Below are 376,347 nucleotides of genomic sequence, written 5' to 3' on the forward strand. Positions count from 1 at the left end.
TAGCCGGGAAGAATCGCTTCGCCTGTCTGGTTAATGCCGTCGAACACGTAGGTTTTGAAAATTCCCAATGGTTCTCCGACTTTCAGAAGGCTGTAAGTGTTGATGAAACGCTCGCTGGTGACGCCGCCGTCCAGGGTGGTTACCTTGTTGCGGTTGATCGTCGTATTGGCTGAAACATCCCATTTCAATGCGCCGTCGAGAATGCGCGCGTTGACAGCCAGTTCGAGCCCTTTGTTCTGAAGGCCCGCGAAGTTGCCATTGATCTTGTTATACCCCGAGCTCATCGGCAGCGTCTTTTCAAATAGCAGATCCTCTGTTTTTTTGTAATAAACATCCGCGATTACACTGATCCTGTTGTTCAGCAAGCTCAGGTCGACGCCGAAGTTCGTTTGAACGGACTGTTCCCAGCGGAGGTCTTTGTTGGCAATTCTGGACGGATCGATACCGGTAACGTAGAGATGGTTGATCATGTAATTGCTGCCGTTGGCGGCCACCGTGGGCAGGGATTGATAGGGGTCCAGCCCGCCCGCATTACCTGTAAGTCCGAAGCTTCCGCGAAGTTTGAAATCCGAAAGCCAGGTTACGTCCTTCATAAAAGGCTCTTCAATAAGGCGGTATGCTGCGGAAATGGCCGGGAAGACGCCGTATTTGAGGTTTGCACCGAATTTGCTCGATCCGTCTATGCGCGCGGTAAGGTCAATGAAGAGTTTATCCTTGAAACCGTAGTTGACGCGGCCCATATAGGAATCCAGTCGCTGGCTGCTCCGGAAGCTGCTCACCGTGCGGGTAAGCGCAAGCTGCATGGCCTCGTTCTGAGTGGCATCGTTGGGGAATCCCTGGGCGCTCATGATGTTGTCGTTGTACTGCTCGCCCTGGGTACCAAATACAGCCGTCGCTTTGAATGAGTGATTCTTGCCGAACATCGTGCTGTAAGTCAGGATACTTTCATGGAGCACGGCAAGGTTGTTAATATTGGCCTTGCTAGCAGATCCCGAAGCATCGGTCAGGTCGCTTTTATTGACGATGCTGCGTGGGGAATAGAAATTATAGAGCTCGGCTTTCTGGTCCAGGTTAAAAGAAGCACGATAGGTAAGACCTTTGAACAGCTGGATTTCACCGTAAAGGTTCGCCAGTATGCGGGTGATGCTTCGCTTATTGAGTACTTCAATGAAACTCAGCGGGTTCGTTACTTCCCGGTACCGGCCATTGCCCTGCTCACCGAAGGGGAAAATGGTGCCGTCGGGCCGGTAAGGTTGCAGGGTAGGAGGAGCCCCAACGGCGGCACCAAGCACCGTGGCTGTAACTACACCGGCATTACCGATGTCGGTACTGCCGGTCTGGATGCCATCCGATATCGAGCGGCTGCCCAGAATGCTGGTTCCGATTTTGATTTTCTTGTTGATCTGGTGATCAAGGTTCAGCCGGACTGAATAGCGCGTAAACGCCGATCCCCGCATGGTACCGTCCTGATCGAAATAGTTCAGTGACAATGCGAGCTGCGTTTTCTCGCTTCCGCCATTGATCGATAGCTGGTGGTTTTGAATAGGAGCCTTGCGGAAAATCACTTTCTGCCAATCTACGCCTTCGCCCAGGGATGCGGGGTTAGCATAGTAATTGTCTTTAAATACTTCATTTTCAAGTTGTCCAAACTCCGCTGCATTCAGCACTTTCAGCATCTTGTTGACTTTCTGGCTACCATAATAACCGTCATAGGTCACCCGCGTCGCGCCGGTTTTACCACGTTTGGTTGTAATGAGAATCACCCCGTTCGCTGCCCTGGCACCGTAAATGGCTGATGCAGAGGCGTCTTTCAATACCTCCACAGACTCGATATCGTTCGGGTTAATGGTCGAAAGCGGGCTCACATCGTTGATGCCGCCGCCGTTGGAAATCTGGATGCCGTCTACCACGTAAAGTGGCTCGGACGAGCCGTTGATGGAGTTGGTACCGCGGATACGCACGCTCACGTTACCGCCGGGCGAGCCGGTGTTCTGGTTGATCTGCACCCCCGCAATCCGCGATTGAAGCCCTTGGGCTACGTTGGCAACGGGCGTCTGCACGAGGTCGGCTGCTTTTACGGAAGCAATGGAACCGGTCGTTTCGATCTTGCGCTGGGTTCCGTAGCCTACTACTACCACTTCTTCCAGCGCTTTGGTATCGGTTTTCAGCACCACGTCGATCGTCGAACGGTTCGCAATGGCTACTTCCTCCTTCAAATAGCCGAGGAAAGAAAACACCAATGTCGCATTTCCAGCCACATCGATTGAATACACACCTTCCGCGTCGGTCAGTGTCCCTTGTTGAGAGCCTTTCACGGTCACGCTGGCGCCGGGGATCATTTCACCCTTGTCGTCGGTCACTTTGCCTTTCACGACGACATTCTGCGCGAGCAGCGACTGCATAACGCCCAGGCACAGGACGCCGAGCAGGAACAGGTCACGTATTTTTTTCTTCATATTAGGTAAAATTAGGGTTTGATTAAAATCTTAAACTTGAAATAGTTCAATTATTTGGCTTCGGTTCGATGCAGTTTGCAAATGATTAATGCAGTCGATCAGTAAGCTGAAATGCCGCTTTTACCTAAATATAGCTGCGTAGAGACCGCGTCAGGACACGGTTTTAAGGCAGAAATTTCCGGGAATTGAACAAAAAGTATCGGCAACGTTTGCGGAAACGATACCGATATATGGTTTTGCTGATGATTAATAGGAGATTTTTATATTTTTGTGAAGTGTGTTGCGATGCGGTAGGTATGTGGTGTTTTGATATGCATTTATTCAAAAAGTACAAGGACTATGATTCAGTGTGTGAAATGCGCGCAGGTGGATGGTATTATGAAGGCGGGCTATGTTCGGGGCAAGCAGCGGTACCTGTGCAAATGGTGCAACTACTATTTCACACATGCTGAAAAGGATGATTCGATCGAGTCGCTCGTGAAGCGCAAACGACACCAGACAACCATTATCGACATTGCGAAATCACTCGGCGTTTCCAATTCGACCGTCTCGCGTGCACTGCACGGGCATGCCGACATCAGCCCGGAAACGCGGCAGGCTGTGCTGGACAAAGCGGCCCAGCTCGACTACCAGCCTAACCAGCTCGCTTACAACCTTGTAAAAAGCAGGACGAATACGATTGGAATGATCGTTCCGGAATTCCAGAACCAGTTTTTCCCGAATGTGATCATCGGGGCCCACGAGGTGCTGACAGAGGCAGGCTACAATCTCACGATCATGCAGAGTAACGAATCGTACCAGGTCGAAATCTCGAATACGAAAGCCATGCTGGCCAACCGTATCGACGGCCTGCTGATTTCTCTCACGCAGGAAACCAACAATTTTGATCACCTCAGCCTGTTTGCCAAACGAGGCATTCCGCTCATCCAGTTCAACCGCGTTTGCGACCAGATCGACGTACCGAAAGTGGTCGTCAACGATTTCGAGGCCTCATTTAAAGCCGTTGAACACCTGATTCTGAACGGCTACGAGCGCATTGCCCACCTTGGCGGGCCGCTCACATTGCAGGTAAGCCAGGAGCGGTTGCGGGGGTATCGGGCGGCGATGGAGAAATATGGCAAGCCTATTCAGGATCACATGGTGATCCAGGGTATGCTTACCCAACAAAAAGCCCGCATTTACGGCCAATACCTCCTCGACCTGGCCGAGCGTCCCGATGCGATCTTTGCCGTCAACGATTCATCGGCCATCGAAATCATGCTCATGGCTATGGAAAAAGGCATCGCCATCCCCGACGAACTCGGCGTAGTCGGTTTCAGCGACAATGCGGAATCGGCTTACATCGGACCCGGCCTCACCACCGTCCGCCAGCCCACCAACCAGATCGGCCGCACCACTGCCGAATGGGTGTTGCAACTCGTGGACGCGGATGAGATTATGGTTAATGAGAAGCGGGTGTTGAGCACGGAGCTTGTCGTGAGAGGGTCGTCGCGGCGCTAAGAATTGTATGGCGCAATTTTTAGCCTTATATTTAACTACAATTAATTCATACCACACTTAAAATCAGAAAAATGAAACTTGCTCTCCCATTGAAAAAGCGGCAGTCCATTCTCAATATTTTCAGATTCCTGAACCGGCACACCAAGGTGCAACAGGAAATGGACACTACTGCCTACCTTATGAGAAGCCCGGCGAACAAAGCTCGTTTGCTGCAAGCGATGAAAGACATTGAATCCGGCAACCACATTTTTCCCCGCGAGCTTAACGACCTGTGATGCTCTCCTGGCATCCTAATGCGTGGGAGGATTACGTCGAATGGCAACGGGTCGACCGGAACATTGCAAAACGTATCAACGAATTGATCAAGGAATGTTTGCGGACCCCGTTCGAAGGAAAGGGAAAGCCGGAATTGCTACGCTCTAATTATTCCGGTTACTGGTCCCGGCGGATCACCGAGGAACATCGGCTGGTCTATAAGGTTGCAGATGGTTGCATTATCATTGCTCAATGTAAATATCATTACTGAAAGTTAAAGCCACGAAGGGAACGCGAAATTTCATGAAGACATTCGCGGTCTGTCGCGGCGGAGGCTTCGTGGCTAAAAAAACAAAAAGTGCGGCCCCAGAGAAGCTGCACTTTATTAACTACAGAATATAATTATGAAAATCTTTGAAGTGCTTAGCTGAGCGCTTCTCTTAGTATTTTCAGGCTTTTGGGTACCGCCGTGGCAGGATCTTCTTTCCCTTCCATTTCCAGCGATACGTAACCTTTGAAATTCGCTTTTCTCAAAATACCCGCGATCCGGTTGTAGTCCAGATCGAGGTCGTAGTAATGTCCTCCGCCGTAATAGGTCTTGGCCTGAACGATCGTCGCGTAGGGCGCCAGGCGCTCGAATTGCGGGTACGGATCGCCTACGAAATTGCCTGTATCCACATTCATACCCATCGCGGGAGACGAGGCCAGCGGCTTGTAAATTTCAAGCAGGTGATCGATGTTAGACGACAGCCCCCAGTGGTTTTCGATCGCGAGCACAATCCCCGCTTTTTCGGCGGCCACCAGGCATTCCTGCATTGATTCGATACACCATTTAATGGCATCCTGATCGGTGTAACCCTGGATCGGCGGCTCTTTGCCGTCCTTGTAATAATTGGCGTCCCGCTTTACCGTCCGCCAGCTTCCAGTGTTCATCCGGATCGCCGGAATGCCCAATTGGGTCGCAAGGTTAATACATTTTAGGGTATGTTCAATGTCCTTTTTTCGATCTTCCGGCTTGGGCTGCACAAAGCTCTGATGGATAGAAAGTAACGGAAGCGCCAATCCGTTGTCGAATGCGAGCCTTTTCAGCTTATTCACATAGGGAGTGCTTTCGTTGTCCATCTGCCGGTGCAGGATCTCCACACCATCGAAGCCGAGCCTGGCCGCGTCCTCGATCACTTTGTCGATCGGATACTTCTTTTCCTGGAAATGCCAGTAGGAGTACGTGGATACAGCGATGGGTATCCTTCGCGCGGCGGGTGCGGGGGCTGGTTCTGCCTGTGCTACATGGCCTGTCATGGCCGCTGCGCCGCCTAATGCGATGGTTTTAAGCCAGTCGCGCCGGGAGGTGGAGTGCTCTTCGTGGTGTTTCATGTATAAAATTTTGGATAATAATATTAAAAATTTGTGACTTTTATAGATTTTGTAATAAAACGTTTACGCGTACTACACATCTTTTAAGTAGAGAACCTCGCAGCGCGCCCTTCTAGACAAAAGATCGAAACTGTTTTCATGAAAAATATCTACACAACGGCGCTGATTTTGCTGGGCATTGCCCGATTCGACCAGGCCATTTCGCAGCCGGCTCCCGATTACAAATCGCGGCGAGGTCAGATTCTCCACAATATCGAGGGCGTTTTCTACGAGTCGTCGACGGGCCTATTTTTCGAAACCAATGGTAAAAATGAAAAGCCGCATTCCTACCTGTGGCCGCTTTGTGCATTGTTGCAAGCTGCCACCGAGTCGGAGGCCGTAAGTCCAGGCAAGCAATATATGAAGCCGGTACTGGGCGCCATCAGGCAATACTACAACACCAGCGCGCCGGCTCCGGGTTATCAGGCGTATGTAACGAGTGAGCAAAAGGATTCGCGGTTTTACGACGACAATCAATGGATCGCGATCGCGTGCCTGGACGCGTACAACCGCACGGGCGAAAAGGATTACCTGGTCATCGCGGAGGAGATCTACCGCTTCATGATGACCGGTTACGACGATAAAGCCGGCGGCGGCCTGTATTGGAAAGAAGATGAAAAGAATACAAAAAATACCTGCTCGAATGGCCCCGGCATACTCGTAGCGCTGGAATTATACCAGATCAAAAAGGAACCCGAATACCTGAAAACGGCGATTGGATTGTACGATTGGACTAAAAAGAACCTGCGTGCCAGCGACGGTACCTACTACGATGCGATCAAAATCCCGTCCCTGAAAATTGATTCGGCCAAATACTCGTATAATACAGGTACTATGCTGCAATCGGCGGTGCTGCTGCATACTATCACGGGCAAAAAGGAGTACTTGGATGAAGCCAGGGCATTGGCCGAGGGTTCCAAAAAGCATTTTTACAAAAACAACAAGCTCCCGGACAACTATTGGTTCAACGTCGTACTCCTGCGGGGCTTTGAAGAGCTCCACAAAATCGACCCGCAAGCCGGCGATTTCGGTATTTTCATTGCCGACGCCGAGCGAATCTGGAAGGACGAGCGCGACGCAAAAGGCCTTCTGGGCCGTAAACCCATAAAAACGCTGATCGACCAGGGCGCGATGCTGGAAATGTATGCGCGGTTGGAACGGCTGGCGCAGGAATAGCAAGGAATGCACACGCAAAAGCGCCGGCTGAATGTTCAACCGGCGCTTTTGCTTTATTCTTAATATTCGAAGCTATTACTATTCCGTATCCTTATAAACCCCGAACTCGCTGATCGCAATGCTGACAGGCGACTTGGTAATGCGGAGGCGCACTTTGTTGGAAGTAATCGGTACGTCGAGTTTGGCGAGGCGTTTCGCGCCGACGCTGGTTCCTTTGTGAATTTCCTTCCATTCGTTGCCGATCCAGGCGTCTACGGCAAACTCTTCGATGCGCTGGCCGAGTTTGATGTATTCCTGCAAGCTGATGACGTCGAAAACAATCGGTTGGGTAAGTTCGATCACCACTTCCGGCGTTTTGAAATCGTCGTCGGTAGCCCAATAGGTATCCGGCTTGCCGTCGAGGAGGTTTTTGGCGCTGTAAATGGAGTTGTAGCCGCGCACATTCACCGCTTTGGAGGTCGCACGGCCGAGCAGGTTCGTAGCAAAGGTGTTTTTGACATGATCGCCGAAGGTTTTCAGCGCTACCACGTCGTCGTTATGCAGCTGCCCGCGGGTATCGGGTGCGAGGCCGAGGTCGAGCGCTGCGCCGCGCCCTACACTTTTAAGGTACAGGTCAAACAGCTTCTCGGGTGTCTTCGGCTTTTCGTTGGCATGGTAAAACCAGCCTTTGCGTAATGGAACATCGCATTCTGCCGGAATCCAGAATTTGCCGCCACGCGTTCCGCCCGGGTTTTCGGTAGCATTGGCCTGCCCAGGAACGGCTACATTCTGCCCTTCGGAAGGTTTCGGGGTCAATGTGGCCCATGAGGTAGGGTTCACGCTGCCATCCTCGTTGCCTGCCCAGCGCACGTCCCAGCCAATGTCGCTGAAAATGTTGGCATTGGGTTGCAGTTTGCGGGTGTAGTTGGTCCAGGTCGAATCCCACTGGTAGTAAGTCGTGTTATCGATGGAGCGCTTTTCACGGGCGCCGCCATAGTAGCCGTCACCACCGTTAGCGCCGTCGTGCCACGACATAAACAGGTCGCCATAATTGGTATACAACTCACGGAGCTGTTCGCGGTAGATCTTGATGTACTCCGGCGTGCCGTATTTCGCATTGTTGCGGTCCCAGGGCGAGCAATATACCCCGAATTTCAGCCCGTGCTTGCGCGCCGCGTCCGCCACCTCGCGCACGAGGTCGCCTTTGCCTTCACGGAACGGGCTTTTAGTGATATTATAGTCGGTTGTTTTGGTAGGCCATAGGCAGAAGCCGTCGTGGTGCTTCGCTACGAGCACGATCCCGCGCAAACCACCGGCTTTTGCCGCCTGAACGATCTGGTCGGCATTGAAATCGCTCGGGTTGAATGTCTTCGGATCTGCATCCCCATAACCCCATTCTTTGTTTTCGAACGTCGTAGGCGTGAAGTGCATGATACCGTAAACCTCGGTTTCATGCCAGGCGATCTGACGTAGTGCCGGCAGTGCGCCGTACGGTTTCGGAGGTGTTTGGGCAAAAGCGATCGACGCCGTCAGGCAGAGGAGACCGGTTATTTGTTTAATCATGTTGAAAAGGAGTTTCTGATGATACAGATAGGGGTGATGCAAACTGAAAGTGAAGATCGTTTTTTTTAGCCGAGTTCACCAAATCTATTGCTGTTTTCCTATCTGGTCTTAATTAATCACAAATAAATAAGCAGGCTGCGCCCCCACTTCTGACACAGTTTTAGCAGGCAGCTCGATCGCCCCATTCTTTACTTTCAATGCCTTTTTATTACCGGCAAATGTGATTTTCGCTTTTGCAGGAACTTCCAGTCCTTCCGGTTTCAATGAAGCGGGCAGCTTTTCGCCGGCTTCGGCCAGATAGAATGCGTAGGTAGTCGCGCCTTTTTTGGTGTAGGCCCATTTGCCGGCGCGGTACGGTGCCAGCGGTTTGGTTTCGTAAATACCTGTTCCATTTACATTCATCCATTTACCCATTTCTTCCAGGCGCGTGTAGGCTTCTTCGTGCCACTCGCCATCCGGGCCGGGAGCCACGTTGAGCAGGAGGTTACCGCCTTTCGCGACGATGTCGATCAGCGTATGGACGAGTTTCTGAGTCGATTTGAAGTTTTCTTTCGGAATATACGACCACGAATCGCCCATGGTCATGCAGGATTCCCAGGGAATGGACATATAGTGGTCGGGGATCGATTGTTCGGGCGTGACGTAGTTCTCAAACTCGCCGGTAACGGTGCGGTCCACCACGAGGAGGCCGGGCTGATGCGAGCGGGCCATTTTGGCAATGCGTGCCATGTCGATATCCTGGTCGTAAGGAATGGTTTTCTGCCAGCTGATGGTGGTATCGATGCTGCTTTTCGGACGTACCCAGCCGCCATCGAGCCAGAGGATGTCCACGGAGCCGTAGTCCGACATCAGTTCTTCGATCTGGTTATAGGTGAAGTCTTTGAACTTGTTCCAAAGCTCGGGGCGCTTCTTCGGGTCGTAGGACACGTTGCGGTCCTTGGGCGGGAAGTAGGGCCACCAGTAAGAATCGGTATGCCAGTCGGGTTTGGAGAAATAGGTGCCCGTCATGAAGCCTTCGTTGCGGAATGCGGCGAGTACTTCCTTGGTGACGTTCGCCTTCGGATTGCTCTTGAATGGCGTGTTGGTGATCTTGTAATCGGTGTATTTGGAATCGAACATCGAAAAGCCGTCGTGGTGCTTCGTTGTGAAAACCACGTATTTCATACCGGCACCTTTGGCAGCTTTGGCCCAGCGGTCCGGGTTGAATTTGACGGGGTTGAAGGTTTTGGCAATGTCTTCGTAAGCTTTTTTGTATTCATACCAATCGTGCGAATGCGGCCCGCGACGCTCGCACCAGCCCTCGTCCTCCGGGCACAGCGACCACGATTCGACGATGCCCCATTGGCTATACGTTCCCCAGTGCATCAGCAAGCCGAATTTGATATCCTGCCATTTGGAGAGCTTTTGCTGCACGAGCGGGTCGGTGGGCGCTACATATTTAGAGTGATTTTGCTCCGAATGCTGCTGCGCATACGCCCCGGAAGCAAATAGCAGCCCTGCCAGGAGGGCCGCTGTTGATTTAAGATTCATTGGATTGGTTAAATGTTTGGTAAATACGGGTATCTGAGGGTTTACGCGAAATGGCTTTTGGAGTCGACGACCTTGCCTTTGCCGTCGCCGGTGGTAATGGTGTAGGCAAATCCGGGCTGTACCGACCAGGCACCGACTTCACCCTTTTTATTGACGGCCAGAAATCCAACCTGGAAAGTTTTGGCACGCTCAGGATCGCGCTTGACGATCCTTTCGACTGCTTTTTTGCAGGCTTCCTCCGGTGAAGAACCATTGCGCATGAATTCCACGACCAAATGCGTGCCTGCCACGCGGATCACTTCCTCGCCCTGGCCGGATGAGGTGGCCGCGCCGATCTCGTTATCCACAAAAAGCCCTGCGCCGATGATAGGGGAGTCGCCTACGCGGCCGCGCATTTTGAAGCCCATGCCGCTCGTGGTACACATGCCGGAGAGATTACCCTGGGCGTCCAATGCGAGGGTGCCCATGGTGTCGTGGTTGAAATTGCCGTTGTCGAGCCGTGCAGGGGCAAATGGCCCGTGGCCTTTTGATTGCTTGTGTTCTATGTTGATAACCGGCTTGTATTCAGCCTTTTTGAGCCATTTTTTGTACTCGTCGGCCGCATCCGGTGAAAGCTTGGCGGATTCCAGTTTGAAACCGTTGGCCAATGCGAATTGCTGTGCGCCTGCGCCTGCGAGGAACACGTGCGGCGTGGTTTCCATGAGCTTGCGGGCCACTGATACCGGATGTTTGATCCTTTCGAGGAATGCGACGGCGCCGCAGTTCGATTTTTCATCCATAATGCATGCATCCAGCGTCACGTGCCCATCGCGGTCGGGGTTGCCGCCCAAGCCTACGCAGCAGTTGATATCGTTTTCGATGGCGATAGCGGCTTGCTCCACGGCGTCGAGCGCGCGGCCTCCTTTTTCCAGTACCGGCCATGCCGCCGCATTGGAAATCTGCCCACTGTCCCAGGTGGAAACCACGACAGGGCCTCCGGCAGTGGCTTGTACGCCCTTCGGCGATTTCGCAAATAATTCGTTTACCCGGGTAAATGGCAGTGCGATAGCTGACAGGCGTAGGAAGGATCGACGGTTCGTTTTCATGGTGTCCTGGATAACGGGTTTATGGATGGGTAAGTGTAGTTTTGTAAAATTTTAAAAATAATTCCGCAGGTTAATTAAAATTTTTTCAAATATACATCCGGCGAAATTTGTGATCAATGAAAATATGAAATTTCATATGATCTGTTGGCCGAAGTCGCTTATTTTGAAATATTTGTGGGTAAAAGGTTGCAATGCAGCGCGCTAGGCACATTTAGCACACTTACTAATTTTTTCAGACGATTCACAGGTGGTTTCTGATTTAATGGCAACCTTTGGCTACCAGTTTCAGAAAAAAGAAAGACATACACGATGACGAACTCTCCCAGGGCATGTGTAGATGTGGCGATCAACGCCTACGGTAAGCCGTACCAGACGGCCATCACACTGCTGACGCTCATGAAGCATTCGCACCAATGGATCAATAAAATCTATTTTGTAGAGGAAGCCAAACAGCCGGAGCCGCCAAATTTCAAATTCATTTTCGATCATTTCGGCGATAAGATCGTCTACTACAAGCCCAATGTCTGGCTCTGGACAAATAATGTAAAATTCAATTTCCTGCTCAATTTCAAGCGGTACCGGCATGCGGTGCGCTACCAGTACGCGTGGGAAAAGTCCGATCAGAAGTACCTGCTTGTGATCCATAATGATGTGTATTTCAAAAGCGACCTGGTAGGCGAGTATGTCAATGGCATCGGCGATGCGTCGGGTATCGGGCGGATCGGGCAATGCTGGGTGTGCCCGGCCATGGAAGCCGGTCTTTGCGGGCCGGAGCGCTATACCGAATACAAGCCGGGTTACGAGGAGGTAATGCAGCTCGCCGCCACGCACCCGCAGGCACGTACAGGAGAGTACGCACGCGTGGTTGATCCGGCGGCTCCCTGGCCTTTGCCGGAGTGCCGTTTGAATGAATATGTGGCGATGATCGACCTGGAAAAGACCCGTAAAGATACCACGCCGGTGGGCAAGGGAACCGCATTCGGATCGTACGACCGGCTCGATGTGGGTGTGAAATGGTTTGCGGATATGAACAATATGGGCCATAGTTTCAAGCATTTCGACTACGACCCTTTTGCCACGCATAGCTGGATCAGCTTGCAGAATGCCGGTCATAATGCGCTTTTCAACAAGGATCTGTACCGTTACGAGGAATCGGTGGCGTTGCAGGTGTTGAAGGACGAGTTTAATATCCAACCATAATGTGAAACGGCCATCCCGCGATATGGTATTGGAAATCAGTCAGCTAAGTCAGCGGTATGGTGAGCGGGAAATTCTTTCGATCCCTTCCTTTGGAATCGAAAAAGGCATTTACTGGATACAGGGCGAAAACGGCGCGGGTAAGTCGACGCTCTTCCGGACGCTGGCGGGCATGCTGCCATTTGAGGGAAGTGTACGGATCGATCATCAGTATGACCTCAAAAAACACCCCGTCGAATACCGTCTCCGCCTGAATCTCGGCGAAGCGGAGCCGCTCTACCCATCGTTTCTCACTCCCGCCGACCTGATCGCATTTGTAGCCGAAGCGCAGAAAGCGTCCCGCGAGCAAAGCGAAAAGCTCATTGATGCATTCGGGATCAATTACCTGCAAAACCCGTTCGGTAGCTGTTCCAGCGGGATGGTGAAAAAGGTATCCTTGCTGCTGGCATTCCTCGGTGAGCCTTCGGTAATCATCCTCGACGAGCCGCTCATTACCATCGACCGCGAGGCGCGTGAGGTGCTTTTTGAACTGATTAAGGAGTACCACCGCAATGGCGTCACATTTCTGCTGTCGTCGCACCAGCTTTTCGAGCAGGAAGGGCTGCACGTTTCCCAAAGTTTCCGGTTAAAGAACAAAACACTCGTAGCCACCGATGCGCTATGAAAATGCTGCTGATCTCTACCGTTTCATCATTTTTCAGGCAGCGGGCCGGCACGTTCCTTGTGTTGCTCGGTGTGCTTTTCGGGTTTCTGAGCGCCAATGAGCACCATGCATTCGCCGTGTTTTTCCTCACCGGCAGCTACGGAATGCTGAGTCTGTTTGTAATCTGGCTGATTTATAGTCTTCTATGTGTTCAATTTCTCGCCAATACCTGGAAGCTGCCCGAATACACATTCATTTTCCACGCCCGCACATGGCCCGCGCCCGTACGTATGCGAAGGTTTGCCGTGCAGGCATTGGGCTTCCTGCAACCGGTACTTTACTACGGCCTTTACCTGCTCATTATCGCCATTCAGGACAAGTTGCTGGCGCGTCTCTGGCCAGTTATCCCTTTTTACATTATATTAATGCTAATGCTCGCAGGTGCTGCCGAATGGCGTATCCGGAAGCCGGTATTGTATGTGCCGGTTAAAGGTAAGCGCTTTATGAAATGGCCTTTCCCGCGTCCGGCGTCGTGGCTTTACTGGTCGATGGAATGGCTGGTGCGGGAGCGCGGGATTACTTTATTGGTTGGAAAACTGGGAGCAATGCTGGTAGCGGCCGGGACGATGCTCTATTACAGCACCGGCGAGTACGACATTCGAATGCCTGCGGTGGGAATGTCGCTGGCCTATATGCTCAATCTGGGACTTTCTTTGGAATTGTATCAATGGGAAGCTGAAATCTGGCTATGGGGCAGGTCGCTTCCGCTGCCGGTCTGGAAAGGTTGGGGCAGGGTAGTTGCGGCGCATTGCCTGCTGATCGTTCCCGAAACCGTGGTGGTGTTGCGTAGTGGCGCCCTTGGCTTTGCGGAACTGGTACAATTGTACTTTCTGGGCTTAGCGATCCTCATTGTCTCTCACCTGTATTTAAATAAAAGATCGGGATTGCCGGAGAATGCAATGCAGGTGTTCCTGTTCGGGTTTGTGGGCCTTACCTTATTGATTTTATACAAAATACCCTTGCTCATACTGGCAGGCTCCGGGCTGCTCTTCTCGGCTTATGCGTTTTGGCCTCGGAACAGGAGTCGTCAGATGTAGTCATTGGTGGTCAGGTATGGTCATTGATGGTCATGAATTGTTAAGCGTAGTCAGGTGGACTATCCCTGACTACACCTGACCACACCTGACCACTAATGCCCAAAACCGAGTTTATTTGGGAGTGGTAGGACGGACCTCGATTTTACTCGGTAATGTCCGCGCCGGCATTTTAATGAGGTCGGAAACAATCTGTCCGATGTCTTCCGGCTGGATTTTCCAGGCATCTTTTTCCGACGGCTCGTGGTTGTTGAATTCCGTCGCGACGGAGCCCGGCATAATGGTTGTTACTTTGATACCCGCGTTGCGCACGTCTAGCATCATGGCCTGTGAGAAGCCCACCAGCCCGAATTTGCTGGCATTGTACGCAGTGCCATTTGCAAAGAAATTAGTACCTGCGAGGCTGGCAATGTTAATGAAATACCCTTTCGACTCCGTCAATGCAGCGATGGATGCCTTGGCACTGAAAAACACGCCGGTAAGGTTGATATCGATGGTTTCCTGCCACAGTTCGGCGCTGAGCTCCTGGATCGGCGCGAAATGGCCTACGCCTGCGTTTGCGATGAAGTAATCGAGCCGGCCCCATTTATCGAGCACGGTTTGTACCGATTTTTCCTGCGGAGCAAGGTTGCGTACATCCGATTCGATGGCCAATGCATAGCCTTCCCGGATTTTGTTCAATGCATTCGCAGCCTCGTCGGCATTCTTTTGCGACCGGCTGGTAATTGCTACACGGATACCATCGCGGATCAGTGCTTCGGCAATGCCGTATCCTATTCCTTTGGAGCCGCCTGTGATCAGTGCTGTTTTGATTATTTCTGCCATTGCCTGAGTTTAGTTTGAAAAATTTACACGTAACGGCTTAACAGCATCAATGATCAGAAGGTTTGGAAAATGAGCTGCCGGTTTCGAAAATTGCCGTGTCACGGGTGTTTTTCTGAACGGCGATAGCCCCGAAAATACCTAGCAGGAAGGCGAATGCGTAAAAGCCTTTTTCACTCGGCAGTAAGGTCGCATTCCAAAGGCCCACAACGAGCAGTACGATGGCTAAAATGGTCGAAAACCAAGCGATGCCGTAGTAAATAGCCGTTACCGGAACGCCTTCTAATCGGTCGCGAACGCTCTTTTGAACCGATACAGCGGCGAAAAGGCCGTACATCAATACCGTAAAATAATATCCTTTTTCGCTCAGCAGCATTTCCGACCGCCAGAGGCCGATAATGAAGCCGGCCATTCCCACGCCCAAGGCGATCCATGACGCGGCAATGAAGGCTCCTGAGGTTTTCTGGACATTTGTAGTGCTCATATTAGTGTAAGTTAAATTGTTGGAGAAGGTTTTTTTGCCTGAATATTACATCATTTTGCAATAAAGTACTATAGGTCGTTTATTTGCCGGTCTCTGCCCAATATCCTATTTTTGCCGGCAGTATACATTTTGACAGATTCTAATCCAATTTATGAAGTTAGTAGCAAATAAAGTTGCATTGGTAACAGGGGCTTCGCGGGGTATCGGACGTTCGATCGCGTTGCGCCTGGCTCAGGAAGGTGCTGATGTCGCATTCACATATCTGTCCAGCGTCGAAAAAGGCGAGGCTTTGGCCAAAGAACTGGAATCATTCGGTGTGAAAGCGAAAGGCTACCGTTCCGATGCTTCCGATTTTCAGGCGGCAGACCAGCTCGTTACCGACGTCATCGCCGATTTCGGTAAGCTCGACGTGCTCATCAACAATGCCGGCGTCACCCGCGACGGGCTGCTGATGCGCATGAGCGAAGAGCAATGGGACACGGTGGTGAACATCAACCTGAAATCGGTTTTTAACCTTACCAAAGCCGCTACGAAATCCATGATCCGCGCTAAAAGCGGTTCAATCATCAACATAACCTCGGTGGTGGGTATACGCGGTAATGCGGGGCAGTCGAACTACGCTGCTTCGAAGGCCGGCATCATCGGTTTTACCAAGTCCATCGCATTGGAGCTGGGTTCAAGAAACATCCGTTCGAATGCGGTAGCACCGGGTTTCATCGAAACGGAAATGACCGACGCGGTAGATGCGAAGGCGGTGGAAGACTGGAAACAATCCATTCCGATGAAACGCGGAGGCCAGCCGGAAGAAGTGGCTGACGCCTGCGTGTTCCTCGCTTCGGATATGTCGCGCTACATCACCGGCCAGGTAATCCAGGTCGACGGTGGTATGTTAACATAGAGTGTTCCTTCGTTAGTAAATAGCTGGCGGTTTCGTTGTATATTGTAACGTCGCCAGCTATTGAATCCCAATCCATGCGGTCAGAGCTCATATTCCAAACCCCTTACTGGTTCATTATCTTCTGCGTGCTTGCGGGCCTGGCCTATGCCTGGCTGCTGTATCAGCCGCAACCGGCCTGGGGCAAGAAACTGAACTACGCGCTGGCCGCCGTACGCGGAATCGTGGTTGCATTGATTTGCTTCCTGCTCCTGAGCCCGCTCGTGAGGCGTACGCAATCTTCGGTCGATAAGGCCAAAATCGTTTTCGCGATCGATAATTCCGAATCTGTCGGCAAATATGGCCAGGCCGCGATGGAACAGGTGAAAGCCGCCGCCCGCGAACTGAACGATTCCGGCTTCGAGGTAAGCATCGAATCGTTGGAAGGCACGCAGAACAATGCGGATTCCCTTGCATTTAACCAAAACAAAACTAACCTGGCGGGGCTGCTCCAAACGGTCCGTACCAACTTTGAGGGCCGTAACCTGACCGACGTCGTGCTGCTTTCGGATGGTATCGTAAACCAGGGTGTGTCGCCTGCATATAACCGTTACCCGTTCAGGGTGAATGCATTGGCCGTGGGTGATTCGGTTCCAAAGCTGGATATCCGGGTGAAAGATGTCGTGAGCAACCGCATTGCATACCTGGGTAACGAGTTTCCGCTCAGGGCTGAAATTGCCGCTAATGGCTTGCAAGGCAAAAGTACAACCGTGACTTTGAAGCAAAACGGCCGGGTGATCCAGAGCCAGCCCGTAGTAATTGATCGCGCGGATTATTTCAAGGCATTTGATTTCAAAACTTCTTCCGCGCAAAAAGGCGTCCAGCATTATACCATCGAACTGGGCGCGGTTTCGGGCGAAACTTCGGGACGCAACAACCGGAAGGAAGTTTATATCGATATTATCGATGGCCGGCAGAAGATCCTGCTCATGGCGCTCGCACCGCATCCCGACATTAAAAGCATTCGGAGTGTGATCGAAGCGAACGATAATTATGAGCTGGATATCAATATATTATCCATTGCCAATAACCCGCCGGCCAGTACCAAGCAGTATGACCTCGTGATCCTGCACCAGATCCCGAATGTGCTCGGGTTGGGCAATACGCAGGTACGCAAGTTTCTGGATTCGAAAATGCCTTTGTTTTTCATTTTGGGAAACCAATCGGCCGTACCGCTGGCGAGCTCGCTGAACCGCTCACTGTTTATCAATGCTTCCGCGAACAACCAGATCGACAAGGTGACGGCGCGGTTCAATCCTTCGTTTACACAGCTTAACCTGGATGCCGAGAGCCTGAAACTGCTCGAACGGCTTCCGCCGCTTTCGGTGCCTTTTGGCGAATACAACATCTCGTCGGGTACCGAAACGATCTTGTACCAGAAGGTAGGGACGCTCAATACCAACAAGCCGCTATTGGTTTTGAATACCAATGGCGACCAGAAAACGGCAGTATTGGCAGGAGAGGGGCTTTGGCAATGGCGGCAGGAGGAATTTGCCCAAACCAGCAAGCAGGAAGTGGTGGATAACCTTTTCCAGAAGCTCATTCAGGTGCTTTCTGTGAAGGAGGACCGCCGGAAATTCCGCGTGTACCCGATCAGCAACGAGTTTGAAGCGGGTGAGCAGGTGGCATTTCAGACGGAGGTTTACAATGATATTTACGAACCGATTTTTGGCCAGGAAGTGAAACTGCAACTGGTGGACGAAAAGGGAAAGAGTAAACAATTTACCTACACCCATTCGAAGGAAACACCGCGGTTCAATGTGAGCGGGCTGGCAGACGGCGTGTACCGGTACGCGGCCTCCACGACATTGAAAGGCAAGCAGGAAAATGTGTCGGGTCAGTTTGTGATCCGCAATGCAGACCTTGAACTGAGCAATACCACCGCGGATTTCGGAATGCTCCGGGATCTGGCGCGGCGGTCGGGCGGTGCATTTATTACGCCGGCGTCGCTGCAACAATTTATTCAAAAACTAAAAACTGACCGCCCGGCCGACCGGCTGGACAGCACCGAGGATATGGTCGAGCTGATCTATCTGAAATGGCTGTTCTTTCTGATCGTCGTGTTGCTCGGCGCGGAATGGGGACTGAGAAAATACCATGGCGGTTATTAACCTCCGGTCCCGGTATGATCTAATGCGTTTTACTTTTCATTGCCTATTGATTTGCCTCCTGGCGCGAACGCTCTCTCCCGCGTACGCACAGGTAACGCCCGCCGACACGCTGGTGCGACACTCGCTGGTGCGGCACTCGCTGGTACGCGATACATTAGCTCGCGACACGGTACCCGAAATCCGACCTAATTACAAATTGCTCCGGGGCATTTTCGCTGCCCAATCGGCCGTTTACCTCGGTACGATTTACGGATTGAGCAAGTCGTGGTACAAGAACCCGTTGACCAAATTCACCATCGAAGACGATAGCCGCGAGTGGTTACAAATGGACAAAATGGGGCACCTTTACACATCGTACCAGATTGCCCGGCACACAGCGGCATTGTACCGCAAAACCGGTATTTCTAAAAGGCAAATGCTCGTTTACGGCGCCATTTCCGGGGTTATTTTTCAAACGCCCATTGAAATCCTCGACGGCTTTTCGCCCGACTATGGGTTCTCGCCCGGCGATATGATTGCGAACCTGGCTGGCTCGGCGCTGTACCTCGGGCAGGTAGCATTATGGGACGAGGTTCGCATACAGCCCAAATTCTCATTTCATTACACTTCTTTGGCACAAGTGCGTCCGCAATTGTTGGGGAGCACGTGGTCGGAGCGGTGGCTGAAAGATTATAATGGACAGACCTACTGGTTTTCGGCTAGTCCGAAGTCATTTTTCAAAGGCTCCAACTGGCCTGCCTGGCTATGTTTTTCAGTAGGTTATGGTATCCAGAATATGGTTTCAGCGGAGCGTGACAAGAGCATTGAAATGGGTTACCGGCCATACCGGCAATATTATTTGTCGCTGGATATTGACCTGACGAAGATCAAAACGCGGAGCAAGTTTGTTAAGACGCTGGGTTTCCTGGTCAATTCCCTGAAAATCCCCGCCCCGGCATTGCAGTTTAGCTCGAAGGGCATCGATTTCAAGCCATTTTATTTTTAACAATATTGTTTGAACTAAAAACAGGTTCAAATCAACGGAAAGCAACATTTACTATGAATATCGGAGATAGAGTACGATTGGTCCATGGCAGGGAAGAAGGTGTGATCTACGCTTTTTTGCCTGGTAATGTGGTTGAAATAGAAATTGAGGACGGGTTTCGCATTCCGGTTCTGAGAAATGAAATAGTGACTATTTCGCCTGTGGAATCGCAGCGGATGGTGAAGCCGGAGGAGCCGAAAGTCGTTGCGGCGCGTGCGGACGTGATCGTACCACGCAATGCGCCATTTGCGGAAAAAGGCATTTACCTCGCATTCATTTCCATTAACGACCGCGCATTGACAGTCCACGCGATCAACAACACCGACTGGATTTTGCCATTCACGGCCGTAGCGGCTTCTGAATCGGTAAGTACCGGGCTGGCGGCGGGTGTGCTGCAACCACGCACTTCGCAAAAACTCACCGAAGTGCTGATGAAAGACTTCGAAAGCTGGCCGGTGTTCGACATCCATGCATTGTATTTCCGCGAAGGCAATTACCAACTGCCGGTTGCATTGAGTAAGCGCATTCGCTGCCGGGCGCAGTCGTTTTACAAGAACAAGGGCAATGTGCCGGTGTTGGCGAAGGATGGTTTTGTGTATCAACTGGATGAGGAAAATCTGAAACGTGAAACCCCGGGCATTTCGGAGGATGTTGCAGGAGAAATCAAGGCGAGTATGCTGGGGCAACCCGCCGCCGAGCAAAATACCCTTCCCAAGCCCGAACAGGTGATCGACCTGCACATTGAAAAGCTCGTTAACAATCCTAAGAGCCTGTCGAATGACGCGATGCTGAAAAAACAGCTGGATGTTTTCGAGAGCAGTCTGGAATCGGCAATCGCCAATGGAATGGAAGAAATCACGTTTATACACGGCGCGGGCAGCGGCGCATTGAAAAACGAGCTGCACCGCAGGCTGGGGAAGAACCAGCATGTACAATTTTTTAAAGATGCATTAAAAGAGAAATTCGGATACGGTGCAACCCTCGTCAAAATTAAGTAATGTATACGTCAGGCGCGGTTATTTTTGGATAATCGCTTTGGCAGCCGTTGTTTTTTGGAGCTGCGGTTCTAAAAAAACCTCCCCTAAGGCCCCTATGGAAGAATACAAATATTCGGATAAGGAGATCCAGAACGAGAAACATTTGTCGGTACTGAATGTGCCGGTCGAGATCCCGGTAGCGGAAATCGAGAAGCAGATCAACAGCCAGATCAAAGGGTTGATCTACGACGATAACAGTTACGAGGACGAAAATAATGACAACCTGAAAGCGAAGGTCTGGAAGATCAGCCCGATCAAGGTCGTCGCTATCGATTCATCTTTTCTTTTTGAAGTACCCTTAAAAATATGGGTGAGTGCGGGTTACAAAGTGAGTCCGCTGGGTATGACGATGTCGGGATATAAGGATACCGAGTTTTCGATCCGCATTCGGCTGATTTCTAAAATTGGCATTACACCGTCGTGGCAGATCAAATCGGAGACTTACGTCGACAGTTACGACTGGATCAGCGAGCCGAATATCCGTGTGGCGGGGATCAATATCCCTATCAAAGGAATGGTGAGCCGCATGTTGAACAAGAATTTTGACAAAATCACCGAGGCGATCGACGGACAGGTCGCTTCGAATCTTGAACTTAAAAAGAATGCGGAGCTGGCCTGGAACATCGCACGCCAGCCCGTGATGCTCGCGAAGGAGTATGATACCTGGCTCGTGATCATGCCTACTGGCGTGGAAATGACGCCGCTCCTTGCGAAAAATAATATCCTCCGTTCGGTCATTGGTATTAAAGGTTACACACAGACGATCACGTCGGCCGTAAAACCCGCCGTGGCGCAGTTGCAGAAACTCCCGGACCTGCACATCGTGGACAAGGTTCAGGACGATTTCAAGATCGGACTGATCAGCCTCGTATCCTATGATGACGCCGCGAGGCTTGCAACCAAGCAGTTTGCGGGAGAGAAATTTTCGTTTTTAGGCGGCAAATACCATGTAGAAGTTGCTTCCATCGAGATGTACGGGCAGAACGACAGGCTCGTGATCAAGGCGGGGTTGAAGGGGAGTATCAGTGGTGATATTTATTTAAAGGGAACCCCTTACTATGATCCCGCCACACAGCAATTGTCACTGAAAAGCCTTGATTACGATCTGGATACGAAAAACTCGATCGTTCGCACAGCGGGTTGGCTGTTGCAGGGGCAGTTTAGCCGGATGATGGAAAAACGGATGGTGTTCCCGGTCGGAGGACAGATCGCCGATGCTAAAAATACGATCCAGAAAACGCTGGCCAACTATAAAGTCACCGAGGGTGTAGTTGTAAAAGGAATACTTTCCGATATTGTGCCCGATAAGGTTTACCTCACTCCGAAACATCTTTATTCTGTTGTATTTGCGACCGGAAAAGTGAATTTGAAAGTCGACGGATTGAAAGGAATCTGATCAAAAATTTGTACAATAATCAGCGTAAGTGCCATTTTTTTTCCTTTTTATGGTATATTGACTGCTGATCGAAAGAAAGTATTTCTTAGCTTTGTGGTCAGAGGAAAGGTCTAAGCTGTCCTGCCGCTGCGGTTTTTTAACCGGGGAGGAAAGTCCGGGCAGCACAGAGTGCCGTACTTCCTAACGGGAAGGCAACGAACTGGTGACGGTGCGTTGACAGCAAGTGCCACAGAGAATATACCGCCTTGGCATATTTTTTGTATGCCTCGGTAAGGGTGAAAAGGTGGAGTAAGAGCCCACCGGTTTCCTGGCGACAGGGAATGCATGGTAAACCTTATGGGCTGAAAGATCAAATAGGTGCTGGTTTGTGAAGCTACTCGTTTCCGTTCTTCGGAACGCCAGCACGGGTAGATCGTTAGAGGTTCCGGGTGACCGGAATCCTGGATAAATGGCAGGAGCGGAGATCGGGATTTTTCCTGATTGAAGTCACAGAACCCGGCTTACAGGCTTGGCTTTTTTTCTGAATTTTGAATTTATTTATAATGCTATATTTGAATTGAATCACATAACGCGTGTTTCCCATGAAGAAAAAGAATCTTTACGTTGCATTACTTTGTTCTACCCTCCTGAGTTACAATACGTACGCTCAAAATCGCACGTATGAAGGACCAAATAAAATGAATACCTGGTCGATCACAGGCTACGGAGGTATTACAAAATTCTTCGGAGATTTGACCCAGTACAATGGCTTCAAACGTGGAGACCGGGAGGAATTGACAGGTGCGTGGGGGCTTTCAGTGAACAAGCAGCTTACACCACTTTTGGGCATTCAGCTGACGGGCTACAATGGCCGTCTTCAGGGAGCTAAGGACAATCACCAGAGTTCTTTGACCGGTGATACTTACAGCGCCACTTTCAACAGCCCTTCATTTGTTCAACTGACTTTGGATGGAACACTTAATGTGAACCGTTTGCTGTTCGGTTACAACAAATTGCGCCGCTGGAAAGTAGATGCGCATTTGGGAGGGGGTATTATCTACTACCACACCGATGTGGAATACACCAACGTGACCAAAGCTACGGTAGGGCAATTCTCCACCAATACAGACGCCAGCTCGAAAACGGCCGGTAAATGGGAACGCAACGGATCCACTTACACACGCGAATGGGTAGTACCCGTAGGTTTTGCAGTACATTATGAGCTCAGCCCACGTTTCGACATTGGTTTCGACTACACCCACAACTTTGTAAATACGGAGAAACTGGATGCAACTGTCGGCGGATTGAGCGACTACGATTCACAACAGGGAATCTGGACCTTCGCAAAAGGTGATTCAAGAAACGATGCTTACGGAATTCTTTCACTGGCCCTTACTTACAAGCTTGGTAAGAATGCGGTAAGAGCGAAAGATGGTAAATACGACGCTGCTGCGGGCCGTTACCACCTGCGTTGGGCTAATCCTCAGCAGCTGATCCCGGTTCCTTACAACCCGACAATGAACGATGCGGATTCTATCGCGAAAGCAAATATGCCTAAGCCGGTTGATCCACGTCTTTATACTGACTCTGACGGTGACGGCGTAGCCGACCTGTTCGACAAAGAAGCGAACACACCTGCGGGTAGCATTGTTTCCGGTGGTGGTGTTGCATTGGATATCGACAAAATCATCCGCGACGCTATCAAAAACAACCTGCCGAAAGACGAATGCGAAGCGTTGTTCAGCAACATCGAATTCGATACTGATAAAGCGATCATTCGCAATGCTTCGAAAGAAACACTTAGCAAAGTGGTTGAATTGTTGAACATGCGTACCAACTGCCGTATCGTACTCGTAGGTCACACGGATGCCCGTGCTTCGGATTCTTACAACGTATCCCTGTCACGTCGTCGTGTGGATGCAGCGAAACGCTTCCTGGTTCGTGCCGGACTTACAGATCCTAGCCGCATCATCGCTGAATACTACGGTGAATATCGCCCGATCGCAGAAAATACAACTGTGGAAGGTCTTCAATCCAACCGTCGCGTTGAGATCAAGATCCTGCCTAACAACACAATCCGCTCTACTTACCCGGCTGGTTTCCGCCGCTAATAGTTGCAGCAAATACATCGAAAGGGAGACAAGAAATTGTCTCCCTTTTTTGTTTCTCAATATTCAAAAACAGGAAAGTTTTGCGTACCTTTGCACCCTGTTTAATTACGGGACGAGTTCCCAACCATAACAAATTCACAAATGGCAGTTAAAATCAGATTAGCGCGTCGGGGACGCAAAAAGAAAGCGATCTATGATATCGTAGTCGCAGATGCCAGAGCACCACGTGATGGTCGCTTCATCGAAAAATTGGGTCTTTATAACCCAGGTACTAACCCTGCTTCCATCGTTTTGGAATCAGACAAAGCAGTTGACTGGCTTCTGAAAGGTGCTCAGCCAACTGACACAGCTCGCTCAATTTTGCAACACGAAGGCGTATTGCTCCGCAAGCACTTGCAAGTAGGTGTTTTGAAAGGCGCTATCACGCAGGAAGTTGCAGACGCACGTTTCGAAGAGTGGAAAGGTTCTAAAACGGACCGTAAAGCTACTGCTGCCGATACTTTGGCTGCACAGAAAGATGCTGACAAGAAAGCGAAACTTGACGCTGAGCGTAAAGTTAACGATGCTCGTGCTGAGGCTATCGCCAAGAAAAACGCGCCTCCTGTGGAAGAAGTTGCTACCGAAGAAGTGGCTGACGAAGCTGCTGACGCGGCAGAAACCACTGACGCAGCAGAAGCAACTGACGCTCCGGCAGCGGACGCTCCGGCGGAAGAGTCAGCAGAATAATTTAATGTACATACATTGCGCTATGGGTCTGTCGGTATTCCGCACAGACTCATATTGTTTTATACAAAACCTAAATTTTGAATCCCTGAAATGACACAGGACAACTGTTATTTATTGGGCTATATCGTGCGGACACACGGCACCGCCGGCAACGTGGTAATTTACCTGGATGTGGATTATCCGGATGATTATGAAGACCTGGAAACGGTTTATGTCGAGATCAAGGGCGAACTGGTACCTTATTTTATCGACGAGATTAACCTGCAAAAGCAAAGTAACGCGATTGTGACCTTCGAAGATGTGGACACCATTGTGAAAGCGCAGGCGCTCGTTGGTACCTCGCTTTACCTGCCTTTGGAAGAACTAAGCGAACTGGGCGAGGACGAGTTTTACTACCACGAGATCAAAGGTTTCAAGGTAGTGGACCAAACGCTGGGAGAACTCGGCATTGTGCGGGAAGTGTACTCGCTGAATGGCCAGGACCTGATCGCGATGGACTACCAGGGCTCCGAAGTGCTGATCCCTACTGCTAATGACATTGTGATCAAAGCGGATAAGGAAGCGAAATCGTTGTTGGTGAACCTGCCGGAAGGCCTCTTGGAAGTTTATCTCGATAATGCAGCCGAAAACACGCCAGATGATGCGGATTGACATTTTGAGCTGTGTGCCGAGCCTGCTCGACAGTTTCTTCGCGCATTCGATCCTGAAAAGGGCGCAGCAAGCCAATCACGTGGAAGTGGTAATCCACGATATTCGCGATTATTCTGTCAACAAACACCGCACAATCGACGATTACGCATTTGGTGGTGGTGCTGGAATGGTGTTGCAAATCGAACCGATTGCCCGTTGCATTCGTGCATTGCAGGCCGAACGTGAATACGACGAGATCATCTACCTCACGCCCGACGGCGAGCAAATGCGCCAGCCGATGGTAAACCAGCTTTCATTAAAAGGTAACCTGATGATGCTTTGCGGGCATTACAAGGGCGTAGATCAGCGCGTGCGCGACCTGTTCGTGACAAAGGAAATCAGTATTGGAGACTACGTGCTTTCGGGAGGTGAACTCGCCGCAGCCGTGCTTGCAGATGCCATTATCCGCCTTATTCCGGGGGTTTTGAATGACGAAACTTCCGCATTGACGGACTCGTTTCAGGATAACCTCCTGGCCCCGCCGGTATATTCCCGACCAGCCGATTTCGAAGGCCATAAAGTGCCCGAAATCCTGATGTCGGGGCACGAGGCGAAGATTGAGGAGTGGCGTTACGAGCAGTCGCTCAAAAGAACGAAAGAAAGAAGGCCGGACCTGTTGCAATAGCAATAGGCCGGCCTCATAGTATCTGCATTTAGCTTTTGTAACCTTAAAAATCGAGGTTACAGTTGATCCATTCATTATCGAAATTGGTGCCATACTTGCGGTAGAAATTCACCGCAGACGTATTCCAGTCGAGCACCTGCCACATCATTCCCGTACAGCCTACATTTTTCGCAGCTATTACCGTGGCGTCGAAAAGGATTTTGCCGATGCCATTGCCCCGCATCGATTCGGTAACGATGATATCCTCCATGTAAAGCCGCTTTCCTTTCCAGGTAGAGTAGCGGTAGTAGTACAAACAAAGCCCGATGATCTTGGAATCCACTTCGGCAACGAAAAAATCGAAGAGCTTTTCGTTGTAATCGCGGGTCATTTTGTCAACATTATTGGTTACCTGGTTCAGGGCCCGTTCGTAAATCGCAAGCTCTTTCACCAATTCAAAAATTGCGGGTATATCCTCTGCTGTGCCCTGCCTGGTCGAAATATTCATGATAAACGGTTTATTGATTAGAAAGGTTAAGAATCGAGAATATACTATTTCCTACTGAGAGTTCACATAGTTTTCCCACTTTTCAAGGATCGCCCGGAAATTTTCAGGTAATTCGGTTTCGAACTGGATCCATTGCCGGGTGGTAGGGTGGATAAAACCGAGTGATTTGGCATGCAGCGCCTGCCCGGGAATGAGGCTGAAACCCTTTTCGACCATTGCCTTATAACTGCCGCTCGAAACGCCCCGCAGGATTTTGTCGCCTCCGTACATCGGATCGTTGAAGATCGGGTGCCCGATGTGCTTCATATGCGCGCGTATCTGGTGCGTGCGGCCGGTTTCGAGGTTACACTTAATCATCGAAACATAGCGCATTGGCTTAATCACCTCGTAATGCGTGACCGCGTGTTTGCCCTGGCTGCCATCCACGTACACGTCCATCACGCGCCTGTCGCGTACGCTGCGCCCGATGTGGCCGGTAACGGTACCCTTGTCGACTTTGGGTTCACCCCATATTAATGCGTGATAGGTACGTTCTATTGAATGATCGGCGAACTGGCTGGCGAGGAAAGTCATGGCAAATTCGGTTTTTGCGATCACGAGCAGGCCGGAGGTGTCTTTATCGATGCGGTGCACCAGCCCCGGGCGGCCCTCGCCATTGCGGCCGGTAGGGAGCTGTTGGAAATGGTACACGAGCGCATTGATCAATGTGCCCGTCCAGTTGCCATACGCCGGGTGCACGACCATTCCTGCCGGCTTATTGACAATCATTAATACATCGTCTTCATAGACAATATTAATCGGAATGTCCTCCGGAATGATTTCGGTATCGCGTGGCGGCTCGGGCAGCGAAAGCGTGATCACATCCAACGGCTTGACCTTATAGCTGGCCTTCGTTGGCTGGCCGTTGACCTTTACGGCCTCCGCTTCAATGCCGTTTTGTATTTTTGTCCTGGAAGCGTTGGCAACATGAAGATTCAGGAATTTATCGAGCCGCATCAGGCTTTGACCTTTGTCGGCGACAATGCGGTAATGTTCAAATAAATCATCCTCTTCGGAGGCAATATCAACAAGTTCTACGGACATTCTTTTTGGATTAACTATCAACAAAATTACCAAAATAAGTGGATTTACTGAGTTCGCAGATCCCCACACCCTTGCAGCGGCTTATGAATGCAGCTACTGAAAAGGCGGGCGTTGCATTGTACATCAAACGCGACGACCTCATTCACCCAACGGTTTCGGGCAATAAATGGCGGAAATTGAAATACAATTTGCTTGAAGCGAAAGCAAGAAGCGAAACGGCCGTTCTGACGTTTGGCGGTGCATATTCGAACCATTTATACGCGACCGCCGCTGCCGGGAATGCATTGGGGCTGAAAACCATCGGCATTGTAAGAGGCCTCGAACTGGAAAATAAGGAGAATGCGACTTTGCAATTCTGCCGCGAACGGGGAATGCAATTGCATTTCGTGACGCGTGAAGAGTACCGGCAACGCAATTCGAAGGATTATCTCAAACACATTTCGAACCGCTTCGATAGGCCATACCTTATCCCGGAAGGAGGCACGACGGCACTTGCATTGAAAGGCGTCGCCGAAATGGTTTATGAAGTCAGGGATCAGTTGGGATCACTGCCCGATTTTATTGCCACAGCAGTTGGAACAGGCGGCACTGCCGCCGGAATTCTATCCGCGGGTGCCAATGCGCTCGCATTCTCCGCATTGAAAGGGGGTGATTTTCTCCGGGATGACATTTCTGAGCTTCTCAATGAATGCAAAACGCCCGGAAATCTCGCATTGCTGACAGACTACCATTTTGGGGGTTATGCCAAATGGAATAATGAGCTGCTGGCGTTCATGCAGGATTTCCGGGCGGAGTTCGGTATTCAGTTGGAGCAGGTGTATACTGCCAAAATGTTTTACGGGCTGTTTGACCTCATTCAAAAAGGCTATTTTAAAGCTGGGACAACCGTGGTAGCCGTACACACTGGCGGTTTACAGGGTCTGATCAGGGTGTAGCTATCTCCACTTCCTCCTCATTATTCGCTGGTTTGTTGGCCATGAATTCCTTGATAAGGTCGCGGTCACCCGCGATCCAGAGGACATCCTGAATTTCAATCACCATTGACGAATCCGGGTTAAGAATGCGCTCGCCATTTCGTTCCAGGCCTACGATCATGCCGTGGGTCATTTCACGGATGCCGCTGTCGCGGATCGTTTTGCCGCGAATGCCGTGTTGCGTTTTCACTTCCACGCGTTCGAGCACGATGCTGTCTTCATGTGCCATGTACACATCGCCATTCATACTTACCTCGATATGGCTTCGGAAAACGTCGAGCTGGTCGTCGGTACCGATTACCTCGATGCGGTCGCAGGGGTAGAGCACCTCGGTCGGGCGCGGGAGGTGAATGGTTTTGCTTCCCCTTTCGATGAGTACGACGTTAATGCCGAAAACTTCCCGGATTTTCAGTTCCTGCAAGCTTTTACCGATCAGGTTGGAATCCGGACTCACTTCCAGGAAAGCAAAGTGCGCGTCCCAGGGCAGGAGAATTCTTTTGGATTTTCCACTTCCTTCCAGTTGTCTTGCATTGAGGTTTTGCAGGAAACGGTCTTCGATTTTGTGGTAAAACTGCTGTAATCTCTGGTAAAAAATCGCCAGTCCGAGCACCATGATGCCGCCTGCCACGATAAATGAAATTTGTGTCGAGAAAAATGAGTTGAGCAGGAAGGCCATCAGCAGGATAGCGATTACCACTCTTGAAAGTTCAAGCACCAGCAGCGGCCCACGGCTGTATTTCCGGCTGAGCCAGATCGACGAATACGCCTTTCGGTTGCCTCTTTTGAACACCAATGCCCATAAAAAGGGTGAGATTAGCAGGAACGTAATGCCAAAAAGCACCGAATTGGTGATGAAGTTTTCGGGCACGCGCGTGTGCAGCTGGTCCGCGAGCTGACGCGAAGATGCAAGGATGATCCCCACCACGACGACGGAGTTCAAAATCACGGTCTGCGCATAGGCTTTCAGGATTTCATTCCATTGCGTGGTTTGCGCGATCGTTTCTGTACTGGTGCTGTACCGATTGAGGTAATGCCGCCATTTTTCAGGCAAATGCTTGTTGAGCCACTCGTAGAGCGGTTCGGATGCCTTCATCATGTAAGGTGTGGCAAATGTCGTGATCACCGAAACACCCACCGCGATCGGGTAGAGGAAGCCGCTCGTTACTTTCAGGGAAAGGCCAAGATTGGCGATAATGAATGAAAATTCCCCGATTTGGGACAAACTCATACCTGATTGCAGCGACTTTTTCAAAGGCTGACCTGAAATGACAGCACCTAATGTGACGAAAGTAGTTTTACCCAGCATTACAACCAGCACGAGAATAGCCGTCGGTACCGCATAATCCAGCAATAGGCCAGGATTGATCAGCATTCCCACCGAGATAAAGAACACCGCACCGAAAAGGTCTTTCACCGGTTTGAGTAAATGCTCGATTTTTTCCGCATGCGTCGTTTCAGCCAAAATAGAGCCCATGATAAATGCGCCTAATGCAGCCGAGAATCCCGCTTTGGTGACCAGAAATACCATTCCGAAGCACAATGCAACGGAGGTGATAAGCACGCTTTCGTCGTTCATCAGATGCCGGTAGCGGCGCAGCAGGGTAGGGAAAACGAAAATGCCGCCCAGGAACCAGATGGTGAGAAAGAAGAAGAGTTTCAGGCTGGATTGGATTAATTCAAATCCTGCAAACTGCTGGCTTAGCGATAATGTGGAGAGCAACACCATCAGTAACACCGCGGTAAGGTCTTCGATAACCAGGATACCCATTACCACGCGGGTAAATTTCTGCGTTTTCAGGCCAAGCTCGTCGAATGCACGGAAAATAATGGTTGTAGATGAAATGGCGATGATACCACCGAGAAAAAGACTGTCGGTTTTGCTCCAACCCAGTAACTGGCCGGTTAGGAAGCCAGTTCCAAGCATCATCGATACTTCAAACAAACCGGTAATGGCAGCGGTATTACCAACCTTGACCAGCTTTTTGAAACTAAACTCCAAACCCAGGTTGAAAAGCAGGAATATCACCCCGATCTCGGCCCATATTTCAATGGTTTTGATGTCGGTAATGGTGGGAAACAAGTGGAAATTAGGCCCTACAAGTAACCCGGCCAAAATGTAACCCAGCACAATAGGCTGCTTCAATTTCTTGAAGATTACGGTAATAATACCGGCCATTGTGAGAATGAGCGACAGGTCTATGATTAGTTGTGGAACGTGAGTCATGAAGGGTGGATCGTTGATGGAAAAATTTACTAAGATCAATAAAATACAAAAAGCCTTCGACGAATCAAAGGCTTTCTGCGTTTTATCTTATTTGAAATTTTAACCTACGCTTCCTTCCAGGCTGATTTCCAGGAGTTTCTGCGCTTCAACGGCAAATTCCATCGGAAGCTGATTTAATACTTCTTTAGCATACCCATTCACGATCAATGCAACCGCTTGTTCCGTTGGGATACCGCGTTGGTTGCAGTAGAAAAGAATGTCTTCTCCGATCTTCGAAGTAGTAGCTTCGTGCTCTACGGTTGCCGACGGGTTGTTTACTTCAATGTAAGGGAAAGTGTGCGCGCCGCATTTGTCGCCAAGCAACAGGGAGTCGCATTGCGAGAAGTTACGTGCTTTCTCAGCCTTTTTAAATACCTGTACCAACCCGCGGTAAGAATTCTGGCTCTTTCCGGCCGAAATACCTTTGGAAACGATCCGGCTTTTCGTGTTTTTACCGATGTGGATCATTTTTGTGCCGGTATCGGCTTGCTGCATGTTGTTGGTTACAGCCACCGAGTAAAATTCACCGATCGAGTTGTCGCCTTTCAGGATTACAGAAGGATATTTCCAGGTAATCGCCGAGCCGGTTTCAACTTGCGTCCAAGAGATTTTGGAGTTAGGGCCGTCGCAAAGGCCGCGTTTCGTTACGAAGTTGTAAATACCGCCTTTTCCGTCCTTATCGCCAGGGTACCAGTTCTGTACGGTCGAGTATTTTACATTTGCATTGTCGTGTGCGAAAATTTCAACGACCGCAGCGTGCAGCTGGTTTTCGTCACGCATAGGAGCAGTACAACCTTCGAGGTAGCTCACATGGCTGTCTTCGTCGCCAATGATCAGCGTTCTTTCAAACTGACCTGTCCCTGCGGCATTGATACGGAAGTAGGTCGAAAGCTCCATCGGGCAGCGAACGCCCTTCGGAATATATACAAATGATCCATCGGAGAAAACGGCCGAGTTCAGGGCCGCGTAGTAGTTATCCTTTGGCGGAACTACCGAGCCCAGGTATTTCTTCACCAGCTCCGGATGCTCACGGATCGCCTCGCTGATCGAGCAGAAAATGATGCCTTTTTCTTTGAGCGTGTCTTTGAAAGTCGTGAAAACCGATTCGGAGTCCATTACCGCGTCGACCGCAATGCCGGAAATCCTTTTCTGCTCGTTCAAAGAAATCCCCAGCCTTTCAAAAGTGTTACGCAGCTCGGGATCGATGTCGTCGATGCTCTCGACCGCCTTCTTTTTCTTCGGCGCCGAGTAATATTTGATAGCCTGGAATTCGATGGGCGGGTAATGCACGTTCGGCCATTTAGGCTCCTCCATGGTAAGCCACAAATGGTACGCTTTCAGGCGCCATTGCAGCATCCACTCGGGTTCGTTCTTTTTGGCAGAGATGAACCTGACGATATCGTCATTAAGGCCCGCGGGAGCCTCATCTGCCTCAATATCAGTTACAAAGCCGTATTTGTATTCCGAACTGGTGATTTCCTCCAACAATTCTTCTTCTTTGCTCATAGTCGTAATAATGTCACACTCTGGTTGGTATCATGCTAACACAGAGAAGTGGGATTGAGTTTATTCAGAGGGTCAAAAATACGGAAAATTGTGGAGATTCCGGCAGTAGGAGGCCGAAATAGGTGAAAACAAAAAAGACCCGCCGGGGCAGGTCTCTTCGTTATTTTAGTGATATAAATGCCTTATAAATAGGTAGTTGAAGACAGGTAATTCTTAACATAATCGTCGATACCTTCTTCCAGCGTGCTGAACGGACGGGTGTATCCGACGGAGCGCAGCTTGCTCATATTGGCCTGCGTGAAATACTGGTACTTGTCGCGAATGTCGGCCGGAGTATCGATAAACGAAATGTCCGGCGTTTTGTCCATTGCGTGGAAAGTGTTCGTAACCAGGTCTTTGAATGTACGTGCTTTGCCACTTCCCAGGTTGTAAATGCCCGAGTTTTTGCGGTGGTGCATGAAGAAAATGCAGACGTCGATCAGGTCTTTTACGTAAATAAAATCACGCATTTGCTCACCGTCCTTGAAATCGGGATTATGGGAGCGGAAAAGTTTCATTTTCTCGGTCGCCTTAATCTGGTTAAAGGCATGGAAAATCACTGATGCCATGCGGCCTTTGTGGTATTCATTTGGCCCGTATACATTGAAAAACTTCAACCCAGCCCAGAAAAACGGTTTTTTCTCCTGTGCCAATGCCCATTTATCGAACTCGTTTTTGGAATCACCATAAGGATTAAGTGGCTTCAACTGCCCGATCGTCGATTCGTTATCATCGTACCCGTGCTCGCCCAGCCCGTACGTAGCCGCGGACGACGCGTACACGAGGGGAATCTGGTAAGCCACGCATTTCTCCCAAATGCCTTTGGAATAGTTTACATTCAGTTCATCAAAAATTTCCTTGTCGAACTCCGTCGTGTCGGTACGTGCGCCGATATGGAAAATGAATTCCACGTCGCGGTTATTCGTATCCAGCCATTCGAAAAGTGCATTTCTTTCTACTTTTTCCTTGATAGTTTTTCCTTCGAGGTTTTCAGCTTTCTCGATTTTGGAAAAATCATCCACTGCAATAATGTTTTTAAAGCCGTCCTGATTGAGGCGGCTGATAAGCCCGCTGCCAATAAAGCCGGCTGCTCCTGTTACGATAATCATCGAGATTATATGTTAAACGGTAAAAAGAATGCCAGATAAGAGCACCGGAACGCGCCGATCTACTCTTAAATTTTAAGTGTGAAATAGGATTTTTTTTAGTTATCCTCTTGTTAACAAACAAAACTACGGATACAAGGTGTAATTTTGCGCCAGAATTATCAAGTGGCAGGAAGTTTTATGATTTACGTAACAAGAAAAGAGCATTTCAATGCGGCGCACCGGCTTTACAACCCGGCGTGGAGTGACGAGAAAAACCAGGAAGTATTTGGCCCTTGTGCCAACAACAACTGGCACGGGCATAATTTTGAGCTGATTGTTACGGTAAAAGGCAAGCCGGACCCTGATACCGGCTTCGTGATCGACCTGAAAGTGCTGGGGGATATTGTGAAGCAGGAGATCGTGGACAAGGTGGATCACAAGAACCTGAACCTCGACGTGGATTTCATGCAAGGTAAAATGGCTTCCTGCGAAATATTTGTCATGGAAATCTGGAACATCCTCGAACCGGCCATCGCACAGGCCGCGCCGAATGCGAAACTGCACTATATCAAGCTCGTAGAAACGCCTAAGAATTTTGTGGAGTATTATGGTGAATAGGGTGATTGTTGACTGCCAAGCTTTGACCGCCGACCGCCGACCAACGACCGCCGATCACTTATGAGATATTACATCATCGCCGGCGAGCGCTCGGGGGATCTGCATGGTTCCAATTTGATTAAAGGGATCAGGGCCAATGATCCTTCGGCGGAATTTCGTGGGTGGGGTGGTGATATGATGGAGGCAGAGGGAATGCAGCTGGTGACGCATTACAAGGATACGGCATTCATGGGGTTTCTGGAAGTGGTCATGAACCTCCGCACAATCACCGGTTTTCTCAAAAAATGCAAGGCCGACATTCTCGAATACCAGCCCGACGCATTGATACTGATCGACTATCCCGGTTTCAACCTGCGCATTGCTTCGTTTGCGAAGTCGAAAGGCCTCAAAGTCTTCTACTACATTTCACCGAAAGTGTGGGCATGGAAACAGAAGCGCGCCTGGAAGATCAAGGCCAATGTGGATCATATGTTCGTGATCTTCCCGTTCGAAATCGATTTTTATAAAAAATACGACTACAAGGTCGACTACGTGGGTAACCCGCTCATGGACGCCATTGCGGCATTTCGCCCCGATCCCGACTTCCGCCGAAACCATAACCTCGATGACCGCCCAATTATCGCATTACTTCCCGGCAGCAGAAAGCAGGAAATCATCGGCATGCTCGATACCATGCTTACTACCCAAAAGCATTTTCCCCATTACCAATATGTGATCGCCGGCGTCAAGAATTTGCCTTCCGCATTGTACGATCAATACTTATCCAGCGGTAAAGCAACCATCGTTTACGAAAGCACTTACGACCTGCTTTCCGTCGCCGATGCCGCATTGGTAACTTCCGGCACAGCTACTTTGGAAACCGCATTGTTGAAAGTGCCGGAAGTAGTTTGCTATCGGACCAGCGCCATTTCCTACGCATTAGCCAAGCGCCTGATCCGCATTCCGTTTATTTCTTTAGTGAATTTGATTTTGGAAAAAGAAGCGGTGCGGGAATTGATCCAGGATGAGTTGAATGAGGAAAATCTCGTTTCGGAATTGCGTCGCATTCTTCCCGGTGGTGATAAGAATGTGCAGCAAATGCAAGATTATGAGCTACTTGCAGAGCTTGTGGGCGGGGCGGGAGCTTCGGAGCGGACTGGGGGATTGATTGTGAAATATCTTCAATAAGTCTACCAAAATCGCTTTCGATTGCTCGACACCAAGTACTTATCGAGTTTATCATCGCAGCTCAGTAAATCGTAACTTTCACAAACCGCTTGCGCTACGATCATCCGGTCGAAGGGGTCTTTATGATGAAATGGTAGCTTATTGACGTATGCGGTGTGCTCAAACTTAATAGGCACCAACTCAATACGCAGTCTAGCCAAATCGTCGAATACAGAATCATAAGACATCTGCATAGAAAGTTTTTTGAGAGAAGTTTTAATTGATATCTCCCAAAGACTAGCTATGCTGATATAAATCTGATTGTCACTACTTTCAATCATCGAGCGGACCTTGCTGCCTATTAACGGATCGCCTTCGGTAAACCAGATAAAAGTGTGTGTATCAATTAAATAATTCATTTACATATAGTCTTTAAAGTCTTCCAATGGTTCGTCGAAATCGGGTGCCATAATATACTTCCCCTTATGAAGCCCGAATTGGCGCGGAGGTAAATTTTCGGCGGGCTTAGGTTGCTCTGCGTAAAGCTTTTTGAGCGAGGCAATGTATCGGGCCGCTTCTTGCTGCCACTTTTCTGGTAGCTGCTCGATGTCAGAAATAATTGCTTGTGTGTCCATAGCTTATAGTTTTATCAAATTTAACCAAAATAAAAACCACTCCAAAATACCTCAACCGTTGGGTGGTACGTAGCTTACTACGTATATTTGAACTCGAATTTTAATGACGTAGGAAATGAACATATTCAACGAGGTCGGTGCCTTGGCGATTTCAACGCGCCTGCAACGCCTGAGCGACCAATTCAGAAAGGACGGAGCGCTTATTTACCAGCATAATGGCATCAATTTCGAACCGAAATGGTTTCCGATCATTTACGCATTGCACGTGAAGCAGGCGCTGGGTATTATGGAGCTTTCGGAGGAGATTGGTTACGCGCATCCCTCGACGATCAGTTTGTTGAAGGAACTGGAAAGGGAAGGATTGGTAGAACCGTTCAAGGACGACCGTGATGGACGTAAGCGAATGGTTCGCCTCACGAAGAAGGCCCAGAAGCTCGTGGCGCAAATGCAGCCGGTTTGGGAGAAACTGAGGAAAACCGCGGAACATATTATCGATAATGCCAATAACCTATTGCAAGCCATGGATGAAACAGAATATCAATTGAAAAAAGAAGGCTTTTTCGAACGCTACAAACGAATGGAAAATGAGGAAACCAATGCTGCGATCCGCATTGTAGATTATCAGCCGGAGCATGCACAGGCATTCTACGACCTCAATTATGCCTGGATTTCGGAATCCTACGAAGTCGAACCTGAGGATGAAAAGACGCTTTCTGACCCGGAAACTTACTATCTCAAAGATGGTGGAGCAATCCTGATCGCGTTGTACGGAGACGAACCCGTGGGTACATGCGCATTGAAACGCAATGGCGATGTAGTTGAAATGAGCAAAATGACCGTTTCAAAGAGCATGCGGGGCAAAAAGATCGGTGATCTGCTCGGTAATGCGGTAATTGAAAAGGCACGCGAACTGGGAGCGGGCAAAGTGATACTCTACTCCAATCGCAAAGGCTCGGCAGCGGGTATTAACCTTTACAAAAAGCTTGGATTCGTGGAAGTGCCGCTGACGGGGCATAACTTCAAGCGGGCGGATATTAAGATGGAGCTGGTGTTGGGTTAACAATCAGCTGAAAATTTCCGCGAGATCGATTTCAAGGTCGGGGAAAATAGTCGAACGGAACTTCTCAGTCGCGGGTTTTAAACCCACATAAACGCCACTTTCGTTGAGCACGTAGGCATAGAGCGTGCTGTCTGCGTGCTCAACCAACCAATACTCCCTGACACCACTTTCCTGATAAAGGTCAAATTTGTTATCTTTTTCTTTTTTCGAGTTGTCCGGCGACAGGATTTCAACCATTAGATCGGGAGCGCCAAGGCAGCCGCGATCATCCAACTTCGATTCGTCGCAAATTACACATAGGTCGGGTTGAACCACCGTGTGAATCTTCTGATTTGCGATGCTTTCATCATGCCTGGGAAGACGCACATCGAAAGGTGCGTAGAATATTTGGCAATAGTGATTTCTGAAAAATGACATCATTTCCCAGTGTAGTTTTCCTGAAATCTTCTGGTGCCTGGTATTGGGCGCCGGCGACATTTTGAAAATCTTCCCCTTAATCAGCTCCAAGCGATCTTCAAATTGCCAAAGCAAATAATCGGCATAAGTATAGGTGCCGTTTAGGTCTAGCTGGTTTATATCGGTGACGATTGCAGGCATAGTGCGGTTGTCGATAGTTCGAGTTGTTTTAAACAAATCTACCCAAAATCCAGCCGGAAGTCAACGGGAAATGCCAGTTTTGGCGGTGATGAATGGGCAGCCGGTCGCATTCATTTATCAAGTCTTCCGCTTCTTCTTCCTTGCGGAAGGAAACAACACATTATTCAATATCAGCCGGTAACCGGGTGAGTTGGGGTAGAGGTTGAGGTCGGTGGGCATGCGGCGACCGCCTCCGCCGCGGCCTTCGGGATCGTGGCCGCCGTAGAAGGTCCATTGGCCGCGGCCGAGCTCGCCGTAAATGTAGCGGTCGGAGTTGCTGCTGGTACCCATTACGAGCGAGCTCGGTTTGACGGTGTATTTGGAAAATGCGGTGGTTTGGCCGAAAAATTCGCGGATTAAATGCTCATGGTTTTGAACGAGCATGGCCGGAATGACGTCCCATTTGGCAGAAAAGTCAAAAAGGGAGAAGTAGGCGTCGTTTTCGCCCCAGCCGCGGTAACGGCCCGACGCGGAGTTGATGTCGGAGAAATTCATGCCGTCGTACTCGTCAAGTTGGAGCTTGAAGTTGTAGAAGGCGAAGGTCTTGTCGAAATCCAGTTTGGATTGTGCATCCGGGTCGATGCCGTCGCCATCCAGGTTATCGACGATGTCGACTCCCTCGGCTGCCAGCGCAATATCGAAAGTCTCGGCGCCGGAGCACATCGCGAACAGGAAGCCGCCGCCTGCGCAGAATTCCTTAATGGCCTTGGCGACGGCCAGTTTCATTTTCGGTACTTTCGAGAAACCATAACGGTTGGCAATAGCTTCCTGGGCTTTGATATCGGCCTCGCTGGTACGGCGCAGGTTTTTACCAAATTGCCCCGTAAAATCTTCATGGTGCAAATGCAGCCAGTCGTATTTGGGCAGGTCGCCGCGGAGGATCTCCTCGTCGTAAATGACTTCGAACGGGATTTCGGCGTATTTCAGCACGAGCAATACGGCGTCGGTATTCTCGAACTCGGCGGGGCCGATTTTGATAGGAGAGTACACGGCAATTTTCGCCGCCTTGAACAATTTCACCACGTCCATATTCACATTCGGATTACTGATCTCGTTCACGATTTGGGCGCTGGCAGCCTCCGAAAGCACCTCATAGGAAACTGCCCTCAGTTTGCATTCATTTTCAATGGATTTGGAATACTGAACCTTAAAACTGCCCCCGCGGTAATTGAGCAGCCAATCCACTTCAATATCCCCTTTCAGCAGAATATAGGCCAGTCCGTACGCCTTCAAATGGTTGGTCTGCGTGTTGTCCATCGGGATCAGGATCTGGTTTGCGAGGCAGATTTGCGACAGGAAAACCAGCACGAGCGGTAGAATCTTTCTCAGCATAGCAAGAAATGTTTGAAGTCCGAAGCTGCATCGTCAGGGAAGGTGTATCAAATTTAACCAATAATCGAGATTTTAGGTAGCTGGTTATGAGGTTTTTGTAGTGCCTCTTTCTATTTTTGAAAATACCACTATTCACCTGCTTAACGCATGACCGAAACACAAATCCTGAACTACGCCCTCAACCAGTTTGCGGGAATCGATGCCGATGCGTTCGAACTGTCGGCTCCCTACTGGCAACGAAAGACTTACGCAAAGGGCGAGTTTTATAATGAGTATAAGAATGTATGCAAATACCTCGGTTTCATCCTCGACGGCGTGTTCCGGACTTACTATATCGATGATGACTCGGCCGACGAAAAGAATGTATTTTTCTACTCCAAAAACCAGGTAGTGGTTGCCTACAAGAGTTTCGTGACCCAGACGCCATGCAGTTATTACACCGAGTCGATGACCGAGTCGACGGTTTTGTATATCCATATCAATCATTTGAACGAACTGTATGGTAAATCGCACGATTGGGAACGCTTCGGGCGGCTGGTAGCGGAAACGGCATTCAACCTGGCGATGAACCGCGCGGAGCAGTTTATGTTCCGAACGCCAGAGCAGCGCTACCTCGAACTGATCCAGAACCATCCCGACATTTTTAACAATGTCCCATTGTACCACATTGCCTCTTATCTGGGCATTCAAGCGCCTTCTTTGAGCAGGATCAGAAAAAGAATGGTGGGCAAATGACGATCTTAACTTGGGTTAAGAATATAGTCGGCTAACGTGCTGAATTTTGTCATGTTCAAAGAGGAACACAAGACGAAAATTCAACTTTTAACCGATAGAAATCATGAAAGCCAATAACACCAAAACCGTCGTATTTGTAACAGGTGCATTTGTAAGCCACAATGGCTGGGACCAATGGAGAACCTATTTTGAAAGCAAAGGATATACCACCTACGCTCCCGCCTGGCCGCACAAAGATGCGCCCGCAGCCGAACTGAGAGACAGACAACCCAACGATACCGATCTGGCCGGTCTGACATTCAAAGAACTGGTAGACCACTACGCCAATTTTGTGAAAACATTACCCGAAAAACCGATCATCATCGGCCACTCGCTGGGCGGACTGATCACCCAGATTTTGATTAACCGCGACTTGGGCGTTGCCGGTGCCGCCATCCATCCTGTACCGCCACAAGGTGTGCTCCCTTACGAATTCTCGTTCCTGAAAGCAGGTTATAAAGTATTCGGATTGTTTACTTCCCTGAAAAAAACTTACCTGATGTCGCTCGCCGACTGGCAATATGCCTTCACCAACGGCATGACGCTCGAAGAACAGATGAAAACCTGGGAAGAAAACGTGATTCCCGAATCCAAAACCGTAGCCCGCGGCGGTATCACTTCCGCAGCCAGCGTGGATTTCAAAAAGGCGCACGCTCCGTTGCTGATCACTTCCGGCGAGTTCGACAACATTATTCCTGCCTCGCTGAACCTCCGCAACTACAAAGCCTACAAACAAAACGGCTCAGTGCTGGACTACAAAGAGTTCGCCGGACGTAACCACTTCGTTTTAGGTCAGCCAACCTGGAAAGAGGATGCCGATTACATTCTCGAATGGATCAGCAAGCACTAAGACCAGTTTCGGCTCTGAGGATGATTGGCCATGATCTTTTTGACGGCCGACGACCGACCGCCGACGGCCGATCACTTGTTGTCAGGACCGAAAAAGCATGGTCGATCTTCTATGGTCAAAACATAAGCGTCACGAAAAGCGGATTACGTGCTTGAAGGGCGTAAAGCCAGTGAGAAAAACAGTAGGTGCTTCCATTGCCGGCAAGGCTCCCCGTAATGCAATGTTCTTGTGCAAAGCCAGTCCCGGACCGAAAGTAATGGTATCACCCCCCAATTCATATGAGCCAGTTGCCTCTTTCAGTAGCCAAGCATCTTTGGTGTTTTCAATTTTGGAAACACCTTTGAGCGTTCCGCCCGGTCTGAAAATTAGTTCCAACGCAGCCGGTACGCGCTCGGTACCATTCGTCACCACTTCGATTTCCATCCCGCCGGATGTTTCCCGGATCATTACCTTCGTTTCCAGCACCTGCACCTCGCTTTGCGGCCTGAAAGTCCGCGGCATCTTTTCCCAGTCGCCGTCAGGTGCAATGGATTCTTTGGGGTAGGGCTGATAATAGGGCCCGTCGAGCTTTTGCGTAAGCACCCATTCCTTCCCGTTTTCATTGATTTTCTCGGATTGAAACTGCCCTTTACCAAAAAAGGAAGTCGCAAACCGTACGCCTTGCAGCACCGCATTGCCTTTCATGAATGTAAACCATACCGGGTTGTTGGCGATCAGCGTGCTGTCCCATTTGTCCCTGCGCACACGTACGAGGCCGGAATTCGGGAAAGTTTTGACGTAATTGACCGGTACGGGCTTCTCCGCAGGCAATTCTGCCCAAAGCGAAGGATCGGTGAGGAAGTAATCGATAAATCCGGTCATTTTCGGGCCGGCGGTTTGTTCGATAAGTCGGCACATGGCTGCGTACTGGCCGTTTCCATCCTTGATCGCGAAATAGCGGTAGGGATAGTAATAGTTTTCCAGCGTACCCACAACCGCCTTGTCCTGTCTCCCGGAAGCATCGGTCACGATTTCGGCGTTGGGATGCACATAATACATCGTCATGTCGAGGTTTTTACGCACGGCGTCGAAAAGCTCCGGTTTTTGAAGGCCTTTGCCGATAGTAATGAGCAGCCGGTCGGTAAGGGAGGAGTAAATGAACGTGCTTTTCTCGTTGAACTGCCCATCGCGGTCGATGTCGATGTGCTCACCGAGCCATTGTTCGATACGCGTCACATATTTGGGGTTCGGCCAGAGCTCGTTTAGTTTAATCAATGCGGCCGACACTACCCAGCGGTGGTTGGGCGTGTGAATGCCTCCCGCGCTCAGCGCGTCGCCCCCGCGTATGAGGAACGTTTTCAGATTGGGCAGCATTTGATCGGCGCCTTCCGTACCCGACTGTTCGATCATTTTGTAGGCCATCGCGAGCCGCTTCACGAGAAAGCCGGTGTCGGGCGTAGAATGGAAGTTAGTCGAAAGCAGATCGATGGTACCGTCGCTATGCTGGGTTTTAATGAGGTACAATGCCGCAAGGTTCATGCTTGCGAGCAGTTCCTTCGACCGGTAATACCTGGAACCCGGCGCGAACAGGCCGCTTGCGCCATATTGGATCAATGCCGAAGTACTATGGGGGTTGAGCAAATCGAAACCATCGCGCAGACCGCCGAGGTCGGGGCTTTTGGGGTCTTTCTCCTGATAGGTCAGCAGGGATTCGATGCTTTTATCGGCCTGCTTCACCAGTGTACGGAGCCACTCGGGCATGGTATCCGCCTTCACGCGGCGAGGCGCAATGCCGCCAATGCCAATTGTTGCCGGTAATACGCAGAATGCGAGTGCGGTGTTTCTCACAAAATGTCTTCTGTCCATGAAGGTCGGGTTAGGTATTTCCGCAGAAAAGGCCTGGAATGCCGTGGGTTACTTGCATAACCGGGCGATGCCGGGGGATAAATGCTCGTCCGGTTGCGAAGTGTATGCCGTTACAGTGTTCGATTTTTAGTATATTTAATCTTAAAATGACATTAACGTTGCAACGGTTACAATCAGGTGATTGTCACTATTTGATGACGAGATATTTCTATTATTTTTGTCGGATTTTTTGAATAAACACGTTGGAAATTGACCAATAGGATGCCGGTTACTGAATGAAAACAACTGTACTTCGCAATTTAAGTCTGGGTTATCTGCTGCTGCCAAACCTGATATTCTCGATCAGCTGGTTCAGAATGCCCATTTCGGTGTGTCTGGTCGTGGGGCTTGCGTTTATGTACGTCATCAGCTACCAGCGCGGGAAGACGCTGAAAACCGATCTCGAAACCCGCCATATGGTCGAAATCGGATTCATTTCCCTCGCGATTATCGCCTTTTCGGGAATTGGAGGTTTTTGCTTCCAGGCCTTCGATTTCTGGGCGCATAATTCCAAATACTACACGCTTTATAACCAGTCGTGGCCGGTAACATTCAAGGAAAATGGCCGCTATGCCTGCCATTACTTCGGTTTTTTCCTTGTTCCCGCATTGATTTCAAAAGCGTTAGGAGAGCTTTCTGGCATTGCGCTGTATCTGTGGGCATCGGGGGGGCTCTTCCTGGGCATTTGCTGGATCTTTATTTTTACCAGAAAAAGCTACCTGTCGCTGATATTCTTCCTGTCGCTCGGCGGGGTTGGTCATGTTACCAAAGTCCTTTTCCTGCATGCAATCGGCCTGAACTACCATGTGCCGCCGTTTTTTACCGAGATCTGGCCGGTGTTGTACCAAACGCAATGGGCGCCAAATCAGCTCATTCCGATCATCCTCGTCTCCTGCATTCTTTTCAATGACTATGTGTATGTCCAAAAGCCTGAAAAGAGCTTTCTGGCAGTCATTTCAATATTTATCTGGGGCATTTTTCCGTCGATCGTCTTTGTGGTCATCTTTGGAATGCTGATTATCCTGCGCTACTATAAAGAGCCGAAATATTTTCTCAAACCCCGGCCGATGCTCGACCTATTTCTGCCGGGTTTGATCTTCATTCCAACATTCTTTTTCTTTTTACAAGGGAAAAATTCGGTGGTGTCGGGCTTCATCTGGCAGTTCAACCCGCTGAATGAGATTGCATTCCATTACTTTTTCGGTGTAGTGATCGACCTGGCGGTGCTGTACGGAATCGTAGTGATACTGAAACTGCACAAAAGCCAGTATGCCCCTGTTATCCACGGTCTTTTCCTGCTCCTGATAGCCATTTCGCTCTTCCGGATGGGTAAATGGAATGACTGGTTCCTGCGCGGAAGCACGCCTGTGCTCACGCTCTTGTCGCTATTCATCCTGCACCGTTTTGCAGAATGGGTCAAAGAACACCCGGGTTGGTACAAAATGCGCATTGCCTATCCCATCGTTATTTTCCTGGTACTGGGCTTGGTAGTGCCCCTCTCGCACATCAAGCGCGCGTTGACGGAAAATGTAGTCACCCATTCCCTTTTCCCCGACAAGGTAAAATTCCAACCGTATCCTTATAATCAGTACGAGGATTTCTACCAATTGGGAAAGGCTATCTACTCCCAGCAGGAAGCCAACCAGTTCCTGGGCCAGAAGGGGTCGTTTTACGAGAGGTACCTGGCGCGGTAGTAGGCCTTCGGCCTGACCGCCGACCGCTGACCGCCGATCACTGTATTGCTACGCGCTATCAATGCAAAGATTGCGTTCAAGAATGTATGCGATACGTCAATGCCTGACAGCACTTGACAATTCCTGACAATACTTGACAATACTTGACAGTATTAACAGGCAGCCGCCAGCAAACCAAGCGATCGGCGGTCAGCGGTCGGTCGTCGGCGGTCAGGCCAGCGGCCCTCACCCCACGCTCCGCACATACCCAGGCGCTACGCGGTTGCGCGATGCCTGCTCGTACGCATATGCGATGCGGATCAGTTCCGGTTCCTGGTAGGCTTTGGCCATAAACGAAATGCCGACGGGCAGGCCGCTGAGCATTCCCATAGGCAGGGTAATGGATGGAAATCCCGATAATGCGGCCGGCCCGTAAGAACCATAACCAGTCCAGAAATCGCCATTGACGAGGTCGGTGCACCAGGCCGCCCCGGTGGATGGGCCGCACAATGCATCCAGCCTTTCTTTGTCGAGCAATTCGGTTAGGGCTTCCGCTACGCCGTTGATCTTTTGCAGCGCTTCTTTGTATTCTTTGGTATTCAAATCGCCCTTGGCTTGCGACGATTCGAAGAGTTCCTGACCGAAGTACGGCATTACTTTCGCCTTGTTGGCTTTGTTGAATGCAATAAGGCCTTCGAGCGACTTGATTTTTGCATTCGCCGTCGACAGGTAGCGGTTAATGCCCTCCTTAAATTCATATTGCAGCACCAGCGACTCCGCGCCCGGCAGCCGCTGCACCTTCATAAATTCGACCTCCACGATATCGGCGCCGGCGGCTTTGAGCTGTTCCAATGCCTTTGAGATTAACGTATCAATCCCTTCATGCATTTTGAGCATGCTTTTTTCGACGCCAATGCGCTTGCCTTGCAAGCCGCTGGGGTCGAGGAATGTACTGTAATCGGTGGGTAACGACTGGTTAGGCTTATGCTGGGTAATGTCTGCGGGGTCGTGGCCTGCCATGGCGCCAAGCAATGCGGCCGCATCTGCGACGGTACGACCAAAAGGCCCTGCGGTGTCCTGTGTTTTTGAAATGGGTATCACGCCGCTGCGGCTCAGCAGCCCCACGGTCGGTTTAATGCCTACCACGCCGTTCATCGACGCCGGACAGGCGATGGAGCCGTTCGTTTCGGTGCCCACGGCCACCGCACAGAGGTTGGCGGCTACTGCCACCGCCGAGCCGGAGCTCGATCCGCAAGGGGAACGGTCGAGTACATACGGATTGCGCGTTTGCCCGCCGCGGCTGCTCCACCCGCTCGACGACCGCGTGGATCGGAAATTGGCCCATTCGCTGAGATTCGTTTTGCCCAGGATCACCGCCCCAGCTTCTCGCAGCCTTGCCACGAGGAATGCGTCTTTCGAGGCCACATTATCGAGCAGTGCCAGTGAGCCAGCGGTGGTTTTCATCTGGTCTGCGGTGTCGATATTGTCTTTCAACAGCACCGGAATGCCATGCAGCGCCCCAGGGAGCTTGCCTGATTTACGCTCCTTATCGAGCGCAGCGGCAATGCGGAGCGCATCGGGATTTACTTCGATCACGGATTTCAGTTTCGGACCTGCCTTATCCACGCGCGCGATCTCGTCGAGGTAATGGCGTGTTAATGCAACAGAAGTGAGCCCGCCGGATTTCATGCGTTTCTGCATTTCGGCGATAGTCATTTCGGCAAATGCGCCGGGCGCGGGGCGTGTAGCGAATGCAGGCATTACCGCAAACAATCCGGCAGCCGAGCCGACGCGGATGAAGTTTCTTCTGTTCATGGTGTAGTCAGGCGTTGTCAGGTGTTGTCGGGTGTTGTCAGGTGTGGTCAGGTGTTGTCAGGTGCTGTCAGGTGCTGTCAGGTGTGGTCAGGTACGGGAGACAAATGACAACACTTGACCATTCATGACCACCCTTGACAATATAATGACGATACTTGACCATTCATGACAACCCTTGACAATTTAATGACCATACATGACAAATAGGCCCCTGGGTGTTTTTATTTCCGTGGAGGAGTGTCGTTGAGTTTTTTCCAAACCCACATGAACAGCAGAAAAGGTGACATGATAATCGTGGTAAGGACCGTGGCGATGCCGAGAATTCCCGCAAAAATTATTCTTAAAAAAGCCGCGAAAAAATTATTCATGAATCGGAAGAGGTGTGTTGATGTACAATAATTTTCACTGTTAGTTACAAGTAGTGGAAAATGATTCTATGGTTTGTAGAATCGATGCTACTAACTATTTTCTTTCGTGTCGTTAAACGTCTATAAATCACTAAATTAAGTCCGAAAATAAGTATATTTTATTGGACTGGCATGGTTATTTCTTTAACTTTACCAATAAAAATCATATTAAATATTTGCATTATTATGAACTTCTTATCAAGCGTAATTGGGTATTCCGGGAAGTTATTTTTTGCAACTATAATGTTTTTCGCAATGATTATTTCGACTGTTATTTCCCTGCCGTTCATAGGTGCAGGAATGATTAAAGATGCGATTAATGCACATCATCATCATCAAGCTGGGGAAGGCAATCTGATAGACGAGTATGGCGAATACTAATATATAACAACCGGAAGCAGAAGGGGTACGAACGGGAGGTTCGTACCCCTTTTGTCTATATACACTTACCCCCGGATATGCGCAATGCACTGCCCCGAATTCCCTGAAATGAAGTAATTTGCAGCCTGGTTTATTCTGTATTTATTCCAATGGCCTCATTTTCAAATCGCTTCCTTCTTTTCTTAATCTGCATTCTCACCATTTTCTCAAATCCGCTGCACGCGCAGGAAATGCGGTATACCTTCGAAAAAGGATTGATGGGTTCGCCCTTCAAACTGGTTTTCTATGCCAAAAGCGACTCCGTCGCCAAAATTGCGGCCGATAATGCATTCAAAAGGGTGGAGGAATTGAACGAAATCATGAGCGATTACCGCGACGGAAGCGAGATTAACCGGCTTTCGGCCACTTCGGGAAGCGGCAAATGGGTACCGGTGAGCAAAGACCTTTTCGATATACTGGCTGTTTCACAGGATATCAGCGCCAAAACCGGCGGTGTATTCGATGCCACGCTCGGGCCTGTGGTACAAATGTGGCGCCACGCGACGCGCAAGGGCATATTCCCGCCCGAAGACGAAATTCGTGATGCGCTGGCGCGTACAGGTTATTCCAAACTGAAAATGGACGCGAAAACGCGCAGTATTATGCTTACGCAGAAAGGAATGCGGCTCGATATCGGCGGTTTGGGCAAAGGTTATGCCGCGGAGGAAGCCATTAAGGAGCTCAAAAAGCTGGGCATTACTTCGGCCATGATGGATGCGGGCGGAAAAATTGTCCTTACCAACCCGCCTCCGGGCGCCAAAGGCTGGAATATCAATGTCTCCAACGGTAGCGATTCGCTGAAAGCCATGCAGCTATCCAATGTAGCGCTCGCCACCTCCGGCCCAACCTACCGCTACATGGAGTACAAAGGTGTGCGCTACTCACATATCGTCGACCCGAAAACGGGCATAGGACTGCTCTTCCATGTGCGTACGACGGTCATTTCGCCTGACGGAACCGTGGCGGATGCCCTGGCGACGGCATTCAGCGTGGCGGGCATTGAAAAAAGCAAAAAGTACCTCAAACGTTTCAAGGGCAGCAAGGTATGGCTCGTCGAAAGACAGGGCGAGCGCATCGCCGAGTGGAATATGCTGGAATAGGGCGGGAGCGGCAATTCTTGGTTTGTTTTTTGCAGATATTGCAGAAAACGAATTGACAACCTTATGGAAACCGTTACCCAACTTTTCGGAGAAGGCGAAAACCAGACCGTTCTCCAGATGTCGCTCCGGGCGGTAGTGATTTTTATCATCACGCTGCTCCTTCTCCGCATTGCCGGAAGGCGCTCCTTCGGTATGAAATCTCCATTCGATAACATTATCGTGATCCTGCTCGGCGCGATCCTGAGCCGGGCCGTGGTGGGTGCGTCGGAATTTGTGCCTACCATTGCGGCCGCCACCGTCATTGCCGTATTGCACCGCATTGGTGCGTGGTTCGGGGCGTTGAACCTCCGTTTCGGGGCGCTGATCAAGGGCCAGAAGATAGTCCTTTTCCAGAACGGCAAGTTGGAAAAGGAGAATATGCGGCGTGCATTGGTCAGTGAATCAGACCTTTACGGTTGCTTGCGCAGCAGCATGAATGTCGAGAACTTTAATACGATCGAGAGTGCTTATATGGAGAACAATGGACAGATCAGTTTTGTGAAAAAACATGCAGAATAGGACGAATTTGATAAATATTAGTTTCAAATATATATTTTAAATGCTTGTTTAAATTTATCATTTAAAACATTTGGCTTTGTTATTTCAATTGCCCAACTTTGAAGTGTTGATTCAATAAGCAGCTGCAATCATTAACAACAACCTAACACACATCACCGTGAAGTGCGTAACAGAAAAAAGTGAAGACAGGATAAGAGAGGCGGCAAAGCGTGTTTTTCTGAAAAAGGGTTTTGACGGCACTACCTCGCGCGACATTGCGAAGGAGGCCGATATGAATATTGCATTGACCAACTACTATTTCAGAAGCAAGGAGAAGTTGTTTCTGGAAGTTTTCAAAGATGTGCTGGAAGAGTATTTTCAGAACATGCTCACGATCCTGAATAAGGACATCGATATAAAAACCAAGATCTCGGAGATCATCGATAATGATTTCTATATGATGAAAAAAGAGCCGGACCTGGTGATTTTCATCATGAATGAAATCCACAAATCACCGCAAAGGTTGTTTCCGGACATGTCGATATTCAGGCAGGTGCGGGAAACCTATCTCAAAAAGCAGTTGGAGGAGGGCGCGGCAAACGGCACATTACGTCCGATGCAGCTCGAAAACATTCTGCCGCTGATCAAATGCGGCGTGGAATTCATTTTCATGGGCAAGGAAATCCATAAGGAGCTTTTCATGATGACCGACGACGATTTTGCCAAATACGCAGAAGAACAAAAGGAGCACATTAAGGCAATGGTGTGCAACTATCTGGTGATCGGGTAGCCATTTTTTTTGCCGCTTCATTAAACAAACATTTAAAATAAACATTTGTTCTAGCCATGAAACACCTGTTCCATGTCACGGGAATGCTATGCCTCATGCTGTTTCAGCGAACGCAGGCGCAAGAATACGACCTCAGCCAATTACTGGATCTGGCCATGAAAAACGATTTCAGTGTGCAGGCCGCCCGGCTCGATGAGGCGAAAACGAATGCAAGGATCGACGAGGTGCGCTCCGGGTTGCTGCCAAGCCTGAACGTGTCGGGGGATTATAAGCGGTATTTCAAAATTCCGGGGCAAGTGGTGCCGGCGAGCGCGTTCGGAGGGCCGGAGGGGCAATTTACCACGCTAGCATTCGGGTTGCCCTATAACCTTTCGACCACCGCGCAAGTGACTCAGGCACTGTATAATCCGTCGATAAAATATGCATTGAAAGCGGCCAATCTCAACCGGGAGCTCACATCGTTGAGTACCACAAAAACCAGGGAAGATGTGGCTTATAATGTGACGGACGCCTATTACAACCTGGTTACCGTAGCACAGCAGATGGCGTTTCTGGATAGTAACCTCATCTCGCTCGACCGGCTCTACAAGGTTTCGGATTTGTTATACCAAAACAAACTGGGCCGGCGCGTGGACGTCGACCGGATAATGATTAATAAAACCAGCACCGAAACGCAGCAGGTTACACTGAAAGATAACTATAATCAGTTGGTCAATCTTTTGAAATACTACGCGGGAATACCTCAAAATGATTCTATACGTATATTAATTAGCGTTCGCGATGTGGCCTTGCCGGTTTACGCCGATTGGGACAAGACAAGACGCACGGATGTAGCGTTGCTGCAAAAGCAAAAAGATCTTAACGAGTTGCAGGACAAGAATATACGATCCGGGCTGATCCCTACTGTGAATGCATACGGCGTAGCCAACATGGCCTTCTACGCACAGGGCGGCGAGAACTCGACATTTCAGGATGTACCGGGATACTGGGCGGGTTTGCAGCTCAACTGGAATGTGTTCGATGGCATGGCCAGAAAGGCGAAACGCAGCCAGAACACGATCGACAAGCAGAAACTGGATGTGCAGCTGAAACAGGTCCGCGAGGTGATTCAGATGGAAGAAAACAATGCCCGTAATAAGTTCGGCGTGGAGCAGAAGAATATCAATGCCAAGAAAGACCAGGTAGCATTGGCTGAAAAGGTGTACAAGCAAATCCAGTTGCAATTCAAGGAAGGTACGGTATCGCTGACGGACGTGATCCAGGCCGAAAACAGCCTCCTCGATGCCCAAAGCAACTATCTGACCTCGCTGGTACAGCTTCTGAAAGCCGAACTGGAATGGAAAAAAGCCACCGGGTTACTAGTTCAGAAATAAAAGAAACTTCATCAAAAATGCCGTATTCATCAACAGACGAGCACTTCATCGACAGCTAAAATAATGATTGAATGATTGAATGATTGAATGACTGAATGATTGAATATTTTAATGAGTGAGTAATTGCATAATCTTATAAGTGAATTTGCAATTCTTGAAATGCGCTCTCTTGTAAACCGGTCTCTCCTTTATTCAATCATTCAATCATTCAATCATTCAATCATTCAATCATTCGGTCATTCAAAATTCATTCGGTCATTCAAAATTCATTCGGTCATTCACTCATTCAACATTCATGAAACGTCTATTCATCTTCCTGGGAATTATTGCCGTGCTGGGGCTTACGGCGGCGAAGTTGCTGAGCAACAAGGAAAAAACGGAGCAGAAAGTATATATCCCCGACCCCGATCCCAAAGTTGGGGTGAAGGTGGCGGTTGCGGAAGTGCGCGATCTATCACAGGAATCCGGTTTTCTAGGATCATTTAACCCAAACCGGAAGGCAGAGATCCGCCCGCAGGCGAGCGGCGAAATCGTGAAACTGAATGTGGAAGTAGGACAGCACGTGGCAGCGGGCCAGCTGATCGCGAAAATCGACGACGAGCAGCTGCATTACCAGGTGGAAGCGTTGCAGGTGACTTTGGAAGGTTACCAGAACGATTTGAAGCGGTACGAAGTGTTGGTAAAAGGCGATGCGACGCCGGCAGTGAATGTAGAAAGAACCGAGTTGAGCATCCGCAGCACCCAGGCGCAGATCAAGCAGTTGAATAAGCAGATTAAAAATACCAGCATTATCGCGCCATTTGGCGGCATTATCACTGCCAAAATGGTAGAAAAAGGCTCGGTAGTGAGCCAGGGAACGCCTATCGCGGAGATTACCGACATTTCAGCACTCAAACTCGTCGTGAATATCCCTGAGAAATCGGTGAACGCATTTAAAACCGGCAAAAGCATTCCCGTGCGTACGGATGTATACCCCCATGCGAACTTCAACGGCCGGGTAACGATGGTGGCAGCCCAGGGCGACGACGCACATAATTACCCGGTAGAAATTACAGTGGCCAATTCATCGGTAAACCCGTTGAAAGCGGGCATGTACGGCTCCATTGCCAGCGATTCGAAAGTGAAAGGGGAAGCATTGGCCGTTCCGCGCCAGGCCATTATGGGCTCGGCGAAGCAGCCGCAGCTGTATGTGGTCGAGAATGGTAAAGCCGCATTGCGCGATGTGAGCGTGGGCGCGACCACCAATGAATACTACGAGATTACCAAAGGTCTCAAAGCCGGCGACCGCGTGGTGATTAGCGGGCAGATCAATTTGCAGAACGGAACATCGGTTATCGCACAATAACAACACTTCATCAACAAGCTCATGAAATTCATTGAAACCATATTGAAGCGCCCTTCGATGATCATCGTGCTGTTCGCGATTTTGTTCATCGGCGGGTTGGCGTCCTATAATCAGCTCAGTTATGTGCTGCTGCCGGAATTCTCTGTTCCGACGATTACCATTACCACATTATATCCTGGCGCGGCGCCCACGGAGGTAGAGGCCGAGGTCAGCAAGAAGATCGAGGATGCGGTGTCCGGCCTGGATAATATTGAAGACGTGACTTCCAAATCAATGGAAAGTGCGTCGCTCGTGATCGTGCAGTTCAAGGCAGGTACCGATATCGATAAAGCATTGGAAGACGCCCAACGCGATGTGAACAACATGCTCAGCGACCTGCCCGACGATGCGGAAACGCCTTCGTTGTCGAAAATCTCACCCAGCGACCAGCCCATTATGCAGCTTTTGGCGACTTCCAGCCTGCCTAATGAAGTTTTTTACCAACAGGTGGAAGACAAATACCTGCCGATGTTGCAGCAGATCGAAGGCGTGGCTGAAATCACCATGACCGGCGGCGACCAGCGCGAGATCCGCATTAATGTTAACAATGATAAACTGCGTTTCTACGGATTGTCGCTTTTGCAGGTAACCCAGGCCATTAACCAGGCTAACCTTGATTTTCCGACGGGTAAGGTTAAAAATACGTCGGAGAATATGACGCTACGCCTCGCGGGCAAGTTCGCTTCGCTCGATGACATTCGTAATCTCGTCATCGCCTCGCCGGTGAGCAACAGCCCTATCCGGGTAGGCGACGTGGCCGACATTACCGACGGCCTCACCGATGCCGAGAGCATCAGCCGGTACAATGGCGTGAATGGTATCGGTTTGTTTATCAAAAAGCAATCCGACGCCAATGCGGTCGAGATCAGTAAGATTGTGCAGCAAAAGCTGGCGACGATCGAGAAGGCTAATGCGAAGGATAAAATCAAATTCGCGATCGCGTACGACAGTTCGATATTCACACTGGAATCTGTGGAAGCGGTGACGCACGATTTGGTGATTGCGGTGATCCTGGTGGCGGTGGTAATGCTGCTCTTCCTGCACAGCTTCCGGAATGCATTCATTGTCATGGTTTCGGTGCCGGCGTCGCTCATTGCCGCATTCCTTTTTATGTATGTGATGGGCTACTCGCTCAATCTGATGACGCTCCTCGCATTGTCGCTCGTGATCGGTATCCTCGTGGATGACTCGATTGTGATCTTGGAAAACATCCAGCGGCATTTGGAAATGGGTAAAAACCGGTGGGATGCCACGGTGGAAGGTGTGACCGAGATCGGCTTCGCTGCATTGGCCATTACCCTCGTGATTGTGGTCGTTTTTGTGCCGATTACCATGGTGAATTCGGTGATTGCGGATTTGCTGAGGCAGTTCTCGCTCACAGTAGCATTCGCGACGATGGTCAGTTTGCTGGTGAGTTTTACATTAACCCCCTGGATGACGTCCAATATGGCGAAAGTCGAACGTCTTAACCCTAAAAATCCGGCGCAGGCTTTCCTGATCTGGTTTGAAAAAGGTTTGACGGCTCTCACAAAATGGTACCACGGCTCCCTGGAATGGGTACTGGGGCACAAACTGGCGTTCTCGGGCATATTGGTGGCGATCGTGGTCATGACCGGCTGGGTAATGGGCCTGGGCATTATCGGCTCGGAGTTCGTGGCCGAAGGTGACCAGGGTAAATTCCTCCTCACGATGAAACTCGACAAAAGTGCCTCGCTGCAACAAAACAATCTGACCGCGCGAAGCATTGAGGACTACCTGCGCAAGAAACCCGAAGTAAAAACGATTTTCGCAAACGTCGGTGGCGCCAGTACCGGCCTCAACAGCTCGGGACGCGGCGAAACCAACCGTACCGAGCTGACCGTAGAACTCATTCCGGTAGCCGAACGCAAGAATGCACAGCCGACAGAGGATTACATGCTTTCGGTGCGTAAAGAATTGGAACAAAAATTCGCAGGGGTGGAATTCAACTCGGCGGCGATCGGAATGGTGAATTCCGGCACGGCGCCTATTGAAATATTCCTCAGCGGGGACAACCTCGACAAGATCCTGGCCTCCGCCAACGACCTCGCGAACCGCCTCCGTAAAACACCCGGGGCGAACGACGTGAACGTGTCGGTAGAAGCAGGTAACCCCGAGGTCCGCGTGGATATCGACCGTGAAAAAATGGCGAAACTCGGACTGGACATTCAAACTGTGGGTGCGACAATGCAGAACGCATTTGCAGGTAACGACGATTCCAAGTTCCGCGATGGGGGAGAAGACTACGATATCCGCATTATGCTCGACGCATTCGACCGTAAAAACCCCGAGGATGTGAAGGCGATTACATTTTACAGTCCGGTGGCTAAGCAATCGGTGCAACTGGCTCAGTTTGCGGACGTGACGCTGAGTACTGGCCCGAGCATTGTAGAGCGCAAGAACCGTCGCTCATCCGTCACAGTCACCGCCAATACATTAGGGATAGGATCGGGAACTTTGGTGAGTAATATTCAGGCCGGTTTAAAGGAAAATCCGCTTCCGGACGACATTATACTTACCTGGGGCGGCGACGCGAAAAATCAGAGCGAAGGCTTTGGTTCACTAGGGCTGGCGATGCTGGCGGGACTAATGCTGGTGTATTTCATCATGGTATTGCTCTACGACAGCTTCGTGTACCCGTTTGTGGTGTTGTTCTCGATCCCGGTAGCGGTGATCGGTGCGATGCTGGCGCTGGCATTGTCGTCTTCCAATATTGGAATATTCGCAATGCTCGGAATGCTGATGCTGATCGGCCTCGTGGTAAAGAACGCGATCCTGATCGTGGACTTCGCGAACCAGCAAAAAGCGGAGGGCATACCGTTCCGGAAAGCGATCCTCATTGCCGGTGAAGAACGCCTCCGACCGATCCTGATGACGACCATTGCGATGGTAATCGGGATGGTACCGATCGCTACGGCGACGGGTGCCGGGGCCGAGTGGAAGAACTCGCTGGCATGGGTACTGATCGGCGGTTTGACGAGCTCGATGCTGCTCACCATTTACCTCGTGCCGATGGCATACTATTTGGTAGATCGTCTGGGGGAAAAGTGGAATGCGTGGCGTGCGAAGTCGGGCAGGGTACAGGAAAGCGTGGTGGTGGAAGAAATTTAACGAAACGGAGTCTGGTAACATGAAAAAATTAATGTTTTGTCCGGCTTCTTTAAATTCTTCCCGCAAACGCAAAGTCGGTCAGAGCTTGGCGGTTACAGGTGTAGGCGCAGAAACAGGGCAAAACATTTTTTTTCTTTTTACCCGAAAAATACAAAATGAACGGGTATTTTAATGAACTAGTCCGCCCGGTATTGGGTTTACTTCTTAACCCGAATTATTGCCGAATCAAAATAGGAGTTTCTCAACGGTAGAAATTAATTATTCAAAGGCAATAGATGACGGGTCAACAAGCGAAAAAATCAATAACCAGACTCATGATTTAATTGTACTTAACATGGAAAATAAAAGCTACAATACCAACTGACTTGCCTGATGTCTCCATTCGGGCCGCAGCCTGATGCCAGTAGGCACCCCACTAAAACAAGCTGTTGATTCTGACACAAATTATCTATGGGTAAAATCTTAAATAATCGCATCGCCGAATTCAAAGACCCGGCGATTGCAAGAGCAAAAGGTGTATATCCTTTTTTCAGACCGATCGAGTCCGGACAGGACACAGAGGTTATTATTAACGGGAAGCCGGTCCTGATGTTCGGGTCCAACTCCTACCTGGGTCTGACCTCCCATCCTTATATCATTGAAGCGTCGCAAAAGGCAGCGCAGAAATACGGAACAGGCTGTGCCGGTTCGCGTTTCCTCAACGGAACGCTGGACATCCACGAAGAACTGGAGCGCCGCCTTGCCAAGTATGTAGGAAAAGAAGGTGCAGTGCTTTTCAGTACCGGTTACCAGGCCAATCTGGGCGCGTTATCCTGCCTCACCGGCCGTAACGACTACCTGATCCTCGACGAAAGCGACCACGCGTCCATTATCGACGGAAGCCGCCTGTCGTTCTCGAAAGTGATCAAATACAAGCACAACGACATGGAGGACCTGCGTAAAAAGCTGGCGCTCCTGCCCGAGGAAGCTGTAAAACTGATCGCGACGGACGGTATTTTCAGTATGGAAGGCGACATCGTGAAACTTCCCGAACTGAACGCCATCGCACAGGAGTTCGATGCGACCGTTTTGGTCGACGACGCGCACAGCCTTGGGGTAATCGGTGATAAAGGCGCTGGAACTGCTTCCTATTTTGGGTTAACCGAAACGACCGACCTCATTATGGGAACATTCAGCAAGTCGCTGGCTTCGCTGGGTGGGTTCATTGCCGGTGACGCCGCTACGATCGATTACCTGAAACACCGCGCGCGCTCGCTCATGTTCAGCGCGAGCATGACGCCCGCATCCGTGGGAAGCACATTGGCCGCACTCGACATTATCGAAACCGAGCCGCACCACATGGAACGCCTTTGGGCCAATACCAGATACGCAAAAGAGTTGCTGCTCGTGAATGGTTTCGACCTGGGCGCAACCGAAAGCCCGATCCTGCCGCTGTACATCCGCGACAACGAGAAGACTTTCATCATGACACGCAGATTGCAGGACGAGGGGATTTTCGTGAACCCGGTGGTTTCGCCAGGGGTACGCCCGGAACAATCGCTGATCCGTTTCTCGCTGATGGCTACACATACTTTCAGCCAGATCGAGGAGGCAGTGGATAAAATGTCCCGCATTTACCGTGAGGTTTGTCCTGACGCAATTATCGAAAGACAAAGACTATGACCCGCATAGCCCCCGTAAGCTCTCCGAAGGAATTAGGCAAGTTCATTGATTTTCCACATGATCTGTATCAGCACGATCCGAATTATGTACCGGAACTGTTCATTGCACAAAAAGACATGCTCACACCGGGTAAGCACCCGTTCCATGAGCATTCGGAGGTGAAACTATTTCTCTCCTACGACGGAGACAAAGTGAACGGAAGGATAGCGGCGATTTATAATACGAACCACAATGAGTTTACCAACCGGAAAGACGGTTTCTTCGGCTTTTTCGATACGGTAAATGACCAGAAGGTAGTGAATGCGCTTTTAAAGGAAGCCACTGCCTGGGTAAAGCAAAAAGGGGCTGACACGCTCGTAGGGCCGGTTAATTTATCAACCAACGAAACCTGCGGTCTGCTGATCGAAGGGTACGACCGGCCGCCGATGGCGATGATGCCTTACAATGCATCCTATTATCTGCCATTGCTGGAACAGGCCGGTTTGCGGAAGAAAACCGATTTGCTGGCCTACGAAATCAATGTGTCGGATTCCAATGATAAGTCGGTGCGAATGATCGACGCATTGGAAGGAAGGCTGCAAAGAAGCGGGATCACGATCCGGCAGGTGAATCTGAAAGACTTCAAAAACGAGGTCGTGAAGATCCGCGAAGTGTACAACAAGGCCTGGGACAAGAACCTGGGTTTTGTACCGACTACCGAGGCAGAATTCGAATACCTGGCCAAGGACCTGAAAATGATCCTTGATCCGAGGTACTGTCTGGTCGCTGAAAAAGACAATGAACTGGTTGGATTTATACTCGGTATTCCGGATATCAACCAGATTCTGATCAAAATCAAGCGCGGACGTTTGTTGCCTACCGGGATTTTTAAATTGCTGTTTGGCAAAAAGGACATCACACGCATTCGTGTGCTCACGCTCGGGGTGATTGATGGCTACCGCAAAATGGGTATCGAAGCCTGTTTGTACGGCCGCATTATCAAGAACACCTATGGCACCAAAGTGACCGGCGGGGAGTGTTCGTGGATGCTGGAAGATAATTACCTGATGAACCATGCCATCGAGCAGATCAACGGGAAGCTGTACAAACGGTACAGATTGTTTGAAAAACCGATATGAAAGAAAAGCTATTCATAACAGGGGCCAGCGGATTTATAGGTTACCACCTGGTAGCGGCGGCACTCGAAGCAGGCATGGAAGTCCATGCGGCGGTGAGGCCAAGCAGCGACCTGGGTTTCCTTAAAAAGCTTAATGCCAATGCGCAGGACCTCGTGTATGTGAATGCTGATTTCAGTTCCAAAGATAAATTGACGAAGCTGCTGGAAGACGGGGGTTATACCTACATCATCCACGCGGCGGGAGTGACCAAAGCCAAAACCGCTGCTGCCTATAACCAGGTCAATGCGGAATATTCGCTGAATCTGGCGCAGGCGGCCGTGTCCGCGGATATTCCGTTGAAGCGGTTTGTGTTTTTGAGCAGCCTCGCGGCATTAGGCCCCGCGGCGTACAATGCGGCCCAGCCGATTACGGAAGAAACCTTGCCTGTTCCGGTGACGGATTACGGAAGAAGCAAGCTGCTGGCCGAGCAATACCTGAAAACAGTAAATGGCCTGCCGCTGAGCATTATCCGCCCGACAGCAGTGTATGGCCCCGGCGAAAAGGATCTGTTTGTCCTTTTTAAGACACTCAGCAAAGGACTCGATGCCTACATCGGCAAAGGCCCGCAAAGGTTGAGTTTCGTGTATGTAACAGACCTCGTGACGGCTACAATGGCCGCATTGAGGGAAACGGAGAAGGAAATTACGGTTTACAATATCTCGGACGGACAGGCATATGACCGTTACGCATTGGCAGACCAGTTCAGGGCGATCAGCGGGAAGCAAATCTTCCGCACGCACCTGCCGCTGCTGCTCGTCGAAACGATCGCCCGGTTCCTGGATCTCGTATATGCAAATTCATCAACAACACCGGTTTTAAACCAGGAAAAACTAAAAGAACTCACAGCCCCTAACTGGATCTGTAGCATAGATGCGGCCCGAAATCATCTGCATTACCAACCCCAATACAATCTGCACCAAGGCCTCGCAGAGACATTGACCTGGTATAAGGAGAATAAGTGGCTTTAACTATCGTACCCGCTTGATCATGCGCTGCGGCCGGAGGATAGCCGGCAAGTATGCGGCATACATGATTTGAAACAAGCTGAGGGCAGCCAAAACACGTGACGAACGTTCCAACATGAAAGCAATCAACAGGTCGATATGGCTATACACACTCTTGGTGATCAGCATTTTGCAGATCGGCGCGGGATTAGCCATCGCACAGTCGACGACAACTATAAAAGGTACCGTAACAGACGCAAAGACAGGTGAAACCCTGCCGTTCGTGTCGATCCTGATCCCGGGAACAACCATGGGGACTGCCTCCGATGCCGATGGCCGTTACGCAATGACGTTGCGTGAGGACCATCCGACCGTCAAATTCACTTATGTAGGTTATGTGGCCGTTGAAAGGCCGATCAAGCCGGGCGTGAGCCAGACGATCGACGTGAAAATGACCGTGGACGCCTCCATGCTAAAAGAGGTGACCGTGAAAACCAAGGCCCGCTACCGGAACAAGGACAATCCGGCAGTACAGCTTATCCGCGAGGTGATCGCGCACAAGGATGAGAACCGGCCGTCGAGCAACAACTTTTTAGAATACGAACAGTACGAAAAGATATCGCTCGCATTGAGCAACCTGTCCGACGATTTCAAGGACAAACGCATTTTCAGGAATTACCAGTTTTTGTTCAAAAGCCAGGATTCCACGGCAATGGGTGGCAAGAATATGCTCCCGGCCTACATTCAGGAAAAACTTTCGAAAGTTTACTTCCGCAAAAGTCCCTACAACAGAAAACAATACGTGCTGGCGAACCGCCGGGCGGAATTCGATGCGAAGTTTGTGGATAACGACGGTTTGAGTGCTTATTTCAACCGTTTGTATGAAGATATCAACATTTACGACAACGATATCTCCATTGCCACCAACCTGTTGCTGAGCCCGATCGCGAACTCCGCACCGACATTCTATAAATTCTTCATCCGCGATACCATCAAAACCGCCGATCCGCAGCTGATCGAGCTGGGTTTTGTGCCGCGGAACAAGACGGATATGCTTTTTGAAGGGAAACTATATGTTACCCTCGACGGTAAATACGGCGTCCAGAATGCCTACCTGACCGTGAACAAGGACATTAACCTCAACTTCATGCGCGACCTCGAAGCGCGCCTGGAATTCGAGAAGGGTGTCGACGGACGCTATTTCATGAACAAATCGACCCTCGCGATGGAATTTGCTTTGGGCGAGAAGAATGGCGGTTTGTACGGTCAGCGGACGGTTAATTTCAAGGATTATACCATTAACCAGTCGCGCCCCGACAGCATTTACCGTGGGCCGGGCGAGGAGATCGTGTACAATCCGGAGATCAAAACCAATGAATCGTTCTGGGCGGCCAAGCGGCACATCCCATTGGAACGCACCGAGCTGGACATTTACAAGAATATCGACACGCTCCAAACCATCCCGTCGTTCAAGCGCACGATGGACATTGCGACGCTCTTCCTTTCGGGCTATAAGTCGTTCGGCGCAGTAGAAATAGGGCCGGTGAATACGTTTTACAGCTTCAACCCTGTCGAAGGTTTCCGTCTTCGTTTCGGAGGCCGTACCACTACCGACCTGAGCAAACGCGTGTATTTCGAAACTTACGCGGCCTATGGTTTCAAAGACCGGAAGTGGAAGTACTTTTTGAGCGGTACCTATTCATTCAACAACAAATCGGTATACCATTTCCCGCTGCATTATGTCCGGGCGAGTTTCCAGCGCGATACCAAGATTCCCGGTCAGGAGTTGCAATTTGTGCAGGAGGATAACTTCCTGTTGTCGTTCAAGCGCGGGGATAATAACCGGTGGCTTTACAATGATATTTACAAACTGGAATACGTACGCGAGTTCGAAAGCCGCTTTTCCTACAAAATCGGTTTTACCCAATGGAAGCAGACTCCCGCGGGCGTGCTGCGCTACGAGCACCTGAACGAGGGCGGCGAATTGGAAAACGCGATGACTTTAAACAATACCGAAGCCAACGTGGAGTTCCGCTACGCGCCGCATGAGCAGTATTATCAAGGGAAACTCTACCGGACACCGATCATCAACAAATACCCGATTTTTACCTTACGCTACAATGCGGGTTTGAAAGGGGTTTTTGAAGGTGAAAACGATTACCATAATGTGGCATTGAACATCCAGAAGCGCTTCTATTTGTCGCAGTTCGGTTTCGCGGATATTACAGCGGAGGGTGGTTATATTTTTGGTAAACAAATCCAGTTCCCCCTGCTGACGATCCACCGCGCCAACCAGACTTACGCTTACCAGTTGAACTCGTATAACCTGATGAACTTCCTGGAATTCGCGAGCGACCACTACGCGAGCCTGGACGTGCAGTACTACCTGAATGGCTTTTTGTTCAACAAAATACCATTGCTGAAAAGGCTGAAACTCCGCGAGGTGCTAAGCTTCAAAGGCTTGATGGGCGGCTTGCGGGATGAGAACAACCCGGCATTCAACCCAGGCCTGTACCGTTTCGCGACCGACGACCAGGGCCGGCCGATCACTTACACATTGTCGCGCGAGCCTTACATCGAGGGTAGCGTGGGTATTGCCAACATTTTCAAGCTGTTGCGTGTGGACCTGGTGAAACGTTTCACTTACCTCGATAACCCGAATGTATCGGAATGGGGTATCCGGGCGCGGTTCAGGCTTGATTTTTAAGGCATTGATTTAAAAGAGACACTAATTATGAATTACGCAATCATAGCAGCAGGAGAAGGGTCACGGTTGGCGAAGGAAGGTTTTACACTTCCCAAACCGATGGTGAGCCTGCACGGCGAAATGCTGATCGACCGGCTGATCGGGATTTTCATGCGGAATAATGCGGAGAAGATCATGGTCATCGTGAACGAAGAATCGCCGCTGCTGGAAATGCATTTGATGGGCCTGGCCGAAAACCTGCCCATTCAGATTGTGAAGAAATCGACGCCGAGCTCGCTTCACAGTGTTTACGAGTTGTTCAAAAGCGACCCGGCGCTGAGCGAAGTTTGCCTGACGACGACCGATACTGTTTTCCGCGAAGAAGAATTCAGCGCATTTATCTCTGAATTTGAAGAAAATAAAACACTCGAAGGCCAGATGGCCGTAACCACATTCATCGACGACGAAAGTCCTCTTTACGTGGCAGTTGACGACGACGACCGTATTACCGCATTCACCGACGACAATAGTACCGATACCCCGTTTGTTTCAGGCGGGATTTATTGTCTCAGGAGGAAAGCGATCGAGACCGTGAATGTAGCCGTGGAGAATGGCGTGAGCCGGATGCGGAACTTCCAGCGGCAGCTTGTGGCGGATCGTTTGCATTTGAAAGCCTATCCATTTACCAAAATCGTGGATGTGGACCATGTGAGCGACATCCAGACGGCCGAGCTGTTCCTCAGCGGAGAAGCGGTTTATTGACACCAATTTTATTACCAAAAGACCGGGGCGTTTTGCCGGTCAACACCATAGATGAACGAATTAGAAATTCTGGGCGTGCACCGAAACAAAAAGTTCTCGCCCAACCATATCGGGAACGACGATGCGATTTTCACCCAAACAGCCAAGGAGCTAGAAAAACTGGGATGCCGCATTACCATCTGTTGCGAAGATGAGTTCCTGGCGATGGAAACAGTGAATTACAGTAAAATTTTCACCATGGCGCGCCAAAAGCAGGTCGTGGCGAAATTGCAGGAACTGGAAAAAAACGGTACGCAGATTCTCAACTCCGCATTCGGCATTGAAAATTGCTTCCGCACCAACCTGACCAATGCATTGAACAACGCGAATATCCCGGTAGCCGACAGCTACATCGTACCGACCGACTACCAGGGAGATGAGGTTTTTGATAAAATAAAAGGAAAAGGTTACTGGATCAAACGCGGCGATTTCCACGCCATCCATAAGGAAGATGTGTCGTTTGCCGCATCGCGCGAGGAAGCCAAGGAGATTTTGAGGGAATATGCATTGCGCGAAATCCCCGACGCGGTGATCTCCCAGCATTTGATCGGTGATCTGGTGAAGTTTTACGGGGTTAGGGGCACGGATTTCTTTTTCTGGTTCTACCCGTACGACAACAACCACCATAAATACGCGGAATACCAGCAGATCAACGGCAATTCGGTGTATTACCCGTTCAGCGCCGAAGGTTTGCAGAATACCGCCAACGAAGCGGCAGGGGTAGTGGGGATCGATATTTACGGGGGCGATGCCATTATCGGGAAGGACGGAGATTTTCGCATCATCGATCTCAACGACTGGCCCAGTTTCGCACCGTGCCGCGACCAGGCCGCCGGAAAGATCGCCGGTCGGCTTTATGAAAGATTTTTGAATAACAATTAATGGAGACGACCACCACACCCCGGCCACTGGCAGAAGAACCTGAAAAAACCTCGGCATTCGAAAACTCATTGAAATCGAATGATACCGAGGAGCAGATCGATATCTGGTTTTACCGGCCGATCGGCTACCAAATCGCGCTTTTTTGCGCGAAGGTAGGCATCCGCCCGAACCCGGTGACGATCATCAGCATTTTCTTCGGCGTGGCGGCAGGGATATTGTTTTACCCGCAGCAGTTGTGGATCAATGTGATCGGGATGCTGTCGCTGATGTTTGCCAACTCGCTCGACAGCGCCGACGGCCAGCTCGCGCGCATGACGAACGACAAGAGCCGTTTCGGCCGCATTCTCGACGGCGTGGCCGGTGATTTCTGGTTTATCGCCATTCACATCGCATTGTGTTTGCGGAGTATGGAAGAGGGTTGGAGCGCGTGGATATGGGTACCGGGCGTGGTAGCGGGTTTCTCGCATATGATCCAGTCGGCGATGGCGGATTACTACCGCAACGTGCATTTGTTTTTCATCAAAGGTTCCAACGGCAGCGAGCTCGACAACAGCCGCGATCTGCAAAAAGAATATGATGAAATGAGCTGGACGCGGCAGTTCGGCATGAAGATCGTGGCGCGGCTGTATTTGAATTATACCAAAGAGCAGGAGTTCTTCTCGCCAAAGCTGCAAAAGCTGCTGGCGGTGGTGAAGGAAAAATACCAGAATGGCCTGCCCGCTAAACTGGTCACCGATTTCCGTGCGCAGAACAAGCCTTTGATGAAATACACCAATATCGTCCAGTTCAATACCCGGGTGATATTTCTGTTCCTCTGGCTGTTCCTCGACCAGTCGTGGATCTATTTCTTGTTCGACATTTTCGTCCTGAACCCGATCCTGATTTACATGATCGTGAAGCAGGAGCAGGTGAGCAATCATTTTTACAAGGAGATAACCTCCGGCAAATACAATGGGTAGCAAGCTGTACAAGGCCCTTTTCATGGCAATCGGCATTTTTTCGCTGGGCTATATGATCTATGGCACAGGGTTGCTCGTGATTTGGGAAAACATCAACCGTACGGGTATCTGGTTCGCGCCGGTGATCGGCAGCTGGCTGGTGATCTACATCCTGAACGCCCTCGCATTCCGCGCGATCATCCGCGAGCCGCAGTTGCCGGAAACGAATATGTCGTTCTGGTCGGTGCTCCGGCTGACGATCTCGGGTTATGCGATCAACTACATTACCCCATTCGTCGCATTAGGCGGCGAGCCATACCGCATTATGGAGCTGAAACCGACGCTCGGCATTCAGAAGGCGACATCCTCGGTGCTGCTGTACAGCTTGATGCACATGTTTTCGCACGTGCTTTTCTGGCTGGCATCCATTGTGCTCATTGTGGCAGTGGTACCATTGAGCGATGTCATGCTGGCGGGATGCGGCATTCTGCTGGTAGTGGGGCTGGTGCTAGGGTATTGGTTTATTAATGTATATAAAAAAGGCTTTACGGTAAGCACGTTCCGCTTGCTGGAAAAAGTGCCTTTTATCAAACACAAAGCCCGCGAGTTCGCTGCGAAGAATGCCGAAACCCTTTACGAAGTGGACGAACAAATCCGGGTCCTATACTCCGATCGCCGGAACGCATTCTACGCATCCTTGTTTTATGAATTTGTAGGCAGGGTAATCGGCTGCCTGGAAATCTATTTCACTGCTCACGCCATCGGAATGGAAATGACTTTGGCGCAATCGCTGATCGTAAGCTCCGGCTCGTCTCTGTTCGCGAACCTGATCTTCTTCTTCCCCATGCAGCTCGGCACCCGAGAAGGGGGATTAGCGTTGGCATTGAGGAGTGTAGGATTGCCCGCAGCACAGGGGATTTTTATTGGAGTTGTATTAAGAATCAGAGAGATAGTCTGGATTATCATTGGATTGGCTCTCATTAATAGAAAAACAAAAAATAATCAAATAGACAGCCCAGATCCAAAACTGGAACCAGTTCCAGTAAGATCAAACTGACTATCAGAATCAGAATCAGAATCAGACCTGATTGTGAATATAATCTTATTCAGTGATCCCCGGGCTAAAGTCCGGGGCAAGGGGATTGGCTTCTGGATTGTAATGCAGAGCTAAGCATGGTTCACAGAATTGCTTGTGAGTTAGCAACAAGAAAAAAATCCATTGCCGCCCTCTTCAGAGGACGGTCAAGGAGCTAAAGGGAGCAAGAGAGTTAGTGGAAGCTGAATAGTTGTTAATTGAAATAATTAATACAAATATTTAATAACCAGGGGTTTCAACCTCTGGACATAAAAATGACAAAAGGAATTTTATTTGATTACGGCGGTACAATCGACACCAATGGCTTGCATTGGGCCAATGTATTATGGGATGCATACCAGCATAATCACGTAAAAGTTGACAAAGACGCATTTGCGAGTGCATACAAGTTTGGCGAGAGGGCATTGGCTATCCATCCGATCATCCAGCCGCATCATGTGTTTTATGATGTGCTGTATCTCAAAGTAGAGCAGCAGTTTGGCTATCTGAAAGAAAACGGATACGAGCTGGACAGCCAGGCCATCGAGGCCATCGCCCGCGAATGCGACCGCGTCGCACGCACTAGTGTTGAAAAAGCAGCGCCGGTCCTGGAAAAACTGGCGGCAAAATACCCTCTCGTGATGGTTTCCAACTTTTACGGAAACCTCAATAGCGTATTAAAGGAATTTGGCATTGCGCATTATTTCCAGGCTGTCGTCGAGTCGGCAGTGGTCGGCGTCCGGAAGCCCGACCCCGCGATATGGCAGCTGGGCGTGGAGGCGCAGGGCTTTCTTCCGCATGAATGCATGGCGGTAGGCGATTCGTATTCGAAAGACATTCTGCCTGCAAAGGCAACCGGCGCGAAGGCGATCTGGCTGAATGTGGCGGGGTTCGAAGACGACGCCGAAGCGCAGGTATCGGTTGCCGATGCCGAAATTACAGATTTTGCCCAGGTGGCTGACACCATTGATAGCCTGGGCTAGTACCATCACCCATAACCCAAGCCTTAAGGCTTGGGTTGAGACACCAGTACCATGTACGACATTTGTACCATCGGGCATATCACTTTGGATAAAGTAGTTACTGCCCAGTCTGTCAAGTATATGCCCGGGGGCACTTCGTTCTATTTTTCGAAGGCGCTCCGGCAGTTCGACGTCCGTTATATGCTGGTAACCGCATTGGCAGAGAAAGAAAGCCATATTGTTGCCGGTTTGCGGGAAGAGAACATCGAGGTTTTTTCCCAGAACAGCCCCTACACAGTCTATTTCGAAAACATTTACAGCGCCAACCAGGACCACCGCGAGCAGAATGTGCTGCATAAGGCCGCACCCTTCACCGTGTCGCAAATGCCCGCCATTGAAGCAAAGTACTTCCATTTGGGACCATTGCTTTCGGACGACATTACCGTGGACCTGATCAAAATGCTGGCTGCAAAAGGCAAGGTTTCCCTCGATATCCAGGGTTACCTGCGCTATGTGAAAGACCAAAAGGTTTTTTACACCGACTGGGAAGATAAAAAAGAAGCATTGCCCTACATAGACATTCTCAAAGCCAACGAGTTTGAAATGGAAGTGGTAGCAGGTACGAGCGACGTCATCGAAGGTGCGAAATATCTCGCCAATCTGGGGGTAAAAGAAGTAATCATCACGCTCGGTAGCAAGGGGTCGCTGATTTACAAAGACGAACAGTTTTACCAGATCCCGGCCTACAAGCCTACCGACGTGATAGACGCCACCGGCTGCGGTGACACCTACATGGCCGGTTACCTGAGCCAGCGCGTGAACGGCGCGGGCGTACAGGAAGCAGGCGAGTTCGGGGCGGCGATGGCTACCTTGAAAATCCAGTCGTCGGGGCCGTTTTCCGGCAATGCGGACGACGTGCAGGAAGTATTGCAATACGGCGAATGCGACCGCGAAGTGATCGCACAGGCCATTTTTTGAATGTAGTTTTTTAATAAGTCATGAAATACGTACTCAACATTCTGATGGCGCTTAGCCTGACGCTTGTTTCGTATGCAGGAGGGTTAACCGACAAAAAAGCCGGCACAACGGCCACGGAACCGGACGAATTTCCGGTGCCGAACAACGTTCCCGGGTTACTTTTTTACATTCAGCGCGACCCGAATACGAATACAATCTGTTACCAGCTTAACGTCGACAAACAGGGAAAAATCAGCGAAAAGAATCCCGTCAACACATTCTGGATCCGTTATCCGGAAGGCGGGATGCGCAAGGAGCTCAATTATTTGCAACGTAAATTTGCATATGGTATCAATTCGAAAGCAATCGGTAATGCTACTTATGAACTCCGTTCGGTAGCGTATTCCAAATTACCGCTTTACCTTAGGAGAGATACGCGGAACGAATACCATGTGTATACCAGTATCGATAAGAAGGAATGCATACTGAGCAGGGTATTCATCCGGATCGACGGCGGTACGTTCTGGTCGCCGAATGTGCTCTATATCGAGCTCAAAGGCACCGAGATTGCCACCGGTAAAACCATTATTCAGCGAATAAAACCATCCTGACATGCCTAAAAACTATGTCTCCAATTCCACGGAATCTTCCAGGATGTTTAAAAGCAGCTTCCTGGAAGCATTCTCCAAGGTACATTATTCAGTGCCCCTTTTCATTTTCGTACCGGTAATCCTCTATTTCTCCTGGAAAGCATTAGGCCCGGGGGCAATGGCCTGGTACACTTTTGTAGGCGTACTATTCGGCGGACTGTTCTTCTGGACATTCACCGAATACTTTATGCACCGGTATGTTTTTCACTTTGAACCGCACGGGAAATTTATGGAACGGATCCATTTCATTTTCCACGGCGTTCATCACGACTACCCCAACGACGCCAAACGACTCGTAATGCCGCCCTCGGTGAGCATTCCGCTGGCGACGGGTTTTTACTTCCTGTTCACCATTTTTTTGAGTGAATATTACGTAGCGGCCTTCTATTCGGGGTTTATGGCGGGGTATCTTTTTTATGATATGAGCCATTATGCGTTGCATCATGCTAATTTCAAATCCGCGTTCTGGAAGAAATTAAAAAAGCATCATATGCAACATCATTATCAGGATGCTAGTAAAGGTTACGGTGTAAGTTCAGATATTTGGGACAGGGTTTTCGACTCGAACGAAAAGCGCGCCCCAAAGTCTAACTCAATCTAACTGTAACTTTAACTTATGAAGAACCTTGGAAATGAGAATTTGGACCAGGTCTTCAAAGATGAAATCACGAAAGTTTCGGACTTCAAATTCGGGACAACGGTGGTCAATGTCTTTGACGACATGGTCAGCAGGTCAGTACCCTATTACAACGAGATGCAGCGGATGCTCGCCGAGATCGCTGCCGATCATGTGAAGGAAGGAACATTTGTGTACGACCTGGGTTGCTCTACCGGCACCACGCTGATAGGTCTCGACCAACTCATTCCCTCGGACATCCGATTTATCGGGATCGACGAGTCGCAGGAAATGCTTGATAAATGCGATTTGAAACTCAAAGAGTCGGGTTTCGTAAGGCCGTATGACCTCGTAGCGGGCGATCTGCACCAGCAGCTTCCCATTCACAATGGCTCTGTCGTGATCCTTTGTCTTACATTACAATTTGTAAGGCCACTGTACCGCGAAAGGCTTCTGAAAAACATTTATGATGGATTGAACCCCGGCGGCGTGCTGCTGCTCGTGGAGAAAGTGCTTGCCGAAAGCAGCATTTTCAATCGTGATTTTATTAAATACTATTACAACTATAAGCGACGGAACCATTACAGCGAGCTCGAAATTTCGCAGAAACGCGAAGCGCTCGAAAATGTGCTGATCCCGTACAAGTTGTCTGAAAACATGCTTCTGCTGAAAGAGGCCGGTTTCGCCGACTGCGAAATTTTCTTCAAGTGGTACAATTTTTCAGGAATGATAGCTCACAAAAAATCATGATCGCGATCGGTAACTTCTTTTTCAAGTACAGAAATAACCTGTTTATCGTCCTGTACCTGCTGCTGTTTGTGCCGTCGCCGCCGATTTTCTCGCGTGCGCAATTTGGTCCGAACTATTATTTGTACCCGGTTATCCTCGGCTTGCTGGTAACATTTTCGGGCGAGATCATCCGGGGCATTACCATCGGGCTCGCATACATTATCCGCGGCGGGCGCGACAAGAAAGTATACGCGGAAGAGCTCGTGACCCAGGGGATTTTCAGGCATTGCCGTAACCCGCTGTATGTGGGAAACATCCTGATGCTGCTCGGAGTGGGTATTCTGGCCAACTCGCTGATCTACGTCGGAATCGTAATGCCGCTGTTTTTGTTTATCTACCAGGCGATCGTATTGGCTGAGGAGAACTTTCTGAGGAATAAATTCGGAGCGCAGTTCGATGCATATTGCAGTCGGGTAAACCGTTGGCTGATCAATCCGGCGGGCATTTCGGAAACATTTAAAGACATGCGTTTCAATTACAAGCGCTGGATTTTAAAAGAATATAACACATTGCTGGTGTGGCTGATAGGTATCGTAGCCATACTGATTTTCAAATACCCGGAAATCGTGCCGCAGCCTGACAGTCGCATTGTGATTTTTGCTGCTATCGTGCTGATACTCGGCGCACTGTATGCTTATGTAAGGTATTTGAAAAAGTCGGGAAAAATGACCGACAGCATGGCGTGAAAAATTCCGGCCGGCTGTTTTACCAGAAATAGCCGGCCAAAAGTACAGCATTGGCACACTATTGGTTGCGCCCTCCTGAACCGACCCTGAGAAATCACACATTTCATAACCCCCTAATAAAAAGCACCATGAATATTGTAATCGTAGGAGGAGGATTTGCCGGCGTCAACCTGGCGCTGGATCTTGCAAAAAGCAAGAAATTCGAGGTAACACTGGTGGATAAGAATAACTACAACTTCTTTCCGCCGCTCATTTACCAGGTCGCCACGGCCTTCCTGGAACCATCGAGCATCAGTTACCCGTTCAGAAAGCTTTTTCTAGGAAAAGGAAACCTTCATTTCCGGTTAGGGGAGTTGCAAAAAGTGGTGCCGGGTGAGAACAAGATCATCCTGCATAACGGCGAGCTGTCGTACGATATCCTCGTCTTCGCAACGGGTGCTGAAACGAATTTCTTCGGGATGGAGAATGTGAAGCGGAACGCGACGCCGATGAAAACGCTCGAAGATGCGATCAGCATGCGGAACAAGCTGCTGATGCAAATGGAGCAGGCCACGCTGAGCACCGACCCGGAAGAAATTAAGAAACTCCTGACGGTCGTGATCGCGGGTGGCGGACCCACGGGCGTCGAAATCTCGGGGATGTTTGCCGAAATGCGCAACGGCATTCTCCGCAAGGAATATCCCGAACTGGCCGGAAAAGGTAGTGAAATATACCTGGTCGACGGCAGCGAAGCATTGCTCTCGCCGATGAGCAAGGATTCACAACAGGATACCCATGAAGCTTTACGCAAGCTGGGCGTGAAAATCCGCCTCAATACCCACGTTTCCGACTTCGTCGACGACAAAGTGTATTTCTCCGAAGGCGACAGCATTGATGCCAAAACGCTCATTTGGGCGGCCGGAGTTACCGGCAGGGTGTTCGACGGCATTCCCGCGGAAGCGTACGGGCGCGGGCGCAGGCTGCTCGTGGACGCGTACAACAAAGTGAACAGTACCTACAACATCTACGCGATCGGCGACTGCTGCCTGCAAACCACCGACGAGGGTTTCCCCAACGGGCACCCGCAGGTAGCGCAGGTGGCGATACAGCAAGGCAAGAACCTGGCGCGTAACTTCGAGCGCACCGCCGAGCAACAACCGCTCCACGGATTTAAATACAATGACAAAGGTTCGATGGCTATCATCGGCCGGGCCAAAGCCGTGGTAGACCTGCCTTCGCCGAAAGTGCATTTCAAAGGCGTGATCGCATGGTTGGCGTGGCTTTTCATACACCTTATTTCGCTTATCAACCATCGTAACCGCATGAAAACGCTTTACAACTGGATGGTTGCCTATTTCACCAAAGATCAGTCCCTGCGAATGATCATCAAGCCCTCGGTAACGCAGGAAAAGGTCGAATCGGTTTAATGGAACCGTAATTCAACGTTTATCGTTGGCAGTTTGACAAAAAACACTGAATTTTAGTAACCGAAAGCCATCAGGGCATTCATTCAGTGTGCAAAAAACCGAATAATGGAACCGATCACGATTGATGTAACTCAAAACACACCATACGGTCTCCAGAAACTTGACTCATCCATCTCTTTCCGGGGCTTTATCAGCTTCCTGGAAAGCAAAATCGATCAGGAAGAAACGGTCAAAAAGACATTTTTCTCGCTGGTTCTTGACAAACTGAAAGCCAAGCCGGGTTTCAGTCAGGATATTCCGTTATCGGAAGTCACCAACTACAAAGAAGAACTGAGTTTGATCTATGGCATGCTCATGCCACCTATCGCCAACGAAAAGGAAGTTTTCTGGGCGTTGAGTGCCCCCGTCAGCCCTATTGTTTTTTACGGCACGTCGGGTTTTTATAGCCTGCTTTTCGAAAAAAGCGGCGACCTCCGCTGCGATCTCATCGAAGACCGCGGGGTCAATTACAAGCAGAAAATGCAGATGCTCTATTCCTTCATCCTGGAAAAGCTCTACCATTTTCCGCCCCTGCATCACCCGGATATGATCATTACTTTGAAGGACGACGAATCGGGCCTGCAGAAGTATTACCGGGTGCATATCGATAACAGTTTTTGTGAAGTGTATGCCAAAGGCAGCCTTCCCGAGCTCGACCTCGACACGTTACGCTCCGATTTGCAGGACAATTTCGATATCAATGTATTTTCCAGCATGTTACCCCACAGCCTCTTCCATTTCGAGGGCTTTTCGGTGATCACGCTGAACGACGTTACCGCAGAGCATGCGGTTGAAAATATCAAGAATACCATCCTCGACCGCGCTTCGTACGATCCCAAAACGTATTTCAACTACGTGGCAGGCGCATTGAAAATGCTGGTCGAAAATCCGGGGATCGATTTCGGGTTAATGGCCGTACTGCGCGTGAACAACAAGCTGGTTTTCGACCGGAGCTCCATACTTTTCAGCAAGCTCATGAGTGCCGCCACCGAAAACGACCTGGCGGAGCAAACGTACCTCGATATGGCTACCCAGTATTTCGAGTCGCCAAAAACTTTGCTGCTGCGCAACCTGGGCGCGGAAGATCCCAAAAAACAGGATTTCATCCGCATTCTGCAAAAAGATGGGGTGGAGGCCTATGCATTGCTGCCGGTTTACCACGATAATAAGGTAGTAGGCGTGCTGGAAGTGTATTCCAAAGAGCAGAAATCGATCGATGAGCGCCTGCTCGCGAAGCTGGATGTTGCATTGCCGTGGATCGCGCAGATGATGACCAACTACATCGATGAGTTCAACTTGCAGATCGATAATGTGATCCGCGACAAATTCACGTCGTTGCAGCCCGCCGTGCAGTGGCGTTTCCGCGAAACCGCCTGGCATTACATCCGCGATAAGGCCCTCAACCCGCAAAGCGCGGAGATTGAAGGCATTCAGTTCCGCAATGTGTACCCGCTTTACGGCGCCATTGATATCCGGAATTCCACCCTTGAAAGAAATGCAGCCCTTCGCGAAGATCTTCGTCTTCAATTCAATGTATTGATAGAAACCTTTACTGTTCTTAAACAAAAACTCGGGTTCGGGCTGGCCGACGAGATGATTTTCAAATGCCGCAAGTGGATCGCGGAAATCACCGACGAAAGCACCGATAACGACGAAATGAAGATCCGCGACTTCCTCGACAACGAAGCCCATCCGTTCCTGGAACATTTCAAGGAGGAAAGCCTGAAAATGTTCGGGTCGGGCGCGATGGACCCCGGCGAGCTGGTACTGCGCAACCGCATCGACCAGTATTTCGCGATGATCGACGAAGACCACGGCTCGGCATTCGCCAACCGCCGCGAGCTGGAAGCGTCCATGCAGGCGATCAACTCGTCGGTGAACCTGTATCTCGACCTTTTCCGGAACGAAATACAGGAGTCATACCCCTGTTACTTCGAAAAATTCCGCACAGACGGGATAGAATACGACATTTACATTGGTCAGTCCATTGAACCGGACAAGCGTTTCAGTGAACTTTACCTCAAAAACATTCGTCTGTGGCAGCTGACGACCATGGCGGCTATTGCCCGGATCACAAATTCGCTCATCCCGCAGCTCGAAAAACCGCTCGAAACGACGCAACTGATTTTTATCAATTCCGGCAGTATCGATATCAGTTTCCGCGACGACGAACGGCGGTTCGATGTGGAAGGCGCCTACAATATCCGCTACCAGGTGATCAAGAAGCGGATAGACAAAGTGCATGTGAAAGGCACCGGCGAGCGGCTTACCCAGCCGGGCAAGATCGCGCTGGTGTATTTCAATAGTAAATCGGCCGAAGAATATGTAGGGTATATCCGGTATTTGCAGGAAAAAAATACTTTATTGGATGACCTGGAATTTTTCGATCTCGAAGACTTGCAAGGAGTTACGGGCCTGAAAGCGCTCCGCGTGGGCGTGAACCTGGAATCGGACTGGAATTAACGAAGCATTATAACTGAACGTTCTATGAACTATAACCATCGGCTCGACAAGGTTAAGCATCACGTCCACCATTTTTTCGGCACGAAGGCGCTGGCGCAGCTTAGTTACCATAACCTCATTCATACCGAGTCGGTGGTAGGCAATGCCATCAAAATCGCCAATCATTACCGGTTGGAGGATAAGGAGACGTTTATCGTCGTCACGGCCGCCTGGTTTCATGATACGGGTTACAGCACCGGCGAGGCAGCGGGGCACGAAAAGCGCGGCGCAGCGATGGCCGCGGAATTCCTCCGTTCGGAAGAAGTGGAGGAAGACGTGATTGCCGAAGTGGAAGGCTGCATTCTGGCGACGGTATGGCCGCAAAACCCGACTAATTTTCTTCAACAGGTCGTTTGCGACGCCGACCTCTTCCATTTGGGCACCCCCGAATTCGGCGACTGGAACAAACTGGTCAGAAAAGAAGCCGAGCAGCGGCTTGGCAGGAAAATCGATAAGACGGAATGGCGCAAAAGCACGATAAAACTGCTAGAAAACCACCAGTTCCAGACCGATTACTGCCGTGATCTTTTGGATAAACAAAAGAAGAAGAACCTCGAAAAGTTGAAGCAGAAATTGCTGGAAGATACGTTGGAAGAGCCGGCAGAGGACATTGGGCCTGTGGAAGCGTCGGTAGGGAAGGAGGCGGCTGCCGAAACACCGGCACCCAGCCCGGCTACTTTGACCGCGGCGGACCTCCCGGTGCCGAAGCATCATAAGGAAGAGAAGTTTTTCATTCCAGAAATAGCCGAAGGCAAAAAGAAGAAGGACGACCGGCCGGACAAAGGCATTGAAACCATGTTCCGGATCAGCTCCAATAACCATCAAAGGCTGAGCGATATGGCTGATAATAAGGCACATATCATGATCACGACGACGTCGATCATCATTTCCGTTCTCCTGAGCGTGCTCGTACGCAAGCTCGAAGACAATGCTTACCTCATCCTCCCGACGATGATGCTGCTGACCGTTTGTATGATCACAATGGTATTCTCGATACTTTCCACCCGCCCGACCATCCCGCCCGGCACATTCACGCAGCCCGATATCGATGCGAAAAGTGTGAACCTGCTGTTTTTCGGAAACTTCTACCGGATGTCGTTCGACGAATATTCCAAAGGCATGCAGACGATGATGAACGACCGGGACTTTTTGTATGGCAGTCTCACCAAAGATGTTTATTCCCAGGGTGTTGTGCTCGGCAGGAAGTACCGTTTGCTGCGCGTGGCTTATAATGTATTCATGTTTGGGATCGTCATATCCGTGGTCGCATTTGTAATCGCCTCCATTTTCTTCGAACACTGATCCGCCGTCTTATGGAAGCGTTCCGCTATTTCAACCGGGATATCAGCTGGCTTACTTTCAATGAAAGAGTATTGATGGAAGCCGCGAACGAGTCTGTCCCGCTGATGGAACGGATCCGGTTTTTGTCGATTTACTCGTCCAATCTGGATGAATTTTACCGGGTACGAATGCCTTACCTGCAAAAAAATGCCATGCAGGATTCCGCCGGCAACGCCTATCTTGAAGCAGAGGCCACGGTGAACCGCCAGCAGGAGGAGTTCGGGCGCATTCTCACCAAATCCGTCATACCTGCGTTGGCATGGCAAGGGTTTCATTTTTTGTATAAAGAATCGGTTTCCGAACAGATTGCCGCTTTCGCACGCCGCTATTTTTTTACACAAATAGCAGGCTTCTTGCAGCCCGTTTACCTGAACGATAAGACATCCTTTTTCCCGGAAAATAACCAGATTTACATTGTCGTAATCCTGCAACTACCGGGCGATAAGGAGAAAATCGCGCTCGTAAACATCCCCGTTCCGCAGCTCGACCGCTTTGTGAAGTTCAAACAGCCGGATGGAGAATACATCATCTTCCTCGAAGACCTGATCCGCTGTAACCTGAACATCCTTTTCCCGGACGCGGAGGACATTAAGGCATTCAATATCAAGGTTACCCGCGATGCGGAGCTGGACCTGCTCGACGAAGACGGCGAAGACGTAGCCGACCAGGTCGAAAAGCAGCTCAACAAGCGAGATTTCGGACTGGCGACGCGGTTCTTGTATGAGCCGGGGCTGTCATTGCGGCATTTGCAGTACATCGTGAATGTGTTTGATCTGAAAAAAGCGTCACTCGTGGAAGGCGGGCGATACCATAACTTGAAAGACCTGTCGTCACTGCCCGTGGCTTCCCCGGCGATTTCCTACCCGGCCTGGCCCGCGGCGCAGCATCTGGAAGGTTTTGAAGAGCCCGAAACATTGTTCGAAGCATTGACGCGACGCGACTTGATGGTCCACGCGCCCTATCAGACCTACGATACCATTCTCCGTTTTTTCAACGAAGCCGCGATCGACCGGTCGGTGCAGGAGATTTACACGACGATGTACCGCGTCGCGTACGATTCGAAAATTGCCCACGCGCTCATCAGCGCGGCCAGAAATGGCAAGAAAGTGACCGTTCTGGTGGAGCTGAAAGCACGCTTCGACGAGGCGAACAATATCCGCTGGGCGAAGAAAATGAAGTCGGCCGGCGTGAAGATTATCCACAGCGTGAATGCATTGAAAGTGCATGCGAAACTGGCATTGGTGAAGCGGAAACATGAAACGCATTCGTACCTCGGCTTGCTCGCGACGGGTAACCTCAATGAAGGCACGGCCCGCTTTTACACCGACCATATTTTACTGACCGCTCACCCGGAAATGCTGAAAGAAACCGAGCAGCTGTTTGGTTTTTTAAGTAAAAAGAAAAAGCCGGAAAAGATAGACGCCATGCGTTTCAGGCATTTGCTGGTGGCGCAGTTCAATCTGCAAAACCGGTTTGTCGAATTGATAGACAGGGAAATTGATAATGCCAAAAACGGTTTGCCGGCAGGCATTACCATCAAGCTCAATAACCTGGAAGAGGAAGTTCTGATCAACAAACTTTACGAAGCCTCGAATGCAGGCATTACCATTAACCTGATCGTCCGGAGCATTTGCAGGCTGGTACCGGGTGTGCCGGGACAGAGTGAAAACATCCGCATCAAGCGCATTGTGGACCGCTACCTCGAACACGGGCGCGTTTTTATCTTCCATAACAATGGCCAGCCGGAGGTATTCATGGGCTCCGCCGACTGGATGAACCGCAACATTTACCGCCGGATCGAGGTATGTTTCCCGATCTACCACGAAGATTTGAAAAAGCAGCTTATTGACATTCTCGCGTTGCAATGGGAGGATACCGTCCAAGCCGTATGGATTGACGAAAAGCTGCATAATGCGCCCGTTACGACACTTCCCGGGGACGTGCGCTCGCAGGAGGCCATTTACCATTACCTGACGGGCACGGTAGAAAATTTTAAAAAGACATTCTGATGAAAAACCAATACGGATCGATACTTGCGGCTGTCGTATGGCTGGGCCTGCTGACAGGCTGCAATTCGACACAAAAAGAAGCGGAGGCATTCCGCGAATACGATTTCAACAAACCTGAAAAATTTAACCTGCCCGAAAGCCTGTTCGAGGTGTCGGGGATTGCATTTGACAAGGGGCAGAGCGATACGGTGTATGCGATTCAGGACGAGGATGGCAAGTTGTTCAGGCTTGCGTGGGATGTGCCGAAGCAGCTGCATACGAAATTCAGTAAAAAAGGTGATTATGAGGATGTTTCGATTGTTAACGACCGTGCTTACATCCTGAAAAGCAATGGTACCATTTATACATTCCCGATGGCGGACGCGGTTTACGACGAGCCGGAGGATGTAGCAGAGGTGAAAGGTCTTTTACCCAAAGGCGAATATGAAGGAATGTATGGCGATGAAGGTACCGGAGAGCTGTTTGTCATTTGCAAAAACTGTGCAGGTGACGATTCCAAGAACAGCGTTTCGGGCTATATCCTGAAAACCGGGTCGGATTCGGTAATCGCGGAATCGGGTAAGTTTGCGATCAATGTGGAGGAGATCAAAGCCATTACCGGTAAGGTAGCGCGCGGTTTCAGGCCGTCGGGCATTGCACGGAATCCTGTTACCTTGGAATGGTACATTATTTCGGCTGTGAACCAGATGGTCGTCGTGACCGACAGGCAGTGGAAAGTGAAAGACGTCCACCATTTGAATAGCAACATGTTCATCCAGCCGGAAGGCATTGCATTCGACAATGCAGGTAACCTGTACATTTCCAATGAAGGCGACGACCTTTTCAGCGGTAATGTGCTCAAATTCAGAAAACTGGGCCGGTAGGGCCTTTCCTGACATCCTATGAATCGATATTTACTCCGTTTACTTGCGTTCGGGACAGTTCTGGCAGGTGTATCGTCCTGTGCGAGCTATAAAACCCGCTTCTCGAAAGAAGGTGCGCAATGGCAGTCGGCCTCGCCCGATCCTGCATTGGAACTGAAACATACCATGTACCTCGTCGGCGACGCGGGCAACGACACGCCGGGAAACCGTGCGCCGGTTTTGGAATACCTTAAAACAAAGCTTGGTACCGAATCCAAAAACAGCTCCATTCTGTTTTTAGGGGATAATATTTACGAATCGGGTATGCCGCCCTCGGAGGATTCAGCCGCCCGTAGGCTGGCCGAGTTCCGCATTGATTCCCAACTCGAAACGCTTGAAAATTTCAAAGGCCATCCCGTTTTCGTACCCGGCAACCACGACTGGCGCGGATGGGGCGTTAAAGGTTTGAAGCGGCAGGAAAAATACATTCAGAAGCACATCAACGAGGCCCGCGGCAAGAAGGACAAGGAAGTATACGAAGATTATTTCCTGCCATTGAACGGCTGCTCCGGCCCGGAGGTGGTGGAACTGAATGATAATGTGGTGATTATCGTCGCCGACTCGCAATGGTGGCTCACCGACTGGGACCGCGACCAGAAGATCAACGACGGCTGCGAGATCAAGAACCGCGAGCAGTTCCGGTTTGTGTGGGAGAATGTGGTGCGCAAATACCGCAACAAACACGTCGTGATCGCGATGCACCACCCGCCTTACACTTACGGCCCGCACGGGGGAAGATTTACCATTAAGCAGCATATTTTCCCGCTTACCGAACTCAATCCGAAACTCTACATTCCGCTGCCGGTGATCGGCAGCCTCAGCGCATTGTTCCGCGCCACGATCGGCTCGCGGCAGGATGTGGCCAACAAGCATTACAAAGAGCTTCGTACGGCTGTGCTCGCGGGCGCAAAGAAGAATGGCAAGTTCATTTTTGCGAGCGGGCACGAGCATGCATTGCAGTTTATCGAGAACGACGGGCAGGAATTTGTCGTGAGCGGCAGCGGCTCCAAAGTGAGCCCGGTAAGTTTGGGGAAAGGTTCGATGTTTTCGTCTTCCAAACTGGGTTTTTCGACATTGAGCTTCTACAAGGATGGCGAAACCTGGGCCAAATTCTGGGAGGTTACCCCGGATGGCAAGGATGCCAAACTGGTTTTCCAGCACAAAGTGAAGGACAAGCAGCAAATCGAAATACCGGATTCGACCACGGCATTCACCGAATACAACCAGCACGCCGATTCGACTACGAAATTCATCACCAGTAATGAGGTGAAACCCATCGGAAAAGTGCACAAAGCCATGCTAGGCGAGCACTATCGGCCTTTGTACCTACAACAATACCGTTTTCCGGTGCTGGATCTGGCCACTTACAAGGGCGGTGTCGTGCCTACCAAGCAAGGCGGCGGTAACCAGACCAACTCCCTGCGCCTGAAAGATGCGGAAGGCAGGGAATATGCCATGCGCGGCCTTACCAAGGACGTGAGCCGGTTCCTGCCGTTTCCGTTCAACCAGATGATCGCCGCACAATACCTCGTGGAAGACAACTTCCTTTCCACAAACCCGTTTGCACCGTTGAACATGCCTGCATTGGCCGGGGCGATCAACGTGTACCACGCCAACCCGAGAATGTATTATGTGCCGGCGCAACCCGGTTTGGGGACATTCAACAGCCTTTTTGGCGGTTCCATGAACCTGGTGGAAGAGCGGCCCGACGGCAAAAGATGGAAGGATGCAGATTTTTTCGGGAATCCCGACAAGATTGTAAGCACGCCCGACCTCGTGGAGGCATTGCTGGAAAATAGTAAAAATAAAGTCGATGAAGAATGGGCGATCCGTACCCGGCTGCTCGATTTCGTCATCGGCGACTGGGACCGTCACGACGACCAATGGGCCTGGGCTTCGACCAAGCAGAAGGACGGTACCACCATTTACCGCCCCATTCCCCGCGACCGCGACCAGGCGTTTTCGCGCTACGACGGCTTCCTGACAAATATCGCCCGGCAGACATTACCTTTCCTGCGGCAATTGCAAACCTATGGTCCCGAGATCCAGAGCATGAAATGGACCACTTGGAGCGCCCGCCTTTTCGACCGGACTTTCCTGAATGAACTCAGCTGGGAGCAATGGGAGGAGCAGGTGAAATTTATCCAGAAAAACCTCACGGACGAAGCTATCGAAGCTTCTTTCAAAGACTGGCCGGCCAAAGCACGCGAAATGGCCTCACCCAAAATGATCGAAGGTTTGAAAGCCCGCCGGGCGCATTTGATGGAAATCGCGCGGACACATTACGAGTTTGTAAGCAGAGAGGTAAACGTGATCGGTACCGAAGAGCAGGAACGCTTCCTGATCGAGCGGATCGACGACGCGCATACGCGTGTGACCGTGTACGAAACCAGTAAGGAGGGGCGCATCAAACACCAGAACTACCAGCGCGTTTTCGAGAATGCCGTCACACACGCCATCAATATTTACGGTAATGGCGACGACGACGAGTTTATCGTCAAAGGCGATGTGCGGAAAGGCGTGAAGCTGCGGCTGATCGGCGGCTTGGGTAAGGATGTCTTCGCGGATAGCGCACGCGTGAGCGGAGGCGGGAAGAAGACGCTTGTTTATGATGATTTGAAAAACAATACCATCATCCCCGGCTCCGATACGAAAGACAAACGCACCAGCCTGTACCGTTTCAATGTGTACGACCGCCGGAGCGCCGATAGCAACTATGATATCACATTGCCGCTTCCACTCCTCGGCGCCAACCCGGACGACGGTTTCTTCCTCGGCGGTGCGGTGAACATCACCAAATATGGTTTCAAAAAAGAGCCATATGCGTCGGTACAATCCATTGGCGGAAGCTTTGCGGTGAGAACGCAGGGTTTCAAAGTCAACTATACCGGGGATTTTATCAATGCATTCAAAAAAATCGACTTCTACCTCGACAGCTATTACCGCGGCCCGCGCTATGCATTCAACTATGCGGGATTAGGCAACGAAACCGAGCGGCCTGTGGACGATGCGAATTTCTACCGCGTACGGCAGAGCGCATTTTACGTCTATCCCGCAATCAAAAAGCGCTTCGGCGGGCATAATGGCTTCGTTACATTGGGGCCTGTATTTGAACTGAACGACATTCAGGCAACGGGTAACAGGTACATCACCAGCACCGAGAACGGCCTGCCCGGCGATATTTTTAAAACAAAATATTACAGCGGGGCGAAGTTTACATTCAATTTCAGCAGCATCGATAACATTTTCTCGCCGCACTCCGGCATTCGTTTCAATGCCGCATTGAATTGGACGACGGATCTGAAAAGCGACAAGAATTTTACCGGTCTTAAAGCACAATTCGCCTGGTACACCGCCCTCGACCAGAAAGAAAACCTGATCCTCGCCACGCAGCTGGGTACCGGCGTAAACTTCGGCAGCGGCTTCCAGTTTTTCCAAATGCCCAATATTGGTGGAAAACTGGGGCTTCGGGGTTATCGAACGGAACGTTTCTACGGAAAAAGCTCAGTCTGGCACGACACCGACCTGCGTCTTCGCCTGGGTAGCAGCTACAATCCCACATTACCGCTTACTTACGGCATTTTCGGCGGTTTCGACTACGGCCGCGTATGGCTGGAAGGCGAGTCGTCGGACAAATGGCACTATGATTACGGCGGCGGCATCTGGCTATCGCCGGTCGATGCATTAACGATCGCCGCCGGCGCATTCATCCCGAAAGAGAAGAACGAGGAAAAGCCGCGGATAGCGGTGCAGCTTGGGTTTTGGTTTTGATGACCGCCGACGGCCGACCACTGACCGCCGATCGCTTGTTTAGCGCAGGTCAGCTACGCAGCAGCGAATGGTCCATGGTCAGGCCGAAGGCCGTCGGCGGTCGGCGGTCAGCGGTCGGCGGTCACGGCCGCCAGGCCGCTACTCCCGCATCGCTTTAACACGCTCTTCGAACTCCCGGACTACGGGCAGGCGATCCTCGGCCCATTGTTTCAGTTCGGGATCTTTCCCCGAAGCGCCCTCTATCTCCATCATGTGTACGACCCGCTCCTGTATCGCAATCATCTGGTTGAGGTAGAGGGTATCCAGGCCTTCACTTTTTTGCATGGCGAGGCTGTCCAGTTGCTGCTGGCGTTCGTCGGAGAGCGTGGTAGGAAGTTCCACTTGCCGGTCCCCTGCGAGTTTTTGTAATTCCTGCCCCGCCTGCGTATTGTCTTTCGTCATTTCTTCCCCGTAATCCTGAATATTCTTTTGCGTTGTGCCCGAAGCGGCCAGCTGTCCGGCATTTACCTGAAACAGTGCGTCATCGGCGGCACTGAGGAGAAACTGCTTATCTAATTCCCCGATCACCGCCGGGTCGGTTGTGTTGTCTTTATCGCAGCCGGTGCCGGAGAAAAACAGGGCTATTAGTAATAAAAATAGGTATCCGCGCATAAACTTCTCGATTGTTTTGCAACCCGGGGATAATTATTATGCCAGTAGATTTTAAATTTGTAAAATTAAGTCTACAAATTACCCGCCTCACGAAGGGTTTGAATAAATGAGTATAGCGAAGCAGGAAGGATTGGAAAACGGGAAGCCGCAGGCTTCGGAAGTAATGTACCACGATTTATTTGAGCTTAATCCGCAGCCAATGTGGGTTTATGATGTGGAAACTTACGCGATATTGGATGTCAATGAAGCTGCCGTGCGGCATTACGGATTTGACCGGGAAGAGTTCCTGAATATGACGATCCTGATGCTCAGGCCGGAAACGGAAATCCCCGAAGTGCTCCATGCCGTGAAAATAGTGCGGGAGCATGAGCGGATGTTTTCGTCGGGGACTTACAAGCACCAAAAAAAGAATGGCGAGGTCATTGACGTGCTGATTCAGAGCAACATCGTTTATATCAATGGCGCAAAGGCGGAGCTGGTACTCTCCACCGACATTACTTCCTGGATAGCCTCGGAGCGGGAACGAAGGGCTTCGGAAGAGAAATTCAAAGCGATCTTCGACAATACTTCGGACGCGATCGTGCTTTGCGATGATCAAGGCCGCTGCACAGACCTGAACGATGCGACGCGCCGGATCCTCGGATACGAAATCGGCGATCTTGGGGGAGTGTGCATTACGGACTTTCTCCTGATGCCGGAAGAAATGGCCTTCGATGTGGTATGGAAGAACTTCCTCAATGGTGAAATTCTCAACGGTTTGATGAAGATCAGGCGGAAGGACGGCACGCTCATAACCGGTAGTTTTAATTCAAAATCCAATATTTTGCCGGGCCTGCACATGTGCGTGATCACGGATGTGACGGAGCGCCTCGAAAAAAAGCGCGAACTCATGGCGAGCGAACGGCGGTTCAAAGCATTGGTCCAGGAGGGCGCAGACCTCATTGCGATCCTCGATGAACAGGGAAATTACAAATTTGTAAGTGAGAGCTGCCGGCCCATCCTGGGCATTGAGCCGGATGACCTGGTCGGGAAAAATGCATTCGACTGGATTCACCCCGACGACCGGCAGGCTGTTTTGGCACTATTTTTAAAAATCAGGGAGCACAGGCAGATTCGCACGGAGCCATTTCGCTTTATGGACGGTTTCGGGGAATACCGGTGGATTGTGACGATCGCCACCAATATGACGGACGATCCGGCAGTGGGTGGTGTGGTGGCCAACTCCCGGGACATTACCGACGCGGTGCTCAAAGCCCGGGATCTCGAAGTCAGCAACGAGCGGTACCGGAAGCAGAACGAGCAGTTGCGGGAGATAGCCTGGACGCAGTCGCACGTCGTGCGGGCGCCGCTCACCCGGCTGATGGGCCTGGTAGACCTCCTTCAAACGGGCGACACGGGCGGAATGCCGGTCGATATGGCGCTAGGGCTGATCAGGTCTTCGGCCGACGAGCTGGATGAGGTGATCCGGAAAATAGTAAGCAAAGCTGATAAAGTTCAGAACGATGATGAATGACGGGCTTAAAATCCTTTTGGTGGACGACGATAAGGTCATGTTGTTTCTACATGACACTTTTCTTAAAAGAAGCGGGATCGCCTGCGACACCGTGCTTTGCTATAACGGGCGGGAAGCATTAGACTACCTGGATACCAACCAGGCCCTGGAAACGACCTTTCTGGTATTGCTGGATATCAATATGCCTGTCATGAACGGCTGGGAGTTCCTTGGCGCGATCCGCGACAAACCGTACCTGCCCAAAGTACTGATCGTGATGGTGAGCTCGGCCACCGAAGAGAGCGAAAAGGCACGTGCATTCGCTTTCGGGCAAGTGATCGACTACCAGCAGAAGCCGCTCACTGTGGATACGTGCCGGCGCATCATTGGGTCCGATAAGCTACGCGGATTCTTCGACAATGTCGTATTGAAATGAAACTCATTTATTTCAGAGTGCAATAAAACCCTGCAATTGAACTACAAATGCAGGGTCTTTATTATTTTTAGGGGAAGTTTCCGATTTTAAACGTTCAAAAACGCTCCTATTTGAAAGATTTTTACAATTCCGGATCTTTTGAGCAGCTTTGGCAGGAGGAGGTGGAAATCAGGACCCGGGTACAAAACCGTCTGTTCTGCATTACTTTCCTGGTTTGCAACCCCTTGTCTTCGATTGCGTTTTTCCTCAAAGGCGACCCGTTCTTTTACACATTATTACCGGCACATATGCTGTCGGGGATAATCATACTCGGGTATATGTTCCTGAATTACAGGAAGGTAATCTCCGGGCAGCAGATGAGCTTCTACACATTTGTGACGCTGATCTGCTTCTACGCATTCCTGCTGTCGAAACCGCACCTCTCATACGTACAATCCTGCCTGAACCTCACGCTTGCGATCATATTCGCCGGGCTCGTGCTGCGCTGGCCGCTGCGGTATGCGCTGGTGGTTTCAGGATTGAGCCTGGCGCTCTACCCGGCATCGATCCATTTCCTGAGCGAGACTTCCTTATCCGAGTTTTTCGAGCAGGGGGCGGTTTTCGTGATGGCAGCGCATTTTGTGTTTCCATTTGTGGTAAAACTGAATTATAGCAAGGACAAACGGGAATTCTACTTCCGCTATACGCTCCAACAGCAGAACGACGCCCTCGAACAGCAAAAAACCATTGCAGAGCAGGCCACACGTGCCAAAACGGACTTCCTTTCGATGATGAGCCACGAAATCCGCACGCCTTTGAACGGCATTGTGGGCATGGTGCATTTGATGATGCAGGAGGAGGAGCACAGCGAAAAGCCGAATGACCTGCTCAAAACCCTGAAATTCTCGGCGGATCACCTTATGGCCGTCGTGAACGACGTACTGGATTTCAACAAGATCAACTCCAACCACGTGGTGCTCGATCCGCAGCCCTTCAACCCGTTCGAATTTTTTGACATACTTAAAAAAACCTTCGATCCGAAAGCCAATGAAAAAGGGATCGGGCTGGTTTTCTCCATCGATCCACGGCTGCCGGCACAGCTCGTCACCGACCGTCTCCGCCTGAACCAGGTGATCACCAACCTGGTGCACAATGCGATCAAATTTACCGCAAGCGGCTCCGTGGCGCTGGATGTGCGGGAGGCAGCGCGTACGCCCGAGGCGGTAACACTCGATTTTGCCGTAACCGACACCGGTATAGGCATCCCGGATTCCGAGCAGGCCGGCATTTTCGAGATTTTTACGCAGGTAAGGGCCCGCACGCATTCCGACAGCGTGAGCGGGACAGGTCTGGGCCTGGCCATTTCAAGGGAGCTGATGCGCCTTTTCGGTAGTGAAATTCAGCTGGAAAGCAAGGAAGGCTGCGGGTCGCGGTTCTCGTTCCGGCTGTCGATGCCGTATTCGGAGCAGCCCCTCGTCACCAGCGAGCCATTACTTGCCGGTATCATCGAAGACATCCCGGAAGTGCGGGTACTTGTGGCCGATGATAACAAAACCAACCTGGTACTAGCTACCCATTTGCTGAAACGCCGGAATATCCGCCACGACACCGCATCTAACGGGCAGGAAGCCTACGAAATGTTCCGCGAAAACCATTACGACCTCGTGCTGATGGACTTGCGGATGCCGGTCATGGATGGCTTCGAAAGCACCGCGCTCATTCGCCAGCTCGCTCCCGATGTACCCATTATCGCCCTCACGGCTTCGGCGTTTGAAAACGAGAAGGAGCGTGCCATGGCCAGTGGTTTTTCGGGATATTTTATCAAACCATTTATACCACAGGATTTCTACGATTATATCTTTCCCTTTCTCGGAATAGCTGTAAAATAATATTTATTAGGTTTATAGTGATATAAATTTATCTTTGGGACCCAGCAAAAAAAGGTCCGTGCATGACTAGTGGTGGTAATTCTTCTCAATTCAGGGATACCCGGCTCTGGAAAGAGCTGGTTCAAGGTAGTGACCAGGCTTTGGCGGAGCTTATGCGCTTGCATTTCAAAGGCTTGCTCAACTACGGGTTCAAGTTTGTAAAAGATGAGGCTTTTGTGAAAGACTGTATTCAGGAAGTCTTCATCGATCTGTGGCATTGCCGCGAAAGGGTGACGGAACCTGCGCACGTCAAAGCCTATCTGCTGGTTTCGCTTCGCCGTAAAATAGCCCGCAACCGCCGACAGCTCAATAGCAATACGCTCGCACCGCTTAGCGACGAGTATGCATTCTCCATTGAATTTTCTCCGGAATGGTGGATGATCAATGAGGAGACCCTTGCCCGTAAGGCGCAGGTGATCTCCGAAATGCTGGACGCTCTGCCCACCCGGCAGCGGGAGGTGATCTACCTCAAATATTACCAGGGGCTTAGCCGTGAAGAAATTTCTACCATGCTCGACATTACCCCGCAAACAGTTTCCAATTTACTCCAGATGGCTTACGGCCAAATTCGCAAGCGGTTCAGCCCGTCGGTGATCAATGCGCTTCTTTTTCTTTTATTTTATTGATTTTGAGGTATTTGCAAATTTTTCAATAAAAATTATTTAAAAAAATCTGTAAATCATGGTATCCGGATACTGCTATCGGTATCTCTTTAATAACAGCGTTCCCCAACCATGAATTATCGAGATTATACGGCCATCGAGTTCGCCGCCGACCCGTTTTTCAGATCCTGGGTATTCGACCAGGATCCGGATGCCGTGGTTTTCTGGGACAATTGGACGAAAGAGCATCCCGACCGCCGGGAAGAGCTGGATGAGGCGCGTGCATTGTTGTATGTGCTAAAAGAAAATGAGTCCTATGTAGACGCAGAACAAGTGGAGGAGCGCGTGCAGGACATGCTCGCACAGGTACGTGGGCACACACAGCGTAGCCAGGCGAGCATGACGCCTGCATTCTACCGGTTTCTCGGGATTGCAGCGTCGATATGTCTGATAGGCGGCCTTGGCTGGCTGGGGTACAGTGTAGTGAGCAGGCAGCCGGATAACCCGGCCCGGGTGATCGGAATGCATGATCGTAATGAGGGTATTGTGGTCCGGTTCAACCATACCGCGGACCCGGTGGCGATATTGCTGGAAGACAGCAGCGTAGTGACGCTGGCGCCGGAAAGCGAGCTGACGTTTCCTGAAAAATTCGCCCGGGAAAAGCGGGAGGTCCATTTGAAAGGGGAGGCTTTTTTTCAGATCAGCCACGATTCCGACCGGCCTTTTCTCGTGAAAACGAAGGAATTGGTAACCCGTGTACTCGGCACGAGCTTTACGGTGAGGTCGTTCGAAAAAGATCCGGACGCTTCGGTATCCGTCAAAACAGGACGGGTATCGGTGTATTCGAAACGCGAAGAGCGAGGTGCGGGATCGCCGGGTAAGGTAATAGGCGTGATATTGAAACCTAACCAGCGGGCATTGTTCGATAAACAGGAGTCCAGGCTGGTGAAAGTGATCGTAGATGCACCCATGCGGTTGACTAACGCGCCCGCGGCATCGTTGGTTTTCGACGAGGCGCCAGTGCGTAATGTATTCCAAACGCTTGAAAAAGAATATGGAATAGAGCTGTTTTTCAACGAAGAACGACTGTCGGACTGCCAGCTGACGGCCAATCTTTCGGGATTACCGATGTATGAGCAACTGGATCTGATTTGCCGGATCATCCACGCAAAATATGAGGTGGTGGACGGGCAGGTGATCATACACGGCGACGGCTGCAAGGCCGATTGAAATGATGTTCCATACACCATAATGCCCAACGCCCACGCGACTGGGAAGGGAAAATATTGCCACTGCTTTTCGATAACCGAACCAAAGTGAAACCAATATGCCGGGAAATCTACCATTAAAAACCATCGTGCGCGACCTCATGAAATGCTCCTTTTTGCAGTTATGCATAATCGTGGCGTTTTCGGGTATAACGTTTAGCCATAACCGTTTAATCGGGCAGGGCTTGCTGGAAAGTAAAATCACGCTCAAAATGGAGGATAAGAGCCTGAAAAGCGTCCTTCTGTCGATCGAACGGAACTCGGAGGCCAGGTTTATTTATAACCCGGCCGAAATACGTTCTTCGACCAAAGTCACATTCCAGGCATCGGACGAGCCGTTGGCCGGCGCGCTCGCGAGGCTATTGAAACCACTCTCGATCCGCTATGAGGTGGCCGGCAACCAGGTAATGCTTTTCAGGAACGAAGCAAGCTCTTCGATAACCGGAGAATCGCCGCCGGACGCCGATCGGCCTGACGATAATCACAGCATGCTGGCCCCGGTTAAAGGCAAGGTAACCGACGAAAAGGGCGATGGCCTGCCCGGTGTAAGCGTGGTGGTAAAAGGAACTTCGCGCGGCACAACCACCAATTCCGCCGGACAATATGAACTGGAACTGGGGCAAGGCGAGAACACGCTGATATTCTCTTTTGTGGGTTACCTTTCGCAGGAAATACCGGTAGGCGCCCGCTCGGAGCTGAATGTGGCTTTGAAGATCGATACCAAAGCATTGGATGAAGTGGTAGTGGTAGGCTACGGGGAAATGAAGCGGGCCGATCTGACGACCGCCCAAACTTCGGTTTCGGCCAAAGACATCGCGCGCACCACCAACACCACGCTCGAACAGGCGATCCAGGGGCGCGCAGCTGGCGTTTACATTACACAGAATTCCGGCCAGCCGGGCGGTGGTATTTCGGTAAATATCCGCGGGATTAACTCCATCAGCGGCAGTAACGAGCCATTGTATGTAGTGGATGGTGTGCAAATACAAGGGCAATCGGTGTCGTTTGGCGCGCAAAGCTCTTCCAATCCGCTGGCGGGGCTGAACCCGGCCGATATCGAATCGGTAGAAGTACTCCAAGGCCCGTCGGCGACTGCGATCTATGGCTCCCGGGCTACGAACGGTGTCCTGCTGATTACCACCAAACGTGGCAAGTCGGGTGACTCCAAGATTGCTTATGGCTACCAATTCAGCCTGCAAACTCCGCCGAAGCCATTGAAAGTAATGGACTTGGGTCAATACGCGCAAATGGTGGGCGAATACCACAAGCTGGCGGGAGGCGAAACACCGGAAGAATTCCTCGATCCTTCACTGCTCGGGAAAGGTACCGACTGGCAAAAGGAGCTTTTCAAAAATGCGCCGATGCACAAGCACCAGCTCAGCCTCAGCGGCGGTAATGACCGCACTACCTACTATTTGTCGGGCGAATACCTGAGACAGGACGGCGTAGCGCTGGGATCGGGCTTCAACCGGTATGCATTCCGGCTCAACCTCGACAATAAACCACGCGAATGGGCCAGCATCGGCGCCAATCTCAGTTTCAACCAAACCAATGATAACCTCACCACCAGCCAGGAAAACGTCATTTCGAATGCATTGCAACTCACACCGCAGGTCCCCGTCCGCAATATCGATGGCTCGTGGGGCGGGGGCGACGAAAACAACGGCGCGAACATCTTCGCACCGGTAAACCCCATTGCCATCGCCAACCTGACGACCAATAAACTCGTAAGGAGGCAGCTGCTCGGCGGGCTCAATATCGGAGTGCGCATTGCCAAAGGCCTGCAATTCAGGACTTCTTTCAATACGAACCTGGGTTTTTCAAACTCTTCCTATTATATCCCGACCTACAAAATCGGCTGGGCGCAGAATGTGACGGCTTCTTACACCAACGGCTCCGGCGTGAACACTTATTGGAACTGGAACCAGTTGCTGGAATACAACAAGCAGTTCGGTAAGCACAATATCAATGTCATGCTCAGCCATGAATCGCAGGAATCGGGCTGGAAAAACCTGGGCGGAGGACGGACTGGCTTCCTCACCAATGACATTCTCGACCTGGCGGCAGGTGACGCGCTTACGGCCAGCAACTCGGGCGGGTCGGGTGAATGGGCAATGGAATCGTACCTCGGAAGGCTGAACTACAACTTTGCAGACCGTTACATTATCATGGGTACCATCCGGCGCGACGGTTCGGCCAACTTTGGTGCCGACAACAAGTGGGGCGTCTTCCCGTCGGTATCGGCGGCCTGGCGCGTTTCGCAGGAGCCTTTCTTCGATGTGCCGGCGATCAGCGAGCTGAAACTGCGTTTTGAGACCGGTGTCACGGGTAACCAGGGCAGCGGAGGCATTTATTCGCCCATGGGCACAGGGACCACGCCGACAACGACTGGTTTTCTGCCTACCAAATATGCCAACGACGGTTTGAAATGGGAAGAAACAAAAACGAACAACTTCGGTATTAACCTCGCGCTGTTCCAGAACCGCATTCAGTTTGAATTCGATTATTACATTAAAAATACCGACAACCTGCTGATGGAAAAGCCATTGCCGTGGTACATGGGTACCAATGGCGTGGGTGCCGTGGGCTCGCCGACGGTCAATATCGGTGCATTGCAGAACAAGGGTTGGGGATTCACGATCAATACGGTCAATGTGAACCGGGGTGGGTTCAAATGGGAGTCTAACTTGAATATTTCCAGTTTCAAAACGAAGATCAAATCCTTTTATTCAGACGCGGCATTCGTGGACAGGACGTCGTGGTGGCTTGCCGACTGGACGCAGCGATCGGAAGTAGGCAAAGCACCCTGGCTGTTTCGCGGCTATATCGAAGAAGGGTTGTTCCAGTCGGTGGAAGAAATTGAAGCAAGCGCATTGCCCGTCGATAACAATGGCGTGAAACTGCCGATAAACGAAAACAACATCTGGGTAGGCGATGTCAAGTTCAAGGATGTCAACGGCGATGGCATTATCAACGAGAAGGACCAGACTGTGATCGGTAACCCATGGCCGAAAATGTTTGCCGGTTTTACCAATACATTTTCCTACAAAGGTTTCGACCTGAGCATTTTGCTGACGAGTACATATGGCAATGACGTGTATAATTTTCTAGGCAAACTGAATACCAATGCAAGCAATATCAACCTGAGCCGTAACCTGCTCGTGCATGCGATGGACTATGCCAAACCGGTAAAAAAGGACGACGGGACAACAGGACTGGCGAACCCCGGTACCGATGTAGCCCGCATTTCGAACGGGCCGAACGGTAACTTCGCCCGCCATACCGACAAATGGGTAGAGGACGGCTCGTTCATTCGCCTGAAAAACATTTCACTGACCTACAACCTGCCGGTTTCATTGGTATCGCGCCAGAAAATTATCCGGGGTGCGAGGGTATCCGTGGGCGCGCAGAACGTGGCGACGATTACGGGCTATTCTGGTTTCGATCCGGAGGTAGGGGCGTATGTTTCGAGGGATGCCAGCGCGGCAAATCAAGCCGTCGGCCTGGATTACGGGCGCTATCCGCTGACGCCGGTTTACACATTCAGTTTAGGATTGGATTTCTAAAAGCGCTGAAAAATGAAGTACGTGAAAAATATTTATGCTAAACTGATTGCAGTTCTTCCAATCGCATTGCTCGGCGCCTGTTCGGAAGAATTTCTGGAACGCCCGCCGAAGGACGCCATTGTGGATGCAGGATTCTACCAGACAGACGACCAGGTATTGGCGAGCACTTCATTGCTGTACAGCAAAGTGTGGTTCGATTACAACGATAAAGCATCCTACAACCTCGGGGATTTTCGGGCGGGCACCGCTTTTTCCGCATGGAACGACCGGGGCAATGTCCTTTTTAACACGACCGGAAACACACCCGAGAATGGTTCGGCCTGGCGATCCTTCTTCATTGTAGTTGGTCAGTCCAACCTCGCTATTCAGAATATCCAGAAGTATGCGGGGCCGGCAGTGTCGGCAGCGGTCAAAAAACACGCGATCGCCGAAGCGCGGTTTATGCGTGCATTGGCCTACCGGTTTCTCGTAATGAACTGGGGCGCGGTACCGGTAATCGAAAACAACCTCACGTTGCTATCGGACACAACCGTGCAGCGCAACACGCCTAAAAGCGTATGGAAATTCATTACCGGCGAAATGCGGCAGATTGCAGAAGATTTGCCGGAAAAACCCGTCCGAGTTGGAAGGCTCACGCGTTGGTCGGCAGAGGGAATGCTCGCCCGTTTCTACCTCACACGTGCGGGCGTGGATGCTGGCGCGACCGGGCAACGGAATCAGGTGTTTCTGGACAGTGCGAAGTATTATGCCGAACGCGTGATAACCCTCAGCGGAGCATCCTTGCTGCCGAAGTATGGTGATCTATTTCTGTATCCTTACGATAACAATGCGGAATCGCTGTTTTCTCTGCAATGGGTGTACTCTCCCGGCGCCTGGGGCACGCAGAATTCCACCCCGGCATACCTGGCTTACGGTCCTGACATTGCAAACGGCGACGGATGGGGCGGCGATAAAGGCGCTACCTGGTGGGTAATGCAGCAGTATGAAGGTATCAAAACGGTGTCGGAAACGGTGCTGCAAGGCCGCACGGTGGATCAGCGGTTGAAAGCGACATTCATGCTCCCCGGCGCAAGTTATCCCGAGATTACCCAAACGATCCCGGGTGGAAGCCAGAAGCTGGTATTCCCGTTCGTCGGGACCGACAATAATTTCATAGCCATCAAAAAATACATTACCGGCAAGGCCGTGGATGTGGGCGGGCAGGCCGCGCAGCAGAATTACGGGCATGATACCTACATGATGCGCCTGGCCGAGATGTACCTTGCCTATGCCGAGGCGGTTGTGGGGAACAATGCGTCCACCAACGATGCCAAGGCGCTGCAATATTTCAATCAGGTGCATACCCGCGCAGGACTCTCGCCGGTGACGGGAACGCTTACATCCGACCAGATTTTTAAAGAACGGATCGTCGAATTTGCCATGGAAGGTATGGCATGGTACGACCTTGTGAGCTTGCATTATTACAATCCGACCAAGGCTTATGCGATCCTGAATGCGCAAGACCGCGGGTTTTTCTTCACAAAACCCGATCGTTTCCCTGATCCCACTTCCTGGACTTTTACGAAAACGGCCTGGGCTACTGCGGAGCGAAAGATAGACGCGAACAGCGGCAATTTCCTGTTGCCGATCCCGTCTGCCGAGCTCAGCCAGGCGCCTAACCTTCAAAAACCGGCGGTCGACTATCAATCTAAATGATATTTACAGGCATTACTTATGACCAGACAATTCATCATCAGCTACCTGTCGCTGTTTGCCGCATTGGCGGTGACAGCGATAATCAATATGTCCTGCGAGAAAGATGACCTTCCGAATAACGGCGAGCCGGTTATCAGCTTCATCCGTGTGACCGACCCCGAAGATGCCGATTCGCTGCTAACGGGGGCCGGACAAGGCGATTTGATCGCTATTGTCGGTGAAAACTTGCAGGATGCGAAGGAAATCTGGTTCAACGACCAGCGTGGGAGCCTTACGCCTACGTACATTACGAGCACGACGATCATTGTGACGGTTCCCGCGCACATCCCTGACGAGATCACCAACAAAATGCGGATCATTTTTTCCAATGGAAAGACGCTCGAACACAACTTCGAAGTCAAGATCAGCGAACCGCTGATATCGGCCATGCTGAGCGAGTATGTTCCGACCGGAGGTGTAGCAACCATTCGTGGTGATTTCTTTTACCAACCGCTTACCGTAACATTCGCCGGCGGTAAGCAGGGAACGCTCGTGAATGTGAAAGACCAGGAAATACAGGTAACCGTGCCGGAGGGCGCGCAACCGGGACCGGTTACGATTAAAACCAAATTCGGCGAAACCAAATCCGACCTCTGGTTCCGCGATAACCGCAACATTTTCCTCAGCAGCGACCCGTTCACAGGCTGGTGGAATGCAGCATTTGTCGTGTCGAAGCCCGGGCCGGGCGATCCTCCGGCGATCAATGGAAATTACATTCGGGTCAAAAAGGCCATCGGCGGCTGGCAATGGACCGAAGTCGCGGGAGGTCCGCCGGATGCAATGGGAGCTATCAGCAAGAACATTCCCGATTCGGCCATCCTGAAACCGGCCAGTTACTTCCTGAAATTTGAAGTCAACACCATTAAACCGTATAACAACAATGTACTGAAAATAACAGCAGGGCTGGCGGGCGGTTTCAACGACAGCCAATACACGTGGCTGCCGCCCTACGACACCAAAGGGCAATGGCAAACCGTGGTGATCCCGTTTGATGAAATCGCGGCGAGCTACGAAAGCGCCGGGTCAAAACTCGCCGTCAGCGACAAAGGCTACTACACACGCCTGCTCTTCCACGGCGGCGGCGACCTGGATTGCGATATGGCGTTTGATAATTTCCGGGTTGTCAGGAAGGAGAGTGATTGAATTTTGAATGATTGAATGAGTGAATGACGAATTTTGAATGAGTGAATGAGTGAATGTGAATAGTCAAGAATTGTCATGGTTAGTCAGGAATTGTGGATTAATATTGAAATGACTGTATAATACCCTATTCAATCATTCAATCATTCAATCATTCAATCATTCAATCATTCGGTCATTCAATCATTCGGTCATTCAAAATTCACTCATTCAATCATTCAATCATTCAATCATTCACTCATTCATCATTCGTATCTTGCGTTTCTAAATTCCTGAACCTATGAAACGCAGAAAAGTCATTCAAAGCCTGTCTACATTGCCACTGATCAGCTCTCTACCGATTGTCGGGGCGCGGGGTGAGCAGGCTTCCCGGAAGAAAAAGCGGGATGTTATTGCAGAGCTCGGCATTCGCTCATTCATCAATGCGGCCGGCACACTCACCTATATGTCGGGGTGCATTATGCACGACGAGGTGGTGGAGACAATCGAAAATACCTCCCGGCACTTTTGCATGATCGACGAGGTGCAGGACAAGGTAGGGGAGAAGATTGCCAAAATGGTGCATTCGGAGGCCGCAATGGTTACCTGCGGCGCTTTTTCGGCCATGACGCTGGGCCTCGCAAGCGTGCTCACGGGGCTCGACGTACGTAAAGTGGAACAGTTGCCGCATTTGGAAGGTACCGGCATGAAATCGGAAGTGATTTGTCAGAAATCGCACAATGAACGCTACAACCATGCATTTCTGAATACGGGTTGTACGGTGGTGGAGGTCGAGACGATCGAGGATGTAGAAAAGGCGATCAGTGAAAAAACGGCATTGCTCCATTTCCTGAATATCACAGCCAATACGGGGCAGATCAAACACGAGGAATGGATCGCATTAGGTAAAAAGCACAACATCCCGACGTCGATCGATATAGCGGCCGACGTACCGCCTGTTTCCAACCTCTGGAAATTCAATGACATGGGGTTCGATATGGTGTTCATCTCGGGCGGAAAAGCGATGCGAGGACCGCAGAGCGCCGGGATACTGATGGGACGGAAAGACATTGTCGCGGCTGCGCGCCTGAATGCGCCCCCGCGAGGGTTCACGGTCGCGCGTGGGCACAAGGTGAATAAGGAAGAAATACTTGGTATGTACGTAGCCCTCGAAAAGTTCGTTTCCGGAGATCATGACCGTGAATGGAAGGACTGGGAGGCGCAGATAGCGCGCATTGAAGGGGCTGTGAAGGACTTACCCGGCATTTCAACGAAAGTGACGGTTCCAGAACTGGGAAATATCACCCCGACGCTGACGATCAGCTGGGACGAGGGTATTGTGAAATTGACCGGGCGCGAACTGCGTGACAAGCTGCGCTTCGGTAACCCGTCGATCGAGGCCGGCTTCTCAGGATTGCCGCTGTATTACTACCAGGCCGGTTCTGATTCCGTCGACCCGGCCATCGAAGGCACGCTCAACGGGGCTAACCTCATGCGCATAACCGCCTGGATGTTGCAGCCGGGTGAAGACAAGGTCGTTGGGCGGAGAATACGGGAAGAGCTGGCTGCTGCAAGCATCACTCCCAGTCTCTCAGCGCAGCAACCCGCTGGTAAAGCTCGATGACGGTGTTGACGCCCAGTTTTTCGAAGATCCTTACTTTGTAGGTGCTTACCGAGCTGCCCGTAATATTGAGGAAAGTGGCGATCTCCTTCGTCCATTTCCCTTGCAGCATCAGGTCCATTACTTCCAGCTCACGTAACGAAAGCGTCGTGAGCGGATTTACTTCCTGTGCTTCGGGTACTGCCTGGCCGCGTAGCAGTGCCTGTTGCACAGCATCACTCATGTACCTGCCGTGCGCGATAACTCCCGCAATGGCCTTACGAATCTCCTCTGTGGAGGAATTTTTGGACAAAAAGCCGTTAGCGCCGGCTTTCAGGTAATGCAGCGCATAAATGTCTTCGTCGATGGCGGAGAAAATCAGGATGGTCACTTCGGGTTGAAGCCGACGGATTTTTGCAATCATCTGGAACCCCTCACCGTCCGGGATATTAATGTCGAGGAGAATGAGATCGAGTTTCCGGGTCGACACGATTTGCAGGGCGTCCGGGAAGTTACCGGTTTCCCACGAGGTGACTGCCGGGAGGACGTCGCGTATAATGAAAAGGGTTGCCAGTCTTACGATAGAATGGTTCTCAACGAGTAGTATGTGTTTCATTCACGGAATGGGTCAGAGCGTGTTTCCCACGGAGACCCGGATGCAGGTCCCAAGCGGTAAATTTAAGTGACCGGAATGGTAGTTTTTGTAGCGCTGGACCAAGCGGCCAATAGAATCATTTCTATCGCCATTTAAGAAAAGCTACACGTAATGTCTTGTTAATCAAATAATTGTATACAAAAATAGAATTAATTTCAACATAATCAAAAACTCTTTAATTTAATAAAGGTTACTTATGTAGTAGTTTTAGTACTGCGCTTGTTTGCAAAAATTCTGCATCTATATTTGTTCAAGATATTTATTGCGAAATAGTTCGGGTAGTGAAGTTCCGCCGCCATTCGACTACGTAGACAAGATTCCTTTTTCGGTTATCAGTGAATAGGTTTGTAATCCCCCTGACGCTCATTTGCGTATTTTTCTTTTTGGAAAACATTTTTGCCCAGAAAGGGTATACCGTTTCGCATTTCACGGACGATAATGGAATGCCGCAAAATAGCGTCCGAAGCCTGGCCGCCGACGCCGAAGGTTTTATCTGGATCGCTACCGAAAATGGCCTGGCGCGTTTTGACGGGCACCGGTTCAATGTTTTTGATAAATCGTTCGTCGGGACTACAAGCAACCGCTTTTACATGCTGTCGCCGTCGATGAACGCTACCCGTGCAGGCAGGCCGGGGCAGCAGAAGGCCGGACTTGAAATATATGCAGCAGCTGACTACAACCAATTTGTGAAAATCGAGCATGGTGGTGCGAGGGTGGATTCGCTGTACTACAAAAGCAAAATCATGACCCTGCCGCATTTCGATAACGGCAGCCCACAAACGCTGATCTCCGTTGGCATTCCTACCTATTTGAAAGACATTGCCGGACCGGTGCATTACATCATTCCCGACAGCTATGGCGAAGGGAAATTTTTCGTGGTGGACAGTACTTCGGTGCAGTTGTATCACGGAAACCGCGAATTGTGGCAGGCAAGCTTTGGTAAGGGCAAATTGCAGTGGTGGAATTATTTTATGCTGGGGAATAGTCTTTATTACAATGATGAAAACGGCCCGGTGCTCGGTATTACCAGCGCGGGCGTTCGTCCGGTCGGCATTGGGGGCGATATCCTGCGAGACAATGGTTACGTAGCAAGATTCCAGGGTATGAAGGTGTTCTGGAACATCACTTGCGACCAACTCTTTTTCTACCAGAACAAAAAAATGTATGTGGTAACCGAAAATAGAAGCGGCGGATTGACGACACAACTGGTGCTCGATGGTTTTGACCTCGACGAAAATGTAATACAATCGGTGTACCGCGATCCGGCGACGGAGACTTTTTTCCTGGGTAGCCCGTCGAAAGGGCTTTTCGTTTTGACCCGCCAGACATTCGAAGCATTGACTACCCCGGAAGACGATATTGCTAACGTATATTATGCTACCGTGCCGCATGGCAACCGGAGCGTGGTGACGCCCACGGGTGTCGTGCTGGGCAAAGACCCGGTGACAGGACAGGTAGTTACAGAGAAAATTTCCATTCTGGAAGAAGTGAACCTTGGCGACAAAAGAAGCCTGTTCTATGACAAAGATGGTTTGCTATGGGTCAAAGGAGGGGATGATTTGTACCAGGTGGACGTGCAGGGCAACCGCCTGGTGCGCAAGGTGGCTGTGCACGCGGAGGTCAAGCATATTTACCCGGATCAGGACGGAAATATCTGGATCGCGACGGGAATAAAGGGGGTTTACAAGCTGGATATGTCGGAAAAGGACTCGGAGCCCAAGCTGGTAAAGGACGAAATCAAGGGGACTTACCTGCATACTTTTGGTGACGATATGCTGGTGGCGACAACCACCGGCCTCTATGTTTTCGACCGGCATTCGGGCAGAAACAAGCTCATTAAGGCTACGGAGGGCATTTATCTCAAAAGCTTGTATGTCGACAAAGCGGGCCGCATCTGGATGACCGCCAATAGTGAAGGGCTGCTGATGTATGAAAAAGGTAAGCTGACCCGCTTTCCGCTCGACCGCAACCGGTATCTGGGAAGTCCGCATTGCATTGTCGACGACGGTCGCGGGTTTTTCTGGGTGCCTACCGATAAGGGGCTGTTTCAGGTCGCTGTTAAGGACTTGCTGGATTACGCGCACGCGCCATTTGACCTATTTTACCTTTATCACGCAAAAGAGGAGGGTTTTCTAACCAATGAGTTTAATGGGGGATGCCAGCCTTGCGCCTCGACGCTGAAAGATGGCACCATTTCGCTGCCTTCGCTGAACGGGCTCATCTGGTTCCGGCCCGAGAAGGTGATCCAGAAAGTACCTTCGGCGGGTATCGTGCTCGACCGGATCCTCGTGAACCGGCAATGGCTCACCAGATTGGGTGATACGCTGGTCTTACCGGCGAATCCGGTGCAGGCCCGGTTCTTCTTTTCGACACCCTACTACGGCGATGCTTACAACCTGAACCTTTCCTACGCGCTCGTGAATGCGGGTGAGCGCGTGCAGGCAGCGGACTGGATACCGATCCAGAGCAATGATTTCAGCATTGTGTTTTCCAACCTCGGCCACGGGCAGCATACGTTGCTGGTTCGCACAGTGAATGGTTTCGGAAAGGATAATTATACGATTCGTAAGATATATGTGGTCGTGCCTCCGCTGTGGTACCAGACCTGGTGGGCCAAGATATTGCTCATTCTGGCGATTGCGGGTGGTTTTTACCTGTACAATAGCTTCCGGCTGCGCAAGATTTCGCGGGAAAAATCCCGACTCGAAGAAATCGTGGCCAAGCGGACCGAGAGCCTCAACCTTGCATTGCGCGATGTGGAGGAATCGAAAAATGAAATGAGCCGGCAGCTGCACATGCTGTCGAGGTTGCTGGCTTCGATGACACACGACATTCAATCGCCGCTGAACTACATTATGCTCACCTCGGGTTCGATCCCGACGATGATCGACAAGGGGGAACTGGCAGTGGTTTCTGAGATAGGGCAGGTGATTTCAAACTCGTCACGCCGTATGAGCGACCTCTTGCGCGGTTTGCTCGATTATATCAAGGTGCATGTGTACGGCAACAGCATTCAGTTCGAGCATGTTGCCCTGAGCCAGCTTGTTGAAGGTAAGTACGAATTATTTAAAACCGCCAGCGAACAAAAAGGTAATGTATTCCTGAATGAGGTTCCCGCAGACCTGACGGTCGCTTCCGACGCCCAGATGCTGGCGATCATGGTGCATAACCTGCTGGACAATGCCGTGAAGTTTACGCAGAATGGCAAGATACGGGTTACCGCTGAGCACGAAGCGGGTTCCGGTGTCGTCATGCGCATTGCCAATTCAGGCGCGGGCATTCCGGTTCATGTGATAGACATTATCAATACACCGGACCAGGATGAAACGGATGACGTAGTGACGCCCTTCGGAAGAAAAACCGGTCTTGGGTTGCTGATCGTCAAGGAAGTGGCCGCACTGATCGACGTGCGGCTGCATGTGGTGAGCGAAGCAGATCAAACGTGCTTCACTTTGCAATTCAACCCGGCTAGAACTGTTTGAGCAAGGAAACTTTTTTGGACAATTCAATGGAGTCTACAACATCTAACTTATTGAAGATCCGACGCTTGTAGGTGCTCACCGTGTTTTCCTTCACATTCATGATGGCGGCAATCTCCTTAGTCCATTTACCCTCCGTGAGCAGCTGCATGACGCGCATTTCATTGGGCGAGAGGCTGGTAATCGGGTTCATTACCTTGCCGAAATTGTTGTCCTTGATCGTGTTCAGCAGAATTTGCTGCACCTGGTAGCTCACATATTTGCCTTTGCTCATCACGGCCTTCAATGCAGCCTTGAACTCGTCGTGTGAGGCTTGTTTGGATAAAAAGCCGTTCGCACCAGCCTTGATGTAGGGTAATGCGTACACTTGTTCGTCGTAGCCTGAGTGGATCAGGATGATGATATCAGGCTGCTTGTTCCGGATCATGTTCATCATTTTGATGTTCTCGCCACCGGGGATGTCGATGTCGAGAATCAGGAGGTCAAACCTTTCCTGGTCGAGTAAAATCAGGCCTTCCGGGAATGTATCGCATTGGGTAACAGTGGCTTTGGACTCGGATTCGGAAATAAGGAGTTTCAGGCCCATCCGGATGAGCGGATGGTCTTCGACGATCAATATCTTCATAACTGTTGGTCAAGAGGTATGGTGTTAGTGGGTAACACACAAATCTAGAAATTTCTTGAAGGTTCGGGTTGTAGAAATGTATCTACACTTGCAACGTTTTAACTCTATAAAGGCACTCTTTCATACATAGTAAATTTGTGCATTAATTAACGTTGAGTATCATGGATATCCTTTCGGCACCTGTCGGAGGGATATTTTGTTTTTAGGCTAAATTTACCCCATGAACGATCAGCAAAAACAATTCATACTGGCTTTCATGGCCTATGCCGCTCAGCGCGATCTTCCGCTGGACAAACTTTGCCACCTTTCGGGTATCGATCTGGAAGCGCTAACATCCGGCGAACAGGTAGCAATAGGCCCCAAGCAGTTCAACGACCTCTGGTTAAATGCCTGTCATTTGAGTAACGACCCGCTGTTCGGGCTGCATTTCGGTGAATCGCTGCAACTGGCCGCATTGGGCATTGTGGGCGAAATCATCAAAAGCAGCACGACCGTCGGCCAGGGGGTAGAACACGCCGTGGCGCTCACGCCGCTGATCACGGATCTGTTCGGCATGACCGTAGCCCGCGACGCACACACATTTACGTTTCGTTTGCATCCGAACCACGCACGACGCGCCGCTTCGCCTTTTGCATTTGAGCAAATGGCGGCCTTCTTCCTCGTTTTCGCGGTTCATGAGCTGGATGGTCTCATCCTCGCACGTGTGCGCCCGGAGCGCGTCACGATACCATTCGCCGACCATGCATTCTCGGAACTGGAACGTGTTCTCCGCTGCCAGCCGACGCGGTCCGAAGACGATTATGCGATCACATTTGATTCCAAATATTGGGATATGCCCATCCTTACCGCCAATTATGCTTTGCAGGAAAGCCTTTTGCAAAAGGTAAATGCGGCAACTTCCGGAAAGCCAGGAAGCGATTCGTGGCAGGACAAGGTGCAGCAATACCTGATGAAAAACGCTTACCTGGGCATTGTCTCGCTGGACGAAATGGCCGCGAACTTCAATGTAAGCCCCCGCAGCCTCCAACGAAAACTCAAAGACGAGCAAGTCACCTATCAGGAACTGGCCGACGAAGTTCGCAAATCCCTCGCCCTGCATTACCTGGAAACCGGCGGCTACTACGCCAAAGAAATATCCTATATGCTGGGATACAACGAGCTAAGCGCGTTTTCAAGGGCATTCAAGCGCTGGACAGGAACGACGCCGGCGGGTTATCAGAGAAATTTTGAATGAGCGAATGAGTGAATACTCGTCCCATTCACTCATTGACTCATTGACTCATTCACTCATTTACAACACCCCAGGACTTATTCGGCAGTGGGCCCATTTCCAGTTCCAGCGTGCCGCCATTCACCAGTTCTTCATGTGTGAAGGTGGGGGTATTCAGCGTTTTGCCGTTCATTTTGGCGCTTTGAATGTATTTGTTAACTACCGAACAGTTATTGGCGATCATTTTGAATTCCTTGCCGTTTAGTAGATCGATCGTCACTTTCTCGAACACAGGGCTGCCGATGGTGTACACAGGCAGACCGGGGGTAATGGGATAGAAGCCCATGGAAGAGAAAACAACGAATGCTGTCATACCACCGCCGTCTTCATCACCCGGGATGCCGAAAATGTTGTCTTTGAACCACACGTCGAGCAGGAAGCGAATGCGTTTCTGCGTTTTCCAGGGGGCGTCGGTGAAGTTGTAGAGGTAAGGAATGTGGAAACTAGGCTCGTTACCCATCGAGTATTGGCCTACCAAACCGGTCGCGTCGGGGAATTTGCCCCAGAATTCGTATTTGCTGCGGCCTAATCCTTCGCGGTATAGCTGATCGAGACTGCTTTCGAACTTCTTTTTTCCTCCCAGTAAGCCTATGAGCCCGTTTACATCGTGTTGAACCTGCCATTTGTAGGTCCAGCCGTTGTTTTCGTCATAAAAATCGCGACCGCCCATTCCGCCGTCAAATTTCGGGTCGATGGCAATCCATTTACCCTGGCTGTCTTTGGGAATAAACATCTGCTTTTCTTCGTTCCAAAGATTTTTGTAATTCGTCGCCCTGGCGTTGAATTTCTGGAAATCGGCATCTTTACCCAGGTCTTTGGCGAGCTGTCCTACTGCCCAGTCGTCGTAGCTGCCGCCCAGCGTCACCGCCACCGCCTGACGTTTCTCAAAACCATCGACCAGCTTTACAGTTTCCTTTTCACCGGGATGCAATGCCGGAAAGAAGCCTTTGGAATGGTAAATATCGTCGAGCTCGCATTTGGGGCCGTTCCGCCACGGTAGCATTGTGGCTTGTTCGGCATTCTTTTTCATCCCTTCATAGGCCTTGGCGACGTCGAAATTTTTAAGGCCTTTACGGTAACCGTCGAGCATCGTCACCGACGAGTGGAAGCCATTCATACACGCGTGATCACCGAAAAGTACCGGAAACGTAGGCATCCAACCACTTTGCTCATACATATTCACAAACGATTGCAGCATATCCTCCTCTTGCGCCGGGTTTAGGATCACGCGCAGCGGGTGGTGTGCGAGGTAAGTGTCCCACGTCCAGTCGTCTACATAAAACGGGCGGTTGGTCGTATGGACCTTTTTATCATAACCGCTGTAATATTGATTGCCTTCCGTGATGTCGACCATGCGCTCGTATGTACGGTAAAGCGATGAATAGAAACTGCGTTTTTGTGCCTCGGTGCCGCCCTCGACGCGGATCTGGCCCACTGTTTTAGCCCAAACCTGCTCACCGGCCTTTTTTAAATCTTCGAAACCGGTATTTTTTACCTCGTTTTCAAAGTTTTTCTTCGCCTGTTCCGCGCTTACGAAGGATATCGCATAACGAAATTCAATCGAAGATGCATTATCAGGGAAAGTAATGTAAGCTTTGGCTCTTTTTCCTTTCGCTTCTTCACCGGGTACAACATTCTCGCCGCTTACTGACCCGGTTTTGCCTGCCTTACTGAATGTTCCGTAGAGGTAAACCGGGATATCGTCATGGTAAATCTCACGGGCTACTATTTCCTGTCCGCCATTGAATTTCCAACTTCCTTCACCGTTGTTGTACTGGTCGAAAAGGATACTTTTGTGGCCGTTTTTAGGGAACTCGAAACGGTAAATGCCTGCCTTTTTACCCGGTACAAATTCCACTTTTACTTCATCGTCAATCAGATAAGTGGAGTAATAATGGGGGCGAAGCACTTCCAGGTCGTGATCATAAGCCATTTTGTGCTTCCACGACGCCGCGCCGACGGGCTGAACGCTGGGCCGCAATGCAAATGCCTGACCGAGCCGGTGCGATACGATAATGGCCGGAAAGCTCGTAATCTGGTCGTCGAGGTAATCCTGGCGTACCGGGAACATGCGCATCATCTGGTTAGGCAATTGTACGGTGGGGCGGGTAGGTTCCAGGAGCTGGCCTACATTCCCAATGCGCAGGTCGACATATTGCAGGTTGTCTTTTTCAGGATTTTTTTGTGCGGGACTGGTAAGAGAATGCAAACAAAAAGCAATTATGAACGAGGAAGTAGATAGTTTTTTAAAAGGTTGGATCATGCTTAATCAAATTTTAATGACGGTTTCGGCGCTTATATTCAGGTTGATTTTGGTTTTACAAAGTATAGATAGCGGTTTGTGCCCGGCTTTCCTGAAAAAACGGGACTGTGTTTGGCAGGTTATTAAAAACCCTGGTTATTGTTTAACTTTAAATTGATATCGTGCAAGTGTAGTTTTGGGAAACAAACACGAATTAAATGCGCGTGACTTAAGAAAAGCTTAACAATCGATTAATAGAACCCTTAAATGCATTGCCAGGAGAAAACTTTTTGCAGTTTTCTTGCCAACCCGCTCTTATGAAATTCAGGTCTATTCTTTTTTGCATTTGGTCAATTATTTTGTCGGGCATCATTTCCGAAGTGCAGGCGCAGTCGTACGGGCTTGGCTTTGAGAGCTTTGAAGCGGTGCAGGACAAACGGACGAGTCTCGACCTGAGCCCCGATGGTGCGATTTGCCTCGACGGAGACTTCGAACTTTCCTTTGAATTGTCTTTTTTGAGAAATAAGAAGACCTATTTCGGCTACATCGTCCGCGTCATCGGCGACGACCAGCAGAATATCGACCTGATTTACGACAACAGCTCCGTCAACCACGACCATTTCAAGCTCATCATCGGCGAGCAGTTCTCGCCCACCGCATTCGATTTCCAGGGCGACGATCTTTTCGCCAAATGGAACCGCATTACCCTGCGTTTTCAGAAGCAAAAGCAGCAGATCACCGTCCTGTACGGGAACCGCAGCTTTTCGCAACCCGTAAAATATGTTACCAAGGGGTGCTACAAGATTCTCTTCGGCGCCAACCAATATAAGGAGTTCCGTACCACCGATGTGCCGCCGATGAAGGTCCGGAATGTGGAGCTGCGGCAGGATGGGAGGGTGGCTTACAATTGGCCATTGAATGAAACCGACGGCGTGAAGGCTGCCGAGGAGGTGAAGCAAAAAGCGGCAGTAGCGGCCAATCCGATCTGGATCAAAAAGCTGCATTACGAGTGGAAACTGCTCCAAACCGTGACATTGAAGGGTTATGTGCGGGTCGGGTTTGACGAGAAAAGCAGCAATGTGTTTGTGGTAGGGCAGGATTCGCTGGTGCGGTTCAGCGTGGCCGGAAACCGGGTGGTGACAATGCCCTACCAGAGTGGTAAACAGCCTGTTTATGTGGATAATCAGGTGCTTTTTGATGCCGGACGCAACCGATTGTACAACATTTTCCTGAACGAAAAGCAGGTCAGCGTCTTTGATACCGTTAGCCGCAGTTGGGACAAGAGCGACGTTCCTGCCCAGCTGAAAACCTATTACCTGCAAGCCAACAAGTTCCTTTCCCCTGCCGATTCTTCTATTTATATGCTTGGCGGATATGGGCATCTGGCATACAAAAAAGAGGTGCAGCGCTATCACCTGCCATCCGGAACCTGGCAGCAGGTTGCGTTGAAGGATTCCGTTTTCACGCCCCGGTACCTGGCCGCGCTGGGCGCCACGCATGGGGGCGCGTATGTGATAGGCGGTTACGGGAGTTCCACGGGCCAGCAAATGCTCAACCCGCGCAACTGGTACGATCTGCTGTATTTCGACCGGGCACAGCGGACATTCAGGAAAATCTACGAGCTGAAAGTGCCGAAAGAGGATTTTGTTTTTGGTAACTCTATGATTATCAATGAACAGGATAGTTCTTATTATGCATTAATATTTCCAAAACACCAGTTCAGTTCCGAGTTGCAGCTGATCAAAGGCTCGCTTAACCGGCCGGAATTTAAACTTGTGGGCTCGAAAGTGCCGTATCAGTTTATCGATATCGAATCTTTTGCAGACCTTTTTTATGACAAAGCGAATGGCCGGTTCGTAGCTGTAACCCTTTACCGGGATGCTAATTTACAGACCAAAGTGGCTATTTACTCGCTCTACGCCCCGCCGCTGGAAAGCTTATCTCCGCAAACGGCTTCGACAGCAGGTTCCTCCGGGCGAAGTTTGTGGATTATCGGCGTGCTGTTCGTCGCTGCATTGCTGGTGTACTGGCTCTATCGTTACATGCCGGGGCAGTTGGGCAAGCAGAAGGCAACCAAGGCGCCGGTGGTCGGGCCAGTGCAGGAACCGGAACTGTTACCCGTTGCGGAGCAACCGGTACCGGAGGACGAGGTCGTTGAAAAGGCGTTGCCGTACAAGAGCTGCATTCTGTTATTCGGGAATTTGCAGCTTTATGATGAAGAGGGGAATGAAATTACGAAGCAATTCAGTCCGCTGGTGAAGGAGTTGTTTTTGGTGATACTGCTCTATTCGATCCGCTGGGATGGTATCAGTTCTGAGAAGCTGAAAGAACTTTTATGGTTCGATAAGCCTTCCGAAAGCGCACGAAATAACCGCTCGGTGAATATCGCGAAGCTGAAAGCGATCCTCGACAAAATGAAGTACTGCCAGGTATCGAAGGACACCGGTTACTGGAAGATCAAGATCGATTTCGAGAAGGTCGAGGTCGATTACATGCATTACCTAACCCTGCTAGGGAATCGGAAGCTGCTTACCAAGGAGAGTATCATAGAACTTGCAAGCATTACCAAACGAGGTAATTTCCTCTCGAACGTGGAATATGAATGGTTGGATAGCTTTAAATCGGAAATCTCGAATGAAATCGTGGATGCCTACCTGCGCTACGCCGCTTCCATTAAAATCGCCGATGATCCCGAGTTCCTGGTAAAGCTGGCTAATTACGTTTTCTATTTCGATCCGGTGAATGAGGAAGCGATGATTCTTAAATGCAAGGCATTGGCGCATTTGGGTAAACATTCGCTGGCTAAGACAACCTTCGAAAATTTCGCTCGCGAGTACAACCGCATTTACGGCGAGGATTTCAGAAAGGACATGCCGGAGGTGCTGCATTCCTGACGGGCGGGAAACAAAACAGAGACCGCCAACCGGCCGCCTCTGTCTGAATCACCCTTAACCCTCATAAAAAATGTAGTCCTATTTAGTTTTGGTTATATTTTTTGGAATGGTGTGATCGGCCTTGCTCCGGCCGGCGAGTAAGTCCAGATCCTTGCGTAATTCGGCAATTTCAGCTGTCTGATTTTTAAGCTCTCTCACCGCTTCGATTAGATGTGGTATCAGGCCGGTATAGTTGACGGTTTTGAAACCTTTATCATCCTGGCTGACCAGTTCCGGGAAATATTTTTCCAGTTCCTGCGCGATCACGCCTGTTTGGAGCTCGGTACCCCGGTGCGCATCGACCCAGTTATAGTGATACCCGCTCAACTGGCTGATCGCTTCGAGGCTACCGGTGAGTGGTTTGATATTGTTTTTCAGTCGTTTATCCGAAGATGCAAATCCCAGCTTTCCCGCCGATGTCCACGCCATTCCCGCATCATCGATCCAAAACCGCCATGCACCATTCAAGAAAAACCCGACCTGTTTATCGGTTTTCATTCCCATAAAGCCTTCCGGAGCGTTTTGGGAGTTGTCTAGGTAAAGTCCAGCCGTGCTGTTGTCATGTCGGATTCTTATACGCGATGCCACATCGAGAATGAATTGTGGGCTGACGGCCTTTCCTCCGATACCGACATTGCCATTTCGCAGAATAGTCAATGCATTGGTGCGGTTATTAAGGTCTGTTCCATTCCCCACTTGAAAAAGCCGATCTGTCGAGCTACCATTGGGTTGATCAAAGGAGTTGTTGTAAAGTCCCAACGCAACGCTGTAAGCCGCCTTGGCGACAGTGTGGTTACCAAGGGAAATGCTGTAATCAGCCATGGCAGCCGCCGAGTTGCCTACGGCAAACGATTGAGAGTTGTAGGCATAGCAGTTATTACCGATACTGAACGAAGCCGTTTCTGCGGCCGTTGAGCTATTTCCCAACGCTACTGCACTTTGTTTGGAAGCAATGGGGCCATATCCAATGGCGATCGAGCCGTATCCGATAGCCTGTGGTTTCAGTCCGGCAGCGAACGAAGCTTCACCGATGTTGCTGTCTTCCCATTCGCCGAAAGTAGTGAAGCCCGCCCGGAATGCGCCTTTCTTGGGGTGCCAGATAAGCCTCGGCCCGTTTCCCACGGCCGGAAGATCCGCGCTCTGCAGTACATTGTCTTTTTGCAGAACAGGAAAGTTCTCCCGCAGTTTCCCGGATTCATTGGCATACAACGAGTAGGGGACGCTTAGGAGCTGGCTCATTCCGATGAAATGAAACTTGCCGTTATTTTGGACGTCGATCTCTGCTTTAAGAAAGAAGATATCATAAGGCCATTCTATCTGAGAAAGATCTCCGCCGCTGCTACCCACCACTACTGTAAACATCCCGTTCGAATTGGTTTGTGCAGCGTGTACTTCTTCGAAAACTACGGGACCCAAAACCTGGCTTTGTATAATACTGATTTTAACCTTAATGGAAGCGTTCTGAACAGGTTGTGCCATATCATCAACAGCCAGTCCCTGAAAAGTAAACTTGTAGGGTGCCTGAGCTTGTAATCGTTGCATTACGAGACCGAGAATTAAAAGAAAAAGCAGGAAAATTCTTTGTTTCATAGATGAAGTCAGATTAGCGATTAATATAAAATTTCTGAAAATCGCCAGGTGTGTACTATTAACAAATGCGTTTAGCCGGTGGTATCAATGGGATTTTAAAGGGTCAGACAAAACAGAGACCACCAAAACAGCGGCCTCTGTACAAACCCCAGTTAACCCTCAGTAAAAAATCAGTTTCGTCGTTTTGCTGCCCACCGGTGTGTCTATTTGCAACAGGAATGAGCCCGTATGCGGCAATGTGATCGTTCGCTCGGTGCCAGGCGCCTCGAATTGGCCGAGCCTGTTGCCAAGTTGGTCGAACAGTAATAGCCTTTGCGTCCGTTCCGGCATTTTTATTTTTACTTTCTCGTCGCGTGACGGATTGGGATAAACGTAAAATCTGTCGAGGCTTTCTTTTTCCGGAATTACGCAAACGATCTTGCTATATGTGTAAGAATCATCCATGTCTACCTGGCGGAGACGGTAATAGCTCGTAGTTGCAAAGCCTTGATCAACAAATTGATAACTCTTCTCTGCATTCGAATTAACAGCCCCGTCGACCCAGCCGAGTAGCTCCCAGCTTTTACCATCCAGCGACTTCTGTATCTCGAAACCGAGGTTGTTCACTTCCTCTGCGGTTTTCCAATGCAGTTCTGCAAGGCCGGCAGCATTCAACCGCCCCTCGAAGCTCACCAGCTTCACAGGCAGTACGGATAACTCTGAAAACGAATTGAGAGTCCCCAATACCCAGTTGACGCTCACTCCATTGGCGGAAGCAGAAGCGCTGGCCGCGTATAAAGCGCCGGGGGAAATGGATTGAGCCTGCGAATGATATGCGCATAGAACGAGTGATGCGATGGTTAAAAGTTTTTTCATTTGGCTGTCGAGGTTGAGGTTCGTGCCTGTCCGGCAAGCAGTTCTTTTACACTGGCTTCCAATGCGGTAAGCTTTTTGGCTACCTCCTGCATTGACGCGAGTTCTTTTTTCAGCGCCGTGATTTCCTCCGTCTTTTTATCGAGTTCCTTGACGGCTTCGATCAAATGTGGGATAAGACCGTTATAGTTGACGGCTTTGTAACCGTTTTGAGCAGTGGATACCAACTCCGGGAATAACTCTTCGACTTCTTGTGCGATGACCCCTGTTTGTAAGCCTTTGTCCTTGTTCTGATCCTTCCAGTTGTAATGATATCCGCTTACCTTTCGCAGGTGAATTAGACTGTTTTTTAACGGCGTTATGTTGGTTTTCAGTCGTTTGTCTGAAAAAGGTAGAAACGAATCCGCATGAACGGCGCCGCTTGCATTTACAAAAAGACGCCAGGCATTTCCTATAAAGAAACCTACTTCAACATCTGTACGCATTCCGACAAATCCTTCCGCAGCATTTTGCGAGTTGTTGAAATAGATTCCTGCGGTGTTTCCGTTATGCCGCACTCTTGGCCTTCCACCGAAATCCATGATGTATTCGGGTGTAAGAACATTATTACCAATTCCGATATTCCCGTTTCGAAGTATTGTTAATGCATTGGACCGGTTAACATTGCTAAAACCATTGCCGATCTGAAGCAGTCGATCTGAATCAACGGGAGAGGTTGCGTTGGGGTTGTCGGAAGTGTTATTAAAAAGGCCCGCCGCAAATCCGCCAAAGGATTTAACTGTTGTTCGATAGCCAATTGAAATTGAGTTGGCACCTGATGATAGAGCCTGATGGCCGACAGCTGTTGCATTTTCGGCTGATGCAGAATTTGCCTCACCAATAGCAAGGGAATTTGTTCCAGTTGCAGAAGAAGAATGGCCGATTGTAATTGCATTTTCGCCACTAGAAGTAGCTGCATTTCCAATCGCAACGGCATAGTTGTTTGTTGCTTTGCTTGCGTATCCCAACGCAAGGGCGTTGTCATCGGTCGCTTCGGCAAGGCTGCCAATTGCGGCAGAAAAAGATCCAGAAGCCTGGGCACTGATCATACCAACGGAATTACTTCCAGAAGCCTTCGATAGACTTCCGGTTGCAAACGAATTTGTGCCGGTTGCCTCACTTTTGTCGCCAAAGCTTGCCGAATAATCACCGGATGCTAGTGTTCCATTTCCGGTAGCAAATGAGCCGAGCCCCATGGTCGCGCGATTCCAATTGTTTCCGGTATTCTTCCCTGCTCTGAATGCCGCCTTTTTAGGATACCAGATCAACATTTTACCATCTAAAACATCCGGTAATAATGCTCCGGCGTCGTCCCCTGTTTGAATTATCGGTTCATTGTCAATCCATTTTTGGGTCACCATGGACGTGTCAGATTTTACCGAAATTGCCGCATTATTTGATTTTGACGCGAAGAGGGAGTATGGGACGCTGAGTAATTGTGTGGTTCCCAAATCTACAACAGCTGGCAAACCGTCATAATGAATGCCTACCTGTAAAAAGTAGGGATTTACATCCCAGTTAATAGTAGCCAAACTATTTATTGATCCGACTTGCAAATTGAAAATACCGTTTGAATTTGTGCTTGTGCTATGTAATTCACCAAATTTTATAGATCCATTGGCGGTGCCTTCGTGTATGTCAAATGCCACGAGAATATTTTTATTAGTAAGTATCTTCCCACTCGCGTCCCGCGCCACCCCTTGAAAACTAAACTGCTGCGGCGCCTGTGCGTCCGATGGTAGGGGCTGGAATAGCAGCAGGCTAACCGACAGCAGCAAGATCAATTTGGTTCTGGCTTTATTGAAAAGGCTCTTTCTGTTTTCGAAAATCGGCAGAACCGGAATGGGTGACGATATGAAGTGACGTAACAATAGGAAATGCAAATTTTTCATGTGTGTAGATGTTTGTGATTGAAGATTTCTGCCGAAAGATGTGCATGATTTCGGCGGAACGCTGCATGCGATGATTTATCGGCCTTCGCAGAGATAGCCTGCGGTAGATGACGGAGTTTGAGCAGGCGTTTACGAGATTTTGATGCGTTGTTAAGCGATGGGTAAAAATTTACAGCCGATCGATAAACGGATTGCTGCAACGCATTGAAATCACCGAAACTTGTTTATCGGGCATCACATAAGCCCGTTAACCTAGCTTTATGAGGGTACGCGTCAAATGCCCGTGGTGGGCCATTGTTCTATTAGTGATATGTCTGATTCTGAGATTATTCGATTCTCGTCTTTTTCCTGAAAGGCGTGTGGTACGACGGCAATCGTATAAGCTGCGTTGGTCGCCGGGATCGTTTGGGGACCGAGGGGTAAAGCAGGAGAAGGCTGACACAGGCAGGCATCTGCCACAGGATTCGCTAGGCAGAGCATCCTATTTTTTCCGGTAAGAAGCAACCTTCGCATACAGCTCCGCCGGGGAGAATGGCTTGCTGATGTAATCGTTCATCCCTACGGTAAATGCAATATCCTTAATATCCATCATCGCCGAGGCGGTGAGCGCGATGATGGGCAGGCGCTGGTACTTTTCGTCGGGTAGCGAGCGGATATGCCGGGTGGCTTCGTAACCGTCCATTTCGGGCATTTGAAGGTCCATCAGTACAAGGTCGTAGTCGTTGGCCTGTACTTTTTCTAGGGCCACCAGGCCGTTTTCGGCGAGGTCGTACTGAATGTCCCATTGCCTCATGAAGTTCTTCATTAACAGGACGTTGATGTTGTTGTCCTCGACAATTAGCAGCTTCATCCCTTTCAGGTTGAAGTGATGGGCAGGCGCACCGTTAGATTGTTCGGCGAGGTGTTCTTCGCTGACCGGAAACGACAGGCTGAAATAGAATGCAGAGCCTTCGCCCGGCTTGCTGTCGACGTAAATCCGGCTGTTCAGTAATTCCAAAAGCCGTTTGGTAATCGTAAGGCCGAGGCCGGAACCGCCGTATTTGCGGGTAGTATCGGAGGTAGCCTGGGTGAAACTGTCGAAGATATTGTCGAGTTTTTCAGACGGGATGCCGATGCCGGTATCCTCTACACGAAAGTCGATGGTAACACGGTCGTCGAGCTGCTGCGAAACCTTAGCCGCGATGGTCACTTTGCCGCTTTCAGTGAATTTTACGGCATTACTTACCAGGTTCGTCAGGATTTGCCCCAGCCGCGTAGGGTCGCCTACCACCGTGACATTTACATCATTACCGACTTTCAGTTTCAGCATAATGCCCTTTTCGTTGGCCTTTTGCAGCACACCGGAGCGGATATTTTCCAGTAAGGACAATACATTGAAATCCACCTCCTCGAACTCGATCTTTCCTGCCTCTATCTTGCTGAAATCCAGGATGTCGTTGATTAATACCAGCAGGTTTTCGGCTGAAAATTTCAGGATGTTGAGATACTCCATCTGCTCCGGCTTCGGGTCCTGTTGCAGCAGCAAATGCGTGAACCCGATCACTGCGTTCATAGGTGTCCGTATCTCGTGGCTCATCGTCGAAAGGAACTGCGATTTGGCCACGGCGGCCATTTCGGCCTGCTCCTTGGCCTTGATGAGTTCCTGCTCGGTTTTCTTCTGCTCGTCGATGTCCATAATGGCGCCGTAGAGCTTGGTAACTTTGCCGTTAGCGTCGGTGAATGGCTTCCCGATCGCGTGGATGAACTTCACGCTGCCGTCGGTCAGGACAATGCGCAGGTCGAAACTGGCCGGTTTGAGGTGGTTGATGGCGTCGCGGATATGGGCTTTGTATAACGGCAGGTCGTCGGGATGGATCATTTTCGAAAACAGCTCGGTGTCCGGTCCGGTGCTGCCCGGTTCCAGGCCGAAAATGCGGAATGCCTCGTCGGACCAGTAGTTTTGGCCGGTAACGAGGTCGGCTTCCCAACTACCACTATGCGTAAGTTGCTGGGACTCCGCCAGCATGGCTTCGTTGCGGCGGATCAGCTCTTCGGCCCGTTTCCGGTGCGTAATGTCGTGCCACACCACAAGCAGCACCTTTTTGTTGCTGATTACCACCGGGTTAAGCGTTACTTCGACGGGGAATTCTTCCCCGTCCATTCGCCGATGGATCCATTCGAAACGGTTATACCCGTTTTGATAGGCCAGCCGGTCCATTTCCACCGATTTTTCCGACGAGCGGCGGCCATCTGGCTGGAAATCAGGTGAAAAACGGGCCGGGTGAATGGAAAGGAGCTCGCTTTTATTCCTGCACCGGAGCATTTTTACCGCGGCCTCGTTGCAATCCACAATGCCGGTTTCGTCCAGGAGCAAATGCGCGTCGGTGGAGTATTGAAAGATCACGCTGAGCTTTTCTTCTACGATTTTGCGCTGCGTAAGGTCCTGCAACACACCGTCCAGCCTGCCGGGCTGCTCTCGCTGCATTACATCGTCGTGGATGTCCGAAACAGAGCCCACCATGCGCTCAGGCTTGCCGTTTTCAAAGCGCACATTGCCGCGGCATTCGAAGTACCGGTAGCCGTTGGTTTTGGTTTTAAGTCGGACGTGCACCAGGTAGGGCACATTGTTCTCAAATTGTTCGCGGATCGCGTCGGCTACCGTTTGTTTATCGTCGGGATGTACCAGCAGCTCGGTAAATGCTTCATATCCCGTAGGTATTTCTCCCGGATGGTAACCGAGGAGCTCGAAAAACCGATCGGACCAAACCTGCTTGTCCGTAGCAAAAACCCAGTCCCATATCCCCGCGTTGATACCGGCAATGACCATATCGAGCGATTCGGACGAGAACTTGGATTGCATGTTGGACATATAGAATTAATTCGTATAAAATTAAAACAATTTCCGAATCTCAAAACCTTTAAAAGAACTTTGCCTACTCTTTTCAGAAACGCATCCTGATGAAACTTTTTAAGCGGTCGCTCAAACCTTCCGATAGCGTGTCCCCAAAATACAAGCACTTTTGACCCGATGCAATACCTTTTGATTTTTTGTCGCCGCCCGTTGATAACCGGTTTCCGGTTTATTGATAGAGAAGTGTAATCTTGAAGCCGAGGCTACTCCGGAGAACCTTTCAAAATACCCTAACCTTAACAAACTGGCAATGGCAACTTCGAAAAAAATAACGGTGCTTTATGTAGACGACGAAATTCACAATCTGAATTCCTTCAAGGCAACTTTTCGTAAAGAGTTTGAGGTGATTACCGCCGGTTCTGCCGCCGAAGCCCTGGAGATTTTACAAAAGGATTCCGTACATATTGTTATCACAGATCATCGTATGCCTGGAATGACGGGCGTCGATTTTCTGATCAGGGTTTTGGAAATGTATCCTGATGTAATGAGGGTCCTATTGACGGGCTTCGCCGAGCTTACCGCCGTTGCCGAGGCCCTGAGCAGGGGCCAGGTTCATTATCGTATGGAAAAACCCTGGGACGAGGAGCAAATCAGGGTGGTCATCAATGCTTCGTACGAGATTTCGTTGCTCCGGATGAAAGGCGGGCAGAGGCAGGACGTAGATGTCGCCAGCGAGCTCGAATTTATTCTAAGACAAAACCTCCTGTCATAGGTTTTCGATATTTAATCCCAAAAGTCTGATCAGCGTTGGTATTCTGCCGTCACCCGCGTAACTTGGTAGGGATTGAAATGGCGAAAACCTCGATATGAACGCAGAAACAGATGCGTTGCGCAAGCGCATTGAAGAACTGGAAGCGGAATTGGACAAGGCCCGGCTGGGTCACCCCGGCGGAGGCGATACACTCGCATACATACAGGAAATGGAAGGGCGTTTCCGCGCCATTGCCGATACTGCGCCGGTGCTGATCTGGCTCTCAGGCCCCGATAAACTCTGCTATTTTTTTAACAAAGGCTGGCTCAATTTCACGGGACGGACCATGGAGCAGGAGCTCGGAAACGGCTGGGCGGAAGGCGTTCACCCCGATGATTTTGATCGCTGCCTCGACATTTATGTTTCCCATTTCGACGCACGCAAGGAGTTCAGTATGGATTACCGGCTGCGCAGGCACGACGGGGGATACCGGTGGATTTCGGACAAAGGCGTGCCGCGGTATACTGCAACCGGCACTTTTATCGGCTATGTGGGAGGTTGTATGGACATTCATGACCAAATCATGTTCGCGGAGCAGATGGAAATGCAGGTGGAGGAGCGGACGCGGCAACTGAAACATTCGGAACAGTTCCTGCAATCGATCCTGAATACGGCCGGTAACGGCATTGCTTCCTATGAACCGATACGGAACCCGGCGGGGAGGATCATGGATTTCGGGATTGTTTATTCCAATGACGACGTGCTGACGCCCGATACGACGGAAGGCGGGAGCGTGGCGGGCAAAACCTGCCGCGAAGTGTACCCGGGCATTTTCAGGAACGGCGTGTTCGAAAAGCTGGTCAAATGCATAGAGACCGGACGGCCGGACAGCTATCAGATCGACGTCAGGCAGGGCGGTAACATCGTTTGGTATGATGCGTCTATTGAAAAACTGGCGGACAGCGTGACGGTAACCACCCGGAATATTTCGGAAGAACTCAAATCCGACCTCAAACTCAAAGACCTGAACCGGCAGCTCGCCATTCAAAACTCGATTTTCAAACACTCCGAAGAAAATGCCAACATCGGCAGCTATGCCTGGAATGTGGCGACCAACGAGCTCGAATGCTCGGATAACCTTTACCGGCTCATTGGCTACAAGCCGCGGGAGTTTATTCCTTCATTTGAACAGTTCCTTTCATTTCTCCATCCCGACGACCGCCACCAGGCGATCCGCGACGGTATCCGGGCGTACGAAACGAAGGTAATTGTTCAGAATATTTACCGGGTTATCACCCAAAACGGCGATATCAAGCATTTCAGGCTGAGTGGAAACTTTATCCGGGAAGGGGATAACCATTTGATGATCGGTGCATTGCAGGATGTGACCAAGGATTTCGAGCTTAGCGACGCGTTACATAAGAAGAACATGGAACTCCGCCGGAACAACGAGGAGCTGGCGTCGTTCAGTTACGTGGCCTCGCACGATTTGCAGGAGCCATTGCGCAAGATCCGGGCATTCAGCAGCCGGATCATGGAAAAGGAATCCGAGCATTTTTCGGAAGGTACGAAGGATTATTTCGCACGAATCATCGCGGCTTCGGTACGGATGCAAAAGCTGATCGAGGCATTGCTGAGCTATTCCGGGACCAGCGGTGTGAATTTTAAATTCGTCGAAACCGACCTGAACAGCATTGCCGACGAGGTGAAAAGCGACCTGGAAGAACTGATTACCGAAAAAGACGCGGTAGTGGAGGTGCAAAAGCTGCCGGTATTGCCAGTGATCCCCGTCCAGTTCCACCAGCTTTTACAGAACCTCATCGGCAACGGTATCAAATACAGTAGCCCCGACCGGAAGCCCGTTGTACGCGTAGGATACGACATGGTGGAAAACAACGATGGGCAGGGTAAGTTCTGCCGTATCAGCGTTACCGACAATGGTATCGGGTTCGATCAGCGTTACGAAAACCGCATATTTGACCTTTTCCAGAGGCTGCACGGAAAGAATGAGTACGAGGGTACCGGCATTGGCCTGGCCATTTGCAAAAAAATCGCGCAGAACCATCACGGCTACATTACGGCGGAAGGTACGCCAGGCGTGGGCTCCGTTTTCCACGTTTACATTCCTGCCAGCGTAGGGCAGCATTAATTTTCTCTCACAATCCCTTGCGTTTTAATTTTCAATAAGTTTACTTTGTCTATCATATTTATAGACTATATAAAATGACTTGCCCGATTAACCACCAGTCAGGCAAAACATTTGTCCAAAATTCGTATCGTACCTATGAAAGCGAAAGATGTACTTCTTATCCAATCTTCGGAGCTATCCGCGACCGGGAGGATGGTGGTTTCTGATTGTCCCCGTATCACAGCCGCGTGCTGTTCCTGTTGTTGACTTCCTGACGATTCCCTGAATACTCAGTAATCCTGCTGATCGGCGTATGAGGCGTACGCGGATCAGGAACTTCCCGCATATCCGTACCGCTCGGGCATAGCTTGTTTGTGGTCGCGTATATGCATGAGGGTGAGCCTTCTTGTGCCTCAAGTATCCATTTTATTTCACCACAAATAATGATCAGACATCTATTCCGCCTGTTCTTGCTGACGGGCTTGGTATTCACAGGTTTTTACCGTGCCTCGGCACAGGACGCCATAACGGGCGTGGTAAAAGACGAATCGGGGCAGGGATTGCCCGGCGCAACGGTGGTCGAGAAAGGCTCTGCGAAATACGCATTGACGGACATCGACGGGAAGTTCAGCATTCCGCCTGCCAAGGAGTTCCCATTCACATTGCAAATCAGCATTACGGGCTTCCAGCAGCAGGAAATCGAGATTTACGAGCAGCCATCGGAAGCCGTGGAAATCGTGTTGAAAACCGCCAACCTGCTCGACGAAGTGGTAGTGGTGGGTTACGGCGAGCAGAAACGGAAGGACATCACGGGCTCGGTGGCGTCGGTGCCGATCGAGATCAAAAGTCAGCCGGTAGCGTCCGTAGAGCGCCTTTTGCAAGGTTCCGTCGCAGGTGCGGTGGTTACGCAGACTTCCGGGCAGCCGGGCGGAGGCGTGAGCGTGCAGATACGCGGGAACAACTCCATTACGGCCGGTAGCGATCCATTGTATGTAATCGATGGTTTTCCTATCAATAACGACTACGGCGTGGCTGATGCGGGCGTAACCAACGGCTCGAAAATCAACCCGCTTTCTTCCATTAATACGGCTGATATTGAGAATATTGATGTATTGAAAGATGCTTCTGCGACGGCGATCTACGGTTCGCGCGGCGCGAATGGGGTGGTGATTATTACTACTAAAAGCGGTTCGAAAAACAAGTCGTCCATTAACTACGATGCTTTTTACGGTACGCAGAAAGTACTCCGCACCTTGCCTTTGCTGAATGCCGCGCAATGGTGGCAACTGCGGAAAGACGCGGCTGCCAACTCGGGCAAAACCGTTTCCATTCCTAATATTGCGGGCTATTCGCTCGATACCACCGGCACAGGTACCGACTGGCAGGACGCCGCATTCCGCAGCGCTTCGCTACAAAGCCATAACCTTTCCATTCTTTCGGGATCTGACAAAACGAAGCTGGCTATTTCAGGTAACTATTTCAAACAGGATGGTATCCTGCAAAACACCGACTTTCGTCGTTTCTCGGCGCGCATTAATCTGGATCACCAGTACAGCGACCGCCTGCGCATTTTCACCAGTCTGAACGCCAGCAACACCAAAGCCAATGTAGCGCCTGCCGCCATCGTGGCCAACCTGCTCCTGACGCCGCCTTCGCTGCCTATTTACCAGAACGACGGCTCATTTGTAGTGAACAGCCCGTTCGAATCCGCATTGCAAAACCCGATCAACTCGCTTTACAACCAGTTGAACGAGACCATCACCAACCGCTTCCTCGGTAATGTTTCGGCCGAGTATACCATTGCGGACGGCCTGAAAGCCAAAGTGCTGATCGGTGCCGATGTGGTGGGGAACAAGCAGAACCGGTACTTGCCGAGCACGACGTCGGAAGGACAAGCGCTGAGTGGTAATGCGATCGTAGGATCGATTTTTACGACTAACTGGCTGAATGAGAATACCATCAGCTACGATAAAGAGATTAACGAAAAGAATAAAATCAATGCGGTAGCCGGTTTCACAGCGCAGGTTTCCCAAACCAAAGGCGCCATTGCCGAAGCGGCGGGTTTCGCGACCGACGATTTTGAATATAACAACCTTGCAACCGGTATTACCAACGTCGCGCCGCGCTCACTGGCCGACAAATGGGCGTTGGCTTCGTACCTCGGCCGTATTAACTACATTTTCGACGAACGTTACCTGTTTACATTCACCCTGCGTGCGGATGGCGCCTCCAAATTCGGTAGCGGTAACAAATGGGGCTATTTCCCCTCCGCGGCGGTCGGCTGGAATGTGAATGAGGAGAAATTCTTCCAGCGTTTCAAGAAGATCAGCTTGCTGAAACTACGTTTGAGCGCCGGACAAACCGGTAACCAGAGCATTCCTTCGTACCAGTCGCTGTCGCAGCTGAGCTATTTCCGCTACAACTTCTCGAACACCACTGTTTCCGGTTTCGCGCCAAATACTGTTCCTAACCCGAACCTCGGCTGGGAGAAAACATTCCAGGTGGATTTTGGGGTAGATTTAGGTTTGTTTAAAAACCGCCTTAACATTATCGCGGACTATTATTACAAAAAGACTACGGATCTCCTTCTTACCCGCACAGTACCAGGCACTTCTGGTTTGTCGGATTTTTACAACGGGCAGGCTTCGGTGGTGTACCAGAACATCGGTGCGGTTTCTAACCAGGGTATCGAGTTGTATATCAATTCAAGAAACCTGGAAGGTGCTTTTAAATGGAACACGATCTTTATTCTTGCTAAAAACACCAACAAAATCCTGAGCCTTGGAGATGGTGTGGACCAGATCATTCCCGTGATTTCAGCGCCTTCGATCGCGAAAGTGGGTTACCCGCTCGGCTCGTTCATCGTGTACAAAACCGACGGCATTATCCAGGAAGGCGACACGCCGTTGACCCCGCAGCAGAACAAAAGCCCCGGCGGCCAGAAATACAAGGATATCAATGGCGACGGCTCGATCACACAGGCAGGCGATCGCGTGGTAGTGAAAAACCAGCCCGCATTGACAGGCGGTATCACCAACACATTCAATTATAAAGGTTTTGACCTGACCATTTTCTTCCAGGCATCGCTCGGCGGCAAACTTTACAATGCCAACCGCGCTAACCTCGAACTCGGAACTGGTTACGTGAATGCCTCGACCGTGGTACTCGACCGCTGGACGCCTACCAACACCAATACCGACGTGAAAGCGGCCTACCAGGACCCGGCGATCACGATTTCGGACCGGTTCATCGAAGACGCGACCTACTACCGTTTGAAGAACCTCTCGCTCGGCTACAACTTCCCGAAAGAGCTGATTTCCAAGCTGCGTATCGAAAACCTCCGTGTGTACGTATCGGCGCAGAACCCGAAAACCTGGACCAAATACACCGGGTTCGACCCGGAGGTGAGCTTGAACGGCCAGTCGCTGATCAACAAAGGTGTAGACCAGGGCGTGTATCCGAACAATAAATCTTACCAGGTGGGTCTGTCCCTCACATTCTGATAACCACCATTCCAAAATCGATTGAAATGAAAGCATTTAAATATATCCTGTTGGGTTTCACGGCATTTGCGTCGCTCTCGTGCGAGGAATTCCTGAAAGAAGAACCCGAAGCATTTTTGTCGGAAGACCAGTATTACAAAACGCAGGCTGATGCGGTGAATGCCGTGAATGCGGTGTATTTCTTCCTGAATTCGGGCGGATCGTCGGTGCAGACGCCGTACAACACGCTTTTCAACACGGGTATGAACATGGCCGGAGACGACGAGGACCCGGGACCAGGCGCGACAAACCCCGACGTGCGCTCGCTGTCGGTACTGGCGCATTCGTCGACCAACCTGCGCATTTACGAAATCTGGCAGCAGCATTACGCGGCGATCAAAAAGGCAAATGTGGTACTGGAAAAAGTACCGGCGATTCAGTTTGACGAATCATTGAAAACACGTTTGCTGGCCGAGACCAAATTTCTGCGCGCATTGTTTTACTTCAATGTCGTGCGGCTGTACGGTGACGTCCCGCTGATCCTGGAATACCAGAAATACGTGAATGCGGCAGATTATGCCATTGCAAAATCGCCTGCGGCCGATGTTTACGCGCAGATCGAAAAAGACCTCACCGAAGCCGCAGCGGTGCTTCCTGCCACGTATGCGTCGCCCAACGTAGGGCGCGCAACAGCGGGAGCGGCGAAGGCATTGCTCGCCAAAGTTTACCTCGCGGAGGCTTCTTTCCCGTTGAAAGTGAGTGCGAAATACCAATCGGCGGTGAATAAGGCGGAGGAAGCATTGTCGTCGGCCGACGGCGGCACTGGTACTTACGGCTACGACCTCGTTACCAACTATGCCGAAGTGTTCTTGCCTGCATTCAAAAACAACAAAGAGCACATTTTCTCGGCGCAGTTCAAATCCAACTCGCTCGCGCAGGGCAATAACGAATGGCCGCGTTCGATCCTGTCGGGTGTGCCGGGGCTGAATGGCAACTACGCCCACATGGTACGCTACTACACGCAGGGCGACGACAAGTTTTTCAGTGTTTATAAATTGTACAAACCGGGCGATAAGCGCCGCGATGTAACATTTGTAAGGAGCTTCACGAGCCCTTCGAACGGCCGCAAGTATGCGCTGCCAATCGCGAACGCAGCGGTACCGAACGACTCGACGCCATTCTGGAACAAATGGGCAGACCCTGCTTCCACGGCGGTAACTAATCAGTCGGCGGCGAATGTGCCCATTATCCGCTATTCAGAATTGCTGCTGATCCACGCCGAGGCCGAAAACGAAGCCAACGGCCCGACGCAAAAAGCGTACAAATCACTGAACAGGGTCCGCAACCGCGCCGGATTGCCGAATCTCACGACCGGTCTCACCAAAGACCAGTTCCGCGACTCGGTGTACCTCGACCGCCGTCTGGAACTCACCTACGAGTACCAGCGCTGGTTCGACCTGATCCGCCAACGTGACGCGAATTATAACAGCACATTCGTGGCCAACCAGGTGAAAGTGGGTAAAACCAATGCAGCGCCGAAGCACGTCTACTACCCGATCCCGCAATCGGAAATCGACAACAACTCACTATTGAAACAAAACCCGCTTTGGGAATAACACCGGTTTTGGAATCTGTTGGAACTGCATATTGAATGAATAAGAAAGCTTCCTTTTGGATGGGTGCAATCTGGGCGCTGGCGGTCATGACGCCAGCGTCCGTGCCTGCGCAGCCTGCCTCCGAAAAGCCCAATATCGTGCTCATACTCGCCGACGACCTGGGTTTTTCGGACCTGGGAAGCTTTGGCTCCGAAATACACACCCCCAATCTTGACAAACTGGCGCACGAAGGCCTGCGCATTACCCAGTTCTATAACAGCGGCCGCTGCTGCCCTTCGCGCGCGGCGCTGCTTACGGGCCTGTACCCGCATCAGGCGGGCGTGGGCGACATGGTGCAGGACAAGGGCACGCCTGCGTACCAGGGTTATTTGAGTAAAAATAGCGCTACCATTGCCCAACTGCTCAAAACGGTCGGCTATAATACCATTGTTTCCGGTAAATGGCACGTCGGGCTGGTACCGTCGGCTTGGGCCGTGAACCGCGGGTTCGACCAGTCGTTTACCCTGCAAAACAATGGCGCCAGCTACTTCAATTCCGAGCCGCTTTACAACGACGGCCGGACGGTCACTTTCCAGTTGAACGGCCGCGCAATGCAACGCTACGACACTTCACGCTATCTCACACAAGCTATCACCGACTTCGCGCTGCACTCCATCGACCGCGTTAAAGATCAGCCCAATCCATTCTTTTTATACCTCGCCTACAATGCGCCGCATTGGCCGATACAGGCATTGCCGGAAGATATTGCCAGGTATAAAGGCAAATATCTGCAAGGCTGGGACGCATTGCGGGAGGCGCGGTACCGGAAGCTGGTGTCATCAGGTATTATTCAAAAAGAGTGGAAACTCTCGCCACGCTACGAAAAAGCGCCCGGATGGAATGCATTATCGGCGGCGGAGAAAGAGCAATGGGATACCCGGATGGCCATTTACGCGGCGATGATCGACCGAATGGACCAATGCATCGGGCAGGTGCTCGACAAGTTGAAAGCCTTCGGCCGCGACCGGAACACGCTGGTCATATTCATTTCCGACAATGGCGGCAGCGGCGATACCGTCCGTGAATGGAGTTATGTGATCCAAAAAAATGGCGAACCCGGTTCGGTGAAGGCCATCGACAGCTACGATCCGCCCTGGGGCAATGCGAGCAATACGCCATTTAAATTATTCAAAAAGAATACCCACGAGGGCGGCATTGCTTCACCGTTCATCGCCTGGTTTCCGGGAAAAATCAAAGCTAATGCGTTGAGCACGCAGGTAAGCCACATTACCGACATTATGCCGACCATTCTCGAGACCGCAGGCTTGCATTATCCGGAAGTATTTGGAAATGAAAATCTTACGCCACTCGTCGGTACTTCATTAACCCCATTATTCCAAAACCCGCAGGCTACCCGATCTAAAACCATTTTCTGGGAGCATGAGGGTAGCCGGGCCATTCGCAAAGCGGATTGGAAGCTGGTTGCGGAAATCAACCAGCCCTGGGAATTGTACGACCTGAAAACGGATCGGAGCGAAAACCACAACCTCGCCGTGCGCTATCCTCGGAAAGTGAAGGAACTGGAAAAAGAGTACCTCGAATGGGCCGCGAAAGTGGGCGTCGTCGACTGGAATACGATCAAGTAGGAATTGATATTGATTTAAAACACATTCAAAAACAATTGGTTATGGGGAAAATATATCGTCCGTGGAATAAATTATCGCTGGGTGCATTGGCTGTATTGGCCGCGAGCGCCGTAAATGCGCAATACGCGCCGACGCCCGCTTACCAGGGCAAAATCGGCAAAACGGTGGCTGAAACGCAGCAGTCGTGGCCGGAGAAAAAGAAAGCCGTAAAAGGCGCTCCAAATGTGGTCTGGATATTGCTCGACGACATAGGCTACGGCGCGATCAGCACATTCGGTGGGTTAATTAATACGCCGACGCTGGATAGCTTGGCGAATAATGGTTTGCGTTACACCAATTTCCATACGACCGCCATTTGCGCGCCTACGCGTGCATCTCTGCTCACGGGCCGGAATTCGCATTCGGCCCACATGGGGCTTTTCCCGGAAACCGCCATCGGCACACCCGGTTACGACGCGCTGATTCCGTTTGAGAAAGCTACTATTGCCGAAATTTTGAAAGACAATGGCTATAACACGTTTGCATTGGGCAAATGGCACATTACCCCGCTGGCCGATCTCACGCCGGCCGGGCCATTCAACCGCTGGCCGACTGGTCGCGGTTTTGAACAATTTTACGGCTTCCCGTCGCGCGGCAGCATCGATCAATGGCATCCCGAGTTGTGGGAAGGCACGCACCGCGAACCCGACCGGCAGGATGGAAAGCATTTCAACGAGCTGATTGCCGATCGCGCGATCAGTTACCTCGCGAGTCAGAAATCGGGTAACCCGGATAAGCCGTTTTTCTTGTATGTCGCAACGGGTGCAGGCCACGCGCCGCATCAGGTGGCGAAACAATGGTCGGATAAATACAAAGGCAAGTTCGATGCGGGCTGGGACGCTTACCGCGAGCAGGTGCTGGCGAATCAGATCAAATTGGGAGTTATACCAAAAACAGCCAAGGTACCGCTGCGTAACCCGGGCGTAAAAGCATGGGACGCGCTGGGAGCGGAGGATAAAAAGCTGTATGCACGGTTTATGGAAACTTATGCAGGCTTTTTGGAACAAACGGATTATGAAATCGGTCGGGTGATCAGTCACATCCGGGAGTCGGGCGAGCTGGAAAATACCGTCGTAATTGTATCGGTAGGAGACAATGGGGCGAGCAAGGAAGGGACATTCGTAGGAACTGTGAATAATTTTGGAACGGGCATTCCGGAAGAAGAGCGTTTGAAAAAGAATATCGAACAGATCGACCTGATCGGCACCGAGTTTTCGAAAGTAAACTACCCGCTGGGCTGGGCTGCTGCTACCAATGTCCCATTCCGCCACTGGAAGCAGGACGCGAACTCGGAAGGCGGCACGCACAATCCGCTCATCGTTTTTTATCCCAAAGGCATCAAGGAAAAAGGCGGCATCCGCAGCCAGTACGGCCACGTTTCCGATATTTTGCCTACCACATTGGAATTGCTGAACATCAAAGCACCCGTCGTGCTGAATGGTATCAAACAAGACCCGATCGAGGGAACCAGTCTTGCATATAGCCTCAACGACGCTGGCGCAAAAAGTCGGCATACGGTTCAATACTATGAAATCCGCGGCTCCCGCTCGATTTATAAGGATGGCTGGAAAGCCGGCTCCCTGCACGTAAAAGGCCAGGATTTCGAGAAAGACAAGTGGGAGCTTTATAACCTGAATGAGGATTTTAACGAAACAAGTGACCTTGCGGCTTCCAACCCGGCGAAGCTGAAAGAGCTGAAAGCATTATTCGACAGTGAGGCTTTGAAATACAATGTATACCCGTTGAAAGATGGTACCGAGCCATTTACACTGCCTACGGCTTATAATAATGCAGATAAAGTGGTGCTGTATCCGGGCCAGTCCACGATCATCGATGTGGCGAGCCCGTTTGCATTGAAACGTTCCTTTTCGATTGTGGCCGATGCGGTATTGTCGGGTGTGGAAACGGAAGGCGTACTGCTGTCCAGAGGCGGTGCGGTTGGTGGGCTGAGCTTTTTCATTCAAAACCAGAAACTGCAATTCGTATACGCCGTTGGTGACGGAAACAAATACCTCGTAAGTTCATCCAATGCGACATTACCTACCGGCAAGGTGGAACTGAAAGCCAGCGTGCAATATGATCAGAACGGTGGCGGTGTGGTGAGTTTGTATGTAAATAACGCGAAGGTGGGAGAGGGAACGCTGGCCAAAACTTCCGATGCATTGTATCTGCACGAAGGTGTGAATGTCGGTTTCGACGACCTGACCCCGGTAGGAGATACTTACAAGGTGCCTTTTGCATTTACTGGAAAAATCAACAAGGTAACGATCGACCTCGCACCGACGCAGCAAGCGGTGCTGGGAACGAAGTAGCGATCTGACAATAATGCAAATGAATAAACTGACCCGCAAAATCCTTTTTGCGATACTCGCCATAGCATTACATCCGAGCGTGAAGGCGCAGGACCGCCCGAACATCCTTTGGATTGTGAGCGAGGATAATACCATCCTCCTCGGCAATTACGGCGACAAATTTGCCACGACGCCCAATCTGGACCAGTTCGCGACGGAAAGCATTCGGTACAAAAATGCCTTTTCGACGGCTCCCGTGTGTGCACCCTCGCGTAACACGCTCATTACGGGCATGTACCCGCCCTCGCTCGGGACCGAGCATATGCGCAGCACGTACCCGTCGCCCGCATTCGTGAAGTTTTTTCCAAAATACCTGCGCGAGGCGGGTTACTACACAACCAACAATGCCAAAAAGGATTACAATACGACGGATCAGCCGGACGCCTGGGACGAATCGAGCAATAAGGCGACTTACAAAAACCGCAAGCCTGGTCAGCCGTTTTTTGCCGTATTTAATTTAAATGTATCGCACGAAAGCTCGCTACACGAGCCGCTGCCTGCCTTGAAGCATGATCCGGAAAAGGTAACACTACCGCCATACCATCCCGCCACGCCCGAACTGAAACACGATTGGGCGCAGTATTATGATAAGCTGGAAGAAATGGACCGGCAGTTTGGCAAGCTGTTGCAGGAGTTGAAGGACGAAGGACTGGCCGAAAATACCATCGTTTTTTACTATGCCGATAATGGTGGCGTGCTCGCGCGCAGCAAGCGGTTTATGTACGAATCGGGCCTGCATGTGCCTTTGATCGTGCATTTGCCACCGAAATACGCGCATTTGGCCGCCCAGAAGCAGGGTAGTGTGTCGGACAGGCTCGTGACCTTCCTCGATTTCGCGCCAACGGTACTGAGTCTGGTAGACATTAAAGTACCTGACTACATGCAGGGTGGCGCGTTTCTGGGTAAGCAACAGCAGCCGGAGCCGCAATATGCATTCGGTTTCCGGGGCAGGATGGACGAGCGGATCGATATGTCGCGGTCGGTGCGCGACAAGCAGTTTCGTTACATCCGGAATTATTTGCCCAACAAAATTTACGGGCAATACCTGGAATATCTCTGGCGTGCGCCTTCGGTGAAGTCGTGGGAGGACCTTTACAAAGCGGGTAAACTAAATGCGGTGCAATCCAAATTCTGGGAGCCGAAGCCTGCCGAGGAGCTTTTCGATGTCGATGCCGATCCGCATAACGTTCACAACCTCGCCGGCGATCCTCAATATAAAAAGGAACTGGAACGACTGCGAAAGGCGAACGAGCAGTGGATTAGAAGTTATAAGGACGTCGGTTTTATTCCGGAGGCGATCATTTATGAAATAGCTAAAACGACGCCTTTGTACGATTACGCAAGGAGTAGTAAGTATAATTTTGAGAAAATAGCTGCTATCGCAGACCTCGCATCGTCGCGTAATGCGGCTAACACGCAGGCGCTGATTAAGGCGTTGGGTGATACCGATCCGTCGGTGCGCTATTGGGGAGCTACGGGGCTTACAGTTCTGAAAGCCGGCTCCGGCAAAGGCGCATTGCAAAAGGCATTGAAAGACCCAGAGCCAGCTGTACGCATTGCAGCCGCCGAGGCACTGTACGTGACCGGTGCAGACAAACCCGGCGCAATAACCACATTGGCCGATGCATTGAAAAGCGATAATCCCTACGCCCGGTTGCAAGCATTGAACATCCTCGATCTCACGGGGAAGGACGCCGCGCCGGCTATTGCGGAGGCGGAAAAAATCTCCGTACAAAAAGCAGAAATGTTTGATTATGACATTCGTGCAGCCAAAGTGCTGCTGAACAATTTCAGGAATTCAAAGTAAAGTCGATAGCCAAGGCCAACCACCGAAAGCAGTAATCACTTTAAACCAGTTTCAATGAAAACTTTCAAACCATTGTTCACATTGGTATGGCTGCTTATTGCCCATACTGCATTGCATGCACAGACTGCGCATGCTCAGAGCGCAGCCAACGCGCAAGCCGCTCCGAAGCGCGACCTCGTTTCTTTCGAAGAGTTTGAAGCGCGCCTTGCCAAAGCCGGCAAAAACGCCCAGATCCTCGATGCCCGCCTGCCCGAAGAGTATGCGCAAAATCACCTCGAGGGCGCCACGAGTTTCAGCGTCGCCAATGAAGCCGATTTCTCGAAAGCCATCGCAAAGCTCGACAAAGGCAAACCGACATTCATTTATTCCATCGCCAACGGCCGTAGCGGCAAACTCGCCAAAGACCTTCGTGACAACGGATTCAAAGAAGTTACCGAACTGCCCGGCGGATTGAGCAAATGGATCGGTCTCGGCAAACCCGTTGTATCCACCGTTGGCCCTGGCCTCACCCTCGCCGACTACCAGGCCTCTTTAAAATCCGACAAACTCGTACTCGTCGATTTCGGCTCGCGCTACTGCGGCTCCTGCAAAAGGCTGGCCCCGATAGTGGATTCCATCAAGCATGAACAAGCCAACGCCGTGAAAGTGATCACGATCGAGGCTTATGAGAACAAGTCGCTTACCAAGGACCTTGGCGTGACGTCCTTACCGACATTGATCCTTTATCGGGGTAATCAGGTAGTGTGGAAGAAGACAGGCGTTACGCCGAAAGGAGAGATTGAAAGGGTGCTGGCGGAGGCGAATTTGTGAGAATGTACTGGACGAGCGGCCATGCCAGCCATATGGTCGATTGCTCCGTCAAAATCTCATACACTTTTTTCTGATTTTTCCTTTTCCCAGGGAAATGGCCGTGGCAGCTTAGCCAAGCTTGCTGCGGCTTCCTCGTTTTTCCTTTTCAAAAAAGGCGAGTTTTTGATTGCTTCATATATCTTCTCCTTGTTTTTGAGAAGCTCTTCCAGCCGGGCTTCGTAGTCCGTTTCCTTATGCTTTTCCATGAAAGTCCTCATGAGATGATCTCTGTTAAAGTTAGCCATTTATCTATATTTGACAAATATTTGATCGTAGACTTTGCCTACTACATATTCCTCGATTTGTCCTGCATTTACACCCCAAAAACTAAATTCAGCTGAAAGTGCTTCCCAATTCGAATTAATCGCTCTTTGGTAAAGAATATTGCGATGATTCTTGCCTTGCCGAGCAGATTTTGAACCTAAATAACCCTGAAATGAAAGGGTTGAATTAGGGGGCTTGGTCAGAAAATCCATCGCGATCCGGGCTACCGTTGCAATTATCTTAGGCATGTCACCATTTCCGCTCCTTACACTATCGTCAAGTTTCCAACCATTTTCAGAAATGGTCACATCCCCCAATCCTAAATTATAGCAGGATTTGAACCAATAGCGCTTATCCTCAGGGATTGCCTCGATTAGCACGCCTTTATCAATAATCCCGTGAATGCCTTCACTGACAAACAGGTAGACAAAATCATCGATAATGGTTCGGAAGGGATACGTGTCTTTATTCATAGTTAATGGCGTGCGTAAAAAGATACAAAGCACACTTCTACATCCCCCCTAACCCCACCTCCCATCACCAATGATCCTCCGGCATAAAAAACCGCCCAGCCGGTTTGAACGAGTGGGCGGTTTCAAGAAAGATTTGTCCAAACTGAGAGGATAGACTTCGTGATATGTTTAAACTGCTTCCTCGCGTCTGTCTTTATCCCATGGGAACGGAGGTTTAAGTTTTGATAGCTGTTCAATTGCCTCCTGTTGCTTTCTTATTACGCTTGGCGAGTTTTTTATTGCAGCAATAATTTTTTCCTTGTCTTTGAGAAGTTCTTCCAGAAACGCTTCATGCTCTTCTGCTCTGTGCTTTTTCATGCTGGTGATCATAAGTAGCAATTTTAAAGTTAAACAATTATTTGAAGTTTACTAGTATTCGATCATATTGATTTCCAACAATATAATCCTCTGTCTTGCCCGATTTAACACCCCAAAATCGAAATTCAGTCGATAGTTCTGCCCAGTTTGAGTCTATCGCTCTTTGATAGAGGATGTTGCGATGATTTTTGCCTTGTAAAGCAGACTTTTCATCGACGTACCCTTCTAATGAAAGTAGTGCCCAGGGATGCTCTCGCAAAAAATCCATCGCTATCAAGGCGACGGTCGCGATTACCTTTGGCATATCACCATTTCCACTCCTGGGGCTATCATCGAGAATCCAACTGCTGGAAACAGCCACAACATCGCCAAATCCAAGATTATAGACCGAGTCAGAGGGATAGTTAGAGCTATCTGGAACGTCGCTAATCACAACGGCTTTCTGGATATCTCCTTTAATTCCACTACTAACAAAAAAATAAAGAAAGTCGTCTTCGGCCTGATAAAAAGGGTATATGTCTTTATTCATATTTTAAGTGTGCTTAAACAAACCCAAAGCACACTACTACATTTCCCCTAATCCTACTTCCCACCACCAATGATCCTCCGGCATAAAAAACCGCCCATCCGGTTTTAGTGAATGGGCGGTTTGTGAAAAACAGGTATAAATGCAGATTTGTAGTAGAACCTTCGAGACCTTCTATTCCTCATTTTGAGGACATTCTTCATCCCAGGGAAAGGGTGGTTTTATTTTTGACAGGTATTCAGCGGCTTCTTGATGCTTTCGATTCAGGAACGGCGAGTTACGGATAGCCTCGAAAATTCGCTCCTTGTCGGCGAGGATTTCTTCAGTGCTAGGCTGGGTTTCCTTCGTTTTTTGCTTTTCCATTGCAGTACTCATAATAGTGTAGTCTTTAAAGTTAAGAAATTATTTAAGCTTAACCAGAATCCGTTCATGCTGATTACCAATCGAATACTCTTCGAATTTTCCAGTCTTGGCGCCCCAAAAGCAGAACTTAACGGATAGCTCGTCCCAGTTGGAGTCGATCGCTCTTTGATACAAAATATTACGTTGATTTTTCCCCATGGCCAAAGACTTCTCATCCAGGTATCCCTGAAATGACAACGTAGCATTCTTGTGTCGGGTTAAGAATTCGACAGCAACTTTGACTACCGTGGCGATCACCTTCGGCATATCACCGTTTCCACTTCGTACTGAATCATTAAGAGCCCAGTTGTCACCCACAAGCTTTGCGTCGCCAAATGCAAGATTGTAGATCGGGCGTAGGAAATGCGGCTGGTCGTCAGGAATATATTCAATTGAAATACCCTTTAAGATGTTTCCGCGAATGCCTTCGCTGATGAATAGGTATTCAAAGCCGTCATTGGTACTGTGAATGGGATATGTGGTTCTGTCCATGAGTGCAATAGTGTGCTTAAACAAACCCAAAGCGCACTACTACATTCCCCCTAATCCTACTTCTCACCACCAATGATCCTCCGGTATAAAAAACCGCCCATCCGGTTTGAACGAATGGGCGGTGGTAAAGAAAGAACTGATCGGAAATCCTAGAATATGAATTTCGTACTCAAAAAGTTCGAAGTATCCTCGTGCACGATCTCGTTGATCAGTTGCTTGTTGGCGGCGTTCATTTTGAAGGCTACCAGGGAGCGGATCGAGAAGGCGCGGATGGCGTCGGGGACGGAAAGGGTACCTTCGGCGCTGTCTTTACGACCGGTGAAAGGGAAAACGTCCGGGCCGCGCTGGCATTGGGTATTAATGTTCACCCGGCTGACCTGATTTACCAACGGGTCGATAAGCGCGGCTACTTCTTCGGCATTGTTGCTGAAAATGCTTACCTGCTGGCCGTGGGTCGAGTCGATGAGGAACTCGATGGTTTCTTCGAGGTCGTCGAAAGGCACTACGGGCACAATCGGGCCGAATTGCTCCTCGTGGTAGAGCTTCATCTTGCTGTTGACGGGGTACACTACGGCCGGGTAGAAGAACGAGCCTTCCGATTTGCCGCCGTTTGCGTTGACTACCTTCGCGCCGTGCGTTTCCGCATCGGCAATGCAGTCGTTGAGGTAGTCGATTTTATTGGTCTCGGGCAGCGGAGTGAGCGACACGCCTTTTTCCCACGGCATTCCGAATTTCAGTTCGGCGACAGCCGCGCTGAATTTTTCAAGAAATGCATCCGCGACGCTGCGGTGCGCCCAGATGATTTTCAAAGCCGTACAACGCTGGCCATTAAACGACAGCGATCCGGTAATGATCTCCTTTACGGCCAGATCCAGGTCCGCGTTCGGAGTGATGATAGCGGCATTCTTGGCATCCAGGCCGAGTACCGCGCGCAGGCGGTTCACTTTCGGGTGGGATTTCTTCAACTCGTTAGCCACTTTGCTGGAACCGATCAGCGTCAGGACATTGATTTTTCCCGACTGCATGAGCCCCGGAACAATGGCATTACCACGACCGTAAATCACATTCACAACACCTTTCGGGAAACAGTCACGGAATGCTTCCTGCAATGGGTAATGCAGCAACGTACCGAATTTCGGCGGTTTGAAAAGCAATGTGTTGCCCATGATCAGTGCGGGGATCAGGGTCGTGAAGGTTTCGTTGAGCGGGTAGTTGAATGGCCCCATGCAAAGCACCACGCCCAGCGGAGAGCGCCTTACCTGCGCCGCAATGCCGTCGACGATATCGAAACCGGACGAATCGCGATCCAGGTTTTTGAGTGAATCGATGGTGGCGTAAATGTATTCAACGGTACGATCGAATTCTTTAACGGAGTCGGCAAATGATTTACCGATTTCCCACATAATGAGCTTGACGATGATGTCCTTTTTCTCGATCATCCGGCCTGTAAACTGCTCTACGCAGTGAATGCGCTCGGCAACGCCCATCGTGGGCCACTCGCCGCGGCCGCTGTTGTAGGCGGTTACCGCAGCATCCAGCGCTTCCGATGCCTCGGTAGCGGTGCATAAGGGGTAGCTACCGATGAGTTTGCGTTCGAGGCCATTGGGCGTCTGCACGGCAATCGGGGAATACACTTCATGGAACGGTCCGTCCCAGTTCTTCATTTCGCCATTGCAGAGGTACTCGCGCTGGTGGATCAGGGATGGCAGGCTGAACTCCGCAGGAATGTCTTTTTCTTCAACAAAGATGTTCCTTAACGTGGAATTGAAATCCATTGAATCAGATTTTTGTGGATAAGAATTGAATAAAAAAAGCGCACTTGGATTAATGACGAAGTTTTGCAATTATATCCTTATCAACAAGTCGGATTTTGACGAACTTTTGTCTAAACCTGATTTCTTCTTGTCATTTTGAAGAAGCGTGTCATCAGGAAAATCGACGCCATCGTGAGTCCCAGGATCAACCCCAGCCACATCCCCGAAGCACCCATTCCGAAATGGAATGCGAGGGTGTAACCCACCGGGATACCAATCACCCAATAGGCGATGCCGATGAGGATCGTGGGGGTTTTTACATCTTTAATACCCCTCAACAACCCGGCGCCGATGGCCTGCGTGGCGTCGGAAATCTGGAAAACGGCCGCGAAAAGGAGCAGCAATGCAGCGAGCCCGACCACCTCGGCGTTATCGTTGAATGCGAGCGGCAAATGGTTACGAAGTACGCCGAACGTGACCGCGCAGAATGTGCCATAGATCAATGCGGTGATGAGTGTGCTTTTGCCGATCACGAAAATCTTCGCCCAGTCGTTGCGTCCGAGCGCGTTGCTCACGCGTATGGAGCCTGCCTGCGCGAGGCCCATCGATACCATGAATGTGAACGAAGCACTGCTCAATGCAATCTGATGCGCGGCCTGTGCCACCGCGCCCAAAGTACCGATGATAATGCCCGACACCGCGAATGCGCCCGCTTCCATGCCGATCTGCAAGCTGCTCGGCACGCCGATATGCAATAGCTCACGCCAGGTTTGTCCTTTGAAATACCATTGGTTGCGGCTTACGGCAATGTATTTTTCAAAAGTCTTGTGCTTTAAAATCACGAAAAGCAATGCGAGGAACATCATGGTGCGGGTAATGAGCGTTGCCCAGCCTGCGCCTTCGAGTTCCAGGCGCGGGAAGCCCCAGTTGCCGTAAATGAGCAGCCAGTTGAGCAGGATATTGACAGGCATACCGGCCAATGAAAAAATCATCGCGGTGCGCGTGTGTTCCAGCCCGTCCGCGAACTGCTTCAAGGTCATGAAAAGCAGCATTGGGATAATGGAAAGGCCCATGAGCCGCATGAACGGGATCGCCAACTCCACCACCTCGGGGTCCTGGCCGAGGTTACGGAGGTAGTCTTTGCCGAAAAGCAAGGTAACGGAAATAACCAGCGCTGTAAGTGTGCAAAGGCAGAAACCATTGAACAGGTAATGCGAAACCTGCTGCGCGTCGCGGCGGCCATTGGCGAGGGATACCATTTGCGAAACGGAGATCGTCATGCCGATCCCGATCACGAACGGGATGTTCATTGCATTGATGACCAGGGCCGCGGCGGCCAGCTGCTTGTAGCTGATCGCGCCCACCATGGCGCTGTCGATCAGGTGGAGGGCCATCTGGGCCAGTTCTCCGATGATAATGGGGAATGCTAATCTTAAAGTTTGTGATGCTTCGTTTTTCATGGCTTGCGTGGATCTGCAAAAAGAACGCAAAGGTACGAAAATCCCTTGGAGCCTCGGAGCTTATGTCGGAAAGTTCATTTTAATATATCATTATGGTAGAGTAAAATGCCGGGGTAAAAGGGTTTGTATGGATAGCAATTTTTAAAAGCATTTGAGAAAATATTACAACAGGATAATGGCTATCAAGAGCAGTTTGAAGCAGGGCTTTCGTATACGGAAGTCGCGGGGTTTTGTGGGGTTTGTATGGATTATGGGGATGTTGGCAATGGCGCCGGTCCTGGCGCAGAATAATGGGAAATTGAAGGTTACAGGCAAGATTGTCGACGGCGCAAGCAATGCGCCGCTGGGTTATGCGAGCATCCGGCTTTTCAAATCGGCCGATAGTTCGTTCGTCTCAGGTGCCATCACGGACGAGACGGGCGGGTTCGTTGTGGACATCTCCGCAGGTACCTATTATGCATTGTCGGAGTTCATCGGTTATAAGCCCCAGTACACTACTAATATAAAAGTGAGTGCGGCTAATTCGCCGCTGAATCTGGGCACGATCAAAGTGGCGGCTTCGGCCAGGACGCTCGACGAAGTGACCGTGCAGGCTGAGAAGAGTTCGATGGAGCTGACGCTCGATAAGAAGATATTTAATGTAGGTAAAGACCTGGCGAATGCAGGCGGTACCGCGGTGGATATTCTCACAAATGTACCCTCGGTAGCGGTGGATGTGGAAGGCAATGTGAGCTTGCGGGGAAGCGGCAATGTGCGCATTCTGATCGACGGAAAGCCGTCGGGGCTGGTGAGCATTAAAGGCGCGAGCGGGCTGGCGCAGTTGCAGGGCAGCATGATTGAGCGGGTGGAGATTATCACCAATCCATCGGCAAGGTATGAGGCCGAGGGGATGGGTGGTGTAATCAATATTGTGCTGAAAAAAGAGCGGAAGGAGGGGATTAACGGCTCATTCGACATTATTACCGGGCATCCCACCAACTTCGGCGGTGCCGCGAACGTGAACTATCGGAAGAAAAACCTCAATTTCTTCATCAACTACACCATGTCGTACCGGAATACGCCGGGCAAGAACTTTGTGTACCAGGAGCTTTACCGCAACGATTCCACATTCATTATGGAGCGCGATATGAAGAGCAACCTGAAAGGGATGGCCAATAGCGCCCGCGGTGGTCTGGATTATTTTTTCAATACCAAAAACGTCCTCACGGCCGCGTACACGTGGCGTACGAGCAAAGGCAAGCGTTTCTCCACACTCAATTACCGCGATTACCTGGGCAGCCTGAACAATCCGACGGGCATCACGCGCCGCACACAGGATGAAACCGAAACGGAACCGAACTCGGAGTATGCATTGACCTACAAAAAGACATTCAACCGGAAGGGACAGGAGTTTACCGCCGATGTGCGCTACCTCGATAACTGGGAGGATTCCGACCAGTACTACCACGAAAATGTATACAAGCCGGATGGCAGCGCGTCGGGTATTCCGCCGTTGTTGCAGCGCGCTGTGAACTATGAAACGGAGAAACAACTGCTATTCCAGGTGGATTATGTGCATCCTTTCGGGAAAGATGGCAAGATCGAGGCAGGGGGACGGAGCAGCTCGCGGGATATGACCAACGATTACACCGTAACCCAGCAAACCAGCGACGGCGGCTGGACGGAATTGCCCGGCCTGACCAACGACTTTTTGTACGAAGAGAATATCAATGCATTGTACGGAATGATCGGTAACAAAACCGGCAAGTTTTCCTACCAGGGCGGTGTGCGTGCCGAATGGACGGGCGTTACCACTACCTTGCGGACGACCAACGAGGTGAACGACCGCAAGTATGCCAATCTCTTCCCGAGCGTGCACATTACGTACGATTTTGCCAAACAGAATGCATTTCAGCTCAGTTACAGCCGCCGCGTGCGCAGGCCGCAATACAACGACCTGACCCCGTTCGCAACTTACAGCGATAACCGCAATTATTGGAGCGGTAACCCCGATTTGAACCCTGAGTTTACCAATGCATTCGAACTCGGACACATCAAATACCTGAACAAAGGTTCATTGACGTCTTCCATTTACTATCGCCACACGAACGGCAAGATCATCAGTATCCGTACGGTAAATGATGACGGCAGTTCGTACACGCGCCCTGAAAACCTCGGGACAGAAGATGCTTACGGGGCTGAATTTACCGGGTCGTTTAACCCTTATCCGTGGTGGAAGCTCGACGGAAGCGCCAATTTCTTCCGTGCGATCACCGACGGAACCGGTGTAGACGAGGAGTTTCAAAGCGATACTTACAGCTGGTTTGTGCGCGCAATGTCCCGGTTTACACTTTGGAAAAACACCGATGTGCAGCTGCGAGGCAACTACGAAGCGCCGCAGCAAACCCCGCAGGGCCGTAGAAAAGCATTGGCCACACTCGACCTGGCCGCTACCCGGGATATTCTGAAAGGAAATGGCACGCTGACGCTTACCGTGGTGGACGTTTTCAATTCCCGGAAATTCAGGTCCATTACCGAAGGGCCGAATTTCTACGCGCGCAACAGTTCTCAGGGTCGTTTGAGGCAGATTAACCTTACTTTGAACTACCGTTTGCACCAGGCAAAGAAGAAGCCGAAGGAGAGTTTGGAAGGTGAATTTTAATACAATTAAATTTAGTTTACGGTTTTTATTGCCTACCTTAGATATTCTTACCAAGGGTGATTATTGCTACTGTACCTCGATTAGGTTGAATGTATTGAGCAACGTTTATGTTATTTCATGAATACTTAAATTCGGGTTATGAGCACAAAACCAAATAAATCTATTTTCCTGGCCGACGACGATGAGGATGATTGCCTGCTGTTTGAGGACGCGCTCCGGGAAGTGAGCACTTCCGCAGAACTGGTGACGGCAAGTGACGGGGTCGAGCTGATTGACCTGATAGAGAAAACGGTACCGCCGCCGCCGGATGTTATTTTTCTGGATTTGAATATGCCCCGGAAGAATGGCTTTGAATGCCTGGACCTGATCCGCAAAACCAAAGCCTGGGAAGATATACCGGTAGTGATTTTTTCAACCACCGGGCAGGAAGAAATGGTACGGAAAGTGCACGAAAAAGGAGCTAATTTCTTTATCCGAAAACCAGGGTCGTTTCCCAAACTGAAACAGGCCATCAAGCAAATTCTGGACATCGACTGGACCAAGCATAGCTGGACACCGGCGCCGGAAAACTTTTACTACCAATATTGACTTCTCTCGACTTGTCCGCTTATTTTTGAAAGTATCTTCTTCTTGAAAACAGGTGGATAAGTCGAACAAACAATACCAGCATACTTCCGAAGTCAGCCCCAATTATACCGTGCCGGTTAATCAGCCCTCAGAAGGTATGGCGCCCGACACAGCGGCGCCCGACGCTTCTGCGCCCGACGGCGAATCCAAATTTCGTGATACTGTAAAACAGGCACCGGTAGGAATGACGATCCTGCGCGGGGCGGATTTTGCAGTGGAAATGGCCAATGAAGCCTATCTGCGCATTGTCGACCGCACAGAAGAAGAACTTGTCGGAAAATCGCTCTTTACTGGCCTCCCGGAAGTGCGCGCGTATGTAGAGCCTATTTTGCTCAATGTGCTGCATACCGGCATCGCCTACCACGGCAACGAATTCGAAGTGACGCTCCGCCGCTTCGGCCAGCCGCAGCAATGCTATTTCAATTTTGTATATCAACCCCTGTTCGACGACGATGCCGAAAATGCCTCGGGCGTGATGGTGGTTGCGATAGAGGTGACGCAGCAGGTGCTGTCCACCCAGGCTTTGCAGCGGAGCGAGAACCAGTTCCGTAATCTCGTAACCCAGTCACAGTTCGCGAAAGCTATTTTCAAAGGTCCTGAGCTGGTGATCAGTATCGCCAATGAGAGTATGCTCAATATCTGGCGGCGCAGGCTCGATGAGGTGGTGGGAGAGAAGCTCGTGGACGTTTTTCCGGAACTGAAAGGCCAGAAATTTATTGAGCTGCTAAACGAGGTTTACACTACCGCGAAGATTTATCGCGAAAATGAGGCGGTTGCATACGTTGACGGTCCGGGAGGCTTGAAAAAGCATTACCTGGATTTCCAATATGCACCGATATTTGAAATGGACGGCGGCGTTTCTGGCATTATGGCGTCCGTAAACGACGTGACCGACAAGGTTACATTGCGCCAGCAGTTCGCCGAGACAGCCGACCGGCTATCACTCGCTACCGACGGAACACGTCTCGCCACATGGGACCTCAATATCCAAACCCGGGAAATTATCCATTCGGGAAGAATGGCGGTGATTCTCGGGTATGATGAAGATACTGTGCTCTCCCATGCCGAAATGCGCGACCGGCTTCATCCCGAAGACCGCCACGCGATCGTCGAAAAGGCATTTCAGGCCGCACTCGAAACCGGTACTTATTATTATGAGGCCCGCATTATCCACCGCGACCAGTCGGTGCATTGGGTGCGAACGCAGGGAAAAGTGATTTTCGGAGAGGGACGGGAGCCTCAGCGGATGCTCGGGACCATGATGGACATAACCGATCGTAAGGAATCGGAGCTTGCGCTTACAACGAGCGAGGGCAAATTCCGTACGTTGGCCGACTCGCTGCCGCAGTTTGTCTGGACGGCCGATGTTGCGGGTAACCTCAACTACTTCAACCGATCGATGCTGAGCTACACGGGGCATTCGGGTGCGGAAATCGAGCGCGACGGCTGGCTGCAACTCGTACATCCGGATGATCGCGAGGAAAGTTGGCGCCTTTGGATCGAGGCGATCCGCGAAGGTGGCGATTTTGTGTTTGAGCATCGTTTGCAACGCTCGAACGGCGAATACCGTTGGTACCAGTGCCGGGCTATTCCGCAGCGTAGCGCCGATGGGACGATCGAAATGTGGGTCGGGACGAGCCTGGATATTCATGATAACCGGCTGTTTATCGACCAGCTCGAAACAAAGGTGCAGGAGCGGACGCAGCAGTTGCAGGTGGCTAATAGTGAGCTGATACGCACCAATATGGAGCTCGCGCAGTTCGCGTACGTGGCGAGCCACGATTTGCAGGAGCCGCTGCGGAAGATCCAGACCTTCGCGACGCGCATTCTCGAAACCGAAAACGATAATCTTTCAGAGCGCGGGAAGGACTACTTCCATCGCATGCAGGCATCGTCCACACGGATGCAGCAGCTCATTATCGATCTGCTGGCATTTTCCCGCGCCAATGTGGCCGAAAAACACCTCGAAAGCACCGACCTGAACCTGGTGTTACAAAATGTGAAGGACCAGTTGAGCGATATTATCCAGGCGGAGAATGCTGTGATTAAAAGTGACGCCCTGCCTGTGCGCGAGGTGATCGTCTACCAGTTTGAGCAGCTTTTCATGAACCTGATCGCGAATGCACTCAAATTTATCGGCCCGAACGGGGCGCCGGTAGTTGAGATCCGTTCCGGTGAGGTGGCTGGCGCGGCCATTCCGTTGCCGGGCGCGGATGCAACCCGGCATTATCAGTACATTTCGTTCACCGACAATGGGATCGGGTTTGATCCGCAATACAAAGACCGGATTTTCCAGGTATTTCAAAGGCTGCACAACCGCTCGGCTTATGAAGGTACCGGCATTGGTCTGGCGATTTGTAAAAAGATCGTGGAAAACCACAAGGGGCTAATCGACGCCGTCGGAAAGCCGGGTATCGGCTCGACGTTCATCATTTATCTGCCAGTCGAATCCTGATTGTTAGCGGTAGCCAGCTTTTTGCGTCCGGTATAAGTAATGCCAATGCCGATCAGGATCACGATGCCGCCGGTGATCATCTGTTCGGTAATTTTTTCTCCAATAAACATCCAGGCAAAAAGCGCCGTCACCACGGCCTGGCTCAACAGGCTGAGCGAAACGCTTTTGGCATCCATATGCTTCATGGCGGCGTTGATCGTGAGCCAGCCTATAAGTTGACAAACCAGTCCCTGCACGACAAAAACGCCCCAGATTACCGGTTCGAAATGCCATACAGGCTGATTGAAAATGAGGCATATCGCGAACAGGTAAATGCTCGACACCGCCATGCTGACCGTCATAAAACTGACAATGTCGATTTTGTTTAAAACCGTTTTGCTGATAAGTATATAAGAAGCATACAGAACGCCTGACAGCATTGCCAGCGCAAATCCAAGGTCGAGCTTCATGGTTGTGAACGTCTCGATGCCAATCAGAACGACCATTCCAATAAGCGCTACCAGCGTGCCGAGCCAGAATCGGGCGCCGGGTTTGTCGGGCAGGAACAGGAATGTGCCCACGCCCACCCACACGGGCGAGAGGTTTGTGAGCAATGTGGCCTGCGTGGCATTGGAATAATGGATCGAGAGGTTCCAAACGGCAATATCGCTGGCAAAAATGATCCCGCAAAGCACGATCGGAAGCCAGAGTGCGCCGGTAGGTAACGTGAATTTCCTGCGAAACAGCACATAAGGCAATAGAAACAGCAATCCCAGTAACATCCGGTAAAATGCAGATGTAACGCCCGAAACCGGCGCCCATTTCACCAGTACCGGGAAAATGCTGATGCTGAGGATGCCGATAATGAGGTTAATGCGGGGATTGGACATACTGCGAGGGCTAATCTTCGGATTCGATAACTTTTACCCGTCCGATCTCGCCCGATTCGAGGCGTACTTTAATGCCGTGGGTGTGGACGGGCGCCTTCGTGAGAATATCTTTTACAATGCCTTCCGTGAGTTTGCCGCTCCGCTGGTCTTTTTTGAGCACGATGGAGACGGCGAGCCCCGGGGCAATATTCTTTCTTTCGGTTCCTGATAATGCGGTCATTTTAAGCTGCTTTGGCTAGTTTGATTTTTTGAAGAATCTTGATTTCGTCGATCGAAATGGTGCTGATCAATTCGAATAATCCGTTAATGGTTTTCAAATCCGAAAGCATTTTGCGTACCGGCGACTGATCGGCTTTCTCGATGCCGAGCTCTTTGATTTCCTTCTTGCGGTTCGCCAGCAGTTCCACCAGCCGCTGGTTCTGCGGCAGCGATTCCCGCACGATTTCCAGACTGTTACCGGTTTTTCCGTCGATAATGTCGGTGGCCGCCTGCAATTGCCGGTCGATCTGCCGGATCATCATTTCAAATTCCACGGAAAATTCGGAGTACTCCAAAGTCTGCGCATAAGTCGAAAGCGAGGCAATGTAGGAAGTAAGCATATGGCTCGTCGCGACAAACTGGTGGTACTCTTCCATATTCATTTGCTGGCGCTTGGGCTCGGAAAGCATTTTCTGGAAGTTATCGGAAAGGTTAGCCATCGCGATAATCGCATTCTTTCTCAATAATTTCAATTCGTTGATATCCAGTTGTTTTCCTGTGAATTTCGCGGCCACAATATCAAAATACTTGCGGTTCGCGTCCAGCGCTTCTTTCATGTATTGCTTGATCTGCGAATGCTCCCAAACCGGCAAAACGTAGGAAGAAATAATGTAGGCGATTACCGAACCAATCACCGTGTCGATCACGCGATCCTGCAAGACATCCGTCACATGTTGCGGATTCAGGAAATGGAACGACAGGATCACATACAACGTAATGCTGGTAGACGCGACGAAGTAATTGATTTTCAGGAAACTGTACGCCAGTATCATCGACACCATCATGAGAATGAACAGCGGTGTTTTTTCATCAATCAAATACAAAAACAGGAACCCGACGGTCACTCCGAGGATCGTTCCGCCGATCCGGTGCAGATTGCGCTGCTTGGTAATGCTGAATGCCGGTTTCAGGATCACGGCGATGGTGAGCAAAATCCAGTAACCATGCCCTACATCGAAAAATAATGAGGTAATGTAACCCGCCAGCAAGCCGAGCGTTACCCGCACCGCATGCCGGAAATGGCTCGATTTCAACGAAAGGTTATCGAGCAGAATGCGTGGGTGGTAATCCTGCTTGGGCGTGAAATCTTCCGCTTCGACGGTGAGTTTGTAGCTATTGCTCACGTCCGCTTCGTACTTGGTAGCCCTGTGCAGCTTTTTCACGCGCTCGGTCACGTCCTGCAAGCTGTTGAGGATTTGGCGGAGCATGATGAAATCCTCCATATTGTCATGGTTCATCTTATGCTCGCGCATGCGCTCAAATGCGCGCTGGCATTTGTTGAAAGCTTCGTCGAGGTCGTGGCGGGGGTGGGAGGCATAACCGCTTTGCACCGCTAACCCGATCTGCTGAATTTCGGCGGCAAGCCAGGTAATGTAAGTGCCAAAAAGCCGGAGCACTTTCGTGTGGTCGAATGCGCGGTGCAGGTTGGAGTAGTTTTGCTGGGAATTGAGTATCCTTTCGAAAAGATCGATGCTGTCGAGGAACATCAGCATCAGTATCCTGCTTTTCGTGGTCGATTCGGTGACTATTTCGCGTGTTTTGAAAAGAATTTCACGCAGGTTCTCATGGTTTTCGCGCAGGATCACCTGCTGGTGTATCATCCGGTTGAAGAGTTCGTCGTAGTCGGGGTTGGCGAAATAGTAGTCTGCTTTGATGGAAAGCAGTTTACCCAGTTCCAGAAAGTTTTCCCCCAAAAGCTGCTGAATGAGTTTGTAGGGCAACAGTTTCTGTAAAACCATAAACAATATGAAGTACCAGATACCGCCGGCCGTAAATATCGCCGCGGTCCTGAACACCATGTCGCCGCTGAGGTGGTCGTCAATGTTAAATACAAAAACGAGCAGCGAAATCAGCCCGATGCTATTCACGCGGTTGCCATATACGCCGACCAGCGAGAAAAACATTCCGAATATGATAATTTCAAGAAAAATAATAAAATGAAAGTGGCGCAGGTATCCCGTGATGCAGGCGACAAGGAAACAAGTGGCAATCGCGACGAGCAATGCATTCCGCCGGCGGTGGTAGGGGCCGGGGTTGTCGGTCCCGCCGATCAGCAGCGTGCCGAGCGGGAACGCGATCCATTCACCCAAAATGCCATAATGATGAAAAATAACGCTGGGGATGATCGTCCCGAGGGTTAGACGTACACCGGTCGACAGGTAATGGCTGGAAATAAACTTTTTGAACTCGTCGAGGTAATTCATGGAATCTGGTCACGGTGTGCTATTGCAATACTACTATTTTAAATTTCGCAACCCAACAAAAGGCGTACCAAAATTTAATACCTGCACAGAGCCGCTTAGTCGTCCGGCCTGGGCTGTTTTTTGTATATTTGGAAGGGATTAGGAGATGAGAGCAGCAGAAAATTTGGAATGCTCCCTTAATTTACGAACCATCGCTATCCCGATATAGTTCTATTTCCAATACTACTTCCACCAAAAGTTTCCACGTTTTGAGAAAAAGGATTAAACGTAACGCCAGGCTGGTCCGCTACGTCGTCTATAAAGAGACACTGATCGATTTCAAAGACCATTTCTGGACTTTCCTGGGCTCCTTCCTCGGTATAGGCATTATCGGCCTGCTCAACGACAAGCAATTCACCGATTCCGACTCTTTATTCCTGATCGGTTCTTTCGGCGCGTCGTCGGTACTCATTTACGGAATTGTGAACAGCCCGCTCGCACAACCGCGTAATCTCATAGGCGGGCACGTGATATGTGCGCTCGTGGGCGTGACGGTCCATAAGATTATCCCCGATCAGGTTTGGCTTTCATCGGCATTCGCCGTTTCAATATCTATTGTATTAATGCAGGTAACTAAAACGCTGCACCCTCCGGGCGGCGCAACGGCCTTGATCGCGAATATCGGCTCCGAGAAAATCAAGGCGTTGGGTTATATGTATGTGCTCAACCCGGTTTTGACCGGCGTTCTGGTATTGCTTTTTGTGGCGGTGATGGTCAACCGCTTCGCCGCACACCGCAAGTATCCGGCCAACAAGAATTGGTACAAAGTGTGGGAACGAAAGTATTTCACCAGGGTCTGAAAACAAGAATAGCTGCTCTTTCGGGCAGCTATTCTTGTAAGATAAGGAACTTATATTATTCTTCGGAACCAAGTTTGCCGATCGCTTTGTCGATCACATAATGGCCGGTGCCTTCTTCGCCGATCACGTCGAAAAGCTCGATCGCACGGCGTGCATTGTCTTCTTCTTCGATTTGCTCGCTCACAAACCATTGCAGGAAGTTCTCGGTTGCGTAATCTTCTTCTTTGCGTGCAGCAGTAACAATGCGGTTGATCGACTGCGTTACCGCGATTTCGCTTTGCAATGCTGTTTCGAATACACTTTTGAATGTAGGATATTCCTGCTTAACGCCTGAAATTTCAGGAGAAACCGCCGTGCCGCCTACCGTCATCAGGTAGTTGAAGATTTTCAGCATGTGGGTGCGCTCTTCGTCGGATTGGTGGAGGAAATACTTCGCGCTGTGCTTGAAACCGTTGCGGTCGCACCACGAAGCCATGGCAAGATATTTAGCAGAAGCCTCTGCTTCCATCTTCACCTGGTTGTTCAAAAGTATCTCTATTTCCTCTTTGAGGGAAGTACGTGCTCTTAGTAAGTCTTTCATGATTTTGCCTGTTTATTCGTGTCTTAACAAGTGCAAATATCATGCGAAAGTTCATCATTCCAAATCGTTTTAGAAATTTGGAAACGGTCTAATATAGTCTGAATGAGTAATTTAGACTAATTCTTGTTCTGTATAGAGCACTTGGTGGAGCATGGAATTGAGCTCGATCGCGAAGTGTGTACCGTTCACCAACTCGCGCAACTGGATCACTTCGCAGAGCGTCATTTTGTGACCGATATTGAGTTGCGGAGCCTCAACGAACTCATAGTCAGATTCGTCCGACAGATCAAAAATCTTACTGTGGATATCGATGCTGTTGATAAACCGGCGGAAATTCAAAAAATCCAGGATCTTAAAGGGAGCTTTGATCTCGCCAAAGTGAAGGATGATACGGGAAGTTAAATCACACTGTACGCTGTAACCTTTCGCGGTACTGAACAATTCATTCTGGGTATTCACTGACAGCAAGGAATTTGAATCGTGGAAATTGTTACACAAAGATAGATTCAAACTTTTTGTCAAGCAAGTTTATTTGTAAACAATCTAATTAAATGGATTGTACTAGGCAGATTTTAGGTTAGGGTCATTCCAAAAGTGTGTTATCGCTGTGCGGTCGACATTCTTTTCGGCATGCCAGATGTCGTAATTTGTTTGCAGATTGATCCAGAATTGGGAGGAGTTTCCAAATGCTTCTGAGAGTTTAACAGCCATTTCAGCCGAAATACCCATTTGTTCATCTACAATCGCTGACAAACTGCTTTGGCTGACGCCGAGCCCTGTTGCAACTTCTGCGATTGTAAGTCCGCGTTCGGAAATGTATTCTTCCTTTAATATTTCGCCTGGATGTACCGGCGGCAGGTTTCTTTTGATCATAACTTCAATGGTAATCGAGGTAATCTACATCATGAACATCACCATTTTCGAACCGGAAAATGATCCGGAAATTCGGAGAGACCTTAATGGACCAGAAATCACTGAGGTCTCCTGTCAATTTATGAACGCCCGAACCAAGCTGTAAAATATCATCTACACAGGTTAACGCATCCAGCTGGTCGAGCACACGATTGATTTTTTAAGATAGGCAGCAGGCAATTTGGCACCCATACCATCGCGGTAAAATGCCAGCAATGCTTTATGCCGGATAGAAACAATCATAGTGTGTATAAATAACTGTGTGTATAATCTAATCCTCTTGCCGTCGACTTAAGTCGACGGCAGAAGAATAATTTTAATTTGCTGCTTTGGCCCAGTTGTCTCTCAGGGTCGATGTTCTGTTGAAAACCAGCTTTTCGGCTGTGCTGTCCGGGTCTTTGGCGAAATAGCCTTTTCTCAGGAACTGGAATGATTCGCCTTCCTGTGCTTCGAGCAATGCGGGCTCGGCATAGCCGGTGATGACGTGCAATGAGTCCGGGTTCAGATAATCTTTGAAATCACCATCCTCGGACGATGGATCTTCGACCGAGAACAGGCGGTCGTACAGACGCACTTCGATTTCTGCGGCGTGAGCTGCCGAAACCCAGTGCAATGTCCCTTTTACATTAATGCCGGTTGTGTCTTGTCCGCTTTTGCTGTTTTCAATGTAAGTACAGCGTACCTCGGTGATTTCACCGCTTTCGTCTTTAACAAAATCATCACACTGGATAATGTAGGCGCCTTTCAAGCGCACCATTTTACCCGGCGCGAGGCGGAAGTATTTCTTCGAAGGTACTTCCATGAAATCCTCTTTTTCAATGAAAATTTCGCGGGAGAATGGAATTTCGCGGTTCCCGGTCGAAATATCTTCCGGGTTGTTTTCGCTGTGGCACATTTCGGTCACGCCTTCCGGGAAGTTGGTGATCACTACTTTCAGCGGATCGAGTACCACCATTCTGCGCAATGCCTGTTTGTTCAAATCCTCGCGAACGCAGAATTCGAGCAAGCCTACATCTACCATATTCTCACGTTTCGCGACGCCGATGCGGTCGCAGAAATCGCGGATGGCGAATGCGGTGTAGCCTCTGCGGCGCATTCCGCTGATGGTCGGCATGCGCGGATCGTCCCAGCCACTTACATGGCCTTCTTGCACCAGTTGAAGCAGTTTACGCTTGCTGGTGACGGTATAGTTAAGATTGCGGCGCGCAAATTCGTATTGATGCGAGGTATATATGCCCAGCGTTTTGATCAGCCAGTCGTATAGCTCGCGGTGCGGCGCGAATTCCAGCGTACAAATCGAATGCGTAACCGTTTCGATCGCGTCGCTTTGCCCGTGTGCGAAGTCGTACATCGGGTAAATGCACCATTTGTTGCCGGTACGGTGGTGGTGTGCATGCTTAATGCGGTACAAAATCGGGTCGCGCATAAGCATATTGATGTGCGCCATGTCGATTTTGGCACGCAACGTGCGGCTTCCATCTGGGAAGTCGCCGTTTCTCATTTGTTCGAAAAGTGCAAGATTTTCTTCTACGCTGCGGCTGCGGTAAGGACTGTCCTTACCGGGCTCGGTAGGCGTGCCTTTCAGCGTCGCGATTTCCTCGGAAGTAGAGTCGTCGACGTAAGCCAGCCCTTCATTGATCAGCCTGATCGCGTAGCCGTAAAGGGTATCGAAATAGTCGGAAGCGTAGTTCTCATTCTCCCACTCGAAACCCAGCCAGCGGATGTCATTCTTGATATTTTCAACGTATTCGGTGTCTTCGGTCACCGGATTGGTATCGTCAAATCGCAGATTGGTATAACCCGGAAATTTCTTGGTCAGCCCGAAATTCAGGCAAATGCTTGTAGCATGCCCAATGTGCAGATAGCCATTGGGTTCCGGTGGAAAGCGCGTAATAATCTGAGTATATTTTCCTGATTGCAGGTCAGCGTCAATAATCTCTTCGATAAAATTCAGGCTTTTCTCTTCTTTTTTCTCTTCCGTAATCATACTAAAATGAAATTTTCCAATTTTCAAAGTTAACCTTCTTCCTGCAAATTCCGCAATCGGCTCGCTGAAATCGTAAATCCGCAAGTTTGGCTTAATTTTGCGGAATGCGCTATTTCCTGGAATTCAGTTACCGCGGCACGGCTTACAATGGCTGGCAGAAACAAAACAATGCATTGGGCATTCAGCAAGTGCTGGAAGAAGCCTTCGCTAAAATACTGAGAATGCCCGTCGAGCTTACCGGCAGCAGCCGCACCGATGCGGGTGTACATGCAGAACAACAATTCGCCCATTTTGATTTACCCGACGCAGTTGCTGACGCCGATTTGCTGGTTTATAAACTGAATGCGCTGATTCCCAAAGACATTGCTGTTCAGCGCATTTTGTCCGTGGGCGAGGAGGTGCATTCAAGATTCGCGGCGACGCACCGCAAATATGAATATCGCATTACCTATCAGAAGAATCCTTTCCTGACCGATCTGGCCACGCAAATGCGCCGGAACCTGGATGTCGCCCTGATGAATGAGGCTGCCGCATTATTATTGGTACATAATGATTTCGAAAGTTTCAGCAAGATCCACACGAACGTCAACAACTTTCGGTGTACCATTACCGAGTCGCGGTGGGCGGAGTCGGGTGAAATGCTTGTCTTTCATGTCAAAGCAAATCGCTTTCTTCGTGGAATGGTGCGCGCGCTGGTGGGCACAATGCTGGAAGTAGGGCGGCACAAAATCTCGGTGAGTGATTTTGAACAGATAATCCTTTCACAAAACAGAAAAAATGCCGGAGCACAGGCCCCGGCGGAAGGTTTGTTTCTGGTGGAAGTCGGTTATCCCGACGCATTGCTTATTTGATCGCCTCGCGGGTCTGCACATTATCAACCAGCCTGAAAATATCCAGCGGGTTACTGTTTTTCAGTTCATCGGGTAAAAGCGCGTCCGGCCAGTTCTGGAAGGATTGCGGCCGCACAAAACGGAGGATCGAATGCCTGCCTACCGAGGTAAACTTGGAATCCGCGGTCGCGGGGAATGGTCCGCCGTGGTGAATAGACGGGCAAACTTCCACGCCGGTAGGAACGCCGTTCATGATAAAGCGGCCCGAGATTTTAGCCAGCTGCCGCACGATTTTGGGGTAATGCACTACTTCCGCTTCTTCGGCGATCAATGTGGCGGTTAATTGACCTTTCAAATGCGCAACAGCTTCGTATAATTCATCGGTATTCTCACAAACGATCAACAGTGAAAACGGTCCGAAAACTTCCTCATGCAGCTTCGGGTTAGCAATGAAATTTTGGCCCGAAACCAATGCAATGGAAGCCTCCGCCTGATTTTGGCCTTCCGAATGGATATCCGAAATCGCCAATGCCGAAACTTCCGGTTGCTCTAATGCTTCGGTACGGAGTCTGTTATAATTTTTGCAAATGCCTGCCGTCAGCATGGTGGCCGAGGGCGTATTCAAGATCTCAGTTTTGTATGCACGCTGAAACACTTCCAGACCCTCTGTTTTGGTAATAAACACCAGACCAGGATTGGTACAAAACTGCCCTGCGCCCAGGCTTACCGAGCCGGCGAGCGTTTTTCCAAGCTGTTCTGCATTGTTTTTCAAATAGTCAGGTAAAACCACGATCGGGTTGACGCTACCCATTTCCGCAAACACCGGGATCGGCTCCTCACGCTCCTGCGCCAGTCTGAACAGCGCCATGCCGCCTTTGTAGGAGCCTGTAAATCCGACGGCCTTCGTGGCAGGGTGCTTCACCAATGCCGTGCCGACTTCAAAACCGTCATCATAAAGCATTGCAAACGTACCCTCGGGCATACCCGTGCGCTCGGCCGCGCGTACCACCGCCTGCGCGGTGAGGTCGCTTACGCCCGGGTGCGCCGGGTGCGCCTTCACGACGACAGGGTTACCCGCCGCCAATGCAGGCGCCGTATCCACACCCGCCACAGAGTAGGCGAATGGAAAATTGCTGGAACCGAATACGATCACCGGGCCTATCGGCACTAGCATTTTGCGGATATCGGGCTTTGGAACCGGCGTGCGGTCCGGTAAAGCAGTATCAATAGAGGCTTCCACCCACGAACCTTCGCGCAGGAGTTCCGCGAATTGGGTCAGTTGGTTTACGGTGCGGGCGCGTTCGCCTTGCAACCGGGAAATAGGCAATCCCGTTTCCTGGGAAGCGCGTTCGAGCAGCTGGTCGCCTAATGCGAGTATTTCTTCGGTAATGGCGATCAGGAATGCGGCGCGTTCAGCCGCCGGTACCTGAGAATAGCTGTCGAATGCGCTCTCGGCTAGTTCCATTGTCCTGTTTACTTCGCCTGCGGTGGCGCATTGGAAAGATTCGGGAAGAAAGCTGTCGCTTGCCGGCGCGTAGGCTTTGAAATGCTTTTCGCCTTCGGCCGATAGCGTGTATCCTATGAAGTTTTTACTTTGAATGGTCGTCATGTGCTGATGTGGAATGATTGGTTTAGCCTAAAAAACAAAAGTTTGTGCCATCCGGGGACGACACAAACTTATAATGTTGAAATAGTAACTTCTTACTGGTCTGTACAGCCGTTTTTAAAGCAGGCGTCCTACAATATCGTCCACCGAAATGCCTTCCGCTTCCGCTTTGAAATTCCGGATAATGCGGTGACGCAGTACCGGCAATGCAACCGCTTGCACATCCTCGATATCCGGAGAATATTTGCCGGAAAGCAACGCATTGCATTTGGCGGCAAGGATCAGCGACTGCGAAGCCCGCGGACCTGCGCCCCATTCGAGGTAGTCGTTGGTATCCTTAATGGCCAGACTGCCTTTCGGACGCGTTTTATGCACAAGTTTCACCGCATATTCGATCACGTGGTCGGTCACAGGCACGCGGCGCACGAGGTGCTGGAAATCAGTGATTTCTTCCGCACTGATCACCTTCTTAACCTCGTAACGAACATCCGTGGTCGTGTTTTTGACAATGCTGACCTCCTCGGCATACGAAGGATAATCGAGCTGGATCATAAACATGAAACGGTCGAGTTGCGCCTCGGGCAGGGGATAGGTGCCTTCCTGTTCGATGGGGTTTTGCGTTGCGAGCACGAAAAACGGCCTGTCGAGCGAATGTTTCGCACCGGCAATGGTTACCGAATATTCCTGCATCGCTTCCAGCAATGCGGATTGTGTTTTCGGAGGTGTCCGGTTGATCTCGTCGGCGAGGATAATGTTCGCGAAGATCGGACCTTTAATGAATTTGAAATTACGGTTCTGATCGAGCGTTTCCGAACCGAGAATGTCGGAAGGCATCAGGTCGGGCGTAAACTGGATCCGGTTGAAGTTCAGGTCGAGCGAGGAAGCGATAGTCTGGATGAGAAGCGTTTTCGCGAGGCCCGGAACACCTACCAGCAAGCAATGTCCCTGGCAAAAAATGGCGGTGAGCAATCTTTTTACAACCTCATCCTGTCCGATAATCACATTCCCGATTTCACTCCGGATTTTATCATAAGCCACTTTCATGGCTTCGGCAGCTTCTACGTCCGATGAATACTTCACGTTATGTTTGGTTAGATTTTCACTCGTTAAAAGCAATGATTACCGCCGTTTTACCGCTATAAATCGTCGGCATTGGCGGCCAATCCGAGCACTTTACAATTTCTGTACTCGGGTTCGATGCTGATATAAACGTCGCCCTGGGCTTTTTTGAACCACTCTTCGAGCGCATTGTTCCGTTTGTTGCTGAGCACGATCTGCGCCAGTTTCTCGTAGTCGTCGTGGAGGTTAGCCGTATGCGGGTCCGATTTACTTTTGTACCAAAGAATACGCATTGCGCTGCTGCCGTCTTCCAAACGGTAGGAAACAGGCAGGCTCAGATCGCCAACTTTCATGGTATCGATGGCGAAATACAGCGCCGGGTCCATGGAAGCGTCGAGTGTCAGCTTGGAAAGTCCGGTGTTTCTGTCCTGGATAAGGCCGCCGGATTCTGCGGTTTCCTTGTCGTCGGAGTTATCCAATGCCCCTTTGGCAAATTTCAATGTATCGGTTTGAATGAGCGTACGAAGGCTGTCGAGCGCGCGGGTGGCGGAGGTCATGTCCGTTCCCTTGTTGTAATCGGGGCGGAGGAGAATGTGCCTTGCGTGGTATTCCGCACCCCTTGTTTCGAGGAGTTTGATCAAGTGAAAACCGAATTGCGATTCAATCACAGCCGACATTTCCCCTGGCTTGAGTGCCAATGCAGCCCCTTCGAACTCCGGTACCATCGCGCCGCGTTTCGCAAAACCCAGGTCACCACCTACTTTGGCAGAACCCAAATCCTCGGAATAAATCTGCGCGAGTGTCGCGAAATCTTCGCCTTTTTCGGCGCGTGCTTTCAGATCGAGCAACTGCTGCCGGAGCTTGTCTTTTTGCTCGCGTGTCACCGTTCCTTTTTTTACAATATGGCCTACCTCCACTTCCGAAGGAATGTAAGGCAAGCTGTCTTTGGGAATGGAGTTGAAGAATTTGCGGACCTCCGCCGGTGTGATTTTTACATTGCCGGAAATCGTCCGCTGCATTTTTTCGACGATTTTCTGATCCTTAACCTGCTGGCGAAGCTCGCCTTTGAGGTTTTCAACACTCTTTCCATACGCTTCCACAATGTTCTTTTCCGAACCGAAGCGCTGGATCATGTAGTTCATTTTTGCATTCAACTCGCCGTCGACCTCCTTGTCGTCCACGGTGACGGAGTCGATTTCTGCTTTGGCTAGCAGCATTTTGTTGATGATCAGGGATTCCAGTAACTGGCATTTTTCTGGCGCCTGTCGCCCTTCGGCTTTGTACTGGTTATACATTTCTTCCAGCTCCGAATTCAGGATGTAATGGTTATCGACCCTGGCGATGATCTTGTCCAGGCTCACTCCCTGCTGACCTTGTCCGTAGCTTATCACGCTGATCAACAGCATGAAAGCGGCTATCAAATGAGCCCCGATCCATTTATTTACTTTCATATTTCCTTGTATGCTGATTTGGATTATTGCGGGTTTTATTGAACTAAACTCCTAAAAATGAAACAGATTCGATTTATAAATGCTAAAATACGGCTAACGCTTAATTTTTTCTAATTCCTGTGCATTCACTTTGACCGGGAATTTCTCCTGCAACTTTGCTACCCATTGTTTTTCGAGCTCTTTTTGGTAGTCATTAATCACCGTTCCGCGCGCTTCCGGGAAGGTTTTCGGGCGTGGCGGATCAATTTTCGCGACATTAGCCCACAAAAAGCTTCCGTTGCTGTTGATCATCTGCTCACCCGCCTGCCATTTGAAACCACTGAATGCAGGATCGGTTTTCGGAAAATAGCCTTCGCGAATCGTTACCGCTCCGGGAACTTCGGCATTGTAAACCTTTTCGACATCGCTTTTCGACTGGCTGTAAAACTGGAATGCGACCCTGCGGTTGCGCTCCGGCTCGGCCGATTGCCGGAAAGAACCATAGTCTTTTTCTATGATACGCAGAATCGGGATGTTTCGTGCATTTAAATATTTCACAACATTGCGGGCACGGGTCGAAGATATCGTTTCAGGCTCGTCGGCAGAGCGGTATCCGGCTATTTCAACGACATAATCCGCATTCTTTTCCATGATAATGTAGAGGTCGTTCAGAGCTTCCAGTTGCTGGTTGCCTATTTCAGCGGAGTTTAGCGGGAATAGCAGCTCCTTCGATTTTCTTTCCAGTTTATAAGGACTGGTCGCCAAAGTTTTTTTCAGGCTGCTCAAAGTTTGCGTGTCTTTGGCCGCTACGATGGTCGCGAATGCGCGCTCGGGGTAATTGTAACGCGCTTTGTTCTTCTCGTAAAAAGCACGCTGCCCGGTGGAATCCGAAAGCGAACGCTGCCAGACCTGTTCTTCCATGATTTGTGAAAACAGCACGCCTTCCCGGATTTCGCTCATCAGGCTGCGGAACTCCGGATTGGTCTCTTCCAAATGCTCTTTTTCATATTCCACTAGCGACTCGTTGAGATAGTCATTATAAAAACGCCTGAAAACGACCGCCGGCGAAGCATCTTTCGGGCGGGGCGTTTGCTTACGTTTGACGTAGTTCAGGAACGACAATGCGTCGTAAGGCCGCTGCTCGATGCGGAACAAGGTCACTGTCGACCAATCCGCTGAAACCGCGCGCTGGTAATCCCATTTGCCGGTCCGTAAAGTGCTGTCGGCCAATGCGGCCACTTGTTGCCATTGATCGGCGGCTTCCTGCACGGCATATTTCTCGCGCAGACGCTTCGCATTGGCCTGCTCGATCACCTTGCCGCGCGAATCGGTCACTACTTTCTTACGGAGCGAGGGCGCCATGTTGGCCAGCGTTTCAATCGGCCGTTTTTCGATCAGGCGGATAATGTGCCAGCCGTACATCGTCAGCACAGGTTGCGAATAGGATTGTGGCCGGGTCAGCGCAAATGCGGATTCCTCGATTTCCGACACCATCTGGCCGGTACCGAATAGCGGCAGTAACCCGCCGTTTTTCCGCGATTCGCGGTCGTCGGAATATTTGTCGACGACCAAATTCCACTCGGCGCCATTCTGCAATTGCGTATAAGCCTCATCGATACGCGCCTTGGCCGATTCTTTCTGAGCTGCCGTACCCGCCGTGTCGACCTTCACCATAATGTGCGCCACGCGTACCATGCCGCGGTTGTTGCGGCGGTCGTTGACCTTAATGAGGTGATAGCCGCCTTTGGTCCGCACCGGTTGCGATATTTTGCCCACCGGCAAGGTATAAGCTGCCGTTTCGATCGGATAGAGCGTCTGGAATGCTGTGAAATAGCCCAGATCGCCTTTTGTCGTCTTTGCAGCCGGATCTTTGGAGAAGCGGGCCGCCATATCCGCAAAATCGGAGCCTTCTTCGAGACGCCCGCGGAGGCCGATTGTAGCGCGGTATGCTTCGAGGGTGTCGGCAGGCGAAGCGTCTTCCGATACGCCGACGAGGATATGCGACGCGCGCACTTCCTGTTTCAGGCGGTTATAGGCTTCATTGGTCAGTTTTTCGACCAGGTCTTTATCTACCAAATGGTTTTTGGCCAGCTGATCGCGGTAAGAGAATATTTCTTCGCGGTAGTCAAGCGTGGTGTCTTTTCCTTCTGATTTGGCCTGCAAAACTTTGATTTTCAAATCAGTATAAATCGGAAGGTATTCTTCGGGGGTTAGTTCTTTGGTGGAGTCGGATGCGAACTTGTTTTTATTATAGGAATCCTGGTAATCATCAATGGAGAATTGCTCCTTTCCGACTTCGAGAAGCGGCTGTGTTTCGGCTACCGTTTGCTTCGGCGGGGCCGCGGTTTTACACGCGCTGACAAGTGAAATCGTAATGAGACCAATATGGAACTGTATTTTGGACATATTCAGAATTTGTATTAGGCTTTCGCTGCTGCTCAATAGAAACCGCGATAGCGCTCAAATATTGTAAAGCCAGCAAAGTTAGCCGCTTTCTGTTCAGGACAAAAAAATGCTTGCGGTATGTGGTTTGCGTAGTCCACATTTCCCCAGTTGGCCGTGCACAGTTATGGCAAAATTTGCCCACAAAAACAGCTCCGAATTTGTACCCGATATTTTGGAAAAAGTTTATTAAACGGTTTTTGTGACTTAAAAGAGAATTTGTATTTAAATACCATTAAAAAGCTGTTCCTAAGGAGATTTGGGTATAATTTTTTAAGAAGTTTTTCTACAACGCTTAATTAATACAGCATATGGAGGAGAGCAAAAGCAAAGAGTTCATTCAGATGATCAGGGCGTTATGGAATGAGCAGAAGAAACGGGAAGTTCTGTATCTGGAAGCATTGAAGAAGGATGGCATGGCGCCGTTCAGAAGGATGCTGAGCCAGGGACATGTGAGTGCCGTGCTTTTCCAGAAAGAAATCCGTGCTGTATACGATTATTTCAAATGTTTTCTCAACGATAAGGAGCTAGCCGATCAAAACCAGATCATGTCACACGCCTCTCTGCAATTGCTCGAAAGTGCAAATGGCAAGGAGGAAGTGGCCTCCTGTCTCAAAAAGATAGAAGCGGTATCGCTTCAATTGTACAAATCAGTAAGGCATTACCTTGACAGGGAGCCCGAAGCGCAACGTCTTATGGACGAGCATCTTACGCGTACTTCGGAGTTCTACGAAATGCTTTGCAAGCTGGAATCAGGCACGCAGCGCAGCTACGGGCTTACGGCAGCTGCCTGAGTTTTTATTCCATTACACTTCATACAATTCAATCGGCAGGTCGTCGGGATCTGCGAAAAAGGTAAATTTTTTGCCTGTAAATTCGTCGATCCGGACCGGTTCGGGGTGAATGCCTTTTGCATTTAAATCCGCGATCGCTTCTTCCACATTATCTACCTGGAATGCAATGTGCCTGAGCCCGCACGCCTCCGGGCGCGATGCGCGAGCGGGCGGGGACGGGAAAGAGAATAGCTCTATAATGTACTGCCCATTCAGCGAAAGATCGAGCTTGTACGAATCCCGCGCTTCACGGAAAACCTCACGGTCTATATTGAATCCCAGAATTTCGGTATAAAACTGTTTCGACTTCGGATAGTCGGAGCAAATGATCGCGATATGGTGTACGGCTTGGAGTTTCAGCATTGGTCAAAATAGTTGAGTACGGCCCAAAGATAGCGCCGCGACTCAAATCTTGATAAAAATCTTCTTTTTATACATCCACCGCAGGATAAGCCATTCCGTAAGCAGGATCAATGCGCCGCTCACGAGCGAGGCATAACCATCCCCGAAGACGGCATCGTAATGCTGCCCCAAATGAATTTTGAATGACCCTCTGATGAAGCTGCCAAAGCCATCGGCGATTACGTATGCTGCAATGGAATTGGTACCGATAACGATCAGCGGGAAGAACCAAGACTTGTTTTCTTTCACATCCACCACAAAATAGAATGCGGAAAGCAGCAGAAATGCGCAGGCGCCGCTGAAAAGTGTCCAGGCAGGTGTCCAGATACGCTTCACAATCGGGTTAAGGCCCGTGAAATGGAAGACCAATGCGAGCACGAGGAGTACTGCGGCGGTGATGAGGTAGCGTTTCAGCAGTAAGGTGGATGATGTCGCCGTTTTTAGCCATTTTCCGGCAATGAGGCCCAGTATCATAGTTCCTAATGTGGGAATGAAGCTCAATGTACTGTAACCGCCTCCATTGTACTCGAATGTTTTTTCCCGGGGGAAGAGGTTCAGGAACCAGCGATCGAAAGCCCAGGCTGCATTGGTGTTTTTGTTCCAATGCGCTGCGAAGCCTTTAAGGTTATGCTCCCAATCGGCCGTGGTGCCGGTTTGCGACCAGTCGAAATCGGGACCGGGAAGCGGGTATGCGGCAAAAACGGCTGCGTAACCGACCAGAATAACGCCTAATGCGCCCCACTGGATTTTTTCGGAAGCAAATCCCAATGCAAAAAGGATCGGGTAGCCCAGGCCTATCTGGGTCAATGTATCTTCAAATGTAAAATTGGTCTGCTCGGAATGCATCGAGCGCAGGAAAATGCCGAGGAATATCAGGATGAGCGACCGCCGGATGGTGTGGAACCACATCATCGAAACCGATTCGTTTTTGCTCGCACGGCTGGCCATCGAATAGGGTAGTGCTACGCCGACGAGGAACGAGAACGATGGCTGGATCAGGTCGTGCAGCGAGCATCCTACCCAGGGAACGTGGCTTTGATGGAAATCGAGGAATGCCCAGAATACGCTGTCAGGATATGCTTCGGCCACCCGACTGAGCCGGATCACCTCGGCCATCATCAGGAACATCACAAATCCACGGTAAGCGTCGACCGACGAAACACGTTGAGGCGGCAGGGTAGTAGTTTCTTTCAAGGTAATGTCGTTTAGGGAAAGGTTACCGGCAATACTGATAAATCGTCGGAATGGGTTACATCCCAAAAGAAAAAACCTCGCAGGATTTACCTGCGAGGTTTTTTCGGCAATGCGGATTAGGATCCGTTATACATTCATCTTTTTGAGCTCCTTCACGGCATGGTCAGCAGCGCGCGCAGTCATCGCCATGTAGGTGAGCGACGGGTTCACGCAGGAGGCCGAAGTCATGAACGCGCCATCGGTAACATATACGTTCTCAGCGCCCCACACCTGGTTGTTCTTGTTCAGAACGGATGTTTTAGGGTCGTTACCCATACGTGCCGTACCCATTTCGTGGATACCGATACCCGGGTGCTTCGATTCGTCGTTGTAAGGCGTCACGTTTCTCAGACCGGCCGCTTCCAGCATTTCAGCAGCGTCGTTCATCATATCCTGGCGCATTTTCTTCTCGTTTTCACCATAAGCCGCATCGAAAACGACTACCGGGAGGCCCCATTTGTCTTTTTCAGTAGCATGCAGCGTGAAGCGGTTTTTCTCGTCGGGGATCATTTCACCGAAACCTCCGATGTTCATGCTCCAACCGCCCGGTTGTGAAATTTCCTTTTTGAAATCGGCACCGAAGCCTTCCATTCCTACGCCGCGGCCCCAGCTGTCGCGGCTTGCACCACCCTGGTAACCGAACCCGCGTACGTAATCACGCTTGTCGTTGCCCCAGTTGCGGTAACGTGGAATGTAGATACCGTTCGCACGGCGTCCGAAATAGTATTTGTCTTCGAAACCTTCCACATCGCCTCTTGCGCCAACCGCGAGGTGGTGGTCCATAATGTTACGGCCCAGCTGGTCGCTATCGTTACCCAACCCGTTCGGGAAGCGTTTCGATTTCGAATTCATCAAGATCGACGCAGAAGCGATCGCCGATGCATTCATGAAAATAATTTTGGCAAAATATTCCTTTGTTTCAAGGGTATTCTGGTTGATCACGCGTACGCCGGTCGCCTTGTTCAGTTTATCATCGAAAATGACTTCCGAAACGATCGAATCCGTTACCAACGTAAGGTTACCTGTCTTTTGTGCTGCCGGTAGTGTGGCCGCCTGGGTGCTGAAATAACCTCCATACGGACATCCGCGCATACACATGTTACGGAACTGGCACGCGGCACGTCCGAGCTCCGTATGGAATGCCTGCGGCTGGGTAAGGTGCGCGGCCCGGCCCATAATGATGTGGCGGCCTGCGAATTTCTTCTCTACCTCGCCTTTTACGTGTTTTTCCACGCAGTTCATCTGCATGGGAGGCAGGTAGTTGCCGTCGGGAAGCACGTCGAGGCCGTCTTTGGCGCCGCTGATACCTGCAAATTTCTCCACGTAGTCATACCATGGGGCAATGTCGGCGTAGCGGATCGGCCAGTCGACCCCGATTCCTTCCTTGCCATTCGCCTCGAAATCCGCCGCGTTCAGGCGGTAGCTCTGGCGTCCCCACAGGAGGGAGCGGCCGCCTACGTGGTACGCACGGATCCAGTCGAACTTCCGTGTTTCCAGGTAAGGGTTTTCTTTATCGTTTTCGAAGAGGTAGCGGTGCTCTTCGTTGGCGGTGTAGCCTGTGCGCATACCTGCCCAGTATTCTTCTTTCGCCATGGTGGTAACCCGTCCGCGGTGTTCCAGTTCCCAGGGGGCGAGGGTGGCGGTTTTATAATCTACAATGTGCTTGATGTCCCGTCCTCTTTCGAGCATGAGTACTTTCAAACCCTTTTCGGTCAGCTCTTTGGCAGCCCATCCGCCGCTGATGCCCGAACCCACCACAATTGCGTCGTAAGTGGCTTGTTTTGTTGCTTTTATGTTCAGATTCATGATGAATATCCTTCAAAAAATTAAAAAAATGTTTGGGGCTTACATCGCCCAGTTTTTCTGGCCGGGTTTCAGGTCGATGCAGCCGTCGTAGCGCCCGGGAACAGCCACATATTCCAGCGCCTGGGTAGCACCCGGTTCGGATGTGAAATAGCCGAGCAGGGTCAGTTCCTTCATCAGGCGGAAGAAAGGCACACCGGCGTCGGTGTATTCCTTACCAGCTTCGGTATATTTTTTCTTTTCCTCACCTGCCTTCGCGAGTTCTTCTTTCGCATCGGCTTCCATCTCTTTCAGGATCTTCGTTTGTTCTTCGGGTTTTGCTTTCAGGAAGTCTTTTTTCTCCAACTCTGCCAAACCCTTGTTAAAGCTTTCCTGGTCCTTTGCCGCGTAGCAATCTTTCAGCATCATTTCAATAAATTCACCCACTTTGGCATCTTTCGCTCCCGGGGTGTCTGTTTTTGGAATGATAATTTCAGCCACTTCCGAAACAAGCGCCTTGCGGTCCGTGGAGAAAGGGAAAGTCATTGCCGAGGCAGTTTCGGTAGAAGACTTACAGCCTTCCAGAAAAGCCAGCATGGTGGGTGCAGAGAGTGTGCCACCCATTAATAGAGCCACACGACCAAGGGCATCACGTCTTTTCATCTGATATACTTAATATAGGTTAACAATCCAAAGTGTAATTCTGCATTTGATTAATGCAATTTTGAACAGCCTGCTAATTTAGGAAATATTCTGGCTCGTATGTTGGTTAGAATGATTCTATATAGTTGCCGGGGCTGTATGCGGCTATTTCACAGGCAATCGCGGGAATTAAATTTATATTAAAATGTAACCGCGGGTGTAGAAACTGGCCGGTCATTCCAACGATTCAGAGAACCATTAAATTGCAGCCGCGGATATCGGAATTGTCGAAACGCCCCATGACATAAAAAGTGCCCGGTTTCTCCCCGTACCTGCCCAGATCCTGCGTTTCGATGAACGAACAGGTATCCAGGTTGGCCAGGTCGATTACATTGATGCCGCCGGTTTTGGAAGCGCCGAAGTTATGGTCGCTAATGGCGAACGGGTCGTTGATATCGCGCAGCAGAATGCGCATCGAATACCCGGGTGTGAACAGGCCTTCGCCATGCGAGTAACCTTGTGAAAGAAGCTCCGTCATCCCATACTCCGAATGGATCGCCGGCACGCCGAAGCTCGCGGTCAGCTCGTCGTGCACCTCTTCCCTGAGCATTTCCTTGCGCCGTCCTTTCATGCCGCCTGTATCCATCACCATGAAATGTTCGATGTTTTTCAGGAAAGAAAGGTCGAAGCTGCTTTCCGCCAGGTCCAGCAATGCAAACGTAACCCCGAGCAACAGAATGCCCCGGCCGTCGGGATGGTCGGCGAGGTAGCGCAGGCGGTGCAGCATTTCTCCCGTGTTATTAAGGTAAAACCCTGAATACTCCGATCCGCTCTCTTCAATAAAATGTTGCATCATATACACGAGCGAAGAGTTGGTTCGTTCAAGGTATGACGGTAGCAGCGCCAGAATATGAAAGCGGTTCAGATCGCCGTAGTTATGCTGGAAAATGCGATAGGAAACGGCTTTGTAAAGTGGTTCGTCGTAAAGGTGATGACGGCTGGTAGTTTGCCCGGTTGTCCCGCTGCTCTGGAAAACAACAGGCGCGTCGGCATAATGCCCCGTAGCGACGCGATGATTCTTGAAAAACTGGATTGGAAGAAAAGGGATTTGCGTCAATGCGCTGATACCCGCCGGGTCGATACCCAGGTGCCGGATGTATTCGTTATAAACAGGATTATATTCAGCCTGGAAACGGAAAACCCTGAGGGCAAGCGGCTCAAAATCCGCGAGCTCAAAGGTGATGATCCGTTCTCTTAACCCTGCCCTTATTTCGGCAATCGATTTATTGTTTTGCAGTTCCAATCCGCTTACTTTCGTAGATACTTAAAAAGCAAAGTTAAAAATAGAACTCATATGAAGCTGCAAGTTTCCTTGTTCATACTGTTGGCGGTTGCATCGGCGAGTTGTGTCGATATTCCCGATTTCGATGATACGCCCTGGATCGACTATAATGGCATCTCGCAGGAGACGCGGAATGATAGCGTTAACGGTCAGCCGGCACAGGAAGTGGAGATTGTTACGGTTACAGTCGATTTTGAGGACGGTGACGGAGACCTTGGCGCCAGCGATGCGGAAGTACAGGACAAGGATAACTTTGGCAAGCAATATTTGAATGCGCCAGGCTGGAACCTCGAAGCGAACTACCGGCTGGTGACCATGTTCAAGCGTAAAGACGGATCCTGGGACGAACGAATCCTGGCAGGTGATTCGGTCAAGTTCTTCCCGATCTTAAAGCCGGACGGAAAAGCAGGGCCGATCCGAGGCAAGCTGGATCTGAATACGCGTTTTATTAAATTCCGTAGCGCTGTTCCTACCACGGTAAAGTTTAAAGTCAGCATTATGGACCGCGCTTTCCGGGTCAGTAACCAGATCACGACGGATACCATAGTAGTGCCGGTGCTACCCTAAGATCCCTCTAAAATATCGGCATTCAGGGTAATCCTGAATGTCGTTCCTTTTCCTACCTCCGAGCTCTTTACAAAAAGCTTCCCGGCGTGGTAATTTTCGATAATCCGTTTCGCAAGCGTTAATCCAAGGCCCCAGCCGCGTTTCTTAGTACTGAAACCCGGATTGAAGATTTTATTGGCCTGTGCCTTGGTCATCCCCTTCCCGGTATCGGCAATGTCGATCCAGATTTCCTTCGCACGCGGGGGCGCTTGCAGCGTCACGTGGATTTGGCCCACGCCGCTCATCGCATCCACCGCATTCTTGCAAATATTCTCGATCACCCATTCAAAAAGGTTCTTGTTGAGCAATGTGGTCTGCTCTTCGGCGAGCTGGTTATGCACTTCAAATTTTACTTTGGAAGAAACCCGTTTTTCGAGGTAATTGATAAAATTGGCTACGATCATGGCAATGGGTTCCTGCCGTAGCGTGGGAATGGAGCCGATGTTCGAAAACCGCGTCGTGATCATTTCCAGCCGGATCACATCCTTTTCAATTTCTTCGGCAATCGAAGGGTCTATTGTCGGATCGCTGCGGAAATACTCCACCCAGGCCATTAAGGAAGAAAGCGGCGTGCCCAACTGGTGAGCTGTTTCTTTCGCCAAGCCGACCCATACGCGGTTTTGCTCCGCCTTCCGCGCCGAGCTGAATGCGAGATAGGCGAGGTAGCCGATCAGCAGCATCACCGAAAGTTGCAGGAAAGGGTAGTAACGAAGCTGCGTAAGCAAAAACGAGTTGCTATAATAGATTTTCCCCGCACGCCCTTTCCCGAGCTCGACCGGAATAGGCGGATGTTCGAGCTTCATTTCTTCGAGCCTTTCCTGGATAATGCGCTCGCGCTCCTGGCGGCTTACTTTGTCGGGAAACTTAATGTTCTTGTTCGGGTTCGGAATGTTGTTTTCATCTACGTAAATGGCCGGGATCTGGTAGAAATTCACGGCGTCTTCGATCACCTGGTAAATCACGTTGAAGTTTTCGTCCAGCGGGCTGTTCACCACATAGCGTAAACCTTCCGCGTAAAGCTGTACCTCCCTTTCCTCGCGTTCTTCGAGCTCTTCCACCAGCTTGTCGGTATAAAACAGCGAGCCGATGCTCAGGATGAGCAGGATGATCCCGATCCCGTATTTGTAAAAGCTTTTCTGATCATAAGTATCCATCAGTGACCGGCGCAGGCGCTGGCTGTTCAGGATAGCTACGGGGTGCAGCTTGAAACGCGGTTTTTCTTTTGGACTTTCGCTGATCATTCCGGGTCGGGCACAATCTGCCCGATGTTAATGTTATAGTTTACAAATAACGCAAATAATTTAAGCTTAGTGGCGTTGCGACCGTTTTTCATCACCCTCACCGATCAGTTTCGGATATGACGAAAGTCATGTTTTCAGCGCTTTCGCGGGTTGAAATTTGTATGACTTATGGCAGTTTTATTTAAATGCTTTCTAAATAAGTGAACGGTCATAGTTCCACATTCATATTATGATTTTTGTACAGTATTTTTGTGAATCGAATTAGACCAAGTGATGTATAACCAGTTCAAATCAGTCAGTTTATCACATCGGAATGCTCCTCTTGCTATCAGGGAACAGCTTGCACTGAACGAGGCGGAAGCGAAGAGCATGATGCTTCGTCTGAAAGATTTTTTCGATATCGCCGACGTTCTTGCCGTCTCTACCTGTAACCGCACCGAAATATACTACTCCTCCGCCAACGATCTTAACGAAGACATTATCAAGCTTTTACTGATCGAAAAAGGGATTGAAGACGTAGAAAATTTCAAAGCCTATTTCGAGCAGTTTTCCGAAGGCGACGCGGCGGTGCAGCACCTTTTCCACGTAGCCACAGGCTTGCAATCGCAAGTGGTAGGAGATATGCAAATCCCGAACCAGATCAAACATGCGTACCAATGGTCGGCCGACCTGAATATGGCCGGGCCGTTCCTGCACCGTTTGCTTCACACGATATTTTTTGCCAACAAACGCGTCGCACAGGAGACATTCTTCCGCGATGGCGCTGCCTCTGTTTCCTATGCGGCCGTAGAATTGCTCGAAGGCCTCATGCCGAACCCTAAAATCCTTGTAGTAGGTTTGGGTGAGATCGGAACGGATGTGTGCCGTAACCTTGCGCAGAATACAAATGCAGAGGTAACCCTTGTGAACAGGACCCGCAGTAAGGCAGAAGCGCTTGGCGCAGAGCTGGGTTTCCGGGTGGCGGACTTTGCAGATATTGAATCCGAAATTGCACATGCCGACATTATCGTATCGTCCATCCAGCGTGAAGAGCCATTCTTCACCAAAGAAATGATGGTGCGCCTGCGCGGTATGTCGTTCAAATATTTTATCGACCTTTCGGTACCACGCAGCGTGTCGCCGGAAGTGGAAGAAGTGCCAGGCGTAATGCTTTATACCATCGATTCGATCCGTTCGAAAGCCGATGAGGCATTGCAGCGCAGGCTGGACTCGGTGCCGCACGTGGAAGAGATTATCACCGAAGCGGTAGTTGAATTCAACGACTGGTCACGCGAGATGATCGTTTCGCCTACGATCCAGAAGCTGAAAGGCGCGTTGGAACAGATCCGCAAAGAAGAGTTAGGCCGCTTTACCAAAAGCCTCACCGAATCGGAGCTGGAAAAAGTAGAGCGCATTACCACCAGCATGATGCAGAAAATCCTCAAACTGCCGGTGCTTCAATTGAAAGCAGCCTGCAAAAGAGGAGAAGCCGAAACGCTGATCGACGTGTTGAACGACTTGTTCAACCTGGAAAAAGAGAAAGAAAGCCATTAATATCACATAGACCTCTTCCAATATCGTACTCCCTGGCCCGCGCCCGGGAGTTTTTTTATGCGCAAAAAAAGAGAGGGTGACATTTGCCACCCTCTCTATGTATTACCTTACCCTCCACAATAATTAATTGTTATCTTAAAATCCTGCACCGTGTACATAAGTAGCGGTTTTGGATCAGTCGTTCATCACCATGCAACGACATACGATGGACGGATCACTTTAGATCACCGACCCGAAAAAAAAAATTAAAAATTTTTCAGTCCTGCTCGCGGCTCATGGTTTCGAGCATCTTGCCGAGGTTCAGGCTCCGGGCCGAAGCATTGAAAATCTGCCTGTAAACGCCATTTTGCTCGTACAAATCCTCATGTTTGCCCGATTCCACGATATGTCCTTTTTTCATAACATAAATCTGATCCGAATCGAGAATTTGCGCGAGACTGTGGGAGATAATGACCACCGTCCGGTTTTTCTTGATCGCGTCGAGGCTGTTTTTAATCTGCTCGGTAGCAATAGCGTCGAGGCTGGCGGTAGGCTCGTCGAGGAAAATAATGGGGGGATTTTTGAGAAAAAGACGCGCGATGGCAATGCGCTGCTGCTGCCCACCGGAAAGCAGTTGGGCATCCGTCCCGTAGCCGTTGGGCAATTCCATGATCTGCTCGTGCAAATAAGCACTTTTGGACGCTTCCACGAGCTCCTCCCAGCTGGCTTCGGGCTTGCCGTACCAGATATTCTCGGCAATGGAGCCTTTAAAAATGTGGTTTTTTTGCAGCACCATACCAATCGCATTCCGAAGCGACGACAGGTCATAAGATTTCAACGGCTGTCCGTCGAGCAGAATCTCGCCCGCGTCCTGGGCGTAAAAGCCGACGAGCAGGTTGATCAATGTACTTTTCCCTGCGCCCGAAAGCCCTACCAGCGCCGTAGTCTGCCCGGATTTGATCTCCATATCGATGCCCGACAATGCTTTCGTGCCATTAGGATAGGCAAATGATACATTTCGCAATTGGTAATCGCCCCGGAACTGTGCTTTCTCGGCTTTTCCGCTGGTTTCTACCGAGTCGTTAGCGTCGAGAATATCGAAGAAGCCTTCCGAATAGGTGAGCGCGTCGTTCATCTCGTCGTAAATGCGGTGCAGCTGGCGAATGGGCGCGGAGACGTTGTTGAATAGCAGAATATGGAACATGATCGCACCGATGGACATTTGCTGGTCGAGCACGAGGTAGGCCGTGAGAATGATGATCAGTACCACGCCGATTTGCTCGATAAAGCTCTTGATACCGTCGTAGGTAAAGTTGGTTTTCCGGGTTTTGAGCTGCGAATCCATCAGCTCCATTTGCAGCCGGTATTGCTTTTCGCCTTCCTGTTTCTCGCGCACAAAGGATTTGATCACAATGACCGACTCGATCAGGTTGATAAGCCCATTACTCTTGTTCTCTCGCTGCCGTTTCAACTTTCGGCGCACGCCCTGCAACTCGCCGGCTTGTTTGTAACTCAACCAGAAATAAACCGGCAGAATGGCCAATGCAATGCAGCCGACGTAAAAATTGGCCGAAAACATGATACCCAGTGCGACTATCGCATTGGCAAACAGCGGCAGAATATCGATAAAGAAGTTTTGAATCAGTTTCGTGAGGCTCTCCGCACCCCGGTCGATGCGGGTTTGCAGCTTGCCTTTCTGGTTCTCATTGTCACTGAAAAACGCCAGATTATAAGTCAGAATACGGTTGATGGCATTCTGCGCGAGGTCGCTGGACACTTTAATGCGGATCTTTTCACCAAAATACCGCTGCCCGAAAACGATGAACGTGTTCACGATCTCTTTCAGGAAAAGTATCACGGTGATTTGTATTAAAAGCTCCTTGCCCTGCAAAATGCCCCAATGCTTGTCGAGCATCGACTGCACCGTGTCGACCGTGTAGCGGAGCACCCAGGGGTTCACTTGCGCCGTTACGGCACCCAGTAAGGTAAGGAATAATGCAAATGCGATTTGCCGGTGGTACGGCTGGACGAAAGGACGTAGTCTTTGAAAGATTTGCCAGATATTCATGCAGGATCAACACGAAATCCTGCAAAATGATTTGAATATCTGGCGCTTACTATTTCTTAGGCTTATTGCCGGAGCGTTTGATCGGTCGCCCGTATTTGGCCATTTTTTCCTTCGCATGATCGCGACGGACATTAACTTTCTGATTTTTAGCTTTCTTTTCGTGAAATGCCGGGCCTACATCTTCACGCTTCGGACGTTTCAGTTCGATGTTTTTCATGAAAACTTTCGGCTCCTCATCGGGCAGCAGTACTTCCGAAACTTTCAGGTCTTCGGGCAGTTCAAGAATGGGTATTTGATAATCCATCAATTCCTCGATCTGCTCCTGGAATGGCTTCTCGCGTTCGGTAATGAACGAAATGGCAATGCCTTTCTGGTCGGCGCGGCCGGTGCGGCCTATCCGGTGAATGTAGTTTTCGGGAACTTCGGGAATGTCGAAATTGAAAACGTGCGACACCTCCGCCACATCGAGCCCGCGGGCAATAATGTCGGTGGCGATGAGAATGCGGTAGTTGCCGGCATGGAACTCGCGGATCGTATTGAAACGGTGGTTCTGGTCCTTGTTGGAATGGATAACACCGATTCTGTTCATGTAGCCGAGTTCCAGCTGACCATAAAGCTGGTCGGCCAGCTTTTTAGTGGCTACAAAAATGAGCACTTTGTTCATTTCCTCATGCCGGTCGAGCAGGAGGTCCAGCAGGTTTACTTTGGTATAAAAATTAGGAACATAATAGGCCTGCTGTTCGATATTATCCAAAGGCGTACCCACCGGCGCCGCTTCAATGCGCACTGGATCATTGAAATAGGTCTTCATCAGCGCTTCCACATCCGGGGTAATGGTAGCCGAGAATAGCAGGTTCTGACGCCGCTGCGGAAGCAGATCGAGAATGTTTTTCAACTGGGTACGAAAACCGAGGTTCAGCATTTCGTCCACCTCGTCGATCACCAGCTTTTTGATGTTTTTGGTTTTCAGCGAACCATTCAGCGCCAGGTCGTACAGCCGGCCGGGGGTTGCTACCACGACATCGGCCCCTTCGTGAAGTTCAGCCATTTGTACCTTGATATTCCCGCCGCCGTACACGCCAACGGCTTGTAAAGTCGTGTATGCCGCCAGTTTGCGCACCTCTTCGACTACCTGCACCACGAGCTCGCGCGTAGGTACTAGAACCAGCAATTGCGGCAAACGGTCTTTGGCAAATTCGATCTGCCGGAGTGTGGGCAGCAAATAGGCGAAGGTCTTTCCGGTACCGGTCTGCGCGATGCCGCAGACGTCCTTGCCGGACATCATCACCGAAAAGACCTTGTGCTGAATGGTGGTGGGGGTTGTATATCCCGCTTCTGAAAGTGCTTTCAGAAGCGGTTTGGTGAGATTTAAATCTTCAAAAGTCATAATGCAGTTCGTAAAAGACTACAAAGGTACGGCTAATCCCTCTGAACGCATTACGCAAGTCGTTTTATCTACTCGTGCCTGGATTGGGCGGCGCGCCTGAAAAGCAGGGCCGATCCTGCAAAAAGCCATGCAAAGCAAGCGTGCAATGCAAAAACAGCGGCCAGGCCATTAGCAAATGCCGGCGTGCCGATCATCCAGGCAACCAGGGGTACCAAGAGCATGGCAAATGCCGTCGCAAACAAGGCATACGACATTCCTTTCGCTTCCAGCCGTGCGATGATCGCGCCTGCCAAACCTACGATCAGTACCCCCAAATACATCATATTAGCAGGATTATCGCCGAGAATCCCGCCGACAGCCGCATTCATCCACACCAGAAGCAATACAGCCCCTATAGCCAGCCCGAATGCCAGCTGGTAAGCCCGGTTGCCCATTTTTTTCATTACAAATAATTCATACGCAACGCGCGCGCCGCCGAGTGCCAGCACAGACGCGAGCACAAAAACGCCCGGTTTCCAATGCCACAGGGCAAGCGCGGTCAACAGCAAGGGTACAAGCACAACGACGGCAACGATATGCCAGGGCGACAATCTGGTGTTAATGGTTTGCATAAGGCAAGTGATCGTTTAAGTTTGATGACTCAAATTTATAAAAGTACTTTGTGTTTCAAAGTAAAAATCGCTGAAAATATATAATCTTAATGTAATCTTCTGAATTACAGCTTGATTAATACCTTGGATTGCACGTAGGAAGCACGTGTATTTGGGTCGAGAAAGCGGAAATCGAGGATTCTCCGCGGGTATTCCTCACAACTTCCCAGGATTTTCAGGTCGGGGCGAATGGCTTTGAACTCGCCAAGCAGATTTTGGTGTGTATAAACCAAACAGTCTTTCATACCCACAAGCCTGCCGAAATCATTGACTTCGGTAACATGCACACCCGAATAGAAACGAAGGCTGTAAGGCGTACCGGCCTGGTAACTGAAAAGCCGGTCGTCGGCGGCACCATTGGCCCGGGCTACAATGCCCAGCTTCGCGGCGGCCTGGTATTCGTAGATGTTGGGATAAAAATAGGTAGTGAGCACGATGTTCGCGCCAATCGAAAATACGACACAGCCCACAATGAGCTTGTTACGAACGGGCGAGAAGAAGATCAGCCAGGTAAGGACGCTGAGAAGCGCCATGAAATGCACCAGGCCATAATAATTATCAGCCGGAAATGTAAACCACACCAGGCTGAAAAGTAGTGCGAGCGCCGCATAAGCAGCCACCGCGTGTACGTACGCGAGCAAGCCCGAGAAGGTGTCCGGGGTACTTTCGAGGCGACGGATAATGTACATAGCCGTGACCACCGAGGCCACAGGGTAGGCCATAAAGATGTCGAAAGTTGCCCTGAACGGGTTGACATAGCTGAAAACGAAAGGCATGATGATCGTGATCAGGCAGATCATTTCACGCTTTTGTATTTTATGGTAATCAGGAAAAATAAGCCGCTGAACGAGATCGATCAGCGCGAGGATCAGGAAAATCGTCCACGGGCAGAACGTGATCAGCAACGTAAGTAGCGGGTCAATGGGCCATTGGCTTGCGCTGTCGGGGAATGCGTTTTTCACGAATACGAGCCCGACGACGCCCAGGAGAGCAAGCAGCAGGTTGGCGATCTTCCGGGTTTCGATGTAACTGCTGATCTGCCAGATCGCAAAAATGAAGCATGCCGCAAGGTAGCTGGCGTCGCTCAACTCGTTGCTGACGAGAAAAGTGGCTTGCGATGTGGCCAATATCAATACCGAAAGCACGGCCGATTCCTTGCCTGCGAGTGAATTTGCAAGGCGGTAGACGCAAAACAGGCTGAAAAGAATAGCAAGAAAGCCCGGAATGTGCAATGACAGCTGATTGATCCCGAAAAGACGCATAGCACCAACGGACAGCGAAATGATAGGGCCGGAGACGCCGGTTTTTTCGACCAAACGGCCGTTTTTCACCGTTTCGGCGGAGATAGCGGCGATCTGGGCCGACATGTCCTCGGGAATGAGCATGAGCCAGCCGATCATCCAGATCAGCACGGCGGTTCCCAGGCCCCATTTGGTTATTTTCAACAAATCCTTTTGAAGCATAGGCAGTGTGCGTTAAAAACTTGCTGATAACAAAAATAAAGAAGGGCACTCAAATTTGGATGCCCTTCTAAATACGAATTATAGTGTGTCAGCGCGTACGTAGTCTTCCAGTGTGTTTGTTATAGGTACCCAGCGGGAAACTCAGTCCTACATTGATACCCCAGTTGTTGTTTTTGATATTCGAATTGTCGAGCCTCGTCACATCGAGCAGCCCCACGCCATAACGCGCATCGAAATTCAGCCATATTTTTTCTTGCAGGCGGTAATTCAGCCCTGCGCCGAAAGTAAGGCCGAGATCGAACGGCGCGTAAATGCGGTTGTTGGAGTCTCCGTTGATGTTGTTGCCGTTTTTGTCCCTCGCACCGACGAGAAAGTTCAGGTTAGGGCCAAGGAAGATTTTAGGGCGCACGCGATTACCGTACCGTCCGAAAAAGAAGGTGGCCAGCAATGGGGCCTGAATGTAGTTGAGGTTAATTTCGTTGGTTTTGTTGTTGATTTGTGCGCCAAGCTGGGTGAAAAGCAGTTGTCCGCTGAAACCAAAGCCTGATTTGGAGCTGTAATTGTAGAAGCCGCCAATGGTCAATCCGGGTTTCCAGTCGGTATTCGAAACATCGCCGCGGAAATTGGCAATCGAAAGCCCCACCAGCGGACCTATGGAAACGTTTTCCTGAGCTTGTGCCCGCGAGCTACAAAATACGACTACGAGCAACAAAATAATGCAATTTTTCATCTAAATGTGAGTTTGGGTGCGTCAAGGCCATTATGCACAATTTATATGCCAATGATGCGTCTTATGCGCGATTCCATTTAATCAGCTTACCACTAGCGCAGTCTGCTGATGTATTTGTATAATCACATTTAAACCGATGGTGAATATCGTGGAAAAACATCTACGTATTGTATACGTTTCCCGCAAAAAAACGGCCGATTCCGGTTATTCATCGTCATCTTCTTCCGGCTGATTGGGGATTTGGAAGGGTTTGAGATACGTTTTGAGCTGCGACGGCACAAGCCAGTGTTTGGACACTTTCTTAATGTTTTTGATCTCGGCCTTCAATTCATTGATATTCGTGTTGAATTTCGCGATCACGGTCACCTGCGACTGCGCGTGCTGCCAGGGGAGGCCGCATACCGCGGATATCTTTTGCTGGATCGATACTTTTTGCTGGTCGAGCTCATCCACCTGCTGCCTCAGGATCTTGTTGTAGTAGCTCAACTGGTTTTTATTAAGGTTTTCAAGACCGGCGCGGTCGATCTGTTCGAGTTCCATTTGCAGTTTAAGCAAGTCGAGCAGGTTATTGGCCTGGTATGCCTTGGTGATGCGCTGCATAGTTTCGGTTTTCCGCAGCTTTTCGGCCTCGTTGGTCTCGCGGTCGGGGTGGAAGGTTTTCACCAGCTCCATATACACGCTCCGCACTGACTTGGTGGTCTTGGCCTGCTGCGCCTCGCGCGTGCGCTGGTCCATGCGCTGTTCCCTTCTTTCCGCCTTGATGCGTTGCTGTTCTTCTGCCGATAGTTCGTGGAACAATACCTCCGGCTCAGTCACATTCTCGCTTTCAAGCAGAAATGCAGGGTCTTGAATGCGCGATGTCTCCCTTAACCGCTCTTCTTCCAGCAGAACATCTATATTCGTCGGGCTGTATTTGTTGAAAACCGGTTTCAGCTCGTTACGCTCGTGATTTTTGATCAGATCATAAGCATTTTCTGTGATCAGATAAGCCAGCTTGGTTTGGTACGCCTTCCGGAAATGCTCTGCGTCGTAGGCCCGGTCCCAGAGGTTGACAATATCGGCCCGGTAACCCTGGTATTCGCGTATAAGCGGATCGAGGTCGGACGGCATTCGTCGCAGCATTTCGTCATAGGCCTGTTGCAGGTCGGCGATCTGGCGGTCGAGCGCCTCTATCGTCTCCGAAAGCGTATTGAATTCTTTTTGCTTTTTGTTGAGCGGCTTGTCTTGGCCGGGAATATGCAGAATGGCGGTGTCGGTCATGGTCATTAAACAGTGCCCGCGGGATTACAGGTTCAGTTCCTGGTAAGAAATGAGTACAATGGCGGCGACAGCTAGCAGGAGGCCCCACCTATTCAGCGTATTGAGCCGCTCTTTGTACAGAACCCAGGCCGCAAGGGCCGAAACGAGCATTGTGAGAATATTGTAAATCGGAAAAACATAAGCGGCGCTATTTCCGAATGCGGCAAGCGCCAGCAACAGGAAATAGAGCGACAGAAAGTTGGGCACACCTAGTATCAGCCCGCCCACAACGCTACGGAGTTTCAGCTTATGCCCGTGCGCCAGAATGCGGTAAATGAGGATCGACGTCCCGATCACCACCGCGCCGAAGCAGGCGATGATCATGAAAACGGTTATCTGCCCGGAAGGGTAGTATCTGGAAGACAAAAAGTTGATCAGCGTGTTGTTGGTACCACTCGCAAAGAATGTCAGCACGGGTAAAATCCACAATGCCTGCTGCGCGGTTTGCATGGAATGAGGCGCATCAGCCGGGTCGGCGGTTTTCGGCGAACGCTGGATCGCACCCAATGCAAGCGCGACGAGCGCCAGTACAAGGCCAAGGTAATTGAGTGCCGTAAAGTCCTTATTGTTATTTCTAAAAACAAATAGCCCGAATAGCACCGGTATCACCAGCGACATATTTCCTGCCAGCGACGTGGCCGTCACACTTACTTTTTGCGCCGTAAGCCCTATAAGCATGAATGCGGTGACAAACATTGCCCCGAGCGCCATTGTGAGAAGAGTTCCTTCCGACGTCCATTGCACCTCAGTGAAAACACCCAGATCGGGTGTGAGCGCGAGGCCGGTCAGTACACAGGAATAGTAGTTGAAAACCACCGCATGGAAAGAATCCACCTGATAGCGCGGATAAGCGCGCATGATCAGGTAGAGCATAACCGTGAAAAGAACCGCTAGCAGGAAGAAAAGCATGGTGCAGCGGCTTACCGCCCGGTGAGAATTTCGTCGATCACGCGCGGGTAATGCTCATATTCGAGTGCGTGTACCTTACGCGCGACGTCCTCGGGCGTATCGCCGGACACCACATCGCATTTGGCCTGGAAAATGACATCACCCTCGTCGTAATGCTCGTTCACGTAATGGATCGTAATGCCCGATTCGGTTTCGCCTGCATTCACAACGGCCTCATGCACGTGATGCCCGTACATGCCTTTGCCGCCGTATTTGGGCAGTAATGCGGGATGGATATTGATCATTTTATTCGAAAACGCATTCACCAGCACCGGCGGTACGAGCATCATAAAACCGGCCAGTACAACCAGGTCGATGCCTTCGTTTTGCAGGATTTGGGGAATTTTGCCGGTATGGTAAAAGGTTTTCCGGTCGAAAAAAACCACCGGTATCTGTAATTTGAGTGCCCTTCTGATCACTCCGGCCATGGGATTATTGGTGAAAATCAGCGAAACATCCACGTCGTCGCGTTCTGCGAAATGCTCGCAGATCTTTTCGGCATTAGACCCCGAACCGGAGGCAAAAATGGCAATTCTCTTCATTTGATTAAGCGTAGTTGTTATGATAGATAAGTAGTATCGTTGAAAAATACCCGGACAAAGCTATAAAAAGAACGGCTTGCCGACGAACCGCAAGCCGTTCTTTATGGAAATGTTAATATTGATGTTTCCGAAATCAATAGATTTTGGCGAGTTCGCTGTATCCCATGAGTTTTCCCTTTCGGTAAGTCTCGGTTTTCAGGTCCCAGATAATGCCGGGTGCACGGTACGAAACGTTTTGCAATTCCATTTTAACAGGAAAACCCATTACCATTTCCATATTCATGTCCGAATTGATTTTGTAAACATCATAGCTTCCCGCAGGGATCGTAAGCTTCTCCTGGCCGACCACCGTACGGTTTTTGATCAACATATTGAAAACTACGGTCATTGGCCCCGATTTTCCTTCTCCTTTCACGGCCGCATCCTTCAACTTATCGCCCGCCGAGAGTTTCGACGGAATTTCGATATTGTCGTAGGTAAATTTCATCTCCATATTCTGAAACGATTTCAGTTGTTCCTGGCTGATGAGCGAAGCTGCGTCGAGTGTGAGCATATTTCCGTCGCATTTCATCTGGTAGGTGTTTTTTAACTCGGATTTGCCCTTTGCGTTAAAAGATTCCATGTCGATCATCACCACCGTGTTGGCGCCCTCTTGGGTTACCTTGGCAATTTTATAAGTGAGCTTGCCGAGTGATTTGCCTTTGCCATCGAAGTTGTTCATTTCAAAACCGCTTCCTTCTTTAAAGGCAAAACCGGCGCATTCCTGGGCAAAGGACCTCACACTGAGCACCATTATGCAGGCGATGCTCCATAGGATTAACTTTTTCATATTCGTAGCTGCGATTTAGTTTTGGGGTGATCAAATATAACTTTTCAACCGGTTAATTAAGCGGTGACAAGTGTTAAATTAATCGATGCGTCAGGCCCAGATCATGGTAACGAGTCCGAGCAGCATAATGATCTTGCAAAGGCTGCTGATCTCCTTGAAATCGCGGCGGGTATCGGCCTGGTAGAGGCGGAGTACCAGCAATGCGATCGGAATCAACAGCAGGAGGAACAGGAGGGCGAGGAGGTTATTCTGCAATGCGCGCGCCATTACAAAGAGCGTGAGAACGAAAGTGACAATGACCGAATACAGGAACGTTTTCGTGCGCCGGATGCCCCAGATAATCGGCAGCGTGCGGCAGCCGTGCGCCTCGTCGCCGCGGATGTCCTCCATATCCTTCACCACTTCGCGGATCAGCGAAATGAAGAAAGAGAACACCGCGTAAATGAACACCAGATGCCTGTTGGCCGGATAATGTACCGTGAGTATGAGCAGGGTAAGGCCCGTCAGCAGCGAGACAATGAAGTTCCCGATAAACGGCAGCCGCTTGTACCGCTCGGAATAGAACCAGAGCAGCGTGATCGAGAATACATTGATAATGAAAATGTAAGGACTGACCACCAGCCCCAGCACCGCCCCGACGACATTCAGAACCTGGTGCGCGCCCATGGCCCAGCGGCGTTTCAGGTAACGGCCTACCACCACACGTTCCGGCTTATTGACGATGTCGATCTTGACGTCGAAATAGTCGTTGATAATGTAACCGGCGGCGGCAATGCACACTGTTGAAAGCGAAAGCACAAACATATCGAGGTCCGTCACGATGGACCTCCATTCATGCCGCGGACCGATCAGCAGGATGCGTGTAAGGTATTGTGTGAGGGCCACAATGACGAGGTTGGTCATGCGCACAAGACGCGCACTCCCGGTGACATAATCCCACGTTGTGATCTTTGGCCTGGCCGACACATTCATGAAGTTTGACGCTGGAAAAAGAAGGTTTAGGCACTAAAATTATTCATTTTATCCCATTAACGACAATTCTTCACTTCTTTATCCATTTGTGGGATAAAAAACGCGCATTTGTTGTTAGCTATTTTGTACCGTTATCCGGACGGTTGTTCATACCGGATATTCAACCATTTGCTGACTTAATATGAAAATTGGTATCGTATGCTATCCTACCTTCGGAGGAAGCGGTGTGGTAGCTACCGAGCTTGGAAAAGCGTTGGCGAAAGCCGGCCACCAGGTTCATTTCATTACCTATTCCCAGCCCCAACGGCTGGATTTTTTTAATGAGAACCTTTATTATCATGAAGTAAATATACCTGCCTACCCGTTGTTCCAGTACCCGCCGTACGAATCGGCATTGTCGAGCGAAATGGTGCATGTAGTGGCCAATGCGGGGCTCGATTTACTTCACGTACATTACGCGATCCCGCACGCATCGTCGGCGTACCTCGCTAAGCAGATTTTGGCCGCGCAAGGTATCCATATCCCGGTGATTACCACATTGCACGGCACCGACATTACCCTGGTCGGGAAGGACCCGTCCTACGAACCCGTGGTAACATTCAGCATCAACCAGTCGGACGGCATTACCGCTGTTTCCGATTCGCTCAAAAGAGACACCTACGATCACTTCAAGATTACGAAGGACATCGAAGTAATCCCCAACTTCATCGATCTCGACCGTTTCAGCCGTCAGAAGAAAGACCACTTCAAACTCGCCATTTGCCCGAACAACGAAAAGCTGATCGTCCATACTTCTAATTTCAGGAAGGTAAAAAGGATCGACGACGTGATCATGATCTTCGAAAAGCTGCGGAAGCTCCTGCCGAGCAAGCTGCTACTCGTAGGCGACGGTCCCGACCGTATGCGCATCGAGCGCCTGTGCAAGGACCTCGATATGCTCTCCGATGTACGCTTTTTGGGTAAACTCGACGCCATCGAAGAAGTGCTCTCCGTTGCCGACCTGTTCCTGATGCCATCCGAATCCGAAAGTTTCGGACTCGCCGCATTGGAAGCATTGGCCTGCGAAGTACCTATTATCACTTCTAATGCAGGCGGCTTGCCCGAACTGAACGTGCATGGCGTAACCGGCTTCCTGAGCGATGTAGGCGATGTGGAAGATATGGTGAAGCACGCCGCTTACATTCTGGACGACGCCAATCTGCCTACCTTCAAAGCGAATGCGCTGGCAAGGGCACGCGAGTTCGATGTGGCGAAGATCCTGCCGCATTATGAAGCCTATTACGAACGTGTGGTGGAGAACAGCAAGGCTGTCGACGTGGCATAATGCCGCCGGTAATGCGAACGCGCCGCTCAGTGACCGGTTTCGTCTTTCATGAGGTTTTACTTATATTCGTGTGCTATTTATGCTAGGTTTACGTTATTGATAGAGGTAAAAAATTGTTGAAAAATGAAACTGGTATTTAATATATTATTCATATTCCTGCTCCTGATCGCATTCGTGCCGTTTTTCCGGCGCTTCCTTTTCCACTTGCTGGTGGGCAGGCAACTGATCAAGCAACAGGAGAAAGCATACCGCGCACAGCAGCAAGCCGAACGCGCCCGCACAAAACCGGGAGGCATCCGGGTCGACAGTCAGCCGCAGAATGGCAGTGAGTCATCGCGGTTTAAGGGTGGCGAATATGTGGATTATGAGGACGTGAAATAGCGTTTTAAAAACTGATAAATGCAAGAAGCCCGGATCGCTCCGGGCTTCTTTTGTTTTGGTATAAATAAGTTTTATTGTTTGATTACCTTGAATGTCGCTTTTCGGCCTGCGGCGTCGATTTGGAGAATGTAAACGCCTGGATTCAGGTTACGGATGTCGAGGCGTTCTTCGCGCTGCCGGGTTTTTATTGCTCGCACCACGTTCCCGTTCTGGCCTATGAGGCGAATGCTTTTCTCGACATTGTCATCTGCTTTTACCACCAGCACGTCCTGGGCCGGATTAGGGGCCACCGTGGCCTGGTAACCAGGAGTATTCGGTTCGACGGCAGTGACAATCTCCACTTTGACGATTGAAGGCGAGCCGATAATACCGTTGCCGCAATTGTTGGACACACGGAACAGGCGGTAGTACTGGCTCGGAGAAGCCTGGAAAAGTTCTACCACATCGGTTGCTACACTGGATTGCCTGCTTATGACGTTCGCATCTGTTCCGAACTGGTAGTACCATGGTCCGCCGCCTTCGAGCAGGACAGTTACTTTTGGATTGTTGACACCATCGAAAATGACGGTTTCGGAAGCGAATTTGGCTCTGGCCTTCTGGTTTACGCTTACAGGCGAAGCATATGCGCTGCTCGCTGTATTGGCATCGGAGGCCGTTACGCGGATCCGGTACAATTCGCCGGAGGCCAAATCGGTCGGCATGATGGCTTTAATAGGATTGCTGCCCGGAATGGTCGTAATCGCACGGAAGTTACGTCCTGTGGTATCCGAAAGCTGCACGGTAAATGTGTTGCCGGCGGAAAATGAACCCACTGTTTTGTAACCCACTGAAATCGTATCGCCCGTGCAGGCGCCGTAGCCGGAGCCGGTCGTGATGGTTGTTGCCGAAACGCTGCGGTCCGAAGGCGGATTGACTTCTACCGTGGCCGATCCGGTTGCGACGCCATTGCCGCAACCATTGGCTATCGATGCGACCGTGTAAGTGGTTGTTTTCTGCGGTGAGACGGCTACATACGTAACACTACCACCCCATTCAATGTTTCCGGTGGTGCCATCCGACAATACGAATTTAGGTGTATCGAAAGTGTATTTGTTTGTTTTGATGATAAGTCTGGTGCTTTCGCCGGTATTGATAACCGTATTGCCAGTGATAGTTACGCTCGGTTTAGTGGTCACATTGACGGAAAGCGCCGTCGATATTTTGTATTTGTTCAGCGTGGCAAAGATCCGGTAATAGCTGCCCGGTAGCGAATTCGGCATTTTCAGTGCTATGGTTCCTTTGAGCGATTTTGTAGAATCCAATGGTATCACGGTCGTGCCGCTCTGATCTGCGATGGCAAATCGGATGTAATCATCGGAAACGTCAGCGTCGCCACTCAGCTCATAACTCACGGAAATCGTGCTGCCTTCGCAAACGCTGCTGGATGAAGAATAGACTGATAGTTTAGGATTGACAATAATGCTAACTGTTCCCGAACCGGTACCGTAGCCGCAAGCATTGCTAACGGAACGTATCGAGAATTCTCCGCTTCTTTTTGGATAAACATACCAGCTCTGCTCGCCGTAAGAGAACTCCTGGCGTGTGTTGTCGCTGAAAATAGTGGAAATCGGTGCGGTGCCGGTAGTCTTAACCTGCAAGGCAACGCCCTGGCCCGCATCGACGCGTATTGGGTTGGGCTGTGAATTTTCGGGCGTGAGCAGGACAGTCGGAGGCACGGCGATCTGAATGCCCTGCGGATCGGACATCGAACCGTCGGACGACACAATGCGCAGGGAGTAATAGCCGGTGATCAGGTCCTGAGGTACTGTTGTGCTGAATTGCTTCCCCTTCTGTCCGGTAACCAATGCCTTGTAATCGGAGGTGTTTGCCGGTGCAATTTCGAGCGAATAGGTGGCATCTGTCGTTTCGACGCCGGAGGTGATATCGAAGGAAACGGCCAGCGGAGCTCCGATGCAATACACCTGCGATTGTTGCGATGCAAATTGTATGAAGCCGGGCATAGCCCGGATGTAGGTCGTCTTGTCGACCGGGAAAGTGCCACACGCATTCGTAGCCGATTTCACCACGTAGGCATTTACCTCGCCGGGTTTCGGAATGGTGTAAATCGAGTTGGAATACTGATCGAAAACAGCATTTTTCTCCACGCCATTGTCCGTATAGATCATGCTCTGAATGGGAGAATTGGCCGATAGGTAGAGCTGTGCACCGCCCTTGTCGATCACATATCGCTGAGGTTCTTCCGGTGTTGTATGCGGAGAAAGGGAGAAATCTTTCAAGGGTATGTTCAGCCTGACGCGCTCGGTATTGCTGAAAAGCACCGGATTCGAAGATGCGATACGAAATTCGATTTCCGACGGATAGTACTGTGTGACAGCTACTTTAACTTTGTACTTGCCACCTTGCTCCACCACGGCTATTGCTTTAAAGTCACAGCATGGCTGGTTGGATTGAATGCTGAACTTGTTTCCCGCGCCGAATTGTCCCACGGAGCCGAATGTGATTTCGAGGCTATCATTGTTGCAAATGGCATTTTTAAGGGGTTCAAGGTAAAGGGCCGACTCACTGGTGGGCTGTAATTTTAGCGTTACACCGGCCGGATTGGTATTTTTAAAGCATCCGTTGGAAACCGATTTGACTTTGTAGTCGGTCGTTTGCCTGATATACAGCTGAGGCCCGTCCATACTCCAATACTGCGTGGTTTTAATCGTTCCATCGGGCTCTTCCACGGTGTAAGGACCGCCGCCAGCCAGGGAATAGCTGAGCGAAATGCGGGATGGCACGGTGACGGTCGTCGATCCCCAGCCGTTGACGTTATAACTTATCGTTGGGGAAGTCTGAACTATTATCTCGGAAGTATACTGCGATTGGAGATTTGGACTGGTGGTCACGATCTGGTACTGGTTGGCATAGGCATAGGGGCCAGTCTGACCGGCAGGCAGCGAGAATTCCAGGTATTCACCCGAACGTTTAGCGTCGACGACATAGCTGGTGCCATTGCCCGGGGAAACTCCGATTTTGAACCGGGTCGCGTCGGTTAGCTGTGCGCTGGTAACAAACTTTACACGCATGTTTTGCGCCGAGCAGAGAACCTGTTGCCCGCTGGCAAACCGGATGCCAGGCCTCACTTTAAGTTGTACGATCTCGGGGTCGGTAACATTCACGCTGCCGCAGCCTGATGTAACGGTTTTGATGCTGTAATTCTTATCGCTCGTCGGTGATACCCAAAATGACACATCACCGTAGCTGGAAGTCACCTTGCTGCCGTCATTTAATTCCACCGTAAATGGCGGCACACCATAGGTTTTTACATTCAGATAGGTTGACGAGTTGATATCCACGGTCTGGCTGGGCGTGGTGAAAGAGGCACCGGTTTTCGGATAAATCGTTAAAGCGGTAGGCGAGGTGGATGCTACCGTGGAAGGATTATCCGTGATCACCTGTACGCTGAATTGCAACCCGTTGGGTAATTTCAGACGATCGGGGAACGTGCCTACCAGGAAGTTGCCCTGTAAAGTCGCGGGCACTTCGACAATCCTCGGTGCACCTGCGGGATACGTCTCCCTGAAACGAAGCCGGTAGCGGGTCTGAGCGGTGAAAGCGGTTCCCAGCGTTGAGAATGTCACTTTTACTTCGCTGTTCTCGCAAACCTGGGTAGGCGAAACCGAAATGGTCCTGATCGATGCCGGGTTTATCACAGGCTGATAGCGGCCGTCGACCTGCATGGCCCCGCAGAGATTTTCCGCATGTGCAATGGTATAAACCGGAATGGTCCCGGGTATAAGGAGCGTCTGGCTACTGGTGAAGCCGCCAGGGTTGCCATAAACTGTAAACTTGCTGCTATCGTTCAATGTCACCTGAATGTCACCCAGGCTGACGCCAGCAAAATTGGCCGGGACAATGTCGAAGGTATTGATCGTATCACGTAGGTTGGAGGGATTAAGGGTAATACGGCCTTTGGAATGCACAAGAATACCGTACGACCATTCGCTCTGGGCTTTTGGAGACGATGCGACCGCCCTGAACTGAACGGAAATGTTGGCGTAGGCTAGCGAATCTTTCAATACGAATTCCAGCCTGCCATTGTTCAGCGTAGCCGGCACTTCCCCGATCAGCGAGGAATTTTCTGATTTACGTACCTGGATGGAAAATTTGTTATCGGCATTGAACGTTCCCGTCGTAGTGACGCCGTATCGATAGGTTGTATTGAGGCAGGTATTCCAGGAGTAATCGGAACCGAGTGAAATAGTAGCTGTTTGTGCAAATGCGGCAAAATGAACGCAAAGCCACATTGCAATAACGCAAGCGTAAAATTTGGACATGTAGGGGAGTGGTTACAATAATCTCCCGAAAGTAGCATATTACGGGGAATATTTTGAAGTGATGTGACCACTATTTTATTCTGGTTTACAAACCCATTAATACAAAAAGCCCCGGATCACTCCGAGGCTTTTGCTTCTGCAATTTATTATGCTTACCGGCTCAGGTAAAGATTTCTCTCGCCGTAAATCTTCTGAAAAAACTCGTCTTCGAGATCCTTAATGAAGTAAATCGCTTCGCCGGTCGATTTCATTTCAGGGCCGAGTTCCTTGTTCACATTCGGGAATTTGTTGAATGAGAATACAGGGATCTTGATCGCCCAGCCTTCTTTCACCGGTTTGAAGTTGAAATCCTTCACCTTCTTGTCGCCGAGCATCAGCTTGGTCGCGTAGTTTACGTATGGTTCCTGGTATGCCTTGCAAATGAATGGAACGGTACGGGATGCACGCGGGTTGGCCTCGATCACGTACACGACGCCGTCTTTCACCGCGAATTGTACGTTGATAAGCCCTTTCACATTCATCGCCAGCGCGATTTTGCGGGTATGCTCTTCGATCTGGCGGATTTCGTCCGCTGTGAGGTCGAATGGCGGCAAGGCAGCGTGCGAGTCGCCGGAGTGGATACCCGCTGGCTCGATATGCTCCATGACACCGATAATGTAAGCATCTTCACCGTCGCAGATCGCGTCGGCTTCCGCTTCCAACGCACCTTCGAGGAAGTGGTCGAGAAGGATGTTGTTGTCCGGAATGTCTTGCAGGATTTTCACTACATGCTGTTCCATTTCCTTCTCGTTGATCACGATCTTCATGCTTTGGCCACCCAAAACGTAGCTTGGACGAACCAGCAGCGGGAAGCCCAGCGTGCGCGAAAGTTCAACGGCAGCGTCGGAAGTTCTTACCGTTCCGAATTTCGGGTAAGGAATGCCGAGCTCTTCGAGCAGTGACGAGAAACGTCCGCGGTCTTCCGCCCAGTCGAGTGAGTGGAAGTCGGTACCGATGATTTTGACACCATATTTTTCCAGTTTCTCAGCCATTTTCAAAGCCGTCTGACCACCGAGCTGTACGATCACACCCTCAGGCTTCTCGTGCTCGATAATGTCGAAAACATGCTCCCAGAATACCGGTTCGAAGTACAGTTTGTCGGAAATATCCGGGTCGGTCGAAACAGTTTCAGGGTTACAGTTCACCATGATGGTTTCGTAGCCAGCCTCTTTCGCGGCCAATACACCGTGTACGCAAGAGTAGTCGAATTCGATACCCTGGCCGATGCGGTTAGGCCCTGAACCAAGTACTATTACCTTCTTGCGATCGCTTACGACCGACTCGTTGTCAGGGAATTCCTGCGAGGTGTTGAAAGTAGAGTAGTAGTAAGGGGTTTTTGCTTCAAACTCCGCGGCACAAGTATCAACGCATTTGTATACACGGTTGATACCCAATGCTTTCCGGCGGTCGTAGACCTTGCTTTCTTTTGTTCCGATCAAATGCGCGATCTGACGGTCGGCGTAACCTTTTTGTTTTGCCGTCAAAAGCAATTCTTTCGGCAGGTCTTCGAGGTCGAATTTCTCGATTTCGTGTTCCAGTTCAATCAGCTCTTCGATCTGTTTGAGGAACCACGCGTCTATTTTGGTCAGGTTCTGGATCGTTTTGAACGACAGACCTATTTTAAATGCATCGTAAATGTGGAACAAGCGGTCCCAGCTCGGATGTTGCAGGCTGTGCTTGATAGCCTCCTGGTCGCGGAGCTCGCGGCCGTCGGCGCCCAGGCCATTGCGGCGGATTTCCAACGACTGACAAGCCTTTTGCAATGCTTCCTGGAAGTTACGTCCGATACCCATCGCTTCACCTACGGATTTCATCTGGAGTCCCAGTGAGCGGTCCGCACCTTTGAATTTATCGAAGTTCCAGCGCGGAACTTTCACGATCACGTAGTCGATCGAAGGTTCGAAGAATGCGGAAGTACTGCCGGTGATCGGGTTGATGAGCTCGTCGAGGTCGTAACCGATCGCCATTTTCGCAGCGATTTTCGCGATAGGGTAACCTGTTGCTTTCGAAGCCAATGCAGACGAACGCGACACGCGCGGGTTGATCTCGATGGCGATGATCTTGTCGTCCGCAGGGTTCACCGAGAACTGCACGTTACAGCCACCCGCAAACTTGCCGATACCATTCATCATTTTGATGGAAAGGTCGCGCATTTGCTGGTATAATGTGTCGGGAAGGGTCATCGCCGGTGCTACCGTTATACTGTCGCCGGTATGCACACCCATCGGGTCGAAGTTTTCGATCGAACAGATAATGATGAAGTTACCTTTGCTGTCGCGGAGTAGTTCGAGCTCGTATTCTTTCCAGCCCATTACACTTTGCTCCACCAGTACTTCGTGTACAGGCGACGCGTGCAAGCCGTAGTTCAGCGCTTTGTCGAAATCTTCTTCTTTTTCCACAAATCCACCTCCCGTACCGCCAAGGGTAAATGAAGGACGGATTACCAGCGGGAAGCCGATTTCCTGTGCGATCTCTTTTCCTTCGAGGAAAGAGCGGGCTGTGCGGCCCTTGCACACGTTTACGCCCAGTTCGAGCATTTTCAAACGGAATTTCTCCCGGTCTTCGGTTGTTTCGATCGCCTTGATATCCACACCGATGATATCCACCTCGTACTTTTTCCAGATACCCGCTTTATCGCAATCGATAGCCAGGTTCAGCGCCGTTTGGCCTCCCATGGTAGGAAGTACCGCGTCGATGGGCCTGCCCATCGCCTTGTGTTTTTCCAGGATTTCAGCGATGTACTTCTTTTCCAGTGGCAACAGGTACACATGATCTGCACTGATAGGGTCAGTCATGATGGTTGCAGGATTGGAATTGATCAGAACTACCTCGATCCCCTCTTCGCGTAGTGAACGGGCTGCCTGAGAGCCGGAGTAGTCAAACTCGCACGCCTGACCGATAACGATGGGACCTGAACCGATAATCAGAACGGATTTGATGCTCGTATTTTTGGGCACAGTAAATGGTAATTTGTAGAAATGAAGGAAATACTTGAACAACTTTTGGCAGTTGCCTGACGATTTTGAGCAGGGGTACGTCCAAAAATTCCACAAAGTTAATCCTCATATCCGAAAAAGGACAGGAAGTGGGTTGAAATAACTGTAAAAATTTAAAATAAAGTCATTAATGGTCAGGTAGTCAGGTAGTTGTAAGTTGAATTTGCGAACTACTGGAATGGCGCAATGGCCGGAGCGGAGATGTCGAAGTCGCGCAGGCGCAGCGGGACGTTGCCCGAAGCCGCGAAACGGGTGGGCGAGGAAAGCTCCGGAATGTTGACGTAATAACCGAAGCGTAGCTGTAATGTATTAAATGTAAGATTTTCATTGCGGAGGCGTAGTCCCAGCCCATAACCCTGGTACAACGGACTTTTCCAAAGATGCGGCACGCCATTCACGAGCCCGATGTCGGCAAATACAAAGTACGCGATCCGGAAACCCAAAAGGCTTTTATCGGAGAAAAATACAGTTTCGGTTCCTATTGTCAGCTTTTTGGTGCCGATCAGCCGGTCGTTGTTAATACCCCTGATGCCACGGTCGCCGCTGATGTTCAGGTAGTCGAGCGGGTCGCGGTTAATGCCTTTGGCAAATTTGATATTAACAAACTGCCGGAAGAAGCTGTACCGGAAGGGGATCAGGTTGCTGATGTAGTTGAGCTCACCATTGATGACGCCCTGCTGCGCCGTTCCGTTTTTGGAATAACTCCCAAAATTGCCGAGTAAATACATGTATCCCAGGTTATGGGGCAGGTATTTGCCGCTCGCAAACTGAATGCCGCCATAGCCGCGTGCGCCATACTCTGTGTTCTCGCGGCCGATCGTCAATGCGATGAGGCTACCCACGGGCACGTCCTCCGTTCGTCCGAAGCCGTAGATCAAGACGTCGCGCTTGTAGTTCCGGTTCGAAAATCCAAGGCTGACAAGCGTTGCGGTGCGGTTCCAGTAATTTTTGTTGAGGTTCGGGGCTACTTCCGGTCGTTTGTCATAATCGTACTTATTATGCCTGAATGCGGTCACGATCCGGGAGTTCTGCGCCAGTTTGCTGTTGGCAAAGGGAAATTTGAATGCACGCCCGATCCAGAAATCGTAGTATTTGTAATCGGTAAGGAGCAATGTGACCGAATCTTTCGATTCCAGTTCCCGCTTCATTTGCCTCGTCTTATAATGCCCAAACTCTAATGCACCCGCGTACTTGGTTTCGGTGGTAATAAAGCGGCGGTTGAAACGTATGGATTGCTCCCTCAGATCCCGTTCGAGGATCAGGCTGGCCTGGGCGGTAATGAAGGTTTTACCAATATAAGGGATCGTGTAAATAGCCCGGAACTGGAATTTGCCGTTTTTAGCGGTATCCTTCGAATCCCAGCGGATGGCCGTTCGCTGCGAATGCGTGGTTCCCCTAACGTTGATATTTTCAAGCCCTACCCTGAATTTATTAAATGAACTGAACCCGCCTGAGAAGTTGAGCGACCACGAATCCTGGATAAGCACCATGATATCGGCCATCCAGGTCACGTCTTTGCGCGGTATGACAATGATACGCGCATCGACGAACATCCGGTTGGAGCGCAACAGACGTTCGGTATCTTTCAAAACATGCGCCTGAATGTCGTCGCCTTCGGAAAATAGCAGGAATGAGCGCCGGATAATGCCTTCCCGCGTGTTGGTATGGACACTTTTACTGAGAAATCTTTCGAGCTGGTTGCCTTTCCGGGTGGTGTCGTAAACCGATTCTCCGAGGATATTCAGCTGGCGGATGTAAATTTTCCGGATCACCATTCCTTCGTAGGCAGTGAAGGGGTTGGTTTCGATTTCCTTCACCTCGGTAACCTTGCCCTGGTTGTATACGTCCCTAAACAACAGCCGGTAGACCGCCCGCGAGAACTTCGTTTTCGACATCCGCGCTTTGAGATTGGTGTACCGGATACTGTCGCGGCTGTGCGTATCCAGGCTGTCGGGGTTCTGGGCCGACGCGGCGAAGGAAAGCATCAGAAACAACAGCAAATATCTACACATGGGCTATCCGGATTCCAAAATCAACTGTTTCTTAACGCAAACGCACCAATGCGAGGTATAACTATTGACCGCTTACCTCGATCAGCGCCTTGGCCGTTTTCTCCGTTTCGCTTGGTGCCGGGGCGCTCTTACTTGCAAATTTGCCGTTGGGGCGGATGATTGAAAAAGTCGCGTAATCGAGCGGATTAAGGCGGAAGAGCAGATCCATGGCCTGGTTGTCGTTCAGCGACATGTGAATGCCTTTTAACCGGTGTCTTACCATATATTGCCGCAAAAGCGCATCCGATACTGTGTAATTTTCGGTGGAAAGATGTACGAACAGGAACACGATATCCTGGGGTAGCCGGGCTTGTAATGCAGGGATGAAATCCAGCTCTTCGCGGCTCTTAGTATCCTCGATATTCCACTTCACCACATACACCGTTTTTCCTTTGAGCCCATCGAGAATGCCGTTGAGCCAGGAAGTACCACGGTCGTTGGAAGCCGCGATGTAGTAGCCGGGCAATGCTTCAACCGGAGATGTACGGACATTCTTGAAATCCACCAACTTCCGGATATCCGCACTGTCCTTCACTTCCAGCTGAACGATTTCGTCGAGCGACTGCTTAAACTGCTGGGTGCCCGTCCGGGATTGAATGTGGCTGTTGAGCAGCAATTGTTGCGGGTAAGTGTATTTATAAAGGTTTTTTGCTAAATACCTCACTTTCAGAAACTCGGTGGCGGTACTATCGAACAAATCGCTGTAAATGCGGCTCTCGCGCTCATAGTTGAACAACAGATTTAACGTCATTTCATTACGGGCAAACAGCTTGTTCATGAAATCCAGCTCGCCTTTTTCAGCCAGGCCGTTCGCATTGATCTGGTTCAAATGCTGGCGATCTTCGGCGGACAGGTTTTTGGAATTGTCGCGGATAAGTGCTGCCATTAGTTTCACCGGCAGGGAGTTCGTCCTGCTCGGATTATCGAACTTTTTACCCTCCACCAACTGGTCCGCGTAGTTGCCGAACCGGTTGGCCCATATTACCCGCTGTCCGGTGAGCGGGGCTTTGTCGAGGCGTTTCAGACTGTCGAGCAGCGCTTTACTTACCTGGTACTGGTTGCCCAATGCGTGTTCGTATAAAATCTGCAACTGCTCCTCGTCGGTCACGGATTTGATCCAATTGTATAAAACGGGCGACGCCACGGTGCTCTGCGTGGCCGCTTTTACCGATCCAAGCCGCAATTCACCGCGACTTTCGGCGATAAAGCGGGCGTCGGACGGCGTTTTCTCCCAAAATGTCCTGAAAAAGTCGGTACCTAACGTCCGGCTGCTGTTCAACCGCTGGTTTTCCGCGGCCAGATACAATGGGTACTGGTTATTGGCGTCGGCATTGGCGCCGGCGAAGTAGAAGAGCTTTTTGGTCTTGCCGATAGAATCTCCGTCAAATGTCACCTCGACAGTCCCGGGCGACCCGAGGAAGGTCGTAAATGCCTTGCCGCCGTAATCCATGTAAATTTCTTCCTGCGGGAAAAGCATCGGCAGCGACACGCGGAAAGTACCGTCGGCCTGCAAATCGGCCTGTTTGCTCAGTTCCGATTGCGGTTGCAGGACATTGTTGCGTGAAAAAGTAATGAATGGAGCCTGGCGGTAGAGCCTGCCGCTGAGGTTATTGACCCGACCTTTGATAATAAGTGAGTCGGTGACTGCAAATGCTGAATGCAAAAAGCCGAGAAAGAGGGCCGTGAATATGATGAAGCGCATGCGGGTGATCATTAAAATTTAGTAACGAAAAATAACGAGGCTTTTTCATGCTACCAAATATGTACGATTATTTGCCCGAATGCACCGGATCCACAGGCTACACCCTGTCGGGGTCATCGGACGGTTCCAGGGTAGGGCCATCCTCATAGCGAACGTAAATGCCGTGGTACCTTTCCTGCGCATCATAATCCTTGCGAAGCGGGTGACCTTCCCAGTCTTCCGGGAGTAAAATGCGGCGGAGATCGGGGTGCCCTTCGAATGCAATGCCCATCAAATCGTAAGCCTCGCGCTCGTGCCAGTCGGCGGTGCGCCAGATGTGGCTTACAGTCGGGACGGAGGGCAGGGTTGCTTCGGCGGTATTTCTTGGAAAAATGGTTTTCAGGGTCAAATCCAGGCCGTAAGGAATAGAAGTCAGGTTGTAAATGAGCTCCATGGTATCGGCAGTGGCACCGTTATCGATCGCAGTAATGCAAGCCAGGTAATCGAAATACAGCCTCTCATCTTCATGGAGGAAACGGCAAATGTCCGCAATGCCTTGTGCAGGTACGATCAATGCAGGTTGCGGGTTTTTCGTATCCGCAGAAATAGCGTGCTCCGGGAACTGGCTGGTAACGGTATCGGTGATTTCCTGAAAGGTCATAATAAGGATTAGGATAAAACGGCTGGCTGGTTTGCGGCTTCCATTTCAAGGAACAATTCGGGAACAGCTTCCCGTTTGCCTCGGATTTTTTCCTGCAATTTCATAAAACCGCCAATAAGCGCCTCGGGCCTGGGCGGGCATCCGGGGACATACACATCCACGGGGATAATGCGGTCGACGCCCTTCACCACGTGGTAGCCATGCTCCCAGTAAGGACCGCCGCAGTTGGAGCAGCTGCCCATCGAGATCACATAGCGCGGTTCCGGCATTTGTTCGTACAGCCGGCGGATGCGGTCGGCCATTTTAAATGTAACGGTACCAGCCACGATCATCACGTCCGATTGGCGGGGGGAAGGCCTGGGCATGATCCCGAAACGTTCGAGGTCGTAGTTGGCGGCGTAGGTGGCCATCATTTCGATCGCACAACATGCCAAACCGAAGCCCATAGGCCATAACGACGATAGCCGGGCCCAGTTCATCAGGTCCTCGGCATTGGTCAGGATAATGCCGCCGTCGCCCGTTTTGATTCGTTCACTCATGAATATTCTTAAATGCCGGATTTTGGTACGGATATTGCTTTGAAATGCATTATCCGTCTGCAAAACTAACCATATTTGGCAAGAATCGGTTTCCGGCGGCGTTACAAAACAAACACAAGACTTCAACAATATGAAACACAAATTACTCATCAGTTTCCTGTTTTCGGCCTTTTGCATGGGCACGGCATCGGCCCAGACCGATTCTACCGTCAGGATTTTCAAAACCGGGATGGCGGTGTATGCCGAGTTTGGCCTGCTCCCCAACAACAAAACGCTGCGCGATCAGCTGTCGCGGCTGCAGGTGAAGCCTTTCACATCTTTTATGGGCAATCTCGTACTCGCGCGCCGCACCGAATCGCAAAGGTGGTTTTCGGAAGCCCGGATCATCATCATGAACAGCACCAACTACACCTCCGATCGCGACACACGAAAAGCCTATCTGAACGGTTTGGGCATCGGTACCGACGGCGGGCCGAAGCTCGTGAATAATGCGCGGTGGAACGTTATGATACCGCTCGGTGCCGATTTTATGGTGTACAGGATGAATATCAAGAGCAATGCATCGGTCTCGGCACAGCAGCTGCTGAACAACCCGTCGGCATACCAGGCGGTCAAACTTTACACGGCCAATATCAACCTGCACGGAGGCATCGGGGTGGATTATAAAATGGATTTTCTGCCCAAAATCCATGAAAAGGTGTACCTGAGCGGCAAGCTGACCTACCATCAGCCCATTTTGGGACGCCGTAAATGGAAGGGCGATAACGTGACCGTCGACGACCTGTCGCGGTTAAAAGTCAACCAGATTTACGCGCAGCTCGGGTTGGTTTTTTTCCCGCGGCCGCACATGAAAAAATGGAGTGGAATGCATTAGTCAGGCGCCCTTCTTTTCAGCCAGAAGCGCCCTGAGCTGGTTTTCGAGGATTTTAATATAGGTATCCTTGTCCATTTCGCTCAGCGTTTCAGGTGAAAAGTGCCCCAGCGGCACATCCTGAACAATTTGCTGCACCGGGCGGTCGGTGATCAGCTCCGGTACTGTCGTGTTGAGGAGTTCGGAGAGTCGCCTGAGCGTATCGACGCTCGGGTCGGTATGCCCGTTTTCGAGCTCATGGTATTGTTCCTCGCTCATTTGCAGCGAAGTGGCCAGATGGGCCGTAGAAAGTCCTTTCCGTTCCCGCCTGGTGCGCAGGTTCCTTGCAAAAGCCTCCATAGTAATTTGTCGATGATGACAGGATAAGTAACAAGCCTGAAAAGTCGGCATTTTTTAAGTAACTGTCAATATAATTCGATAAAACAAAGTAGCCTTTGGATAATTCACAAGGGTGTTTATCAGAAAGTTATATATGCTACTTCTTGTACCTCTCATTCACCTTCGCGTACAAATCCGCAGGAACAGGGGATTTGACTTCGGGGATTTGGGGTTTGGGGAGGACCCAGTCGAGGTAGCCTTTGGCCCAGGCGTAGGCGAGGCCGAAAATGAGGATACCGATGAAAACGGTCATTTCAGCCATGGCAAACCAGCCCCATTGACCGTTGGTTTGCTCGATAAGCTCTTCACTTCCGAAAACGACCGACCACGGGAATAGAAACAGCAGTTCCACTTCAAACAACACAAAAATCAGCGCGACGACGTAAAACCGCACGTTGAACTGGATGTTTGCATTACCCAACGGTTCTTCACCGGATTCATAGGTGGTAAGCTTCTCTTCGTTGGGATTGTGCGGGCGCAGGAACTTCGCAATGGTGAGCATTACGCCGAGCAATATGAGCGCGGCGATGATGAAGAGCAGGATATAACCGAAATCGGTGAGCATGGTAATGTGCCTGTTTTGTGCAAAACTAGGCAAAATGCGCCGGATATCGTGAAAACAGGACTGTTAAATGCTGAGCAGAATCGTCCGGAGGCTCAGCCCGATCACGAGCACACCCACGAGCAGCATCAAAGGCTTGCGTTTGATCTTACCCACGAGCATCGCACCGAAGGGCGCAGCCATTACGCCGCCGACGATCAATCCCAGCACCACTTTCCAGCTATCGACACCCGTAAAAAGCATGAATGTAATACCGCTGGCGAAGGCAACGGCAAATTCCGCCGCATTCACCGAACCGATGGTGTAGCGCGGATCACGGCCTTGTCCGAGTAGCGTTGAAGTAACGATGGGTCCCCAGCCGCCGCCGCCGATCGAGTCGAGGAAGCCGCCGGTTGCTGCGAGAATGCTGATGCGTTTGGTCTTATTCTTTACAAAAGTTTTTTGCAGCGCCTTGCGAATAATGATGACGCCGAGGACCAGCATATAAAATGCGATGAACGGCTTGATGAAATCACCGTCGATCACATCGGATAGCAGGTATGCGCCTGTAATAGATCCTAATATGCCCGGTATGAGCAAGCTTTTGAAAAGCTTTTTATTGATATTCTTAAAACGGAAATGCGATATAGCCGAAGCGCCGGTGGTGAACATTTCGGCGAAATGCACGCTTGCGCTGCTCACCGCGGGTGTAACGCCGAGGCTCAGCAAAAATGAGTTGGAAGTAACCCCATAAGCCATTCCCAGCGCGCCATCTACCAGCTGCGCTGCCAAACCTACCAGTACATATAATGCAAACTCGCCGGTAAGGAAATCGGTTACCTGTTCGGTGTTGATGCTGATGACGCCGTTTGTCAGTAAGAGGCCGAGTAACAACAGGATGGCAGCAGCCGGAACGATATACCAGGTCGGCGACGAGGGCAGTTTGAGCGAAAGCACTTTGGCAAGCATTACCGTGAATTTTAGAATTTTGGAATATAGAGTTTACAAAAATAGCAAAACTATTTAATCTACGTAATTGATAGATTATTAAATTTTGCTTAAAGTATCTCGCGGTAACGTCGGATTAGATTTCTCCCGTGACGAAATCGATGAAATTTCCCTGGTTAATCCAGTGCTTGGCGGCTTCGGGATAGGCTTCCACAAATGCTTTTGGAAATTTTACTTTGATATCTTTCCATTTGAATTCGTAGGCGCTCAGCTGGTCGTCAGCTACTTCGAGCCAGTCCAGTTCCTGCTGGTCGTAGGTGCGCCAGAAGTAAGTATGGGGCGTTTTTCGGGTGTAGGAATTGTATTTGATGCGCTCCGCAACCAGGTAGTTTTCCCACAGCGCACCGGTGTCCATCCGCTGGTTGAGCGGAGAGAAATTGTTGATCAGCGCATTTCTTATCCCATTATCCAGAAAATACCATTTCGATGATTTGGTCACTTCTTTTCGAAGATTCTTGCTGTATCCGCCGACACGGGTGATAATGAATACTTTGGAAAACAAATCCAGGTATCGTTCCACGGTATTCCGGTCGATTTGGAGCGTTTTGGCCAATTCGTCATAGGAAACTTCCTGAGCGGTTTGGTAAGCGACGAGTTGGAGCAGTTGCAGCATCTTATGCGAATACCGGATCTGCTCGAACATCAAAATATCTTTCAACAGATAAGCGCTGACCAGTTCTTTGAGATAATCCGATTTCGCTTCGGCAGTTTCCAGTTTCAGTACTTCCGGATAGCTGCCGAAAATCATCCGATTTTCCAGCTGTTGTTTCGTTTCCAGGTAATTTTCCTGTCCGGATAATTCCATTTGGGCGATTGGGAACAGCTGGAAACTGATTTGGCGGCCGACGAGCGGCTCACCGGTTTTGTTGGAAAGCTCAAATGCCGAGGAGCCGCTTGCAAGAATAGTCAGTTGGGGAAAAGAATCGATCAACAGTTTAAGCGACTTGCCGATTTCAGGCACGACCTGCGCTTCATCAATGATCAGAAGGTCGATATCGGCTACCCATCGTTGAAAGGAAGCGACGCGCCGGTCAGACAACAGGGCGACGGTGTCCAGGTCTTCCGCGTTCATGAATAATGATTTTCCATTAAACTGCTCCTCCACTTCTCGCATCAGGTGCGTCTTGCCGACGCGGCGGGCACCGTAGAGAACGAGCGCTTTGTTTGAAGCCGTTTTGGCAAGAATTTGTGCGAGAATATGCCTGGAAAAATTCATTTTAGCTAAATTTGTTGAATTAACTCAACGAATTTAGCTAAATTCATTGAATTAACTCAACCAATTTAGGTTTTATAACCAAACTACCCTTTGCTCGGACACGTGATCGTGACCGATAATATCTCCGTAAAGCTCCGGTCTGCGGGCCTGGATGTAGCGGTGGCCGCCGGCTTGTTGCAGCTTTTCAGGGGTGAATGTCGCGATGACAAAGTCGTTGTCGAGTTTGCGGCATTCGGCGATGATGTCGCCGAATGGGTCGAGGAGCATGGAGCAGCCGTTTTTGAGCTGGTCGTCGTCCATACCGATCGGATTGGAGAAGACGGCGTAAACCGCGTTGTCGTAAGCGCGTGCGGGGAGCCATTTCATGAGCCATGCGCGGCCTTTGAGTCCGTCGAACTCCTGGCGGAGCGTGGTAGGGTCGGCTTGGCGATTGTGCCAGAGCTGCGGGTCGACGAACCCGGCGCCGGGGCGGGTGGATGGCGTGCACATGGTAACGTGCGGCATGAAAATAATGTCTGCGCCCAGCAGCTTGGTCGCCCTTACGTTTTCGATAATGTTGTTATCGTAGCAGATAAGAATGCCGCATTTCCAGCCTAACAGGTCAAAAATCACATATTGGTCACCCGGTGTGAGATTTGGATTAATGAATGGGTGGAGTTTGCGGTACTTCGCGACGAGGCCGTTTTTATCTACACAAACATAGGCCTTATACATTTTGTCGTCCGCATCTTTTTCGAACAAACCCGCAAGTACTACGATATCGTGCTCCGCCGCAATATCCTGCAATGCATGAATGCTTGGCCCGTCGGGAATGGGTTCTGCGACTTCGAGCAACTGTTCCCGTGACAAATGCCGGGCGAAAGTATAGCCGGTAATGGAGCATTCGTGGAATGCGATGACCTGCGCACCGGCTTTCGACGCGTCGCCGGCGAGTTGGCGGATCACATTGAGATTGTAAGTTTTGTCGCCGCTTTTGTTTTCAAACTGGGCTGTCGCAATTTTAATCGGTTTCATAGCTGGGCTTTTTGTTCATAAGAAATACACAGACGTGTATGATAGAAACCGAAAAGCTACGAAAACTAATCTCCGAAATGGAGCAAATGAGTGGTTACCATTGCTGCGCCCAGAAACTCTGGCCTTCGTAGCCGCTTTGTGCCAGCAATTTGGCTGCTTGCATGCTCCGTTTACCGCTGTTACAGTAAAAAACGACTTTTTTACCAGCAGGAAATGTTCCGATGCTTTCGGGGATTTCGGAAAGCGGGATATTCTCGCCGCCGAAGTTATCCGCTTCAAATTCATTGTATTCGCGCACATCCACTAACATAACCTGTTCGGGATCAGCTTCCTGCAATGATTCAAATTCATCATAGGACATTTCGCGCGTATTTTCGGTGGCTGGCTGTCTGGCGGTAATCTCAGGAGCTTTCACAGGAGTCACCTCCGCGGACCTTGAAAATTGGAATACAGATTGGCTGTTAGAAAGTGTATTGATTACCAGTAGTTTACCTGATAATGGTTGACCAATACCGGCAATGATCTTGATCGCCTCATTGGCCATATAAGTGCCGATAATGCCTGGCAGAACGCCCATCACGCCGGCTTCCGCACAGTTATCGCCTTCCTCGGCATCCGGAAAAAGGCACCGGTAGGTAGGCCCGCCCTGGTAGTTGAAAACCGAAACCTGCCCTTCGAAACGCAAAATGGACCCGAATACGAAGGGTTTGTTCAATTCCACACAAAAATCATTCACCAGGTAACGCGTCTCGAAATTGTCGGAACCGTCGATGACGAGGTCGTAGGCGCTGAGCAAATCGATCGCGTTTTCGGCATTCAGCCGGTCGGGGTAGGCGGTGAGTTTTACGAATGGATTGAGCACCGAAAGTTTTTCTACCGCTGTAATGGCTTTGTTTTTACCCACATCGTCGGCGGAATAGAGGATTTGTCTGTGCAGGTTGGTCAGGTCCACGGTGTCGTCATCGATAATGCCGATTTCACCCACACCTGCCGCCACCAGGTATTGCAGCACGGGGCAGCCCAGCCCACCCGCACCCACGACGGCCACCTTACCCGCGCGGAGCTTCTCCTGACCAGCCATACCCATTTCCGGCATGATGATCTGGCGTGCGTAGCGTTTTCGTTCGATTGGTGTAAACATAAGTAATGAGTGAATGAGTGAATGAGTAAATGAGTGAATGAAAAAGAATCACTCATTCACTCATTCGCTCATTCGCAATTAAACTTGCGTCCCAGTCTTTCCAAACCACCTCATAGCCCGCCCCGCGGATCATTCGGGCGATCTCGGCTGGCTTTCTTTCGTCGGAAATCTCGAATTGTTCGAGCGATTCCGGCTCGACTGCGTAGCCGCCTGGATTGGTTTTGGAGCCTGCGCTGATGGATGTTACACCCAATTGAATGCAATGGTTCCTGAATTTCTCGGATTCACGCGTGGAAAGCGACAGTTCGACCTCGCCATTGAAAATCCGGTAGGCACAAATAAGCTGCACCAGCTCCCGGTCGCTCATCGCAACTTTTGGTTCCAGGCCGCCGGAGAATGGCCGCAAGCGGGGGAACGAGAGGCTGTAACGCGTTTGCCAGTAGGTTTTTTCGAGGTAGTCCAAATGCAGGGCGGTAAAAAAGCTGTCGGTACGCCAGTCTTCCAAACCTATCAATACACCTAAACCCATTTTGTGAATACCGGCCTGGCCGAGTCGGTCGGGCGTTTCGAGGCGGTAGTTGAAATGCGCTTTTTTGCCTTTGGGATGATGTTTCCGGTAATCTTCCTGATGGTAAGTTTCCTGATAAACCAGCACAGAATGCAGGCCAAGCGGGATCAGTTCTTCATACTCATCGCGATCGAGCGGCTGAACTTCCATCGAAACCTGCGCGAAATGCGGGCGGATCAGTTCGAGCACTTTTTTGAAGTAGGGGACATGCACGGTCTGGTTTGCCTCACCGGTCACGAGCAGCACGTGTTCGTAGCCCATGCTTTTGATCACCTCCACCTCTTGCAGGATCTCGCGGTCGGTCAGTGTTCTGCGGCGCACCTTATTATCCAGGCTGAACCCGCAGTAGGTACATATATTGGTACATTCATTGGACAAATACAGCGGTACATACATTTGAATGGTATTGCCAAACCGTTTCCGGGTCAGCTGCCGGCTCAGTTTTGCCATGGGTTCCAGGTATGCGGCGGCGGCGGGGGATACCAGTGCTTTGAAATCTTCCAGCGTCCGTTTCGGCGTCGTTAGTGCTTTTTCAACATCTGCGGCTGTTTTGGAATAAATACTTTCCTTCACATTATCCCACGAATACCGCGCAAATTCTTCCTTAAAGCTCATCCAGAAATGCGGTTAACGGGCTGCTCGCCTCGGCCAGGTTACTTTTTGATCCTAATCTTGCCTCATAAGCCATCCTGCCCGATTGCACGGCCAGCTTAAATGCCTCCGCCATCGCTACCTGATTGTCGGCCACGGCAATGGCGGTATTCACGAGCACGGCATCAGCCCCGATTTCCATCGCTTTCGCGGCATCCGATGGCGCACCGATACCGGCATCTACCACGACTGGTACCTTGCTTTGTTCGATGATAATTTCCAGAAAATCAATGGTTTTTAATCCCTTATTGCTCCCGATCGGCGATCCCAACGGCATTACGGCTGAGGCTCCGGCTGCTTCCAGTCGTTTGCAAAGGACAGGGTCGGCGTGGATGTAAGGTAATATTACAAAACCCAGTTTTGCCAGCTCTTCGGTAGCCTTCAATGTCTCGATCGGATCGGGCATGAGGTACTTTGGGTCGGGATGGATTTCCAGCTTCAACCAGTTGGTTTCCAGTGCCTCACGCGCGAGCTGAGCCGCAAAAACGGCCTCTTTTGCCGTGCGTACGCCGGAGGTATTGGGTAGTAAATGAATGTGGTTGTGGGTTAAATGCCCCAGAATATCATCGCCTGCGTTGTGTACATCCACGCGGCGGAGGGCGACCGTCACCAGCTCGGAACCGGAAGCGAGCAATGCTTCTTCCATCACCAGCGCCGAACTGAATTTGCCGGTCCCGGTAAAGAGCCTCGATTGAAATGTTTTATCTGCAATGGTCAGCATAATGCTTGTTGGATTTGGTAAAAAGTTTCTTGCGGATCTGCCGCGCCGATCAATGCGGCCGACATTGCGACACCGTGAAGACCGGCTGTTCGAATCAGCCCAATATCGTCGGGTGTAATGCCGCCGATGGCGATAATGGGCGTGCTGTGACCTGCTTCCTGCATTTGGCTCATTAAAGTACGGTAGCCTGCGATGCCGAGAATAGGGCTCAGATTTTGCTTGGTACTCGTAAAGCGGAACGGGCCGAGGCCGATGTAATCTGCACCTTCTTCGATCCTTCGCACCACATCTTCCCAGGTATTGGCTGTACCGCCGATGATCATTTTCTCGCCTACGAGCGTGCGCGCCTCCGGTACGGGCATGTCGGTGAGGCCGAGGTGCAAGCCGTATGCTTCAACTGCCAGGGCTACCAGTGGAAAATCGTTGATAATCAGCTTTGCACCGTAGCTATCGCACAGGCGGGTTGCTTCCCAGGCAATGGGCAGCACTTCCTCTTCACGACGATCTTTCACCCGCAGCTGAATCCACCGGCAGCCAGCTTGCAGAGCAATGCGAATGCTGTCGACATGGGACAATTCACTAGTTTCATTGGATATAAAATGAAATTTGTCAACAACATCAGTTATGCCCCCTCTGTCCCCCGGTTGAAACCGCGGGCAATGGATTGCTTTTGTTGTTAGAAATGGATCATTTCCATTTTCATTGCCGGAGGCAATTTTAGAATCCATTGCCCCGGGTTTTAACCCGGGGATGCTGGATGTTTGCTGGAATGTTGGATGAGAAAAAGATGATTGGAATGCTTTGAGGAGCTCAAATTGGGCAATGGCATTGTCTGGATTTTGCCAGATGCTGCCTAGCAATGCGGCGCCATTAAAACCTATTTCCTGTATTTGTTTCAAGTTTTCAGCGTGAATGCCGCCTAGGGCGATTACTTTTCCGGGAAAACTATATTTCTCCAATCTAAAATCAGCGGGCAGTTTCGAGCGGTAACCTTCCTTTGAAATACTATCATACACCGGTCCTAGAAATGCGTAATCAAAGCAATGTGAAAGCGTTTCAAGATCGGCTGGATCATGCAGTGAAGTGCTGATTGTGAATCCGTTGTCTTTCAATTCCTTCAAATGCGCTTCACGCTGCGCCAGCCTGTCGTTTTCTGTAAAATGCAGCCCGGTAATGCCCAATGCGGCCGCCAGCTGATGATGCTGATGCAATGCAATGCGGTCGCGGTGTTGTGGCTCAATTTGTTCAAGCAATGCACGCACCTCTGCCTCCGGTACGCCGGGCTTGCGCACGTGCAAGCGCGCGAGCCCGTGTGCGAAGAGCTGGTTGATGATACCAGCTTCGCCAGAGAGCATTTCCGGGCGGGTTATGACAATCAAATCTTCCATTACAAATAAATTTCACTGCCCTTTTCTGCAAACTCCCGTGCTTTTTGCAGCATCCCTTCTGTAACAGCTTCCTCGGTAGCAAGCCCGTTTTCTTCCGCATAGTCGCGTACGTCCTGCGTGATCTTCATCGAGCAGAAATTCGGGCCGCACATCGAGCAGAAATGCGCGACTTTGGCACCTTCGGCGGGTAACGTCTCATCATGGAATTCGCGAGCGGTGTCCGGATCGAGCGAGAGGTTAAACTGGTCTTCCCAACGGAACTCGAAGCGGGCTTTGCTTAACGCATTGTCGCGGTACTGTGCGCCGGGGTGGCCTTTGGCGAGGTCGGCGGCGTGGGCGGCGATCTTGTAGGTGATCACGCCGTCTTTCACGTCTTTTTTATTCGGCAAACCTAAATGCTCCTTTGGCGTCACATAGCAAAGCATCGCGGTGCCGAACCAGCCAATCATGGCCGCGCCGATGGCCGAGGTAATATGGTCGTAACCTGGTGCGATGTCGGTAGTTAGGGGCCCTAATGTATAAAATGGCGCTTCGTGGCAATGCTGCAACTGCTTTTCCATATTTTCTTTGATCAAATGCATTGGCACGTGGCCGGGGCCTTCGATGATGGTCTGCACATCGTGTTTCCAGGCGATTTTGGTCAATTCGCCGAGCGTTTCCAGCTCCGAAAACTGAGCGGCGTCGTTGGCGTCGGCGATGCTTCCGGGGCGGAGGCCGTCGCCAAGCGAGAATGCCACATCGTAAGCCTTCATGATTTCGCATATCTCCTCGAAGTGCGTATACAGGAAGTTCTCCTTGTGATGCGCCAGGCACCATTTGGCCATAATGGAGCCGCCGCGCGAAACAATGCCGGTAATGCGCTTGGCCGTCAGCGGAATGTAACGCAGCAGCACGCCCGCATGGATCGTGAAATAATCCACACCCTGCTCGGCCTGCTCGATGAGCGTGTCGCGGAAAAGCTCCCAGGTCAGGTCTTCGGCCTTCCCATTTACTTTTTCCAAAGCCTGGTAAATAGGGACGGTACCGATCGGTACCGGCGTGTTGCGGATGATCCATTCGCGGGTTTCGTGGATGTTTTTGCCTGTCGACAAATCCATAATCGTGTCCGCGCCCCAGCGACATGCCCATACGGCCTTTTCCACTTCTTCTTCAATGCTCGACGACACTGCCGAGTTGCCGATATTGGCATTGATCTTCACCAGGAAATTCCGGCCGATGATCATCGGCTCGCTTTCCGGGTGGTTGATATTTGAAGGAATGACAGCACGTCCCGCCGCCACTTCCTCGCGTACAAACTCGGCGGTAATGTGACTTTTCGGTGTGTTCGCGCCGAAACTGTGACCGGCATGCTGGTGCGCCAATCCACCTGCCTTACCATTCAGCGATGCCAAATGAGCGTCGATACGCTGGTTTTCACGGATCGCGATGTACTCCATTTCGGGTGTGATAATGCCCTTTTTGGCATAATGCAGCTGCGAAACGTTCTGTCCGGCTTTTGCGCGGAGCGGTTTTGCATTATGGGCGAATCTTAAATGGTCGAGTTTTACATCGGCAAGGCGCATCCGGCCATATTCCGAAGAAATCGTTTCCAGCTCTTCCACATCGCCGCGGCTCCGTACCCATTCCGCACGCAACGCGGGAAGGCCTTTTTTGACATCTATTTCAATGTTTGGATCGGTATAGGGGCCGCTGGTGTCGTAAACCGTTACGGGTTCGTTCGGTTCGCTGGCGCCCTGTCTGCCGTGTATCCGCGTATCGTTAAGAGAAATCTCGCGCATCGCGACCGAAATGTCGTGGATTTGCCCTTTTACATATATTTTTCTGGAATTGGGGAATGGGTCGCGGGTGATGGTTTCCGGCGTTTTTTCTGTCTTCATGATGATGTTTTCTGGTTAAATGCTGGTGGGATACAGGTAATGCAATGCTAGCCGCCTTGCGTAGCGGTAATGAGCGTGATCTGGTCGTTGGGGGAAAGCTGGCGCGTGGGCCAGTCGGATTTCGGGACTACCGATTGATTAATGGCGACGGCGATGCCTTTGCCGGACGGAAACACCTCGGATACGAGTTGTCCAACCGTTTGAGTGGCAGTGATTTGCTTAGCCTGTCCGTTCAGGATGATTTCCATTCCAAATACAGTTTTAGATACAAAAAACCTTAGGAATGGACCTATGAAGAAAAGAATAGACGGAGCTACGTGCACGGTAACTCCTGCTTTTCCCTTCGGCAGTACTAGCTGCATCAGGTTCAAAGGGTATGATCTCAGTCCGCATGTCGGGACACCCCTAAAGTTGAGGCAAAGCTATTCGAAATTCAGGATTTTCAAAAGAATTAGAAAAAAACGTAAGACGGATGTGGGTTTAGGCGTGAAATTTTTTAAAATAATAAGGTATTTTTGGCCTTAATATTAAACCTGTATAACGCCTGCTTTATTTTGATGGATTTGATCATCAGAAGTGCTGCTCCTAAGGATCTGCCTTCGCTGTTGGAAATTATCAACCACGCTATTCTTAACACCACGGCTATTTATGATTACGAAGCCCGGACCATGGACCAACAAAAGGCCTGGTTTGAGCAGATGTTCTATGACGGTATGCCGGTGATCGTGGCGGAGCTCGAAGGCGAAGTGATCGGTTATGGTTCTTACAACATTTTCCGCCCGAAAATCGGGTACAAATTCAGCGTAGAGCATTCCATCTATCTTGACGAAAAATCACGCGGAATGGGCGTCGGCGGCAAATTGCTTGGCAGCCTCATCCAGCGCGCGAAAGAATCGGGGCTGCACACAATGATCGGGTGTATCGATGCCTCCAACCGGGCGAGTATCGAATTTCACAAGAAGTACGGGTTTGTGGAGAAGGGATATCTCAAAGAGGTAGCTTATAAATTTGACCAGTGGCTGGATCTGGTTTATATGCAGTTGTTGTTGGAAGAAGATTGATTTTTTGGGAGGAAGGAGGAAGGGGAGGAAGTTTGGAAAAACGATGCCGTACGGCTGGTGCAAATCTCTTGATTTGTACATATTATTTGAAGGCCTCCGGCCGGTCATTACACCTGCAAGATTTTGCGGTACTGACCGGCCGGAGGCCTTCGAATATCAGGCACGAAGGCGACCTTCGCGCCATTCTATGAAAGGCGACCTTCGCGCCATTTCTTTTTAATGGGCTCGGCCCGTTTCTACGTAAGTTTCTTCATCGCCGGTAGGCTTGCCTTGCCACCAGGAGGCGAGAATGGAGCCGGTAATGTTCATCAGCGGCCCGAAAATTGCCGGGGCTAGGCCTACGGTGGCCATTTTACCCATTTCCTTGGCGATACCGGAGGCTAATCCCCCATTTTGCATCCCCACTTCAATGGCTATCGTGCGGCAGTCGCGCTCGCTCATGCGGAACAGGCGGCCCGACCAGTAACCGAGCGTGTAGCCCGAAAGGTTATGGATCAACACAAGTAATAGCAATGCAGGCCCGATCGATAGCAGGCTGTCGCGGCCGGCGGCGGTGATGATCACGATGATGAATGCGATACCGCCCATCGATACCAGCGGCATAGCAGCGTCCAGCCATTTCACTTTTCCGCTGAACAGCTTGTTGAAAAGCAACCCGGCGCCGATTGGAATAATCACCATTTTAATAATATCCCACATCATATGCAGCGTATCGATTTTCACGAACGCGCCCGCGAGCATGCTCATGAGGATCGGCGTCACGATCGGCGCGAGCATGGTGGAAATGGCGGTAATAGTGATGGACAATGCAAGGTTCGCTTTGGCCAGGTAGGAAATCACATTGGAAGCCATACCGTTTGGCGAGCAGCCGATCAGGATGATACCTGCCGCGATTTCAGGTGGGAAGCCGCTGATGTTGGCCAATGTATAACCGATGGTTGGCATAATGATAAAGTGGCTCACCACGCCGATGAGTACGCCTTTGGGCATTTTAACTACACCCACAAAATCACCGAAGCTCATGGAAGTACCCATACCGAACATAATGATCTGGATGAGTGGTGTGATAAGGGTCGAAAGTTTAAAGTCGCCGACTGTCAGGAAATGCTGTGGGTAATACAATGCCGTGGTCACTGCCGCGAAAATCACGGTGGTGTAGGTAAAGCCTTTCAGTTTTTCATAACCTCTGAAACTAATGGCGAGCGACAGGAAGAATGCAATAAAGAAGGGGCCGGCCGAGGGGAGGCTTCCGGTGAAAGCGAGGTAGAGCGCTATCAGCAGACAAACCGCGGCGACGCCGGACATGAGCTTGTAAATATTCATATAATTGTATTTAAAATGCAATTTTGAAAATGCGAAAGAAAAATCCTGTCTGTCTTACCCAACAGGAAATGCTGAAAATGAGGTGGAATTACCCGCTTACCAGGTTCTTTTTTTCATGTACTCGTCGAGCTCCGAACGTTTCATGGGGATTTCGTTCGGGTTGTTGTCGAGCCATTTGAGGAAGTCGTTTTTCAATGCGTCGGTCCATTGGCTGTCGATCTGGCCGGGCGTGTATTTCCCTGCTTTCAGCATTTGAATACCGAATTTGTCACGCAATGCAATGAATTCCGCGGTCTGCACCACTTTCTCGACCATATGCGCAGGAATGAAGATCACACCTTCTTTTTTGGCCAAAACCAAATCGCCCGGAAGTACCACGGCACGCCCGATGCGGATGGGCGTATTGATACCGGTCACTACGGCGTCTTTCAAATAGGAAGGATCAAAATCGCGCACGAATGCATTGAAACCCGGGATTTTCGAAAGGCCGTCGAGGTCGCGCACGGAGGCGTCGAATACTACGCCATTGCCCGTTTTGGCAAAAATGGAGTTGGCAAGATTGTCACCGATTAGTGTTCCTTCCACGATTTTGCCCATACCGTCGGCGACATATACGTCGCCTTTGCTGAGCATGTCGATCGGCCAGGAGTTGGTGTTACCGATGCGGCCTTGTTTGGTGCCACGGTCTTTGATGTTCTTCTCGATGTCGGGGCGCGACGGCATAAACTGCGCCGTCAATGCGCGTCCTGCTATCACCACGTCGTCGTGGACGATCTTCCAATTGCCTTCAAACTGGCAGTTGTAGCCGTCATTTTTGAGCACTACCCATGCTTCTTCGATATTGATTTCTTTGGCGCGGCGGACGAGGTCGTCGGAGATTTTCGGGCGGCCGTCGGGGAAGCGCTCGCCTTTCCATTCGGAGGTCAGGAAAATGAGTTCTTCTTTCGGAATGGTCTGCGCCTTGGCAGTCTGCATTCCTCCGAAGGTCAGGGTCAGGATCGTCGTTAAAGAGAGAATCGGTAGTTTCATAAGACAAGAAATGTACGGCAGGGATATTGAGTAGGTAAAATTAGGCAAAATATCAAATGGAAGCCCTGCCCGGTGACATTGGTCAGAGCTTCCATAGTGTGATTATCTTCTTGAAACGACAATCGGGTTGGTGAGACCGTTGAGGTCGTACACCACTTTGCCGGCGCGGATCGTCACTTCTGCTTCCAGTTTCTGTTTACCGGTAACTTTGGTGCCGGTGTAGTCGAAGAAACCGAATGTGCCGGTGTCGTTCATCATGAACTTGCCATCGAGCACGCGCAAAACGGATACGTCCGCACGCGAGCCTGCGGAAAGGTTACCCAGTTCTTCGCGGTGAATGGCTTGCGCCGGTGCCCAGGTACTGGCTTTGATGACCGCCGGCAGGTCCATACCCATGGCGAGGAATTTGGACATCACATTCAGCATATCCTTCATTGCATTGTTCATGCTGCCGGTGTGGATGTCGGTACTGATGGTGTTGGGGTAAAAGCCGGTTTTAATGGCCGGGATCGCCTGCGAGAATGCGAAGCTGATGCCGCCGTAGCCTACGTCGAAAATGATGCCTTTCTTACGTGCTTCATAAACAAACGGCTTCACTTTGCCCGCTTTCACGTCCACGATCGGTTCGCGGCTGGCCAGCTGGCCGAAGCAGTGCGTGAAAATGTCGCCGGGGCGCAGGTGTTTCATGAAAAGCTCTTCGATAGGCAGTACCGGCTGGCTGCCGCCGAAATCGATCATCACGGGGATGTTGGCGAGCTTGCCGGCTTCCACCGCGCGGTCGGTAGGTGCCCAGTTATAGCCGTTGAAGTGGGCAAGTTTAATACCTACGATATATTCAGGATATTCCTTCGCCACTTTGGCCGTTGCGGCGGCGTCCATGTCTTCCACATTCTGCTCGTAAGTGCCGCCGCGCATACCTTCGCCCACGATGTTCAGGAACGAGAGCACGCGGGTGCGCGAAGCGTCGATGGTTTGTTTTTTGAAATCGGGGAACGACTTCCAGCCGGCGCAGCCTGCGTCCACGACTGTGGTAACACCTGTGCGGAAAGTGAAACCGTCGGGTGGGAGGGCATTGGGGCCATTGCTGTAAGTCTGGTCCATTCTGGTGCCGAAGAAGTTGTGCGAATGCATGTCGATCAGGCCGGGGGTAACGAAAAGTCCCTTGGCATTCACCACCTGCTTGCCTTCTTTGGCATCGATGTTTTTGGCAACGAGCATTACCGTATCGCCTTTCAGCGCCACATCCATAATGCTGTTGATATTGTTTTTGGGATCAATAACATGACCGCCTTTGATGACGATCGAGTACTTCTGTGCGTGTGCGGCAAAACCGGCAGAGCAGAAGAGGGCGGCGGCAATAAATACTTTTTTGATCATGGGTTTTGGTTTAGGAAATAGGTATTACAGTTAAGACAAAAAACACATTAAAATTCCTCATTCGCAGGGCAAAAAATTTTGGACTTAAAACACGATACGGACTGCCGATTTTGGTCAGCAATCCGTATCGGTCATTTAATTCATAAACACGCAGTGCATGGGCCCCGCTTATTTATCCCACCAAACTACACTCGAAAGCGTGTTCGTACCGCCCTGGCGTGTACGCGCTTCGTAGAAATTCACTTTGTTGTATTGTTCTTCCGAATCGGGGATCACGAAACGGGTAGGGATTTTACCGCCCGTGAGGTTACCCGGATAATTCGTCGGCGTCAGCTTCGGATAGCCGGTGCGGCGCCAGTTGGAGAATATCTCGTATTCGTCTTCCAGGAAGAGCGATACCCATTTCTGCGTACCGATCTGCTCCATTTTCTGCGCCAGCGTACCAGCCGCATTGAATGGGTTCGCTTTCAGGTAAGCCGCGATTTTCGCGTCCGAGATCACACCCGCAGTTCCGAACAATGCCCATTGTTTCAAACCTGACGTTACTGCCGAATTGTAAGATGCTTCGGCCGTAGCTCCGCTGTACCAGCCTCTCAGGTTCGCTTCCGCGAGCAGCAGGTGCATTTCCGCGGGCGTCATCACCAGCAACGGCGCGCTGTATTTCAGGATCGTTGCCGGGTTAGGTTCCGAGTAAGTATTGAAGTCGCCCGGCAGGTTGTTGAATGCTGCATTCGGCATACCTTTCTGCAATGCTGTGGTGGTATCGGCCGTGAAAGTCTTGCCATCGGCAGAAGGAATCCATACGATCGAGATCACATTCAGTCGGGGATCTTTGGTGTTCTTCAAATGGTCGATCAGCGTTTTAGCGAACTTTCCGCCTTCCACGTTATCGCCGCCCGGGTTTACGTAGTCGGTGCTCATCAGGCCTGCCGAAATGAAGTTGCGGCTTGCGGTGATGGAACCATCGACATAATCCATTTTAGCGAGATCTGAATCTGCCGTAATCACACCGCCCGCGATTGCTTTCTTTACCCAGGTTTCGGCCATGCCGGGATCAACTTCGGTCATACGCATGCCCAGACGGAGCATCAGCGAGTATGCGAATTTTTTCCATTTGGTAACATCGCCTCCATACATCAGGTCGGAATTGCCGAATGTCGCTTTCGCCGGATTGAATGCGGCGACCGCCTCATCGAGCTCTTTCAGCAGGTCGGCGTAAATAGCTGCCTGGGTATCGTACTTCGGTGTGAAGTTTTTCTCGCTCAGACCACGACCTGCTTCCGTGTAGGGAATGTCGCCGTACATGTCGGTGAGGCGGTGAAAAAGATATGCCTTCCAGATGCGTGACACGGACAGCTTGTTCACGTCGTCGGGTGAAACTTTCACTGCATCTATCACTTGCAGAATGTCGATCACTGCACCCGCAGTAGCCGGGTCACCACCAAACAATGCCCAGCTTCCGGTAGAGTAGGTGTAATTGAAATACTTGTCTCCCGCGCCGGGTACCTCTTTGTATGTCGCAAAATGCTGCATTGAGCCACCGATGGTCAGGTAAGCAGAACCGGTGAAGTTGTTGCTTACGGTCGTCAGCTGCGTCCGGGTAAACAGGTAACCGGGTACAGCCTCAACGGACGCATTGGGGTTCACATTCATTTCTTCAAACCCATTGTCGCAGGAAGAGATGAAGGCGGCCATGGTGGCCATATATGTTAGTTTCAGGAATTTGTTCATCGTCACTGGAATTTTGAATGATTAAAACTTCACTGTCAGGTTTACGCCGATGTTTCTCGTTCTGGGTACGCCAAATGCTTCCAGACCCTGAGCATTGCCATTGGTATAGCTCGATTCCGGATCGAAGTATTTGTTACGCTTGTCTTTGTAAAGCAGCGCGAGGTTACGTCCCACAATCGATACCGATGCGTTTTGCAGTTTGGTGCCGAGGACCGAGAAAGCAGGCAGGTTGTAGCTCAAAATCACCTGACGCAGCTTGATGAAGTCGTTGTTAAACACGAACATACCTGTGTAGTTCTTGTCATTGTCGTAGTAGGTATCGATGTCTTTCTTCTCCCATGTTTTGCTGAATGGAGCTCCTTCCGGCGTCACACCGGTTACAGTCAGGCCTGTTTCACGACCGGGAAGTGTTTCTTTCGGCAAACCGAAGCGGTAAGCGTATTGGTACAGGTTAGAGTACACCACGCTTCCGAACTTACCATCGATGAGGATATTCAACGAGAAGTTTTTGTATTTGAAATTGTTGGTAATACCCATTGTCCATGGCGGCGTGCCGTTACCCAGTTTTTGGAGGTTACCGCGTACCGCGTAGTTGCTTGCTGTGTTGAACACTGTGTTGCCGTTCGCATCCGCCAGTTTGTTATAACCCCAAACCTCACCATAAGTACCTCCAACCACGTTATTGATCAAGCCACCGCCTACACCGGTTCCAATGCTCAGCTGATCCAGGTTAGGGGCCAGTTGCACGATCCGGCTCCTGTTGTAAGCCATGTTGTAGCTGATATCCCATGTGAAGCTGTTTTGCTTGATGGCAGTTCCTGTCAGCAAAAGTTCGATACCCTTGTTGCTCAGCTCACCTACGTTCAGCAATGCAGCCGTGTAACCTGCTGACGACGCGATGTTACTTTGAACAATGTCGTCGGTAGTCTTACGGTTGTAGAGGGTAATGTCGATACCCAAACGGTTTTGCAGGAATTTAGCTTCCAAACCTGCCTCGTAAGTAGTCGAAGTAAGCGGTTTCAAATCCGGGTTAGGTACAATGGAAGAGGAAAGCTGCTGTACTGGACGGCCATTGTGACCTCCCACTGCCATTGCATAGCTTTGGTAGATCTGATAAGGAATTACAGTGGCACCTCCCACTTGCGCCCAGGAACCGCGTAGTTTCGCGAAGCTAACCGCAGCAGGAAGTGTAAATGCTTCCGAGAGTATCAATGAACCACCGATGGCAGGGTAGAAAATGCTGTTGCTCTTGCTGTTAAGTACCGAGAACCAGTCCTGGCGACCAGAAACAGTCAGATATGCAAATCCTTTGTAACCAATATCGGCTGAACCGAATACAGAGTTGATGCCGCTTTTGTTGTAAGTCGGTACGACGGTTGAAGTAGCCAGGTTGGTAAAACTGTAAAAACCTGGGATTGTAAATTCTGCTCCGTTGAATGCAGTCTGGTCATAGATGCTTCTCTGGATATTGCCACCCACGAGTGCAGAGAAATTGAGGTTCTCGGAAAAATCTTTCGAGTAGTTCAAAGTCAGCATTCCGTTGGTTTCGGAAGAGGTTACCTTCTTAGCTTCGTAGGTACCAAGCGGCTGGTATGCATTAGCGGTTGGTACTACGAATTCGTAATTGAAATTGTAGTAGTCGCGGCTCACGCTACCTTTAATGAAAAGGTTGTCGAGAATGTCGTACTTGATGTTCGCCTGACCGAGGAAACGGTTTTTAGTATCCTCATTCTTGAAGTTATTGATCACGAAATACGGGTTGGGCGCCGCAGGAACGGGGTTCCATTCAACCTCTTTACCTGTGCTTGCGTCATAACCCGGAGAAAGGCTCCTGATGTCGACAGTATTGGCGATCAGGTACGTGGCCCAGTGCGGGTTGTAATCGGCGTAACCCACTTTCGGACGGTTGTGGCCGTTCTCGATGTTGTATTGCACAACGGTTTCGATGCTCAGTTTTTTGCCCAGAAACGCATTCAGGTTCAGGTTGGCAATCCTTCTGTTGAAAGAAGAATTCGGAACGATGCTGTTCGAACTTGTATTGTTCAGACCAAAACGGAAGTTAACTGTTTCATTACCACCTGTAAATGAGATGGAGTTGATATAGTTGGTTCCGGCGCGGTAAAAGTTTTTCAGGTTGTTTTTCTGAGGAGAATAGGGGCGTGCCACACCATCGAACTGAACCACGGGAGTACCATCCATTCTCGCACCATAAGACAAACGGCCCGAGCTTTTTGCTTCTGTCTGTGTAGTCGGTTTCACACCATCCACGCCCTGTCCGTATTCATATTGCCAGTCGGGAATGATGGAAAGGTTATCCACCGAGAAGTTGCCATTGTATTCCACACCGATGCCTTTTTGCGCGCGGCCTTTTTTGGTGGTAATCAAAATCACACCATTGGAAGCACGTGCACCGTAAAGCGCAGCCGCAGGACCGCCTTTCAAAACGGAGATCGACTCGATATCGTCGGGGTTGATACCACCGATACCGTCACCACGGTCGGTGTTGTTGCCGTTACCGTCCGAAGCATTACCGCCGCCGGGAACGCTGTTGTCCATCGGCATACCGTTGATCACGTACAAAGGCTGGTTGTTACCGCTCAAGGAACCGTTACCACGGATGATAATGCGGCTGGAACCACCGGGGCCCGTCGACATACCGGTCGCGTTTACCCCTGCAATTTTACCTGTCAATGCATTCGCCACGTTGTTTTCGCGTGCTTGCGTGAACTCGCTGCCTTTCACCTCGGTCACTGCATAAGCGAGCGCCTTTTTCTCTTTGGAAATACCCAAAGCCGTTACAACTACCTCGTTCAGCGCTTTGGCCTCGGGTGCCAGTTGTACATCAATGTTGGTTTGGCTCCCCACAGTGATCTCCTGCGAAGTATAACCTACAAAGCTGAAAACCAGCACGGCCGCAGAAACCTCGCCGTCGGGGATATCGAGAAAAAACTTGCCTTCCGCGTCGCTGGAAGTCCCTCTTTGAGAGCCTTTTACGAGCACGCTCACACCGGGCAGACCTGCGCCGGTTTCATCCTTTACGGTTCCGGTAACATTGCGTTTAGGGGCCGTTTTGGTAGCATTTTCTTCAACAGGTGCCTGTTCGCGGCGCAGGATAATGCGGTCCTGAACCACTTCGTAAGTTACTTTATGCGGGGTCAGAATTTTACTGAGAACTTCTGATAACGATTCGTCCTGAAATTTATAGGATGCTTTCTGATTGTTGAAGATCTGAGGGTTGTACATGAATTTAACCTTCGTCACATTCTCGATCTTTTCCAACGCCTTGTCAATCTCGGCATTAGCTAAACGCAAAGTCACTTTTTGTTCTAACACACGTTGTCCGCGCACATCGTTCGCATGAACGAAGGTGCTGAACGCAATGGCGAGCAGGGCTTGATACAGAGTAATGCGCATGATTTTCTGTAAAGCATGGTGAAATTGTACTCTTTTTGACATAATTTTGATTTTTGTCGGGTTAAAATTCGGCATAATGATTCCCACAGCAGCCTCATTCAGATGCTGTTAAGCGTACACAAGCATGGGGATTGATCGGGTCGGTGGTGTTGCAGCATCATCGACCTTCTTAGGAAAGGTAATCAGTAACGGTTTTGGGTCATAGGCACGGGTGAATTTGTCATAAAGTATTGAGAGAAAGGTATTTTCATTAACATCCTTTGCTATTGATGATGATGCTGGCGTCGAGTTGTTCGTACTGCGCACCGATCGTCTTGCAAATCAGGCTGATCTTCTCGAACAGCGGCTCGTCGGAGAGTGAAGCGGTGAGGTAGCAGTTTTGCATTACCTCCGCATCGAACACGATCTTCACACCATATGATTTTTCCAATGCCGCAAACACTTCGCTGATCGGCGTTCCCTTGAATTCAAATGACTGTCGCTGTATCGGCAATTCCAGCAATTTCGGGTCCGGAATAAGGCTTCTTGTGAGTCGTAACTCATTGGGTGCGAATGTGATCTGCTGGTTTGGCGTCAGTACCATTCCGCCAAGCTTGTCATCGGCATGCTGGCTCGCAATCGCCTCCTTCGTCATCGGGAAGACCGATACTTTGCCCGTTTTTACCACTACTTTGACTTCCTCGCCCTCGAAAGCGCTTACTTTGAAACTGGTGCCCAACACTTTGGTCGCCAGCGTATGTGCATACACGTAAAACGGCTTGTCAGGATTTTTGGCCACTTCAAAAAACGCCTCCCCTTTCAGGAACACCTCCCGCTTGCGGCCCTCGAAGCGGCGCGGGTAAGTAATGCGGCTGTCGGGCTGCAGCAGCACCGAGCTCCCATCTTGCAGGATCACCAGTTTGGCCTCTTTGCCTGTATTCACCGCCTCGATCAGCGGCTCCCTGATCTGGCTCAGGATTACCTTGTATTGATCCGATTGTTTCTGCGAAAGCGTCTGCTTGTTATACCACCATCCGGCAAACATCAGGATCAGCACGGAGGCCGCCATATGGTACCAATTCGGCCTGAAACGCAGCCAAATCGATGATTTCTTCGCATTGTTTTCACCGATCGCGTGCGATAGCCGGTAAATTTCATTAGCCACTTCTTCATCCGAAATACGATCGAATGCCGCTTCCGTCGCCGCCAGGAAATTCCGGGCACGATTGACGAGGTTCTGTTTGTCCGGATTATGTTCCAGCCATTCGGCCCATACTTCTCCGTCGGCAGGGTTGTTGAACAACACCCAGCGTCTGAAAGATGGATCGGCGGCTAGTTCCTCCGGAAGAAAATTGCGGTAATGGAGCATATAAGGCAAATAATAATATGGCTAATTTTAATAAGGATGCGAGAACATTGGGTCAATACTCTCCTTTTGGAAATTAATTTTCGAGAAATTTTCAAAAGGCGAATAAAATGCGGTGGATGAGCCGTTCGTCCGAGAAAATCTACCGATAGTTCATTTGTTGATTTTTAGGGTATCTTATGTTTGATGTCTTGAATATCAAGTTGTATTTTTATGTAACGAATCGAAGACACTACTTGAAAATTATTAGTTAACTTGTCTGAGGAACCGATATGAAATACAACATGGCACCGGACTATCGAAGGGCGAAAGGCGAGGCTATTCGCCTGTTGCAGCAGTTTGGATTGGAGAAGCCGCCAGTGAACCCGATGGAGATCGCGCAGCACCTAGGCGTGAAGGTCTCGTTTGTCGAGTTTGAGAAGAAGCTCAACAATATCTCGGGGTTTTATGATTTTGAAGAGGATACCATATTTGTGAATATGGATGAATATCCTTTACGGCAGACCTTTACGATCGCTCACGAGCTAGGGCATCGGATTTTGCATGCGGAGTGGGCTAAATCTCCTGATTACAAAGTGCTAATGCGCGATGATATGGGTGCGAATGACGCAAAGGAAGCGGAAGCGAATACATTCGCTGCCAATCTTCTCGTTCCTAGGTTTATGCTCGATAAGTATTGGGAGATAGCCACTACGACGCAGCTGTCCGGGCTTTTCGCCGTGTCTGTACCGGTTATTAAGAACCGTATTTCTTTTGAATATGGAGCCTAGTAAGGTTCAGGCAAAGAAAGGGATCCTCAAAAAAGACCAAACAGGCACTCGATTTACAGACATCCAGCTCGCTGCCCACCAGGCAGAGCTTGAAATGACACGGGAGCAAAACCGGCACGCAAAGGAGATGCGGACAACGGAGCTGGGCTTTTTAGGTAAGTTCTTCGGTGACGGGCGTAACACCCAAACCTTTGTTGCACTGATAGCTGTTTTCTCCGGAGTATCAATCTTCGCGACGTGTCTTTTTGCGGCATATTGTAAACCAGTCGAAGCACACTTTTGGTCGGAATCGGGTTCGAAGTCGCTTGCATTTGCCGGTACTGCGCTGGGGTATTTGTTTGGGAGAGGGGCTGTTGGAAGTAGGAAATAGTAATACGGAAAGCGTTTTAGTATATTTGATATGTAATCGCACGTTAGATTTTTAAGACATGAAATTGACTGTCATCATAAGTCGGGGAGACGAAATGCTGATCGGCCAGGTGCAGGAGGTGCCGGGTGTGATAACGCAGGGAGAAAATGTGGAGGAGGTGATGGAAAACATTCAAGATGCCCTTGAACTTTACTTTCAGGATTCTGATGTGATACTTGAAAACAACATTCCACTAATTGATTTGCAAAATGTCGTGTTGACCCAGGAATTGGAATTTGCCTGATGTCGATCAAGCGGAATGAATTATTAAAGCACCTTGAAAGACATGGATGTGTCCTTCACAGGCATGGGTCAAAACACGATTTGTATGCTAACACGCAAAATAACCGCCGAACTACCGTTCCCAGACATCAGAGGATGGATCGGTCTTTGTGCGAGGTTATTTGTAGACAGCTCGGCGTTGAAAAAATTTGAGCTGTCTATAATTCGATTTAAATATACTTTCTGACCGGGTCGATTTTTCTCAATGGAATGGCTATCAGCCAGCTGCCTAGTAGTGTAGCGGAAAATGTAATCACGAACTTGGCGAATGCGGGAAGTTGGGCACCAAGTAACAGATACTGCGTCCAGATGACGAATGGATAGTGCAGGAGATAAATTAAGTAAGCATTTTCCGAAAGGGAATCCCATACCGCATGTGGTTTTTTGAACAATGCGCGAAAGGTGGTCATGAAAGCAATGCAGCTGAATGTAGCTGACAAAACATAGTTCGAGAAGTAAAGCAGATAGCCAGCGAACTCGGATAAGCTGCCTTGTTTTACGAGGTCGGTGAGCAATGGTGGTGTAATTGTAAGTGACGTATATGCACCAGCGCACATTAGCAGCCAAAGTGGCCACCGCCTGACGAGGGGAGCGGAAATGGCGAAGATGCCCTCGTTAAAATGTACTTTGCCCAGCCAGATACCGAGCAGGAAGTATCCGAAATACCAGGCGGCACGGCTGACCTGGAAATCGAATGGGCCAAAGCCCGTCCATTTGCCGGGACCTAGCCAGAATGCGAAGGGGACGTAGAGCATGAACGTGAAGCCAAACCAAAGCAGGATTGTGCGGGATGGTCCGCTTGGCCGTCGTGCGTGAGGGTGTAGATTTGCATCTGCCGCCGCATATGCGGGGGAGGCCATTTCTTCGGCTGATTTGATGGGTGATGCATATGCGGGTGAAGGCAACCCGGCGGGTGTGGAGACTTTTTTCGCAAAGACGGCATAAATCAATGCGAATATGACATTGAATGTAAACAGGACCCATATGAACCAGGGCGGCCCAACCGGCCATTGCTCCACGACGAAGAAATCCTTTATATACGCAGGCAAGTGGGCGCTTCCGTGTGCGATCAGGTATGCGGGATAGTGGGCAATGAGGTTAAGGATAGTGCCTCCGATGAGGAAGGGAATGAAGAGCCGGTAAAATCTGTCACGGACAAATGCGCCGGGGCCTTTTCGCTGAATGCTTTTGATCACAAAAAGACCTGCGATGAGGAACATCAGCGACATGAAAAATACGTCGTTGAAATTTTCAAAGATGTCGAGGCCGATCCAGCAGCGGTTGTCGACAATCGGATGCGTGGACCGAATGTAAGCCACTTTGTCAAAACGCGCGAAAGTGGTGTAAGCCAGAGAGGAATGGTGGGCAACCACCAGGACGGTTAAGAAAGAACGGAGATAATCTATCCAAAGAGTTCGGCTTGGTACTTGCGGCATGGTTACAAATTAAGTACCGAAAAGATGCATGAAATGAACTCCCGGTTGCACGAGGTTGTAATTTTAAAGACGAATGGATGGAGATTTTGAACTGGGAATGACGGGCTCCGGAACAGCGCAGCTTAAAATTGCAGTGCGAAGCAAAGTAACAACAGGTTGCTGATCGGATGAATGTGCTGTTTCAGTGCGGTAATGGCTTTGAAAAGCAGGTTGGCTACCGACTGCCGGTTTACCTGCATAAGGTCGGCTATTTGCTCGTTGTCCATGCCTTCGAAATATTTCAGAAAAACGGCCTCCTTCTGACGGCGGGGCAGTTCGTCGATGGCGCAGCGTACTTTGACCTGATTTTCACTCAGTAACTCGTTCCGTTCGATCTCGGTTTCTACCGTCTGATAATCGGAAACCTGGCCGGCCTCATCAATATCCAGAAGCGGGTGGGAGCCGTTGCTGCGACGAAACTCCTGCATGAGCTGGTTGCGCAATGCACGAAGGAAGTAAATGGCAACAAACTGGATTTGAATGTTCTGGCGCCTTTCCCAGATGTGGATCATCAGATCCTGGATCGCGTCTTTGATGAATTCCCTGTCGGTGGTAAAGTTGCAGGCGTAGTTGAACAAGGTGCGGTATTGCTTATCGGCAAGCTGGCAAAATGCCAGACTGTCCCCGGCCTGGCTTTGATGCCAGAGATTTAAAAGAACTTCATTCTCTTCGGCTATGCGTTGCTTCTTGTTCAATTCTTGTCGGGTCAGTTAAACAAATTAACTGTTTAATAACGATAATCTGAAATATAAGTCCGACTTTATTTTTAGTGAGCGAATTTAATGTTGAGTAATGTAGGTATGTCGAAATAAAAGTTCGGGAGAGGGGAGGAAGGGAGGAAGGGTAGGATGGAAGAAAGGGAAGAAGGGAGGAACGGAGGATGGAGGAAGGGGAGGAATGGAGGATGGAAGAAGGGGAGGATGGAGAAGTTGGGGTACATTTTCCTCCCTTTTCTCCTTCCTCCATTCCTCCTATGAATCAGACATAAGCAATACAATCGATTTCGACGAGTGAATCGCCTGGGACGCCGCCGTAAACGGCTACGGTGGTGCGGCATGGGGGTTTGCTGCCGAAACGGCCTTTGTAGGCTTCGTTCATGGCTTTGTAGTCGTTCAGGTCGTGGAGGAACACGGAGCATTTAAGCACTTTTTCCATCGAAGAACCTGCTTTGATCAACTCTTTTTCCAGCTCGTCGAGCACGTGTTTGGTATGCGCGGTGATGTCGCCGTCGAAGTGGGCACCTTTACCTGCTACGAAAACAAGGTTGTTATACTTGGTATGGCCAGAGAAAAGGGGAACGTCCTGATACATTTCCACGTCGCCCACTTCTTTTTGAGGTGCGGCTGCTGCTACCCCTGCATTGGCTTTGGACGCAACGCCGATACCGGCGATGCCTGCAACGGAGGCAAAAAGTTTTTTGATAAGAGATCTTCTTTCAGATTTCATAACAGATTAATTAAAGTTATATGTAGAACGAGATGTAATTACGAGTTTTTCTTTTTGGCTTTTTTGGCCAGCTTGTCGTTGGCAGGCAATGTGATTTTCCACATGCTGCCACCGGCTTTGTTACCACCTTGCTTGCCGCCGTATTCGATGATATACAATGTGTTACCGATAAGTAATGCATCGGTGGGGGCGGTGAAGTTGTTAATGATACTGGTTGTTTTGGTTTTGTAATTGTCGGTTTTCTTGTCGTACGTCATTTCCATGTGCAGCAGGTCCTTGCCATACCTGCGCAATGGGTTTGGATTGACGACACCATTACGCGGACCGCCGGTGTAACGGATCACGAAGCCGTCACCGGTGAGGTCTTTGCCCAATGCATTGTGTGTATCGAAGAAGATGCCCAGCGGGGAAGAGTGCGCATTGAATGTGCCCACGGTAACGCCGGTGGTGTCGCCGTCCATAACGACACCGGTTTTACGGTCGCGGTACTCGTTGGCGTCGGGGCCCAGGTTCTGTACCGAGGGCGAGAATGTCACTCCGGCCGGCCGTTTCGGGAAGTCGGGATCGTTGTGGAAGTATTTCATGAGGAATGCGAATGCAAACTTGCTCAGGAATGGGTCTTTCTCGGGATCGGGGTTGAAATCAGGAAACTGCTGCGGGTTTTCGATGCCGCCCATTACCCAGGGAAAGCCATAGTGATGGCCCTTGCGTACCCAGAACATGTCCTCGGGGTGGTCGTAGTCGCCGGAATTGGAAACAGCGAACAAGTTGCCCTTTGCATCGAAGGCCATGTCGTAGGCATTACGGATGCCTTCTGCGAAAATGTAGCCGTCGGCTTTCAGCTTGGCGAGGTCTGTTGAAAGCAACAGGTCTTTGGAGTTGATCGGGAAGCGGAAGATGTTCGCGGTAAGCGCATTATCGCGGGCATTGGGGTATTCGCCGCCGTTGTCCTGCACCTCGCCGTGGTCGGTGCGGGCGCCGGTGTTGACGTAAATGTATTTACCGTCCGGGCTGATTTCCAATGCATTCCAGCCATGGTCGAAGGTGGTTTTGTTGGCGCCGTATTCAACAGTATTGAAAACGACCGTCATTTCAGGTTTGTCCGCTCCCTTTGTCATTTCGTAGCGGACCATCCTGCCCTTGTTGCCTTTATTGTTGTTAACGCTCACATTTCCGGCCAGGAAGAGGGTATTGCCGTGAAATGCAGCGCCTTGCAAGCGCGGGATGCCGTGGTCTTCGACGGATAGCAGCTTTTTGCTCACGGGCTTGCCATCCTCGATGACGATTTTAACCACGTCCCCGAAAAATGTCGTGTAGTACATTTCACCGGTGACAGGGTGCTGGATAAGGCGGACCGCTTCCGGTTCCACTTTCATGTACTCCTCAATGGTGATGTCGTCGCGAAGTGCTTTTGGGACAGACGTGGAGACGTCCCGTTGTTGTCCGAAAATAGGAAACGTCAGGCCCAGGGCGAGCGCCGACGCGAATCCGGACTTGATAATGCGGCCGTAATGTAACATAGTGTTTTTATGGGGTTTAGGTAATTCTTTCAATCGGCGGTCAGCGGTCAGCCGTCGGCGGTCGGCCGTCAGCCGTCAATTTACTCCGTTTTGCCCAAATGCCGGATGTACGCCACGAGCTGCCAGCGCTGCTCGGCGGTGAACACATCCTGAAACGGAGGCATATTGCCACGTCCGTTCGACATTTTCCAGAACAGCGAGCCGTCGCTTTGGGCTTTTACCAGCGTATCGTGGAAATTGGCTGGTTTTTGTCCTAATGCCCCACCTGCGGCGCCGTCGCCGTAACCGCTTTCGCCGTGGCAGGAAGAGCAATACAATGTAAACAGCTCTTCGCCCTGTGCGAGGGTGAGCGGCTCCTCGTGAAAAGGGCTTTTCAGCGTATCCGCCCAGGCGGGAGCCTTCCACGAGTCCTGGGAATTGTGTGTGAAAGTATTCTTTTCGGAAGAAAACCCAGCGAGGCCGATCCCGGAAAGAATGATGAAGCTTGCGGCTATGATATTGTTTTTCAACATGAATATACAGAAATGGTGAATTAGTTACTTTGCCATTCTTCCTCCAACCCCTTAGGAACACTCAATTGCCGGAGAGTAATATCCGCTTAAACGGGGTTGGAAGATGAATGGCGTAATATCCTGTTATTTGAGCGACGCCCGCACTTTGGCCACCTCCTCCGTCGTGATCGGGCTTGCGCTGTTTCCGAAATTGCTCCGGATGTGGGTCAGTACCTCGGAGATTTCCTCGTCCTTCAAAAAGCTGTGCTGCGGCATTACATTGTTATAGGCCTGGCCTATCACCTCGATGGGCCCTTCCAGGCCATTCAACAATACCTTGATCAGCCGCTCTTTGTCGCCGGTAACCCATTCGGCACCACCCAATGGCGGGAAGCGCTGCGAATCGCCCATGCCATTGCGCTGGTGGCAGGCCGTGCAATACACGCTGTACACTTTTCCACCGGCTACGGGCTTGTCTTTGTCAAGGTTATCGTTCACGAAGTCGGGCGTGCGAATGTGCGTCATGGACTTGCGCTCCTCCATTTTGGCGAGCGCAGGCTTCGCAAATTTCTTCTTGTTACCCTTATAAGTCACTTTCCAGATCTTGCCTTTCTCGGTTTCGGCAATGTAAATGGAGCCATCAGGGCCCATTGCGATACCCATCGGGCGGTATACCGCATCGCTTACGTTTACGATAGGGTCGAGGCCGGCGAAACCGTCCGCAAAAATCTCGTATTCTCCGGCTACCTGGCCGTTTTTAAAGGGCACAAAACCAATAAAATAGCTCGATTGCGGATACGGAGCGCGGTTGGTGGAGCCGTGGAATGCGATGAATGAGCCGTTTTTGTAATGCTCCGGAAACTGAGCGCCCTGGTAAAAAAGAATATCATTAGGCGCCCAGTGGCCGGGAAAACCGATTAGTGGCTTTTCGTACTGATCGCATTCACCCACAATTTTACCATCACCACCATATTCAGGATTCAGTACTTTTTTCGACTGCATTTGATCCCAATAGCAATAGGGCCAGCCCGCGTGGGTACCTTCTTTAACCCTCAAAAACTCTTCCGAAGGCAGCAATGCGCTTTGCCAGCCGTTGTAAAGCTGAGGCCAGAGGCGCAGCAGATCGTCGCGGCCGTGTTGTACCGCGTACAGGTTGTTATCCTGGAAATTCCAGTCCAACGCGACCACGCTTCGCAAGCCCGTCGCAAACTTGGTACCGTCTTTTTGCAACTGACCGGTCTTGTTCGCATCGAATTTCCAGATACCGCCATGGTCTTCCAGGATAGGGCACGGCATCATCCCTTTCGAGCCAGGCGTACGGTTTTGCTCCTGGCAGCAGTTGGAATTGGCCCCGAACGGGACGTACATAAAACCCTTATCATCAAATGTGATGGGCTTCGCAATGTGCTCGTGCATGCCGTGCGGGTGATCGTCGGTCAGTATCACCTCTTCCGGGCTTTCCGGTACCAGCTGGCCGGGAGTGAGTTTGTAGCGATAAACGACCAGCTCGGAGCTGAAATAGAGATAGCCTTTGTAAATGCGCATGGCCGTACCGTAGGCACGTTCTTTCGCTGCACCACCGAAACGCTTGATAATGTCCGCACGACCGTCCTTGTTCGTATCGCGCAATGCGATAACGGATTCGCCCTTGTCGGCAAACCGCGCTTTCACATAAATATCGCCATTGTCATTCACCGCAATGTGCCGCGCACGGCCGGGAAGACTGTCTACCACCACCGTAGCCTCGAATCCATCCGGCAAAAACAGGCCGCCATTTTTGGTATTAACAACCGGCAAGTCCCGGTCAGAATGCTGCGTAAAGCCCAATGCCAGAAGCACAAGGAGGGAAGCAGACCATTTTAAGCGTTTTTTTAACATAGGTCAATTAAGAGGGGTTCAGGTGATTATGTGTCGGCGGTCAGCGGTCGGTGGTCGGTGGTCTGTGGTCCGTTTGACCGCCGCCGGCCGACCGCCGACCACTTTATTTCGTCAAATATATCGGCGCCGTAATGCCGTTCAAATCATAAACTATTTTTCCGCCCATGACGGTGAGCTCGCATTCCAGCTTTTCTTTGCCTGTTACTTTATAGCCGGTTTTGTCGTAGAAACCGAAATTTCCCTGCCGCATTGAAAACACAGCCACGTCGGCGATAGCGCCTTCGGTAATGTGGCCGAGCTGCTCGCGGTGGATTACTTTGGCCGGTTCCCAGGTGCTGGCTTTGATGATTGCCGGCAGGTCCATACCCATATTATAGAATTTCGACATAATGCTCAGCATGTCCTTCATCGAGCCGTTCATGCTGCCGGTGTGAAGGTCGGTGCTGATGGTATTGGGGTAAAAACCAGCTTTCATGGCCGGGATCGCCTGCGAGTAATTGAAGCTTGCGCCGCCGTAGCCCACGTCGAATACAATGCCTCTTTTGCGTGCCGCTATCGCGAACGGTTTTACTTTCTGCGTGGCTTCATCCACGATGGTTTCTCTGATGTTGCCTTCGAGCAACGTGTACGCGTGTGTGTATATGTCGCCCGGGCGAAGGTGTTTCATGAACAACTCTTCGAGCGGAAGGGGTGGTGTGCTGCCTCCGAAATCGACCATAACCGGCATGTTGGCCAGTTTTCCGGCTTTCACCGCATTATCGACCGGTTTCCAGTCCTTTCCCTGGAAATGCGCTACCTTGAAACCCACCACATCATTGCGGTTTTTGATCGCGACGCCTGCGGCCAGTGTCGGGTCCATATCGGCGGTGTCCTGTTCCCAGTTTCCGCCGCGCATGCCTTGTCCTACAATGTTCAGAAACGAGAGTACGCGGGTTTTGGAATTGAAAATCACATTGTTTTTAAACTCTGAAAACGAATCCCAGCCTGCACCGCCCGCGTCGACGATCGTCGTCACGCCTACGCGGAAGGTGAAGCCGTCGGGTGGGACCGCCACCAAACCATTACTGAGGTAATGGTTTGGCTCGGTACCAAAAAACACGTGTCCATGAATATCGATCAATCCGGGTGTGACATACATCCCTTTGGCATCCACCACCTGGCGAGCCTCCTTCGGATCGATATCCTTCGCCACTTTTTTGATCTTCCCTTCGAAAATACCGACATCCATCACCTGATTGATATTGTTCTTCGGGTCGATCACCGTGCCGCCTTTGATCAGAATGCTGTACGTCTGGGCATGGGAAGCCACGCCGAGCAGACATGCCAGAAATGTGAAAAGGATGGACCTGTGTTGCATTGTACTTCTTGAAAAGGTTGGGGTTTAGGAATGTTAAATGGTACTGTACATATTTAAACAACTGCTTTTGACAGTTCTTCTTTCAGTCTGGATGCCACGATTTTCTCCTCGCCCGGTTTGAGCATCCAGGTTGTAATGGTCAGCGAATGGTTTTCGGCCGGCATTACTTCAATTGACGGGTTGCCTTTGCGAAGCGCTTCCTGCAATGTTTTGACAGGCAGGCTGATCTTCGCGGCATCCCACGACACTTTCAATGTGGGGGTATGGTTACCCAGTTCAGGGACAGTGACTTCCGTCATCACACCCTTCACGCTTTTTACTGCATTCTCGATGGTCGCCACGCGGTTTTCCCAGGTTTTCCACTCTTTTTTGTGGTCCATCTTCACGAAATTGTCCAGCGCGACGTACATGCCGAGGATCTCTTCTTTATTCACCTTCATACCGCGGCCGATCGTCGAGCCACGTGGCGGCATGCTGAGACGTGCAGCATCGATATACTGCTTTTTACCCATCAGGATACCCGCGCTTTGGGGCCCGCGCATCGCTTTCCCGCCCGATACACACACGAGGTCGAAGCCCAGGTCGTTGAAACGCCAGAGGTTTTCAACCGGCGGCACATCGGCAGCCATGTCGATCATTGTGGGAATCCCATTTTTCTTCGCAATTTCAATCCATTGCTCATGTTTGATCTGTCCTTTGTCGGACTGGATATGCAGGAACCACATTAATGCGGTCTTCTCATTAATAGCTTTTTGTAACTCTTCCACCGTTTCAACCTGCACGATTTTACAGCCGGTGTTGGTCAATGCATGCGAATAGCCGATGTTATGACCTTTCTGAATGATCACTTCTGACTTCATGCCGGTACCTTCCAGGTGCGGCAATGCCTCCACTTTTTTCTGGTCCATTCCCGTGAGCACGCCCGCGAGACCCAGCGTGAGCGCGGAGAAACAACCGGCAGTCACTACCGCCGATTCGGCATGGGTAATGGCGGCGATTTTCTCGCCAACCTTGGTCTGGACTTCATCGAGCATCATGAACTCCTTCGCCGCGCCCTGGATCGTCGCCACCACATCGTCCTGCATGAGGGAGCCTGTCATCATGGTGTAGGTACCCGCTGCATTAATAAAAGTACGGATGCCCAGTTCTTTGGCGAGGTTGCGCGCCGGAGCTTTGGCCAGCAGGCCAGCCGCGTCCGCGGTGCCATTGCCCAAAAAACCGCCCAGGAGGGGAAATGTGGACAGATGCTTAATTAAATCTCTACGGTTTATCATAATGGTTAAGGACTGAATAGATTGGTTAAAGGCTTTACAAAACGGTTTAGACAGTATGCAGAGAAAAGATGCTTTTTATGGGCCTCACTACTCTGTTTTGTAAGATTATTTTTTTAATAATTAAAAATTTAAAAAATAAACTTTGGCGAATACCTGTTTCGAAGCCTTTTTATTCCGATTGAGTGATTTTGGAGAGTGCCCTCCGGGGACATGGGGTCGGAGGGCACTTCTTCGTCCATCAGAATTAACTAGTTCTTATCCCACCAAAGTGCCGTAGCTGCATTGTCGGGGCCGCCGAGTAATTTGACGGCCGCGTCCACTGCTTCGCCATTGTTTTGCTTTTCCTGCAACAGGAACGGGATTCTCCGCACAACCGCCGTGGTAGGAACGTCGGTGTTCACCGAGTTCACAACCGGGTAGAGTTTAGGCAGTCTCGTGCGACGGAATTCTGCCCACGCCTCGATACCGTCGGGGTACACCGCCAGCCATTTCTGCGTAGCAATCTGCTCCCGTTGGATCGCCTCGGTTGCACCCCATTTCACCGGGATGTTGGTAAGCGCGGCCGATTGTTGCTGGTCGCCGGGTGCAACTGGTGTTTTTGTACTGTTAATGTAGGTATTAACCGCCGCGCCGGTAATGCCCCAGCCTTCCATCGAGGCCTGGATACCTTTTTCATAAAACGATTGTGCGGTTCCGGTACCTGCATTCCAGCCATTCAACGCAGCCTCGGCGAGAAGGAAATACGCTTCGGCGGTATGCATTACGTCTTGTTTAACAGCCAGCTGGCGATCCCAGGCCGATCCACCGCCCGTGTTGCGGATCCAGCGCTCGCCGATGTTGGAGTTATTGTCGTTGCTGTTGGCGGCCACGGCCAGCTCCGTAGGGCCGAGGCCGTTGCGCAATCCCTCGTAGGATTTGGTGAGGAACGCAGGCTGAAAGTAAATGCCGATGCGCGGGTCTTCGTAACCTTTTAGTACCGACTCCATCGCAGCACTCATCCGGAACTCGCCCCATCCCGAAATCGTGGCAAGGCCGTTGTTATCGCCGCCTAAGAGGCTTTTTGACATGTAGGCGTTGTCTGCAACATCGGTGAGCAAACCGCCGGCGATCGCCGCTTCGGCTTCCGTTTTCGCTTTCGCAGGATTAACTTTCGAAATGCGAAGGGCCAGGCGCAGACGAAGCGTGTTCGCGAATTTGATCCATTTGTTTACATCACCACCATAAATGATGTCGTAGGTACCATATGGCTTGTCGGTGGTTTTGCCTTTGAGCAATGCGGTGGCGTCGGCAAGTCGTTTAAAGAAATCATTATAAATCTCTTCCTGTGAGTCGTATTTGATCGGCGTCGTGAGCTTTCCGGCTTCCGAGTAGGGGATCGGGCCGTAGTAATCGGTTATCCGGTGGAAGGAAAATACCCACCAGATGTTTGCCAACGCGTACTGCGGTGTCGATTTGTCAAGTTTTTCAAACAGGATTTGCAGCTGCGGGACTACCTGGGTGTAAACCGGGTTCCAGTGGCTGTCGATCCAGGTCGGGTGCATGAAGTAGCGGTCCGACTGAAAGTTCGGCGTAGTAGTCGCGAAATATTGCGCGTACAAATCGGCGAACAGGTTCTGGGCGGTTTGGTAGGTTCCCGCTGCGTACGACGACTGCTGCTGTGCACGTGAGAACACGTAGGGCAATTCCGCATCGGTAATCGCGGTGAGCGCTGTCTGACTGGTATTCAGTTCATCGAAATCACCGGTACAGCCGGCCACTACCAGCGCTGAGCCGGTGAGGACGCTTAATGTGGTTGCTCTGATATATTTATTCAATGCTAATTTCATATGACAATATTTTAAGGGTCTGTTTAATTAGAATCCAACTTTCAAATTCAAACCAACAGTACGTGTTGAAGGAAGGGCGCCGTATTCCGATCCCTGGAAGTTGCCTGCGCCCAGGTTTACGTCCGGATCGAATGGCAGTTTACGTTTGGCAAGTCCCGGAATATCCATTTTAGCATAACCGCGGTAGATGAAGAACAGGTTGCGGGCAGTAAGCGAGAGGCGCAGCGATTTGATGAATAGTCCCGGAGGGGTAGGGATGTTGTAACCCAAAGTCGCTTCTCTCAAACGGAAGTTCGTGGTAGAGTAGGTAAAGAACTCACCCCAGGTATAGCGGCCTTGTGAAACGGTCTGCCAAAAGGTTTGCGCGTCGATCGCTACATTGTTCTGCTCGCCGGTTTCGGTAACAGCAGGCAATACCCAGCCGCCCTGACGGTGTGCTTCGGTGTAATCTGCGGTTCCGTCGTAAGCGAGGTTACCATCGGTTCCGGAGGTCATTACACCACCTACGCGGCCATCCACCAGGAAGCTCAGGACGAAGTTTTTGTACGAGAACGAGTTGTTCAGGCCTATGGTGAATTTAGGATTGAAGTTACCCACGATGTTGTCGAATGCGGTTGCAACAGGGAGCCCTTTTGCATTCACGACATAGCTGCCGTTTGCATCTTTTTTCCAGCCGAATGCCTGCAAGTCGCCGTATGAGCCGCCTTCACGGACGATGGCCGTGGTTGTACGGGTATTTCCGCCCAATGTGGCCGTCTTGATGGTTTCGTGAAGTTCCACGATTTTGTTCACGTTGCGGGCGAAATTAAGCGTCGCGTCCCAGGTCAATGCTTTACCTTTCAATGGAGAGGTGGTCAAAGAAACCTCGAAGCCTTTGTTATTGATCTTCCCCGCATTGATAAACTGGTTCTGGAAACCGGTAGGCGTTGCTTGCGGCAATGTAAGCAACTGGTTCACGGTGTTGGTATTGTAGTAGGTGAAATCCAATCCGAGTTTTCCTGAGAACAAACGCAGATCAAGACCTAATTCTGTTGACGAAGAAATCTCCGGTTTCAGGTTTTCTGCCGGGCGTGTCGTATTGCGGTTGATATAGCCACCGCCGTTGCCGCCTTGCGTAAACGTATAGGTTTGCAGCAACCGGTAAGGATCAGTGTCGTTACCTACCTGCGCCCACGATCCGCGCAATTTCGCGAAGCTGATCACCTCCGGCAATTTGAATGCTTCCGTGAGGATCACATTACCGCCGAACGAGAAATAGGCATAGGAATAGGGCTTAGGCAATGTTGAAGACCAGTCGTTGCGGACCGAACCGTCGATGGTAATGAAGTCACGGTACGATAATGATGCCGTTCCGAATACATATTGCAGCTCTTTCTGGCTGAATGCAGTGAGCTGGGTCAATGCAGCAGCGAACGACAAATCGAAGAAGTTCGGAACCGTAAGACCGGTAGTTGTTCCGCCTACCTGCGAGTATTTCTGGTAAGTCTGGCCGGCACCGAAGTTATAGGTCAAATGCAGGTCTTTGCTCAGATTATTGTTACCCGAAACAATCACGTCCATGTTGCGCTCGGTCGTTTCGGCCGTCCAGTCGGCATAAGAGCCACCCGATCCCGCGAAAAGCAATGTATTGTTGTAAAAACCACGGTTTACACGGTCGGAGTACCAGTCGTAGCTGATGCGGCCCTGTACGTTCAGCCAGTCGGTCAGTTCATATTTAACCGAACCCAGGGAAATCACCCGGTTGCGTTTCTCCGATTCGAAAGTGCGGTTAATGGTCCAGTAAGGGTTCATGTAAATACCCGAGCTGGCCCAGTAAGTAGGCTTCCCAGCGGCATCTTCAAAGTTTTTATATTGGTTCAAATCCACACTGCGGGGGATTTTGTACAAGTTCATGGTCACAGAGCTTTCTTCACCCGAACGCGGTTTGTTCTGGATGTCGGAGTTGATATAGGTGATTTTGGCATCGGCCGAAAGGCGCTTGGTAATCTGGGTGTTCAGGCGGAGGTTGAAGGTATGCCGCATGAGTTTGTTGTTCGGCAGGATACCCTGGTTAGCATTGTTGGTATACGACAAATAGGTCTGGATCTTCTCCGAGCCTGCTGAAACGCCGATCGAGTTGTTGGTCGAGATCGCATTGCGGTAGAAATCCTTGACATTGTCCGGGAAAGTGGTCATGGCCGGGCCCCAGCTCTGGCTGGAATTGGTGCTTTCCGTGCCGCCGCTTCCCTGTCCGTATGTATTTTGCAGTTTAGGAAGCAGGAATGGCGTTTCCACTACTACACCGGAGTTGATGTCGGCCGTTACCTTGCCTGCTTTTCCTTTTTTAGTGGTAATCATAATAACCCCGTTGGCTGCACGGCTGCCGTACAATGCCGAAGCCGCAGCACCTTTCAGGATGTTCATCGACTCGATGTCGTCCGGGTTAATATTCGCAGCACCATCGGAGCCGTTGATACCCCCGAAATCGTTGTTAACCTGGCCGCGCGCGGTGTTGTCGATAGGCACGCCGTCCACAACGAACAATGCATTGTTATTACCGGCGATGGAACGGTTACCCCTAAGTACGACACGCGTCGCCGAACCTGGTCCCGACGAGCCCTGCGTGATCACCGCACCAGCTACTTTACCGGAAAGGGTATTCACGAAGTTCGCATCGCGCACATCGGTGAGCTTTTTGCCGTCGATCTGCTGGGTGGCGTAGGTGAGTGTTTTCGCATTACGCTCGATACCCAACGCAGTTACCACGACTTCACCGAGTTGTTTCACATCTTCTACGAGCGTCACATCAATGGCCGTTTTGTCGCCGACCGAAATTTCCTGTGACACATAGCCAATCGATGAAAACACCAGTACGGCATTGTCGTCAGGTACGTTGATCGAATAAGCCCCGTCGGCGCCGGTAGTGGTACCCTGGTTGGTACCTTTCACCAGGATATTCGTGCCGGGGATTCCCGCGCCTGCATTGTCCTTTACAGTTCCCTTCACTTCTTTCGCTACATTCACCGCTGCCGCAGGCTGTGCCGTCAGTCCCGTTGCCCTTTCCAGCTTGTTGCTGATCACGATGTTGTTATCCACCTGCGTGAAACCCAGTCCGGTGCCGTTCAGGATCGTTTCCAGTACTTCCTTCACCGGTTTTTTCTCGGCATGGATGGATATTTTCCTTTTCTTGTCGATGCGCTCGATGCTCGTAATGAATTTGAAATCACTCTTTTTCTCAATCGCGATGAATGCGCTTTGAAGCGTCACTTCTTTCAGGTCGAGCGAGATTTTCACTTCCTCGATGCCCTGAATTGATTTCTTTGCAGCCGATGCCGATCGCGCCGCCTTTGGGTTGGTCGCGTTCGTGCGTGCCGCGAGCAGGGGCTGTGCGGACATCACACATGCCAGGACCAGCGCCACGCTTTGCCTAAGCGCCGTTCCTGTTTTCGGGTGGGTGTCGGGTAACTTTTTTCGCATACTGTTTTGAGTAGGTTGAGGTTAAATGGATTTGAGGGATTTAATTATTATTCAAAAACTTCATAATAATTCATAGTCAAACCACCTCGCCGCGTATGGCTGCAAGGACTCGGTCGGGGATGTATGAGAAAAAGGATGGAGCGGGATGCCTAATGGCAGGTGCCTCCCGTGACGGTAACAACGTCTTTACCGATCACATAATCAAAGGAATTGGACATACTCAGCAATTTTAGCACATCATTTAATGATGCATTGGAATTGAAACTGGCCATGACACGGCATTTGCCAATACTGCTTTTGAATACAACCTTTTTGCCGAAGCGCTCCTGTAATGCCTGCATCACTTCGTCGTAAGTATTATCCCTGAAAACAAGCTGGCCCAGATGCCATGGTGCAATGTTTGCGACGCTAACGATATTTATATACGTTTCGTCTTTTTCTGTATTAATCACGAGTTCCTGCTCGGGCGTCAGTTGCGTGATCCGGACCGGCTCGCCTTCCCCGATCTCTTTGCTAACCTCCACTTTTCCGGTCGCAACCGACACCGATGCAGTCTCGTCCCCATGATAGGCTTTTACATCGAACGACGTCCCCAAAACCCGTGTCGAAATCCGGTCGCTTTTAACGATAAACGGCTTTTCGGGATTCGGTACTACCTCAAAAAACGCTTCTCCTTGCAGGTAAACCTGTCTTTCGTTGCCGTCGAACACTTTCGGGTACTCGATCTTACTGTTTTTGTTGAGCCAAACCTGCGTCCCGTCGGACAGTTCGATGCTCACTACTTCTTTGGAGCCGCTGGTCCGGGTTTCCATCGCTGTGCGTGTGGCGTGATGGCCGTCGTGTTGCCTGTTGACCAGAAAATAACCCAGCCCTGTGGCCAGTAAAATGCTTGCTGCGGCCAGCCAGGAGCTTATTTTAATGTATTTCGGTTTGGCGAACGTATCTTCTTCGGATGCTTCTTCCTGCTCCGCTATTTTCGCGTGCAGCCTCGACAGTCCGGTTTCCAGGCTGAATGCCGGATCGTTTTCCGGTTCCTTTTCCTGCTTCCACGCTGCTTCTATCTGCCGGAACAACAGCAGGTTATCATATTCTTCAAGCCACCATTCCATAGCCAGTTTTTCCTCCGGGCTGCATTCGCCAGCGAGATACTTGGCGATAAGGGGCCATGGTGTGTGATCGGACATCAAATTCAGAGCTTTCTAATGTTAGGACAAATAAAAATGGGCATTCCCCCCATTCCCCCAGAATTTTTTTTAAATCTGATAAGTTTTTTGCAGAAGTTTCAGCTGTTTAATGGCCTTACCCATTTGATTTTCTACTGTTTTGGTGGAAAGGGAGAGGATTTCGGCGATTTCGTTGTAGGTAAATCCTTCGAAGCGGTTGAGCTGGAAGATCGCCTTTCTTTTTTGCGGGAGGTAATTGATGAGGTCGGTAATGCGGTTTTCGAGCTCGTGGTACATCAGTTCGTCGTCCGGGCCGGGCGTTTCTTCGATAATATCGTCACTGAGCTCCTCCATGATGTGTTTTTCCTGCTTCATGTAATTGATGCAGGTATGCCGCGTGGCGGTGAAGAGGTACGATCGCACGTTCTTTTCGACCGTAAGGCTGTCGCGTTTTTCCCAGATCCTGAAAAAAACATCGGCTACGATCTCCTCGGCGAGGTCTGTGCGGTTGTTGAGGTAAGTGGCAAAACGGCAAAGTGCGTAGTAGTATTTCCGGAAGAGGCAATCCAGCGCCCGGTTATCTCCCTGCTTGATCAGGGAAATAAGAAGCAAATCATCCTGGCCGTTCATCATAAACTGTGGCTAAATTGGGTATCAGGTAATTCCAAAACTTTATGCAATGATCTTATCGAGCGCCCGGAGTGATCGGCCAATATTACTTATTTAGAATCTGTACAAGTTGATTTTTGTGTCAGAACTTAAAATAGTAATATTTTCTTTGGTCTATCTTAAATAATAACGAATAATAGCATTCAGAATTCTAAAATTAGAAAAGTTGATGGAAATAAGCGCAAATCGCTGAAAATATTCTTCCATATTGTTTTTTCAGCCATCGGCACTTATTTCCACCAGATGTAACAGTGGGTAGTAATTAGTTCAGGAACAACTGCTTCACGCATACGGGGGTAGGAGCACTGATCTCTTTCCCGGTATAAGTCAATTGGCCCGTTGCGGCGTCGCGCTTGAAGAACACCGCATTGTCGTTATCCCGGTTGGTCACGATCGCAAACTCGCCCTTCGCGTCGATGAGGAAGTTGCGCGGATGCTTGCCGTGCGTATCCGCATGACCTGCGACGGTCAGTTTACCGGTTTTGGCATCCACCGCGTAAATAGCGAGGCTTTCATGGCCGCGGTTGGAAGCATAGAGAAACTTGCCGTCCGGCGAAAAATGGATATCCGCCGCGAAGCTTTTACCCGTAAAATCCGCAGGCAGCATGGTAACGCGCTCGAATGGCACCAATGCGCCGCTTCCTTTCACGATCTTGAAAGAATTCACCACCGAAGCGAGCTCGCAGGCGGAGTAGCCGAAGTTCCCGTTCGGGTGAATGGCGAAATGGCGCGGGCCGTCGCCGGCTTTTACTTCTGCGTAAGGAACGGAACCCGGAGTTAGTTTACCGGTCTGTGGATCAACGGCGTACACCATGATCTTATCAATGCCCAGGTCGGAAGCGTAAATGTATTTGCCGTCCTCGGAAGGAATAATGGAATGCATATGCGGCTTCTGGTCGGGGCGGCCTTTGTCCTGAATGGTATCCGCCAATACGCCTATGCTGCCGTCCTGGTTCAGCTTGTATACGGCCAGATCACCACTTCCATAGTTCGATAAATAAATGAAACGGCCCTTTGGATCAACGCTCACATGGCACGGTCCACGGCCCTGTGAGGGCTGGGTGTTTAATGCCGTGAGCTTGCCCGAGGCCTGGTCTATCGCGTAGGCTGAAACTGTGCTATTGCCCTCGTTAGCAGCATACAAATACTTTTTATTGGGATGAAATTCGAGGAATGAGGGGCTGGTTTTGCTGGTCACTACCTGTAATTCCTTGAAAGAGAAGTCGCTGCGGTCGAATTCATACACATAGATGCCCTCGCCCTTTTGTGTGTAGGTGCCGAGGTAGAGTATTTCCTTTTTGGGTTTCTGTGCAAAAGCCGTCATAGCCGACAATAAAAGGATGAATGAAAGAATGGTTCGTTTCATAATAAGTATTTGAGAATTGTAACAGATTGTTATTCAAAAATTAAGGTTCCGAATTTCTGGAATTCGTGAAAGCTGCCACCGGTTTTTTGCCAGGAATAGTAGGCTGTTTCGCTGTCGTAGTCGATGCGGTAGAAGTTGCCGCGCCATTTGTCCCCAGGCTTAGGCGCCGCGTTGGCAATGGGGTTCATTAATGCGAAGGGAATGAAAAATTCGGCTTTCCAGCCTTCGACGGCCGCCATACTTTTCTTCTGTCCGCCTTGGGCGCTGGTTTCGTGCTGCACACGGTTGCGTTCGTTGTAATGCCATGGTTTCCAGCCTTGTGCGCGGCCTTTGATGTTCGGTACGAGGATCGCCAGCTCGTAATTCAAGGGCGAAACTTCGTATTCCAGGTAAATGGGTACGGAAGTATCGGGCCAGAGAAATACTTCTACCACATCTTCCTTAAACAACGCGCCGAAGTCTTCCATAATGGTCGAAGTGAGTTTCTGGTCGGCGCAATCAAAGAGGAAGTACATGCCCTTTTCGGAATAGAGGATTTTGACGCGGGTAGGGTGCTGTTTGCCGGGCGCGGGCTGGTTGGGGCCTTTCTGGACTGTGAGGTTGAACCATTGCGCAGCCGACCAATTGGAAGCGGTGCCTTCGCCGTTCACCTTGAAGTCGGTCGTTTTTTTGACCGTAAGCGAGGAGTCGGGAATGGCCTCGGCGGCGTGTCCCCGGTACATGAGGCCGCACGCAAGCAGTCCCATGAGAACAAATTTTTTCAACATTCAATAAAAAGGGTTAGGATTAGGAAACTGGTTCAGGTATTGCCAAGTGTGTTCATTTGCAGTCAGATGTGCTGCTCATTATCCGGCGATGCAGGCATTCCGGTGCAACAGGCGATGATTTTTTTTCTCTCTGGCAATTTCAAGAGGTTTTTACATTTTACCAAATCATTATTTTTGTAGTGTCAATTATTGATGAAATCTTTCGACAGGAAAGAAGATACCGTAGTGGAATATTTTAATAATTTAGGTCGTACGTTTGAAAATTGAAACCATTTAACAGAACATTGTCATGATACGCGAAAGTGGAGAACTGGCCTTTGCTGACATCAGCGAGGCGATTTTAGAACCAGCTGTTTTCCCTGACTACCAAGGGAGCACGAAAAAAACCCGTCCGGTAGCGCAAGGTCCTCGCGAGGATGATGACGAAGAAGATGAGGATTTAGATGAGGAAACCGACGATGAAAAAGTCATCGACGAGTTTGATGAAGATATAGACGATCGTGAAATAGTGATCGAAGATGGCGACGAGTTGCTTAGGAGGCTCGAAACTTTCGACGATGACGACGACGATTTCTAATAATCGTGTAAAAATTAATACCTGCCTCTGGATCATTTCCAGGGGCTTTTTTATACGCGGGGTATGAGTAATGAAATGCAGGTTGTGCCTTATTCACCTAAAATGTTCTTTTCCTCACCTTTCCTAAACCCATGCGTTCCACCGAATCCAATGTTACTCAAAGCATTACACAGGTAATCGCTGCTTCTTCATTAGGTACTTTAATTGAATGGTATGATTTCTACATTTTCGGTAGCCTGGCGGTTATTATCGGCCAGCAGCTCTTTCCGAGTGACGCCGGTGCCTCGGCACTGATCAACACGCTGGCGATCTTCGCCGCAGGATTTATCGTACGCCCCTTTGGCGCATTGGTGTTTGGTCGCCTGGGCGACCTTATCGGCCGGAAATACACCTTCCTGCTGACGCTCGTATTGATGGGCGGCTCCACTTTTCTCATCGGCCTTATTCCATCGTATTCGAGCATCGGGTATGCTGCGCCGATTCTGGTGCTCATCCTCCGTCTCGTGCAGGGGCTCGCGCTTGGGGGCGAATACGGGGGCGCGGCCACCTACGTAGCGGAGCACGCGCCTGTGGGCAAGCGGGGCTTTTTTACCAGCTGGATCCAGACGACCGCCACATTGGGACTATTCCTCTCCCTCGGTGTGATCGTTTTGACCAAAAACATCCTGGGCGCGAAAAACTTCGCCGACTGGGGCTGGCGCATTCCGTTCCTGGTGTCGATCCTGCTTGTGGTGGTGTCGATTTACATCCGGATGAAAATGCATGAGTCGCCGGTATTTTCGAAACTGAAAGCCGAAGGAAAAGTCTCCGCTAACCCTTTGAAAGAAAGTTTTCAGAAAAAAGCGAATTTCAAAATGGTACTCGTAGCATTATTCGGTGCTACAATGGGCCAGGGCGTGGTTTGGTACACCGGGCAATTTTACGCGCAATCGTTTCTTGAAAATACCTGTAAACTCGATTTCAACGAATCGAGGTACATTCTGCTCTGGGCGATCGTCTTCGCGACGCCTTTCTTCGTGATATTCGGCTCGTGGAGCGACAAGGTAGGCCGCAAATGGATCATGCTCACGGGTATGCTCCTGGGCGTGGTTTGCTATCGGCCCATTTACCAATATTTCCTCGACGCTACCGACGTGAAAGAAATGCAGAAAACCATGCTCCTGAGCGAATCCGAGCCGGTGGTAGAGCGCGGACTGGTACCCGACAAAGCCGACTCGCTGATCACGACGACCATCACCAAAACGCTCACCAACGGCATGACTTTCAAGGAATCGAAAGTCGAAGTTATTACTGAGGATGTGCTGGCGGAGGTTCCTGCTGTACAAACGGTAATCAAGGATGTAACGCTCTCCACGCAGTCGTACATCATGGTCATATTGCTGGTATTTTTCCAGATTGTGCTGGTAACGATGGTGTACGGCCCCATTGCCGCATTCCTCGTGGAGCTCTTCCCGACGCAGATCCGGTACACATCCATGTCGCTGCCTTATCACATCGGGAACGGCGTTTTCGGTGGCCTCGTACCGTTTATCGCTACATTGATCGCCTCGTTCCAGGGTTCGACGCCGCTTTCGGGGCTTTGGTATCCGATCGGCATTGCAGCACTATCGTTTATCATCGGGGCGGTTTATATTAATAATCGGCGGGATGAGAATGTAATGGATTAGTAGAAGCCGATTTAAGTAATTGTTTTTCAGTGGTTATTCAAATATTTGATTCTGATATAAAATGAGTGGTTTAAAGAAAATACTGGGACTACTTTGGATTGTCGCGGGACCCGTAATCATAATATTCCTCTTCATGCAGGCGGCCGACAAAATCGGTGAAGCCGCCGAAGGCATCGCGCGCACGAACACCACCCTGCAATGGGCCATTATCATCCTGATTTTTATTCCAATATGCACCGGATTGGTCATTTTTGGCTATTATGCCTGGAAGGGCGAGTACGATCATTTGCCGGAGAGTTCGGAAGAGTTGTGATGAGCCGCCGTGGAACGGGAATGCATGAGCGGCAGGAGTTTGAGGCGAAAATCGCGTAGCGATGTAATATTGGTAGAAAGAAGGTTACCCCGATAGTCCAAAAATCCCGTCAGGGATGTAACAACACGGATTGCGCAGATGCATCTGTTGTTGCATGCCTACGGCATTTGTGTCGCCTTGGATCAGGGGCTTTTACTACCAATATTGCATGCCTAACGGCATTTACACGGATTGCGCAGATGCATTTGTTGTTGCATGCCTACGGCATTTGTGGTGCTTCGGATCAGGGCTTTTGCTACCAATATTGCATGCCTGACGGCATTTACGCGGATTGCGCAATGCATTTGCTGATGCAATACACGCCTGCGGCATTTTTGGCGCTTTGGATCACGGCTTTTGCTACCAATATTAGATGCCCGACGGCATTTGGACTCATATTGAGCCATTATTTGTAACTTGCCTTCGCTGGCCGCCTCACGTTACAATCCGGGTCATTCAAAATTCATCATGCAAACTGACGTCTTTATTCTTTCCGCAACCCGCACGCCGATTGGCAGTTTCGGAGGCACTCTTTCTTCTGTTCATGCGGCAAAATTGGGCGCTACGGCCATTCGGGGCGCATTGGCGAAGTCGGGCATTGACCCGGGTTCGGTGGACGAGGTGATAATGGGCAATGTCGTTTCGGCTAACCTGGGCCAGGCGCCTGCGCGGCAGGCAGCTATTTATGCGGGCTTACCGGTTTCGGTGATTTGTACGACGGTCAACAAGGTTTGTGCTTCCGGGATGAAGGCTACGGCCTTTGGCGCGCAGGCGATTCAGCTGGGCGACGCGGAGATTGTAGTGGCCGGCGGGATGGAAAATATGTCCCAAATCCCTTATTATTTACCCAAAGGCCGGAATGGCTATGGCTACGGTCATGGTGAAATTATCGACGGGCTTTTGAAAGACGGCCTGACCGATGTTTACGACCAGATAGGTATGGGCGTTTGCGGCGATAAAACCGCACTGAAATACAACATCTCCCGCGAGGCGCAGGATGAATTCGCGATCCGTTCTTACCAGCGTTCGGCGGAAGCCACGGCGAATGGCTCGTTTGCTAACGAGATCGTACCGGTTGAAATCACATCCCCAAAAGGTGAGCTAACCCTAATAGGCGAGGACGAGGAATACAAGCGTGTCAAGTTCGATAAAATCCCGACATTAAAACCCGTTTTCTCCAAAGACGGCAGCGTTACGGCAGCGAATGCTTCCACCATTAACGACGGCGGCGCTGCATTGATACTGGCCGGTCGCAATGCAGTGAATGCGCAGAATCTCAAACCGATCGCCCGCATTGTGGCCTACGCCGACGCCGAGCAGGAGCCGGCCTGGTTTACGACCACGCCTGTACTGGCCTCGGAGAAAGTATTGAAAAAAGCCGGCTTGAAAATCTCCGATATTGACTATTTCGAAGTGAATGAGGCGTTTGCGGTGGTAGCATTAGCCTACATGCAAGCGCTGAATCTGGATGTAGAAAAAGTAAATGTGTTCGGTGGCGCGGTGTCGCTCGGGCATCCGCTGGGCGCTTCCGGGGCACGCATTATCACCACATTACTGTCTGTTTTGGAGAAAAATAAGGCCCGATACGGCCTTGCAGCCATTTGTAACGGCGGCGGAGGAGCTTCTGCTATGATTGTGGAAAGATTGTAACGATCAGCGGATCAGTACTTTCAAGCGATTGTAAAAGCCTGTGCTCTTGAAAGTGAAGGTTTTGTGCAGAATGTAGTTGCTGATAAAGCTGAATCCCATTCCGATCACGTAACAAGCCATTTCGGTCACATTCACTTCCTTTTTGGCAAAGGAGAACTTCACTTTGTACACCTCCATGCCCATGTAATCGACGAGCAGTTTCGACGAACCAATGGTGAATGCCCAGGTAATGAAGAGGGAAACCATCGAAACCATCAGGAATTTCACCATTTCGCGGCGCGTCTGGTTGCTTTTGCGGGCATCGAACGCGAAGAGTTTGGTAAGCGTGAAACCCCAGAAAAAACCGATGATGTAGGAAGGTACAATGGAGTCGCTCCAACTGATGTTGAACCAGTCCTGGATAAGACTGCTGGAAACTAACTGGATCAAGGCACCGGTACCCGCAACAACAAAATAGGCTATGATATCTTTGGGATTGAAGATCTTGTTCTGCTTGATTTGGGTCACTGGTGTGTTAGTTTGTTGGAACGGCGAACCTGATTGAGGCCCCAATATTAGAAAGAAAATGGTCTGGAAACAAAACAGAACCCGCGATTTTGAGTAAGTGGGCGCAAGAAAGCAATGTGCCCCGATGGTACCATTTTTGCAACCGTTTGGTTTAAACAGTTTGCTGCAACGTCCGCCAGCGGACGTCTGGTTTAACCCTAATCGGTGTCATTATGAAGAAGTTGTGTGTATTGCTGCCCCTGCTGCTCTACGTGTTTGCGTGTCTCGGCCAGACCCAGAAATGGGCCGTCGGCTTCGAGGTAGGTGAGCCTATTGCCGTCAGTTTGAGGAAATATGGTGACAGAAATGGGCTCGATATCAGCTTCGGGACTTACCTCGGAATGTTCAAGAAAAAGGACAATTACAAGGTGAGTAATGACGATTTGGGCGGGGTAGGTGTGATGGTCAATGTCACTTACCTTTGGTATGTGCCCATGTTCAACGAGCGCATGATCGCGTACGCGGGCCCGGGTGTGCAGGTGAATTCGCGGCGGTACTACCCCGACCGTAATGTAAGATCCGTTTATACAACCAACATATCCACTGGTCCGTCGGCAATAGCCGGTCTGGAATTCTTCTTTGCACAGAAGCCAACGTCATTTTTTGTCGAAGGCGGCGGTTACCTTGAATTTATTCCCAAATTCTTTTACTTTAATCCCAATCTCAGCATTGGCCTGAGGCATAACTTCTAACGGGATTATCAGTGAAAAAACTTTACATATGGGCCGCATTGGCAGCATTTGCCGCGCTCAATTTCTCCTGTTCCGCCACGTTGCAGCGTCGCTACGACCGCATGCACGGCATTTCGTCAACCTCTTCCACGTCATCCACAGACCGTTCCTCCCGATCTTCTGATTCCGACAGGGATAATCAAGCGGCCGACCCGAATTACCGAAAGGATTATGACCGGGTGGTTGACGGCAACAACTCTTCTGCCAATGTAAGTACCCCCGCGAGCGGCAATTCTGATTACAACCAGCGGTTGCTCAACCAGTATTCCGATATGGATAAGCTGGCGGAAGTGGTTCTGTATGAGCTGGATAATCTGGAAAACAGGTACAACAACCTGCTCAATGAATACAAAAATGCCAGGTCGTCGTCGCGGCAGGTGATGGCGATGGAGCTTGACAAGATCAGTGACGACCGGCTCATGCTTTACAAGGCTTACACCAATATTTACCGAAACGGCAAATCCGACTGGGCCAATGTGAAGCGCGATGTCGACAACACACTCCGCGAATACCGGAAAAAGAATTGATTACCAGCCGGCGCCTTTTGTATTGGTTTTAATGCGGCAAACGTAGCCGTCGACCGTCATATATAATGTAGAACCGTCGTTGCCCCAGGCGCAATTGGATGTCAGCTCGCCCATTTCGATACGCCCCAGCAGCTTTCCGGCTGGCGTGATAATAAGCATTCCGCCGGGGCCGGACGACCATAGGTTGCCGTCTTTGTCGATTTTGAGGCCGTCGGGCAGGCCCTGCATACCGCGTTTGCCCATGGGTGTAGCGTCATAAATGAGCTTGCCCTTCCCTGCATTGCCGTCCGCATCGAGCGGGTAAGCCATCCAGATTGACTTGTCCGCGTCGGATTGGGCAACATAAAGTGTCTTGCCGTCGGGCGAGAATGCGAGGCCGTTGGGGCGGCTGAGGTCGCTTACCTGCATGGTCACCTTGCCGTCTTTATGAATGCGGTACACGCCAAATTCCTTGATTTCGCGGGTCGGATCTTCGTGTTTTTTGGCGAGGCCGTAGGTAGGATCGGTGAAATAGTAGTCGCCGTTGCTGTGCTGCACCACGTCGTTCGGGCTGTTGAAACGCTTGCCTTCCCATTTATCCGCCAATGTGATTTTACCACCCACATTCAATGGCATTGCGGAAATGCGCCTGTCGCCGTGTTCGCAGGAAACCAGGCGGCCTTTGTTATCGATAATGAGGCCGTTACTGCCCGGTTCGTCACTGTAAACACCTCTGCCAGTGTAGCCCGAAGGTTCCAGAAATACCGACAATCCCGCTTTTTCGTCCCATTTGTACACCCTGTTCTTCGGTACGTCCGAAAACAGCAGGTAGCCGCCGTCTTTCACCCACACCGGCCCTTCCGACCAATCGAATCCCGACGCCAGTACTTCAATCTTGGCGTCTTTGGACAACAATTTTTCAAAAGAAGGATCTTCGACAACGATCTTGCCCATGGTAGGGTAGGACTTTTGCGCCATAGCAGTACAGGTCAGAAGGACGATCAGACAGGTGGAAATAATACCGGATTTCATAGGGGAATGCATTAGCAGTACCGACAAGGATTTATCGATAAAGGAAGATTGCCGTGCTTCCCTACTGCTTTTCGGCCGGGCGTGCATTCCGCGCGGGTGCCAGGATAATGCTCGAATGCGCGGATAACCGGTTTGTTGTCAATGTGGTTTGGTGAAGCGGATCGGTCGAAAACAATACATCGGTAAACAACGATTTATCCTCCGGTATCAGCAATTCTCTTTCGGTATCTCCCAGGTTGTGAATCACAATGAGCGAGCGGTCGACGTGCGGGCGGAAATAGCCTAGCAGCTGGTCGTCGCCCAGGCGCAGGGTTTGCAGGTTAGGGGCCAGGATCTGGTTCAGTGCGGGTTCGGTCTTGCGCAGGTGTATGAGTTTTTTGTAATGATTGAAAACAGAATTGAAATCGCCGGTCTGTTCCGACAGGGGCGCCACTGTTTTCAGGGTGGTAAACTCGGGCGTGATCCAACGCGTCCGTTGCGGATCTTCGGGATCGGACGTCCAAAGGAAAGGTTCGCGGATATAGGGATCGGGTTTCAGGCCCAGCATACCTATTTCTTCACCATAATATAAATACGGCTGCCCGGGCAATGTGAGCAGAATGCTGGCCGCGAGCTTGATCTTCTCGACACCACCACCTACAACGCTCCCAATGCGCTCCTGATCGTGATTGGTGAGCATGATCGCGTCGACAAATAGGGGATTGTATTTCTGGAAAAGATTGAAGCTCGCCAGCAATTTGTCGGTAAGCTGCTCGTCCCGCCCGGCTATGAGCATACGTTGCAATGCAAAGCTGAGGTCGAAATGGAAGGTAGCGTTCAGGTTACGGAAATAGGGGGCTACTTCCTCGGTTTCGGCCCAAACTTCGCCCACGGTGAATGCGCCGGGCTTGGCTTCCCCGACGATTTTGGAAAAAAACTCCCAAAAAGTAATGCTTTGCTCCTTGTCCCATTCCGGATAAACATGCCGTGCGGCATCGAGGCGGAAACCGTCGACACCCACGTCGTTCAGCCAGAAACGGATGATCTTCGCCATTTCGTCACGCAATGCTTCCGAATGATAATTGAGGTCGGGCATTCCCTTGAAAAAAAGACCGTAGTACTTCTCGTCGTCGCCGGGATTTTCGTGCCACGGAAACACGACTTGCGAATCGTCCGAAGTTTCCCGCTCCGAAATGCCGAGATGGTCGATCTGATCGTCGGTCATCCACCAGTAAAAATGCCGGTACGGATTATCCTTACTCTTGCGCGCCTCCTCGAACCATGGGTGAAGCGTGCTGGTATGGTTCACGATCAGGTCGAGGTAAATAACGATCCCGCGCTCGTGTGCACCTGCGAGGAGGCGCTTGAAGTCGTCCATGGTCCCGTATTCGGGTTCGATGGCGTAATAATCGGTGACGTCGTATTTGTGGTAACTCGGCGAGGGGTGAATGGGCGTGAGCCAGATCGCCTCAATGCCGAGGTCGGCCAGGTAATCCAGTTTGGAGATAATGCCGTTCAGATCGCCGATGCCGTCGCCGTTCGAATCGCAGAAAGAACGGACGAATATTTCATAACACACCTTAGGAATACTGGCTGGCTTGTCTGCAAACATAGGCGGCATTTAATGGAAATGCGGTTTCAACAACTGGTAAACGACCTGGACCGGCAGGCCCATAATCGTATAAAACGACCCTTCGATTTTCTCAATCCCGACCATCCCGATCCATTCCTGGATGCCATAGGAGCCGGCCTTATCAAAAGGTTTGTAATCCTCAATATAATGGTTGATTTCCCAATCTTCCAAGTCGCGGAAGTAAACTTCTGCGACGTCGGACGCGGTTTGCATGGCGTCATCGGCCAATAAACTGACGGCTGTGACAACTTTATGGCTTCTGCCCGAGAGCATTCTGATCATCCGGAATGCATCGGCCGCGTCGGTTGGTTTTCCTAAAATATGGTGATCGGCGATCACGACGGTGTCGGCAGTCAGCACCAGCGAGTCGGGGCGGATGCCGCGGAATTGTTCGGCCTTTTCCCTTGAAATGTAGCCTGCTACTTCTTCGGCGGGCAGGTCGGACGGGTAACTTTCATCGGTAGGGAGCACTTCAACCGTGAATGCGAAGCCGGCTTCATGTAGTAATTGTTTTCTTCTGGGAGAGTTGGAGGCGAGGATTAGCGGACTTTTGAGAGTGATCATGTCAGGTAGTGGTCAGGGCTGGTCAGGTAGTAGCCATGAATGGTAATGTGTTTTAAAGACTTATTTATTGATAATGTGTGTATTGTGACTAGTTGGCGCTCATTTTTTAAAATTTTTAAAAATATTTTTCTCCCGACTGAACTATTCTCGCGGCAATAGATGTTTCTACATTAAATGTATATACATTATTATTACATTTAACCCGATTGACTATGTCTATTGAAACTGATATAAAGCAGAAAAAATTTCGGAGCCCGTTCCAAAAGTTGGCACTTAACCTGGTGTATACCACCAAGTGGCTCGAATATAAGCAGCTTGAATCTTTCAAGGAGCACGACATTACGCCGCAGCAATATAATGTACTGAGGATTCTGAGGGGACAGCAAGGCAACCCGATCAAGGTGAGCGACATTACCGAGCGCATGCTCGACAAAAGTTCCAACACATCGCGGCTGGTTGACAAGCTGCTGGCGAAGAACCTCGCAAAGCGGACGTCGTGTGAAAGCGACCGCCGTGCTGTGGACGTCGTGATTACCGAGGAAGGGCTCGAACTCCTCAATGTGCTCGATCCGTTTATCGAGGATTGGGAAAACCGGTTCAACATCATTTCCGAAGCGGAGGCTGAGCAGATCAGTGCTTTGCTCGATAAGCTCCGGGAAAATGAAGATTAAGCTTAGAACACAATTAACACAAATCCATAATTCAATTTAATTTTTAATCAAAACTACAATGAAATCACTTAAATTTTTTGTCGCATCTCTTGCAGTAGCATTGTTCGCATCTTCTTCTGTTTCAGCAGACAATGGTAAAAAAGCTTCCAGCCTGAAAGTGAATCCTGCCAAAAGCGAACTGACCTGGTTGGGTAAAAAAGTTACCGGCGAGCACACAGGTAAAATCACTTTGAAAGAAGGAACAATCGTTCTTGACGGCGCCAAACTGACCGGTGGGAAATTCGTAGCCGACCTGAACAGCATTACTTGTACAGACCTTACCGACAAAGAATACAACGGTAAACTGATCGGTCACTTGAAATCAGATGATTTCTTCGGTGTTGAAAAACACCCTACTGCAACTTTCGTAGTTACCAAAGCTACTCCAAAAGCAACCGGTGTTTACGATGTGACTGGTGACCTGACTATCAAAGGCATTACCAAACCTGTGACTTTCCCTGTAACAGTGAAAACTACTGCTGCTGGTGCAGAAGCTACTGGTAAACTGGTGGTTGACCGTTCGAAATACGACATCAAATACAACTCGAAATCATTCTTCGATAACCTCGGCGACAAAATGATCAACGACGATTTCTCAATCGACGTGAAATTGGTTGCTGCAAAATAATTACCCGCTGGCGGTTGCCTGGTATCAACCGTCTGCGTTTGTATGACCTGAATATTAAAAGAACCTGTCTTTTGTAGGCAGGTTTTTTTTGTGGTCAGGAGTTGAAATCGCGGTATTTAGGGAAATCGTCCATGAAGTGGATCTGCCCGTTCACCGCCCGGAAGCAGTAGTGTGCCATGCCATTGGTAACTGCCAGGTATTGAGGCTGTAATGTGAAATTATAGCGACTGATCTGGGCAAATGTCGCGTCCGTCACGCTTACGAACGGCGCCTTGCATTCGACGAGCAAAAACGGCAATGCATTGTTGGAAAGCACCATGATATCGGTGCGTTTGGCAAGCGTATTGTATTGAAGGCCAGTCTCTACGGCAAAAAGCGATTTGGGGTAACCGTAATGCGTGATGAGCAAATGGATGAAATGCTGGCGCACCCATTCCTCGGGCGTGAGTGTGACGAATTTCCTGCGGATAATGTCGAAAATATGCGGTTTCCCGTTAACCTGCTTAACTTTATGGGCGAATCCGGGAAGGTTCAATGATTCCATAAACGAAGATAGCGAACCCCGGGTTGCCCCGCCAACAAACCTGCTGATTTCATGACTACCAAAGAACAGATCGTCGAAAACTGGCTCCCGCGCTACACGGGCACGCCGGTGGAGGAGTTTGGAAGTTACATTCTCCTGACCAACTTCGGAAACTATGTGACCATGTTTGCCGAGAAGTTCGGGGTGGAAGTAAGGGGACAAGGCCGCGCCATGCAAACCGCGACCGCAAAGGACATTACCATTATCAACTTCGGGATGGGTAGCCCGATGGCCGCTACCGTAATGGATTTATTATCAGCCATTAACCCAAAAGCTGTTTTGTTTTTGGGTAAATGTGGTGGTTTGAAAAAAACGCAGGTGGGTGACCTCATCCTGCCTATTGCTGCTATCCGCGGCGAAGGTACCAGCGACGACTACATGCCGCCCGAAATCCCTGCATTGCCGTCATTCCGCCTGCAGAGTACCGTTTCCGCGGCCATCAAAAAGCACAAACTCGATTACTGGACCGGCACCGTCTACACCACCAATCGCCGCATCTGGGAGCACGACGCCAGTTTCAAGGAATACTTGCAGGCCGTTCGCGCGATGGCCATCGACATGGAAACCGCTACCATATTCATCGTGGGTTTTGCGAATTCCATTCCGCACGGCGCATTGCTGCTCGTTTCGGACAATCCACTCGTTCCTGAGGGGGTAAAAACCGAAGAAAGCGACAAAAAAGTGACGTCGAGCTACGTGAAGCAGCATTTGGACATTGGTATCGAAGCACTCACCGAACTGGCCCGCTCCGGCGAGTCCGTGAAGCATATGCGTTTCGAGAACTGACAACTGTCATAGTCGCGGCGGGAACCTGTTGAGGCTTGTTGGGAGTTTACTTTCCGGCGGCCAACAGTTTTCCGCCGGTTATTTTCATGGAACATCAATCATTATACGAGCGCATTGGCGGCGACGCCGCGCTCCGGCAGCTCACCGATCAATTTTACGACCTCGTATTCAACCACGAGCTCATATCCCGGCTTTTCAAAACCGATAAGGACCTCATCAAGGAGAAACAGCGCCTTTTTTTAACCCAATTCCTCGGCGGCCCGCAGCTCTACTCCGACGTTTACGGCCACCCTATGATGCGCGCCCGCCACATGCCCCACACCATCACCGAAGACGACGCAGTAGCCTGGCTCCAATGCATGGCCTCCGCCGTAGAATCGCTAGCCCTGCCCGAAGAACTCAAAAACGAGCTATTCGACCGGTTCCCCCGGACGGCGTTTTTTATGGTGAATACGGGAGATCAGTAAATGCGGTTGGCAATGTATTGAAGTACATCTTCGAGCGGAATGTCATAGCTAGATTCGACAGATTGATCCGGGAGATGTTTGTGATGCGGAAAATTCGGAAGGTTTTGAAAATGTGGCGCATTGTCCCAACGTAGGATTAGCTCGCCTGAACGGCTTTGCCAATGAAAGGAGTATTTGCGGCGCCCAGGTTCATTAAATTCTTTGATAAACAATTGAGAAGAATCTTTTAAATGCACTTCAATATTAATGTAATGCATGTCACCCGACTCTCTCAAATCGTGGATAGTGTAGCTTGCTATCAGTTCGTCATAGTCACTCAGCCATTTGAAAGTCGCCATTCCTGATGTCTGTAATTTTGGTTTCTAGTTCAAGTAGAAACTGGTGATAGGCTTTCCACTGGATGAGATCATCCCAAGCCTCAAAATTTTCAACAGAGGAACTTTCAAGTTGAGCTTCAAATATTTGTAAATCAATGCGGTACCGTTGTTTGAGGAGATTTAACTTCTCTTCCAATTCCTGCTTTTCAGACAAGTAGTCCGTCAGTACCGCATCGCCTACCTGCTTTTTTGTCAAGATTACCACAGTATCAATCGATTTTGCCTACTCCAAATTTAAGCATTGAGGGATATTTTTAAAAGTGTATTTTACAACCTGCACTTTTCTATATTCTGACGTCTAAATACTAACATTGTATCCTAGTAAATAGAACCGCACACCTAAATGGAATCACACATGCTTAAGCCTATTGAAACAAAGGAAGAATTTGATGAAGCTTTGAAAAGATTGTATGAGCTTTTCGATGCTCCAACCGGAACGCCGGAGAATGAAGAATTGGAGGCCCTGGCAGATATTATTGAGGCTTATGACAAAGAGCATTATCCGATAGAACCGCCGGATCCCGTAGAAGCGGAAAGGATCAGAAGAGAGGATACCCAATAACACGCATCCGCATCCGCACTTCATGCCAACCAAGAATTCCCTACCTTTGCGGCATGAATTTCAAAGAGCAGTTGACACCATACCCCGTTCTGGAAAAAGTTGCCGGCGCCGCGAAGGAGCTGGGGGTGGAGGCATATATAATCGGTGGGTTCGTAAGGGACCTGATACTCAAAAGGAATAGCAAGGACATCGACATTGTTTCCATCGGCAGCGGTATAGAACTGGCCGAAATGGTAGCCGGCAGGCTCGGGCCGGATGTTCATGTAAGTGTATTTAAAAATTTTGGGACCGCACAAATCCGTCAGGGCGACCTTGAAATTGAGTTCGTAGGTGCCCGCAAGGAGTCCTATCGCTCCGAATCCCGCAAGCCGGCTGTCGAGGACGGTACGTTAGCCGACGATCAGAACCGCCGCGATTTCACCATCAATGCAATGGGTATCAGCCTCAATGCAGGTACTTTCGGAGAGCTCGTCGATCCGTTCGAGGGGATGAGCGACCTTCGTAAAAAGATCATCCGCACGCCCCTCGATCCGGAAATTACATTTTCCGACGATCCCTTGCGTATGATGCGGGCGATCCGGTTCGCGAGCCAGCTGAACTTTGATATCGAGCCTGATACCTTCGACGCGATCGTGAAAATGAAAGAGCGCATCGGCATTGTGTCGATGGAGCGGATTTCCGACGAATTGAACAAGATCATTCTTTCCAAAACCCCTTCATACGGTTTCAAACTGCTTTACCATGCAGGGTTGTTAGCCATAATTTTCCCTGAACTGGTGGAATTGCAGGGCGTGGAGCACATTGAGGGCAAGGGGCATAAGGACAATTTTTACCATACATTACAGGTGCTCGACAACGTATGTCAGGTCTCGGACGACCTCTGGCTGCGTTGGGCCGCCATTCTGCATGATATTGCCAAACCTGCCACCAAGAAGTTCGATAAACGTAACGGTTGGTCGTTTCATAACCACGAGGAGATCGGGGCGCGGATGGTACCCGTTATTTTCCGGCGCATGAAACTGCCGCTGAATGAGAAAATGCGGTTTGTGAAAAAGTTGGTAAGGCTGCATTTGCGACCTATCGTGCTTTCCAAAGAGGAAATCACCGATTCGGCGATGCGGCGCTTGCTGGTGGAAGCGGGAGAGGATATCGAGGCGCTCATGAACCTGTGCCGGGCCGATATTACTTCCAAAAACCCGGAGAAAGTAAGGCGTTTCATCAGCAATTTCGACCTGGTGGAGCAAAAGCTCAAAGACCTCGAGGAACGTGACAAGCTCCGTAATTTCCAGCCGGTCATTACCGGCGAAATGATCATGGAGGCATTCGGATTGAAACCTGCGAAGGAAGTGGGGATTATCAAAGAATCGGTGCGCGAGGCGATCCTGGAAGGTATTGTGCCGAATGAGTACGGGCCTGCGTTCGCATTCATGATCGCGGAAGGTGAAAAAATGGGCCTCACCCGCGTGTAAGGCACATTTTTTATAGCAACCACGCCAATGCCAGCGCATATTTGATATTTTTGCGAACTTTTAATCTCCTCATAGACACATTTCATGGAAAACGCCCAGTTCAAACGTTTTTTCGGCTCGCTGCTCACTATATTAGGCATTGCGGTATTGCTCTTCGCATGCGTTGCCTTCCTTTCCGACAAACCCGTACTGGGGCTCACGGTTTCCAAATGGGAATCGATCGTGCCGTTTCTGGTGGGAACCGTGTTTCTTCTGACGGGTGTAAACCTGGTAAAAGGCTGAGCGCCCCTGGCTAGGCGCCCCCGGCTGGGCGCCCCCGGCTAAGCGTCTCGCACGAGCGCTGCGCCTACCATGCATTCCAGGCATTGCTTCGGTGTGCAATAGTTGTTGAACCATTCGATCAATGCCTGCGAATCGGCGGCGGTTTTCACGCGCATGCCCAGCGACGCCCACTCGCGGGTAATGCGGTTGTCCTCGGCAGGTATCTCCGAAAGCCAGTAAATAGCCTTATCGAGCAGTTCGGGTTGCTGCCGCTGTTTTGAATAGGCGACCAGCAACGGCACCGCCGCATTGACGATCAGTAAATGGGCCGCGTCATTACCCAGTACCGGCACCTGCGCCTTTGCTTTCTTTTCAAACAGGTAATGCTCCCGCCAGTAAGCGGATTGCTCGATACGGAACAGCTCGCGCACATCATCGAACTGATCTGAAACGATAAACCGGTTCAGAAAGCCGCCGGTATTGCACAGCAAGCGTGCAAACTGCGCCAGCCGCACCGTCGGAAAGCCTGCCGGACGGAGCCGCGCATATTTCCATTCATGCGGTTGCATCGTTTCTTCCTGTAAATTGTATTTGGCACTCAGGAACCGGAATTCCTGCCGAAGCTGGCGTACATATATATCTTCCGAATCCTCGGGAATAAGGCCCGAACAACCAAACAGTAACGCTTCGAGCTGAATGAGGCGGTCGGTATGTTTGCGGATGATTTTCCAGGGGACAATGCTGGTGAGCCGTTGAAATGGCGCAGCATTCAGTTTGAATCCGAAATGCCGCCCCAGCCATTGGTAGGCGGTCTGCTCCCAATCCTGCTGGTTGCTTTCGAGCAAATGCCGGATCTCCGAAGCTTTGCGTTCCAGTCTTTCGAGCAATACCCTGTCCAGCATCGCATACTTACGTATCTGATCCACTTCGCCAAACTGGCGGTTGCAGGGAACTGTTTCTTTTTCATCGAGCAGGCAGCGGTACCTTTCAATTACGGATGCTTTCACGAGGCCATTTAGCGTCAACGTCGGAACCGCCGTTCCGTCACGCCGCATGGCCGCATAATCATTTTCCCAAACCACATGAAGGATCACGCCGTCGTAGGCGCCATTTCGCTGGTGTTCGTGCAGGCGCCAGTCCGATGCCTTCACGTGGATTTCGACGCTCCCGGCCCACAGCACGCCGTCGATGTAAATGCGTGCTTCGGCAAAATCCGGGCCGGCATCGGTATTCCGGTAACCGGGGCGGAGAATGGAAAGCGGCATGCCTTCGTCGGTCGCCAGCTCTTTCTTCTCAAAATACTGGAAGCGCCAGATGAAACTCAGTAAATCTTCATTCATAAACAGCGTGTTTAAAATTTTGGCGATTAAGGCGTTTATTTCTTTGCCTAAACCTGATTAGTTTCTGTTCTTTGTACGCTGTTTTTGTTACTTGGTTTCTATTTGTAGAAGTAAAAAAGTTTTATGCTCCGCCGTCTGCAATTTATTGCGCTCAGAATCTTCCTTGCTTTTATCGTGCTTTCAATCGTTTGGGTGGTCATTTTGCGGTTTTTGCCCGTTTGGGTAACGCCCTTTATGATTTCCAGGAAGATCGAGGCATTCCGGGCAGACGAGGATACCGAGATCTATCACGACTGGGAGCCGTATGAAAACATCTCCAAGGAAGCGGCCCTGGCAGTAGTAGCCTCCGAGGACCAGAATTTCCCCAACCACTGGGGTTTCGATTTTGATCAGATTTATAATGCAATGACCGAGGAGCGGAAACGCGCGCGGGGAGCCAGTACCATCTCGCAGCAGGTAGCGAAGAATGTTTTCCTCTGGCACGGCCGCAGTTACATTCGCAAAGGGTTGGAAGTATATTTCACGGTCCTGATCGAAGTGCTGTGGAGCAAAGAGCGGATTTTGGAAGTGTATTTAAATGTGGCTGAAATGGGTAAAATGACTTTTGGTGTCGAGGCGGCCTCATTGCGCTACTATAACAAATCGGCCAAGCACCTCACACGTTACGAAGCCGCCCGTATTGCCGCGGTACTACCTAATCCGATCCGTTTTTCTATCAAAAACCCTTCTGCGTATGTGAACAAGCGTACCAACCAGATCGTCCGCCAAATGCGGTACCTGGGCGGGCAGAAGTATCTGGCGGATTTGTAATTAGTAAATTTCGATTATTCCGGTCGTACCACCTTGTGAGATTCGATCGAAGATTTTTGGAATTAGCATTCGCAATGTATCCCGTCTATTGTTAAACGCACAGAGCACAAAAATCGTAACAGGGAGCCGTTGGATATTCTGCTGATAGGGTAGGTTGCGGTCGACGGTTATGAATAGCTCGAAACGTTCCTGTTCCATAAGACGCAGCAACTCTCCATTCTTTTTACCAAGCCATCCTTTATCGCGTACAGACCATATTTCATGTTCAGGATCGAAATCGTGTCGAAGTTTCCGGGGAAGACTTTCATCCAGTAAAATTTTCATGCAATGCTTTTTCGGACGTAAGGGCTTTTTTAGCCATTTCTAGTACAGCCAATGCGCTTTCTTTTGAAACCGAGGGGAAGTCGTCCAGGAATTCTGACAAATCTTCGCCCCCCTCGATGTAATCGAAAAGATTCTGAACCGGAACCCGCGTTCCTGCGAACACAGGAACACCACTCATAATTTCAGGATCTACATTGATCGGACCGTACTGCATGTTTCCTCAAAGGTTTGCTTATAACAATTTACGAAAATAGGACTAGTTAAGCCAACGTAATGTGTAACCGACCGATATCAATTATCCCGCGATCGTTCGCCCTCACGGGACGAGCGCGGTGAACTCTGTTGCCGACCGGATGGTGTCGCGGATGGCCGTGAGGTTTCCGGGCGACTCGGCGCGGGGCGCGTCTCAGGCGCCTGACGGGCCGGACGTTCAATGTTCGGTCTTGTTTGTTCCTGACGTGGCGATGGCGCGGGCCGGGATACTTCCGGACGTGGTGATGGCGCAGGCCTGGATACCTCCGGACGAGGAGAAGGTTCGGGCCGGGTTACTTCCGGGCGTGGTGATGGCGTTGGCCTCGAAACATCCGGACGTTCTGATCGTGTAGGGCGCTCGATATCCGGGCGCGTTATTGACGGGCTTGGATTGGCAGGCCGCGTTGTACCGGGACGGGTAACCTCAGGTCTGCCATTGTCGGGCCTGCCTGTGCCGGGGCGGGTACTGTTGCCGCGTCCGGGTCTTTCTACCGAGGGACGCGAAATATTGTCGCCGGAACCGGGCCGGGTAGTCCCTGGGCGGCCGGTCGATGAGCGGGTGATCACCGGGCGGCCTGTATTATCGAAGTTAGGAAGCCTTTCGCGCCGGGTTGGGGCCGTGGGATTTCGTTTTACAAATAATGCGGAACCTTGCCGTGCCGATGAAGGCCGTGAGTAAGTTTGCCGGTAATCGCCCCGCGTGGAGCGTGTGCGCACGATCACCGAGCGCGAGCGGAAGTTGCTGCTGTAATAATGGGTATGCCAAACCGGGTTGCGGTAACTTGGCCAGCGGCGGAAATGCCCGTTGTAATAGTAATGCCAGTGGTAATGGTAGCCGTAGTAGTAATGCCAGTAGCGCGGCCGCCACGACCGCCAGTACGACGGGTAGTAATGCCACCGCCACGGCGACCGCCAAACCACATATCTTGGCACAAAAATGAATTGAACAACCGGCCAGTTCGACACATAAGTAACATTTTGCTGTATCGGCGCAGGCTGAACTTCCCTGTTACCGGTATAACCAGGGTTAGGCGTTTCTGCCACCGTCCCTGACTGCGAATTAGGTTCAATAATATAATCCTTCCCGTAAAGATCCTCATCGCCTACGAGCTGGATCCACACCTCGCCATTGTCTTTCTTTTCAACATAAAATGCCGCCACATCCTGATCTTCCGTTTCGCTGACAGCCACTCGCAGGCTGATCGTGTGAAGGTTACCCTCTACATTATCGTCCACGCGGATGTAGTCGATCTGATTGTCGCCATTCAGGTCGAGGTTATTGATCTCCGAATCTTCCTCGTTCAGTTTCCGCTCAAAACCTTCGAGCGTTTCCGATTCCTGGAACAGTTTCAAAACCGCGTACAGGTTGAGGTTATCGCCGGGAAGGTCGAGCTTTTCTTCTTCGGCCTGGGCAAAGGCCCGGTTACCTGCCATGAGCATTAATGCGCTCAGAAGTATCAGAAGGAGATTTTTCATGGTTGAGATGCTTAAAGGCAATGTAGGGATTCCTGTTTATTTAATCCAAACCCCGTTCAACATAACCTTGCTAACGTTGCGGGTAGCGGATATGTTCTTCAAAGGATCGCCTTTTATCAGTACCAGATCGGCCTGCTTACCTTTTTCTATACTCCCTAACCTTTTGTCAATGCGAAAGAAACGGGCATTTTGAAGGGTAGCGGCAGTAATTACTTCGGCGGCAGTAAGCCCGCTGTCGACGAGTAACTCCATTTCACGCTGGAATGCCCAGCCGGTTTCTGCGTAAGGAATCATCGAATGCGACCCGACTACGATTCTGGCGCCGGCGCGGTGCAGTTTTCCGGTAATCTTTTTCATTTTGCCAAATCCTTCCAGACGCGCGGTATCCAACGGCTGGCCGGCCGTTGCCTGGTACTCGAATGCGCCGAGCGTGGGGCTAACGAATGTGCCTTTGTTTTTCAGGAAAACGCCGAGCGAATCGGTAGCGGGACTGTCCGGGTTAATGCTTTTCCAAACTTCATACCTGCCCTGTTTACGTGCATTATTATCGGCCAGGACCATCTGACGATATTTTTCGCCCTCACGCTGCGGGACGAGCGTAAGCCCGAAAGAGGTGATATGCTCGATCCCGTCCAGTCCGGCCTCGATCGCCTCTTTGGCCTCCGTCGTTTCAAGATGTCCGGTAACCGGAATGCCGCGTGCATGGGCCGCTTTACACACTTCGCGGATAATGGCCGGTGGTAAACGGAAGTAGACCTTAATCACCGACGCCCCCTGATCGGCCAGGTGGTTTACCTCGCGCACGGCCTCGTCCGCGTCCCTGACCACGTACGCGTCGCGCGGGTATGCGGGCGGAAACATATCGATGTGCGGACCGGCGAGGAAAAGTCGCGGGATCGGTTGCCCGCTCTTTCTCTCGCCATCATATGCTTCGATCCACGCGCCAGGGTCGCGGAGCGATGTCACGCCATTTTGCAGGAATTGCGCGGGAAGGCCATGGACGCCGTCGAGGTGGAAGTGGGAATCGATAAAGCCGGGTAATAATGTAAGCCCACCCGCATCGACAACCTGTGCATTTTCGGGTATTTCAATATCCGCCTTCCTGCCGACGGCACTGATAATGCCGTCAGTGACAACCACGGATCCGTTTTCGATCGGAGCTCCGCCGTTTCCATCGATAATCGTCGCACCGGTGATGGCGATGATGGCTTTTTTTGAAATGATTTCTTTTTGATTAATCTCCGTGATTTTTGCCGTTTCGCCTGTCGGGGAACGGGTATTTGTGCTGCAACCCCAAATAGCGGCAATCAATATCAACTCACAGACTGCAATCTGGAAAATTGTTGAGCGTTGGAGGCTGTCTTTGGTGCTGGCTGAGATCTGCATTTGTCCTAATAAGGTTTGAGCACAAACTAACATCGCTTAAATTGAAAGCTAATCCATTGATATAAAGAGAATAGTAACTCCTTTTTAATGTACGGATATGTGGGCGACGGATACGCTTTGGTTCGAGGTTGCCATTGTCAGCATCATTTATGCTGTCGGCAACATTTTTTTCGGGCATTTTGAAGAGCAAACGCCTAAATGGCGCCGGTTCGGGAAATATCTGTTGACCTTGCTGATTGTGCTCGGATTGTCGGTGTATGTTGGAAGATGGGCCAGTATGTCGTTGCTAGGCTTGATGATCGTGCCTTTGCTTTACATTCACGGCTACTATTTGCCTAAAAAGAAGGGTATCAATGGCTGGACAGGAGAACCGAAGCGGAAATACTATGCGTTTCGCGGGTGGGACACTGAAATTTTCAGAAAAGAATAACGGCGCGGTCGGCAGGCTACTTACGAACAGACGGTGCACTTTTGACGATCCCGTTGTTCCTGTCCTTTAAAAACCGGTAATTCCTGTGCTGTGCCAGCGAGCGATCTAGCTTTTCAAACAGATTCCTGTTTTTCAATGCAAACCAATTGACTTTCAGTAAGTACAGGCTGACGTAAGATTTGGGATGATTGGCAATAAAATCGGCCGTAGTATCCCACAGCTTTTCGCGCTCTACCGCTTGCTCATTCATCCAATAGCGTGCACTGTCGGCCAGATTTTGCTTTTTCGCACGCGCCTCCGCCACTACGTACGCATTCAAGCGCTGATCCGACGGATTCTGCACAAGCGTTTGATACTCCCGCCATTCTTCATTGCTTTTGGAATGACTGACAGTCGATTTCGCCAGGTTCGAAGTGTCCAGTCGTATCTCCGTGCCCGGATCGAAGAAAAACGTCAACGCACCCTTATTTTGCGAAACCTGGAATTGGTATAAATCGGGCAGTAAATCCGCGTCCATCGTGAGGTGTGTAGTGTCGAAGCCGAGCCTGATCGAATGCACCACCGCCGCAAATCCCTTCTCCCGCGTAAGCAAAAGCGCCTTCCTGTCATTCCATGCTTTCGGCGCCACGATTTTGATCTTGACGCTCTGCGTCGACACGAACGAAAAGCTTGCTAATACACAAATGATCAGGCGGTTGATATTAATGAGCACAGGCAGGGGAGTTGGAAATGATGGTTACAATTTAGTACTTAAATTTGCATTCACATGCACTATGAACGATATGAAATAACGCCCGGCGATACGGCCATGGTTTACGAGTTTGTAAGTCAAGGGCCAAAAGGTGATGTCAAAAAAGTTATCATTTATAGTCCAACCAACATACCGAACTTTTTTAACCTCGGATTTGGGGATAAAAATGACTTAACCGGACAGCCTGATGACCAGGTAGTCACCAATAACGGAGATAGTATCAAAGTAATGGCAACGGTGGCGTCAACACTTTTATCTTTCACGGAAGAGTTTCCTGGTGCGATGATATTCGCAACTGGTAGTACAAAATCAAGGACCAGGTTGTACAGAATAGGAATTTCAAACAATCTTGAAACTATAAGACTCGATTTTCTGGTTTATGGTTTTGTGGATGATGGTTGGGAAGAGTTTGCAGCCAATACTGAATATAAGGCATTTCTTGTTATTAGAAAAAAGCGATTGTAAGATGGAAAAAGAACTTGAACGCTTGCGAAAACCTATCTTGAAGAAGCCTGATAAAAGCCTTGACGAGCTTCTTAACAAAGGCTATTTCAAAGAAAAGATAGAATTTGCTGAACATATCGTAAAAACCTACGGCCTCCCGGATTTCGACAAAAAATAACGGCAGCCAGCTCCGGCGACCGGATATGCTCCAAATCCCCAAAAGCCGGTTGCCGAGAAGCTGAATGCCGAAGTGCTATTTAATCTCCACTTTCACCAACACCGGCTGGTGATCCGACGGGTAGCGTTGCTCTTTTGAATCGGTGAGCACACCGTATTTCAACACATCCACATTTTTACTTACAAAAATATAGTCGATTCGGGTCTTCATGGCGGCGTCGAATTTGAAGCTATTGAATGTGCCTTCCGGGCCGTAAGGAGCTTGTTTCGTTACATCGTGCGTGTCGTTGAGGGCGCCGGCGATGGTTTTCATTTGCTCGGTATCCGGCGTCGAGTTAAAGTCGCCGGTGAGGATGGTCGTAGCATTGCCTGCGATCTCCTTCATCTTTTTCACCATCAAATGCCCCGACTGACGGCGCGCTTCCACGCCCTGGTGGTCGAAATGCACGTTGAAGAAGAAGAATTTCTTTTTCGTATTCACATCTTCGAACTGTGCCCATGAGCAAATGCGGTTACAGCAAGTCGCATCCCAGCCTTTGCCCGGTGTGTCGGGTGTTTCGCTCAGCCAGAAATCGCCCGATTTGAGCAATTTGAAACGATCTTTCTTGTAAAAAATAGCGGAATGCTCACCGCCTTCCTTGCCATCGTCGCGGCCTTTGCCGTAGTAAGCAAATTCAGGGAGTTCGGCCACGTCTTTCAACTGGCCTACCAATGCTTCCTGCACGCCGAAAATGTCGAATTCATGGAAACGCACGAGGCCTTTTACGTTTTCCTTGCGATTGGGCCACGCATTCACGCCGTCGTTCGGGGTGTTGTAGCGAAGGTTGTACGAACCTACATTAATAGTTGCGGTTTTCTGCGCATACGACGCGCTTGCGAGCGAGACGAATGCCAGTAGGTAAAGGGCAAATTTTTTCATTGGGTATAGAGATGATTGATTAACTATAAAACAAAAGACCCCGAAGGGTCTCCTGTTGCGGTGCCAAAAATATGCGATTAATGTTAACTCATGATGAAAATTCGCATTTGTGATGCATTACCAGCCCGGAGTCTGCTTGTAGGCGCCATTACTGCGTGAAATTTCATCGGGGTTCATCGGCCAGGCCATGTGTTTACCAGGATCGAAGCTCCGTGCGGGCCAGATCACCTGGATTTTGTAAGGCGACGCCGGATCGGTTTTATTGTCGTGGATGCGGCCGTGGAGCGGCATGTTGATCTTATCGTAGTCACCCCATCGTTTCAGGTCGGCGAGGCGGTCGGTCCATTCGCAGGCCAGCTCCACGCGGCGCTCGTGTTTGAGGTCGGCGAGGGTAGGAGCAGCGATAGGTGCGAGACCAACGCGGGCGCGGATTTCATTCAATGGTGCCGCGGCTTCTGCATTCTTGCCCTGCTTAATGAGCGCTTCGGCTTTGAAAAGCAGTATTTCGGCGTAGCGCATCAGCGGCAGGTTCAGGCGTGTAGAAGGCCCGTCGCCATTCTGGTTGATCATCGTGTTGCTGCCCGCGTCCTCGTTGGTTCCGTAGCTGTACGGTTCCATGTACTTGCGGATCTGGAAGCCGGAAAGGCTGTTGGTCGAGAAGTAGGAGCGCTCCTTACCGAAATAGGTGAATTTATCCCCGAATTTCAGAATGGTAACCTCGCGGCGCGGGTCTTTGGCTTCATATTCTTCATAGAGCTCCTCGGTAGGCTGGAAATACCCCCAGCCGTTGAAAATCCCCCAGCCTTTGTTCTCCAAAGACACACCCGGGAAAATAGAGCCGCCCTGGATACCGGAGTTTACCGACCAGATGTACTCGCTCGTCCAGTTGTTTTCAATTGTAAACACCGCCTGGTAATTGGCAGCTGAGCTTCCTTTGCCGGTAATGAGCGCTCGCGCACCTTCATTTTTGATCTTATCGGCCAGCTCGGGGATCAGCGCCCATTTGGAAGCATCGTATTGCGCCCAGTAAGCGTAGGTTTTCACCATATAACCCCACGCCGCAGCCTTGTGCGCACGTCCCTGATCGCTCGCCCCGTAGGTTTGGAACAAGGGGAGCATGTCAGCCGCTTTTTGCAAGTCGCTGATGATCTGCGCGTAGTTGTCGGTTACCGAAGGGAGCTGCGGCGGAATGCGTTTGCCGAATTCCGCATTCTCAGGTCCGTCGAACGGCACGCCGAGGTCTTTGTGTCCCCAGGAATAAGCGAGCCAGAAATGCGCGAACCCGCGGATGAAATAAGCTTCTCCCAATGCCCGGTTCTTCACCGCATCCGACACGCCGGTAGCCGTGGGCACACCCTGGATCACCTGGTTGGCCTTGTTCAGCATCCAGTATACATCGTTCCAGCAGTTGGCAATGGAACCTTCGCGGCCGGTAATGTTGAAGTTTTTGATATTGTCGCTCTCCGCACGCACGCGGCCGGTCACGATGTCGTCTGAGGCATTCTGCATCCAGAACAGGTTGCGGCCCCAGGTATTTTCATAGCCCATGGGCGCGTACATCGCGGCCATGGCCTTGTTCACGTCTTCGTCGCTTTTCCAGAAGAATGCGGTGGTGGGGGAGCCGTTGGGTTTGGTATCCACCCAGCTTTCGGTACATGCGGATGCACTTATGGCCATGACAATGGCGAGACCCGCATTTTTAATGATATGTTTCATGAGTCAAAGTCTTGTTTGGTCGATTCGTGCATTAGAATTTAAGCTTCACACCGGCTGAGTACACACGTGCCACGGGATACTGACCGCCGTCGAGGCCTGGTGCGGTGTAGCGGCCATCAATGTACTGGCTTCCGATTTCGGGGTCCATACCGGAATATTTGGTGAAAGTCAGCAGGTTATCGCCGCTCACGTACACGCGCAGGCTAGGTTTGCCCGGCTTGCTTTTGAATGTGTAGCCGATAATCAGGTTCTTCAAACGCAGGTAATTGCCATTTTCGAGGTACCAGTCGGAGTTGGTCGAAAAGTTCTTGTTCGGATCGTTCGCGCGGATCTTCGGGATGTCGGAGCCGGTATTGGTTTCCGACCATGCGTCGAGGATTTTGTCCCAACGGTTATAGCCCTGCTCAGCACCATTTAAAGTCGATTGCTTGAATGCATTGAACAGTTTTACACCACCTACACCCTGAAAAAAGATGCTGAAATCGAAGTTTTTCCAATTCGCATTCGCGGTAATGCCGTAAGTGATTTTCGGAAATGCATTGCCCATGTACACGCGGTCCAGGTCATCGATCTTGCCGTCGCCGTTTTCGTCCACAAATTTCAGGTCGCCTGCCTTCGCGCTCGGCTGAATGCGGTCGCCGGTAGGGCCCACGTATGCCGCCGCGGCCTCGTCAGTTTGGAAAATGCCCGCATTTTTAATCAACCAATAAGAAAAATAGGGCTGACCGACGGTGGAGCGGAACGGTACCAGAATGCTCCGCCAGGCGTCGCCGTGCGTCCAAACCGAGTTCGGGTTTTCGTCAATATAATCGACACGGTTTTTGAGCGTGGCAAAGTTACCGCCGATCTCATAGCTCAGCTCGCCGACCTGGTCGCGCCAGTTGGCAGCAAATTCGAAACCAGTGTTCCGGATCTTGCCCTGGTTGATAAAAGGCGCTCCATAACCGTTCGTATTCGTCCATTCGGTATCCTGTTGCTTGATGAGGTCGTAGGTGAGTTTGTTAAAATAATCGGCGGTAATGGTCAGTTTTTCTTTCAAAAGGCTGATATCCACGCCAAAGTCCGTCTGCTGCGAAGTCTCCCACGACAATTCGGGGTTAAACCTTGAATTCACATACAAACCATTGCTGATAGGCGCGCCGTTACCGATCTGGTAAGTATTGTTCGGCGTCAGGTTAGGATAGCCGTAATACCTTCCGATAGAACCAATGTTGCCAATGCGTCCCCAGCTTGCGCGGAGTTTCAGCAGGTCGAGACCTTTTACATTGAAAAATGGCTCGGAGCTAAGCTTCCACGCACCTGTGAAGCCAGGGTAACCTTTGGCACGGAAACCTTCCGCAAGGCGGCCGGCAATGTCGTAACGATAGCTGGCAGTCACGAAATAGCGATCGGCCCAGCTGTATGACAAACGGCCTACGTAAGAGGCATTGCGGTCCTTCCATTCGTCGTCACCAGGGCGGTTTTGGTCAAAAATGGATGCATTGACGAAGAATTGTGCCCAGTCCGCTTCATTTTCGAAACCTCTTGCGGCAATGTTGAAATTGCGGTTGCCATTTTCCTGCGCAGTCATGGAAGCCATGGCGCCTACATTGTGGCGGCCGAAAACGCGGGAGTAGTTCGCCGTGTTTTCCCAAATCCAGTGATAGCCGCGGTCGGTAGAATAGGAGAGGGTATTCTGGTTGTTCGGCTTACCGGGCTCTGTTCTTTTGGGCTCGAAATTCTTCCTTAGCGAGCTGTTCTGGCGGTAGCTGAAACGCGTCAGGAAGCTCAGGCCGGGGATGATTTCGGAATAGCCGAGTTCGGTAACCGACTGCATGTCATTGCCTTTGTTGTAGGGCCGGTTGCGCAGCAACGTGCCTACGGGGCTGATCGCATCGCCATGAATACCCAGGTATTGCGAGTCGCGCGGGCCTACACCGCCAAAGCTGCCGTCGTCATAGTAAGCAACGGCCGAGCGCGGCATATAAATGGCGGAAAGTACCGTTCCGCTGTAACCGCTGGTAGTTTCGGTACCGCGGTTGTCGTTATTATTGTAAAAAAGCTCCTGGCGGAGTTTGAGCTTATCCGTGAACTTGTACATCGCATTGAAACGGACAGACAAATTCTGGGCATAAGTGTTGATAAGTGTGCCCTCATCGCGCTCGTAGCGGCCTTGCAAAAGCGTCGAAAACTTGTCGGTACCGGCGTTGAAACTGATATTATGGCGCTGAATGAGGCCGGTTCGGAAGATTTCATCGACCCAGTCGGTGCGGGTTACCTGCGCGTACGGGTTTTTGGTCGGGTCCCAGCCGTCTAGCGGAGCGAGGCCGGCATTGGTATAGGCAAGATTGGAGACTCTGGCTTCATCCGCCGCATTAAGCGACTGTGGTAGTTTCCAGGCCTGTTTCATCCCCATAAAACCACTGTACTCGATGCTCGGCTTACCTTGCGCCGCCTGGCGCGTGGTGATGAGGATAACACCCGCCGAGCCGGAGAATGCACCGTAGATCGCCGCCGAAGCCGCGTCCTTCAAAACTGTAATGGATTCAATATCAGCCGGGTTGTAAGGGGCATTGGGCACGCCGTCGACCACGTACAACACGCTCTCGCCCCCGCGCGAACCTGTCCCGCGAATGGTAATGTTGGGCGTCTGGTTTGGGTGGCCGCCATTGCTGATGGCCGTCACACCGGCCACTTTGCCCTGGATCATGCTGCCCACATTGAGTACCGGCCGGTTTTTGATCTGCTCCATATCGGGAACCGTCGAAACGGACGCCGACAAATCAGCCTTCTTAACCGTTCCATAACCGATCACCACCACTTCCTGCAACGATTTGGTATCCGAAAGCAGCGTCACTTCCAGCTCCGACTGGTTTCCCACATTCACTTCCTGCGCGAGGTAGCCTACAAAACTGAAAATAAGCTGGGCGTCGCCATTGGGTACTTCTATTTCAAATGTCCCGCTCGCTTCGGTGGAAGTGCCGCGCTGGGTACCTTTCACCACCACACTCACACCGGGCAGCGGCTCTTTGGTGTCGGCGGCAATGACTTTCCCACGTATAATGCGGTCGATGACATCCTCTTCACCAGTCGTTTCGAGCAGGCCGGTATCGTTTGTACCAGCGGTTTTCGTCGGCTTTCGGTTGAGGATAATGTATTCTTTGGAAACGGAATAGCGGATGTTCAATGGCGCCAGTAGCTGGTCGAGGACTGCGGAAAGCCGCTGGTTTTCGGCCGATACGCTCACCTTCTGGTTACGCACGAGCGAGGGTACGTACGAGAAGCGCACGCCCGTCGATTTTTCGAGGGTGGTGAGCACCTGGCGCAGTTCCTGGCGTTCGGCTTTCAGGGTTACATTGCGTTGCAGCAATTCCTGCGCAAGCCCGTTACTGGCGAGCGACAAGGTGCTGAACACCAGGGTCAGTATAAATGGTATGCATGCAATTTTCATCACAGTCACCAGGTACGTTAGTGGTCGACTACTTTTTTTCATAAATTCGAATGGTTTTGATGAATTCTGGACAAAGCCCTCCCGTGCTCCGATTTTGGCGGAACTGTCCTTCTGTTGAAATGAACCGGGAGAAATCAGGCCGGTAATGCTGCAATCATTGCCGGCTTTTTAATGAATCTGGGTCAAGGTTTAGCCATAAGTAGAAGGGTGGTTTGGGTTGAAAGGAAATTGGGTTTATTCGCAGCCCTGCCCCGTGATAACGACCTGTCCGTCGGTTACCTGGTAGCTCGCTTCGATCGTAGAGCAGATTATTCCTAACTTGTCAAAAAACGACTCATCGAGCAGCGCCACGCGCAGGTAGCAGTTTTCAAGCCGTGCCGAATCGTATAAAATGGGTATCCCGTAAGTTTCCTGCAATAGTTTGAATGCTTCTCCAACCGGTTGGTTATCAAATGTGAAGTCTGGCTTAGCAACCGGATGGGCGATCGCTACCGGGTTTTCGGTAATGCTTCTGGCGAGAACGGGTTTCTCCGAGGTAAATACCGCCTGTTGGTTGGGTGTGAGCAGCATTTCAACGCGGGATTTCTCATCGGCGAGGTCTTTTGCCTGCATTACCGCCACTTTCCCCGTGCGTACGATCACTTCCACGCGCTCCGAGGAAGATTTAATCGTGAAACTCGTTCCTACTACCCGCGTAACGAGGTCATTGGCATATACAAAAAACGGGTTGGCCTTGTCTTTCTGTACTTCGAAGAATGCGTCTCCCGAGAGATAGACCTCCCTTTTGTGGTTTTGGACAAAAACCGGTGCGTAACTCACAGCGGCATTGGGCATGAGCTGTATTTCACTGCCGTCGGGCAGGCTCACCTTCATCGGCTTTTGGCTTTTGTTGGTAATTTCTTTGAGCGGTACGGGCGATGCGGAAACGTAGCGCTGATACGTGTAAGTGCTTTTCGGAAATGCATAATCACCGGAAATCAGCCAGCCCAAACCCACCAGAACGAGCACCGCAGCCGCGGCATACCACCATCTGAGCCCAATTATGCGCGTTTTTCGCTCGGGTAATGTGCGTACGGCATCGTTCAAAATGCGGTTTACCTCGTGGTCGAGCTCCTCGTGGGTGAGATCGCTGGGTTGTTTTTCCCAGGTCAGGATCAGTTCGGCGGCCTGGTCCATCAGCAGGGCTTTCTCGGGATAGTCCGAGCGGAGTTTGGCCCAGAAAAAGTCGTTTCGCGGCTGGCCGTTTTTTACCCACCCCCTGAAATCGTCGTCGGTCAGAAAATCTTCCAGGTTGTAGTGGTAAAATGGATGCATTGCTTTAATGTGAAAGTGTTCTAAAAGTATAATCCTCCACGACCGTCTGGATCATGGAAGAATTCGGAAAAAATTTTAAAAATTTTGGATTAATGTCCTCCAACGAGAAAAATAAGGAGCAGGCCGGCCAGTAAAAGCCACTTTTCGCGGAACATTTTCAGGCTCTCATATAGGAGGTTAGCAGTAGCCGGACGCGAGATGTTGAGGATTTCGGCAATGCGCTCGTTGGAAAGATCCTGATAAAATTTCAAATGGATCACCTCCTGCTGCCGGGGCGTGAGCGACTGGATAATGTGCTGAATGCGGGAAAGTTTCTCAGCCGCAAACTCCGTGAGGATCAATTCGCTTTCAATGGAATTGGCCGTTTCGTGGAAATCCTCCGGGGCATTGTCGATGGCCAGGAAAACTTCCGGCCGATTGGTACTTTTGAATATGCGGTTGCGGAGGCTGGTGAGCAGGTACGGTTTGATCTGGTCGGTTTTGCCAAGCGATTCCCTCCGTTCCCATAAATGCAGGAAGAGATCGTGGACGAGATCTTTCAAATGGTCGCGGTCGCTGATGAACCGGCGGCCGTAATCGAACAACGGGCGGTAGTAGCTGCGCAGGATTTGCTCGAAGGCAAGCGGGTCGCCTTCCCTGAACTTTTGCCAAAGTACCGAATCCTGTTCCACGAAAAATGGGTTACGTTAAGGGCAAATGTACCATTTTTCTTCATTGGCAAAAATGCGGTGCGGGCGGCGGCAATTATTTAATGTTGGGTTAATATTTTAAGTAACCGGAAGTATAAAAAATACGGCAGCAAACCGGTTGATCTGCTGCCGTAAGGTAATGCTATTTGTTCTTCTTCGGGATCAGGAACTTGCCAACGAGCTCGCCGTCGTCGCGGATCATTTTCAAATCCAGCTGCTTACGGGTCGCGTGGAGCTTGATGAGCGTCCGCTTGCCTTCCAGCGGCCCGCCGCCGATCACGATCGGCCAGTTATGGTCCGCGTCGGGCTCGTGCGTCATGTACCTATGCGTGTGCCCGGAGATTTGCAGGTCGATTTTCGCCTTGTTCAAAACCGGCCCGAACAATGCACGCCCATGCAGCGTACCATGCCAGTCACCCGAATGGTAGGGCGAAATATGGATCAGCAGGACACGGAAATCAGCTTTTTTGAACTCCGGCGACTCGATTTCCTTTTCCAGCCATTTCTTCTGTACCTCGCGGTAGCGATCGAATGCCGAAAGTCCTCCGTATTCTACGCTGTCGTCGCCCTTGTCCTCGCCGGAATCGAGCACGATAAAATGCACCGGCCCGCGGGTGAACGAGAAATAATACTTGTTATCAGGATAAGCATAATACTCGGGAATGTGCCGCGAAAAGCTGCCCCGGCATTCGTGGTTGCCTTGCGTGAGCAGGAACGGAAACTCGGTCGCGAAAATATCCACCGACGGTTTGATCAAATGATCTACCATTTGCTGCTCCTCGGTAACCCAGTCGAAACAGTCGCCGTTGAAAACCACGAAATCGTAATCTTTGGTATTACCCGTATAACCATGGCGGTACAAAAGCTGCGGGATGATCTGCGGGCGGTCGTGGATGTCGTTGAACACCACCATTTTGAACTCGTCCTCATGCTGTCCCCAGGTTTTGAAACCATACAGCGGGCTCGCGATCGTCTCGCCGAACTCCACTTTCGAACCTTTATAGCCCAGCACTTCAGTGGAAACAATTTTGTATTTGTGCTCGGTACCGGGCGCCAGGTTGGTCAATGTGATCTTGTTAATGCGGTTGTTCGCCTCGATAAGCCCGTTGTTATAGCCAAATTCGCGCTTGCTGGTGTAAGTACCCGCGCCGTATTCGACCCAGCTGAAACAGTTCTTATCGGTAATCCACATAATCGTAACCTCGTTGGAACCCATATTCTGCAAGTACGGGCCGGCCACGAAATGGTTCTTATCCCCGGCAACCGGGGCGGCTGCCGTATCCTCCGCATTGGCGGCCTGCGAACCGGTCAGGGGTAACAAACTCAGCGCCCCGATTTGGGACATTTTCTCCAAAAAAGACCTTCTGTCTGAAAGCATAAAAAATCAAGGGTTAGGAACAGTCGGATAATGCATTACTCCCAGTTAGGGTTTTGCGTCAGGTTGGTGTTCAACAGGCGCTCCTGTTTGGGGATCGGATAAAGGTAATCCCGGTTTTCCACAAACTTCTTGGTAATGTGCCCGTTGATGATAATGTTACCGCCCTTCACTCCATTTTCCAGCGACACGTCACTGCCCAGTTTCAGCAGCTGCGCACCTTTGATGTCGGGCTTGGTACCTTCGTAAATCACCACATCTACGGTTCCGTTCTTGTCCAGGTCATATGAGCCGGGGCCGGGGAAATACATGCCTTTGTATTGTTTCGTCAAAATCTGCCCTTCTTTCCAGCGGATGATATCGTCCCAGCGGAAGTAATTTTCCATTACCAGTTCGATGCGGCGCTCGCGGCGTATTTCGAGGATCACGCCCAGGTTTTTACCGCTGATCTGCGTGTATTGCGCAGCCTGGTAAGCGTCCGGATTGGCATTAGCCTGGTCCATATTGATGTTCGGCATGCCTACACGTTCGCGGGTGAGCTTGGTGGAAATATCGAGGTCGGCCTGGGTTAAAGTACCTCTTTCAGCTTTGGCTTCGGCGTAGTTGAGAAGCACTTCGGCGTAGCGGAAAATCGGCATGTCGGTAATATCCTTGTTGAAGGTATCCCATTTCGGCGTTGATACGAATTTGATCAGTTGGTAACCTGTTACCGTCGCTCCGAATTCAGGCACGAGTTTGGCCGTTTCCCCGATCCGTGTGTACCCTGGAGTGCGGATGGTCTGCGCGAGGCGTGGATCGCGGTTTTGTACTTCATCGAAAAACTGCATCGTTTCATAGCCTTTCTTATCGGTGAAGCGGGAGCCGTCAGCCATCAGGTAGCTATTCACCAGTTTTTTCTCCAAACCCGGCCGGCCATACGACGCGGTCATGGTGTAGTAGTTGAGGTTATGGTAAACCTGTAATTCGTCGCTGAAATCCCGGGCCAGGATTACTTCGTCCGCAATCGCATTGTCCGACGAGAAAAGTTTCAGATAAGCAGTGGCTGGCGTGGCTTTGTAAATGGTGTAGCCGCTGTTCTTCATCAAATCTTCCGAAGCGGAAATGCTCGCGTCGAGAAACTTGTCGGCATTGGGCAAGTTGAATTCCGGGTGGTATTTGCGGAATGTGCCTTCATATAACCCAATGCGGGATTTCAATGCCAATGCAGTCCATTTGGTTACGGTAGTCACCTGGCGGCTGGCGTCGAGGTTGGCGATCGCGTAATCAATGTCTGCCATTACGGAGTCCATCACGAGCGCACGCGGGTCGCGTGCTTTGGTAAGCAACTCCTGGTCTTCGAGTTCGATGGTAGTCGAGTACCAGGGCACATCGCCGAAACGCCGCACTTTTTTGAAATAGAAATAAGCGCGGAAAAACCTGGCCAGACCATTGTATTTGGCCACAGCCTTCTTATCGGGGCATTTGCCGGAGTTTGCAAGGAAGTAATTGATGTTACGCAAATCGATCCACCGCCAGCCGTTCGCGTCGGTTTCGGTCGCTGGTACGACGCGCGTTCCCTGCAACTCGTCGCGCAAGCTCGTTTTGACTACATTATCAACATCTTCATTATACACATCTTCCGCACCGGGCAATGCACCGTAGAAGGAATTGGTATAAAGTAAAAGGTCGTTTTCTGTATTGAAAAACGTCTCCGGCGAGATCGCGTCTTGCGGGAGCTGTTCCAGGTCACAGGCCGAGAGGCCCATGGTAATGGCTATAATGCTAAATATTTTTTTCATCGGTAAGGATACCTTTTAGAATGTGACGTTTAAACCGACAGAGATGGTTTTCGACATGGGGTAAGTACGGCCATTGGTAGCATCGCCGTCGAATGCTTCCGGATCGATGTATTTCGAGCGGAGCGGTGTGTAAGTCAGCAGATTCTCTCCGCTGATGTAAATGCGTGCTCTCGGAATGCGCACCAGCTTGCTGATCTTTTCGGGAACAGTATAGCCGATCACGACATTTTTCAGGCGCAAGTAACCGACATTCTGGATGTAACGGTCGTTAACCGCGTTCAGGTCGCCTCCGGCATTAAGCGCCGTGTAGCCCCTCAGTACAGGGAAATAGGCGTTCGGGTTTTCAGGCGACCAGATGTCGCTGCCGAAATCCTCGGGAATGAACGAGTAGTACGGACGCGAGTAAGGCCCCCAGAATTTATCCGCATTGTTACCCGGATACCAGTTCTTTTTGAGAATACCCTGCGCCAATGCAGAAATATCGAAGCCATTCCAGGAAGCACCGAGGTTGATACCATAGCGGTAGCGGGCGCGGTTGTTACCCACCTTTTTCAAATCGCCGTGGTCGCCCAGCGTGTTTGCGCCCTGGTCGATCTTGCCGTCGTTGTTCAGGTCTGCGAATTTTAGGTCGCCGGCCTGCAACTTGCTCCATTCGCCGGGTGCGCTCAGGCGCTGCTTGTTCACGATCGCCTGGTCGATCTTGTAGGCCTGTGCCTCTTCGTTGCTCTGGAACATACCGTCGATCTGGTAACCCCACATTTCACCGATTTCCTGGCCTACATAAGGGTTGGACAGCGTTTTGTTCGGGTTGTCGTATTTGGTAACCTCTGATTTGGAATCCGAGACAACGAACGAGACATTATATGAGAATGGCTTGCCGGCAACCTTGAAGCGATCGGCCCAGCCGAGGGTCAGCTCGAAACCTTTGGTCTGGATATCGCCTGCATTTTGGGTAGGAACGGTCGCACCGTAAACGGAGGGGAGTACCTGGCCAGGTACGAGGATGCCCGTGGTGTTACGGATGTAGCCGTCGAAGGAAATATTCAGGCGGTTTTTCAGCAAAGTCGCGTCCAGACCGATGTTGGAAGTCGTGGCCGATTCCCAGGTCAGTCCGGCCGAAATAGGTGCCGGGCTGCTCACATATTGCAGTTTCTGACCATTGGTAATCCAGGTCGACTGCGCCGTAGGCATCATAGGAACGTAAGGATAGAAGCTGGCCGATGTAGGCTTATCGTTGAACTTCGGGGGCAGCTGGTTACCCAATGTTCCGTAAGAGGCGCGGAGTTTCAGGTTGTTGACCACATTGCGCGCGGTTTCGAAGAAATTCTCCTCGCTGATCCGCCATCCTGCCGATACCGAAGGGAAAAAGCCATTGCGACGGCCCGAGCCGAAACGCGATGTCCCGTCGAGACGGCCGTTTACTTCGAACAGGTATTTGCCCTGGTAATCGTAATTGGCGCGGAAGAATGCGCCGAATAGCTCGTACTCATAAGCGCCGCCGCTCGCCAGTTGCTCGCCGGTACCAAGGTTGAGGTCGCTGATACTTTCCGAAAGCAGGTTCTTGCGTGAACCGGCCAATACCTGGTGCTTGCGCGTTTCGTAGTTAATACCCGCCGTCGCGCTCACATAGTGCTTGCCGAAAGTGTGGTTGTAAGACGAGAATACGTTCACGACATTCTGGGGATCGAACCAGAATTCCTTCTTCAACTGGTCGGTATTGTAGTTGGGCACGGTGGTCATAATGCCCGGCTGGACCGAATAGGTTGCGACAGCGGAACGGTACCAGTCGTCGGTAATGTAGAACGAGTAAGAGTGGTTCGCAGTCAGGTTCCAGTTTTTAGCCAGACTCAATTCCACGGTGTTGATCGTCGTCAGTTCATGCACTTTTTGTTCACCGCCTGCGACACCTTTCAACAAGTTGGCAAACAAACCGTCACCAATGGAATAGTTGTTTTTCAATGTGTTGTAGGTAGGCGTGCCATCGGGGTTGCGCGGTGCATAAATAGGCAATGCGTGCACGGTAATAGCCACGAAGTTGCTGTTGGCCCCACCTTCCAGACCCGGATATTTATACCTCGAATCGAAGTACTGGGTATTGTTGCTCACTTTCAGCCACGGCGTCAGCTGTGCATTGATCTTGCTGCGCAAGGTATAGGATTTGAAGTTGTCGGTATTAATCCGCATGATGCCATCCTTCGAAAACATTGAACCCGAGAGGAAGTAATTCACCTTATCGGTACCGCCGGAGAGGTTTACATTATGCTGCTGCGATGGCTGCTGCATATCGAAAATTGTATTCCACCAGTCGTAGTTACCATAATAGTTGTAAATGTCTTTTCCATTCACATTCTTCACTACTACCCACGGACGGGCCGGATTTTCGGTTTTGTCGTAGCGGCGCGCTTCGATTTCCTTGTAATCTTCCTCCGAATAGCGGGTGTAGCTGTTACCTGTCGCGCGGATGAATGCTTCATCGTTAATTTTCACGTATTCATAACCATTGGTCATAAAATTGGTATTAATAGTAGGTTTTGACCAGCCGAAGTTATTGCTGTAAGAAACCGTTGTCTTGCCGTTCTTCGCGGTTTTGGTAGTAACCAAAATCACCCCGAATGCACCACGTGCACCATAAATGGCCGAAGCCGCGGCATCTTTCAATACGGAAACCGACTCCACATCGCCAGGGTTGATGCGGTTAATGTCGCCCGGGATACCGTCGATCAGTACCAACGGAGGGGCGCTGCCGCTGATGGAAGTTTCCCCGCGCACGTTCAATGCACCTCCCTTACCCGGCTGGCCGGTGTTGAAAGTGATGTTCAGGTTGGGTACCATTCCTTGCAGGATCTGCGTCATGTTGTTCAAAGGCCGGTTTTCAAGGTCTTTGGCCTGGACCTGCGATACCGCGCCAGTCAGGTTCACACGTTTCTGCGTTCCATAACCCACCACTACCAGTTCCGACAATGCCTTGTTGTCGGCGGCCAGCGTTACATTCACTTCGGTGCGGTTACCTACCACTACTTCCTGCGAAACATACCCTACAAAGCTGAAAACCAGCGCCGATTCCACATTTGGTACGGTGATTTCAAACTTTCCGTTGCCGTCGGTGGTGGTACCCTGCGAAGTTCCCTTCACGACAATGCTTACGCCCGGTAGCGTACCCTGGCCGTCGGAAGAAGATACCGTTCCGCGGACCTGGATTTCGGTGGGCAATACATATTGAAGCAGTTTTTCTTCCAGCTCCGGGATCACCGATTCTTCGCGGTTCACGCGGGTTTTGGCGAGCACGATCTGGTTGTTGATCAGCTTGTAATTGATCCCGCGAGGGGCCAGCAGCTGATCCAGTACTTTGGATAATTTCTGGTTTTTAACATCGATAGTCACGTTTTCCTTCACGGAAACCCGGCTGCTGTAAACAAAGCGGGTGTTGGCACGGGCCTGGATCTCATTCAGGGCCTGTTTGAGCGAAACGTTGCGAAGTGTGAGCGTCATGTCCTTGCTCAGCACAGACTGGGCCGCAGTTTCCTTCGCATAGCTGCCGGCTGCGAGCGAGACGGCAAGAATCCATTGAAGCAGTCCAATGCGCATAATTTTTCGCCAGTCGACCGGCTTGTTACGTACTGTTTTTTGCATAATTTTGATTGTCTGATGGTTAGGCACTGTTGGATAAAACATCCTTTTGAAACGGTGGTACGAAGAAAAAGGATGGCATTTGGGCCGGGTAGTGGTGGTACACTTCCGGCCTTTTTTACGGTGGTACGGACGGGTTCATAAGTTGATGGGTAGCTATTAAGGATTATTCACATGGTTCTCCGTTGATCGTGATGTTATTGCCTGAAATAGTGTAAGTTACTTCGAGAGAGGTGCAGAGCATTTCCAGGATGCTCGGGAACGCCTGAGATTCCAGATTGGCGGTCAGGCCGCATCTGGCGAGGCCGGGGTTCGCGAGTGAAATCGATACATTGAATCGCTTTTCGAGCTGTTCGATCACCTGGTTGAGCGGTGTTTCTTCAAACACGATGGTAACCGGCTCGTAAATCTCCTTTTTGGTTTGCGGAGGCAATGTTTTGGAGGTCAGTTTTTTGGAATCCAGCTCAAACAATGCCTGCTGCTGCGGTTTTAACACCACTTCCTGCCTGTCGAACGATTTGCCCGCCGCGGTTACCTGCACGCTGCCCGTTACGACATCAACCTGGAATTTTTTCTGGCTTTCGATCGCCTTCACATTGAAGCTCGTCCCCAGCACGCGGATGATCATTTCGCCGCTTTTGATATTGAATGGGCGTGTCTTGTCTTTTGTTACATCAAAAAAACCTTCTCCGGAAAATATCACGAATCGCTTGTTGGTAGCAAATGCGGTGTGGTACTCGATGATGGCATTCGGATGCATGGTCACCACGCTGCCGTCGGGGAGTTTGTGGCGCACAATCTGCTTCCCGGTGTTTTTGAAAGTAGTAACCGGCAATGCTTTCGACGGATCGGTTCTCTGCCCTTTGATAGTCATTTCCGGCAATTGAACAGATTTCAAATTTCCAACCAGGAAAACGCCCACCGCTATGAGTACCGAAGCCGCTATACCTGCCAGCCAATGCAATTGCAACCGGCGGAGGGGCCGCTCTTCCACCATACCCAGTTCCTGCCGTATGTTCCCGAATGTTCCCTGCCTGATTTCGTCCTGTTCCGCATCCGGCAAATGATCCAAGTAGCGCGGCTCGCCTTGCAGCGATGCATACCAGGCTTCTACGACTTCTTTTTCTGCATCGGTGCATTCACCGGACAGGTATTTTTCGAGTAATGCGGGCGGAATACCGTTTGGCTTCATGAGATCGGGGATGTTGTCATCCGGGAAGTCGTGCGCCGAAAGGGTAACCCTTAGTGGTTTTTGAAATTTTTTTTAAAAAGAAGAAAACAGGATCATCGCGCAGATCATATGCTCCTTCAAATGCTCTTTCAGGATGCGCAACGCCTTGGTAATGTGCTGCTCTACGGTTTTTTCAGAAATGTTGAGCTGTTCACCGATCTGCTTGTTAGAAAAGCCCTGACGGCTCAGCGTGAAAACTTCGTGGCATTTGGGCGAAAGTAAATGCAGGCCTTCCTCGTAGCGATTCTGGAGGTCGGAGGCGAGGGTAGGCTGGTCGGCAAACTCGGAGGTTTCGCTGCGATGGATCTCCCACTGGCCGTAGTGGTGCTGGCGGGTATACTCTTTCCGATAGAAAGATATGATTAGCCGTTTGGCAATTGTAAACAGGAACGAGCGGCCGCATTGCACCTGGTTTTGGCGACGTTGCTGCCAGAGACTGACAAAAAGCTCCTGGACGATTTCCTGCGCCGTGAACCGCTCGTTGACCTTTGAGTAAGCGTAATTGAACAAGGTTTTGAAGTAGCGGTCGTAAAGTTCCGCAAAGGCCAGCTCATCGTCCTGCTCACTGATCAGCGCAAGGATATTTTCATCGGAACAGGTCGCGTAAAAGTTGTTCATCATGAAGATAGCCTTTTAATAATCTGGTTATTTCGCTGGAAAGCGGTACAAAATTCGTACTTAAATTTGTGACTTAACTCTTTAAACAGATTAAGTATTCTCGTACTTTTTTTTACTTTCTTAACATAAACTTAACATTTTCCGGGAATCTTCGGGGAAATTTTATGTAACTAGTTGTTGAGTTAGTACTCTGAATGACAATACTTCCACGACGCCACATTCAATGAATAACTATCCCCAGGCCTCCCGCATTCTCGTGGCCATCGACTGCATCATTTTCGGATTCGACGGAAAGGATATCAAGCTGCTGCTGATCAAAAGGAATTTCGAGCCCGAAAAAGGCAAATGGTCGCTCATGGGCGGCTTCCTGAATGCCGACGAAGACCTGGCCGACGGCGCGGCACGCATTCTGAACAACCTCACGGGCCTCGAAGACATTTACGTCGAACAGCTCGAAACCTTCGGCAAAGCAGACCGCGACCCGGGTGAGCGCACAGTTTCCGTCGTTTTTTTTGCATTGATCAAGATTGACGACCACGATTCAGAAGCGGTAAAGAGCCATAATGCATCCTGGATCACCCTCGACGCCCGCCCGAAACTGATTTTCGACCACGAACAGATGGTCAACAGGGCCATCGAGCACCTTAAATACAATGCAGCCCTGCACCCGATCGGCTTCGAACTCCTGCCCGAGCGTTTCACAATCCCGCAGCTCCAAAAGCTCTACGAAGCCATTTACACGATCCCCATCGATCGCCGCAATTTCAGCCGAAAGCTGCTTTCAACCGGGTTACTTATCGATACGGGGCAGAAGAACAATAATAGTGCTACTAAGAAAGCTACGCTTTACAAGCTGGATGCCGAGCGGTACAAGACGAAATTCCATTCGTTCTGGAATTTTATGCCGGATTCTATGAAGAGTAATTAAAGGGGAGGAAGGGGAGGAAGGAGGAAATGGAGGAAGAACGGGCGGTCCCCGTTGGGCGTAGTGCGCGCTTGCGCGCTGGTGCAAATCTCTTGATTTGTACTTACTATTCGCAGGCCTCCGGCCGGTCGGGACGGCGAAGACGACGTTGCTGTACGGCCGGGCCGGAGGCCTGCGAATACTTAGTCACGAAGGTTGACCTTCGCGCCTGGCCTCTCAAATCGCGTAGCGATGGAACATTAGTAGCAACGGAAATGCAGAGAATTCCCGAAATCCCGTTAGGGATGTGACAACAAAAAGCACGCTGCCGAAAATCGCAGATGCGTGGTTGTTACATGCCCAAGGGCATTTGATTGCCGTTCCTGATAATGCTTTGCTACCAGTATTACATGCCTGACTTCATTTGTACGTCACACGGTGGTGCAAACGCTGGTGCAAATCTCCTGATTTGAACGCACTATTTGCAGGCCTCTGGCCGGTCGCTACTACACGATGTCGTTGTTGCGGCTTTGACCGGCCGGAGGCCTGCGAATAGTGGGCACGAAGGTGGGCCTTCGCGCCAGCTCGCTGCGCTCGCTTAAAATTTAAATTGTGTCATTATAACACTAAAAACAAATTTATTTATATTTGTTAGGTGATAAGTTAAATAAATGCGTCAAATTGGTCTGAAAACATCCTAAACCGACATTTATGAAAGAGAGCTACGTCATTGGTATCGACTTCGGTACCGATTCTGTGAGGGCATTGGTGGTCAATGCGAATACGGGTGAGCAGGTTGGGACGGCCGTGCAGGAGTATCCCCGGTGGAAGCAGGGTAAGTACTGCGATGCGGGCGTTTCGCAATTCCGGCAGCACCCGCTGGATTACCTGGAAAGTCTGGAAAATGCAGTCCTTAACGCACTCGACCAGGCACCGCCGGCTCTTCGGCAGCAAGTGCGGGGCATTTCGGTGGATACTACCGGCTCTACGCCCGTGGCGGTGGACAGCAACGGCACTCCGCTGGCATTACTGCCCGAGTTTGCCGAGAATCCGAATGGTATGTTTGTCCTTTGGAAAGACCATACCGCCAATGCGGAAGCCGAGGAGATCAACCGGCTGGCGCATTCGTATGATATTGATTTTACCAAATATGTAGGCGGAATCTATTCGTCGGAATGGTTTTGGGCGAAAATCCTGCGCACACTGCGCGTGGACGAGTCCGTACGCGAGCAAGCATTCTCCTGGGTGGAGCATTGCGACTGGATTTCCGCGGAGCTCACCGGCATTACCGACCCTTTACTTTTGAAACGTTCGCGCTGCGCGGCGGGCCATAAAGCGCTCTGGCACCAGGAATTCGACGGGTTGCCATCCAATGCATTCTTCAAGGAACTCGATCCGCTGCTCGACGGTCTCCGTGACCGGCTTTTTACCGATACTGCCACTTCCGACGAGCCGATGGGTACCATTTCGGAAAAATGGTCGCAGAAATTGGGCATTCCCGCAGACGTAGTCATAGGCGTGGGCGCATTCGACGCACATATGGGCGCGGTGGGCGCGCTGATCGAACCGTATTCCTTATGTAAGGTAGTGGGCACTTCCACCTGCGATATGCTGGTGGCGCCGAACGACGAAGTAGGGCATTTGCTGATTAAAGGTATTTGCGGGCAGGTCGACGGTTCCATTGTGCCCGGTATGCTGGGAATGGAAGCGGGGCAGTCGGCTTTCGGGGATATCTATGCGTGGTTTTCGAAACTGATCATCGAACCCGTGCGGACATTGCTCGGAGAAGAGGAAGCTGCTCAACTTTCTAAAAAACTTATCCCGCATCTCGCCGAACAAGCGGCGAAGTTGCCGGTAACCGAAAAAGACATTATCGCTATCGACTGGCTGAACGGCCGTCGCACGCCCGACGCGAAGCATACACTGAAAGGCGGCTTGCTGGGCCTGAACCTCGCAAGCGACAGTGCACGTATTTTCAAAGCTTTGGTGGAGGCTACCGCGTATGGTTCCAAGGCTATCGTCGAACGCTTCCGCAGCGAAGGCGTACCGATCCACCAGGTGATTGCGATCGGCGGGGTAGCGAAGAAATCCGCATTCGTGATGCAGACGCTCGCGGATGTGCTCAATATGCCTATTAAGGTAGCGGCCTCGGAACAGGCTTGCGCATTGGGTGCGGCCATGTTCGCGTCGGTGGCGGCAGGTGTGCATCCGGGCCTGCAGGAAGCGCAGGAGGCAATGAGTTCCGGTTTCGACGCCGTGTACCAGCCGCGTGAAGCGCAGTCGGCGGTTTATCAGCAGCTTTATCAGAAATACCTCGAAGCAGGCGCTTACATCGAAAACGAATTTTTACAAAAAGCACATTTACAACTTACCTGATGCTTGATTTAAAACAGTTTGAAGTCTGGTTTATCACCGGAAGCCAGCATTTGTACGGCGAGGAGACGCTCCGCCAGGTCGATGAGCATTCAACGATCATCGCCCGCCACCTCGACGAAGCGCCGCAGGTACCTGTGCGGGTGGTTTTCAAACCGGTAGTCAAATCACCGGACGAAATTTACAATATCATCCAGGCGGCCAACAGCGCCGTCAATTGCATTGGTATCATAGCCTGGATGCACACCTTTTCTCCCGCCAAAATGTGGATCCGCGGCTTGCAGATCCTGCAAAAGCCACTTTTACATTTGCATACCCAATACAACCGCGACATTCCCTGGGCGGAAATAGATATGGATTTCATGAACCTGAACCAGTCGGCGCATGGCGACCGCGAGTTTGGCTTCATGATGACGCGTATGCGCCTGAACCGTAAGGTGATCGTCGGGCATTGGCAACAGGAGCATGTGGTGGAAGGCGTGGGTCAATGGGCGAGGGTCGCGGCCGGCCGGCATGACCTGAAAGGCGCGAAATTCGTCCGTTTTGGGGACAATATGCGTGAAGTGGCCGTAACGGACGGTGACAAGGTCGCGGCGGAAATGACTTTCGGGTTCTCCATAAACACCTACGCGGTAGGCGATCTGGTAGCGGTGATCAACCAGGTTTCGGATGCTGAGATAACGGCAGTGACCGACGAATATAGCGATGTATACCAACTCGCGTCCGGGTTGGAAAATGGCGGACAGCGCCACCAGGCCTTGCGCGACGCCGCGAAAATAGAGTTGGGTTTGAAATACTTCCTCCGCGACGGCAATTTCAAAGGTTATACCAATACTTTCGAAGACCTGCACGGCATGAAGCAGTTGCCGGGCATTGGGTCGCAACGCATGATGGCGGCAGGCTACGGCTACGCAGGCGAGGGCGACTGGAAGACGTCGGCGATGGTACGCGCATTGAAAGTAATGGCGAGTGGCTTGCCGGGCGGTAACTCGTTTATGGAGGATTACACTTATCATTTTAACCCTTCCAATAATTTGGTACTCGGCTCGCATATGCTGGAAATCTGTCCGAGCATTGCAAAAGGCAAGCCGTCGGTGGAAGTTCATGCATTGGGAATAGGAGGGAAGGACGACCCTGTGCGCCTGGTGTTCAATGCACCGGCGGGACCGGCATTGAACGTCTCGCTCGTGGATATGGGCAACCGTTTCCGCCTGCTTGTGAACGAGGTGGAGGCCGTCGACGCGACCGAGCAACTGCCGAAACTGCCCGTTGCACGGGTGCTTTGGAAGCCGCAGCCGGATATGCAGACGGGCTGTGCAGCCTGGATTTATGCAGGAGGTGCGCATCATACCGCATTCAGTCAGAACCTTACGACAGAACACATTGAAACCTTCGCCGAAATGGTGGGCGTAGAGCTGGTCGTGATTGATAAAAATACCACGCTGCGCCAGCTGAAAAACGAGCTGCGTTGGAGCGAAGCCTATTACAGATAATCCGAAATGTCGAAATATCAATATCTCAAAGAGCAGGTTTACGAGGCCAATATGGAAATCCCGCGGGAGGAACTGGCCATCGTGACCTTTGGTAATGTAAGCGGTATCGACCGGGCCGCGGGTGTGGTGGGGATCAAGCCCAGCGGGGTTCCTTACAGTCGTTTGAAAGTAGAAGACATTGTGATCGTTGACCTTGACAATGTGCTGGTAGAGGGTAATATGAGGCCGTCTTCGGATACCAAAACGCATACTTTGCTTTACAAAAGCTTTCCCACGATCGGGGGCGTGTGTCATACGCATTCTACGTACGCGGTGGCGTGGGCGCAGGCGATCCGGCCCATTCCGAACCTCGGTACTACGCATGCGGATCATTTGACGTGTGCCATACCCGTCACCGAAGTAATGTCCGACGAAATGATCCAGCGCGATTACGAACTCGAAACCGGTAACCAGATCCTCGACCTGTTTGGCAGGGAAAAACTAAGTTATGAAGAGGTAGAAATGGTGCTGGTGGCTTGCCACGGGCCATTTACCTGGGGAAAAGACCCGGCTAAGGCCATTTACAATTCTATCGTTTTAGAAGAAATCGCCAAAATGGCCTACCTGACGTTGCAGATCAACCCTGCCGCGGCGGCGATCAAGCAGAGCCTTTGCGACAAGCATTATTTCAGAAAGCACGGGAAGGATGCCTATTACGGGCAGGGCTGCTAGTTCTTTTTCGAAGAGCTCCGGCGGCTGGCGATATTGCGCATTTGCTGCAACGCCTCCTGGCGGGTCATCGCTTTTTCATTAGACTTGGCTTCTTCGATGGCGTCTTTGGAAAAACGGCCTTTAAGCAGGTTGAAAATCGTGAAAATCATACTGATACTGGTAAGCAGGGGAAATACCCGTTAATATACCAAACTTAACAAAGAACGCGCTAAAAAGAAAGAGCTGCCGGTGTTCCCATTCACCGGCAGCTCAAATCATAAAACGTTGAGTATAATGAGTGCTTTTTTTGCAAATCAGGACAGAGCCTCTTTGCGTAATTTTCTTCCTGGGTGAAATTCGTCCTGGATCCAGCGTACAAAATTGTGGGAATTTGTTTTGTAAATCTCCATTGACAAGGGCTTGATGCCGCTGAACTCAACCTCTCTAACGTACTGTGCGTGCAATTTCAAAATCTCGGCCAGGGTTTTGCTATCAGTTTTCATTAAACATTGTGTTAAGGTTTACACTGGTTGTTGGTGAGTTTGCAATAAGAACGTACCCGGCTGTTCATAAAATCTTTTAATATTTAAAAAATTATATTATTGATTCGAAAGCTTATAGTATGGTCCAGAAAACAGCATTCCTGCGGCGCACTATTTCAGACAACGGCCGTGCAGATTGTTACATTATTGGACAGTTTGTGGAGGTATACCTAAATTCACTGGTCAGCTTATCAGCTTGACAATCAACAGGTAGAGAGGTGTTTTGGTAGATAGCTCCTCAAATATGTGCATAAAAGGCCTTTTCTGGTCACACACGATGGCGGCGATGGGCAGGATGCTGTTTTGATCAGTCCACCTAATTAACTATCCTAAAAAAATTATACTACATGTACTTAGATTGCCAGCTTCTTTTTAAGGAAAGGAATTTCTAGTGGCTTGGGGAGAAGATCTATTATATGATGGCTCGCTTTGGCTTTTTCAATGTCCCGGGTGTCGATGGTGGACGATAGCATGAATATCCGGACCTTCTGGCGGAGCGATTCCGGGAGCTGGTCGAATTCATCGATGAACTCGAAGCCGTTCATGTCGGGCATTTGCAGGTCGAGCAGAATAATGATGTCCGGGAGGCTTTCGGCCTGGCCGATGAGGTGTTTGAGGGCGTCGCGTGCCGAGTTGAAGGTTCTGACTGAATTGGTAATCCCGCTTTTGATCAATAACTTTTCGTAGATGAACAGATCGAATGCGCTGTCATCTATCAAGAAGAAGTTAAGCAGTGGCTCCATGTCGGGTTATATGTTAATAGAAGGAATGTTGATTTCAAAAATACTGCCCTGTCCGACTTTTGAAGTTACGCTGATTTCCCCGCCCAATTTCGCGATCGCCTCGTGTACAATGTAAAGTCCTATCCCTGAGCCGCTGTTGGTAGCGCCCGCGCGGTAAAACATTTTGAAAATTTTGTCCTGATCCGACTCTTTGATACCCGTCCCGTTGTCTTCGACGATGATCTTCGCATCCGTATCCGTTGATTGCACGGTCAGATGAACAAACGGATGGCTCTTGGCCTTATCCTGGAATTTGATCGCGTTGTTGATAAGGTTATTGAAAATGATACGCAGCTTCATCACATCGGAATGGAATATGCCGTCCTGGCGGATGTCCGTCGTCATTTTCAGGTTGCCGTATTCGGGCAGATATTGAATCGTGGCCTGCACCTCGGTTACCAGCTCCTCGAAGCTGATGTCCGTCACGACAGGGACGCCGCGCGCATTTTTGTAGTAGTCTATGATATTGATAATGAACGTGTCCAGCTTTTTCACCGACTGCCGGATCAGTTCAAGGTATTCGTTCTGTGACTTCACGTCGTCTTCCAGCAATGCGAGGTTCACAATGCCGAGTACCGACATCAGCGGCGCGCGCAGGTCGTGCGAGGCGCTGTACACAAACTTGTCGAGTTCTTCGTTCGCCTTTTGCAGCTCGATATTCCGCTGTTTCAGGTCCTCGCGGGTCTTGTAAATATCATAAGCATTGGAAATGGCATTCTCTACATAATTATAGTCCCACGGTTTATCGATAAACCTGAAAACCTCCCCTTTGTTGATCGCATCGATCGCCGCACCGATGTCGGTGTGCCCGGTAATGAGGATACGGATCGGTTTCGGGAACTTGGTTCTGATCTTTTCAAAGAATTGTACACCCGTCATTACCGGCATCCGCTGGTCGGCCAGGATGATGCAGAAGTCCTTTTCGTCCAGCATTTGCTCTGCTTCCAGCACAGAGGAAGTAATCGTGATATCGTACTGCTTGCGGAAAGAAGCTTTGAACGAATGCAGGTTGTGCTCCTCGTCGTCAATGTACAGAATGGTTATAGCTTTATCGCTCATTGAAAATCAGGGATTGGGCGTGCTTTTTTTTTAACAGGCAGTGTGATCAAAAATTCTGTTCCTTCTCCTACTTCCGTGTTTACTTGAATGTTACCGCTATGAACTTCGATAATTTTAAAGACAATTGAAAGCCCGAGCCCGGTACCGTCGCCTACCTGTTTGGTGGTGAAGAATGGTTCGAAAATCTTGGCGCGGACTTCCGGCGTCATACCCGGCCCATTGTCGCGAATGGATATGGCCACCGTTTCTGGGTCTTTCAACCAGGACCTTACCCAGATCGTCGGCGTTTTGCCTTCTTTTTTTTCCTTTTGTAGTGCGTAAATCGAGTTGGTCAGGATGTTCATAAATACCTGATTAAGCTTGCCTGCATAGCATTCGATGCTCGGGATGTTTCCCAACTCCTTCACGAGCGTGATCGCATTCCCCATCTGATAGTTGAGGATAATGAGTGTGGACTCGATTCCCTCGTTGATATTGACGAGGTTGAGGTCGGTTTCATCCACCCGTGAGAATATTTTCAAACCCTTCACGATTTCTACGGTCCGGTGGGCGCCGTCTTCCATGCCTTTCAGCAGGGTGCCGAGCTCGGTTTTGAGGTAGTCCAGGTCGAGGTCCTCTTTCAGCCGTTCGATCTCTTCCACTTTCCCGTGAAGCCCTTCGATCGAATCGATTTCCCTGATGCCGTCGTAAGAATCGAGGATTTCCAGTACGTCGTCAATATCCCTTCTCAGCGGCCTGATATTGGAGCTTACGAAGTTGATCGGGTTGTTGATTTCGTGTGCGATACCCGCGGTAAGCTGACCGAGCGAGGCCATTTTTTCGGAGTCGATGAGCTGCGTCTGGGCGTCTTTCAGCTTGGTCAGCGTCAGGTTAAGCTCCGTGTTGGCAAACTGTAATTCGGCAGTTCTTTCGTTCACGCTTTTTTCAAGGAAAGCATTTTGTTCCAAAATGATTTTTTCGTTCTCCATTGAAATACGAAGTGCCTGGGCCTGCGAAGCTTCTTTCTCTTTTTTCAGAATGTTGATTTTATCTGCAAGTGCAAAAGATAGCAAAATTACTTCTATGGTCGCCCCCACCTGCTGGGTGTAATTTGTGAACATGTTGTAAGGCAGGAGGTTGAGGTTCCGCAGGGTGTACAGCACAATGCCGATCAGGAACATGGTCCATGCCACCAGATAAAATTTGGCAGGACGGTAACCTTTGAATGAAAGCTGGATCGCGACAGCCAGTACCAGCACGCAAGCCGCTACGCCGGTGACGTCGATGACCCGGTAGCTGAGCCTTTGCATGCCCAGCAGGTTAAAGAGAATTGCAAACCCGTAGGAGACGAAAATGAGCGACAATATTTTATGCATTACCGGCGAATTTTCCCTGCTATGAAGGAAATTCTGCATAAATAACACGGCAAAACTGCCTGCCAGTGACGGGAATATGCGGATGGCGTATACGTTGAACTCCGGGAAGTCGGGCCAGATGTATTTGAACGTGTAGCCCATGATGGTCGTCTGCGTCAACCCAATGAAAAGGATATAGAGAACGTAGTACAAATAGCTTTTTTCCCGGATCGAAAAGTACAGGAAGAAGTTATAAAGCATCATTACCGTGAGGATACCCATCTGAATCCCTGCAATGACCTCGTTCTTCAATGCAAACCGGAAGAAATCCATTTCATTCCGCACAATCAGCGGAAGTACCATCTGCTCGCTTCCGAGGATTTTGAGGTAGTATGTTTTCGATTTTCCCGGCTGAATATTCAGTTTGAACACCGTATTCTGGTGCTGTACTTCCCGGGCGGAGAAAGGTTCGTTCAGCGAGATGGTTTGCTGCCAGACCTTACCGTCTTCTTCATTGTAAATTGTGCTGAAATCAATGCGCGCGTTGGCAAGCTCGAAAAAAATATTGGGATCGTCTGTGTCATTCCTCAGCGTGAACCTGATCCAGAAAGCGGAATTACTGAGGCCGAAATTGGGTGTCTGCTCATCATTGGGGACAAAGTGGCCGGAAGCCCTTACCTGCTGGAAAGTCATGGTACCCAGCGAGTCTTCAAGAATGTCTACATGCTGACCAATGGAGATATCGGTACCCGAAAAGACCACTTCGCTGGCATAGGATATGCTCCCGGAAACCAGCAAGGCAAATAGCAGAAACCAGATTCTGTAAAATTTTATAGCCATGTAGCGATATCATAAATGATTGTCAATTCTCCCCTGCGCCCATTTTCGGTCACCGTTTGCTTTGGATTTTTTCTCAGGCTAAAAATCAATTCCCTTTCCTCGTCCGTTGCGACAGGCAAATTCACCAGGTCGCGTGCGATGAGCGAGGTGGCGATGAGCCCTTCTTTGGGATAGTAGAACGTTCCATTGTTTCCCAGGTCTTTGAGGATTTCAAAACCGATCCGCTCGCTCATCAGCAATGTGATCGGAGAGCATAGCGCCAGCAGATTTTTAATCCCCACGAGGCCGGAAACAGCCATCGCGATCCTGCACAGGTATAAGCTCCCTATCCCGTAGCCGGCTACTTCCCTTGAATTAAAAAGGCCGCAGAATTCGGCTACATTGTAATCGCCTATGGCGTCCACGTAGCTGTAAATCTTTTTGTCGATTTTCGCGATAGCATCTTCCATCGGCAATTTCAGATTCGGGGAGCGGACCTGCACACGGGTACCACCGTATATCTTGCTGCCATCTTCCGATTCAACGATCAGCACATACGTATTAGGATCTTCGAGCCAGTTGTGTACGGCCGAAGTAACCTGTTTTATACCGTAAGCCTCTAATACTTTTCGGTGGCCATCTGCGTATCTGAGACTGGTCTCAATGTCGTCTGACGCGCGGTATCCTTTAATGCGAGCTACCATTTATTATTGAAGGTTTACGATAAAAAGTGTTTCTTCCAGTGGCAATCTGTAACTTTTTATCTCCGGTCTTGGCGCACTGGCAAGTTTGAACAGGAACACTTCTGCAATATTATCTTCAAACGGAACGAGTCTCATAAATTTTTCCCGCAAATCCCGCAATTTTGAACTTTCTGCTTCATCCAGGCCGGCCCCATTGCCCTTGGTTACCCTGGGGAACAAATAAAACGGGGAAATTAACGGATGGATCGCAAATTGCAATTCTTCTGCTTTCAGCCAGAACCGTTGCATGGATACTCCTCCCCAGAAAAAATCCTCGTAATCATATTTCGGCATGGTGATCATGCCCAGCGCCGATGCCGTTTTTACTGAATTCCGGGCCACATCCACCAGCGCGCCGGCGCCCTGGATGTTCTTCAATGCCTGGACAATTTCTTCGTCCCGGATAATGGAGAGCGCCGTCATTTGCCCTTTGCTCATGCCCAGCGTCCGGATATCGATCCCGTCCCTGGAATTTTCGGCCTCGGCCGGCGACCATTTCATTTCTCTTTGTACAAAATCCCGGTGGCCGCTGGGGTTCAAGAGCCTGATCCGGTCACATTCGCCAATAATTTCCGCGAGTGCCATCATATGTTCCCTTTCATCGAAATAATGGAACCGGGCACCTTCCACACTCTCGGCGGCCGTACGCAATGCTTCCAATTCATTCGCGGATACCTGCACGGCGGTAGACGGGTTCCTGTTGGTATTGCGCTCGAATATCGCTGCTACCGATTGAGGTGAAAAAACCGGCTGGGTATTCACGCCTGCACCATTGCCTGCAAAAGTGATGACGGCGATCAGCGTGGATTCCTGGCCCAGCGGGAACAATTCCGCATGGATATGCAGGTCCGCCTCATTGCTTTTCAGTACCAGGTTTTCATAAGCCGCCCCAAATGAAATGTTCGAAGCGATCTGATCGAAATCACCGAAGGAGTATGAGCGGTACCGATCATGGAATAAATGCAGCCTTCCATTCCGGTAAAGCCATTTCCACGGCTGGTCGTTTCCGGTTGAGGGGGCATAGCAGGCCGCATTTACAATATCTTTTAAAACGGCTTCATCAATTATTTCCGATGGCTGCCCGACAGGTAACGAATCAGCTATACGAATGGCTTCTTGCACATCAAACGGATCAAATGGATTGCCGGGAACCGCTACTTCGGCCTTTTTTAATTTATTGCCGATAAGCTCTTCGATATCTACGTAATACCTGCCCGACTCATCGAACTGGTTGAGCAGGATGCGGCGGCACACGTCTGTTACGACGCCACCTCCCAACGTCACAGCGCTGGCGAGCTGCGGCCAGGTACTAATGCTCTGTCCGACTTCGACCAGCGACGCCCTGCCTCTTTTGGAGGCATTGATCACATTTACGATCCGGATCACAAACGGAAGCCGGTCTTCTTCGGAAATGTGTTCGAAGTTTTCCAACGGAATGTCTCGCAGGAGGCCATGGAAAATGGGCCGTTCCGGTTCAAGGTCAAACCGTTCCACGTCGAGCATTCCCCTGTCGCTAGTCTCCATCACGACCGGTATTGCGAGCTGGGCAGCGCGGTTCCGGCATTTGACTTTCAGTGTGATATCGTCGCATTCGTCTACGAGGATGTCCAATTTGCCGCCATCGAGCAGAAACCCGTCCAGGTTTTCTTTGGTAATGCCGTCCGGGAAGCATTCGATTGTCAGAAACGGATCGATCTCGGCAATTTCACGGGCGGTAACAATGCATTTGTTGACGCCGATGTTGTGAAGCCCGGTACGTATACGATTAAGGTTACTCAATTCAATGGTATCGAAATCAGCCAGTTTCAGCCTTCCGCAAGTTCGCTCGGTGGCCATGCTCAACGCGACCGAGTGCCCGACTGACAAGCCGATGATCCCGATGGACCGCTCTGCGAGTGTTTTCTGCTCTGCCGGGGTAATTTTATAGTGGTTCCGGGTGGTCCTGAGTTCGATGAATTCCTCTTCCGCTACGACATGCAACAGGCGTTCGGACCAGGGGTAATATATCCAGTGGCCTTCCGTATCGGGGTTTTTGCCCACAGCCCATTCGCTGTAACGTTGTTCAACCTCAGCGTCAGTGAGCCGTTTTTTCGGGTTCCGGATACGGATCAGTTCTTTTTTCTGGGAAGCGAATAAATCCAGGATGGTTTTGCCGCGATAATCTTCAATGAAGGAGAGGAAATTTGCTTTATCTGCGTAGCGCTCTTTGGAGATGAAAACCGGTTTGTAGATATAGTTGAGCTCTATGTTATGGTACATTTTAGAATAATTGTGAAGCCTGTCCTTCAATGGGCCGTGGCCTGATTTAACAAATCACAAAATTGTGCCGATCTTCGTATTAAATTCACCGGACCGGCTATCGCATACCCTGAATCTCGTATATTACGCATTTTTACTCGCTTCAATAATTACACAAATTGCTGAATTTATTTTTGTAAAACTAACCTATGGTTCAACGGGGAATAAAATATTTGGACTTTTGCCCGTAAAATTCTCTTATTAGCAGAGGCTTGGGCCTATGCTACACATAAAAAATTTGTCGAAAGTGCTGTGGCTGTTGATGCGAATATAGAATTAATATTATAATATTATCAATTAGTTTGGGGCGCAACCACTTCTCGGCCCCGCCTAGCACCAAGTATTCAGGATGGAAAAAGGAAAAATAAGCGTATTGTATGTGGATGATGAAATCAACAACCTCAACTCATTCAAGGCCGCTTTCAGAAGAGACTTCAATATTTTAATAGCAACGTCGGGCCGCGAAGGACTCGAACTCTTGAAACACAACGTCGTGCATGTGATCATCACCGATCAACGCATGCCTGAGATGACGGGTGTGGACTTTCTGATCGAAGTTTTAAAGGATTACTCCGACCCGGTGCGTATCCTGCTGACGGGCTATACCGACATTACGGCGGTAATCGACGCGGTGAACAAGGGGCATATCTATTATTACCTCAATAAACCGTGGGATGAACAGCAGCTCCGCATTATTATCAAGAATGCCTACGAAATCTTCCACCTGCGGGAAGAAAACAAGGAGCTGATCGAAAGGCTGATCGACGTGAACGGTCAGTTGGAATTCCTTTTAAGGCAAAATCTCCTGTCGTAGCGCTAACGCGACGTGTATTTTTTCCTGACGAAACTTTTGATCCCGGCTACCGACGGCCGGGAGCCGCGGAACATGTAGGTCAATACCGAAAAGGCAGACGAAAATGCAACCGCCAGCAGCAGTATCACTGCGAAAAGAAGGTTGCCGATTGCTTTCAAAAAGATGATAATATCCATGACTTCATATAGTGGGTGACTGTCAATGCTTTTGTAAAAACCATACCAGCAGTGCCGGGCGCGTTGCTGGTATCTTTTTTGTATAAGTCCCGTTTTTTAGAAATCAGCAAACTAAACGGGTATCAATCATGAAAAAGAGCATCGCAATCGGTATCATTACGGGGATCGTCATGTTCCTGCTCGTCATTTCGTGTGGTAAACGCATGCAGACGAGCAATAAGGAAACGGAGAAGGCGGATGTGGCCAAAAAGAACAAAACTGAGGGATATTTCTACCATCAGGCCGAGCAGGACACGAAGGCGGATTCGAGCAGAATCAGGAAAAACATAAATAATTGACCCAATCGGGCGGGGTGCGGCACATTTGAAACGAAAACAGCGTATTTTCGTACACAAATAGCCCCTGACAGATTAGCGACAGCCGGGCTTCGTAAACCCGGCTGTCTCTGTGTTAGCAGGAAAAGATCAGTCAGCACCTATACTATTTTCCCTAAAAATGTTGAAGAATCTTTACTGGACGTATGGTCTGGTTATCCTGATCGGGATGTTTTTAAGCTGCCGTTACCCTTCTCCGCACCCGATCGAGGGCGGGCCCGACACGACGGTGCCCAACAAGCCCGATACCGTCATTATCGATACAATTCCGGCTAAAAATCCCGACTCCTCCCTGGCAGACATTGCGCGTTTCGGCAGCGTCGATACCATTTTTACCTATTCCAATTTAAGAATCAGTAAAGGCATTTTCGGCAAGGCGACGGATTATAAGGGCAAAGCCACGGACCTGAGCTTCGAGTTCGTCGCGCCCGCCAAGGATACGCTCAAATACCGGCCGTTTGTACTGATGGTCCATGAAGGTGCATTCATTTTTGGGGACCTGAACAGCGAAATGGCGATGGCCCGAGGGCTGGCGAGGCGAGGCTATGCGGCCGCATCAATCAACTACCGGCTGGGCTTCAACGGCGGTACTGCGACTTTCGCTTGCGGAGGGACCGGTACGGACGCGGTAAAGGCAGTATACCGGGCAGTACAGGATACCTATTCGGCAATTCATTACTTTGTCGATCACGCCGAGGAGTTGGGCATCGATACGCGGCAAATCATGCTCGCCGGCAGCAGCGCGGGAGCTATTACCGTTTCGGCATTGGTATATATGAATGAGGCCGATTTCGAAGCGCTGGCGCCGGGCATTACCAAGGCCCTCGGCCGCCTTGATCCCCAAGCCGAAAACAGTCCTTTCCGCGTACGCGCGCTGCTCACGCAGATGGGCTACGGGCTGTTCAGAGGCGAATACATCAATGCGTCGAATGCAATGCCGACGGTTTTCTTCCAAAGAGTAGGGGACAATGTGCTGCCGTATTATGGCGGTACTTTCCTTTCGTGTCCGGGATATCCGGGAATGGTAGGGGCGAAAGTTGGTGCGGATCAATTGAGAAAATTCAAAATACCGTTCGAACTCAACTATGAAAACCTGGAAGGGCATCATTTGAGCTATCCTGGGGAATACATAGTGACCCGTTATGCCGGGTTCATGAAACGGCTCTGGTCGCAGAACCCCCGGCAGATTACCAATAATGCTTACAAAACGGTGGAAGATGTCAAACTCCCGTAGCCTGTCGGCTGGCGGGTTCATGCACAGGCTGGCGCTTACTGTCTTGGAGCCATCGGCTCAGGCGGGAGGTGAGTTTTAGTTCGAGATAATCGTAGGAAACCTGGGAGGCAACGAATGTAAGGGCCAGCGATAGCAAAAACATTGCGGTGCCTTCGCTGTAAACGGGGAAACCCAATTTGCGGAACACGAACCCTAATCCCACCACAACCGGAACGTGCAGCAGGTAGATCGAGAACGACATATCGCCCAGCCGCACCAGCCACGACGGAAACTGCTGAATGCGTTCCTGGTAGTGAAATACGAATACGGCAAAAATGACCGTAGAACCCAGTCCCCACTGTAAAGGCCCAAAGCCGCCGAGGAAGCCCGAAAGAAATTGCCATATCGCCAGGCAAAGGAGCGCCGGAGCGACCGGTTTCAGTGAAAGTAATGTGCGGATCTGTTCGTGGAGAAACCGGTTGTAATAGGCCCGTCCCAGAAAAACACCAAATACAAAGTTCCAGATGATCGGGTTGGCAACCATATTAAGGTACGGGGCGCCGAGGTCTGGCATTTGATCTGCTTTCAATGTAAATGCACCATAATAGGCCGGAATGCCCACCAGCGTAACGACGATCATCACGAAGAATGCATACCAGCGGAGCCGTGAAAAAAACATCGAAACGGCTATCAGCAGGTAAAAATAAATCTCGTAGTTGAGGCTCCAACCCACATTCAGCGTGGCATAACCGTAAAACGGGGCCGGCGTATTGGCCAACGGAATAAATAGCAGGCTGCGCAACAGCTCCGACGGCCATTCAGGATTGGACGCAATGCGGCTATGGAGCAGACAGTAACCCAGCGTGATGACAGCATACGCAGGCCAGATGCGGATCAGCCGTTTGGCTGTGAAGCGGAAAATATTACGTCCGGAGGGAACGGTATTGCGGGTAATGTGTACCATAATGAAACCGCTGATCACGAAAAAGAGGCTCACTCCGGCCGGGCCGGACCCTGCTATGAAATCGATCTCTTTCCGGAATGCGGCGTCTGCGGGCATCACGTCCTTTAAATGGTAGATCGTGACGTACAATGCGGCAATGCCTCTCAAAACCTGAATGCTGTTTAGTTTGGATTCACGAGTGGCGCGGCCGGGGCCCTGGTCTTGTCCCATTGGGATTACAATTGATTAGTGGGGAAAGATAGCAAAAAGTGTTTTTGCTTCACAATAAGTAAATACAGGCGCACCTGATACGGCACAGTTTTTTCTCAAACCTGAAATTGAAAGCTAAACATCGTTTTATGGCACAGGAGCTCACAGTCCGCAAAAAAATCACCATTGAAGCACCTGTGGCGAAGGTGTGGGAAGTATTGATCGCCCCCAAGTACATCCGGCAGTGGGACGACCTGCCCCATGATTTCGAAGACTACTACCTCGAACACGGAAAAGTGATCGACTGGTCGGGGATGACGCGGCTCACCGTGACGGGGTATGAGCCCAACGAGTTGCTCGTTTTCTCGCTGTATGTCTCGAAATGGGAGCAGCCGCCTTCGAATTACGATATTAATTACCGCTATCGCCTCTTGACGGGCGATGACGGGACATCTCTTGAACTGGAAATAGGGGATTTTTCAGTGCTGCCCGATGGAAAGGACTATTTTGCTTCGTCGGAGGAGTTTGCAGCGGTAGCGTTGGAAAAAATCAAAAATTTGTCAGAAAACCGGGTTTAAAAGCGTGGGCGATTATCTTTGTAATAACCGCTTCAAAGATATGGAACCCAATACCAAACTATATTACGACACCAACGAAGTTGCCGAAATGGTAGGCTGCGAGCCTTCCGCATTGCGCTTTTGGGAGAAAAAATTTCCGCAGCTCAACCCCAAACGCGATTCCCGCAACCGCCGCCGCTACACCGAGCGCGACATCGAGATCATCCGCAAGATCATGCACCAGCGCGACAAGCAGGGGCGCACGATCAAGGGTACGCGCGAGCAAATGCGCCGCAAGGAAGAATCCCAGCTGCTCATCCAGCGGCTTTTGCGGGTAAGGAAATTTTTGACCGATATTCAGGAGGTACTTTAATGACTGCCGACGGCCGACCGCTGACCGCCGAATGCTGACCGTCGGCCTTCGGCCTGACCATAGACGATCGGCCATGGACAATTAGAATTAGACCATGGTCGATCGTCGATGGTCCATGGTCTAAAAAGCGCTATCGCCACAAAAGAACCAATCGGCGGTCGGCCGTCAGCGGTCGGCGGTCAAACAAACGTAACAAATCAACCCAATGCGATACCTCATTCTTTCCATTCTCGCGCTTGCGGGCGCCGTGGAATCTTTCGGGCAGCGGTTCCAGACTGCGCCGATCCGCAAGCACATTGAATTCTTGGCATCCGACGACCTCGAAGGCCGCGGAACTGCAAGCCTCGGTGAGGTACGTGCGGCTAATTACATTGCTTCGGCTTTTAAGGAAATCGGTTTGAAACCTGCCGGAACAAAAGGTTATTTTCAGCCTTTTGAAGTTTCATTTGCCATCGATGGCGAGGCACACGACCTCACTGGCCGCAATGTGGTGGGATTTCTGGACAATGGCGCTCCCAAAACAATCGTGATAGGTGCGCATTATGACCACCTGGGCAAAGGCTTCCAGGGCAGCTCGCTTTCACCCGACAGTAAGAATAAGATCCACAACGGTGCCGATGACAATGCTTCCGGAACGACCGGCGTGCTGGAACTGGCGCGCTATTTTGCCGGGAACAATGTGAAGGAGAAGCATAACTACCTCTTTATAACATTCTCCGGAGAAGAGCTCGGGCTGCTGGGTTCCAAGCATTACGCGGAAAAACCGACGCTTCCGCTGAATACTTTTTCGGCGATGATCAATATGGACATGATCGGCCGGCTCGATGCGCAGAAAGGCATTATCGTATCGGGTTGGGGGACGAGCAAGGTTTGGGGCAAGCTGATCCCGGACCTGGCCAAACGTCAGAACCTGAAATACACCGTCGACTCGTCGGGGGTAGGGGCTTCGGACCACACTTCGTTTTACCTGAAAAACATTCCCGTGGTGCAGTTCTTCACGGGCGGCCACGGCGATTACCACAAAGTTTCAGACGATCCGGACAAGATCAATTACGAGGGAGAAGCCAGTATTCTCACATTGATTTCCGAACTGCTCGAAGGACTGGACAAAGAAACCGCCGAGCCGGAATTCCTGACAGCCGGAAACCCGCATTCGGGAACTACTACCAGCAATTTTAAAGTAACGCTCGGCGTAATGCCCGATTACAGTTACACCGGGAAAGGGTTGAAAATCGACGGCGTCTCAAAAGCACGCCCCGCCGAAAAAGCAGGCATCCTGGCCGGTGATATCATCACCAAGCTCGGCGGCGAACCCATCGGTACCATCTACGACTACATGGAAATCCTCGGCAAACACGAAAAAGGCCAAACGGTAGAAGCGGAATTGCAGCGCGGGAGCGAGACGAAGGTGGTGAAGGTGACGTTTTGACCGCCGACCGCCGACCGCCGACCGACGACCGCCGACCGCCGATGGCCGGCCTTTTCGTCCATGGACCATGTTTTGTGATTGCGCATTAATCAGACCATGGTCTATGGTCAGGCGCGGAGCGCCGCATCGTCCATGGTCAGCGGTCGGCGGTCGGCGGTCAGCGGTCGGCCGTCACACCAGCGCTCCCCGCTTCCCCAACTCGATTGCCTCCATCTGGCTTATCAGCCCTTCGTGGAGGTTGAAACGGAGTAGGGTACGGAACTTGTGAAATCCTTCGCGTCCGGCGGCACCGGGGTTGATGTAAAGCATATTATTGAGAGCCTTGTCGCGGATCACCCGGAGGATGTGGGAGTGGCCGCAGACAAAAATATCCGGGGTGTTCGATTTCAACGTCGGCATTATCTGCGGGTTATAACGCGGAGGCGCGCCGCCGATATGCGTGATCCACACGCGGAATCCTTCTACTTCGAAATGCAGGTTCTCATGCGTGAGTGCGCGCACCTGTGGGGTATCGATATTTCCAAAGACAATACGGGTCGGCTTGAATGCCTGCAACTGCGCGACGATCTCCGTCGAGCCAATATCCCCTGCATGCCATATTTCGTCGCAATTGGCAAAATGATCGAAAACACGTTCATCCAGGTAGCCGTGTGTGTCCGATATTACTCCGATACTTTTCATTTCAACACTATACAATAAGAACTAAAGGGCAAATATGGTCAATGGAAATCCAGCGGGAAATAATTTAACAAAAAAATTATGTAGTTGAAGTAACTTATATATACCAAATTGAGTACTTTAACAGTTGTTAACTTAATAAAAGTTAAATAATTCTTTATTCGTTATAAAATCAGGTTTTAACTATATTTTTAGTTGTAAACTTGAATTGCATTCTCTATAATTGCAAAAATGTAATACCCCAGTTACAACCTCTGATCACATAACCACCAAAATCTAGCCTTGAAAAAAATCCTACTTCTGTTATGGTTATGCCTTCCCATGCTCACTGCGCACGCGCAGTCCGGAGGGCGATTTACATTGAAGGGAGTCGTGGCCGACACCGCCGGAGCCGGACTTCCCGAAGCGACGGTGATGTTGCTAACCCCCAAAGACTCCACGCTCGTCAACTTCCAGCGCACCACCAAGCAGGGCGCATTTGAGTTCAAAGGATTGAAAAGAGCTAATTACCTGCTGAAAATCACCTATGTGGGTTACCTGCCTTACCAGAACACCGTAAACCCCAATGACGGCGATGTGACGGACATGAAAAACATCAAAATGACCTTCATGGACCAAAACCTCTACGAAGTGGTGGTGAAGGCGTTCCGGGCACCGTTGAGTATCAGGGGTGATACGATCGAGTATGACCCGAAAGCATTTAAAGTACCGCCCGGTGCAAACGTCGAGGACCTGATCAGGCGGTTGCCCGGTATGCAGGTCGACCAGGACGGGAGCATTAAAGCGCAGGGGGAAACCGTCAAACGTGTAACGGTAGACGGTAAGCGGTTTTTCGGCGACGATACCAAGGCTGCTACCAAGAACCTTCCGGCAGAAGCCATTTCAAAAGTGCAGGTATTTAATGAGAAAACAGAGCAGGCACGGCTGACCGGCGTGGACGACGGGAAGCATGAAAAGACCTTGAACCTGCAATTGAAAGACAGCCACAAGAAAGGCGGTTTCGGTAAAGTTGCGGCCGGTGTCGGTACGGAAAAGCGTTTGGAAGGAAAAGTCAATTACAACCGCTTTAATGAAAAGAACCAATTCTCGTTCATCGGACTGGGCAACAACACCAACCAGGGCGGCATGTCGTGGGACGATTACCAGGACTTTAAAGGTAGCCAGTCCTTCAACTGGGGCGATGACGGCGACTTCGGTTTCAATGGCGGACGGTACATTACATTTGGCGGTGGCGATGATGAAAGCCTTACCATTCAGGCCGGTAGCGGCGCGCAAAACCGCGGTTTTAATAAAAACTGGGCCGGTGGGGCAAACTACAATTTCGATACGAAGAAAACGAAGTTCAACACCAGCTACTATTACAACAAGAACACCCAGGACCTGGACGCTACTTCGCGGCAGACTAACTTCCTCACCAACTCGGCATTTACCAAGCTGGATACGAACGGCAGGTTGAACTCGAATCAGAACCACCGGGGAAGTGTGCGGTTCGAGAAGACACTCGACTCGAACAATACTTTGGTGGTGCTCTCCAACTTCCGCTTCGGCAATGGAACGGCCGATTACCGCAGTCACCAGGAGTTTTTCCGCGGCGTGCAGGATTCGGCCCAGGTTTCGAACATGAGCGACATTACCAACTTCTCGGATTTTAACTCGTTCGCCATTGCCAATACTGCCATTTACCGGCTGAAATTCAAGAAAAAGGGCCGGAACTTCGCATTAAGCGCAGGCTACAATGTCAACAACTCGGAAGGGGATGTGCGGCAGCGATCGACTAACCAGTTTTTCCGCTCCTCGCAGACCGAACCGGACAGCGTGCTGAACATTAACCAGACCAATCACACCAAAAGTTTGCGTAACCAGCTGAAAAGCAGTGTGCTGTTCACGGAGCCTTTGTCCAAAAAATTCGTGCTCGAAACATTCTATAATTTCAGCCTGAAAAGCGACGAGGTGGATCGCGACGTGTTCGACATCAACGAAGGCGGTTCGATAAGAAACCAGAACCTCAGCCGGTACTACACCAACAACACCACATTCCATCGTGGGGGAACTTCGCTTCGCTACTCTTATAATGGTTTGAACCTCCTTGGCGGCATTGGCTTGCAGCAAATTCATATGGACGGCAAGTTTGCCGTGAACCAGGAAGATGCAGTCCGCACGCGCGTCGACCGCCGGTTTACCAACTGGGTACCGAATGTTTCTTTGAACTACAACCTGAAAAACAATCGCTACCTGTATGGCGGCTATAACTTCTCGGTACAAGAGCCTAACATCCGCGACTTGCAGCCGATCGTCGATAACAGCAACCCGCTGTACATTACGCAGGGTAACCCTAATCTGTCGCCGACGAAAAGCCACTCGTTCAATATCGGGTACAACCACTTCAATGCGACCAAGTTTACGCAGATGTTCTTCGGTGCGTATTACAGCAAGTTCCAGGACCAGATCATTTATAGCCAGACCGTGGATGAAAATCTCATCACACGCACGATGCCTACAAACATCAGCGGCGGCCGTAACTTCAACATTTACGGACATTACGGTTTCCCGATCGTGAAAACGAAAAGTAATCTGAGCATGAATGTGGGCTATAACAATGGCAAGAACCTTACGTTCATCAATGGTGAATTGAATGACACGAAGAACAATGGTTACAATGGTGGCTTTCGGCTCGACCTGACACCGAGCGACAAGTTTACAGTATACGCCAATGCGAACTGGAACGTTACCGACACGCGGTACTCGCTCAGCAGCGCCCAGAACCAAAAGATCGTAAACTCGTTCTACAGTGCCGAAATGAACATTAAACTGCCGAAGGAAATTTACTTCAACAGCCGCTTCAACTATAACCGGTATGTGAACGACCGCTTCGGCTTTAACCAGGACATGCCGATCCTGAACCTGTCGCTCTACAAAACCATGTTGAAGAGCAAAAAAGGCGAAATCCGTCTCTCCGCATTCGATGTTTTCAACAAGAACCGGGGTATCTCACAGTCGGCCTACCAAAACTTCGTCTCTCAGGAGCAGGTACGCACGCTCGCGCGGTACTTTATGCTGAGTTTTGCGTACAACATGCGTGGTATGTCCCATTCCGTACGCCGCAAGGGGGGAGGGTTTTAATAGTCAGTGATCGAAATTTATGAAGGTATATATGAAAAAGATTTGGATGATATGTTTGCTGCTGAGCAGTTTGCCGGCATTTGCACAGCAGGAAGGCGTGGTTGTGACTTATGAAAAAGAACACTTCTGGTCGAAGATTTATGACAGGCTTACCTTCCTTTCCGAGGAGGAGCGGACCCGGATCAAGAATACAGTGAAGAACTGGGACACGGGGTACAAGGAGAAAGGGCAGCTGTTCGCAACGGCTACCGAAAGTAAATACAACGATATGGAACCGGAGGCCGACGGCGGCTGGCGCGGACGGACGAGCGAGTTTATGATCTACCGCAACCTGGACACGGAGCGGAAAATGGAAATCGAAGAGTTTGCCGGTAAAACACTCGTTATCGACGATTCACTGAAAACCCCTTCCTGGAAAGTGTTGAACAAAATCAAGGAGATCAATGGCTACCTGTGCATGATGGCGGAGGCCGAAGATACGGTCCGTAATGCCAAACTGACTGCCTGGTTTGCCAACGATCTCGCATTCAACGCCGGTCCGGAGCGCTACTTCGGCTTGCCGGGGCTGATCATGGAGCTGAATGTAAACGACGGCGAGGTGATTTTTACGGCTGTCAAAGTGGAGAAAAAAACGCTGAACGACGAAGCGAAGCTTCCCAAGAAAATAAAGGGTAAGAAGATCACAACGGCGGACTATGATAAGATGCTCAGGACGTACATCAACGACAGTATGAAGTCACACCGAAACCCATATTGGAACATTCGGTACTAAAACTTGCTAATTTTCAATAGAAAAAGGGAAAGTGTCGGAACGGCATTCTTCCCTTTTTTTTGTAATTTCGCGTTTTGAAAGCACCCCGGGCGGCGACTTAATGTGTCTGTGGCTCGATTATTGATAGCGATCAGTGTAGTTCCCAAATGTTTTACTTAACAGTGTTTATCTATTTTTAACAACCCTAAGACGATTATGAAACAAACGCTTTTAGCCGTTGCTATGCTCTTTGTTCTGGGCTCATGTGCCAGCAAGAAAAAATTGCTTTCTGCACAGAAGCAAGCCAATGAGATCCAAATCCAACTGGATAAAGCAAGAGCCGACCTGAATGATTGTGACAGCAGAACTGCTGGCTTGAATAATGATTTGAAGGCAAAAAATGACGAACTGACCAGCAAAAATGCAAAATTGAAAGAGCTGGAAGAACAGGTTGAATTCCTTAAAAAGAACAACAACAACCTTCTTGACCGTATGTCTGACCTTTCGGTAATCTCGAAAGAAGGCTCGGAAAGCATCAAGAAGTCACTCGCGATGATGGACCAGCAAGGTGTACAGATCCGCGACCTGAACAAGAGCATCCAGCACAAAGATTCTTTGAACATGGCGCTGGTACTGAACCTGAAACGTTCGTTGGCTGACGTAAGCGACGAAGACGTTCAGATCGAAGTTAAAAAAGGCGTAGTGTACGTTTCCCTGTCCGACAAAATGTTGTTCAAATCGGGAAGCTCTGTGATCAACTCCGCTGCTGAGACCGTACTTTCGAAAGTAGCGAAAATCCTGAACGACTACAAGGAAATCGAAATCCTGATCGAAGGTCACACGGATAATGTACCTATCGCGACAGACAAGGTTGCCGACAACTGGGATCTTTCGGTATTGCGTGCAACATCGGTGGCACGTACCCTGCAAAAGAAATACGGTGTTGAGCCGGTTCGTATGATCGCTGGCGGCCGTGGAGAATATCTCCCCAAAGTGGCTAACGATTCAGCGCCTAACCGCAGCCTGAACCGTCGTACGGAGATCATCATCACCCCGAAATTGGATCAGTTCTTCAACCTTTACACGCCAAACGCTGGTAAATAAGGTTAACTGAGAAGTTTTTCAGATGAGGGCCCTCCGGTAACAGGATGGGCCCTTTTTCTTTTTAATGCAGGAACAATTTTCATAATATACACCAACATGCCCGGAACTGTACCTACCCAAGAAACCATCGAGGCGGCCCATGCGCTCGTGAAGCCTTACATTCATCACACGCCTGTTTTTACTTCGCAATTCCTGAATGACCTGTCGGGCGCGGAATTGTATTTTAAATGCGAGAACTTGCAAAAGATCGGTGCATTCAAGGCACGGGGCGGGCTGAATGCGGTACTTTCGTTATCGGAAGAACAGCTTGCAAACGGCGTGATCACGCATTCATCCGGCAACCACGCGCAGGCGATCGCGTTCTCTGCGCAGAAAGTAGGGGCTAAATGTTACATCGTAATGCCCGAGAATTCGCCCAAAGTGAAAATAGCGGCGGTGGAAGGTTACGGTGCAGGCATTACCTTTTGCAAAAACACTCCCGAGGACCGTCAGGGCACGGTGGACGAGATCGTCGCACGCACGGGCGCGACTTTTATACACCCATTCAACAATTATGAAGTGATCGCAGGGCAGGCTACGGCGGCCAAAGAACTCATCGAAGACGTCCCTGTAACGCTGGACGCGATTGTGGCACCGGTAGGAGGGGGCGGCTTGCTGAGCGGAACCGCATTGTCGGCCAGGTATTTTTCCCCGGGCACGCACGTATACGCGGGCGAGCCGGAGGGTGCGGCGGATGCGATATTATCGTTCAAAAGCGGCAAAATCGAAAAGGCACCCTATGTGAACACGATTGCCGACGGCCTGCTGACGCATTTAGGCGACAAAACATTCCCGATCATCCGATCAGAGGTGGCCGACATTTTCACGGTTTCCGACGAAGAGATCATCCAGGCTATGCGGTATTTGTGGGAGCGCATGAAAATTGTGGTGGAGCCTTCCGGTGCGGTATCAACCGCGGCGGTGCTGAAAAATGGAGCTGTTTTCAGCGGCAAAAAGGTGGGGATCATCATTTCGGGCGGAAATGTAGATTTAGGTAAGCTGCCGTTTTGAAATAGTTCGAAATGAATAAATTACCGCGCTGATATGCGTATCCCGGGGCGGTGCCGTTATAGTAGGAAATTTAGGATGCGTGTTTATATTTGAAAATTGTTTACTCTTAAAATTGAAGTATGAAAAAGCTGATTTTTTGCTGTCTGGTAGTTCTGATGGGCGCTTGCAAAGACGACAAGAAAGACCCGGAACCGGAAGTGGATTATGCGAAGGACCTGGTAGGCGTGTATGAAACCACTACGGTAGAAGCAGGGGTTTCGAGCAATCACAAGTGGGAAGTTACCACCGAGGTGAAGAACCAGCTGAACATCAAGTATACCAAAAATTCAAAAGTGAGCGTGCCTGGCTCGACATTCGATGTTACCCAGGAGTTTCCGCTCGTGGCTGTGAAAGCAACGGCGCAGGATACCTTCGAAATCAACGAGAAGGTGGATGTGACCCAGAACGTCGGCGGTGCGTTGAATGTGCGCCTTAGCGGCATTGGTTCCAGGGTCGTGAACGGAAGCGGGGTGCCGCAGATCAACATCACGCTCAAATTTTCGGAATCGAGCGCAGGCGCCGCGAATGTGGAACAGTACCTCGAATTCAAGAAGAAATAACAGTATTTCCAATGCAGCAAAAAGGCGGATGAGATCACTCACCCGCCTTTATTTTTTGAGAGGCACTTCTATTCTGGTATTATAAGGATACTTCTTTAAAAAGCATTTGAGACTTGTCCAACAAGACAAGCACCGGGAACGTAATGCCTATCACCAGGCAGGTCACCGCAAAGGCCATCAGCCACACAATGAAGAGGGAAAATTTTGCTACAACGATCATACCGTAAACGATTTTTTTAAAAGAGATCGCTTTGTTTACGCAATGGTTGCAAGGGTTTGCGGGTATTTTTCACGCGGCAAATCAGCGTCCGCAAATGCCGGTGAAGTCGCAGAATTTGCAGGTCGTCAGATCGTCGGTTTTGCGAAACGGAACGTCGGGATCGAGCATTACATTGAGGATGTCGGTCAGTATCACTTCCGATTTTTCGATGAACTCTTGCGGTGCCAGCTGCTCGGTCAGTTCCAGTGGATTAGCAATCAGGTTCTTCGGATCGCGGAAGGAGTAAAAGCCCGATTTGACTGCGTAATCGCCGAAATTGTAGGTCATACCACGCAGATTCAGCCCGTTTTCTTCCTTCATCCGGCGGTACATCAGGTACTCGTAAATCCAGAGCTGCCGCACGTAACCCATTTTCCGGTCGGGATCGAAACGGATCACCTCTTCGCGCGCTACGGGATCAGCCAGTTTTTGTTTGCCGGTCAGCTCCACGCTGCCGGTTTTGTAATCCATTACATACAATGTACCATCGCCGCCGAGCTCGATGCGGTCGATCTTCCCGCCCAGGCGTACAGGCGTATATGCGCCTTGCAACACGAGCTGAATGCGCGTGTGCAGCGGCTGCTCGGCCGCGAGGATCGCCCGGCGAGGCTGCTGGGCCATATGGTGGCGAAGAAACGTGAGAATCTGCTGCTCGCCGATCTGGTAATAAATGCGGTTAAGGCCGAGGTCGGTCACGTAACCTTTGAAAAGCCGGTCGAACTCCTCGCGGAGCACGGTCGTGATCTGCTCTTCGGACGGGTCGTTGTCGAGCAGGAAAAATTCGAGATCGAGGCGTTCCAGCGAGGCGTGCAGCCAGGTGCCAATCTTGTCCATCCCGAGCTCTTCCTCCACTTCCTCTTTTTCCTTTACCCCGGCAATGTGTTTGAGGTAAAACTGCATGGAGCAGCGGATAAACTCGTTCAAATGCGTCGGGTAAATGCCCTTGCCGTCGAGGTAGGCGCGGATGGCGGCAATAAGGGCGTCGTCCTTATGCACCACCTCTTCCAGTTCCTGCTGTTGCTGCGCTTCGAAAACGACGGTTTTGTTCTCGATACGGATCAGCGGGTTGTATTCGGTCAGTTCGTATTCGATCTGCCTTAGAAAACGGCTTTTCTCGCCCCCGCCGGGTGCGTCGTTGGTGCTGGTATAAAGGATATGTACTTCCGAAGCGCGTTGCAGCAGCCGGTAAAAGTGGTACGACATTACCGCTTCCTGGTGCTGATGCGTCGGTAAGCCTACGGCCTGCGCGGCATCGAACGGGATCAGCGAGTTCTGGCGCTTCGCCTGGGGGATAGTGCCTTCATTGACCGATAATATAATAATCCGCTCGAAATCCAGTGCCCGCGTTTCGAGCATGCCCATGATTTGCAGGTTGCTGATCGGCTCCCCGCTGAAAGGAATGCGCGTCTGGCGGATCAGCTCGAACATGAACGATTTCAGCGTCCGCAATGTGATCAGCTCCGCCCGTTCCTCGATCGTCTGCTCGAATTGTTTCAGTAATGTGTAAAAAAGATAGAGATATTCGGTTTCCAGCGCATTCTTGTAATCCTTATAAACCTCCCGCAACAGCTCGATCAGCTGGTAAAACGAGCGGATCACCTGCTGTGCATTGTTTTTCTGCCAGCGCGTGAACAGGATTTGGAACAATGGATGACTGTCGCCCAATGCGATCAGCTCTTCCGAACTGAGGAACACCTGATTGCCTTCGGTGATCTCGCGGAGCGTGCGCTGGATGATCGTCTGCCCGTCTTCGAGCGGCGTGAGCGCCACATGCTCGTAATGCCTTACAAACGGGTGGTTCAGGATTTTATCAATGGATTTGTGCCCGAATTTCGGGATGCGGATCGTCTTGCCGCTCCTCGTCCTGAACTCCACCACATTCTGCTGCAACTCGAAAATGCCGTCTACCAGCGTGTACAACAGCGAATTGCGCATGGAAAGGCCCATGGTCACATTCAAATCGCGCACTTCCTGGTCGAGCGAGTAGAGCATGGGAAGCAGCAGGTTCTCATCGGCCAGGACAATGGCGGTAGGGATAGGCGCATCATCCGGGTCGAAGCGCTTCATGCGCTGGTAGAGCTCGCCCGCGACCTTGGTTTGCAGGGTTGCATTGGGCACGCCGTAAATAGTAATGTGTTTTTCGGTTGAAAGCAGATCGTCGCCCGTCCAGTTCCATTCTCCGAACTCTTTGCTGCGCTGGTACTCGCGCAGGCTCTTGCCGGCTTCCACCACCGTGTTTTCCGACATATAGTACCGGTCCGAATCCCAGAATGCCTCTGCCTTTTTGGCTTTGATCAGCGCGGTCACAATCGTCCGCTCCGAGGCGGTAAATGCATTAAAACCCGCGAAATAGATCCGTTCGTTTTCCGGGCGGCCTTCTGTCAGGTTACTAATGTCCTCGGCCAGCTCGCGGTAGGCCATTCCGCGGTAGGCCTTGCCTTTGGCGAGCAAGCGCTGCCGGAAAGATTGATATACCTTATTGATATTCTCAAAAAGAGAAAAATACTGCTTCGAACCGCCTTCGCCTTGCAGTGATTTACCCTCCGGCAAACTCTCCTGCCAGCGCGAGAGCGCGTGCGCCTCAGAGAGGTATTCGAACAGGAAATCGGTTTTGACCAGGTACTGATCGATTTTATCCAGATCACTCAGCAGTACCGATGCCCAGCCCATGAAACGGTCGAACTGCAAGTCCGGATCGATTTCGCGGAATGTTTCATACAAATCGAACAGCAAATGCACCGGGTCTTCGATTTCAAGGCTGCAAAAACTCTCTACAAAATCATCAATCGCCATGATACCCGGACTCATGAGCGGCTCAGTGGTTTCGCCCGCCAGTTCCTGCATCAGGAAAAACGCGGCCCGCCGCGTCGGTACCACTATTTGCACGTGGTCGAGCGAGGTATGGTTGGCCAGAATGCGTTTGGCGACGAGGTTGAGGAATGAAGGCATTGCGAATGCGGGTGTAAATGCAGGTTATGTCAATGAATGCGGTCGCCGCGCGGGGATAGCGAATGCATGATTCCGGCTTCGGCGTGCAGAAGTTCTTTCCAGCGTGCCCTTACCTTTTCCGCAGGCTCGTAAGTTTCGGCCAGTTCGAGAAACGTGCGGTAATGCCCGGCTTCCGAGATCATGAGTTCTCTGTAAAACTTTTGCAGCGACTCGTCTTCCAGGTTTTCCGAAAGCAGCTTGAAACGCTCGCAGCTCCGCGCCTCTATCAGCCCGCAGATCAGCAGCCGGTCGAGGAACATTTTGTTGGTATCGCCTTTGGTAATGAGCTGCATCAGCTGGTTTACGTACTCATCTTTTCGCTGGCGGCCAAGCGGGATATTTCTTTTCTTCAACTCCTTCAAAACCCTTTGAAAATGCCCCCATTCTTCGGCTACGATGGGCGTCAGGGTTTCTACGAGCAATGCTTTGGCAGGATAATGTACAATGAGCGAAATGCAGCTCGAAGCGGCTTTCTGCTCGCAATAGGCGTGGTCTATCAGGATGTCGCCGATCTGCATCGAGGCAATATCTGTCCAGCGGGGATCGGTCGGGAGTTCCAGCCCGAGCGTCGTGAGTGATGTAGCCATATTGGTTCAAAAGTTTGTTCTCCTAGTCGAACAGCGGCCAGTTGATCCCGAATGAAAACGACCTTGCCAGACCCAGGTAATCGGGCGTTACATAATAACCTTTCGGGAAAAGGCCGAAGTTGCCGCCCTGGTTAAGGTAAGACATTTTAAAGAATAACCTCACGCGTTTGATCCGCACATTGCCAAAGCCGTCCACAACCACATTTTCATCCAGTCGTGTATTGTTTTGTAAATGAAACTGTTGCGTAATAGGCATATAGGCATCCGCCAGGTACGACGAGCGGTAACGCGCCGCGAGGCCGATCTGGAAGAATAGCACTTTGGCATACACAAAATCAAACGTAACTTCCCCGCTTGCAAACACGGTCGGGATGCGGATCACATCCTTGTTGTCGTTCAGCGTGAGGTAAGCCATCGTCGTGAAGTTCCAGCGGTTGAGGTGAATGCCCGAATTGAAGCCAAGCCGCAGCAGCCTGAAACCGGAATTGAGCTGGCGCGGCACCGCGGCGGTATCATAATAAATGTAGTCGTTGATCTGGTGGATCTGCGCTTCCGGCACAAACTCGATCTTTTTGGTCTTCAACACCAGCGATGCGTAGATGGTCTGCACCTTGGTAGGGTCGAAATTGTTTCGCCAGTCAAAATGGTTGTTCAAATAGCGCTGCACGAGCAGGTCGGGGGCCGTCTGAATGCTTTGAAACCCGGCTTTTCCCCATTTGGTGTTCAGCTCGGCTTTGAGGCGGTACTCTACGTTTTTAGCGAGGTTGAGATCGGCTTCGGCGGTAAGGTATTGAACCGAGTCTTTCAAATAATAACCCAGCCATGCACCGATGATATTATCGAATTTCAGGCCGGTGCGGTAAGTGGCGAAAGGCTGGCCCGTTTCGTTCGGGGACTGCGCCCCGCCGCGCATGCCGTAAAACCGCTGCCGCACATAAGCCCGGTAGTTGAAACCTTCGTAAAAGCCTTTGATACCGACTTTGTTATCGAGCAGCTTGTAATAAATGTCCTGCCGGGTCTGCGTCGTATCGAATTTGGCTTTGGGATAAATGCCTTTTTCAATGCCGCGCGCCAGTTGCAGATCGGTGTAATGATCGATGGTACTTTGTAAATCGGCCTGCTGGAAAACCTGGAAGCCATTCAGCAGCCGGTATTGCTGGTAAACGTGGAATACATGGCGGCGTTCCCAGGAATTGGCATTGTCGCTGATTTTGGCCGCGCCGTCATAGGAATACTTTTCTACTACGCCCGCATCGTCCACATTCGGTATCACGCCACCCTGTTCGGCCACCTTCATGTTCAAATGCCGGTAATGCGCGAGGATGAGGTACTTTTTGTTTTTGGAAAAAAAGCTGGTGTGCGCCAGGAAAGTCCAGTTACGCCCGAGCAATGCATCCGAGGCGATGGAATTGGCAAAACCATATACTTTGTTGGACGTCAGCCGCGTAGCCCGCATCCCGAAATTGAACCGCGAATGCACGTTTTGAGTGTAGGCAAATGTTCCGAGCGAAGCCTTTTTCGGGCCCGCCATAAAATCCAGCTCGGTATGCTGCGATTTGGTATCCACATAAGCCACATCCTCTTGTTTGATCGCATAAGCATCGTAAACCCGCAGACCGAGCTGCGTACCAATGTCTTCGCGCGGCTGGAAAAACAGGTTGCGCGTTGCGGTAACGTTATTGCCGAGGTCCACCAGCTTGCCCCAGGCCCTGTCCACGGGCATCCAGCGATGGAAGTTCGTCAGGCTGGTGTCGACGATGTACCTTACCGAATCGCGGTTATTCAGAATGTCGTGCTCGTAAAAATGGCGGGTCGTCGTGGGGCCGTAGACGTTCTTGGTGCTATCATCGAGAATGGACTGGCCTCCGCCTGCGCCGCCGCGCGCACCGCCTCCTCCGCTTCCGCCACCGCCCGGCATCCGTACACCGGCCGGAAGCTTCACCTGGCCGCTGGCTGTCGGTATGGTTAGGATGAAGCTGCATAAAACACACAGGAAGCTATATAAAACAATTCTCATAAGGGGGAAACTCGTTCTGCCGTTTTTAAAACCGGTCGCCGGTCTGTGATGTGACCCATTGTACAAAAGCCTGCTCCTCATCCCCGAAATCCACGGAAACCGGAATATACGCAAAGCGTCCTGCGCAGCCTTTTGAGACAACCAACGGTTTTAATTTGACCATATCCTTTTCAGTCGTGACCACAAAAGTATCGTTTTTTAGGTTCTTAATCAGGTCTTCGACGTCACTTGGCGTGTAATTGTGATGATCCGGAAAAACCTTCTGGTCTGTAACGACGAACCGAGTGGTCAAATATGCGGCGAAAGGCAACGGATTTGCGATCCCCGCCGCCATTTTAACATTCTTTAACTGAACAGGCGCGCCCTCGTACGAGCGCGGGAGGTCGTAGCGCGTGGTCGCGAAGAAAACCGGCACACCGGGGCGCGTGTAGTGTCGGATATTTTCGATAATGCGCTCTTTTTCCTGAATACCAAGCGCTGCGGGGCATTTGGTGACGATCACCGCGTCGGCGCGCTTCGCCCCGTGGCGCCGTTCTCGCAGTATGCCGGCAGGAAAGGGGTGGTCTTCGTAAAATGGCCTGTTGTAGTCGTTCAGCAGGATATTAATGTCGCGGCGGATGGCACGGTGCTGAAAGGCGTCGTCGAGCAGCAGCAGTTTTACATCCGGATGGTTCTCATGGATTTTCAAGGCACCGTCCACCCGTTTTTCGCAAACGGCAACAATCGTATCTGGGCTGAATTTGGTATAAAACTGAAATGGCTCGTCGCCGATCGTCGCGGCTGTGGCGCTACTATCCGCTTCGATAAAGCCTTTTGTCTCCCGCCCGTAACCCCGGCTGAGGATCGCGGTGGTTATTTGTTCTGAAAATAAACGGGTAAGGTATTCGATGACGGGTGTTTTGCCGGTTCCGCCGACGGTGAGGTTGCCTACAACGATGACTTTTTGGGGTACTTTCTGAGCATGGAGAATGCCTTTGTCGAACAGGAAGTTGCGAACGTCGGTGATGGCACCGTAAATCCACGAGAGGGGCAGGAATGCATTTTTTATCCAGGGCAGCTCTTTCATCCTGGTGCATAATTACGTAAATTTTGTCTAATATTGTGCCCCTTTTAAAATCTGACACCGCAAAATCATGCCGTTAAAAATTGTGTATAAGCCACATACGCTTCATTTTCGCAAGGAAGCGGGCACCTCTCGCGGGGTACTTACACAAAAAACATCCTGGATCGTCATCGTCACCGACTCCGAGAAACCCGGTGTCGCAGGTTATGGTGAATGCGGGCCGCTACCCGGTCTGAGCGTCGACGATATCCCGGATTTCGAGGCACAACTGGCGGATGTCTGCAACATTTTCAACGAGCTCGACCTGGACGTTTTTCCGTTCAACCTGGGCATTATCCTCGAACAACTCATTCCCGAAAACCTGCCGTCCATTCGTGCGGGTGTGGAAATGGCATTGCTCGATATCATGAATGGTGGTCAGCGAATGCTTTTCAAAAACGGCTTTTCCGATAACGGCGAAGGTATTCTGATGAACGGACTGATCTGGATGGGTTCTTATGAAAACATGCTGGCGCAGGTGGAGGAGAAGCTTTCGCAAGGGTTTACTACGCTCAAAATGAAAGTAGGGGCGATCGATTTCGAGCAGGAATGCCGGATTCTGCAAGCCGTGCGGGAAAAGTTTGATAAGGACACCATTACATTGAGAGTCGATGCCAACGGCGCATTTACAGCCGATAATGCAAAAGAGCGACTGGCCAGGCTGAGCGCATTCGACCTGCATTCGATCGAGCAGCCTGTGAAAGCGGGGCAGCACGAGCTCATGGCCGATCTCTGCGCTTCGTCACCGGTGCCTGTTGCTTTGGATGAAGAACTGATCGGCATTACCAGTTACCGCGACAAGTTTGCATTGCTCAAAAAGCTGGCGCCTCCGTTTATTATTCTCAAACCTACATTGTTAGGCGGTTTCACAGCCACAAGTGAATGGATCGAAATCGCTAACCGGCTGCATATCGGCTGGTGGATCACCTCCGCATTGGAATCCAACATAGGATTGAACGCCATTGCGCAATACACGGCCAAATTCAATAACCCGCTGCCGCAGGGATTGGGTACCGGCCAGCTTTATACCAACAACTTCGAATCCCCGCTGACCGTCGAAAACGGGCATTTATACTATCGGAAAGCGGTAGCCTGGGAGTTACCAGGCCACGCCCTTGCGGAGCCAGCCTAAGGTTTCCGCTTCCGCAGAACCCGGTTCGGGTATAAAATTGTATTCCCAATTAGCCTGGGGCGGCAAGCTCATCAAAATCGACTCGGTACGGCCATTGGTTTCCAGCCCGAACTTCGTGCCGCGGTCCCACACCAGATTGAATTCCACGTAGCGTCCACGGCGCAGGTATTGCCATTGTTTTTGATCTTCCGTAAATGGCCTATCCGCATATTTCCGCATCAACGCCGTGTAAACAGGCGCAAAGGTTTCCCCTACCTCTTTGACAAATTCGAAAAGCTCCGTTTTGGACAGCCCCTGGCCATTTCCGGGCTCATCGGGTTTGAGGTAATCGAAGAAAATGCCGCCGATGCCGCGGGTTTCGTTGCGGTGCTGGATGAAGAAATAGTCGTCGGCCCAGGTTTTGAATTTCGGGTAAAACTCGGGATGGTGCTTCTCGCAGGCAGCTTTCAATGCCTGGTGGAATGCGCGAGCGTCCTCTTCCACCACATAATGCGGCGTGAGGTCGATGCCGCCGCCAAACCAGCAGGTACCATTGTCGAGCTCGAAATAGCGCACGTTCATGTGTATGATAGGCACATGCGGGTTGCGCGGGTGCATCACGATGGACACGCCCGTGGCCGTGAACTGCGGACTTGCGTCTTCCGACAGGTTCATCTGAGCGCGCAACCGGGGATGTACTTCGCCTTTTACGCTCGAAAAATTCACGCCGCCCTTCTCGATCACCGCGCCGTTCTGGATCAGCCGCGTGCGGCCGCCACCGCCCGAATGGTGCTGCCAGAGGTCTTCATGAAATGTAGCGCCGCCGTCGGTGGTTTCGATGGCTGCGCAAATGCGGTCTTGTAAATCCTTGAAAAACGATTCTATATCTTCAACTTTCATAGTCGGGAGTCAATGCTGCGAGCGGCAAAAGTACGACAAATAGCACTGCCGGGACATAAAAAAAGCAGGGCAAGGCGCCCTGCTTTTTCAATTCAATATACATCTATCTAGTCATCAATACGTAGGAAAGTGCCCGCGAGGTTGAACACCAGCTCTTTGTTGTTCGACAGGCGCACCTCCTGGTCGGTCCGGTCTTTTTCCCAATCGGTAATGAAAGCGTCGGGATAATGCTCCTGCACATATTCCAGCACTTTCAGCGGAATTACCGTATCGGGCAGCTTCTCGTTGTGGCGGCTTTCAATGCTGTAACAATCGCCTTTTTTGTCAAATTCGAGTTTGACCTGGTTATCCAGGATCACGTCGTAACTGGTTTCGAGATCGTCGCGGTCGCGTACTACCTGCGATATGCGCGCATCCGGGAAATGGGCTTCGATGTAATCCTGTGCATTGACCGGCAACTTGGTTTCGTCCACTACTTTTTCGTTATCGCAGGCCGTCGCCACAAACAGCAGAAAGGCCAGAAAGGAAGCCAGTTTTTTCATAATTGTTGTCAGTTAAATTGAGTGTTCGTTTTGTTCCTGACAACCCAGCAATCGGTTTCCCCTATGACGTGGGCGATTATTTTCCTTTTTTCGGTGCTTCTTTCGGAGTTAGCCAGCCCACTCGGGTGATAATGACACGATTATTGACACGTTCGTCGTAGGTTTTGTCGAAATATTCGTTCGTTAGAATGCCGAGCTGGTATTTGTAGCTCCTGCCTTTCAGCGCGGCACCGTAGAGTTTGCTCAGATCGTATTCGGCAATGTCGGAATATTTGTATTTGTTTAATTCGGAGTTTGGCACGTGCTTCTCATTCAGCCATATTCCGAATATATCTGTGCGTTTCCAGTTCTCGAACATTTCAGGGGTAGGGGCCTTTTTAACCGGAATGCTCATTCTGAACACGGTGATTTCCTTGGTTCTTAATTGCTGTTTTTGCATATCGCTCATGCGTTCGTAGACCGCGTAAAGCTGGTTTTCAAGCGCCGGGCTCATTTCTACCATCGGGTCCGTACGACCATTTTTATTCTTGACATATCTGGTATATTTCTCGATGGTAGCAAAGAAATCCTTCATTTCCTCCTCCGAAACGGCCTCATTACCCGAAGCATTATCCGCTTTCCTTTCGGTCTTGGGCGTAGTTTTGGATGCAGGTTGTTGCGAATAGGTTTTTTCGGCAACAGCAAAAGCCAGCACCGGCAGCAGCAATGCGATGAACGCCTTTTTGATCAATTGAATGCGCAGGTTAATGTTCGTAGTCATCATGGCTAGTCGTTTTTTGGTGAACGGATAATTAAAGGAGCTGGCGAGCGCGGTCGTGCGCTGTGCGAGCAGGGTGTCGAGGAGTAGAAGCTGATATTGTTGTACCTCTGTGGGGCCTGCCAATACCGCATCGTCGGCCAGGTACTCGTGGTTTAGCCGGATGGCACGACGGTAGAGCAGCAGCAGCGGGTTGAACCACCACAATGCGATCAGTAATTCAGTGAAGAGTATGTCCAGCGAATGCATTTGCCTCGCATGGGCGAGCTCGTGCGTGAGAATTTCGTTTGGAATGTCCCGGTTATCGAATGCTTTTTGGGGTATGAAAATGAAATTGAAAAAGCTGTAAGTAGAGGTTTCGTCCGGCATTAGTACGAGTTTCGCATGGTTGAAAGAGACGATCCGGCGACCCGACTTCGACCGGATAATGACCAGCATTTGAAAACCCGTTCGAAGCAGCAACGCGGCCGCAACCAGTCCGTAAAGCAACCCGGGCAGGTAAGCAGGCAGGGCATTGCGCTCTTGCACAGGAATGGGTTGCGGCGCGTGGTCTGCCGCCGCCGCGCTGACGAACGGTTGCATTACCGGGTTATCCGTCACCGCTTCTTCCACCACTTGTGAAGGCATTTCGATGGTTATCAACGGAAGCAGCAATGAAAATGCCATTGCCGCGAGCAGGTAAAACCGGTTGAACCGCAGCATTTTCTCGCGTTCGAGCAGGAAATGGTACGCCACGAGCAACAGCCCGGAGCATACGATGGATTTGATGAGATAGCTAACCATTTTGCTTGCGTTTGATTTCTTCGTCGATGATGCTCCGTAATTCCTCCAATTCCTTCGTGCTCATGCTCGTGTCGCGCGCGAAGAACGACCCGAACTGCGCCACCGAATCATTGAAGAAGTTTTTGATAATACCATTCACATGCTTCGAAAAGTAATCCTTCTTCTCAACGAGCGGGTAGTATTCGCGGGAATTGCCATAGAGCGTGTAGGCGACGAAACCTTTGTCCTGCATTCTTTTCAGCAACGTTGCCACGGTCGTAGTGGCCGGTTTCGGGTCTGGAAAGCATTCGATCAGGTCTTTCATAAAAACCTTTTCCTTCTGCCAGAGGTATTCCATGAGTTGTTCTTCGGCTTTGGTGAGTGACATGATAAAGGTGCTTTGTTCTACAAGAATACATTGTGCTCTACAAATGTAGAATTAAAATTGAAAAATAAAAATACCCGGTGCAACGATTCGGCCTATTTTTGTAACTGGTAGTTTTGAATATCGCATAACCAATCCCATGATCCGTACACTTTTACTGCTTCTGCTTTCCACGAGTATTGTTTGCGCACAGGAGTTCACGTCCGTTGTCCGCGGTAGCGTGAAGGACGCCGACACCGGCCTGCCGCTTGCCGGGGCAACCGTTGAGCTCGATGACAAAGGCGGCGTCACCGACGAGGCGGGACTGTTCCGCTTCGAAAGCATCGCAGTAGGACGGCATGTTTTGAAAGTGTCGTTTGTAGGCTACCAAACCGCAGTGATCTCCGAAATCCTGCTCGAATCGGGTAAGGAAAATATACAGGACGTGCGCCTTAGCACTGCCGGACGCCAATTGCAGGAAGCGACCGTATCGGGCAGCAGGCCGCCGGCATTCAACAGCGTGCAGGCCATCACCGCCGAGCAAACCCTGCGCTATGCGGCTACCTACCTCGATCCCGCCCGGGTAGCGACCTCGTTCGCAGGTGTAGCGGCCGCAAATGACCAGGCCAATGGACTTGTAATCCGTGGAAATTCGCCCAATAGCATGCAATGGAGGCTTGAAGGCGTGGAAATCGTGAACCCTAGCCACTTGTCGAATGCAGGTACATTCAGCGACCGCCCGACATCTGCCGGCGGTGGAGTGAATATCCTGAGCACGCAATTGCTGGCGACATCGTATTTCCTGAACGGTGCATTCCCTGCGCAATACGGCAATGCGGTTGCGGGCGTGATGGACATGCGCCTGAGAAAAGGTAACGACGAACGCCACGAGTTCACGGCGCAGGCAGGTTTGATCGGTTTGGATATTGCTGCCGAAGGGCCGATTTCGAAAAAATCGAAAGCATCCTACCTGGTCAATTACCGCTATTCATTCACTGGTTTGCTGGGCGCAATGGGCGTCAATTTCGGAGGCGAGGACATTCGTTTCCAGGACCTTTCGTTTAATCTGAATTTTCCCACAAAAAAAGCCGGAAGTTTCACGGTATTCGGGCTGGGAGGGGTTAGCAGCAACACTTTCAAGGCCGAGGCAGACTCTACCAAATGGGAGTTTTACAAAGATTCGCACAACATTATTTACAAAAACAAAATGGGAGCTGCGGGCGTTACGCATGCACTCCCTATCGGCCGCCGCGCCGTGCTGAACACTGCATTTGTGATGTCGGGCCTGCAAACCTCGCGTGCATTCTACAAAGGCGGGACCAACACGCCCGAATACGCATATCCGATCGAAGACGATTCGCTGTCGAAGACCAAAGTGACCGGTAATATGATTTTCAACTACCGGTTTGCCGGTGGCGGGAAGCTGAAAGTCGGAGGTTATATCACGTTTCAATACGATCGCCTGGCGCCGCTGTATCTTTATGAGGAGATCAAATCGAAGCTCTTCCAGCCCTTTGCCGAATGGACGGTTCCGATCGCTCCCGGTGTTGTAGGCGAGCTGGGACTGAGTGCCTCCATTAGCAAAGTGGACCTGGTAAGCGCCCGCACGCATCGCACGCTCGAACCGCGGGCTGCATTGCGCTGGCAGCTGGGGGAAAAGCAGCGGGTTAGCCTTTCCTACGGCCTGCAAAGCCAGTTGCCGCTCAGCCAGCTTTACGCAGCCAATTATGCTACGACGAATTTTTCCGGGAATCCCGACCTTGGCCCTGCCAGAGTACATCATTTTGTAGCCAGCTACCAGCGTGATTTTAGTAATAACAACAGCCTTAAAATTGAAGCCTACTGGCAGGAGCATTTCGATGTACCAGTCGACGGGGCAGGTTTTTCTGCATTGAATTTTATCGAAACCAGGGTCGACGAGCCTTTGACGAATCATGGCAAAGGCCGCAACTACGGCCTGGAAGCCACCTACCAGAAGCTGCTGAGCCACGATTTTTACATGATGGTTTCCGGCTCATTGTACAGCGCGACCTACGTGCTGAACGGCGAGCACAAAAAGGGGCGCTTCGACGGCAGGCATACATTCAGTTTTACCGGAGGAAAAGAGTTCAAATCCGGCACGCAGCGCCTTTGGGGCATTAATACCAAAATACTCTGGCTCGGAGGCTTCCGCGAAACGCCCATTGACCTGGAAGCGTCGAAGGCCAGTCAGCAGACTGTTTACCAATCGGGCGACCCGTTTGCGCTAAAATTAAAAGACTACTTTCGCCCGGACCTGCGCATTTACCTCAAAACAAGCCGAAGTAAATACAGCACTACCCTCGCGCTCGATTTGCAGAATGTATCCGGCACGAAAAACGAGGCGTTCAGCTACTACGACGCTTTTCAGCGGAAGATCGTACGGCAAAAGCAGCTGGGGCTGATTCCCGTGCTAAGCTACCGCTGGGAGTTTTAGTGTATCAAATTGGTAAATCTATTTATTTCAATGGTTTCACAGGCCATTCAGCCAATGGTTTAGCGGGCGTTACATTGCTCGACGGCGATAAATAGGTGGTAAAACTATGTCGGCTGCCGGCAGGTAATGTCGCTTCGAAACCTACGAATACGGTTCCCGGATTAGGGGCGTCGTAGTCATGCTCCGGCGTAGTAGGCCATGTGCGGATACTAATAGGCGTTTGCGTATCGAAAATCAACAGCATTTTTTTACCATTCTGCGAAAGCTCCACGGTTTTACCATCGACCACCTTCACCTCGGCGGCGGTTAGCATATTCCAGCGCATAGTGGCTTCTTTCGGGCCGCATTCGATCTCGTCCCGCACTACCACATACCGCTGGTCGATGATGCCGAGCCCGCGGCTGACCGCTTTGGCCTGATCCTGGTACATTTCCGAGAGATTGGTGGTAGCCATCATGTTTTGCCCGGATTCGGAGACGCCTTCAATCTTCGCGTAACCTTTTGCATTGGTCAACTGCCCATTCAATGAAATCACATTGTGTGCGAAATTATTCAGCCGGAACACCTGCCACCGCTGCGAATCCTGTGACCGGTTCCACAAGTCCACCCCTTTGGATTCGAGGGAATTGTAATCCTGCATGCCAAAATCCATAGCCCAGCGTTCACCCAGCGCGTCCATTACGAAAGAGCCCACGTCCATATGCGCGTGGTTTACCGACGGCGAACCTGTTTTCACACCCACAAACACCGCATCGGGTTTCTCCCAGGAGCTACGCATTAATGCCACGGGCGAAGGTCCCTGGCCAGCCCAGAACTTCCTTGCGGGCGCTTGCACGGCGGAAAGCTCGGTTTGCGTGCCCCAGATCAGCAATGCGGGCAGAATGCGGTTTTTAACTTCCGTCTGCGCCGGTGCGGACAGCAATGCCTTCTGTCCCCAGAGCAGGGAAGGGTCCTGAGTTCGTTGCGCAAACCAGAACAGGGCAGGGGTAAGCCCCTCCTTCAAGCCGCTATCGCCCCAGTTGTGGGCGAGGCCTGTCGGTCCCACGAGGTTTTGCATGAATGCGCCGGTCTTTAAAAAGCCATTGGATTCGGCTAGGCCGAAGTCTGTTCCCAGCGCCTTTTGCAATGCGGAGATCAATAAAACATTGAAACTCGTCCCATAGCCCCAATAGCTGAAACCCTCGGGATAGGCACCGTCGGGCTGGTAGGAATGGAGCATGGCTTTGGGCACGGAACCAACCGCCCGGTTAACGATCTGTGCGGCCATGGCGGGCTCGTGTTCGGCGATCGCCAGTGCCCCGAAGGTGATTCCGGCATTGCAAACCTGGTTCCAGTTATGCTCTGCCGATAAAAACCAGTTGTAGGTTTTGTCCATAGACGGCTGAATGCCCTTTGCTACTATCGCCTCCCGGAGGCGTGCGCGCGTCTGATCGCTCAGTTTATCAAACAGCCAGTCGTAGCCGATGGCGACGGCCATGGTCATTTCGGCCACATCCAGGAAATGGGTAGGGTTCCAATCTTCGAATGCCGCCACGGCGAGCAGCTCCTTCTCGGCCCTCGCCAGGTACTTTTGCTCGCCGGTGGTGCGGTAGGCGTACGAGAGCATGAATACCCGCCGGAGGCATTCCCTGGATTTGTCGAGCAGGCGTTTGCCGATCTTGATGCGTTCAACCGGCGCCGTATCGAGCAGGCGGTCGCAATCGTCGGTGATCAGCTTGTGTACGGTCTGCCACTGCGGGTATTTCCGGATTTGCCCCAAAAGAACCTTCTCTTCCCCTTTTAATAGGAGGAGCCGCGGATGGTCTTGTTTCAGTGTTTTGAGGACCTGGCCGCCGTCCGTTGCAGGTTGTGCGGCAACGCGGCCCGTAGTCAGTGATATTAGCGTTATCAGTACCAGCAGTGCTCTTTTCATATTTGTATATATTAATTGAATAAACACCCGGCCGGTATACGACCCGGCCGGATGGTACTAATGCAGCTATTCTTACTCCCAACCCGGATTTTGCTTGATCTTAGGGTTTTGTGCCAGCGTATTCAGCGGGATCGGCCAGAGATAATGCTTTTTCTCATCAAAAACGGGTATTTCATAGTCCGTACCTTTGTAAACGGCAATATACTCTTTGCCGGAAACAGGGTCAATGTCTGACTTCATGGTAGTACCCGCGAAACGCTTTTTCGCGGCATCGTTCCAGCGGACGCCCATCGATGGTAGTTCCAGTTTTTTGCCTTGTTTCCAGCGGATCAGATCGGCATACCGCTGGCCTTCCATAAACAGCTCGATCCGCCGTTCGCGCCTGATTTCCGCGATGATCGGCGAAATGCCATCCTTGGTGTAACGCGGGTCTACCGGAACTTTGGACAGCAGCAGGTGCGGCATACCCACCCGGTCGCGGAGTTTGTTGATCGTTTTGTCGAGGTCGGCCTGGCTGATGGTGCCCAGTTCCGCCGCCGCTTCCGCGTAGATCAGCAGCGCCTCCCCGAGCCGGAGCGTAATCGCGGGCGACTCGCCGGTATTGTAAGCCTTTCCGATCATATCATCGGCATTGTAATGTTTGATAATATGATAGCCCGTTGTGGTTTTAAAGCCGCCGCCCGGCATGCCTTCCAGCATGGGGTAGGCGCGGCCGTCGGCCAGGTGGTATTTGTACAGACCGGTGTCTTCGGGGTGCAGGATGGTTTGGCGCAGGCGCGGGTCGCGATTTTCGAAGGTGCTTTCAACGGTCTCGTCGCCCTTGTAAAGCGGTGACAATGTGATCGGCAGCCCGTCCGTACACAAATAATCTTCCACCAGGCTCTTGGTCGCGCCGCCGGTATAGCTGAAATATTGCTGGACGTGGTTGTTGATGACGCCCGTTTTGTACTTCCTCCAATAAATCACTTCGGAGTTTCCGGCGAGGTCCAGCACCCGGTGATAGGCATTGTAATCGCTTTTCGGTTTACCGGTGTTGTAAATGCGGTATGGGCCGGTGTCCATGAGTTCTGCGGCTGCTTTGGCCGCTTCTTCGAGCCACATTTTGGAGTCGCCGGCTGCGTGGTACTTATTGAATGTCCCTTCGTAAAGGCATACCCTCGCTTTTACCAGTAATGCTCCCCAGCGGTTGATCCGGCCCGGCGCATTGCCATCACCCCAGCTGTCGGGCAGCTTCTGGCTGGCGAAATTCAGGTCTTCGAGCACCTTCTGCATGGCTTCCGCACGCGGGGTGCGCGCCGCATAAAGCTCTTCCGACTCAACCGTAAGCTCCTTTTCCACATACGGGACGTCGCCGTACTTTTGCACTTTATCAGCATAAAACCACCCGCGGAACAGCCGCGCCTCGGCAACATATTTGTCTTTGACAGCCGGGCTTACCTTGGCGCGGTCGTAATTGACAAGACCTACATTGATTGCCCTCACAAAATCCCAGCCCTGGTAGCCAAACCAGTCGGGGCTGGACGGTACATTGTATTTCCCTGCGCGGATCTGCTGGAAAAAGTTATGACGCGGCTCGCGCGGGGCCATGTTGTCCGAGAGCTCGTCAATGGACCAGATGTTGCCGAAATGGCTGTCGAAACCCTCGGTGTGGCCCATCATGATAGGAATCTTCCAGTCATTGCGGGCAATATTGTAAAGGCTGTTGTTGTAAACTGCGAGATCGCTTTCGGTATTCCAATAAGTTGCATTGGTAATCTTGTCGATCGGGTTGCGGTCGAGAAACTCATCGTTACATCCCGCCAGCAAGAGCAGGGCAATGGCCGTTATGGATTTTAAGAATATATCTTTCATAAGGATTTGATTTAATAACCTGGTGAATCTTCGTCTGTCCGCTTAAAAGGATATATTGATACCGATCGTCCCGATACGCTGCATAGGATACTCGATCGTCGGAGTCCGGATGGTCTCGGGATCGAGCGGTTTGCGGATTTTCGTGAATTCAAACATATTCATCCCCGACACAAATACCTGCGCACGGGAAATGCCGATCCTGTTCGTCAGATCGTAGGGGAATGTGTAGGAGAGCATGATGTTCTTCGCACGCAGGTACGAGGCATTCTGAACGTACCTCGATTGCGGCAGGATGTTCTTTTTATCGCTGGTAGCAATGTGCGGGGCTGCGAAATAGGCATCCCGGTTCGATTCGGACCATGTGTCGGTGAGGTAATACTTTTCTACGTGCCCTGCATTAAAGGGGTAAAACCAGTTCCAGTTTCCGTTGTTGGGCAGGTAGTCGGCCTTTCCGATGCCCTGGAAGAATGCAGTAAGCCGCAACCCTTTGTAGCCGATGCTCGCATTGATCCCGTACGTGTACCGGGGCGAAGAGTTCCCGATGATCTTATAGTCGCCGGGGTTGCCGAGGGTGTTATTGCCTGAGCTGATGATCCCGTCACCGTTTAGATCGGCATATTGAATGTCGCCCGCCCGCCAGTTGTTGCCTAGCCGCGACTGATTAGGCGCCGCAGCTACCTCGTCGGCCGACTGGAATATCCCGACAGTCTGGTACCCCCAAATTTCACCCAGTTTCTGGCCTTCGTAATAGATCCCGCTGCCTTCATTGGGCAATGCACCCGACGGGTTGCGGAACTTTGTGATGGTCGCGCTGGCATCCGAAAGGGCAAGGGTGACGTCGTAGGTCCAGTCGGTTTTGAATTTATCCCGCCAGGTTACGGACAGTTCCCATCCTTTGGTGCGCAGGTCTGCCGCGTTTTCCTGGGGAGCGGTTGTGCCGAGAATGTCCGGGTAGGCGACATTCATGAGCATTTTCTTGGTATCGCGTGCGTAAATGTCGAGCGACATATCCAGCCGGCTTCTCAAAAGGGTCAGGTCGAGGCCGATGTTTTTGGAAGTAACCGACTCCCAAGTCAGCGTCGGGCTCACAAGCCCGGCTGCGGAAACATAGGGAATCAGCGAACCCGCAAAAATGTACGGCGCTTGTCCGGAACCCATTGTGGATACCGAAGGGTAGTAAATCTGCGCGCCGGTGGTGCGGTTCTGGATGATCTGGTTTCCGAGTGTTCCAAAAGAGCCTCTCAGTTTGAGGTTATCGAGCCAGCCATTGGTTGCTGCCATAAATTTCTCATTGCTAACCCGCCAGCCGGCCGAGAAGGATGGGAAAAAGCCAAACCGGTCGTTTTTGGGAAAGCGCGAGGTGCCGTCGTAACGTCCGTTGAATTCGAGCAGATAGCGATCGGCGTAATTGTAGGCCACTCTGTAAAACACCCCGCGCAACGCCACCTGCGAGCGTCCGCCGATGGTTTGCTGCGTGCCGGTAGTCGTGCTGAGGTCGGGGACTTGCGGGGTGATCAGCGACCGTGCCTGCGCAGTGGCCGACTGGTAGTTACCCATTTCCTGGTTGTAGCCCACGAGCGCCATCAGCTGATGTTTTCCCAGGTTTTGAAAGGTATATTCCGCAAATGTATTGAGCACATAATAGCGGTTATAATCGTTCACATTCTTGATCCAGTCGTCGCCGCTGAACCCGTAGCTGATCGGGTTGGCTTCCTTTAAATCCTGCGATACGATCTCTACCTTGCTCTGCACATCCTGGTAAATGTTATTGTAGATATTGTAGGCGAAGTTACCGGTGATTTTCAAGCCGGGCAGGGGAGTGAGCACCGCTTCCTGCGACAGCCACAGGTCGTTTTTGGTGAAGGTTTCGCGCCCGCCGTCGTGCAGGTAGGGGAAGAAGTTGGTCCCACCGAAATACTTGCCGATCAAAGGCGCGTATTTGTCATGATCTCCGGGAGTTATATATTGAGGAAGATCGGGAAACTGAATGGCTTGCAGCGGGTTCACCCTGGCGAGCGAGTTGATATTTACGTCCCAGTTGTAAAAATGCGGCTTATCGCTGTTCTGCGAGTTAAAAACGACTTTCTCGGAAAGGTTAAGCCATTTATTGACCTGGAAATCGGCTTTCATCAGGATGTTGTAGCGCTTGAACTTCTCATTGTTGTAGCGCAGGTATCCGTCCTTGCTGTACCGTCCGAGCGAAAAGAAGAATTTAGATTTGTCGCTGCCTCCCGAGATCGACAGGTCCTGCTGGTTGGTAGGCGCGTACCTGGTCATGATCTTTTCCTGGTAGCGGTTGTAGCCGTAGTATTGCAATGCGCCGTCCACCACGCCCCATTCATTTTCAGCAATAGGGTTTTCCGAGTATTTTTTCACGGCCGCTACGAACTGGTCGTTGTAGCTCGGTGCGCCCAGCGTCCGGATGTTCGCTGCATTGCGCGCCAGCACGAACTGGTAGGGGTCGGTGACCACATCCATATTAAAAATAGGCTTGGCGAGCGAAAACTGCGTTCCGAAGTTTACCTGCACTTTGCCGCTTCTGCCGCTTTTGGTCGTGACGAGCACCACGCCGAATGCGGCACGCGCACCGTATATGGCCGCGGCGGAGGCGTCTTTCAGCACGCTGATGCTCTCGATGTCGTTCGGATTGATCCGGTTGATATCCATCGGCACATTATCCACCAGGATCAGCGGCGCCCCTCCGTTGATCGATTCATAACCTCTGATATTAAAGGTCGGCGATTGTGCGGGGTCGCCATTGCGGACCGTAATGTTAAGGTTCGGTATAACGCCCTGAAGTCCCTCGCCGGTGTTGGCAATGGGTCGGTTTTCGATGCGTTTGGCATCCGCGACGCCCACCGCGCCGGTCACGTTTACCTTTTGCTGGGTTCCGTAACCTACCACAACCACTTCCGTCATCAAACGGTCCTCGACCGCCATGTTAACGGTGATGGCTGTACGTTTGCTGACGACTATTTCTTGCGTCGCATAGCCTACAAAACTGAACACGAGTGTCTGATTTTCACCGGGGACGTCGAGCTGAAACTTCCCTTTGGTGTCGGTAGTAGTACCATTTGCCGTCCCTTTTACAACGACGCTCACACCAGGGAGGCCGGAGCCGGATTCATCGAGGACCAGCCCGGAAACGGGTTGGGCAATGGCGGAAACGCAGAATGCCAGGACGCCTATCATGGTGCATACCAGAGGCGTAAGTTGTTTTCGGGCAAATCTGAAAGGTGAGTAGAATTCCGTTTTTTTCATAAACTAGTTCGTTTGGTTTAGTTGAAAAAAAACTGATTACCCGGATGAGCCTCGTCGCATTTTACTTGACGAACCTTATCCAGGCCTGGGCATTGGGAAGCGAATAAATATGGAATACAAAGTATGTTGATATCAGTTAATACTAATTTTTTATTGAAAAAAGCCAAATGTGGAAATTTCGATGGCTACTAATATCGCTGGATGTGAATGGGAGGAGAGTACAATGAGCAGAGGTAGTGGAAAATTCTATCTTTGCCTTATGGGTGAACAGGCATCGAAGCACGATACATTTATAAGGGCAATCATGGGTAACCAACAGATTGCCCTGGACTATTTTCGTTCCTGTCTGCCGGTATATCTTCTTGATAAACTGGATTTTTCAACATTGCGGCAACTTCCGGATACGTATGTCTCCAAGGAATTACAGAAATCTATTTCAGATATCGTCTACGCTTGCCATAAAGCTGACGGGGTAGGAGAAGTGAAAATTTCTCTGTTGATCGAACATAAAAGCTATGTTGACAAATTCACGCCTATTCAGATTGGTAGCTACATTTTTTCCGGCCTTTTAAAACAGATTTCCAGTGGGGAACCGCCTTCGCTGATCATCCCGATACTGCTTTATCACGGCAAAGCCCGGTGGGAATACAAAACTTTGTCTTCATTATTTGACGGGCTCGATGCGGAACTTCAAGAGTTTGTGCCAAACTATGAATACATTTTTCATGACTTGGGCCGGATTCCGGACGAGCAGATCCAGGCTTTGCGTAACAAATTTCTCGCAGCTTCGCTGCTGGCCATGAAACACAGCGTGTTAAAGAGTAGCCTCAACGCGCTGATCCCAACAATATTGACGCTGGCCGGCGAGATTGACCCGAACTTGCAAACCAGCCTGATTGTTTATACATTCGTAAGCAGTGAGCTGAGCGAGCAGCAAATCGTGGAACTGATTGCTTCACTACCTACTCAAATCAAGGATACAATTATGAGCACGCTGGATGTTTTTGTGGAGAAAGGCCGGAAGGAAGGTATTGAAAACGCTGTACGTAACCTTATTAAGCAATCTTTGCTTACTGACGAGCAGATCGCTACCGCCTTGGAAGTGACATCGGAATATGTAGCGGATCTCCGCCGTCAAATGCGGCAGGCCTAGCCAATCGTCAAAAAATTAACGGCTCCCGAGCCAGCTACCTCTTCTCATATTCGTACCGGCTCATACCCATTTCCGTAAAACCCCATTCAGGCGAATACGATATTTGTTCCCGCAGGAGTTTGCCGTAATATTTTCTCTTGTTCAAAATGTTGGTGCCTATCATAGTCTGGATCTGGTTACCGGCGACATCGAAATCATAGGTTCTGCCGGATCTTACATTACCCGCGGCATTCAGGTTTGTTTCCGATGAAGGTAAAGTGTTGTTGCCCGTGTATGCTGCAACAGTGACCACTTCGAGCTGATTCCGGTGATCGAACCGCTCTGTTCTGATCAGGCGGTTGCGGTCGTCGTAGGTGTAGTTTTCGGTGTTGGAGAGCTCGTTGTTGTACATATACGACTGCATCTTGGCCACATTTCCGCGACCGTCATAGGTGTATCTGGAATTATGGTGTTTGCCCAGAGACTGTGAAAAAGTATAGGTTTCGGCCAGCTTCCGGTTGGCATACACATTATGGACGGAACGCAGTACCGTGCCATCGACACTCGTCACATCTTCCCGGGTCAGCAGATCCCCCTCGTAGGTGTACGTGATCGTTCGCGACAAAGTCGGGCTGTTTACAACGCCGTCGTACACGTTTTGCGTCGCCTTACGGCCGTCGAGGTAGGTATAAGTCTTGTATGTCACGAGCTTGTCAGGTGCGTCGTACATGGCTTCCCGCACGAGATTTCCCTGGGCGTCGTAATCGAATTGCACGTATGCGTAGGGTTCAGGGGAATCCGATTTGCTGAATTGAAGGACCTTCGTCAGCCGGTAATGTCCGGAGTTGTAAATACTCGTGTCCCCCTCATTAGGTCCCGGCGGTCCCTTCACCGTTTCGATTTCCTTGTTTTTACAGGATAACATGCAATGCATGATGATCAACAGGTAGAAAAGCTTTTTCATAGGGAACGATCGGAATAATGCTTCTGGTAGACGTAAAATTTCTTGTAACCGTTGGGATATCTTCAATAATTACATAATGAATTAGTTTTCTTGTCCAAGATGACGACTTTAATCAGATTGTAATAGACATTTCGGCGGAGGAACCTTTGCCTATATTAACATCCAATGCCCCATAGTTATAAATAGGTGACATACTGCTTTTCTGCATAGTAACTTGACAACTATGCATTACCTCTCTTCCTCCTTCGGTAAATGGTTAACAGTGATCTTGTTAACGGGATTTTCAATGTTGGCCCATGGCCAGAAGACAGCCGTGTTGACCGGCCAGGTGACAGAAGCGGCGACGGGGAAGCCTATGCCGTTTGCAAATGTATATGTCAACGGCAGTACCCAGGGCGCAGTCACCGATGAAAACGGGGCGTATAAGTTGAGCGGGATTCCGCTCGGTACGGTTGAGATCGTAGCTTCGTTTGTGGGGTATGTTTCTGTCACGCATAAGATCCGGTTTGAAAACACATCACCGCAAAAAGCCAATTTCGCGCTTGAAGCAAGTGCGGAAATGCTCGATGCGGTTACAATAAAGGGGAACCCGAAAGGTTGGGAGCGCCATTTGCGGCAGTTTAAAAAGCAGCTCTTCGGGGAGCCGTTTGGCGGGCAATGCGTGCTTGTAAACAGCGAAGTCCTTAATTTCAAAGAAGACAAGGGGCATTTGTATGCGACGGCCAGTGAGCCCTTGATTATCGAGAATCAGGCGCTGGGCTACCGGCTTATTTATGCATTGCAACATTTCGATGCTACCTCGGTAAAGGTCTATTCGGCCGGTACTTCACGTTTTGAAGAACTAAAACCGGAAAATGAACGGCAGGCCGAACGGTTTCTGCATAACCGGCAGACCGCCTATAAGGGGTCGATCCGGCATTTGATGGCCAGCCTCATCGATAATTCGTACGAGCAGGCTGGTTTTCTGGTTTATCAGGAAGATCCATCAAGGTCCATTCCGATCGATCGCCGCACAATTACACTGGAAGCCGCAGTGAGAGAGATCAAGCGCCTGGTACCGGTCAAAATTGCTACGCTGATCCAGCCGGGACGGTTGCCGAATGAACGGAAGCTGTTTTCTCCTTTGAAGCTCGTTGTGCTCTACACGAAAGCCTCCTCGACTTTCTCGCCCTATCCCGATGCGCGTTACGCCTATACGGAAATAAGACTGCCCAGCGGCCAGTTGCAAATGACCTCCGACGGGGTGATCACGATCCCCGAGGGAATGGAAGCGCAGGGATCGATGGCAAGCGACCGGCTTTCAACCATGCTGCCCGCAGAATGGACACCCAGGGGCAACCAGCAAGAGGAACTTACAAATGGCCCGTTGGTTACGCAGGGAAAGCTTGCGCTGCCCGACACCTGCACCAGCCGGATTACTGTAACTTTTAATGAGCGATTCAAGTTGCTGTCGCCTAGCGTGTTTGTGCATATCGATAAGCCGGTTTATGCCACAGGCGACCGGGTCTGGATGAGTGCGTATTTACTCGACGCGGCCAACGACCAGCGCGCCGGCGGAGAAGCGGCAATGCATGTCGACCTGCTTACGCCGGCAGGCCAGCTGGTGCAGCACCAATGGATACGCGTGGAGGACGGACGCGGTCAGGGCAGCTTCCGGCTGTCGGACACGCTGGCCGCGGGGACGTACCGGCTGCGCGCCTATACGGATGAAGACAATGCCCAGCTTGGTCCGGCTTTCGAGCGCCAGGTGGGCATTTATAACTTGTTTCGAAATGAAACTTCTGCGGATCGTGACACGCTGTCCCGCTCTTTGGATATCCGGATCTTACCGGAAGGCGGCCGCTGGATTTCGGGATTGCCGGCCCGTTTGGGGATCAAAATTGTGCAGCCGAATGGCCATGGTTTAACAGTTGACGGGCTTATTGTGGATGACATTGGAGCGGAAGTAACGCGTTTCAAAACTAACCCGCAAGGGATGACCAGCGTTTCAATGCAGCCAAACGCTCAAAGATCCTATTATGCAGATGTAGTTTACATGGGCCAGCGGCAGCACATCCCTCTACCCAAGCTGGAAACGGAAGGGATGTTACTCTCGGTCGACGCGGTGAGCGATACCGCCCGGGTGGCACTGACCGTCATGAGCGCTAACCAGACTGCGAGCGATTCGGTGTATATTTTAATTCAACAGCGCGGCAGCATTGTTGATCAGCGAAAGATGATCCTGCAAAAAGGTATAGCAAAAGTAAGCTTGCCGATGACAGGCTGGTCGCCAGGTCTCACCCAAATTACCCTTTATGACGGTTCAGCGAGGCCCCAGGCCGAGCGGCTGTTTTTTGTGCCTGAATTTGTCGCGCCGGTGCGGATGGTGTTAGCATTGAACAAATCCCGTTACCAGCCTCGTGAGCAGGTCGTTATGAGCGTGAGCCTCGCCGATAACGGCTCTCCGGCATCCGCGGCGCTATCGGCGTCCATCACGGATGTCAATAAGGTGTCCGAGGATTCCACCGCTACTTTACACACGCATTTACTGCTCACCGGGGAGCTTCGGGGAATAGTCGAAAATGCCAACCGTTACCTCGCCGACCGAAGCGATAAAACGCGCCGGGATCTGGACGACCTGCTGTTGACGCAGGGATGGCGGCGCGTCAGTGGCACGGCGGAGCAGGACCTGGCGGATGGTTTGTCGTTCACCGGCCGTGTTTTGGATTCGAAAAAACAGCCGGTACCCGGCGCTCACATTACGGTTGCGTCGACGGGCGCAGGTAAGTCGTTCGTAAAAATGGCCAGCGCCGACGAGCAAGGGCTGTTCAAATTGGCGGGAATGACTGTTATGGATACCGTGCAGCTCATGGCGCAAATCTCAGACAGTAAATCCAAACGCCTCTCTCCGGGCAGGGTAGTACTGGTGCGGGAAGGAGCAGGACCACGTTGGGAAGCCGGCAAAATACCCGCATTGTCTAGCGGAGCTGCATTACCGGTTCAGATGGAAGCAGCCAGGGATCGGCAGCAGGCGAACCCCGACCTCTATCGCGACAAAACTGTGAAGCAGCTGGAAGAAATTACGGTCCGCGGCCAGAAAACCGATGACAGGCCTGAGGATGTCAGAATGCGCAGCCTGCACGATGTAGCCGATGCCGTTGCCAAATTCGATGAAAAGTCCCCGATGTATCCGAATTTATACGAAATGGTCCAGGGGCGTTTCGCCGGGGTAACAGTGCATAAGACTTCCGCTAAGCCGGGCTCACCGCCGACACCGCCCGGGTACAACATAATCATCAGGGGTGTCGGCAGCTTCAACAGTGGCACGCAGCCGTTGTTTTTGGTAGATGGCGTCCCTATCCAGGACCCGGACGGCACTGCTTTGCTAGTCTTCAATCCCAGGGATATCGAGCGAGTCGAAGTGTTGAAAAACGCCAGCACGGTAGGTATTTATGGTGTCAGAGGAGCCAATGGCGTAATTGCTTTCTACATGAAACGCGGCCGGTCGATGCAAGAAGGTAGAAAAGTAGAGTCGGATATGCTTCCGATCCAGTTTATAGGCTACCCTTCCGTGCAGCGGGAGTTTTATGTACCGCGCTACGACACGGAGCCGGGAGCCAATGCCGTTTCCGGTGCTGCCGACGACCGCGACGTTCTTTACTGGAAACCATTAATGCAAACCGACAGCAAAGGGCAAAGCCAGCTGCGGTTTCCGTTGTCGGACAAGGTGCGGACTTTGCGCGTGGTGATCCAGGGAATCACTTCGGACGGCCGCCCGGTAAGTAGTACGCAGTTAGTTCAGGTTCAGTGATGTTGTGGGAGACAGTGCGGCGGGTCCACGTTCGCCTTTGGGTGAGAACAATCCGGTTTGCATGCCAAGCAGCAATTGTATGCCTATCAGAACAGGTTAGTAAAAGAATAGCTTTGTACAACAGTTATCATTGAATATCCATTTAAAATCAATTAGATAACCCTGTACTTTGCTGAAAGGAATAGGACACTTTCGGGCGATGCCAAGTGTTTGGTAAGTACAGTTGTAACGAGAAAATACCGCTTCACATGAGGTGGTATTTTTTGTTACTAGGCAAAAAAAGTAGTTGATTTATTGATCCCCAGTTTCTTCATCCGCGAGTTCAGCGTGGAAACGTTAAGCCCCAGCAGTTCCGCAGCACCACCGGTGCCGGCGATTCGCCCACTGCATTTTTTGAGAATCTGGATAATGTAGTCGCGTTCCATTTCTTCCATCGATTTGATTTTCGAAGCCCCGCCTTCCGGTGAAATTTCCGCTTTGGCGTTGTTTAGCAGGCTGATACCGTTGATCGTGTCGCCGGAGCTCATCAGCACGCTGCGCTCGATCAAATGTTGCAGCTCGCGGATGTTTCCCGGCCAGTCGTAGCTCACCAGTTGCCTGGAAACGGAAGGGGAAAAGCCGGACACGCTCTTGCCGAATTTGGCGGCGAAGATTTGAACAAAATAGATCGCCAGCGGCATAATGTCGTCTTTTCGTTCACGGAGCGGTGGGAGTGCTACGGGAAAAACATTAAGCCTGTAATATAAATCGAGCCGGAAACGGCCTTCCGCTACTTCTTTTTCGAGGTTGCGGTTGGTAGCGGCGATAATGCGGATGTCGAGGTCGATAGGTGTTTTACCGCCTATCCGGTCGATTTGCTTTTCCTGCAACACATGTAACAGCTTTGCCTGCATGGAAAGGGTCAGCTCGCCGATTTCATCCAGGAATATCGTCCCGTTCTGGGCAAGTTCGAACCTGCCCGACCTGCGCTCGGACGCACCTGTGAATGCGCCCTTCTCGTGCCCGAACAGCTCGGACTCGATCAGTGCCGCCGGCAGGGCCGCGCAATTCACCCGAACGAACGGATGTTTCCGGCGATCAGATAATTTGTGAATGCTTTCCGCGATTTTTTCCTTGCCGGTACCACTTTCACCGAGTATCAGTACGGAAACATCGGATGGCGCGGCAATGCGGACTTTTTCCATTACCTCTAAAAGGCCCGGACTGCTGCCTACGATGGTAGGTAATGCTGAGTTGACGGGTATGTCTAACGGCGGTTGAGGTTTTGATAATTCCGACTTTTGCTGGTGCAGGTAATGGGCAATGTCCAGCGTGACCAGGATATCTTTTTCCCGGAATGGTTTGACGAGGAAACCGTAGGGTTGAGTGCTTTTAGCCGCGTCCAGGATTTCCCTGGATGAGTTGGCCGACAGGTATACAAATGCAATGTCCCGCTTGCGAAGGACACGCGCAAGGTCGATGCCTGTCAGATTTCCTTTCAAATAAATGTCAAGTAAAACCAGGTCGGGGAGCGTGACATCGATGATTTCCAGTGCCGAGCGGACGTCGTGCGCAATGGCTATGACTGTATAGCCGGCCTTTTCAAGCACCATTTGAATGTGGTTGGCCTCGATAAACTGATCTTCAACGATCAAAACCTTGCCGTTCATAGTCTGCAAACAGGCTGATTACCCTTCTCGATTTGGAATATAGATTAGCTGTAAATGCAAATATAATCCAAGTGCGGAAATTTCAATCACTTCTCGGATATGTGATAACATGAGAATTATTGCCGGGCGCAGGAGATCGGGGATTGGTATGGTTCGTGAAATGAGCGGTGATTTTGGGGTTGGATGTAACGGTATATATTGTACGTCAGTCCGGTGATGATGGGCAACAATCGCTATTTTTTGAGGAAAGTAAATGGGGTGACGCATGAAATGCTTCACTCAACTCGAAGTCAACAGGCCCTTCCAGCACATGGGTGATCTTTTTCAGGAGTTTCTTATCAAAAATCATCCAGGGATGCATTAATGCGAATACTTTGAAAGTTTTGCCGGCCGGCATCATCGAAGATCTGGCCGGAATAATGATCAGGTCAAAAGGACTGTAATAGGAGACAAAGACCAATTGCTGTAATTGCCCGGCATTCGCATTAAGGCTGTTAAGAAAATCACTGTTTGGGCGCATCTGCCTTACACCCGCGAAGGGAAGCACATAGGCGGCAAGGGTACCATTATGCGGCGTCGCAATGGTAATCAATCGGTCCGTTTTAGACAACCCACCCAGGCGTTGAAGATAGTATCGTGCTATCAGGCCTCCCATGCTGAAAGCAATGATGTCGATCCGGTCGGACTCCTGTGTATTTTCCCGGATAAATGAACTTAGTCGTTCGGCAAGCTTCTCGAGGGGCTCGGTGCCATTACTGGGCAGCAACGAAGGTGTAAAAACTTTCCATCCCAATGCGCTCAATTGCTTTGACATCCAGGCCATTCTTCTGCCTGTATCCAGGAAACCATGCACGAGTATCAACGTATTGGCCATCTCAAATTCTGGTTATAGTTCGTTGGCCCAAAACTGGTTACATAATGCGACAATTCTTTTGATAAAAATCAAAAAATCACGTAATCCCTATTCACTTCGTAAACTTTTTACCGGATTTGCCAGGGCTGTCCGGATGGATTGAAAGCAAATCGTCAGGAAGGCGACCAGCACGGCCAGTAATGCGGCTTCCAGAAATATAAATGCGTCGATGCCGATCCGGTAGGGATAGTTTTGCAGCCATTTGTCGATGGCGTAATAGGCCAGCGGAAATGCGAAAATGAAGGACAGCGAGACAAGTTTCAGGAAGTCGGATGTGAGCAGGCGGGTGATGCTGGCCACCGATGCGCCCATCACCTTGCGGATACCGACCTCTTTGCTGCGCCGCTCGGCGGAAAGCGTAGCCAGTCCGAATAGCCCGATGCAGGAAATGAAAATGGTAAGCGTGGTGCCAAAAAGCATGATTTGCCTCCACCTGGCCTCGGATTCGTACCGTTTCAGGTTTTCGTCGTCCAGGAACCGGTAAGTGTACGGATTGAGCGGGAACAGCCGGGCGTATGTTTCGGCAATGTGCCGGAGGCTGGAAGTTTCAGACGCGGGTTTGATTTTGACAAAAAAACGCCCGTAGGGGTTGGCTGGCCTCATGGTAAAGAGCTGCGGGCCGATTTCCTCGTTCAGATCGGTGTAATGATAGTCTTTCACGACGCCGACGACCGTGCATTTGAAATTTTCATACGTGAAATCGACTATCTGGCCGATTGGTTCCTTCCAGCCGGCCTGCCTTACAAATGCTTCGTTCACCAGCACGGAGCGCGTGGAATCGCCCGGGAAGGCGGGTGAGAAGTTGCGGCCTTTCACCACCGGCACCTGAATGGCGGGCAGATACTCGTGGTCGACGGTCTCATATATAAAAGGAATTTCCGTGCCTTGATTGACTTTCGCCGCCGTGTTCCAGCGGCCGCCGTTTTTGGGCGCGACGGCAATGATGTTCGGATCTTTTTGAAGTTCCAGTCTAAGCAGGTGCGCTTGCTCACGGGTGAGGTTAGGTTTGTCGACACTGATCAAATGCTCATCATTGTAGCCCAGGTCTTTATTGATCAGAAAATTGAACTGGGAATTGATCGTGAGCGTGCCGATGATGAGGAAGGATGCGATCGTGAACTGGAGTACCACCAGCGTAGTTTGCAGATAGCCTTTGCCCGAAAGCTGCAACCGTTGATAAAGGGTTCTGACAGGACTGTAACCCGACAACACAACGGCCGGATAAAAACCGGCCAGCAGGCCCGTAGTGAGCAGCAGCGCGAGGTAGCCGAGCACGAGGCCGGTATCGAAAAGGTAGGAAAGGGAGAGGGACTTGTTGGCAAGGTCGTTGAAAATAGGCAATATAAGCTGTACAAGTACCAGCGCCAGAACGAATGCAATGATGCACAGGAGGAAAGATTCGCCCAAAAACTGCATGACGAGTTGCATACGCCCGCTTCCGACTACTTTGCGTACACCGATTTCCTTGGCACGTTTCAAAGAACGCGCCACGGTCAGGTTCACGAAATTGATACAAGCAATGGCGAGTATAAAGAGTGCTATGCCCGTAAGAATATACGACCACAGCGGGTTGCTATGCCCCACCAGGCCACCGTCGGAGGGCAACTCTTCGCTCAGGTGCATATCCGGAAAGGGTTGGAGGTTGTAAACTTTCTTGTCCTTCATGCCATATTTCAGTGCTACCTCCTTAATGGCCTCTTTGGCTTCGGCATTGTAAACGAGGTTCATCTTGCGCTCCACCTGCGCGATGTTCGTTCCGGGGGCGAGCAGGACGAATGTGTTCATGAATGTATTGAACCAGTTGGTAGCGCGGTGGGCTTCACCCGGCCCGATGACCATCGGAATGACCATGTCGAACTTGATCGATGAATTCTGAGGGCACTTTTTTGCTACGCCCGTGACCGTGTAGGGTTCGAAGCGCGCGTCCTTTTCAAAACTATCTTTCATCAGAACTGTCCTTCCAAGCACATTTTTGCTGCCAAATTGCTTCTCGGCCATTGCTTCCGAGAGTACCACCGAGCGGGGTTCTTTCAATGCGGTGTTCGGGTCGCCGCTCAGCAAGGGGAAGGAAAATATGGAAAAGAAGCTGGAATCCGCACGGAAAATGTCTTCGCTTTTGATCTCGTTGCCTCTTTTGATATCGTTGCGGTGCCCATGGAAACGCACGAATGCCTTGATTTCGGGCACACCTGCTGCAAAGGCCGGGCCGGCGACATAGCCCGTGTTTCCCATGGAGCCCACCTGCTTGCCTTCGGGCGAAATGTATTTGTTGGTAATGCGGTAAATGTCCGGATTATTAGCGTGAAACTGGTCAAAGCTGACTTCGTCTTTCGTGTACAGCAAAATCAGCATGGCAGCAGCGAGTCCGATGCTCAGCCCGGCCACATTGATAAACGAATAAGCCTTGTTATGTACGAGCGTGCGCAGGGCGATGGTGAAGTAGTTACGGATCATATCACGGCTGAGTAAATAAGTGGGTGGATAGTCGCTTTTTGTTCTTTTGATATACCTCCATTGCAGAAAACCCAATGCTTCGATCCAGTATCGAAGCTGCGCTTTTCTCAGGCCCGCCTTTCGGACCTGATAGCGGAATTCTTCGTGCAGGTCGCCCAGGACCGATTCCCGTAAGTGCGGGGCGCATACCAGGGATAGTAGCCTATCGGCCCAGACTGGCGGACGCGGCGGGAGATCTGGTTCCATATTCTGATTAGTTTCACATTTGCTGATAAAATATCCAGCCAGCGCGTGTATTGTGGTTTATATGTCTGTAAATCAAAGTTTTGTGATATTTTTTGAACAATTGAACGTTCATTTGCGGACAGTTTATGTCCGGTTCTAAGAATGAACCCAATCAAATTTTTTGTTATGTTCGCCATACCCGCCTTTTAGTAGTCGGGAATTCGTTACAGCAATTTTAATCCATGAGAGAAGCAACAGTAAATTCTTTCTTAACAGCCAGTTAATCAAAGTGAAATGCGAGACGCAAGATTTGTGGCGGAACACCGTGGCGGACCATTGAAAAGGCAACAGCATAATGCATTATTGGAATGGGCTTCCAAGTGCGTGAAGCACGTGTTGGATAAAATCGGAGAAAATTCAAATCCTTCGTTCATAAAAATTCTGGATGTTGGCGAAGCATGGAAGAATGGCAATGCCTCTGTGGGTGATGCCCGGAACGCCGCGTTCGCAGCTATTGCTATTGCCAAAGCACTTGAAGATCCGGTTAAAATTGCCGCTGCACGCGCGGTGGGGCATGTAGTGGCGGTCGCGCACATGGCCGACCATGCATTAAGAGCAGCTGATTACGCCTTGAAGGCATTAAGCAAGGACGAACGCGTTTTAGAACGGCAATGGCAAAATGAGCAGTTGCCCGTCTCGATTAAATCGCTTGTATTGGCAACCCGAAAGTAAGGTTCAGGAAGAAGCCGGGGTGGAGAACCTTAGCATGGTTCCTTCCTAATTCAGTCGCGCATGTCTAATATACCGGCAAAAAAACGATCGACATGACATTACCTGAACCGAAATTCAAATGGTTATATTTAAAATTGTGTAAAAGTCAGTTTGCAGCCATGTTAGAATATCGATGAATGTTGAAAATAATAGCCAGGGCGCTAAGCCGAAATTCCTGGAAAACGCGGGTGAAACCGGAGAAATAATCCGTCATTTCGACTGGGAGAATTCCTCGCTCGGGCCGATCCACGAGTGGCCGGGCAGCCTGTGTACGGCGCTTGGGATCGTAATGAATTCCGCCTTCCCGATGTTTCTTTTCTGGGGCCCGGATCACATATGCTTTTATAACGACGCCTACCGTCCAAGCCTCGGCGAATCCGGCAAACATCCGGCGATCGGCAAAAGGGCCATTGATGTATGGCCGGAGATTTGGGAAACTACGATCGGGCTCATCAGCCAGGTGTATCGGACCGGCAAGCCGCAGTGGTTTGAAAACAGGCTGATCCCCATCGCCAGGAACGGGCGGCTGGAAGATGTTTACTGGACATTCAGCCACAGTGCCGTGTATGGGGACGACGGGTGCATTCAGGGCGTGCTGGTGACGTCGCTGGAAACGACGCCGGCGGTGGTAGCGCGTCAGAAAATCGAGGAAATCGTACTTGAACGCACCGCGGAGTTGGAGCAAGCAAATGCTTCCGTTAAAAATGCGAATGCCTATCTTCAGGATATCATTAACTCCTTCAAACAGCCGCTGCAAGTCCTCGAACCGGTTTACGAAGGCGGGGAGATCGTAGATTTTAGGTTTAAACTAACCAACCAGGCCTATGCCTCGTATGCGGACACGACGCCGGATGCTATTCAGGGCAAACGGGTAAGCGAAATTTTCCCCGGCTACCTGAAAACGACAAGTTTTACCAATGTGGCAAAGACGTTTCTGTCGGGCCAGTCCGATACCTGGATGATCCATTATGACCAGGATGGGCTTGACCTGTACAATGAAATGACGGCGATCAAAATGGCCGATGAAGTGATCCTTCACTTTGCAGATTATACAAAGCTCAAATACCTGGAATTTGAGTTGCTCAACAAAATCACCGAACTGGAAAATTCAAACCAGAATCTTGAAGCATTTGCCCATGCGGCGTCGCATGATCTGAAAGAGCCTGTCCGGAAAATAAAGGTGTTCACCCACCTTCTCCAGGATCAGCTTGATAGCAAGTTATCGGACCAAAACCGGGCAACATTTCATAAAATCATATCCGCGTCGGAAAGGATGGGAAAACTGATCGATGACTTGCTGTTATATTCCCAATTCAGCCTGATCCCACCTGATAAAGAGCCGGTCGACCTGAACGAAAATATCAAGCAGGTGATCGAAGACCTGGAAGTCAGGATCCATGAGAGCAATGCCACGCTGGTGCTGGGACGACTGCCTGTTATCCACGGGTATAAAAGGCAACTGAACCAGATGTTCCAGAATCTGATCAGCAATTCATTGAAATACAGAGACCCGGCCGTAGCGCCCAGCATTGAAATTTCGGCAACAACCTGCACAGAGAACGGTATCGACTACGCGCAACTGGAAATACGCGACAACGGTATCGGCTTCGAGCAACAATACGCCGAGGCTATTTTTGACCTTTTCACCCGGCTTCACAACAGCGGTACCCAGCAAGGCAGCGGCATCGGCCTCTCCACCGTAAAAAGGGTCGTCGACAACCACCAGGGCATCATCACCGCAGAAAGTCAGCCGGGGGAAGGCGCGCTATTCAGGATTTGTTTTCCCAGTGATGTGAGGTGGTAGTTTGGGGGGGGAATTACAAATAACTCAACCACCACTGCTCGGAATGCTTCCGCTTATACCCGTCAAACCATTTACAAACCGGATAGAGGGCGGCGATGATGGATAGCCAGATGAGGTATACTACGGGCAGGCTGAACCCGAAACCGTGGAGGTTAATGTCGAATTGCGTTTGTATCGCGGTTTGCCAGCCATATCCCGTTAGTTCTGCGCCGATCATGCCGGTAATGCGGATGGTGTAGAGGTGCAGGATGTAGTAGAAGAAGGGCACCCGCCCGAATACGCAGAAGAAGTCTATCACTTTTCCGCTCCATTTTTCGGAGTTAGCCAGGAATAAAAAGGGGAATGTGAGGGTCAACAGTAGGTAGGAGAGTGAGGGCGGGTATTTGCTGACGTTAAAATAGGACATCAGCGTTCTTTCGGGTGTGGGCAAATGCTTCCAGGGAACGGGGTCTCCATAAACATTCAGCCACCTGACCACGAGGAAGAGGATGATGGTGGCCAAACCGATTCGGTTGAAAATGCGCTTTCTGCTTGCAGGATCGAAAGGTACCTGGTAAAAACGGCCGAAGTAATAACCCAGGGCCATGACGCCGATCCACGGAATGATCGGATATACGACCGTCAATGTAATGCCCCAAATTTTGGTAGTATATACCTCATGCAGAATGGCCCACCAGACATTGTCAAAGTGAAGGCGATCGAGCAGGTTATGCCCCCCGATCAGGGCCAGGGAGATGATCAGCGTGGCATTTGGAGGAAGGTAGACAAACCCGGCGAGGAAGATCATGCTCATGCCCAGCACCCAGATCACCCCCAGGTCGAGATTCGTGAAGTTTACATTGAGATACCATGCGAATGAAATGATGGTGAGCTCCATGAAAACCAGCCATAAGCCGCGTTTGACGAGAAACAATGCAAGGTCGCTGCGTGACCGTTTTTTACCGGAGAAAAATGCCGAAATCCCGGCCAGAAAGCTGAAAGTGGGTGCGCATACGTGCGTTATAATACGGGTAATGTACACGGGTACGCTGGCGACAGCCGGGTTGCTTACTTCAAAAAATAAACCGGATTGGTAAAAATAGTCGCGCGTGTGGTCGAGTGCCATCAGCACCATTACCAGGCCTTTTGGCAGGTCAATGGATTCGATTCTGGGAGATTTCAGGGGGAGGGAGTTTGTCATGGCTGGTGCCGGTTAAAAAGTACTCAGTCCCACGATGAGCAGCTTCACCTCTGTGTTCATGGTATTTTTTCGAGGGTGTATTTCTTGGCAATGTATACCCTATCTTCCGATTCGCCAACGAATACTTTCGCCCACGCATTTAGCAGCTCCGGTCAGCCCAATCCATACTGACCGGAGCTCTGCCTTTACCGGGTCACCATCTCAATTTCCCCGCCATTGCGGAAGAGCGCGTGAGGCACGAAATAGCCATCCGTTTGCTTGCCATTTACCTTCACTGCACGCAATGCCCGGCCTTTTCCGGGCTTCTTAATGATCAGCATTTTACCGGTGCTGGTCTTCCATTTCACCTCGTCGAAAAGCGGCACGGTGACGATGTATTCCGGGTCGGTGGCTGAGAACGGGTAGAGGCCCAGCGCGCTGAATACATACCAGGCCGACATTTCCCCGGCATCGTCCATACCGCACAAGGCCAGGCCGTCGTCGCCGATGCCGTACAGGTTGTTGAGGATATTGTCGAGTACCGCCTGCGATTTTTCAGGTTTGCCGATAAAATGGTAGGCAAATGGCGCTTCATGGTCGGGCTGGTTGCCGTGGCAGTACTGGCCAACCATCGTTTCCACGTTCCGGGCAATGTGCTTCGGGTTCCAGGGAACGGTAAAAAGCGAATCCAGCTTCGACTCGAAGCCTTTCGGGCCGCCGTAGAGCGCGATCAGCCCTTTCATATCATGGGGCGCGAAAAACGACACTTGCCAGGCATTGGCTTCGCGGTACATGTATTCGTAATAAGGGTACTGCGGGTCGAATGGCTTGATCCACTCGCCATTGGCCAGCCTCCCGCGCATGAAGCGCGTGGAAGGATCGAACATATTGCGGTAATTTTTCGAGCGGGCCATCAGCACTTTGTAATTGGCCGAATCGCCGAGGCTTTTCGCGATCTGTGCCACCGAATAGTCGTCGTACGAATATTCCAGCGTTTTGGAAACGCCTGCATTCGCTTTCGTTTCCACATGCGGGTTAGGCACATCCGGGTCGGAGATGTAGCCCTTTTCAATGTATTCGGCCACGTGCGGACGCGCGCCGCCGGGCGTATTGGCGTTTTTCAAAAGGATTTCATAGGTGCCTTTTACATCAAAACCGTCGATCCCGCGCAGGTATGCGCCCGCAATGGACGACGCGCCATGGTCGCCGTGGAAAAATGTAGGAATGAAGCCTTTTTTATCGCCCACATCCTTCATCGATTTGATCACATCCAGGGTGACGTCCGGCGAAATCAGTCCCAGCAGCACATCCTTGTTCCGGTAAGTATCCCAAAGCGAGGGCTCGGTATAGTACCGGAAGCCAGCCTTGACTACATTTTTCTTCGCATCGGTATATTCTCCATTCACATCGCTGCGCAATGCGGGCCACAAAAACGAGCGGTACAGGCAGGAATAGAGCATTTGCTTCTGCTTGTCGGTACCGCCTTTAACCTGTACCGACGACAAGAGATTCTCCCACATACGCGTAGCATCCGCGCGAACTGTTTCGAATGTCTTACTGCCGATCTCTTTTTCAAGATTCTCTTTTGCATTGGCAGTACTTACAAACGAAATGCCGATTCTGAGCTCCACAGGCCCCTTGCCTCCATCGGCCAGGTGCACGATCGCGTAACCGGTTTTAGCGCCTTCCTCCTTTTCTTCCAGCTTTTGAATGGGAGTGTTCAATGTGGCGTAAAAGTAAATTTTCTCACCCGTTTGCTGAAAACCCTGGATTGCATTGGCTCCTGCCTGTTCGATATTCCAGTTAGAAATTTTGTTGTTCGCTTTGGCCAGATCGAAGAGAATCTGGCGGTCTTTGCCATTCTGGTACTCATAGCGGTGAAACCCTGCCCTCAATGTGGAAGTAAGGCTTACATTCACCTTATAGTCATCCAAGAACACCTGGTAATAGCCCGGCGCAGCGCTTTCTTTGGCATGACTGAACTTCGAACCGAACTTCTCGCCCGGGTTGGACAGCGGCAGCACGGGGATGTTGCACAGGTTCCAATGGCCCTTGTTGGTGTGGGTAAATGCGAGGATCACGTCGTCCTCATACTCGTAACCGGCACCGGACCCATACTCGGTCATCGGGCTGAGCTGCACCATCGCATTCGGCAGCGAGCTGCCCGGAAAGGTCAGTCCGGCCCAGGAGCGCCAGCCATCCGGCAGCTGGTAACCCAGGATTTTAGGGTCGGTCAGCGGTGCGGTGCCGATAAATGTGTTGACATACTTCGTGTAATGCTGGGCCTGGCCATGCGCGGCCGCCAGCAGGGTCATTAACCCGCTGCACAGGATTCTGGTAAACTTCATTAAGAGCTTCGGTTTTAGTAAAAAAATTTTAGCCCGCAAGCATCGCTAGGCAATGCTTGCATGGCATCATCAAATATAGCTTCGGTTTTAATAAATACGTTTGGTCAGGATGGATTGCGTTTCAAGGCTTGCATGAATTGCAGTGGTGACTTGCCATATTCCTTTTTGAACACGCGTGAAAAATTGGAACTGCTTTGCAAGCCGACACGCTCCACGACCTTATTCAATGGAATATCCTCATGGGTCATGATCTGGATGGCCTTTTTCAGCCGGAGAGTCCGGATGAAATCACCAACGGACTGGTCGGTAATGCCTTTGATCTTTTGATAGAGCTTCGTACGGCTCACGTACAGGTTTTTGCACAGGAAGTCGACGTCCAGCTCAGGGTCCTGCATATGATCCTCAATCAGTTTCAGCAACGTCTGGAAAAACGCCTTATCTTTTTCGGAATGGACCAGCTCGGTGGCCTGGGAAAGATAGTTGTTGGTGAATTTCTGTTGCAGCTTTTCCCTTTGCTCGAAGATATTATTGACTGTCAGTATGAGCAGGTCCACGCTGAGCGGTTTGGCAAAATAAAAATCCGCTCCCGACTCCATACCTTCGATCTTGCTGTCGAGGGCGTCTTTGGCCGACAGGATAATGAACGGAATGTGGCTGGTTTCAAAACGCTCCTTCACCTGCCTGCAAAGTTCGATACCGCTGATACCGGGCATCATGATGTCACTGATGATCAGATCGGGTATTTTGTCGGCCGCCAGCCTCATCGCAGCATCGCCGTCGGAGGCCTCATACACAAAATACTGTTTCTCCAATTTCTGTTTCAGGAACACCCGGAGTTCAGCATTGTCATCTACGAGCAAAATGTGCTTTTTGGCTGAGAAATTCGATTTTTGCTGCGCTGCCGCCGGATCGATGATGGGGAGTAGCGTCGTTTGATCAATCGTTTCAAGACGGATCTGGGGCTCAAACCGGGAGGGCGCACGCTCGGCCTCGGTCCAGTTCTGCTCGCCGAGGGGAATGCCTATGACAATTTCCGTGCCCTTATAATGCTCGCTGTACACATAAATATCGCCCTTGTGCAGCTGTGTAAGGCTTTTGACCAGTGCGAGGCCGACGCCGGAACCCATATGATCGCGGCTGATGCGGTAGTAACGCTCAAATATGCGGCTGATGGTGTCGCCGGAGATGCCGATCCCCGTATCTGCAATCCGGAAATAGAGGTACTTGTCGGCACGGTGCGTTTCGTGCAGCAGCTCAAAACCTTGTTGGAATGTGGGTTTAAACTTGTTGAAGTCCGTGAAAACTTCAAATGTAATTTCGCCGCCGGGCTCGGTGAACTTGAATGAATTGTTGAGCAGGTTCAATAGTATTTTTTCCAGTACCTGCACGTCAAAAAGCCCTGAAACCGGCCAGTAGGTGTTTTTTCGCGTATTGTCGATCAGGTTCAGGGTGATGTTTTTGCCAAAAGCAACGAGTTGAAATTCATCCACCAGCTGCTGGCAGAACTGGCTGACCGTCACCGGCGCCACTTGCAGCTTGATCAGGCTATCGGATACTTTCTTGAAATTCATCAACTCGCTGATCAGGTTGATGAGCCGTTTGGCATTCCGGTGCATAAGCTGGTAGGAATGATCCAGAACCGTATTGCTATTCTGGCTGATGAGCGCTTCTAGCGGGCCGAGGATCAGTGAAAGGGGCGTGCGGAATTCGTGAGATATATTGGTAAAAAACATAAGCTGCTGCTGGTAAAGGTCCTCCCGCTGCCGGTGGATCTCCTCGCGCTTCTGCTCGGCGATGGCGCGCACCTCCACCTCCCTTTTCAGCCGGTACCACCTCGCCTGGTAAATGTAAATGCCGGCCAATGCCGAGATGAACAGCAATGCGTACATTAGTTTGGCAAGATCGGACTTCCACCAGGGGGGCGTGATGGTGATCACCGTCGTAGCCTGGCGCTTGCTCCATGTACCATCGCTGTTGGTGGCTTCAACCACAAAATTGTATTGCCTGTAATCCAGGTTGCTGTAAACAGCGCCGGGATTTTTTCCATCCGTATAGTTCCAGTCCTGATCAAAGCCGATAAGCTTGTACCGGTATTTGCATTTGAGCGGATTCGCAAAATGCATCGCCGAAAAGGTGATTACAAAATTGTTTTGCAGGTGGTTAAGCCTCAGCTCATCCGCATACCCGACCGCATGCGCTATCCTACTGCCCGGATTTTGGGAGCCGCTGTATGAAGGCCTGCGGTTATTGATCAGGATGCCGGTCAGCACGGGAATTGCCTCAATGGCATTGGTGCGAATCTGCTCGGGATCGAAGTAATTAAGGCCGCTAATGCCGCCGAAGTACAGCGTCCCGTCCGTCGAAGCGAATGAAGACCTGATCTTGAAACTGTTGCCTTGCAACCCGTCCTCTTTGTCGTACCGCGTTATTTTGCCTGTGTTCGGATACAGACGCAGCAATCCGTCACCCGCCAGCCATATGCTGCCCTGGTTGTCGATTTCAATGCCTTCGACGTCATGGAATACCCCGTCTTTTTCTCCGAAGCGCGTGAAATGAAAGGAATTGTCACTTTTTCGTATGGTGAGCCGGTTCAACCCGCCGCCGATCGTGCCGATCCAGTAGGTACTGTCGTTTTGCCTGCGTATCACCGCGGTATAGTCCGAGCTGAGCGAATTCGACTTTTCAGATGCCCGGTAAAGATCCGTTTTCAGGATATTGCCCTGCGCGTCCACGGTAATGCGCTTCAAACCATGCCTGCTGCCTACGAGCAATTCCGCTTTCTGAGGGTCGGCCAGGATGAAATTCCCTTCCGGATATTCTTTCACCTGGTATCTTCCCGACGCGTCCTTCCATATCACCCCTAAATGTTCCAGGTTTCCAAACCAGGTGTTCCCAAAATAATCGGTCGCAAGCGTTACAACACCGTACCTGGGAAAGTTTTCATAGCCATTGGGTTTCCATAATGTCTTTTTATCCGGCCGTAAAATCTGTATGCCGCGCGCGGTGCCGATCCACAGATTTCGGTCGCGGTCAAAATTCAATGCGGTAACCGCGTTGCTGTTCAGGCTTGCAGATGCGCTTTTGGTGTCGTAACGGCTAATCACCCGGGCCGATCTCCGGTCATAAAGGTTCAATCCATGGGCATCGGTTCCGATCCAGAGGTCGTTCCCGTCCTCGATTATTGACCGTATATAGTTTCCCGTTATAGATTTTCCGTTTCCGGGCTCGTAGCGGATGGTGTAAAATCGCTTCTGGTTCAGGTCACAATAATTCAACCCTCCTCCCGCTGTACCCACCCAAAGGCAGTCCGAGCGGTCGATATAAATGCGGCTGATGGCATTCGCATTCAGGCCACGCGGATTTTCATTGGGGTCGATTTTTTGTACGAAACCAAAGTCGGCGTTGAGCCGGACGAGGGACGAACCTGTATTGAGCCAATAATCACCGGTAGTTCCGGCGGCGATTCCCCTGATTTCAACGCAATCCTGGCAGGTGAACTGCCTTTTTATCGCGGGGGACTTTCCGCTATCAATAAGGAAAACATGGTTGCCCGAAGCAACGAGCAGGTTGTTTTTCAGATCAAAGAAAATCGTTCTTACCTGATCCGGTAAGCCGGCCACCGGCATCCGGACCAGTTTTCGCTCACCATCCAGCCGCCAGATGCCCTTGTCGCTGGCGAAGTAGAGAATGCCGTTACGGTCGGCCTGCATATCGAAAAAGCGAACACCCGCCGGAACGGCAAATACCTGCTTTTCCAGAATGCTTCCCGAAACGCGGTACAGACTAATCTGATAATCAGCGTAAATGTACAGCAAGTCGGTATCCGTTTTGAAATGCTTCCAGGACACAGGACTCTTGCCGGTATTGCCAATGGTGTAGTCGGTATACTTTTCAACGGCAGGATCGAAAGACTGCAAACCGTCCTCGGTACTTAGCCAGATTGTTCCCTTTTTATCGGGATATAACCTGATAATCCGGTTCTTGAATGCATTGTGCAATGGAAGGTTGCTATTGTAAAACTTCCTTATCGAGTAACCGTCGTACCGGTCGAGCCCGAAGTTGGTGGCAACCCAAATATACCCTTTCCCGTCCTGCGCAACGTCATTTACATCCGTGTGCGACAGGCCTTCGTCGACGGTGAGATACTTGAACGAATAAGGGAAATTCTGACCGCGCGCAACCGGCGTCGAAGCCGCGAATGCAGCGGCGACCAACAGGAGAATAACCAGGCACGATTTAGAAAATGACAACAAAGCGCTTTTTGTTTTAGAAGTTTCGACGTGTGCGTCCTGCTGTATATTGAACCGATTCATATCCTATCGGCTATTGGTAGAATGCTATTTGGAACAAAAATAGTCAATGGCGCGACGTATCATACCGTTGAACCGGAAGTTGTACGACAGGGTAAAAAAAATGTACAAAATGCAAAGGTTTTGCATTTCCCGGAAAGTGGCCGATGGCGCGGCATGTAAATCGCGCCCTCATTTGTTCGAACCGGCGTGTGACGACAGAAATGCACGATGTGTCAAAAAAGTTGAATATTCAGGCAAGGTACCAGAAGAACGGATGATGGTTATTTGTGCTGTATTTGTTTTAAGCAAATTAATCACCGAATACTGATATCAAGCTGTGGATCTATTCAACATTAACAGGCGCCGCTTTCTGCATGGCGCCACCGCATCACTCGCACTTTCTACCTTGGGTGCCTATGGAATGGAGGTAATCCATCCGGCCAAGCCTTTCCGGGTTGCTTTAATCGGTACCGGCTGGTATGGTAAAAGCGATTTGTTCAGGCTGATGCAGGTCGCCCCGGTCGAAGTAGTCGCATTGTGCGACGTCGACAAAAACCAGCTCGCTGCCGCGGCAAAGCTCGTAGGTGCGCGTCAGAAATCCGGCAAAGCCCCAAAGCTTTATGGAGACTACCGCAAACTGCTTGCCGAAAACGAGCTGGACATCGTGCTGATCGGAACGCCCGACCACTGGCATGCATTGCAAATGATCGAGGCGGTGAAGGCCGGCGCGCACGTGTACGTGCAAAAGCCGATCAGCGTCGATGTAATGGAAGGGGAGGCCATGGTAGCCGCGGCACGCAAGTACAAAAAGGTGGTGCAAGTAGGCACCCAGCGAAAAAGCACGCCGCATTTGATCGAAGCCAAAAAGAATATTGTCGATACCGGGCTGCTAGGCAAGATATCGCATGTGGAAATGTGCTGCTACATTCACATGAGGGCTAATGGCAACCCGCCCGTGACTACCGTCCCCGATTTCCTCGATTACGAAATGTGGACCGGCCCTGCGCCGCTCAGGCCTTATGACGGACTGCCGCATTTGCGCTGGTGGCGGACTTTCAGCGAATACGGCAATGGCATAATGGGCGATATGTGCATTCACATGTTCGACACCGTCCGGTGGATGCTGGGCCTTGGCTGGCCGTCCAAGATAGCCTCTCAGGGTGGTATTTATGTGCAGAAAGAAGGCAAATCCAACATCACCGACACGCAATCGGCCGTTTTTGAATATCCTGGACTCAACTGCGTGTGGCAGCACCGGACGTGGGGAACGCCCAACAATCCCGATTACCCGTGGTCATTTACGCTTTACGGGGAGAAGGGGACGCTTTGGGCAAGTACCATGCGCTACGACTTCATTCCCGCCGAAAAGGAAGGCCAGAAAATCCGCAAAGACGTTATTTATGAACGGGAAAAGTATCCCGAAGACCTGACCGAAGCGAACATCGAGCTGAATGCCGCGCCCGCCACGCGCCTGCATATGCTCGACTTCCTGGCAGCCATCGAAAAAAGCAGCAGGCCGGTTGCCGACATCGAGCAAGGCCACATTTCCACTGCAAGCTGCCTGCTGGCCAACCTGGCTATGCAGCTCGGCAGACCGCTTGTCTACGACCCGGTGAAGCGCGAAGTGACCGGCGATCCGGAGGCCAGCAAACTCCTGGCCCGGGCTTACCGCTCGCCATGGGTTCATCCCGACATGTCCACCCTATAAAACCTTGTTAACACCAACTATGAAAACCCTTGACATCATACCGATTCTCGGCAAATCGCCCATCGGATATGCTAAAATTCGTTCGCAGCAGACATTCAGTAACTTGTCTCTTAAACGCCTGTATCTGTCCATTCGGGAGCATTCTCCCTGGAAAGGTACGCTCGTTTTGGATGTCACGAACAACTCGCGGTCAACAGATCCAAAGACATTGAGTGACTTTAAAGCATACCTGGAATCCAGGTACGCGCTGTCCGAGATCTCTATTGCTCACAAGCGGGCGTTTGTTCAGCTTTATGCGCGTTGGCTTTCGGAGCTGGGGCGCCAGCCGGACCGGCTCCGCGTGATCTTTGATAAGGAAATTGGTTTTGTTGAATATGATGTGAAGGTGGAAATGCAACGGGAAAAAATACTCATTCAGGTGCAGTAGCGCGCTGCCCAATGCGACCCGTGCAATCGGATAATGCCAAAGCGTGGAGCAGTACGCATTCTATCAACGCGTACTGCTCCAAATGCTGCTACTGATACCCCTGGTTCAAACTCTTTTCCACCACCGGCACCGGCCATACGAATGCCTGCGAGGTGTAAGGCGTGGTGCCAGATCCGCGGTCGCCGTTGCCGACGGCGGTTTTCAATGCGCGGAGGTAATCGATGCGGTCACCTTCGCAGAACATTTCGATCAGCCGTTCGTCGCTGATCATTTGCTCGGTAATATTGCCCTCAGTCGCCAGGCTGCCGGATGATTCGTAGGCCACGCCTGCCACGCGGGCGTCCCATGCGCGCTTGCGTACGATGTTCAGATCTGCGGCCGCCTGTTTTTTATCACCGGCCTTGAATGCGCAAATGGCGCGGGTGAGGTACATTTCGGCTAGCCTGATTTGGGGCACATTGGTATAGCCCGCGCCCGGACCGCGTGCGGCCTTGTCGGCCACGATGGTGCGCCAGGTAAGGTTTACGCGGGTTTCGTAAAAGCGGCCTGGTACGCGCTGGGCGGTAGGCACGTTGGCGGGCTCGCGTACGAAGCACAGCTGGCTGAAACGCTTGTCGCGTCTGGCGGCAATGCCGATCGTCGTGTCGGTTTTGGCATTCTGCATCCAGCCGATCCGTTTCAGCGTCTGGTAGTCCATGTGGGTAGCTGTCCAGGTGCATACCGTTTTCTGGAACATATTGGAAAAGCAGGTCGAATGCAGGTTTTGCTTGCCAAAGGTGATGTCGTAGCTGGGAATGTACATGATCGTTTCTTTGCCCCGTGCCAGCGTGCTTTTGTTGAATGCCTGGATCGGGTCTTCGCTCAGATCGTAATCGCCGCCGTTCTTATCGATCACAAAAGAAGCGAATTCGAGGGCTTTGGGATAGTTGCCCATCGCGAAATGCGCGCGCGACAACATGGCCGCCGCCGCAAATTTGTTGGCCCGCCCGGCCTGGTACGAGGCGTGCATTTTGCCTGTCACGAACCGCTCCGGCAATAGCTGCTGCGCCTTTTCGAAGTCTGCGAGAATCTGGTCCCAGATTTCCTGCACGGTACCCATTTTGGGATTGGAAGCATCCTGATAATCGGTGGCTTTCTTCACCCGCAACGGTATTTGCTTGGCGTCGTTGGGGCCGCCGGGCACGTAAGCGGTACAAAAGGTGGTCGCCAGCATATAGTAGGCAAACCCGCGGATGAAATACAGCTCGCCCACGATGCGGTCGAGGTTATATTGCTTGTCTTCGGCAGTCATATTGGGGAACGGGGTCCCGCCGGCGTCGTCTACAAACTGGATGGCGTCGTTGACGGACGAGATCGCGCTGTATGAGGTGTTGAAAATATCGTCCGTCCAGGCTTTGTTGGCCTCGGTGTCGCGGTACCAGCCCCAGGTGCCGTCACCGGGTGTTGCCCAGGCCACATCGTCGGCGATGGCATTTTTATACAAATACCAATAATTGTACACATTACCCCAATCCCCTTTTGAAAAGAGCCATGCGTACGGGCCTACAACCGCCCGGTCGAATTCACTGAGCTTCGTCCACGGGCTCTGGACGGGCCTTTCCAGATCGAAGAAATCGTCGTTTTTACATGCGCTAACCTGCATTATCAGCGCTGTGAGAAGTAATATCTTTTTCATAACCAATGATTTAGAATTTAATGGAGGCGCCCACGGTGGCGGAAAACAGCTGAGGCAAATCCCATTGATACACCGTCGACTGTCCCTCGGGGTCCCAGCCAGGGTACTGCGTGAAAGTGTAAAGGTTTTCCAGCGTCGCGTAAATGCGCAGGTTCTGGAACAATTTGCGCTGCTCCCGCCGTGGTACTGAGTAGCCGAGCGAGATGGATTTGATCTTTACAAAATCACCTTTGTACAAAAACTGGTCGGTGTAAATCCGCGGATCGCCCAGCCCTACAATGGAGCCGTCCTCCATCTTGACATTGCCTTTCCAGGTCAGGCGCTGGTATTTGGCCACGTCGCCCGGCTTGCGCCAGTAGTTGTCGTACACTTCCTGTAACTGCTCGCCATTGGAGTTTTGCACGACGATGTCGCGCATGAAAGTGTCGTAAATGTAGTTCCCGCCCGAAAAAGTTACCAGGAAGCTGAAATCGAACGCTTTGTAGTTGAAACGGTTGGTAATGCCGCCGTAGAATTTCGGGATGCCGTTTTTGCCTTTCAAATGAAACAGGTTGGCATTCACATTGGCGCTGTTGGCAGTGAGCAGGACTTCCTCGCCCTGCGCGCCTTTCAAACGACGGGTTTCGCCGGTTTGGGTGTAATACTCCTTATCCAGCGCGTAAATCTGCGAAATGCCAGTTTGCGGGTCTACGCCGGCGAAATCGGCCAGGTAGTAGTCGCGCACCGGGTAGCCCACTTTGGAAATAAACGGCAGCACGGCCATGCCCGTCCCGGATCTGTCGACCTGGGGCGTCAGTTTTTTTACCTCATTATGGTTAAATGCAAGGTTCAGGGAAGTCTGCCATTTCAGGTTCCGTGCTTTCAGGTTCGAAGAGGTAATATTCAGTTCCACACCGTTGTTGACCAGGTCCCCGATGTTTCCCCATATCGAACTGATCCCGGAGGAGGTCGGTAATGTGCTCGCGAGCAGCAGGTCTTTCACATATTTATTATAGTAAGCCAGCGAACCGTTAATGCGGTTGCCGAAAAAGCCGAAATCGATCCCCGCATCGAAATTGTTGGTCGTTTCCCACGACAGCGTCTTCACGCCGATGGAGGTCAGCAGGGTACCATTGGTAGCCAGCACATCCGAGCTGCCGTAGGCGTAACCGGTGGCATAGTTGGACACGTCCAGGTTTGCCGGAATGCCCGCATTGCCCGTCTGGCCGTAGCTGCCGCGGAGTTTAATGAAATGGTTTTTACCAAAATTACCCATAAAAGCCTCGTCGGATACGATCCAGCCTGCCGAGAATGCGAGGAAGGTGCCCCAGCGGTATTTGGAAGTAAATACCGACGAACCGTCGCGGCGTAGACTGATCCCGGCGAGGTATTTGTCCTTGAACTTGTAATTGGCCCGCCCGAAATAGGCCAGCAGGTAACGCTCCCCGTTCAGCCCCGAAAACATGGTGGTAAGGTTGGCCGGCGTGCCGAGTTGCGGATAAGTGCCCACCAGGTTCTGGCCTTCCATGCTGCGGTACCAAGACGTGGAGCGTTGCGATTCCGCACCACCGACGAGGTTCAAAGCGTGGTCGCCGAAGCTTTTGTCGTAGGTCAAGAAGAGGTTGTAGTTGATGTTTTTGGACGTGGAAGCATTGTCCTCCGCCATGGATCCATTGGAACGGATGGCGTCTGAAACCCAGAAATTGCGGTTGGCCTGCACAAAATCCATCGAAAGCTGCGTCCGGGCCGAGAGCCCTTCCAGGAACGGGAACCGGTATTCGGCATACACGTCGGTAAGCACGCGGTACATATCCAGCTGTTCCACCATGTTGGCCGGGTCGCTGCTCGCCCGCGGGTTACCTGTATAAGGATTGTAGAATAATGCGGGATTCTGCAAACTGTACACCGGCTCGAAAGGTACGGTGGTGGTATTGACAAAGCTGAAACCGCCATTGGTGCCGCTTTTGTTGCCATCCTCGCTGAATGAGCCGTTTTTGCCCCGGTTACCTTTCGACATCGAGAGGTTGATCTTCGTGCCGATGTCCAGGCGCGGCAATGGTTTCAGGTCAATGTTTGCCCGCACGCCGATCCGTTGAAGGTCCTCGTTGGTCATCACGCTTTTATCTTTCCGGTAATTGCCCGAAACGTAGTACTTGGTGATTTTGTCGCCGCCCGTTACCGACAGGTTTGCATTGTGAAAACTGCCTGTGCGGGTCACTTCCTTGCGCCAGTCGGTATTGATGGATTCGGCCTGCTGGCGGGTAAGGAATTCGGTGGCGAATGGTTTTGATGAGTAAAAGTCACTCATTTCAAACGGCCCGAGGCCATAAGCCTGCTTCGACTCGTCTTTCATCTGAAACCATCTTTTGGTATCTAAAAACTGCACTTTCTGGAAAGGCAGCTGCGAAATGCCCGTGCTGTAATCGAGGTTCAGCGAGGCCTTGCCTGTCGCGCCCGACTTGGTGGTCACCATGATCACGCCATTCGACCCCCTTGAACCGTAGATCGACGTAGCCGCAGCATCTTTTAATACCTGAATGGATTCGATATCCGACTGGTTGATGAGCGCCATCGGCGATTGCGCGGCCGAGCCATTGTTGCCGATCGTGACGTCGGTGAGAATGGGGACGCCGTCGATGATCCAGAGCGGGCTGGTACCGGCGCTGATGGAGCTGAGGCCGCGGATGGTAATGTTCACCGCCGCGCCAAGCCGCCCCGACGACGACTGCACGCTCACACCCGAAGCCTGGCCCTGCATTAGCGCGCTGAAATTGGTAGAGCCCGAGGAACTTTCCAGTACCTCCGATTTGATCGTCGAAATGCTGCCGATCACATCCTTCCGTTTCTGCGAACCGTAACCTACTACCACCACATCTTCCAATGATTTTTCATTGACTTTCAGTGAAATATCCAGCGTCCGGCGCGTGCCGACCACCTCCTCCTGCGAAATATATCCTACAAAAGAAAAGATCAGCACTGCCTGCTCATCCGGCACGTCGAGCTCGAATGCGCCGCTGGCATCGGAGGTCGTTCCTTTCTGGGTGCCTTTCAAAACAATGCTCACGCCGGGCAGCGGGCTGCCGCTATGGTCGGCCACTCTTCCACTGATTTTCAGGTCGGCGTCGATCATCGTTTCGCCCGGTTCAGCCGGCGGAGGTAACTTCTCCGCTCTGTCGAGCACGATCTGCCGCCCCGACACTTCCCAGGTGAGGTGCAGGGGGCGAAGGAGCTTGTCGAGCACCTCGGCCACGGTCGCGTTGGTGAGGTGCAGGCTCACGCGGCGCTCGCTGTCGATCACGCGCGAGCTGTACACGAATTTCACCCTCGAGCTTTTTTCGACCACCTGCAACGCATTACGGATCTTCTGGTCGACGATCTTCACCGTCACGGTCTGGCCGAGGATATCCTGCGCATCCGTGGTGCCGGCGGAGGCCAGTCCGCAGCAAATGGCGAGCATTAATAGCTGGTAAAAGGTCAGTTTCATAGTCGTCCACAACAGCTGTTGTAATCGTTCCTTTCTTTGCATACTTTCGTTTGTTAAAATTTGAGAAGTTTTGACATACTGATCCTGTTTCATCTGCCAGGATGATCGGGATCTTCCGGCCGGCAAAGCACCCACTTTGCCGGCTTTCTTTTTACGCATAGCTAATAGTTGGTCAGTGTCTCATTGGCATGGCTGTCAGGGTTGGAATAAATGGTTTGGGTAAAAAAGAGTCATTCTGCCTATTCGCAGCCTTTTCCGGACACTACGATCTTCCCGCCCACGGTTTCGTAGCTCGCGCGCACGGCCTTGCACAGCAGTTTCAGTTTCTCGTTGAGCGGCTCGCCCGTCAGTGATGCGGTAACGGGGCATTTGCCGATAACGGTAGTGTCGTATACGACGGTAATGCCATACGCTTTTTCCAGCTCCGCGAAAATTTCGCCTACCGGTCTTTCTTCGTATTCAAAGGTCATCACTGCCTCGTTCACAGGTGATACTGCTTCCTGCGTGGCGCTCGCACGCACAATGCGGTCGCCCGCGTAAATGGCTTGCTGGTTCGCCGACAGGAGCAAGCCTTTGAGCGAATGGCCGGATTGCGCGGCTTTTGCATCATCACCCGAGGCCTTGTATACCGAAACCAGCCCCGTTTTTACCGATACACGGATCTGCTCGTGCGGATAGGCATGCACATTGAAACTCGTGCCCAATACTTTGGTAATGATCTGGTTGGCATGGACAAAAAAGGGCTTCTCAGGATTGCGCGCTATCTCGAAAAAGGCCTCGCCCGTGAGATACACCTCGCGCGAAGCCTTGTCGAAGGCCGTAGGGTAGGAGAGCATGCTTCCTTTTTTGAGGATTACCGAACTGCCGTCGGGCAGGTTTACGAGGCGCACGGCTCTGGTCAGGTTTTTAACTTCGATCAGGTCGTATTTTTCCGCCGCGCGGGCTACCAGTTGGGGGTAAGATGCATCGGCCTGCCGGTTTTCACGCGTGATAAACCAGCCCGCGGCCAGCAACAATGCGCTGATGCAAGCGGCAGCGGCCCATTTCGGGAGGTAATGCCAGATGGGGCGACGCACAGGTTCCGCCCGGTCGATTTCATTAAAAACCGATTCCTTCAATGCATCCAGTTCCGCTTCGGTAATGTGGGGTTCGGGCAAATTTTGCGTGATGAGCGCGAGCTGGCGGGCGGCCTCCACGGCCGGGCGTTTGAAAGGGTACGTTTCCAGCCAGTTTTGCCAGAAAGTTTCCGCCGCTATATCCGTCGATTTGACCCAGTGAATGAAGAAGTCGTCACTGGCAAAATCCTCCGGTTCGTAAGTCAAATAGTCGCTCATCTGTATTTAAACGGGAAATATTTGCCCTTTTAAAATACAGATGAGCGGGGTAGGGTTTTACTACCAAAGAAAAATGCAGTTTTTCTAAAATATTTTTTCAAACAACACCTGGCAGAACAGGAAGCCCAGGACGAGGTGTTTACGAAGTTTGTTCAATGCATTCTGGAGCGTGTTGGAAACGGTCTGTTCCCGGAGTTCCAACAGGGCGGCAATTTCCCTGATTTTAAGGTCTGAAAAGTATTTAAGGGAAATCACCTCGCGCTCCCGGTCGGAAAGGACGCTAAGTGATTGGAGCAGCCGGTGACTCCGCTGGCTTTCGGTTTCGCTCACGACCCATTCCGCTTCGGGCGAGGGCTGTGCCTCGGCGAGGTTCTCCCATTCATCGGTGCCGGTCGGGCGGGTGGCGGCCATTTGTTTGAGCAATGCACGCCGCAGACTTTTATACAGGTAAAATTTCACCCGAACCTCCGGCGCAAGGCTGGCGCGATACAGCCAGAGGTTCACAAATACATCCTGGATGGCATCCCTGGCCATTGTTTTATCCCCGCAAATACGGTAACCATACACCAGCAGCTGCCGCGCATAGGCGTCGAACAGGGCGCCCAGCGCATTCCTGTCGCCCCCGATAAGGGCTGTCCAGCGCTGCCGGTCTTCGTTGGCCTCCTCGGTGTCGTACGGATATCCCTGCATGCAAATTGCCCATCCTGATTTTTGGTATTTTAATAAGACAAAAATGCAGGATTCTACCGGTCAGGGGTGCGTGCTGTAATAAATGTATGACTTGGTCAGCCATCATTTCCAGGATTTATGATATACGCTTCCATCCGTTCCCCTGGCATAAATGGACCGGTGGGACGGGCCCGCCGAAACCGCAACGGGAGAGGAAGCCAGTTTGAAACCCGGGTCAACCTGCTGCCAGTCACTCCATCCGTTGTCCCAGTATTTTTGCCATAATGTATCATCCATTCCTCTGACATACAGGTCGGTGACGTTGGAGCCGGGGATGGCCACCGCGGCAATGTCTCCTTTTATATTGCCGCCCAAATTTTCCCAGGGATGCCATACACCGTCCCAGTATTTATGGTAAACGGCCCCGTCTTTTCCTCTTGCATAAACAGCCCGGTGGGAAGGATTAGCGGATACTCATTGGTGCCCGGCACGCATACGGCGCCGATGTCGCCTTTCACTTGTCCGCCGAGATTTTCCCAGGCATGCCATTTGGGACTGGGGGTAAATAATGGGAGTTGGGAGGTGCCTAGCCTTGCGTGTGCAGCCCTTAACACCGAAAGCATGGCCACATGCGGCAGGCTGGAAGCATAGTCGCTTCCGCTTTCGTGGTCCGGGGTTTTGGGATGTGTAAAACCCTCAAAGTGGACGATCTCATGCAGGATAACGGCGGCTGTGAAATAGGCGAGCTGTGTGACACCACTGGCATTCTGAGGCAACGGGCCATTCGCCAGGAAAGATCCTTGCCCGCTTGTCGCGTCGGCGACAATATTGTAAAAGTGAACATCGATATGGTCGCCTCCGACATCCGCTTCGGCGTATTTGGTTCTTTTCGAATCTTCCTTGTCCGGTCCCTGAAAACGCAGGCGGCCCTGGAACAGATCCAGGATGGGGGATAGGATGGAATCGCTGTTGTCTTCAAATTTGAAAAGTCCGTTACGCAGGTATTTGATCTGATCTCCTTCATCGAACCCGTTTCGTCTGCCATTTTCAGCCACTACCTGCTTGGAATGTTCGTAAACTTCACCCGTATAAAGCATGCCCGGGTTTCCTTTTTCATCCAGAAACACCGCCCGCATGCCCTCATACATGATATTGGTAAAGGATACGCCCGCAAATTTAGTTTTGTCCATCCAGTGCCGGCAACCCTCGGTACGATACCAGTTTGCCCATTTCAATTTTTCCGACATGCTCTTAGGAAGTTAAGAAAGGTGATTGATCAGTTGACTTGTGATCAAAACTAAGAGCATATGCACCGGGCACAGGGAAATAATCGCCGAACGGCGGCTCAAAATCGCTGAATGTAACGGGTGGAAGCCGCCTCTATCGCCCGATTTCGGCCCGGCCTGTATAGGAATGCCCTTCATCGGCGACGGTGGCTTTTTCCGAGAAGTATTGTGCAAATGCAATGCTGTTTTGCGTGTTTTGGGCCTCCACAAGGCCTTCGATGTTTGCTGGAAGTTGCATAGTTGTTGTGTTTTGAATTTTATTAAGATGCTTTAATAGAATCACTTACGGATTTTTCTAAATGGTCGGAATCGTGCCGCCGTCGATCACGTATTCCGTCCCGGTCAGGTAGGCGGCGCGGGGCGAAGCGAGGAATCCGACGAGCTCGGCCACTTCTTCCGGCCAGGCGGGCCTGCCGAATGGAATGCCGCCCAATGCATTCATGACGCTGTGGGTAGCCTGCTCAATGGTGCCTCCCGAACTGTCGGCGATCCGCTCGATCATCCTGCCCGACGCACTGGTCATAATCCAGCCGGGCGATACGGTAAGTACCCGCACGCCTTTCGGCGACACCTCGTTCGACAGGCTTTTGCTGTAATTGACCAGGCCGGCTTTGGCCGCAGCGTAGGGAAGGGTGGAGTCGTAAAGCGGCAACCTGGCTTGAATGGACGCGATGTGGATGATCACGCCTTCGCCGCGGCCGACCATGCCGGGCAAAAAGCCGCGGTCGAGCCGAACGGGCGCCAGCAGGTTGGTTTGAATAGTTGCTTCCCAATCATGATCCGACAGGACCGTAAATCCACCGCCAGGCGTTTCCGAGCTGCCCATGTTGTTGATCAGAATGTCGAGATGCCCATATTCGGCGAGTATTTCTTCGACTACTTTCTGTGTCCCTTCCGGCCTGCTCAGATCGGCGGCGATAAAATGAATGTGACCGGGTTGATCTTCCGGCTTGTTTCTGGCGGTGACGATCACCGTCGCGCCGGCCTTTGACAGGCGGTCCGCGATGGCTTTGCCTGTGCCTTTGGTGCCTCCGGTTACCAGCGCGATTTTGCCTGAGAGCTCGTTTTCGAAATTGAAGTCCATTACGTTTTTTGTTTGTGTAGGACAAATTTCGGGCGTATGCCGGGCGCTGACAAGTACGGATTTACGATTCGGATAGGGATAAATTTATCCCTATTGAACCGCGCCAGCCATGTAACTATATTTGCATTATGTACGAAAGAAAGACAACGCCCAACCTGAATTGCGGGCTCGACCTGATTGGCGAAGTGCTGTACGGCAAATGGAAAATGCGGCTGCTGTGGTTTATCAACGAAGGCTTCCAGCGCCCCAGCGAGCTGCAACGGAAGATTCCAGATGCATCCCGCCGGGTGCTCAATGTGCAGTTGAAAGAACTGGAAAACCACGAGCTCGTCGGTAAGGTGATCTACCCCGTCGTGCCGCCCAAAGTCGAATATTTTCTCACTGACTTCGGCAAATCGCTCATCCCCGTCATCGGCGCCGTAGGCCAGTGGGGCGACCAGCACGACGAACGGTTGCGGGCGCTTATTTTAAAGAATATGTAAGCACAATAGTGCGTATATTGAATTATTTCTACAAAAAATCTAATTATATCTACGCGCCATCGTACATGATTAGCATTCTTTTTGTTCAATATATGCTTTGCACAAATCGTGCGAAACGTTGAGTACAATGCAACACCTGCTGGGTATCCCGACAGGTGTTGTTGTGTAAATGGGAGTTTGTAATGCGTCGTCAAATCTTTCTCCTCGAAAACTCGCGCCGGATTCGGCTCAGGGACGTGTCGGTAACGTTTAGGTAAGAGGCGATTTGTTTTAACTGGGCATGCTGGAATATCTCTTTGCCGGACGTGATAAGCTTTTCATACCTGGCCTCGCCGCTGAGGTTTATCAGTTCCAGGGCCCGCTTTTTAAACAGCACATATTCCTTGGCCAGCATGGCTACACCATATGCCCTGAATTCGGGTACATCGTGCATCAGGACGTTTAATTGATCATAAGTGATAGAATAACCGGTACAATCCGTCACGGCTTGTATACTTTCTGTGGACTTTGTTTTCAAATAAAAAGAGGATACTTCAAACACGACACTGTCGCGCTGGTAGAAGTTTGTCGTAATCTCGTTTCCCTCGATGTCGAATGTAAAAGCGCGCATGAAGCCCGTCTGTAAAAAGAAGTAACGATCATTTATCGCTCCCTCTCTGAGGAAGAATTCGTCCTTCGCAAAATGGAGTTCTTCAAAATATTCAACCACCTGATCCATCGTTCTTTCGGGGAACGGCAGATTTCTCAGAATATAGTTTTTAAGTCCTTGCTTATCCATGTGTTTGGCCGGAAGTAGCCCCGGGGATATTTCTCCTGGGCGTGTATTTTGTTGCTTGGTGGAGATGTCTTAATTTATTATAAATGTATCTGCTTCCCCGGTGAAATCCCTACTGTACGGGACAGGCCGCTGTACTTTGATCACTTTATGCCAATTAACAGAGCTGTCAGCAAATCGGGCTTGGACAGGAATGGGCTATGCCCCGAATTGATCTCATAGACAGTTTTAACACCATTTGCCATAATCATGCTGTTCTGTAAGGACGGAGAGATAACATGATCCTGCAATGTCTTGATATAAACCTTTTCGACCGAGCCGAAATTTTTGTCCGTTAGTGTGACCGGATTTATAAACGGAATGAGCGGCTCCGTGCGATAATTTTTGAGTACCAGATTTTGAATTTCGGGGGTGCCGTCCTGGATAAAAAGGTCAACGATCCGGTCCTGCTTTACATCTACCGTCACGCCGTCCTTGTTGAAGATAAGGGTGCCGTCGGCACCGAGTTGTGAATCGGCGTCGGTGTGGGCCAATTGATCCAACGTTTGGCCGGAGGCAGGTAAATACGCAGCTATGTAAACGAGCTTTTCAATTTTTCCCGGTACCGATTCCGCTACCGAAGAAATGATCATTCCGCCAAGGCTATGTCCTGCCAAAATCACTTTGCCATCCATTGCCGAAAGCGCTGCTATCACCTTCTCTTTGTAGGTATCCAGCGTGATTTTTTCAGGAGGTGTCTGGTCGTTTCCATGGCCCGGCAATTCTACAATAACGACTTTATTACCTTGACTTTCAAGTCCGCTTTTCACCGATTCCCAGGCATAGGGCGCCTGCCACGCCCCATGTACGAGCACGTATTGTTTGGCTTGGATCGGCTGAGCGCTGTGGTCGGTACAGGAAGTCAGAAGAAACGTATATATGACGACTATGAATTGGATTAATTTTAGATTTTTCATGATTGGTATTGGGTTGGCCTGGTTGATTTTACAGCGCTTCGAAAGATATGATTGCCGACAACACCGGAGAATGCCCGATGAACGGCGTGTGACTTGACGGCAGCGTATACGTCCTGATGATACCGGCATTTTTAACCATCCGTTGTTGGAGGGAATGGCTTACGGCACGGTCATTTTCTGTGTAGATATAGATCTCGTTGATATTGACCGGACCGGTGATATTGACCGGGGTTGCAAGTGGTGCCAATGGTTCCGGTCTGAGGTTTTCGGTCACGTAAGCCGCTACGGGTTCCGGGGCATCGGCCATAAAGATTTCCGGGATTGCCTCCTTTACTATTCCCACAATCCCGGCCGCTTCGTCGACGATGAGATTTTTGCTAATCAGGCTTTGCGCGTCAGTTTGGGCAATGGATAGCAGGCTGTCGCCGTTTTGAGGCACAAAGGCTGCGACATAAATAATTTTTTTGATCTGGGGGGCGATTAATTCCGCTACCGCTCTCACGACGATACCGCCGAAGCTGTGGCATACGAAAATGAGGTCCTTTTCGGCACCGACCGATTTCAAAACCTCGTATATATACAGTTGCAAGCTGGTGGCCGAAGCAGGCGTGTCATCGCTTCCGTGCCCGGGCAGATTCATCGCGATAACTTTATTTCCCGCTGCGCGGAAATGTTCAGCGGTAGCCAGCCAGTCGTTTGCCGACGACCAGGCTCCGTGGACAATTACGATCGTGCTACTGTCTTCAAAATGCAATGCGCCCTGGTTCTTTTCTGATGGATTACCTTCGTTTTGCATATGTTCTGGTTTAGTACTATGCAAAGGAAGGGCGAATAAAACGGGCAACACTTGTCTTGTGACAAGTAATGAATTGCTTTAACGAGAGAAAATATAGCCGTTGTTGATTCTTTAATGTTCGGAGGTAATTAGATTTGATCGGGCGCAGCCTTAGTATCTTAGAGATACAACTACTAATCAACACACTCACTGCCATGTTTACAAAGAACTACCTGCCCAAGGTTTTAACGATTTTGATGGTTATGACCTGTTTCGTCTTAAAGGCGCAGCCCAAAGACATTCCCGGACCTGCCGGCAGTATCGGCTTCGGTGCAAACATCACCGTACTCACTAATGGGAACTATGTAGTTACAAGCCCTAGCTATTCTGAGGGACAGACTTACGAGCTGGGTGCGGTGTACCTGATGAATGGTAAAACCCATGAACAAATCAGCATGTTGAAGGGAGTCCGCGCTCAGGACAGAATCGGCGATGAAATTTATGCGCTGCCCAACGGTAATTTTGTCGTCGTAAGCCACGCTATGAAGAACGCAAGTGGGAGAGTTATTGGCGCGGTAACATGGGGCAGCGGAACCACTGGCGTGTCCGGTCAGGTAACCGTGGCCAACTCGATTATTGGGACCAATGAAAATCAGCTCGCGCAGTTGAAGTGTATTACTGTGTTGCCGAGTGGGAATTTCGTCATCGCATGGCCCGGATGGCATAATGGTGCCGTCCAATTCGCGGGGGCCGCGACGTGGGTTAACGGAGACATGGGAATTTCCGGGACAGTTTCGGATCAGAACTCGCTGGTGGGGACCACTATCAATGCATCTATATCGAAATTGGGCATTACGGTGCTTACGAATGGCAACTACGTGGTAGGCTCCCCGGGATGGGCTACGTGGGCCGATCAGAATTCGGGCGTCACAGGGGCTGCTACAACTTCCAATTCTTTAAGTTCTGGCGGGATCGTCACGGCATTGCGCAATGGAAACTATGTCGTAGCCAGTCCGAATTGGGACAATGGGGGTGTGACCAGGGTTGGAGCGGTGACCTGGGCAAACGGCGCAACCGGCCTCACTGGTAACGTTTCAGCAGCCAATTCAATCATTGGCTCCAAAGCCAATGACCAGGTCGGCTTAGGCTCCGCAGTTGCATTAAGTAATGGCAACTACGTGTTTGCAAGCCCGAACTGGGATGATGATGTGATTGTCAATGCGGGCGCTGTGACATGGGTAGGCGGAGCAGCTGCATCCACGGGAGTTGTTTCCCGCGCCAATTCACTCTACGGAACGCATGTCGACGATCAGGTGGGCTATTTTCCTCCGATTGGATTGACGAACGGCAATTACGTGACAGCCGCACCATTCTGGGATCATAATGCGGTCCAGAATGTTGGCGCAGTTACCTGGGGAAAAGGAGCGACAGGCACATTCGGCCCGGTCAGTGAATCTAATTCATTGTATGGTACTGTAATGGACGATCGAATCGGGAATAGTTTAGTGCCTCTTGGCAACGGCCATTATGTAGTGGGTTCGCCAGGCTGCTCGGTTAATGGAGTCTCACATTCAGGCGCAGTTACGTGGGGTAACGGTACCTCTGGCATTACGGGCCCGATTTCCGCCTCCAATTCCTTGTACGGGGGCTCGCCCGGCGATCAGATCGGTTATGATAGTGGTTACGGAGAGATCGTGCCCTTAACGAACGGGAACTATGTCGTAAGTTCGCTTTCATGGCATGGGAGTTCAGGTTCCGTAGGTGCGTTGACGTGGGGAAATGGCACAGCCGGAACATCGGGCGTCATCAGCAGCAGCAATTCATTAATTAATCTTACCAATTATTATATTGAAACGGTGCATAGCAAGGTCACTCCCCTGACTAATGGAAACTTCGTGTTTGCTACACAATGGTGGACTGATAACGATCCGGTGAATCCACATTTCGGGGCCATCGTGTGGGGAAATGGCAATGGTGGGCTGACGGGGACTCTGAATGCTTCAAATGCCCTGCTTATTCCTAATAACAATCAGCCTGTTTATTTACCTGGTATCACTATCACAGCTTTGCCCGATGGAAATTATGTTGCGTCAAATGTTCTTTACTATCCGCCGGCGGCAAGCTTTCTCGGAGGAGCTGCCACATGGCTGAATGGATTTGTCGAAACGATCGGTGAAATCAACGAATGCAATAGCATTATCTCAGAGAGTGTGAGCTTTTTTTATCCTAATACCACGGCCTACAATCCGGTGTTTGACTACCATATTTACGGTCGTCCGAATGAAAATTTGCTCACGATTTTTTCTCCCAGCTCCAAACCGCTCGGTGGCAATGGAGCTAGCGGTCAAACCGAAATCGCAGGCGATTCGCAGACTCCCCTTTTCACCACCGACGACTGCCAGGTTATCGCCTCCCTGCGACCTGCGGGAGGAAGTCCGGTCAATGGCGAAGTCAATGCGAAAGTGTGGGTTGAAAGTACAGTGCCTTCTTATAAGTCCATCCCTTTCGCCGCCCGCCATTATGAGATTACCCCCACGAGCAATGCCGATGCCGCGACTGGTGAGGTGACGCTGTTTTTCTCCCAATCGGATTTCAACAATTTCAACGCGGCTCCGGGTAGCAACCCTAAAATGCCGACCGGTCCTGCCGATGCGGGTGGCATTTCCGCGCTCAGGATCAGTAAGTATCCTGGAACGAGTGGTGACGGGACAGGGCTTCCGGGGAGTTATAGCAAGGGTGTGACAATGATCGATCCGGACGATAACGATATTATCTGGAATGCGGATTTTCAGCGCTGGGAGGTAACTTTTTCGACGACAGGTTTTAGTGGGTTTGTTTTACATACTTACGATGGTGCACTTCCCGTCAGGTTGGTAACCTTTACCGGCCAGCGCGTGGAAAAAGATGTGGAGCTGCAATGGAGTATTGCCGACGCTTCAAATTTCAGCCATTTTGAGGTGGAACGGAGCACAGATGCCAGGCAGTTTGATATGATTGGAAAAATCACTTTCGACAATGTAAAATCGCAATACAGCTTTACGGATACGAATGCATTCAGTAAATCGGAAAGCTGGTACTACCGATTGAAAATGCTGGATATCGATGGAAGTTATGCTTACAGCAAAACGCTAAGTATGAATGGGGAAAATGGTTTTTCCAGCCGACGTTATGCCTATCCTGTTCCTATGGAGAACCGTTTGGACATTATGATGGGAGGACATTCAGATCAAACCGTGACAGCTATCATCTCGAATTCATCCGGCCAGGTGCTTGAAAGAAGGGCCGCCCGGATTTCAGCCGGCAGAGTTTCGCTGGACTTGTCGAATCTGCGAATGCCGGCAGGTATTTATCTGATTAGTATTCAGGCGGCTGGAAAAACAGAACAATTCAGGATTGTACGGAAATGATGCCCTGGGGCCTTTCGAAGGCGGGGGAAGGGAGCCAATTTTGGTTGAAAGTCAAATAATATTCTAAAAGTTTCTGAAACGATTTTTACTCTCAAAATTTTATTTTATTTTTGTTGAATATTTTAAAATAATGTTATGAATAAAGGAACGGTTAAATTTTTTAATGAAACCAAAGGGTTTGGATTCATTGCTCCGGAAAATGGCGGAGCCGACATTTTTGTACACACTACTGGTCTTATTGATGATATTCGTGAGAATGACAGTGTGTCTTATGAAGTAGAAGAAGGAAGAAAAGGCCTGAACGCAGTTAATGTAACTGTTATCTAAGCAGCCAGATCATACCAAGCAACTAAATCCTCCCGATGTGGAGGATTTTTTGTTTTAATAGCTAAATATTTCATCCAGGCTAACGACGCTGACCTGCTTTTCCCCGGTTTTGGGTGCTTTTGCTAATTTTTCGGCAAGTAATTCGGTCGGCATTGGGCGAAACTTTTTGAACAATCCTAAACCGTTTAAAAAATTGAGCGTGGTCGCACTGGCCCGTTCGCCAAACCGGTCGGAGTTTTTGCGGAGCAGCAGCCCGGGCTTGAAAATCACCAGTTTTTTGAATGCCAGCGCAGTTATGCGCTCTTCCAATTTGCCTTTGAGCATCGAATAAAAGACATTGCTGTCGGGCGAAGCGCCATATGCGGATAACAGCACCATCTGGGGCACGCCGTTCCGGCGGGCTGTCTGGGCAAATTCCAGCGGGATTTCGTAATCGATGTGCCATTGATTTTCCTTCGACCCGGCTGCTTTGAGCGTCGTTCCCAGGCATGAAAACAGGACATCCCCGTGAATTTGGCCTGAAACTTCTTTCAGATTGTCGAAATCGGTGACCACCTCAGTGAGTTTAGGGTCGGTGATACCGGTAGGGCGGCGTACAAAAATCGCCACTTCGAGGTAATCGGGATCGTTCAGAACTATATCCAGCAGGTTCTTGCCGGAGGCACCCGTAGCGCCGATAATGATTGCTTTCATGTCAAAGAGCTATTGATGTGCTAATTTCTGGCGGATGCGGGTGAGCGTCTGGCGTTCAATACCGAGGTAGCTGCAAAGGTGGGAGAGGGATACCCGGTTGAAAAGGCCCGGATGCTTTTCGATGAATGTAAGATAGCGCGCTTCGGCCGTTTGAAAGATGAAGCTTTCGATACGCGCCTGCTGGCGTTTTAAAATTTCTTCGGCCACCAGTCTGCCATACCGCTCAAAGCCGGTCGATTGCCCGTACACCCATTGCAGGTTTTCGTACGAGAGGCAAGCCATGACGGTCGGTTCCAGGCACTGGATCGTGTAGTTGCTGGGGTTGCGAGTCAGAAAAGAGTGGTAATGCGTCGCGTAATCGCCCACCTGATAGAACCCGACGGTCGTCTCATCCCCGGCAGGATCAACGTAATAGGAACGGACGAGCCCTTCCGCAATGAATCCGATTGCCTTCTGGACGTTGCCCGCCTCGATGAAGAATTCTTTTTTTTGAAGCATTTGAAACGAAAGTTTCGAAACGAACAATGCCAGTTCGTGATCCGTTAGCGCAGGACAGAAGTGCTTCAAGGAAGCGAGATATTGCTGCTTGGCTGATTCCATGACAATGCCGTGTTTGAGCACAAATTAAACCATAAATCGATCGGCTCCAAGTTTTCAAAACTGCATGCCTGACGGCGTTATGGAAGATTGATCAGGCACGGGTTGCTACCAATATTACATCGCTACGCGATTTTTACATTTGATGCGACGCTTGTGTGATAAAATGACTGGAATTTTGGTACTATCGGGTGTGATTTTGTATATACCTTCTCAAAAGACACTATTCTGAATTTTTGTCAGAGTACGACGAAGGATGGTCTATTATGGGTTTACAGCCTCAATTTGACTCTAATAACTCATGAACTCTAAGCTGCTGTTAGGCCCTGGGCAGTCGTTAGTGGCGAAAGACTGGAATGACAAATACTGATAGTGATAATTTGTACAGTTTTTTGGAAAATATATACCAACGGTAACGCTGTTAACCAGGTTAATTTTGTGTCATTGTTAGAATGTACAAACAGGCGTCGCAGTCGTATCGACATGTACTTGCTTATGCTGCCTGCCACAAAATGAACCTAGTATGAAAAAGATCCCGGTATATTTATCTGCATTGAGCGTATTGCTGCTCTTTGGGTGCGCTTCCGAACCAGAGCAAGGTCCACAAACCGGGCCTGCACCTGCTTTTCAGGTCCAGGCCGTCGGCTCGGGTGAGGCCACCATTTACTCCGAATATCCTGCAACGCTCGAAGGGCTGGCTGACGTAGAAGTCCGCTCACAAGTGGAAGGTATTTTGCAGCGCATCCTTGTGGCCGAAGGGGCATATGTAAAAGAAGGAACGCCATTATTTCAAATCGATCCGCGCCAGTATACCGAAGCATACAACAGCGCGCAAGGGGAGTTGCTTGCGGCTAACGCCACCGTGACAACAACGAAACTGGAATTGGAGAAGTTGGTGCCATTAGTTGAAAATAAAGTATTGTCCGCCTTCCAGTTGAAAATAGTGCAATCGGCCTACGAAGCGGCTCTTGCACGCATGAAGCAGGCGGAAGCGAAGGTAGGTAGTGCACGGATCACGCTCGGGTATGCGACGGTGAGGGCCCCGGTAACGGGTTATGTCGGCCGGATTTTTAAAAAGGCGGGCAGTCTCGTTTCGGCTTCCGACGCGCAACAGATCACCTACATTTCAGACAACCGTTCCGTCCACGCCTATTTTACGATTGGAGAAACCGACTTTTTGAAGTTCCGGGAAAGCCTGGCAGGTAAGTCCATCCATGAGAAGCTCGGCAATGCCCCGGCAGCTGCATTGATCCTTTCGGGCGATATCGCCTACGAACACCCGGGCAAGCTGGATATGATCGATGCGGCATTTGATAAGAATACCGGGGCGATCGCATTGCGTGCTACTTTTCCCAACTCGGACGGGCTGCTGCGCTCGGGTAATTCGGGTAAAGTGAAGCTGGGCTTCAAGCAAAGCAATGTCGTTTCAATCCCGCAGGAAGCAACCATTGAAATACAGGACAAGATCTTCGTATATACAGTAGGGAACGGTAGCAAGGTCGCGAAAGTGCCGCTCAAAATTTCCGCCTCCGTTGGTAACAGCTATCTCGTTTCCGACGGGTTAAAGGCAGGCGACCGGATCGTGCTCAAAGGGATGGATGCCCTTAAAGAAGGGATGGTGATCACTCCCAAAGCACCTGAGGCCGACTTGGTGCAGAATTAAATCCTTCATTAGTCAACAGAAATCATGTTTAAAGTATTTATAGAGAGACCCGTGGTAGCTACGGTGGTATCGATCATTCTGGTGATACTGGGCGTAGTGGGTCTTACGAGTTTACCAATACAACAGTTTCCGGACATTGCCCCGCCTGCGGTGCAGGTGCTGGCGGCATACCCGGGTGCGAATGCCGAAACGATGCTTCGGGCCGTTGCGCCTCCTTTGGAAGAGGCGATCAACGGGGTGGAAGATATGAGTTATATGAGCTCGTCGTCCAATAATGATGGTACGTTGGCCATTACGGTGTATTTCAAGCTGGGTACAAATCCGGACCAGGCTGCCGTAAACGTGCAAAACCGCGTGGCTTCGGCGACTGGTTTCCTGCCGGCGGAAGTGGTGCAGGCGGGAATTACGACGCAAAAGGTGCAGAATGCCATTATAATGGGTATCAACCTTTACAGCGAGAACCCGAAGCTTTACGACCACACCTTCCTGACAAACTATGCGGCGATCAACATCATTCCGGAGATCAAACGTATCTCAGGGGTGGGGCAGGCCAATATTTTCGGCGGCAGCAAGGATTATTCGATGCGCATCTGGCTCAATCCCGCGCAAATGGCCTCCTATAACATCACACCGAACGAGGTAATGGGCGCTATCAAAAACAAAAACCAGGAGGCTGCACCGGGTCGCTTCGGCGAAATGAGCGAGCAGGCATTTGAATACATTATCAAGTATGCGGGGAAATACAATAAGCCGGAAGAGTATGCCAACCTGATCATCCGGTCGAATGGTGACGGCTCGCTGCTCCGCTTGAAGGATGTAGCGAAGGTCGAGCTCGGCTCGTACACTTATGGCACGTTCAATACCGTGAATGGCAAGCAGGGCATTTCCATTGTGGTACTGCAATTGCCCGGCTCCAATTCGCGTGAAATCCAGATTGCGATCGAAAAACTGATCAAAAAGGCGGAGAAGGACTTTCCTCCCGGCGTGAAACAAATGCCGCTTTACAATACGAAGGATGCGCTTGACCAGTCGATAAGCCAGGTGGAGCACACTTTGATCGAAGCGTTTATACTGGTATTTATCGTGGTGTTTCTGTTTTTGCAGGACTTCCGTTCCACATTGATCCCCGCGATTGCGGTGCCGGTCGCGCTGGTGGGTACATTCTTCTTCATGTCGCTGTTTGGCTTCTCGATCAACCTGCTGACATTGTTCGCATTGGTCCTGGCCATCGGTATTGTTGTCGATGATGCGATCGTGGTCGTGGAAGCGGTGCATTCGAAACTGGAACATACTGATATAAAGCCGCGGGAAGCGACCACGTCGGCCATGCACGAGATCACCGGTGCGATCATATCGATTACGCTCGTCATGGCCGCCGTATTCCTTCCTGTGGGTTTTATGAAAGGTTCCGCCGGCGTTTTTTACCGGCAGTTCGCGTTCACGCTGGCTATCGCGATCGTCATTTCGGCTGTCAATGCATTGACGCTCAGCCCGGCATTGTGCGCGCTGTTTTTGAAGGATGTCAGTCACGGCGATAAGTTTCAGCCGACGACGTTCAAGCAGCGTTTTTTCTACGGATTTAACCAGGGCTTCGAATCCATCACAGGTCGCTATGTTAACGCGGTGCGAAAACTGGTCCGGTTCAAATGGCTTAGTTTGGCAGGGCTTGCAGTGGTGATCATCACGACCGTCTGGCTGATCAGAAAAACGCCTACCGGGTTCATACCTTCGGAAGATCAGGGGTTTATCGCGATCGCGGTGTCGTTACCGCCGGGCTCATCCATGGCCAGGACGCAGAAAATCTTCACCGAAGCGGCCGGTAAGCTTCGGGATATGGAGTCGAAGCTGATTTTCAACGAGATCGCTGGTTTTAATATGCTTACGCAATCCACCAGCCCGTCGGCCGGAGTGGCGTTTTTCAGGCTGAAAAAAGATGGCGAGCGTGGCCCTATGAACGACATCGCCCCCATAATGGCCGAAATCAACAAGCGGCTGGCTACTATTCAGGGCGCACAGTTCTTCGTATTTACGCTGCCGACCGTTCCGGGTTTCAGTAATGTGGACGCGCTGGATTTTGTATTGGAGGATAAAACCGGTGGGAGGCTGGACAAGTTTAGCGGGATTGCCAACAAGTTTATGGCCGAATTGATGAAGCGCAAGGAAATTGCCGTGGCATTCTCCACATTCCGTGCAGATTACCCGCAGATTGAAATGGTGCTGAACCACGAAAAAATCGAACAGCTTGGTGTGGACGAAAAAGAGATTCTCAGTACAATGCAGTCCTATTTCGGCAGTGCGCAGGTGTCTGATTTCAACCGGTTTGGCAAGTACTACCGCGTAATGGTGCAGGCCGATAAATCCAACCGCGAAGACCCGTCTTCGATGGATGGGGTGTATGTCAAGAACAGGGCTGGCCAAATGGTCCCCGTCAATACTTTACTAACACTTAAAAGGGTTTTCGGGCCGGAAACAATCACGCGCTACAATCTCTTCAACTCGATCGGGATCAATGCGATACCCAAGCCGGGTTACAGTTCGGGGGATGCGATCAATGCGGTCAGGGAGGTTGCTGCTGAGCAGCTGCCGGCCGGTTATGCCTACGAATTCTCGGGCATGAGCAGGGAGGAAATCGCTTCCGGTGGGCAGTCGATCGTGGTATTTGTATTGTCGCTGCTGTTTGTCTATTTCCTGCTGGCGGCGCAGTACGACAGCTACATTTTGCCGCTGGCGGTTATTTTCTCCATTCCGACGGGCATTATCGGTGTATTTACCGCCATTGGCCTGGCCGGCATCGAAAACAATATCTATGTGCAGGTCGCATTGATCATGCTCATCGGCTTGCTGGCCAAAAATGCGATCCTGATCGTAGAGTTTGCCGTTCAGCGCAGGAACGCAGGCCATTCGCTCATCGATTCGGCGCTGGAAGCGGCCCGGCTGCGGATCAGGCCGATCATCATGACCTCCATCGCATTCGTGGTGGGTATCACGCCGATGATGCGGGCGACCGGGCCGTCGGCAATGGGTAACCACTCCATCAGCATCGGTGCTGCGGGAGGTATGCTGAGCGGCGTCGTGCTGGGCCTATTCATTATTCCGGTGCTCTTTGTGGTGTTCCAGGCATTGCATGAGAAAGTAAGTGGTAGAAAGCTGCCCGCGGCGGACGAGGAACTAGTTGAAAACAAACCGGTGCCCGCGGTTTAATGCCGGGCGGTTTTAGATAGAAAAATCATGGCTAAATATAAAAATGCCTGCCTGGCGCTGCTCATTGCAGCGGCGCTGGGCGCTTGTAAGGTGTCGAAGGATATTCAGACGCCGACGGACGCTGTTCCGCAAAGTTTCAGGGATGTGGCCACAGCCGACACGGCCAGCATCGCCGGGCTGCCCTGGAAGGACTTCTTTTCAGATCCGGTGCTGCAAAAGCTCATCGATACCGCCATTGTCAGGAACTACGACATGCGGATCGCCGTCACGAACATCGATGCTGCCGGTCTGCTGGTGAAGCAAGCCAAATGGAACAACGTTCCGGCGGTAACCCTGGGGATCGGCGCCAGCACGACCAACCCATCGGACAACAGCCTGAGCGGCCTGACGGCCGGGCAGTTCCTGGGTACCAATCATCTGGAAGATTTTTCGGTTGGGCTTAATCTGACTTGGGAAGCCGACGTGTGGGGCAAAATACGGAACCAAAACAAGCTGGCTGTGTCGCAATACCTGCAAAGTATCGAGGCCCGCAAGGCTATTCAGACCAGCCTGGTCGCAAACGTTGCGAATGGCTACTATAATTTGCTGATGCTGGATGAGCACCTGGCGGTGGCGGAGAAAAACAGGGCGCTCAGCGATAGTACCTTGCGGATGATCCGCCTGCAATTCGAGAACGGACAGGTGAGTTCGCTGGCCGTACAGCAGGCGGACGCCCAGTTGAAGGCGGTGCAGCAGCTTATTCCTCAGTTGGAGCAGTATATCGCTGTTCAGGAGAATGCCCTGCGTGTGTTGGCAGGTGAATTTCCTGCCAAAATCACCCGTACGGCTTCGCTGGCAGAAATTGAGGTTTCCCGAAATGTCGCCGCGGGATTGCCGGTGAGCCTGCTCAACCGCAGGCCCGACGTGCGGCAGGAGGAGCTGGGGCTGGTTGCCGCCAATGCGAACGTCGGGGTGAACAAGGCCCAACTGTATCCTGCGCTGCGTATCTCTGCGGGCGCGGGGCTGAATTCGCTCAAAGCCAGCGACTGGTTCAATATGCCGGCCTCGCTGTTCGGGATGGTTGCCGGCAGTGTAACCCAGCCATTGTTGCAGCGGCGAGAATTGAAGACCCGGTACGAGATTGCTTTGGCTGAGCGGGAAAAAAGCGTGCTGCAATTCAGGAAGGCGGTGTTGGTGGCGGTAGGAGAGGTGTCGGACGCTATGGTGAAAATCGAGAAGCTGCGTGCCTCGCAAGCCTTTGCTGACAGCCGGGCTGCTACGCTGCGGCAAGCTGTTTCCAATGCCAGCCTGCTTTTTAACAATGGGTCGGCCAGTTATCTCGAAGTAATTACCGCACAGGGTAATGCATTGCAAAGTGAGCTGGATGTAGCGATGCTGAAAAGGCAGCAGTTGTCCGCACTGTCGGATCTTTACCGGAGCCTTGGAGGCGGCTGGAAATAAGTAAATGATGGTCGTGCAAATGGAATAATTTTACTTGTAAAATTATTCCATTTGTGGTAAATTTGTACTATGAAAAAGGAACATTTGTTCGAACCGTACTCCATAAGCGTCCAAACCCTGGATACTTATCCGGTACATGAGCACCAGCACACATTTTTTGAGCTGGTGTATGTGATTTCAGGCAGCGGTTTCCAGCGAATCAATCAAAACAAGTTTGAATACCAGCCGGGCGACGTGTTTCTCATAGCGCCACACGACTCTCATTGCTTTGATATCAAGGAATCTACAAGTTTTTTCTTTTTGCGTTTCAATGATATTTATTTGAAAACCAATGGGATAATCAGGGACAATATCCAGCGTCTGGAATATATCCTGATGAATGCAAATCACCGGCCAGGCCCAATCATCAAGAACGAGACCGACAAGCCGTTTGTTCGTGCGACGGTCGAAGCGATGATACGCGAACAGGTCAACCGGGATGTGTGTTGGGATAAAATTAACTTGCAGCTCGTGAATACACTCATCGCATTTGTGGCAAGGAATATTGAGAAGTACCTTCCTGAGGAGCTTAATGATGACAAAGAGGAAAAGGCATTTGATATTTTACAGTACATCCAGGCAAACATTTACTCGCCCAATCTGATCAAGGCGGAAAATGTGGGTAAGGAGTTTGGGATTTCCCAGGCATACCTGGGGCGGTATTTCAAAAAACATACCGGCAAAACGATGCAGGACTACATTGCAAGCTATAAAACCAAGCTGATAGAGAACAGATTGCTCCACAGCACAATGCGCATTTCGGAGATTGTCGATGAACTTGGGTTCTCCGATGAAAGCCATTTGAATAAATTCTTCAAAAAAAATAACGGCGTAACACCTTCGGAGTTTCGCCGGCGCTGAGATTATCCGATAGTTCACATAGCAAAAGACCGTCTGTCAGGACGGTCTTTTGTGTTTGTAAATCAGGCATTTACCATCGCTAGCTGAGCCCGGAGCGCTTCGTGCAATACGATCTGATTGATCTGATCGGACATTCCCTTGTGAACCAAGTTGATGGCAATCAAGCCATGGACCGTCGACCAGAACATATAGTACTTAGCGCCAACCAGCTCATCCGATGCTGTTTCGCCTGGCAGGATTTCCCTGATCACTTCCCCGAATAAACCCGGGATCTCGGTTGCCTTATGAAAGCCTTCCTTCATCGCGCTGCAACTAACCTCCACGCCGTACATCGAGCGATACAGCTCCTGGTTGGAAACAGCAAAATTCCAATATGCCTTCCACATCGCTTCCAGCCGCTGATGCGCAGGGAGTGAGAGGGCTCGGGCCTTCTTGATGGCCGCGTAAAGTTTTCGGAACCCGTTGGCTGTCAGCTCGGTGATTATGGCGTCCTTTCCTTCGAAGTGGTCGTATATGACTGGCGGGGTATAGTTAATTTTCTCGGCGATCCTGCGCATACTCAATCCCGGCCAGCCGTCGTTTTTCACAATTTCCAGTGCGGTTTTCAGGATCTTACTTCTGGTTGCATTTCTCAACATGCTCATACATATTCGATCTTTTCATGTTGTTGTTATTATACAACACAAAGGTCGTCACTTAAACACCCGCATTATTTGTACATTTTTACACAAATTGGGTATATTTCTGCTTCGTTAACACTGATCTCTTCGAATGCTCCCTCAACATTTCAAGTCCGTCCTTAAAACACATCCCTTGAATGCCATTGCGCGAGTTTGTGATACTGATCTGGCAAAGGACTTCCCAATGCTTGTAAATTTCTTTCCAGGCAAAGAATATGGAATGTATCGGATCGTAAATGTGCGTCGGCTCACTGGCGGCGCCGTTAAGCTCAATAACTGAAAAGTGCCGGCCTGCTTCAAGATCTTCCCAACTTTTAAAACGGATATCGAGCCTTCCGAAATAGAAGCCGGGTATTGAACTGCAAATGTTGTCAATCACCCGAGTCAAAGCCGGAGAAATGCGGTGGCTCAGATCCACAAACCTGGCGCCACGACTGTGATTACCGTAGGGTACCAGCAGCACGTTTTTACCTGCCGCGGGAATGTCGCCCAATTTGTCACCAAGCGCCCTGTGCAGTTCCGGAAGTTGCAGAATAGCCCTTTCGTCCTGCATAATGAAGGTCAGTATGTCGGACTTTCCGTCACCGCTAACACTTAGAAGTTCTTTTCCGACAATACCTGAAAGTTGTCCCTGATCGTTACCAGGCATTCTGTGGTAGAAGATTCCTGCTTCGTTGGGATAATCGATGTACGGTTGTAAGAGAAAGTTAACCCAGCTGCGCAGGCGGTACTGTTCGAGACCTTCCGGGGTTTCTAAGAGCTTAACTTGGGTACCGCGCTCGCCAATGTCAGGTTTGGCCATCAATGGTAGTTTCAGAGAGGTATTGATCAGCAGCGATTGCATTGTTTCCAGTGAACATCCCGCTTCGCAGCGTACTGTTTCAGGGTACGAGCCCCGGGGCATCAGCGAATAAATTTTGTATTTGCTTTCCCCGGTAAAGCCTGCGTATCGCATCGAAGGATTGGCTGCACCGAAAAACCAGAATGACCGCGCTTTTACACTCAGCCATAACCACAATGGCACCATCGGCAGGTAAACGCACACCAACGGCCAGTATTCCCAGCTACGGGCGCGTATCAGAAACCGCTTTATTTTCCAGCGAAAGCTATCGAACGCGAGGGGCGTGCTCGCTGGTCCAGGCTGCGGGACGCTAACTGACCATTTTTCTGAAAGCAGGTCGTGGTAATAAACGGCAGGTTCTTCGCTGTCGAGGTCGATCGAGGTAACGCTCACCGTTGCCATTGCAGCGCGGTTGGAATGGAAGCTCTGGCTTGCATTAAACCGGATATCGTCTTGGAGATGGAAATCCAGCACGTTCCTTGTATTGATAGTGGTTTTAGCAAACCAATTTTGCAAGCTTCGCACCCGCATCTCCTGCGCCTCGCGCCCGTACAGTGTCGCGGATGCCCATATGTGCGGCCGCGTGGAGTCGAGTTCCTGACAATGCTTCCGGATGCCGTCCCACGTGCAGCGTACCAGCGCGCCGCGGATAAAGAGGATGAGCGTGAATGGCTCTATCCCTTCAAGCGGCATACTTGCAAAACATTCCGTGGGAGCGGTCGAGTCAATTATTTCGAGCATCACGATGCCCCGGCTCTTCCGGTAGAATGGCTCGCGCCTGTGATTGGTAAAGCCGCCGTTGAGCAGTACCGCAGCATCGCGGCGGCCTTTCATTGCGATCCACGTACCGCCCGCGTGAGCGTCTCTCGGGTATAGGAGGGAGTCGCCTCCGGAGCGCGTCACGGGCGGCTCCGCCGGTGTCCGGTCGGTGCGTTCATCACGGTTGGAGGTCAGGAACGCCCCGCGTTCGGTCGGAATGTAGGTTACTGTGCACATTGCGCCTGGCGGTAACGAATGGTGGAAGCAGCTACGCCGAAATTTTCCGGTAGGGGTGTTGCGGTAAGCATTCCGACCCCGATTTTCAGCAAAGCCATGTGGTGTACGGCATGTTCAAGGTTGTAAATCAGTTCGCGTTCATAGTTGGTCGTGACCCGGACACCGGTATCCATCGTGAAATGCAATGGCTTATTATCTCTGCCGAGGTTTGCCAGGACCTGATGCAGCTTCGTCAGCGCCACCTCGCGGTGCTGTTCTATGGATCTGTCCCTGCACCTGGAATCGTAATTAACATCGCCCGCCACGTATCCTTTATCGAGTTCGATAAAAAATTCGATTACATGGCGGACGTGTTCGCCGATCGAGGCGCCGGAAAGTACGGGCAGGCTGCGCCGGTATTCCTCGTCGGTCAATGCATCGAGCATTCCGGCGATTTGCGCAAGCACCGTTTCCAATGATTCAGTTAGTTGCCTGTTCATTTTGTTAGTTTTAGAATTCAGATCAAAAACAATGCCCGTTGAAACAGGCATTGTTTTAATAACTTTCACTCGCGGTTGCGCAGCCCTGAAATGCTGGCACGATGCCAGAATGTGAGGGTCAGACAGGCGGCGAGTACGATCACCGCCATCGCGAAGAGCTTCCCGGAATCGTTCTGTACCACAATCCCCAGGCGGGTCAGGTGCATAAAAACGGCCCCGGTCATCACGCCGATGCCAATCAGCGACCCGTATGCGGTTGTGCGGGGAATCAGGATCAGAACGGATGCGATCAGTTCCAATACGCCTACGAATATACGTCCCCACGGCTCCATACCGACCACCGAGAAGATATAGACCGACTCGGGAGCCGCTGAAAATTTAAAGATGAGCGTCTGCAACATAATGCCGGCAGCTACCAGCCGCAGCGCCCAAGCCCATTTCCGGTGTGTTTGCGGCTTCATCACTGCTTGTCTTTGATCAATGGCCATTGCGTGTCTGCTTTTTCGATTAATTCCTCCCGTTTTTTCGACCAGTTGTCCTTCACCTTCATATTATAATTGAAATACAATTTGTCGTTCACGATTGTCCAGGTTTCCGCTTCCGTGGGCGCTTTATAACCTTGCGATGTCCCGTATGCGCAGTATCCGCCATATTGCGGCACATACTGGTCGGGAGCGGTTTTAAATGCCTCCAAATTCGCACGACTGGCAAAAAGCCAATCCGCATCCTTGTAATGGTAGCTAAGGCTGTCGGCACCTGCGACCGGTTTGGCATCTTTGAAAAACGCGACGACATCATATCCTTTGATCGCCTTTCCTTTCGGTGCGAAAATGTCCGATTTCTGCGCGTAAATTCCCTGGGCGGCCAGCATTAGCGCGGCTGCAAGCAATAATTTTTTCATGTTCAGTTTAATGCAGGTTTTTAAGGTACAAACTTCATCCAGTTCCGATCGGCCGCCGATTTCAGACGGGCTTCATCCTGGTTCCAGCTTTTAAGTGTGTTGTTGAAATATTTATTGTAAAAAAGATAGAGCTTACCGTCGAGTACCTTGAACGTCTCAGGGTCGACCGCCACTTTTTCTCCCTTTTTACCCATTGCAAATGCGCACCAGCCGCCGAATTGCGGCTCGTAACGGGCCGGGTTGCGCGTGAATTCTTCCTTGTTTTGCTTTGAAACAAAGTGGTAGGTGACGCCCTCGTAGGTGGCTGAAAACTCCTTTTTGCCTCCCATGGCCTTGTGTACATTGAAATAGGCCACGGGGTCATAACCCTGTATCGCCAGGCCGGAGTTTTCGAGATTGTATTGTTTTTTACGAACCTCCGGGCCCTGAGCGAATGCGGCGCTGACAGACAGGAAGAAAAGCGCCAGGATTGTGATCTGTTTTTTCATAAATGTAAAGGATGATGTGGGATAAACTCCCCCGCAAGACACTGCCTGCGGAAGGAGCATACTTGTGAAAAGCGGGTTATTGTAATGTTACTTTGATAATGTTATCGATCGCCGGCAATGTCGTGAACTTGTTCGGATTCGGTACCGGGCCGATGGCCCTGCTTTCGTTCAGCGGCGTACCTGCGAGATTGAACTGCGTAATGCCTGCGCCTGGGAACTGGTCTGCGGCTGTACCATTGTCATATAACCCAACCGAGCTCGAAACATCGCCGCCCGCATTGCCGTCAATGTCATTACCGCTTGTAGCGAAGAACCAATCGTTGGAAAAGCCGTACATGGTGGCGATGGCAATGCGGTCGCCGGGAGCCAATGTGAGCTGCTGCGAAACTTTTCCGCCGGCATTACCACCGATTTTAGGCAAAAGCACAGTGCTCGCAGGTTCTTTCAGTACATATACATTTTTAATACCGGACTTCATTCTCAATGCGGCTGCCAGCACGTCGGCATTTCCTTTTTGCGCGAGGTCTTTCAAGCCTTCACCGCGGTCGTTTTCACCGGATTTGAAGAATGGATTTTCAGTACCATTATAAACTACCACTAACACAGGTGAAAGCGGCGTGAATATGCCGGTTTGCGAGGTTAGCCATGTATTCAACGGTGCATTGTCGCCCGCTTCCGCAATGCGCGTCAATGCTTCGGTAGTAGCCTTGCCTTCCGAGTAAATAGGTTCGGGGAGGAGCAGGTTTCCGCCCGCGACGTAAGAAATTGCCCAGACACCCGGGCTGAAAGGCGTTTCGTTCGCCGTTCCGCCCGACTGGTTTTTAATGGTTACCGTAAACATCGAATTGCCGTCATAAGCCAGCGATACATTCATGAGCTGGGAGGCAGGCAGGAATGTGTGTCCGTAATCATCCGTACCCATTACTTCTTTGATATCGCGCGGCGCGGCTTCGGCGGTCCCCGGATGCGCCAGGCTCATGCCCGGCATTCCGTTCACCCGCGTGCCGTTGTCCCAGAGTTTGATCTGCGGGGAAACATCGCCGGTAATGGGTGTGCCATTGTCATCATACAGCTTGATACCCGGATTGGCGGGCGCGAAAAACAGGTCGTTGCTCCATCCGTACATGGTAGCGAAGGTCAGGCGCTGGTTTTTGGCTGCTGAAAACGAGAACGATACCGATTGGCCCGGCATGATGACGGGCGGTGTGCCGTTGCCCTTGAATGTGCCCGACTCCACGAGCGGTTTGCTGTCGAGGACGTTTTCGATGGTAAGGGTTTTAGCGGTCGGCTGCGGGTCGTGGTCCTTGGTGCAGGCGCTGAAAATCAGGGCCGTCAGCGACAGCCCGAGCAGTGGTTTGATCATGTCTGGTTCTTTTTGCGTGTTTGGATGATGCAAAACAACCCACACGATATCCCGGCCGCGTCACGGATTTATAACAAAAGTATCACAGCGGGGTTCCGCGCTGTTTTATTTGTAAACTTTGTAGAAAATCAGTGGAATATGGATACCAAAAATGTGCTGATCGTCGAGGACGATACCAACATTACCGAACTGCTTTCGATCCATCTTTCGGACCTGGGGTGTAAGGTGGTGTCGGAAAAAAACGGACAGAACGGGCTCGCGCGGGCGCAGGACGAAACCTTCGATCTGATCATTCTCGACGTTATGCTGCCCGGCCTGAACGGGATGGAGATCTGCCGGAAAATCCGCCAGGGCAACCGGCAAACTCCCATTATGATGCTCACCGCGCGTTCGGAGGAAATAGACAAGGTGATGGGTCTCGAAACAGGCGCCGACGATTACCTTACCAAGCCGTTCAGTGTGCGGGAGTTCATCGCGAGGGTGCGGGTGATTTTCAGGAGAAATGAAGAAAAGGCCCGGTATGCGGCACCTGTGCCGCAACTGATCCGCATTGCCGGTCTGGAAATCGATATCGACAAGCGGAAGGTCATGTTGCGCGGCGAACGGCTCGATTTGTCGCCGAGGGAGTTTGATCTCATCGTGTTGCTGGCGTCCAACCCGGGCAAAAGTTACAGCCGCAAGCAACTGCTGAGCCTGGTGTGGGGGTACGATTTCGAGGGGTATGAGCATACGGTCAACACCCATATCAACCGGTTGAGAGGAAAAATAGAGGCAGACGCCTCCAATCCTGTATTTGTATTAACTACCTGGGGCATTGGCTACCGGTTTAACGAAGATCTGTGAAATGTCTGTAAGAACTATCGGCGGCAACCTCCTTTTCTGGAAAATAAGCGGCGTGTTTGCGAGCCTTCTCATTATCCTGGGGATCGTGTTCGTAATGATCGCTTCCCATTTTTCGAAATCGTACTATATGACGGCGCACCAGCAATTGTACGGCGGCATCGCACAGCACCTGGCCACATTTACCCAGCCCATCAAAAACGGCAAGCCGGATACCACCGTAACCCACGACATTATCCACTCCACGATGGTGGCCAATCCCAGCGTGGAAGTGTACCTGCTCGACACACTGGGAAATATCACCGATTACGTAGTGCCGGAAGCGACCGTGCATATGAACAAGGTCGATCTGGTAAAAGTGAAGGAATGGCTCGGCGCCGGGACCGATAAACCATTGGGCGATAACCCCAAACGGCCGGGAGAAGCCGGTATTTTCTCCGTCGCGCCGGTGCTCGAACATGGGCAGAAGGTCGGGTACGTGTATGCCGTACTCGCGAGCGATACGCAGAAGGAGATTTTAGCTTCGTTGACCGACAACCTGAATTTCAGGCTCGCCGCCTATATTTTCTTTGCCGCATTGCTGGGGGCATTGGTGGTAGGGCTGATTACATTCTTCCTGATCACCGATAGCGTTTGCAGCATTGCCGGGGTCGTCAAGCGGTTCAAGGATGGCGACCATTCGGCCCGCGTGCACGGTTACGCGAAAGGAAATCTCGGCGTGCTTACCACGACATTCAACGACATGGCCGATGTGATCGTCGACAATATCGAAAAGATCACCGCCACTGACAGGCTCCGGCAGGAATTGATCGCGAATGTCTCGCATGATCTGCGGACGCCGCTATCCATTATGCAGGGCTATGTGGAGACGCTCATGATCAAAAACGACACCCTTTCGGGGGCGGAAAAGGAGCGGTACCTGTCCATTGTACACGAAGGTACACGCAAGCTTTCGGGGCTGGTGGATCAGTTGTTCCAGTATTCCAAATTGGAGGCAAATGTGGTGTCAGCTCAAAAGGAGACTTTTCCATTGGGAGAGCTGGTGTCGGATATTCTGAGTTCCTACCAGCTTAAAGCCGGCGAGCGAAACATCCGGTTGTCGCTGGACGCCCCCGCGGCATTACCACCTGTTTCCGCGGACATTGCCCTGACGGAACGGGTGTTCCAGAACCTGCTCGATAATGCGTTCAAGTTCACGCCTGACGGCGGAAGCATTTCCGTGCACCTGACAGATACCGGAACGGGCGTAAGAGTCCTGGTTGCTGATACGGGTGTCGGCATTGCCAAAGCGTACCAGGAACAGATTTTCGAGCGCTATAAACAGGCCGGACTTTATCCATCCGGGCAAAAAGGTACCGGTCTCGGGCTGGCAATCGTGCGGAAGATCCTGGAATTGCATCAGACCACGATAGAGGTTGTCAGCGACAGCGGAAAAGGTGCCGCGTTTGAATTTGTAATGCATTGACCGTGGCTTCGCCAACCCGGAAGTGATCGCGGGAATGCCCGTAGCGTGTGGTTTTGGAACCAAACCCGGCGATCGTTGTTAATGTAATGAACGATACAAAACAGCAATGGCCCGACCAAAAAAATTCGACGAAGCTGCCGGCTTGCAAAAAGCCATGAATGTCTTTTGGAAGAAAGGTTATGCCGGTACGTCTATCTCCGACCTGACGACAAGTATGGAAATCAACGCGCCGAGCCTGTACGCGACCTACGGCGACAAGCATAAGTTGTTCGTTTCCGCCCTGCAAACGTATTTGCAATCCCAGCACGAATGGATGCGCCAGGCGGTGTTGGAGCAAAAGCCGGTGCGGGAAATCATCCGGTATCTGCTGGCGACGCTGATTGACGCCACTTTGGAAGATCCTGAACGCCGTGGCTGCTTCATGGTCAACACGATAACGGAAATGGCCAACCAGGATACGCAGGTGTTCAGGATCGCTGCCGACAACGAAAATCAAATCCGCTCGATCCTGGCAGATCTGATCCGCAAGGGACAGACGTCCGGCGAGATCGCTTCGGAGAAAGATGCAGAAATACTGGCGAGTTTCCTTTTCATCAACTTCATGGGTATCCGGGTGATTGCCGCTACGAACAGCGATAAAAAACATCTCCACAGCGCTCTGGACGCCATTCTTTCAGCCATCTAAAAA

At 50.8% G+C, this 376,347-nt stretch carries 307 protein-coding genes, 1 other RNA gene, 1 pseudogene and 1 riboswitch (1 of these 310 cut by a window edge); of the genes and pseudogenes, 140 read left to right on the forward strand and 169 right to left on the reverse strand.

Going from position 1 to position 376,347, the window contains the following annotated elements; genetic code table 11:
* A protein-coding gene (locus BLQ88_RS04855; RefSeq protein WP_090147277.1) for a SusC/RagA family TonB-linked outer membrane protein crosses the window boundary here: on the reverse strand, positions 1 to 2,456 show its 5' portion. 571 nt of this gene lie to the left of the window's left edge; the window shows 2,456 of its 3,027 coding nt (coding positions 1-2,456); the start codon lies at positions 2,454 to 2,456; the stop codon falls past the left edge of the window.
* 339 nt (positions 2,457 to 2,795) lie between these two features.
* Between BLQ88_RS04855 and BLQ88_RS04860 the strand changes: the two genes are divergently transcribed.
* From BLQ88_RS04860 to BLQ88_RS04870, 3 genes are all read left to right on the forward strand, one after another.
* A complete protein-coding gene (locus BLQ88_RS04860; protein WP_090147278.1) occupies positions 2,796 to 3,956 on the forward strand; it encodes a LacI family DNA-binding transcriptional regulator in 1,161 nt (386 codons plus the stop codon).
* 71 nt (positions 3,957 to 4,027) lie between these two features.
* Positions 4,028 to 4,231 carry a type II toxin-antitoxin system Phd/YefM family antitoxin gene (locus tag BLQ88_RS04865; RefSeq protein ID WP_090147280.1) on the forward strand — a complete coding sequence of 68 codons (204 nt, stop codon included), beginning with the start codon at positions 4,028 to 4,030 and terminating at the stop codon, positions 4,229 to 4,231.
* Entirely contained in the window at positions 4,231 to 4,482 is a 252-nt protein-coding gene (locus tag BLQ88_RS04870) for a Txe/YoeB family addiction module toxin (RefSeq protein ID WP_090147281.1), read from the forward strand. The genes BLQ88_RS04865 and BLQ88_RS04870 overlap by 1 nt, the downstream gene beginning before the upstream one ends.
* 152 nt (positions 4,483 to 4,634) lie before the next feature.
* Here the strand turns inward: BLQ88_RS04870 and BLQ88_RS04875 are convergent, their stop codons facing one another.
* Entirely contained in the window at positions 4,635 to 5,585 is a 951-nt protein-coding gene (locus BLQ88_RS04875; RefSeq protein ID WP_090147283.1) for a sugar phosphate isomerase/epimerase family protein, read from the reverse strand.
* A gap of 138 nt (positions 5,586 to 5,723) precedes the next feature.
* On the opposite strand from BLQ88_RS04875, the gene BLQ88_RS04880 reads away from it, so the two are divergent.
* Complete coding sequence (locus BLQ88_RS04880) at positions 5,724 to 6,800, forward strand: glycoside hydrolase family 76 protein (protein ID WP_090147285.1); 1,077 nt, start codon at positions 5,724 to 5,726, stop codon at positions 6,798 to 6,800.
* 78 nt (positions 6,801 to 6,878) lie between these two features.
* On the opposite strand, the gene BLQ88_RS04885 is transcribed toward BLQ88_RS04880, so the two are convergent.
* The 3 genes from BLQ88_RS04885 to BLQ88_RS04895 all read right to left on the reverse strand — a co-directional run bounded on the left by BLQ88_RS04885 (position 6,879) and on the right by BLQ88_RS04895 (position 10,957).
* Positions 6,879 to 8,342 carry an alpha-L-fucosidase gene (locus BLQ88_RS04885; RefSeq protein ID WP_090147287.1) on the reverse strand — a complete coding sequence of 488 codons (1,464 nt, stop codon included), beginning with the start codon at positions 8,340 to 8,342 and terminating at the stop codon, positions 6,879 to 6,881.
* Positions 8,343 to 8,450: 108 nt separating this feature from the next.
* Entirely contained in the window at positions 8,451 to 9,872 is a 1,422-nt protein-coding gene (locus BLQ88_RS04890) for an alpha-L-fucosidase (RefSeq protein ID WP_090147288.1), read from the reverse strand.
* A gap of 41 nt (positions 9,873 to 9,913) precedes the next feature.
* Positions 9,914 to 10,957 carry an isoaspartyl peptidase/L-asparaginase family protein gene (locus BLQ88_RS04895; protein ID WP_090147290.1) on the reverse strand — a complete coding sequence of 348 codons (1,044 nt, stop codon included), beginning with the start codon at positions 10,955 to 10,957 and terminating at the stop codon, positions 9,914 to 9,916.
* 309 nt (positions 10,958 to 11,266) lie between these two features.
* On the opposite strand from BLQ88_RS04895, the gene BLQ88_RS04900 reads away from it, so the two are divergent.
* The 3 genes from BLQ88_RS04900 to BLQ88_RS04910 are packed head-to-tail and all read left to right on the forward strand — an operon-like array spanning position 11,267 to position 13,894.
* Positions 11,267 to 12,157, forward strand: a complete 891-nt coding sequence (locus BLQ88_RS04900) for a hypothetical protein (RefSeq protein ID WP_090147291.1) — start codon at positions 11,267 to 11,269, stop codon at positions 12,155 to 12,157.
* 1 nt (position 12,158) lies between these two features.
* Positions 12,159 to 12,818 carry an ABC transporter ATP-binding protein gene (locus BLQ88_RS04905; protein ID WP_229212584.1) on the forward strand — a complete coding sequence of 220 codons (660 nt, stop codon included), beginning with the start codon at positions 12,159 to 12,161 and terminating at the stop codon, positions 12,816 to 12,818.
* The gene (locus tag BLQ88_RS04910; protein ID WP_090147294.1) at positions 12,815 to 13,894 is read left to right on the forward strand and encodes a hypothetical protein; all 1,080 of its coding nucleotides are present in this window, start codon (positions 12,815 to 12,817) and stop codon (positions 13,892 to 13,894) included. Before BLQ88_RS04905 ends, BLQ88_RS04910 begins: the two co-directional genes overlap by 4 nt.
* 111 nt (positions 13,895 to 14,005) lie before the next feature.
* Here BLQ88_RS04910 and BLQ88_RS04915 read toward each other — a convergent pair whose 3' ends face one another.
* Together BLQ88_RS04915 and yiaA are read right to left on the reverse strand one after the other, a co-directional pair.
* A complete protein-coding gene (locus tag BLQ88_RS04915) occupies positions 14,006 to 14,716 on the reverse strand; it encodes an SDR family oxidoreductase (RefSeq protein WP_090147296.1) in 711 nt (236 codons plus the stop codon).
* 46 nt (positions 14,717 to 14,762) lie between these two features.
* Positions 14,763 to 15,197, reverse strand: a complete 435-nt coding sequence (yiaA, locus tag BLQ88_RS04920) for an inner membrane protein YiaA (RefSeq protein WP_090147297.1) — start codon at positions 15,195 to 15,197, stop codon at positions 14,763 to 14,765.
* Between the two features lie 151 nt (positions 15,198 to 15,348).
* Here yiaA and fabG point away from each other — a divergent pair, with 151 nt between their 5' ends.
* The 10 genes from fabG to trmD all read left to right on the forward strand — a co-directional run bounded on the left by fabG (position 15,349) and on the right by trmD (position 25,830).
* On the forward strand, positions 15,349 to 16,095 hold the full coding sequence (fabG, locus tag BLQ88_RS04925) for a 3-oxoacyl-[acyl-carrier-protein] reductase (protein ID WP_090147299.1): 747 nt from the start codon (positions 15,349 to 15,351) through the stop codon (positions 16,093 to 16,095).
* A 74-nt stretch (positions 16,096 to 16,169) separates the two neighbouring features.
* Positions 16,170 to 18,242 (forward strand): hypothetical protein, encoded by a 2,073-nt coding sequence (locus BLQ88_RS04930; RefSeq protein ID WP_090147300.1) that lies wholly within the window; start codon positions 16,170 to 16,172, stop codon positions 18,240 to 18,242.
* Positions 18,243 to 18,264: 22 nt separating this feature from the next.
* Positions 18,265 to 19,227, forward strand: a complete 963-nt coding sequence (locus tag BLQ88_RS04935) for a DUF2279 domain-containing protein (protein WP_229212585.1) — start codon at positions 18,265 to 18,267, stop codon at positions 19,225 to 19,227.
* 53 nt (positions 19,228 to 19,280) lie between these two features.
* Positions 19,281 to 20,264, forward strand: coding sequence for a Smr/MutS family protein (locus BLQ88_RS04940; RefSeq protein WP_090147304.1), 984 nt, complete (start codon positions 19,281 to 19,283; stop codon positions 20,262 to 20,264).
* Between the two features lie 94 nt (positions 20,265 to 20,358).
* Positions 20,359 to 21,699: a DUF4403 family protein gene (locus BLQ88_RS04945; RefSeq protein ID WP_090147306.1), complete on the forward strand. Its 1,341-nt coding sequence runs from the start codon at positions 20,359 to 20,361 to the stop codon at positions 21,697 to 21,699.
* A 107-nt stretch (positions 21,700 to 21,806) separates the two neighbouring features.
* Positions 21,807 to 22,218: RNase P RNA component class A (gene rnpB / locus BLQ88_RS04950), an RNA gene on the forward strand.
* Positions 22,219 to 22,280: 62 nt separating this feature from the next.
* Positions 22,281 to 23,789, forward strand: a complete 1,509-nt coding sequence (locus tag BLQ88_RS04955; protein WP_090147308.1) for an OmpA family protein — start codon at positions 22,281 to 22,283, stop codon at positions 23,787 to 23,789.
* Positions 23,790 to 23,930: 141 nt separating this feature from the next.
* Positions 23,931 to 24,515 (forward strand): 30S ribosomal protein S16, encoded by a 585-nt coding sequence (locus BLQ88_RS04960; protein WP_090147309.1) that lies wholly within the window; start codon positions 23,931 to 23,933, stop codon positions 24,513 to 24,515.
* Positions 24,516 to 24,605: 90 nt separating this feature from the next.
* Entirely contained in the window at positions 24,606 to 25,166 is a 561-nt protein-coding gene (rimM, locus tag BLQ88_RS04965) for a ribosome maturation factor RimM (protein WP_090147311.1), read from the forward strand.
* Positions 25,156 to 25,830: a tRNA (guanosine(37)-N1)-methyltransferase TrmD gene (trmD, locus tag BLQ88_RS04970; RefSeq protein ID WP_090147313.1), complete on the forward strand. Its 675-nt coding sequence runs from the start codon at positions 25,156 to 25,158 to the stop codon at positions 25,828 to 25,830. Before rimM ends, trmD begins: the two co-directional genes overlap by 11 nt.
* Before the next feature lie 43 nt (positions 25,831 to 25,873).
* Here trmD and BLQ88_RS04975 read toward each other — a convergent pair whose 3' ends face one another.
* Positions 25,874 to 26,317 carry a GNAT family N-acetyltransferase gene (locus BLQ88_RS04975; protein ID WP_090147315.1) on the reverse strand — a complete coding sequence of 148 codons (444 nt, stop codon included), beginning with the start codon at positions 26,315 to 26,317 and terminating at the stop codon, positions 25,874 to 25,876.
* Between the two features lie 51 nt (positions 26,318 to 26,368).
* Positions 26,369 to 27,400, reverse strand: a complete 1,032-nt coding sequence (locus BLQ88_RS04980; protein ID WP_090147317.1) for an RluA family pseudouridine synthase — start codon at positions 27,398 to 27,400, stop codon at positions 26,369 to 26,371.
* A gap of 38 nt (positions 27,401 to 27,438) precedes the next feature.
* Here BLQ88_RS04980 and BLQ88_RS04985 point away from each other — a divergent pair, with 38 nt between their 5' ends.
* Positions 27,439 to 28,335, forward strand: coding sequence for a 1-aminocyclopropane-1-carboxylate deaminase/D-cysteine desulfhydrase (locus BLQ88_RS04985; RefSeq protein WP_090147319.1), 897 nt, complete (start codon positions 27,439 to 27,441; stop codon positions 28,333 to 28,335).
* Here BLQ88_RS04985 and BLQ88_RS04990 read toward each other — a convergent pair.
* The 3 genes from BLQ88_RS04990 to rfaD form a co-directional block, all read right to left on the reverse strand.
* Positions 28,325 to 30,598, reverse strand: coding sequence for a monovalent cation:proton antiporter family protein (locus BLQ88_RS04990; RefSeq protein WP_090147321.1), 2,274 nt, complete (start codon positions 30,596 to 30,598; stop codon positions 28,325 to 28,327). The two genes, BLQ88_RS04985 and BLQ88_RS04990, sit on opposite strands and share 11 nt — an antisense overlap.
* Before the next feature lie 99 nt (positions 30,599 to 30,697).
* On the reverse strand, positions 30,698 to 32,143 hold the full coding sequence (sufB, locus tag BLQ88_RS04995; RefSeq protein WP_090147323.1) for a Fe-S cluster assembly protein SufB: 1,446 nt from the start codon (positions 32,141 to 32,143) through the stop codon (positions 30,698 to 30,700).
* A 182-nt stretch (positions 32,144 to 32,325) separates the two neighbouring features.
* Positions 32,326 to 33,291 carry an ADP-glyceromanno-heptose 6-epimerase gene (rfaD, locus tag BLQ88_RS05000; protein ID WP_090147325.1) on the reverse strand — a complete coding sequence of 322 codons (966 nt, stop codon included), beginning with the start codon at positions 33,289 to 33,291 and terminating at the stop codon, positions 32,326 to 32,328.
* Positions 33,292 to 33,468: 177 nt separating this feature from the next.
* Between rfaD and BLQ88_RS05005 the strand changes: the two genes are divergently transcribed.
* Together BLQ88_RS05005 and lpxB are read left to right on the forward strand one after the other, a co-directional pair.
* Positions 33,469 to 33,888: a 6-pyruvoyl trahydropterin synthase family protein gene (locus tag BLQ88_RS05005; protein ID WP_090147326.1), complete on the forward strand. Its 420-nt coding sequence runs from the start codon at positions 33,469 to 33,471 to the stop codon at positions 33,886 to 33,888.
* 60 nt (positions 33,889 to 33,948) lie between these two features.
* On the forward strand, positions 33,949 to 35,055 hold the full coding sequence (gene lpxB / locus BLQ88_RS05010; RefSeq protein ID WP_090147328.1) for a lipid-A-disaccharide synthase: 1,107 nt from the start codon (positions 33,949 to 33,951) through the stop codon (positions 35,053 to 35,055).
* A gap of 2 nt (positions 35,056 to 35,057) precedes the next feature.
* On the opposite strand, the gene BLQ88_RS05015 is transcribed toward lpxB, so the two are convergent.
* Both BLQ88_RS05015 and vapB read right to left on the reverse strand, forming a co-directional pair.
* Positions 35,058 to 35,453 carry a type II toxin-antitoxin system VapC family toxin gene (locus BLQ88_RS05015; protein WP_090147329.1) on the reverse strand — a complete coding sequence of 132 codons (396 nt, stop codon included), beginning with the start codon at positions 35,451 to 35,453 and terminating at the stop codon, positions 35,058 to 35,060.
* Positions 35,454 to 35,669 (reverse strand): type II toxin-antitoxin system VapB family antitoxin, encoded by a 216-nt coding sequence (gene vapB / locus BLQ88_RS05020; protein WP_090147330.1) that lies wholly within the window; start codon positions 35,667 to 35,669, stop codon positions 35,454 to 35,456.
* A 115-nt stretch (positions 35,670 to 35,784) separates the two neighbouring features.
* On the opposite strand from vapB, the gene BLQ88_RS05025 reads away from it, so the two are divergent.
* Positions 35,785 to 36,729, forward strand: a complete 945-nt coding sequence (locus BLQ88_RS05025; protein WP_090147332.1) for a bifunctional helix-turn-helix transcriptional regulator/GNAT family N-acetyltransferase — start codon at positions 35,785 to 35,787, stop codon at positions 36,727 to 36,729.
* Positions 36,730 to 36,732: 3 nt separating this feature from the next.
* Here BLQ88_RS05025 and BLQ88_RS05030 read toward each other — a convergent pair whose 3' ends face one another.
* Together BLQ88_RS05030 and BLQ88_RS05035 are read right to left on the reverse strand one after the other, a co-directional pair.
* Positions 36,733 to 37,362 (reverse strand): Uma2 family endonuclease, encoded by a 630-nt coding sequence (locus tag BLQ88_RS05030; protein WP_310590137.1) that lies wholly within the window; start codon positions 37,360 to 37,362, stop codon positions 36,733 to 36,735.
* A gap of 81 nt (positions 37,363 to 37,443) precedes the next feature.
* Entirely contained in the window at positions 37,444 to 38,697 is a 1,254-nt protein-coding gene (locus tag BLQ88_RS05035) for an asparagine synthetase B (RefSeq protein ID WP_090147335.1), read from the reverse strand.
* A gap of 147 nt (positions 38,698 to 38,844) precedes the next feature.
* On the opposite strand from BLQ88_RS05035, the gene BLQ88_RS05040 reads away from it, so the two are divergent.
* Together BLQ88_RS05040 and BLQ88_RS05045 are read left to right on the forward strand one after the other, a co-directional pair.
* Complete coding sequence (locus BLQ88_RS05040) at positions 38,845 to 39,432, forward strand: Crp/Fnr family transcriptional regulator (RefSeq protein ID WP_090147336.1); 588 nt, start codon at positions 38,845 to 38,847, stop codon at positions 39,430 to 39,432.
* 103 nt (positions 39,433 to 39,535) lie between these two features.
* Positions 39,536 to 40,321 (forward strand): alpha/beta hydrolase, encoded by a 786-nt coding sequence (locus BLQ88_RS05045; RefSeq protein ID WP_090147338.1) that lies wholly within the window; start codon positions 39,536 to 39,538, stop codon positions 40,319 to 40,321.
* Positions 40,322 to 40,450: 129 nt separating this feature from the next.
* Here the strand turns inward: BLQ88_RS05045 and BLQ88_RS05050 are convergent, their stop codons facing one another.
* Positions 40,451 to 42,166 carry a hypothetical protein gene (locus BLQ88_RS05050; RefSeq protein WP_090147339.1) on the reverse strand — a complete coding sequence of 572 codons (1,716 nt, stop codon included), beginning with the start codon at positions 42,164 to 42,166 and terminating at the stop codon, positions 40,451 to 40,453.
* On the opposite strand from BLQ88_RS05050, the gene BLQ88_RS37340 reads away from it, so the two are divergent.
* Both BLQ88_RS37340 and BLQ88_RS05055 read left to right on the forward strand, forming a co-directional pair.
* Positions 42,165 to 42,296: a hypothetical protein gene (locus tag BLQ88_RS37340; RefSeq protein WP_262485691.1), complete on the forward strand. Its 132-nt coding sequence runs from the start codon at positions 42,165 to 42,167 to the stop codon at positions 42,294 to 42,296. The two genes, BLQ88_RS05050 and BLQ88_RS37340, sit on opposite strands and share 2 nt — an antisense overlap.
* Before the next feature lie 145 nt (positions 42,297 to 42,441).
* Positions 42,442 to 43,899, forward strand: coding sequence for a hypothetical protein (locus BLQ88_RS05055; protein ID WP_090147343.1), 1,458 nt, complete (start codon positions 42,442 to 42,444; stop codon positions 43,897 to 43,899).
* Positions 43,900 to 44,124: 225 nt separating this feature from the next.
* Here BLQ88_RS05055 and BLQ88_RS05060 read toward each other — a convergent pair whose 3' ends face one another.
* Complete coding sequence (locus BLQ88_RS05060; protein WP_090147345.1) at positions 44,125 to 45,693, reverse strand: amidase; 1,569 nt, start codon at positions 45,691 to 45,693, stop codon at positions 44,125 to 44,127.
* Between the two features lie 593 nt (positions 45,694 to 46,286).
* Here BLQ88_RS05060 and BLQ88_RS36360 point away from each other — a divergent pair.
* From BLQ88_RS36360 to BLQ88_RS05190, 28 genes are all read left to right on the forward strand, one after another.
* Complete coding sequence (locus BLQ88_RS36360; RefSeq protein ID WP_143016794.1) at positions 46,287 to 46,481, forward strand: hypothetical protein; 195 nt, start codon at positions 46,287 to 46,289, stop codon at positions 46,479 to 46,481.
* Positions 46,482 to 46,630: 149 nt separating this feature from the next.
* A complete protein-coding gene (locus BLQ88_RS05065) occupies positions 46,631 to 47,620 on the forward strand; it encodes an FAD:protein FMN transferase (RefSeq protein ID WP_090147347.1) in 990 nt (329 codons plus the stop codon).
* Positions 47,621 to 47,683: 63 nt separating this feature from the next.
* The gene (locus tag BLQ88_RS05070) at positions 47,684 to 48,178 is read left to right on the forward strand and encodes a DUF421 domain-containing protein (protein ID WP_090147348.1); all 495 of its coding nucleotides are present in this window, start codon (positions 47,684 to 47,686) and stop codon (positions 48,176 to 48,178) included.
* A 157-nt stretch (positions 48,179 to 48,335) separates the two neighbouring features.
* The gene (locus BLQ88_RS05075; protein WP_090147350.1) at positions 48,336 to 48,947 is read left to right on the forward strand and encodes a TetR/AcrR family transcriptional regulator; all 612 of its coding nucleotides are present in this window, start codon (positions 48,336 to 48,338) and stop codon (positions 48,945 to 48,947) included.
* Positions 48,948 to 49,003: 56 nt separating this feature from the next.
* Complete coding sequence (locus tag BLQ88_RS05080; protein ID WP_090147351.1) at positions 49,004 to 50,320, forward strand: TolC family protein; 1,317 nt, start codon at positions 49,004 to 49,006, stop codon at positions 50,318 to 50,320.
* Positions 50,321 to 50,615: 295 nt separating this feature from the next.
* The gene (locus BLQ88_RS05085; protein ID WP_090147353.1) at positions 50,616 to 51,665 is read left to right on the forward strand and encodes an efflux RND transporter periplasmic adaptor subunit; all 1,050 of its coding nucleotides are present in this window, start codon (positions 50,616 to 50,618) and stop codon (positions 51,663 to 51,665) included.
* A 21-nt stretch (positions 51,666 to 51,686) separates the two neighbouring features.
* Positions 51,687 to 54,833, forward strand: a complete 3,147-nt coding sequence (locus BLQ88_RS05090; protein WP_090147354.1) for an efflux RND transporter permease subunit — start codon at positions 51,687 to 51,689, stop codon at positions 54,831 to 54,833.
* Between the two features lie 19 nt (positions 54,834 to 54,852).
* Entirely contained in the window at positions 54,853 to 55,005 is a 153-nt protein-coding gene (locus tag BLQ88_RS36660) for a hypothetical protein (protein WP_176884900.1), read from the forward strand.
* Between the two features lie 278 nt (positions 55,006 to 55,283).
* Entirely contained in the window at positions 55,284 to 56,495 is a 1,212-nt protein-coding gene (gene spt, locus BLQ88_RS05095) for a serine palmitoyltransferase (protein ID WP_019940713.1), read from the forward strand.
* Entirely contained in the window at positions 56,492 to 57,613 is a 1,122-nt protein-coding gene (locus BLQ88_RS05100; protein WP_090147356.1) for a GNAT family N-acetyltransferase, read from the forward strand. The genes spt and BLQ88_RS05100 overlap by 4 nt, the downstream gene beginning before the upstream one ends.
* On the forward strand, positions 57,610 to 58,620 hold the full coding sequence (locus BLQ88_RS05105) for an NAD-dependent epimerase/dehydratase family protein (RefSeq protein WP_090147358.1): 1,011 nt from the start codon (positions 57,610 to 57,612) through the stop codon (positions 58,618 to 58,620). The genes BLQ88_RS05100 and BLQ88_RS05105 overlap by 4 nt, the downstream gene beginning before the upstream one ends.
* 112 nt (positions 58,621 to 58,732) lie before the next feature.
* Complete coding sequence (locus tag BLQ88_RS05110) at positions 58,733 to 61,303, forward strand: DUF5686 and carboxypeptidase-like regulatory domain-containing protein (protein ID WP_090147359.1); 2,571 nt, start codon at positions 58,733 to 58,735, stop codon at positions 61,301 to 61,303.
* Positions 61,304 to 61,330: 27 nt separating this feature from the next.
* Positions 61,331 to 62,044 (forward strand): nucleotidyltransferase family protein, encoded by a 714-nt coding sequence (locus tag BLQ88_RS05115; protein ID WP_090147361.1) that lies wholly within the window; start codon positions 61,331 to 61,333, stop codon positions 62,042 to 62,044.
* Positions 62,045 to 62,095: 51 nt separating this feature from the next.
* Positions 62,096 to 62,965, forward strand: a complete 870-nt coding sequence (locus tag BLQ88_RS05120; RefSeq protein ID WP_090147363.1) for a hypothetical protein — start codon at positions 62,096 to 62,098, stop codon at positions 62,963 to 62,965.
* Complete coding sequence (locus BLQ88_RS05125; RefSeq protein WP_090147366.1) at positions 62,965 to 63,924, forward strand: CDP-alcohol phosphatidyltransferase family protein; 960 nt, start codon at positions 62,965 to 62,967, stop codon at positions 63,922 to 63,924. The genes BLQ88_RS05120 and BLQ88_RS05125 overlap by 1 nt, the downstream gene beginning before the upstream one ends.
* Positions 63,917 to 64,960: a lysylphosphatidylglycerol synthase transmembrane domain-containing protein gene (locus BLQ88_RS05130; protein WP_090147368.1), complete on the forward strand. Its 1,044-nt coding sequence runs from the start codon at positions 63,917 to 63,919 to the stop codon at positions 64,958 to 64,960. Before BLQ88_RS05125 ends, BLQ88_RS05130 begins: the two co-directional genes overlap by 8 nt.
* Before the next feature lie 293 nt (positions 64,961 to 65,253).
* Entirely contained in the window at positions 65,254 to 65,961 is a 708-nt protein-coding gene (locus BLQ88_RS05135) for an HAD family hydrolase (protein ID WP_090147370.1), read from the forward strand.
* Positions 65,962 to 66,012: 51 nt separating this feature from the next.
* Positions 66,013 to 66,918: a PfkB family carbohydrate kinase gene (locus BLQ88_RS05140; RefSeq protein ID WP_090147372.1), complete on the forward strand. Its 906-nt coding sequence runs from the start codon at positions 66,013 to 66,015 to the stop codon at positions 66,916 to 66,918.
* Positions 66,919 to 66,938: 20 nt separating this feature from the next.
* Positions 66,939 to 67,508: a DUF4833 domain-containing protein gene (locus BLQ88_RS05145; RefSeq protein WP_090147374.1), complete on the forward strand. Its 570-nt coding sequence runs from the start codon at positions 66,939 to 66,941 to the stop codon at positions 67,506 to 67,508.
* 1 nt (position 67,509) lies between these two features.
* Positions 67,510 to 68,148 carry a sterol desaturase family protein gene (locus BLQ88_RS05150; RefSeq protein ID WP_090147376.1) on the forward strand — a complete coding sequence of 213 codons (639 nt, stop codon included), beginning with the start codon at positions 67,510 to 67,512 and terminating at the stop codon, positions 68,146 to 68,148.
* Positions 68,149 to 68,163: 15 nt separating this feature from the next.
* On the forward strand, positions 68,164 to 68,913 hold the full coding sequence (gene cmoA / locus BLQ88_RS05155; protein ID WP_090147377.1) for a carboxy-S-adenosyl-L-methionine synthase CmoA: 750 nt from the start codon (positions 68,164 to 68,166) through the stop codon (positions 68,911 to 68,913).
* Positions 68,910 to 69,638, forward strand: a complete 729-nt coding sequence (locus tag BLQ88_RS05160; protein WP_090147379.1) for a methyltransferase family protein — start codon at positions 68,910 to 68,912, stop codon at positions 69,636 to 69,638. Before cmoA ends, BLQ88_RS05160 begins: the two co-directional genes overlap by 4 nt.
* A 128-nt stretch (positions 69,639 to 69,766) precedes the next feature.
* A complete protein-coding gene (locus tag BLQ88_RS05165; RefSeq protein ID WP_090147380.1) occupies positions 69,767 to 71,044 on the forward strand; it encodes an NAD(P)/FAD-dependent oxidoreductase in 1,278 nt (425 codons plus the stop codon).
* A gap of 105 nt (positions 71,045 to 71,149) precedes the next feature.
* Entirely contained in the window at positions 71,150 to 73,546 is a 2,397-nt protein-coding gene (locus tag BLQ88_RS05170; RefSeq protein WP_090147382.1) for a GAF domain-containing protein, read from the forward strand.
* A 24-nt stretch (positions 73,547 to 73,570) separates the two neighbouring features.
* The gene (locus BLQ88_RS05175; RefSeq protein ID WP_090147383.1) at positions 73,571 to 74,887 is read left to right on the forward strand and encodes a Pycsar system effector family protein; all 1,317 of its coding nucleotides are present in this window, start codon (positions 73,571 to 73,573) and stop codon (positions 74,885 to 74,887) included.
* A gap of 11 nt (positions 74,888 to 74,898) precedes the next feature.
* On the forward strand, positions 74,899 to 76,935 hold the full coding sequence (ppk1, locus tag BLQ88_RS05180) for a polyphosphate kinase 1 (RefSeq protein ID WP_090147385.1): 2,037 nt from the start codon (positions 74,899 to 74,901) through the stop codon (positions 76,933 to 76,935).
* Positions 76,935 to 77,798 carry an SdiA-regulated domain-containing protein gene (locus tag BLQ88_RS05185; RefSeq protein ID WP_090147386.1) on the forward strand — a complete coding sequence of 288 codons (864 nt, stop codon included), beginning with the start codon at positions 76,935 to 76,937 and terminating at the stop codon, positions 77,796 to 77,798. The genes ppk1 and BLQ88_RS05185 overlap by 1 nt, the downstream gene beginning before the upstream one ends.
* Positions 77,799 to 77,816: 18 nt before the next feature.
* Entirely contained in the window at positions 77,817 to 81,608 is a 3,792-nt protein-coding gene (locus BLQ88_RS05190; protein WP_090147388.1) for a metallophosphoesterase, read from the forward strand.
* Positions 81,609 to 81,746: 138 nt separating this feature from the next.
* Here BLQ88_RS05190 and BLQ88_RS05195 read toward each other — a convergent pair whose 3' ends face one another.
* Positions 81,747 to 82,259, reverse strand: coding sequence for a DUF4142 domain-containing protein (locus BLQ88_RS05195; protein WP_090147389.1), 513 nt, complete (start codon positions 82,257 to 82,259; stop codon positions 81,747 to 81,749).
* A 106-nt stretch (positions 82,260 to 82,365) separates the two neighbouring features.
* Between BLQ88_RS05195 and BLQ88_RS05200 the strand changes: the two genes are divergently transcribed.
* The 9 genes from BLQ88_RS05200 (at position 82,366) to BLQ88_RS05240 (ending at position 96,007) form a co-directional block, all read left to right on the forward strand.
* Positions 82,366 to 83,772, forward strand: a complete 1,407-nt coding sequence (locus BLQ88_RS05200; protein WP_090147390.1) for a PAS domain-containing protein — start codon at positions 82,366 to 82,368, stop codon at positions 83,770 to 83,772.
* The gene (locus BLQ88_RS05205) at positions 83,762 to 84,187 is read left to right on the forward strand and encodes a response regulator (RefSeq protein ID WP_229212586.1); all 426 of its coding nucleotides are present in this window, start codon (positions 83,762 to 83,764) and stop codon (positions 84,185 to 84,187) included. Before BLQ88_RS05200 ends, BLQ88_RS05205 begins: the two co-directional genes overlap by 11 nt.
* 110 nt (positions 84,188 to 84,297) lie before the next feature.
* Positions 84,298 to 86,055: a response regulator gene (locus BLQ88_RS05210; RefSeq protein ID WP_090147391.1), complete on the forward strand. Its 1,758-nt coding sequence runs from the start codon at positions 84,298 to 84,300 to the stop codon at positions 86,053 to 86,055.
* Positions 86,056 to 86,117: 62 nt separating this feature from the next.
* Positions 86,118 to 86,720 carry an RNA polymerase sigma factor gene (locus tag BLQ88_RS05215; protein WP_090147392.1) on the forward strand — a complete coding sequence of 201 codons (603 nt, stop codon included), beginning with the start codon at positions 86,118 to 86,120 and terminating at the stop codon, positions 86,718 to 86,720.
* Positions 86,721 to 86,828: 108 nt separating this feature from the next.
* Complete coding sequence (locus BLQ88_RS05220; protein ID WP_090147394.1) at positions 86,829 to 87,926, forward strand: FecR family protein; 1,098 nt, start codon at positions 86,829 to 86,831, stop codon at positions 87,924 to 87,926.
* A 97-nt stretch (positions 87,927 to 88,023) separates the two neighbouring features.
* Complete coding sequence (locus BLQ88_RS05225; protein ID WP_229212587.1) at positions 88,024 to 91,530, forward strand: TonB-dependent receptor; 3,507 nt, start codon at positions 88,024 to 88,026, stop codon at positions 91,528 to 91,530.
* 12 nt (positions 91,531 to 91,542) lie between these two features.
* Positions 91,543 to 93,225, forward strand: a complete 1,683-nt coding sequence (locus BLQ88_RS05230; RefSeq protein ID WP_090147395.1) for a RagB/SusD family nutrient uptake outer membrane protein — start codon at positions 91,543 to 91,545, stop codon at positions 93,223 to 93,225.
* 18 nt (positions 93,226 to 93,243) lie between these two features.
* A complete protein-coding gene (locus BLQ88_RS05235) occupies positions 93,244 to 94,407 on the forward strand; it encodes a glycan-binding surface protein (RefSeq protein WP_090147396.1) in 1,164 nt (387 codons plus the stop codon).
* 277 nt (positions 94,408 to 94,684) lie between these two features.
* Entirely contained in the window at positions 94,685 to 96,007 is a 1,323-nt protein-coding gene (locus BLQ88_RS05240; protein ID WP_090147398.1) for an aminotransferase class V-fold PLP-dependent enzyme, read from the forward strand.
* On the opposite strand, the gene BLQ88_RS05245 is transcribed toward BLQ88_RS05240, so the two are convergent.
* Positions 95,961 to 96,599, reverse strand: a complete 639-nt coding sequence (locus tag BLQ88_RS05245) for a response regulator (RefSeq protein WP_090147399.1) — start codon at positions 96,597 to 96,599, stop codon at positions 95,961 to 95,963. The two genes, BLQ88_RS05240 and BLQ88_RS05245, sit on opposite strands and share 47 nt — an antisense overlap.
* Positions 96,600 to 97,021: 422 nt before the next feature.
* Here BLQ88_RS05245 and BLQ88_RS05250 point away from each other — a divergent pair, with 422 nt between their 5' ends.
* Positions 97,022 to 100,120 carry a sensor histidine kinase gene (locus BLQ88_RS05250; RefSeq protein ID WP_090147400.1) on the forward strand — a complete coding sequence of 1,033 codons (3,099 nt, stop codon included), beginning with the start codon at positions 97,022 to 97,024 and terminating at the stop codon, positions 100,118 to 100,120.
* Here the strand turns inward: BLQ88_RS05250 and BLQ88_RS05255 are convergent.
* The gene (locus BLQ88_RS05255; RefSeq protein WP_090147401.1) at positions 100,107 to 100,742 is read right to left on the reverse strand and encodes a response regulator transcription factor; all 636 of its coding nucleotides are present in this window, start codon (positions 100,740 to 100,742) and stop codon (positions 100,107 to 100,109) included. The genes BLQ88_RS05250 and BLQ88_RS05255 overlap by 14 nt on opposite strands.
* Before the next feature lie 220 nt (positions 100,743 to 100,962).
* Here BLQ88_RS05255 and BLQ88_RS05260 point away from each other — a divergent pair, with 220 nt between their 5' ends.
* Complete coding sequence (locus tag BLQ88_RS05260; protein ID WP_090147403.1) at positions 100,963 to 101,976, forward strand: AraC family transcriptional regulator; 1,014 nt, start codon at positions 100,963 to 100,965, stop codon at positions 101,974 to 101,976.
* A gap of 49 nt (positions 101,977 to 102,025) precedes the next feature.
* On the opposite strand, the gene BLQ88_RS05265 is transcribed toward BLQ88_RS05260, so the two are convergent.
* The gene (locus BLQ88_RS05265) at positions 102,026 to 104,221 is read right to left on the reverse strand and encodes a GH92 family glycosyl hydrolase (RefSeq protein ID WP_229212588.1); all 2,196 of its coding nucleotides are present in this window, start codon (positions 104,219 to 104,221) and stop codon (positions 102,026 to 102,028) included.
* Positions 104,222 to 104,234: 13 nt separating this feature from the next.
* On the opposite strand from BLQ88_RS05265, the gene BLQ88_RS36665 reads away from it, so the two are divergent.
* The gene (locus BLQ88_RS36665; RefSeq protein WP_176884893.1) at positions 104,235 to 104,432 is read left to right on the forward strand and encodes a hypothetical protein; all 198 of its coding nucleotides are present in this window, start codon (positions 104,235 to 104,237) and stop codon (positions 104,430 to 104,432) included.
* A 139-nt stretch (positions 104,433 to 104,571) separates the two neighbouring features.
* The gene (locus BLQ88_RS05270) at positions 104,572 to 107,148 is read left to right on the forward strand and encodes a galactose oxidase (RefSeq protein ID WP_090147405.1); all 2,577 of its coding nucleotides are present in this window, start codon (positions 104,572 to 104,574) and stop codon (positions 107,146 to 107,148) included.
* A 78-nt stretch (positions 107,149 to 107,226) separates the two neighbouring features.
* Here BLQ88_RS05270 and BLQ88_RS05275 read toward each other — a convergent pair whose 3' ends face one another.
* From BLQ88_RS05275 to BLQ88_RS05290, 4 genes are all read right to left on the reverse strand, one after another.
* On the reverse strand, positions 107,227 to 108,777 hold the full coding sequence (locus BLQ88_RS05275) for a tail fiber domain-containing protein (RefSeq protein WP_090147407.1): 1,551 nt from the start codon (positions 108,775 to 108,777) through the stop codon (positions 107,227 to 107,229).
* Positions 108,778 to 108,936: 159 nt separating this feature from the next.
* Entirely contained in the window at positions 108,937 to 109,632 is a 696-nt protein-coding gene (locus tag BLQ88_RS05280; RefSeq protein ID WP_090147409.1) for a T9SS type A sorting domain-containing protein, read from the reverse strand.
* On the reverse strand, positions 109,629 to 111,560 hold the full coding sequence (locus tag BLQ88_RS05285; RefSeq protein WP_090147411.1) for a tail fiber domain-containing protein: 1,932 nt from the start codon (positions 111,558 to 111,560) through the stop codon (positions 109,629 to 109,631). The genes BLQ88_RS05280 and BLQ88_RS05285 overlap by 4 nt, the downstream gene beginning before the upstream one ends.
* A gap of 481 nt (positions 111,561 to 112,041) precedes the next feature.
* Positions 112,042 to 114,399: a PAS domain-containing protein gene (locus BLQ88_RS05290; protein ID WP_229212589.1), complete on the reverse strand. Its 2,358-nt coding sequence runs from the start codon at positions 114,397 to 114,399 to the stop codon at positions 112,042 to 112,044.
* Between the two features lie 301 nt (positions 114,400 to 114,700).
* On the opposite strand from BLQ88_RS05290, the gene BLQ88_RS05295 reads away from it, so the two are divergent.
* The 8 genes from BLQ88_RS05295 to BLQ88_RS05330 all read left to right on the forward strand — a co-directional run bounded on the left by BLQ88_RS05295 (position 114,701) and on the right by BLQ88_RS05330 (position 128,999).
* Positions 114,701 to 115,162 carry a response regulator gene (locus BLQ88_RS05295; protein ID WP_090147745.1) on the forward strand — a complete coding sequence of 154 codons (462 nt, stop codon included), beginning with the start codon at positions 114,701 to 114,703 and terminating at the stop codon, positions 115,160 to 115,162.
* Positions 115,163 to 115,256: 94 nt separating this feature from the next.
* Positions 115,257 to 117,290: a PAS domain-containing sensor histidine kinase gene (locus BLQ88_RS05300; RefSeq protein ID WP_090147414.1), complete on the forward strand. Its 2,034-nt coding sequence runs from the start codon at positions 115,257 to 115,259 to the stop codon at positions 117,288 to 117,290.
* A gap of 422 nt (positions 117,291 to 117,712) precedes the next feature.
* Positions 117,713 to 120,772 (forward strand): SusC/RagA family TonB-linked outer membrane protein, encoded by a 3,060-nt coding sequence (locus tag BLQ88_RS05305; RefSeq protein WP_090147415.1) that lies wholly within the window; start codon positions 117,713 to 117,715, stop codon positions 120,770 to 120,772.
* 26 nt (positions 120,773 to 120,798) lie between these two features.
* On the forward strand, positions 120,799 to 122,367 hold the full coding sequence (locus tag BLQ88_RS05310; protein WP_090147417.1) for a RagB/SusD family nutrient uptake outer membrane protein: 1,569 nt from the start codon (positions 120,799 to 120,801) through the stop codon (positions 122,365 to 122,367).
* Between the two features lie 35 nt (positions 122,368 to 122,402).
* Complete coding sequence (locus BLQ88_RS05315; RefSeq protein ID WP_090147418.1) at positions 122,403 to 123,992, forward strand: arylsulfatase; 1,590 nt, start codon at positions 122,403 to 122,405, stop codon at positions 123,990 to 123,992.
* 41 nt (positions 123,993 to 124,033) lie between these two features.
* Positions 124,034 to 126,343 carry an arylsulfatase gene (locus BLQ88_RS05320; protein ID WP_090147419.1) on the forward strand — a complete coding sequence of 770 codons (2,310 nt, stop codon included), beginning with the start codon at positions 124,034 to 124,036 and terminating at the stop codon, positions 126,341 to 126,343.
* A gap of 19 nt (positions 126,344 to 126,362) precedes the next feature.
* Entirely contained in the window at positions 126,363 to 128,189 is a 1,827-nt protein-coding gene (locus tag BLQ88_RS05325) for a sulfatase-like hydrolase/transferase (RefSeq protein WP_090147746.1), read from the forward strand.
* A gap of 54 nt (positions 128,190 to 128,243) precedes the next feature.
* Complete coding sequence (locus BLQ88_RS05330; protein ID WP_090147421.1) at positions 128,244 to 128,999, forward strand: thioredoxin domain-containing protein; 756 nt, start codon at positions 128,244 to 128,246, stop codon at positions 128,997 to 128,999.
* 56 nt (positions 129,000 to 129,055) lie between these two features.
* Here BLQ88_RS05330 and BLQ88_RS05335 read toward each other — a convergent pair whose 3' ends face one another.
* The 8 genes from BLQ88_RS05335 to BLQ88_RS05370 form a co-directional block, all read right to left on the reverse strand.
* Complete coding sequence (locus BLQ88_RS05335) at positions 129,056 to 129,256, reverse strand: hypothetical protein (protein ID WP_090147423.1); 201 nt, start codon at positions 129,254 to 129,256, stop codon at positions 129,056 to 129,058.
* Between the two features lie 27 nt (positions 129,257 to 129,283).
* The gene (locus BLQ88_RS05340; RefSeq protein WP_090147425.1) at positions 129,284 to 129,775 is read right to left on the reverse strand and encodes a DUF6934 family protein; all 492 of its coding nucleotides are present in this window, start codon (positions 129,773 to 129,775) and stop codon (positions 129,284 to 129,286) included.
* 168 nt (positions 129,776 to 129,943) lie between these two features.
* Positions 129,944 to 130,144, reverse strand: a complete 201-nt coding sequence (locus BLQ88_RS05345; protein WP_090147426.1) for a hypothetical protein — start codon at positions 130,142 to 130,144, stop codon at positions 129,944 to 129,946.
* Positions 130,145 to 130,169: 25 nt separating this feature from the next.
* Positions 130,170 to 130,661, reverse strand: a complete 492-nt coding sequence (locus BLQ88_RS05350; RefSeq protein ID WP_090147428.1) for a DUF6934 family protein — start codon at positions 130,659 to 130,661, stop codon at positions 130,170 to 130,172.
* A 171-nt stretch (positions 130,662 to 130,832) separates the two neighbouring features.
* The gene (locus tag BLQ88_RS05355) at positions 130,833 to 131,021 is read right to left on the reverse strand and encodes a hypothetical protein (protein ID WP_143016795.1); all 189 of its coding nucleotides are present in this window, start codon (positions 131,019 to 131,021) and stop codon (positions 130,833 to 130,835) included.
* 39 nt (positions 131,022 to 131,060) lie between these two features.
* Positions 131,061 to 131,552 (reverse strand): DUF6934 family protein, encoded by a 492-nt coding sequence (locus BLQ88_RS05360; RefSeq protein WP_090147431.1) that lies wholly within the window; start codon positions 131,550 to 131,552, stop codon positions 131,061 to 131,063.
* 149 nt (positions 131,553 to 131,701) lie between these two features.
* Positions 131,702 to 133,327 carry an NADP-dependent glyceraldehyde-3-phosphate dehydrogenase gene (locus BLQ88_RS05365; protein ID WP_090147432.1) on the reverse strand — a complete coding sequence of 542 codons (1,626 nt, stop codon included), beginning with the start codon at positions 133,325 to 133,327 and terminating at the stop codon, positions 131,702 to 131,704.
* A gap of 110 nt (positions 133,328 to 133,437) precedes the next feature.
* A complete protein-coding gene (locus tag BLQ88_RS05370; protein ID WP_090147434.1) occupies positions 133,438 to 134,766 on the reverse strand; it encodes an MATE family efflux transporter in 1,329 nt (442 codons plus the stop codon).
* Positions 134,767 to 134,941: 175 nt separating this feature from the next.
* Here BLQ88_RS05370 and BLQ88_RS05375 point away from each other — a divergent pair, with 175 nt between their 5' ends.
* The 3 genes from BLQ88_RS05375 (at position 134,942) to BLQ88_RS05385 (ending at position 140,489) form a co-directional block, all read left to right on the forward strand.
* On the forward strand, positions 134,942 to 137,407 hold the full coding sequence (locus BLQ88_RS05375) for a TonB-dependent receptor (protein WP_374754751.1): 2,466 nt from the start codon (positions 134,942 to 134,944) through the stop codon (positions 137,405 to 137,407).
* Positions 137,408 to 137,545: 138 nt separating this feature from the next.
* Positions 137,546 to 137,995: a response regulator gene (locus tag BLQ88_RS05380; protein ID WP_090147435.1), complete on the forward strand. Its 450-nt coding sequence runs from the start codon at positions 137,546 to 137,548 to the stop codon at positions 137,993 to 137,995.
* A 52-nt stretch (positions 137,996 to 138,047) separates the two neighbouring features.
* Positions 138,048 to 140,489, forward strand: a complete 2,442-nt coding sequence (locus BLQ88_RS05385; RefSeq protein ID WP_229212590.1) for a PAS domain-containing sensor histidine kinase — start codon at positions 138,048 to 138,050, stop codon at positions 140,487 to 140,489.
* On the opposite strand, the gene BLQ88_RS05390 is transcribed toward BLQ88_RS05385, so the two are convergent.
* From BLQ88_RS05390 to BLQ88_RS05400, 3 genes are read right to left on the reverse strand one after another with little or no spacing between them, the layout of a single operon-like run.
* Positions 140,468 to 141,358, reverse strand: coding sequence for a DMT family transporter (locus BLQ88_RS05390; RefSeq protein WP_090147437.1), 891 nt, complete (start codon positions 141,356 to 141,358; stop codon positions 140,468 to 140,470). The two genes, BLQ88_RS05385 and BLQ88_RS05390, sit on opposite strands and share 22 nt — an antisense overlap.
* Positions 141,359 to 141,368: 10 nt before the next feature.
* Positions 141,369 to 141,578: a YwbE family protein gene (locus BLQ88_RS05395; protein ID WP_090147438.1), complete on the reverse strand. Its 210-nt coding sequence runs from the start codon at positions 141,576 to 141,578 to the stop codon at positions 141,369 to 141,371.
* A 1-nt stretch (position 141,579) separates the two neighbouring features.
* On the reverse strand, positions 141,580 to 143,820 hold the full coding sequence (locus tag BLQ88_RS05400; protein WP_090147440.1) for an FUSC family protein: 2,241 nt from the start codon (positions 143,818 to 143,820) through the stop codon (positions 141,580 to 141,582).
* A gap of 248 nt (positions 143,821 to 144,068) precedes the next feature.
* On the opposite strand from BLQ88_RS05400, the gene BLQ88_RS05405 reads away from it, so the two are divergent.
* Positions 144,069 to 144,659 (forward strand): HPP family protein, encoded by a 591-nt coding sequence (locus BLQ88_RS05405; protein WP_176884902.1) that lies wholly within the window; start codon positions 144,069 to 144,071, stop codon positions 144,657 to 144,659.
* A 55-nt stretch (positions 144,660 to 144,714) separates the two neighbouring features.
* Here the strand turns inward: BLQ88_RS05405 and BLQ88_RS05410 are convergent, their stop codons facing one another.
* From BLQ88_RS05410 to BLQ88_RS05430, 5 genes are all read right to left on the reverse strand, one after another.
* Complete coding sequence (locus BLQ88_RS05410) at positions 144,715 to 145,239, reverse strand: ferritin (protein WP_090147441.1); 525 nt, start codon at positions 145,237 to 145,239, stop codon at positions 144,715 to 144,717.
* Positions 145,240 to 145,350: 111 nt separating this feature from the next.
* Positions 145,351 to 145,698 (reverse strand): hypothetical protein, encoded by a 348-nt coding sequence (locus BLQ88_RS05415; RefSeq protein ID WP_229212591.1) that lies wholly within the window; start codon positions 145,696 to 145,698, stop codon positions 145,351 to 145,353.
* Between the two features lie 102 nt (positions 145,699 to 145,800).
* Positions 145,801 to 146,112: a HigA family addiction module antitoxin gene (locus BLQ88_RS05420; RefSeq protein ID WP_090147443.1), complete on the reverse strand. Its 312-nt coding sequence runs from the start codon at positions 146,110 to 146,112 to the stop codon at positions 145,801 to 145,803.
* 4 nt (positions 146,113 to 146,116) lie between these two features.
* On the reverse strand, positions 146,117 to 146,299 hold the full coding sequence (locus BLQ88_RS05425; protein WP_310590138.1) for a type II toxin-antitoxin system RelE/ParE family toxin: 183 nt from the start codon (positions 146,297 to 146,299) through the stop codon (positions 146,117 to 146,119).
* Between the two features lie 168 nt (positions 146,300 to 146,467).
* Entirely contained in the window at positions 146,468 to 148,138 is a 1,671-nt protein-coding gene (locus tag BLQ88_RS05430; RefSeq protein WP_090147754.1) for a glutamine--tRNA ligase/YqeY domain fusion protein, read from the reverse strand.
* A gap of 104 nt (positions 148,139 to 148,242) precedes the next feature.
* Between BLQ88_RS05430 and truA the strand changes: the two genes are divergently transcribed.
* The gene (gene truA / locus BLQ88_RS05435) at positions 148,243 to 148,989 is read left to right on the forward strand and encodes a tRNA pseudouridine(38-40) synthase TruA (protein ID WP_090147445.1); all 747 of its coding nucleotides are present in this window, start codon (positions 148,243 to 148,245) and stop codon (positions 148,987 to 148,989) included.
* Here truA and BLQ88_RS05440 read toward each other — a convergent pair.
* The 4 genes from BLQ88_RS05440 to BLQ88_RS05455 all read right to left on the reverse strand — a co-directional run bounded on the left by BLQ88_RS05440 (position 148,982) and on the right by BLQ88_RS05455 (position 155,469).
* Positions 148,982 to 150,577 (reverse strand): aldehyde dehydrogenase (NADP(+)), encoded by a 1,596-nt coding sequence (locus tag BLQ88_RS05440; RefSeq protein ID WP_090147446.1) that lies wholly within the window; start codon positions 150,575 to 150,577, stop codon positions 148,982 to 148,984. The genes truA and BLQ88_RS05440 overlap by 8 nt on opposite strands.
* Positions 150,578 to 150,691: 114 nt before the next feature.
* Positions 150,692 to 151,654, reverse strand: coding sequence for an AAA family ATPase (locus tag BLQ88_RS05445; protein WP_090147756.1), 963 nt, complete (start codon positions 151,652 to 151,654; stop codon positions 150,692 to 150,694).
* A gap of 56 nt (positions 151,655 to 151,710) precedes the next feature.
* Positions 151,711 to 153,084, reverse strand: a complete 1,374-nt coding sequence (locus tag BLQ88_RS05450) for a peptidylprolyl isomerase (RefSeq protein ID WP_090147448.1) — start codon at positions 153,082 to 153,084, stop codon at positions 151,711 to 151,713.
* 93 nt (positions 153,085 to 153,177) lie between these two features.
* On the reverse strand, positions 153,178 to 155,469 hold the full coding sequence (locus BLQ88_RS05455) for a peptidylprolyl isomerase (RefSeq protein ID WP_090147450.1): 2,292 nt from the start codon (positions 155,467 to 155,469) through the stop codon (positions 153,178 to 153,180).
* A gap of 347 nt (positions 155,470 to 155,816) precedes the next feature.
* On the opposite strand from BLQ88_RS05455, the gene BLQ88_RS05460 reads away from it, so the two are divergent.
* Complete coding sequence (locus tag BLQ88_RS05460; protein ID WP_090147451.1) at positions 155,817 to 156,299, forward strand: hypothetical protein; 483 nt, start codon at positions 155,817 to 155,819, stop codon at positions 156,297 to 156,299.
* A 12-nt stretch (positions 156,300 to 156,311) separates the two neighbouring features.
* Here BLQ88_RS05460 and gloA2 read toward each other — a convergent pair whose 3' ends face one another.
* The 5 genes from gloA2 to BLQ88_RS05485 form a co-directional block, all read right to left on the reverse strand.
* Complete coding sequence (gene gloA2, locus BLQ88_RS05465; RefSeq protein WP_090147453.1) at positions 156,312 to 156,701, reverse strand: SMU1112c/YaeR family gloxylase I-like metalloprotein; 390 nt, start codon at positions 156,699 to 156,701, stop codon at positions 156,312 to 156,314.
* A 42-nt stretch (positions 156,702 to 156,743) separates the two neighbouring features.
* Positions 156,744 to 157,934: an acyltransferase family protein gene (locus BLQ88_RS05470; protein ID WP_374754752.1), complete on the reverse strand. Its 1,191-nt coding sequence runs from the start codon at positions 157,932 to 157,934 to the stop codon at positions 156,744 to 156,746.
* 126 nt (positions 157,935 to 158,060) lie between these two features.
* Entirely contained in the window at positions 158,061 to 159,779 is a 1,719-nt protein-coding gene (locus BLQ88_RS05475; RefSeq protein ID WP_090147456.1) for a GMC family oxidoreductase, read from the reverse strand.
* Between the two features lie 39 nt (positions 159,780 to 159,818).
* Complete coding sequence (locus BLQ88_RS05480; protein ID WP_090147457.1) at positions 159,819 to 160,418, reverse strand: gluconate 2-dehydrogenase subunit 3 family protein; 600 nt, start codon at positions 160,416 to 160,418, stop codon at positions 159,819 to 159,821.
* Between the two features lie 226 nt (positions 160,419 to 160,644).
* Positions 160,645 to 161,700: a long-chain-fatty-acid--protein ligase gene (locus BLQ88_RS05485; RefSeq protein WP_090147459.1), complete on the reverse strand. Its 1,056-nt coding sequence runs from the start codon at positions 161,698 to 161,700 to the stop codon at positions 160,645 to 160,647.
* 51 nt (positions 161,701 to 161,751) lie between these two features.
* Between BLQ88_RS05485 and BLQ88_RS05490 the strand changes: the two genes are divergently transcribed.
* Positions 161,752 to 162,306, forward strand: coding sequence for a hypothetical protein (locus BLQ88_RS05490; protein WP_090147461.1), 555 nt, complete (start codon positions 161,752 to 161,754; stop codon positions 162,304 to 162,306).
* Here the strand turns inward: BLQ88_RS05490 and BLQ88_RS05495 are convergent.
* Positions 162,303 to 163,586: a sensor histidine kinase gene (locus BLQ88_RS05495; RefSeq protein ID WP_090147463.1), complete on the reverse strand. Its 1,284-nt coding sequence runs from the start codon at positions 163,584 to 163,586 to the stop codon at positions 162,303 to 162,305. The genes BLQ88_RS05490 and BLQ88_RS05495 overlap by 4 nt on opposite strands.
* Positions 163,587 to 163,859: 273 nt before the next feature.
* On the opposite strand from BLQ88_RS05495, the gene hemA reads away from it, so the two are divergent.
* Positions 163,860 to 165,119, forward strand: coding sequence for a glutamyl-tRNA reductase (hemA, locus tag BLQ88_RS05500; RefSeq protein WP_090147464.1), 1,260 nt, complete (start codon positions 163,860 to 163,862; stop codon positions 165,117 to 165,119).
* A 256-nt stretch (positions 165,120 to 165,375) separates the two neighbouring features.
* On the opposite strand, the gene BLQ88_RS05505 is transcribed toward hemA, so the two are convergent.
* The 10 genes from BLQ88_RS05505 to BLQ88_RS05550 form a co-directional block, all read right to left on the reverse strand.
* Complete coding sequence (locus BLQ88_RS05505; protein ID WP_090147466.1) at positions 165,376 to 167,166, reverse strand: ABC transporter ATP-binding protein; 1,791 nt, start codon at positions 167,164 to 167,166, stop codon at positions 165,376 to 165,378.
* 49 nt (positions 167,167 to 167,215) lie between these two features.
* Positions 167,216 to 168,553 (reverse strand): DEAD/DEAH box helicase, encoded by a 1,338-nt coding sequence (locus BLQ88_RS05510; RefSeq protein WP_090147467.1) that lies wholly within the window; start codon positions 168,551 to 168,553, stop codon positions 167,216 to 167,218.
* Between the two features lie 68 nt (positions 168,554 to 168,621).
* Positions 168,622 to 169,164 (reverse strand): hypothetical protein, encoded by a 543-nt coding sequence (locus BLQ88_RS05515; RefSeq protein ID WP_090147469.1) that lies wholly within the window; start codon positions 169,162 to 169,164, stop codon positions 168,622 to 168,624.
* A 104-nt stretch (positions 169,165 to 169,268) separates the two neighbouring features.
* A complete protein-coding gene (locus BLQ88_RS05520; protein WP_090147470.1) occupies positions 169,269 to 170,666 on the reverse strand; it encodes an ArnT family glycosyltransferase in 1,398 nt (465 codons plus the stop codon).
* 88 nt (positions 170,667 to 170,754) lie between these two features.
* Positions 170,755 to 171,396, reverse strand: coding sequence for a porin family protein (locus BLQ88_RS05525; RefSeq protein ID WP_090147472.1), 642 nt, complete (start codon positions 171,394 to 171,396; stop codon positions 170,755 to 170,757).
* A 204-nt stretch (positions 171,397 to 171,600) separates the two neighbouring features.
* Positions 171,601 to 172,662, reverse strand: a complete 1,062-nt coding sequence (locus BLQ88_RS05530; protein WP_229212592.1) for a hypothetical protein — start codon at positions 172,660 to 172,662, stop codon at positions 171,601 to 171,603.
* Between the two features lie 18 nt (positions 172,663 to 172,680).
* Positions 172,681 to 173,604 (reverse strand): hypothetical protein, encoded by a 924-nt coding sequence (locus BLQ88_RS05535; protein ID WP_090147475.1) that lies wholly within the window; start codon positions 173,602 to 173,604, stop codon positions 172,681 to 172,683.
* An 11-nt stretch (positions 173,605 to 173,615) separates the two neighbouring features.
* Positions 173,616 to 174,185 carry a phosphoribosylglycinamide formyltransferase gene (gene purN / locus BLQ88_RS05540; RefSeq protein ID WP_090147477.1) on the reverse strand — a complete coding sequence of 190 codons (570 nt, stop codon included), beginning with the start codon at positions 174,183 to 174,185 and terminating at the stop codon, positions 173,616 to 173,618.
* Positions 174,186 to 174,318: 133 nt separating this feature from the next.
* Positions 174,319 to 175,014: a TapB family protein gene (locus tag BLQ88_RS05545; RefSeq protein ID WP_090147479.1), complete on the reverse strand. Its 696-nt coding sequence runs from the start codon at positions 175,012 to 175,014 to the stop codon at positions 174,319 to 174,321.
* Positions 175,015 to 175,104: 90 nt separating this feature from the next.
* Entirely contained in the window at positions 175,105 to 175,986 is an 882-nt protein-coding gene (locus BLQ88_RS05550; RefSeq protein ID WP_090147480.1) for a geranylgeranylglycerol-phosphate geranylgeranyltransferase, read from the reverse strand.
* A gap of 181 nt (positions 175,987 to 176,167) precedes the next feature.
* On the opposite strand from BLQ88_RS05550, the gene bshA reads away from it, so the two are divergent.
* Together bshA and BLQ88_RS05560 are read left to right on the forward strand one after the other, a co-directional pair.
* Entirely contained in the window at positions 176,168 to 177,310 is a 1,143-nt protein-coding gene (gene bshA, locus BLQ88_RS05555; RefSeq protein WP_090147482.1) for an N-acetyl-alpha-D-glucosaminyl L-malate synthase BshA, read from the forward strand.
* Between the two features lie 123 nt (positions 177,311 to 177,433).
* Positions 177,434 to 177,691, forward strand: a complete 258-nt coding sequence (locus BLQ88_RS05560; protein ID WP_090147484.1) for a DUF4834 family protein — start codon at positions 177,434 to 177,436, stop codon at positions 177,689 to 177,691.
* 71 nt (positions 177,692 to 177,762) lie between these two features.
* On the opposite strand, the gene BLQ88_RS05565 is transcribed toward BLQ88_RS05560, so the two are convergent.
* The 6 genes from BLQ88_RS05565 to nuoB form a co-directional block, all read right to left on the reverse strand.
* Positions 177,763 to 182,010: a T9SS type A sorting domain-containing protein gene (locus BLQ88_RS05565; RefSeq protein WP_090147485.1), complete on the reverse strand. Its 4,248-nt coding sequence runs from the start codon at positions 182,008 to 182,010 to the stop codon at positions 177,763 to 177,765.
* 152 nt (positions 182,011 to 182,162) lie between these two features.
* The gene (gene carB, locus BLQ88_RS05570) at positions 182,163 to 185,006 is read right to left on the reverse strand and encodes a carbamoyl-phosphate synthase large subunit (RefSeq protein WP_090147757.1); all 2,844 of its coding nucleotides are present in this window, start codon (positions 185,004 to 185,006) and stop codon (positions 182,163 to 182,165) included.
* A gap of 209 nt (positions 185,007 to 185,215) precedes the next feature.
* Positions 185,216 to 187,057, reverse strand: coding sequence for a BamA/TamA family outer membrane protein (locus BLQ88_RS05575; RefSeq protein ID WP_090147486.1), 1,842 nt, complete (start codon positions 187,055 to 187,057; stop codon positions 185,216 to 185,218).
* 61 nt (positions 187,058 to 187,118) lie between these two features.
* Positions 187,119 to 188,798, reverse strand: a complete 1,680-nt coding sequence (locus BLQ88_RS05580; protein WP_229212593.1) for a hypothetical protein — start codon at positions 188,796 to 188,798, stop codon at positions 187,119 to 187,121.
* A 97-nt stretch (positions 188,799 to 188,895) separates the two neighbouring features.
* Positions 188,896 to 189,438, reverse strand: coding sequence for an NADH-quinone oxidoreductase subunit C (locus tag BLQ88_RS05585; protein WP_090147489.1), 543 nt, complete (start codon positions 189,436 to 189,438; stop codon positions 188,896 to 188,898).
* 8 nt (positions 189,439 to 189,446) lie between these two features.
* On the reverse strand, positions 189,447 to 189,977 hold the full coding sequence (nuoB, locus tag BLQ88_RS05590; protein ID WP_090147759.1) for an NADH-quinone oxidoreductase subunit NuoB: 531 nt from the start codon (positions 189,975 to 189,977) through the stop codon (positions 189,447 to 189,449).
* A 130-nt stretch (positions 189,978 to 190,107) separates the two neighbouring features.
* Here nuoB and BLQ88_RS05595 point away from each other — a divergent pair, with 130 nt between their 5' ends.
* Positions 190,108 to 190,851, forward strand: coding sequence for a hypothetical protein (locus BLQ88_RS05595; protein ID WP_090147492.1), 744 nt, complete (start codon positions 190,108 to 190,110; stop codon positions 190,849 to 190,851).
* Here BLQ88_RS05595 and BLQ88_RS05600 read toward each other — a convergent pair whose 3' ends face one another.
* The 11 genes from BLQ88_RS05600 to thiS all read right to left on the reverse strand — a co-directional run bounded on the left by BLQ88_RS05600 (position 190,852) and on the right by thiS (position 201,599).
* Complete coding sequence (locus tag BLQ88_RS05600; protein WP_090147493.1) at positions 190,852 to 191,187, reverse strand: helix-turn-helix domain-containing protein; 336 nt, start codon at positions 191,185 to 191,187, stop codon at positions 190,852 to 190,854.
* Between the two features lie 136 nt (positions 191,188 to 191,323).
* Positions 191,324 to 191,791 carry an NADH-quinone oxidoreductase subunit A gene (locus BLQ88_RS05605; RefSeq protein ID WP_090147495.1) on the reverse strand — a complete coding sequence of 156 codons (468 nt, stop codon included), beginning with the start codon at positions 191,789 to 191,791 and terminating at the stop codon, positions 191,324 to 191,326.
* A gap of 63 nt (positions 191,792 to 191,854) precedes the next feature.
* Positions 191,855 to 192,736 carry a sulfite exporter TauE/SafE family protein gene (locus tag BLQ88_RS05610; protein WP_090147497.1) on the reverse strand — a complete coding sequence of 294 codons (882 nt, stop codon included), beginning with the start codon at positions 192,734 to 192,736 and terminating at the stop codon, positions 191,855 to 191,857.
* A gap of 115 nt (positions 192,737 to 192,851) precedes the next feature.
* Positions 192,852 to 193,991, reverse strand: a complete 1,140-nt coding sequence (locus BLQ88_RS05615; protein WP_090147498.1) for an ATP-binding protein — start codon at positions 193,989 to 193,991, stop codon at positions 192,852 to 192,854.
* 72 nt (positions 193,992 to 194,063) lie between these two features.
* Positions 194,064 to 195,005 (reverse strand): nitrilase family protein, encoded by a 942-nt coding sequence (locus BLQ88_RS05620; protein WP_090147501.1) that lies wholly within the window; start codon positions 195,003 to 195,005, stop codon positions 194,064 to 194,066.
* 94 nt (positions 195,006 to 195,099) lie between these two features.
* Positions 195,100 to 196,146 (reverse strand): HesA/MoeB/ThiF family protein, encoded by a 1,047-nt coding sequence (gene moeB, locus BLQ88_RS05625; protein ID WP_090147503.1) that lies wholly within the window; start codon positions 196,144 to 196,146, stop codon positions 195,100 to 195,102.
* 52 nt (positions 196,147 to 196,198) lie between these two features.
* Positions 196,199 to 197,329 carry a 2-iminoacetate synthase ThiH gene (gene thiH, locus BLQ88_RS05630; RefSeq protein WP_090147504.1) on the reverse strand — a complete coding sequence of 377 codons (1,131 nt, stop codon included), beginning with the start codon at positions 197,327 to 197,329 and terminating at the stop codon, positions 196,199 to 196,201.
* Complete coding sequence (locus BLQ88_RS05635) at positions 197,319 to 198,086, reverse strand: thiazole synthase (RefSeq protein WP_090147506.1); 768 nt, start codon at positions 198,084 to 198,086, stop codon at positions 197,319 to 197,321. The genes thiH and BLQ88_RS05635 overlap by 11 nt, the downstream gene beginning before the upstream one ends.
* Entirely contained in the window at positions 198,080 to 199,474 is a 1,395-nt protein-coding gene (locus tag BLQ88_RS05640; RefSeq protein WP_090147507.1) for a thiamine phosphate synthase, read from the reverse strand. Before BLQ88_RS05640 ends, BLQ88_RS05635 begins: the two co-directional genes overlap by 7 nt.
* Complete coding sequence (thiC, locus tag BLQ88_RS05645; RefSeq protein WP_090147509.1) at positions 199,474 to 201,351, reverse strand: phosphomethylpyrimidine synthase ThiC; 1,878 nt, start codon at positions 201,349 to 201,351, stop codon at positions 199,474 to 199,476. Before thiC ends, BLQ88_RS05640 begins: the two co-directional genes overlap by 1 nt.
* 47 nt (positions 201,352 to 201,398) lie before the next feature.
* Positions 201,399 to 201,599, reverse strand: coding sequence for a sulfur carrier protein ThiS (thiS, locus tag BLQ88_RS05650; RefSeq protein WP_090147511.1), 201 nt, complete (start codon positions 201,597 to 201,599; stop codon positions 201,399 to 201,401).
* Positions 201,600 to 201,672: 73 nt separating this feature from the next.
* Positions 201,673 to 201,768: riboswitch (TPP riboswitch) on the reverse strand.
* A 140-nt stretch (positions 201,769 to 201,908) separates the two neighbouring features.
* Between thiS and BLQ88_RS05655 the strand changes: the two genes are divergently transcribed.
* Positions 201,909 to 202,412 carry a GNAT family N-acetyltransferase gene (locus BLQ88_RS05655; protein ID WP_090147513.1) on the forward strand — a complete coding sequence of 168 codons (504 nt, stop codon included), beginning with the start codon at positions 201,909 to 201,911 and terminating at the stop codon, positions 202,410 to 202,412.
* Positions 202,413 to 202,628: 216 nt separating this feature from the next.
* On the opposite strand, the gene BLQ88_RS05660 is transcribed toward BLQ88_RS05655, so the two are convergent.
* The 6 genes from BLQ88_RS05660 to BLQ88_RS05685 all read right to left on the reverse strand — a co-directional run bounded on the left by BLQ88_RS05660 (position 202,629) and on the right by BLQ88_RS05685 (position 212,634).
* Positions 202,629 to 203,735 carry a bile acid:sodium symporter family protein gene (locus tag BLQ88_RS05660; protein ID WP_090147514.1) on the reverse strand — a complete coding sequence of 369 codons (1,107 nt, stop codon included), beginning with the start codon at positions 203,733 to 203,735 and terminating at the stop codon, positions 202,629 to 202,631.
* A gap of 96 nt (positions 203,736 to 203,831) precedes the next feature.
* Positions 203,832 to 204,764, reverse strand: a complete 933-nt coding sequence (locus BLQ88_RS05665; protein ID WP_090147516.1) for an RraA family protein — start codon at positions 204,762 to 204,764, stop codon at positions 203,832 to 203,834.
* A gap of 102 nt (positions 204,765 to 204,866) precedes the next feature.
* Positions 204,867 to 206,141, reverse strand: coding sequence for an amidohydrolase/deacetylase family metallohydrolase (locus BLQ88_RS05670; protein ID WP_090147518.1), 1,275 nt, complete (start codon positions 206,139 to 206,141; stop codon positions 204,867 to 204,869).
* Between the two features lie 168 nt (positions 206,142 to 206,309).
* Positions 206,310 to 207,872: a SusD/RagB family nutrient-binding outer membrane lipoprotein gene (locus tag BLQ88_RS05675; protein ID WP_090147519.1), complete on the reverse strand. Its 1,563-nt coding sequence runs from the start codon at positions 207,870 to 207,872 to the stop codon at positions 206,310 to 206,312.
* 21 nt (positions 207,873 to 207,893) lie between these two features.
* A complete protein-coding gene (locus tag BLQ88_RS05680) occupies positions 207,894 to 211,286 on the reverse strand; it encodes a SusC/RagA family TonB-linked outer membrane protein (protein WP_229212594.1) in 3,393 nt (1,130 codons plus the stop codon).
* A gap of 250 nt (positions 211,287 to 211,536) precedes the next feature.
* On the reverse strand, positions 211,537 to 212,634 hold the full coding sequence (locus BLQ88_RS05685) for a FecR family protein (RefSeq protein WP_090147523.1): 1,098 nt from the start codon (positions 212,632 to 212,634) through the stop codon (positions 211,537 to 211,539).
* 281 nt (positions 212,635 to 212,915) lie between these two features.
* Here BLQ88_RS05685 and BLQ88_RS05690 point away from each other — a divergent pair, with 281 nt between their 5' ends.
* The 4 genes from BLQ88_RS05690 to BLQ88_RS05705 are packed head-to-tail and all read left to right on the forward strand — an operon-like array spanning position 212,916 to position 214,245.
* The gene (locus BLQ88_RS05690) at positions 212,916 to 213,401 is read left to right on the forward strand and encodes an ImmA/IrrE family metallo-endopeptidase (RefSeq protein ID WP_218132892.1); all 486 of its coding nucleotides are present in this window, start codon (positions 212,916 to 212,918) and stop codon (positions 213,399 to 213,401) included.
* Positions 213,391 to 213,771 (forward strand): hypothetical protein, encoded by a 381-nt coding sequence (locus BLQ88_RS36995; protein ID WP_090147526.1) that lies wholly within the window; start codon positions 213,391 to 213,393, stop codon positions 213,769 to 213,771. The genes BLQ88_RS05690 and BLQ88_RS36995 overlap by 11 nt, the downstream gene beginning before the upstream one ends.
* A 58-nt stretch (positions 213,772 to 213,829) precedes the next feature.
* Positions 213,830 to 214,054: a type II toxin-antitoxin system HicB family antitoxin gene (locus tag BLQ88_RS36670; RefSeq protein WP_090147527.1), complete on the forward strand. Its 225-nt coding sequence runs from the start codon at positions 213,830 to 213,832 to the stop codon at positions 214,052 to 214,054.
* A complete protein-coding gene (locus BLQ88_RS05705; protein WP_229212595.1) occupies positions 214,054 to 214,245 on the forward strand; it encodes a type II toxin-antitoxin system HicA family toxin in 192 nt (63 codons plus the stop codon). Before BLQ88_RS36670 ends, BLQ88_RS05705 begins: the two co-directional genes overlap by 1 nt.
* 17 nt (positions 214,246 to 214,262) lie before the next feature.
* Here BLQ88_RS05705 and BLQ88_RS05710 read toward each other — a convergent pair whose 3' ends face one another.
* From BLQ88_RS05710 to BLQ88_RS05775, 14 genes are all read right to left on the reverse strand, one after another.
* Positions 214,263 to 215,528, reverse strand: coding sequence for an acyltransferase family protein (locus BLQ88_RS05710; RefSeq protein ID WP_090147529.1), 1,266 nt, complete (start codon positions 215,526 to 215,528; stop codon positions 214,263 to 214,265).
* Between the two features lie 122 nt (positions 215,529 to 215,650).
* Positions 215,651 to 216,262, reverse strand: coding sequence for an RNA polymerase sigma factor (locus tag BLQ88_RS05715; protein ID WP_090147530.1), 612 nt, complete (start codon positions 216,260 to 216,262; stop codon positions 215,651 to 215,653).
* Between the two features lie 283 nt (positions 216,263 to 216,545).
* A complete protein-coding gene (locus tag BLQ88_RS05720) occupies positions 216,546 to 217,013 on the reverse strand; it encodes a RidA family protein (protein WP_090147532.1) in 468 nt (155 codons plus the stop codon).
* A 38-nt stretch (positions 217,014 to 217,051) separates the two neighbouring features.
* Positions 217,052 to 218,533, reverse strand: a complete 1,482-nt coding sequence (locus tag BLQ88_RS05725; RefSeq protein WP_090147533.1) for a PQQ-dependent sugar dehydrogenase — start codon at positions 218,531 to 218,533, stop codon at positions 217,052 to 217,054.
* Between the two features lie 80 nt (positions 218,534 to 218,613).
* Positions 218,614 to 219,045 (reverse strand): c-type cytochrome, encoded by a 432-nt coding sequence (locus BLQ88_RS05730; RefSeq protein ID WP_090147535.1) that lies wholly within the window; start codon positions 219,043 to 219,045, stop codon positions 218,614 to 218,616.
* 123 nt (positions 219,046 to 219,168) lie between these two features.
* The gene (locus BLQ88_RS05735; RefSeq protein WP_090147536.1) at positions 219,169 to 220,902 is read right to left on the reverse strand and encodes a PQQ-dependent sugar dehydrogenase; all 1,734 of its coding nucleotides are present in this window, start codon (positions 220,900 to 220,902) and stop codon (positions 219,169 to 219,171) included.
* A gap of 103 nt (positions 220,903 to 221,005) precedes the next feature.
* Positions 221,006 to 222,259, reverse strand: a complete 1,254-nt coding sequence (locus BLQ88_RS05740; RefSeq protein WP_090147538.1) for an amidohydrolase/deacetylase family metallohydrolase — start codon at positions 222,257 to 222,259, stop codon at positions 221,006 to 221,008.
* Between the two features lie 53 nt (positions 222,260 to 222,312).
* On the reverse strand, positions 222,313 to 223,533 hold the full coding sequence (locus BLQ88_RS05745; protein WP_090147539.1) for an aminotransferase class V-fold PLP-dependent enzyme: 1,221 nt from the start codon (positions 223,531 to 223,533) through the stop codon (positions 222,313 to 222,315).
* 248 nt (positions 223,534 to 223,781) lie between these two features.
* Positions 223,782 to 225,359, reverse strand: coding sequence for a SusD/RagB family nutrient-binding outer membrane lipoprotein (locus BLQ88_RS05750; RefSeq protein ID WP_090147541.1), 1,578 nt, complete (start codon positions 225,357 to 225,359; stop codon positions 223,782 to 223,784).
* Positions 225,360 to 225,386: 27 nt separating this feature from the next.
* On the reverse strand, positions 225,387 to 228,815 hold the full coding sequence (locus BLQ88_RS05755; protein WP_090147542.1) for a SusC/RagA family TonB-linked outer membrane protein: 3,429 nt from the start codon (positions 228,813 to 228,815) through the stop codon (positions 225,387 to 225,389).
* Between the two features lie 149 nt (positions 228,816 to 228,964).
* Entirely contained in the window at positions 228,965 to 229,999 is a 1,035-nt protein-coding gene (locus BLQ88_RS05760) for a FecR family protein (protein ID WP_090147544.1), read from the reverse strand.
* Positions 230,000 to 230,068: 69 nt separating this feature from the next.
* The gene (locus tag BLQ88_RS05765) at positions 230,069 to 230,611 is read right to left on the reverse strand and encodes an RNA polymerase sigma factor (protein ID WP_090147546.1); all 543 of its coding nucleotides are present in this window, start codon (positions 230,609 to 230,611) and stop codon (positions 230,069 to 230,071) included.
* Between the two features lie 298 nt (positions 230,612 to 230,909).
* Positions 230,910 to 232,013 (reverse strand): lactonase family protein, encoded by a 1,104-nt coding sequence (locus BLQ88_RS05770; protein WP_229212596.1) that lies wholly within the window; start codon positions 232,011 to 232,013, stop codon positions 230,910 to 230,912.
* Positions 232,014 to 232,042: 29 nt separating this feature from the next.
* Entirely contained in the window at positions 232,043 to 232,780 is a 738-nt protein-coding gene (locus tag BLQ88_RS05775) for a carbohydrate-binding family 9-like protein (RefSeq protein ID WP_090147547.1), read from the reverse strand.
* 289 nt (positions 232,781 to 233,069) lie between these two features.
* On the opposite strand from BLQ88_RS05775, the gene BLQ88_RS36370 reads away from it, so the two are divergent.
* From BLQ88_RS36370 to BLQ88_RS05795, 4 genes are all read left to right on the forward strand, one after another.
* The gene (locus BLQ88_RS36370) at positions 233,070 to 233,357 is read left to right on the forward strand and encodes a hypothetical protein (protein ID WP_143016796.1); all 288 of its coding nucleotides are present in this window, start codon (positions 233,070 to 233,072) and stop codon (positions 233,355 to 233,357) included.
* Between the two features lie 131 nt (positions 233,358 to 233,488).
* Entirely contained in the window at positions 233,489 to 235,024 is a 1,536-nt protein-coding gene (locus BLQ88_RS05780) for an MFS transporter (RefSeq protein ID WP_090147549.1), read from the forward strand.
* 61 nt (positions 235,025 to 235,085) lie between these two features.
* Positions 235,086 to 235,337, forward strand: a complete 252-nt coding sequence (locus tag BLQ88_RS05785) for a DUF6814 family protein (protein ID WP_090147550.1) — start codon at positions 235,086 to 235,088, stop codon at positions 235,335 to 235,337.
* A gap of 507 nt (positions 235,338 to 235,844) precedes the next feature.
* On the forward strand, positions 235,845 to 237,026 hold the full coding sequence (locus BLQ88_RS05795) for a thiolase family protein (protein ID WP_090147764.1): 1,182 nt from the start codon (positions 235,845 to 235,847) through the stop codon (positions 237,024 to 237,026).
* Positions 237,027 to 237,029: 3 nt separating this feature from the next.
* On the opposite strand, the gene BLQ88_RS05800 is transcribed toward BLQ88_RS05795, so the two are convergent.
* Positions 237,030 to 237,533: a GtrA family protein gene (locus BLQ88_RS05800; protein WP_090147557.1), complete on the reverse strand. Its 504-nt coding sequence runs from the start codon at positions 237,531 to 237,533 to the stop codon at positions 237,030 to 237,032.
* A 212-nt stretch (positions 237,534 to 237,745) separates the two neighbouring features.
* Between BLQ88_RS05800 and BLQ88_RS05805 the strand changes: the two genes are divergently transcribed.
* Together BLQ88_RS05805 and BLQ88_RS05810 are read left to right on the forward strand one after the other, a co-directional pair.
* Positions 237,746 to 238,264 carry a hypothetical protein gene (locus BLQ88_RS05805; RefSeq protein ID WP_090147558.1) on the forward strand — a complete coding sequence of 173 codons (519 nt, stop codon included), beginning with the start codon at positions 237,746 to 237,748 and terminating at the stop codon, positions 238,262 to 238,264.
* Between the two features lie 11 nt (positions 238,265 to 238,275).
* The gene (locus BLQ88_RS05810) at positions 238,276 to 238,830 is read left to right on the forward strand and encodes a hypothetical protein (RefSeq protein ID WP_090147560.1); all 555 of its coding nucleotides are present in this window, start codon (positions 238,276 to 238,278) and stop codon (positions 238,828 to 238,830) included.
* Here BLQ88_RS05810 and BLQ88_RS05815 read toward each other — a convergent pair whose 3' ends face one another.
* From BLQ88_RS05815 to BLQ88_RS05825, 3 genes are all read right to left on the reverse strand, one after another.
* Complete coding sequence (locus BLQ88_RS05815) at positions 238,831 to 239,841, reverse strand: SMP-30/gluconolactonase/LRE family protein (RefSeq protein WP_374754753.1); 1,011 nt, start codon at positions 239,839 to 239,841, stop codon at positions 238,831 to 238,833.
* 61 nt (positions 239,842 to 239,902) lie between these two features.
* Positions 239,903 to 241,432, reverse strand: a complete 1,530-nt coding sequence (locus tag BLQ88_RS05820) for an alpha-amylase family glycosyl hydrolase (protein ID WP_090147765.1) — start codon at positions 241,430 to 241,432, stop codon at positions 239,903 to 239,905.
* Between the two features lie 9 nt (positions 241,433 to 241,441).
* Positions 241,442 to 242,017, reverse strand: coding sequence for a Maf family nucleotide pyrophosphatase (locus BLQ88_RS05825; protein ID WP_090147563.1), 576 nt, complete (start codon positions 242,015 to 242,017; stop codon positions 241,442 to 241,444).
* Positions 242,018 to 242,229: 212 nt separating this feature from the next.
* On the opposite strand from BLQ88_RS05825, the gene BLQ88_RS05830 reads away from it, so the two are divergent.
* Both BLQ88_RS05830 and BLQ88_RS05835 read left to right on the forward strand, forming a co-directional pair.
* Entirely contained in the window at positions 242,230 to 242,688 is a 459-nt protein-coding gene (locus BLQ88_RS05830; protein WP_090147565.1) for a MarR family winged helix-turn-helix transcriptional regulator, read from the forward strand.
* A 58-nt stretch (positions 242,689 to 242,746) separates the two neighbouring features.
* Positions 242,747 to 243,355 carry a YceI family protein gene (locus tag BLQ88_RS05835; protein ID WP_090147566.1) on the forward strand — a complete coding sequence of 203 codons (609 nt, stop codon included), beginning with the start codon at positions 242,747 to 242,749 and terminating at the stop codon, positions 243,353 to 243,355.
* 94 nt (positions 243,356 to 243,449) lie between these two features.
* Here the strand turns inward: BLQ88_RS05835 and BLQ88_RS05840 are convergent, their stop codons facing one another.
* Positions 243,450 to 243,899: a type I restriction enzyme HsdR N-terminal domain-containing protein gene (locus tag BLQ88_RS05840; protein ID WP_090147567.1), complete on the reverse strand. Its 450-nt coding sequence runs from the start codon at positions 243,897 to 243,899 to the stop codon at positions 243,450 to 243,452.
* Positions 243,900 to 243,950: 51 nt separating this feature from the next.
* Here BLQ88_RS05840 and BLQ88_RS05845 point away from each other — a divergent pair, with 51 nt between their 5' ends.
* The gene (locus BLQ88_RS05845; protein WP_090147569.1) at positions 243,951 to 244,724 is read left to right on the forward strand and encodes an AMP nucleosidase; all 774 of its coding nucleotides are present in this window, start codon (positions 243,951 to 243,953) and stop codon (positions 244,722 to 244,724) included.
* An 86-nt stretch (positions 244,725 to 244,810) separates the two neighbouring features.
* The gene (locus tag BLQ88_RS05850) at positions 244,811 to 245,191 is read left to right on the forward strand and encodes a globin domain-containing protein (protein ID WP_090147570.1); all 381 of its coding nucleotides are present in this window, start codon (positions 244,811 to 244,813) and stop codon (positions 245,189 to 245,191) included.
* Here BLQ88_RS05850 and BLQ88_RS05855 read toward each other — a convergent pair.
* Together BLQ88_RS05855 and BLQ88_RS05860 are read right to left on the reverse strand one after the other, a co-directional pair.
* Complete coding sequence (locus BLQ88_RS05855; protein ID WP_143016797.1) at positions 245,185 to 245,529, reverse strand: toxin-antitoxin system TumE family protein; 345 nt, start codon at positions 245,527 to 245,529, stop codon at positions 245,185 to 245,187. The two genes, BLQ88_RS05850 and BLQ88_RS05855, sit on opposite strands and share 7 nt — an antisense overlap.
* Positions 245,504 to 245,764 (reverse strand): MJ0235 family protein, encoded by a 261-nt coding sequence (locus BLQ88_RS05860; protein ID WP_090147574.1) that lies wholly within the window; start codon positions 245,762 to 245,764, stop codon positions 245,504 to 245,506. Before BLQ88_RS05860 ends, BLQ88_RS05855 begins: the two co-directional genes overlap by 26 nt.
* Before the next feature lie 159 nt (positions 245,765 to 245,923).
* Here BLQ88_RS05860 and BLQ88_RS05865 point away from each other — a divergent pair, with 159 nt between their 5' ends.
* From BLQ88_RS05865 to BLQ88_RS05875, 3 genes are all read left to right on the forward strand, one after another.
* Positions 245,924 to 246,130 (forward strand): hypothetical protein, encoded by a 207-nt coding sequence (locus BLQ88_RS05865; protein WP_090147767.1) that lies wholly within the window; start codon positions 245,924 to 245,926, stop codon positions 246,128 to 246,130.
* Between the two features lie 53 nt (positions 246,131 to 246,183).
* Positions 246,184 to 247,599, forward strand: coding sequence for a CCA tRNA nucleotidyltransferase (locus BLQ88_RS05870; protein WP_090147576.1), 1,416 nt, complete (start codon positions 246,184 to 246,186; stop codon positions 247,597 to 247,599).
* Positions 247,600 to 247,683: 84 nt separating this feature from the next.
* Positions 247,684 to 247,881 (forward strand): hypothetical protein, encoded by a 198-nt coding sequence (locus BLQ88_RS05875; RefSeq protein ID WP_015811882.1) that lies wholly within the window; start codon positions 247,684 to 247,686, stop codon positions 247,879 to 247,881.
* A 38-nt stretch (positions 247,882 to 247,919) separates the two neighbouring features.
* On the opposite strand, the gene BLQ88_RS05880 is transcribed toward BLQ88_RS05875, so the two are convergent.
* The gene (locus BLQ88_RS05880; RefSeq protein WP_090147578.1) at positions 247,920 to 249,200 is read right to left on the reverse strand and encodes a DUF2851 family protein; all 1,281 of its coding nucleotides are present in this window, start codon (positions 249,198 to 249,200) and stop codon (positions 247,920 to 247,922) included.
* 123 nt (positions 249,201 to 249,323) lie between these two features.
* On the opposite strand from BLQ88_RS05880, the gene mtgA reads away from it, so the two are divergent.
* Positions 249,324 to 250,010, forward strand: coding sequence for a monofunctional biosynthetic peptidoglycan transglycosylase (mtgA, locus tag BLQ88_RS05885; protein ID WP_090147580.1), 687 nt, complete (start codon positions 249,324 to 249,326; stop codon positions 250,008 to 250,010).
* A gap of 304 nt (positions 250,011 to 250,314) precedes the next feature.
* On the opposite strand, the gene BLQ88_RS05895 is transcribed toward mtgA, so the two are convergent.
* From BLQ88_RS05895 to BLQ88_RS05905, 3 genes are all read right to left on the reverse strand, one after another.
* Complete coding sequence (locus BLQ88_RS05895; protein WP_090147583.1) at positions 250,315 to 250,548, reverse strand: DUF433 domain-containing protein; 234 nt, start codon at positions 250,546 to 250,548, stop codon at positions 250,315 to 250,317.
* A 77-nt stretch (positions 250,549 to 250,625) separates the two neighbouring features.
* The gene (locus BLQ88_RS05900; protein ID WP_090147585.1) at positions 250,626 to 252,062 is read right to left on the reverse strand and encodes a hypothetical protein; all 1,437 of its coding nucleotides are present in this window, start codon (positions 252,060 to 252,062) and stop codon (positions 250,626 to 250,628) included.
* A gap of 36 nt (positions 252,063 to 252,098) precedes the next feature.
* The gene (locus tag BLQ88_RS05905) at positions 252,099 to 253,448 is read right to left on the reverse strand and encodes an amidohydrolase family protein (protein ID WP_090147587.1); all 1,350 of its coding nucleotides are present in this window, start codon (positions 253,446 to 253,448) and stop codon (positions 252,099 to 252,101) included.
* 97 nt (positions 253,449 to 253,545) lie between these two features.
* Here BLQ88_RS05905 and BLQ88_RS05910 point away from each other — a divergent pair, with 97 nt between their 5' ends.
* Entirely contained in the window at positions 253,546 to 253,878 is a 333-nt protein-coding gene (locus tag BLQ88_RS05910) for a hypothetical protein (RefSeq protein WP_090147589.1), read from the forward strand.
* 16 nt (positions 253,879 to 253,894) lie between these two features.
* On the opposite strand, the gene BLQ88_RS05915 is transcribed toward BLQ88_RS05910, so the two are convergent.
* Complete coding sequence (locus BLQ88_RS05915; RefSeq protein WP_229212597.1) at positions 253,895 to 254,590, reverse strand: DUF4369 domain-containing protein; 696 nt, start codon at positions 254,588 to 254,590, stop codon at positions 253,895 to 253,897.
* A 54-nt stretch (positions 254,591 to 254,644) separates the two neighbouring features.
* Here BLQ88_RS05915 and BLQ88_RS05920 point away from each other — a divergent pair, with 54 nt between their 5' ends.
* Together BLQ88_RS05920 and BLQ88_RS36675 are read left to right on the forward strand one after the other, a co-directional pair.
* Positions 254,645 to 255,094 (forward strand): DUF6934 family protein, encoded by a 450-nt coding sequence (locus tag BLQ88_RS05920; protein ID WP_218132893.1) that lies wholly within the window; start codon positions 254,645 to 254,647, stop codon positions 255,092 to 255,094.
* Between the two features lies 1 nt (position 255,095).
* Positions 255,096 to 255,251, forward strand: a complete 156-nt coding sequence (locus BLQ88_RS36675) for a hypothetical protein (protein WP_176884904.1) — start codon at positions 255,096 to 255,098, stop codon at positions 255,249 to 255,251.
* Positions 255,252 to 255,326: 75 nt separating this feature from the next.
* Here BLQ88_RS36675 and BLQ88_RS05925 read toward each other — a convergent pair whose 3' ends face one another.
* The 10 genes from BLQ88_RS05925 to BLQ88_RS05970 form a co-directional block, all read right to left on the reverse strand.
* Complete coding sequence (locus BLQ88_RS05925; protein WP_090147591.1) at positions 255,327 to 256,169, reverse strand: endonuclease/exonuclease/phosphatase family protein; 843 nt, start codon at positions 256,167 to 256,169, stop codon at positions 255,327 to 255,329.
* Between the two features lie 117 nt (positions 256,170 to 256,286).
* On the reverse strand, positions 256,287 to 257,885 hold the full coding sequence (locus BLQ88_RS05930) for a RagB/SusD family nutrient uptake outer membrane protein (RefSeq protein ID WP_090147593.1): 1,599 nt from the start codon (positions 257,883 to 257,885) through the stop codon (positions 256,287 to 256,289).
* Between the two features lie 31 nt (positions 257,886 to 257,916).
* The gene (locus tag BLQ88_RS05935; RefSeq protein ID WP_229212598.1) at positions 257,917 to 261,357 is read right to left on the reverse strand and encodes a TonB-dependent receptor; all 3,441 of its coding nucleotides are present in this window, start codon (positions 261,355 to 261,357) and stop codon (positions 257,917 to 257,919) included.
* A gap of 192 nt (positions 261,358 to 261,549) precedes the next feature.
* Complete coding sequence (locus tag BLQ88_RS05940; protein ID WP_090147596.1) at positions 261,550 to 262,629, reverse strand: FecR family protein; 1,080 nt, start codon at positions 262,627 to 262,629, stop codon at positions 261,550 to 261,552.
* 89 nt (positions 262,630 to 262,718) lie between these two features.
* Positions 262,719 to 263,300 carry an RNA polymerase sigma factor gene (locus tag BLQ88_RS05945; protein ID WP_090147598.1) on the reverse strand — a complete coding sequence of 194 codons (582 nt, stop codon included), beginning with the start codon at positions 263,298 to 263,300 and terminating at the stop codon, positions 262,719 to 262,721.
* Between the two features lie 160 nt (positions 263,301 to 263,460).
* Entirely contained in the window at positions 263,461 to 264,696 is a 1,236-nt protein-coding gene (locus tag BLQ88_RS05950; RefSeq protein ID WP_229212599.1) for a purple acid phosphatase family protein, read from the reverse strand.
* A 35-nt stretch (positions 264,697 to 264,731) separates the two neighbouring features.
* The gene (locus BLQ88_RS05955; protein WP_090147600.1) at positions 264,732 to 266,471 is read right to left on the reverse strand and encodes a RagB/SusD family nutrient uptake outer membrane protein; all 1,740 of its coding nucleotides are present in this window, start codon (positions 266,469 to 266,471) and stop codon (positions 264,732 to 264,734) included.
* Positions 266,472 to 266,486: 15 nt separating this feature from the next.
* Positions 266,487 to 270,101: a TonB-dependent receptor gene (locus BLQ88_RS05960; protein ID WP_090147770.1), complete on the reverse strand. Its 3,615-nt coding sequence runs from the start codon at positions 270,099 to 270,101 to the stop codon at positions 266,487 to 266,489.
* A gap of 163 nt (positions 270,102 to 270,264) precedes the next feature.
* Positions 270,265 to 271,290 (reverse strand): FecR family protein, encoded by a 1,026-nt coding sequence (locus BLQ88_RS05965; protein WP_090147602.1) that lies wholly within the window; start codon positions 271,288 to 271,290, stop codon positions 270,265 to 270,267.
* A 72-nt stretch (positions 271,291 to 271,362) separates the two neighbouring features.
* Complete coding sequence (locus BLQ88_RS05970; protein ID WP_090147603.1) at positions 271,363 to 271,950, reverse strand: RNA polymerase sigma factor; 588 nt, start codon at positions 271,948 to 271,950, stop codon at positions 271,363 to 271,365.
* A gap of 220 nt (positions 271,951 to 272,170) precedes the next feature.
* Here BLQ88_RS05970 and BLQ88_RS05975 point away from each other — a divergent pair, with 220 nt between their 5' ends.
* From BLQ88_RS05975 to BLQ88_RS05990, 4 genes are all read left to right on the forward strand, one after another.
* Positions 272,171 to 272,875 (forward strand): NUDIX hydrolase, encoded by a 705-nt coding sequence (locus tag BLQ88_RS05975; protein WP_090147605.1) that lies wholly within the window; start codon positions 272,171 to 272,173, stop codon positions 272,873 to 272,875.
* Positions 272,876 to 273,562: 687 nt separating this feature from the next.
* Positions 273,563 to 275,227, forward strand: a complete 1,665-nt coding sequence (locus BLQ88_RS05980) for a ribulokinase (RefSeq protein ID WP_090147606.1) — start codon at positions 273,563 to 273,565, stop codon at positions 275,225 to 275,227.
* Entirely contained in the window at positions 275,227 to 276,717 is a 1,491-nt protein-coding gene (gene araA / locus BLQ88_RS05985; protein ID WP_090147608.1) for an L-arabinose isomerase, read from the forward strand. Before BLQ88_RS05980 ends, araA begins: the two co-directional genes overlap by 1 nt.
* Before the next feature lie 6 nt (positions 276,718 to 276,723).
* Positions 276,724 to 277,428 carry an L-ribulose-5-phosphate 4-epimerase gene (locus BLQ88_RS05990; RefSeq protein ID WP_090147609.1) on the forward strand — a complete coding sequence of 235 codons (705 nt, stop codon included), beginning with the start codon at positions 276,724 to 276,726 and terminating at the stop codon, positions 277,426 to 277,428.
* Here the strand turns inward: BLQ88_RS05990 and BLQ88_RS36680 are convergent.
* The 6 genes from BLQ88_RS36680 to BLQ88_RS06020 all read right to left on the reverse strand — a co-directional run bounded on the left by BLQ88_RS36680 (position 277,425) and on the right by BLQ88_RS06020 (position 284,945).
* Entirely contained in the window at positions 277,425 to 277,577 is a 153-nt protein-coding gene (locus tag BLQ88_RS36680; protein WP_176884906.1) for a hypothetical protein, read from the reverse strand. The genes BLQ88_RS05990 and BLQ88_RS36680 overlap by 4 nt on opposite strands.
* Positions 277,578 to 278,302: 725 nt before the next feature.
* Entirely contained in the window at positions 278,303 to 278,692 is a 390-nt protein-coding gene (locus BLQ88_RS06000; protein ID WP_090147612.1) for a response regulator, read from the reverse strand.
* 6 nt (positions 278,693 to 278,698) lie between these two features.
* Complete coding sequence (locus BLQ88_RS06005) at positions 278,699 to 279,790, reverse strand: sensor histidine kinase (protein ID WP_090147613.1); 1,092 nt, start codon at positions 279,788 to 279,790, stop codon at positions 278,699 to 278,701.
* Positions 279,787 to 281,964, reverse strand: a complete 2,178-nt coding sequence (locus tag BLQ88_RS06010) for a sensor histidine kinase (RefSeq protein ID WP_090147614.1) — start codon at positions 281,962 to 281,964, stop codon at positions 279,787 to 279,789. Before BLQ88_RS06010 ends, BLQ88_RS06005 begins: the two co-directional genes overlap by 4 nt.
* Positions 281,955 to 282,647: a hypothetical protein gene (locus BLQ88_RS06015; protein ID WP_090147616.1), complete on the reverse strand. Its 693-nt coding sequence runs from the start codon at positions 282,645 to 282,647 to the stop codon at positions 281,955 to 281,957. The genes BLQ88_RS06010 and BLQ88_RS06015 overlap by 10 nt, the downstream gene beginning before the upstream one ends.
* Before the next feature lie 3 nt (positions 282,648 to 282,650).
* On the reverse strand, positions 282,651 to 284,945 hold the full coding sequence (locus BLQ88_RS06020) for an Rv1355c family protein (RefSeq protein ID WP_090147618.1): 2,295 nt from the start codon (positions 284,943 to 284,945) through the stop codon (positions 282,651 to 282,653).
* A gap of 388 nt (positions 284,946 to 285,333) precedes the next feature.
* Between BLQ88_RS06020 and BLQ88_RS06025 the strand changes: the two genes are divergently transcribed.
* Entirely contained in the window at positions 285,334 to 285,798 is a 465-nt protein-coding gene (locus BLQ88_RS06025; RefSeq protein ID WP_090147619.1) for a response regulator, read from the forward strand.
* Between the two features lie 2 nt (positions 285,799 to 285,800).
* On the opposite strand, the gene BLQ88_RS36685 is transcribed toward BLQ88_RS06025, so the two are convergent.
* The gene (locus BLQ88_RS36685) at positions 285,801 to 285,974 is read right to left on the reverse strand and encodes a hypothetical protein (RefSeq protein WP_176884908.1); all 174 of its coding nucleotides are present in this window, start codon (positions 285,972 to 285,974) and stop codon (positions 285,801 to 285,803) included.
* 128 nt (positions 285,975 to 286,102) lie between these two features.
* On the opposite strand from BLQ88_RS36685, the gene BLQ88_RS06030 reads away from it, so the two are divergent.
* Together BLQ88_RS06030 and BLQ88_RS06035 are read left to right on the forward strand one after the other, a co-directional pair.
* On the forward strand, positions 286,103 to 286,312 hold the full coding sequence (locus BLQ88_RS06030; protein WP_090147621.1) for a hypothetical protein: 210 nt from the start codon (positions 286,103 to 286,105) through the stop codon (positions 286,310 to 286,312).
* 157 nt (positions 286,313 to 286,469) lie between these two features.
* Positions 286,470 to 287,582, forward strand: a complete 1,113-nt coding sequence (locus BLQ88_RS06035; protein WP_090147623.1) for an alpha/beta hydrolase — start codon at positions 286,470 to 286,472, stop codon at positions 287,580 to 287,582.
* Here the strand turns inward: BLQ88_RS06035 and BLQ88_RS06040 are convergent.
* On the reverse strand, positions 287,569 to 288,735 hold the full coding sequence (locus BLQ88_RS06040; RefSeq protein ID WP_090147624.1) for an acyltransferase family protein: 1,167 nt from the start codon (positions 288,733 to 288,735) through the stop codon (positions 287,569 to 287,571). The two genes, BLQ88_RS06035 and BLQ88_RS06040, sit on opposite strands and share 14 nt — an antisense overlap.
* Positions 288,736 to 288,863: 128 nt before the next feature.
* On the opposite strand from BLQ88_RS06040, the gene BLQ88_RS06045 reads away from it, so the two are divergent.
* The 3 genes from BLQ88_RS06045 (at position 288,864) to BLQ88_RS06055 (ending at position 291,073) form a co-directional block, all read left to right on the forward strand.
* On the forward strand, positions 288,864 to 289,292 hold the full coding sequence (locus BLQ88_RS06045) for an SRPBCC family protein (RefSeq protein ID WP_090147626.1): 429 nt from the start codon (positions 288,864 to 288,866) through the stop codon (positions 289,290 to 289,292).
* A 40-nt stretch (positions 289,293 to 289,332) separates the two neighbouring features.
* Positions 289,333 to 289,644, forward strand: coding sequence for a MerR family transcriptional regulator (locus tag BLQ88_RS06050; protein ID WP_090147772.1), 312 nt, complete (start codon positions 289,333 to 289,335; stop codon positions 289,642 to 289,644).
* Between the two features lie 205 nt (positions 289,645 to 289,849).
* Entirely contained in the window at positions 289,850 to 291,073 is a 1,224-nt protein-coding gene (locus BLQ88_RS06055) for a M20/M25/M40 family metallo-hydrolase (RefSeq protein ID WP_090147627.1), read from the forward strand.
* Between the two features lie 171 nt (positions 291,074 to 291,244).
* Here the strand turns inward: BLQ88_RS06055 and BLQ88_RS06060 are convergent, their stop codons facing one another.
* Positions 291,245 to 291,754, reverse strand: a complete 510-nt coding sequence (locus BLQ88_RS06060; protein ID WP_090147629.1) for a metallophosphoesterase family protein — start codon at positions 291,752 to 291,754, stop codon at positions 291,245 to 291,247.
* A 279-nt stretch (positions 291,755 to 292,033) separates the two neighbouring features.
* Between BLQ88_RS06060 and BLQ88_RS06065 the strand changes: the two genes are divergently transcribed.
* From BLQ88_RS06065 to BLQ88_RS06085, 5 genes are all read left to right on the forward strand, one after another.
* The gene (locus BLQ88_RS06065; protein WP_310590139.1) at positions 292,034 to 294,871 is read left to right on the forward strand and encodes a TonB-dependent receptor domain-containing protein; all 2,838 of its coding nucleotides are present in this window, start codon (positions 292,034 to 292,036) and stop codon (positions 294,869 to 294,871) included.
* A gap of 31 nt (positions 294,872 to 294,902) precedes the next feature.
* Positions 294,903 to 295,643 carry a GLPGLI family protein gene (locus BLQ88_RS06070; protein WP_229212600.1) on the forward strand — a complete coding sequence of 247 codons (741 nt, stop codon included), beginning with the start codon at positions 294,903 to 294,905 and terminating at the stop codon, positions 295,641 to 295,643.
* Between the two features lie 195 nt (positions 295,644 to 295,838).
* Positions 295,839 to 296,726: an OmpA family protein gene (locus BLQ88_RS06075; protein WP_090147633.1), complete on the forward strand. Its 888-nt coding sequence runs from the start codon at positions 295,839 to 295,841 to the stop codon at positions 296,724 to 296,726.
* 96 nt (positions 296,727 to 296,822) lie between these two features.
* Complete coding sequence (locus BLQ88_RS06080) at positions 296,823 to 297,776, forward strand: threonine ammonia-lyase (protein ID WP_090147635.1); 954 nt, start codon at positions 296,823 to 296,825, stop codon at positions 297,774 to 297,776.
* A 119-nt stretch (positions 297,777 to 297,895) separates the two neighbouring features.
* A complete protein-coding gene (locus BLQ88_RS06085; protein WP_176884910.1) occupies positions 297,896 to 298,375 on the forward strand; it encodes a hypothetical protein in 480 nt (159 codons plus the stop codon).
* 79 nt (positions 298,376 to 298,454) lie between these two features.
* Here the strand turns inward: BLQ88_RS06085 and BLQ88_RS36690 are convergent, their stop codons facing one another.
* From BLQ88_RS36690 to lpxK, 5 genes are all read right to left on the reverse strand, one after another.
* Complete coding sequence (locus BLQ88_RS36690; protein WP_176884912.1) at positions 298,455 to 298,595, reverse strand: hypothetical protein; 141 nt, start codon at positions 298,593 to 298,595, stop codon at positions 298,455 to 298,457.
* A gap of 81 nt (positions 298,596 to 298,676) precedes the next feature.
* Positions 298,677 to 301,583: a PD-(D/E)XK nuclease family protein gene (locus BLQ88_RS06090; RefSeq protein ID WP_090147636.1), complete on the reverse strand. Its 2,907-nt coding sequence runs from the start codon at positions 301,581 to 301,583 to the stop codon at positions 298,677 to 298,679.
* A gap of 29 nt (positions 301,584 to 301,612) precedes the next feature.
* Positions 301,613 to 302,209: a MiaE family protein gene (locus tag BLQ88_RS06095; protein ID WP_090147638.1), complete on the reverse strand. Its 597-nt coding sequence runs from the start codon at positions 302,207 to 302,209 to the stop codon at positions 301,613 to 301,615.
* Between the two features lie 22 nt (positions 302,210 to 302,231).
* Entirely contained in the window at positions 302,232 to 304,226 is a 1,995-nt protein-coding gene (locus BLQ88_RS06100) for a putative porin (RefSeq protein WP_090147639.1), read from the reverse strand.
* Positions 304,227 to 304,251: 25 nt separating this feature from the next.
* Positions 304,252 to 305,292 carry a tetraacyldisaccharide 4'-kinase gene (gene lpxK, locus BLQ88_RS06105; protein ID WP_090147641.1) on the reverse strand — a complete coding sequence of 347 codons (1,041 nt, stop codon included), beginning with the start codon at positions 305,290 to 305,292 and terminating at the stop codon, positions 304,252 to 304,254.
* A gap of 67 nt (positions 305,293 to 305,359) precedes the next feature.
* Here lpxK and BLQ88_RS06110 point away from each other — a divergent pair, with 67 nt between their 5' ends.
* Positions 305,360 to 306,460, forward strand: a complete 1,101-nt coding sequence (locus tag BLQ88_RS06110) for an o-succinylbenzoate synthase (RefSeq protein WP_090147642.1) — start codon at positions 305,360 to 305,362, stop codon at positions 306,458 to 306,460.
* Here BLQ88_RS06110 and hemF read toward each other — a convergent pair.
* From hemF to BLQ88_RS06130, 4 genes are all read right to left on the reverse strand, one after another.
* Positions 306,428 to 307,339, reverse strand: a complete 912-nt coding sequence (hemF, locus tag BLQ88_RS06115) for an oxygen-dependent coproporphyrinogen oxidase (protein WP_090147650.1) — start codon at positions 307,337 to 307,339, stop codon at positions 306,428 to 306,430. The genes BLQ88_RS06110 and hemF overlap by 33 nt on opposite strands.
* 107 nt (positions 307,340 to 307,446) lie before the next feature.
* Positions 307,447 to 307,881 carry a PepSY-like domain-containing protein gene (locus tag BLQ88_RS06120; RefSeq protein WP_090147652.1) on the reverse strand — a complete coding sequence of 145 codons (435 nt, stop codon included), beginning with the start codon at positions 307,879 to 307,881 and terminating at the stop codon, positions 307,447 to 307,449.
* A gap of 76 nt (positions 307,882 to 307,957) precedes the next feature.
* Complete coding sequence (locus BLQ88_RS06125; protein WP_090147653.1) at positions 307,958 to 309,421, reverse strand: M56 family metallopeptidase; 1,464 nt, start codon at positions 309,419 to 309,421, stop codon at positions 307,958 to 307,960.
* Positions 309,414 to 309,788, reverse strand: a complete 375-nt coding sequence (locus BLQ88_RS06130) for a BlaI/MecI/CopY family transcriptional regulator (RefSeq protein WP_090147654.1) — start codon at positions 309,786 to 309,788, stop codon at positions 309,414 to 309,416. Before BLQ88_RS06130 ends, BLQ88_RS06125 begins: the two co-directional genes overlap by 8 nt.
* 136 nt (positions 309,789 to 309,924) lie before the next feature.
* Here BLQ88_RS06130 and BLQ88_RS06135 point away from each other — a divergent pair, with 136 nt between their 5' ends.
* Entirely contained in the window at positions 309,925 to 312,219 is a 2,295-nt protein-coding gene (locus BLQ88_RS06135) for a TonB-dependent receptor (RefSeq protein WP_090147656.1), read from the forward strand.
* Positions 312,220 to 312,241: 22 nt separating this feature from the next.
* Here the strand turns inward: BLQ88_RS06135 and BLQ88_RS06140 are convergent, their stop codons facing one another.
* From BLQ88_RS06140 to BLQ88_RS06150, 3 genes are all read right to left on the reverse strand, one after another.
* The gene (locus BLQ88_RS06140) at positions 312,242 to 314,131 is read right to left on the reverse strand and encodes a heparinase II/III domain-containing protein (protein WP_090147657.1); all 1,890 of its coding nucleotides are present in this window, start codon (positions 314,129 to 314,131) and stop codon (positions 312,242 to 312,244) included.
* 72 nt (positions 314,132 to 314,203) lie between these two features.
* A complete protein-coding gene (locus BLQ88_RS06145) occupies positions 314,204 to 315,982 on the reverse strand; it encodes a RagB/SusD family nutrient uptake outer membrane protein (protein WP_090147659.1) in 1,779 nt (592 codons plus the stop codon).
* 42 nt (positions 315,983 to 316,024) lie between these two features.
* Positions 316,025 to 319,243: a SusC/RagA family TonB-linked outer membrane protein gene (locus tag BLQ88_RS06150; protein WP_229212601.1), complete on the reverse strand. Its 3,219-nt coding sequence runs from the start codon at positions 319,241 to 319,243 to the stop codon at positions 316,025 to 316,027.
* A gap of 259 nt (positions 319,244 to 319,502) precedes the next feature.
* On the opposite strand from BLQ88_RS06150, the gene BLQ88_RS06155 reads away from it, so the two are divergent.
* Complete coding sequence (locus tag BLQ88_RS06155; protein WP_176884914.1) at positions 319,503 to 320,396, forward strand: Rpn family recombination-promoting nuclease/putative transposase; 894 nt, start codon at positions 319,503 to 319,505, stop codon at positions 320,394 to 320,396.
* 34 nt (positions 320,397 to 320,430) lie between these two features.
* Here the strand turns inward: BLQ88_RS06155 and BLQ88_RS06160 are convergent, their stop codons facing one another.
* Complete coding sequence (locus tag BLQ88_RS06160; RefSeq protein ID WP_090147661.1) at positions 320,431 to 321,339, reverse strand: hypothetical protein; 909 nt, start codon at positions 321,337 to 321,339, stop codon at positions 320,431 to 320,433.
* 286 nt (positions 321,340 to 321,625) lie between these two features.
* Between BLQ88_RS06160 and BLQ88_RS06165 the strand changes: the two genes are divergently transcribed.
* The gene (locus BLQ88_RS06165) at positions 321,626 to 325,129 is read left to right on the forward strand and encodes a carboxypeptidase-like regulatory domain-containing protein (protein ID WP_310590140.1); all 3,504 of its coding nucleotides are present in this window, start codon (positions 321,626 to 321,628) and stop codon (positions 325,127 to 325,129) included.
* 269 nt (positions 325,130 to 325,398) lie between these two features.
* On the opposite strand, the gene BLQ88_RS06170 is transcribed toward BLQ88_RS06165, so the two are convergent.
* From BLQ88_RS06170 to BLQ88_RS06180, 3 genes are all read right to left on the reverse strand, one after another.
* A complete protein-coding gene (locus tag BLQ88_RS06170) occupies positions 325,399 to 326,778 on the reverse strand; it encodes a sigma-54-dependent transcriptional regulator (RefSeq protein ID WP_090147665.1) in 1,380 nt (459 codons plus the stop codon).
* Positions 326,779 to 326,983: 205 nt separating this feature from the next.
* On the reverse strand, positions 326,984 to 327,652 hold the full coding sequence (locus tag BLQ88_RS06175; protein WP_090147667.1) for an esterase/lipase family protein: 669 nt from the start codon (positions 327,650 to 327,652) through the stop codon (positions 326,984 to 326,986).
* Between the two features lie 87 nt (positions 327,653 to 327,739).
* Positions 327,740 to 330,391 carry an ABC transporter permease gene (locus BLQ88_RS06180; protein ID WP_218132894.1) on the reverse strand — a complete coding sequence of 884 codons (2,652 nt, stop codon included), beginning with the start codon at positions 330,389 to 330,391 and terminating at the stop codon, positions 327,740 to 327,742.
* Positions 330,392 to 330,664: 273 nt separating this feature from the next.
* On the opposite strand from BLQ88_RS06180, the gene BLQ88_RS06185 reads away from it, so the two are divergent.
* Together BLQ88_RS06185 and BLQ88_RS06190 are read left to right on the forward strand one after the other, a co-directional pair.
* Entirely contained in the window at positions 330,665 to 331,102 is a 438-nt protein-coding gene (locus BLQ88_RS06185) for a putative immunity protein (protein WP_090147668.1), read from the forward strand.
* A gap of 172 nt (positions 331,103 to 331,274) precedes the next feature.
* On the forward strand, positions 331,275 to 332,945 hold the full coding sequence (locus BLQ88_RS06190) for a sensor histidine kinase (RefSeq protein ID WP_090147670.1): 1,671 nt from the start codon (positions 331,275 to 331,277) through the stop codon (positions 332,943 to 332,945).
* 13 nt (positions 332,946 to 332,958) lie between these two features.
* Here the strand turns inward: BLQ88_RS06190 and BLQ88_RS06195 are convergent, their stop codons facing one another.
* From BLQ88_RS06195 to BLQ88_RS06205, 3 genes are all read right to left on the reverse strand, one after another.
* Positions 332,959 to 334,125 carry an acetyltransferase domain-containing protein gene (locus BLQ88_RS06195; RefSeq protein ID WP_090147671.1) on the reverse strand — a complete coding sequence of 389 codons (1,167 nt, stop codon included), beginning with the start codon at positions 334,123 to 334,125 and terminating at the stop codon, positions 332,959 to 332,961.
* Between the two features lie 185 nt (positions 334,126 to 334,310).
* Complete coding sequence (locus BLQ88_RS06200) at positions 334,311 to 336,452, reverse strand: GH92 family glycosyl hydrolase (RefSeq protein WP_090147673.1); 2,142 nt, start codon at positions 336,450 to 336,452, stop codon at positions 334,311 to 334,313.
* A 104-nt stretch (positions 336,453 to 336,556) separates the two neighbouring features.
* Positions 336,557 to 340,702, reverse strand: coding sequence for a hybrid sensor histidine kinase/response regulator transcription factor (locus BLQ88_RS06205; protein WP_176884916.1), 4,146 nt, complete (start codon positions 340,700 to 340,702; stop codon positions 336,557 to 336,559).
* A gap of 379 nt (positions 340,703 to 341,081) precedes the next feature.
* Here BLQ88_RS06205 and BLQ88_RS06215 point away from each other — a divergent pair, with 379 nt between their 5' ends.
* Together BLQ88_RS06215 and BLQ88_RS06220 are read left to right on the forward strand one after the other, a co-directional pair.
* On the forward strand, positions 341,082 to 342,452 hold the full coding sequence (locus BLQ88_RS06215; protein ID WP_090147677.1) for a Gfo/Idh/MocA family protein: 1,371 nt from the start codon (positions 341,082 to 341,084) through the stop codon (positions 342,450 to 342,452).
* Between the two features lie 19 nt (positions 342,453 to 342,471).
* Entirely contained in the window at positions 342,472 to 342,879 is a 408-nt protein-coding gene (locus BLQ88_RS06220; protein WP_090147679.1) for a hypothetical protein, read from the forward strand.
* Between the two features lie 88 nt (positions 342,880 to 342,967).
* Here the strand turns inward: BLQ88_RS06220 and BLQ88_RS06225 are convergent, their stop codons facing one another.
* The 8 genes and pseudogenes from BLQ88_RS06225 to BLQ88_RS06255 all read right to left on the reverse strand — a co-directional run bounded on the left by BLQ88_RS06225 (position 342,968) and on the right by BLQ88_RS06255 (position 352,390).
* The gene (locus tag BLQ88_RS06225; protein WP_090147680.1) at positions 342,968 to 344,554 is read right to left on the reverse strand and encodes a RagB/SusD family nutrient uptake outer membrane protein; all 1,587 of its coding nucleotides are present in this window, start codon (positions 344,552 to 344,554) and stop codon (positions 342,968 to 342,970) included.
* A 10-nt stretch (positions 344,555 to 344,564) separates the two neighbouring features.
* Positions 344,565 to 348,059, reverse strand: coding sequence for a SusC/RagA family TonB-linked outer membrane protein (locus tag BLQ88_RS06230; protein WP_176884918.1), 3,495 nt, complete (start codon positions 348,057 to 348,059; stop codon positions 344,565 to 344,567).
* 197 nt (positions 348,060 to 348,256) lie between these two features.
* The gene (locus tag BLQ88_RS06235) at positions 348,257 to 349,351 is read right to left on the reverse strand and encodes a FecR family protein (RefSeq protein ID WP_090147683.1); all 1,095 of its coding nucleotides are present in this window, start codon (positions 349,349 to 349,351) and stop codon (positions 348,257 to 348,259) included.
* Between the two features lie 84 nt (positions 349,352 to 349,435).
* Positions 349,436 to 350,041, reverse strand: coding sequence for an RNA polymerase sigma factor (locus BLQ88_RS06240; RefSeq protein WP_090147684.1), 606 nt, complete (start codon positions 350,039 to 350,041; stop codon positions 349,436 to 349,438).
* Between the two features lie 102 nt (positions 350,042 to 350,143).
* Positions 350,144 to 350,422, reverse strand: a pseudogene (locus BLQ88_RS06245) (DUF8189 domain-containing protein); the annotation flags it as partial.
* The gene (locus BLQ88_RS37715) at positions 350,380 to 351,267 is read right to left on the reverse strand and encodes a hypothetical protein (RefSeq protein ID WP_090147687.1); all 888 of its coding nucleotides are present in this window, start codon (positions 351,265 to 351,267) and stop codon (positions 350,380 to 350,382) included. The pseudogene BLQ88_RS06245 and the gene BLQ88_RS37715, both read right to left, overlap by 43 nt.
* A gap of 133 nt (positions 351,268 to 351,400) precedes the next feature.
* Positions 351,401 to 351,544 (reverse strand): hypothetical protein, encoded by a 144-nt coding sequence (locus BLQ88_RS36695; RefSeq protein ID WP_176884919.1) that lies wholly within the window; start codon positions 351,542 to 351,544, stop codon positions 351,401 to 351,403.
* A 57-nt stretch (positions 351,545 to 351,601) separates the two neighbouring features.
* Positions 351,602 to 352,390 carry an SDR family oxidoreductase gene (locus BLQ88_RS06255; protein ID WP_090147689.1) on the reverse strand — a complete coding sequence of 263 codons (789 nt, stop codon included), beginning with the start codon at positions 352,388 to 352,390 and terminating at the stop codon, positions 351,602 to 351,604.
* Positions 352,391 to 352,518: 128 nt separating this feature from the next.
* Between BLQ88_RS06255 and BLQ88_RS06260 the strand changes: the two genes are divergently transcribed.
* Entirely contained in the window at positions 352,519 to 352,872 is a 354-nt protein-coding gene (locus BLQ88_RS06260) for a winged helix-turn-helix transcriptional regulator (protein WP_090147691.1), read from the forward strand.
* 190 nt (positions 352,873 to 353,062) lie between these two features.
* Here the strand turns inward: BLQ88_RS06260 and BLQ88_RS06265 are convergent, their stop codons facing one another.
* From BLQ88_RS06265 to BLQ88_RS06275, 3 genes are all read right to left on the reverse strand, one after another.
* On the reverse strand, positions 353,063 to 353,650 hold the full coding sequence (locus BLQ88_RS06265) for a Crp/Fnr family transcriptional regulator (protein WP_090147693.1): 588 nt from the start codon (positions 353,648 to 353,650) through the stop codon (positions 353,063 to 353,065).
* A 140-nt stretch (positions 353,651 to 353,790) separates the two neighbouring features.
* Entirely contained in the window at positions 353,791 to 354,603 is an 813-nt protein-coding gene (locus BLQ88_RS06270) for an alpha/beta fold hydrolase (protein ID WP_090147695.1), read from the reverse strand.
* A gap of 28 nt (positions 354,604 to 354,631) precedes the next feature.
* Positions 354,632 to 355,399 carry an alpha/beta fold hydrolase gene (locus tag BLQ88_RS06275; protein WP_090147696.1) on the reverse strand — a complete coding sequence of 256 codons (768 nt, stop codon included), beginning with the start codon at positions 355,397 to 355,399 and terminating at the stop codon, positions 354,632 to 354,634.
* A 194-nt stretch (positions 355,400 to 355,593) separates the two neighbouring features.
* On the opposite strand from BLQ88_RS06275, the gene BLQ88_RS06280 reads away from it, so the two are divergent.
* The gene (locus BLQ88_RS06280) at positions 355,594 to 358,785 is read left to right on the forward strand and encodes a T9SS type A sorting domain-containing protein (RefSeq protein WP_090147698.1); all 3,192 of its coding nucleotides are present in this window, start codon (positions 355,594 to 355,596) and stop codon (positions 358,783 to 358,785) included.
* Between the two features lie 135 nt (positions 358,786 to 358,920).
* Positions 358,921 to 359,112 (forward strand): cold-shock protein, encoded by a 192-nt coding sequence (locus tag BLQ88_RS06285; protein WP_090147700.1) that lies wholly within the window; start codon positions 358,921 to 358,923, stop codon positions 359,110 to 359,112.
* Between the two features lie 54 nt (positions 359,113 to 359,166).
* Here the strand turns inward: BLQ88_RS06285 and BLQ88_RS06290 are convergent, their stop codons facing one another.
* Together BLQ88_RS06290 and BLQ88_RS06295 are read right to left on the reverse strand one after the other, a co-directional pair.
* Entirely contained in the window at positions 359,167 to 359,805 is a 639-nt protein-coding gene (locus tag BLQ88_RS06290; protein ID WP_090147702.1) for an NAD(P)H-binding protein, read from the reverse strand.
* A gap of 9 nt (positions 359,806 to 359,814) precedes the next feature.
* Complete coding sequence (locus BLQ88_RS06295) at positions 359,815 to 360,405, reverse strand: Crp/Fnr family transcriptional regulator (protein WP_090147703.1); 591 nt, start codon at positions 360,403 to 360,405, stop codon at positions 359,815 to 359,817.
* Between the two features lie 520 nt (positions 360,406 to 360,925).
* Between BLQ88_RS06295 and BLQ88_RS06300 the strand changes: the two genes are divergently transcribed.
* The 4 genes from BLQ88_RS06300 (at position 360,926) to BLQ88_RS06315 (ending at position 367,606) form a co-directional block, all read left to right on the forward strand.
* Entirely contained in the window at positions 360,926 to 362,065 is a 1,140-nt protein-coding gene (locus tag BLQ88_RS06300; protein WP_090147705.1) for an efflux RND transporter periplasmic adaptor subunit, read from the forward strand.
* Between the two features lie 24 nt (positions 362,066 to 362,089).
* On the forward strand, positions 362,090 to 365,266 hold the full coding sequence (locus BLQ88_RS06305) for an efflux RND transporter permease subunit (RefSeq protein WP_090147706.1): 3,177 nt from the start codon (positions 362,090 to 362,092) through the stop codon (positions 365,264 to 365,266).
* Positions 365,267 to 365,293: 27 nt separating this feature from the next.
* Positions 365,294 to 366,706 carry a TolC family protein gene (locus BLQ88_RS06310; protein ID WP_090147708.1) on the forward strand — a complete coding sequence of 471 codons (1,413 nt, stop codon included), beginning with the start codon at positions 365,294 to 365,296 and terminating at the stop codon, positions 366,704 to 366,706.
* 69 nt (positions 366,707 to 366,775) lie between these two features.
* Positions 366,776 to 367,606, forward strand: coding sequence for an AraC family transcriptional regulator (locus tag BLQ88_RS06315; protein WP_090147709.1), 831 nt, complete (start codon positions 366,776 to 366,778; stop codon positions 367,604 to 367,606).
* 62 nt (positions 367,607 to 367,668) lie between these two features.
* On the opposite strand, the gene BLQ88_RS06320 is transcribed toward BLQ88_RS06315, so the two are convergent.
* The 7 genes from BLQ88_RS06320 to BLQ88_RS06350 form a co-directional block, all read right to left on the reverse strand.
* Positions 367,669 to 368,250 carry a TetR/AcrR family transcriptional regulator gene (locus BLQ88_RS06320; RefSeq protein WP_090147711.1) on the reverse strand — a complete coding sequence of 194 codons (582 nt, stop codon included), beginning with the start codon at positions 368,248 to 368,250 and terminating at the stop codon, positions 367,669 to 367,671.
* A gap of 79 nt (positions 368,251 to 368,329) precedes the next feature.
* Entirely contained in the window at positions 368,330 to 370,123 is a 1,794-nt protein-coding gene (locus tag BLQ88_RS06325) for an NRDE family protein (RefSeq protein WP_090147712.1), read from the reverse strand.
* The gene (locus tag BLQ88_RS06330; RefSeq protein WP_143016799.1) at positions 370,111 to 370,602 is read right to left on the reverse strand and encodes a DinB family protein; all 492 of its coding nucleotides are present in this window, start codon (positions 370,600 to 370,602) and stop codon (positions 370,111 to 370,113) included. Before BLQ88_RS06330 ends, BLQ88_RS06325 begins: the two co-directional genes overlap by 13 nt.
* A gap of 65 nt (positions 370,603 to 370,667) precedes the next feature.
* Positions 370,668 to 371,063, reverse strand: a complete 396-nt coding sequence (locus BLQ88_RS06335) for a DoxX family protein (RefSeq protein WP_090147715.1) — start codon at positions 371,061 to 371,063, stop codon at positions 370,668 to 370,670.
* Positions 371,063 to 371,503 carry a YHS domain-containing (seleno)protein gene (locus BLQ88_RS06340; protein WP_090147717.1) on the reverse strand — a complete coding sequence of 147 codons (441 nt, stop codon included), beginning with the start codon at positions 371,501 to 371,503 and terminating at the stop codon, positions 371,063 to 371,065. Before BLQ88_RS06340 ends, BLQ88_RS06335 begins: the two co-directional genes overlap by 1 nt.
* Before the next feature lie 20 nt (positions 371,504 to 371,523).
* Complete coding sequence (locus tag BLQ88_RS06345) at positions 371,524 to 371,991, reverse strand: YHS domain-containing (seleno)protein (protein WP_090147718.1); 468 nt, start codon at positions 371,989 to 371,991, stop codon at positions 371,524 to 371,526.
* Positions 371,992 to 372,067: 76 nt separating this feature from the next.
* Positions 372,068 to 373,354, reverse strand: coding sequence for a spondin domain-containing protein (locus tag BLQ88_RS06350; protein WP_090147720.1), 1,287 nt, complete (start codon positions 373,352 to 373,354; stop codon positions 372,068 to 372,070).
* A gap of 138 nt (positions 373,355 to 373,492) precedes the next feature.
* Between BLQ88_RS06350 and BLQ88_RS06355 the strand changes: the two genes are divergently transcribed.
* From BLQ88_RS06355 to BLQ88_RS06365, 3 genes are all read left to right on the forward strand, one after another.
* Positions 373,493 to 374,197: a response regulator transcription factor gene (locus BLQ88_RS06355; RefSeq protein ID WP_229212602.1), complete on the forward strand. Its 705-nt coding sequence runs from the start codon at positions 373,493 to 373,495 to the stop codon at positions 374,195 to 374,197.
* Between the two features lies 1 nt (position 374,198).
* A complete protein-coding gene (locus BLQ88_RS06360; protein ID WP_090147723.1) occupies positions 374,199 to 375,659 on the forward strand; it encodes a HAMP domain-containing sensor histidine kinase in 1,461 nt (486 codons plus the stop codon).
* A 106-nt stretch (positions 375,660 to 375,765) separates the two neighbouring features.
* Positions 375,766 to 376,344 carry a TetR/AcrR family transcriptional regulator gene (locus BLQ88_RS06365; protein WP_090147724.1) on the forward strand — a complete coding sequence of 193 codons (579 nt, stop codon included), beginning with the start codon at positions 375,766 to 375,768 and terminating at the stop codon, positions 376,342 to 376,344.
* Positions 376,345 to 376,347 lie beyond the last annotated feature (3 nt).

The organism is Dyadobacter soli, from assembly GCF_900101885.1.
Taxonomy (GTDB): domain Bacteria; phylum Bacteroidota; class Bacteroidia; order Cytophagales; family Spirosomataceae; genus Dyadobacter; species Dyadobacter soli.

Coding starts and splice junctions, on each gene's coding strand:
- BLQ88_RS04860 (WP_090147278.1), top strand. CDS start 2,796: ATGATTCAGTGTGTGAAATGCGCGCAGGTGGATGGTATTATGAAGGCG.
- BLQ88_RS04865 (WP_090147280.1), top strand. CDS start 4,028: ATGAAACTTGCTCTCCCATTGAAAAAGCGGCAGTCCATTCTCAATATT.
- BLQ88_RS04870 (WP_090147281.1), top strand. CDS start 4,231: ATGCTCTCCTGGCATCCTAATGCGTGGGAGGATTACGTCGAATGGCAA.
- BLQ88_RS04875 (WP_090147283.1), bottom strand. CDS start 5,585: ATGAAACACCACGAAGAGCACTCCACCTCCCGGCGCGACTGGCTTAAA.
- BLQ88_RS04880 (WP_090147285.1), top strand. CDS start 5,724: ATGAAAAATATCTACACAACGGCGCTGATTTTGCTGGGCATTGCCCGA.
- BLQ88_RS04885 (WP_090147287.1), bottom strand. CDS start 8,342: ATGATTAAACAAATAACCGGTCTCCTCTGCCTGACGGCGTCGATCGCT.
- BLQ88_RS04890 (WP_090147288.1), bottom strand. CDS start 9,872: ATGAATCTTAAATCAACAGCGGCCCTCCTGGCAGGGCTGCTATTTGCT.
- BLQ88_RS04895 (WP_090147290.1), bottom strand. CDS start 10,957: ATGAAAACGAACCGTCGATCCTTCCTACGCCTGTCAGCTATCGCACTG.
- BLQ88_RS04900 (WP_090147291.1), top strand. CDS start 11,267: ATGACGAACTCTCCCAGGGCATGTGTAGATGTGGCGATCAACGCCTAC.
- BLQ88_RS04910 (WP_090147294.1), top strand. CDS start 12,815: ATGAAAATGCTGCTGATCTCTACCGTTTCATCATTTTTCAGGCAGCGG.
- BLQ88_RS04915 (WP_090147296.1), bottom strand. CDS start 14,716: ATGGCAGAAATAATCAAAACAGCACTGATCACAGGCGGCTCCAAAGGA.
- yiaA (WP_090147297.1), bottom strand. CDS start 15,197: ATGAGCACTACAAATGTCCAGAAAACCTCAGGAGCCTTCATTGCCGCG.
- fabG (WP_090147299.1), top strand. CDS start 15,349: ATGAAGTTAGTAGCAAATAAAGTTGCATTGGTAACAGGGGCTTCGCGG.
- BLQ88_RS04930 (WP_090147300.1), top strand. CDS start 16,170: ATGCGGTCAGAGCTCATATTCCAAACCCCTTACTGGTTCATTATCTTC.
- BLQ88_RS04935 (WP_229212585.1), top strand. CDS start 18,265: ATGCGTTTTACTTTTCATTGCCTATTGATTTGCCTCCTGGCGCGAACG.
- BLQ88_RS04940 (WP_090147304.1), top strand. CDS start 19,281: ATGAATATCGGAGATAGAGTACGATTGGTCCATGGCAGGGAAGAAGGT.
- BLQ88_RS04945 (WP_090147306.1), top strand. CDS start 20,359: ATGGAAGAATACAAATATTCGGATAAGGAGATCCAGAACGAGAAACAT.
- BLQ88_RS04955 (WP_090147308.1), top strand. CDS start 22,281: ATGAAGAAAAAGAATCTTTACGTTGCATTACTTTGTTCTACCCTCCTG.
- BLQ88_RS04960 (WP_090147309.1), top strand. CDS start 23,931: ATGGCAGTTAAAATCAGATTAGCGCGTCGGGGACGCAAAAAGAAAGCG.
- rimM (WP_090147311.1), top strand. CDS start 24,606: ATGACACAGGACAACTGTTATTTATTGGGCTATATCGTGCGGACACAC.
- trmD (WP_090147313.1), top strand. CDS start 25,156: ATGCGGATTGACATTTTGAGCTGTGTGCCGAGCCTGCTCGACAGTTTC.
- BLQ88_RS04975 (WP_090147315.1), bottom strand. CDS start 26,317: ATGAATATTTCGACCAGGCAGGGCACAGCAGAGGATATACCCGCAATT.
- BLQ88_RS04980 (WP_090147317.1), bottom strand. CDS start 27,400: ATGTCCGTAGAACTTGTTGATATTGCCTCCGAAGAGGATGATTTATTT.
- BLQ88_RS04990 (WP_090147321.1), bottom strand. CDS start 30,598: ATGACTCACGTTCCACAACTAATCATAGACCTGTCGCTCATTCTCACA.
- sufB (WP_090147323.1), bottom strand. CDS start 32,143: ATGAGCAAAGAAGAAGAATTGTTGGAGGAAATCACCAGTTCGGAATAC.
- rfaD (WP_090147325.1), bottom strand. CDS start 33,291: ATGATTATCGTAACAGGAGCAGCCGGCTTTATTGGCAGCGGGCTTATC.
- BLQ88_RS05005 (WP_090147326.1), top strand. CDS start 33,469: ATGATTTACGTAACAAGAAAAGAGCATTTCAATGCGGCGCACCGGCTT.
- lpxB (WP_090147328.1), top strand. CDS start 33,949: ATGAGATATTACATCATCGCCGGCGAGCGCTCGGGGGATCTGCATGGT.
- BLQ88_RS05015 (WP_090147329.1), bottom strand. CDS start 35,453: ATGAATTATTTAATTGATACACACACTTTTATCTGGTTTACCGAAGGC.
- vapB (WP_090147330.1), bottom strand. CDS start 35,669: ATGGACACACAAGCAATTATTTCTGACATCGAGCAGCTACCAGAAAAG.
- BLQ88_RS05025 (WP_090147332.1), top strand. CDS start 35,785: ATGAACATATTCAACGAGGTCGGTGCCTTGGCGATTTCAACGCGCCTG.
- BLQ88_RS05035 (WP_090147335.1), bottom strand. CDS start 38,697: ATGCTGAGAAAGATTCTACCGCTCGTGCTGGTTTTCCTGTCGCAAATC.
- BLQ88_RS05040 (WP_090147336.1), top strand. CDS start 38,845: ATGACCGAAACACAAATCCTGAACTACGCCCTCAACCAGTTTGCGGGA.
- BLQ88_RS05045 (WP_090147338.1), top strand. CDS start 39,536: ATGAAAGCCAATAACACCAAAACCGTCGTATTTGTAACAGGTGCATTT.
- BLQ88_RS37340 (WP_262485691.1), top strand. CDS start 42,165: ATGAAGGTCGGGTTAGGTATTTCCGCAGAAAAGGCCTGGAATGCCGTG.
- BLQ88_RS05050 (WP_090147339.1), bottom strand. CDS start 42,166: ATGGACAGAAGACATTTTGTGAGAAACACCGCACTCGCATTCTGCGTA.
- BLQ88_RS05055 (WP_090147343.1), top strand. CDS start 42,442: ATGAAAACAACTGTACTTCGCAATTTAAGTCTGGGTTATCTGCTGCTG.
- BLQ88_RS05060 (WP_090147345.1), bottom strand. CDS start 45,693: ATGAACAGAAGAAACTTCATCCGCGTCGGCTCGGCTGCCGGATTGTTT.
- BLQ88_RS36360 (WP_143016794.1), top strand. CDS start 46,287: ATGAACTTCTTATCAAGCGTAATTGGGTATTCCGGGAAGTTATTTTTT.
- BLQ88_RS05065 (WP_090147347.1), top strand. CDS start 46,631: ATGGCCTCATTTTCAAATCGCTTCCTTCTTTTCTTAATCTGCATTCTC.
- BLQ88_RS05070 (WP_090147348.1), top strand. CDS start 47,684: ATGGAAACCGTTACCCAACTTTTCGGAGAAGGCGAAAACCAGACCGTT.
- BLQ88_RS05080 (WP_090147351.1), top strand. CDS start 49,004: ATGAAACACCTGTTCCATGTCACGGGAATGCTATGCCTCATGCTGTTT.
- BLQ88_RS05085 (WP_090147353.1), top strand. CDS start 50,616: ATGAAACGTCTATTCATCTTCCTGGGAATTATTGCCGTGCTGGGGCTT.
- BLQ88_RS05090 (WP_090147354.1), top strand. CDS start 51,687: ATGAAATTCATTGAAACCATATTGAAGCGCCCTTCGATGATCATCGTG.
- BLQ88_RS36660 (WP_176884900.1), top strand. CDS start 54,853: ATGAAAAAATTAATGTTTTGTCCGGCTTCTTTAAATTCTTCCCGCAAA.
- spt (WP_019940713.1), top strand. CDS start 55,284: ATGGGTAAAATCTTAAATAATCGCATCGCCGAATTCAAAGACCCGGCG.
- BLQ88_RS05100 (WP_090147356.1), top strand. CDS start 56,492: ATGACCCGCATAGCCCCCGTAAGCTCTCCGAAGGAATTAGGCAAGTTC.
- BLQ88_RS05105 (WP_090147358.1), top strand. CDS start 57,610: ATGAAAGAAAAGCTATTCATAACAGGGGCCAGCGGATTTATAGGTTAC.
- BLQ88_RS05110 (WP_090147359.1), top strand. CDS start 58,733: ATGAAAGCAATCAACAGGTCGATATGGCTATACACACTCTTGGTGATC.
- BLQ88_RS05115 (WP_090147361.1), top strand. CDS start 61,331: ATGAATTACGCAATCATAGCAGCAGGAGAAGGGTCACGGTTGGCGAAG.
- BLQ88_RS05120 (WP_090147363.1), top strand. CDS start 62,096: ATGAACGAATTAGAAATTCTGGGCGTGCACCGAAACAAAAAGTTCTCG.
- BLQ88_RS05125 (WP_090147366.1), top strand. CDS start 62,965: ATGGAGACGACCACCACACCCCGGCCACTGGCAGAAGAACCTGAAAAA.
- BLQ88_RS05130 (WP_090147368.1), top strand. CDS start 63,917: ATGGGTAGCAAGCTGTACAAGGCCCTTTTCATGGCAATCGGCATTTTT.
- BLQ88_RS05135 (WP_090147370.1), top strand. CDS start 65,254: ATGACAAAAGGAATTTTATTTGATTACGGCGGTACAATCGACACCAAT.
- BLQ88_RS05140 (WP_090147372.1), top strand. CDS start 66,013: ATGTACGACATTTGTACCATCGGGCATATCACTTTGGATAAAGTAGTT.
- BLQ88_RS05145 (WP_090147374.1), top strand. CDS start 66,939: ATGAAATACGTACTCAACATTCTGATGGCGCTTAGCCTGACGCTTGTT.
- BLQ88_RS05150 (WP_090147376.1), top strand. CDS start 67,510: ATGCCTAAAAACTATGTCTCCAATTCCACGGAATCTTCCAGGATGTTT.
- cmoA (WP_090147377.1), top strand. CDS start 68,164: ATGAAGAACCTTGGAAATGAGAATTTGGACCAGGTCTTCAAAGATGAA.
- BLQ88_RS05160 (WP_090147379.1), top strand. CDS start 68,910: ATGATCGCGATCGGTAACTTCTTTTTCAAGTACAGAAATAACCTGTTT.
- BLQ88_RS05165 (WP_090147380.1), top strand. CDS start 69,767: ATGAATATTGTAATCGTAGGAGGAGGATTTGCCGGCGTCAACCTGGCG.
- BLQ88_RS05170 (WP_090147382.1), top strand. CDS start 71,150: ATGGAACCGATCACGATTGATGTAACTCAAAACACACCATACGGTCTC.
- BLQ88_RS05175 (WP_090147383.1), top strand. CDS start 73,571: ATGAACTATAACCATCGGCTCGACAAGGTTAAGCATCACGTCCACCAT.
- ppk1 (WP_090147385.1), top strand. CDS start 74,899: ATGGAAGCGTTCCGCTATTTCAACCGGGATATCAGCTGGCTTACTTTC.
- BLQ88_RS05185 (WP_090147386.1), top strand. CDS start 76,935: ATGAAAAACCAATACGGATCGATACTTGCGGCTGTCGTATGGCTGGGC.
- BLQ88_RS05190 (WP_090147388.1), top strand. CDS start 77,817: ATGAATCGATATTTACTCCGTTTACTTGCGTTCGGGACAGTTCTGGCA.
- BLQ88_RS05195 (WP_090147389.1), bottom strand. CDS start 82,259: ATGCGCGGATACCTATTTTTATTACTAATAGCCCTGTTTTTCTCCGGC.
- BLQ88_RS05200 (WP_090147390.1), top strand. CDS start 82,366: ATGAGTATAGCGAAGCAGGAAGGATTGGAAAACGGGAAGCCGCAGGCT.
- BLQ88_RS05205 (WP_229212586.1), top strand. CDS start 83,762: ATGATGAATGACGGGCTTAAAATCCTTTTGGTGGACGACGATAAGGTC.
- BLQ88_RS05215 (WP_090147392.1), top strand. CDS start 86,118: ATGACTAGTGGTGGTAATTCTTCTCAATTCAGGGATACCCGGCTCTGG.
- BLQ88_RS05220 (WP_090147394.1), top strand. CDS start 86,829: ATGAATTATCGAGATTATACGGCCATCGAGTTCGCCGCCGACCCGTTT.
- BLQ88_RS05225 (WP_229212587.1), top strand. CDS start 88,024: ATGCCGGGAAATCTACCATTAAAAACCATCGTGCGCGACCTCATGAAA.
- BLQ88_RS05230 (WP_090147395.1), top strand. CDS start 91,543: ATGAAGTACGTGAAAAATATTTATGCTAAACTGATTGCAGTTCTTCCA.
- BLQ88_RS05235 (WP_090147396.1), top strand. CDS start 93,244: ATGACCAGACAATTCATCATCAGCTACCTGTCGCTGTTTGCCGCATTG.
- BLQ88_RS05240 (WP_090147398.1), top strand. CDS start 94,685: ATGAAACGCAGAAAAGTCATTCAAAGCCTGTCTACATTGCCACTGATC.
- BLQ88_RS05245 (WP_090147399.1), bottom strand. CDS start 96,599: ATGAAACACATACTACTCGTTGAGAACCATTCTATCGTAAGACTGGCA.
- BLQ88_RS05255 (WP_090147401.1), bottom strand. CDS start 100,742: ATGAAGATATTGATCGTCGAAGACCATCCGCTCATCCGGATGGGCCTG.
- BLQ88_RS05260 (WP_090147403.1), top strand. CDS start 100,963: ATGAACGATCAGCAAAAACAATTCATACTGGCTTTCATGGCCTATGCC.
- BLQ88_RS36665 (WP_176884893.1), top strand. CDS start 104,235: ATGAACGAGGAAGTAGATAGTTTTTTAAAAGGTTGGATCATGCTTAAT.
- BLQ88_RS05270 (WP_090147405.1), top strand. CDS start 104,572: ATGAAATTCAGGTCTATTCTTTTTTGCATTTGGTCAATTATTTTGTCG.
- BLQ88_RS05275 (WP_090147407.1), bottom strand. CDS start 108,777: ATGAAACAAAGAATTTTCCTGCTTTTTCTTTTAATTCTCGGTCTCGTA.
- BLQ88_RS05280 (WP_090147409.1), bottom strand. CDS start 109,632: ATGAAAAAACTTTTAACCATCGCATCACTCGTTCTATGCGCATATCAT.
- BLQ88_RS05285 (WP_090147411.1), bottom strand. CDS start 111,560: ATGAAAAATTTGCATTTCCTATTGTTACGTCACTTCATATCGTCACCC.
- BLQ88_RS05290 (WP_229212589.1), bottom strand. CDS start 114,399: ATGCAATCCAAGTTCTCGTCCGAATCGCTCGATATGGTCATTGCCGGT.
- BLQ88_RS05295 (WP_090147745.1), top strand. CDS start 114,701: ATGGCAACTTCGAAAAAAATAACGGTGCTTTATGTAGACGACGAAATT.
- BLQ88_RS05300 (WP_090147414.1), top strand. CDS start 115,257: ATGAACGCAGAAACAGATGCGTTGCGCAAGCGCATTGAAGAACTGGAA.
- BLQ88_RS05305 (WP_090147415.1), top strand. CDS start 117,713: ATGATCAGACATCTATTCCGCCTGTTCTTGCTGACGGGCTTGGTATTC.
- BLQ88_RS05310 (WP_090147417.1), top strand. CDS start 120,799: ATGAAAGCATTTAAATATATCCTGTTGGGTTTCACGGCATTTGCGTCG.
- BLQ88_RS05315 (WP_090147418.1), top strand. CDS start 122,403: ATGAATAAGAAAGCTTCCTTTTGGATGGGTGCAATCTGGGCGCTGGCG.
- BLQ88_RS05320 (WP_090147419.1), top strand. CDS start 124,034: ATGGGGAAAATATATCGTCCGTGGAATAAATTATCGCTGGGTGCATTG.
- BLQ88_RS05325 (WP_090147746.1), top strand. CDS start 126,363: ATGAATAAACTGACCCGCAAAATCCTTTTTGCGATACTCGCCATAGCA.
- BLQ88_RS05330 (WP_090147421.1), top strand. CDS start 128,244: ATGAAAACTTTCAAACCATTGTTCACATTGGTATGGCTGCTTATTGCC.
- BLQ88_RS05335 (WP_090147423.1), bottom strand. CDS start 129,256: ATGAGGACTTTCATGGAAAAGCATAAGGAAACGGACTACGAAGCCCGG.
- BLQ88_RS05340 (WP_090147425.1), bottom strand. CDS start 129,775: ATGAATAAAGACACGTATCCCTTCCGAACCATTATCGATGATTTTGTC.
- BLQ88_RS05345 (WP_090147426.1), bottom strand. CDS start 130,144: ATGATCACCAGCATGAAAAAGCACAGAGCAGAAGAGCATGAAGCGTTT.
- BLQ88_RS05350 (WP_090147428.1), bottom strand. CDS start 130,661: ATGAATAAAGACATATACCCTTTTTATCAGGCCGAAGACGACTTTCTT.
- BLQ88_RS05355 (WP_143016795.1), bottom strand. CDS start 131,021: ATGGAAAAGCAAAAAACGAAGGAAACCCAGCCTAGCACTGAAGAAATC.
- BLQ88_RS05360 (WP_090147431.1), bottom strand. CDS start 131,552: ATGGACAGAACCACATATCCCATTCACAGTACCAATGACGGCTTTGAA.
- BLQ88_RS05365 (WP_090147432.1), bottom strand. CDS start 133,327: ATGGATTTCAATTCCACGTTAAGGAACATCTTTGTTGAAGAAAAAGAC.
- BLQ88_RS05370 (WP_090147434.1), bottom strand. CDS start 134,766: ATGAAAAACGAAGCATCACAAACTTTAAGATTAGCATTCCCCATTATC.
- BLQ88_RS05375 (WP_374754751.1), top strand. CDS start 134,942: ATGGCTATCAAGAGCAGTTTGAAGCAGGGCTTTCGTATACGGAAGTCG.
- BLQ88_RS05380 (WP_090147435.1), top strand. CDS start 137,546: ATGAGCACAAAACCAAATAAATCTATTTTCCTGGCCGACGACGATGAG.
- BLQ88_RS05390 (WP_090147437.1), bottom strand. CDS start 141,358: ATGTCCAATCCCCGCATTAACCTCATTATCGGCATCCTCAGCATCAGC.
- BLQ88_RS05395 (WP_090147438.1), bottom strand. CDS start 141,578: ATGACCGCATTATCAGGAACCGAAAGAAAGAATATTGCCCCGGGGCTC.
- BLQ88_RS05400 (WP_090147440.1), bottom strand. CDS start 143,820: ATGAATTACCTCGACGAGTTCAAAAAGTTTATTTCCAGCCATTACCTG.
- BLQ88_RS05410 (WP_090147441.1), bottom strand. CDS start 145,239: ATGAAAGACTTACTAAGAGCACGTACTTCCCTCAAAGAGGAAATAGAG.
- BLQ88_RS05420 (WP_090147443.1), bottom strand. CDS start 146,112: ATGATCAAAAGAAACCTGCCGCCGGTACATCCAGGCGAAATATTAAAG.
- BLQ88_RS05430 (WP_090147754.1), bottom strand. CDS start 148,138: ATGATTACGGAAGAGAAAAAAGAAGAGAAAAGCCTGAATTTTATCGAA.
- truA (WP_090147445.1), top strand. CDS start 148,243: ATGCGCTATTTCCTGGAATTCAGTTACCGCGGCACGGCTTACAATGGC.
- BLQ88_RS05440 (WP_090147446.1), bottom strand. CDS start 150,577: ATGACGACCATTCAAAGTAAAAACTTCATAGGATACACGCTATCGGCC.
- BLQ88_RS05450 (WP_090147448.1), bottom strand. CDS start 153,084: ATGAAAGTAAATAAATGGATCGGGGCTCATTTGATAGCCGCTTTCATG.
- BLQ88_RS05455 (WP_090147450.1), bottom strand. CDS start 155,469: ATGTCCAAAATACAGTTCCATATTGGTCTCATTACGATTTCACTTGTC.
- BLQ88_RS05460 (WP_090147451.1), top strand. CDS start 155,817: ATGGAGGAGAGCAAAAGCAAAGAGTTCATTCAGATGATCAGGGCGTTA.
- gloA2 (WP_090147453.1), bottom strand. CDS start 156,701: ATGCTGAAACTCCAAGCCGTACACCATATCGCGATCATTTGCTCCGAC.
- BLQ88_RS05475 (WP_090147456.1), bottom strand. CDS start 159,779: ATGAATCTGAACATAAAAGCAACAAAACAAGCCACTTACGACGCAATT.
- BLQ88_RS05480 (WP_090147457.1), bottom strand. CDS start 160,418: ATGAAAAGACGTGATGCCCTTGGTCGTGTGGCTCTATTAATGGGTGGC.
- BLQ88_RS05490 (WP_090147461.1), top strand. CDS start 161,752: ATGAAGCTGCAAGTTTCCTTGTTCATACTGTTGGCGGTTGCATCGGCG.
- BLQ88_RS05495 (WP_090147463.1), bottom strand. CDS start 163,586: ATGATCAGCGAAAGTCCAAAAGAAAAACCGCGTTTCAAGCTGCACCCC.
- hemA (WP_090147464.1), top strand. CDS start 163,860: ATGTATAACCAGTTCAAATCAGTCAGTTTATCACATCGGAATGCTCCT.
- BLQ88_RS05505 (WP_090147466.1), bottom strand. CDS start 167,166: ATGAATATCTGGCAAATCTTTCAAAGACTACGTCCTTTCGTCCAGCCG.
- BLQ88_RS05510 (WP_090147467.1), bottom strand. CDS start 168,553: ATGACTTTTGAAGATTTAAATCTCACCAAACCGCTTCTGAAAGCACTT.
- BLQ88_RS05515 (WP_090147469.1), bottom strand. CDS start 169,164: ATGCAAACCATTAACACCAGATTGTCGCCCTGGCATATCGTTGCCGTC.
- BLQ88_RS05520 (WP_090147470.1), bottom strand. CDS start 170,666: ATGCTTCAAAAGGATTTGTTGAAAATAACCAAATGGGGCCTGGGAACC.
- BLQ88_RS05525 (WP_090147472.1), bottom strand. CDS start 171,396: ATGAAAAATTGCATTATTTTGTTGCTCGTAGTCGTATTTTGTAGCTCG.
- BLQ88_RS05530 (WP_229212592.1), bottom strand. CDS start 172,662: ATGACCATGACCGACACCGCCATTCTGCATATTCCCGGCCAAGACAAG.
- BLQ88_RS05535 (WP_090147475.1), bottom strand. CDS start 173,604: ATGCTTTTCTTCCTGCTAGCGGTTCTTTTCACGGTTATGCTCTACCTG.
- purN (WP_090147477.1), bottom strand. CDS start 174,185: ATGAAGAGAATTGCCATTTTTGCCTCCGGTTCGGGGTCTAATGCCGAA.
- BLQ88_RS05545 (WP_090147479.1), bottom strand. CDS start 175,014: ATGAAAAAGTTAATCCTATGGAGCATCGCCTGCATAATGGTGCTCAGT.
- BLQ88_RS05550 (WP_090147480.1), bottom strand. CDS start 175,986: ATGAATGTGTCGGCCAGGCCAAAGATCACAACGTGGGATTATGTCACC.
- bshA (WP_090147482.1), top strand. CDS start 176,168: ATGAAAATTGGTATCGTATGCTATCCTACCTTCGGAGGAAGCGGTGTG.
- BLQ88_RS05560 (WP_090147484.1), top strand. CDS start 177,434: ATGAAACTGGTATTTAATATATTATTCATATTCCTGCTCCTGATCGCA.
- BLQ88_RS05565 (WP_090147485.1), bottom strand. CDS start 182,010: ATGTCCAAATTTTACGCTTGCGTTATTGCAATGTGGCTTTGCGTTCAT.
- BLQ88_RS05575 (WP_090147486.1), bottom strand. CDS start 187,057: ATGTGTAGATATTTGCTGTTGTTTCTGATGCTTTCCTTCGCCGCGTCG.
- BLQ88_RS05580 (WP_229212593.1), bottom strand. CDS start 188,798: ATGCGCTTCATCATATTCACGGCCCTCTTTCTCGGCTTTTTGCATTCA.
- BLQ88_RS05585 (WP_090147489.1), bottom strand. CDS start 189,438: ATGACCTTTCAGGAAATCACCGATACCGTTACCAGCCAGTTCCCGGAG.
- nuoB (WP_090147759.1), bottom strand. CDS start 189,977: ATGAGTGAACGAATCAAAACGGGCGACGGCGGCATTATCCTGACCAAT.
- BLQ88_RS05595 (WP_090147492.1), top strand. CDS start 190,108: ATGAAACACAAATTACTCATCAGTTTCCTGTTTTCGGCCTTTTGCATG.
- BLQ88_RS05600 (WP_090147493.1), bottom strand. CDS start 191,187: ATGGAGGCTTTTGCAAGGAACCTGCGCACCAGGCGGGAACGGAAAGGA.
- BLQ88_RS05605 (WP_090147495.1), bottom strand. CDS start 191,791: ATGCTCACCGATTTCGGTTATATCCTGCTCTTCATCATCGCCGCGCTC.
- BLQ88_RS05610 (WP_090147497.1), bottom strand. CDS start 192,736: ATGCTTGCCAAAGTGCTTTCGCTCAAACTGCCCTCGTCGCCGACCTGG.
- BLQ88_RS05615 (WP_090147498.1), bottom strand. CDS start 193,991: ATGAATTTTTCCAGGCATATTCTCGCACAAATTCTTGCCAAAACGGCT.
- BLQ88_RS05620 (WP_090147501.1), bottom strand. CDS start 195,005: ATGAAACCGATTAAAATTGCGACAGCCCAGTTTGAAAACAAAAGCGGC.
- moeB (WP_090147503.1), bottom strand. CDS start 196,146: ATGTTTACACCAATCGAACGAAAACGCTACGCACGCCAGATCATCATG.
- thiH (WP_090147504.1), bottom strand. CDS start 197,329: ATGAGCTTTAAGGAAGAATTTGCGCGGTATTCGTGGGATAATGTGAAG.
- BLQ88_RS05635 (WP_090147506.1), bottom strand. CDS start 198,086: ATGCTGACCATTGCAGATAAAACATTTCAATCGAGGCTCTTTACCGGG.
- BLQ88_RS05640 (WP_090147507.1), bottom strand. CDS start 199,474: ATGGAAGATTTGATTGTCATAACCCGCCCGGAAATGCTCTCTGGCGAA.
- thiC (WP_090147509.1), bottom strand. CDS start 201,351: ATGAAGACAGAAAAAACGCCGGAAACCATCACCCGCGACCCATTCCCC.
- thiS (WP_090147511.1), bottom strand. CDS start 201,599: ATGGAAATCATCCTGAACGGACAGGCTAAGCAAATCACTGCCACTCAA.
- BLQ88_RS05655 (WP_090147513.1), top strand. CDS start 201,909: ATGGATTTGATCATCAGAAGTGCTGCTCCTAAGGATCTGCCTTCGCTG.
- BLQ88_RS05660 (WP_090147514.1), bottom strand. CDS start 203,735: ATGAATATTTACAAGCTCATGTCCGGCGTCGCCGCGGTTTGTCTGCTG.
- BLQ88_RS05665 (WP_090147516.1), bottom strand. CDS start 204,764: ATGAAACTACCGATTCTCTCTTTAACGACGATCCTGACCCTGACCTTC.
- BLQ88_RS05670 (WP_090147518.1), bottom strand. CDS start 206,141: ATGATCAAAAAAGTATTTATTGCCGCCGCCCTCTTCTGCTCTGCCGGT.
- BLQ88_RS05675 (WP_090147519.1), bottom strand. CDS start 207,872: ATGAACAAATTCCTGAAACTAACATATATGGCCACCATGGCCGCCTTC.
- BLQ88_RS05680 (WP_229212594.1), bottom strand. CDS start 211,286: ATGCGCATTACTCTGTATCAAGCCCTGCTCGCCATTGCGTTCAGCACC.
- BLQ88_RS05685 (WP_090147523.1), bottom strand. CDS start 212,634: ATGCTCCATTACCGCAATTTTCTTCCGGAGGAACTAGCCGCCGATCCA.
- BLQ88_RS05690 (WP_218132892.1), top strand. CDS start 212,916: ATGGCACCGGACTATCGAAGGGCGAAAGGCGAGGCTATTCGCCTGTTG.
- BLQ88_RS36995 (WP_090147526.1), top strand. CDS start 213,391: ATGGAGCCTAGTAAGGTTCAGGCAAAGAAAGGGATCCTCAAAAAAGAC.
- BLQ88_RS36670 (WP_090147527.1), top strand. CDS start 213,830: ATGAAATTGACTGTCATCATAAGTCGGGGAGACGAAATGCTGATCGGC.
- BLQ88_RS05705 (WP_229212595.1), top strand. CDS start 214,054: ATGTCGATCAAGCGGAATGAATTATTAAAGCACCTTGAAAGACATGGA.
- BLQ88_RS05710 (WP_090147529.1), bottom strand. CDS start 215,528: ATGCCGCAAGTACCAAGCCGAACTCTTTGGATAGATTATCTCCGTTCT.
- BLQ88_RS05720 (WP_090147532.1), bottom strand. CDS start 217,013: ATGAAATCTGAAAGAAGATCTCTTATCAAAAAACTTTTTGCCTCCGTT.
- BLQ88_RS05725 (WP_090147533.1), bottom strand. CDS start 218,533: ATGTTACATTACGGCCGCATTATCAAGTCCGGATTCGCGTCGGCGCTC.
- BLQ88_RS05730 (WP_090147535.1), bottom strand. CDS start 219,045: ATGTTGAAAAACAATATCATAGCCGCAAGCTTCATCATTCTTTCCGGG.
- BLQ88_RS05735 (WP_090147536.1), bottom strand. CDS start 220,902: ATGTTAAAAAAACGCTTAAAATGGTCTGCTTCCCTCCTTGTGCTTCTG.
- BLQ88_RS05740 (WP_090147538.1), bottom strand. CDS start 222,259: ATGCAACACAGGTCCATCCTTTTCACATTTCTGGCATGTCTGCTCGGC.
- BLQ88_RS05745 (WP_090147539.1), bottom strand. CDS start 223,533: ATGATAAACCGTAGAGATTTAATTAAGCATCTGTCCACATTTCCCCTC.
- BLQ88_RS05750 (WP_090147541.1), bottom strand. CDS start 225,359: ATGAAATTAGCATTGAATAAATATATCAGAGCAACCACATTAAGCGTC.
- BLQ88_RS05755 (WP_090147542.1), bottom strand. CDS start 228,815: ATGCGAAAAAAGTTACCCGACACCCACCCGAAAACAGGAACGGCGCTT.
- BLQ88_RS05760 (WP_090147544.1), bottom strand. CDS start 229,999: ATGTCCGATCACACACCATGGCCCCTTATCGCCAAGTATCTCGCTGGC.
- BLQ88_RS05765 (WP_090147546.1), bottom strand. CDS start 230,611: ATGATGAACGGCCAGGATGATTTGCTTCTTATTTCCCTGATCAAGCAG.
- BLQ88_RS05770 (WP_229212596.1), bottom strand. CDS start 232,013: ATGAAACGAACCATTCTTTCATTCATCCTTTTATTGTCGGCTATGACG.
- BLQ88_RS05775 (WP_090147547.1), bottom strand. CDS start 232,780: ATGTTGAAAAAATTTGTTCTCATGGGACTGCTTGCGTGCGGCCTCATG.
- BLQ88_RS36370 (WP_143016796.1), top strand. CDS start 233,070: ATGATACGCGAAAGTGGAGAACTGGCCTTTGCTGACATCAGCGAGGCG.
- BLQ88_RS05780 (WP_090147549.1), top strand. CDS start 233,489: ATGCGTTCCACCGAATCCAATGTTACTCAAAGCATTACACAGGTAATC.
- BLQ88_RS05785 (WP_090147550.1), top strand. CDS start 235,086: ATGAGTGGTTTAAAGAAAATACTGGGACTACTTTGGATTGTCGCGGGA.
- BLQ88_RS05795 (WP_090147764.1), top strand. CDS start 235,845: ATGCAAACTGACGTCTTTATTCTTTCCGCAACCCGCACGCCGATTGGC.
- BLQ88_RS05805 (WP_090147558.1), top strand. CDS start 237,746: ATGAAGAAGTTGTGTGTATTGCTGCCCCTGCTGCTCTACGTGTTTGCG.
- BLQ88_RS05815 (WP_374754753.1), bottom strand. CDS start 239,841: ATGAAATCCGGTATTATTTCCACCTGTCTGATCGTCCTTCTGACCTGT.
- BLQ88_RS05820 (WP_090147765.1), bottom strand. CDS start 241,432: ATGTTTGCAGACAAGCCAGCCAGTATTCCTAAGGTGTGTTATGAAATA.
- BLQ88_RS05825 (WP_090147563.1), bottom strand. CDS start 242,017: ATGATCACTCTCAAAAGTCCGCTAATCCTCGCCTCCAACTCTCCCAGA.
- BLQ88_RS05830 (WP_090147565.1), top strand. CDS start 242,230: ATGTCTATTGAAACTGATATAAAGCAGAAAAAATTTCGGAGCCCGTTC.
- BLQ88_RS05835 (WP_090147566.1), top strand. CDS start 242,747: ATGAAATCACTTAAATTTTTTGTCGCATCTCTTGCAGTAGCATTGTTC.
- BLQ88_RS05840 (WP_090147567.1), bottom strand. CDS start 243,899: ATGGAATCATTGAACCTTCCCGGATTCGCCCATAAAGTTAAGCAGGTT.
- BLQ88_RS05845 (WP_090147569.1), top strand. CDS start 243,951: ATGACTACCAAAGAACAGATCGTCGAAAACTGGCTCCCGCGCTACACG.
- BLQ88_RS05850 (WP_090147570.1), top strand. CDS start 244,811: ATGGAACATCAATCATTATACGAGCGCATTGGCGGCGACGCCGCGCTC.
- BLQ88_RS05855 (WP_143016797.1), bottom strand. CDS start 245,529: ATGGCGACTTTCAAATGGCTGAGTGACTATGACGAACTGATAGCAAGC.
- BLQ88_RS05865 (WP_090147767.1), top strand. CDS start 245,924: ATGCTTAAGCCTATTGAAACAAAGGAAGAATTTGATGAAGCTTTGAAA.
- BLQ88_RS05870 (WP_090147576.1), top strand. CDS start 246,184: ATGAATTTCAAAGAGCAGTTGACACCATACCCCGTTCTGGAAAAAGTT.
- BLQ88_RS05875 (WP_015811882.1), top strand. CDS start 247,684: ATGGAAAACGCCCAGTTCAAACGTTTTTTCGGCTCGCTGCTCACTATA.
- BLQ88_RS05880 (WP_090147578.1), bottom strand. CDS start 249,200: ATGAATGAAGATTTACTGAGTTTCATCTGGCGCTTCCAGTATTTTGAG.
- mtgA (WP_090147580.1), top strand. CDS start 249,324: ATGCTCCGCCGTCTGCAATTTATTGCGCTCAGAATCTTCCTTGCTTTT.
- BLQ88_RS05895 (WP_090147583.1), bottom strand. CDS start 250,548: ATGCAGTACGGTCCGATCAATGTAGATCCTGAAATTATGAGTGGTGTT.
- BLQ88_RS05900 (WP_090147585.1), bottom strand. CDS start 252,062: ATGAAAAATCTCCTTCTGATACTTCTGAGCGCATTAATGCTCATGGCA.
- BLQ88_RS05905 (WP_090147587.1), bottom strand. CDS start 253,448: ATGCAGATCTCAGCCAGCACCAAAGACAGCCTCCAACGCTCAACAATT.
- BLQ88_RS05910 (WP_090147589.1), top strand. CDS start 253,546: ATGTGGGCGACGGATACGCTTTGGTTCGAGGTTGCCATTGTCAGCATC.
- BLQ88_RS05920 (WP_218132893.1), top strand. CDS start 254,645: ATGCACTATGAACGATATGAAATAACGCCCGGCGATACGGCCATGGTT.
- BLQ88_RS36675 (WP_176884904.1), top strand. CDS start 255,096: ATGGAAAAAGAACTTGAACGCTTGCGAAAACCTATCTTGAAGAAGCCT.
- BLQ88_RS05925 (WP_090147591.1), bottom strand. CDS start 256,169: ATGAAAAAATTTGCCCTTTACCTACTGGCATTCGTCTCGCTCGCAAGC.
- BLQ88_RS05930 (WP_090147593.1), bottom strand. CDS start 257,885: ATGAAACATATCATTAAAAATGCGGGTCTCGCCATTGTCATGGCCATA.
- BLQ88_RS05935 (WP_229212598.1), bottom strand. CDS start 261,357: ATGAAAAAAAGTAGTCGACCACTAACGTACCTGGTGACTGTGATGAAA.
- BLQ88_RS05940 (WP_090147596.1), bottom strand. CDS start 262,629: ATGCATCCATTTTACCACTACAACCTGGAAGATTTTCTGACCGACGAC.
- BLQ88_RS05950 (WP_229212599.1), bottom strand. CDS start 264,696: ATGCTTTCAGACAGAAGGTCTTTTTTGGAGAAAATGTCCCAAATCGGG.
- BLQ88_RS05955 (WP_090147600.1), bottom strand. CDS start 266,471: ATGAAAAAAATATTTAGCATTATAGCCATTACCATGGGCCTCTCGGCC.
- BLQ88_RS05960 (WP_090147770.1), bottom strand. CDS start 270,101: ATGCAAAAAACAGTACGTAACAAGCCGGTCGACTGGCGAAAAATTATG.
- BLQ88_RS05965 (WP_090147602.1), bottom strand. CDS start 271,290: ATGAAGCCAAACGGTATTCCGCCCGCATTACTCGAAAAATACCTGTCC.
- BLQ88_RS05970 (WP_090147603.1), bottom strand. CDS start 271,950: ATGATGAACAACTTTTACGCGACCTGTTCCGATGAAAATATCCTTGCG.
- BLQ88_RS05975 (WP_090147605.1), top strand. CDS start 272,171: ATGAATAACTATCCCCAGGCCTCCCGCATTCTCGTGGCCATCGACTGC.
- BLQ88_RS05980 (WP_090147606.1), top strand. CDS start 273,563: ATGAAAGAGAGCTACGTCATTGGTATCGACTTCGGTACCGATTCTGTG.
- araA (WP_090147608.1), top strand. CDS start 275,227: ATGCTTGATTTAAAACAGTTTGAAGTCTGGTTTATCACCGGAAGCCAG.
- BLQ88_RS05990 (WP_090147609.1), top strand. CDS start 276,724: ATGTCGAAATATCAATATCTCAAAGAGCAGGTTTACGAGGCCAATATG.
- BLQ88_RS36680 (WP_176884906.1), bottom strand. CDS start 277,577: ATGATTTTCACGATTTTCAACCTGCTTAAAGGCCGTTTTTCCAAAGAC.
- BLQ88_RS06000 (WP_090147612.1), bottom strand. CDS start 278,692: ATGGAGCCACTGCTTAACTTCTTCTTGATAGATGACAGCGCATTCGAT.
- BLQ88_RS06005 (WP_090147613.1), bottom strand. CDS start 279,790: ATGAGCGATAAAGCTATAACCATTCTGTACATTGACGACGAGGAGCAC.
- BLQ88_RS06010 (WP_090147614.1), bottom strand. CDS start 281,964: ATGGCTATAAAATTTTACAGAATCTGGTTTCTGCTATTTGCCTTGCTG.
- BLQ88_RS06015 (WP_090147616.1), bottom strand. CDS start 282,647: ATGGTAGCTCGCATTAAAGGATACCGCGCGTCAGACGACATTGAGACC.
- BLQ88_RS06020 (WP_090147618.1), bottom strand. CDS start 284,945: ATGTACCATAACATAGAGCTCAACTATATCTACAAACCGGTTTTCATC.
- BLQ88_RS06025 (WP_090147619.1), top strand. CDS start 285,334: ATGGAAAAAGGAAAAATAAGCGTATTGTATGTGGATGATGAAATCAAC.
- BLQ88_RS36685 (WP_176884908.1), bottom strand. CDS start 285,974: ATGGATATTATCATCTTTTTGAAAGCAATCGGCAACCTTCTTTTCGCA.
- BLQ88_RS06030 (WP_090147621.1), top strand. CDS start 286,103: ATGAAAAAGAGCATCGCAATCGGTATCATTACGGGGATCGTCATGTTC.
- BLQ88_RS06035 (WP_090147623.1), top strand. CDS start 286,470: ATGTTGAAGAATCTTTACTGGACGTATGGTCTGGTTATCCTGATCGGG.
- BLQ88_RS06040 (WP_090147624.1), bottom strand. CDS start 288,735: ATGGGACAAGACCAGGGCCCCGGCCGCGCCACTCGTGAATCCAAACTA.
- BLQ88_RS06045 (WP_090147626.1), top strand. CDS start 288,864: ATGGCACAGGAGCTCACAGTCCGCAAAAAAATCACCATTGAAGCACCT.
- BLQ88_RS06050 (WP_090147772.1), top strand. CDS start 289,333: ATGGAACCCAATACCAAACTATATTACGACACCAACGAAGTTGCCGAA.
- BLQ88_RS06055 (WP_090147627.1), top strand. CDS start 289,850: ATGCGATACCTCATTCTTTCCATTCTCGCGCTTGCGGGCGCCGTGGAA.
- BLQ88_RS06060 (WP_090147629.1), bottom strand. CDS start 291,754: ATGAAAAGTATCGGAGTAATATCGGACACACACGGCTACCTGGATGAA.
- BLQ88_RS06070 (WP_229212600.1), top strand. CDS start 294,903: ATGAAAAAGATTTGGATGATATGTTTGCTGCTGAGCAGTTTGCCGGCA.
- BLQ88_RS06075 (WP_090147633.1), top strand. CDS start 295,839: ATGAAACAAACGCTTTTAGCCGTTGCTATGCTCTTTGTTCTGGGCTCA.
- BLQ88_RS06080 (WP_090147635.1), top strand. CDS start 296,823: ATGCCCGGAACTGTACCTACCCAAGAAACCATCGAGGCGGCCCATGCG.
- BLQ88_RS06085 (WP_176884910.1), top strand. CDS start 297,896: ATGAAAAAGCTGATTTTTTGCTGTCTGGTAGTTCTGATGGGCGCTTGC.
- BLQ88_RS36690 (WP_176884912.1), bottom strand. CDS start 298,595: ATGATCGTTGTAGCAAAATTTTCCCTCTTCATTGTGTGGCTGATGGCC.
- BLQ88_RS06090 (WP_090147636.1), bottom strand. CDS start 301,583: ATGCCTTCATTCCTCAACCTCGTCGCCAAACGCATTCTGGCCAACCAT.
- BLQ88_RS06095 (WP_090147638.1), bottom strand. CDS start 302,209: ATGGCTACATCACTCACGACGCTCGGGCTGGAACTCCCGACCGATCCC.
- BLQ88_RS06100 (WP_090147639.1), bottom strand. CDS start 304,226: ATGAGAATTGTTTTATATAGCTTCCTGTGTGTTTTATGCAGCTTCATC.
- lpxK (WP_090147641.1), bottom strand. CDS start 305,292: ATGAAAGAGCTGCCCTGGATAAAAAATGCATTCCTGCCCCTCTCGTGG.
- BLQ88_RS06110 (WP_090147642.1), top strand. CDS start 305,360: ATGCCGTTAAAAATTGTGTATAAGCCACATACGCTTCATTTTCGCAAG.
- hemF (WP_090147650.1), bottom strand. CDS start 307,339: ATGAAAGTTGAAGATATAGAATCGTTTTTCAAGGATTTACAAGACCGC.
- BLQ88_RS06120 (WP_090147652.1), bottom strand. CDS start 307,881: ATGAAAAAACTGGCTTCCTTTCTGGCCTTTCTGCTGTTTGTGGCGACG.
- BLQ88_RS06125 (WP_090147653.1), bottom strand. CDS start 309,421: ATGGTTAGCTATCTCATCAAATCCATCGTATGCTCCGGGCTGTTGCTC.
- BLQ88_RS06130 (WP_090147654.1), bottom strand. CDS start 309,788: ATGTCACTCACCAAAGCCGAAGAACAACTCATGGAATACCTCTGGCAG.
- BLQ88_RS06135 (WP_090147656.1), top strand. CDS start 309,925: ATGATCCGTACACTTTTACTGCTTCTGCTTTCCACGAGTATTGTTTGC.
- BLQ88_RS06140 (WP_090147657.1), bottom strand. CDS start 314,131: ATGAAAAGAGCACTGCTGGTACTGATAACGCTAATATCACTGACTACG.
- BLQ88_RS06145 (WP_090147659.1), bottom strand. CDS start 315,982: ATGAAAGATATATTCTTAAAATCCATAACGGCCATTGCCCTGCTCTTG.
- BLQ88_RS06150 (WP_229212601.1), bottom strand. CDS start 319,243: ATGAAAAAAACGGAATTCTACTCACCTTTCAGATTTGCCCGAAAACAA.
- BLQ88_RS06155 (WP_176884914.1), top strand. CDS start 319,503: ATGGGTGAACAGGCATCGAAGCACGATACATTTATAAGGGCAATCATG.
- BLQ88_RS06160 (WP_090147661.1), bottom strand. CDS start 321,339: ATGAAAAAGCTTTTCTACCTGTTGATCATCATGCATTGCATGTTATCC.
- BLQ88_RS06165 (WP_310590140.1), top strand. CDS start 321,626: ATGTTGGCCCATGGCCAGAAGACAGCCGTGTTGACCGGCCAGGTGACA.
- BLQ88_RS06170 (WP_090147665.1), bottom strand. CDS start 326,778: ATGAACGGCAAGGTTTTGATCGTTGAAGATCAGTTTATCGAGGCCAAC.
- BLQ88_RS06175 (WP_090147667.1), bottom strand. CDS start 327,652: ATGGCCAATACGTTGATACTCGTGCATGGTTTCCTGGATACAGGCAGA.
- BLQ88_RS06180 (WP_218132894.1), bottom strand. CDS start 330,391: ATGGAACCAGATCTCCCGCCGCGTCCGCCAGTCTGGGCCGATAGGCTA.
- BLQ88_RS06185 (WP_090147668.1), top strand. CDS start 330,665: ATGCGAGACGCAAGATTTGTGGCGGAACACCGTGGCGGACCATTGAAA.
- BLQ88_RS06190 (WP_090147670.1), top strand. CDS start 331,275: ATGAATGTTGAAAATAATAGCCAGGGCGCTAAGCCGAAATTCCTGGAA.
- BLQ88_RS06195 (WP_090147671.1), bottom strand. CDS start 334,125: ATGACAAACTCCCTCCCCCTGAAATCTCCCAGAATCGAATCCATTGAC.
- BLQ88_RS06200 (WP_090147673.1), bottom strand. CDS start 336,452: ATGAAGTTTACCAGAATCCTGTGCAGCGGGTTAATGACCCTGCTGGCG.
- BLQ88_RS06220 (WP_090147679.1), top strand. CDS start 342,472: ATGAAAACCCTTGACATCATACCGATTCTCGGCAAATCGCCCATCGGA.
- BLQ88_RS06225 (WP_090147680.1), bottom strand. CDS start 344,554: ATGAAAAAGATATTACTTCTCACAGCGCTGATAATGCAGGTTAGCGCA.
- BLQ88_RS06230 (WP_176884918.1), bottom strand. CDS start 348,059: ATGCAAAGAAAGGAACGATTACAACAGCTGTTGTGGACGACTATGAAA.
- BLQ88_RS06235 (WP_090147683.1), bottom strand. CDS start 349,351: ATGAGCGACTATTTGACTTACGAACCGGAGGATTTTGCCAGTGACGAC.
- BLQ88_RS06240 (WP_090147684.1), bottom strand. CDS start 350,041: ATGCAGGGATATCCGTACGACACCGAGGAGGCCAACGAAGACCGGCAG.
- BLQ88_RS37715 (WP_090147687.1), bottom strand. CDS start 351,267: ATGTCGGAAAAATTGAAATGGGCAAACTGGTATCGTACCGAGGGTTGC.
- BLQ88_RS36695 (WP_176884919.1), bottom strand. CDS start 351,544: ATGCAACTTCCAGCAAACATCGAAGGCCTTGTGGAGGCCCAAAACACG.
- BLQ88_RS06255 (WP_090147689.1), bottom strand. CDS start 352,390: ATGGACTTCAATTTCGAAAACGAGCTCTCAGGCAAAATCGCGCTGGTA.
- BLQ88_RS06260 (WP_090147691.1), top strand. CDS start 352,519: ATGTACGAAAGAAAGACAACGCCCAACCTGAATTGCGGGCTCGACCTG.
- BLQ88_RS06265 (WP_090147693.1), bottom strand. CDS start 353,650: ATGGATAAGCAAGGACTTAAAAACTATATTCTGAGAAATCTGCCGTTC.
- BLQ88_RS06270 (WP_090147695.1), bottom strand. CDS start 354,603: ATGAAAAATCTAAAATTAATCCAATTCATAGTCGTCATATATACGTTT.
- BLQ88_RS06275 (WP_090147696.1), bottom strand. CDS start 355,399: ATGCAAAACGAAGGTAATCCATCAGAAAAGAACCAGGGCGCATTGCAT.
- BLQ88_RS06280 (WP_090147698.1), top strand. CDS start 355,594: ATGTTTACAAAGAACTACCTGCCCAAGGTTTTAACGATTTTGATGGTT.
- BLQ88_RS06285 (WP_090147700.1), top strand. CDS start 358,921: ATGAATAAAGGAACGGTTAAATTTTTTAATGAAACCAAAGGGTTTGGA.
- BLQ88_RS06290 (WP_090147702.1), bottom strand. CDS start 359,805: ATGAAAGCAATCATTATCGGCGCTACGGGTGCCTCCGGCAAGAACCTG.
- BLQ88_RS06295 (WP_090147703.1), bottom strand. CDS start 360,405: ATGGAATCAGCCAAGCAGCAATATCTCGCTTCCTTGAAGCACTTCTGT.
- BLQ88_RS06300 (WP_090147705.1), top strand. CDS start 360,926: ATGAAAAAGATCCCGGTATATTTATCTGCATTGAGCGTATTGCTGCTC.
- BLQ88_RS06305 (WP_090147706.1), top strand. CDS start 362,090: ATGTTTAAAGTATTTATAGAGAGACCCGTGGTAGCTACGGTGGTATCG.
- BLQ88_RS06310 (WP_090147708.1), top strand. CDS start 365,294: ATGGCTAAATATAAAAATGCCTGCCTGGCGCTGCTCATTGCAGCGGCG.
- BLQ88_RS06315 (WP_090147709.1), top strand. CDS start 366,776: ATGAAAAAGGAACATTTGTTCGAACCGTACTCCATAAGCGTCCAAACC.
- BLQ88_RS06320 (WP_090147711.1), bottom strand. CDS start 368,250: ATGAGCATGTTGAGAAATGCAACCAGAAGTAAGATCCTGAAAACCGCA.
- BLQ88_RS06325 (WP_090147712.1), bottom strand. CDS start 370,123: ATGTGCACAGTAACCTACATTCCGACCGAACGCGGGGCGTTCCTGACC.
- BLQ88_RS06330 (WP_143016799.1), bottom strand. CDS start 370,602: ATGAACAGGCAACTAACTGAATCATTGGAAACGGTGCTTGCGCAAATC.
- BLQ88_RS06335 (WP_090147715.1), bottom strand. CDS start 371,063: ATGAAGCCGCAAACACACCGGAAATGGGCTTGGGCGCTGCGGCTGGTA.
- BLQ88_RS06340 (WP_090147717.1), bottom strand. CDS start 371,503: ATGAAAAAATTATTGCTTGCAGCCGCGCTAATGCTGGCCGCCCAGGGA.
- BLQ88_RS06345 (WP_090147718.1), bottom strand. CDS start 371,991: ATGAAAAAACAGATCACAATCCTGGCGCTTTTCTTCCTGTCTGTCAGC.
- BLQ88_RS06350 (WP_090147720.1), bottom strand. CDS start 373,354: ATGATCAAACCACTGCTCGGGCTGTCGCTGACGGCCCTGATTTTCAGC.
- BLQ88_RS06355 (WP_229212602.1), top strand. CDS start 373,493: ATGGATACCAAAAATGTGCTGATCGTCGAGGACGATACCAACATTACC.
- BLQ88_RS06360 (WP_090147723.1), top strand. CDS start 374,199: ATGTCTGTAAGAACTATCGGCGGCAACCTCCTTTTCTGGAAAATAAGC.
- BLQ88_RS06365 (WP_090147724.1), top strand. CDS start 375,766: ATGGCCCGACCAAAAAAATTCGACGAAGCTGCCGGCTTGCAAAAAGCC.